Source organism: Margalitia sp. FSL K6-0131 (assembly GCF_038008735.1).
GTDB classification, from domain to species: Bacteria; Bacillota; Bacilli; order Bacillales; family Bacillaceae_C; genus Margalitia; species Margalitia shackletonii.
The window spans coordinates 2,824,972-3,286,344 of record NZ_JBBOZS010000001.1 but is presented as its reverse complement, the minus strand read 5'-3'; the positions used below and the strand labels follow the sequence as shown (position 1 = coordinate 3,286,344).

Here is a 461,373-nt window from a genome sequence, read left to right as displayed (position 1 = left end):
ATAAATGGACCCATGAAAATAAAGAAAGGGAATTTGATAAGAAATTAAATAATAATCAATTAACAAAGGAAAATGCCTTGAGCTTAGCGGTCTTAATGGACGGTAAAGTAATTGGCGATTTATCTATTAGGTACACAGATATGAAAGATACTGTTGAAATTGGTTATACATTTTCAAAATCTGTGTCTGGACAAGGATATGCAACAGAGGCTGTTATTGCACTAATAAACCATTTATTTGAAGTTGTACAAGTCCACCGTATTCAAGCGAATCTAGATGCACGAAATACAGCATCAGAAAAATTATGTAGAAGGGTTGGGATGAGAAAAGAAGCTCACTTTATACAAGACTTTTGGAATAAAAATGAGTGGACCGATAGTATTGTATTCGGAATGCTAAAAACTGACTTTAATAAGTTCAACTCCGAAAGAGGGAACCATTGAAAAAGTATTATCGAATAGTGACTCTGAGTTAGGAGTAGAAGCCTTTAAGAAGAGAAGCGATAACAAGTAGGTTTACTCAAGAATTGGGCCAGATTGTTTAGGAATGTTTTCAGTACAAATAAGGAATAACGGATGTCTTAAATTCTGCAATTCCGAATGAAATGAAAATGAAGATTTACATACCAATTGAGGTTTAACCTAAGGGAGGAAGTAACATAAATATTGAAAAAGTTTTCGCGGGTTTTCCAGTATTGGAATCTACGAATCTGATATTAAAAAAAATCGAAGAGGTACACTTACAAGAATTATATTCGATTTACGACAATGACAAAGTATTCAAATATTGCGGAATGATTCCCAGACATAACTTACAAACGGTAAGTAAGATGATTGGTCATTTTGATAAGGATTACGATAAAAAAAGAAGAGTCAAGTGGGGTATCTTTCAGAAGAATCAAAGTAATAAATTGGTTGGAATTTTGGAATCTATGGACTTTAACCAAAAAGTGAACGTGGTAACTATTGGTTATTATTTGGCAGAAGATTATTGGGGTAAGGGCATTGCAACCGAATCCGTTCATACGTTAGTAAAATTTTTATTTGAAGAAGTTAATATTAACAGAATTCAAGCAGAGGTGATGCCTGCAAACGAGATCTCAAAGAAAGTCCTCTTGAAAAACGGATTTATGAAAGAAGGATTGTTAAGACAAGCTTCTTTATGGTCAGACAAAGGAGTTGTTGATTTAGAAATATACAGCATACTTAAAGAGGAATACACGAATAATTAAATTTTTTAACCCATCCTCACTTGGAAGGGCTTATAACTCCAAAATTTAAACGACTTTATTGTTACTTGTTTAAAGTGTTATTCGATAATTAATCTAAAAATTAAAAAACTTTATTCTTCCCCGTCCATTAAAATGGACGGGGAATACGCATTTGGCGGTTTAAAAATAAACAACTTTATTGTAATTCAACAGAAGTTCCTTCGTATTAATTGTAGTATTGTTCATATTATTAAATATTGTTCTTTTTTCTAGGACTTACTAAATCGTCGAAAAATTTCTTAATGGGAAAAATGTAAGGTTCTATCCTTAAATTGTTTGAGATAAAAACTTGTTCTTGTACGCAATTTTCTTCTTGGGAAAGAATACATTAATTAAGCATGTAAGAATAGATGCCCCCCTTGATACCACTGGTGTTTAGAGGGGTTCAATTAGGTTCGAATATTACAGCAATAATAAACTCCTAATTTTTCTATTATGATAAGTGCATGATTTTGTATTTACAGCAAATACTAAAAGAAAAGGAGTGAAAGTATATGAAATGGAATGATGATGCGGCTCCTAATAATAATATTCCATCGGAAGTATTGAAGTCCTCCAAGTTTATTTCTAACGAACAAAAAGAACATGAGTTTTCCGAAGAGTTATCAGATGGCGGCGAGAGAGATGAGGCCATCAAACAACAATTAAAAAACAATTGAGTTACATAGCGCCTTGTATTTGGCGCTTTTTTTTTATCATTGGATTATATATAAGTTGGCGGCCAAACTCCCATAATCTTATTTGAAGATTAATGTTTATTATTTTGGTTGAATGTACAAGCTTAAAGTCAAAATAATAATAAAATATTTTAAGAGAAATCATCAAGGTATAGGGGACGAGCATAAGATAATATTATGAGAAAACCGGAGGTGGTATAAAGTGTTTGAGATCTATGATGTTGCCATTATTCCGTTAATTCTTGGGGTGGTGGAGTTATTTAAGAGAGCAGGATTGCCAAAAAAATATTCGCCATTCTTAGCTGTAATCCTAGGACTGTTATTTGGAATATTTTATTTAGGAACTAGTATAAAACAAGGAATAATTGTTGGTTTAATGCTAGGTTTATCCGCAAGCGGATTATATAGTGGAACCAAAAATATGGCGAAAAGTGATAAATAAGTCTACTAAAATATTATTTAACCCAAAAGGCAAGAAATGTATTTCTAACCTTTTGGGTTTTTCTTTTAATGAATTACTTGTCGATATAGTCCGATTACTTTTCCTAAAATAATTACATTTGGTAAAATAATCGGTTCCATTGTTGAATTTTCAGGCTGCAAACGAATATAATCTTTTTCTTTAAAAAATCTTTTAACCGTTGCTTCGTCCTCTTCTGTCATTGCCACCACTATATCACCGTTGTTTGCAGTCTGCTGTTGGCGAACTATAACATAATCTCCATCTAATATGCCTGCCTCAATCATACTTTCCCCAACTATCTCCAACATAAATACATTCTCATCGCCAGGTGCTAAATGTTCAGGCAAAGGGAAATATTCTTCAACGTTTTCTATAGCTGTTATTGGCATTCCGGCCGTAACTTTTCCTACTAAAGGTACATTTACTACTATTTGCTGAGGGATTGAATCATTCATTAAATCTAGAACTTCTATCGCTCTTGGTTTGGTTGGGTCTCTACGAATTAATCCTTTGCTTTCAAGTCTGGAAAGATGGCCGTGTACAGTTGAACTGGAGGCTAAGCCGACGGCTTCTCCGATTTCGCGAACAGATGGTGGATAGCCTTTTAGCTTTACTTCTTGCTTGATAAAATCCAATATATCTTGTTGCCTTTTAGAAAGTTTTGTCATATTTAACACCTCAACAATCGAAAATTCGACTTTTTATTAATTCCATTATAGCATTACATTTCCAGATATACAAACATAAGTTCGAAAAAAATATTGACACCAAACTAATGTTCTTATTATAATAAAATCAATAAAGCGAACATATATTCGAAAGAGGGATGTAAAATGTCATTGTTATGGAAAAAATATTCATATGCTATTATTCTAGTTATCCTTTCATTTATCCTCGGAATCACCATGATATTTCAATTAGATGATCATTCCGACAACTATACGCATATTACTGTTTCAGATGGCCAGTCATTGTGGTCGATAGCAAATACATATAAAATGGAAAATGGTATGACTAAGTCAGACTTTATTAAATGGGTACAAAATGAAAATCATTTAGTTTCTACAAATATAAAGTCAGGACAGACCATTATAATTCCAATTAAAACCAAAAGCAAAGAATACAACATACAACAATTAGCATCAGATGCAAAGTAGGTAATATGAATGAATACAGTTATTTATTGTCGAGTCAGTACAACAAAACAAACACAAGAAACATCCTTAGCACGTCAGGAAGAAGAATTGCTTTCAGCTGCAAAAGCATGGAATCTTACCGTTGTTAATGTTATCCATGATCAAGCTAGCGGCTATGAATTAGATCGGCCAGGTGTGCTTGAGATGTTAGACAACATTAAAACAAATAAAATTGAATCCGTTATTATTCAAGATGAAACAAGACTTGGAAGGGGTAATGCAAAGATTGCATTGCTTCATTGCTTAAATAAAGAAAATGTAAAAGTATTTAGTTTAGACCATAATGGTGAGTTAGAGCTTTCTGAGTCGGATTCTATGGTTCTGAGTATCGTCAGTATGGTAGAGGAGTACCAACGTAAATTACATAATTTAAAAATAAAACGTGGGATGAGAAGAGCAGTGGCAAAAGGGTATCATCCCGAAAAAAATTTGCATGGTAATGGAAATGCATTAGGAAGAGAACGGAAGGATGTCCCTATTGAGGAGATTGTCCGATTAAGGAATAATGGCCTTACGTTTGCAGAAATAGCCGCCACAATGCGAGGTTTTGGCTATAATGTATCAAAAGCCACTGTGCATAGAAGATTTCAAGATTATACGCAAACATTATAATCGTAGCATAACAAACGTTTTAAAGCTCTTTTCTTGAAAAAGGGCTTTTTTTTTAGTAACATTACTTTGATTAAAGGCAGGATATTTATCCTTCTGTAAAGGAGTAACTTTATGCTATCAAAAGAGAAAATAGCGAGAATAAATGAACTTGCAAAAAAATCGAAGGAGCAAGGTTTGAGCAAGGAGGAAGCGAAAGAACAATCAAAATTACGAAGAGAATATCTAGATTCTTTTCGTTCATCTATGAAAAATACAATAGAGAAGGTCAGGGTGTTTGACCCGAATGGTGACGAAGTAACACCTAAAAAAGTTCGTGATCTTCAAAATAAAAAACTCCATTAAATGCTAGGTCTAATAAATTTATTGCTTCAAATACTAGTTCCATCTGGGATTTAATAATTATTTATGAAAAATAGATGATAATTTATTGAGTTAATGTACTAAACATAAGATAATAATACAGTGATAATATATTTTATTTAGGAAAGGATGCATGAAATTTGTTTGATAATACAGATCAATTAGCCGTTACGACTATTAGAACACTATCCATCGATGCAATTGAAAAGGCAAATTCGGGTCACCCTGGTTTACCTATGGGGGCAGCTCCAATGGCGTATACTTTATGGACTCGTTTTATGAATCATAACCCAAAGAATCCAAAATGGTTTAATCGTGATCGCTTTGTTTTATCCGCTGGCCATGGTTCTATGCTTTTATATAGTTTACTTCATCTCTCCGGATATGGCTTGGGCATGGATGAATTGAAGAATTTCCGTCAATGGGGAAGCAAAACACCAGGTCATCCGGAATATGGACATACTGATGGAGTAGAAGCAACTACAGGTCCATTGGGTCAAGGTATTGCAATGGCAGTAGGGATGGCAATGGCAGAACGTCATATTGCAGGTGTTTATAATAAGGATAATTTTGAATTAATTAATCATTATACATATGCACTTTGTGGTGATGGCGATTTAATGGAGGGAATTTCAAGTGAAGCTGCGTCTTTAGCTGCACATTTGAAATTAGGTCGATTAGTAGTATTGTATGATTCTAATGATATTTCTTTAGATGGTGATTTAGATAAGTCATTTTCAGAAAGTGTTGAAGGCCGTTTTAAATCCTACGGATGGCAATATATTCGTGTAGAGGATGGTAATAATTTCGAGGAAATTGCTAAGGCACTTGAAGAGGCGAAATCTGATGTTACTCGTCCTACAATGATTGAGGTTAAAACCGTTATCGGATATGGTTCTCCAAATAAATCTGGAAAATCCGCAGTTCATGGTGCTCCACTTGGTGCTGATGAATTAAAATTGACAAAAGAATTTTATAAATGGACATTCGAAGAAGATTTCCATGTTCCATCTGAGGTTTACGACAGATTTAATGAAAAAATTGTAGACGCTGGAGCAAAAAAAGAAGAGGAATGGAATCAATTATTTGAGCAATACAAAAATAAATATCCTGAGCTAGCTTCGCAACTAGAGCAGTCTTTAAATGGGGAACTTCCTCAAGATTGGGATAAGGATATTCCTGTTTATGAAGAGGGCAAAAGCCTTGCAAGCCGTGCATCAAGTGGTGAGGTTTTAAATGCCATTGCCAAAAATGTTCCTACCTTTATTGGAGGATCTGCTGACCTTGCCGGTTCCAATAATACAATGATAAAAGGTGAAAAAGATTTCACACCGGAATCTTATGATGGTCGAAATATCTGGTTTGGAGTTCGTGAGTTTGCGATGGGAGCAGCTATGAATGGGATGGCTCTTCATGGCGGATTAAAAGTTTATGGCGGAACGTTCTTTGTTTTCTCTGATTATTTACGACCTGCGATTCGTCTTGCAGCATTAATGAAATTGCCTGTTACTTATGTATTTACACATGACAGTATTGCAGTTGGTGAAGATGGTCCGACACATGAACCGATCGAACAATTAGCAGCTTTAAGGGCGATGCCGAATATTTCTGTTATCCGTCCTGCGGATGGTAATGAAACGGCTGCAGCTTGGAGAGCAGCATTAACATCAAAGGATAAACCTACAGCATTAGTTTTAACAAGACAAGGTTTACCAACACTAAAATTAACAGAAGAAAATGCACAAACTGGCGTAGAAAAGGGAGCATATATCGTTTCTCCGTCTCAAAAGACAACTCCAGATGTGATGATTCTTGCATCAGGTTCTGAAGTGCATCTTGCAGTTGAAGCACAAGCCGTACTTCAAAAAGAAAATATCGATGCTTCTGTCATCAGTATGCCTTCTTGGGATCGTTTTGAACAACAAAGTAAAGAATACAAAGAATCTATTCTTCCGAAATCTGTGAAGAAAAGATTTGCTATTGAAATGGCTGCCCCATTCGGATGGGATCGCTATGTAGGAGATGAAGGAGAAATCCTTGCAATTGAAGGTTTTGGTGCTTCTGCGCCAGGCGGAAAAATTATGGAAGAATACGGATTTACCGTTGAAAATGTTGTAGGTCGTATAAAGGCATTACTTCAAAAATAAGAATTTGATCCAGCAAAAAACACGCAATTTATGCGTGTTTTTTTGCTTAAGGAATGATTTCAATATAAAATTTTTTTCCATTTTTTAAAAGACATATTAAGTGATGAAATAAGGGAATCTAAAGTAAATGACTCTTTGTATATGAGAGGATTACTTTATGAAAAAAATATGGATAATTGTAATACTTTTTATCACTATTACACTTTTTGATAACGGTACAGTTCTTTCCAAATCGACTAAGAGGTTTGAGTTTGAAAAAACTGGCGATGCTATTTGGAATGCAAGGACAACTAAAAAAATTGTTGCATTAACTTTTGATGATGGTCCAGATCCATTATATACCACTCAAATACTAAAGCTCTTAAAAAAGTATAATGCAAAAGCTACTTTTTTTGTTATAGGGGAACATGTAGGGGAATACCCAGAAATAGTGCAGGATGAAGCAAAGCAAGGACATGAAATTGCTAATCATACATATAGCCATCATTTTTCAGCCAATTTGTCCAAGAAGCATTTGTTACATGAGATGGAAAAGACAGAAAAAATTATTAAAGAAACAACTGGATTAAGCCCAGCATTCTTTCGCCCTATAGGAGGATATTATAATAAACAAATTATCCAAGCTTCAAGGGAAGCGGGGTATCGAGTAATTATTTGGACATGGAATCAGGACTCTAGAGACTGGAAAGAACTAAGGGCATCAAAAATTGCAGAAAATATATTATCAGACACAATGCCTGGAGATATCATATTAATGCATGATGGAGGTGGCGACCGTAGTCGAACAGTCAAAGCTTTAGAAATTATTTTACCCCAATTAAAGAAAGCTGGATACGAAATGGTCACGGTTTCAGAGCTGTTAATGAAAACAGAGTATGATGGTGTCCCTTTTTATCAATAAACTCGATCATTCAACATTGACTTTGAATAGTTTATAAAATAAAAGAGTTTTAATGATAATGTGAAAATATAACGGGTATTCTGATTTCTGTCTTTTTTCGACAAAAGAAACAAAATTTTTAAACAACTTATGACAATAAATGCACTACTCTTTCTATATAATGATAGGAAAGAAAAACTCGGGAGTGAGATTTTTCATGAGATCCTATCAAATCTATTCAATTGAAAAGGAAGTAGCAGAATACTATTATGGAAGAGAAAGAATGTTCTATGATTTATTTTTCCAATACCTATATGTAAGTGGGAATCTAAAAGAAATTATTAGAAAACAAATAAAATATATCACAAAACCTCTTCCTATATTAAGTATTCATCATTTAATGAATCAATCTCTGGCAAAGAAGAATGAGTTAATTTGGGACGGAAGAAAATATCATATGAAAGGGAATACTCATGAAAACGGAGTGGAGTTTCAATTGGAAGAGCAAAAACTTTTAATACAAGCATGGGGAAACTATGATTCCGAATCAATTTTTTTAGAAGCATTAAGAAAATTTGATGGACGTTTACTCGCAATTGATATTGAAAATGAGCGTTTTGGATGGATAAAACCGATAAAAGAGCGTAAATTCGTTTGAAACATAAATGAAATATTGTATAATGGTTGAGGATTTAGTACACTGAAATGTGACAACATGAAGGAGGAAATAAAGCAATGGCCTGGTGGGGATATTTATTAATCGTCGTGGCACTACTTGTAGGAATTGCCATTGGATTTTTCATAGCACGAAAATATATGATGAACTACTTAAAGAAAAATCCACCAATTAATGAACAAATGCTTAAAATGATGATGACACAAATGGGTATGAAACCATCCCAGAAGAAAATCAATCAAATGATGAATGCGATGAACAAACAAATGAAATAATGCATCCTAATAAGAAGTATATTAGGATAAAGAGTGAATTCCCGATTCACTTATAGTATAAAAAAACACTATTTCCTAACAGAAATAGTGTTTTTTTATTAATCTCTCCAGGGATTATTACTGTTGAATTCTTCTACTACTTCATCAATTGTATTAATTATATTTTGATTACTTTGTTGACTCGTTTGATTATCTGTATGGACATCACTTTTAGCATCCTGAGCTATGTTCTCAAATGTTTCGTTTACCGTTTCCATAATATTATCGTTGCTATTGGAAAGATTTTCTTTGAAATTTTGATTTTCCATTTTTTTCACCTCAGGCATAGATTGTGTAAAGTTTCGAAAATTATTCAGTTGCCATAATCAAAATGAAATATTATTTTCCTTTTTATCAACTAAAAGTGTCCTATTCCCTACTTTTCGAATGAAAGAATATTTGATAAAATTAGAAAGCATTTGTAAATTCAGACAATGTTTAACTGACGGGGGAAAAGAAATGAAAGTGTTTTTGGATTTAATGTGGTTTTTTAAGCAAGAAAAAAAACCATATATAGTTGGAATATCTATATTAGCGTTTGTCGCTATTTTGCAGTTAGTTCCACCTAAAGTGGTGGGTTATATTGTAGATGAAATTAAAGATAATAAACTTACCCCCATACTGCTTGGCAAGTGGGTGTTTGTTTTGGTTGTCGTAGCTTTAGCTATGTATATATTAAGGTATTATTGGCGAATCATGATATTTGGTTCTTCCTATAAGCTTGCCCGCGTTCTACGCAACCGTCTTTTTCATCATTTTACCAATATGTCCCCATCCTTTTATCAAAAAAATCGTGTAGGGGATTTAATGGCTCATGCAACCAATGACCTTCAAGCTATCCAAGGTACAGCGGGAAGCGGGGTTTTAACACTAGTTGATTCTATTATGACTGGTGGTTCCGTTATTATTGCAATGGCTGTCACAATTAGCTGGAAATTGACGCTAATTGCATTGATTCCGATGCCTATAATGGCCATTCTGACTAGCTATTATGGGTCAATTTTACATAGGCGATTTCATAAGGCACAGGCGGCGTTTTCTGATTTAAATGACAAAACGCAAGAAAGTATAAATGGAATTAAGGTTATTAAAACCTTTGGGCAAGAAAAAGATGATATCGCATCCTTTATCAAGCAATCGGATGATGTCGTAAAGAAAAATATATCTGTTTCAAGGATTGATGCCCTTTTTGATCCGACTATTTCGATAATCATTGCTATATCATTCTTTTTATCGATTATTTTTGGTTCACGATTAGTGATTAATCATGAATTGACGATAGGCGGTTTAATATCCTTTACAACCTACATCGGGTTACTAACATGGCCAATGCTTGCGTTCGGAAGTATTTTTAATATTATGGAACGTGGAAGAGCATCTAATGATCGTGTAAAAAAACTATTAGCGGAACAGGTTGAAATTAAAGACAAACCAAATGCATTAAACGAAATTCCATCTGGCTCTATTTCATATGCTATAGAATCTTTCCGTTATCCGAATGAGGAAAAAGAGATATTAAGAGATATTTTCTTTTCCATTAATCAAGGGGAAACTTTAGGGATTGTCGGAAAAACTGGAGCTGGTAAGACGACATTGTTAAAGCTATTGATTCGTGAATTTGAAGGTTACAAAGGGAAAATAGAATTTGGAGGACATTCTATTCAGGATTATAAAATGGATAGTCTTCGTCATTCCATTGGCTATGTACCTCAAGATCATTTTTTGTTTTCCGCTACTGTTGGAGAAAATATTGCGTTTACCAATCCATCGATGTCAAAAGAGAAAGTAGTAGATGCGGCTAAATTAGCACATATTCATGATGATATTGTCGAATTTACAGATGGCTACGATACGATTGTGGGAGAGAAAGGTGTTTCCCTATCAGGTGGTCAGAAACAAAGAATTTCGATTGCAAGAGCGTTAATTATGGACCCAGAGGTATTGATGTTGGATGATTCTCTCTCTGCGGTTGACGCAAAAACAGAGGAATCTATATTAAAATCTTTAAAGGAAGAAAGAACTGGGAAAACGACAATTATTACTGCTCACCGTTTAAGTGCTATTAAGCATGCGAATATGATTATTGTTTTAGATGAGGGAAAAATTATTGAACGTGGTAATCATGATGAGCTAATCAATAAAGGCGGCTGGTATAAAGAAATGTATGACCGTCAACAGCTTGAAGAACTTGTGGAGCATGGGGGATAATGAAATGGATAAGATGACATCAATGTCCGGGAAGGAACAACGTAAAGTATTATTTCGACTAATGAGTTATACAAAACCCCATTTAAAGATTATTATATTCGCTTTTACATTGTTATTGCTAGCGACTTTGGGTGATATATATGGACCAATTATTATCCAACGATTTATTGATGATTATTTAACCCCGCATCATTTTCCATATAAGCCGCTTGTTACTTTAGCATGTCTTTATATTGGGATCCAAATATTTAAAGTTGTTATTTCTTATTTTCAAATTTTTAAGTTTCAGGAAATCGCCATCAAAATTATTCAGCAGCTGAGAATTGATGTGTATTCCAAGGTGCAAACATTAGGAATGCGTTATTTTGATAAGACACCCGCGGGAAGTATTGTTTCAAGAATTACGAATGATACAGAAGCTATCTTTGATATGTTTGTAAATGTAATGGTTACCTTTATCCAGGGCAGCTTTTTATTAGTAGGTATTTTTATTGCTATGTTCTCTTTAAATACAAAGCTCGCATTATTTTGTTTATGTATATTGCCATTAATATTCTATGTTATGGTACTATATCGAAAATTTAGCTCAGTATTTTACCAGGAAATGCGCGAGCGACTAAGTCAGTTGAATGCCAAATTAAATGAGTCTCTGCAAGGGATGTCCATTATCCAAGTATTTCGACAAGAGAAGAGACTTAGAGATGAATTTGCTGAAATAAATGAAAAGCATTATAAAGCTGGAATGAGAAATATTAAGATTGATGGATTATTACTTCGACCGGCCATCGATTTAATCTATGTTTTTGCTTTAATTATTGTTTTAAGCTTTTTCGGTATAACATCGTTCCAACATACAGTGGAAATTGGTGTATTATATGCATTTGTTAACTATTTAGATCGATTTTTTGAACCTGTCAATCAAATGATGTTTCGCTTGTCTATGTTTCAGCAAGCTATCGTAGCAGCATCGAGGATTTTTAAAGTAATGGATGAGCAGGAAGTAGCACCTATTCAAGAGAACCGAAAACAATTAAAAATTGTAGAAGGCGAGATTGAATTTAGAAATGTAAGCTTTTCCTACGATGGAAAGCGTGAAGTTTTAAAAAATATTTCCTTTGTTGCTAAGCCAGGTCAAACCGTAGCTTTAGTAGGGCATACTGGTAGCGGAAAAAGCTCTATTATTAATTTAATGATGAGGTTCTATGAGTTTGAAAAAGGAGAAATAATCATTGATGGAAAATCTATAAAAGAGTACCCCATGTCGGAATTACGTAACAAAATGGGGTTAGTACTTCAAGATCCGTTTTTATTCTACGGTACGATAAAAGACAATATTCGTCTTCATAATAATGCAATTACAGATTCAGAAATTGAAGAGGCAGCTAAATTTGTGCAGGCACATACCTTTATAGAGAAAATGGATGACCGCTATTCCCATAAGGTTGTAGAACGTGGTGCCACTTTTTCTAGTGGTCAACGTCAGTTAATAGCGTTTGCCAGAACCATTGCAACAGATCCAAAAATTTTAGTTTTGGATGAAGCAACAGCAAACATAGATACGGAAACGGAAGAATTAATTCAGGATGCCTTAGAGAAAATGCGTAGAGGTCGTACTACCATTGCGATTGCCCATCGCCTTTCCACCATTCAGGATGCAGATTTAATATTGGTGCTACATCAGGGCGAGGTAGTAGAGAGAGGCACACATCAAGAATTAATTGCAAAAAGAGGACTGTATCATAAAATGTATTTATTACAGAACGGAATGGCCGAATTAGAGCAAAGCATATAAGAAAAGCGTAGAAGCAAGACAGAGATTAATTTGTTAAATAAATTTACAGTAGTAAACATATACTTTTAAAAAAAACGAGTGGTTGCTATCACTCGTTTTTTTATTCAGTACTAGATTATGAACTTTTATTTGTAACAAGAGAGGAAGATGTCCTTTTAACAATGTAAATTTCGTTATATTGATTCAGTAATTGATCCAATTCTTGACTATAAAGAATTGTATTTGGAGAGTGCAGTCCCTCAATCATAACCATTTCTATTAATTCAGCTCGTTTTTTTTCTATTAGGATGGAAAGTTGATCTTTTGACACGGCTGTGTTCCTTTCATTAATAGAGTGACAATATAAACATTTTGAAAAAATAATAGATTATTAATAGTATAACCATTCTTTTACACTTTTTCAAAAAGAAGTTCTTTTTCCTAATTGTAAAAAAAGCGGAGTGCCATAAAAACGTCACATGTTACCTATTCATTTATTTAGCATAAATTTGGTAAAATATAAGAGGAATCGTTGATTTTACGAATTCCGTACAACGATAACCAAGGAGATTGTGTATTTGATCTTTTACTGACAAAGTCAGATAATTAGCAGGAGTTGTGATATATGTCTAATGTGGATTTGAATTTTTTTCTAGCTCTTGGAGCTGGTTTTCTAAGTTTTATTTCGCCTTGTTGTTTGCCACTCTATCCGGCATTTATTTCTTACATAACTGGAATGTCCGTTAATGAACTTAAAACGGAAAATGCCATGCTACAAAAGAGAAGTATGCTTCATACCCTATGCTTTATATTAGGTTTTTCTATTGTATTTATTGCTTTAGGGTACAGCGGTTCATTTATTGGACATCTTTTTCGCGATTATAAGAATCTGATTAGACAGATTGGTGCAATCCTCATTGTCTTTTTTGGATTAGTTGTTATAGGTTTTTTGAACCCGAAATTTATGATGAAGGAGCATAAATATCATTTTAAAAGCCGCCCTTTTGGCTTTGTCGGCTCCATTTTGATTGGTATTGCTTTTGCAGCTGGATGGACTCCTTGTACAGGCCCAATTCTAGTAGCACTTTTTTCTTTAACTGTTTCGAATCCCGGGTCCGCAGTAATCTATATGGTTGCCTATGTCTTAGGATTTGCCATCCCATTTTTCGTTCTTTCCTTTTTTATTGGAAAACTGCAATGGATACGTAGACACAGTGCAAAAATTGTAAAAGTTGGCGGAGCAATAATGATTATTATGGGAGTATTCCTTTTCTTTAATTGGATGACCATCATAACCAGCTATATGAGTTTATTATTCGGAGGGTTTCAAGGTTTCTAAAGTGGTTTTATTCATTTTCGGATAATGAAGCTTTTAGGTAAATAGTACTTTCTCACAATTATATTGCATGAAATGGAAGTTATTTGATATAGTTAATGTAATAATAGTATGAATCTTTCGGTAATATGGTGTGTTGGGTGAGGGGGAAGCATCTTTGGCAAAAGTGTTAGTAGTAGATGATGCAAAATTTATGAGAGTAACATTAACGAATATGCTGAAACAAGGAAATCATGAAGTGATTGGAGAGGCAGAAAATGGACGGCAAGCAACAGAACTATACCGATCACTGAAGCCAGATGTAGTAACAATGGATATTACTATGCCAGAAATGACTGGAATTGAAGCAGTGAAACAAATAATAGGTGAATTTCCTGATGCCAAGATTATTATGTGTTCCTCTATGGGGCAACAGCAAATGGTCTTAAGTGCGATAGAGGCAGGTGCCAAAGACTATATTGTAAAACCGTTTGACGAAAGCAGAGTGAATGCTGCGATCAGCAGAGTACTGTAGAACCATTCGATAAATAAGTCGGATGGTTTTTTTCATATATCGTTCATGATTTGGGTATTTGTGTTCTGAACAAAATTCGTTATAATAAGAGAGTGAACTTAATACTTGACACCAATTTAGTATATAATATTATATAAAAATAACATAAATAATAGGCTTTTTTCATATTTATGGTTGCTTTTCGTAAATTGTTAATGCAGATTCAGTTTTAGAACATCTTTTTCGAAATGTTGTTTAACTTAAAGAAAGATGTTTATAATTTTTTCGTCTGCAAAAGCAACATAGTGAAGAAAAGTGCCTTATTAAAGAGGATGATTTTATATGACAGAAATTATCGTTTCATCCATTATCGCCTTATGCATGGGAGCCATGGTAATTTTTATCAGACTTAAGGCATCAAACAAACCTGTTTCCGTAAAAAAAATCATTTTACCTCCATTTTTTATGAGTACGGGTTTCTTAATGTATATCGTTCCCACTTTTCGATTGACATTAGGTGAGGTTTTGGAGTCTATTGTTGTAGGGATGGTATTTTCCACTTTATTAATAAAAACATCTCGGTTTGAAGTACGTGACAATGATATTTATTTAAAACGTTCTAAGGCATTTCCATTTATTTTAATTGGACTTTTAGTCATTCGCTTAGTCATGAAGCTTGTTCTTAGCTCCGAAATAGATGTAGGTCAGTTAAGCGGCATGTTTTTCCTACTTGCATTCAGTATGATTTTACCATGGAGGATTGCGATGTATCTTCAATATCGCAAATTGGCGAATGGGATGGATGAGAACATACAGACAAAAGGGATATAATAAAAAGAAAAAGCGAAGCACTTTGGTGTCTCGCTTTTCTTCTTTTTTAAAATAAATGCTCATATGGAGCCAAATCTATTTGCATTTCATTTAATTTTTTTCTTAAAAATTTATGATCCCTTTTCGGAGTAGCTAGAATATAACCTCGGATAACATGATCTACCGTAATAGACTTTGCTTTATCCTCTAAAGCGACCTCACCTATTTTTCCCGCAATTTTGTGTCTTGCAACATCCCGGAATAATTCAGGTACTGGACTAACCAATTCTTCTAGTAATTCCTTCTTATCATCTGTCCAAAGATTTCTGGTTGTATTAACAAAATGCTCTTCCCAATCCATTACAGATTTCCCATCTTCTTTTGGCAGTTTTTTTAAAAACTTTCGAAACATAAAAAAGCCGCCAATAGCCATTAAAGAGATTAGTATGACTACCCAAAAAAGAATGAACCATAAAAACCAACCTTGAAGCATGAATGAACCCCCCACGAACATTACTATCTTTCTACATTATAGTCAAAAAGGGTTAGTACAGACAAGCGTAAAACAATGTGGTTGCTTCTTACTTGTGAATAATAGGCAAATTCACTATAATAGAAAAAGTGCTATGGGGCTGATTGTGTTGCTGGTGCATGCCGAGGTCTTCAAAACCTTTTGGGAGGCGCGTGCCGTCTCTGCTGGGTTCGATTCCCAGGCAGTCCCGCCATTCATTACATATCAAGGGATTAAGGCTTTACTCTGATTAAGTAGCTAGCCTTGGTTCAATCCCTTTTATTATTCTGGGTGCCGCGTGGGTGCCAAAAGGGTGCTTCACTGCTCGTTATCGTCTTCCTCATCAAAAAGTTCAACAGCCTGTTCTTGTAAAGAAGGAATCGCGTGACTATATAAATCCATTGTGATTCCAATTTTAGAGTGACCTAAACGTTCACTGACAATTTTGGGATGCACATTTTTTTCTAGCAAAATGGAAGCGTGAGAATGTCTTGTGTCGTGAAAACGGGAATCCTTTAACCCTGCCCGTTTAACCGCACTTTTATAAGCTCGGTGTAACTCTTGGGGGTTAAGATAATGACCATTTGAATTGAAAAAAACTAGATCATTGGCATTAAAGCCATCTCCTAAACTTTTCTTTAATTCTTGATAACGATTGTAGTGGCTTTTTAAAAAATTCATCAATTTTTTTCCAATCACAATCGTTCGATCTTTTCCACCCTTTGTCAGATCCCTGATTTGTACGTTGAAATTTTCATCCTCATATGCTGTTTTGGTAATAGCCATTCGTCGATTATCAAAATTGATATCTGTCCACTGTAAAGCACGTAACTCACCTAAACGTGCGCCTGTATGGCCTGCAGAGTATATTATTGGGTAATATACAGTACTTGATTTCGCAGCTTCCAAAAGTCGGTCCAATTCCTCTTTGGAATAGAAAGTCGGCCTAAATTTCTTTGGCTTGGGTGGCTTGGCCCTCGGGACGACATTTTTGCTCACAAATTCCCAATCTACCGCATCATTTAATGCTTTTGATAACAATCGATGAAGATGTTTGATTGATTGAGCCGATAAAGTATCCAGTTTATTTAAATAATAATTCTGCAGTTGTACAGGGCTTAACTCGTGCAATTTGATATGCCCCAGCCCAGGTTTTAGATGTACAAGAATGATTCGCTCATAACCTTTGTAGGTATTGGGAGCCGTATTTGATTTGGCATACGCTTTAAGCCAATAATCTAAATAATCACCCAGGAACAGATCCTTTTTATACTTATCGTTTGCCAATTCCTTTTGAAGCTCTGCTATAGCAAGATCTAGAGCTGCTTTAGCCTCTCTTTTAGTTTTGAAATTCTTTTTGACCTTTCGTTTTCGGTTTTCTTTTGTACCAACTTCAATAGTGTAATAAAAGGTACCAGTCTTTTTGTCTTTTGTTACGCGACTAATCATAGTCAGTTACCTCCTTAAAATGACTGGGCACCTAAACTCAAATCACCATTATCAGTATGACTTACCGTTTAAAGGTTTAAACCTTGGTGGAGTGAGTTTAAGAGCCGTATAATCTTTAATTTTCTCCCTCTAACCATTTCTGGATTGATTTTTTAGGTATAAGTATCCTGGAGCCGACTTTTACCGTATGAAATTCCCCGGTATGAACCAGCTCATAGGCCTTAGCCCTGCTGATTCCTAAAAACTCCGTGATATCTTTTACAGTTAGGACATCCTTTAATTCTTCATATCGCATACCGTTCCCCCCTTATTAATTGATATTGAGTTAAAAAAATGGACACGTACTTATGAAATGCTTTTAAATAGATAATTCAGTCCCTATATACTTTTGTAAATAGTAATTTCTGCCTCCTTTAATCAAGCAAAAAAGCACCGCTAATAAGAATATTGAGGAAAAAAATTCATCAAGATTCTTGTTAACGGTGCTTCCGTGTTGTTTAAATTTATTTTTTTATTTAACTTACCACTTATTTTCATAATATCTCACACAATTTTGAATGGCAATTAGAAGCACATCAAAAATTATAAAATATTTAGTTATCCACATTTATGGTTTTTAATAGATAAAGAAAATCCGAAATGGAATTAAACTTTGTGTGAATATTACCATTAGAAGGACGGACAAGCTAAGATTAAAAAACACTTATTCCTTAAGTAGGGGCTGGTTGCGATGCAAAACAGCCACCGTCGGTTAAACCAATTGATTCTGTTCACGAGCATAAATGTATAAGAGTATAATTAATAGGACTACTAATTGAAGTTAACCCAGAATGTTAGAGTTTTTATTAAACATCTAATTGGTTGGCATGGATACTATATTGAATCGGACGTATAAACTGAGGTCGTGGAAGAAGGAATACTACTACCATCCCGTCTTTTCTATGACTTTCTCTCTTGAATTACTCATTTTTAGATCCGATACCCAGAAAGGAACATTCCCCAAAGCATATTTTTCCTTTACTTAACCCGCTATAAATGTCAACACAAATATGTACACTTTCGCTTGTATAAGAATGTACAAAATTACTCATTTTCTTTCGCTAAATGATCTTTTAAGCGATACGATTCTCCCACGATTGTAACGACAGTCGCGTGATGTAAAATTCGATCTAGAATCGCGTTTGCTAACTTCGGCTCTTGAAAGATTTCATCCCATGATTTAAAGTTCACATTCGTTGTCAATATGGTACTTCGTTTTTCATAACGCATGTCTATGAGCTGGAAAAAGAGCTTCGCATCTTCGGCATCAATAGGTAAATAACCTATTTCATCAATTATAAGCAGCTTGTATTTTGTATAATGCTTTAAACGGGCTTCTAATCGATTTTCTAGGCGTGCTCTCTTTAGATTTTGAATGAGGTCATGACACTTTATAAAATAAGTACTAGTTCGTTTCTTTGCTGCCGTAATTCCGATGGAAGTGGCCAAATGGGTTTTCCCGACGCCACTTGGACCTAGAAAAACGATATTCTCATTCTTTTCAATAAAGCGAAGCGTTAAAAAGTCTAAAATCTGTTGCTGATTGACGGACGTTTGAAAACTAAAATCAAAATCCTTTATTTCTTTTAAGTGCGGAAACGCACCCACTTTGACCATCGATTGAATCATATTTTGCTCGCGTACATCGATCTCATAATTCGTTAATTTGATAAGTGTATCAATGAACGACATTTGATTATTCACGCTGAAATCGATGACTTCGTTTAAATGCAATGTCATTTGCTTTAACTTTAAATACTCTAAATTTTGTAGGAGTCGTTGGTAATTCGTTGTCATTGGATTCATTTTTTATACACCTCTCCAATCGCCGCTAAATTTCGTTTGGCCAAATCATTTATATCTGGAAAATAAGGCATAGATACACCAAGTGCTTCTTGATAATGAGCCTCCTGATAATTTAGCTTCTTGTTACTTATAGGGTGTTGGGCGATCAACTCTGTGTTATAATAAATCCATAATTGATCATCATACACTTGTAAGCCTACTTTCTTTCCTTGGTACTTTGCGGGTACCGAGTATTGATTCGATTTGTAGGAAATCATGTTTGAGGCATTGACTTTGACAAGCGTATGTTTGATGCGATAAGAATCTCTTACTTTCTCAGTTGGTAGCTGGTGTAAGAGGTTCTTTTCTTTTTTAAATTCAAAAATAGGAATCTTCCCCGTACCTTGATGCATTTCATGATTTATCCGATTACTTAAATCTTGCACAAACTGATGTAACTCTTCGAGGGTTAGCTGTCCCTGATAAGCATGGATTTCATCCAGTAGCTTCATTGTTGTTTCTACTTTTCCTTTTGTTCTTGGTCGACCAGCTATACATGGTCTCACTTTAAAGCCAAAGTCTTTCGCAAATTGAGCGAACTTAGGATTTACTTTTCCAGCGAAATACTCTGTTCGTGCTTCATCCATTACGGTTTTCATGTTATCCGTCACAATTTCATCAGGTACTCCCCCAAATGTTTCAAATGCATCCGTTAGAAATGATAGAAGCACACGTTGAGATTTTGAGACACTTAAATGAAAAGCACGGAATCGCGAATAAGAGAGAAGAAAAACTGCCACATTCACCTCTACTTGTTCCCCATCCTTTGTTTCAAATAGGATACTTTCTTTCCAATCCAACTGGGCTTGTTTTCCTGGTGGTGTTTCATATCGAACCACTCCTTTAGGTGAGGCAATCCGTTTATCTTCCTCAAAATAAGCTTTAAATTCTGGTGTACGTGCAATATAAGCACGAAATGCAGAGTCTGAACATTGTAATCCATGATTATCTTTTAAATACTGCCAAAGTACCCGTCGGTAATAGAAAACTTGTTTAGAATCCTCGGAGAGGAGAGCTGCAATGATCTCATAATACTCATCTATTTTGGATGGCTTTTCTCTCTTCCGTTTCGGCACAAATCCCTTTAGGTATTTGTCAATTGTCCTACGATCTACACCTAACTCTTCTGCTAATTTACTCTTATTGATTTTCATTTTTAAATGCTCCATTAGTTGTTTGAATTTTGGTAAGTCTGAAAGACTAGTAATCTCAAAATTGGTTTCAACATTTAGCGCCATATACATACTAATCACCCCAAGATTAGTATGAAATGAGCAATCCATTTTGTACATCTTTATTCAAGCACGATTGTACATATTTAAATTAGCATTTCTAACCCGCCTCAGAAGTGAAGCTATAGTTAGAATTTTTTGACCCGAAGCAATATTATATATAAATATTCTTGTTAGCTATTCGATATTTTTCGCAAGTGTAAATCTACCACACATAATACATGTTCTCTCAACTAATTATTTTGTTTATACAAAAGCATTCTCATGAACTATTAATAATTATCAATTATTCACTTTAAAAACTTGGTACGGAAAAATGGTTAATGAATTTAGGTCTAGGGGTAATATTATGATAACTGTGATGTTAAATGGTATGGTTCTTATGAAGTCAAACTTTATGGAGAAGGATATTTCATTAATTAAAGAAATTATTCACGTATTTGGAGTTAATCAATCTCTCTTATATATGGGAAACCAAGTGAAGTTTTTTGATAGATTCAAAGAACATGATAAACGTTCTTTGAATTAACGTATGCGAAATAGTTGAGGAAATCGTGCTAAAAAAAGATACGAATTACAAGGTAGGGAACGGAATCACAATTGGATAATAAATGAAATGAATTTACGCCCTTGATTATGGCTTTTTTATCTTTTTTATCTCCGAATCATCGAGATCAATTAGCTTAACACGGTTATACTTTGCAAATTCCTCTACAGCATGGAGTAAATTAGTTAGTTGTAACAACCATTGCGCCATAAGCATTTTAATAGGTGACAGTACTTGTGATTTGTTGAACGGTTGACAATCCGATAGTAATGTTATTGATGCTAGACTAAATAGTAGACACAGATTGTTATAATAAAAATATCAACTATAACGAGGTGTGTCAGGATGGCAAGAGGTAACGGCAATCGATACGAAGAGGCATTTAAAATTGAAACAGTTAAGTATATCAATGAAAACCATAAGTCTGTAGCTCAAGTTGCTAGAGAAGTGGGGGTCAATGAAAATACTTTATATAGCTGGTTGAAGAAATACGGCCAACAACCAGAGATTAAAGCTGTAAAATCTTTTTCCTCAGAATCAGCTGAATTAAGGGCCCTTCAGAAAGAAATTCGTGATCTACAGGAGGAGAATGAAATTTTAAAAAAGGCGATGCACTACTTCGCAAAAAGCCCTCGGTAAAATATGAATTCATTCATGAAAATCGCTCCCAATTCCGAGTGGAGAAGATGTGCAGCGTTCTGGGAGTTTCTAAAAGTGGTTACTTCAAATGGTTAAAACAACCGATAAGTAACAGGAAGAAACAACACGAGAAATTATCACAAAAGATTTTACAGACCCACCTAGAATTCAAGCAACGTTACGGCAGTGTTAAAATTGCTAAAACGCTCAATAGTCGTGGCGTAAAAGTAAGTGTGCGTACGGTCTCACGTATTATGACAAAGAACCAATGGAAGTCTTGTATAGTCAAAAAATACAAGGCTACGACCAATTCGAAACATGCACATCCAGTAAGTGAAAATGTCTTAAATCGACAATTTAAACCTTGTAAACCAAACCAAGTGTGGGTAACGGATATAACTTATATCCCGACCAATGAGGGCTGGTTGTATTTAGCAAGTGTAATGGATTTATATTCTCGTAAAATAATAGGTTGGGCAATGGGCAAAACCATGACAAAGGAATTGGTTATCTCTGCATTAAAGATGGCTTACAAGCGTCAAAAACCCGGAAAAGGTGTTATTCATCATTCAGACAGAGGTGTTCAATATGCTTCTTCTGAATATCAAAAGCTATTAAAAAAATACCATATGGTTGGTAGCATGAGCCGAAAAGGAAACTGTTATGACAACGCTTGTATCGAGTCCTTTCACGGTATTCTTAAACGTGAGCTAGTGTATCAAATAAAATATAAAACTAGAGAAGAAGCGAAGAAATCATTGTTCGAATACATCGAGTTCTTTTACAATTCAAAGCGGATCCATTCAACGTTGGGATACTATACGCCGAATGAATTTGAGCGAATGTATAGAAAATCTGCAGCTTGATTTTACCTTCATAAAAAAGTTTAAATCGCACTTTATTTAAACTTTTTTATGAAGGCAACCAAGCGAAAGCGCGGTAGAAAAATCTGTGTCTATTTTCTTGACGTAGTATCAGTTATACCTCTTCGCTTGTATATATCGTATTTCTTAACACGTTTGCTCAAAATTAGGTCAGCACCAAAATCACCACTACCTTTAGTTACTTTAGCTCGATAACCTAACCGCTTAAACAATGGCGCTAAGAAGTGCTTGAATTCATGACTATTCATATCACCCATTTTATATAACTCTTTTGCGCGTAAGTGCTTGCGAAAAGGTGCTTAAGCAGTGTGTTCTTGGGATTTATTTCAAATCTTTTTCTAAATTAAAGGGATTTATTTTTATGAGAGTAAAGACATAAAGTTATTTTTCATATTGTATAAGAATACTTCTAGCAGAATGGTGAATACTCCTTCCTAAGAAGGAGTCGAGAATCGTGCTACTAAGTAATTACGCAGATGTAAGATGTACATACAGAAATAAGAAGGATTATGAACACTTAGAATATATTACATTTAAGAACAATGGCATCGTACAAATAAGAATAGAAGATTTGGCTCCAGGGTGTGAATCCGAAGTAGAAATACTTTGTGATTTTTGTGCTAAAGAAGGCAGAATTAATGTGTTTCCTAGAAAATATAGTCGTTACATACAAAGCAGAAAAGTTATAGAAATTGATAGTTGTTACGAATGTGGAAAGAAGAAAATCCAAATGGTTCACATGAAGCGATACAATGTTAGTAATCCTTCTCAAATTGAATCCGTGAGAAGAAATAGGTCTGAGATGAATCGATTTTCGAATAAAGAGCTGGCTTCTCGTTTATCAAAAAAAGAATTAACTTTTGTTTCATCTTTTAGTGAAAGTGATAAAAACTATGTTCAATATACATGTGATACCCATATTGAAGCTGGTATTTTTACTATTCCTGTTAGTCGTTTGAAGAACATAAAAGGGTGTCCGAAATGTGCGAAAGATAGAAATAAAGGGGCCACTCACCATAGTTGGAAAGGAGGATGCAAAGAATTATATAATTTTCTACGAGATGCTAATATTGAATGGAAAGCTCAATCGTTGGAAAAATATGGAAATAGGTGTGTTCTTACACAAACTAAGGATAATCTTCACATTCATCATTTGTATCCATTCAGTAAGATTGTCAAAATCGTATTTGAAGAACTTAAAATGCCTATTTTTCAGCATCGAGGTGACTATTCTGAAGATGAGATAAAATTGATTCTTCAAAAGTTTTTTGAAGTTCAAGCAAGGTTCCCATTAGGTATACCCATAAAGAATGAACTACATAATGAGTTTCACAAAATATATGGGAAAGATAAAGCTACTCCAGAAGACTTCAAAGACTATGTATTTAGATATCATCAAAAACAAATAGAATTCAAGGATTCAAACTTTCTTAGTGGTATACAAAATTTTCATGATTATAAGCAAAACGCAACATCCAAATATACAGGGGTTGTCTATACACAGGGACGATATGTTGTTTCATTTAAACATAAAGGCGACACTGTTCGAGTTGGTTCCTTTGGATATGAAGTGGACGCTGCAATTGCCTATAACGAATCTGTTATTAAGTACAGAGGACCATTGGCAAAATTAAACCGAATAAACCCAAAAGACATAGAATTACGTGATTTGGATATCAAACAAAGAAAACATGAACGTATGTATCATTATCCTAAGACTAATTCCTCTTCTCGGTTTCATGGCGTTTTTAAAATAAAAGGAAAAGTAGGGATCTACTATGGTTTTAAACTAGAAATAGATAAAATACCATATATCGCCAGTTATTCATACGAACTTGTTGCAGCCTACCAATACAACCTACTTGCAAAAAAACTGCTTGGAAAAGAAGCTAAACTAAATTTTTTAACGGAAGAAGAAACAGCCTTTGCTGTTGAGAAGTCCACATATTTTGACCACAGAAAAGAGGCGGAAACCATTTACTCATGTATTAAATTTTCTGATGGAAAATGGTGGTGTAGATTTACACACAATAAAGAGTCCCACTATGTAGGAAAATTCGAGACGGACTTGGAAGCTGCGATTGTGTACAACAAATATATTAAAAAAAGTGGATTAGATAGAAAACTTAATAAGATTACAGAAGTTGATGAGCACTTATTTCAAAAAGAAAAAACAATGGAATTTGACCAATCCATTTATTTTAAACACAAAGATAGAGAAAAATTCGCTACTATTTATTCATGCATGCGTCCACGATATGGGAGATGGCAAGCTGAATTTGTACACGAAGGAAAATACCACTATGTAGGTTTATATATAACAGAGAAAGAGGCTGCATATGCATATAATGAATATGTTTTGAACCATAATCTAAACAGAAAACTAAATAATATTTTAAATTGAAATAAGCTAAAAAAGATTATCTTCTATTATTGATTTAATTAAGTACAAATAAGTAACTGTACATCAAAAATAATTGTATTCCATATTTATTCGTTATACCAATCGCCTAATAGTTCATTTTTTAGTTTTGTATATTATGCTCATATTATCAGATATCGCTTAATTCTAATGATTCTTCTACTTTTGGCATTAAATTCGGGGTGTTCAATGTTTCTAAGTTGGTATAACCATATCTTTTTTACGTTTATATTATTACTATCTATAAACTGCTTATTTCCATTTACAATTTTTTTATTATCAAAAACAAACCATGTTCAATCTTTATTGATTCATTAAGGTTTTTAACCACTATATCTTTATGTAAGCTACAATCAGACTAACCTGATTAATTGTTTCTTTGTTATTCTTACTCCTATGACTACAAAAAGCAGGTTATTGCCAAATATATTTGGGAAAATGTATAAATGTTGTCCATTGTGTCTAAAATGTTAAAAATGACTTTATAATTGGGAGCGATTTCAGAATATGTCTAAGTTACATGATATTTTTGAAATACCAGATGATGAAGTTCTTCATATAGAGGACATTTCAGAAATGACAAAAATGCATGTAGAGAGTGTACGCAGATGGTGTCGTTCTGGAAAATTACAAAGTTATAACTTTGGGAACAAATACATTGTGGTAGGGTCTGATTTTAAAAATTTTATGAGAATGTCAATGGTTAAACCTAGATGGGAACGGATGTTAAATGAGTAGAGAATATGTTTATCTTTCTTTTTTTAAAACTAATAAAATAGATTATATTTTCCGATCTAATTTGAAGATGATAGAATTTCCGTGTATACATTGTTTATCTACTGCAACGATGGACAGTCAAACATCGGCTTGGAATTGTATTCAATGCGGCAAAAAGGGGAATATTAGAAATTTAATTGAATATGCGAAACATAACACTTTTAGACGAATGTACGTTCCTAAAAAAGAACAGAAATCAATTATCACCATGTTAGATCGCATATCAAAAAAATATCCTCAAGAACAAAGACTGTTAGTTTTAAAAGACAAGGTTAAAACATTAATCAATTACTATGAAAAAACACCGTAGTCAATGATGACTAACGGTGTTTTCTATTTTTGTTCATATACCATTGAAGGGCAAAAATCTTAAAATCTCTGCCCAAGATTTTGTATGCTCCAAATGGGGAAAGGGTCTTTACATACCCGGATCGGCACCAACGTCTAACCGTTTCCTCATGAACACCAATTAAATTTGATATATTTTTGGTGGTAAGAATTATTTCATCGTCTATAGCTGCAATGATTGGAAAGTTCTTTAATTCATCTAATTCCTGTACTTCTTTAGTAAACTCTAAGAACATTTAATCAACTCCTTGTAATTTAGTTTGAAGCTGTTTTTGTTGACTTAGAAGTAGTTGCCGTTCTTTTATCCACTGCTGCTCCGTATAATGCTTTGGTTTTTCTCGTATGACTTGTAACTGTTTATCGAGTGTCTGCAACTGTTGCTGGAATACCTTCATTTCTTCAGATTCTACTTCCTGTTCTTCCTGAATAGCAAAGGTTGGAATACGATAACCTTTTGAAATTTCCCATTCAATTAACTTTTCAAGATCCCAAGGAAAATTAATGGTTAAATCAAGAACTTGATAGTATTGGTCTTTCGTAATGTCCGCTAAATAATATTCTTCACCTACTGTTTTTGAAGGTTTGTGGCGTAATTGATGATCAGAAGCGGTTCTTTTTGCTTCATTTAAACCCTGATCCTTTGTAATGAATGTACGCATAATAGTATTATTCAGTGAGTGTCGTGATGCCTTGAAGATAAAGTCTTTTTTTCTGACATCATCAAGAAAATCTAGTCTTATTCGTAAACGATTGATAAATTCAAATCGAATGCGTTTATGATAAGGGTGATTCGGCAATGCATAATCAGGTCTAAAAAGATAGCCTTTTCCCCGTGGATGTTTCTCTCCTTGCAGTCGATAAAGCCGGGACAAATAGATATTCAATTGTTTAACCGTATCCTCTGGGATAGGGGTATGAAAATCTGGATGGGAAGGGCTGTTATCCTGTTTTGTTATAGATGCGGGTAAAGTGAGGAGTCCCCATCCATTCTCATCCTGGTCAACAAGTCCTTCGGAATTTAGTTTAAAATGTGAAATATCAATCTCGGATAATTCCTCTGGCCTAATTCCACACGAACAACAAAGTTGCCACATCGTTGCATTCTTAACCGGATCTCGTGCTTTTACATCTTCCAAGATGTACTGCTTGATTAAAACCATTTGTTCTCTAGTTAAAAATGTCTTCGATTTCTTTTCGTAGTCTGACAGATTAATGTCGTGAATGGTCGTTGGAAATTGGTTTAAAAACTTCTTGAATCGAAGATCTATCCTTTTAAAATCACGTAGATCTTGTAAATCATCACTTTCAGTCGCATCTTCCTCAAGTTTTTCTAACAAATAGTAAAAAAAAGGACGAAAGGCGTGATAAATTTGAATAAGTGTCATAGGTTTGCGTTTGACTGCTAAAAAAGCAAAATCATCTTTTGAGATGGAATAAATATCAAAGACCTCTGGATTATAGGCTTGTGGCGTTTCATTTCGAAAAAAAGGGTTTTTGTGAAAATCCTCTTCAATCCCACAGCGTCCAGAAATGATTACGACCAAAGCAGATGAGAGTTTGGATTTTATGTTCTTTAGAGTTTCAGATTTTTTAGCAATAGATGATTGTGAACGATATCCATTATAATTTATTTTTCCCCCACGATTTCGATAAAGGAGGTATTCTGATATAATTTGTTTTTGCGATGAACTTAATAAATCAAAAGCTCTAAGGACCTTATCTTTCTTTTGTTCTGATACACGATATCTAAATTCTTGTTTGAGGGATGGAAGCAACTTTAATATATCTTCTTCATCATAGAGATTCGTTCCAGCAAGATGGTCTGGTTGGGGTAATAACCCCATTTTTCTATATTCTTGTAATCTTTCCCTTGAGATTAGTGTTGTATGAGCTGCAATTTGTTCAATCGTATTATATCGTCTTTGTAATAGCTTTGATTCGATGAAAAAATAGTGATATCTCTCGTCAAGATATGGTTTGCCAGGAGACCGAAGCCTAGGCACTCTTACAATCATCTCATCCCATTTTCCTTCATGTATTTCACTAAGTAATTGTTGATTCGTTTTATTCAAAATGGGAGCAACACGATAAGAAATCAGATAATCTTGATGAGCATCATAATAATGAAAAGACTTTGTATGAGTTGTATAGTAATCTTTGATGATTGGTATTATTTCTTTGTTCACAAGCCATGTATACTCTTTATCTTCCTTTAAATAGGAAGAGAAAGGTTCTTGTTGGATTAGATAGTTGAAATTTGGTGCAAATATCCCGCTTTTTATGGCAGCTTGTCTTCTTGTTAACCATTCGATTTGATCCATTTATTTTTCTCCTTTCCCTGTTAGAAGTTTAGTAACCATTATGTTCACAGGTAAACCGAAACATACCTAAACAGAACACACACGTTGTACAACTAATAAGAAAGCATTAATAAAGTTTATTAGATTATAGGTTGTTGTAGTACGTGTGCAATGTGTGTGTCTACACTACATTTTTTAACTGTTAAAAATAGTTTTCCGAAATAAATTTCGTTTAAAAGCACATAACGTAACATTTTTCGTTTTTTCAATTAATCATTAACATTTCAATGCTTTCTCCTTTCTGTAGTGATGTGTTTTGATCATTTGCATCATTCCTTTCAAACAAAAAGAAGCACTTCGTTTGAATGAAATTTGTCATTTCAATTCAATCGAAGTGCTCCTTCGTACAACTGTTCTTAAATAAAAATGTTCTTGATTTAAAGAGTAGCAAATAGTAATATTAAATGCAAGAAAGTCAGAGATAAGTATTGTAATTATTTATCTCAAGATATGGTTATGGTTTCCGTATGTAGTAGAGGCTACTACATTTTTTCTTTCTAAAGTAGATTTAATTGTTATTGCTTAAGATTGTAATTTATGATTTAATAGTGCTAGAAATAAAAATCGATATACAATCTTTTAATAATTGAATAAATTTAAAAATGCGGAAGCACCGCTAAAGTTCTTGATGGGTAATTTTGAAATACCTGCATCGAGCATTTTAGTGGTGCTTTGTTTTTTTTGCTTATCAGGTAACTGAATTACTAATAACTTATAAACAAGGCGGAGACAAAAAATGTCATACAGTATACATAATCCAAAGTTAGATAGAGCACTAATAAGAGATTATTCAAACAAAAACCTCAACATGTCTAAAATAGCTATATCCTTACTCCTTCGACTAGCTCCGTTTGTAGATCGTGATGGTCGTATCCATTTAGATAAAGAATACATTAGACAACAACTATTCTGTGACCGCCGCACATTAAATGATGCTCTTTTGGAGTTATGTAATTCCACATACAAAGGCAAGAAACTAGTAACTTATGAAAATGGTTATTATGTTTCTCATTTCCACCTGTTCACAAAAGGGGAGGACTCTTACCAAAAACACTTACTATTCTTCAACTCTCCAGAATTTTTAAATCTATCCAAAAACCAAACTCGTTTATTCTTATACGTTGCTACTTTAAATGTACGAAACCAATACACTAAAGTGGCTATTGAAAACCTATATAAAAACAAATTGCATGACTTAAGATATGGCATGCATGTTTATGACGACTACCAAAGTTTGACCGAGGATCTTTTCCATCTTATCGACCTTAACTTAATCCATGTTCGTCTACCAGGACAGTCTTCTTATATAGATAAAAGTAATCCTAATTATAAGGGACTATTCCATTCAATTTGTGGTTTTGTAAACAACAAAAAGCTTCGTACAAGCAAATATCATAAAAATAAGCATGTGATTGGTTTAAAAATTAATCCGGACCTTTACAACGAAAAAGCTATACAGAATATAGCAAGTGAAACGGAAATTCGCTTACTGGCTGAACGCTACCATATGTACCATGAAGATATGAAAGCTGATACATTTGATTTATTTACTGGTAAGAAGAAACAATTAATTGAAAAGTTTGGTTTAGCCGGTCTACAAATTTATCGTTCTTCACTGGAAAAATATTTCAAAGAGAAAAACGAAAATATTTTATACTATGATCTTCTTGGAAAAGCAGAGAATCACTTTACAGACTTTTACCTATTAGAGGAAATCAAGAAGGTTATTTTAGCTGCAATCAAACACGAATTAGGAAATAGTAGAGCATTTTCAGATACTGGCTACTCATTCAATCTAACCAATATTCCATTATTAGTTGAGTATTTCGTTGCAAATTCAAGTGACGAGCAGAAAGTGTTAATCGACCAAGATATTCAAACGATCGAAGAAGCACATGAGTTAATGTCAGAACTATCTTCAGAAGAACCTTGGACAAGTTTACAAGAGTCTATTGATTTAGTTTATACAAAACACATCCCATTGATGAAGCAATTGTTTGAAGAAGAATGTGCTAAATACGGCATAGTACGAACTAAATCTATTTTCAAAAGAGAAGAACAAAAAGAACTCATCGTTTCTTTGGCCAGGGAATCCTTATTATCTCAACAAGAAGAAATGGATAAAAAGGCTAAAAAACTTAAACAAGTCGTTCGCTTTTACAGAAAGAAACAAGTTCCATATGAAATGAAATTAAAAGATGAGCTACCAAAGCAAGAGACACACATACGTTTTGCGGACGTACACTATAATTGGTTAGAAGAATAAGCTGTAACCTTTTTAAAAAAGAAAAGGTCACGGCTTATTCGTAATGAGGTGAAAAGGAACAAAAAGGACAAAGCTAAATACTTAACCAATAATAGAACTAAAACCTCGTGAGGAAATATTCATTTGTTCCAATGAGGTTATTTTTTTTATGTTTAATTTCCATTTTATTGAAAATCAAATCAATTATCGAATTACCTATTACTATTTGCCCATCAGTAAAAGAATTAAGACTTCGTAATATCAGTTAGTGTTCTTCAAAAAAAATTTATTATCTTAATTACCAAATATCCTTGTAAAACTTGTTTTGTCAGAAAAATCACTAAAATCTCCGAACCCTTGTGCAATAAAGTAGTCAGCCACTCGATTTTCTGTTGACCAGATTCTTAATTTTTTTTGTAATTAGGTTTGTAATAGCTTTTGTAATTTCATTTGAAACAAGAAATGTTATTTAGTTTGTTATTCAACATAGGCAAACACATAATGAAAATTTTCATATTTACAGTTCTTGTTTTAAAATGAACTATGATATAATTATTTTGACAATCTGTTACATACTTATTTTTAAGATAGAATTTCATTCATAAAAATCGGAAACACCGATACACAGAGAAATATTGTATATCGGTGCTTTTTTTGTTTGTTTAATACGAATTTTTCTTTATCGTGATAAAACGTGAACTCGCTTCCTATAATAAATATTAGAAGGTGCACATATTCGTCTTATCGTTAAGTTCCTATAATTATAGGGTAGAGATAGGGGATTATTGGTTTGCGTCCATGAGAGTTATGTTCTATTTTTCTATACATAACACTAACTAGTCTAACCAAGTTTAGTTAGTGTAAACATACCAAAAATGAACTGAACCCAAAAATTAGACACGAATTTTTTGGGTTCAGTTCACAGGATACCATGTTACTTTATTTGAACTTAAATTTGTAACTTGAACATCTTGATACTACGTCAAGAAAATAGACACAGATTTTTCTACCGCGCTTTCGCTTGGTTGCCTTCATAAAAAAGTTTAAATAAAGTGCGATTTAAACTTTTTTATGAAGGTAAAATCAAGCTGCAGATTTTCTATACATTCGCTCAAATTCATTCGGCGTATAGTATCCCAACGTTGAATGGATCCGCTTTGAATTGTAAAAGAACTCGATGTATTCGAACAATGATTTCTTCGCTTCTTCTCTAGTTTTATATTTTATTTGATACACTAGCTCACGTTTAAGAATACCGTGAAAGGACTCGATACAAGCGTTGTCATAACAGTTTCCTTTTCGGCTCATGCTACCAACCATATGGTATTTTTTTAATAGCTTTTGATATTCAGAAGAAGCATATTGAACACCTCTGTCTGAATGATGAATAACACCTTTTCCGGGTTTTTGACGCTTGTAAGCCATCTTTAATGCAGAGATAACCAATTCCTTTGTCATGGTTTTGCCCATTGCCCAACCTATTATTTTACGAGAATATAAATCCATTACACTTGCTAAATACAACCAGCCCTCATTGGTCGGGATATAAGTTATATCCGTTACCCACACTTGGTTTGGTTTACAAGGTTTAAATTGTCGATTTAAGACATTTTCACTTACTGGATGTGCATGTTTCGAATTGGTCGTAGCCTTGTATTTTTTGACTATACAAGACTTCCATTGGTTCTTTGTCATAATACGTGAGACCGTACGCACACTTACTTTTACGCCACGACTATTGAGCGTTTTAGCAATTTTAACACTGCCGTAACGTTGCTTGAATTCTAGGTGGGTCTGTAAAATCTTTTGTGATAATTTCTCGTGTTGTTTCTTCCTGTTACTTATCGGTTGTTTTAACCATTTGAAGTAACCACTTTTAGAAACTCCCAGAACGCTGCACATCTTCTCCACTCGGAATTGGGAGCGATTTTCATGAATGAATTCATATTTTACCGAGGGCTTTTTGCGAAGTAGTGCATCGCCTTTTTTAAAATTTCATTCTCCTCCTGTAGATCACGAATTTCTTTCTGAAGGGCCCTTAATTCAGCTGATTCTGAGGAAAAAGATTTTACAGCTTTAATCTCTGGTTGTTGGCCGTATTTCTTCAACCAGCTATATAAAGTATTTTCATTGACCCCCACTTCTCTAGCAACTTGAGCTACAGACTTATGGTTTTCATTGATATACTTAACTGTTTCAATTTTAAATGCCTCTTCGTATCGATTGCCGTTACCTCTTGCCATCCTGACACACCTCGTTATAGTTGATATTTTTATTATAACAATCTGTGTCTACTATTTAGTCTAGCATCATAATTGATGATCTATTAACTATAACTGAATTGAAGACATTACTTCTAAATAATCCATATGAAATTTATGCAATTGTAAATGAAAGTTTAAAAAATGAGGAGCCAATGCTGACAACTTTTCTCAGTTTGTATTCTGTTGATTTTGAAGATACTGTAATTCTTTATGATATATCAAAACAACATCATACTACTGTATCAACAGAGTTATGTTTTCTTACAAAGGGTTATGTAGAAATTATTGACGTTGGTATAGTAGACCGTTATCCTCTTAGATTCTACATAAAGGACGAAATTGAATGAAAATTTATAATAACGGTAAAAAGAGGAAGTTAATATATTATCCATGCCTCAAAATATTGCTGCAGTATACTCCTGAAGAAGAGGTTTGTAGAATGCTGTACTGAATATATTGTTTATCAGTATTCCATATTGTGCTGACGGGTACTTATTTCGAAGAAGAACAACTAACAAAACAAAGTCATATACTGCGCGGTACAACGATATTGGTAATAGAATAAGCATCAAAGAGACTGTTACATTTTAAAGTGATCGTCTTCTTTGACCAAAATCGTCTAAGTTCCTCAATTCTAGGTATCTTCAAAAGATTTGCCTAGCAAGTTCGATGGCAGTGTTGCGTATAAGTCCCTCTAACGATAATAGCCCTAAATAATACCAGTAGTTAGATGATAGTTCTGTTGTTTCTTTTCCTTCAGCATCAACTTTTAAAATATCCACTTAAAATAAAGGGAACTGATAGATTTTATAGAATTTATGGAATTAAATTAGTTCCTTAACATTTAAATTCCATGAAGTGTATGGAGGGAAATATGAAGAACGAAGAAATCGTACTACAAAATAAACTTATAGCCTGTCACAGCATTATAGAAGAACAACTTAGGTTAATTGAGAGAGAAACATTAATAGGTAACACGAGAAAACGTTGTGATATACTCTTTGAAGACAAAAATGGTAAGCTATTATTTATTGAAGTAAAGGAATATGTTGATGAAAAAGCAATAGAACAGATAATTGAATATAAGAAACTAGTATCATCTGAGAACGCAAGGTTCATGCTAATTTCTAACAGGCAAATAGAACAAACCTTAATTAGTAAACTTGAAGACTTAGAAATAGAATGCCAATGGATTAATAAACAACATATTGACGTAAAGTTGGATAGAATTTTAGAAGTTCCAAAAGGAGGTTCTAAGTATAAAACTAAAGAAAAAATTTTTCAAAAATTAAATAAACAAAAAGAATTAGTAGAAGAGATTTTTAACTTTATTTCAACTACTCTCCACACTAGAGATAACCCAATTATGTGTAACATTTCGGATGGAATTATGTTTCAGATTATTGACCGTAATGAAAAATTCCTATCCATTTCAACAGTAGGAAATCGATTACTATTTCATCTTACAAAAGATAGTGGAGAGCGTGATGATATCTTTAATAAATACAAAGTCAAAATTCCAGAACTATACAGATATACAGATATTTATCCAGATAAAAAAGACAGAGAACAAAATCAAATCGATATAAAATTAAAAAACGTAAGGGATCTTGATTATATAAAACCACTTATTACAGATGTTTTTACTTGTTCAATAAATCATTAATTGATGTCTTATTTTGATATTATAAACAGATTAACCTCACATTTTATGGAATGAACTGATGCTTATGTTGAAAAAGAACAACTTTAAAAATAAAGTAATTTACTGGCGTAGCAAAAATATTAGTCACTTAATATGTATTTTAACCCGATCACTTTTGAAGTGATCTTTTTTCATATTTGACTCTTACTGTGCAACAATGCAATTAAATTTACGGGAAGGAAAAATTTAGGTAATTCGGTGTGAACATGAGAGGATGGAAGTTGGACAATATAGTGTTAAAGTCAGCAGCAGATGTCTACGAGCTTGTTTCAAGCTTGCTTATACATGTGTCTAGATATATCAATGAAGCCTATGAGATAATAGGATCACAAATAATAATACGAAGGCTGGTGAGGTATGAATAGCAAAGCTTTCTATGAACTAATGGATGTTTTAAAAAATCATGATAAGATTGATGCTTTTATTAAAAAACATACATTGCAAGAAATATTGTTTGCTTTTAAAGGGAATGGATTAGGGGTAAATGCTTATCCGGATTCAAAGTCATATGAGATTTATTTGGGGTTAATAAGAAAAATTTATTCAACCGATTTGACACAAGATGAGTTGGCTGAGATGAAAAAATATGAAAATGATATAAAAGCGTTTAATGCCTTGTTTGAAGATTACTACAATAAAAATGAATTTAATGAAGTTATACAAGTTCCAGACGAAAATAAACTTTTTGCTTTCTTAATAGTTTTTGAAATCTATGTACGAGCGTTAAAGGATCTTGGGTTTAATGGTGGTAAAAATAATGACTTTTATGGAGATGTAGACATTCAGAAAAATATTAAGGGAAAGGTGACAGGAATTGATCAATTATCTGCTGATCAGTTAATTGATGCTATTGACTATACTTTGCAACAAGCAAGTAAAGTTGTACAAGCTTTCATTTTTCATGGATACCTTTATGAAAATAACAAATTTAATTGTTGTGGAATTGAAGAAGAGATAGAATGGGATGATATTGAGAGATCAATCCAATATTTTCATTTAATAGATATAAGAAATGTTTTATTTGATGCCCTAGAAGACTGGAAGTTTGGCAATTATAAATTGATATGTAATGGACAATATACTGATATTATCCCAAAAGACTTAAAAAGCTTTTTAGAAGAAAAAATAGAAATCCAACGGTTTGAATCATATAGACAAACGAATATCGGTAGTAACCGAAATGAGAATGAATTAATAAAACAAGTTTCCTTAACTAATTCTTTAGCACCAAATGCTTTTATAGATGAATGGGAAAAGGCATCATACGATGAATATATAGAGTATTTTTCTAGTGATAGTTTGGATTATAAAGTTAGTGGCATTGAACTTGTAAAATGGCTAAGAGCATATGCTATAGTTCGATACTATAATAGAGAATTTTTAAATGAAAATATATTTCCTGACAATGGTGTTCCAAACAGTTGGTTGTATATAACAACTCGCGATCATTGGATAAAAATGTTTATTAAGCATGGTATAAACAGGGATAGTGCAAGATTTATATACAATAAATTAAAATTTAAAAAGAGCTCAGTAGATTGGTTTGACTCTCCATTTATTGAAATAGGAGAAAATGTTATAACCGTCCCATCACTTGTTAGTAACCTACAAGATGTAATAGCACTTACGTCTTTGGCAACAAAGGAAGATATGAACCTTGATTTTAAGGGTTACTGTTATGAGGGTAGAATTCTTATTGATTTAAGGAATAAACAAATTCCTGCTGTAAGTATTAAACGAAAAGTAGAAAACGATGAATATCAATGTGATGTTGCTTTTCTTTTAGGAAATGACTTATTTTTTTGTGAGTGTAAACATACAACTCAGCCTGTTACACGAAGAAAAAGGTATGATTTTTATAATAAAAAAATACCAGAAGATGTAGAACAAACTAACAGAATATGTGACTTCTATAGTTCTAATTTAATTCATGTGATTGACGAGTTTAACAAGAATCAGGAATGTAAGTTAGCAACAGATTGGAAGCCAAGGCGAATATATAGAATGGTTATATATTCTTGTAAACTAGCTAGAAAGTTGGAACTGGATAGAGTAATCATTACCGACTATACAGTTTTCACGACATTACTTTATAAAAGGTTGCCAACAATTTTTGAGAAAGGCAAGCCAATAAAACAGATAATGCCACCAAAAATGAAAGGTGTTTTTCAAGGGGAGCTTACTGCCAATAAGCTATTGAATTTTTTAGAAAATCCTTGGCAAATAGGCTTTCAAAAAGCTGCAACTGAAATTGAGGATGAGGTAATACCTATCAATCATTTATTTTTATGTAAGAAAAAAGCATTTAAAAAAATTGATAACTTTTATGAGTTAGGAAAGTAATACTGAACGTAGATGCTAATATCTTGTGTTATTAATGTTATTTCCAAGATACCTTAGTATTGCGTAGTACAACGATACTGGCAATAAACAAACATTAGAGACGATTACCTCAGAGTAATCGTCTTTTTCTTGCTCAAAGATAAAAGTATAGAAAATAAGCAAGATGCTCTTATTAAGTTGGTATTTTTGGTGTTTGTATGGGTAATCATTAGTTTTACGAATCAAAACAAATGCAGTTGATTTTTATTGACCTGTATACCACACTTAGGTGCAAAAATAACTCACGAAAGAAAACGTGAGCAGCATAAAAGATATCTAATTCAAAAAGAATTAGTATCATTCGACCATAATTACGCAGTAAGAAAGGCTAGAATTGTTTTGGAACACCAACCTTTTCTAACATTTGATAATTTATTTTAATAACATATATAAACCAGGTTTAATTCGTTTAAAGTCATTGTAAATAACTGAATGGTTTTGTGGTGAATTAGAACAACATCTAGAGGTAATATGGGTTTTTATAGTATTCTCTTTAAATGTTGTGTTGTTTTTAGTCATATACAGTAGTACTTCATTTACACTAAACTCGTTTACACCCTTTTCGTTGAGTATGAATTTAACCGCTTGTAGTATTTCTTCCCTACAAGTTTTATTTGACAATATTATCACCTCATCGGATTTTTTTCTTTTAAATTAGCATAAAAGATTATATTTGGATAGTAATTGGAAGTTGTGAGTAAAAGTGTTGTGATTGGTGTGTAGTCCATCAGTGTTGACTTATAATACGAAATAAAGGTAGATATTATATAGATAAATAGGAATTTGTATGGATGTTAAATCAAAATTTACAAGTATAAACCCATTAAATACAAGAGAGGATAAAAAAATGAAAATTCTTAGTTTAAATATTAATAACTTTGGAGGGCTAACTCCTAAACCGTTACCAAATGATTATAAAAATAGTTTTGAGAAAGTAGATTGGAAAGCATGGAATAATGCAGTTAATAAATGGAGAAACGAGATAGATTCAGATAAGAATATATCAAAATTAATGGATTATGTGAAAAATAATAACATTGATATTATTGTTTTTCATGAATTTGATATAAATTCAGTTGCAGGTGAGAATTTTACCAAAGAACTGAAGAAACTAAGTTATAAAATCGTTTATCCAAATACTTATTGTGAGGATGATTTCAAAAAAGGAAATAAAAGCATCACAGTAATGTTCATAAGGGTTGATTATGAAATTTTGCCTTACAATTTTTCTGAAAAAATGAGAAATGTTGAAGTTAAAGTTGGCGATAGAATATTTATCGGTGTCCATATTCCATTAGGAGACAAAAATTTTTGGGATAGTATGATTGAACGCTATAAAAGTAAAAAAGAAGAAGATAAGTTACTAATAATAGGCGATATGAATGTTTATGACTTGGGCACAACGCAAAAAGAAAAATTTATAAAACTTCTATCACATGGGGCAGTAGATGCTTGGGGAGAAAAGAATAATTCAATGGATAGGCCGACTGCTAATACTGGAAGACGAATTGATTATGCCATAATGACACCATCACTATATTGCGAATTAATAGATATAGTTATTGATGATACCATAAGAAATAATTGTGTTACAGATCATTCGGCAATTATGGTGGAAGTGAAGAAATTTAATTAATGAACAAATAAATTCCGGTTTACAGAGTGGATTTAATAGACAATACAACGACACTCGTTACGAAATATATTTTTTAACCGCGGTCACTTTTCAAATGATCGTTTTTCGTATTTGAAACATACTACACAACAATGATTGACATAATTGTGGGAAAATATGAATAACAATTGTGAAGTTATTCACTAAAAATAATGAAGCAGTTTTATAGATTTTTTATGTTAGAATTTATGAGGAAGGAGTTATATGGCACTCTAAAGTTGCTCTTAAACTAAAGATGAATGGTACAAAGAGAGAAGCTGCATCAGCAATAATAGGAAGTAGTAACCTAACCAATCCGTCTTTTATAGAATTGCCGAAGTATCCTGACAATCCTTTTACATTTGAATGTGATGTGTATATATGGGAAGATGATGATGATGCTGTTAATGCAAATGATGGAGATTTATCAACAGTAATAGTCAAACCACAAAATGTTTCCGAAAGACAAATGCTGGATTCAATATATATAGTGATTAATAATGCGTTCAGGGATGTGAAAAGGATTTATCCTTTATAGTAGTTCTTAATACATTTACGGGCAAAACTTCATTTACATATCAAGGTGAACCGTATCAAAGTAGGTAATTTAAGTATTAGATTTTAAGTAATCGGTATTATTCGAAAAAAGTTGATAAATTTAACATTGAATGTTGCGCAGAACAACAATACTGCTGAAAAAATACCTATCTAGGAGACGATTACATCAAAGTGATCGTCTTTTCATATTTGACTCATACTGTGCAGTAAAGCTTTGCATTTTCTTCAGTAATCCAAGGTATGATTCAGGTGTTTTAAAGAAATGCCTGGACAGTCCTGATGTTTTTTTGTAAGTAAGATTTGGGGACAGCGGAACCATCCCTCCTTCATATACAAGTGGTATATTATGGTACAATTAAACAAAAAACTAAAGACCAAGAGGCGATAAAGTTGGCAATTTTTTATGAACAATCACCAAATGAAACGAAAGCAATCTATGAAGCAGCAAATAAGTGGAAGTTAGAATGTCTTTTAGAGAACGGATCACTCCTATGGCCTGGTGAGAAGATTTGGACTCTGGAAAATTTGAAGAGATTGAAGCACGCCTATGTAGATCATCCTGACTTTTCAAAAAGTAGTTTTGAAGAGAAGCTAGAGAAGCAATTATATGGACAAGGGAAAGACATTTATAAGTTATTTTGTGAATGCTTATTTGTCTATTATTTGTTTCCGAGTAATATTAATTTCAAGACGAAAATCAAGAAGCTGTCCACGATTACCTCATGGGGGAATGAAGCGATAGATGAACAATTGGAGATATTTCAAGGATTAGATAATGGAATTGGTAACCCTGGCACCTCTTATAGCACACGGAAACCAGATGAGATTACATTTCTTTGCTTATTAGGATTAAGCATAAAGGGACTGTCTGTAAAAGGTCGTCGCGAAATATTAACTGACTCCGAACAAACTCAAACTTTACTAGATCAAATGCGTAAAGAAGTGAAGAGCAAATATAAAATCAATGTTCAAATGAGACATGTACTTCTTCATTTACTCTTCCCGGAGAAGTATGAAAGAATCGCTAGCAGTGCACAAAAGAAAGAAATTCTGCAAAGTTTTAAAGAATTTTTACCAGAAGAAAAGGTACAAGTTGATCAAGGACTTTTAATGATAAGAGAGAAATTAGAAAAGCAATATGCTGGCAAAAGAATTGATTTTTATCGTTCCCCAGTAAAAAACTTATGGAAAGGTGAAGAAGAAGTGACACCACCAGAAGAAGAAGGTGCTCGGTACTATTGGCTGACTGCCAACCCATCTATTTGGACTGTTGATAATATAAAAGATGGTGGCGACGTTTTTTACACAGCTTACAATGAGAAAGGAAATAAGCGTCGTATTTTCAGTGCGTTTGAATCTGCCCAGCCCGGGGATCGGATATTATTCTATGAATCACATCCGAACAAATGCATTGTGGCAGAGGGTGAGGTAACAAAAGGGCTTCATACAGAGGAGCACGAGGGGTTTGATTCACCTGTAGAAGGGGTAAGCTTCCGCTATATTCGGGATATCTCTCCGATTTATTGGGACAAAATTATCAATGTTGAAGAGCTAGAGGAGAGCTCACCTGTGAAAAATGGCGCACAGGGAAGCTTGTTTGAATTAACGAAAGAACAGTTTGAAATTGTTCTGGCATTAGAAGAAGTAAGCGAAGATGAGGGAGAGATTCCCACAGAAACATGGATAGAACTTCTTCAGGATAGAGCAATTTTTTATGAAAGTGATTTAGTATATCTAGATAAAATGCTAGAGCTGGGTGGGGAAGCAACGGCAACACAATTAGCAGCAGCCCTAGATAAACATCACTCATCCTTTATTGCTTCTGTTGTCCATTTGGCCAAAAGAGTATTAAAGGCAGTGGATATGGATGCTCCTCAGTTGGAGGACGGATCGGAATATTATTGGGGTGTATTGTTTGATGGAGAAGTACAAGTAAACCACCATTTCCTTTGGAGGCTTAAGCCTAGTTTAAAAGAGGCGTTGACTGCTATTAAAAGCCAACCACTTCAAAGGTATACAAAAGAGGATTTTTTGAATGAAGTTTTTATTGATGAAGAACAATACGACACGATAAAGAACCTCTTACAATATAAAAAGAACTTGATTTTCCAAGGACCCCCGGGTGTGGGGAAAACCTTTGTGTCTAAGCGTCTTACCTACTCTTTAATGGGGGTAATAGATTCCAATCGGGTTGAAATGCTTCAATTTCATCAAAATTATGCTTATGAGGATTTCATCATGGGATATAGACCTGATGAAAATGGATTTACTCTTCAATACGGGGTTTTCTATGAGTTTTGTGAGCGGGCATTAAAAGATCCAGAACAGGATTATTATCTTATCATCGATGAAATTAATAGAGGAAACCTGTCAAAGGTTTTTGGAGAGTTGTTTATGCTGATTGAACGGGATAAGCGTGGGGAGTATGTCACTATGGGTTACTCTAAAAAGAAATTCACTGTTCCAGATAACGTATACCTGATTGGTACCATGAATACGGCGGATCGTTCTCTCGCCCAGTTAGAGGTAGCACTTCGCCGTCGATTTGCGTTTGTTACACTTGAGCCTGCATTTAATGAGAACTGGAGGAGAACCATTCAAGAATCTAATGTATCACCTGAAATGGTAAGCAGAATTCTGTTTGCCATCGAGAAAATAAATAAAGTAATAATAGGTGATTTCCAGTTAGGACCTGGGTATGCAATTGGTCATAGCTTTTTTACTTCAAAACCTGAAAATATTGATGAACAGGAGTGGTATAAAGGAATTTTGGATTATGAGATCATTCCATTATTAAAGGAATACTTCTTTGACCGCCCTGAAATAGTTAAAGATCTTATTGAGGGAATCTAATGGAGAGTCTATTTAAGGTACCTATTAGGAATCTATTTTGCCTCCTAAGCTACATGAATGAAATGCCTGATTTGGCTAATAAGCTATCCGACGTGGACGAGGACATTATTACGTATGACTTTCTAGCTAGGCAATTTTTGAAGGAAGTCAAAGACTTAAATCGGAGAGGTTTCGTAAAAAATTATATTGCCATGACCGAATCCACTAGTCATCTTGGTGGAAGGGTTCTTATGAATGAATCAATGCCCTACCTCGTTGCCAGGCAGCCGATGGTGGTATGTGAGAAGGATCAGTACTCAGCCAATATCCTTTTAAATCAGGTTATGAAAAGTACATTACTGGCAATCTGCCGAAATCGGTATGTTAAAGAAGAAACTCGAAGACTTAGTTATTCATATATGGAGTTAATACCAGAGGTAGAAATTCTGCCGTTAACAAAGGAAATCTTTTTAAGGATATATTTTAACAGGCATAACGTACATTACAAACGGATGATTCATATTGCTCGATTACTTCATGAACTAACCTTACTCTCTCATAAGCACGGAAACTGGAGTTTATTTTCTGCTGAAATCGACGAATCCTCCTTAAATCAAATTTTCGAGAAGTTTTTATTTCATTTTTATCGAATTGAGCAGAAAGAATATCGAGTTCAGTCAGAGGTCATGCAGTGGAATTTGAGAGGTAACCAAGCCCTATTACCATCGATGAAAACGGATATTACCTTAATCCATAAGAATGTACAGCAAAAGATTGTCATGGATGCAAAATTTTATCGAAATATCTTCCAAAAACACTTTGGGAAAACATCGTTTCATAGTCATAATTTATACCAAATGTTCACTTATTTAATGCACCAGCCGAAGGATATAGCCTTAAGAGGAATATTGATATATCCATACAATGGGACAGAAATTGATGAAAAATTTGCGTGGGATGATCGAATGACGGTGGAAGTACTGACTTTGAATTTGGATGATTCTTGGAGAGATATTTATAGGAGTTTGATGTCTGTGCTATAAGGTACTAGAGGACAAGATTAAGTGGATTAAAAGTAGAAGCTCAAGTGCTTGCGGCTACCCAGACTATCAACATTGTTTGATTAGCGACAGGAACTCTATTTTATGGAAGACTCAAGCAATCGAGTGCTACTCGGTTAAAGATGTTAAACATTGTATTAAACATTGATTGTTGCGCAGTACAACGATACTGTTCCCGAACTAGGAGAAACATTTCTCAAACTTACAAGTATTTATTGATGAAAAAATAAAACTTAATGGAACACCTGAAGGATTATTTGTCCGATTTTAGGAAATTGTTTCAAAATGGTTTTTGAATATAAATTTGAAGAAAATAATGGTGGTTTAAACTTTGTTTTTTATTGGACTGTTCATTTTCAGAAGTAAAAATAATAGCAAGAAATGTATTAATTGAAACATTTAACAATTAAGTTTATAAATGAGGACTTTCCCGTTGGAGAAGCTCTCTATATCTGATGTAAAATCTACATAAAAATTTAACAGAGCCAAAAAAAGGTGGTTCCGTTGAAAAATAAAGAAGATTGGTATGCTGTAAATGCTTTTTTACGTGATATTAAAAATGTAATAAAATTGGATGCCATCCCAACGGGTGAATTTGCGCGCAAGGAGATTGAAGGAGATGCGAATAAGCATATTATTTATTATGAGGATGGCGTACTTACCACGGAATCCGGAACAGGGGTAAAAACACGCTATGAAAAAGGATTTTTAGAGTATCGAATGGAAGAGTTATTTGAGAAACTGAAACAAACCATTATTGAATGTGACGATTGTCCTTACGAATTGCAGCATCTATTAATAAAAGAAATAAAAAGAAGCATTGATGATTACGTTATGGAACATTAAGATGTGTATGAATGAATTTTTGGGTAAAAAGCGTTAAGCAAATTAAAGCATAGAAAAATCGGTTCCTTTTACCGTTAAGGAGCCGATTTTTTAATTTGGATCATTAATCTAATGCTCCTGTTCGTATTATAGGGTTTCTGGTTGACCTTATAATACGAACAGGGGTATTACTTAAATATGGGTTGCTCTTTTCTTGTTGAAGCAAAAAGGAGTTTAGTTTAATCGGGTTCAATATTAACCCGAATTTCATGGGAATTATTAACCAGATTGTCTTCTCGTGATATAATTATTGGAATAAAAAGCTAAAGGCGGCGTTTGATGTAGATGGAAATAATGATAAATAAAACATTATCAACAATAGATGACATTCATCAATTGCTAAATGAAACAATGAAAGTAGTTGATCAGTTAAACTCAGGTGCTGCTGTAACCTTAAACATGAGGCGATTGAGGTACATTACACCGATTGGCTTCACTGGACTTTTGTCAGTGCTAGATTATCTTGAAGACCAGTTTGAAGTTGGTATTATCGCTCCTTTTAATATCAATCCTATTAAGTATATGGAACGAATGAATTTCTTTAAAGTTTGCAGCAAAAATGTAAAAGAACAATTTGAAGAACAAAAGGATATGGAGGCTTTATATAATCGCCACCGTAATAGCCTGGAGGATAAATTGCTAGAGATTAGAGTAGCAAAAACTCACCCTCAAATTGTAGAAATAAGTACATTGATTAAAAGGATTTTTAAAAACAAAGGACTAAAGGGGAATCGTATTTCAGATATTCAATCTTTTATTACTGAGCTGGGCAACAATGTGATTGATCATACAAATTCTAGTTGTTTCATCTCGGTAAAAAACAATGAAGATGAAAACGAAATAGAAATTGCCGTCGCGGATCGGGGAGAAGGAATTTACAATAGTTTAAAAGATGTTTTATCCGAAAACTCTCCTCATGATATCGTAAAAGCAGCCATCACTACCAAAGCTTCTAGACTTAGTGATGAAGATCGTGGTAAGGGATTAATGGATATAAAACAAAGAGCATTCAGGTGGTCTGAAGCATCAGTTGCACTACGAACCAATAATGCTGTTTATGAAATTACAAAGGATGGAGTAAATCCTACATTAGAAGGCAAAACTTCTTTTGGAACCTTTTTTTTCATAAAAGTAAATTATAGTATTGACAGGCTTTAAACAATAGTTTTTAATAGCATTATAGATTTCAAAATTGAAATTGAAATCGAGAGGGCGAGAAACATGAAAACAGAATTATTATTAAGTATTCATGAAGAACCTATTCAATTATTAAATCGTACTCAACTGAAAAATCTCAAAGAGTCGATAATGAATAAAATGAATGACGCAGAAATGAATACAGTCTTTGTATTGGATATGTCTTATATTGGGGATACGAATGGATCTGGTATCGACGAAGTAATAGCTAAACCATTAAAGTGGCTTATTAGTGAATTTATGGAGAAGAAAGTTGAGAAATATATCTATCTAGTAAATTTAAGTCCTGAAGAAGAGCATGATCATGCCTATAACATTAATAGTACGTTAAACATCGAACAGTTGTGTATAATGGCGAAAGCGGAGGATTCCTTCTCCATACTAGGCTATCTCGGTGGATCTAAGGGATCATTAAAGGAAATTCTAGAATTTGTGTATATGAGAAAAGAAGTTACTGCCAGGGATGTTGTGGATGCATTTGACAAACAGATTAATACTGCAAGTACTCAACTTTCAAAATTATATGAAAAACGTTTGATTGCACGGGAAGAGATACAGATGCCTGAAGGCGGAAGACAATTTGTTTACAAAAGCTTGTTTTAAATGCAGGCTTTTTAAAAAAGAGGACTTCAATTTTGAAATTGAAAACGGAGCGATTGAAGGAGGTGAGAAACATAGCAACGAACGGAAAACCAGGAAATGGTCGCATTGGAGCAGTTAAAGGAAGATCTCAATTCCAAGGACCTAATGGAAATTGGATAAAAAGAAATGCTGCTACCGGTCGATTTATGGACCAAAAACAAGCAGTAATACTCACTTTAAAGGGGTTAGGAAAGAAAAGGGGTGATTTGGTATGACTGTTTTGTATGAGAATGTAGTAAAGAAACTAATCGGTTTTGTTCTATGTTTACTATTTCTTCACGCAGCTTTAAAAACTATTGGAATCGATATTACACCAACATTCAAAATCATTATCGGAGCTTTTATCGGCTAAAGACGAACATTTTTTCAAAAAACAAGTGTTATTGTTTATGTTTTGCGATAAAAACTCATATAATGAAAAATAGTGGAAAGAAGCTAAAAATAGTTTTTCCACCTTAGAAAGATATGAAATAAAAACTTTAGTCGGTTAAATTATATCTTAAATTAAGATGTAAATCAAATTCATATTTTCTAATAGGTGGAGCTTCTTTCTTCTAATAAATTAAGAAGGAGCAAACAAAATGAAAAAAATTATTACTGTCATTATTAACGGTGAACCAAAAGAAGTTGAGAAAAGAGATTATTCCTTTCAAGAGGTAGTTACTCTTGCATATGGAAGCTACGATGATTCACAAAAATCCTACACCATGGTGTCTACGCTAAAAAACGATAAAGGTGAAAAACACAGCCGGGATTATTCCTTCGGAGATTCAATAAAGATGAAGGAAGGAATGAGGATAAATGTCGACTCAACTAATAGATCATAATCAAGATTTGAAAAGGCTGGTTGATGAAGGATACAACGTATCAATCGTTAATGATAATCTTGTCGTAAAAGGAATTCCTTATGTTAACAAGGATAAAAAAGTCCTGTTTGGAACAATTTTTTGTCCTCTGACATTATCGGGATTAAATACAGTAGCTCCCCAAGATCACACAGTTCGATTCGCAGGGGAGCACCCTTGCGATCAATTTGGAAACGAAGACAAATCATACGTAAATTCACAGGCGCATTATCCTTTAAATCAAGATATTGTGGGAAATTACTATTTCTCGGCAAAACCACCGAGCGGTCAATATCCGGATTTCTATACAAAGATACAAAAATACGCAAACCTGTTATCTGCCCCGGCAAAGTCTATCGATTCAAGCGTAACAGCACAGAACTTTGATTTTGAGGACTATAACAAAGAAAGTGTATTTCTGTATCCTGATACCAATACAGCAAGAGCAAGTTTATCTCATATTTCCAATAAATTAAAGGAACAGAAAATTGCGATTGTGGGATTAGGAGGCACAGGATCATTTATTTTGGATTTTGTTAGCAAAACACCGGTAAAACAGATTTCCCTCTTTGACGGTGATACTTTGTTCAATCATAATGTCTTTAGAATGCCTGGTGCAGTAGGTATAGATGAGCTTCAGCAAAAACCAAGTAAAGTTGCATTTCTTAAGAGTAGGTATGATCAACTAAGAAATGGTATCATTGCACATGAAGAGTACCTTGATGAGTCAAATGTGCATATGTTAGGTGAACATGATTTTGTTTTTCTTGCTCTGGACCTAGCAGAACCTAAAAGGGTTATTATTGAATATCTTACGAAGGCTAATATTCCGTTTGTTGACTTGGGCATGGGGCTAACGGTTGTAGGAGATTCCATTAGGGGAACCGTTAGAAAAACGCTGATAACCCCTGACAATTGCTCATCATTGAATAAAATTGCAATGGGACAAGCAGCTGATGGTGATGTGTATGCTCAAAACATCCAAATTTCGGAGTTAAATGCTCTAAATGCTGTTATGGGTATAATTACATGGAAGAAGATGTTTGGATTCTATCTCAGCGATGAAACAATTTATCATTCAACATTCATACTTGACGAAGAGGCTGTAAGTCATGCAACATAAGTTTGTTGAGTTTATCCCAACAGAAATTGAACAGGATGTATTATATATTTCGATTGAGTATGATATCGCGAAACATAAATGTGCGTGTGGATGTGGAGCTAACATTGTCACTTCGCTTTCACCATCGAGATGGAAATTAACCTATGACGGCGAAACGGTATCACTTTCCCCATCTATAGGAAATTGGAGTCACCCTTGTCAATCACATTACTTTATTACAAATGATAAGATAATCTGGGCAGGATCAATATCAAAAACTGCGATTCAAGAAGTTATAAAAAATGATCAAGAGTCTGTAAAAAAGCATGTTCAAAAAAGTAATCGTCTAATTGATAAGATTAAAAGACTTTTTAAGCATTAATTCTTCATGTTATTTCAATAAGAACAATTCAAAAGACTTGGTTAGGTTAACCAGGTCTATTAAAATTGAAGAAAGTTAAAAAATGAAAAATACCAATCTTAGTTACAACGAAGGTGGACAGGATGTGTTTACAGTGGACTCTTTGCTGCGTAGTACAACGATACTACTCAATAGAAAAAATGTATTTAATAAACGGGAGCAATTTTTGATTAATTATTATAAATAGGTAAACACCACTACATCAATATGTCTGCGACCAACACTAAAGCCATGTGTAGTGCGGAAACATTTTTTTGTTAATCACCCTATGCTAAACACGTCATAATTATCATTATGACATGTTTTAATTATATTACCAAGGACCGAATCACAATTAGTGGTAAACCTGAGAGACAAAAACCTTAAAGCACTACAATGAAAAAAGAGCTCTAATCTATTATATATATGACTAATTAGTCTCAAATCACAAATCATATTCATCAAAAAGTCAGTACCATTAGAATAGTTAAAAAACATTAAAAAAATGTAAATTTATGTATTGACATTTGGTTGGTAAATTTGATATTTTTGTAATTGTAGTAATATTATTTATATTTAAGTAATTAAATGGAGTGTTTATATGGAAATTACATTAAATACAAAGCCGTTTTTAAAGAATTCTTTTTATGAGTTTAATAGGGATAAAAAAGAATTGCTACTTTACACCCGGAACAGAGAGTATGTTTTTAATGGAGATTCAACTTTTGATCTTGTTGACATTTATCCCTTATTAAATGGGGAAACCACTATTGGGTGTATAGCCAAAAAACTTAATATGCCAATTGATTATTTAATTCAAATAATAGAAATTTTAGTAGAAAAAAAATTGGTCATATTTGATTCAGATGATATATCTTTTTCAAATCCAATTTTAGGAAACCTTTACCAAAGCATGATGATTCATTCAGAAAATAACACTGTTCCAAAAGAAACAATTAAGGCATTCGTAGGTAGAAGAATAGGGGTAATTGGTAAAAAAGATATATGTATGGAATTGTTAAAATCCTTTAATAATATTTTTGATCTAAAATTTATTAGTAATATTAATGATAATGATTTAAATTATGACTTTTTGATAGCGATTGATGTCTTTGAAAATATCAATTTCTTTAAAGAAGTTAACAAATTTTGTTATGAAAATAACATTGACTTTATCCGAATCACACTAACCTCCGATGAAATAAATGTAGGACCTATTTTTATTCCATATGAATCAGCATGTTATCAATGTTGGTTAAATAGATTTATTACAAACTTTGACGATCCTTCAACCTTTATTAAAATAGGTACTAATTATTCAACTACACCATTAGATTCAAAACTATCTCCAGGAACTATAGAAGTGGCTACAGGATTAATTAAGAGACAAATAATAAATTTCTTTGATACTTATTCATCATGTCCCTTAGTAAATAATGAGTATTACTTAAATCTAAAAACTTTTGATTCACATCTATCACCGGTATTAAAAATTCCTAACTGTATTATTTGTAATAATAACACTTATACTCGTTTAAAATATGAGGTACTAGTTTGAATCTTAAAATAATGAAAGAAAAATTAGTAGATAAGAGAACCGGAATTATAAAAAGCTTAGTCCGAGAAGAACATATTATTGGTACTATACCCATGCATACGACTTTAGCTTTGAGGAATACTGTAATAGATGATGAATTAAATATAGTTGTTCCATGTATTTCAACTGGTTTAGGAGCTGATTTTTTTTCAATTGAAGCTTCAGAAAAAGCTGCAATAGGTGAAACAATAGAAAGATATAGTTCAACAGTAGTAGAGTCAGAGATTCTTTATGGTAGCTATAAAGAATTATTGGTAAATAAAAATGTATTGAATCCTTGTGAAGTTACTAGAATTTCTGATGATCAGGTAAAAAAGTTAGGGTTAAATTATCTGAAAATAGATGATAGTACGAACTTTCGATGGATTAAAGGTATAGATTTGGTAGAACGAGAAGAAATTTGGCTCCCTACAGACCTTGTATATTTATGTCCTTTTTTTAATAATGATTTCCCAATTAGAGATATTGTTTCTACCGGTCTTGCTACTGGTTCATCTTGGGAGGATGCAACATCTAGAGGATTATTAGAGTGTATAGAGAGAGATGCTATTGTAATCATGTGGCAAAATAAACTAGAATTTCCGACTATTGATTTATCATCTATTAAAAATAAAAAAATTCTAGATAGTATTAAACTAATAAATAGTATGAACTTACAAGTAACTATTCTAGATATAACTACTGATATAAACGTTCCAACATATTTTACATTAATTAAAAGTAATAGGGTTCCTTTCTTATCAGTAGGAGCAAGTTGTCATTTTAATCCATTGATTGCTCTTTATAAATCTATTAATGAGGCTGCAGCACAGTATAATTGTTCAGTTAAAAAAGTCGTAAATAATCAATTACACCATAATTTTAATTCAACGATTGATACAATGGAAGCACATTCGGATTATTTCGCTTTGAATCAAATAGAATTAATAAACGAAGATCTTAGTTTTCTTTTTAAAGGCAAAAGGATAGATTTTAAAGAAAAAAATTCTAATACAATTAATAATTATAGTGATTTAATAAATAGGCTGGATGAATTAGGAATTAAAACTTATTCTATAGATTTGACAACTAGTGATATACGTTCTGTAGGTCTTCATGTAGTAAGAGTTGTAGCACCAAGACTTGCCTTCCTAGAGGTATCTATTCCACTCCTAAATTGCAAACGAATTTATGAAGTTCCAAATAAATTAGGATATAAATTTTCTGATAATTTAAATAATATGATGCATCCATTTCCATAGGCCTGGAGTTGATTAATAGTGAAGAAGACTTTGAAGAAAAGTGGATCACAGTTAGCAAAGTTTTTTCATGAAAATACAAAGCAACATGAAAACAGTATACATAACAAGGTTGATGCCCCTTATGATTTAATACCAAAAAAAAAGAAAATGAAAGTAATTGAAAAATACAAGGTTAATATTCAAAAAGAAGAGAATGATTTGACAAAATCTTTAAATAATAGGAAATCGTTTGAAATGCTAAATGTAAGGATTCCAATTCCTATAAATGACGTTTCATCACTTCTAAGTTTATCTTACAGTGTTAAAGACCAAGACGATACGGGCGGATTTATACATACTGTCCCTTCAGCTGGTGGAAGATACCCAATCGGTTTATATTTAATAGCATTCAATATAATAAATTTTAAAAAAGGAATTTACTTTTGGGATTCAGAAAGTTCAGATTTATGTCTTCTTAAAGAGGGTGATTTTCGAAGTCTCTTAAAGGAATGCATTTGTGATATTAATAGTTTTGATATTGAATTTTGTTCATTTGTGATTATTACAACTGCCGAAATGGAGAAAACTCTTGGAAAGTATGGAGATAGGGGATATAGATACTTATGCATAGATGCGGGACATATCTCTCAAAATCTTTATTTAATTAGTAGCTATTTGGGTTTAGCGTGTAGAGCTATAGGTGGTTATTATGACAATAAGATTTCTAATTTACTAGGGTTGGATCAAAATGAAGATGCTGTATTATTAGTACACATTTTTGGAAAAGAGTACAAAAGGACACATGTTCAATTAAACTTGGATTTTAATAGTTATTTTAAGACTTTGTAACTTTAAAGGAGGTGATAAAGTATGCTAAATGGAACAAAGACTCTCGACTTACAAGTTAAAGAAGGTGGAATTACTACACAAGAGATTAAAAAACCAGGAAAAGAAGGCGGCGGCGGCGGTGCCGGCTGTTGTATTGGTTGCATTGGGACAATTTCCTGCACCAATGACGGAACAAAATAAGGAATAGGTAATTAAAACAGGTCAAGTAAACAATAGAAAAAAGTTTACTTGACCAGTGAAAAAAGGAGTATTATGATTAATTTTTTATTTTCTTTGTATAAAAGACAGATGAGGAAAATTACATGCTACTTTGTATTATTATTATGTTTAACTGTTTTAAATACTTCGATACCATTAATATTTAAATTTTTATTCGATAAATTCTTATTTACTCATAATAATATAGAATCAGTTCTACTAATAATAGTTATTTTGATATTAATATTATTTGCTGTTCTAAACTTTATCAATCCGCTATTGAATAATAGAATAATAAATAACTCTAATATTTATCTCAGAAGAATGCTAATGAAAAAAATTCAAAAAGGATACATTTTAAACGTACATCAGAATAAAGGGAAAATCCTTCAAACAATTGAGAATGACGTTCCATATTGCCAAAGTATCTTGACTTCAATCATTTTTGAATTATTTACTATTACCCTTTCTTTTTGCATAGTACTAGTTATTTTATTTAATATGAATCTTCAGTTAAGCCTTTATTTAGTTATAACCTTTCCAATATATATTGTCTTATATATTGTTTTTGGAAAAAAAGCAGAGTTTATTAATGAACAATATTTATTTAAAAGAGATAGCCTGTTTAATAATATTAATAATATAATAGCAAATATTTCAATTTTAAAAGGCGGTATAAAGGTTAATAGAGATTTTCATGATGAATATGAAGAAGATATTAAAGGGATTTATAAATGGTATAACAAACAAGGAGTAAACAGTGGTTTTGTTGCTTTTTGTTACTCTTTATTACAGGGAATTATTATGATATTAGTTATTGTTTTAGGGACTAAAATGGTAATAACAAAGCAATTAACAATAGGTTCATTTATTGCTTTTATCATGTATTCCTTTAACTTTTTTGGACCCGTAAGTCAGATAATAGGATCATTAATAGGGATGAAGATTGCTATAGTCTCTATTAAAAGAGTGTATAGCATATTGTCATTTTCAGATGAGATTGAAGGGGATTTAAAAAATTCACATTCATTAAAAATAAAAGAGGGAATTATCAATATTAATAACCTTAACTGTAGTATAGATGGATCAAAAACAATATTAAAAGGTGTGAATGCAAATTTTAAAAGAGGGAAAATAAATTTTATAGTAGGAGAAAATGGTGTTGGAAAAACAACTCTTTTATATTCCATTTTCAGACTATATCAGGTTGAAAAAAATAAGATCTTTATTGATAATATTGACCTCAATGAATACTCACTTAATAATCTACGTAGTTCAATTGGTTTTGCATTTCAAAATCCTCAATTTATACATGACGAAATAAAATACATACTAAATTTTGAATCAATTAATCGGGAGTTGTTATCAGACGAAACAATTTATGATTTTATACAAAATTTCAAACATGACTTCGATGATAAAAAAAATATAAATGAACTTTCAGGAGGAAAAAAACAACTATTAAGCTTTCTATATAGTTTATCATCTTTTCCAAAGATATTAATATTAGACGAGCCTTTTTCAAATATGGATGATAAAACCAAACATGATTGCATAGGATTTTTAAGGACTATTTGTGATAAAATAACTATCTTACTAATTACACATAATAATGAAGATATTTTAAGTACAGATAATGTAGTCAAATTGGAAAAAAATTTAAAGAGGGAAAAAAATGCAATTAATAGAAAACTATCCAATTACTAAAGGGGTTCATTGTGCTTCGACCTCTCTTTCAGAAATATTCAGGTATTACAATTATAATTTATCGGAGGCTATGGTATTTGGAATCTCAAGTGGCCTTGATTTTGTGTATTACGATCATTATCTTTTAGATTATTCAAGACTTGTTTTTGCAAGAAATCCAGTAATGGAAAATACCCTTTTTACAAATTTAGGGCTGGATTTTAAATGGCAATATGGTGATGAATTTAATTGGGACGAAGTTAAAAGAAATTTGGATAAAAAGATTCCTGTTTTATTCTTAACAGATCCATACTACTTGGAATTTTTTAATGTTAAAGTTAATAGTGCAGCTGGTCATACTTTAACTGTAATTGGTTATAGTGAAGAAGAAGGTATCTTATTTATTTCGGACAGTATAGATGATAAGATTTTTACATGTAATTTTGATAGTTTTTTTAAATCGATTAACAATAAAAAACCCCCGTTTTATCAATTAAATATTTGGAGTCCAGTTCCATTCTTTACTATTGATGAACCATTAACCGTGATTATTGAAAGAGCAATGATTAACAATGCAACTGCTATGATTGACTCTCAATCAGGTCATAGAGGTATTTCGGCAATTCATAAGCTTGGAAAAGATATAAGATATTGGGATGAACTTCCTAATTGGCAAGAATTATGTACAAATGTATATCGATCGTTAGAACTAATTGGAACAGGTGGAAGTGGTTTTCGAAAATTGTATCAACGGTTTTTACATGAGGCACTAAACGTTTTACCTTGGTTAGGTGAAACTTCGCTATTGGAAAAAATAGAAATAATATCACAAAGTTATAGAAAGTTATCAAGAAAATGTTATTTAGCAGGAAATAAAGATAGAAAAATATTATCTGATATTAGTAATATATTATTTGAATTGGAGTTTTTAGAGACTGATTTTTGGAGCGAAATCATTAGCTCTAGCAATAGGAGAGGTAAATAATGAATTATGATGTTAATTCATTAGTCTTATGGCTAATAAATATTTTAATAATATTGCCTATTGCAACCCTAATTCACGAATTCGGACATGGTTTCTTTGCTAAAATTTTCGGTTCAACAATTTCCCATATAGATATCGGTTCAGGAAAGATTCTTTTTAAAATTCATAAACTAAATATAAGAAAGTACTATTTTTTCTTCGGATATATAGAACTTGAATCTGTAGTAAAAAAAGACAGAGTTCTTGCAGAATCTTTATTTTTATTAGGTGGAATAATTTTTAATGTTCTATCCATATTGTTTGTTTACACTATATCATGCATATGGCATTTAAATTCCTATTTTTTAGGGAATTTCAATTATACCTCTTCATTACTAGCAATATTCGCTGCAATTCCTATTACATATCCAAATGGGATGGAGAGTGATGGGAAACAGTTTTTCAATTTGTTATTTTCAAAAAAAGATGCCAAATAAATGAGTTGGAAGCTACTAATAATCTCAACTGGTTCGAATAATTATGTTTTAATAGTAATCTAAAAAGAATATATCTTATTATTTTTTGATTTCTTGTTTATTAAGTACCAGACAAAAGCTCGAGTGTATGACGTTTTTGTTTAAGATTCAAAATATAAGTTTTTAAAAATAGCAAACTAATTAAAAGATCAAATCGCATATTGATTTGATCTTTTATAATTGTTGATAAATTTGATTTCATATATTTAACAATACTCAAACATAATTCTTCACCATTTCTCTATACAAGATGATTTCTACAGTGATTTCTTTTATTTATCTCCATCAGTTAGATTAAGAGTTGAAGCAGATACCCCCTCTGTTAGGATAGATGTCGTAGACAACTTTAGTGTATAGTTTAATTAACACACGGAGGTTGATCGACATGAAAAGTAATAATGGGAAACGATATACGGAGGAAATGAAAGAGTCCATTCTTAAGAGAATGATGCCCCCCAATAATGAATCTGTAAGTCAGATAAGTAAAGAACTCGGAATTACTGAACCCACTCTATATAAGTGGAGGAAAGAGGCTAGAATAGCTGGAAACCCCACTCCGGGTGATGGAAAAGTCTCTGAACAGTGGAGCAGTGAAGATAAATTTTTGATTGTCATGGAAACATACGCAATGAGCCAGGCAGATTTAGCAGAGTATTGTAGAAAAAAAGGACTATATAAAGAACAAATTGAAGCATGGCGTGATTCTTGTCTAAACGCAAACGGTCGGGAATCTAATCAATCAAAGCAGTTGAATCAAGAATTAAAGGAAGAGAAAAAACGTGCAAAAACGTTAGAAAAAGATTTGCGTAAAAAGGAAAAAGCATTGGCAGAAGCCGCAGCCCTATTACTTCTCAGAAAAAAGGCCCAAGCGATCTGGGGGGACCAAGAGGACGAATGATTAACCCGTCAGATCGCGCACTAGCAGTAGAACTCATCCAAGAAGCTAACCAAAATGGTGCGCGATTAGCCTTGGCGTGCAAAGAATTGAACATTAGTGTACGTACGTATGAACGGTGGATTTCAGAAGGAGGAATTAAGGAAGATGGGCGTCCGATTGCATCACGTCCAGAACCGAAAAATAAACTAACAAAGGAGGAAAAACAAGAGATATTAGAGGTTGTCAAAAAAGAGGAATTTGTGGATTTACCACCCACTCAAATTGTGCCGAAATTAGCCGATCAGAGTATTTATATTGCCTCTGAATCTAGTTTCTATCGAGTGCTTCGTAAGCAAAATATGCAAAATCATAGAGGAAGAAGTAAAAGACCTGAACGAAGACTACCAGAAAGCCATTTGGCAACAGCACCTAACCAGGTTTGGACATGGGATATTACATGGTTAAAAGGGCCGGTGAAAGGCATGTTTTACCGACTCTATTTAATTATCGATATTTTTAGTAGAAAAATAGTAGGTTGGGAGATTTGGGAAACAGAGGAGTCACAATACGCTGAGGAGTTAATGAAAAAGACGGTAATTAGCGAGAAAATTCAAGGAAGGCCACTGGTGTTACATTCCGACAATGGGAGCCCTATGAAAGCCGCAACATTCCAGGTCCTACTTGAAAAACTGGGGATCCAAAGCTCCTATTCAAGACCTAGGGTAAGTAATGATAATCCCTATTCTGAAGCGATGTTCCGGACTCTAAAATATCGACCTGAATTCCCGTACAAGGGATTTGAAACCCTTAAAGCTGCACGTGAATGGGCATTAAAATTTGTGAATTGGTATAACTGTGTACATTTGCACAGTGGAATTAATTTTGTGACGCCAGAGCAATGCCACACAGGTGCCCATACGGAGATACTAAAAAAGCGCAAAAACGTTTACGAATTAGCGAAGCAAAAGCACCCAGAGCGTTGGTCACGCTCAACTAGAGACTGGAGTGCACATAATTCGGTGGCTCTAAATCCTATGAAAGAAAAAATAGAAAAGGAAGAAACAAAATCGCCTCACTGCGGACAAGCTTGAAAATACCCTTTTCCTTCTCATCAAAGAACAGAATGAATTCTGTTCTTTGATGAGAAGGCCACCAAGCGAAGCGCGGTAGTAAAACCCCAAACGTTCTTACACTAGCAAACAAGTGAAATGCGACAACTATCTTGACAAACACCGGATATCGTAAATTAAAACTTTTATTACAACCAAAATATGACTAAAATCTGCCCTAATACAGTTAAAACTAAAAAAGGAACCACTATTAATGTATCCATTTTGCAAAGATAATTTGGGTAGAATTTATAATAAAAAGGCTCTGTTAAATAATATTGTTGATATTCAAATAAAAATCAAGGACCTTTTTATAGGTCCCTGATTTTATTCTTTTTGATTAAATGTCTTAGTTAAACTAAAATCAGCTATTACCACACTGATAGCCTTGTTCTTGTATCGTTATTATCTGTAATATAAAGGAGGTTATTAAAACTCTTTAATTTCGCAATTTGATATAAGCCTTCGAGTTTTGCCTTGTCTTTACAGTAAATTGTCACATATATAGAGTCAACAACTAAAAGTACGAGCTGACAATTGCTGTTTACAAATTCCTCATACGTTTCAATAAGTAATGAATTTTTCCCTTTCGGATAGGCTTGTAAATTTACAAAGATAAGATAATACTTATTTTCTTCTAAAAGTTCTTTAAGAAGTAAGCCATCCATCCCGTTTATCTCTTCTGGGAAAAGAGGTTCCTGTAACTTATCATCCTCCACTAAATATGACTCTTCTCCACCGCTTGCCCAAACGAATTCAGTAATTTCAAACGGTATTAATATCTCCCAAAGAAAACTTCCGTATTCATTTGGAATTTCAAAACTTATACCTCTTTTCATTTTTTATCTCCTGCCTTTATTTAATTAACTTGCCCTTTGAACAAGGGAAAAAGCAACGTTATAACTGAAAAGATGTTAATCTTAGCCTATCATAAGAGTAGCATCGGTAGAGAACAAACAACTATCAACCACCATTTTGCTTACCGTCGTAGGGTCATTACGGAATCTGATAACGTCCAGGAATTGAAACCAACTCAAATTATGATTAAGGTATTTGGTTGCCACTCCATTAAATCGGTCCATCCAGCCTTTTAAACGACTGTGATAATTATTTGCATTTTGGATATGGTAAACCCCTTTGACTCGTTCCTTCCCATCCGATTTGAAGGGGTAATGTTCCAATCCTTTGTCTTTTGCATAGGTTTTAAAAGCTCGCCACGCATCGGTACAAAGAATATTTGATTTAGATAGTTTGGAGCCGATTGCTTTCTCCAAACGGGATTTTACAATACGTCCTTGTCCTATCGCTTTGGAATATGTCAGTTTTTGACGGTCTCTGGCAATCAACACACAGACTTGTTCCTTACTGATACCACGGAATTGAGAGGCTCCGCCACGTTTACGAGTTTTACGACCATTTATGGTTCCGTTTACCTTTTTCAGAGTATAGGAAATAAGTCTCGTCCATCTCAACGATACCAGAAAAATGGTCAAAATCCATTTGCTTTAAAGCGGACAAAATCTTATGTCGCCAATAAAAAAGGGTAACATAGTGGACCTCAATCAACTCAGATGCTTTTCGTAAAGAATATCCCTCAATCATACACTGAATGAAATCCAGCCATTTATGAGGAAGGTGCGAGCCACACAAAGGGGTATTCGTAACATCTGTAAAGGTTTTCTCTCAGTCTTTGAAGCGGTAACGCTGGCGTTCCATTGTTCTCAATCCTGCTTTAACGGAATATTTCCTAAGCGGACCACATTATTCGAATAACAGTGAGTGCAGGTGTAGCCATCCTTATGTTTTTGCTCGGATACCTCTTTGAAAATAGGCTCACTTGCAGAATATGACGCAAGAGATTTCGTGAAAAACTCTTTCAAACGAAGTTGGTCTGCCGTATTGAGTTTGTGAATCTACTTAATAATGTCCGTTAACGCCATTGAAAACCACTCACTTTTGTTCTTTTAATATTTCTATTGTAGAACAAGAGTTCGTTTTATTCAAATATCAACATAATCGTTTAACAGAGCCAATAAAAAAGAAAAGAGTAAAGTAAACTTTTACTGTATTATGAGGACTAAAAATAAGAAATGAAAACAAGAACAGATAGGGTTATAGTATGGCTTGTGAAGAACAAATAAACTAATCAGAAGGGGATTGTCTGTTTTATGTAATTTGTTTACATTTTATAACTTTTTAACGGGGGCATTCCTTTAATAAGTGATACTCTTTTCTAATTGAGTTAAAGGGGAAGATGAGTTGTACAGCAATAATATTAGGATTTTAGCTTCTGAAAAGAAAGAGTAATTATCATCATATTCATTTTAGAAAAAATTCGGTGCCGAGTTTGGTGCCCATTTATAAAAATTTATTGATACTACAAAACACGCTAAATAACAGAAACCTTATTCTATAGCACTTAATGGGACTTTGGGATACTATAAATAACATACTGGATAGAACTTCAAAACCTTCCTGAGAGGCGCGTGCCGTCTCTGCTGGGTTCGATTCCCAGGCAGTCCCGCCATTCCTTACATATCAAGAATATCTGCTTGATTACTTGGAATTGTGAAGAGGATTATCCTGTCAATAAGTATGATATATTTATACAAGGAAATGAAGCCTAGAAATATTTTTCAAAATTAAGCTACTTAGTCGCATATGTTATAACTCAAGCGCCTAGTTTCGGCTGTTACGATATGTCTGTGAGGGCGCTAATAAGCAAGATAAAAGGGATATTTCAGAAAACAGAAACATCCATTCGTTAGCATATTAGAGAAACTTGTTTGTAGTAATGGGAAATAAATCTATAAAGATATAACCCTTCTGGCAGATATAGATATGAATATCACTTTTCTTACCCAACTATTTAAATGCCTTTTGTTTTCATGCCATTAATGGAGTAACTTACATGGATAGTTGCGCTTAATGAATGGGCTACTGAACAATATTTATCTACGGAAAGCTGGATCGCCCGAACGACCTTATCTTCAGGAAGGTCTCCTTCTAATACATAGTGAATGTGAATCTCTGTAAATTTTTTGGGGTGATCGTTTGCCCGCTGACCTTCCACATCCATGTAAAAATTAGTAGGGTTCAATCGCATTTTTGTCAAAATAGAGATAATATCAATTCCTGTACAGCCTGCTACTGCATCAAGGAGTATTTCTGTCGGTCTTGCCCCACTATTTGAACCCCCGTCTTCTTCTGCAGCATCCATTTTTATTTCATGACCGGATGGTGTTATACCCGAAAATGCCATTTTACCTTTCCAATCTATCCTGGTCTTCATTGTCTTGGACCTCCTAGTTTTTCTATATAAATATTAATGTATGCAGTCATTATCATTTTAGTATAATGCATCTTATAATGTTTCCAGTTAGCCGAATTTTAAACTCATTGTTCATAAAAAGAAAAAAATGACATAGTTATATAAAGTTTTAGAAAATTCGTTTGTGTTTTAATTGAAAATATCTAATGTATAAATGTCTCAAAATAAAATAAAAAACTGATCACATCCTCCGACGAATCAGTTTAAATAGTGCACAATTTTTCCCTAATGATCTTCATTAGGATTTTTTTTTTGGTTAAAAACCAACGATGCAACTTTTCAAAATTTAAGGTACATACAAGATCTTATATTTATTGGATATCCCAAAATACCGTTTCTTTTTCGGATTAAAATAACCATGAAACCCAATAATAGAGGATGAATAAGGTAAATATCAATGTAGGTGGAATAACGGTAATGGTGATTTTTACATATTGTTTCCATGTGATTCTGACTTTCCCTTTTTTAAGAATGTGCATCCACATAAGTGTTGCTAGTGTTCCCATCGGTAAAAGCAATGAACCGATATCACTTCCGATAACATTTGCCAAATACGAGATTTTAAGGGAAAGGGGATCTAGATTCATATTTGTTAAAGTGAGCGTTCCAACCATCAGAGCAGGGTGATTATTAAAAATATTAGATAAAACGGTAAGTAGCAGCCCCATCATAACACTTGCATGGAGTAAGCTTCCTGAAACAATAGGGTGCATAAAATGAATAAGCCATTCAGTCAACCCAATATTGTGTAACCCATATATAATCACATACATACCGAAAGCAAACACGAGAATATACCATGGAGTCTTTTTCAGCATATCAATAGGTGGTACTTTTAAATAAATCCATCTCCAGCTCAACAAAACTAATGATCCGAAGACAGCCATCACGGAAACAGGAATGGAAAAATAGGATGCAGCAAATAAACTCAAACGTACAGCTAAAACGAAGAGGAGAACATTTCTCATAAAACGGGTCTGTTTCTTATCATTGTCTGTTTCAATCGGGGCTTTAAGTGGGTGATAAGCTGGATTAGAAAGGCCTGATACTCTTGTTGGTACTGTTTTTGGAATATCTTTATGAAACCTGAAAAACAGTAGGACAACGAGAAAAAGCAATCCGAGCGTGGCAGGAATAAACATCATTGCTGTATGCATATATAACGTCATATTCACTATTTTTAATGCGATTAAATTTACGATATTACTTACCCCGATGGGGGCACTGGATGCAGTTGCAATAAGACCTCCTGAAAGCAAATAGGGTATTTTCTGATGATTTTTTAATCCCATATTATTTAAAAGCATAACTAAAATAGGTGTTGTAATTAAAATACTTCCATCGTTATTAAAAAAGAGTGTCATTAAAAAACATAGGAGATTTACATACCAAAATAACCGAATTCCTGACCCTCTTGCTTTCTCTGCTAACTTTTCGGCCATCCAATGAAAGAAGCCGAAGCTTTCTAATACAATTGCCATAACGATTGTTGCCATAATGGTTATGGCTGCACCACTTATGGTTTCTGTTATGGTACCGAGATCGGATATCGATACACTACCGCTAAGTATCACTAGAAGAGCACCTGCCATTGCTGGAACAGCTTCATTAATTCCTTTAGGCCTCCATAGTATTAAGATGACGGTACCGATAAAAGCTAATATGGTCATCCAAACCATAATTGAAGACATTTTATTACTCCTTTCATATAAACACCTTTAATCGGAAATCCTCCTAAGGAATTATATTAATGTATAGAATTTGTCCATCCATTACTTCTATCTCTGTAGTTATTGTGTACGTTATTTATATGTAACTATGGTAAGACAAGCGATGGGTTAATTCCTCTTTTTTTTATATTTCCGCTGGAATCTAACGGCTTATAACTTATAAATCTATGAAAAAAATGAATTAACTTTTATATGGAGAAAAAGCTGTTGTAATTTCCGTATTGATATAAGATTAATAAAAACATTTTTATAAATGATGCATGTAAAGGTTATCGATATTAATACCACTGACATGTTTTTATGACAAACTGGCTCAATTACACGTTTTTAAGTATAATTTGAATAAAGCTTTACTATATTAATTTATTTATAATTGGCGGTGTTTTTTCTTGGAAAAAACGTATTATGTTGCAACCCTGTTTTTTGGGTGCATTATAACGTTAGCAATTCTCTGTTTTGCAATTGTATGTTTTTACCTTCATTATCTATGGATTGGGATTTTCTTTCTGTTAATTTTTGCTGCAGCAATCTCCATGAATGTTGTCTTTGCTAGAAAATGGTTTCATAAAAGTAAAAACGGATAATTTTTAGCAGGTGAGTATATGAAAAAAAGGTATTTTACTGTAGGAATGGCAGGCCACATCGATCACGGAAAGACTGCATTGACAAAAGCTTTAACAAATGTTGATACAGATCGATTGAAAGAAGAAAAGGAACGGCAAATTTCGATTGAGCCTGGTTTTGCTCCTCTTTATGATGATGATAGGATTCAGATCTCCATCATTGATGTGCCAGGTCATGAACGATTTATTCGTCAGATGATTGCTGGTGTAGCAGGAATTGATTATGTTGTTCTTGTTATTGCAGCGGATGAAGGAGTTATGCCACAAACTTTTGAGCATGCAGAAATACTTTCCTTTCTTAATATTGAACATGGATGCATTGTCCTTAACAAGATAGATAAGGTTGATGAAGAAGTATTAAAAATGGCTGTTGAGGATATTCAGGCAGGCTTGAACGGTACAATGTTTGAAGGGGTACCAATTTTCCCAGTTAGCAGCGTAACAGGGGAAGGTTGTGATATGTTGAAATCTTCTATTGTAGAAACGTTGCTTTTGCAGCCTGAAAGGCATATATATGATACCTTTCGTTTTCCAATCGATCAAGTATTCACGGTAAAAGGTCAAGGAACTGTTGTGAGGGGAACTATTTATGAGGGATCTGTAAAAGAAGGAGACAAGTTAATAAGTCTTCCTAACCAACTCGATGTGAAGGTTAGACAAATTCAGGTACATCATGAACAAGTGGACACTGCGTATGCTGGACAAAGAACGGCATTAAACATAACAGGTATTCCATTACATCAAATGAAAAGAGGAGATACACTAGTTAGCTCTAATTCATACATAACATCCGATACAATTGATGTTAATTTAAGTTTAGGAAGTAACTTAAAATATACAGTTAAACAGCGTATGCCTATTAAATGCTATATTGGCACTACTGAGGTAATGGGGAAAATTGTTTTCTTTGATCGTAATGAAGTTACGATGGAAAAAGAAGATATATTATGTCAATTAAGATTAGATTCTCCTATTGTGGCAAAGCGAGGGGATCGCTTTATTATTAGAAGACCATCTCCGTTCGAAACAATAGGCGGCGGATGGATTATTGATCCGAATGGGAAAAGGTATAAATTTGGCCGGGATACGATTACTCTTTTACAAAAGAAAAAGTCCGGTAGCTTTTCGGACAGATTATTCTCTTTTCTAGAGGAAGCAAAAGCGCTGGAAAAAAAGCTCATTTTATCTAATTTGTCTATTTCTCAGGAGGAGCTTGAAAAAGAAATTCAGCATCAGGAATGGATCGTCTATAATGATTTCGTAACACATAGAAAAATATTAAACGAAATGGTCAATGAAATGGAACTTAACATAATTGATTTTCATCATCTGAATCCATTACAAACAGGATTAAGAAAAGCGGAATTATTTCAAAGTATACAAAGGCAATATCCCGAACACTTAATAGAGTACTGCTTAAAGAAGGGTCTCGAACAAGGCAAATGGGAACAAGAGGGACCTTACGTATTCAAAAAGGATTTTCATCCGCATCTCCCTGATAAATGGATAAAACCGATGTCATCTTTAGTGGCCTCGCTTAAAAATGATAATTGGAAAGTAGATAACTTTATAACATATATAGAGAAATCAGGCATTGAGAGTAATAAGGCGCAAGAAGTTATTAAATTTTTAATGGACGAAGGAAGTATTGTTCCATTGACCCCAGCCCTTTACTGGCAAAAGGATGTCTTTCAATATTATGTAAATGAACTCAAGACCAAAACAAATGCTATTTTTGACATGCAAGAAGCAAAAGCGATTCTTGGTTTTTCAAGAAAATATTTGGTTCCGTTTTTAGAAGCGATGGATAGAGAGAAATTAACGTGCAGAAAAGATGGCGGGAGAATGTGGACAAAACATTAATAGGATAGTATTAAAGAATGCCCATAGCGTTTCGAAAACGCTGCGGGCATTCTTTCTAAAAGCTTTTTTCTGCTCGAAATACACGAAAACCAATTAAATGTCCATAGACATTTGTTAGCTGATTATGTGCAAGTAAAATAGCGACTAAATCAGGTGTAACATTGGGAGACATTTCAAATTCCGGATCGAGTAATGGTTGTGGTTGCTGCAAATGATTTAGGATGGATGTGCCCAGCAGTATCTTAATCGGAAAGAATCCTGATGCAGCCATTTGTTGCAACCATTCATTTTCTGTTAGAATATTGTCCATCCCATATACGGTACAAATTTGATCTTTTTCTTCATTACTAAGAGGTCCTTCAGCTGTCATATCTAAATCTATTAGAATTCCATTTGGTTTTAAAACACGGTAGTATTCGTTTAGTGTTTTACTAATATTAGTAAAGGCAGTTACGGACTCTGCAATTACTATATCAAAGGACTGATCGGGAAAAGGCAATTTCTCAATACTTCCTTGGAATACTGGAATAGACAAATTTTCTCTGGAAAAACGCTGCTTTGCTTTTTCTACCATTATCGGATGATGGTCAATTGCGGTAACTTGACATTTATATTCCTTGGCAAGATATGCTGAAGTCTGGCCAGTTCCACATCCGGCATCTAATACCGCTGTATTTGGTGAAATTCCCTCTTTTTGCAAAATTTGCTTTGTCAGATGCAGTCCGCCTGGATGTGCCCCGCCTATACCATAAGATGCTAGTGCATCCTGATAAGTAGATTTCAAGTTTTTCACCCCTAAAATCAAATCATATTAAGGCTGATTTTGCCTTCGATTGTTGTTTTTCACATAATGGTTTAAACTGTAATTTATTTGAATATGAAGTAACTTTTCGTCCTATTTAAAAACTTGTTTAATAAGGAGAACAAGTAAATCAATATTTACGAAAAGAGCATCTAGTTTAACCATCATATGAACTAGGAGTGAATGTGTGACAAACTATAGGTATATACCTAGTTTCAAAATGTGAGTGTGGGAAAATCAAGCTTATAACTTTGTCCGTAAATCCCAAAGTTCAGGAAAAAAACGATGGTCCAAAACTTTTTTTAAGTAACTGACCCCCGCTGAACCACCTGTACCCGGTTTGTGACCGATAATCCTTTCTACTGTTTTCATATGACGAAATCGCCATTGCTGAAGCCAATCTTCAATATCTACTAGTTTTTCTGCTAATTGATATAAATCCCAATATTGATCGACATTTCTGTATACTTCTAACCATGCTGCTTCAACGGTATGATTGGCTACATAAGGAGAAGAGTAGTCCCGTTCTAATAGCTGTTCTTCAATAAAAAAGCCTTCATTGTTTAATGCCTGAATTGCTACATCATATATACTTGGCGAATGTAACGCCTTTGTTAACTTATCATGCAGAAGTGCATCTTTTTTATAGATTGCCAGTATATGTTTTGACTTATAGCCCAATGCAAATTCAATCATTCGATATTGATAGGATTGAAACCCGGATGCCTGCCCTAACTGGTCACGAAATTCCATATATTCTGAAGGTGTTAAAGTTGATAAAACATCCCATGCCTGAATAATTTGTGTTTGAATTTTGGATACACGTGCTAGCATTTTAAACGCGGTTGCCAACTCACCATCTTGTATGGATTGTATGGCAGCTGTAAGTTCGTGAAGAATTAATTTCATCCAAAGTTCACTGACTTGGTGAATTATAATGAACAGCATTTCATCATGATGATTGGATAACCGCTTTTGACTTGCAAGCAGCTGATCTAGCTCTAAATATTCTCCATACGTCATTTTATTAGTAAAATCCGTATAGATTCCTTCCTGCGTCTTTTTATCTGTCATAATCCCACCTCCATACAATTACGTTAATGCAACAGGCTTCACGATGGCACGAACAGGACTGCCATCTGCTTCCTCTATCAATAATGGTAAAGCAATTAAATGGTAATCTCCTGGAGATACATGTGCTAAAACAACATTTTCTAAAATATGAACCCCGTTATCAAAAAGTGCATGATGGCTTTCTAAATCTTTGCTGTCCAAAGGATCAACAGAAGGGATATCTACACCTATAAGTTTTATTCCTTTTTGTTTTAAATAGGGTCCAAGATTAGGATGTAAAAAAGGAATACTATTTGGAAAAATGGTAGGATTGGAAATTGATTTTGTTTTAAACAGTAATCTGCTTATCCCTGATAAATCAAACTCTTCAAGCTCATTTGCTCCAATAGTCTCTAAATGGGATACATCAATAACTCTAGCATTTCCCACATATATAGAAACATCCAATTCTTTTACTTTTCGTCCGTTAGAATCGAAATGATAGGGTGCATCAATGTGTGTACCGGTATGAACACTCATTGTGAGCTTCCCGATGTTGACGGACCCGCTTTGTTCTTTTGTAACAGTAACCTCAAAGGAAAATGGAGTATCTCCTGGCCAAACTGCAATGTCATTGGTTAATGGCTGTGAAATATCAATCCAAGTCATACGTTTTTAATCCTCCTTATGCAATAACTTCTCTAGTATTTTTAAAATTCTTGTATTTCTTTTCAACCATAATTTCTTTTAAGATAGAAATTGCATGGTAAACATCCTGATAGGAATTGTAAAAAGCAATTGGTGCAAGTCTAATGCCATTTGGCGCTCTAAAATCCGGAATCACCCCGTTTGCTTTTAATGCTTTGCAAATGCTGGCAGCCTCTTGGTGTTCTAGATATACATGCCCACCTCGCTTTATTTCTTCGAGCGGATTCGCTAGTATAAATCCATATTCATTTAATTCATTCTTCACAAGTTCAATCATATAATTTGTAAGTTTAATTGATTTCTCTCTAAGTTTTTGAATGCCTACTTCGGCAAACATTTCAAGTGATCCTATTAAAGGAGCCATACTTAATAGATGTGGTGTTCCAATTTGATAGGCACCAGCATGATGTGCAGGTGTTAAAACATGCTCCATATCAAATTGCACGTTCTTGTTCGAGCTAAACCATCCTGCAAGACCAGGCACATTTCCAAAATGATGTTCGTGTACAAATAATCCGCCAACACTTCCTGGACCGGCATTTAAATATTTGTAATTGCACCAGAAAGCAAAATCAACATTCCATTCATGCAGTGCATGGGAAATGGCTCCAATGGAATGGCATAAGTCAAATCCTATACGTATATTTCGGTCATGTGCTGCTTTAGTCAAGCGTTTCATATCTAGTATTTGGCCGCTTCGGTAAAGAACACTAGGCAGTACAATGAGGGCAATATCATCGGTCATCCCTGAGATAATTTCACCTTCATTAAGTGTTTTGCCATCCTGACTCTTTACCCTTATTAAATGAGTATCTGGATCATATCCTTTTTGCTTTATCTGGCTTTGTAAAGCATAAATATCAGATGGGAAATTTAATTCATCTGCCAATATTTTTGTCTTTTTCCCTTTAGGCTTATAAAAAGTTGCCACAAGCTGATGAAGGTTTACCGTCGTGGAACCGGTTACAATAATTTCTTCTGGAAAAGCACCAACAAGCGGAGCCGTTAAATTTCCGAGTTTTTCTGATAAATAAAACCAAGGATATTTTCCTTTTGTCCATCCATCTATCCCGAACCGCTTCCAAGAATCCAATATTTTCAGTAATGAGCTTTCCGCCCGCTTAGAGAGGAGACCTAATGAATTCCCATCAAGGTAAATTGTTTCTTCAGGAAGATAGAATTCCTTCCTATATATTGCTAACTCATCTTGTGCATCTAAATCCTTTGCATACGCCTGTGAGTATTTATTCATTTACTGATTTCCTCCTATTCTAGTTGTTCATTTGTTAAAACTGTGAATAATCTCGCCCTTTCTTTTACTATACAATAAGACTGCCGATACTGAAAATCATTTATATTTTAAATATTAAAATAATATTGACAAGTTTTATCTTTTAAACTTACTATAATTTAGAAAGTATGAAAAATTTTGAAAGGGAAGTGAGGAATATGGAAAAAAATAAGCTGAAACAAAAGCAAGGACGTAAACATATCGATTATGAATCGATTGCCTCTTCAAGTAAATTTAAAAAACTAATTTCAACAAAGAAAAAATTTATCGTCTCTGGCACTATTTTCTTCTTAGTCTTCTATTTCGCGCTACCAGTTCTTACCTCCTACACGACTGTTCTTAACAAAAAAGCATTTGGTGATATCTCCTGGGCATGGGTATTTGCCTTTTTACAATTTATTATGACTTGGGTGTTATGCACTATTTACGTGAAAAAAGCTGCATCCTTTGACAAGCTTGCCGATGAAGTTATCTCCGAAAATATTAATAAAGGAGAAGTTGGAGCATGAGTGGAACTGTCATTACTTTATTTCTTATTATAGTTGCCCTTACATTAGTCATTACTTATTATGCAGCGAAGAAAACAAAAACCGCCAATGAATTTTATACCGCTGGAGGGGGACTTAACGGTTGGCAAAATGGATTTGCCATTGCAGGTGATTATTTATCTGCAGCATCCTTTTTAGGGATCGCCGGGATGATTGCTTTAAACGGCTTTGATGGATTCTTTTACAGTATTGGATTTTTAATTGCGTATCTTGTGGTATTATTTATCGTTGCAGAACCTTTAAGAAATCTTGGTAAATATACACTTGCCGATATGATTAATTCAAGATTTGATGCAAAAAAAGTTCGGGCAGTTGCTGCTTTAAGCACTATAACGATCGTTATCTTTTACATGATTGCTCAGTTGGTGGGTGCCGGTGCTCTTATTCAGCTATTATTTGGATTAGATTATTGGGTTGCCGTCTTAATTGTGGGTGTTATGATGACCATCTATGTATTATTTGGCGGGATGACAGCTACAAGCTGGGTGCAAATAGTAAAGGCTATATTACTTATGATTGGTACGATTGTCATATCCTTTCTTGTTCTGTATAAATTTAACTTTAATATCGCAAATATGTTTCATCAAATGAAAACCATTACTCCGCTAGGTTCAGATTATTTAAATCCTGGCGTCAAATACAAAATGCCATTGGATACGCTCTCATTAATGTTGGCACTAGTATTGGGAACCGCAGGGCTTCCACATATATTAATGCGCTTCTTTACAGTAAAGAATGCAAAAATAGCGAGAAGCTCTGTTATTACCGCAACATGGGTCATTGGGATTTTTTATGTTTTAACTATTTTCTTAGGATTCGGTGCGGCTGCATTTGTTGGGTTTGATAAAATTAAAGAAGCGAATGCAGCAGGGAATATGGCTGCACCACTACTGGCTGGTGCACTTGGCGGGGACTTCTTAATGTCTTTCGTTTCAGCAGTAGCCTTTGCAACCATTCTTGCCGTTGTAGCAGGACTTGTATTATCCGGTGCGTCTGCATTTGCTCATGATATTTATGCACAGATAATCAAAAAAGGCGAGGTAACAGAAAAGCAACAAATGAAAGCAGCGAGATATGCTTCAGTTGGAGTTGCCGTTCTTTCGATTCTTTTAGCATTGTTTGCACAAAAAATGAATGTTGCCTTTCTTGTTTCACTTGCTTTCTGTGTAGCAGCAAGTGCCAACTTGCCTGTAATTATCTTTACGATTTATTGGAAGAAATTTAATACAGCTGGTGCGATTACCGGAATGCTTTCAGGGTTATTATCATCACTAATTCTAGTTATCATTAGTCCTAATGTATTCTCCCCTGTAGAAGGTGCAGCAATTTTTACAGGAGAACCGCTTATTACATTAACAAATCCGGCCATCATTTCCGTGCCTCTTGGGTTTATCGGAGCGTACATCGGTTCGGTAATTTCGAACAAACAGGATGTAAAACGGTTTGCAGAAGTATCGGTTAAAGCGAATACAGGTTACCGTGAAAATGAGATGTAGGAATGAAAGAAGTAATGCTAATTGGGCATTACTTTTTTCATTGTAAAAAATAAAATGGAAGACTTCCAAACCAAATATATGAGTGGAAATATTGTTTATCTTATATTTAGTATTTTTCGAACTATTTTCCTATATAGTATAGACGTAGATTAAATAATTTTGTACAATGTTTTCAGAATATTATTTGTTATGGGAATTATCCCAAATGAATGATATTTAAAAGAGGTATTTCCTCAGACGAATCATCCATAAAAATAAACTTAAAAGTGGGGGCAGAAGATGAAAAATAAAAAGTTTGTAGGAATCATGATGTCATTATTGCTTTCAACAGGTGTAATTGCCGGTTGCGGATCTGCATCAACTGGAGGTTCGGGTAAAGACAGCAAGACAATAGTAATTGGCGAGAACCTAGAATTATCTGGTGGTGTTGCTTCGTATGGTTCATCGGCGGATAAAGGTATTGCGCTTGCACTGGAGGAAATTAATAAAAAAGGAATCGATGGCAAGAAACTTAAAATAGTAAAAGTCGATAATAAATCGGATCAACAGGAAGCTACAAGTGCAGCACTTAAATTGATAACTCAAAATAAAGTGTCCGCTATTATTGGAGCCGCAACAAGCGGTGACACATTAGCACAAGTTCAAATTGTAGATAAAAAGAAAGTTCCCCTTATTACAACATCTGGTACAGCATCAAATATTACTTATGATAAGGGAAAATTAAACGAATTTGTATTTAGAACCTGTTTCATTGATCCATTTCAAGGGGTTGTATCCGCTAATTTCGCTAGCAACAATTTAAATGCTAAAAATGCAGCGATCTTTATTGACAGCTCAAGTGATTATGCTAAAGGCCTTGCAAGCAACTTCAAGGATACTTTCACGAAAAATGGCGGCAAGATTGCAAAGGAAGAAGCATATTTAGCTAAAGACACTGATTTCAGAGCACAGCTGACAAACATTAAAGCCAAAAATCCGGACGTAATATTTGTACCAGGTTATTATGAAGAAGTTGGGCTCATAGTGAAACAAGCCCGTGATTTAGGTATTAATGTCCCTATTATGGGTGGTGACGGATGGGATTCTCCTAAATTAGTGGAACTTGCAGGTGCGAAGGCACTTAATAACACCTTCATCACCAATCACTATTCTTCAGGGAATACAGAAGATCAAAAGGTTCAAGATTTTGTAAAAGCATTTAAAGATAAATATGGCCAAGAACCGGACGGATTTAATGCACTTGGATACGATTCCCTTTATTTGATTGCAGATGCTATTAAACGTGCAGGTAGCGGAGATCCAGTTAAAATTAAAAAAGCCCTTGAGGAAACAAAAGATCTCCAGCTAGTAACAGGTACATTTACATTTGACGATAAACATAACCCGGTTAAATCAGCTGTTATCTTAGAGTATGTTGACGGAAAACAACAATTTAAAGCAAAAGTAAATCCTTAAGAAAATACCACTTAGAGGGGGGACTTGTCCCCCTATTAAAGTTTTTAAAGACTGGAAAAAGTTATACAAGGAGAGTGCGAAAATGGAATTCATACAACAATTAGTTAATGGTATATCTCTCGGTAGTATATATGCACTGATCGCGCTCGGTTATACGATGGTGTATGGAATTGTTAAATTGATTAATTTTGCCCATGGCGATGTTTTTATGGTAGGTTCATTTATTGGATTTTATTCTATTACCTATTTACATTTAGGATTTTTCCCGGCATTGCTTTTATCCATGCTTGTATGTGCAATATTTGGAATGTTAATAGAACGTATTGCCTACAAACCATTACGTAATGCTACTAGGATTGCTGCTCTAATAACTGCAATTGGTGTTTCTTTATTTATCGAATATGGAATGGTATATATTCGCGGAGCACAGCCTGATGCTTATCCAAGGAATGTTCTACCCAATAAAACATTTGACATTTTTGGGGTAAGTATAAGCAGTCAATCTATATTAATTCTTGTAACATCTATCGCACTTATGATTATTCTTCAAGTTATTGTTCATAAAACAAAAACAGGTAAAGCAATGCGTGCCGTCTCCCACGATGCTGAAGCAGCGAAATTAATGGGGATTAATGTTGATAGAACGATATCTGCAACATTTGCTATCGGTTCTGCTCTAGCAGGGGCAGCAGGTGTTATTTTCGGTATTTATTACATTAAAATTGAGCCGTTAATGGGAATGATTCCGGGAATTAAAGCATTTGTGGCAGCGGTTCTTGGAGGTATTGGCATCATTCCGGGAGCGATGGTTGGCGGTATATTGCTCGGAGTGATTGAAGCGATTGTCAGTGCATTTGGATTTTCGTTATGGCGAGACGGGGTTGCATTCGTCGTCCTAATTCTCATATTAATTTTCCGTCCATCAGGTATATTTGGTAAAAATATGAAGGAAAAAGTATAGAAAGGTGACGAGGATATGCAGAAAATAAAACAACTTAAAAGTTTTTATATTAATATAATAGCCGCTATAATCGTCTTTGCAATCGTTCAGTTTTTAATTTCCGGACAGCTACTAAATGATTTTTATATAAATACTCTATTAGTAATTGTCATTAATATTATTTTAGCTGTCAGCTTGCATTTAATAATTGGTATAACGGGTCAGTTTTCTATTGGACATGCTGGATTCCTTTCAATCGGAGCATACTCTGCAGCTATTATTACGATGAAATTGCAATTACCTTTTGCACTTTCTTTATTGGTTGGCGGTATTGCAGCTGCCATAGCGGGACTGATTATTGGTATCCCAAGCTTACGTTTAAAAGGAGACTATTTAGCCATTGCCACCCTTGGTTTTGGGGAGATTGTTCGTATTACTTTGCTGAATATTGATTATGTCGGCGGTGCAAGTGGTATGATGGTAGATAATTTAACAACCTGGCCATGGGCATTTTGGTGTATGGTTATAACGATTTTGGTCATAGTTAATTTTACTAACTCTACCCATGGCAGAGCATGTATATCAATCCGCGAAAATGAGATAGCAGCTGATGCAATGGGGATTAATACAACTTATTATAAAGTAATGGCATTTGTTATCGGTGCGTTTTTTGCTGGAGTTGCAGGCGGTTTATATTCCCATAACTTTTATATTATTATGCCAGGGTCTTTTGGATTCATGAAGTCCTTTGATATTTTAATTTTTGTTGTTTTAGGTGGTTTAGGAAGTTTATCAGGATCCGTAATTGCAGCAATTTTATTAAGTATTGTTTCTACATTCCTTCAGGATTACCCAGAAACTCGAATGGTTATTTACTCTCTTGTACTGATTTTAATGATGATTTTCCGCCCGCAGGGATTATTAGGTACAAAAGAGATTACCTCCTTTTTCAAAAAAGGAAAGTCATCAGATGGGGGGAAACATGATGGAAAACAAACTGTTGCTTAAAGTTGAAAATGCAGGGATACAATTTGGCGGTTTAAAAGCTGTATCAAACACAAATGTAGAGATTAAAAAAGGGGAATTAATCGGCCTCATTGGACCAAATGGAGCAGGTAAAACAACTTTTTTTAATCTTCTTACAGGTGTATATGCTCCAACAGAAGGAAATATATTACTTGAAGGTAAGAGATTAAACGGACTTCCTCCCTATAAAATTACACGAAAAGGTATCAGTCGTACTTTTCAAAATATACGTTTATTTAATGAATTATCAGTGCTTGACAATGTGAAGGTTGCCTATCATACAAACTCAAAACACAGTATATTAAGTTCGATTTTTCGACTCCCTCCTCATTTTACAGGTGAAAGAGAAATGGAAGAAAAGGCAATAGACTTCTTGAAAATATTTAATCTTGATGGCTTTTTATATGAAAAGGCAAAGAACTTGCCATATGGGCAGCAAAGAAGATTAGAAATTGCACGTGCCCTTGCTACTCAGCCTAAGCTTTTATTACTGGATGAGCCCGCTGCTGGTATGAATCCAAATGAAACAGAAGAGCTTATGAATTTAATCAGCTTCATACGTGAGAAATTCGATTTAACTGTATTATTAATAGAACATGATATGCAATTGGTTATGGGAGTTTGTGAGAGAATTTATGTACTTGATCATGGACAGCTTATTGCTGAGGGATCTCCTTCTGAAATCAGAAACAATCCAAAAGTTATTGAAGCATATCTGGGCGAGGAGGTCTCATAATGCTAAAAGTTGAAAACATAGATGTTTATTATGGGAATATACAAGCTTTAAAAGGAGTGTCACTAGAAATTAATCAAGGGGAAATCGTGACATTAATTGGAGCAAACGGCGCAGGGAAAAGTACTCTATTGAAAACCATCTCCGGTTTATTAAAGCCAAAAAATGGTGAAATACTATTTGAACGTAAATCAATAAAGGGTAAGGCGGCTCAAACGATTGTGAAGCAAGGTATTTCTCATGTACCTGAAGGCAGACGAATTTTTGCCAATATGACAGTAACGGAAAATTTGGAACTTGGGGCTTTTTTAAGAAAAGATAAAGCAGGTATACGTCAAGATCTCGAAAGGGTATACCAATTATTCCCAAGACTTTATGAACGTAAAAAACAGTCTGCAGGTACTTTATCCGGCGGTGAGCAGCAAATGCTTGCGATGGGCAGGGCTCTAATGGCAAAACCACGCCTCCTCTTATTGGATGAACCATCCATGGGATTAGCACCATTATTGGTGAAAACCATTTTTCGAATCATTGAGGAGATTAGCCAAACGGGTACAACCATTTTGCTAGTGGAGCAAAATGCTAATATGGCTTTATCAATCGCTGACCGAGCTTATGTTATCGAAACAGGGCGAGTCGTCCTTTCCGGTACACCGGACGAATTAAATACAAGTGACCAGGTTAAAAGTGCTTATCTAGGTGGACATTAGTATATATGGAATGGAAAGAATTTATTCCAAATTGGCAGAAATGTCAATTTGGATTTTTTTTTTTTTAAAATAATTAGTAAATACTGGAGGTTTTTGCAATTTTATGTCGAATGTAAACTGAAAAATAGGATTATTTTGATAGGGGAAATGGAGGAGGAATGTAAATATGAAGAGGGTTGTTGTAACAGGATTAGGGGCAGTTACACCTTTAGGGAATAATCTAGAAGAAATATGGGACTCAGCAGTAAATGGCAGATCTGGGATTGGTTATTTAACTAGATTCGATGCAACTAATTTTTCTGCAAAAACCGCAGCAGAGGTCAAAGATTTCGATTTATCCAATTATATGAAGGTAAATGAAAGGCATCGAATGGATCGCTTTACACAGTATGCCGTTGCCTCTGCCATTATGGCTGTAAAGAATGCAAATGTGACCATTAGTAAGGATGTCTTACCTGAAAATATAGGAGTATGTTTTGGTACCGCGATAGGAGGTATCGAAAGTTTTGAGGAAAGCTATCAGAACTTAATTACTGGTGGGTATCAAAACTTATACCCTTTTTCTACTACGATGGTGATTAGTAATATGGCTTCTAGTCAAGTTGCAATCACCCTTGGTGCAAAAGGATATAATAATTGCGTGGTTCTTTCATGTGCTTCAAGTTCGAATGCTATAGGCGACGGATATAGGGCCATTCAAAGGGGAGATGCAGAAATGATGATAGTCGGCGGAGCTGAGGCATCCATTACACCGCTTGGTGTTGGAGCATTCTGTGCAATGGGTGCAATATCTACCAATCCAGACCCTGAATCTGCTTGCCGACCTTTTGACGCGAATAGAGATGGCCTTGTGATGGGGGAGGGGGCAGGAGCACTACTCTTAGAAACCCTTGATTCAGCAATAAAGAGGAATGCTGATATTTACGGAGAAATAATTGGATATGCAACAAATAGCGATGCATACCATATAACAAGCCCAGCTCCAGGTGGAGAAGGGAGCATAAAGGTAATGGAATTGGCATTAAAAGACGCAAGTTTACGAAAAGAAGAAATTGATTATATTAATGCACATGGAACAAGTACTAAAAATAATGATAAAATGGAAACTGCCGCTATAAAAAAATTATTTGGCGAAAATGCTTATCATATTCCAATAAGTTCTACAAAATCAATGACTGGACATATGATGGGGGCTGCTGGGGCTATAGAAGCAATATTCTCCTTAATGACGATTCGTAATGGAGTTATTCCGCCAACCATTCACTTGGAAAATCAAGATCCAGAATGCGATTTAGATTATGTTCCTAATATTGCCAGGAAGAAGGATGTAAAAACGGTTCTCAGCAATGCTCTTGGCTTTGGCGGTCATAATTCTGCCCTAATTTTTAGAGCGGTATAAGATTTATTATAAGAAATTGAAACTTTTTATTCATGACATTCGTAATAAAAAATGCAAGATGTACAACATTTCTATTAAAACGTTTACCAATTCTTTCATTAAAGGTGTTTTTGTTGGAAATTGTCTATGAATAAAGTAAAATATAAATAGTATAATGTCGAAATAAATTACATAAAGGAGTGATTTTTTTGGCTATTTCTTTAGCGAAAGGTCAAAAAATAGATTTAACAAAAGGAAACACAGGTCTTAGTTCATTATTAATTGGCCTTGGCTGGGATCCCGTGAAGAAAAAAGGATTTTTTGGCACGAAAACACCAAATATTGATTGTGATGCTTCTGTTATAATGTTAAATGAGGCAGGAAAACTAGAAAGCAAACATGATGTTATCTATTTCGGTAACTTAAAAAGTCAATGTGGAAGTGTTCGCCATACTGGTGATAATCTTACGGGTGATGGCGATGGGGACGACGAACAAATTTTAATAGATTTACATAAAATTCCTTCAAGAATTCATTCGCTTCAATTTGTTGTTAATATTTATCAGCCTGTTCAAAGACGACAAGACTTTGGAATGATTGAAAATGCATTTATTCGAATTGTGGATAATAAAACGAATTCTGAGCTTGCTCATTTTAATTTAACGGAAAATTACAGTGGTTTTACAGCACTAATTCCAGGAGAAATATATCGCCATAATGGAGAATGGAAATTTAATGCGATTGGACAAGGTACAAGAGATACTTCAATTGGGGAGATCGCTAATAAACTTGTTTAAATTCATATGAAACTCTAGTTAAATTTTGAAAGGATGTTATGGAAATGGCAATCAGCTTAGCAAAAGGCCAAAAGGTAGATTTAACAAAGACTAACCCAGGACTGCAAAACATAGTTGTAGGTTTAGGTTGGGATGTAAATAAATATGATGGCGGCAATGATTTTGATTTAGATTCCTCCGTATTTTTATTAAATTCCGAAGGTAAATGTACCTCAGAAGCAGACTTTATATTTTTCAATAATTTAAAAGGCGGAAACGGATCTGTAGTTCACAATGGCGATAATCGTACAGGAGCTGGAGAAGGAGACGATGAAACCATTTCTGTCAATCTGTCTCAAGTTCCAAGCAGTATTCAAAAAATCGCATTTACGATTACCATTCATGAAGCGGAAGCACGCAACCAAAACTTTGGACAAGTTTCGAATTCGTTTGTAAGAATTGTAAATGAAGCTAATGGGGAAGAATTAATTCGCTACGATTTAGGGGAGGATTTTTCCATTGAAACAGCTGTTGTAGTAGGGGAATTATATCGCCATAATGGCGAGTGGAAATTTAATGCAATAGGCAGCGGCTATCAAGGTGGTTTGGCAGCGCTTGTCACTGATTTTGGCTTAGATGTTCAATAAATCTACTATATAATATTGAGGTGAGAGCATGGGAATCGTACTTTCCAAAGGACAAAGAATTGATTTAACGAAAACGAATCCAGGACTTACGAAAGCGATCATTGGACTAGGCTGGGATACAAATAAATACAATGGAGGTCATGATTTTGACCTTGATGCTTCAGCATTTCTAGCTGATGCAAATGGAAAAGTTATTAATGATCTTGATTTTGTCTTCTATAATAATCTGAAAAGTCCAGACGGCGGTGTAGAGCATACAGGTGATAACCGAACTGGTGAAGGGGATGGAGATGATGAACAAATTATCATCAATTTTCCTAAGCTATCTCAACATATTGAACGTATTGGTATAACGGTTACCATCCATGAAGCGGAAGCACGCAACCAAAATTTCGGACAAGTTACCAATGCATTTGTAAGGGTTGTAAATCCTGAAAACAATCAAGAAATTCTCCGATTTGATTTGGGAGAAGATTTCTCCGTTGAAACCGCTGTAGTCGTTTGTGAGCTTTATAAACATCAAGGGGAATGGAAGTTCAATGCCATTGGCAGCGGGTTCTCAGGAGGATTGGCTGCATTATGCAGAAACTATGGTTTAACAGTATAAAAACAGCAGTTTAAATAAGGGAAGTATTTCGGAGGAGCAGTAGAAATAAATGGCACAATTTTTTCATGACTTATTTCACAATTATGGAGAGTTCTTTTCATTACATGCAATAACGTCTGAACTCTCTAATCCCGCAAGTTGGGGAGTTATTTTCAGTTTAATTATTTTAGAAGGATTGTTATCGGCAGATAATGCATTAGTGCTTGCTGTAATGGTAAAACATTTGCCTAAGAAACAGCAAAAGAAAGCATTATTTTATGGTATCTTAGGTGCATATCTTTTCCGATTTATTTCCATCGGACTAGGTGTATTTCTTATTAAATTCACTTGGATTAAGGTTATTGGTGGTTTATACCTTTTATGGTTATCATTAAAAAACCTAATCAAAAAGGAAGAGGAAGAAGACGACGTCAAAAACAAAGGCTATGGTTTTTGGAAGACTGTCCTTTTAGTAGAATTAATGGATATTACCTTCAGTATCGATAGTGTTATTGCTGCTTTTGGTTTATCTAATAAAGTATGGGTGTTATTCCTTGGTGGAATTTTAGGAGTACTAATGATGCGTGGTGTCGCACAATTATTCCTTAAATTAATTGAGAAATTTCCGGAATTTGAAACTACAGCTTTTGTATTAATCGCTATTATTGGTATCAAAATGGTTGCTGCAGCATTTGGTTTTGATGTCAGTGAAATCATTTTCTTTAGCATTTTAGTTGTCATTTTCCTTGCCACATTTGTTGTGCATTTTCTTAAGAAAAAACCAACAAAAGGGGAAAACAAATAATTGTTTTCATAGATACTAGAAAAAGACGACCTTGAATGACTTGAAAAGGGATAAAAGAAAATTTATCCCTTATTTAAATATTATGAAAGAATAAGTTTTGGATAATATAAATATTCCACAGGATGAGTCTTGTCTAGCTTTAGCGCCAATCGGCTAACGGATTTCTTCGTCTTTTCCCTACCATAAGTCAACATCAGCTCTTGAACTACATCTCTGAGTATCCGTTGGTCTCGCCTGCGACTACAAAATTAGTACTCCGATTAGCAATGTGTTACCGCTTTTATTATTACCAGTCAGGATATTACTAGAATAGGAGAGTTTTTTATGAGACATTTTCAATATCTTTCCGATGATCAATGTAAGTCAATTTTTCACGTCTCTCCTGAAAGTTGGAACAAGGATTCACCAAAGGAAATATTGGCTAATGCTCTTGGTGGAACTCTATATATGCCTGGAACAAGAACACAAATTTCTAATGATATCCTAACTGGTAAATTTTTAAATGGCCAATATGCGGGACTTACTTCCATGGTTATTTGTTTAGAAGATTCTATAAGCGACGATGAGGTTGAATCTGCAGAAATCAATAGTATTGTTCAACTACAAACGCTTTACACAGCCGTCCGCAGTATGCAATTTTCTCAAAGTAATCTTCCGCTTATTTTTATACGAGTTAGGAATCCGTTTCAAATTAAAAAGCTTGTGGGAGATCTTGGTGCTGCTTCGACTATTTTAAGTGGATTTGTATTGCCAAAGTTTAATGTTGATAATGGCAAGGAGTTTCTTGACCAAATTGTAATGGTTAATAATACATATGGCTTATCCCTTTATGCATTACCAATATTGGAAACAAAAAAGGTAATTTATAGAGAATCAAGAATGGAAACATTGTTATCCATAAAGAAAATACTAGACCTTTATGATGAAATTATTCTAAATATTAGGATTGGGGCAACCGATTTTTCAGGCCTTTTTGGAATTAGGAGAGATTGTAATACTGTAATTTATGATATTGCAGTTATTCGAGATTGTATTGCAGATATTATGAATTTTTTTGGAAGAGTGGATCAAGAGTATGTTGTTTCAGGCCCTGTTTGGGAGTATTTTCAATCATCTGGTCCCAACATGAAACATAATAATACCAATGACAGAAATCGATTAGAATTCTCTTTTCCTATCGATAATGAATACCATGAAGCATTTATTCAGGAAATTCTTCTTGATAAAAGCAATGGAATGGTCGGAAAAACAATTATCCACCCCTCTCATATTAAACTAGTTAATGCTTTAAATGCTGTTACACATGAAGAGTACATGGATTCCCTTTCCATTATGCATCATTTTCATTCTCAGAATGGGGTTATTGCAAGCGTCTTTCATAACAAAATGAATGAAGTAAAGCCACATTATCATTGGGCGAGAAAAATATTGTTGAAATCTAAAGTTTACGGGGTGCTACATGAGCAGCAAAGTTTTATCCAACTCCTCCAGTTTAATGAACGAGTACACTTATAAAATACTAAATAATTTATCCTTAAAAGTTAAAATAACGAGGAATGATTTTCAGATTTCTCCTACGGCCTTATTCCAAATGGCAGCCAGAATTAATAAGAAAAGATCTTTTTTATTTGTCAGCAAAGTACTTGGAAAGCATCTTCCCGTAAATCCGATTACTTCAATACTTGCTAGTTCTTTGTTAGCCAGTAAGTATATGAAGGAAATATTACATATAGAAGACGAACAATTTACGTTGAAGCGAAATGGCTTTTTGGAATCTATTACTCAATTTGGTTCAAATATTGAGATAAAACCATATAAATTGCCACAAAGTACGATATTTATTGGATTTGCAGAAACTGCTACTGCATTAGGACATGGTGTATTTGACAACTTTCAAAATGCTTTTTTCTTTCATACTACAAGGGAAAAGATAGAGAATAAGGAATCAATAATTCATTTTGAAGAGGAGCATTCACATGCAACCTCTCACTATTGCTATATTGAACGTAATCAAATAGAAAATCAAAATCCTATTGTATTCATTGATGATGAGCTTACTACCGGAAATACCATTTTAAACATTATTCATGCAATCCAAAGTGAATTTCCTCGTAAAAGCTACACGGTTCTTACTTTATTAGATTGGCGAAATGAAGAAAGTATAGATCAATTTCGTCGATTGGAAAGCAATATGGGAATTGAAATCAATGTTGTATCACTAATCAGTGGGGTGATAGAAGTTGATTGTAAGGATGAAAAGATGAAGAAAGAAACATATCAACACCTATCGGATAAATTTGGCAAGATTGTTCCGATTGATTTATCTGATATAAACACATCTACCTCGCCATATTATCACAATTCATCGGCTTCAAATTATTTGTGGCAAACGGGAAGGTTTGGGTTGTATAGTTCAGAAAATGAAGAGTTTACCCAATATATTCATTCAATAGCTCAAAAATTAGTACCATTTCGTTCCGGTGGAAAAACGCTTTGCTTAGGAAATGGAGAGCTGATGTACCTACCAATGAAAATTGCAGCGCTAATGGGCAAAGAAGTTTATTTTCAATCAACGACGAGAAGCCCAATATTTGTTTCTCGTAACGAGGATTATTTGATACAGAGTAAATACACATTTCCCAGTCCTGAAGATCATTCTGTCCAAAATTATTTTTATCAAATTGAGCCACACCTTTATAGCGAGGTATTTGTCTTTTTTGAAAGAGAACTTGTCGAAGGAAATATGGCACCGCTTTTATCCCAATTAGCTAGTCTATTTCAATATGTGTATGTTGTTACTTTAAGCACAAGAAAGGATGATGTTATTCATGCAAATGGTCCACAGTAAACCTTTTGGAACCTATTCCAATGATGATGTCATTTTTTTGCTTAAAGATATAAGTGAAAAGATGTATGAAACTTCAACGATGGATAAGGAAGAATTGATTCAGTCCGGAAAGCATTATTCTGAAATGCTTCCAATGGAATTTGAACCTTCTGAGGAATATAAGAATTTCTTCTTAGCATCATTACATGCTTATAAAGAGAAAATTGCTGGAGCAGTTCAGATTATTGCGGAGCAAATTTTAAGACAAAAAGGGAAGAAAACACTATTAGTTTCATTAGCAAGGGCAGGAACACCAATTGGCATATTAGTGAAAAGATATATTTTTGCAAAGTACCGAATTTCATTACCCCATTATAGTATTTCGATTATCAGAGGGCGAGGTATTGATGAAAATGCCATTAGATACCTGAGTATGAATTATCCTGACTATGAGTTTCAATTTATTGATGGCTGGACTGGCAAAGGAGCAATTAAACTGGAGCTTGATAAATCAATACATAAGATTAATCATAACGATCAAACAAATATCTCTGATTCGCTAGCGGTCTTAGCCGATCCGGGACATTGCGCCAATATTTATGGGACTAGAGAAGATTTTCTCATTCCAAATGCTTGTTTAAATGCAACTGTTTCAGGATTAATTAGCAGAACGGTATTAAATCGTGAACTTCTAAACAATCATGATTTTCATGGTGCCAAATTTTATCAGGAACTTTATGAACATGATGTATCGAATTATTATGTAGATGAAATTTCGAAACAATTTGATTCAATCTTTGGTCAGGAAATATCGCCTTCCAAAATGGCTGAACCAAATTGGAAGGGATTAAAGGAAGTACATACTATTCAAAAACGGTTTAAAATAGAGGATATGAATCTAATAAAACCTGGAGTAGGTGAAACAACGAGAGTATTGTTAAGAAGGCTGCCATGGAAAATACTTGTTCGTGATATAATGGATAAAAATGTATCCCATATTTTATTGTTAGCAAATGAACGGAAAGTACCGATTGAAGAATATCAAGAAATGTCCTACTCCTGTTGCGGAATCATAAAACAGGTTAAGTAGCATAGGTTATTTTTTTACTCTTATACTTTTCGTAATCCAGTATAGCAGTAAAACTGTGATGAGAAATGGGATAAATACAAGAAGAAAGTTGGGTTTTGGACTTATCAATGTTTCTGTTACAAATGAAAATAATAAGGAAAATCCGACGAACTCAAAAAACAAAAGGATTTTAAATTGAAACATTTCGTTTACCAATCCTTTTACTTCTTCTGTGATCTTCTGGTTGATTTTGTATTTGAACATACAAATAGACCTCCAAAATAGTCTATATTCTTATTAGTATGCATCTAAATAAAAAGTATTATACAGACATGCTTCTGAAATTTTTAAATAGATATTAGGATTTTTTGAAAGGAATGGACCTGCTGTGAATATTCACCCTATAAAGGTTGACCTCGAACAACAGGATTGGCAGAGTTTATTTGGCCTCCCTTTATCAGAAAGAGGTCAGTATTTGGACGCTGATGGTCAAGTCAAATATATACAAGTAACGGGAAAATTTATGGGCTGTCCTATGGATGAAGAGGATTATCTTGAATTTTTGTATTCACTTGTTCATGAAGCGGATTTTCCAGTTCATCATCTGGATAAGGAGTTGGATAAGGCTATCTCCAATGATATGTTCCAATCTATCCAAAGGATCATGAATATTCACCATGATCAAAAAGGATTATCTATTAACCGATTTGTTGCATTCATGGAGGGCGAAAAACTGCTTCCTTTAAAAGACAAAGGGGATTGGTACAGACATTATAGGTCAGCTTATATTCAGCTGTTGCAAATATACCAGGATAATCATCCCGATTTATTACATCCTGATTTTCGCAGATTAATTGTGGATACCGTTAAATGGTCTTGGAATCATATCAATCTTTGGGTTAAAGACATAGATTTGAAGAGGGAAGTTCCAAGAGTAGTATGGTATGGAGATGCCACTAAAAGCCAGAGCTATTTTTTATACTTTTTGATTTTACTAGGCTTTGATGTGTTGCTTTTTCATCCGGAAGGAAAGGATGTTTTAATAGATTTTAAGGATGATTCTATTAGTGTTTTTACTTATCCTTCTGTAAAGCCATTAATGGAATTTCCGGAGGACAAGCCTGTAAGAAAATCTACTGTTGCTAAAAAAGCTTCGCAGGAAATGGAAAGAGTGCTTCATTCAGACAATTCATTGCTATATAGACCGTGGCAATTTCGTTCCTATAAGCCGCAATCGATTACACTAAAGACGACCTACGATGAAATTTTTCTGATCATGAGGGAAAAAGCTTTTATAAGGCCAAGTTTTGAAGTGAAAAATGAAACGGTCTATATTCCAAGTATTTTTGCAAAGGTATTAGGGATATCAACTAATCAAAAGGAATATTGGGGCAGAGTACAAGAAATAACGGATTTTGATTTATCATCTTTGCATATCCGTTTTCCAATAACAAGTCCGGTAAAAGGAAATCAGTTATATCATTATCAAAATGCATTAACAAATGGAAAACTGGATCCAATGAAAATGGTAAAAGGAAACTGGTGGAGATATAAACAAATGCCAGAGGGACTTCAGATTGGACTTGCTTCAGCCATTTCAAGATATGTAGATAAAGCGTTGCTTACTAAATTGGAGCATGAAACAGAGGAACAATTAAAACTTTATATGTTTTCTGCTGTTATGGAGATTCCAGATACGATAATCAAGCTGCTACAGCAATTTGATTATTCACAGACGGTTCCAAGAATCGTGATTTATAATAATGGCAGCAGTGGAGAGATAAATAGAAGTGATGCGGCACTGCTGTTATTGTTAAATGAAATGGGAATAGATATATTACTGTATAATCCTACTGGACAAAATGATATTGAATTATTTATCGACTCCTCCATTTTTGATTCTCATTGGTTAGAAGAAGTTAGTTTTGAGGAGAATTTAGAAAAGCATCGTAATAAACCAAGTGTATTGATTAAAAAATTTATTCATAAATTATTTTAGAAAAAGGTGAAAAGTAGAATGTCAGTAAATGTGAATGAATTACAAACTCTCAATCTCGAAAAAAAGGAAGAAGTACTGCAGAATCCAAACGATTTGAAATTACAATTACGTAATGATCCAGAGGTTGTCCATTTAGCTCAGGAAATTGATACAAAAGATCAGCTGGCTTTATTAGAATTTGGGAAGGAACCTGCTAATCAAATATCTGCTTTTTCTGGCCGCGTGTTAAATTCGATAAAATCAAGCAGTATGGAAGAATCAAGTGCGTTGTTAAAGCACTTAGGTAAAATTATGGACAAGTTTGACAGCAAAGATTTTGTTGAGGACAAGGGTCTTTTCTCCAAAATGTTTGGAAAAGGCAAGAAATTTATCGAAAAAATCATGGCAAAATATCAAACGATGGGCAGTGAAATTGACAAAGTATATGTTGAAATCAAAAAATATGAAACGGAAATGAAAAATTCTACTGTAACGTTAGAGCAATTGTACGAGGAAAATTTTAATTATTACATGGAGCTGGAAAAGTATATTGTTGCTGCAGAATTAAAAATCGAGGACATTAGGAATAATGTGCTTCCGCAACTGGAAAGCCGTGCTGCAAATATGGATCAGCTTGCCCAAATGGAATTAGATTCAGTGCGAAATGCTGTGGAACTACTTGAGCAACGTGCATATGATTTAGAAATGGCAAAGCAAGTAGCCTTTCAATCGGCTCCACAAATCAGGATGTTGCAAAGAGGGAATACAAAGCTTATTGCTAAAATTAATTCCGCGTTTGTTACGACGATACCAATTTTTAAAACAGGCTTAATTAACGCAATAGCAGCGAAACGACAAAAACTAGTGGCGGATTCCATGAATGAATTAGATAGAAGAACGAATGAAATGTTGATAAGAAATGCACAAAATGTTTCCGCTCAATCTGCAGAAATTGCACGCCTTGCCGGAAGCTCCAGCATTAAAATAGAAACAATTGAAGAAACTTGGAGTATTATTATGAAGGGGTTGGAGGAAACCCAAGCAATTGAACAAGAAAATGTCCGCAATCGTGAAGATGGAAAACGCCGTTTGCAAGAATTGCAAAGTAGTTATGAACAATTTAAAAATAAAGCGAAGAATAGTTAAATCTTAAAAAAGAGCTGTCACCAATTGGTGACAGCTCTTTTTTATATTTATACATAATCAGTGGTTATTTATAATAAAAAAATAGTGATATTTAACTATTTTTATAAAATTCATTGCATAAATATTCCTGTGTGTTTATAATAATACAAAAATACGAAATTGTTTTATAGGAGATGAAACGGGTGAAGGTTGGTATTATTGGCGCCAATGGATACGGGGGTGCCGAGCTTATACGTTTATTACATCAGCATCCAAATGTAGAAATCGAAATGTTAATATCAAATTCCACGAAGGGGTCTCTATTAACAGACCAATATAAACATTTTCATTATATATTTGAAAAGTCATTAGAGGAATGGAATCCAGACGAAATACAAAGTAAAGTAGATGTTTTGTTTTTTGCTACTCCATCAGGAGTTTCAAAAGAGATCATCCCCCAACTTATAGAGAGGGATATTATTTGCATTGATTTATCAGGGGACTTTCGTTTGAAAGATGAATACTTATACGAAAAATGGTATAAAAACAAATCTGCAAATATAGAAGACTTGCAGAAATCCGTTTATGGGTTAACGGAAATAAATCGTAATGAAATAAAGAAGGCAACATTAATTGCCAATCCAGGATGCTACCCAACTGCCACCCTTCTTGGGCTCGCACCAATTTTAAAAGCGAATGTAATCAATATGAATTCCATCATCATTGACGGAAAATCAGGAGTCTCTGGTGCTGGAAGAAAACCAAATGTAGGGAGTCTATTCTCAGAAGTTAATGAAAATGTGACAGCTTATAAACTTGGAAAGCATCAGCATATCCCAGAAATCGAGCAAGAGATTCAAAATATTTGCGGATTTCCGGCTACTGTGACCTTCACAACTCATTTAATTCCGATGACAAGGGGAATTATGTGTACGATATATGCAAATTTAAAGAAAAATATGAGTTTAGAAGAAATGTTGGAACTCTATCAAGAAACGTATTTAGAAGAAAGCTTTATTCGTATTAGACCGAAAGATAAGTTGCCATCAACAAAGGAAGTATATGGTTCAAATTATTGTGATATCGGGTTAAATGTTGATGAGAGAACGGGGAGGATAACCATTATTTCTGTAATCGATAATTTAGTAAAAGGGGCGGCAGGTCAGGCTATTCAAAATTTAAATGTTATAGCCGGTTGGGATGAAAGGACAGGGTTAAATGGAATCCCAATCTATCCATGATGGTGAAATGATAAAAGGAATTTCTGGAGGGAATGTAATGGTTAAAGGCAAACAAATTGAACTAGATAAAGAAAGCCTAATGAAAATAGAAAATGGAAATGTTGCAACTCCAATTGGCTTCCAGGCAGGAGGAATGCATAGTGGATTAAAAAGGAAAAGAAAGGATCTTGGCTGGCTTTATTCCCAGGTGCCTGCTGTATCAGCTGCTGTTTATACAACCAACCAGTTTCAAGCTGCGCCTTTGAAGGTTACGCAAGAAAGTTTAGCTTTTTCCCCATTTTTACAGGGGGTTATTATCAATTCCGGAAACGCTAATGCGTGCACAGGGGAAGTAGGCATACAGAACGCTTTTTTAATGAGAAAATGGTTCGCAGAACAAGTAAATTTACAAGAGAATGAGGTGGCTGTTTGTTCAACGGGAGTAATTGGGGAGCAGCTGCCAATGGATAAGATAAAATCTGGTATTACACAAATTCCGAAAGTTGACGAAATTCATCATGCAGAGGGCTTTAGTGAAGCCATTCTTACAACAGATACATTTGTGAAAAATGCATGTGTCTCTCTATTCATTGATGATCGTTATGTTACTATAGGCGGAACCGCTAAAGGATCAGGAATGATTCATCCAAATATGGCAACGATGCTTGGATTTATAACAACCGATGCAAAGATAAATCCTTCATCATTGCAGCAAGCACTTAAAATGACGGTAAACGAGACCTTTAACATGATTACCGTGGATGGTGATACAAGTACGAATGATATGGTGCTTATAATGGCCAACGGGCTTGCAGGCAATCAAGAATTGTCGGAATCCCATCCTGAGTGGCCAGTATTTTTAGAAGGATTAAAAGAGATTTGCACATCACTTGCCAAACAAATTGCCCGTGATGGTGAAGGGGCAACTAAGCTAGTTGAAGCTCATGTCTACGGCGCAAAATCTTCTATTGATGCAAAAATTATTAGTAAATCCATCATTGGCTCAAACTTAGTGAAAGCGGCTATTTTTGGAGAGGATGCGAATTGGGGAAGAATTGTCAATGCGATAGGTTATAGCGGTGTCATCGTAAATCCAGACCTATTAACAGTTTCACTTGGGGAAATCAAAGTAGTAGAAAATGGCTTGCCTGCACCATTCTCTGAAGTAGAGGCAAAGCAATATTTACAATCGGAAACCATTCAAATCTTTGTTGATCTAGGAGAAGGGCATGGAGCTGCAACTGCATGGGGATGTGACTTATCCTATGACTATGTCAAAATTAACGCTTCATACCGTACATGAGAAGTTGGAGGATTTTACATGTGTTATTTAATTATTAAGTGTGGGGGCAGTATTGCAGAAAAATTGTCTGACTCCTTTTATCAAAATGTAGCTGTATTGCAAACTGATTATCATATTAAACCTATTATTGTTCATGGCGGGGGTCCTAAAGTGTCAACGATACTGGATAAATTACAAATGGAAACGAAATTTATCGATGGACTCAGGGTGACAAATGAACCTGTTTTAGAAGTGGTGGAAATGGTGTTATCAGGTACTGCTAATAAACAAATAGTAAGAAACCTATTAGCTGCAGGAGCAAAAGGAATTGGATTAAGCGGAGCGGATGGAAAGCTGTTGGAGGCGAAACTTGTGGCAAACCATGAAAAAGTTGGTTTGGTAGGTGAAATTGTTTCGATAAATAAAAGCTTACTAGATTTATTGCTGCATGATTTGTATATTCCGGTCATCTCCCCAGTTGCAGTCGATCAAAACAATAGACCGCTTAATATTAACGCAGATGAAGTCGCCGCTGCATTATCTAAAGCATTTCATGCACCAATCTGTATGATCACGGATGTACCAGGTGTAATGAAGGATAAAAAAGTACTGTCAACAATTACAAAAACACAAATAGAAGAATATGTTGAAAATGGTGTCATTAAAGGAGGGATGATTCCAAAGGTAAAAGCGGCTATTGATTGTATCGAACAAGGGGTTAAAGAGTTTGTGATCATGAATGGCTTAGAAGAAGATAACCTAATCAAATATGTAAAGAAGGAACCAATTGGTACTTTAGTTTGTTTGGAGGAGGAATTTGCAGATGCTTAAAACATCCTCATTGATGAATACCTATAAGCGGGCTCCGCTTTCGATTGCAAAGGGAAAAGGAAGCTTTGTGTGGGATGAAAATGGAAACCAATATTTAGACTTTACCTCAGGAATTGCTACGTGTAATCTTGGTCATGTTCCTGAGGCAGTAAAAAATGCACTCGTCAACCAACTTGATCAACTATGGCATTGCTCGAATCTTTATCAAATCAAAATACAAGAAGACTTAGCACAAATTTTAACGGAAAATAGCTGTTTCGATGTGGCTTTTTTCTGCAATAGTGGAGCAGAGGCAAATGAAGCAGCAATAAAATTAGCACGTCTTTACGCTAGTCAAATAAAGCAAATAAATAATCCGGAAATTGTTACTTTTAAGCAATCCTTTCATGGCAGAACCATGGCAACACTTTCAGCGACTGGTCAAGAGAAGATTCAAAAAGGGTTTGAGCCATTATTGGAAGGTTTTACCTATTTGCCATACAATGATAGCTCTGCTTTGGACTACTTGAAGAATCAATCTCCAGCAGCAGTTATGCTTGAATTAGTTCAGGGGGAAGGCGGAGTAATACCGGCTGATAAGGAATGGATCGAGAAACTCGTATCCATCAGTAAATGTAATGACATTTTAATCATTGTAGACGAAGTACAAACAGGAATGGGGCGAACTGGTACACTATTTGCTTATGAGCAATATAATTTTGAACCGGATATTATTACCTCGGCAAAAGGTTTAGGGTCAGGCTTTCCCATTGGAGCAATGCTTGCGAAGGAACATGTTGCAAAGGCATTTGGACCAGGCACACATGGCAGCACTTTTGGTGGAAACCCGCTTGCATCAACGGCTGGGCTTGCAACTGTCCAATATATTCTTAGTAATGAAGTTCTCGGGCACGTTCAGAGTCAAAGCAAATATTTCTTTTCAGAACTGGAAAAGTTGAAAACCGTCTATCCGCAAATCAAAGAAGTGCGGGGAAGAGGATTGCTTATTGGAATAGTGTTGGAAAATGCAGGATATTTGGTTGAGTTAGCACGAGAGGAAAAACTCTTAATTTTAACTGCGGGAGAAAACGTGGTTCGTCTTTTACCACCATTAACCGTAACGAATGAAGAAATGGATCTGTTTTTAATAAGCTTTAAAAAAATCCTAGCGAAAATGGAGAGATAAGATTGGAAAACGGATATCTCATCTTAGAAACGGGTGAAATTTTCCCCGGTCTTTTATATGGTCAAACAACCGAAAACACTATTGGTGAAGTGGTGTTTAATACGAGTATGACAGGCTATCAAGAAATTATGACGGATCCTTCCTATGCAGGGCAGATCATCGTTTTTTGTTATCCGTTAATCGGTAATTACGGAATGAACCCATTCGATCATGAAAGTAATGATTATTATGCAAAGGGAATTGTAACAAATGAAATTTCGCAAACGCCAAATCACTTTAAATCTAACAGTTCAGTTGGAGAAATATTAGAGAAGAAGGATCTCCCGTTTTTAACAGGAGTCGATACAAGGGCACTCGTGAAAACGATTCGCAACCGCGGTACGGTTAAAGGGATTATTTCAAAAGATAAAAACGTTTCTTTCCCAAATGTATCGGACCCTTTTTATATAAAAAAAGTATCTACGAAGACTGTAATTACCTATGAAAACGATGGACCGCATATTGTTCTAATGGATTTCGGTTGCAAAAAGTCCATATTGACCTATTTGTTAAAGCGAAACTGTAAAGTGACGGTTGTACCATATCATTATACTTTGGAACAAATAGATAAAATGTATCCAGATGGAGTTGTATTAAGCAATGGTCCGGGGAATCCAATGGCAATGAAAAAATGGCTGCCGGATATTAAAAAAATTAGTGCTGCTTACCCCACCCTCGGCATTTGCTTAGGGCATCAATTAATTGCATTAGCATATGGTTCCCAAACAAAAAAACTGCCATACGGACATCGTGGAGCTAATCATCCGGTAAAGGAGCTTGAGACCGGAAAAGTAATGATGACCTCCCAAAATCATGGATATGTTGTGGTGGATGAAACAATAAATGGTGATCTATTCAGTATCACATACCGTCATGTGAACGATGGAACCGTGGAAGGTCTTTCACATAGGACATTACCAATCTATACGGTCCAATTTCATCCTGAGGCTCATCCGGGACCGCAGGATACAGAATTTATTTTTGATCAATTTATCCGAATTTTAAATGGAACAACGGGAGTTTTGTCATATGCCATTCAATAAAGAAATAAAGAAAGTGTTGGTTATTGGTTCAGGTCCCATCGTCATTGGGCAAGCGGCAGAGTTTGATTATGCGGGGACTCAAGCCTGTCTGGCTTTAAAGGAAGAGGGGATTGAGGTCGTTTTATTAAATAGTAATCCAGCTACCATTATGACAGATGAAACGATTGCGGATCGAATCTATATTGAGCCAATGACCATTGAAACGATTGAAGAAATCATAAAAAAGGAAAAACCGCAAGGAATAATCGGAACATTAGGAGGGCAAACAGGCTTAAATCTGACGGTCCAGCTCTATGAAAAACACATTCTTGAAAAATATCAAGTGAAGCTGTTAGGAACACCGGTGGATTCGATTCGTAAGGCTGAGGATCGCGACCAATTTAAACGTTTAATGGAAGAGATTAAAGAGCCCATTCCACAATCTAAAATCATTCACACGATGGATGAAGGAATGGAATTTGCAAAAGTATCTGGTTATCCACTTATTATCCGTCCCGCTTACACTCTCGGCGGTGCAGGCGGCGGTTTTGCAGCGAACGATCTGGAACTGGAAAAGGTTCTTCACAAAGGGTTAAAAGTGAGCCCAATCCATCAAGTACTGATTGAAAAAAGTATCAAAGGCTGGAAAGAGGTCGAATATGAAGTCATACGAGATGCAAATGATACGTGCATCATCGTGTGTAATATGGAAAATCTCGATCCTGTCGGTGTTCATACAGGAGATTCAATTGTCGTTGCACCGTCACAAACATTATCTGACGAGCAGTACCAAATTCTTCGCAATGCATCCTTAAAAATCATTCGAGCACTAGGAATCATTGGGGGATGTAATATTCAATTTGCATTAGATCCTAGTTCAAACGGGTACTATGTCATTGAAGTGAATCCGCGTGTCAGCAGATCTTCTGCATTAGCGTCCAAAGCTACAGGCTATCCGATTGCCAGAATCGCAACGAAGTGTGCTGTTGGCTATCAATTAGATGAAATCCTTAACCCGGTAACAGGCAATACGTATGCTGCTTTTGAACCGGCACTAGATTATGTGGTCATGAAATTGCCACGTTTTCCTTTTGATAAGTTTCCGGAAGGAGATCGTAAGCTCGGAACGCAAATGAAGGCTACTGGTGAAACGATGGCTATTGACAGAACATTTGAAGGAGCATTAAATAAAGGGTTGCGCTCTTTGGAAATGAAACTGTCTGGTCTTACACATTCGATGATGGAAGGGGCTTCTTCTGAGAAATTAACTAAACATATGGAAGAAGCAACAGATTTAAGGCTGTTTGCTATTGCGGAAAGCTTTCGAAATGGGATGAGTCTTGATGAAATTTATCAGATTACTCAAATTGACCAGTGGTTTTTAAAGAAATTGCAGGGAATGATTCAATTCGAGATGGAGCTGCAGGAATTTTCGATTGACACTATTTCTTTTACTCTATTAAAAAAAGCTAAACAAATGAATATTAGTGATATTCATTTAGCTAAACTATTGAAGTGTAAAGAGAAGGAAGTTCGAGCAAAGAGAAATAATTGGAATTTGAAACCAATTTATAAGCAAGTTGATACATGTGCAGCCGAATTTGAAGCCGTAACCCCTTATTATTATTCAACATGGAATGGCTTTGATGAAGTGGAGACTACCTATCGAAAGAAGGCCATTATCATAGGGTCTGGACCAATTCGAATCGGTCAAGGAATTGAGTTTGATTATGCCTCTGTTCATGCGGTGAACGCTTTGAAAAAGCTCGGATATGAAACAATTGTCATAAACAATAATCCAGAAACAGTAAGTACTGATTTTTCAGTAGCGGACCGTTTATACTTTGAACCTATCACGGTGGAAGATATTCTTTCGATAATTGAAAAAGAAAAGCCAGAGGGAGTATTTATTCAATTTGGCGGTCAAACCGCCATAAATTTAGCAAATGATTTAGCGGATGTTGGGGTAAAACTGTTTGGAACAAGTATAGAAAAAATAGATTTGTTAGAGGATCGGAAGCTATTTTATCAGTTATTAACAAAATTAAATATTCCACATATTAAAGGGGAAATGGCTTCAAGTAAAATAATGGTTTTGGAAGCTGCGGAAAAGTTAGGATTTCCTGTACTAGTTCGCCCATCCTATGTTATTGGCGGACAGTATATGCGAATTATCTATAAAAAGGAAGAATTAGAGTCGTATATTCAAGCTCTTGGTCATTTAGATGAAAGGGCATGGCCATTAATGGTAGATCCGTATATTCCAGGCTTAGAATGTGAGCTTGATTGCATTAGTGATGGAAAAGAAGTCTTTGTCCCGGGAATTTTTGAGCATATTGAGAAGGCTGGTGTCCATTCAGGCGACAGTATTGCCGTATACCCTCCGCAGACTCTTACAGATACACAGATTAATAGTTTAGTAGAATACGCAAGGAGAATTTGCTGTGAAGCTGGTATCGTTGGGTCAGCAAATATTCAATATGTCATTCACCAAGATGAAATATATGTACTGGAAGTGAACCCAAGAGCATCGCGAACGGTGCCAATCCTTAGCAAAGTAACTGGAATTCCAATGGTAGAATATTCAATCCGAGTCCAATTAGGTCAGTCCCTTCAATTTACCGGTCTTACAGATGAACCATCTCTTGTTGCGGTTAAATTACCTGCTTTTTCATCCAATAAGTTAAAGGATGTGGATCCTGTAGTCGGACCTGAAATGAAGTCAACAGGTGAAGTGCTTGGGATAGGAAGTACGTTTGAAGAAGCTTTTCAAAAAGTAATGAATAAGCCTTTGGCAAGCAATGCATTTTTATTTTGTTCCATTGCAGAAAGGGAAAAAAATAACATGTTTCCATTATTAAAACAGCTATATGATCAAGGGATTAATATTATTGCTACTCCCGGTACTGCGAAATTTTTACAATATAACGGATTGACGGTTACGCAAACATCCAAAGATCTTGCAGATTTGGTTACGGTTCTGAAGGATAATCCTGTTGAGGCAGCCGTTATTATCCCGACTGTTGGTGGAAATAAGGATAAAGCAGGATTTCATATGAGAGAGCTGTCTACTCTTTACGACATTCCATTGTTTACTTCGGTTGATACTTTCGCAGCCTATATATCTTTATTAAAAAATAAAAACATACAGGTCAAAGCATTAAATGACTATAGTCGACTTTTAGTACATGAATAATGGAGGCTGTTTTCGTATAGGTTGTTGCTTTTCGCAAATGACTATAATTCCTAATAAGGACTTAGTTTCGTGGCATCTTTTCTTATAAAGGTTATTTATTCATGACCTATTTAATGATGTATATAGGGACTCAGTCTTTAAAAGCAACAAACTTTAAGAAAAGAGCCTTGATGAAAGGGAGATGTAAAATGTCTAATTTAGCTGTCCATTTAAATGAAGACGATAAAAATGATTTTAAAGGAAAGGATTTTCTAACATTAGGGGAATTATCGAGTGATGAAATTCATGCATTATTGCAAGAAGCAATGGAATTAAAAAAAATGACCAAAGCCGGTAAGAACATTCCGTATTTAAAAGGGAAAGTGTTGGGGATGATATTTGAAAAATCTTCGACTAGAACAAGAGTGTCCTTTGAGGTTGGGATGCTCCAATTAGGAGGAGAGGCTATCTTTTTAAGCTCGAAAGATATCCAATTAGGAAGAGGAGAAACCATACACGATACGGCGAAGGTTCTGTCAAGATACGTGGATGCTCTTATGATCCGAACTTACGGACATGAGGTGGTGGAGGAATTTGCAAAGTATTCTTCTGTCCCAGTTATAAATGGCTTAACCGATTTGCATCATCCAACTCAAGTGTTAGCAGACCTATTAACGATTTATGAAAAGAAAGGAAAGCTATCCGGATTAAAAATGTGTTATGTCGGGGATGGAAATAATAATATGTGTCATTCCTTAATGGAAGGCGCATTGAAGGTAGGGATGAACCTTTCCATTGCATGCCCTAAAGGTTATGAACCCAATAAAAAAATCTTTCAAAAGGCGGTATCAGATGCAAAGACAAACGGATTGTCACTAAAAATAAGTGATAATATTGCAGAAATGATGAAAGACGCCGACGTGGTTGTAACAGATGTATGGACCAGTATGGGGCAGGAAAACGAGGTATCCGAAAGAATGACGGTATTTTCTCCTTATCAAGTAAATGAAGAGAATTGTAAACTGGCGAAAAAGGATTTTATCTTTTTGCACTGCTTACCCGCACACCGCGGTGAAGAGGTATCTGCAAGCATAATAGATGGTCCGCATTCAGTTGTTTTTGATGAGGCAGAAAATCGTCTGCATGCACAAAAAGCTATTTTAAAACTGTTATTATTGTAAAAAATTTTTTTGGATTTCGTTGTATAAAAATCCACAATATTATATATTTATACATGTTATAGATTGAGAGGGAGAGATAAAGATGAGCAAAGAGAAAATTGTTTTAGCCTATTCAGGCGGATTAGATACATCTGTCTCCATAAAATGGCTGCAAGAAAAATATAACTATGATGTTATTGCTCTAGGTATCGATGTTGGGGAAGGAAAAGATTTAGAAGCTATTCGTCAAAAGGCATTAAATGTGGGAGCAATAAAAGCGATTATGGTTGACGCGAAGGAATTGCTTGCAAAAGAATATATTTTACCGGCACTAAAGGCAAATGCCCTTTACGAAGGAAAATATCCATTATCATCTGCACTAAGCCGTCCATTAATCTCTAAACTACTTGTTGAAGTTGCAGAACAGGAAGAAGCGGTAGCCGTTGCGCATGGATGTACTGGAAAGGGAAATGATCAAGTTCGTTTTGAGGTTTCCATTCAAGCGCTTAATCCGTCGCTAAAGGTGGTAGCACCTGTTCGGGAATGGGGAATGACTCGTGATGAGGAAATTGCTTATGCGGAAGAAAAAGGCATTCCTATTCCTGTTGATCTGGATAATCCATTTTCGATAGATGCAAACATTTGGGGGAGAGCCTGTGAAGCTGGCTTTTTAGAAAATCCATGGAATGAGGCACCGGAGGAAGCTTTCGCATGGACTAATCCCATTGAACAAACACCGGATGAACCGGAATACTTGGAAATCTCGTTTGTGAATGGGGAACCAGTCGCACTGAATGATCAAAAAATGGATCTTGTCAGTTTAATAGAACATTTGAATGTTAAAGCTGGCAAACATGGTATTGGAAGAATCGATCATATTGAAAATCGTCTTGTTGGAATTAAATCACGTGAAGTGTATGAAAATCCGGCAGCATTAGTATTAATTAATGCTCATAAGGAATTAGAATTTTTAACATTGCCACGTGAAGTGACACAGTTTAAACCAATGATAGACCAGCATTTTTCCAAAATTCTTTATGAGGGATTATGGTACTCTCCAATTAAACCCGCATTAGATGCTTTTGTGAATGAAACACAAAAAGTTGTAAGTGGTAAAGTTCGTGTAAAGCTTCATAAGGGTAATCATGTCGTTGTTGGCCGCGAATCTGCACATAGTTTGTATAATGAAGAACTGGCCACTTATTCTAAAGGAGATTTATTTGATCATAACGCAGCTGTAGGATTTATTAAACTATGGGGGTTACCTACAAAAGTGTATGCAGATGTTCATTCAAAAGATACGATCCTAAAGGGATAATTAGTATAGTGAATCACAAATACCTAGGAGGATCATGATGAAAAAACTATGGGGCGGACGTTTTACAAAAGAAACAAATAAACTAGTGGATGAATTTACCTCGTCGATCCATTTCGATCAAAGATTAGCTTTGGAGGATATTGAAGGTAGCCTTGCACATGTGCAAATGCTCGGAGAATGCGGAATTATTCCTGCCGAAGATGCTGATGCCATTATTATAGGACTAGAGAAAATAGAAAAGAAAATTATCGAAGGCAAAGTCGAATTTGCAGTTGAGCATGAAGATATTCATATGAATATTGAAAAAATGTTACACGATGAGATCGGCCCAGGGGCAGGCAAGCTTCATACAGGGAGAAGTCGAAATGATCAAGTGGCAACAGATATGCATTTATATCTTAGAAGGAAAACAACGGAAATCATTAAGCTGGTAGAAGAAGTACAAAAAGCGATTGTGAGGCAAGCGGAAGAAAATGTGGATACACTTATGCCAGGGTATACACATTTGCAGAGAGCACAGCCCATTCTATTTGCTCATCACCTCCTAGCCTATTTTTGGATGCTGGAAAGGGATAAAGAAAGATTAGAGGATAGTCTAAAACGCATCAATTGGCTACCACTTGGAGCAGGTGCTTTGGCAGGAACCACTTTCCCTATTAATCGAGAACGTACTGCTGAACTCCTGCATTTTGACCAAATGTATCCGAATAGTTTAGATGCTGTTAGTGACCGTGATTTTATATTGGAATTTTTATCGATCGGATCCATCTTAATGACACATATTTCAAGACTCTCAGAGGAAATGATTCTCTGGTCAAGCCAAGAATTTCAATTTATTGAGCTCGATGATTCCTTTTGTACTGGATCAAGTATTATGCCGCAAAAGAAAAATCCGGATGTTCCGGAACTCTTGCGCGGGAAAACAGGTAGGGTTTATGGCAATTTAATTGGACTTTTGACCGTACTTAAGGGCCTGCCGCTTGCGTATAACAAGGATATGCAAGAAGATAAGGAGGGAATGTTCGATACAGTTGAAACATTGGAGGGCTCTTTAAGCTTGTTAGCACCAATGATCGATTCAATGACGGTAAACCAAGATAAAATGTATGCTGCAGTTTCGCAGGACTTTTCGAATGCCACAGATATCGCTGACTATTTAGTAACAAAAGGACTTCCTTTTCGTCAGGCACATGAGGTTATCGGAAAAATCGTTTTATTTGCCATCGAACATCAGAAATTTTTATTAGATGTAACGTTGGAAGAATATAAGTCATTTAGTCCATTATTTGGTGATGATATTTATGCCGTATTACAGCCGAAACATGTTGTGGATGCAAGAAATAGTTATGGAGGAACAGGTAAACAGCAAGTTCTTATTCAGCTTCAATTAGCTTATGATAAGCTTAATCATAAGGAGTAATATTCAACATAAAAAAGTGTTCATTTGAAATGAGCACTTTTTTATTTGCCTCTATTAATGTTTTGTAAAAATCTGTTTGCTTCCATTTCAAGAATCCGATGGTAAATAGAAGAATGTTTATTATAATTAAGTTGATTCTCGGATCGCCAATTTTTTAAAGCATCAGCTAAATGTAAAAAGTTTGCTGCCCAATATTGAGCCTCTTCTTTTGATATTGTTTCCTGTTTATGCCACTGTAGAATATTTTCATAAAACTGTTCAATAATGTTGTATTCCTTCCTTAAAATAGCTAGATTTTCTTTGATTAATTCAAGTTCTCTTTTACTTTTTCTCTTAAATGGGTTATAACGTAAACTATTTTCGGCTTTGTTCACACTTTGAAAAGCATCCTGAAGTTTATTCCATACAATACCATTCATTTCCTCTCGAAAAAAAGTGTTGTCAGATGCTCCATTTTCTATCCAGACAGCAAGCCCTTCCAACTTTTTGATGAGCAGGTTCTTCACAGTTTGAAAAGATTCATTGGCAATAGAAGTAAAGTTTGGCGGCAATATTAATGCGTGAATAAGGATTGCTACAATAATACCAATAATTGTATCGGATACACGATACATTCCATATCCATGTAATTTTGGAGTAAATACTAGAATTAAAACAGTTGATAAGGCTATTTGATGAATCGACGTGATATTTGCTCCAAATAAAAGGGATACTGCTGTACAAATTAGCAAAATGAATGTAATACTCCAACCATTCAAAGGCAATTCTGCAGAAAAGATAATGGTAAATGCCACTCCAAAGATGGTTCCCATCATCCGAGATAGAGAGAAACGAACGGATTTAAGAATAGTTGCCTGCAGACATAAAATAACGGAAAGTGTCGATAAATAAGGATATTTCGAACCTGTCCAATCCGAGATTTGCCAAGCTATTCCGGAACCCAAAGACATTTTAAGGATGAATAGGATTTTTTCAGATGATAGTAATTTATTTTTTTTCTCCAAAATAATAACCCCTTATTAAAATTTCCTGCTCTTTTATTGTTACTTAAATCATTCAAATTTATTTTGCTGCTGAAGGTTGAGTGGGAGACTTTATGAATACATTGCTGAACTTCATAGAACAATAATAGTAAGTAGCTCTTTGGAGGAAAGGTGGTACCGTTTTGTTTCAACTTTTATCAAGATCACTTCCCAATCTATTTACTTTAGGAAATTTAATTTGTGGAGTTAGTGCGATTACCTTAAATAATGAAGGATTCATAAGAGAAGCAGCATTAGTTATATTTTTGGCTGCGCTTTTTGATTTATTTGATGGAAGAGTGGCACGCAAACTTAAGGTGAACAGTGAATTCGGTGTTGAACTTGATTCCCTTGCAGATGTGGTTAGCTTCGGTGTTGCACCTGCACTTATTTTTCACACGATTACACCTCATTCCATTTTTGCACAACTTGCCTTTATCCTATTTCCAACTTTAGGAGCGTTAAGACTTGCTCGATTCAGTGCGAAGCCTACTGTTGGTCATTTTATTGGTATCCCCATCACATTGGCTGGATTAATTGTGGCAGGAATGGAAGTTTTTTTATATACCAATACATGGATTGTATTAATACTAGCGATTCTCATGATCAGCCCCATCAAAGTGAAAAAGTTTTAGTGCCAATTGATTGATAAGGAATTGTGAAAACGATACTATTATAGTAAATAATACCGAATACTTTGCGGTTTTTTAATGAGAAAAGGATGAGAAGCATGGGGAAAATATACATATCAGGGGAAATTCCGAAAATTGGATATGAATTATTAAAAGAGCATGAGGTTGAAATTTACAGAGGTAAAGAACTCATTACTGAAGAAGAGTTAGGAGAAAAGATTGTCGATGCAGATGCACTGCTTTGCCCGTTATCTACTCCTGTTACAAGAAATGTCCTTGAAAAAGCAAAAAACTTAAAAATTATTGCAAACTTTGGGGCAGGATTTAATAATATTGATGTTTCGTATGCAAAAGAAAACAATATTGTGGTGACAAATGCTCCTGGGGTTTCGACTGAGGCTACAGCAGAATTAACAATGGGCATTATTTTAGCAGTTACGCGACGAATACCAGAAGGAGATCAGCTTTGCAGAACCGTTGGGTTTAATGGTTGGGCGCCGCTTTTCTTTCTGGGAAGGGAATTAACACATAAGACTTTAGGAATTATCGGTCTTGGAAGTATTGGACAAGCAGTTTCAAAAAGAGCAAAAGCTTTTGGAATGCAAATCATTTATACATCACCAAGACGCAAAAGCCGTGAAATAGAAGAAGCATGCGATGCTACCTATGTTTCCTTAGATGAACTCCTTCATCAATCAGACATTGTTTCAATCCATGCTCCATATAATGCATCTACACATCACCTAATTACATTAAAACAGTTGGAAAACATGAAAAAGAATGCGTTTCTTGTAAATGTTTCACGCGGAGCTGTTGTAAAAGAAAGTGATCTTGTTGCCGCTTTGCAAAATAATATGATTGCAGGTGCAGCACTTGACGTTTTTGAATTTGAACCGTCTATTACCGAGGAATTAAAGCAAATGCAGAATGTAGTTCTAACTCCGCATATCGGTAATGCAACAATTGAAGCGCGAAATGCAATGGCTGAATTAACCGCAAAAAATATTATTCAAGTATTAAATGGTGAAAAACCACTGACCCCAGTGAATTAAGGGGGACCGCGGGGAAGAGCTTGATGAAGGACAGTAACCGGGAAAAAATAAGACGAATTGTCCATCATAAGCATGATGAAGGACAATATCCGAGAAAAAATAAGACGAATTGTCCATCATAAGCATGATGAAGGACAATATCCGAGAAAAAATAAAGCGAATTGTCCATCATATGCCCGATGAAGGACAGTAACCGAGAAAAAATAAAGCGAACTGTCCATCATAAGATAGTTTTGTTAAATAATGGGTGGAAATTGTCGTCTTATACTTGCCAACAATAAATCAGTAATAAAAATAGGTTAAATAAAGATAACAATTATAAAGGTTCCTTTTCGATTTGGAAAGGTCTTTTTTTATGTTTTTGGATTTTTTTTGCTATAATTAAATTAACATTAATAGAGGGAGAAAAGGAAATGACAAGTAGTGACATAGTAAAATATCAGCATCGCAGATTAAAAAAGAGAAAAATACTGCAAAGAGGTATTGCCATCTTACTTGGGGGCATTATCGCTGCCATAGGATTAGAAATTTTCTTAGTTCCGAATAGTGTTATTGATGGCGGGATAACCGGTATTTCTATTATGCTGGCACATTTAACTGGAATCCCACTAGGGGTATTTATTTTTATTTTGAATCTCCCTTTTATTTTTATTGGACGTAAGCAAATTGGTAAAACATTCGCATTTTCTACATTGTTTGGTATCGCAGCATTGTCCTTTTTTACTGCATTATTCACCCCGGTTCCGGCTTTTACACAAGATATTTTATTAGCGACCATTTTTGGCGGGATTGTTATTGGTATCGGAGTTGGGATCGTTATACGATTTGGCGGAGCGATGGATGGCACCGAAATTCTCGCTATTCTTATTAATAAAAAGTTTCCATTCTCGGTTGGAGAAATAATCATGTTCATAAACGTGTTTATTTTAGCAATTGCAGGTTTTGTCTTTAATTGGAATCGAGCGATGTATTCCATTATTGCTTACATTATTGCGACAAAAACCATTGATGTGGTTGTACAAGGTCTTGATCAATCTAAATCGGTTTGGATTATTAGCGATAATTACAAGGAAATCGGCGACGCTATTCTCGCGCGATTAGGCCGCGGTGTTACCTATTTGAAAGGGGAAGGCGCATTTACAGAAGATGAAAAACAAGTGATTTTCTGTATTATTAACCGTTTAGAAGAAGCCAAATTAAAAACGATTGTAGAGGAATTAGATGACAAAGCATTTTTAGCGTTCGGTGATATTGCCGAAGTCCGAGGGGGAAACTTTAAAAAGAAGGACATTCATTAAAGAGTTATACTTATCTAATAATCATCAACTAGCTTTACTCTTAGATAGAGTAGAGCTTTTTTTAATGAAAAATTTACCATAAGTATCTTTGTAACATATTTACATTAATAGAACAGTATGTAATATTATGAATATATAGAAAAAAGTTTTAGATGAAAGGGGTTTATTATGTCATTAAAAATTGAATGTTTGGATGTTGGAAAGTCTTATGCAGGTGATGGTGTTACCACAAATGCAGTTCAGCATATTAATTTATCCTTTTCAAAGGGAGAGTTTACCTCAATTGTCGGTCCTTCTGGATCTGGGAAATCAACATTATTGAGTTTGATAGGAACACTTGATTCACCGACATCCGGAAAGATTTTATATGACGGAGAAGAAATCGTAAAGAAAAACAAAAAAGCAATTTCTGACTTTCGTTTTGAACATATTGGCTTTATCTTTCAGCAATTTCACCTCCTGCCTACTTTAACGGCGCTCGAAAATGTCCTCTCACCATTGTTTGCCAGAAAAGTTCCCTACAATAAAATAGAACGTGCAAAAGAAGTTTTAGAACAAGTTGGCCTTTCTGATAAAGAAAATTCTTTACCATCACAGCTTTCGGGTGGTCAACAACAGCGTATAGCTATAGCTCGCGCAATCGTTCACAAACCAGACTGGCTACTTGCCGATGAACCAACCGGAAATCTCGATACGGAAACAGGGGAACGAATTTTTGACTTAATACAAGAACTTAATCAACAGGAAGGCTGCGGAGTATTTTTTGTTACACATGATCCAAAGCTTGCTGCCAAAGCAAATCGAATGATTACGATGAAGGACGGGATGGTTTTATCGGATAAAAAAGGAGAGTTTGCTTGATAGAGAAACATCATAATGTAACTCATAAAAATTTGTATTTTCTATGTACATTTGAAGTACAATATTGTTTATTATTTTTATAGAATGTTATAATTGCGTTGAGAACAAAGAAATAAAAGAAATCTAGAAAATATTGATGAACAATTGCAAGTAAATATTATATTTACATAGTATTTATACGGTGGTGAATTAAATGAATTACGGAATGTATGCAATTCTGGTATTTTTTTTGGCAGCCTTGATTGCAACTTCATATATGTTCAGTAAAATGATGAAAGAATAGCAACGGTATCCGCCGTTGTTTTTTTTTTTGCTTTTTTCATTTATGCAAGAAATAGCAAGGAGTTTATTGAAAAAGTTAGGGATGGAATACTATATGATAAACCCATATAAGAAGGAGTATAGAGTAATGAACATTCCCGAAACATTTAAAAATAAAATTGCGGGTGCTTTCGGAGAAGAGGGCATAAAATGGTTAGAAACAATTGCTTCGAGAGTTCAAATATGTGTGGAAAAATGGAATTTAAAGATAGATGCTCCAGTTACAAACCTTTCCTATAATTACGTTTTAAATGCAATAGATTTATATGGTAATCCTGTGATTCTTAAACTCGGTATCCCGGGATCTGATTTCCAAAATGAAATTAGAGCGCTGCAAGCATATAATGGTATTGGCTGTGCCCGCTTGATAAAAGCAGATGCAAGCCGCGGTGCAATTCTTCAAATGCGACTTATACCCGGAAAAATGCTATACGTAGAAGATGAGATTTCTTCTATTAAACATTTTATACAGGTATGGAAATCTATTAGGTGTCCGCTGCAACTATTATCGGGTCTTTCTTCGGAGATCGATACATACCCAGATGAAAATAAAGCCGTAATCAGGAGAATATCCAAAGACATCATACATTTTGATGAACAAGAGGAATTATTTTTAACCCCTTCGTAATTTGTCTGGCCGCATTTATTTGTAAAACGTGATAAACCAATCGGGATTAATTATTCCGTAATGGAAAATCAGCTTGAAGCAGCTAAGCCAATGCCTCCTGAGGACCTCATTAAATTTTTACGAGCAATGGGGGATTTCACTAGACTGCAAATTGTAAAATATTTAGCTGAGAAATCTCGTTCTACTAGAGAGTTAGCTGGATTGAGGGGGCAATTTCCAAACATTTAAAACAACTTAGGGATGCAGGGTTAATAACGACAAAACCTGATAGCTATTATGTTTTCTATCAATTATTGGAACAACCTTTTGAAGAATTTCCAAACAATTTAATGCAATTTATTAGATAAAATTAAAGGAAAAAGGAATGTCTTAATAGAATGAAAAGATTATTGATGACCCATTTTTAATAATATTGGAGAGTTTTATGTCAGAATATATTGAAATTAAAGGCGCATACTTGCATAATTTAAAAAATGTTGATATCAGGATTCCAAAAGGAAAATTGACAGTGGTTACAGGAGTCTCTGGAAGCGGAAAGTCTAGCCTTGTATTCGATACCTTATACGAAGAAGGGAAGAGGAGATATCTGCTTTTCTCGGGAACCCAATTTATGGTTGATTCGGTCTCCGCTTTTGAAAGCATTACCGGACTTTCTCCGACCGTGGCGGTGGAACAGCGTGTCATTCGCCAATCGAATCCAAGGAGTACGGTAGGTACTAGGACGAAAATTAGCAATTTGCTGGCGATCCTTTTTGCTTCTTATGGTACCAGGGACCCAAACCATGATGATGGATTACCTCTTTCAATGGAATTTTTTCAGAAAAATTCTGCTAAAGGCATGTGTGTTAAGTGTTTAGGAAGCGGCCAGTTCTATCATATAGATGAAGATGAAATATTAAAGCTAGATATGCAAATCAAGAATATATTTAATGGATTTTTGATGAAGCATAGGCATCATCGGAATAATTTCAAAAAGTTTTGTCAGCTCTATAACATTGAGGTAAATAATACGATTGCCTCTTTAAATGAAGAGGAACTGTTTTTGTTTAAATATGGCTGCCGGAAAAGTGGATTTGTTGGTGCCGTTGTTTTTTTTCATGAAATGCAAAAACATTTTGTCAGTAAGAACATGAGAAATAATACATTAAAAAAGGAACATGACTTATTTGGAATCAAATTAGCACCGAGAAGTTGTCCAAAATGTTTAGGAACTGGTCTTGGTGAACAGGCAGTACATACAACTATAGATGGCAAAACTATTTCTGAATTAGAAAATATGTATGTTGATGAATTAGTGAATTTCTTAGAAGCACAGAAGATAACAATTGCTGGAAAGAATTTAGTGGAGGAAATCCTTTTAAAGCTAAGATGTATGGTGGATGTGGGATTACATCATCTGGCACTATCCCGTCAAGTCCCAACCTTATCAGGTGGAGAAATACAACGCCTTTTTCTTGCTTCCTACATCATTGCTGACATGGATTCTATCATTTTTATTTTTGATGAACCGACTATTGGACTTCATGAAACGGAAAAAGGAATGCTGATAAAAATCATTCGAAATCTTGTCCATCGCGGAAATACAGTAGTTGCAGTTGAACACGATGATAATTTCATGAGAGCGGCTGATTATATCATTGATATAGGACCTGATGCCGGAATGTATGGTGGGGAGCGAATCTTTCAAGGGAGTTTCGAGGAGTTCTTGGCATGTAAGAAATCTAGAACTTCACCATTCTTAATAGGGAAGAAAATATTAAATAGGAAACAAGAATTTAAACAAATAAATCATGAAAAAATCCTGACAATAAAGCATGGTAATTTGCATAATTTGCGTGATATCACTGTAGATATTCCTCTTGGATTAATGGTGGGGATTGCAGGAGTTTCCGGAAGCGGAAAGTCTAGCTTAATCCATGACACACTGGTGCCAAAACTAAAGCAACAACTGAAAACGAAAGTAATATACGAAGAAGATGACGTCTTAGAAGTCGATAACCATGCGTCCATCGAAGGATATGAACAAATTAAGAAATGCATTGTAGTAGATCAAAAGCCTATTGGAAGAAGTAAAGCATCATGTCCTGCTACCTATACTGGTATTACAGACCGAGTTCGGATGTTACTGGCTAAAACACCGGAAGCACAGGAAAAAGGATATACTTCCGGATTATTTTCCGTTAATTCAGAAGGCGGCTGCCGAACCTGTAAAGGGGAAGGGGTTAAATCTTTTCATGTCGGATATGGTAATTTTATTGATTTAGAGTGTGAAACTTGCAATGGAACGGGTTATATCGATGAAGCATTAGAAGTCAAATTGAATGGTAAAAACATCAAAGACATTATGGATATGAATGTGGTGGAAGCTATTTATTTTTTTGATAATGAGGCTTTGCCATTTTATGATAAAAGCTTATCCGAAATTTTAAAAACATTGGATCGTGTTGGGATGGGCTATATTACCCTTGGACAAAAGACGCCCACTATTTCTGGCGGAGAGGGACAAAGGATTAAGCTTGCAAAGGAACTTTCCAAACAAAAAGGAAAAGACAATGTCTATATTCTTGATGAGCCTACCACTGGTCTTGCTTTTGCAGATATGGAACGTCTAATACAGCTTATGCAGCAGCTTGTAGATTCAGGCAATACGGTTATTGTTACAGAGCATGATCCTGCTATATTAGCAAATTGTGATTATATTATTGAAATGGGTCCAGGCGGGGGAAGTAATGGTGGAAACGTAGTAGCGAAAGGGACACCATTGGAGTTAAGCAAAAATTCCCAATCTATTATCGGGAAATATTTAAAGCAGGTGCAGATATGAAATTTGAATGGCAGTTTTCTACTCCAGAGGCGGAAGGGATGGATATTAATGTTCTCCAGGAGCTGGATGGATATTTAAAACAACATAAATATCGGCTAGTAAATAGTGTGCTAGTGGTGAAAAATGGGAAAATTGTCGTTGAAAAATATTATAATCAATTCCACGAATTCAGTAGAAACCCAATTAAATCGATTTGGAAGAGTATTCTTGCGATTGCAGCGGGGATTTGTTTAGACAAAGGCTTAATTCAAAGCTTAGATGAACCGATTGGTACACATTTAAAAGAATTTGCGGAAGATAGACATCCTTTTCATAAAATAATTACAATCCGTCATTTGCTCACCATGTCATCAGGCATTTATTGGAATGGAGGAGTTCATTATCATACTCCTATGATGCAACAAATGATGCGAACCAATGACTGGATCAATCATATAGCAGATATAGAAATGGATAGTGTTCCTGGAAGAACGTTTCATTATAAAGAATGGGACGTGATGCTCTTGTCTGCCATTATCGGAAAGGTATACGGCGGAACCTCATTTGACCTTGTTCAAGAGTTTTTATATAAGCCTCTTGACATTTTAAGTGATGAATGGCCACAAAGCCCGTGTGGTTTTTCATATACTGTTATGGAGGGAGAAGAAAAGTCGGATTTATCCGCTAGAGATTTAGCAAAAATAGGTCTACTTATGCTTGGTGAGGGAACTTTTAATGGACATCGAATTATCTCTTCTGATTTTATAAAACAAATAATCAGCCCATCTTTTGAAAATAATACTCAAGGTTCTCTAGCTAATAATCTGTTTTATGGATACCTTTGGTGGCTGACTTCAGATGGGTACCATGGTAGAGGATTTGGAGGACAAGAGCTAAATATAGTTCCGGAGAGCAATTATATATCCGTTGTCCAGGCTACTCCGAGTACTTCAAGTAAAGCGTATGGGGATATCAATGAAAATATATTGATGAAGGCAATTTTGTAAATTACTTTTCAAAAAAGAAAGCTTATTTTGAGTTTCACTTTCCGTTATATGAAGTAACTTAGGGAGTGATAAGGGTGAGGAAAAGCAAAAATTTTTATGCTATTGCTGGAGCCTTTTGGTGTTTCCTGTTCGCCCTCATTAGTTTTTATTGGGCAAGCGGGGGAATGGCAGGAGTGAAAACATTAGGAGGAGTCATTTATCAAAAAGCTTTCGAAAGAGAAAACTCATTCATTGCCATTGTCTGGATTACGGGCTTTATCAAGCTTATTGGAGGATTATTTTTACTATTACTTCTAAAGAAATGGTCAAAAATATTAAAAATTATATTATTTACCATATCTTTAGTGGGAGGAATTTTCTTATTTTTATATGGCTTGGCGAATTTTGTAACCATTTTACTTTCTGTAATCGGTTATATATCACTTCAAATTGAAAATTATGCTGCAAAGTGGAGACTCTTTTTTTGGGAACCATTTTGGATGTTAGGCGGGGTTTTATTTATTCTTTCGGCGTTAAAGTTTAACAGAGAGAATAAATAAAAGACTGAAGTTAAGGAGGATAAGCAGAGCTTGAATACAATTATACCAACACATATAGCGATAATGATGGATGGAAACGGAAGGTGGGGATTACAGCGGGGACTAACGAGAAGTCAAGGTCATTTTGCGGGTGCACAGGCAATGGAAGAAATGATAGATGCATCCTTAGAATTAGGAGTGAAAGTATTAACTTTATATGTCTTCTCAACGGAAAACTGGAAAAGACCAAGTGAAGAGGTTCAATATTTAATGGATCTTCCAGCACAATACTTAGGCCAAAAGTTGCCTGAGTTTAAAATGAAAAATATAAGAATATGTATTTCTGGTGATTTGGATAGGTTGCCTCGACATACCCAATGTGCTTTTAAAAAGGCAGTTCATGAAACTTCAAGTAATAATCAGCTAATTGTTAATTTTGCTCTAAATTATGGAGGCAGATATGAAATATTATCCGCAGTCAAATCTTTAATTAGAGATATAAAAGACTCTAAAGTAGAAATAGAAGAAATAAATGATGATCTAATCAATAATTATCTCTATACCAAAGAGCTTCCAGACCCGGATATTATCATCCGGACAGGTGGAGAAAAAAGGCTAAGTAATTTTTTGCTATGGCAGTCTTCAAAATCGGAATTTTGGTTTAGCGATTTATATTTTCCGGACTTTACTAAAGAAATGCTATTAAGAGCGATTAACGATGTAAATCAAAGAAAATTGGAAGTTAAAAGCTGAATAAGGGAATATTTAAAGAAGAGATAGGTCAATAATAAACTGTGTTTCTAATATTGTGTTAGCTTAAGAAAGGGTGATGTAAATGGTGAAGACAGATAAATTATCCTCCTAAAATCATAAATTAATTTTAGGAGGATAATAAAAATGAAATTTCATCCAATTGATAGAGAAAACTGGGATAGAAAGATCTATTTTGAACATTATTTACATCAAAAGTGCAACTATAGCATCTCAACAAATATAGATATCACAATGTTATTAGAGCAGCTGCGAAATAAAGGGTTAAAACTATATCCTGCCTTTATTTATATGGTAAGCAAAACAGTCAATTCTTACAAAGAATTTCGAACTTGTTTTAACGAAGATGGTGTTTTGGGTTATTGGGATCAAATGGTTCCTAGTTATACCATTTTCCATCAGGATAACAAAACATTCTCAAGCATTTGGACTGACTTCAACGACGAATTTCCTACTTTTTATAATAATTATCAAATAGATTTGGAATGTTATGGTGATTTAAAAGGACTTGATACAAAGGAGAATATCTCAGAGAATACATTCCATATTTCAAGTATTCCTTGGATAAGTTTTACGGGATTCAATTTAAATGTTCATCATGATAATGATTATTTACTTCCCATTATCACGGGAGGAAAATACTTCTATCAGAAAGACAAAATATGGTTACCAGTTTCTCTGCAATTGCATCATGCTGTTTGTGATGGATACCATGCTGGTTTATTTTTTATGGAGCTGCAGCAATTATCCTATCAAAGCAAAGAATGGCTTTCTTAAGCTAACAAAGACCCATGAAGATAGGTTATTCCTAATTGTAGGAATAACCTTAAATTGTAAAATACTACAAGGTAACGTTCATTGACTATAATAGTTTAATATAACTTATTAAAAATGGAGGTGCAATCAGTGGTAAATAAGTATAAAATTGCTTCAAATTTATTCTTTACTCTTTCGGTATTATTGATTGTCATTATGTTATTAAAAAGTTATATTGAATATCAGAATTTTGTTAAACATCCTGAATGGTCAGCACCTTTTTCGACTCATTTATTAGTATTGGTTGTTACTTACTTATTCCCCATCATTATTGCATTAATATTAGCGTATATTTTTAAATATAAGGTAAATAAAAAGTAATTGATAATGTATTGAGAGTGCGCTATTTAAAAAAATTAAACTCTGTTTCTCTGACTACTTGTTAACTACCTTTCTAAAATGCTCTCCATACGCCTCTGATTCCTAAACTTCTCATAAAAATATTGAAATAAATACATGACTACCGATTTTATTAAAAAGAGAATGGATAATCTAAATTTCGAAAGTCTCACTAAGGAGACATATCCAATTTTTTTTAAACAAGGAATCATAAGATAGGTAAAAAAAGCATCGATGAGTAAATTTGTTTTGAAATATAAAGCAAATTTTCCATAAGTATATTTTAAAATCCAAATGGAACCGACTAAAAATGGACCAAATATTAATGGGAATTCCCCAACTATATTAGGTTTAATTCCAATTGGAAACCACCACCATTTTTTCTTTTGGGCTATCATTCCTTCTACAATGAGATAAAAGCACATAAATAATGACCCAGGAAGAAATCTTTTAAACGTTTTTGACCCAATAAATGGGACTGACAGCCAAGGTATGATCGTCATTAAAAAAATATACTTATAAGTGTTTTTCATCTTTTTACATCCCTTTATTCCGATTAGATAGTTTTATTTTTCCTATTTTCATACAAGTTATGTGAGAATGTTTTTTCTCAATCATTTCTTGCCCTAAGCCTTCGTAAATATATACAAGGCAAAGGAGGAGATATGAAATTGGCAAAAAAGTTGATATCCGAATGGGAGGAGCATTTTTTTTGGTTAGAGGTTTTGCAGGATCATGCTTTTTTTGTGAGAGATCATCTATCTGTAAGTGAAGTTGAATATGTTCAAACGGCACAACAGTATATTCAACTATTTGGAAATTTGCTTGGAATGTTAGAAAATATTCCTAAAACACGTAACACTGCGGATGAATTAATGATTGAGTTTTCGCAGCAATCTTGGCAAGTATCTAGAGGATATTTTGAATTTGAAGGAAGGCTTCAATCACTCAGAATCGATAATAAGGTTAATTTAAATTTATCCCCAACCTATTTAAACGGAACATTGGCAGAGAATCAGGAATACTTACGCATTTTAAGCTATTTAGTCCAGGGAGTGAAGCCTGAACCACTTTCTTTAGTAAATCTTATGGATTTATGGTTAGAAGATCAATTAGGGCATGCTGTTTTATGTAGAAATTTACTCGATCCAATCGAGGTTTTCCAATCAAAGCAAATAGACGGTTTTATAAATAAATATCAAGTTTTCATTGTTCAAAATCAACACTTAAAAGGTTATTTAAGATTTAAAGAACCAGGTTTTGAACGGCAGCAGGAATTTGCACATGAGGTTGGGTTAACAACCTTGGAAATGAGTCGATATATATACAATATGGTAACAAAGTATAAAGAAAATAAGCTTTTAAATAAAACTACTTTACGATTTTTAGAACATCATTTTCCGGAAACATGTTATTTTATTAAAAAGTTAAGCTACTATGATCCAAGTATACGAGAACCTGCAAGTCAATGTTCACTAAGAAGACCGACGTATTTATCGAGCAGATGATGATACTTGAGAAAAAAGGTGAAAAACAATGCAATTAAGATGGAATATAAGTATAATAATGATGAAATCAAAATAAGTGGTAACAAAGGAGGTATATAAATGGCAAATACAATCTTGTTGCCTAATACTTCAGCTACTCATGCAAAGCCTATAATGGAAAAGGCGATTCTTTGCATGGGGCAAAACAAATAATTATCGCCATTTTTATAAAGGCTTTGCACCTTATTTGCTACAAAATAAATAAGGGGCTGGCTAAATTGAAATATGTAAAGGCAAGCACGGTTTTACCGGAGAAGCTTATTATGGAAATTCAAAAATATGTGCAGGGAGAAACCATATATATCCCAACAACGGATTCTACCCGAAAAAAATGGGGGACTAAATCCGGCGGGAGAAAATTCATCGATAAGCGGAATGATGAGATTAAAGATGCATTTTGTAATGGAATGTCTGTTCAAGATTTGGCAGATGAATATTTTCTCTCTGTTGAAACCATTAAAAAAATCATTTATTCAAAGCGCTGATATCTTCAGTGCTTTTTTAAGAGATAAGAAAGTATAAGTTTTTTGTGACAAATATTATTTAACAAGTATAGACCATGTCTAGCTCCAGCGCCTATCGGCTAGCGGATTTCTCCGTCTCCTCCCTACGATAAGTCAACATCAGGTGAAAATGGCAGTTCAATTTTCAATAGCTCGTGAACTACCTCACTGTGTTTCCTTTATCTCAGTCGAAGACTACGAAATCCGTACGCCGATGATCAAGGCGCTTGCGCTTTTCTTATGTGTATTTTTTTTATAATCGTTTTCTACCTATTAATAATCCTCCTCATCATTTAAATTAGAAAGCAGTAGATAGGGAGGAATTAAAATGGAAGCATTTATTCGTGTTGATCAGTTCCAATTCATTAAAGTTCAAACGCAAATTCTTATAAATGGGCATGCAAGCGTTAATGACAGAAATGTATTAAACGCATTAAAATCATTAGCTAGTGACAAAGTGTTTAACCTGTTTACCAATTTAGATGATGAACAAAAACGATTATTAGAACCAATTAAAGAAATAGAGGACACAGCACAAGGTGATGATTTTATAAGAAAAATAAAGCCCTATGTTATTCCTTTTAAAAAGATAACAGAACAATCATTGAAAAAACTATTCCCTAAAGCAAAAAAATTAAAACTTCCGTCTTTAGTTGACATTGACTTACAAGAATTGAGTTATTTGGGGTGGGATGATAAGGGGACAAATAAAAAATATTTGATTGTTCCTCAACAAAATAAACTTATTGGCTTTTCTGGGACATTTACTCCTATAACCAAAAAAGGTGTTTGTATGCTTTGCAATCATCACTCGGAGGTCGGATTATTCATGTCGGAGAAAAAAGGCAAGATCCAAGGAACGTTTGTGAGAAGAGGGAACTATATTTGTCAAGATAGTTTGAAATGCAATGAGAACTTAATTTCTCTTTCGAAATTGGAGGATTTTATTAAGCTTCTAAATGGCAAAGAATCTTAATATAAGTAAGGGATTCCTGTTAATCGGGAATCCTTTTTTTGTTTTATAAAAAAATTCTTGTTTATTGTCGAAAGAAAATAGGTAAAAAGACGTAAAATAATGAAATAACATGAAAGATAATGAATTATTTCATTGACAATGTTGAACTATACTGAATAAGATGGAATTAATGAAATTCTGAAAGGATGTTTTTACATGTTGGCTGAGGAACGCAGACATAAGATACTGGACATCATTGAAAAGGAAGGTCGTGTCATTGCAAAAGATCTAGCCGATATGTTTGAGATATCCATAGATTCAATTCGAAGAGATCTAACGATAATGGAAGAACAGGGTTTGCTTCAAAAAACATATGGGGGAGCGATTCTAAATAATCCAACCCCTAAGGTACGTACATTGCCACAACCTGAATCCACAAGATATGGATTGGGGGCTGCGCATCAAAATGCGATATCTAAGTTTGCTGCCTCTTTCATCCATGTACATGATACTGTATTTATTGGTGGTGCCGGCATTCAATTTGGAATGTTAAAGTATTTACCATCTGATTTTCCATATACCGTTATTACAAATTCCATAAAAATTGCAGAAGTAATAAGAAAACGAGAAAATATCACTTCCTACTTAATTGGGGGAAAATTAAGAGCTGAATCTGCAGGAAGTATGATTGATACGCTCGCTATCGAAATGGTTCGAAAATTTACCTTAGACATAAGTTTTTTAACTGGAGGAGGTATTGATTCACTCGGCATTAGTACTGCAACTCCAGAAGGAGCAGCATTTACTCATGCTGTTTCCCAAGTTTCACGGAAAAATATTTGTTTAGCTCCACATGAAAAGATTGGGCATCGTATGTTTGTCATGTCTGTTCCAATTGAAGAAATTGATTTAATGATTACGGATCAAGGTGCACCGGAGCTACCTATTCAGGAAATAAAAAGAAAACATGTTAAAGTTGTATTCGCAGAAGAGAAGGAAACGGAGTGTGTAAATGATGAAATGGCTTAAAGTAGAACAAACACCGCAATTACAAGGAAGCGTAAAAATACCAGGGTCCAAGAATAGTTCTTTAGCCTTGCTTGCTGCAGCTTGCCTTGCCGATGATACTGTTATATTGAAAGGAATTCCAAATATATCAGATTATCGTGTAATTTGTGAGATTGTCAAAGAAATGGGAGTTGAAATAGAAAGAGATACTGATGACGCAGTGCATATCAACTCCAATAAAATTTTCCATACAACGATTGATCCTAAGAAATCATCCTCCTTTAGAACCGCATATTATTTTATCGGTGCATTACTGTCCAAGTTTGGAAAAGTGTCACTTGGTTATCCAGGAGGAGACAATTTTGTTAGCCGTCCCATTGATCAGCATATAAAGGCTTTAGAAAAAATGGGAGCGAAATTCACATTTCATGAAGATTATTACGAAGTGGAAGCGGAAGAATTAACAGGTGCAACCATTTATTTTGACACCATAACATCTGGTGCAACCATCAACAGCATGCTTGCAGCAGCCCGTGCAAAAGGGACCACTATTTTAATGAATGCAGCCCGTGATCCCGAGGTAGTGGATACTGCTATGCTTCTCAATAAAATGGGGGCAAATATTAGCGGTGCTGGAACGGATACGATTAAGATTACTGGGGTTTCACAATTGAATGGTTGTACACATACGGTTATACCAGATCGATTAATTGCTGGCGCGTTTTTAATTTCTGCTGGAATGACTGGTGGTACGGTTACGGTCCAAGACATTGTACCGGAGCACTTAAGGACTTTTATATCTAAATTACAAGAGATTGGACTAGAATTTATGGTAGAAGGAAATACCATTACTTCCTACTCGACTGGAAAAATTAGAGCAACAAGAGTTCGGACAGGTATGTATCCGGGATTTCCAACAGATGTGCAGCAGCCTTTGACTGCCCTTCTTACGCAAGCGGATGGGAAAAGTATCATCAGTGAAAAGGTCTATCCTAATCGTTTCAATCACGTCCAACAATTAATAAGAATGGGAGCGGATATTAAAGTTCGTTCAGGTGTTGCCTTTATAAAGGGAAAAACACATTTAAAAAGCTCCGTCGTTCACGCATCCGATATTCGTGCAGGGATATGTTTAATACTCGCAGGTTTGGCAGCAGAAGGTCAAACAGCGATTACTGGGGTACAGCATATTGAACGCGGGTATGAAAATGTGGTAGAAGCCTTTCAATCACTAGGGGCAAGAATTACTTTACAGGATTCTAACCTTTCACATAATGACATCGAGAAAGTTGGAGGTGTTTATCATTCCCTATAAATGGCTGGAATGGGCACAAAGAATCCAGGCAATTTCTCAAGCAGGTCTAACCTTTTCGAACAATGAATATGATAAAGAACGGTATGAAGAATTGAGAAGTATTAGTTCTGAAATTGTGGAAGAATATACGGATCATGAAATGAAGACCATTAAGGAATTATTTACAGATGAAACTGGTTATCCAACACCAAAAGTGGATGTCCGCGGGGTATTGTTCCATGATAATAAAATACTGCTGGTAAGGGAAAAAAATGATGATAAATGGTCTTTACCAGGTGGATTTTGTGAGGTAGGGTTATCTGCAAAAGAAAATGTTGTGAAAGAAATAAAAGAAGAAGCTGGCTTTAATGTTAAACCGACAAAATTACTTGCATTGTTTGATATGAGAAAACATGGGCACTCTCCACAGGCATTTCATTATTATAAAATTTTTATTCAATGTGAAATTATTGATGGTCAAGCGAAAACCGGTATTGAGACTAACGATATTGGCTTTTTCAGTGAGAAAAATTTGCCACAGCTTTCAGTGAAAAGAAATACAATGTCTCAAATTAAAATGATGTTTGAGTTTTTAAGAAATCCAAATAAGGAAACAATCTTGGATTAATTTCATTGCCGCTTCTTTAATGCCTATAAGGAAGGATTGATCTAGATTGAGCGAACCTAAACATTTTGTGTCAGCTGGTGCAGTTGTTATAGACGATGAAGGAAAGTTATTGCTTATTCGCGGACCAAGAAGAGGCTGGGAACAACCTGGTGGACAAGTTGAATTAGGTGAATCTATCGAAGAAGCGGTCAAAAGGGAAGTAAAGGAAGAAACAGGGATAGATATTGAAGTTACAAAATTTTGCGGCATCTATCAAAATTTGCAAGCTAATGTTTGCTCAACGTGTTGGTTAGGCAAAGCTATTGGTGGAGAATTACAAACGTCCAGTGAAAGTTTAGAGGTAGGCTTTTACACCATTGAAGAGGCTTTAAAGATGGTAACATGGCCAACTTTTAAAGACAGAATACTAAAAAGTTTAAATGAAGGTGAACATCCGTTTTTTGTGGCATTTTGAAAGGGAAAGTGGGAAGGGCATGGATAAAATATTAAACTATTACAATCAATTCGATGAGTGGGGAAGATTGGATAGAGAGCCCATCGAATTTCTTGTAAATTGGCATTTTATTGAAAAATATTTACCTCCTATTGGAAGTGTTCTTGATAATGGTGCCGGACCAGGAAAATATTCTATGAAATTAGCTAAAAAAGGCTATAAAGTAACCCTTACAGATTTAACTCCTAAACTAGTTCAAATTGCTGAAGTTAAGGCGGAAGAGCTTGGTTTAACCGAACGATTCGATGGCTTTTTTACCGCTGATGCTCGTGACCTTTCAATTTTTTACGATCTCCATCTTCTCGGTATCTCTTCCCATTTATTATACATTGGAAGAAAGAAATAATTTACGATTTAGTTAATGAATAAAATTCAAATATTTTTTTGAGGAGAAAAAATGATATTAGTCAGCTCTTGTTTAGCAGGATTAAATGTTAGATACAATGGGACAAATTGTTTGGATAATAAAATTCAAAAATTAATAGATGAGAAACTGGCATTAACCGTATGCCCAGAACTTCTAGGTGGTTTTTCTATTCCAAGAGAACCCGCAGAAATTGTCGGCGGTAATGGAGAAGATGTTTTAGATGGTAAAGCTAAAGTGGTTGAAAAATCAGGTAAAGATGTAACAGAATTGTATGTAAAAGGTGCATATGAAACTTTAAAAAAGGCACAAGAGGTTAAAGCAAGTGTTGTCGTTCTTAAGGAGTATAGTCCTTCTTGTGGAAGCTCAATGATTTATAATGGAGAATTTAAAGGTAAGAAAATAGCTGGTAATGGAGTGACATCTGCCTTGCTTAAAAGGAACGGAATTAACGTTGTTTCAGAGGAGAGACTGGATGATTTTCTATAAAATAAATATAAAAGTACAGGGACGGTTCATTTGTTTTAATGATGCAAAAGAACCGTCCCTTTGCATAAAAATGAAACAAGGCTAATGACTGTGTGCATAAAATTATTTAGAGTAGCACCAAGGGGGAATTTATTTGTTTCGGTTTTTTCTAATTGCAGGATTAGTTTGTATTTTTGTTTCAGGTATTTATATAGGGGCTTGGACGGATGGAGACAGACAACGAGCAAATTTTTATTCAGAAACTCCCAAAAATAGAAAGCAAAGAGTGAATATTGGTCTTTTATTTGGATTAATTGGAGTAATATCTTTGTTGATTGCAGGAATCATTTATTTTAACTAGAATAATACACTTAAAACAAGGGGGATATGTTATGAAACTGAATTTTAAAGAAGCTATCGAAATATTAGAGCGTACACCGCAAACATTAGAGTGTTTTTTGTCCGGTTTGTCTGAAGGATGGTTGAAATGTAATGAAGGTAAAGATACTTGGAATGTCAGGGAAGTAGTGGAACATTTAATAGAAGCGGAGAAAAATAATTGGATTCCAAGATTGGAATGGATTCTTCAAGTAGGTGAAAATCAAGTATTCCCTCCTTTTGATCGTTTTTCGCATTTAAATGAAAAAAAGGAGCAAGCATTAGACCAAATTTTAATGGAATTTAAATCAATTAGAACACAAAATTTATCAACACTTAAAACTATCATTAATCCTGAAATGCACTTCGATTTGACAGGTGTACATCCCGAATTCGGTCAGGTGAAATTAAGTGAATTATTATCCACATGGGTGGTTCATGATTTAACACATATTGCCCAAATTGTCCGTATAATGGCTGAAAGATACAGAGAAGACGTTGGACCATGGAATGCTTATTTGGGGATTTTAAATAGGAAATGATTCCATTTATATTTTGGAGGTAACGATTTTGAGCATGATCTGTAACCAGAAACTTCACATTTTTGAATTTTATTGTTGAAAAGGATAAATGAATTTGTTATCATCATTTCCAATAACTAGAGAGCGACGAAGAGATAAGTAAATAAGAAGGAACATTACAGAGACCCTCGGTTGGTGAAAAGAGGGATGGAAATTCTTATTGAAAAAAGCCTCTGAGCTTCGTACGGAACTAAGTACATACTTAGGGATGCTGCGACGGTTTCCCCCGTTATAGGGATAGGGTATCGCATTTAATGCCGTACCTGATGAGGCTTATTGAGCAATCAATAAGCAAACTGAGGTGGTACCGCGAAGTCAAACTCTCGCCCTCAAGATTGAAAATCTTGGAGGTGAGAGTTTTTTTTGTTCTTCTAAAATCATTTAAAATGAGGTGAAAAAAATGCATTGGGCATTTCAAATTGCAGAAAAACTAATAGAAAAGTATCCAGCAAAGAATGTTTTTATCTGTGCATCCGGTATCAGTCCTTCAGGTTCTGTTCATATTGGCAATTTTAGAGAAATCGTAACGACGTTTTTCGTTGTTAAAGCACTAGAAAGCTTAGGCAAAAAAACAAGGTTCATTTTTTCCTGGGATGATTTTGACAGACTGAGAAAGGTACCACAAAATGTTGCTTCAACGTACGAATCATACATTGGCATGCCTTATTCAGAAGTTCCAAGTCCTTCAGGTAAAGGTTCCTATGCTCAATATTTTGAAAAACAGTTAGAAGATTCGTTACAAGCTTTTGGAATTGAACCTCAGTTTATCTATCAGAGTATAGAATATCGCTCTGGAAGATATTTATCCCATATACAAACCGCGATGAAAAAGAGAAGAGAGATTTATGACATCCTTATGCGATTTAAAACGGAGGAACCAGCAATAGAAGAAAGAGAAGATTTTTATCCGTTAAGTTTATATTGTCAAAGTTGTAATAAAGATACTACTACCATTACTTCATTTGATGAAAACTCAGGTAATTTGGAATACCGGTGTATCTGTGGAAACAAAGATATGCAAACATTGATGCACTCAAACAATCTAAAGCTTAATTGGAAAGTAGATTGGGCAATGCGTTGGATGGCAGAGGATGTAATTTTTGAACCTGGCGGCAGGGATCATTCATCTGCAACTGGCAGTTATAATGTTTCTAAAGTGATGGCGAAGGAAATTTTTCAATATGAAGCACCGGAATATATTGCATATGAGTTTATCGGATTAAAAGGTATTAAAGAGAAAATGTCCAGTTCTTCCGGAAACGTTATTACACCAAATGAATTATTAAAGGTATATATTCCTGAACTTATCCTATTTATGTTTGCAAAGTACAAACCAAGTTCTGCTTTCAATATTGGATTAGATGAAGATGTACTGCGAAATTATTCCGAGTTTGAACGGTATAGAACTTCTTATGAACGAGGCACATTAACAGATGAGGATATTAAGATTTCATTAGAATTAGCGGGAGTGAAAGGGATAAATAGACAACCGAATTTCAACCAAGTGGCAGGTATCTTCCCACTTATTGATTTTAAAATGAATGCATTACAAACATTTTTAAGACAAAATGGCGATGATTTTACCATAAAAGAGATAAAGCCAATAAGCGATAGAGTTTCCTATTGGATTAAGCATTGGAATCAACAGCGCTTAGTAAAAATAAATCAAGAGAGAAATACCACGTACTACAAAACTTTATCGCAGAAGCAAAATGAAAAAATTGACCAGCTGGCAAAGCTTCTTTCAACGGAACAAACTTTGACAGGAGACGCTTTACTGAGCAGAATTTATGCCTTATGTCATCATGAAAATAAAAAGAAAATGCGAGAATGCCAAAAGAAATTATTTGAAGATGTATATCAGTTATTAATCAACGAGGACAATGGACCTCGCTTTCCAATCCTTTTTAGTGCGATAGGAAGAGAAAAGGTGATTGAATTACTTACATTTAGTAAGTAGTGAAAGCCTCAGCTTTAAGTGGAGGCATTTTTTTACTTACGAATGAAACATATATAATGTTATTGCGTATATTTTTTATGAGATTATTTCTAATTGGGAATAGAAAGTGCTGTTCTATCTATAAGTCATTGTAATAAAAGTATATTTATTCTAAATCCTAAGGGGAGTTGAAATAATGACGATAGTATTAGAGTTATTGAGAATTATTTTTATAATGTTCCTTTTTGTTGGTGCTATTGTTTCGATGATCCATAATTTGTACTCAAAAATTGGAGTGAATTCTGACTATTATTTATGGATGGAGTTTATTGCAACTTTCCTCCTGTTTTTTGTTCTTTATAGAAATAAATTGCAATTTAGTGGTTGGTATAAAGGTAGAGGGAAAGAAAAACTTCCAAAGAATATAGCAAAATGGCTAGTTATTTGCGCTATATTATTATGGATATTACCACTTTTCCTTAGCCTCTTCTTAAAATAACCAGTATGGTCGGGATATATAATAGATCTGAATGCTAGTGCTTATATTTGAGATAGGCATTAGGAATTTTGTGTTACAATTCAGTTTATATAAAAAAAGAAGGTTGGGACTTTTTTTAAAGTCCCACCTTTTTTAATGGACGCCTACCGCGTCATATGCATTTGAGACGGCTTGCACTTCTGGAGATGGTTGGCCATTCTTATCAGGATAGAGATCTCGTGCTGCTTGAGTAACGGCTTGGCGCATTTGGCTAAAGTCGGAAGAGGAAGTTAAGTATAGGGTTAAAGCACGATAGAAAATTTTCTCTGCTTTTGATTTTCCAATTCCGTTTACGGTTACACCGTAGTGAGTGCCTCCTGCAGTAATTAAATAGGCTGCTTTATTATTAATACTACTGTTGATATGGACTCCGCCATTGTCGGCTGTCCCCAAATAGCGTTGATCATAGTGATCAGGATAATAGCCAGATTCTGTATATCCACCAATGTATATAGAAGCTGGATCACTCAATGAACGTAAACCATCCCCTGCTTTATCCGGTGTATAGATATCTTCTCCCATTAGCCATAATCCATCATCCGTTTTATTCTCAATAAAAGATCCCATAATATCTGCCATGGATTCATTAAGGGCTCCTGATTCGCCTTCATACTCTAAATCAGCGGTATTGGATATTACACCGTGGGTCATTTCATGACCAATAACATCTAACCCACCCGATAAAGATATCATATTTTTACCGTCTCCATCTCCGTAGAGCATTTGTTTTCCATTCCATGCGGCATTATTCCATTTATCCCCTATGTGAACAGTTGAGATAATTTTCATTCCCTTATCATCCAAAGAGTTTCTTTTAAAAGTTTTTTGATAGTAATCAAAAACTTTATCTGCATTTATATGTGCTGATACTGCTGCGGGATCATAGAAGAATGTAGATGGGCTTGATACTTCACTTCCCGTGTAGCCAAATAATGCTGAGAAGATGATAAAAATATTAGTATCTAAGTGATTGGCCGTAAATGTGTTAATTCCATTACCGCGTGTTCCATCAAATAAATAACTCTTTCCATCAGTGCCATTATTTATCGCAGGAAAAGCTTGCATCTTGCCAAAAACATCCATTCCGCGTCCTTGAATTGGTGTCCCATCGGTTTGAAGTCCCGCCTCTTGGATAGCATTAAAACTATGAATAATATCTCCGTTGGTGGCATCAATAAAGTAATGCCAATATCCAGGAGCAGGAGTCGAAGTGGATGCTTTTACTTGATATGCAAGATAGCTCTTACCTTTATATGGGTAAATGATTAGCTGCGAATCGATGTCGCCATCGTAGTTTTTAACCTCTCCTATTTGTTTTTCAATGTCTTGTTTGGCAACATCAACAGCTTTTTCATTAGAGATGGAGGCAGTTGTAGACATTACGCTGCGTGCTGTTAAAGTAGGTGTTACTTTACCAAAGTATGCAAACACATTATTGTCCTTATCCAGTGCAATAGTTTGATCGGATCCGTAAATTGGGATGCCATTAAATTGTTGAACTGTACGCACATGATAAGTTTGAGTTTCTTTGTCAAATTGTTCATGAGTAATTTTATACTGATCCTTTATATCTCCGGACGATTTAAATAATTTACTTTTTGATTGTAGAAATGCATATACAGCTTCTTGTTTGCTAAGACCTTTTGGGGCTTCCCATGTTCCAATAATAGAGGAAGGGGTTTTTAATTGTTGGTTATACTTTATTGTTTCCGCCGCAAATGAATGTTGAATTGGCAGTGCCATTCCTCCGAAAGTAATAGATGCTGCTGCCAATACTGCCGGGATTACCTTTTTGATATTTTTCTTATCTTTCTTCAAACTAGTCACCTCTCCATAAATTTTTGAATTTCAACACCATTATTCGGAATTTTCAATTTAGCGTCAATAGTTTGCGTATTGGGTTATTTTTTTCGGTATTTTTACGGATTTTAAGTATCTTTGATAAAAAATAAACTAAAAATGGACAAATTTTCATATAAAATAACCCAATTTACAACATTCTGAAAATTAGTTACGATGAGCACAAATATGAATTGGTAAAGGAGAGTGGGAATGACACGGATTAATAAATGGGGGATTTTTTTCTGCTTATGCTGTAATTGCTTTTTCTTAGGAACTAAATTAGTAGGAAAAACAGAGGCGAGTTTTTCCAGTCAAGTTTTTCTTGGCAAAATATCCATGACTTCTGCACTTGTTTTTCCAGCAACTATTATTGATTTAAAAGAGAGGGCATTCACTATTGCAAATAGTATTGATCAATACTTTAAAACGATGAAACAACCATCAAATAAACTTGGATTTTCCGAGGTTGAAGATAGGTTAGACAGAGCAATTAGGATCAAACAATATATCAATTCATTTTTCGTGATAAATAACGAGTTGGCCGGTTATTATCAACGGGTTCATAATGATTCAGACCTTAAATATGTAGTGGATGGATATAGAAATGTGAACGATCTTATTAACGAGAAAAGAATAACAGAGCGTTCTCAACAAATCGATGAAATGATTGAATTTTATATAGAGAAGTTAAAACTGTTGGACCAAGAAGAAAAAAACAAAAATTCACAAGAGAAGGTGAGGGCGGAGCATGATGAAAAATATGAAAAAGATATTTCGAATCTCAGGTAGAGTTATAAGCGGGATTGTTTTAGTTCTAATGTGCTGTTTGGTGATCCTAGTTCTCTCCTCTAGAGCTTCAGGGGGTGAACCTACCATTTTTGGCTATCAAGTCAAGGTTGTATTATCTGGTTCAATGGAGCCTACATTTAAAACCGGCTCGATAATCGCTATTAAATTGGGGGATTCAAAAAGTTCATATCATAAGAAAGATGTCATCACATTTAAAGATGGAGAAAAGTTAATCACCCATAGAATTATCAAGGTAAAAGAAGTGAATGGACAACCACTGTACAAAACAAAGGGAGATAATAATGACGCTCCAGACATGAATATGGTAATGCCTAAAAATGTCGTAGGAAAATATACTAATTTTACCATTCCCTATATGGGATATGTCATTAACTATGCTACTTCTAAGATAGGTGCGGCACTCCTGCTTATTATACCTGGGATTATGTTAGTACTTTCATCCGTTTGGTCCATCTTGAGAACAATGAAAGAAGTAGAAGTGAAAAATGCTTAAAAATTAGGTATTACTCTTATTTATCAAATCTACAGTGATAATTAAGAGATAAATAGATTTAACCATAATAGAGGAGGAATAAATATGAGTTTAACCAAAAAAGTAACAAAGGGATTTATTACAGCGGCATTGGGATTTTCATTAATAGGAGGAGGTACATATGCATACTTTAGTGACACGGAAGCAACTAATAACACATTTGCTGCTGGTACATTAGATTTATCCGTTAATCCTTCAACCGTTGTGAATGTGAATAATATTAAACCCGGTGACGAAATTAAACGTGAATTTCAATTAACTAATAATGGATCACTTGCCATTTCAAAGGTGTTATTAAACACGGATTACAAAGTAGACGATGCAAAATTAAATGGTAAGGAAAATACAGAAGATATGGCTAAGCATATTAAAGTAACGATCCTCTATAACCAAAATAATGCCAGTACACCAGTTATCGAAACAACATTATACGATTTAAAAAATCAAACCCCAGATCTTACACAAATAGACACTCTTTCTGGACCAAAAGCGGATGGGCTTGCACCAGGCGAGAAAAATAAAATGATTGTACTGTTTGAATTTAAAGATAACGGTCAGGATCAAAATCAATTCCAAGGAGATGCATTGCAAGTGGAATGGAAGTTCAATGCCGAGCAAGCGTCAGGGTCATTGAACGAAGGTTAAAAAATAAAAAAGCCCATGTTAGTCGACATAGAAAACATAAAGGTTGGGTTGCATGGGCTTTTAATAATTAGTATTTATGAATTGGTAGCGATGAAAATATTTGAAATATGAAAAGCTTTTAAAGGTTGCTCTGTTTCAACATAATGGTCATATAGTTTTCTTCCAAATAAATGAATCCAACGGGTACTGTTACTTTCTTTAAAATAGGGGAGAGCATTTTTTTCAAGAAAGGTATAGTATTGATCCATTTGTTTGTCAATGTTCAGAATGACAAGCTTAAATAAAATGATATAAAGCTGATTATTGAACTGTTTGGCGAGTGAAATTCCTTCATGTGCTTTCTTTAGTAATATAGTTTTACGAAGTAATTTACCTTCTGCACAAGTATTAACATAATTATATAATCTTTTAAGATAAGTCATTGTAGCTTTTTCGGCAAGTTTTAATGCAGCATCGTAACATTTTTGGGCCTTCACATATTCTCCTCTATTATAATACTCTAGTCCGAGATTGCTTAGAAACATTCCTTGTTTATCCGTTGCTCCAAATACTTCACTATCATGAATTAAGTTTTGGTACCGTTCTTCCAGTTCTTTAAAGTCAATTTCGCTGCCAATTTGCAATAAGATAATAGATTCTGCATTAAATGCATGCAAGTAATTGTTTGTTTTTTTAAAGTACTTTAGTGCTTTTTCCGCATAAATATAAGACATCATTTTCGAGCCAATATAATGATAGGCAACAGATAGATGATAAAAGTATTCTTGGTTCCCGTATTCTTCAATATTAATACGTTTTAAAAGCTGAAGTGCTACATCTTCGTTTTTAAAATCGGTTGAATGAAAAAGATGATAAATACTAAATGCATGCCAAAGCAGGTTTCTTTCAAATGGGGTTAGCTCATCCTGTTTATTATTGAGATTGTTTAAAATTTGAACTGCCTTTTCATCCTCTTCATAAAATAGAAAGTATCTAGCTAAAATTAATTGATAAAGTGATGCATATTTAGAAAAATGAATATATGGTGATGAATCAAGGTTTTCCTTTATTGATTCTATAGCTTTTCTTCTTTTCATAATAATAGCATGGTGCCAGTTATGCAGTTGTTTTTCAATGTTTTGAAAGGTTTCCATTTCTTTATGGACATCAATTTGCAAACGTTCTGAAAAAAGGGTAATAATTTCCGGAGAGTATGCAGTTTTTCCATTTTCAATCTTACTGACATGTGTAGTTGTACATATTCCTTCTCCGAGTTGTGCTTGAGTTATTCCATTCCTTTCACGAAAAACTTTAATAATTTCCCCCACATGCATGTAAATATCCTCCCTTAATCATCTAATCTTTTTATTCATTAGGCAGTATATTTATTAAGTTAGGATAATATTTGCTGTAAATGTACAATAATTCTTTAGAATTTACATAATCAGGATGAATATCCTATGTTTTCAAATTTTAAGTGAATTAGATAGGACAATTGAATGAGAATGGATAGGAAAATTGGAACAGAGAGATGCAAAAAGGAAACCAATTATGATGTTAAAAGCGTATATACTATGAATCGTAAAGGCTTCTTATTGATTTTACCAGTTTTATTTCTAAAATAATTAGTATCAAAATAAAGGGATGAAAACGTGTTGAAACCAATAATATATACAACTAAGCAGCCTGAGAGTTTTAAACAATTACTTAAATTATATGAAGCTTTAGGCTGGAATTCATTAAATTTATCAGAAATCGATTTAGAAAAAATGTGTAAGCAAAGCTGGTATGCTATATATGCATTTGATGAAGATAAAATGGTCGGAATGGGACGTGTGATTTCGGATGGAGTGATTACCGGAATAATATGCGGAGTTTGTGTACTGCCGGCATATCAGTCTAAGGGAATCGGTAAAGCAATAGTCGATCAGTTGGTTCAACATTGTGAAGAAAACCGAGTTATTCCTCAGCTAATGTGTGTAGAAGGATTGGAACCCTATTATGTATCATTGGGGTTTAGGAAATTCTCAATTGGAATGACAAGGAATATTACTCATTAGACTTAATGTCTTTCGTGGTAAGTCAAATTTGTGTTTTTAATAGAATTGCAAATCGCCTAAAGTGGTTTTTTAGAATAAAAATATCAATAAAGGAGTAAAGGACATTGGGGAATATTGAAATCAGAAGACCGAGACAGGAGGACCAAGCAGAACTGCACCAATTTTTCAATCACGTCATAAGCGAAACTTTTGCTAATGAGGGATTGTCTGAATTAGTGGATGATATTGAAAAAGAAATTGTTCAAAAGCAGAAATTACTAGAATGTGATTTAGAAAGCAAAGGGGAAGAGCGTTTCTTTTGGATTGCTGTAGATACAAGAGAAAATAAAATTGTCGGTACTATTGAATATGGTGCTTCGAGTGAGCTTATCAATATTTACTCAAATGGTGAATTAAAAGATGTCGTTGAGATTGGCACTGTATTTGTTCATCCAGATCACCAAAGGAAGGGGATTGGAACACTTCTCTTAAATGTAATCTTTATTACTCTCCAAAGCAGGGGAATCACGAAATTCTGTTTGGACAGCGGGTATTCTAATGCACAGAAAATATGGAAAAAGAAATTTGGAGAACCGGATTATTTACTGAAAGATTACTGGGGTACGGGGAGTGACCATATGATTTGGAAAAGACAGACCTCTGATATGGCAATTATGTTTAATAAATTCTTGTAACCATAATTGTATAAATTAAAGGGAAGATCCTAAATCGCTAGGAATCTATATTTTGTAATCATATAAGTTGGAGAGGATCAAGTTGAAAAAAGAATTAGAAAAAGCAATAGAGCTGCGAAATAATGGTGATTATCAAGAATCGAACAAACTATTAATAAAGCTGGTTGAAAATGATCCAAATGATGCATTCATTAATTATCAATGTGCTTGGAGTTTTGATGTTTTAGGAGAGGAATCAAGAGCTGTCCCTTATTATGAAAAAGCGATTAGGTTAGGATTGTCAGGGAAAGAATTAGAAGGTGCATTATTGGGCTTAGGAAGTACATATAGAACACTAGGAGAATATGAAAAATCTCAAGAAACATTTTTAAAAGGGATAAAAATATTCCCAAATAATATGGCCATTCAGGCTTTTTACTCAATGACTCTATATAATTTAAACGAGTATAGTGCAGCTATGGAGCTATTACTTAAATGTTTGGTAGATACGACATCGGACAAAGATATTTTACAGTATCGGAAAGCAATAGATTTTTATGCTGATAAATTGGATAATGTTTGGGAGTGATCTTTTCCTTAAAAAGACAAATGGCAAAGAGGGGAGTGGAGGCGGTTCTGGACATATGCATCATACCTTCATTGTTTCGCCGCCTTTATCGGAAAATCTATCAGGAATTGAATTGCTTTTATTTACGTTTTGGGAAGATCAGGAAAGTCATCATTTTGTTATTTAACTTAATTAATGGCAGGCATTCGAGATTAAACACTTTTGAATGATAAAGTATAATGAAAAAGAACCCCAATTTTATTAGGTTGGGGTTAAGATAAGTTTAATTGGTGATATCTCATTTCCAATGGTCAGGACTCTTTAATGATGGTGGTAATTTCGTGTTTCTATCACCCTTCGCCGCATTCACTTGTGCCTGTGTCAAAAAAATACTTCCTGTAAGATTTGCACCACTTAAATCGGCATCTCTAAAGTCTGCCCCAATTAGGTCCGTCATTCTTAAGTCTGCATCTCTTAGATCCGCAGCAATTAACAGCACTCCTCTTAAACTAGCGCCTTTTAAATCCGCACCTTTAAGTTTTGCGCCAATTAAGTCATACTGGATTTTCTTCTTAAACTTCTTGTTAAGGGTTTTAGCTCTAACCAGTTCACTTGTGCGCAAAAGTAATTCATTAACCTTTGATCGATGCTCATGAACATTAATATTTAAAATATTTTCTGGGCTTTGTTTCGTAAGGAGTTCCGTTTCCTCATACATAACATGCAATTGTTGGTGGATAGGTTTGGAAGCTTCCGTGTTCAGAGCTTCGTGTAAATACCAAAGCATCTCGTGAAGCTGCTGTACTATAGGAAACACATTAAACATTTCCATAGCTTGTTCTGCATCATTCCGCCAATCATTTCCTTCATAGATTACTTGAGAAACTTTTTGCCCAGCACCAAAGCATTCATAAGCAGCACATCCTCGAAACCCTTTATTTCTAAGATCTTTATGGATACTGCATTGGAAATTTGGCTTTAAGTTTCTGCATGGAGTTCCGCTATCTTTATCGAAAGCAAAATCTGCAGATTTCGCATATGGTAATGCGACACAACACAAACCAAAGCAATTTTCACAATCTGGTTTTAAGTGATTTATAGATTCATTTGACAATGGTTACACATCCTTCAATAGCAACCTGATTATCTATACAAAAAAGTATAATATGCTATTTCAATAATAATCAATTATAAACAAAAATTTATGACTACAAAATATTTTTGAGTTTAATAAATATTATAAATTTTCCATTTAGTGTTTGAAATGTTATAAAATATAATTGAGAAACTATGTTAAACCTTGTTATTGATATTGGAGTCTCTTGAATTTCATCTATTGCTCGAATCAGCTTTTATTGATATACATACAGGAAGTAATGAGTAGTAACAAATTAAGGTTGAATCTGTTCGGCAGGAGTATATTATAAAGTGAAAATAGGTTAATAAACACACTCGTTGTGTCAAAGTGGGTTATTCAATAAAAGGGAGATGTTATTATTTGGACAAAAAGGTAGATTATAAAAAAGATTATAAGCAACTCTATATGCCTAAAATGTCGCCGGAAATTGTAGTAGTACCGAGGATGTCATTTTTTATGGTCAATGGTTCTGGGGACCCTAACGGGGAAGAATTCGCCATGGCAACAGAAGCGTTGTACAGTATGAGTTATGCGGTGAGAATGTCATACAAAAGTGAAAATGTACCAGCTGGATACTATAAATATACGGTTTTTCCACTCGAGGGCTTATGGGACTTGATTGATCAAAGCCCGCGACAGACAAAAGCAATTTTAAGTACACGATTATGATACGCCAACCAGATTTTTTGACTGAAGAACATTTTGAACGATTTTTGGAACAGTCGAAAAGGAAAAGGCCAAGCCCATTCCTAAAGAAAATTCGGTTTGAACATGCCGAAGAGGGATTGAGTTGTCAAATGATGCATATTGGAAGCTTTGACGATGAACCAGAAAGCTTTACACGAATGGAAGCGTTTTGTTTAGAACATGGTTATATTCGTTCAAGCAAAATTCATCGGGAAATTTATTTGTCAGATCCTCGTAAGACTGAACCGGCAAAGTTGAAAACGGTGTTAAGATTCCCAGTAAAAAAAACTGATATTCGGAAGTAGAAATAGATTTACCCATAAACAAACGGTTACGATGGGGGTTCAATTAGTAAACCAATTGTTCGTGTGGTGTGTGGAAAATCGTTAACTCAAATTAAATGGATTGTTAATAGTTCTAGCATGATTGAATGCCCTATTAATTTACTGTTTAAAATAGAAGTAATAAGAAAAGGATCGTTTTTTAGTATTATTTGAAAAAGTCGTGTTCCAATAAAATATAAAAAATGGAGAGTCAAAAATTATGTATGAATTAAAAACAAAAGAAACCGATCATAATGTTATTGATTTTATTGAAAAAATTGAAACACCTAAAAAAAAGGAAGATGCTTATACATTATTAGATATTTTTACCGAGGCAACTGGTCATCAGGCGAAAATGTGGGGAACGAGCATCATTGGTTTTGGTTCTTATCATTATAAATATAAATCCGGCCATGAAGGTGATGCACCGCTTGTCGGATTTTCACCCCGAAAATCGAAAATAAGTCTATATTTATCTCCATGTGAAGATGGTCCTCAAAAAGAGTTATTAAAGGATTTTGGAAAACATACAACTGGGAAAGCATGTGTTTATATTAATAAAGTAGCAGATATAAATATTGAAGTACTAATTTCATTAATTAAGCACTCCATTCAATTTATAAAAGAAGCATATCCCGAACAGTAAAATTAAATGTATTTATTTTTTTTATATTGACATTGGAATATTTATTTTATAAATTATGATTAATAAAAAAATAAAGGCAATGAAGAGAAAAAGTAAAATGATTTTGTTTTTCAAAAGAGAGCTTCGGTAGCTGAAAAGAAGCAAAAATAAACATTTGAAAAATGGTCTCTGAGCTTCGTACTGAACATACTTTTCGTATTAGTAGGCTGCGACGAGTTTTGACTCTCGTTATCAACGTCACAGTATAAGAGTAAAAGTTTTACTCCGTACTTGCTGAGGCAAATAGTGTGAACTATTTGTGAAATAAGGTGGTATCACGTGGGTATTCAAACCTCGTCCTTAACTATTTTTAGTTGAGGGCGGGGTTTTTTGTTTTCAAATATCAATACTCAATAGGGGATTTAGGTGCCTAAAACACAGGGAAGGTAGGAAAAATGGTCACCAAAAGGCAAGATAGGTGCCCAAAACCCAGGAAGAAGAGGAAAAAAGGATATAGGAGGTAATTAAAATGAGTGTTTTTATCGGTGGAGCGTGGGCTTATGCAAATGGCTCCCTACATTTAGGTCATATTTCAAGCTTGCTTCCGGGTGATATTTTAGCAAGATATTATCGTTTAAAAGGAGAAAAAGTATTATATATTTCCGGCAGTGATTGTAATGGAACACCTATTACCATTAGGGCAAAGCAGGAAGGAATTTCACCGAAAGAGATTGCTGACCGGTATCATCAGGAATTTGAAGATTGTTTTTCAAGATTAGGATTTTCATACGATATTTACACAAGAACAGATACACAGCATCATCATAAAGTCGTACAAGAGATTTTTTTAGATCTACTCGATAAAGGGTTAATTTACAAAAAAGAAGTGGAACAAACTTATTGCGAACATTGTGAGCAGTTCTTGCCTGATCGATTTGTAGAAGGACTTTGCCCCTCTTGCAAAGAGACTGCGCGAGGAGATCAATGTGATCATTGTTCGGCTATTTTAGAACCGCTTGAGTTGCTTGAACGAAAGTGTAAAATTTGTGGTCATCCTCCGACGACAAAATTCACCGAGCATTTTTACTTTGCACTAAGCTCTTTTCAGGTTTTTTTGGAGAACTATGTACATGACGCTGAAAATAAAAAGCTTTGGAGAGAAAATGCTGTTTCTTTAACAAAACGTTATTTAAAGGAAGGACTACAGGACAGGGCAGTCTCAAGAGATTTGCCTATTGGGGTAAGTGTTCCAATCGAAGGTTATGAGGAAAAGAAAATTTATGTATGGATAGAAGCTGTATCAGGTTATTACTCAGCAAGTAAGCTTTGGGCGAAAGAAACAAATAATGATGATTCCATCTTTTGGAACTCCTCGGCAAAATCTTATTATGTTCATGGGAAGGATAATATTCCGTTTCATTCGATCATTTGGCCAGGAATCCTCGCCGGTTTCGGGAAGGAACGATTACCAACACATATCGTTTCGAATGAATATTTAACTTTAGAAAAGAAGAAATTGTCCACCAGTAAAAACTGGGCGGTCTGGGTTCCGGATATATTAGAAAAATATGATCCAGATTCCATACGCTATTTCCTTACGATAAATTCTCCAGAGAGCAGAGATGCTGATTTTTCTTGGAGAGATTTCATTTATAGTCATAATAGTGAATTATTAGGCGGGTACGGAAACTTCGTAAATCGGACATTGAAATTTATACAAAAATCGTTTGATGGAGTCATTCCTAACAAAATCATTACCCCTGCTATTGAGAAGAAAATAAATGATTTATACAGGGAAGTAGGAAATTGTATAGAAAATACTGCTTTCAAAAGAGCACTGGAAAAAGCATTCGAACTTGTCAGATATTCAAATAAGTACTTTGATGAAAGGCAGCCTTGGATAGAGATAAAGGAAGATATCGAGTCTTGTAAACAAACTATTGCTGATTGTGTTTATTTAATAGCTAATTTAGCATATATCTTGATGCCATTCCTTCCTTTTTCGAGCTCTAAGGTAAAAGAAATGTTAAAAACAACGGAAACAGAATGGAAAGCATTTTATGTTAATTCTTTGCAATTATCAAATGTGGAACCATTATTTGAAAGAATAGACCTCACAAGAATAGAAGAAGAACTGGAAAAGTTAAATAGCCAAAGTGTTTGAAAGAATGAAGTAAAACGTTATTAATATAAAATAAGAAGTGCATTAATTACGCAAATTCTAATTAGGGTTTGCGCTTTTTTTGTTAAATAATATTACATATTTTTTACATTTTTGAAGGGTTTTATGTTCCATTAATAGAATAGTTGTATTTGAAAAATATCTTTAGAATTTATTTTATTGGGGGATTATTATTTGGATGGAACTGAATTGGAGTATCGTGTAGTTGGTAAAGGTGAGCAATTTCTTATAATAGAAACAGGAATTGGCAGTTCCTTTTATGATTGGTTCTCATTTGTTCAAAAGATTAAAAATGACTATAAAATAGTTTTATATCATAATCATCCGTAAGAATGTCCCATTAGTGGTTTGGAGGACAAGCCGGAAAATTATTTCGTTATGAGTTACATCTTACACGTAAAAGGGGATGCCACATATCTTACTATTGAACAAGATGATAATAGACAAGAAGAGGACGAAGAGAAAGATTACGATGATGATGAGCATTCAATATTATTTGCACTCAAGAGGTTAGCTGAGGCACAGTAAGTATTTCAACGAATTGAAACCGAACAATTATGCAGACAAAATCGTTTAGGGGTGATACTTAGTTGGTGAGCTGTGAAGCGGATGTAAACCAAATGAAATTTTCAGAACGTACTTTAAGAATATTTAAAAATGCTGAAATGGAAGCACACAAATCTACTAATATTGTGTATCCAATTCATTTGATACTTGGGATTTTGAGAGAAAGAACAGGGGGATGTGCAGAGCTTTTTCTTCATTACCCAAAGCTTTATGATACTTTAAAAGAACGTATGCAAAAAATAAACTTCAATAATCAAGAGCAAGGCATTCAAACTGAATTTTTTAATATGAAAGTCACCCATACAACCTTTCAGGTATTAGAGAATGCATGCAACAGAATGAAGCGATTCAAACAAGTTTATATTAATGAGGGTTTATTGATAAAAGCAATTTTTGATGTAAATGATGAGATGACCAAAGCCATGTTAGAAGGCGTGGTAGTTTCTCCGATTGTAGAAATCTTGTCATCCCCAAGAGATATGATTGTTTCCTTAAAAGACTATTCCATTCCAGATTTAACGTCAACTGATCTAATTATTAGAAAAGCTGTAATAGAAGATGCAAATGCATTAAAAGATTTTGTAGAAGCGGAGTTTGGAAATGGTTGGTTGGATTCGGTTGAAAATGGACTTCAAGAAGAAAACATTCCTATTTATGTCGCAATTCAAAACGGAAAAATTCTTGGTTTTGCCTGCTTTGATGTAGTCCGGAGAAAGAAAGGCTTGTTCGGTCCAATGGGAACAGCTATTTCAAACCGCACGCAAGGAATTGGATATATGTTGCTGCATTGCTGCCTAAAAGAGATGAAAGACATTGGATATGAATATGCAGTAATAGGGGAAGCTGGGCCTCTTGAGTTTTATGAAAAGGCATGTAATGCAGTTGTAATTCCTATGGGCGTTTGAAATCCTGGAATTGGAAGTGAATCTCCAGATGATGCAAAAAGCATCCAATCGGGAAGTTTTCCAATTGGATGCTTTTAATTAAATTTGTAATAGAATTCGATTTCCGGAAGGATCTATAGTAACAAAGTAACCATTCTCTTCTGTTACGATGGCGCCGATATTCTTCAGCTGATGAATAATATTTTTTCTAGTACCCTCATCCGGAAACTTTAGTGTATAAGAGACAAGTCCGACACTATTGGCGAGAGGTTCGGGTGCACCAATACCATTCCATGTATTTAATCCAATATGATGATGATATTTCCCTGTAGAAATAAAGAGCGCCTGATTTCCATATCGAGAGACTACAGCAAATCCGAGTCCCTTCGTATAAAATTCTTCTGTCTTTTTTAATTCTGATACATGCAAATGAATATGTCCCATAACGGTGCCGGACGGTAACGCTTTCCATGATTGCCCTTGCGCCTCTTCTAACAGACTTTGTGCATCCAATGGCTCTGTTGACATGATTACTTCGTTATTTTTCCAATCCCATGTGGATGAAGGCCGGTCTGTATAAATTTCAATTCCATTTCCATCCGGGTCAGCTAAATATAGAGCTTCACTTACCAGATGGTCAGATGCCCCTTGTAATGGATAGCCTATTTGAATAAAGTGTAATAAAATTTTTCCTAAGTCTGCGCGTGTAGGTAATAAAAGAGCAAAATGGTATAAGCCTGTTGTTCGCGGCTGTTTTGGTATCACATTTTCAGGCTGTTCAAGTGAAATTAACACTGTTTTTCCATACGCACTTAATTTTGCGGTTGTCGCTGTTTGATCTAATACTTTAAAGCCGATTATGTCTTTGTAAAATGCTAATGATCGTTCTATATTTTGTACCTTTAAATTCACTTGTTCTACAAATGTATTAGGTTCACGATGAAAATTCATTTTAATCCTCCTGATGATGATATATAGATAAAATTATTTTGCTCTACATAATCGAAATTCAGTTTAAAATAGTTAGTAAGTTACATTATGTTAGTAATTTTACTTCTATTATTATCTTCCGTCAAGTAAAAAACACTATACAAAGCATTTCTTCAGAAGGAGGACTTTTTCGAGTTAAAGAGAATTATCCTAAAAAAGATAATTTATGAGGAGAAAAATATGAAATTTGTGTTGATATTTGGTCCGCAAGCCGTAGGAAAAATGACGGTTGGCCAGGAACTAGCTAAAATAACAGGTTTAAAGCTTTTTCATAATCACATGACGATTGATTTGGTGAATCCTTTTTTTGATTACAGTACAAAAGAGGGAAAAAGATTAGTCCATTTATTTCGAATGGAATTATTTGAGTCAGTTGCAAAAAGTGATTTGGATGGATTGATTTTTACATATGTTTGGGCATTTAATTCTCAAGCTGATTGGGACTACATTGATAAAGTTTGTCACATTTTTGAATCAAGAGGAGGAACCGTTTACTTTGTAGAGCTTGAGGCAGATATTGATGAAAGGCTAGAAAGAAATAAAACTCCTAACAGACTGGAACATAAACCAACAAAAAGAAATATTGCATGGTCTGAAAATGATATGAAAAAATCGATGGAAAAATACAGATTGAATTCACTAGATGGAGAAATAAAAAGAAAAGAATATATAAAAATTAACAATACTAACTTGAGTGCAGAAGAAGTGGCAAAAATGATTAAGGAAAAATTTAATTTATAGAAGTCAAAACTTTATTGGTCAAAGAACCATCCTAAAGAGTATGGTTTCTTTGATCAAAAACATGTAAATAAGAATAAATACATTGGTGTACTATATACTATTTTTTTGGGATAGTTTTTTGTTGCGAAATAGCTCCTTCGCCGCTATTGTAAATCATCCTATGGTCAATATGTACAATGAATTTAATGCCCAATGAAGTACCACTTCATCATCATAACTCAACTCCGTTCTTGCTAAGCCCCTTTTAAATATTGGCAACAACAATTCCCCAATTAACAGTTTATCAATATAAGGATAGTGGAATACATGTACGTATTCATTACTAAAGTATTTAAATTGGTTCGATATATTAATAGTAAAAAAATGACAATTTGATGAATGATGCTAATTATCCATCAAATTATTATGAAAATTTCGTATAATAAAATTAGAACGAACGTTCAATTTTAAGAAAGGAGTATTTAGTTGAATAAAAGACGATATGACAGTGAAAATGCAAAAAGGGAAATTTTGAAAGAGGCCTCTTTGTTGTTTGCCAAAAAAGGTTATAACCAAACATCTGTTGCAGATATTTCAAAAGCTTCCGGATATAGTAAGGGACATATATATTATCATTTTCAAAACAAGGAAAAGCTTTTTGTGTTACTGGCAAACAAAACAATGCAAGATTGGTATGAAAAGTGGATGAAAAAAGCAACCTCTTACACTTCGGCGACTGAGAAATTGTACGGTATAGCGATGCATGTTCTTTATAACTACCAAACTCCTTTATTAAAATCCGGTCAAGAGTTAGCAGCCAATCCTAATTCCAGCGCAGAATCTATAAAAGAACTATTTAACCTAGCTATAGTGCCAATGAGTTCATATCGTGCCATTTTGCAGGAAGGGATCAATAATGGAGAGTTTATTACCGGAAACATAGAGGAGTGGACTGTATTACTTGGGACATGGTTGGGAGGTTTATGTCAGCTCACGAACACAGAGGATTTAAGCAAACTCGAGCCTCTCTTTAATCAAGCCATTACTATCTTTTTAGGTTCAATTAAAAAAAGGGGGAAATAACTGTGAAAATTGGATTAGTCGGAGATAGTTTAACGGAAGGACGACCTGGCGTTTCTTTCATTAACTTTTTAAGAGAAAGATACCCAAAGATAACGTTTGTTAATCTTGGTAAACCAGGTGAGACTATTAAAAGTTTGCATACCAGATTAACGAAAACAGTATTGGAAACAGATTATGAACTTATTTTTCTTTGGATCGGGGTTAATGATGTTTATTCTAAAATGCTAAAGGTACAAGCGCAGCCGGTGACATGCGATTACAATGAGTTTCAGTCGATTTTCACTGAAGTGATGGAAATGATTACAGTCTCAACAAAACAGGTTGTGACAGTATCACCTGCAGTGGTTGGTGAGAATGTTAGGAATGAAGCGAATGAGGGACTAAGGGAGTTATCTGCCATCATACAGTCAATTTCGCAAAAATATTCGAATGCTACATTTTTAAATATGCAATCTGTATTTGAGAATTATTTAGTGAACGTCAATAGTTCGGATTATTTAAGCACTAGTATTTTTCGAGTCATGAAGGATGTTCTCTTTTACAAGAATCCAAAACGGATTAATCGATTATCAAAGTCACGTGGGCTTTATTTGACATTAGACGGAATTCATTTAAACAGTCGTGGTGCTGAGATGGTTGCTGATGAATACTCGAATATGATAGAGCAGTTATTATAATCAACAAATGATACTCCGAAATTTTCAGTGGAGGGGTTTAACATGGAAGGGAATAGAAAAGAGCAAGGATTCGGACATATCGTCAATACATCATCAGCAGCTGGGATGGGACCTTCTCCAATATGTTCAGCATATTCCGCAACCAAACACGCTGTTGTCGGACTTACAACGTCCCTCCATTATGAAGCAAAAGAATTTGGAGTGAAAGTCAGCACGCTTTGTCCTTCCTTCGTTGATACTTCTATTTTTGAAAACGCAAAGGCAATAAATATGAATAAATCAGTAATCACACAACAATTGACCAAACAAAAAATGATGTCATCTCAAAAACTAGCCAAAATTACATTAGACGGCGTTCATAAAAATAAACCAATAATCTGTCCGATGCCAATGCGAAAAACCATTGATGTTATCTTTACAATTTTTCCTCCATTACATCGCTCTCTAATGTCATTAGTGTGTAAAGAAAGTAGAAAAGCACATATTTCATAGTGAATTAGTTAATTATTGGTAGTTACAGCTAGAGACTTTTCATCAGCAAAGGTTTTTATGGATTTTTGCCATTATAAAGGACATCCTACCTGCAAGGAGGGATGATAATGGCAATAAGAATTTTATTTTTACTTATGATTATCATTTTTAGTTTTACATTTAATACCTATGCTGAAGCTCCACTTAAAGCGGCTTTTATAAGAGATCATCAGCTTTGGATAAAAGAAAACGACAGAGAAAGGCAACTTACTAAAGGCTTGAATGTTTCCTCACCTAAATGGTCAAACGATGGTCGATTTATCGCTTATTTAGCTGGAGACGAGCTTGGAGAAAAAACTTATTTGTATGTATATGACACAAGGAAAAAAGAAAATTATCAGCCATATAAAACAATCCAGACAAGCAATTTTAAATGGTCACCAGTTTCCAATCAATTAGCCTATAATGCAGGTGGCGTATTAAACATTACAAAAACGAAGAATGGACGCCCAGAAGGTTTTGAGAACGTGTCTTTAGGTACTAGTGATTTTGAATGGTTTCCTGACGGTAAAAATTTCATCGTTTCCTCACAATCCAATTTACTGCCTACTGGATGGGAACCAGTTCGTCTTTTTAAAGTTTCTGTAGATGCCAATCTTAATAAGAATAAAATCAAGCCTTTTTATACGATTCAAACAGATCCAGATGACCTTTTTGCTATTTCTGCAGATTATTTTAAGTGGAGTACTGATGGGAAGTGGGTTAGTTTTCTTGCAATGCCTACTGCATCCTGGTCCAATGACAGCAATACACTATGTGTACTTTCATCAAAAGGAGATCATTTTCAGGTTATTGGAAAGATGCTTTGGTATGAAAATTGGATAAAATGGGCTCCTACCAAAAATCAATTAGCTTTTATATCTGGCGAAGGAAGATTTTTTGTAGAAAATAAAAATACGACGATAACAGATATTCCTACCATACATGAAAGGAAAGAATACACGCCTAAAGGATATGTTGACCTGGATTTAGAATGGCTCTCACTAGATAAGGTTATAGTGGCACGGGCTAAAGAAAATAAGGAATGGAAAGAAGGACCGGTTCCCACTATGTTTACTTCCCTATACGTTATTAACATCAAATCAGGGGAACAAAAGCAGATTACCTTCCCGAATCATAATAGAATCGATGATTTCCCACAAGTTATCGATTCAAAAATTACTTGGTACAGAAAGACTGAAAAGTCAAAACAGGGAGATGTATGGATCAAAGATGGAATTAGCAGCCCAGAACACTTGTGGTTAAAGAGGGTAGACGTTGCACCGACTTTCTATAAAGAGTGACTTTTTCCTTGGTGTTGTTCATATAAGATATTGCGTTTCTGTTTTTATGGGAGCGCATTTTTTTAGTTGTCAATTGAAGGAAATTATTTTCTTGTAGCGAATACATACTTATTATCTTTTAAAAAGGCGATGAAAAAATGAAGTTCATACCAATCGATGTAAATAAACATCAAAAATATGTGGTCCCTTTTCGAAAAGATTCATTTATTGTTAGTTTTGGTTCAGATAAAGATTTCGGTGATGAAACCGAGTATCTTGATTGGTTAAAAAAGCAGATAGCAAAAAATCCTAAGGGGTTTGTGCTAGCAGTAGAAAATGAACAGCCAATCGGGCAGCTCGAACTAACAATTAAGATTTATGAAGGAAAAGAAATTGGATACGTAAATCTTTATTATCTTATTCCGGAAAAAAGAGGGGTGGGATTAGGAGCACAATTACACCATTATGCCATTAATTTTTTTAAAGGCAATAATGTTAACGAGTACCACCTGAGAGTCTCTACGACTAATGAACATGCATTAGCTTTCTATTCGAAAAATGGAATGCGTGTGATTCAGTCTGAAATGGATGGAAAGGTTATTCGAATGGCGGGATATATTTAATATCTTAATAGTGGGTGCTGTTTAAATTTTTTTATCAAAGTAGTGGAGTTAGATTAACTGTAAGGGAAGTATACGATGAAAACATTCATATATATGGTAAGACATGGAGAATCACCAAAAGACGGAATGGAAAGAACAAGAGGTTTGACGGAAAAAGGGAAATCAGATGCTCTGCGCATAACTGATTTATTATTAGAGGAAGGAATCGACGTTTTTGTATCGAGTCCTTATAATCGATCTATCTTAACGATTCAGGAATTGGCAAACAGAACAGGGAAAGAAATTCGTATATTTGAAGATCTTAGAGAGCAAAATTTTTCAGGAAATGATAAGCGAATTTCTGATCAGGATTTATTTCCTTTATTACATAAGTCATTTTCAGACCCGAATTTTGCTTTGGCCGGTGGAGAATCCAATGCAGAATGTCAGAACCGAGCGATAAAAGTTATACAAGAATTATTACAAACTTATCAAGGGAAGAAAATAGTATTAGGTACTCATGGAGCGATTATGACTTTAATGATGGGGTATTATGACAGTCAGTACGATTTGAAATTTTTACTTAATACTTCCAAACCAGATATATACAGAATGGAATTCAATGGACAGGAATTGGTGGAAGTTAAAAGATTGTGGACATGATAACAATTAATATATGAATCTTGTTATTAAAAGCTAGGCTATATAACGTTGATGGTGGATATAACCTTAGGGACTAAAAACCGGAAGGAATAATTCCTTTCCGGTCACATTAATTCTTCTAAGATATTTAAAGAAGGTTACCGCCTAATTCTATCTGTAAGAATTATGTTGCGGGTCAAACAGATCCTCTTCTGCCTTCCTCACCATAGAGAAATGGTCAACATTATAATGACCATGCAGGATTGCGTTATGATGGTTGATAATTTGTTTAGCAGATAATGTTTTGCTATCAGTAGTTGAATGTCCATCTTCTACGAGCGTAACATCAAACCCTTTTACGGTTGCTACTCTTACTGCTGTATCAATACAATGTTCTGTTTTGCATCCCATCACAATTAAATGTTCGATTTGGTTTTCCTTAAGAAAATCTAACAATGGTGTAGCATAGAATGAACTCGTTGCCTTTTTATCAAAAATAGTTGCACCCGGAGGTATATTAATTTCTTGATGAACTTCAAAACCTTTGCCCTTACCATCAGCAACATCTAGGTCTCTTATGAATACAATTGGATATCCTTGTTTTACAGTCCTTTCAACAACTGAATTGATATTATGAAGTAGTTCCGCTTTGTTATAAACACTTGGCTCACGATCGTTACCCTCAATTAACTCTTGTTGGGCATCAATAATTAATAATGCTTGATTCATTAAATATCCCCTTTACTTTAAATTATAGACGTATACACCCGTAGTTTCTTTTGATTATCATTACAACCGCTTCCTTTTAAAGTTCTAATATAAGATATTCGGCTTTTTATGATAGATTCCTGCTTTAATAAATTTTAAAATTATAATGAAATACTTTGAATATCGAGGTACACTTTGGGGGCTGTGATTGGTGTTAGGTGTTATCATTTGGTCCAAAGTAGAAAGTCGTCTCGGCAAAAAGGTTAAGAATTCGCGGGTGACTATGTCATTTTATATGTTTGTAGAATTCAATCGTTCTTTTCACTAAAAGGGCAAAGGAGGAGTTATCAATGAATTTAGGTACCTTGATAGCAGAGGGAAATACTGCAAAAATCTACTTAATAGAAAACAAGATTATTAAAGTTTTTAATGACCATTTGCCCGATACAGAATCAACGTATGAAGCAAACAAGCAAAAGTTTGCTTATTCGTGTGGGTTATCTGTACCTAAAGTACTGGATGTCACGAAAATTGATGGTAAACAAGCTATTATTATGGAATATATTAAAGGCAGGACTATTGGTGATATCTTATCTGAAAATAAGGAACAAGCTGATTATTTTATGAGTATTTCTGTAGATGTACAACAAAAAATCCATAAGATACCCGCTACTCAACTTGAGTCCATGTCTAATAAATTAAAACGTCAAATTTCATCAGCCGTTAATTTAGATAAAAAGCATAAGACTGCGTTAATTAAAAAATTGGATTCGATGTCATATGAAAAAAGGCTCTGCCATGGGGATTATCATATATACAACTTGATCATGTCAGACAACGAAGTAACAATTATAGATTGGGTGGATTCCAGCGCAGGTGATATTCGTGCTGACGTATACCGCACATATCTTTTGTACTCACAGTTTTCAATAGAATTAGCTGATATATATTTACGTCTTTATTGTGAGAAAAGTGGCTTGTCAAAAGATGAAGTTTTCGAATGGGCTCCAATTATAGCCGGAGCAAGATTGTCTGAAAATGTATCAACTGAAAGCTCAGAACGTCTGTTAAATATAGTAGAAAATTATTGTTCTATATAAGTATCAAAGTAGTAATTACTAGTTGATGAAATAATGGGAAATTCCGAATTAAACAAAAAAGATTATTATATATGCCGGGATTTGATTAATGATAATGGGCAAATAGAAGTAAAAGTAATAACAACTAAAAATAATAAAAAGAGGCTGCCGCCAAATAGTGGGAGAAACCTCTTTATAAATTTTCCAAATACATTTACGTAATACACTTTAGCTAATTGAAAGAACTACCTTTCCTCGGCCGTGGCCACTCTCCATTTCCCGATGAGCATCAGCGGCGTGGTGAAGCGGAAATACCTTTCTGATATAGATCTGCAATTTCCCTTGGGAGTATAGTTCTACTAATTCAGCAAGACGAGCCACGGATCTCTGGCTGCGTATAGTTCGAACACTAAGTTCCTCTGCAAGGTCGAACGCAACAATTGTGCCGATTCGGTTTTTGTTTTCGACAAGTTCTAACGATGCGCGTAGAGCATCGTCTCCGGCGGCATCGAAGGCTACATCCACGCCATCTGGTGCTAGAGCGCGGACTCTGTCGGCAAGACCGTCTCCATAAGTAACAGGAATTGCACCGAGTGATCGAAGGTAATCGTGGTTGCGTTCACTTGCGGTGCCGATGACAGTTGCTCCCCATGCCTGAGCCAGTTGTACTGCGAATGTCCCAACTCCACCAGCTGCCGCATGAATCAGTATGGTGTCTCCTTTGCCCACGCGAAGTTCTTGTAGCGCAGTGTGAGCGGTTTGACCAGAAGCAGTTATTGCACCAGCCTCCTCCCAAGGCATATTCTTTGGCTTATGCACAATCTGATCAACACTAACCACCACATATTCTGCATAACAGGTCAGTAAATCCCATCCAAGTACTTCATTGCCGACAGAGAAGTTTGTGACTTCATCGCCCACTTGATCAATAATTCCTGCAAACTCGTTCCCAAGAATCTGTGGATACCGCACCTCTAAACCGGGTGGTGCCCAGCCACTACTACGCACTGCCAAGTCGAACGGCTGAATTCCAGCAGTCTTAACGCGAACCCGAACTTGCCCTGCACCAGCATGAGGATTTTCAAATTCCATTACTTGCAAAACATTTGGAGGACCAGAAGTAGAAATTGCAGCGGCTTTCATGCTAAATCCCTCCTTAATAGGTTGGAGTTCCAGCTTATGGTGGAGTAGAATTGAGTATGAATTAGACGGGAAAAATTTATAATCGCTTTTTCTTGTTTGAAAAGACTAATTAATCGAATCGTCTGATCTTTATTCATAGATAATCATCCCTTCACAATATTTTAAAATGTAATCACATGATTACGATTTTGACATGTTCTGCAATCGAACGGTTATTGAATGTCATCATTCAACTAAGAACCTCGATGGTAAATCCACCCGGGGCTTTAACATAGAATGTCCAGCGATGAGCCCTTTTTGGCGGATTAACATTAAATCCATCATTCTTCAAGCGCTGATAGATCTCGTTCACCCGCTCCTCGCTTTCCTGCGAAAAACCTATATGAAAGGACTTAGGGTAATCGACTTGAGTACCTTTCATCAATGTGAGCAATAATCCATCATCGTCTAATAGTACAGCGAATGAATCCCTATGCGTGCTCTTGGTTTGTAGGTCGAAATATTTCTCCAAGAACTCTCGAGCAGCGTTTACGTCGGTGACCGTTAGATTGATATGGTTTAGTTTCAAAGGTTACACATCTCCTCTATAGTTATAATTATTTACCCCTATTATTATCCTTTAAAAAAATACTCCATCAAATTGGAAACAGGTAAATCTTAATACTTATATTCAAATCCTCTAAACTCTTTGCAAGCTTTTATTGCTTACATGTTTTATTCTATAATTGATTATTAATAAATAAAAAGACATATTAATATATCTCTATATATACTAGAGTATATGAATGAAGGAGTGACGAGCATGGAGCTACTGCAACTGCATTATTTTCTAAAAGTCGCTAAGTTAGAGCATATGACGAAGGCTGCGCAAGAGCTTCGCATCGCGCAGCCTGCTCTCAGTAAAACCATCGCTAGGTTGGAAGAGGATTTGGGTGTACCGTTATTTGATCGTAAAGGAAGGAACATTCGACTCAACTCATTCGGAAAAGTGTATATGAAAAAAGTAGAAATGGCACTGATGTTGCTTGAAGAGGGACGAAGAGAAATTGAAGATCTTGCGGAAATGGAGAGAGGGCGTGTATCTTTAGCAACAACTACTCATAAATGCTTTTCCGACGTAATAGGTTCTTTTATATCCTTGCACCCCGATGTCAAACTTCAAATCACTCAAGCTTCAGAGAAGGAAAAGGTGCAACAGCTCCGAAATGGAGAAATCGATTTTTGTATCACTTTCCCTCCCATTGAGCAGGTGGGGATAGAGGGATTGTCCTTTCTCACTGAAAAAATCTTACTAGCTGTTCCTCATACACATCGATTTGCTAATAGGAGTAACATAGACTTGAGTGAAGTAGCTGATGATCCTTTTATTTGTATAAAGCAAGGGAATCCATTCCGACAAATGACGGATGAATTTTGCCAAAAAGCAGGATTTACTCCGAATATTATATGTGAAGTCGACGAACATTCTGCAGTAGGTCATTTCATACGGATGGGAATTGGTATTGCGTTTATGCCGGAAACCTTAATTGAAAAAATAGAGACATCATTTCATTTAGTGCAAATTGATAATCCTATTTGTCAGCGTACCTACCAAATTGCATGGCTTGAAGGGCGCTATATGTCCGTGGCGGAACGTAAATTTCGAGAGTTTTTTGTCCGGAGCTTTACCGAATTAAAGAAGTAATAAACCTTTAGTTTAGATTCGAACATTATCAGCTTAAAGCTCTAAATATTAGGAACGGAAGGTAAAAGGTTGAACTAAGCTATCTTCTTTCTTCACTTTCAGGCTAATGATGGATTCATACATTATCACACCTTTTCTTACATAGATTCATTCGAAGCTTGTATCTAGTAGTTGATAAAATCGAAGGTTATTAATAAGAAGTGAAATAATCCTTTGAACAAGTGTTCAATATCATAATAAATAGAGGATTACTTCGAAAGGTTGGCGAAATAAAAGAAGGCTACAGATAGTTGTGGATTTATATTAGTGAGGGATACACGTATGAATAATATAACTTTTATAAAAGATTATAAGGATAATAATAAATTACGTTCGAGCTTTAATGAACTTGCAAACAGTGTATTTGGAATAAGGTTTGAGGAATGGTACCAATATGGTTTTTGGAATGAAAGGTATATCCCGTACTCTTTTGTCTTGGATGAAAAAGTGATTGCTAATGTTTCTATTAATCTCTTGAATTTTTTCATAAATGATGAGGAAAAGAGCGCAGTACAAATTGGCACCGTTATGACACATCCAGATTTTCGTAATAATGGCCTTTCAGGCGAGCTTATGCGGAAAGTTATAAAGGATTATGAGAAAATATGTGATTTCATGTACTTATTTGCTAATGATTCAGTACTAAACTATTATCCGAAATTTGGATTTGAAATGGTAAAAGAAACTCAATTTTATTATGATAACTATAATTCTTCCCCAGGACGAACACCACTTAAAAAACTTGATGGTAATAGTCATACTGATCTGCATTTTATCTATGAATTTGCAAAAGACCGAGTGCCGGTTTCTCAAATCTTTGGTTCGACTAATTCCCATGGCATACTTATGTTTTATTGTTCGAGTGTGTTTCGAAATAATTTATACTATTTAGAAGAGGATAATGTTATTGTGGTTTTACATGAAGAAGGGGATACTGTTCATATTTATGATTTAATCGCTAAGAAGAAATTTTGCTTAGAAACGATACTGAATAAAATAGTACCGAATGGGATGAAAAAAGTAATATTTCACTTTACACCAGATGATGAAAACCATTTAAAAATGAAAAATAAACCATATCATGAAGAAGGGGAGACATTGTTTATTAGAAATTTAGGGAATGTTCCATTTCCGGAAACTTTTAAACATCCTCTCTTATCACAGGCATAAGGATTCATGAAAAAGGGACTGTAATCTTAACTGTTACAAAACTTTATAAAAATAGATGGACTAAAAAATAGTTTGTTCATAATAATTAATATGTAGCTGCTTAGACAGCTATTTTTTTATAAATTTAAAAAAGTGGGGGGATCACAGGTGAAAATATCTGCTCAACTTAGCAATCGTATATTTAACAACAAACTTTGAAACTGTTTTTGACTTTCGGTGCTTAATATTAAAATAGAAAAAGATTAGGTGGATATTTTCGAAGTGGATGATTATATAAAAAGACTTTTCTCAAAAGACTTAAGGTTTATGATATAGAATCACAACAAATCTTCTTTTTAATAATCCATTTAAGGAATTAAGCTTAAAGGGGATGAAACCAGTGTTAAATCAAAATGACCATGGGAACATCGTCATTCTTAACGGTGCACCAAGATCAGGGAAATCCAGTATTGCCACTGAAATACAGAATACATTTGAGGGAGTATGGATGAATCTAGGGGTAGATCAGTTTATGAATATGACCCTCAACGTTATCAACCAGGTATAGGACTGCGTCCCGGTGGTGAACGACCTGACCTCGAACCCCTTATTAATGTGATGTATCAGGCCATGTATGAATCAGTGGCAATTTATAGCCGATATGGACTGAATGTTGTGGTAGATGTTGGTCACCATGATGGGTATTCAACCCCGCTAGGGATTCTGCCTAATTGTGCTCGGATACTTAAAGGTCTTCCGGTTTTGTTCGTAGGAGTTAAATGTCCTATTGAGAATATTATGGAAAGACGGCATGAGACTTGGAAAGTCGGTTATACCGAAGATGGGAAAATTCCAAGACCAATCAGTTTATGGCAGGAGCTTGTTCATGTTCCTGGGATTTATGACATGACAGTGGACACATCGGTGTTAGGCCCAAAGGATTGCGCAAACTTGATTCATAAGCGTCTCGAAAATGGACCTCCACCAACAGCTCTTCAGAAAGTGGCAGGATTAGGACTATAAAAAAGTTATATAAAACACAAATGACCTAATAAAAATAATCTTTTCATATAGAAATGAAGTGACTAATATTGAAAATTTCGATAGAACAATATAATTCCAATTATAAAGATTCGATAAACCAACTATTATTTGTTTGTTATGTTGATGATAATGACTCAAAAATGTATTTTGAAAGAGGGAGGCAAAGCCCTCTGAATATTTGTACATATATTGCCAAAAATAATGAAGAAGTTATTGCTGCTATCACAGCGTGGAAAACTACTTTCCATCCATACTGTACTTACTTCTCCATATTACTTCATCCTTTATACAGAAAAGCAGGGATTGAAAAGCTGCTATTAAAGTATGTTGAAGCATTTAATAGCAATGCTTTCCCCCTTCAAACCTCTATATGGGAGACTTGTTATTCATTGAAAGACTTCTATGATAAAAATAGTTTCTCGGAGATAAGAAGAACATATATAGTTTCTTTAAATATTTCTTCGTTAGTGAATGTTGAAACTCAATTTATACAAAAAAATTGCTTTCCAAAAACTTCGATAAAAAGTTTAAGAGATATTTTAAATAACGTGGATCTAAAGGAAAACTTAGTTCCTTTTGTAAAGAAAATTTACGAAATCACACATGAAGCCAATCCACCAGGTATTCATGATTTAACAAAATGGGAAAAGTTGATATTCGATGAAGATACTTTGCTGGACGGTAGTTACATAGCAATTACAGACGAAAATAAAATATTGGGATTTGCATTATTACATACAGGGGAAAATCCTAATGTTTTGGAATTTGGTTGGAGAGGAGCAGCGGAAAGTATTGATATTAATCTGGTAATCTTATTAACCATTTATCAGACGAGATATGCTAGAAAAAATGGTTATAAAATAATAAAGGGAGAAATTGATACAACCGATATCTATTCTTTGGAAATGCTTAAATTCTTTCCGTTTAGCCCTTCGCCATCGTTAATTACATACCAAAAGTTAAAGTGAAACATATGTTGCGATATCTACCCCAGGAAAATGTTATATAATATATCGCTCATATAAAAAAGAAGATGTGCGCAACATCTTCTTTTTTACATGAAAATGATTAGATTATCCTTCATTATGTTTTAACTGTAAGCTTTTTTGATTCCGTCTCTTCGATAGGAATCGTTTATCTATAAAGTAAACTGGTATTATGATAATAGCAAATATCCCCAAATACTGAAGAATCACGAGGAATGGACTACCACCACCATGGTGTCCAAATTTTCCTTCATCATGTCCATGGAATGTTCCATTAGGAGGTCCTTGGAAATGAGATCCATTTACATTTCCACTATTAAACGATTGAATATCACTTTTCTGTGCAAATTGCTTAAAATCTCCTGATGCAGGTTGAACTGAAGAATACCACTGGATTCCACCAGCTAATAAAACAATTGATAGAATTACTGATGCAAGAACACCTTTTTTCCATTGTCCTGTTTTTGATTTAAAAATCTTTCGGCAAACTCCCTTAATCCATTGCCAATGTACTCCAAGATGACAACCGACTAATACAAGGGTTCCATTAGCTGCAAGATTGTGTAAACCACGTATCATATGATTACCATTAATAGCTAAACCCGGGAATACAACTCTTGAAATAAAAATTCCAGTGATAATAATAGTAGACATCGAAATTAATAGAAGGATATTTAATAAATAACTCAATCTCGTTTTAAAAGGAAGCTTTGGATCAAAGATTTTCACCGTTGTATTTTTTACCCAGCGAAAATTTAATGCGATATGTGTAAGAATGGCAACTCCGAAAATCAAACCTGCAATTTCGTGAAACGGTAAACCACTAAGAACTTTAGGGTCCATTAATAAAGCAAAGGTTAATGCCATTAGGAAATCCAGAGTAATTTTTACATAATTCTTTTTCAAGTTCGCTCCTCCAGTATGAAAGCACTAATATAATAACTAACTGTCGTTTATTTTAACAACTGATTATTAAATAATTATTAAAATGAATACATATAATTTTTTTCTACAACAAAAAATTTTGCGTGGAAAAACAAGGATGATATTTTGATTGTTTTAATGATAATTGATAAAAGTTTATTGATTATCGATAAATTAAATTGTATTATATTGGTAAAACGAAAGGTGAGGTGAGATATGAAACGGGGTACAACAACAGGTTTAAAAGTTGCGATTATGATAATTGGAGTAATCGTCCTTGGAGCTTGTATTTTCGGGTTACCTAAGATCGCGAAATACTCCTCGGAGATGAATCCAGAGTTTGCCTATTTGAGATTGCCAGTCCTTTTTGGACTTTATGCAACCGCTCTTCCTTTTTTTCTGGCATTGTTCCATGGAATGAAGCTTTTAAATTACATTGAAAAAGAAAATGCATTTTCGGAGCTTACGATCATTTCATTGAAAAGGATTAAGAAGTGTGCTTTAACAATCTTCTGTCTTTATATAATTGGTATGATTTTTCTTCTCACACAAAATGCACTGCATCCTGGAATTGCTGTTATTGGTTTTGTAATATGCTTTGTAACTATAGTAGTGTCACTCTTTACAGCTGTCCTTCAGAATCTTCTTAAAAGTATAATGGAAATCAAGAACGAAAATGATTTGACAGTCTGAGGTGGTGGTTTGGCTATTATTGTGAATTTAGATGTAATGTTAGCCAAAAGGAAGATGAGTGTAACTGAGCTTACTGAAAAGGTAGGAATTACCATGGCGAATCTTTCTATCCTAAAAAATGGAAAGGCAAAAGCGATTAGGTTCTCGACATTGGAGGCAATTTGTAAAGCATTAAATTGTCAGCCAGGAGATATTTTAGAGTATCGAGAAGGAGAATGAAGTAAATATACAAACATTACTATTATTTCTAAAAAGCTTCATATAGAAAAGAGGAGAGGCCATTGAATATTCGTATTTTAACGGAGTCAGATGCAGTTACTTTCCAAGAATTGCGATTGAAAGCATTAAAAATGAACCCTGAAGCATTTGGGTCGACTTTTGAGAGAGAAGTGGAGTTCACGGAGCAAATGGTTCAAGAACGTATAAGACCATCAAAAGACAACTTTGTTCTGGGTGCTTTTGATAAGCAAAATTTGTTAGTCGGAATCGTCACTTTTATGCGTGAAACCAGTCTTAAAACTGCTCATAAAGGAAATATTTACGGGATGTTTGTAGCACCGGAAACAAGAGGGATGGGGGTTGGAAAGCTACTCTTGGAAGAATTAATAAGAAAAGCAAAAAATTCCAATGGATTGGAACAATTAAATTTAACGGTAGTTTCTAACAATGTTGCTGCCAAGAAATTATATACCTCTTTAGGATTCGATGTCTATGGTGTAGAACGGAATGCTTTAAAAGATAATGGAGAGTACTTTGACGAGGATTTAATGGTTTTATTTATTTAAATTTTATCGGTCTTAAAATAAAAAAACTATTGGTTCTACTAAATTTCAGGTGCATTCATTTAAAATAAGTATGTATTTTGGAGTAAGCAATAATAAAAACCGGCTCTATAGCAAAAAGAGCCGGTAAAATATTTCGTCCATTAAACTAATTCAAACTGTTTGGAATATAGTCGTGCATACACTCCTCCCTTTATAAGCAATTCATCATGTGTACCTTGTTCCACAATTCCTTTCTTCGTAAGCACGATGATTCGTTGTGCGTTGCGAATTGTAGAGAGGCGATGAGCAATAACAATTGTTGTACGACCTTTTGATAATGCTTCCAGAGATTCTTTGACGATACTTTCACTTTCGTTATCCAGTGCACTCGTAGCCTCATCAAAAATAACAATTTGCGGATTCTTTAATAAAACACGAGCAATGCTTAGACGTTGCTTTTGTCCACCTGAAAGCTTAACACCTGGCTGACCAATCTCGGAATGATAGCCGTTTGGCATACTCATGATAAATTCATGGGCATTTGCATGCTTTGCTGCTTCGATAACTTCATTGTCACTTGCAGAAGGATTTCCGTAACGGATATTTTCCAATATCGAACCAGAAAAAAGGTAGACATCTTGCTGCACGATACCCATATTCTTTCTTAAGGTTTGGAGATCTATATCACGAACGTTCATTCCGTCCAACAATATCTCTCCATCTGTAACATCATAAAAGCGTGGGATCAGTGAGCAAAATGTAGTTTTTCCTGCACCAGAGGGTCCGACTAATGCAATATATTCTCCTGGATATATATGAATGGACATGTTCTGAAGAACATCGTTTAAATGTTCTTCGTACCGGAAGCAGACATTTCTAAACTCAATTTCTCCACTTAACTTATCAAGAAACATAGCATTTGGCTTATTCTCAATGTCAGGTTTTAGATTCATGATTTCCATAAAACGTTGGAAACCCGTAATTCCTTCTTGAAATTGTGTGCTCATGTGGGTAAGTTTCTGAATTGGTTCAATCATATAGCCTATATACAGCAAGAAAGTTATTAGATCTGCTAAATCCAAGTTGTGATTCACAATACTGGCACTTCCCAAGACGATTACAGTGATGGTGATTAGCCTGAATAACTGTTTCTACTCCATTAAAATAGTATGCCTCAGAACGATAAGTATCTTTTCTGCTATGAAGGAAACGATTATTTTCTCTATTAAACTTTCTTATTTCTTCTTGCTCGTTGGTAAATGATTTTACTACTCGGATACCGGATAAACTATCTTCCACCTGTGCGTTAATATCTGCAATTCGTTCTTTGTTCCGTCTTAATCCTTTATTCAACCGCTTATTAAAATACAAAGAAAAGACGCCTAAAACTGGCAAAAAACAGAATACAGCTATCGTTAATAGCGGGTTAATGAAGATTAGTATGACAAATGCCCCAATAAAGCGGACGAGATATTTGATATAATCCTCCGGACCATGATGATACAATTCGGAAAGCAATAAGAGGTCATTGGTTATTCGGGACATTAGCTGACCGGTTCTTTCTTTATCATAAAAACGAAAAGAAAGTTTTTGCATATGTGCAAATATTTCGCTACGAAGATCTCGTTCCATGCGGGCACCTACTTCATGTCCCTTATAGTCCACAAAAAAATTAGCTGTATTTTGGATTATTGCTAAAATCAGCATTAATCCGCCAATCCAAAATACTTTGTTTAGGGCAGTAGATAGGTTTCCAACTAGAACATCTTTGGTTATATAACGGACTAACAATGGAAATACCAATGTCAAACTTGATCCAATTAGGGCACATGCCAAAATGGATACATACAGTTTTAAATAAGGCTTGTAATAAGAAAAAAATTTTTTTACTGGAAAATGCATAAGTTACCCCTCTTTATGTTATTTCAATATGCGCATATTAGGGGGTACACTGATTAGCTGTTAAGAAAGTGTTCCACCCCTAAATATTTGAATGGATTGTTGAAAAGTCATTTGAACTACCTCCTAATTCTTGATAATAAGATTATAAACGATATCATTTTTTAAATAAACAGAATATTTCCGAAACATGGCTTTCAAGTATTTGGGTGTATAATTGTAGTTCTGTTATTGAACTAAATGGAGCCTTACTAGTGTGGTAGTAGTAAATGTGGTTACTTTAGTACATTAAGGATAGATGGAAGCAGGGATGATGCCATCTATCCTTTATTATGATAAACATTTCTTTAATCATTTAATTGTATAGTTTCAAAAATACTTTCTAAACTTTTAATTAAACATTTTTGAATTATGTTTTCTTATTCGATTTTATCTTCATAACAATGGATAATATAACGAACAAAATGGGGATGTAGATATATCCGATGATAAATCCAATACTATTAATTATACTATTTAAAATATATATTTTGTCTTTTTCATCAAAGAAGATACAACCCATTAAGATTAGAAAACTTAAAATAAGTGTACCGTATTTCATCTTTAATTTTGTTGTTCTTTTTAGCAATCTGCTTGCGCACCAAAGAGATATACAGATGCTTGGTAAAATAACTATACACCAGTTGGCGATTCCAATAAATTCAAAACGTTCCACAACTGGTAATTTTACAATTTTAAAAGCGGTCAATGTCGGCCAGACTTCCTTTGCCAGTTGATCCTTTGAATAGAATGCAAATGAAAGAAACGATGTGTATATGAATAAGACGGTAGTAAAAATCAATGATAATTGTCCCCATTTATTAGCTTTACTGGGGTTCTTTATAAAAGGATAGAACATAAGGATTGTTTCATAGCCCATGTTTGACAACGACATACTTTCTGATGCCTTCATTACATCATGAAAGGAATGGTCAAAGACTGGGAAAAAGTGTCGGAAATCGGAAAATTGTATCGTAAAACCTTGGATAAAGATGATATAAAATGGGAGTACAAAAGCGAAAAATGCTATCCCAATGATTGTCCGTATTCCGCCGAAAACAATATAGATACATAATAAAATATAGCCTGCAGCAAACCAAAAAGTGCTTAAATCAGGGAACATCCAGACCTGAACAATTGCGATGTAGTTCCGAAGGACAGTGATTGCATACCATAAATAATATATAGCAAATAAGATATTTAGAAGATTCCCGAACTTTTTTCCGAAAATAGTCCAATGTATATCGCAAAAATCCCCCTTGACCATTTGTAGTTGTTTTAGCATAAACCACATCACAATATTGGTAGTCAACCCTGCAATGATAACTGCCTGCCACCCATCGTACCCTGCAAACTTGGTAATGAATTTTTGGAAATCAAGGTAACCTATTCCAACTTGCGCCATCACTATAAGAAAAAAAATATAATAAGGGGAGAACTTTTGAGCATCTGAAAAGGTTTGCGCCTGCATCTAGCTTCCTCCGGTAGGTATCTTTTCTTTTTATTCATAAAAGTTATTTTTACCAATTAAAGGAGAAATATGAAAATCTAATAAGCTTTTATTAAAGTCAGAAATTATTTCTTTTATAAAGTAGGAAATCAACTGATTGCAGTAATTTTATTAAAAAGCAGCGGGGCAACTCTTTAGTAAACAAGCAGGAATAGGGAAATATGGTTTACTAATTTAATTTAGATGATTATGTTGTGTTGTAATTTTTCTTAGTCATCTGTTTATCAAATAAGTTAATTTTAAAAAAAAAACTGCTTTTCAATTGAGATTCCGAGTGAAATTTGTAATACAAGACAAAAAATAAAGCTTTGGTTGATGTCCAAAGCTCATTCACAAAATTACACTGTTTTTACTTGTTCAATCTTTAATCCAAAAATTTGTGGGGCTTCCATTTCGTTTATTTGTAAATAGGCTGAAATTTGCCCGCGATGATGGATTTCATGTTCTGGAATTGCCATAAGTATTCTCCACGCACTAACTTCATGACCATGAAGGGTTAAAACCTTTTTTGTTAACACATCGTCACCAACTCTTAGTAGACCCTCAGTTAGTTTAATCTGACATTTCTCTAAATAATTTGAAATATTTTCAAGAGATACTCCCTTACTAGTATCATGTCCTTCATATGTCCACGAACCATGTTCAAATATACCAAGAAACATCAATCGAGTTGATCCGATATGCCGTAATAAATCACCTATAGAAAATTTATCTTCAGAAGGCTTCCAAACTAAGAGTTCATTAGGAATTACTTTCACATATTGCATCGTTCGTCTATGAATACCGTCTAAATATTTTACATTAACCTACTCTGGTAAGAAGAAGTTGGAGTCTGAAGATCTAAAGGTGTTTGGAATACTTAAATAAGATTTTTATGGTAAACTAAAAAAAGAAAATAAATTTGAAGCGAGGGAAAATATGAACGCAATCAAAAAACATAAGTCAAAAACTGTAAAAATGCTCTTAAGAGGATTGGTAATCATTATTGGTGGATTTATTGCTGCATATGGACTAGAAACGGTATTAATCCCAAACAACGTTTCTGATGGGGGTGTGACGGGTCTTAGTATCGTAGGTTCCGAATTATTTGGACTACCATTAGGAGTTCTAATTGCAATTATTAACATACCGTTTATTTGGTTGGGATATAAACAAATTGGTAAAAGTTTTGCAATCTATTCCATTATCGGAATAGCTTCTCTAGCTGTTGGTACAAGCCTCCTGCACCATACCCCAGCGATTATCGAAGGAGATACGTTGTTAGTTACAGTTGTGGGTGGTATTATTCTTGGTTTTGGAATGGGTATAGCATTACGTAATGGCGGTGCATTAGATGGAATTGATATGCTCGCGGTATTACTTTCTCGAAAATTACCATTTGGGACAAGTGACTTCATTCTTTTCCTGAACTTGTTTGTATTTATTTTCGTTTCATTTGTATTCGGACTTCAGGGGGCAATTCTTTCTGCTATAGCTTACTTTATTGCATCGAAAGTGATCCACATTGTTGAGGAAGGTTTAAGTGGTTCTAAAACCTTTAAAATAATCACAACTCAACCTGAATTAATGGTGGAGACCATACGTGATCGCTTAGGTAGAAGCGCAACGTATAATGAAGTATATGGTGGCTATTCCAAAGAAAAATTCAAGGAAATTACTTGTGTCATTAACCGATTAGAAGAAAGTAAAATAAAAGAAATCATTCATGAAATTGACGACTCCGCATTTGTTACTGTATATGACGTTGCAGAAGTGAAGGGTGGTAATTTCAGAAAGCATAATATTCATTAGAAAAACAGGTAAATTTTATGATAGACACAAAGAATCACCTTTTTTATCTTAAAGGTGATTTTTTTATAAAAAAAGTGATCAGAGAATAAAGGCATTTGCTTTTTTTTATTGTACTAGTAGGGCATGTTATGTAAGTAGATACAGATTCCCTTGGCGAAACCGAAGTCAATGTACAATAAAACTAGATTAGGGTGAAAAGATTTTCAGGTATGACCAATAAAACATTTATATGTCAATTTCATTAATATGGTTATGTTGTGTATCAGGGTTATCTTGAATGTTTTCTTTAGAAACTCTTTGTTCTATAGCGTGAAGTTGTTGGAGCATATTCGACTGAAGTTGTTCTATCATCTTTTCTAAGTCTCCAAGTGTTACGGTCTTTGCATGATTCATTAACTCATATCCAAACTGCCCAGTAATTTCTATAGAGGCAGTTTTAACATCGGTGACGGAAGATATACCGTGTTCCCGTAATCTTGATTCCAATTGGTCAACGGTGATGCGAAGCTTTTTTAAATTGTTCATAATTATTTTACCATCTTGGATGACTGGTGTAGGTTTCCCTATCAATAACCTTTTAACAAAATTAAATTTTATTGCTAAAAACTGAATTAGCAAAAGAAGTGCTACAAGAGAACATAGGGCAATTATGGTTTTAATTAATCCTTGTTCTGAAATAGCGTGACCAGTCGTAGATGCAATTGCTAAAATTGTTATAACTTCCAAACCCGACATTTGAGCAACTGTTTTTTTACCTGCAATTCGTATTAAACAAACACCTGTTAATAAAATTATCATCGATTCCCAAATAAAATTCATAGATGACCTCAATTTAAACGTTATAATAAACGTTTTATTTTATTTTCCCCGTCTGATTTATCAAATATTCTAATTTGGGACTTGTTGATACATAATCCAATTTTTAGACAACTTTTTCTTTTGACGCTTTGTTGGATATTATAAATCCATTTTTGGCGGTTCCTCTAACCAACCTTTCTCGATCATTAGCTCAGCACCCTCTAGTGTATATGCATATATATCTTTAGCAAATAACATTGTTTTTGCGATTATATCATTACGCAAAATAAAACCTGCACTAAATCCTTGTCCACCGAGACTAAACCCACACAAAAGGTAGTTGCAAAACATCATCAATTTATCAGAAAATGGTGCCTCGGACGAACTAGTAACAGTTCCTCCGGATGTAGCAGGTGGCTGAATACCATTCTGGATGAGGATTTGACCTGTTTTATCTAAGATATCTTTCGAAAGATTGCTCCCTTTTGTAAAATATTTCTTCAATTCTTCATCTTTGGTACATTGTGCAAATCCTTTCATTAATTGCATACCGGTGATATTTGTCTCGAAGGAATGATAAAGAATTCCAAATTCAACCGTATTTATCGTTCTCTTATGTCCAAAAAGATTCGTTCCATTCATGTACTGTTTGTCGTTGATAAAATCAATTGATTTTGGCATGTTAGTATAATTAGGATGAGGAAGGACATCTTTTTCGAGAAGATATTGTGTGAACTGTTCATAATAGGATTGTGTTATTTCAGTAAGTTGTTTGTAAAACTTAATAATATCTTTTCGATAAGATATAGTCATATGAAGTACATACATACCCATGCTTATTTCTTTTAATATCCTGCAAAACATAATATCGAAGCCGTTCGTAAATAACTCTGGAGCTTTTAGATTAACATCTTCTTTAGTAAATCCGATTGGTACTGCTGCTCCTTCATTTTCTAACATTGTTTTTATTTCGATTACTTTTGGATGGAGTTTTTCCCATAAACCCGACATTAGTTCTTTTGCTTCTTTATCATCCGATTTCTCAATAAAGTACTCTAATATACGAAGAATCATTGTTTTTTTATGGTAAGTCGTCCAAAGTGAACCGAGTTCCGTTGAGCTCATTTTAGTTTGCGTTTAAATCCGTTTCCTCCATAAATTTATTCAAATTACTAGATTATAGTATGTGTAGAATAATAAGAAGCAATACCAAGAGCTATAAATAAAAGTGCATCCATTCAAAAAGATATAGCGGGGACAGTAGTGTTTTTTATGGAAATTCAGGAAGGAAATAGGGGGGGTTCAATGAACTATAAAAACGACACCTTTAGTTTTGGAATCAGAGCAAAATAGAACTCAAAGAAATAAAGGTTATGGTGCTGAAGAAAAGCAATGCTTAAATAAATATTAATTTGATCAATTTGTATTTAAATAACTATATTATAAGTGAATTTTTCCTCATAAGAACGAACTGTGGTTTTATGAAAAACGGAAATATAATATTTATTAAAAATTTAGAGCAATGGACTTTAGAAATAATTCAACAATGGGAAAGTGATTTTATTAAGAAAAAAGTCATTTTATATAACATGGAATGTGAACAAGAAAAGCGTGTTTTAGCCATTCGTTTTTTCAAAAACACGCTTTTTAATTATGAAGTTGGTTTTATCAAACTTTATTTTATTTATTATTTCTATTCATAAACCATTTGATTATAAAGTTTGGTTCCTTTATGCGACAATTATGGAACGCTGAAATCTTCCACTCCTCATTTTGCTTTACAAGCACATTAGTATTAATGGATTCTCTATTTTTAGGATAATCTTTTTGTTTAGGCATTTTCGTGTTTCCAATACAATGTACAATTGCGATGTTTTCATTAATGAAACGTATGCTAGTTATTCGCCCTTGCATTTGTGAACCCTTTAAAATCCCATTGAATAAATTTTGGTGGGAAATCTCCACTTCTTTCTTGCCTTTTAGATGTTGTCCAAAGAAGGTGACATAATCTACTTCTTCAGTAAAGCAATTCGCAAATGCTCTGCCGTCACCACTACTCCATGCAGAAAACATTTCATTAAATAGCTCATTAATTTTTTCTTCTTCTTTTGACCATTTTTGAGTCATTTGTTATTCACGCCCTTTTTTATTTTTCATTTTTAATAGATGTATTAATCTGTTCCTTTAATTGATACGACCACTGCAATTCAAGCTCCCATTGCTTCAATTGAAGTTCCATTAAACTGCGAATTGTTCCGTAAAATGAAGTGTTTTTCATCGATTCGACTTGCTCAGGGTTTTCATCAAACTCGAATTGTTGTTTTTTTATATGATCAATAGCTTTTTGGCAATATTTTATATAGTGGTTAACTAAATAGTACTGGTCCTCTTTACTTAAAAACTCCATGTAGATTGCTTTAATATGAAAAATTTTTAAGTAGTTCCCTGGATTTTTTTCAGTGTCCATCATTAATTCATAAAAGCGTGCTTTCCCCTGAGTAGTAATTTGGAAAGTCCGAGAGGGTCTTTCTGTTGGAAATGGAACATTTTTTGGATTCGCTTCTTCTATAAGACCAGCTTTATCTAGTTTGTTTAACAACGTCGAAAGAGTTCCTCTGCTAACACTTTCCCAAGGACCAATTGTGTCATTGGCTATTTTTGAAATAAGATATGCATGTAAGGGGAATTTCATTAATAAAGACAAGACAAGAAGTTCATACAAAGTTATTACACCTCATTTCTTTTGGTTTTAACAAAATGGTTTTAATAAAACTATAAGAGGTTTTTTGACTGTTGTCAATAAGAAGAGAAAATTTATTTTAAATTTTATAAACAATGGGTTTGATAAAGTGTTAACAATATCTAAATGAAGGATTTAATACTGAACTTAAGTAGCATGCTAGCTATGTAAGATGGGATGTATCAATAGAGATTAATGAAAAGTACGAACAATAAATAAAATTGAATTAGAAAAGGGATAATAGACCATAATAACTTTAGATAAACCATATTAGGGATGATAGCATGATATATATCTATAATGATTATGGTGGAACACATACCACATCTATGGCTGCGGCATATCATTTAAAACAATTACCGCAATCGGAAAAAAAACTAACCACAGATCAAATATTAAATGTGAAATATTTTAATAAATTGACGAAAGAGGATTTTGGAAAACTTATTTTCCATGGAGTTGATGAAGATGGAAATTCCGTGTATTCAATTGGACGAAAAAGGAACAAACTTGTTGTTAAAGCATTAAAAGAATTGACTTTATTACTGGAAGATAAATATCAATTCAACGAAAAAATCGTTTTTTCCAATACCTCACCGACAGTACCAATCGCAATGTCTTTTGGTGGATTTTTCTCCAGAGGATTAAAAATTGATTTCATCGGTGTCCCATTGTTAGTAATGGGTGCCAAACAGTGTTGCGATAATATTTTTCGGTTAGTTGAAAATACGAAAAAAATTGGGAAAGCTGAAAACGGGGAAAAAGTGATTATCTTACAAAATGATAACTTTAAATAATTCTCCATCTTTGCAGGAAACTTACTCCATAACAGTTAATTAATATTCTTTTATCATTGATGCTTCCTGTGGCCACTATTAGTGGCTTTTTCTTTTTGAAGTCTTATGGAAATACACTTAATGAGTAGAAAATTCGGGATAGGAGTTTCCAAATGACACACCGACTTCCAGTCCAATTTTCATAAGCATAATGTAGAAGTCACATTTAGTTATATAAACCAATTCCGATGCTGGAAGCCTTATTATGAATGGGCTGCCTGAATGGAGATGACAAGCGGGTTCCTCGTTTCCACAAAGTATTATGTTAAATGGAATTTCAGCTCACGGCATAATAACAAAACAACTGTTGGAAGAAAAAGAAATCTATCTGCTAATTGGCCGTATCCCTCGATTACATTAATATTGGATTTATTCTAACTGGAATTTCTAAGGAAAATTGTGAAAGAAATGTACTCAATAATATGTAAAAGATTTTTTGTAATTTTACTGTACTGAGAGGAAGATTAGCAGAAGGTAATGAAGGAAAAAGGTGTAAGTTTATGGAATATAAATCTATAAATCCTAATGATAAGAAAGTTTTATATTAAAAAGACTATATTAATAACTGGAAATCTGCAAGGATAGTAGCTTATATTCCACACTTATCAAACTGGTAATTTTAAAATTATTACTGAAAATAATGTATGGAAAATAATTTTCATTCAACAAAAGTAATGAAATTCACATGGCAGGCTAGCATAAAAACAAATTATGATTACTGTTCATTATGTCATGAAAAAACGAAAATAACAAAGTTGTTTGTTGGAGGTAAAATCTATGGAATTTTATAAATTTAACAAAGAAGGAAGTAATGAAATTGGAAATTATCATTCAAAATCAGCTTTTTATTCAAAAATATTAAAAACAGAAGAAGCAACTAATATAGGCTTTATCCATATTGAACCTAATGGCATTGTTGGTTATCATGAGGCACCTGTTCCACAATTATTCGTAGTAGTACAAGGGGAAGGATGGATAGCAGGCGAAGATGAAAAGAGAATTACTCTAAAAAGTGGAGAAGGTGTATTTTGGAAAAAGGGTGAGGGACATGCATCAGGGAGCACTAAGGGTATGGCAGCTTTAGTAATTCAGTCAGAAAGATTACCGAATCCATACCTATAATTAAATTGTATCTTTCTGATCTATAAATTAGATTGACTGTATTAAACCTAGTATGGATAGTAATGGATATTAAGTTCTCTATACTATATTTTCTATCATGATGCATGGATGACAGTCGGGTGAGTTAATCCAAAAAGGATTATCTTACATTCATCGAAGAGGTCAGATAAAGAAGAAGGAAATTTACTAAAAGGAAGTTGACAAGGGCGCCTTATAATATAGTATTTTAGACTACGAATGAAAAAACTGATGAACTAGGGGGGAGTACTGCAAATTTATAATATAGCAGCTCTTTTGTTTATTCACTTACGAGGTAGAATACTATAGTAAGAAGGAAATAAGAGTAAGTTTATAGAATGAATTAGGATAATTTTTTTAGGGGTTGAAATGATGATTTATTGTAAAAACGAGAAATCAATAGAAACGGATAATTTACTTCTACGTCTATTTAAAGAATCCGATGCAGAAGATGTTTGCCATTTATGTAATAATTATAATCTTTATAAGAATACTTTATATCTACCTTAGCCTTATTCAATAGAAGATGCATTATCCTGGATAAAAAGTCACCTTGAAAATTTTAATAAAAATAAGAAATTTGAATTCGCCATTACAGATAAGATTACTGGAAATTTATATGGAGCAATCGCATTAACTAACAATCAAAATGTTAATAATGGTGAAATTGCTTATTGGGTTGGAGAAAAGTATTGGGGAAATGGTTATGCTACGGAGGCTGCAAAATCTATACTTGAATTTGCTTTTATTGAAAAGCAATACCATAAAGTATTTGCACGTCACTTTTGTTCAAATCCAGCATCAGGAAAAGTTTTACAAAAAATAGGTATGAAAAAAGAAGGCGTCTTACGAGAACATGTTATGAAGGAAAACCGTTATGAAGACCTTGTTTATTATGGGATTTTTAAACATGAAGCTAATTACCTCCGTAATTAAATAACGTTATTATTAATTTTTGAGTAAAACCATAAATATATATTAAAAATAAAACAACCTTTTTATATGTACAAGAAACTATGGAGTTTATAATCACTCCATAGTTAGGTTTCTATATTTATCATTGATCTTTAACTTAGGTTCTAGAATAATTTTTAAAATTGTTCTAGTAACAAGAAACAGCAAATTCGTATAAAGCTATGTTATTCTAAAAAACCACTCATTTCTTCATGGCCATACGTTCTAATAATTCAGTCGCTTCTTTAGCAGTTGGTATATTTAGTAAGTTATTTTCAACAAACTCATTTCCTTGTGGGTCTTTGCTTTCTATAATTTCTTTCGCAGCTGACTTAATATCGTATGTGGTCCGACGAAATTCATAACCTTTTGAGCAAATCAGTAACCAGTAAGCTCCTGGTTCTTCAGCAAATGGCATCCCTACGCTTCCAGCATTGAGAATACGAATATTACCTAATTGTCGTTCAAATTGGATATGGGTGTGTCCACATATAACAAAATTTTGTTGAATATCTGCAAAAATATTTGTAAGCCGTTCTTCTGTGGTAATAGGTGTAAAGATCTCCCCATCACTTCTTGGTGTAGCATGACAAAATAGAATATCTCCCAATCCATCCACTTTGATTGTTAGGGTTTCTGGTAATTCAGATAAAAAATCTCGATGAGATCTAGTTAATTGGTCTGCAACCCATTGGGTCGTTTGGCGACCTTTTTCAGACATAGTTGATGGAAGGGGCTTTCTATCAAAAGCTGTTACCACTTCCCTATCTCCATTTCCACGAATGAAGCGTATCTTGTCGCTCAAAGACAATATTCGCTTCAATGTCTGCTTAGGCATAGGCCCTGAAATGATATCTCCACCAATAATAATTAAATCTGGTTTGATCTCTTCTAAGTCCAGTAGTACCGCATTCAGAGCTGGCAAATTTCCATGAATGTCATAAAGGGCTGCAATTTTCAACTTACTACCTCCTTATTAATAAAAACATTATCGTTTTGCAAATAAACTGTCTTTATAATAAACGAATTATATTGCCTAATAGATACGGGTATTAACACATTTTTTTTGTTAAAAATATTTTACTTTGGGAAAGTTAGCATAATTTGCTTCGAACTGATCATTAAAGAATATTGTTAAACTGCTTACTAAAATATCTGAAAAATTATAAAAGTCTGTATAATATGTTTAAAGGAGGCAAAACAAATGCAAATAAAAAAAGCAAATCCGGAAAATGTTGCACCACCAATTACACAGTATCATCATGTAACAGTTATTCCTAGAGAAGCTGAATTGGTTGTATTATCTGGACAAGTCGGTAATGACAAAAACGGTACTATACCTGACGATATTGAAACTCAATTTGTCAATGCACTAGATAATATTAAATCGATACTAAAAAGCGAAGGCATAGACGTTACTAATGTATTTAAAATAAATATTTGGTTAACCGAAAGTATTAATAGGGAGCTGTACTTAAAAAAGTGGAGTGAATTCCATAAACAGTCGCCACCTGCTACTACTTTGGCATATGTTGTAGGGTTAGCCCGACCTGAAATAAAAGTGGAGGTTGAAGCTTGGGCAGCGAAATAAAAAATAGATGTTTCTTGAAAAATCGGTACAAAATTAAATAAATATGGTGAAATATCCTTGAACCACATATCATAGTGATAATTAAAGAGAGGAATAACGATTGTTATCTCCCGAGCTATTGTTAATTGTTATAATTAATAGCTTATTATATCTAGAGGGAAAAATGAGAAGGAAATTAATTTTAGTTTACATAACAATATTATTAGCAATTATTCGGTGTGGAAGTCTCTATATGTCGTTACCAAAGATGTCATTAGATAGCTTCTTTAACTCAACGGGTACCTACGTTCAAACAGGAATGTTGTAATGGAATGATTATGGAAATTATGCAGTCTACCAAAACACATTATGTCTTAATTTTAGATAGATTTATATATCATTTAGTAAGAATGATAAGGAATGGCTACTATTCGTAAAGAAATCGTAATTAAGGCAAATGCTAAACACGTTTGGGACGTAGTAAGTGATATCGGTGCCGTACATCAAAGGTTTGTGCCAGGGTATACGTTGGATACACGGTTAGATGGTGATGATAGAATTCTATTTTTCCCACATGGAGGAGTAGTACGTGAACGGATTGTTTCGGTTGATGAAGAAACACATCGCCTTGTTTATTCGGTTATCGAAGGAAGCAATCCATCCTTAATTCATCATCATGCTTCTTTTCAAGTTTTTGCAGCGAATGATAACGAAAGTATACTCGTCTGGATCACTGATTTTCTACCAAAACATACAGAACCTGAAATGAGAATTCGCATTGATCGAGCATCTCAAGTAATAAAGCAGACGATTGAGAATGAAGTGAGAAAAAGTAATCCCATACAAGAGGAGAAATGAGAATAGAATGAACAGAACTTATAATAATGGGGACAGATTTTGACCGTCCAAAAAAAGTTATTTAAGAAACGGTTAAATTCTTTGGAATGACGAATTCTGACTTTATCCAAAAAGATTGCAAAGTAGCAATCTTTTCTTTGTTACTAATAGAATTAAGGATGTTAAAACAAATATTGTACTAAAATTAATGCGTTCGTTTTATTCAAGGAGGATAAATCCTTATTATTGTTGAAGTTTCTTCTAGTGCTAAAAGGATAGTTATTTTAATAAAAATAAATTAGAGAAAAGGGGTATGTGTATTTAATGAATAAATCAAGTTTCATAATCGGTGTTTTAACTATTATTTATTATCTTTTATTTTTACTTTTATATCTTCAAGATGTTTTCAATGAATTTGTTTTTGTATGTATATTATTTCTCAGTTTAATAATTTTGCTAATATACTTAATCGTCTTACGAAAACAATCTGTTAATAAAAGGAAAATCGCTATTGCCACTTTTATTATCTTTCTTCTATTCCTCTATGAGTTTCCACTAGCATTAATCTACAATCCTCCAACTTATCTAGCTAATATATATAAACAGCCGAGTGAGGTATTAGAAGGTTCCGGAATTTTTTTAGTAGGGGTCAGTCAATTGAATTTAACCGAGAAAAGTAAACGGGATGTTATAGAGATTTTATCCAAACAGCAGGCTGATGTTCTATCTGTTGAAGAAGTGGATAATAAAATGATATATAGCAGTAAAAATAGCCAAATTCTAAAGTTGCTTCATCTTCAAAAAGATCCGATAAAACAAATGGGTGAAAATGTGACTCAATATTTAGGCAAAGAAGAAGAATTGGTTAATAGTTTTACAAAACAATCAGACACTTCAGGGAGCAGTGCTGGACTTGGCTTGGCATTATCGGGTCGTTTAAAAAATGGTGACTATCAAAATAGTTTGCCTATTGCGGTTACTGGGGCAATTAATGAAAATGGGGAAGTTTTATCCATTGGGTATATGAAAGAAAAAATTCAAATTGTTGAAAAGTCCGTAATTCCATATATGATCATCCCTAGTGAAAACGCAGAACAAGCGGCAGCAATACAAAAAGAATTAAAGGCAAAGGTTGAAATTTTTGATGTATCAAATGTTGATGAAGCTGTTCAATTAATTCAACATTTAAATGACATACATTAAATTATCGTATTTTGAAATTAGTTTTTAAAAAGGATTATTGCTTTTTTTGTAGAACAATAGAACAATGCGGATATTACAAACGAAGTTAATTGAATTATATGAAGGTGGTAATCAACATGTTAATAAAGCCTAAGAAATTACAGCCGGGAGATTGTGTTGCAACAGTAAGTCCTTCTTGGGGAGGGGCAGGTGAACCAGGACTGAGATGGCGATATGAACAAGGCGTAAAGAGACTTGAAGAAGTTTTTGGACTTAAAGTTATCCCAATGCCGAATAGTTTGAAAGGAGGAGAATATCTTTATCTTCATCCTCAAGCCCGTGCTGAAGATTTGATGACAGCATTTAAGGATGAAAAGATTAAGGGAATCTTTGCAAATATTGGTGGAGAAGACAGTATCCGCTTACTTCCTTATATTGATTTCGATGTTATACGTAACAATCCGAAAATTTTTATGGGTTACTCGGATGTGACCGTGTCCCATTTATTTTGTCATAAAGCGGGAGTTTCTTCTTTTTACGGTCCTGCAATTTTAACCGATTTTGCTGAAAACGTTGAGATGGATCCATATACGATTGAAATGGTAAATCGAACGCTCTTTTCAAATAAGATTATTGGAGAAATTCAGCCTGCTGAAGAATGGACAAGTGAGCGTTTAGAATGGATAGAAGAGAATAAGAACAAACGTCGGACAATGCAGCAAAATTCAGGCTATGAGGTACTTCAAGGCTCCGGAATAGCAAAAGGATATTTAATTGGAGGTTGTATTGAAGTACTGGAGTTTGTAAAAGGAACAGAACTTTGGCCAGATAAGAAATATTGGAACGATAGTATTCTATTTTTTGAAACATCTGAAGAAAAGCCGGATCCTAATCTTTTGAAGTATTGGCTGCGAAATTATGCAGTACAAGGAATCCTGCAAAAAGCAAATGGAATCATTTTTGGCAAACCGCAAGATGAGATGTATTACGAGGAATATAAAGCAGAGATTAAAAAAGTCATGAAGGAATTTCACTTGGAAGATCTGCCGATTCTATATAATTTGAATTTTGGTCATACCGAACCGAAATTTATATTACCATATGGAGCGAAGGCAGAAATTAATTGTGATAAGAAGACTTTCACGATTTTAGAAAGTGGAGTTGAATAAAATTAATAATTTCGTTATTAATTAGTTAATTTGACAAATTGCTTTTGACTATCTGTAAAAAATGTCAATTACGATGAAATAGTTATGGAAACGAAAGAACTTACATTCGTTAAAAAGGAGTGTAGCAGTATGTTTCATGTAAAAGTTGTATTGTCTGACCAGCTATTAGCTAATGCAAATGATCAGAGCTGGTATGCCCCATTCTCAGAATCTGTTAAAAATTTGACAGAGGAAGAAGCTTTTTGGAAGGGGAGTGATGAAAGTAATAGTATTGCCGAAATTGTACAGCATTTGCTTTATTGGAATGAAACGTGGCAAACAAGGTATAAAGAATCTAGTGTTTATGCCGTTTCGTCGGTTGAGAATAATGAAAGGACATTTATAGTTTCAAAAGATAAAACATTTATTGAACTTCAAAAACAACTTTTAGATGTTCTATTGCATTGGCAAGAAATAATAACGAAAGAACAACTGGAAAGCGATGTTCACGGGTTCACTGATGCTAAATGGTGGCAAGTATTAGCGAATGTAACGACCCATAATGCATATCATATCGGTCAAATTATATATATTCGGAAGTTGCAAAAAAGCTGGAATAGTAGCATTAAGTAAGATATTTATTTAGAATTTAGGAAAGTATGAGTTTAAGAAGATTATAGATGATAGCGAATTGTTCTTATTTAGAAAAAGATACAAGGGTACTATATATGCAAAGCATATATAGTACCCTTAATTTAATAGAAAAAGGGGACAAAAAAACTCCAAGTGATTTATGTTTGGCAAACGTAATGCTGGAAAGTTTAACTTTGTACATTAAAAGAAAGCTATGGGAATCCATCCAGTGACAAGCGCACCGCCATCTGTATGGTTTTTGACGGTTAGGTCTCCTCCATGCCGCCTAATAATTTTTTGTGAAATTGTTAAGCCTAAACCTACTCCGCCCGTTGAGCGATTTCGGGATACTTCTCCCCGAAATAATGGATCAAAAACATGTTGAAGCTCCTCCGAAGTGAAGCCCGGACCTGAATCCTGAAAAGTGAAGGTAACGTTCTTTTTGTCCTGATAGCATAGGACAACGATTCTTCCATCGATGGGTGTATGTCTGACGGCATTGTCCAATATGTTATTCATTGTACGCTCTAATAGGTACGAATCACCCATTATCATACAATCATCTTGAAAATCGTTCATGATTATAGAAATATTTTTTTGCTTGGCTCTAAGTCTCAGGCTATCCATCGACTTCTGCAAGACTTGTTTTAGGTCAATCAATTGTTTGTTAAGGTCCATCTCTAAATATTCCATCTTTGTATAGGTGAAAAGCTCTTCTACCAGTCGGTCTAATTGGGCAGACTTTTCCTTACAAATCGCCAAATACTTTGCTTGTTTTTCAGGAGAATGTGCAATGCCTTGATCTAGACCATCCAAATATCCTCGTAAAGCAAATAAAGGTGTTCGTAAATCATGGGCAACGGAAGAAATGACAAAACGCCGTTCTTCTTCCATTTCTATTTGTTTCTGAAAAGATTCTTTGAGACCACGCACCATAACATTAAATCCATCACCGACTTCAGCAATTTCAGTGATCCGCGCTACAGGTAATTGAACGTCCAAATCTCCTTTAGCGATTTGTCGAGCGGCCAGACTCATTTTTTCGAGTGGTTTGAGAATGAATCTACGCATTTCAAATCCAACAATAAAAAAGGCAAGCAATAGCCCAGTGAATGCTGCAATCATCTGAAATAATTTTAAATTGGGTAAATAGAAAACTACCTTTCCAAGTACCTGTCCATCCTCTATGATGGAAAACTGTTCAGTTGTCTTAAATGAGTGGTTCTGCTCTGGTATGAAACGAAAAACCTCCTGATTAGACGCTGATAAAATACTCACACCCATGTGCGTTTTCTTTAATTGGCTTTTCAATTGGTTTTGCCACTTTGGGCTCTTCCAGTTTTTCGTATTTGTTTCTATAAATTGAATAGATTTATCTAAGTTTCTTTGCTGAGTTTCGTTTTTTCCGAGACTGAGTGTTTTTGTGTCTATAAAATGCGCAAATACAAAAAAAAGCCAAGGCAACGTAAGAATAATGAAAAGGCTTAGTATAGTAAATTTACGAATGCGAATTGTTTTCATTTGCTTCTCCTGTGAATCGATAACCTATCCCCCATACGTTGATAAGATATTGCGGATGGTTCGGATCTGATTCAATTTTCTCCCGAAGCCGACTAAGATGGACACGAACAGTGTGTTTATCACCAACACCATCCCAAAATTTCTCCAGTAACTGCTCATATGAAAAAACATATTTTGGATGCTCAGCAAACAACCGCATCAATTCATATTCTTTCGGTGTGAGCAAGATGTTTTCTCCGTTTATAAATACCTCTCTCGTTGATAAATCTAAGCTAAGTCGTCCATAATCCAATATTCGTCTATTGGATTCTTGTTGGGAATTGGAGCGTCGTAAAACGGCTTTAACTCTTGCAACAATTTCTCCGGGTGAAGCTGTTTTGACAATATAATCATCTCCGCCGAGTGCCAGTCCGCGAATTTTATCTACATCATCACTTCGTGCACTTAAGAAAAGAATAGGTACATTGCTTTTCTCCCGAATGTTTCTACAAAACTCGAAACCGTTTTGTCCGGGCATCATAATATCAAGAAGTATACAGTGGATTTTACTTGTATGGAACATTTCCAGTGCTTGATTAGTTTCATAAGCGGTTTTTACATGAAATCCGTCATTTTCCAAAAAATCCTTCATTAACTCTACGATGCTTTTGTCATCGTCCACAACTAGAACAGTATGTAATTGATTCATGAAAACCTGCCTTTCTTCTAATGAATCTAAGATCTTATTTCATTATTCGAAATTTAATTTTAGTTTATCACTTTTTTTGCAAGGAACAAGATAAACCATATGTTTTGTGATGGCTTGTTGATAGTTTTGTGACTATTTTTTGCAACTATTGCCGCTTTGTTTGAGTGGAATGTTCAAATTGTACTGTTTGGTGGATTAGGTTTATTAGATGCAATTGCACCTTCCCGAGGTGATGAAAAATCCGGGTGAGGTATGAAAAAAAGAATAACAATGGATGAAAATCATGGGGAAAATGATGAAAAAAAGCAATCAAACTGTTGAACTTTTTAACGAGGTGTATCAAGACGAGGTAACTATGGTAACTCAACGATTTCTTCTAATTAGATTCTGTATACTTAGGCAACCCCCGCCTATAGCTATTATTAGATTTAAATTAGCATCGGATTGAAATTTTAATATTGGACTTTCCCTTCAAATTAGAACTAGAAACAGGGAGGTTCAATGAGCGCTTTTAAGTGCCCCTTACCAATTCTCCATACAATAGGGAGTTGTGTGAAGTGCTGTTATTTGATGGAAGGTCGGATTCATCTTTTGAATTATATATCATGGATTTTTCAAAAATGGCATCATGAAATGCCATTGTCCACTAGCAAAAATAAATTTACAAGGATAAATAAATTAAAAGTACAATTTCTTAATTTTATTACTGAGAAATTGCACTTTTTATTGCAGTTATCCACGGCTGCGTCATTATAATCATCCTACATTGCAAATCGCTTTTTCTTAACTTCCTTTAAAGTATTTTTTAAACCTCATCTTGATTTTTATAACTTGCTGCTTTCTTAATGGATTTTTCTACCATGTTTTGAAAGCCATAGATAACAATTGCCAAGAATACATTAATACAATACCAAGTAGTGTGTTTCATTTTGATAAATTTTACGATCCTAAATTTACTCCCAATGTAAGGCATAGGAAATGCGTTAATTAAATCCAATACCGCATTTGTTGTTAAATACTTAAAGAATTTCCCATATGTAAATCTAAATATCCAAAGTGTTGCTACAAAATAAGGACCCAATATATATGTGAAATCTATAGGACCAGGAGATAGAGGATTATTCGTTATCCACCATTTTTTCTTATTACAGATTAGACTAAAAACACTTAAAATTAAGTTAACAAAACTCGCTACGGGTAAAAACCTAAAAAAATTCCTTTTTCCCATAAAAGGGACAGTTAGCCAAGGCAAAATTAATGTTGCTAAAGCGAATGCCATTTTTTTATTATGCTTTACCAATTAAGCTCCTCCTTAAATTCGTTATTTTTTCACTAGATGCGTAATTTTTTTATATTCCACATAAGCGAATCTACACCGGTGGAATAATGAGCAATTGGTTTTACATTCGAAAAGTCCAAATTAAAAGGTGTAAAAAGGGTATTCCTGTCTAATTCAATCTCTGCTTTTTGTAACGGCCAAGGCTGATGGTGTATATCACCGCAATAGATGTTGACTCTGTTATTTGAACTATAGAGACAATACCGTTCAGTGAGCCAATGATCCAAAGTTCCTTCTTTTGGATAATAAACTTCCGATACTGGACTATATTTGCCCTTTAATGATATTGAAGGATTCTCGGTTCCTTTACGAATACTTTGAAAAGAATAGGTTTGTTCTTCCTTTCGTAAAGAAATTTGCGCCGGATGATAGGGTAAACGATACCAGCGCTTTGCTATTTTTAAGGATGCCCAGTTCTCAACATCAATAGACATAAAATAAATACCGGGTTTTCCTTCGTAATTTACATACGTTCTGACATTGATTTCCGGAAAAATTGGGGTTAAGGAAACAGATGATATTCTAAGGGGAAAGATTCCTTCTAAAACGAATAAAATGATCCCTAACCATGCAGTGCCATTAAAGGTTTCAATTTGTAATGACTCAGGAATATGTGGCCTAAGTTTTTCAAGTGGGATCGGCCAATGTAAAAACAATACATTTCTCCAAGTTTGTCGCATAATCCACTTTTTAGAAGGTATTGGATAAGGGCGGTGAATACTATCATTCAATAAGTTCAAAAAAATAACCTCCTTCTTACGTGGAGTAATCATTAAATTTAAAATCAACAATGGTTGTTGTGCAAATTTGAAGATCTTTTATAGACTTTCCGTTAAAGGAAATTTTTAATCTATTCTTTTTTATCTTCTTTTCACGATGTAAATGAGGGAGATTCATATCTAACGATAATTATTTCTTCTCTTTGGGCAATAATGGTAGTAACAACTTTATAATTTGTACAATAGTGGAGAAGTGATTATGCCGAATTTTTTATATTATGTGCTTTTTGTAATGGTATCAATATTATTTATTCTTATATTATTTATCCTTATTGGTTGGCGTTGGATAATTAAACGAATGGTTAAACAAATGGGAAAAATCATTTTTACCGATAGTTATCAAGAAAATCTAATAGAGTTATTACCAGGTTTACGGCATATGGGTATTCAAAATATCCTTGAAAATAGCCTACGTGCACAATCAGGCGATGTTCTTCATCGTCCGCTTGGTTCTTCAAAAAAGTGGCCGAATTTAGATTCGATTACGTTTATCCCTGCACAAACGTCCCCATTTCCCGTTGATGGTGAGGAAGAGGTAGATGTTGCCGTTATCATCGGTCCAAAGGCGAAAAAGCCTATGAAAATAAAAATTCCGCTTATGATTAGTGGGATGGCCTATGGTATCGCACTTAGTGAGGAAGTGCGGCTTTCTTTGGCCGGAGCGGCTAAAAATGTGGGAACTGCTATTAACTCTGGTGAGGGCGGAGTTATGCCCGAGGAGTTAGATGCTGCCGGAAAGTATATTTTACAGTTTTCTAAAACAGAATGGTCAAAGGAAGATGATCTTATTAAGCGGGCCGATATGATTGAAGTTAAGTTAGGGCAGGGTGCATTATTGGGAACGGGTGGAAAAATTTCACCAAAAAATTTAACAGGTCGTGCCCGTAAAATAATGGGACTAAAGGAAAATGAGGATGCTGTAATTTATGATAATTTTGTCGAAAATCAAACACTGGAAGATTTGAAGGAGCTTGTTGATGAACTCCGAGATATGACTGGGGGAGTTCCAATTGGATCAAAAATTGGTGCAGGTGGAAAAATTGAAGAAGATATTGATCATTTAATTTCTATTGGAGTTGATTATATCGCAATTGACGGCGGACAAGCAGCAACCCATGGTGCCCCTCCAATTTTAGCCGATGATTTTGGGATTCCAACTTTACATTCAGTTTTCCGAGCCGCCAATTATCTGGAGAAGAAAAATATGAAAGGACAAATTAGTCTAATTGTATCTGGAGGATTATTTGTTCCTGGACATTTTTTAAAGGTGCTTGCACTAGGTGCTGACGCTGTATATTTAGGTTCAGCCATGTTATTTTCAGTTGCACATACTCAAACTCTTAATGCACTTCCATTTGAGCCACCTACACAAGCTGTTTGGAATCAAGGGAAATACAAGGATCAATTTAAGACCGAAGATGGCGTTAAAGCAGCAGAAAAATTCTTAACAGCTAGCATTGAAGAAATGAAAATGGCATTAAGAGCAATGGGAAAACGCTCTTTAAATGAACTTTCAAAAAAGGATTTAGTATCTTACGATGAGTCAACTGCTAAAATGCTTGGCATACCATTTTCATTTCAGCCTTGGGAGGACCTACAAAATAAGAAATAACATATTGTGGCAATCCATTCTTATCAAGAAATGTCATCAAGGAAAGGAAGATTTTACACCTGAACTACTACAAATAGTAAAAAAAGTATTCCATAAAAGCATGTGGGTAAGCAATACTGAAATTGGCAAAGTATATCATCCATGTAATAAGAATTCGCTGTGCAGTCCCGCATTTAACACCCTTTACGCAGATACAACCTCAAGAATAGAAAATGAAATAACATGTGTTTAACTACTGGAAGATGAAAATGCGCAATTGTAATGTTACAAGGTAGAAACAGAATAAACTTTTTTATAAAAAACGAAATTTATTTCTACTCGATTCTTTGGATCAACCTTTTTTCAAAATGAATTCTTTATATTTATCATAAGTATGTGCTTGCGTGGTATTTTTGTTCAAACTATTAACTAGTAAATTTTGATGTAATAAAATTGAAACAGGAGGTATGGAATGCGAGTGGAGAATATACGAAAAGCTATTGGTGCAATTGTTTATCAAAATAATAAGTTTCTAATTATAAATAAAACAAAAATGAATACAAAAGAAGGAAAAGAAAATATAGAAGGCGAATGGGATTTTATTAAAGGTGGGGTAGAAGAGGAAGATGATGAATTAGTGGATTCGCTATTACGCGAATTAAAGGAAGAAACCGGTTCTGAAGAATATAAGGTTATAAAACAATTTGATGAAAAAATATGTTTTGATTTTCCGAAATCCATTCAAGAGAAAATCGGATTTGTAAGGCAAGAAACAACAATGTTCTTCGTTGAGTTTTTAGGTAATGAAAAAATATTAACTCCATTTGACAATGAAGTTAGTGACGTGAAATTTCTTGAAAAAGATAAATTGCTAGATACACTAACACACTCAGAAACAAAGGAATATTTTATAAAGAATGTAGGGATTTAGAAAACTTTTTTCACTAAGTTAAACTGTTTATTAGAAACTCTTAAACGTTTGATTAAGATACAGAAGGCAATCAAATAATGTAAATATTCTTAGAAAATATAGGACATATATGAGTGGGAATTTTCACTTTTTTATTTTGCAAAAGGTGATGAAAGAAAAACGAGTCTATTTACAATTATTTATTCTTAGGGAGATGAGAATCTTGAGGGTAACTTTTACAACGTTTAAAGGTGTCCGCGAATTAAATGAGGATTCAATAATTATTAATGACAAAATATCCATATATGGTGTTGCAGACGGTGTTTCTTCCTTGACGCCGTTTATAAGTAAAGAAGGTTATACTGGTGGCTATATCGCATCTAATGAAGTAAAGCAGTACTTTGAGTCCCAAACTACCTATAATAGTTTTACCAATGATTTATTTACAATTAATAATAAGCTTTATAGAAAAATGAAAGAATATAACATTGATATATTGAAGAAAGAACAGCTATGGGGAACTGCACTAGCTGTAGTTAAAGTATCTGATACATATGTGGATTTTATACAAATGGGAGATTGTATGGTTCTAGCATTATATCAAAATAATGAAGTCAGACCATTAACTCGAATACAAACTTCTAATGTTGAGAATGCTGCTATAGCTAAATGGAAAGATATGATAGACAAAGGGATAAGAAATAGGGAAGATCTATTTGAAAATGTAAAAGATATCCTCATCTCTAATAGACAGAAAAGTAATACGTTGGATGGATATGGGGTTTTGAATGGTGAGAACCAAGCTCTTGATTATGTAGAAAGCGGAAAAATAAATAGAATTGGGCTAAAGCATCTTATTTTACTAACAGATGGAATGTTTTTGCCAGCAGAAAGTATCCCAAATAGCATAAACTATTGGAATTATGTTGTAGAGTGTATTTTAAGTAAAGGAATTGAAAAGTATACAAGGGATTTAATAGATCTCGAGGAAACAGATCCAGAATGTGTAAGGTTCCCGAGATTTAAAAAATCTGACGATAAAACTGGTATGATGATTAGCTTTTAAATCAGGATTGATACTCTAAGTTGGAAAAGGGGGATTATCAATAGGAACTTAATACACGAAACTTAGGAAAAAGTTCAAATACATGCATCCATGACTGCCCGTCATCAGAACGATAAAAATATACAAGAAATAATGTTAGGTTTGAAATCCTATTCTGAAAAATATAATGGAATAAGTTTTTTTAAAGATTTATTTACTTTAATTCCAGATGAATTCTGATAAATAGTATGGTGGGAAAGACAAAGCTATAGGATTTTATCTTTTAGAAGAATCAAATGAAAACTTACGCCATTTTCATTATCAAAATGTGAAAGTGATATTATCAGGCTGCTAAATTAGTGGCTTTTTTATTTTTTGAAGAAAATTTAAAAAGGAAAAATTATGTAACAAATAGAAGTAGTAATAATTAAAAGGTCGAGTCATTTTGTAAAAAGTGCAAATGGTTGATTAGATAGCATAATCCTAGAAGGAATGGGAGGCTATTGTTTTCACGATCATACTATTCTACGACCCTTTCAATGTCAAATTGCGACCGAAAATATTATTACGGGGGCAAATTAATTGTGGATTGATGTCAAATTAATCGATTTGAAAAATAGTGGCGAACCAATGGAATTATTCCCAACTCCTCATGGGCTACATTTCTATTAATAGATTGACTATTCATTCCGTATTAAAACGGTTAAAAGAACTTATATAATTTTGAAGCATTTGGACTAATTTTTAAATTAGTAGAACCCATTATTAAATAGGGAAATAGATGCAGTGGAGGTGAGTGGACATATGTCTAAAGTAATCTTAATTAGGGGGAAGGCAGGAACCGGAAAATCTACTTTGTCAAAGGCGTTGGGGAAAAAACTAAATGTAATGATTCTGCACAAGGACGATATTTACGATACAGTTGCCGCCTTCATAAATAATCATGGTGATAGAAACAAAATTTGTTTTGATCTACTACATAAAATACTTATATCTTCACTAAATTCGAGAGTGGATATTATCATAGATTTTGGTTATAACAACTTGGATGATGTCGAAAAGGTAAAAACGTGGGTGGAGCAACATGATGGTGAATGGAAATCTATTATGTGTACTTGTGACGATAAAGTGTGGGCAGAGCGATTAAATCAAAGAAAATCGAACCCTTTACCCAACCAACTATTAACTGACGTAGAAGATCTTAAGAAACATTATTCTAATGTACGTACAGGTATCCTAGAAGAGGAACTTGTCCTGGACACGTCTTTGGATATTAACCATCTAGTAAATCAAGCAGTCAATTATATTATAAAAAAGTGAGATGGTTTGATTATTAACGACATACATAAGTATGGAGGAGGTGATGCTAATGGATACTTCTGTAATATTAATTGAAAGTATGCTGGGAAAGTTTAAAAGTGAGAAGAAATGGGTTATTCAAGCCATTAACCAATTATCGGAAGAGGATATTTCTTGGTCACCGACTTTAGAAAGTAATAGTATTGCCAATCTTGTATCGCATATTAGAGGTACAGTCCATCAAAGACTTGAAACTGTTTTTTATGATGTACCTGATACTAGAAATAGAGAAAAGGAGTTTGACAGAGAACTTTTATTATCAAAAGAACAAGCTCTTTCGCTTGCTTCTCAATCCTTTGATGTCATTATTCAAGTATTGGAAGAAATAAAATCAAAGCCTGATTTGTTAATATGGCAACCTTTCCTCGATAAGCCTCCTGTTACATATAGTGCGAATAATAATCAATCAACACTACTTGATATGATGGTGCAAATGGTTAGAGAAGTTCATAGTCATACTGGCCAGATTATATATATAGCAAAAATGAGAAAAGGGAAATTGCATTGGCAGTATTAGATATTGGTAAATTCCCTTCGTGGCCGCGCAAAAACCTCATCATCTAAAATGGTGGGGTTTTTAGTAATGGAACGGGTTTAGCGCCGCTATTTGAGTTAATAAAAAATAAAGATTGAATTCAATTCATTGTAAGGCATAGTTTTTGTTTAACCTCACCCTTAGTAAAAGAAGGGAAAATAAGTCATTACATAGGTAAGGATCTCTTTTTATTTAAGAAAGTTTCTGTTAAATTGAATGTAAATATCAAACAAAGAATAGAAATGTAAAAAGTTTAAAGGTTTTATAGAACAGGGGATGAAATTATGTTAATTTCCGAAATTCAAATAGATACGTTATCAGAACAACAAATTACAAAAATTATGTTTGATGGAATGCAAGATGACGGATGTAAGGGTGATCTTATACTTGTCTTTGGAAGCAGAAGTGTACATCGAGTTAAAAAGGCAGCTGACTTATTTAATCAAAATCGAGCACCATTGATATTAGTGTCGGGTTCTGAAAAAAGATGGGGAGAAGGAGAAGTATCAGAAGCCATATGGATGCGAGATTATCTAATTAAATTAGGAATTCCGGCAGACAAAATTCTTTTAGAAACCCAAGCCGATAACACGACTGAAAATGTAATCGGCTCCGCATTTGTCATGCAAAAAAAGATTGGATTACATATGATAAAGAGAATCTTAGTTGTAAGTGCACCATTTCATGTGAAAAGATGTAATTTAACCCTCAAAACATATATGCCTACTTGGATAGAATACACTATATGCCCGGACGATAGGCAATTTGGACAATGGAATAATTGGAATAGAGATCCCGAAACAAAAGCACTTGTGTTAAAAGAACTTAACTCCATCATCAAATATGTAAAAATGGGGATTCTTCGAGATTTGGAAATGGATGATATTTGAATCCAAAATTGCATTGATACCGTAATACAGAAAAAATAGGAGGATTTATGCCAAAAAGGACAATTGTATTTACTGGTGGAGGTTCAGCAGGACATGTAACACCTAATATAGCAATCATAAAAGAAATTAAGGAAGACTGGGAAATTTTTTATATTGGTTCCAAAAAAGGAATTGAAAAAGAATTAATACAAAAAATAAATATTCCATACTTTGGTATAAACAGCGGTAAACTTAGAAGATACATAGATTTTGAAAATGTAGTCGACATATTTAGAGTCATTAGAGGTTGTATAGAGGCAAGAAGCCTTTTGAGAAAACTAAAGCCAAAATTAGTATTCTCAAAAGGCGGATTTGTATCTGTACCAGTAATTTTAGCAGCGAAATCGCTTAAAATACCTGTTTTCATTCATGAAAGTGATATTACACCGGGATTAGCCAATAAAATTTCACAAAGATTCGCAACCAAGATATTTAGTTCCTTTGAAGAGACAAAAAAGTTTTTTCCAGAAAATAAAACGACTGTTGTTGGTTCTCCAATAAGGAAAGAAATATTAAATGGTTCTGCTGCAAATGGTAAAAAACTTCTTAGGTATGATGATAAAAGCCCTATCTTAACGATAATGGGTGGGAGTTTGGGAGCCCAAAAAATTAATGAAGCAGTCAGGAATTCTTTGAAGCAGCTAACTACCAAATATCAAGTTGTTCACTTGTGTGGGAAAAATAACCTTGATAACAAATTAGTAAAGATTCCTAGATATAAACAATATGAATATGTACATGATGAGTTAGCAGACATATTAAATGCGACAGATATTGTTATTACAAGAGGTGGCTCCAATGCCATATTTGAATTTTTAGCATTAAAAATTCCAATGTTAATTATCCCTTTAGGATTAGATCAAAGTAGAGGGGACCAAAGATTAAATGCAAAAGCCTTTGAACAGAAAGGGTATTCTCTTACTTTGGAGGAAGGAAACCTTAATAATGAAACATTGGTGGAATATATCGAAACGGTGTTCAAAAACAGCGAAGCTTTCCGTAGAAATATGAAAAAATCGCCTAGTGGAGAAGCATTGAAAATACTGGTTAAAGAAATAAATAATATTTAATAATTTTAAGAATTGATATTTAAAAGTTCTATTCAGGTGGAGGGATTGTTATGAGTATTTCTCCATTATCTAATGTTAATCATAAAGAGGTTGTCCAACTATTTGGTGCCGAGATAGATTATTATCAATTTCTTATTAACGATTTAGTTACCAACAATTATCAGGGCGATCATTTTAAGGTTTTGGAGAATATGAAAATGGCATATTAGTATCCATTTTACTTAATAATTTTAATAATGTTACCTATTTTTTTGCGAATGGACTGTATTAGTTGTCTGAACTTTCTTAGTATCAAATCATGTAATAGCGAGAAATATGAGAAAGAGCTTTTGATTGAAAGCTCTTTTTTGTTTATTACTGAAAGTAGGGTTACCAAAAGAAGGAATTTTAAAAATCAATACGGAATATAAAAGTAATATAGATAAATGAGGAGATATTATGAAAATTAAATTGAACTATGATTTCAGCCTAACTAGAGCTAATGTGAAGGATTTTGCCATTCATTACACTACGTATAGAGAAAATATATTTTTTAGACAGAGTTGGGAAAGACGAATAGCTATATTTGGAGATGATACTCCCTCCTATTGGTTATTATTAAATGGGAGGCGAATTGGTGGAGTATGTTTAGAGCCAAATACCTTATGGGCGTTTTTTATAGAACCGCCATTTACGGATATATATCTTGTATTAACATGGTTAAAAAAATATATGATAGAAATATCGGATTCAACAAAACCAATTAACGCAGTAGGAATCTTACCATATCAGTCTGAACATTTTTTACGATTAGGCTTTCAACCAATAGAAACTAGACGTATTATGATTAGACCAACTGAAAAATTTGATAGGATCGATTGGGAAACTGATTTTGTAATTAAAAAACCAACCTCAGAATGTTTAGAGGAAATTGCACAACTTTCTTATAAAGCTTATTTAGGACCCGATAGTATTGGACATCCAACAATCAATACAATCGAACAACAAAGGTTGGAATTAGAGGATTATTTCAACTACAACAAGGAAGAATTGCTTCAACAATCTTCCTGTCTTGTCTTTGATCAAACAAATAATAAGTTAGTAGGAGCATGTTTAATCTCCATTTGGGAAGACTTGCCATTGGTATACAATATTGTTGTAGACCAAAATTATCGAGGAAAAGGTATAGCTTCAAATCTAATAAAACATGCTTTAACTATTTTAAAAGATAAATATGAAGTTATTCGACTTTTTGTAACCGTAGGAAATGCGGCAGAGTCTTTGTATTATAATTTTGGATTTTTACCGGGAATAGAACAAATTACATACGGATTACCATGTAAAGAATAGTTTGAAAATCAAAAATAGAAAAAGATTAAGGTTATAGAATCTACCGTTAAGGTAATGAAGTTTAATTGAAAAAAGTGGGGTATAAATGAAAAAAATTGCACTGATTGGTTCTGGGGGATCTGGTAAATCCACATTGGCAAGGAAATTAGGTGAAAAGTTAAAAATAAAGGTTTATCACCTTGATGCAATTTTTTGGAAACCTAATTGGGTAGGGGTCCCAAAAGATGAACAAAAGAAGATTCAAAATGAATTAATAAGAGAAAATGAATGGATTATGGATGGGAATTATGGTGGAACGATGGAGATAAGACTAAATGCTGCAGATACTATCATCTTTCTTGATATACCTAGGACGATTTGCGTAATTCGTGCATGTAAACGAATATTTCAATTTAGAAATAAACAACGACCAGACATGGGGGAGGGATGTAAAGAGAGATTATCTCTCGAGTTTCTTAAATGGATATGGGAATACCCAAAGAAGAAAAGGCCAGATATTTTAAAGAAATTAGAACAACTCTCGAAAGAAAAAAGGGTAATAATTCTAAAGTCGCAAAAAGATATTCAAAATTTTATTGAAACATTAACAATTTTCTAGGAGAGTAAACTCCCACTACCAAACTTTTGCAATAGTTTAAGAAAATATTTTAAAAAGGAGAGATCAAGTGGAAGGGTATTATTGGGACAATAAAGTGGAGTATCTTAAAAGAACAAGAGACTTATATTATAACGATGATTACTTAGAATTTTTGGTCCGCTACGTTTGGAAGATTCATAACCCCGTACATATTGTTGATTTTGGTTGTGGATATGGATATTTGGGGTTGAAGTTACTTCCTCTTTTGCCAAAGGGATCAAAGTATACAGGTATTGATAAAGGACAGAAGCTTATTAATGAAGCGCGAGAAATTTTTCATGATCTTCCATATGAAACGGAATTTTTGGTAGCAGATTTGAATGAGTGTAAAATAGAGAGTAAGTATGATGTCGCCGTTTGTCATGCATTTTTGTTACATATGCCCAAGCCAAAAAAAATCTTGCAAAAAATGCTGGATTCTTTAGTTAATAAGGGAAGAATTATTTGTTTTGAGCCACATTGGATTTCAAGTATGGCATCAAACCATTTACATGGCTATGAACAGTCACATATTGTCCCGCTCGGACCTCTTCAAAAATTATTTGAAGAAGATAAAAACCAAAGTGGAAAAGACGGCAATATCGGTGCAAAAATACCTTTATATCTGAGTGAATTAGGTGTAAAGAATATAGAGTGCAGAATAAGTGATAAAGTGAATGTACTACATCCTAATATGGATTTAAAGAACAAGCAGAACTTATATGGTTCTTTAAAAGAAGATGGGATTGGTAATAAACCTACTGATAGAGAATCATTTATAAATGGATTGATTAAACGTGGGCTTTCAATGAGCGAAGCACAAAAACAGTTTGAGGCTGAATTGCTTTTTTCCAAAGCATTTAGCACTGATTCTTCCTTAATAGTTGCACCTGGTATGAAAATTACATTTGGTTTTAAAGTGAAAAATAATTAAATAAAAGATTAAGAGCTAAAAATCAGTTTTGGTTAATGGCTCTTTTTTCGTTTATACGGAAATTTTTCATAAAATGAAGTTTAGTCACGATAAGTAAAAAAATCACATGAAAAGGAAAACAGTGGCATTGGTATCTTATCAAAGAAAATAAACAATAAATAATGCAACATATAGGTTTTAAAAACGTATAGTTATAAATAAACCGTTTGAGATGATTAGGAGGATGGAGATAATGAGCGGCATAGATAAAAGGAACAAATTAGATGAAAAACCATTATCTTATAATATCACGAAAAAAGGAACGGTAATCATTTATCATCACAAGAAACAAATTAAAATGGTAAAAAATAAAGAAGCAGATAAATTAATAGCAAAAATAAAAGAAGCTAAAGACAATGAAAAGGAGATTCAACTGCTGCTTGCAAAAATTACCGGTAACTTTAAGCATGGAAATGAGAAATTAGGAAGAAATAATCAGTAAATTTATAGATTAATAGCCCAAAATAATTCTGATTGGAATCCGGCTATAAATTTATTCAAATCTCAAAATAAAAACTCCATTCACTGAATCATTTGTTTCAATAAAAGAAGGAATATCGACTTGTAATGAAGAAAGGGTGTTTTAGATTTATTTATTTTGAGGTGTTTTTATACTGAATATTGCTTTGCTTTAACTGTTACACATGTTCCTCATGGTAGAAACATAAAGTTATTTCAAGAACTAAGGATATTTTTGGAAGAAATCAATTCGGATATTTTAACTACCTTAAGTGATGAATCAACCATTGAGCTGGTAAATGCCATTAAAAAAGTATTTTTAACTAAAGGTAAACAATAAGTATCTTTACTTTTTTGTTTCTTCAAAAGTTACCTTAAGAACTCTTGCTGTACTGTTTTCAAATTCAATCGTTATGATAACGCCGAATTCCCTTTGATTATCTTTTAACCAGAATTTAAATTTTTCAACAGAAGAAGAGTTCTCTTTTGTTTTCCCGATATGCAAATAGTCCACAATGTGGGCATTTGGATATTTATTCTTGGTTTTCTTAAAAGCAAGAAGGCTCCAGTCAGCATATGGCGGCGCCGGCTTTTGCTGAGCGTATGCAGTATAAAGTGGATAGAAATTACTACCACAATAAATAAAGGATATTACTACACAACAAAGTAGTTTTTTCATGAGTTTCTTCCCTTTTTAAAGTTAATATTCCATAAAAAGTAATATCCAATGTAATTTTATTTAAATTCATAAAAAGATTTTGAAAAGGAGTTTAATATATGGGATCAAGAATCATGCATTTAGTCATTGCAAACAAAATAGCAGATCATTTTTCTATTGAAAATAAGAGCTCTTTTTTATTAGGCGGTGTGGCACCAGATGCGGTGGCACCGAAAGAAAAGTCACATTTCTTTATAGGAGATGTTAATGATTATTCTAGACGGATTGATTTTGAACATTTCCTAAAAAAATATAGCGCTATTAAACAATCTTATTATATCCTAGGTTACTATACTCATTTAATTGCTGATGATATTTGGTTACAGGGTTTTTATTTGCCGTGGTTGAAAAATCGTCTGGAAAATAATAATGAAATGTTCACCCTATATCATAACGATTTTCGCTTATTAAATGGGAAATTATTAGATTACTACGGCTACACAAATGTATGGAAAGAAGAATTAAAAATTCCTAGTGAAATGGTTGAATTGGAAGAGGTAACAAATGATGATATGATTCAATTTATCCCACATGTGTTGGGCGATATGGATTACGATTGTGAAGATCTTAGACAACCACTTAATGTATTTACATTTGATCAAATAGTTGGCTATATAGAAACCTCTGTTGATAGAGGAATCAAGCAGATTAAATCTTTCATTCGTTGACTGATAATAATTATAAAATGCTTAAAGCCCTCGCAAATTACGAGGGCATTTTTTACTTTTATCAAAATTACTGTTTCCTAATGTTAAAGTTTGCATGCAGAACTGGCCAATTTTGCGGGAAAGACGGACCAAGCACCCAATAACTGACACCGCGAAGATTATATTCTTTCACTAAGTCATATTTTGCTTGCATGCTTCTGGCGTCTTCAAACCAAACTTCATGCTGTTGGTGGGATGAATCTGTATAACGGAAGAATGGTGATTGATCTTTCGTATTATAGCTGATAACAACTCCATATTTGGCAGCCAGGTTGACGGCTTCCTTAGGACCAACTGTTCTTGCAAAGGTTCCTTGCACCCAAGGGATTTTCCAATCTCTTCCGTATAATGGAGCACCCATCATAATTTTATCTCGGGGAATGGCGGTAACCGCGTAATCTAGAACCTTTCTTATTTCACCAATTGGAGCAATTGCCCATGGTTTGCCGCCAGCCCAGCCCCATTCATACGTCATAATCACCACAAAGTCGACAATTTCACCATGTGCAGCATAATCATGTGCTTCATATAAAAGTCCGGTTTGGTCAGCTCTGATTTTTGGTGCAAGTGCTGTTGAAACAGAATATCCTTCCGGCCGTAAGCGCTCTACCACCTTACGAAGGAAATTATTGTAGTTTTCCCTGTCTTCAAGATATACATATTCAAAGTCAATATTTAATCCTCGATATCCTTTTTGTCTTATCATGGTTAAAACATTGTTAATAAGTGTATTTTGAATATCGGCATTTCTTAAAACAAGCGCAGCTCGGTCTGAATCAAATTTACTGTCAACAAAATTAGTTAGAACAAGTAAAGGAGAAACATTTCTGTTTCGTGCCGCACTTATAATGAGATCGTCGTTTAATGCGGTTAAACTGCCATCTTCATTTACTCTATGGCTAAATGGAGTAACGTAAGTAAAAGAAGGCGTGAGAGGAGTTACAATGTTTGCTCCAGCTTGACCCATATCCGTAATATACGCGTTTACTTCAATCGTCTTTTTAGCTGCCTCCGGGATTCTTAGTCTTTGACCGACGTGAATCATCCCCGGATTTTGAATTTGGTTTGCCTGAACAATAGCAGAAATAGTGGTACCATAATGATTTGCAATGGACCACAACGTTTCTCCAGGTTGAATAGTATGGTAAATAACAGGAATGGTAAGTACTTGGCCAATATATAGCCTGGATGCGTCCGTTAACTGATTCGCTGCAATAATCTCTTGAATGGATACACCATAACGATTGGCGATTTGCCACAGTGTATCTCCACGTTGAACAACATATTGCTGAAACGGATTCGGTATAACTAATGCTTCGCCCAATACCATTCTGTTTGGGTCATCCAAACCATTGGCAGCAATAATCTGATTCATCGATGTACCGTAATTTTGGGCGATACGCCAAAGAGTGTCACCACTTTGCACAACATGTATTTTCATCAATGATCACCCCAAATGAATATATTCCTTACTATATTCAAAGGGGTAAATTTGTGTTAATGACTATTTATTCTACAAGATGGATGTAACTTGTCGGACATCTTATGTGACAAAAGGGATTCATCATAATTAACAGGTATTTTAATGTTTTTGTCGAAATAAGTACTTAATGGATATTTAGGAGTGTATATTTTTATGGAAATAGTAATCAATAAGGACTGTTTTTCAAAGGCAGTATCTGATGTTTGCAAAGCAATTTCCTTTAAATCATCAAGGACTATTTTGACGGGGATTAAATTAGTGGTTAAGGAAAAATGTTTAATTATTGTCGGAAGTAACTCTGACATTTTTATAGAAAAAATCGTCCCTACTGTACTGGATGGTGAAAGCGTATTAAATATTATAGAAAAAGGCAGTGTAGTAATTTCCGCAAAATATTTAAGTGAAATTGCAAAGAAATTACCTGGTGATATACATATAAAGGTAAACCACAACCAGGTCGTAACAATCCAATCCGATGGGGTTGTAACAAGTTTAAATAGTTTTCTATCAGAAGAGTATCCCAATTTACCCAATATCGGTGATGCAAATTTTTGTATAGTACCGAGGCAGGATTTATTTGAAATGATTCAACAAACAGCATTTGCTGCTTCCACTAATGATTTTCATCCAGTTCTGGCGGGAGTAAGTATGACATTTAAAGAAAATCATCTTTCGTTTACAGCCACTAATTCACATCGATTGGCTTTTAAAAAGATTCGTATAAATGCAAATATCAATACTAACATTATTGTGCCAAATAAGACTTTAAACGAACTTATAAAGTTAATAGATGAGAAAATCGATAATATCCATATTTTTCTTACAAACACCTATATAGTTTTTAAAGCAAATAATGTTGCCCTTTTTTCAAGATTAATAGAGGGGGCATACCCTAGTATAAATGGTTTACTACCACAAGAATGTAAGACAACCATTGTGGTAAATAGAACCCAATTCTTAAAAGGAATTGATAGGGCATGTCTTTTTGCGAGTGAATGGAAAAATAATAATGTACAATTTGAAATTAAAGATGACTCTAAATTGATTATTTCTTCTATGTCAACAGAAATAGGGAAGATTCAAGAAACACAATCAATTATGGAGCTAAAGGGAGACATAGGATTTCGCATTACACTAAATGGCAATTTTTTATTGGATGTGCTTAAAGTTATAAAGGAAGAAGAGATAAGATTAAATTTTAACGGTTCTATGAAACCAGTTTTTGTTGAGCCAATAGAAAATAAATCCAATTATTATTTAATATCTCCGGTAAGGTCTAATTAAAATCTACTATTAAGAAAAATAGGTCTTCCTAATGTAGAAGACCTATTTTTGGTCCAAGAAGGGCTGATCACTTTTTCTTAATCGGATCATTTTCCTCAGACATTTCCATTCCGTAGGCAAGCCTTTGGTTGGCTCCACTTCTATCGCGATTATCCTCATGTCTGGAATGCAAAAGTAACCGGTGAACAAAGAATTCGCCTGCAGTTATGATGATGGCAGAAATGATACTGCCCCAAGCGATTTGCATGTAGGAATTTAAAAGCACACTTCCGAATACCCATACGATTACATATGACATAAGAAAATCAGCAATAAGAGATTTCGTATTTCCAATCCTCGATAACAATATCCTTTCCCCTGCAAGGTATGAGACAATTGTTGTTAGAACGCTGAACCAAACAACTTGCGTCCACGTCGCATTGAAAAATAAATCGAATCCTACGGCATAAGCAATTAAGCTTGTAACAAATTTTATGATTAGAGCTGTTACATCTCTCATTTTCACTACCTCCTCACTTTACATTTTGGTCAATACTCTAAAATCCATTCATCTTTTTAGTCGTAATAATGGAAAAAAGTCATCAATTGTTTTATGTTGGTAATATAAAATAGAAATAATATTCATACAAACAGAAATATATCTATATTAAAGATATACATAGGGGGAGTTGGAATGTTTTCCTATAAAGTAGATGAAGAAATATGGATTGAATTATTTCAAATACATCATAAAGAAGAACTATTTGATTTAATCGATACGAACCGTGAGCACCTTAGAAAATGGTTAGTATGGGTCGATAAAAGAAAATCACCCAATGATTTTGAAGAAATTATCCCGATATGGACGAGAAATTACACAGACAACAATGGTTTTGATGCTGGAATTCGCTATAATGGAAAATTAGTTGGCATGATAGGACTTCACTATATTGATTGGAAAAACAGCACTACAAGCATTGGCTATTTTCTTTCGGAGGAAGCGCAAGGACACGGCATTATTACTAGGACAGTATCTTCTCTGTTAAATTATCTTTTCAGTACGATGAAAATCAATCGGGTTGAAATTGTTTGTGCAGTGAAAAATCGTAAAAGTCGAGCTATTCCAGAAAGATTGGGATTTGTAAAAGAAGGAATCAAAAGGGATGGACAATGGCTATATGATCATTATGAAGATTTAGTAACTTATAGTATGTTGTCAAAGGAATGGAATATGGAATGATAAAGCTCGTCCAATGACGAGCCTTTGTATTTGTGGTGCACAGTCCATTAAAGCCCCAAGGATGACTGTATCAGGTGGCAAAACATGACTAGACTTGAAAGTTTTCGTTACTTTAAAATTTGCTAACTGTAAATGGATAATTATTATTGTACATATGTTAACTAAAAAATTAATTTCAAACTATAAGGAGTGCATGAACATTACTTTTATATGCTTGGTTAGACATGGGGAGACAGATTGGAATGTATTAGGTAAACTTCAGGGAACCACTGATATACCGCTAAATAACAGAGGAAAAAAACAAGCGGAAGAATGCGGAGCTATTCTAAGAGAATCACAATGGGATGTGATCATCACAAGTCCGCTAAAAAGAGCAAAACAATCAGCGGAAATTATTCAGCAAAAAATCAATGTGCCACTAATAGAAATGGAAGAATTTAAGGAAAGAAATTTCGGTGACGCGGAAGGCATGACCTTAAAGGAAAGAAGGGAATCGTTTCCGGATAAAAAATATCCTAATCAAGAAGAGAGAATTTCCTTTCAGCATCGATTAAAAGCAGGAATTCGAAAAATTAATCAAAAGTACCCAAATGGCAAAATAATTCTTGTCGCACACGGTGCGGTTATTAATGCTATATTATCCAGTATTTCAGAAGGGGAAATAGGATCCGGTAAAACGGTATTAAAAAACGCTTGTTTAAGTAATATTTATTTTAAAGAGAACAAATGGTGGGTGCAGGATTACAACTTAATTGATCATCTGTCTTAATTGGGAGTTTGAATGAAAGAACAATTGATTAAATTACAGGAGTCGTTAGAAGGACTCCTATTTTTTATCTTACGTTTATCTATTTTCAAGATGCGGAGAAACACTACTATGTTTTTGATTTGGTTGTTCCTATTTATTCTGCGGTTGAATTTTCATTTTCCGGTAACAGCAATATAAAGGATTATACACAATCTATTGCTGAATCTTTGTTCGAAGGCTATTTGGAAGAATTCCACATACCTCAAGAAATGATAACTACCTTGCCATTGCTTTTTAAGCTAAAAGAATTGTTTGAGTATAATGTCATGCATATGTACTGGAATGCCGAAAAATTAACCGAGGAGCAAGTTAGAATTTTAAATCACTATAGACTGCGATTAGAAAATAATTATTCCCCAATTAATTTGGGCTATGAACGCTTAGCAGCTTTAGTTTCTCAAGGGCACTCCACGATAAAAAATTAGAAATATATCCTTTACAAATAACTGTAAGACCTGCATATAAAATAATAATCGTGTCAAAACCCGAAACCAAAATGGAAGGGTATCCGTATTAATAACTGTGTGTCAGAAGGAGGGGGACTATGTACGAAGAACTGAACGAGGAGCTTGTACGGGTCAAGGGGGATATTAGAAAAAAGCGACTTTGGGAAAAGCAAGTCGAGCAGTATCAAAAGGAATTGACTGAATTGCGAAATACTATTTCCTAATTAGAGGAAGAATAAAGAAATCCCCAGAACAGGCAGAGTCACAGAAATACAAAATAAATCGCATATTGAAAGAATTAAAAAGGAAAGTGAAAGAAAATCAGATAAAATTAGAAAATGTTAATGAAGCAAGGAAAGTGCTTTTGGAGAGTATATAAAACGATATAGTTAGAAAAAATTAAAAGCTGAAATCTATAAGAGGTTTTCCAAAATTAATTCATTTACTATATGATGTGAACACCCCTTAATGGATTTCAGCTCTTAGTAATAAGTAAATCTACATCTCAAAAACAACCAGGGTACATTCCGGTAGAAATAGCAATCCTGTTCCAGCAGTTAATCGTATTAATAGCCATTATCATATCTATATACTCTTTTTCACTAAAGTAGGTAAGAACCTTTTCATATAAGTTCTGTGGAACTCCATTCTTTGAAATGTTAGTAACAGCTTCTGTTAATTCAAGGACTGCCTTTTCTTTATCAGAGAAAATATCATTTGCCTCACGCCAAACACTGATTAAATGCATCCGCTCTTGCGATTCTCCCATTTTACCAAGGTCTTTTGTGTGCATGTCTACACAGTACGCACATCCATTCATTTGAGATGCACGAATTTTGATCAATTCATATAATTTTTTATCCAGACCACTTTTCGAATTAAATCCTTCTAATTTCAACATGGTTTGTAAGGCTTCCGGGTTTTCTTTTTGATAATTGAACCGTAACGACATTAAAGGACCTCCTTTTTTGATCATTTCCATCTTATTATAATATATATTTCTAAATATGTATAAAAAATACATTTGTAATTTGCACAGGCTCCGTAGGATGATTGAATAATTATTCGAATATAGATGTTTGTAGGTATTTTGCTTCAACTTAATGAAAAAGGGGTGAGATACATGGAGACCTTTGGAAGAGGTTGTTTGTATATAATTATCGGGATAGCTGTGTTATTTTTTCTAGCCATTATTACGCAAAGTCAAATTACCATTTCAGTCTTTATCGCGATTCCACTCATTATTTTAGCTTTTTGGATTGCAAAAAATAAGACAGATCGAAAAAAATAATAGAAAAGAAAAACTGCTTATAGCATGGAGTAAGCAGTTTTTTTAATTACATTTAGTTTAAACTAATTTTTTCATCACTTTCATTTGTCCCAGATGGTCCGCTTCATGGTATGTCATGAAAGTGTATAAGTCGCTATAGGTTTCGATATTTCCGAATGGAAACTTGAATGGAAGCTGTTTAGCAAAAAAATCATCAGAAAGTGCTTGGATCCTTGAGGATTGTTCCTCAAGATCTTGAATTAATTGTTCCACCGAAGGAACTTCACCATTCCAATTTGATGGTTTTGAGCCCATAGCAAACAATTCATTGTATGTAGCAGGCAAATTTGCAGACATTTTTGGATAGCCGAACATAAACTGTTCTGCCGAAACGAGAACGTGCCCAATATGCCAATGAATGGTATTATTAAATCCTTCAGTCTGAACGTCCGCTGCTTTTTCGTCTACATTGTTAAGAAAATGTAAAAGCATGTTTCTAGTAAATTGAAATTGTTTCATTATTTCTTCTCCTTCCTTAAGTTAAATATACACTTTCATTATAAAAGATAAAACCCTCATCATAGTATGTAGAACGAAATTGATTTATGATCCTCTAAAGCTTTTTTTATGAAATTCTGTTATATAAGTAAAAAGATCTTGTCCTTCAGGTGGAATATCCAATGGTTTGATAGAATAAAACATTGCCTGATATTTTTCTGGAACCCAAATATAAGAGTGTATATAATCAGTTAATTGAAACCCGCATTTTAACCAAAACTGAATTCGCTTTTCGTTTAAATTAGTTTTCTCTGCTTCCACTTCTACTACAATAAGATTAAAATTTTCGAATTCCTGACACCATTCTGTTATGTAGTCAACGAATTTTCTTCCGATTCCATGATTTTGGAAATCATTTTTTACCGCAATGTAATCAAGAACGAGGATTTGGGGATTATCAACTATACCGGATAAAGCCATTGCTACCATTTCGTTTTCCAAAAAGGCTATATGAAGATAGCACATGTTTTTATCAAACATTCTTTGGATTATCCTTCTTTTTTTTCTACTATGAGCTGGAAAAGCTGCTTCGTAAATTTTTTCGGCATCATTCCAAAGTAATTCATCCCACTTTTGCACAGTTTGGAATTCCAACATTACGTTTCCTCCATAGGCAGTTTTTTGTCAGTATACTGCATCATAGCTATTTTTCCAATAAACAACCCTTGAAATTCCTTCCCTGTAGATTTAATCTTGATTGGTAATTGAAATGGTCCGCTATAATATAGGAAATATTTATAAGAATATAGAATGTATATTTTTAATAGTATTTTTCATTTCATTTAAATGTTTTTATGGTATATTAGTAATAGTTTTTTGACATACAGGAATATATTGGAGGAGATGGTTTGTCTTGCTACCAAACTTTCCATTTATTTTGGGGCATGTGACTGCAGAACCACATACAGAGAATATCTATCAATTGTGGTTAATCGTTATTTGTGATATTTACTTGGTTATATCTGGCGCTATTTTTGTGTATCAATTATTTAAAGTAAAGACAACACGTAAAACAGCTATTAATTTTGCGATAGCTTTATTAATTAGCTGTATCTTGGTGATAACGTTCGGAAGTGCTTGGGATTTATTAGGTTAGAAGAAAGAGAGGTTCATAGACTTGAAATTTTATCGATTATGGGTACTTGCCTTTTTGCTAAAATTTGCAGGATCTGCTTGGGATGCGTCATACCATTTTAGATATTTATTTGAAAAGTATTCACTCCCACATATTTTAAATTTTACAGGATTTGCATTAGGGGCGATATTATTAATCCGAGAGTGGATGAGACCAAAATATATGGATCATTTTTCAAGGAATTTAACTACTATTGGATATGTTATTTTCTTAATTGGGATTCCATTAGATTTTAGTTATCATATAAAATTCGGAATCGATTTAACAACATGGAGTCCGACTCATTTCATTTATTATATTGGAACTGGTATTATGATAGTTGGTGCATGGAGAGCGTATTATATTTATACACATGATGTAAAACCTTCATGGAAATCGCTTCATACTTGGTTTGCCATGTTCTTATTAGAATGTCTTGTTTTTCCTAATATGCAGCAAGAAAATGGTGCAATTTCTTATAATCAATATATTCATGGACATTCCATTGCATCGAAGGAAATATTGGTATTAATAAAGGATCCTGGATCGCAAATATTTGGCGGTGTTCCACCATGGATCTATCCGACTTATTCCGTATTAGTTGTATCTTTGTTGACGATTGTAGTAATCCGCTTATTTAAGGATCGCAGTATACCTTTAGCTGCTGCAGTTCTATATATTTTATGCAGATTTATTGGAAAAGCCATTTTTTTCGCCGTACATTATCCAACGTCCTATGTTCCGGTAACTTTAATATTTATCCCGCTTCTTTATTTAATTTTGAAAAAACCGACATGGCTTGCAGGTTTATTGGGAAGTGTAATATATTTTCTAAGTTTATATTATATCCATGATTCTGGACTACTGATTACACCGCCAATTAGTATTTGGTATGTAGTACCAGTAGCAGTCATTGGGATTGCCGTTGCGGTTATTATTCCAATGATTAAGAAGCAGCGTACTATAGAACCTGAATATCAAAAAGTGGCTAGATTATAATCTACGCTTGTGAAATATTAGAGTTCATGATATATTTAATGAGCGATGAGCTATTTGCGTAAGTCGGAGGCAAAGCTTTCGAGCTAACGTATGAATGTGGTCATACGGCACTTCGCCGCAAAACGTAAGGAAAGACGCCTGACGAATTTCAGGCGTCTTTTATTTTTTTATGTAGGAAAGTAGATGGTTTTTAATGCAAAAAATATACCGGCATTTCTGCCGGCATAAGTTAAGATATAATAAAAGGGGGGGTGCTGCTTGTCCTTGCAACAATTACATCTTACGGTAGGTTTACTAGATTCTAATGAAATTAAGATTATAATTAGATGAGAAATGCATACAGAATATTTAATATTGCCTGTTAGTAATATTTATTTTGCGTTTTCATATTTTTTGCGCAGTTTTTTCATTTCATCTACTAAATCATACCCAATTGTTGGGGCAAGTTTGTCATATAATGGGTCGAGCTTTTTTATCCATTGTTTTTTCTCTGAATCCGTTAACACATGTATGTTAATAGAAGAATTCTTTTTAATAAGTGCTAACTGTTCTTCATTCATTTTCCTTGCCTGCTGCTGATTCCATTTTGTTACCTCATCCATTGCTTCTATTAAAATTCGCTTCGTATAATCAGATTGTTTATTCCAAAATGTTTTATCCATAAGAACTACATATCCAAGATAACCGTGATTACTAATTGTCAAATGCTTTTGTAAGTTATAAAATTTCTTTGAGTATATATTAGATAAGGTATTTTCCTCTCCATCCACCTTTTTATTATCAAGAGATTGGAATGTAATATCAAAGGATTGTTGAATTGGGTGTGCACCAAGCTGTTTAAATTGTGCGGTGAGTACCTTACTTTGCATAATTCGAAAGGTCTGTCCCTTTATATCTTCAGGTTTCCGAATAGGGCCTTTATTTGATGTAAATTGCTTAAAACCATTTGTCCAGTATGCAATACCTTTAAGGTCACTGCTTTCTAAAGATTGTAGAAGTTCTTGACCTATTTTTCCATTTAGGCCTTCCTGCACAGCTTGGTAGGATGGAAATGCAAAAGGAAGATCTAATACACCCCATTTTTCAGAAACAGAACCAAGCTTGGAAGTAGAAGGAGCAATTATCTGAACCTTATTTTCTTTTAAAGCATTGATTTCTTCAATATCGGAATACAACATTCCATTTGGGAAAACTTCAACTCTAATTTTCCCATTCGATTTATTATAAACGAGATCGGCAAATTTTTTTGCCGCAAGTCCCTTTGGAGTATTTTCAGCAACAACATGGCTGAATTTTAATACAATTTGATCCTTTAAGCCCTCTTGTTCGTAGTCGCGAACAAGTTTGCGTGGATGGAAAAGCTTTTGCGAACTAAAAATGCCGATTGCGATTAGCAGTACTATAATTAATAGTAGGATTGATTTTTTCATGCTTGTCCTTCTTTCATATAGGCTCTTTTCTTAAACTATTTTGCTTTTGTGAACGAAAGCCTTATAAACATGCCTTTTTAGATTAAGAATTAATAACCTTTTTAAGAAAAGATGCCCCGAAACTAAGTCTGCTTTTGGATTTATAGCCATTTACGAAAATAACAATTTATACGAAAACGGCCATCTATGATTGAACCTGAAATGAAAGTTTTATTTTATACCTACCATTAAGGATAATAGAAATTCCAACCATTCGTAAAGATGAATGTACGGATTCCAGGAGGAAAAATACTTGAATGTGAAACAAATCTCTATCCGCTGGAAAATTACAATTCTATCATATTGTGTGGTTATTTTATCATTATTAATTGGCGGAATACTCCTCGTTGTCAATATTCAATCAGCAAAGGAACAAGAAATTAATACAGCGGCGATGAATACGGCGAGAACGGTTGCTGAGCTATCAGATGTTAGAAAGGCCGTTCAAAAGTCAAAAGGTTGGAATAATATAAGCCATTTAATAGAACAAATTCGTTTAATAAATGAAGAAGACTATATCGTGGTCATGAACATGGACCGAATACGTTATTCCCACCCAGTGCCAAAATTATTAGGGACACCATCTCTGGGCAAAGATGAAGACGCAGCATTTGCAGAACATAATTATTTTTCAAAGGCAAAGGGGGAAATGGGTACATTCACAAGAGCGTTCTTTCCTATTAAAGATGCCAACTTGAATCAAATTGGGGTTGTACTCGTCGGTCACCGTATTCCAAGCTTTTGGGAAATATCTGCAAATTTAAAGAATGAGATGATCATTATATTGAGTTTAACGCTATCTGCCGGTTTAATTGGTTCTTTTTTGCTTGCTAGACATATAAAAAAACAAATGTTTCAGTTGGAGCCACATCAGATTGCCAGGATTCTTGAGGAGAGAACCGCAACTTTCCATTCGATGAATGAAGGTGTCATTGCTATCGATTCACGTGAAAACATTACTATTTTTAATGAAAAAGCGAAGGGGATTTTTTCTGTTAAGGGGGATGTCGTTGGGAAACCTATTCGATCCGTTTTAGAGGATACTAGATTACCGGAAATAGTGGAGCGAAATAAGGCGGTTTATAATGAAACCATCATAGTTGGGGGAAAAAACATCTTAAGCAGCAGATTTCCAGTGTTAATCAATCAAAAAGTAGTGGGGGCAGTAGCGATATGCCAAGATAGAACAGAAGTGGTGAAAATTGCCGAAGAGTTAACCGGGGTGAAAAATTTTGTAGAAGCACTTCGAGTTCAAAATCACGAGTATATGAATAATTTACATACCATCGCTGGGCTTATTCAGCTTGGAAAATCCGAACAAGCACTTGACTTAGCTTTCACAACTTCTGAGCAACAGATCAATGTTTCAAAATCGATTAAAGAAATGATTCAGAGCGATGCGTTGGCAGGATTACTTTTGAGCAAGATTAGGAGAGGAAAAGAGTTGGGGATTGAGGTAAGAGTGGATCCGAATAGTTGTCTTTCACAATTTCCTAATCAAGTCGATGAGCATGATTTTGTGGTGTTGCTTGGGAATATGCTAGAAAATGCTTTTGGATCCTTTGAACAGGTGGAAAAAGAGGGAAGATTTATTGACATAAGTATTGAACAAAATGAGGGAATTTGTGCCATAATGCTGGAAGACAACGGCTGCGGTATAGCGGTTGAGGATTTACCTTTCATTTTTGATAAAGGCTTTACGAAAAACAAACAAAACGGAACTGGTTATGGTTTGTTTCTGGTTAAACAAATTGTGACAAAGGGAAATGCGGATGTAGAAGTGGATTCACAGGTAGGGGAAGGTACTTCTTTTACCATCACATTTCCAATGAGTTTGGGGGTTGAAATGAATGGATGATAAGCATCGGATTAAGGTCATTATTATCGATGATGACCCGATGGTTCGCGAAGTCAATAAGAATTTTATTCAACAAGTGAAGGGGTTTGACATTATTGGGGAAGCGAGCAATGGGGAGGAAGGGCTTCAACTAGTAAAAAAATTACAGCCGGATGTAGTCATTCTCGATATTTATATGCCAAAAATTAATGGTGTTAAAACATTGCTGGAGTTTCGGAAGCAAACGATGAATGTAGATGTTATTGTTGTATCTGCGGCAAGAGACAAAGAAACGATTAACACAATGCTTCAAAACGGTGCCATTGATTTTATCATAAAACCATTTAAATTTGATCGGATGAAGCAAGCGATGGAAAAATATCGATATTATAAAATATCAATGGAGAATAGTGAAACCTTATCGCAGTCGGAATTGGATGCTATTATCCATATGAAACAGCCATCTAACTCAGATGAGCCCCTTCCTAAGGGGTTAAATATGTTCACCTTAAACGAAATATCCTCCTATTTGAACAATGAAACAGATCCGAAATCTGCTGAGGAAGTTGCAAACGCCATTGGTATTGCACGTGTAACCGCCAGACGATATTTAGACTATTTAGAAAAAAAGGGAGCTATTCGTTTAGATGTTCAATATGGAAGTATTGGCAGGCCGGTTAATCGATATTTAATGGGCAAATAAGGAATAATTTAAAGACCAAGGCTTTTTTCTTAGACTTTGTTACGATTGTATACGAGATTCTAGGTATCGACATTATCTAAGTTAAAAATGAATAAACTTTGTAAGAAAAAACACCTCGAAACCAATGCTCTTCAGAAATTATAGCCAATGACGTAAAGCGACAATCATTGCGAAAACAGCCAAGACCAAAAAGACCAAAATGTCCGATATGACCATAAACTTCAAGATATAAAAAGAAAGCGTTATCATCCCCTTAGATAGAATTTTCGTAAAAAGGGGATGAGTGCGTTGAAAATATTTAAAAATTTAACGGTTCAAGTTTTAACAGCCATTGTGATTGGTGTCCTTGTCGGTTTAATATGGCCCGATGTCGGAAAACATATGAAGCCGCTGGGCGATACATTCATTAATGCAGTAAAAATGCTCATAGCTCCAATAATATTCCTAACAATCGTATTGGGAATTGCAAAAATGGGGGATATGAAAAAGGTCGGTAAAGTTGGCGGAAAGGCAATTATATACTTTGAAATCGTGACAACCTTTGCACTTATAGTCGGCTTAATCATAGTAAATATTATTAAGCCTGGTGCAGGATTAGATTTCAGTCATCTGCCAAAAGGCGATATTTCACAATTTACAGGTGATGGCGCAAAATTAAATTGGGTAGATTATTTAACACATATTGTGCCTTCCAGTATGGTTGCTGCATTTGCTGATGGGGATATTTTACAGGTATTATTTTTCTCTTTATTATTCGGGTTTGGCTTAGCAGCACTAGGGGAAAAAGGAAAAATTATAATCGAATTTTTAGATAAGCTATCACAAGTATTTTTCAAAGTGATTGGTTACATTATGAAGGCCGCTCCAATTGGTGCATTCGGTGCAATGGCATTTACTATTGGTAATTTTGGACTTGCATCTTTAGTACCTCTTGGTAAGCTTATGATTTCTGTTTATTTAACGATGATTATCTTTGTTTTTGTTGTATTGAACTTGATTTGTAGAAAATATGGATTCAGCTTATGGAATTATTTGCGATATATTAAAGACGAGATATTAATTGTATTAGGTACAAGTTCTTCCGAATCAGTATTACCAAGAATAATGGACAAAATGGAGAAGTTTGGCTGTTCTAAATCTGTAGTAGGTTTAGTTATTCCAACTGGTTATTCTTTTAACCTTGATGGAACATGTATCTATCTTGTTATGTCAACCGTGTTCCTGGCACAAGTATTCGGTGTACATCTTTCTTTAGGTCATCAGCTTATGGTAATTCTAATTTTAATGCTAACATCAAAAGGTGCAGCAGGAGTAACAGGAAGCGGATTCATTGTATTAGCATCTACACTATCCGCACTTCACTTAATTCCGGTAACTGGGCTTGCCCTACTATTAGGGGTTGACCGCTTCATGAGTGAAGGCCGTGCAATTATCAACCTAATCGGAAACGGAATCGCTTCTATCATTGTAGCGAAGAGTGAAAAGGAATTTGACGAGTCTAAACATATTGAAGCTGTAAATGAAATGAAAAATGGTCATTTTTCTACTACTGCATAATGTTGGTGAAAACCTGGTCTCTTTTGGGGATCAGGTTTTTTGGTGGTATGGGTGTTGTTGGGATAGTGGGATATTGAGAGGGAATGCCTTGTCTTTGGGGAACATAGAAGTGGAAAAGGGGTACATAGAAAGGAAAGAAGGGAAAATAGACCTCTGGAGGGTCACATGTAATTGGATAAGGGAAGTGAAAAAACACATATTAAATGAGGTGCAGAATCCTGTACACAATGGATATGTAAGGTCACACTTTATGAAATAATAAAATCTCAAAATGCTACTAAATTCAACCTCAAGTTCTTCTTTTAACCGTAAACAACAAGTTCAATATAATATGAATGACAGGAACCAAACCGAAATAAGAAACAGGAAGTTCTCCACTTAAAGCATAAAATGATACTGGTAATGAAGTTATTCCACTAACAAGTAATGCGCTATAGGAATACCTAAATATTCCATATAAAAAGCGACAACTGAAATAATTAAAGATAACACTAAAAATAAGGTAATAAAAATAGCCATTTCCAATCTTCCCCTTATGTTTTACACATATTAAATACCAAAATAAAAAAATCCTTTTTTTTGTGCAAATATATATTGAATTTTTTGTAACATTTTCAAGCTTTCTTTTGTCTTATAAATGTTCATATTTAATGGGCAGGGGAGGGATACAATGACGACGGGGCAAGACATTATTGAACAATGGTTCTATTTATATAGCAATGATGTGTATCATTTTTTAATTTATTTTACCGGGAGTACAGATGTTGAGGATCTTGTTCAGGAGGTTTATATCCGCGCATTTAATCATTTGCACCAATTTAAAGGAAATAGCAGCCCGAAAACATGGTTATTTACGATTGCAAGAAATTTAGCAGTGGATCGTAAAAGAAAAAATGCAAAAGAATTAACGAAAAAACAAAATTCGCAAATATTTGCGAAGACAAAAGAGGAAATGAGTCCCGACCTAATTTACGAACAAAATGAACAAACAAATGAAATTATGGAAGCAATCATGTCTCTTAAAAAGGATTATCGAGACGTTGTCTTTTTACGAGCTGTAAAAGAATTTTCCATTTCCGAAACGGCAAGTATTTTAAAGTGCAGTTCTTCCAAGGTTCGAGTTACGTATCATCGTGCCTTAAAAACGATTCAAAATCAGTTAAAAGGGGGGCGAGATTCATGAATGATTCCATGAAAGAGTTAGAGAAAAGAATTAAAAACAGCTGGGAGACAATAGATTTATCGGAGGCAGCCCAACAAGCTATTCTTTATAATATAAAAATGCATCAGAATACTGGGTTAAATAAATTCAGAAAAGTAAAACTATATAGTGTTCTGTATGGGCTTGGTTTAGCAGCGGTCATGTTTGTTACTTTTATTCTAATAAATCCATTGCTCCACAAACACCAAAATGTCCAACCCAATCCCACTGTTCAAAAGGATCCAGTTGTGAATGAAGCTCATCCTCCTAAGGTGAAAGAAGCACTGAAACCGGAATATTACTTTCCTCAAAGGTTTACAGATAAGGATACTGTGTTTATTAATGACAATATGGGATGGAAGATTGTTCATGGGGAAGCCGGCGGTATGCATAAAGAAGCAGCAACGATTTTTCAAACTAAGGATGGTGGGAAAACATGGGAAAACATCTTTAATATTGATGGTCAAAAAAATAGCAATTTATTATCCGGATATAAGATGGGAATCACCTTTATTAATAATAAGCAAGGGTGGATAAGTATAGTATTAGATCCTGATCCTAAATCTCCATACCTTATAAAAACCACTGATGGAGGAAAAACATGGAGCATACAGTATCTCCCAATTCCGAATCAGTTTGATCAAGAACTAAGACAGATTACAAGGCCGGTATTTTTCTCATCAACTGATGGGATGGTACCAATAGTTTCAGAAATTGGCGGAACCGGAAAGTTACTTTACATGGAAATAACCCATGATGCAGGAAAAACATGGATCCCCATCGTCGAACAATCGTCGGGTAATATCAGTTGGGATTTTTCAGATCCGCATAATGGGAAAGTCACATATAAAAACAAAAAATGGGAAACACCTGACCTTGGGGAGACTTGGCAATCAAAATAAAAAGTTTATGGTGCCTGACACCTGACACTATGATACATTAGTGTTGGAGTGTTCGGGCTTTATTCTGTGCAATCTACAATGCAAAACGTTTTATTCGAAAGGTGACATACATGATTTTAATCATAGATAATTACGATTCATTTACATATAATCTTGTCCAATATGTGAAGCAATTAGGGCAGGAGGTTAAGATTTTTCGAAATGACAAAATAACTATAGCAGATATTGAAAAATTACAACCTAATTTTCTTTTACTCTCACCTGGGCCAGGTAATCCGTCTGATTCCGGGGTATGTTTAGAAATTATTCATCACTTCAAAGGAGTTATTCCGATTCTTGGCGTTTGTCTCGGTCATCAAGCAATTGCCCAAGCATTTGGAGGGTTGATTAAAAAAGCAAAAGAGCCGGTGCATGGAAAACAATCATTAGTATATCATGATGGAAAGTCTATATTTCTTCATATTACTAATCCATATAAAGTTACAAGATACCATTCTTTAGTAGTGGATGAATCCACATTGCCGGATTGTCTAGAAATAAGTGCAAAAAGTGAAGACGGTGTGATTATGGGAATTCGCCATAAAGACTATAAAATAGAAGGGGTTCAATTTCACCCAGAATCTATTATGACAGAGCACGGACTGGAGCTATTAGAAAATTTCTTTAAAAAACAACCAATTGCTAAAGGAGAATACGTATGAAACAACATCCATTTTTGTTTTTTGAATTTGCTGACCAGAATGGAAAACCGAATCCTTTAGCATTTTCCGAACCTGAAAGAATCATAACCACTAATCAAGTAGAACATGTTCAATCTTGTTTGAAGGATGTCCAATACGCTGTCCAATCAGGTTTTTACGCTGCAGGTTACCTTTCCTATGAAGCGGCACCTGCCTTTGAGCCTGCTTTTAAGGTCAATAGAGGAGGGAAAATGCCTTTACTATGGTTTGGGATATTTCGTGCACCCCAAAAAGCGATATTTTCTAATTCTCAAGACTACTCTGTATCAGAATGGAAATCGTCCGTAACCGAGGAAAAATATCAATCGAACATTCAAGAGATAAAAAATGCTATAGAAAACGGCATAACCTATCAAGTGAACTATACAAATAGGTTAACATCAACCTTTCAAGGGGACGATTTTTCTTTTTATCAGCAGCTTTCAAGGGCGCAGTCTTCCAAATATAGCGCCTATTTACATATTGGGAATTATAGTATTCTTTCTGCTTCACCGGAATTATTTTTCAGATGGGATGGTCAAAAAATTATTACCAAGCCGATGAAGGGTACCGTAAAAAGAGGGCGTACTACGAAAGAAGACAATGAACTTGCGACATGGTTATATCATTCAGAGAAAAATCGGGCGGAAAACTTGATGATTGTGGATTTGCTGCGGAATGATGTAGGAACCATAGCGGAATCAGGTTCTGTCAAAGTGGAAAAACTTTTTGAGATTGAACCTTATCCAACTGTATTGCAAATGACTTCTACCATTACAGCAAAAACGTTACCGGGAACGCAATTAATAGATATATTTCGTGCTCTTTTTCCTTGCGGCTCCATAACAGGAGCACCAAAAATTAGCACGATGAAAATCATCTCAGAATTGGAGGAAACCCCGCGCGAAGTATATTGTGGGGCGATTGGATACATAACACCAAACAACGAGGCTGTTTTTAATGTACCGATTCGAACAGTTGTTATCGATAATAAATCCAAAACTGCTACATATGGTGTTGGCGGCGGGATTACATGGGATTCCACTTCAAAAGACGAGTACAATGAAATGATAACGAAAGCATCTTTGTTAACTGTGAAGCGACCTTCTTTTGAATTGTTGGAGAGCATAAAATTAGAAAATGGGAAGTATGAGCTACTTGACAATCATATAGAAAGACTGCAAAATTCAGCTCGTTACTTCGGTTTTTTCATCGATATGGAAAAAGTTCAAAAAAATTTAAAGCAGTTCGCAGATAGCCATTCAGATGACAGTATGAAAGTGAGATTAATAGTTTCAAAAAACGGTCATGTAAAAATAAATGGGGAGATGATCCCACCGATTACCGACAATCAAATCGTGTCCATTGCTTCAACACCAATAAATAAAAACGACCCTTTCTTCTATCATAAAACAACCAACCGGAAAATCTACATAGATCATAAATCAGAGCATCCAGAAAGCTTTGACGTGTTGTTGTGGAATCAAGAAGGTGAAATAACGGAATTTACGAATGGAAACATTGTGGTAGAATTAGATGGAACGTTTTGGACGCCACCGCAGGAATGTGGATTACTGGCTGGTACATTTCGTCAAACCTTGCTTGAAAAAGGTGAACTAAAAGAAAAAATAATCACACTTAAAGAAATTCAAGAGGCAACTCGTACTTGGTTCATTAATAGTGTCAGAGGATGGATAGAGGTAAGGCTAGCAAAGTAATGAGGTGATATTTTTGTACTTAACGATCCAGGAAACGGCAGAATATTTATCATTGCCAGTATCCTATATTGAAAAACTTATCCAGCAAAAAAAAATTAGAGCGGTCCATGATGGTGAACAATTTCTTATCAATCAGGAGCAGTTTAACACTCATCTGGAACAAATGGAAAAAATGAAAAAAATAATCGAGGAATACTTAAATGAGCCGATTCCAGAAGATTTAGATGTCAAGGATGAGGATTGAAACAAATGGCCAGCATACTGCTGGTCTTTTCTCTTTTTTATACGAATTTCTCGTAAAATATTATTACGTTCCATTCTATTGAGCATTATAGTAGTAAAATCGCGAATTTTGTGAATATAATTAATGGTGTGAACAATAGACATTTTTAAGGAGGCTCCCCGTAAAGATGATCACAAAGACAGTAGAAGAGACATTTGAACAAATTCTTTCGAACACGCAAGTAAAAGAAGGATTAGAGTTTATTAAGTTAGATAATGAGAAAACAGTAGCTGAACAAATGGAATTAACAGCTATTCCAGCCCCTACTTTTCAAGAAGAAGCTCGTGGAGAGGTTTATAAAACTCGATTAATCGAGTTAGGCTTGAAAGAGGTGTCAGTGGATAGTACAGGGAATGTATTTGGTGTTCGCGAGGGAAGTGGAAATGGCCCCAAACTAGTGGTATCTGCGCACTTGGATACAGTTTTTCCAGAAGGCACAGATGTTGAACCAAAGCTAAAAGACGGAAAAATATATGCCCCGGGAATTGCCGATGATGGCAGGGGGTTAGCGGTTGTGTTATCGATGGTTCGCGCTCTGGATAAAGCGAATATCCAAACGGATGCAGATATTATTTTTTGTGCAACGGTAGGGGAAGAAGGGTTAGGGGATTTACGAGGAGTAAAAGCCCTTTTCCATAATAGAGATGATATTGATGGGTTCATCTCGATTGAACCTGGTGATCCAGAAAGGACAACCTACCTGGCAACAGGAAGTCATAGGTATAATGTTACCTACTATGGTCCGGGCGGGCACAGCTTTGGTGATTTCGGGAAGCCAAGTGCCATCCATGCTATGGGAAGAGCGATAGCGAAAATTTCTGAATTACAGGTTCCACAAGATCCGAAAACGACTTTTACCGTTGGAACAATTAACGGCGGTACTTCTGTTAATACCATTGCACAAAACGCGAGTATGCTTGTCGATATCCGCTCTACCTCTCAAGAAGAACTATTGAAAGTGGAGGAACAAATTTTAGCTGCTATTAAACTTGCAGCAGAAGAAGAAAACAAGCGTTGGGAGACGGATTCTATAAAAGTAGAGATAGAGCTTGTAGGAGATCGGCCACCAGGTTCTCAGTCATCTGATGCGGTGATTGTACAAACCGCATTAGCTGCAACAAAGGCACTAGGGTTTCAGCAAATTCTTGATTCACCTAGCAGTACGGATTCTAATGTTCCTATAAGTTTGGGGATTCCTGCGGTAACACTTGGAGGCGGCGGTAAATTTGGTGGCGTACATACATTAAATGAATTTTTTGATCCAAAGGATGCTTACTTTGGCGCACAGAAGATATTTTTAACGATATTAGGTCTTGCAGGAATTCAAGAGGTAAGCGAACCATTATTACAAAAACGCTGAACGAAAAATGATGAGGGGGACTCAACATGAATTGGATTGATGTAAAACCATATCTGCATGTTAGATCTGCAAGTAATCCTGTCTATCATCCTAATGGTGAGGTATTGAGTTTTATTACCAATTATACTGGCCTTCCGCAAGTATGGGAGCTGAGGTCAGAAAAAGGCTGGCCATCGCAAATTTCTTTCACGGAAGAAAGAATTATTTTTGTAAAATACATTCCAGGAACCAATAATCGGGTTATCGGGATGGATGTTGGCGTAAATGAAAAAGAGCAGCTTTTTTTACTAAAGGAACAAGGTGACATCATTCCGCTCACCGATTCACCTGATCATATCCATCATTACGGAGGAAGTTCACCTGATGGGAAATGGATTGCATGGTCGAGCAACCGCCGTCATCCGGCATTTTTTGACCTATATATTCAAAATCTTGAAACATTGGAATTTCGTCCAGTGTATTCGCAAGATGGGACCTATTCGGTTGTAAAATGGCACCCAAATGGAAAATCCCTTCTTATTCAAAGAACAGGATCAAATCTAGATAATGATCTTGGCTTATTGGAGTTAGAATCGGGTGAAGTAAGGTGGTTAACTGAACACAATAGTGAGGCAGTATTCCTTTCTCCGCAGTTTAGCAAAGACGGAAACCATCTGTATGTTCTAACGAATAAAGACCGTGAATTCATCGGTCTTGCAAAAATAGATCTGACCACTACAAATTTGACATGGTTGGATGAAAGAGATTGGGATATGGAAGAATTAACGATAAGCAATGATAAAAATTTGCTTGCTTATAGTGTGAATAAAGGCGGAATTTCAAAAGGGACAGTGTATAACCTTTCTGAAAATAAATTTTCAACCTGGGATACACCAACTGGAGTAATAACAGATCTAACCTTTTCACCGGACGATTCCAAGCTTGCCTATGTCTTTAATGGACCGAAATATCCATCTGATATTTGGGAGCTAGATGTAAAAACGAACAAAGCGAAAAGGCTGACATATGTTTCTCAATCTCCAATGATTGAAGAGCAATTGGTAGAACCGGAATTAATCCATTTTCAATCATTTGATGGATTGGAAGTACCTGCTTTTTACTATAAGCCAAAGCATCATTCGGAAAAGCTTCCTGTGGTTGTTTTCGTTCATGGCGGTCCGGAAAGCCAAATTAGAGCGGTGTACAATCCGTTTCTGCAATATTTTCTGAATAGGGGTTATGTTGTATGTACTCCTAATGTCAGGGGAAGTACTGGCTATGGAAAAACCTATACACATTTAGATGATGTGCGGAAAAGAATGGATTCAGTAAGGGATTTAACAGAACTGGTGGATTGGTTAATATCGGAAGGAAATGCCGATCCTGATAAAATTGCTATTATGGGCAGAAGCTACGGTGGATTCATGGTTCTCGCTGCTATTACACATTATCCAAAAATATGGTCCGCTGCGATTGATATTGTAGGAATCTCAAGCTTTAAGACATTTTTGGAAAACACAGGATCATGGCGCAGGAAACTACGCGAACTAGAATACGGAAGTATTGAAGAAGACGGTGAATTTTTCGATGAAATTGATCCAATCCATCGAACTAAGGACATTACAAGTCCATTAATGGTGCTTCATGGAGCAAATGATCCGCGTGTTCCGATTGAAGAGGCCGAACAAATTGTTCATGAATTGAAGGAAAGAAATCATCCAGTTACCTACATCCGCTTTGAGGACGAGGGCCATTTCTTTGTCAAGTTAAAAAATAATATAACCGCTTATACAGCAGTTGCTGATTTCCTTGATCAACATATTGGACAATAAGAATACTTGAAAAAAACAACCTTTCATTCGGGTTGTTTTTTTGTTTTAAGGAAAGTATAAAATTTTTCAACATCTAAATTTTTATCTCGAGCCTGCGACTACGAAATCCGTACGCAAATGAGCAAGGCGCTTGCGCTTTTCTTATATTAAAAACATATTCTTTAAGTTAAAGGATACAATATGGAAAAAAGCGTGGGAGGGATTAAGATGGAATATATTCCATATGAAGAACTAAAAAATGATATGAATCAGCATTTAAAGGAACTAATGATGAAATACAATTTAGAGGATATTGGTATATATGAGGAGGAAGGGGCAGGAGATACATATTATCTGGGATATACCGTCAGAAAAGATGGAAAAATCTACATGGTGAACATGCCGTATAAAAAAGATCACCACGGAGGACTAGCTTTACAACATCAAGATTGGACAATCCAGGAAGAGGATGGGGAGTCAAAGGGATTTAAGAATTTGGAAGCGGTCTTTACACATATTAACCAACATTAATAACCGGCCAAATGAAAGATAAGGTGGTGATGAACTATTTCACAATTTGTTTATGTACTATTAATATTTAGGATTCTGTAGATAATTTTATTAGCGGGAGGAATTCAATAAGAATATGATAAAGTACATACAAGATGAAAAGGTGAGGCATGGATGCGTACTCTGGAACTTTATAAAAGATATTTACGTGGGGAACGGTTTAAAGGAGTAAAAGATTTGAATTTAAATAAATTATCGGTCGGGCAGCCATCTGATTTAATTGCCAATTCCATTATAATGCAGGAAATGGCCAGAAAGCATTCAAAGTTTTTAAATCAAAATGGAGAATGGAAAGTTTAATCTATTTAAAGTTGCCCCAACATCCGTTTAACAATTGGATCGTCTTTACTGACATGAACAGGTTTTACAAACGAATTGGTGGCAGAACGTTCACTTTTTTTATTTGCTTTCATTTCCTTAAGCTTTTTTTCAGCACGTTTTTTTACTTTATTGGATTGAATAGGGATTTGAAAATGTGAACTCATCGTTTGACGACCTCCTTTTCTTTCATAATAGTGGACAACCCTCTTTTTCGTCAAGGATTGTCTTATGCAGTTTCATTTTCCTCATCCTCTGAGGTTAAAGCTACCATGTATTCAATATTTTCTACATTTTTATTTATAATATTATGAAGTAATTCGATTAAATATTTATCAAATATATCAAACTGATGCTGATAACTGCTGAGCACGGTTGTAAACGTATTATTTTCTAAGCAGAAATAATACACAAGATAATTTTTCTTTAACAAATTATCATTATCTGTTTTGTTTCTTAAAACTGCTTCTCCCGTTTCGCGTGATTCGTCGGACAAATCCTCAATTTGGGGAGGAAGACCTTCCTTCTGCACCATATAGCTGAAGGATGCATTAAAGTGCTGGCGGTAGCCGGCTTGTATTTCATCAAGAAAATACATAAGGGCTTCTTGATAATTTATTACTGTTCCATCCAAAAAGTCAAATAATTTTCCGGAAGCATCATCACTTGTCAAGTAGGCCATTAGCTTCGCTTTTCCACCATTAATCTCTACAGTTTGAATCGCCGCTTGTTCTTTATCTTCTACTTCAAATTCAAAATTAAATAGTTTAAATCGCTTTAAACGGGTAAAAGCAACTGGAATCATTAAAAATAACGTCACCCAAATTAAAAGAAAAAAGATACCCCGAAAAATAATGTTATTTAAATTTGAGTCAATGATGGAGTGGGCAATCACATTTACCCAAGACTGTTCGTTAGAATGAGTGTTTTCGTTTGTTGGCAGAAAAAAAGCCTTCCAGGAGTGGGCCTTGACTGTTTCGATGCCATTTATCACAGCAGCGCTTAGCATCCAACCAATAATGAAGACAATACCTGTTGAATAAACATAAGGGGTAATAAAACTAATCCATTGCCACAATGTTCTTTTTTGTTTTGTTTCATTTGATGGAATACTCATAGCATCCTCCAGAAATGATAACATCCAAATAGCCGATAGGCGCTGGTGAAATTTGAAGTGCCAATTTCACTTGGAGCTATACGTAATTAATTATATCTAGGGAGAAAATTTTATTGTTTCCTAAATGAAAATAAAAACATTATTAGTTTTATTCTATTGTCAGGAATAAAATTCCTTCATTTATATTAAAAAATAATTAGTAAACAATAATGATATTATGTAAACTAATAAAGTGGCAGAAAACTATTCCAAAAATCTGCTTTTTATATCAGGAGAGGGGATCATACAGCTATCTGCTTTTCCAAACCATTTATACCGATTTTTTGCAACGAAGTCATATACAATATTTCGAACTGGTCTTGGAACTAAATAAAATATATATAATATTATCCATAGTCCGTTTAACCTACGGCAAATCTGTAGAGCAGCATCGGATTTTTCGTAGGCTTTTCTATCTGAGATGTATACTACACTATTTAAATTTTCTTCTAAATCGTACTCTTTTAGTAATTTTTGGCCAACATCACTTTGTAAAGAGGCAAAATGAAAAACACGGGAAGGATCTCTCTTGATGATAAACTGAACACTTTGACTGCAGAAATTACATACACCGTCGAAGAGGATTATGTTTTTCATATCGCTCAACTCCTTTTCATTTATTTTACCAAAATTAGCAGAATATTTCACTTTAGATGAAAGATATTGGCAAAAGTTCAAAAAATTAATTCAAAGAAATTTCATTGACCGTTATGGTAATAGGGAATATTACTTTTGAGACTTAAAAGGAGGACTCCATATGGTCAATATTCAAGAAAATGATAATTGGAAATCAGCTGTAAAAACGGTGAAAAAATTAGATCCTAAAAAACTCGAAATTGTAAAAAGTACTCTCCCAGTAGTCAAAGAGCATGGAGAGGCAATTACAAAACGTTTTTATAAAAGATTATTTGAGAACCATCCCGAATTAAAGAATATTTTCAATATGACCCATCAAGTTAGCGGTGACCAACCGAAAGCACTCGCAAATGCAGTATATGCTGCAGCGGCAAATATTGAAGATATGAGCGCTATTATGCCTGCTTTAGAAAGGATTATGCAAAAGCATCGCAGTTTAAACATAAAACCAGAACATTATCCAATTGTTGGAGAAAATCTGCTCGGGGCTATAAAGGAAGTTCTTGGGGATGCCGCTACGGATGAAATCATAGATGCTTGGGCAGATGCTTATGATGTTATTTCTGATGTATTTATCCGGGCGGAACAAGAGTTATATAAGAATGCGGAATCTCAGCCAGGTGGGTGGGCAGGATTTAAAGATTTTGTTATTGATAAAAAAGTGAACGAAAGTGATATTATTACTTCATTTTATTTAAAGCCAAAAGATGGAGAGCAGCTACCTGTTTTTATCCCTGGTCAGTATATAACGGTTAAAGTTGATATCCCACAAGAAAAGTATACACATCTCCGCCAATATAGCTTGTCAGATCGGCCAGGACTCGACTATTACAGAATTAGTGTAAAGCGTGAAGATCCAATTAGGGAAGGTCTTCCTCCCGGTGTCGTGTCTACAGATCTTCATAAATTATTTCATGAAGGAGATATTCTTCCAATTTCTTCACCAGCGGGTGATTTTTACCTAGATATAAATAGCAATGAACCAGTTGTTTTAATAAGCGGTGGAGTGGGATTAACACCTGTAACCTCAATGCTAAATTATATTGCATTCGAACAACCGGATCGAAAGGTGTATTATATTCAAGCAGCAAGAAATGGTAAGGTTCATGCTTTTAGAAGCCATGTTCGAAACTTGAGCAGCGAACATCCAAATGTAAAATCTTATTTTATCTATGAAAAACCAACAGAGACGGACAGGCAAAATCAATATTTCGATAAAGAGGGTTATATAACACTTGATTGGCTGAAAGAAGTACTTCCTTCTAATAAAGCTCAATTTTATTTTTGCGGACCAACCGTCTTTATGAAGGTCGTTAACTCTTTTCTTAAGGAATGGGGAGTACCTGAAAAGGATATCCATTACGAATTCTTTGGATCGTTCGGAAACTTGGAAGACGAATAATTAAATAGATTTTTCGAAAAAAGGAACAGACAAACTTTTTATCTGTTCCTTTCCTTTTCTTACTCTTGTTTTAAATAGTGATCTAAGAATGCAAGAACTGCTTTATATCCGTTTATTTTATTTTCCTTTTTCATAAACCCATGCCCTTCATCAGGGAAGACTACATATTCAACTGGTACATTGTTTTTTTGCAGCGCTGCAACGATTTCATCGGACTCAACCTGTAAAACCCTAGGATCATTAGCCCCTTGCAGAACAATTAATGGTTTATTAATCTTATCCGCATGGAACAAAGGTGAGATACTGCGAATATAATCTGTTTGTGTATAAGGATTGCCTAATTTTTTATAAAGTGCATCTCGGAAGCTTTCCCACCAGGCCGGAATACTCTTCAGTGTTCGCTCCCAATTGGAAACGCCGAAAATGTCGACTCCCACGTTAAATTCCTCTGGTCTGAAGGCAAGTGCAGCCAATACCATATATCCGCCGTAGCTTCCGCCTATAATCCCAATTTTGTTGCTGTCAATATAGTCCTGTGCCTGCAGGAATGTTTTTGCTTGAATACAATCTTCTAAATCGATTTCTCCATGTTGAAGATCTGCAGAGCTGAAGAAAGATTTTCCATAACCGGAACTTCCTCGATTGTTCACGGCTAAGATAGCATATCCTTGGTTAGCAAGATATTGGAATAGCGGATTGTATTCTGTTCTGGATTGCCCTCCAGGACCGCCGTGTACATACACAAGTGCAGGTGCTTTTTCCCCATTGCGAATGACTGGCTTATAATAAATAGCCGGGATTTCTAATCCGTCAAAAGATGGATATCGAATGACTTCCGCTTTTACCAAATCTTGTTGATCAATTTCAGGATTTAACGTATTCGTCAGCTGATTCCATTCTTTTGTTTCCAAATGATAAGCATATAAATTCGTTGGAGAATTAGAGCTGTTAAATTGGAAAGTGATTAATTGCTCGTTTTTTGAAAGCTTTACATTTACAATCTGGCCCTCTGGTAAACCGGGAAGTTCCAGCAATTGATTCGTTGTAACGTTAACGATTTTTACTACTGTTTTTGCATCTTGATTAATTGCATAGACCAGATAATGATAGTCATGGGAAAAGAAGGAATACATGATATCCCAATTTTCTCTTACTACTTCTTCAGTCATATTAGTGTCTATATGATATTTTTTTAAGTACTGAAATTCACTATGTTCATCCGTCAAAAAGTATAGATACTTGGAATCCTCACTGAACTTTTGCGGGATATAATTGATATCTCCTTCATGTGGGCTGATGTGGTTTAAAAGGTCAAGCTCACGATCATATAAAAATACATTAGAGTCATTAGAGCTATTGACCTTTGCAAGTGCAAGAAGACGTTTATCCGGTGAAACAGAACCAAACTCATATCCCTCATTATTAGTGAAGATGCATGTTGCCTCAAATGTTTCAATATTCATTTCGTAAACATCCATGAAGCTTGGATTTCTTTTATTGGAACCATAAAAGAAGCTCTTTCCATCTCTGCTCCAATGATAAAATTCTGCGCGTTCTTGTTCACCAGTTGTTAATTCAATGGCAGTTCCATCTTCATTTTGCACATAGATATGCAAAATCTCGTTACCGCCCTTATCGCTTAAATATAGAAAGCGATTATCATTTGGGAAGAAAGAGATTGCATGAATAGCATTGTCTGTAGAGTGAGTTACTTGTTTTTGTGAACCATCTTCCAGAGAAACAATATAAGCATTATATATTCCATTTTTTTCACTGGAATATAATACACTTTTTTCATCGAACGAAATAGAATTATATATTACCGACTCAGAGTTGAAAAACTGCTCTATCTTATACTTTTTTACATTTGAAGTTTCAATATTCTTGGTCATCTTCTTTACCCCCTTTATTCGTATTAAAGATTATATTCGTTTATAAATAGTAAAAAACCTTTTATTTACATGAATTAATGATTAAGATGGTATCGTTTTAATAATGAGGTTCTAACATGATAGAATGAAGGGAAGAAGATCATCATCCTTAGGAGGAGCAATACAATTGAATTTGAAGTTAAACCCCAAAATGATAAAAGAAATGTGCGGCATTGTCTCCTTCAAAAGAGGGGAAGCTTTTTATCGTTCGAACAAAGTAATATTTGAAAAGGTCAGTTCTGGGTATTGTAAGGCATTGGTGATGGGAACAGAAGACTTTCATGTCGTTTTGAAAAAGGATGGAACAGGTCTTAAAGCAGAATGCAATTGTCCTAGCCTTACTTCCTATCAAAAGGATTGCCAGCATATAGCAGCCGTGCTAATAGCCCTTTATGATAAGCAAAAAAAAGGGTCAATACCACCGTTTTCTAATGAGGAAACATTAGAAGTACCTAATCAAGGGCTTTCAGAAAATCTGTTACAGCTATTTAATGTGGAAAAACGTTCGAGTTCACATAGACATCATTTCGAAAATAGAGATGTTCTTGAAGTAGAATTCACCTGCAAGCCTATTTTATTAGAAAGAGAAAAAAGGATTTTCGGAATTGAAATGAATATTGAAGGAATCAGCGTACCTTTTATAAGAGATTTTTTGCAGAATTGGGACGAGGGAATAGCCTCTCTTCTTTCATCCAATTTTACATTTGATCCTGTTCTTCATTGCTTTTCAAAAGAAATAGATGCTGTTATGGAACAGCTTGTAGATATAATTGGAGATGAAACGGTATATGCTGGGTCTGAACAAAAACAAAATGGTCAAATCTTATTCATTCCTCCATCTTCATGGGAGCGCCTTAAGCCTCTACTGTTAAAATTGAAATCGGTTAAACTTCAATATAATGGATTGCATTTTGAAGAGCTTTGTAATACAACCGATTCTTTACCAATACAATTTGCTTTTAGTAAGGTTGCGAACGAAGGCTACTTCTTGAAGGTAAATGGATTGAATGAATTACTTATAATGGATTCCTATCATTCCGTTATACATGACGGGAAATTATACGAGTTTAGAATGGAAGACTTTGAAAAGCTTGTAAATATAAAACGGATGTTGGATGATTCAGGAACTAATGAAATTCAAATTTCCAGCCAGCAATTTGAGTTTTTTAAGGAAAAAGTGATTCCGGGTTTGAAAAGAATCGGTGAAGTTCAGGCTTCTGCTGAAATAATGGAGCAAATGAATAAAGCACCACTGGTGGCAAAGCTTTATTTGGATCGATTGAAAAATCGTCTGCTTGCGGGTTTAGAGTTTCAATATGAAAATATTGTGATAAATCCTTTGGAGATACCGGAATATCGCTCCAATTCTATGATCATACGGGATGCAGAAAAAGAGAAAACAATTCTCCAATTAATGGAGGAAGGTAGGTTCACACAAACGGATGGAGGATACTTTCTGCATAATGAGGAATTGGAGTATGACTTCTTGTATCATATTGTTCCTAAATTACAGAAGTATGTCCAAATTTATGCCACTACGGCTGTAAGGAACCGAATTTATAAAGAAAATCCCAAACCGAGAATTCGTGTGAAAGCACCAAAGGAACGGACCAATTGGCTGGAATTTAAATTCGAAATGGACGGGGTATCGGAACAGGAAATACGAGATATCTTATTAGCTTTAGAGGAAAAAAGGAAGTATTACCGGTTGAAAAATGGGTCGCTGTATTCACTGGAGACAAGAGAATTAGAGGAAATTCATCGCTTTTTATATGCGCTGCCGACAGAAAGGGATGACTTAGCCAGCGGGATCCAGTTACCACTTGTTCAGGGGATAAAAGTATTAAGCACCATAGAGGATCAAAAGGTTCTTGCTCTGGAAAAAACATTAAGAGCATTCTTAGAAGATGCTAGCCATCCAGATATGAGTAAATTTGAAGTCCCTAATCAGGTGAAGTCTATTCTGCGAGAATACCAGGTTCGTGGATTTCAGTGGATGAAAACACTTGCAAACTTCCAATTTGGCGGGATTTTGGCAGATGACATGGGTTTGGGTAAAACACTGCAGAGTATCACTTTTATTCTCTCGGAATTATCCGAAGTACGTAAGGAAAAACTGCCGGTTTTAATTGTTTGTCCCTCATCTTTAACTTATAACTGGTTAAGCGAGATTTTCAAATTTGCTCCTGAGATACAGACGGTAGTGATGGATGGAAATAAAAAAGAACGGCATAAATTGCAGCAATCTTTACAGAGAATGGATGTCCTTATTACTTCCTATCCATTGTTGCGGAGCGATATTCATTGGTATGAAAAGCAGACTTTTCATACGGTGTTTTTTGACGAGGCGCAAAGCTTTAAAAATCCTGTGACACATACGGCTAGAGCTGTGAAAAAAATTCAAGCTAATCATCGATTCGCTTTGACTGGTACACCAATTGAAAATTCACTGGAAGAACTTTGGTCTATTTTTAACGTAGTGTTTCCTGAATTATTCCATGGGTTTAAGGAATACAGTAATCTTACAAGAAAAACGATTGCAAGACGGATCAAACCTTTTTTGTTGCGGAGACTGAAGGAAGACGTATTATCTGAACTTCCGGAAAAAATTGAAGAGATGACATCTGTAGAATTACTGCCAGAGCAAAAAAAGCTATATGCAGCTTATTTAGCGAAACTAAGACATGATACACTAAAGCATTTGGACAAAGCTACATTACGGAAAAATCGCATTAAGATATTAGCTGGCTTAACTAGATTACGGCAAATTTGTTGTCATCCGGCTTTATTTGTTGACGGTTATCAGGGGAGTTCGGCTAAGTTTGAGCAGCTAATGCAAATTGTGGAGGAATCTAAGGATGCAGGAAGAAGAGTGTTGATTTTCTCGCAGTTTACCAAAATGCTTCATTTAATAGGAAGGAGATTGACCAATCAAGGGTTTTCCTTCTTTTATCTTGATGGACAAACACCTTCTGAGGAAAGAATCCAGCTTTGCAACCAATTTAATGCTGGAGGACGTGACCTGTTCCTTATTTCTTTGAAGGCAGGAGGAACTGGATTAAATTTAACGGGAGCTGACACAGTAATTTTATATGATACATGGTGGAATCCTGCGGTGGAAGAGCAAGCAGCTGACCGTGCCCATCGTATAGGCCAGCTGAATACTGTCCAAGTTATCAAACTGGTCGCTCGCGGCACAATAGAAGAAAAAATAAATGAGCTTCAGGAAAAAAAGAAGCATTTGATTGAAGAAATTATTAATCCGAGTGATTTGGGTTCCTCAAATTTAACAGAAGAAGATATCCGCGAAATATTAATGATTTAACTTGAGTTGAAAGCGGCATTGTTGTTTTTAGTATTTTTATTGTAGAAGAGGTCCGTTTTAGAAAAAGAGACTGAATCTAAAAAACATATGCAATGGTATAAAAACAGTACCAGGCACTTGCGCTGAACATAGGAACAATGTAACTAACACAAGTAAAATTAAGTTGGAACGGTCACGGTCAAGAGAGGAACGTGACCGTCATTAGGTAAAAAGTCGTTGTGGTCACGATCAACGAAGAAAAGTGCGGGAATATTGATAATTGCTAAAATTACGTTTATTAAAACTGCAAAATTTTGAGCTAGTTTTATAATGAAATGAAGTATAATAGGATAACTTATTACTATCAAAAAATCTAATTTGTGAGGTAAAAATAATGGAAAAATATGAAGTTGGAGAAGTTTTTACAATAAGTGAAGAGGGTAATGAAGAGCAAGAGGTTGAAGTGGTTGGAACTATATCGGAGGCTGGTATTGAGTACATAGCCGTTAGCTTTGTGGAGGATTTGGAACAAGATAACGAGGAGGATATAGATGTATTTTATTTGAAAATTGATTCGGATGGTTTTTTATCACCAATTGAAAATGATGAGGAGTTTGAAAAAATTGCCTCGAAATTTGAAAATATGATGACAGAAGAAAAATGAAATTAAGATAAAGGGGATTTCTGATTGAGTCTATTTAGCAATTATCCACTTATCGCAGCATTTGTATCGATTATTTTTGCGCAGGTTGTGAAGGTTCCTCTTTACTTTGTTACGAATCGAACTTGGAATGTTGGGCTTGCTTTTAGCAGTGGGAGTATGCCAAGCTCCCATTCAGCGGCAGTGGCATCTTTATCGACAGCAATTGGAATTGTGAACGGAATCGCATCCACCTCATTTGCAATAGCAGTTGTGATTAGTTCCATTATTATGTTCGATGCTGCCGGAGTCCGCAGACATGCTGGAAATCAAGCGATTGTGTTGAATCGTTTGATGAAGGAATTTAACGAATTTGTTCAAGAAATGAGAGCAAAGCCAAAGAATTCTTCACAGGACCAAAGAGAGGCGTTGAAGGAATTATTGGGGCATCGCCCGATTGAAGTGTTTGTTGGAGCCATTGTTGGCATTTGTATTAGTTTTATTTTATACTTTGTATATTTTTAAACAGTAAGTGATTTAGTTTACATAACAAAATTATTGTAAAATTTACGTTGTTGATATGCTCGACAACGTTTTTTTGTATAAACATAATAAACAGTTTTCATTATTGGAAAAATTCGATATAATATTTGTGAAATAATTCACAAATGAATATTACTTATCTGTATTTCAATCTCTATCGAACGAAAGAGGGGAATCGCATGAAAAGGAAAATTGTCTTAGCAGGCGGGACCGGGTTTATTGGTACTTACTTTCAAAAGAAATATCAGGAATTAGGATATGAGGTAAAAATCATTTCTAGACAGCCTTCACACATCACATGGGATAATCATGATGGAATAGTGGAAGCACTGGAAAACGCTGAGATGTTGATAAACCTTGCAGGCAAATCGGTTGATTGTCGTTATAATGAAAAAAATAAAGAGGAAATTCTCCAGTCGCGTACAGAAACAACTAAGTTTTTAGGAAATGCCATATTAGAATGTCAAAATCCCCCTAAACTCTGGATTAACTCGAGTACAGCAACTATATACAGACATGCGGAAGATAGACCGATGTCAGAGGAAGCTGGAGAAATCGGAACAGGTTTCTCCGTGAATGTTGCCAAAGAATGGGAGAAAGCATTCTTTCATTTTTCATTACCGAGGACTCGTCAAATTGCGTTAAGAATAGCGATTGTCTTAGGGGATCATGGCGGTGTTATTGTTCCTTTTAAAAACCTTGTTCGTTTTGGGCTTGGCGGTACACAAGGACCAGGCACACAAAAATTTAGCTGGGTACATGTTGAAGATATCTTTCAGATAATCCAATTCCTTCAAGAGAGGGAAGATTTGAGTGGTGTATTCAATTGTTCGTCACCTAATCCCGTTACCAATCGAGAATTAATGATGAAATTACGAAAAGCAATGAATCGTAAATTCGGGTTGCCTACTCCCAAATGGATGCTGGAATTAGGGGCAGTTTTAATCAAAACAGAAACAGAGCTAATTTTGAAAAGCCGTTGGGTCATTCCGGAAAGATTAGAAAAAGAAGGCTTTCATTTTACCTATCGACATATTGAAGATGCTATTCAACAGATTATATAGTAGGTGTGGGGACTATCAAATATTTAAAAAAAGGTATTTCTGCAGCAAATGTCGAATATGTGTCTACAGTTAGTTTATTTAGGAGTGATTATTATGAATAAAGATGCTATAGAATACATTATCAATTGTATGGCGGCCAGTGAAGCAAATTCCGAAATACAAAGGATTCAGACTGAACATCGTCTAAAATTAGCAGAATTTTGGGGCATAAGCGAAGGAAGTAAAGTATTAGAAATCGGTTGTGGCCAAGGTGATACGACTGCTGTGTTAGCTTATTTAGTTGGTGAAAAAGGACTTATACACGGCATTGATATTGCTTCTCCTGATTACGGCGCCCCAATAACTCTTGAGGATTCTATTCACTATTTAAAGGAATCGGCTCTGGGTAATCAGATAAAGGTCCAATTTGAAACGAATATTTTATCGCCAGAGGTGGATTTTCCGAAAGGATATTTTGACTTCGTCGTATTATCTCACAGCTCTTGGTATTTGCATTCCTTTGAAGAATTGCATGATATATTGATGCAATTGAAGAAATGGGGAAAAACACTATGCTTCGCGGAGTGGGACACGAGAATTCAGACGGATGAGCAGGTGCCGCATTTCCTTTCTGTTCTTATACAAGCTCAATATGAGTGCTTTAAAAATACCAGCCTTTCCAATGTCCGAACACTATTTACTCCTATGGATGTTAAAAAAATTGCAGAGGACGCGGGTTGGAATGTGCTAAAGGAGACCACCATTTATTCTCCAGCATTACAAGATGGTGAATGGGAGATTCAACATGTGCTTACGGATTATTCAGAAGAACTGAATGCCGTTTCTGACATGCCTTCTAAATTTCAAAACTTACTCCTCTCGGAAATTAAATTATTGGATGATGCTATGCGTAATTCGGTCATTAAACCAATGTCAACCTTTGCTTTTATTGCAAAATAAGGAGCAGGTACCTTGCTAAATATGGAATAGATTCGTGAATAAATTTATTTGATAAAAAAATATTAGCAACCGTTTGCAAACAAAAAGTAAATATGTTAAATTAAATAGGTACACAAACATATGTTCCTGAACCTTAGAAGAAAATATAAAAATGAAAATAGAGGTGTCCATCATGATTTTAGGAATTCATCCGTATTTGGTAACAAACGGAAATGGTCAAGAAGCGGTAAAATTTTATCAAGATGCTTTAGATGCAGAAGTTTTAACTCTTCAAACATTTGGAGATATGCCAGAGGATCCGAATCATCCTATTCCTGCAGAAGCAAAGGATTGTGTTTTAAACGCTCATCTAAAAATTGGAAATACCGATTTAATGCTTTCTGATAACTTCCCAGGACAACCGTATCAACTAGGAGAACAAGTAACGATAGCGGTTAATATAGGCAATGTGGAAAAATCAAAAGAAGTATTTGAAAAGCTGCAAGCTGGAGGAGAAGTCGTAATGCCTCTTCAGGCAACATTCTGGAGTCCTTCTTATGGACAAGTAAAAGATAAATTCGGGATTACATGGCAGGTTTCTACCGTCGGGGAAAATAACCAATAAAACGGAAAAAGGCTATTTTTATAGCCTTTTCTATATTTTAGGAGGATATTATATGTTTGCGGAAATAGAAAAAGCAGAAAATGGCTGTACTGCGATTTTTAAGCGTTTGCTTCCTCATACCGTTCAAGAAGTTTGGGCTGCTTTAACAGAAAACGATAAATTGGTAAAATGGTTCTCTAATCTTCAAGTCACAGATCTTCGAAAAGATGGTACGATTAAGTTTCATATGAATGATGGCTCTGGGAAATCGATTGATATGAGGATCACCGATTATGAAAAGGGCTCTGTTTTAGAGTACGAATGGGGTGAAGGTTCAGTTCGTTTCGAATTATCGCCACAATCAGAAGAATGTTTATTAGTATTATCGGATATTTTTCCAACTACAACTGATCATACTGCAAAAGATATCGCGGGATGGCATATATGTTTGGATGTCTTTACAGCATTATTGGATGGTGTCTCGATGGAGTTTCCAATGGAAGAATGGCAAAAAGTATATGAACAATATAAGGTTGAAGTTGATCGAGTAAAGATATAGTGGAATTCATTATGGATGGGCGGTAGCTTTTTATCTTTTGTTTAGTACATTATATTGTTCATTTCAGTACCGTCTTTTGCCTTTCCAGATTACGTGCAAGCTTTAATCACACAATTTACTATCTTTTTAGATAAAATATTTGAATAAAAAACACATTTTTATTTTCTCCATCCTTGTCCCTTAACATTTCTTCGAATTTGCATATTTTATAGTAATCCGTGACCATTCATAAAGCATCTCCATTAAAGCGTATGTCTAAGGCATACGCTTTTTTTTGCTTTTAAATGTAAGAGCCTTTTTAAGGATTTAGAACTAAATCGAATAATAATTCAACACATGAATGTAGCAATTTTTTTATCCAGAAATATTTTCAGGAAGATATATGTTTGTCTATACAGATTTAGTTTCAAGTACATAAATTATGATATAGATTGTAATTACAATCTTGACTGGTCTTGTGAAGGGGGTGACCTTTATGTGCGGTGGATGTGGATATGGAGGCTACGGCTATGGCGGCGGCTACGGTGCTGGTGCAGGTTTTGCATTAATCGTTGTATTGTTTATCCTATTGATTATTGTTGGAACAGCATTTGTTAGATGGTAATATAATCAACAGGAATCATTCTTTATACAAAAATGTAAAGAATGAGTAAAGGGCAGATGCAAATCTGTCCTTTATTTAATTTATAAGAATTTATAAGTTGTTCAACACATAAATTATTTCACCAGATTAGTCTTTGGCTAGCGAATTTCACCGTTTCCTCGTCTTTCAGGTAAGGGCATCAGGTGAAAATGGAAGTGCCAATTTCACTCATCTATATGCCGATGTGCGAGTCGCTTTCGCTTTATATTTATGCGGAAAACAAAAATACTCCATAAAATTATAGGTCAGCCCAAAACTTACGATAATTGAAATAAGTAAATTTTTTGGCATCCTTAACCCCTCCTCTATAGGATAATTAGAGGTTAGATCATTTTATACGATCGATAATCTAGTAAAATAGTTCGGTTGTAGAAATAAAGATGTCTCATATTGACGGAAAATTTAGTATGTATAGGCTATTGAAATTATTTGTGGACGGTGATAGAGTAAACAAAACAATAGTATTGAAATATACGGTAAGTTGACCTTGGATAATTAATCAAGGTTTACATAAATTTTAAGGAGGAATGACCAATGGAACAATTATTTTCGAAGCTAGATGAACTATATGATGAAATCGTGGAAATTCGCAGACATCTTCATCAAAATCCTGAACTTTCTTTTCAGGAAGTAGAAACTCCTAAATATGTAGCGGCATATCATCAAGCATTGGGACATGAGGTGCGAACAGAGGTTGGCGGTCGTGGAGTAGTAGCAGTTCTAAAAGGTGGAAAACCTGGTAAAACGGTTGGATTAAGGGCGGATTTTGACGCGCTGCCGATTCAGGAAGAAAATGAAGTTCCATACAAGTCTAAGGTTCCAGGTGTTATGCATGCTTGTGGTCATGATGGGCATACGGCAACGTTACTAGGGCTTGCTAAAGCTTTAAATAGTATAAAAGATGATCTTGAGGGAACCATTGTCTTCATTCATCAACATGCAGAAGAAGTATCTCCAGGCGGGGCAATAGCAATGATTGAGGACGGTTGCTTGGATGGTGTGGATGTTATTTACGGAACACATCTTTCTTCTGGAGTACCTGTTGGCACGATTGTGTATGGTGTAGGACCTGTTATGGCTGCAGCGGACAGCTTCGAAATTACCATTCAAGGTCGCGGAGGACATGGAGCATCCCCGCATCAAACAAAAGATGCCATTGTAACTGCTTCGCAATTAGTAATGAATCTTCAGCAAATTGTAAGCAGAAGGGTTAATCCATTGTCTCCAGCAGTAGTATCAGTCGGTTCCTTTGTAGCTGAGAATGCCTTTAATGTTATTGCTGATAAGGCTGTTTTACGAGGGACAGTAAGGACATTTAATGAAGAAGTGAGAGATTTTATTGAAAAAGAAATCGAAACGATTGTAAAAGGAACCTGTCAAACTAGCGAATCTACATATAATTATAAATATTCAAGGGGCTATCCTGCGCTGGTAAATCACAAAGAAGATACAGAATTTGTTGCGGAAGTTGCGAAAGGTGTACCAGGAGTCGAACAGGTTGTAGTAGGGGAACCTCAAATGGGCGGAGAAGACTATGCCTATTATTTACAACATGTAAAAGGTACCTTCTTCTTTACAGGAGCAGAAATTCCGGATCGTGAGTTCACTTACCCTCATCATCATCCAAAGTTTGATATTGATGAACGGGCATTAGTAATTGCAGCTAAAACATTAGGTGCGGCAACACTTACCTTTTTAGAACAAAATAGTAATGTTAAAGGGGAAGCCACTACAGTGTGAGAATAATTCGAGCAGTGAAAATGAAACTTGATTAATAGTTTTGAAGAATATTGTTCAAATAAAAAAAGAGGGGAAACCCTCTTTTCAGACTGTAGACAAACTCGATGAAGATCGAGCTTGCCTACAGTCTTTTTTGTTTTAAAATATAAATAGAAATAATACTTGGGGTGATGAAGATGCTTTCAAAACATAATTCCATTCAACGTGATCAAGTAGAAATGATCGCTTTAGACCAGTTGGTTCCCGAAAATCATTTAGTCCGAAAAATGGAGGCAGCGATTGATTTCTCTTTCATTTATGATTTAGTGGAAGAAACATATTCCGCAGTTGGACGCCCAAGTATTGATCCCGTGATCTTGATTAAACTTACCTTTATTCAATATACATTTGGCATTCGTTCGATGCGTCAAACGATTGAAGAATTAAAAACGAATATGGCCTATCGCTGGTTTCTTGGTTATGGTTTCTATGATAGAGTCCCTCATTTCTCTACCTTTGGAAAAAACTATGAGCGTCGTTTTAAAGATACCGATTTGTTTGAACAGATTTTCTATCGAATTCTAAAAACAGCAGCGGAAAAGAATTTGATAAGTGCAGAACATGTTTTTATCGACTCCACTCATGTAAAAGCGAGTGCGAATAAACGTAAATTCGAAAAAAAGGTGGTCCGAAAAGAAACACGTGCCTATCAAGAACAGCTCCAAGAAGAAATCAATCAAGACCGGGAAGATCATGGAAAAAAGCCATTTCCACCAGATAAATTTGAAAAAGAAGATACAAAAGAAATAAAAGAAAGTACCACAGATCCTGAGAGTGGTTACTATGTGAAAGACGAACGGACTAAACAGTTCGCCTATTCTTTTCATGCAGCTTCTGACCGCAAAGGATTTGTTTTAGGAAATATGGTGACACCAGGAAATACCCACGATAGCGTAATCCTAGAACCATTAGTAGAACAAGTAATGGATATTGTAGGAAAGCCCGATGCCGTTGCGGCAGATGCAGCTTATAAAACACCGGCCATCACGAAATACTTAATCGAAAACGAAATGACACCTGCTTTACCTTATACAAGACCACGTACAAAAGAAGGTTTCTTCCGAAAACACGAGTACGTATATGATGAATACTATGATTGTTACATATGCCCATCAGGGGAGATATTGAATTACTCTACCACGACAAAAGAAGGGTATCGTGAATACAAATCTTCTAAGCATATTTGCGCTAATTGTCCATTTTTATCGCAATGTACGGAGAGTAAGGATCATCAAAAAGTAGTGACTCGTCATATTTGGCAAGAGTACCTTGAGGAAGCAGATCATCTTCGTCATCACAAAGAGGTAAAAACGATATATGCGAAACGCAAAGAAACGATTGAGCGTGTATTTGCAGACGCAAAAGAAAAGCATGGTATGCGTTGGACAACGTTAAGGGGACTTAAAAAATTGTCGATGCAGGCGATGCTTACTTTCGCTGCCATGAATTTGAAGAAAATGGCCAACTGGATATGGAAAGGTCCGGAAATGGCCTAGTAGATGAGGATGAGAGAGGTCAGCATACACCCAAAAAGGTAAAAAAGTAAGAACAAAATCAAAAGGGGTTCGGAATGTGACCATTCCGAACCCCTTTTGTCTACAATCTGAAAAGAGGGGAAACCCTCTTTTTATTATAGTAAATCAGACGTTTTCTCTGTAGTTTCAGTTCTTTGACGGTAGAATTCTGCTAATGACGTATTTATGTAAGGGATAAGCCATAGCAAGCCAATACCTAATGTAAAAATACATAATATTCCCCAACCTATAAAGCTTAAATTAAGGAGAAAGTATTTCCACTTGTAACCATCCATCAATCTTCTGCTTTCTGTAATAAGCTGAGTAATTTTATATTCTGGATGGTCCTTATATAAATAATTTACTTGTGAATATGCAAGTCCTTTTATTATCCCCGGAATAATAAATAATAATGCCCATAATATCGTAAATATTACAACAAGTAATGAAAGTCCTAAAGATTTGAAATATTTCTTTGCATCCATAAATAGCCGAAATAAATGGCTAATCTCAGCTTTTTCCCCTCTAACAATGCTTAGGAAAACCCAGCTGCAGCCAACTGAAATAGGCATTAGAAAAAGGGACACTAGATTTCCGATATTTGAACCCAAGGAATCATTAGCATCGGAAATACCCCCATCCAAAGCGACGTTAATGATAAATGGGATCATACTAGTAATAGCAAATGTAATAATGATAAGTAAAATCGCAAATCCCCATTTTCCTTTTAACGCTTGTCTTGCATTACGTTTTATTTCTCTAATTTTCAAGCTGTAAAACCTCCTTTTTATATAATCATATAATATTAGATATTTGACAAAAAAAGAATATAATTATGAAAAAAACATTAATTGGAATTTTCTTGAAGATTATATAGGGAATAAGTTGTAATTTTTCTATATTCATAAAATGGGAATTTTGCTAATATATAAGAAAATTATGGTTTTATACATTAGCATACATTGGGGGATTAGGTTCATGGTTAAAAATGAGTGTGTCGAGCAGGAATCTCTGTTTTGGCAGGCGTTTCATTATGCTCCGATTGGGATGGCATTAATTTCATTGGACGGAAAAGCTCTTAAAGTGAACCCGATAGCCTGTTCATTATTAGGATATACGGAAGATGAATTGAGAAGTATGTATATCAATGATTATACACATCCTGAGGATTTGGAATTAAATATGATTGTAAAACAAGAAGTGCTAGCTGGAATTCATGATTCATATTCTTTGGAAAAACGTTTTTTTCATAAGGACGGACATGTTATATCTGTTTCATTGACGATTTCTTTAGTAAGAGATGGGAAATATAGACCATTATTTTTTATTTCTCAGCTTCAAGATATAAGTAAGCAGAAAAAGACAGAAGAAAATTTATTAGAAATAAAGAAACAACACCAATTAATAACAGAAAATTCAGTTGATATTATTGTAAAGTATGATTCATCTATTAGAGTAGTATATATTTCTCCATCATGTTTTGAAATAACTGGATATAAACCGAATGAACTAAAAGGAAAATGTGTATTAGATTTTTGTCACCCGGATGATATTAATGAAATTCTGGGGAATCACTTAAAAATGGTGAATTTGTCAGATATTCGCAGGTTTAGTTTTCGATTTAAACATAAGAATGGCCACTATATTTGGCTGGAAACCACTGCTAAAGCTATTTTTGATGATAACAATGATTTAGTAGAGGTGTTATCCTTTTCAAGAGATGTTACTGAAAGAAAAAAATATGAACTTCAAATAAAGGAAAGTGAAGAAAGATATAAATCCTTATTTATCAATCATCCTGATGTGACATTTTCATTGGACTTAGAAGGCAAATATACGTCTATTAATCAAGCTTTCCAAGATACCATGGGTTATACGATGGAAGAGTTATCTGCAAATCCAACCTCATTTAGGAAATTAATCATTAAAAATAATATTATTAAAGGAGATTATCATTTTAACCAAGCCATTAAGGGCAATGTACAACGTTTCCAACTAATGGCCACCAATAAAAAGAACAATGCATTGATTTTTGATGTAACCTATATTCCGATGGTTGTGGATGAACAGGTAGTGGGAGTTTATGGAATTGCTCGGAATATTACCTCCAAAAAGAAAGTGCAGAAGGAATTAAAATTAGCCAGAGAACGATTAGATTCCTTTATTGATCATAATGTAGACCCCATTTTAATTTTTGACAATGATGACAGAGTGATAAGGGTCAATACCACATTTGAGCAAGTGTTTGGTTGGAGAGCAGGAGAGTTGCTTGGGTTAAAACTAGATAAGTTGCCATATAAAATTAAAGAGGATCAACTAGAGGTCGCGGATAAAGTAAAGCAAATTAAAAAAGGTATTCCATGGGAGGGCCATGAAACGAAAAGGCTGAGGAAGGATGGTACCCTTTTAAATGTTCTAATTTCGGGTTTTCATCTGCAGAAAGAGAAACGAGGATTTGACGGGTGGGCTGTTATCATTCGTGATATTACAGAAAAGAAGCAGGCAGAGGAACTTTTTGTCCGCTCGGAGAAACTTTCCATTGCCGGACAGCTCGCAGCAGGAATCGCCCATGAAATTCGAAATCCGATGACTGCAATAAAGGGATTTATCCAGTTAATAAAATCGGATCTTCCAGACAAACCGGAGTATTTTGATATTATTACTTCCGAAATCGGGCGCATTGAATTAATTTTAAGTGAATTGCTTATACTTGCCAAACCACAGACGATAACGATTTCAATGATCGAAATCCATTCATTAATTAATGAGGTTATTACACTATTAAATATGGAAGCATTATTAAATAATGTTGAAATCAAAACATTGTATCACGAAAAGGAAATTTATATTCATTGTGAAATAAATCAGATTAAGCAAGTTTGTATTAATTTTATCAAAAATGCCATTGAGTCTATGCCAAAAGGAGGGACTCTTACCATTCAAATAATGTTAAAGGATTCGAATGGTGTACTGATTCGTTTTATTGATGAGGGTTACGGCATCTCTGCATCCGTGTTAGAAAAATTGGGACAGCCATTCTATACAACTAAGGAGAAGGGGACAGGTCTCGGCTACATGGTCAGCAAAAAAATTATAGAAAACCATAAGGGAACGATAACTGTTACGAGTAAGTTAAATAAAGGGTCTGTCTTCGAAATTTTCCTTCCATTAAACGAAATGCAATAAAGTTTTTTTGTAAATGATTATGAATCCCAATGTAGATTTGTTTCTGAAAAAAGTTAATCGTTCTTATAATGATTTTGTTAAGAAAAGATGCAAAATATAAGAAGACATGGGGATTTCCATATCTTCTCAGATAGTCTAGTAATGGTCGTAGTAATGCCCTCCGTGATGCCAGTGATGATCGTAATGATCATGAGGATAATAACCATGGTGATATCCATAATATGGATGATGGTAATATCCTGGATGGTAGGCAACAGGATAATATCCATGATAACCATATCCATGGCCATACGGAGGATAATAATGATGATAATATGGGGGCATTAATCCACCATTCCTTTCTCTCTTATTCATTACAATATAGGGTATGTATAACGATTGGGAAGGAGCCTATCTGCAAGAAAAATGGGCGCTTCGCTAAATTAGCACATTTTCCTGTTCAGTTTATAAAATAGAGGAGAGTCCGTTTTTTGGAGATGATGAAATGGTATTATGGATTGATGTTGATACAAAGAAGCATCGTTTAACCTTATATAATGCCAGTAAAGTAATGAAAAGGTATCCTGTTGCAATCGGAAAAATGCTAACACCTACACCGACTGGCAATTATACTGTTATTAATAAAGAAAACAATCCCGGTGGACCTTTCGGGGCATTTTGGATGGGCTTATCAAAGCCGCATTACGGTATCCACGGCACCAATAATCCCGCATCTATTGGGAAAAACGTGTCACATGGATGTATAAGAATGTATAATAGAGATGTACTGGAGCTTGCGGCCATCGTCCCAATCGGGACAAATGTCTATATTCATGATTAAGGATTAAGGATTAAGAATTACTGTCGGACACGCCAATTCTAGCTCTGTAAAGGAGTAATGTATTTTGGAAGTAAAAGCTCATGAGGTGAAAGGCAGTCTAGTAGATAATGAGACTCGCTGTACGCACTATCATACGGAAAAGGATCGTATAGCCATTAAATTTTATTGCTGCCAAACTTACTTTCCATGCTATCAATGTCATGAAGAACATGGATGCGGGCACCCTGAAGTGTGGCCAAAAAAAGAGTTTCATCGAAAAGCAATCCTATGCGGGTCCTGTGGAACGGAATTAACGATTACAGAATATCTAAATGGTAACTATAAATGCCCTAATTGTAAAAAAAATTTTAATCCGGGCTGCCATTTTCATCGCCACTTGTATTTTGAGGTTTGATTTCTTTTTGATAAAGTACAAGCTTCCTACAGGATCATCCTTTTGGAAGCTTGTAATTAGCTTAAAAAGAGCATATTCATTATGCTCTTTTTTGCATGTCAATACAAAGCTGTTGATATGCCAAATATTCTTGTTTCATCCCTAATTCATTGTAGATTTTGGATAGCCATTGTACTGGTTTGGGATCAACATTTTTTAGCTCCATTTCCCAACTAAAGCATTCAATCGCTTGCTCATACTGCTTAAATTGATAATAAAGCTGTCCAAGCAACAATTGTTGGTCAGGATCATCTGTAAGTGAATGCATTTTTTCGATTTTCATTAAAATAGGGACAGCCTCTTTTACTTTTCGTAAAGATTGAAGCATTATTTTGATTGTGGAAATATCATACCCATTTGTAAGTAATTGAATTACCCATTTTTGCAGAAAATCCACCGCTTCTTTCGGATTTATCTTGAAAAAGGGGATGAAAAACAAATGAAGTTTTTCTAGATGATCATGATGAACCTCAAAATTAAATTCCTCTAACAATTTGATAAACTCCATTGTTTGCATTTCATTAAGTGTAAGGTTTTGTGAGGACAAAAGATTTAAGATTTTTTCAGTGTCACGAAGATAGAAATATTTCTTTAATAAAGTTTGTTGCACTTCCGTAATATTAGGTACTTGTTCATTCAGGGCTTCCAACACCTGTACCATTTGGTCATCTTGAAAATGTTCTTCTAGCAGAAGGAGAAGAGTGGGCAAGCTTTTTTGATTAATGGATATATATCGAATATGAATGGCAATTATATCTGTCCATCTAGATTGTTGCTCCAGCAATGCAGAGAGCCTGTGGAAATGGTCTTTCTCCTCTATTGTAGAATATAAAAGTTTTTCTGCAAAAATGGGGTCTTTGGAAAATAAAATATCTGCTTGTTGTTGATAGAGTTTAGCATATTTAATAAAGTCTAAGTGATTGGATAGTTCTTTTACAAATGAGTGAGTTGGTGTGAAATCCATCAGTATTCGGATAATGCGATAGCTCAGAAACATTTGTCCGTTACGACGGTGTTCATAATAGAGGTTTTGAATGTAGGTGAAAATTTTTTTCTTCGGTATAAAGGACACAAATAATGTTGCTAGGTTGGCCAGTTCATGAGGTGTTAAGATTTTTTCCATTTTATCTATTACTTGTTGGAAGGTGCGTTTTTTGTATATCTGATTGGAGGATATTACGGTTTCGACAAGTGGATGATTGGCTGGAATGATAATTCCTTTCTTAAATGCATATTCGATATGTGAATGTCTTATCAGTTTGGTTGTCTTCGCTGCAGTAAGATAGTGATCCTTGTAAAAAAATACATAATATACTTGCTGATCCTGGTCATAGGCCTCGATAATTTTGCTTTGTAAATAAATTGCCATTCTTTCAACGGTTAAACGGATGGTTTTATGATGATCAAGTATCACTAATTGGTTTGTTTGCATAGGAATCCTCCTAATCTTTAGTTCTGTTTTATTATAACACAACTTCTAAAAAAGGAAGAAACTCAGTGAATCCACTGAGTTTCTTTACGCTTCGTTGAATATTTCAGAAACGATTCTATATGATTGCAGTCTTGCCTCGTGATCAAAAATTTGTGCATTGATAATAAACTCGTCTGCATTTGTCTCGTTTAAGAAATTTTGAAGCTTTTCTTTTACTGCATGTCTATCTCCGACAATGGATGATCCCGTTCTTTCTTTAAGCAGAATTTTTTCATAATCACTGCAAATTTCATCAAGATTGTCTACAGGCGGCTGCAATTGCCCAGGATTATTCCGAATCAATGACAGAAATTGCTGTTGCATGGATGTTGCGAGTTTTTGTGCTTCTTCATTTGAGTCAGCAGCAATGACATTTACCCCAACCATTATATATGGTTTATCCAGCACTTTCGATGGACGGAAGGTTCTTCTATATAAATCAAGAGCCGGTAAAGTGTTTTCAGGAGAAAAATGACTTGCAAAGGAAAATGGCAATCCTAACTGGCCGGCAAGTTGTGCGCTGAAACCGCTGGAACCTAATAACCAAATAGGTATTTGAAGTCCTTCTCCAGGAACAGCCTTCACATATCTATTACCTGTTCGTAAAGCAGGGTCAAAGTATCCTCTAAGCTCTGCAACTTGTTCCGGAAAATCAGATCCATCACTAAGCCGGTCACGTCTTAATGCGTGTGCGGTAATTTGATCGGTACCAGGTGCACGCCCCAGTCCTAAATCAATACGTCCCGGAAAGAGAGATTCAAGGGTTCCAAATTGTTCAGCGATAACAAGCGGTGCATGATTTGGCAGCATAATTCCACCAGACCCGACTCTGATTTTGGATGTGCCTGCTGCTACATGTCCTATCACGACAGAGGTTGCAGAGCTTGCAATTCCGGGCATATTGTGGTGTTCCGCAAGCCAATATCGTGTATATCCCCATTTTTCAGCATGTTGGGCAAGATCAAGGGTGTTACGTAAAGAATCAGCTGCAGTTCCTCCTTGAATAATAGGGGAAAGATCTAACACTGAATAACGAAGATTTTTTAATGTATGATGAACAGAAGATTGAGTCATGTTTTCTTTTTCCTCTTCCTTTTCATTGAATTTGTGTCATTATATTTTAGCAAACAAACAAGAGCACACAAAATGAATTGCTTATTTAAGAAAAAGTTAAGTTTTAGGTGATATTTTTTGTTTAAATATTTTAGTTGATAAACTTGTAGGGAAGCGATTTTTTTTACTTTAGCTATTTTTTTAAAATATAAAAAGGAGCCAAAGGAGGTTGATACGTTATGCAAGTAAAATCTTTGAAAATCATTTTGGCTGCAACAGTAGTGAGTGCTGGAACTTACATGTATGTTCCGTCTTCCTTTGCCGATACGGTAACAAATATTAATGAGAGTCAAATTGAGTCGGCAAATCAATTGGAGAATTTAGAGATTGATGGGGTCAAGTTGGATAAAGCTTTTTCATCAAACGTCTTGAATTATCGTGCAACGGTAGAAAATGATGTGAAAAATGTTACTTTACATATAACAGCTAATGCGGATGAGGTAATAACCATAAATGGAAATAAGGTAGAGGATCCAACGAATGTAACATTAAATGTGAATTCTGGAGATAATATTTTTTCGATTGTAGTGGATGATGGAATAAACACACCTGTTACATATACGTTGTCCATTTCTCGAAAATTAAGCAGCAATAATTTATTGCAAAATATTAAACTTTCAAGCGGTAAACTATCAAAAGCATTTAATTCTTCCGTAACTGAATATGAGGTGGAAGTTCCTAATAAGGTTGAGTCGTTAACTGTAACTCCAGAGGTTTTTGATGCTATTGAAACGGTAAAGGTCAACGGTAGGTTGTTGAACCAGGAAAGTGCTACGGTAAAGATTCCTATTGGAAAGTCTGACATAACGATTGATGTAACAGCAGAGAATGGTGAGAGTAAGAAATATATCCTTCATGTGGTACGTGCGGATGATTCTGTTCATGAAATTCCCGCGAAAAAACCTACCGTTACGAATGGTAGTGGTAGAACAAATACGGGTTTTCCAGTCATGCAAACTGGTCAGAAAAATTCTGGCTTCTTGAATAATGCACAAGGTACCTCTAGTCAGAAAACTGGAAATCAAATAAAACAAAGCCAGGCACAACTTAGCAGTTTAAGTGTTTCGAGCGGGACGTGGAATAAAACGTTTTCGCGCGATGAATATACCTACCATATTGCAGTTGGAAGCAGTGTGAAAAGTGTAACGATCGATGCGATTCCCCGAACAAGAGGAGCATCTGTTTCGATAGAGGGTGGAGAAAGTACGATTCAATTGGGTGATAATGCTAAGAAAACAATCATTTCTATCGTTGTCACAAAAGACGATAAGCGAAAAACTTATGTACTTGTATTTGATAAAGATGTTAAGGTGAAAAAGACGAGTAATAGTATTGTAACGACAAATACTTCTGATAATACAGGACATACCAATAATAATGTGGTTACGAAAAATGTTAAATATGCAAACCAGAATCAGACGAAGCAATCTACATCATGGTGGGGGAGGTTGTGGAGAGAAATTAAGAGTTGGTTTTAAAGGGATAGGATGGATGTTAGCCTGCTGATTGCAGGCTTTTTGAGGTTATGTTGGGTTGGTACGGGGGACAACATGGGGCACAATGAAAGAGGAACGGGTTAGATAGAATAGTGGATAGGGAACGGATAAATAAGCCGGTTACATTAAAATGAACATGGGGGACATTGAAAGTGGAAGAGGTAACAAAAAAAGAAGAACAGGTTACATTGAATGCTAGATAGGGAGCGGAAAAAGAAGAGAGGCACATAAAAATGAACATGAGGCACAATGAAGGCGGAATAGGGTACATAAAAAGAAGAGTGGGTTACATAGAAAACTAGATGGGGACCGGAAAAAGAAGCAGGTCACATTAAAATGAAAAAGGGCCACATTGAAAGTGGAAGAGGGAACAAAAAAAGAAAAACGGGTCTGATAGAATGCTAGATTGGGAGCGGAAAAAGAAGCCGGTTACATTAAAATGAAAAAGGGGCACAAAGAAAGCGGAAGAGGGAACAGAAAAAAGCAGAAAGGGATGGAAAGAATGCTAAATAGGGAGCAGAAAAAGAAGCAGGTCACATTAAAATGAAAAAGGGGTACATTGAAATCGGAAGAGGGTACATAAAAAGAAGAGTAGGTCCCATAGAATGCTAGATTGGGAGCGGAAAAAGAAGAGGGTCACATAAAAATGAACATGAGTCACAATGAAAAAGGAGGAGGTCACATTGAAAGAAGAGCGGGTCAGATAGAATAATAGATAGAGAGCGGAAAAATAAGTTGGTGTCACATTATAATGAACATGGGTCACAATGAAAAAGGAGTAGGGCACATTGAAAGAAGACCGTGTCAGATAGAACGCTAGATAAGGAGCGGAAAAATAAAGCCGGTCACATAAAAATGAACTTAGGTCACAATGACAAAGGAAAAGGTCACAAAAAAAGAAGACTGGGTCAGCTAAAATGTTGGATAGGGACCGAAAAAAATAATCTAAGCAAATTAAATAGAATAATGGCACCTGCATTTCGGAATTGTTGACTTTATTAAAAAATAGGGCTAATCAGATGCAAAAAAATTTCTTCTTCAGAAAAGAAGGATTATCCTTCCAAAAATAGAATCTAAATTACAACAATAAAAAAGGAGTGATGTAAATTTGATCGTAAAAAATCGTACTGTTCCAATAAGAGTTTTACAGGACAAAGCACTACTCGACCGACTACCAAAAAATCACAAAAAATATCCTACCATCTTAGAAAATTATAAAACCTTTAACACTGGACATCTCGGAGAAAAAAATATTGATTACTATTTAGAAATATTACCCGAAAAAGATTATTTTATTTTCCACGGTTTACGCCTCGAATATAAATCACAGCATTTCCAAATCGATACACTAATTCTTACATCTAATTTTGCCCTTATCCTAGAAGTAAAAACCATCAAAGGTACTTTATTTTTCGATACAAAATTTAAACAAATGATTCAAATATTAGACGGTAAAAAGAAGGGATATCCCTACCCAATAACCCAAGTAAACCGTCAAAAGGAATTACTAAGAAAATGGATGGAAGAACATAATATTAAATCATACCCGATGGAAGGATTAGTCGTTATTAGTCGCCAATCAACTATTTTAGACACTAACGCAGAAGATAATAGTATCTATGAAATCGTGATTCATGCTTCTAATCTATTAGAAAGAATCAATGACTTTCATCAAATTTATAAGAAAAAGATCTTCTCTACTCCTCAAATGAAAAAGATGAGCGACCTTTTATTGAATGCCCATACACCCTTATATAATAATATTTTGCAACTATACGATATAGATCAAAATGAATTAATACGCGGTGTCCAATGCCCCTCTTGTGAATCCTATCCCATGAATTATAAAAATAGATATTGGTATTGTGCAAAATGCAGCTATAAATCTAATTCAAGTTTCCGGAAAGCTATATATGAATATTTTCTCCTAATCGAGCCTACCATTTCAAATCAAGCATGCCGTAAATTTTTATTGATAAATTCCCCAAAATCTTCAAGATACTTTTTAAAATCAATGGAATTAAAAACTACAGGATCAGGACGCTTCATTAAATATAAAATGCCAAACAATATTGACGAAGAATTTTTAGTATAATAAAGAAAAAAATGTCAGAGGTGACCAACATGCACAAGGTATTCGTCTATGGAACATTAAGAAAAGGAGGGACAAATGAGCACTATTTAAAAGGGGCTTCTTGTATTTCCAATCAATGCTGGACATTTGGGGAATTACATGATACTGGATTTGGCTATCCTGCTATCAAACAACATCCTTCCTTCAAGGTGTTTGGAGAAATTTATGAGATTGATGATGAGCAATTAAAATTGGTCGATGAATTGGAGGATTACGAAGAAGGAAGAGAAAACAATTTATATGACAGAATCAAAATGACCGTTTATACAAATGAAGGGGAGGAAGAGGTGTTTGTATATCTTGGTCGAAATCAATTATTTGAAAAAAGCTGTCTGGTTGAATCAGGTGATTGGTTAAAATATTTATTAGGGGAATAGTCACAAAATTTCCACACTTACATATACCATTCTAAAATATAATAAAGATAACAAAACGAATGGGGGATGAACATGACACTAAGAATTTCAAATCCAAAGGTTTTATGGTGTATCCTCCTTGTTTCCCTAATTTTGTTGGCGAACTATACCTTGTATCATACGGACATTGCAAAGCCTATATCTACTGGTGTGGTCATTGGTTCATTTCTTGATTTTCTTCTTTTCATTCCTTTCACAACTTATTTTTTAGTCATTCGCAAACGAATCTCCACTAAATACTTATTTGTTGTAGTGGCAGCATGCTATGGTACTGCTTGGTTAATTATTCCGAACGACATTTTTTCTGCTTTCAGTATTTCAAAATATATCCTATTTAGTGTCGAAGCAATTTTTATCACGATTGAATTGTATTTCGTATCTAAAATAGTTATAAAAATTCCATTGATAATAAGAAACTTTAAGCAGTACAATCATCCTTTTTTTACAACGAGGATGGAAGGCGCAATATTTTCAACCATTAAGAAATCGAGGAGTATAAAAATAATGATCTCCGAACTATCGATTCTTTATTATAGCCTATTATCCTGGGGTAAAAAGAAACCACAAAAATTAAAATTTTTTACTTACCATATAAAAACGAGTAATATCGCACTAAATATTATGGTGATTCACGCAATGGTATTGGAGTCATTAGGTTTTCATTTCTTTTTACATGTATGGAGCCCGCTTCTTTCTTACATCATTATTTTTATAAATGTGTACGGTATTTTGTTTATACTTGCTGAAATACAAGCGATTCGATTAAATCCAATTGTATTCCTCGGCGGAAACCTTCACATACAAATTGGAATTACCAAACGTATAATAATTCCTTTAGATAAGGTCGAATCATTTGGGACTGTAAAACAAAATCTTCCGAATAAAAAGATGATTTTTGATGGCACTTTAAATGATTTTATGAAAGAACAACCAAATGTGGAAATCATATTAAAGGAACCAATTAAATCTCAGTTATTATACGGATTTACAAAAATGGTAACAACGGTACATTTAAAAGTGGATGAACCGGAGGAGTTTTATATGTTGTTAAAAAGCGAACAGTTTTAAACTGTTCTTTTTTTATTTTAATACATACTATTCATAACTAATATGCATGAATATCATGCAAATATACAATTGGAAGTTATATAAATTGTGGAGTATGATAATAACGGAAAAAGTAATTTAGTGAGGTAATGCGATGGAGTGGCATCAAATTCAGTACTTTCAAATGGTAGCAGAGACGGAGCATTTTACGCGAGCAGCGGAAATTCTATCTATTTCTCAGCCTGCCTTAAGTCGAGCGATTTCAAAGCTTGAGGAGGAGCTTGGGGTTCAGCTATTTGACCGAACTGGACGAAACATTGTTTTAAATAAATATGGAAAAATGTTTTTACAACGAGTGGAACGCTCTATTCAGGAAATTGAATTAGGCAAGCAGGAAATTCATGATATGATTCACCCGGATCACGGAACCATTTCATTATCCTTTTTGCACTCTTTAGGGATTAGCTTTATTCCAGGCATTCTGAAAGGATTTTTAAATAAATATCCAGAAGTAAAGTTTCACTTGAGTCAAGCAGGTTCTCTCCAGGTTTTTGAGAAGCTATTAACCGGGGAATGCGATATTGCCTTATTATCCTATCTTCAGGATGATAATGAGCTTCATTGGGAATCATTGTGGTCAGAGGAATTATTTCTGATTGTATCCGCAAACCACCCATTAGCTGAAATAGAAGAAATTAATTTGATTTCTATTAGAGATGAACCATTTATCGCTTTTAAAAATGGTTATGGATTACGGACGATAGTCGATAAACTTTGTTCGGAAGCCGGATTTACACCTAAAGTAGCATTTGAAGGCGAAGAGATAGGTACTGTCGCGGGCTTGGTGGAAGCCCAATTAGGAGTGTCTATCGTTCCTGATGTGAAAGTATTGGATAAGAATAAAATCAAACTCATCCGTTTAAAAAATCCGGTTTGTATGAGGGAAATCGGGCTCACATGGAAGAAGGGAAGGTATTTATCGCCTGTCACGGAAAGGTTCATTGTGTTTGTCAAAAGCCTTTCTCAAGTTCAGAAATTTTAGCCTAGAAAAAAAGGAGTTTATCATTCATCATGGGATATATAGAACGTGGAACCGCCAATTTCAAAAAAACAAATTTAGCCCTATTTGCTGGCGGTTTCAACACATTTGCCATTCTTTGGAGCACCCAGCCATTACTGCCGGATATTGCGAAGGAGTATCATGTTTCACCGGCAGTATCTAGTTTAACATTATCGTCTACCACCATTGCACTAGCTATTAGTATGCTGCTTACAGGCTCTCTCTCAGAAGTATATGGTCGAAAACCGGTTATGACGATTTCATTAGTAGCTTCTTCGATATTAGCAATATTAACAGCATTTAGTCCAAGTTTTCATTTATTACTTTTACTAAGAATTCTGCAAGGGATTGTTTTAGGCGGATTGCCTGCGATTGCAATGGCTTATTTGGGGGAGGAAATTGAGCCGAAAAGTTTGGGAATGGCGATGGGGTTATATATAAGCGGAAACTCTATCGGCGGTATGGGCGGACGTATCATCAGCGGGGTCCTGACCGATTTTTTTAATTGGAGAATTGCTATTGTAGTAATTGGTATTATCAGTTTACTTGCGAGTCTATTATTTTGGTTTACATTACCCAAGTCAACTCATTTCCAAGCACGAAAATTGGAGATTGGAAAATTAGGAACATCACTGTTCAGTCAATTTAAAGAACCTGGATTAATTTATCTATTTGGTATTGGATTTTTATTAATGGGAAGCTTTGTTTCTCTTTATAATTATATTGGATTTCAATTAATTGCACCGCCTTATTCCTTAAGTCAAACCTTAGTCGGATTTATTTTCGTCGTCTATTTAGTTGGAACCTTTAGTTCAACATGGATGGGAATGTTGGCAGATAAACATGGCAGAAGAAAAATCTTGCAAGTTTCTCTCGCTATATTATTAATCGGGTCACTCATAACCCTTAACACAAATCTATGGCTAAAAATTATTGGCATTGCTATTTTTACTTTCGGATTTTTTGCCGGCCATTCCATTGCAAGCGGCTGGGTTGGAAAGCTTTCGTCACATGATAAAGCACAAGCATCAGCTCTTTATTTGTTCTTTTATTACACAGGCTCAAGTATTGGAGGTACGGTAAGCGGAACCTTCTACAGTAATTTCGGATGGATGGGTGTCGTTGGGATGATCGCTATATTTGCTGTCATTGCGGTATTATTCTCTATCCGTTTAGCAACAATAGCGAAAAGGAAGCTTCAAGTTTCTTCTCATCGGGTGTAAGTGCTCAAAAATATCAATAGTGGGCACTGAATTCGTTTTTTCATATAAACGTTATTTTCGTAAAAACACTATGAAAATTACCGCCTTTAATGACATAGAGGAATCTTTGTCTGCAGACATTAAAATTGGATGGAAAACCTTTCATTTGATTTTTTATCAAAAGGGGAGTAATATAATAACACAAGCTGCGTTGTTCGTAATCATAATAAAGTTTTAACCTTTGAGCTGTAATAGGGAGTTTATATAGAAACCGGAATGACAAGCCTCTGTCTATAAGACATGGAGGACACGCAGAAACGTTTCTGAGAACACCCACTTTGAGGAGTGGTGGTTTAAAACTTTCTTATCATTAAATTACGGCAAAGGCGGCTCCTTACATAATCAACTTAGTCAGTTTCCATAAGAAACTGGCTTTTTTGTGTTTAGCGTTTTTAAGTCTATGTGAAGATAAAACCATAAATAAATTCATAATAACTAATAAACTGAGGAAAAAAATAATCAAAATTGGCGAACATAATCTTGAATTTTGGATAATATATAATAAAAAGTTGCATTAGACCAAAAAAATTGACTGTAAATAAAAATGATGGAAGGAGTGTTATCATGAAAGAGGGAGAATTAAGGAAACAAGGTACCCAAATCCCGACTCAATTTATGATACAAAGGTCGAAAAGATTGATGATTACATTATCTCCGATGGTTATTTTATTAATATAATAAAATTTCTTCTTTCTTTTTCTAAAATTTGTGCTAGTATATGTATATAAATGAATAATGAATCACTAGGGGAGTCTTAAACAGACTGAGACAGATATGTTCTGGACCCTTTGAACTTGATCCAGTTAGTGCTGGCGTAAGGAAGTGGCTGAATTTATGAAGGTAATGAATATTTTATCCTTGTAAATGTAACCCGTCCTTACATGAAGGGCGGGTTTTTTGCGTCCTTCCAATTGAATATTAGTATCTGCTAGGGGAGCCGTGTGGCTGAGAGAAATCGTTGGATTGAAACCCTTTGGACCTGATCCAGGTTGTACTGGCGTAGGGAAGCGGTAGATTGTTGTTGAGATATACAACTAATGCTACAACCGCTTTCTATTTTGAGAGCGGTTTTTTTATTATAAAGGAGGAATTTTTTATTATGAGTAAGGTTAAAAAAATGACTTTAACTTGTGTGATTATTGCCATCACTACATTAACAAGTAATATCGTGTACATTCCGGTAGGCTTTGCAAAGATTTTTCCCATTCAGCATATGGCAAATGTTTTAACGGCTGTTCTATTAGGACCGATGTATTCGGTTGCCCAGGCATTTATTGTTTCCCTTATACGGAACATGGCAGGGACGGGATCGATTTTCGCGTTTCCAGGAAGTATGATTGGTGCTTTTCTTTCAGGGATTTTATTTATGAAAACGAAAAAGCTTTTGTGGGCATTTACTGGTGAAGTAGTGGGGACAGGTATCATTGGTGCTATTTGCTGTTATCCGCTGGCCACTCTTATCCTTGGGCAAAAAGCAGCCGTTTTTGGCTTTATTCCAGCATTTATTGTAAGTTCTTTCGGAGGTGCGGTAATTGGAATAATTGTTTTAAAGGTTTTACTGAAAAATCAGGCACTGCAGGGAATCATTCGCAAAAACAGTCTTTTCAATCGTGAGCTTTAGGCCACAGGAAGGAGCAATGAAAAATGACTTTTTCTGAACGCTTATTTAATAATATTCAATCAATCTGGAATCAAAATCATCAGCATCCATTTGTACAAGGAATAGGGAAAGGGACACTTCCGAAAGAAATGTTTCAAGAATATATGAAACAGGATTATGTTTATTTGATCCAATATGCGAAGTTATATGCTATTGGTGTTCAAAAAGCAAATGATCTTGCATCGATGACACATTTTGCCCAGCTACTACATAACATTCTTCATTTTGAAATGAATGTTCATCGGGAATACGCTAGTCAGTTTGGTATAACAACGGAAGAGTTGGAACAAACAAAGCCTACGCCAAATAATTTAGCATATACGAGCTATATGTTAAGTGTTGCCCAAAATGGAACGCTTGCAGAGCTCATTTCATGTCTGCTGCCATGTGCTTGGGACTACTGGGAAATTGGAAAGCTATTGAAAAAACAATATGGACATCAGCTGGAGAATAATCCTTACAAAACATGGATAGAGACGTATTCCTCCGATGAATTCGGTTCCATTGCACTATGGTTGATTAAATTATTGGATGAAATAACTATTGGGAAATCAGAGGAGGAACTGGCAGTGCTGGAAAATCATTTTCAAATCACTTCCAAATATGAATATTTATTTTGGGAGATGCTTATGTCTGGACAAGATTGGCCATTATAAAGGGCTGCTTTATGTAGCTTATCTACTGACACATATAAATTATAAGGTAGATAAAGAAAAGAGCCTTTTTAGAAAGGAAAGAGTAAAATGACACTTCATTTAGAGAAGGTTTCTTTTACCTATGATCACAACCCGATTGTTTCCAATTTTTCTTTAACGGTTGAAAAAGGTGAATTTGTTAGTTTGATAGGAAAAAGCGGTTCAGGTAAGAGCACCATTTTAAAACTAATTGCTGGACTGCTCCAACCGAAAACGGGACAAATATTAATGGATACGGCAATTCCATCTCCGGGCAGTTTCGGTTATATGCCACAGCAGAACTTGCTTTTACCATGGAGGACTGTTTTAGAGAACTTAATGCTTCATTCAGAAATTCAAAAAGGAAATAACTATACAAAAGAGGATGTGAGAGAATGGCTTCGGAAAACAGGCCTTGCGGAATGGGAAAATGCTTTGCCAAAACAACTTTCCGGCGGCATGAAGCAGCGCATCGCTTTTTTGCGAACCATTCTGACTGGTTCGGAAGTACTGTTATTAGACGAACCATTCGGAGCCCTCGATGCTTTTACAAAGCGAGATATGCAAAAATGGCTGCTTTCGATTTGGCAGGAACTTGATAAAACGATTCTCTTTATTACTCATGATTTAGAAGAGGCTATTCTTCTTAGTGATAGAATCCTTATTCTCCATCCGCAGCAAGGAGTGGAAGAATTGAAGGTAGATCTGCCAAGACCGAGAGAAGCTGGGATGATTTATACAGCTGAAATGGTGAAATATCGTCAAGAACTAGAGAGAAGGATTACAGATGGATTGGTTTAAACGTTTTAGACAACAATACGGTTTATTTATCATAGCTTTCATTCTCTTTTTGTTGGTTTGGCAGTGGCTAGTACAATCAGGAAAAATCCCTTCCTTCATCATTCCGACTCCTACATCCATTTTGCAAATGATGATCCATTATCCTCATGACTTATTTGTCGTTCATTTAGGAGCAACTCTTCGGGAGGTTCTAATAGGATTTTTATTAGCACTAGCGGGAGGAATTGGAATAGCAATTGCAATGTATTTTTCCAAGCCAATGGAAAAAGTGATGTACCCCATAGTCTTAATATCGCAAACGATTCCCATTATCGCACTTTCGCCAATTTTCATCCTTTGGTTTGGCTATGGACTTTGGAGCAAGGTGGCTGTTACGATTTTAATTTGCTTTTTTCCGATAGTATTAAATTTTTATGATGGGTTAAAGCAAGTGAATAGGGAATACATAGATTTACTGAAAACGATGGGAGCAACCAGATGGCAGCGCTTTGTGAAGGTTGAAGTTCCGTTTGCGTTGCCGCATTTATTTTCTGGAATGAAGCTTGCTGTAGTATTTGCGGTTGTAGGAGCAACAATCGGGGAATGGTTAGGTGCAAACGAAGGACTAGGATATTACAGCCGAAGAATGTCTGGAAATTTAAATGCTGAAGGGGTATTTGCAGCGGTAACCCTCCTTTCTTTACTTGGAATGTTATTGTTTATCATTGTAAGTTTGATAGAGCGAAAAATATTATTTTGGAATAGAAAATAGGTGGACATAATGAAACGATGCTTAATAATAGTGATAATAAGTGCCCTTATATTGCTTGGGGGCTGTTCGCAAAGTAGTGGGACAAAAACAAGTGATGGCTTGCAAAAAATCAGCATTATGTTGGATTGGTATCCAAATGCGGTGCACTCAGCCATTTATACAGCTGCAGCAAAAGGCTATTTTGCAAAAGAGGGTTTGGATGTCGATATAAAAATGCCCTCAGAAACTACGGATCCATTAAAGCTGGTTGCTGCAGGGAAGGTGGACTTAGCAATAAGCTATCAGCCGCAAGTAGTGATGGCAAGAGCTGAAGGAATTCCAGTTGTGTCGGTGGCAGCTATTGTTCGAGAACCATTAAATTATTTGATGGTACCAAAGAATAGCGGAATTACAAGACCAAGAGAATTAGAAGGAAAAAATATCGGCTACTCTTCTCTTGAGTTTGAACAAGCTGTATTAAAAACAATGGTGAAAAAGGATGGAGGAAATCCGAATAAAGTGAAAACTACCGATGTAGGTTTCGACTTAATTCCGGCGATTACTTCGAAAAAGGTAGATGGAATTGATGGTGGTTATATAAATCATGAAAAGATTTTACTGGAAAAAGAGGGTCATCCTGTTAATGCATTTAACCCTGCGGATTATGGGGTGCCAAATTATTATGAATTGATTTTAATTACTAGTGAAAAAGAAATGAAACAAAAGCAATCTGTTATAAAGAAATTTTGGAGTGCGGTGGCAAAGGGACAAGCAGCTGTAACAAAAGATCCCAATGCTGCATTAAAAACACTTTATAAACATGAGGATTCCACATTTCCACTTGATCATCAAGTAGAAACGAAGAGTTTACACATTCTTCTCCCTTTAATGAACAATAAAACGGAAAACTATGGCCATCAAGATTTATCGGTATGGAACAATATTACAAGTTGGTTGTATAAAAAAGGGATGATTGACAAGAAAATAGATGTGAAAAAAGCCTTCGTAAATCTAGATTAATAATAAGGAGTAATCTTTAGATAAGAAATAGACCTCGACCTGAGGTCTATTTCCCAATATAGTTCAATGCCTTTTTTAATTCTGGTTTTGCTTTGAATACACCAAAAATGTTAATGGATTTTATTGTCTTTTCGGCTAACTCAACATCTATGTCATCCTCTAATACAAGCATGCCAATTACTTTGATTTTTGCTTATGTTTAATAAAGTGAATTATTGGTTTAGTATAGTAAAAGTATAAAATGGTTATATATACTCACTTGATTTATCTTCCTTTTTCTGTTATTATAAAAAAGAATTATTTTTGTTCGGTATTGTTAGATGAAAAAGTGATGAAAAACTTATCGACTTTATATCAATGAGCAAGGATAGTATCCATTGTGTGTAAGACACACTAGGAGGAATAGGAACATGGCACAAGGAACAGTTAAATGGTTCAACAGTGAAAAAGGATTTGGATTTATCGAACGCGAAGGTGGAAATGATGTATTCGTTCACTTCTCAGCGATTCAAGGCGAAGGTTTTAAATCACTTGAAGAAGGTCAAAAGGTAACATTTGACGTTGAACAAGGTCAACGTGGAGAGCAAGCTGCAAACGTACAAAAAGCTTAATGAAACATGGAAGGTGAAACTTCAATAATAGGGAGTTTCACCTCTTTCTTTCACTCAGCGATTTCAAAACTTTCCTCACTATTATGAATTATTTCCCTTTCAAGTTTTCCACATATAAAATATCACCTTTGTTGAATAATAGTAATTGAATTTTAATAAAGCCTGATTCACACTGGCACGGTCAAGGAGCCGTTAGGACAAAAGAGAGGCAGGGCTTTTGTTGTTTTAGGTATTAATTATTTATTATATAAGAAAATAATTTGTGTATTTTGTTTGTAACTTTAGTCAATAGAGAAAGGATATGATGTTATGGCAGCTACTCATTCATTCTCTAAAGGAGAAGAAATCGCGAATTCCATTACACATGGAATAGGTGCAATTTTAAGTATTGCAGGACTTGTCACGCTTGTGTTCGTTTCCCTGTTTTATGGAAATGCATGGCATATGATAAGCTATACTATTTTCGGAGGAACAATGTTATTTCTTTATATGTCTTCTACACTTGTTCATGCATTACGAGAAGGGAAGGCAAAGGATATTTTTGAGATCTTAGATCATTCTGCTATTTACTTCTTTATTGCAGGAACTTATACCCCATATTTATTGATAATCGTAAAAGGCTGGGAAGGGTGGACGATGTTTGGAATCGTCTGGGGATTAGCGGTTTTAGGGACAATCTTTAAGTGTTTTTTTGTTAAAAAATATCTTTTCACGTCCACAATCCTCTATATTTTGATGGGATGGTCCATCGTCGTTATCTGGAAGCCAATTATCATGAATCTAAATCCAGTAGGATTACATCTTCTAATTGCTGGAGGAATTATCTATACACTTGGTTCGGTATTTTATGTATGGCGTGGATTTAAGTATCATCACGCAATTTGGCATATTTTTGTGATGGCAGGATCCGCATGTCATTTCTTCGGAATATTTTTGTATGTGAAATAAGTAGTATTAATGAAAACAGTCCTGCGAATTCCGGCAGGACTGTTTTTTTCTTTATGTAAAAAAATATATCAGTGAAACTGAAAAGCTATACTGTTTTCCATTCGTACAAATCTTCAATTTGACAATTCAACTCTTTAGAAATGGCCATTGCAGAATGCAAGCTCATTACTTTTTTTGTAGCATAATCATGAAGCTGCGTCTTCGAGATGTTAGTATTTTGTTCTAAATCATCCATCGTCATATTGTTCTTAGAAAGCAGTGAATGAAGGTTACTCTTTTTTGCTTTATAAATGGTCAATAATGACACCTCACTTTTATATAGTATAACATAATGTACTGGAAATTGAAAGGAAACGTCTGTTTTAGCATAAACAGAAGAAATGGCAGTAGTGTTAATGTAGACAATGGGCCGGGAAAAAATAAAAAATCAAAAAGAAAACACACGAATAGGGTGAATTCATGTGCTGTGTAACGGGTAACGATACCCTTAACTAATTAACTTTTTACTATTAGATAAAGGCGCTTTCCCCGTTTTTGGCTTCCAATTTTTCAAGGTATCTTTCAAGTAATCTTTAAGAACAGTACGTTTTTTTCTGTTTTTCTTCGTTCGATTTTTCACTGGAAAGTCACCACCCTTACAAAAAGTTTGATTCTATTTTATTATACCCTTTTTTGCTCATTTATCCTAGATGACAAAAGTACAACCATAATTATTTTCACGGTAATTTGGTTGTTTAAAATACTTAGAATGTTCAAAAAAATATGATGAATTTCCAAATGAAAACCTTTACAATGTAGTTGTAGGCTTATATTTCCAAAAATGTAAGACAATCTTCAGGAGGAGGGGCTAGCTTTTAGTAAAAAGTTATTTTGATGGGGGGAAGGTAATAATGAATAGGCAAATGTTCACTAGCTGTTGTTGTCGTTTTGTAAGGAGATATTCGATAGGCTTTATTGTCTTTGCAACAATTTTCTTCCTTTTTGGCACGAATAGTATTAAGGCGGAAAATAATGATGACTTGAACAAGTTTAGTTCCGCACTTGAAAAACACCTTGTGGACAATATGCATTACTACGATTCAAAATCAGCTGATATTCTAGATTCGATGGTAACGAATGGTCATGTGAAAAAGATTATTACAGTAGATGACCCAGAGACACCAGAAAATGAGGAAGAAGTGGAAGAATACGATTCCACCATTATAGTTGGTTATGTGAAAGCTCATCAAAGACGCGATTCCTTTTTCCTTTTTGAAAATACAGATATTTATTTTTATGCAGTCGATAAAAATGAGTTTGTTGACTATTCACAAATCATTGGAAATGATGATGTAAGTAAATTTTATCAAAAATATTCCGATCAAACTTACAATGAAATTACTCCTTGGTCCCTCACACTGTTCATGCTAATGCTTTCACTTGTTGTAATCGTGCCCATTATCATTATGATTTTCCATAACACGTCTAGAGGAACGAGTTATCAATCTTATAATAATAGTATAGGAGTATAGTTTTAAAGCTTGTAAAGGGGTTACTTCTCCTTTTACAAGCTTTTTCGTATTTGAACGAAGTGTGAAATAGGAGGCAATCAATTGGATTAAGAAAAAACATGATTGAAGTTTTCCGCATCTTTAGAATTTTTTTGCTGCAATTCATTTCTTTAATCCTTGACAGTATGGTATTATTTTCCGTAACAAAGGATTGAAAGGATGGTATTTATGTCTTTGGAAAATGTACAAGCCTATTTAAAAAAATGGAACCGTGATCAGGATATTATGGAATTTCAAACATCCAGTGCGACGGTTGAATTAGCGGCTGATGCAATTGGAGTGATTCCTGCGCGAATTGCAAAAACAATTTCGTTTAGGGGAGAAGAGGCCGGGAAGGCAATCCTTGTTGTTGCGGCAGGGGATACAAAGGTTGATAATAAAAAATTCCGCCAACAATTTGGCTTTAAGCCGCGAATGCTAACTCCTGATGAGGTACTTGAACAAACAGGGCATGCTATTGGTGGTGTTTGTCCTTTTGGATTAGTTAATAATCTTGATGTTTATTTAGATGTTTCCTTGAAACGATTCACCACTGTTTTCCCTGCATGTGGAAGTTCAAACTCTGCAATTGAAGTAACAAATGAAGAATTATGGCAATACGCCAAAGCAAAAGATTGGATTGATGTTTGTAAAGGTTGGGAAGACGAAGAGGAAAAAACGGTTGCGATGTGAATGAAACATTAATTAGGAAGATCAAGTATGGTTCATATTTTAGAAAAAAACATCCCAATGGTATTAGTGATAACCGCCATTGGGGATTTTTTGTAAAATAGTACAAAGTTAGAAAAAATTATCCTTGTATCTTTTCTTTACAAAAAATTGGATTTGTGATAAATTTATCTTGAATTCGAGATATTCTTATCCCGAAATAAATTCATAATGATTTATAAGCTAATGCTCGGAAATAATAAATTCAAATTATCTCAGTAGGAGGAATTTTTCATGCACGATTTAAAAGGTATACATCATGTTACTGCCATTACGAGCAGTGCAGAAAAAAATTATGAATTTTTCACATTTGTGCTAGGAATGCGTTTAGTGAAAAAAACGGTAAATCAAGATGATATTCAAACCTATCATTTATTCTTTGCGGATGATACTGGCGGTCCTGGAACGGATATGACTTTCTTTGATTTTCCCGGGATTCCAAAAGGAACACATGGAACAAACGAAATATCCAAAACATCCTTTCGCGTTCCAAGTGATGCAGCATTAGAATATTGGGTGAAAAGGTTTGATCGATTGGAAGTAAAGCATACTGGAATCAAAGAACAATTCGGAAAGAAAACCTTATCATTTGTTGATTTTGATGATCAACAATATCAACTGATTTCAGATGAAAATAATAAGGGCGTTGCTTCAGGTACTCCATGGCAAAAGGGACCAATTCCTCTTGAATATGCTATTACTGGCTTGGGGCCAATTTTTGTTCGAATTGCTGATTTCGGTTATTTTAAAGAAATGATGGAAACAGTTCTTCGCTTCGAAGAAATTGCTCAAGAGGGTCCATTCCATTTATTTGAAGTAGGAGAAGGTGGAAATGGTGCACAGGTAGTTGTTGAGCATAATGTTATCTTACCTCCTGGACGACAAGGCTATGGTACGGTACACCATGCTGCGTTCCGTGTAGAAGACCGTTCCGTGTTAGAAGAATGGATTGAACGAATGAGCAGCTTCGGTTTCCATACGTCCGGCTACGTGGACCGATTCTTCTTTGAATCGTTATATGCAAGAGTTGCTCCGCAAATACTATTTGAATTTGCAACCGATGGCCCCGGCTTCATGGGAGATGAGCCATATGAAACATTAGGTGAAAAATTATCCTTACCTCCATTTTTAGAACCGAAGCGTACAGAAATTGAAAGCTATGTGCGCCCGATTGATACAGTTAGAAGTACGATAGAGTTTGTGAAGGAATAATTGATTCATTACCAGTGCTATTTGGGTTTTCCGGGTGGTACTGGTTTTTTTGTATATGTGAAGGATGCGTATCACCAAAAAGCAAGATTGGTAATCGAAACAGTGAAAGAAGAGGAGAAATGGGTAATTAAAAGGCACAATAGATGCCCGAAACACAGGTAAGTTTGCTTACAATAGAGCATTTGAAAGGGGGTACCTTCCTTTCATAACTTGTCATGAAAAAGGAGTTTACACTGAAACATTAATAAAAGAGCTAGGAACACACTAGCTCTCTTAAACTTGCCCTTGATGTGTAACATTACAAACGGATAATGAATTTCCGTCCGGATCTTTAAAACCAAATCCACCTTTGCCTTCCATACCAGGGAGAAAATTTATACCTGATACCTCGACTCCTTGCTCCTTTAGGAAAGTGTGATAACGTTCTAAGTCAGGCACATAAAAGTCTATGACACTGTGGATTATATTTGTATTTGTGTTTAAAAATGAAAGGTTCCTTACAGATTCCGTTTGAACTAAATACAGCGTTGGTACACCAATTCGGTTACCTCCCTGTAAATGGAGCATAGCATCGTAATCTGTTTCGTGAGCAACCTTAGTTCCAAGCACCTTTTGATACCAATCGATGGAAGCTTTGATGTTAGTGACAGGAATTTCAATAGTTGCGATTCTAGGTACAATCCTCCACATCGTTTCATCATGAATGGTTTGTCCTACCGTATTGTTGTGTGAGAATTCTGTTTCCATAAAATGAATCAGCTCCTTTTTTAGTTTTTCCTTTGCTCGTCTTATTCTACTTTCTACTGCACTTACTGTTATATTTAGATATTCACTGATTTCTTTTATTGTAAAGCCGCTAATGAAGTATAAAATGATGACTATCCGTTTTGATTCATCTAATTGATTAATCGCATCCCAAACGGTTTGCTTAACATATTGACGAATATAAACTGCCTCAACATTGTTTGTATCATCAGTTAATTCGGGAATGGAATCAATCGGTTCTGTTTTCTTCTCTTTTTTCATCCAGTCTAAACAAATTCGTTTTGTTAGCGTATACAACCAGCTGCCAAATTTTTCTGCATTTGTTAGTTTACTTAAGTTAAACCATGCTTTAACAAGCGCTTCTTGTGCCAAATCCTGTGCAATATGAGTATCCCTTATCATGCTCATGGCTGTAGCATAGGCAGCGTTGGAATACTTTTGAACTAATATAGAATAAGCATTAACATCACCGTTCATAGCATCATTTACAAGAACATGTTCTTCCTTATGTTTCATTTTGCACCTCCTTTATAATACAGACAGAAGATTTGCAGAATTTCGGTCAGGAAATTTGAAAAAAGTATAATTTATTAATAAAAAGCCTGTAAAAGCTACGCTCAACCCTACATATTAGATTCTATATATTTTTTAAAAGAAGAGTAAGACAAAACAAACTCGCGATTCACAATTTCCCACAAATAAAGGGAGGCAATCGATTGATACGGTGCCCATTGCTTTCCTTTTTCTTCTAAAAGTTTTTTGCCGTCCACATCTTTCGGAGCAGAATAAAGCCATTTAACTCCCCGTTGCAGTCCTACATCAAGAAGAGATAGTACATCCAGTCTTCCTAATGAAAAAATAAGAAACATTTCTGCTGTCCAGCGTCCAATTCCTTTAATTTGAGTTAACAAACTAATCACAGTTTCATTCCCCATATAGGATAAGTGATCAAACAAAATTTCTTTTTGAATGACTTTTTCGGACAAATCTCTTATATAAGAAATTTTACGAAATGAAATGCCAATTTCACGTAAACGGTCATCTGATAATGAAATAAGCGTTTCCGGAGTTAAGTCATTGTTTGTTATATTCCGTAAACGCTCGTTAATGACAGATGCCACTTTTGCAGATAACTGCTGCCCTACAATTGATCTTAATAATGCCTGATAACAATCATCCCGTCTTTGAAGATTAAGGGGACCAATGATGCTTATAATTTGTCTTAGAAGCGGGTCGGACTTGTTTAGTTTTTCCATGATTATTTCCTTCATATTTTCACATTCCTTTTATGTAATAGACTAATCCACTAAATAATACATTTACATTATCCTAAATTTCTAATATTGTAAAATTAATGAATATATTGCAATGGAAAGAGGGACTGGTGGGGATGTTATTAGAAAAATGTATTGGAAGAGGCAACACCGCTGAGGTTTATGAATTAAAAGATATTGAAAACGAGGTAGTAAAGCTGTTTTACGAAAAGATTCCTTATGAATTAATTGAGATGGAGTTTGAAAAGAGCGGTGTAATAAGTCAATTAGGGATACCGTCCCCGAATGTACATAAATTACTCGAGCTCGATAATAAATGGGGCATTTTATATGAAAAAGTAATGGGAAAAAACTTCACTGATATTATTTCTTCACAGCCATTTTTGCTGCAGAAAAATGCCCAGCTTTTTGCAGAATTACAAGCATCTTTCCACTCAAAAAGCATTGAAAAACTTCCGTCTCAAAAAGCATATCTTTCTAGAAATATTAAAGGAACTAATTTGTTAAGTGAGGAAGAAAAACAAAAAATTTTACAGTACCTCGAAACGTTGCCAGATGATAATAAAGTCTGTCATGGTGATTATCATAGTGATAATATCATCATGATGAACGGGAGAGCAAAAATTCTTGATTGGATGACTGGAACATCAGGGAATCCTAGTGGAGATGTTGCAAGAACGTTAATGATTATGAGGGATTCATACTTGCCACCAAGCATGTCTAAGGTTACTAAAATACTTCTGCAAATAGTAAGAAAAATGTTTGCGAAATCATATGTGAATCACTATATGAAAATAACAAAATCCTCATTAGAAAGTATTGAAAAGTGGCTATTACCAATCATGGCAGCCAGGTTAGTGGAGAGTGTACCGAAGCCAGAAAAGGAATCGTTAATGAAAAAGATCAGATTAATGATTGGAGGAGGGATGGCCTGAGTCGAATCAGGCCAGATTAGGAAGGAATCAATTCTTTCATTTTTTCCGCAAAGTCCTTTCCAAATTTCCAACAACGATCTTCATCTTCCCCTGCAGGGACAAGATCCACTTTTAATCCATCGAGTACAACATTTGCACCGAGTTCGTGTAATTTTTCGGTAACAGTATCGACTGCAACACAAAATGTATCTTTGTAGAAGGTATCTCCGGAACCAAACACTGCCATTATTTTGCCGGTTAAATCAACTTGTTCCATGTCTTCGTAGAATAACATGAATTCATCGCCAATTTCCCCGCCTTCATATGTATAGGCACCTAAAAGAACTCCATCATATTTCAGCATTTCTTTAGGCTTTGTGCGAAGTGCTTCTTTTACCGTTACATGTAACCCTTCTTCTTTTAAGGATTGTTCAATTATTTCTGCCATTACTTCGGTGTTGCCTGTCATGGAGGCATAAATAATTAAGATTTTTTTCATAGAAAAAACCCTCTTTTCGATAGAACTAAGACTATATTATTTTATCACTTTTGAAATTGTTTTAACTCCTCACAAGGGTTTGTTCATATTATTGTTAAAATAAAAAAAGTTTTTTAGGAGGGAATGATCCCAGCCTAAAAAACTTTCCATATGATTTGCTTCATATAAATTATTTTACGAGTATGGTCTTTGTTTGACTCCAGCGCCTATCGGATAGCCGATAGGCGCTGCCGCTATTCTTTATATTATCGACGATTCATATCAGCAGGATTTGGACCTTTACGTTCGTTGCGGTTTAGCTTGTTGATTTCTGCCATTTCATCTGCTGTTAATTCGAAATCAAATACATTAAAGTTCTCTTCAATTCTTGAAGGTGTTACGGATTTAGGAATGACAATCGAGTTATTTTGTAAATGCCATCTTAACACAACCTGTGCAGGTGTTTTGTCATGTGCTTGTGCAATCTTTTGGATGGTTTCATCTTTAAGAACTTCTCCACCTTGTTGCAGCGGGCTCCATGCTTCCACGTATATATCATGTTTTGCACAGAAATCTTTTAATTCTGATTGAGATAGGAATGGATGACATTCCACTTGATTTAGAACTGGTTTCACTTCGCATTCTGCTAAAAGGCGCTCTAAATGCTCAATGTTAAAGTTACATACTCCAATCGCTTTAACGCGGCCATCATGATAAAGTTTTTCTAATGCTTTATATGTATCAACATATTCATCATATTGAGGAGTTGGCCAATGAATTAAGTATAAATCTACATAATCAAGACCCAATCTTTCTAAGCTTGCATCGAATGCTTTCAATGTATTTTCATAGCCTTGATCACTATTCCAAACCTTTGTCGTAATGAATAGTTCTTCGCGGGGAATAGAAGATTGTTTTAGAGCTTCTCCAACGCCTTTTTCATTTTGATAAATCATGGCAGTGTCGATGGAACGATAGCCAACTTCAAGCGCTTTTGTCACTGCAGCAGTTGCTTCTTCATCTTTTACTTGCCAAACACCAAAACCAAGCTGCGGCATTTTTACTCCATTGTTTAACGTAACAAAATTCATCCAGCATCTCTCCTTTAAAATAATGGTCTTTGCAAATTTTAGAATATCAATTTTTAAAGATTGTTTCAATGAAAGAGCATTACACAAAAACACCTATTTTTATCAAAAATTATAATTTGTTCTATACAATCTAGAACAGATTTGTTATAGTGAAGATAGAACAGGAAGAGGTGAATAAAGATGATGATACAAATTGAACCTCAATCTGATATTCCAATTTATACTCAATTATCGAATCAAATAGTGGAAGGAATAGCAAAAGGGGATATGAATCCAGGAGATTCGCTTCCATCTGTACGATCATTAGCTGCAGATCTTGGAGTGAATATGCATACGGTTAATAAAAGCTATCATGAACTGGAGAAAAAAGGGATCATCCAAATTGTTCCTAAGTCTGGTGCAATAATTCAGGAGCCAAAAGCAATTGAAGCGGGAGAGCCGTTATACGAACAACTAAGAGAGCAGTTAAAACCTAGAATTGCAGAAAGCTTAGTATTGGGGTTGGAACAAGCACAAATTCATACTCTTATTGAATCCATCATAAAGGATTTAAAAGGTTCAAATTAAAGTAGAAAGAAGGGGAAAACGATGGCTTTAACAATTCCTATTATAGTGATGGTTGTCATGATAATCATGCAAACCATCCTACCTTATGTCGTAAAAAGGACTGTTGTGTTCGGCGTATCTATACCTGATCAATATGTAAAGGACGAAAAGCTTTTATCATATAAAAAGATGTATACAGTATGGGTACTTTTGATATCCATAATTGGATTAGTTCTTTATCTATTATGGGCTTTAAACGGAAATTTGGCAGAGGGAACACAAGTGTTGACTGGTATAGGAATAACATTTGGAGTAATGCTGGTCAGCATGTCTTTATATTTTTATTTTCATGCGAAAACATTACAACGAAAAAGAGATCAGAAATGGGTTGAAAATGTAAAACAGGTTAAAGTTACGGATTTAAATGTTCGTCTCCAGGATGAAATGCTGCCTTGGTATGTGTTTCTATTACCGATAATCATCACGATTGGAGTAGCGGGATATACGATATATCAATATCCGAACTTACCGGATCAAATACCTATGCATTGGGGACCAGATGGTAAGCCCGATTCTTTCTCTGCAAAGTCACCGCTATCTGCTATTTCAATGCTAGCAATCCTTTTCGTCATGCAAATAATGTTTTTAGCAATAATGGAATCCACGAAAAGATCCGGTATAAAAATTAATGCAACGAACCCAACAGCGTCGAAGGTTCGTCAGCTTACCTTACGTAAATATTCAAGCTGGTTCATGTTACTGATTAGCTTTCTGATTACAGCACTATTTTCCTATTTTCAATTAACAACGATTCATCCGGGATTTATTCAGGATATTTATATGATGGCAATCCCATTTATCTTTTTGGCTCTCGTTTTGATTGGTACTATTATTTTTGCTGTAAAAGTCGGCAATGCGGATAAAAATAACGATTATCCATCTGTGACTGGAATATCCGATTTAGAAGAGGATGAAGAATACTGGAAAGGAGGACTCTTTTATTTCAATAAAAGTGATCCTTCTATCTTTGTAGAAAAACGCTTTGGAGTGGGGTGGACCATCAATTTCGCCCACCCAATCGGCTATCTTATTATATTTGGACCAATTATTTTGATCATCCTAATATCTTATTTTGCATAAATGTGGTGTCAGGTTCCGGATTATCATTCTTCTAATCTAGTGCCTGACACTTTCAGTTAAAGAATGGAGGTAAATGCTGTGGCTGATGAAAAAATTGTTATTGGCTCTGATACAAAATACCCACTAAACGGAATATTGTCCATTCCTAATGAATCTAATCGATTGTTCCCGGCAGTGGTACTGGTTCAAGGATCCGGGCCGAGTAACATGGACGAAAAAATTGGAAATATATATCCTTTTAAAGATATTGCAGAAGGGTTGTTTGAAAAAGGGATTGCCGTATTACGATATGACAAGAGAACATTCGTATACGGTAAAGAAATGAAAAATAGTCCTGGATTATCAGTAAAAGAAGAAACGATTGAAGATGCCATCCTTGCTGCTGATTACTTACGAAAAGATCCAAGAATAGATTCCAATAAAATTTTTATAATAGGTCATAGTTTAGGAGGGATGTTAGCTCCACGAATTGATGCAGAAGGCGGGAATTTTGCCGGTATCATTATATTAGGCGGCTCCCCTCGTAGATTAGAAGAAATTATGATGGATCAAAATGACAATGTTTTAAACTCATTAAATAAATTTTTGAAAATCATTGCAAGGAAACAAATAGCAAAATTATCAAGTAAGTTTAACAACCTCTATCATTTAAGCGATGAAGAAGCAAAAGCAACCTTCGTTATTGGAAAACATGTGAATGCATACTACTTCAAAGAAATGGGTGAACACCAAGCGATTGAGTATCTTACCGCATTGGATAAACCAATTTTTATTTTGCATGGTGAAAAAGATTTCCATGTATCCGTTGAAAAAGATTTTAATGGCTACAAACATTTGTTGGGCGATAAACCAAATGTAACATTTAAGCTTTATCCGAACTTGAATCATGCGTTTATGCCTTCTGTTTATGGAGAAATACTAAAAGCGAAAAAAGAGTATAAGGTTGCACAACATGTAGATAAACAAGTTATCCATGACATTTCCGATTGGATTCTTTCAGTTTAGGAAATGTCAACGGAAGTGTCAGGCACCCGATTAGAATTATTCTAATTTGGTGCCTGACACCTTTGGTAATAAAAAGGTGATGAGTCCTATTAAAGTTGCGGCGATGCAAACGACCATGCCGATAAGAAGGCCAAGTCCACGCATAAAGGTATCTTCTCCAGGATAGAGCGGCTCTAAATGTTGATTTTTATAAAAGAAATAGATAAACAGGAAAACATAAATGGACTGTCCAATTAAAATAGCACATAATCTCTTTAGTAACGGATTTGGAAAACAATATTTGATATACGCCCAAGCAACAACACTAGCTACAGGCGACAAGACAATGAAAATGGGTGTGGAAAAGGGAATGAAAAATACACCCAAAGCCGTTATCGCAATTAAAAGTAAATTTATTGCTAAAATTGCTCCACCCGCGGTTAAAGCGGAATGAAATTGATATTTCATTTTAAAATTTATCCTGATGGATCTAATACTGAAAATAGCCAAGACTAGTGCAATAAGTAGTAAAAGGGATAATGACATGATGAATATCCTCCTTTTGAATTATACATAGAAATTCTATGTATGTAGGTAAAAAAATTAGAGACCAAAAGTGATCCCAATTTTGAATGCAAGTTTACTAAGCGGGTAGAAAAGAACCGTTGCAATTACGCAAAACACTATAAATACTGGATTTAGTAAAGGTGAAAAAATGTCACTAGGAATAACATTAAAGAGGGTAATGAACATTAAAACCATATTTGGTATGGATGCCCATATCATTGTTTTATTCACCATTTTCTTTCCGCTTGGTCCATATTGCTTCCCAATCGTATAACCTAAATAAATCCAATACATGGAATATAACAGCAAGATAGAATGGGACTTATGCGATAAATAAGTCCATGTATGATTCACTATCCGAAAATCACTAAAATGATAACTAATAGTAATAAACAAACCGCATACAAAAAATGCCCAATTCAATAGAATTAAATGTATCATTTTTCTTGAACTGGGAGGCTGCATAAAACTTTTTCCCAATTCCAAAGGATTCCCCATATGATGGAGGACTTGTTCAGTAGCTGCTTTTTCTGGTACTCCAATAAGCATTTTATCTTTTATACCGTCCTCAATATGGGTTGAAATCTCATTTAAGATATCCTCCATTTCAGGATGGTTTTGTAAAGCGAGTTTTAATTCTTGTAGATAATCTTGTTTTAGATTTTCCATTATTAATCCCCTAGTACCTTTGACATGACACCCACAAACCGGTTCCATTCCTTTGATTTCTTAAGGAGTGCTTCTTTCCCATCCTTGGTGATCCGGTAATATTTACGAGCAGGCCCTTTGTCTTGTTCTTGCCAATACGAATCAATATATCCTTGTTCCTCTAATTTTTTTAATGCTGGATATAACGTCCCTTCCTTTACATGAAACGCATCATCACTCCGACGTTCCATTTCCTTTGAAAGCTGATATCCGTACATGTCTTGTTCCTCTAATAGGTGAAGTAAAAGCAAGGAAGTACTGCCTTTTACCAATTCCCGGTTGAACAAGCAAATCACCTACCTAGAATTAAGATGTATATAATATACTTTTACCATATTCATACATGATTGGCAAACTAAAATTTTTTTAATGGATAATTAGTAGTTAGTAATATTTTGAAAATTTTGTTATGTATGGTGTATAATAATCGAAATGTATTGGCAAATAATCATGGCGGGGGAACTAATGGAGAAAATATACCTAGATGAACAAACACTTGATAAATGGAGTGAAATTGCAGTTCCGAATGTCGATCTGTTTTTCTTTGAAACGATAGACGAAATAAGAAATTACATGCCTTCGGAATCGTTTTTTATTCCGCGATCTGAATTTAATGAACATGGCAGTTATCAAACAATCGATATTATTAATAGTTATCAGTTATGGGCAGTTTCAAAAAAAGGCAAATATGTTTGTGTCGCTCCGCCACAACTGTTTCCAACCATTGATTTGGAAAAGAAAATGGCCATCTTGGAGATTCAGAAAAGGTTAAATAGAGGACTAATTTACAATTGGAGTGATCTTCAGGGGGGGTTACATTCATTGCCTTTATCGATTCAGATGGATACGTTGGACAAGATTGAATCCTATTTGATTCAAGATGAAGAGGAAACATTGATTGTATTTCAAAAGGAAATGTGGAGTCTGTTGCCAAAGGTATTTAAAAGGAATGTATTAAGTAGACTTGCAGAATCTTATATGGATGAAGTACCAGATTTAATGAATGTAAAAGTGCCATCTTCAATTGAAAAATATATAAATCGATTTCCAGCAGCAAATGGACCAAATTGCTTTGCTGCCACATTGGCTGCCGCTACAGAAAATGTCGAGGCAAGAGAATGGATAATTACGCAATGGGTGCATCTGGAAACATTGCTACTAGGGCTGGAAATGCGGGGATATCAGGAGATTGATTCCGGGATGGATCAACTGGAACCGAAAGATATCGTCCTATGGAAAAATGACAACGCCAATATTATTCATGCATCATTCCATCTTGAGAACGGTTTATTTTTCAATAAAAACGGGCAAACATTTTTTAATCCGTGGCAAATAGTAAAAAGAGAAACTTTAATAAGTAATTGGGGAAGTAATATCAGTGTATACAGAGTAGGGAGATATAAAAAGTGGAAAGAACAAATTTAATAATTGAAACGGATCGACTAATAATACGACCATATGCAAAAGCAGATTATAAAAATTGGTACACCCAATACGATAATCGATTACCATCTCAATATAAATATGATGACGGTCGCCCATCAGATATGCATTTTTCTACAGAGGAATGGTTTACGGAATGGATAAATGGATTTTATCAAGAAGCTCTTAAAGATGATACATATGTGTTTGGGATTTTTCGTAAGCACGATGGAGTGAATGTTGGAAAATTGAGATTAGTACCATCCTAAGAAAAGACTATCAATGGGCGATGATGGGGTACTCTATCCATAATCAATTCTGGAAAAACGGGTATGCAACTGAAAGTGTGTTAAAGGCTACCGAATCATTCTTCGAACATTTAGGATATCACAGAATAGAACTTCATATAAATGTCGATAATCTTCCATCCACTCGACTTGCAGAAAGAACTGGATTCCATTTTGAATGTGTAAGAAAAGAGTTTTCTTATGAAGATGGTAAGTGGACGGATTTTGTCATTTATTACAAAAATCGAGAATGAAGTCCTGAATTTACAGAAACCAAAACCTTGGGTTAAAAATTGAACCACTATATACCGTACATTGAGGAAATGATTTTAAATCATTGCTACACTTCATACATTCCGAAAACGTCATACGTTATTAAGGGTTTTTTCACTGTTTCCTTTCACTACCATAAGCTAACAGAAGAGGTGATAACAGTGAAATTAAGAAATCAAATGGACGAATCTGCTTTTAATCAAACGTATTTCCGTCCATCTTGTTCGCCTGTATTAAATTTAAGAGTTAAAACTTCAGATCTTTTCAATCCTTATTCTGAAAAAACGTATGACCAAATTCAGGTTCCTGCAACTTTGACAAGAACTCCAGAAGAGACTATTCTTAACTATTTTAGTATTTTGCGTGAAGCGGATAACACCATAGAAAGAAGAAGTTGTGGAACAATAGGGTATGCTCGTATTCCATACCCACTAGCCTATAATTTTTTATCTAAGAAGTATCAGAAAAAACTAAGTTATGAAGAATACCTCCATTTATTTGCTGGGATAGGACATATCAACTTAATAAAACTTGCGAGGTTATCGAATGAAAATCAGGATGTAAGGTTTTTTTATGAAATGGAAACAATCGAAGTGTTTGAGGGTAATGATGCTGAATACTTCGGTTATTCTTACGGATTTATCCAACTTACTCAGGAACAAACTGGTTACAGAATTTCTGATATGAATAGGATGAAGGAAGATTTTCTATGCGCACCTTACCATGGTTGGTCTCATAATGCAGAAGCCGTTGTAGAAGTAAAATACGGGAATTGGTGTAAGCTAGTTAAACATATATATCCCACCATCAAAAGTGGTTATATGAAAAATATTCCATTTCGTGGTAATGATGGTGCCGATTACTATATAGTGTTTTTCACACTTACAAATGGAACAGATTTAGAAATAGCTCAATATCGAAAAGTTGGCAACGAGGGTTGGAAACAAATACAAATCAAGCCCGAAGAAGAGTGTTTAACGGAAAAAAATGATTCATAACTGCTGCAATTATACGTTATACAAGGCAGGTTAGCAAAAAGAGGTACATCATTCATTTCCATATTTAAAAAAAGAGGAAATTCTTTTCCAAGTGATTAATCTACTGAGAAAGAAAATCCTCTTTTTATTTTGTTTATATTGTTATCTGTTTCTTTACGCGTCCTGCAAGCGGAACTACAATGATGCCCGCTAATACGACCTGCATAACATTTCCTGGAATGGACCCGAGTGGTTGTATCCAGTTACCATAGAGGATCACTTCAGCAAAATAGTAGCCAACAAGTTTTATAATCAGTGCACATGCAACCGCCAGAGTGTTAATAAGTAGTCTATTGCCAGGTACTTTTTCGGAAAAAAGTCCGACTATGAAGCCCATTGCACCAACGATGATAAATGTAAATGGAGACCATATTGCCCAGCCGGATATGATATCAGAAAGCCCCATTCCAAAAGCACCTACTATAGCTCCTGTTTTTTTGCCGTATACCATAGCTGCTATAAAAAGAGGTATGTTACCAAGATGGATTAGCCCTCCGTTGCCCATTAATGGGAGCCTTATGTTGATGAACGCTGTTGCGACTAGGGTTAATGCTATGAAAAGTGCATTAATAACTATCGCTTTTGTTTTTGTTGTTGGAAGGAAAGTTGATTTCATAGGATGACCTCTTCTTTTTTTAAAAAAATAATATCATACTTTCCAAAACTGATAAATAGATAGTTTAAAACAAGAGAATGGCGGATTCAGATAAAGAAATGGCCACAAATATAGTGGATGCTGTACTTTCAGTTAGGCCAGATTTACCTATTTTGGTTAAGCCTAACTCTCAATTACATTTGGTAGCGAAAGAAAAAGGATTGCCATTTATTTTAGAATTATTTGCCGATCGTGAATACAATAATGATTTTTCCTTAGTATCAAGAAATTATGAGGGAGCCGTAATCACGGATCCAGAAAAGGTAGCGGAAAGAGTAATAAAAATGGTAATGGAAGGAAAAGTTACAACCTTTAATGGGGAAGAAGTAGAAGTTCAAGGAGAAACTATATGTGTGCACGGAGATACTCCTACTGCTTTAGACTTGATTAGAGTAATTAAACAAAGGCTCGAAAGTATGGATATTGAGATTGCTCCATTTTCCATTTAGATTTGTTTACCATTAATTTTTTATTTACACATTATCCACTTCCCCCTGTGTTGTAAAAGCATCTTTTACTAACAGGGGAAATCTATTTAAATTCATTTTTTGACGATCTTAAAATGTAAGTTGAACTATTTTGAGTGTTGTTTTCGATTTTATGAAGATAATTTTATCTTTCGATACTCTGACGGTGTAAGACCAAAGGTTTTTTTAAACGTCCTACTGAAATGAGGATAGTCACTATAGCCTACATATAAAGCAACTTCATATGTTTTAATGTTAGAGCTTTTTAGAAGTTCCTTAGCTTTTTTCATTCGTAAGTCAATAAGGTATTTTATAAAACCTATGCCCATCTCTTCTTTAAATGTGCGGCTAAAGTAAGCATCGGATACTCCAATAAAATTAGCTACATCCTGAAGGGACAAACTCTCATTGGGAAAATGTTCCTCCATATATTGAACAGCTTTTAAGATATTTTGTCTTGAACCAAGATTACGTGAGCTTTGAATGATTTTGATCATTTGCGTAATAATTGTTTTAAGTTGGTTAAGGGATATTTCAATATTGTTTGACCAGTGAAAATGATCAGGAATTTTTAACGAAAGATTTTCCATTCGTTTCTTCAATGCTTTGTCTATGAAAAAAAGGATGTTCTCAAGAAATTGCGAAAGAGGTATTTGTTGGTTTTTTTGGTAATGGTTTAAAATGATCTCTATCAGGTTACTTGCATCTGTTTCATTTGCATTCCAAATATGTTCAGCTAATTGTTTTTTATAATATTCCAAATTTAACACCCAGTCATTTTGTTGCGAGAAAGTTTGTTCATTTGCTTTAAATTTTGCATAGATTTGATTAAATGTTTTTATGAATTGTTCAGGTACAATCGGTTTTAATAAGAAATCTGTCACGCCATATCTAATCGCTTTTTGAGCATATTCAAAATCGTTATATCCCGAAAGAATAATAAATTCAATAGAAGGGAATTTCTCTTTTGCTGACTTAATAAATTCTAGCCCATCCATTTCGGGCATGCATATATCAGTAATTACGATATGTGGAGAGACGGAATCTAATAGTTGTAATGCCTCGTTTCCATCCTCGGCGGAACCTACTGCTAAAAACTTGTTTTCCATAGATAGAATCAGTTTTTTAAGACTTAGATGAATCATATATTCATCATCTACTAGCATTACACGATACATTGTTTTTCCTCCTCTATATATGGTAACTTTAATTCAATCAGCGTTCCTGATTCAGTTGATGATTGTTTAATCAACAGTCCATATGGATAACCAAAGACTAAGCGGATTCGTTGGTGGACATTCCACAAACCAATGCTATTTTCTTGTGCAGACACGGGAATCAATTCCTTATTTTCGAATGCCTTGTTATAATCCTCCATGGTAGCCGGGTCCATTCCTTTTCCTTTATCTTGGATTCTCAACACAAAATAAGATAATTTTTTTTCACCATGTATTCCGATATAGGAAGGCTTCATTTTATGATTTTGATATCCATGAAGAAAGGCATTTTCAATTAATGGCTGAAGAGTTAAACGAATGGTTCCAATCCTAGCTAATTCTTTTTCGTCTATTTGGATATCGACATGTAAATGGCGAAATCGTGCACACTGAATCTCTAAGTATGAGCGAATATGGGAAATTTCCTCTTCTAACGTAACCACTTGCTTTGCGTTTCCTAAGTTATACCGAAACATATGGGCTAATGAGGTAGCTATCTTGCTTATTAATGGATTATTCTCAACAATGGCATGAGAGTTTATAATCTCGAGTGTGTTATAAAGAAAGTGTGGATTAATTTGAGATTGCATAGCTTGTAAAGTCGACTCTTTTTGCTTTAGCTCCAGCTCATGTTCTCTCATCTTAGATATTTGTATCTCTTCATAAAGCCTTCTAAGTTCTCTAACCATCTTAAAGAAGCTTTTAAATACTCCGCCAATTTCATCTTTTCGATCTTGAATACTGGAAATCTCAATATTTAAATCCCCGGATTCTACTTTCCTCATAAGACGCTGCATGTATGATAAAGATTTAGTGATGGTCAGCGAAAATCCTCCGACAACAGCCATCGCAACAATGAGAATGAGGATACCCAAAAGAATGGTCTCCGTTCTTAATCGGATTAAATTCCCAATGATTTGGTCTCGGGGAATTTCTGCAACTAATATCCAGTTAGTCACGTGGGAATGTTCATAAATAATATATTTTTTAACCTTATTTATATCGGTCAGAATGGCATTGCTTGTTTTGTTTAAATACTTATTCATGATATCTTTTGAAAAACTAGAACCAAGTGATTTTTTATCTGAGTGATAGATGATTTGTCCCTTTTTATCTAAAATATATACTTTTGATTTATCCGTTAAGAGATTTTTACTAATTTTCGAGATTTGATTTAGGTTGATATCAATAATCAAAAGCCCTTCGTACAAATATGAAATGTTGCTATGTATTTTCCTTGTAATCGTTAAAACTGGCATAGAGCCAACCTGATGGAGTCCTATAATATTGAAATTATCTAATTTATCTGTCGTTTGCAATAGATCTATATTCCGTTTTCTTATTTCCTCCATATTTATTAATTCCTTTACTCCTGTATAATCATTGATTTGGATGTTGTTCTTACCAACTAGAGAAATGCCAACTATATCTTGTCTGCCATAGATCATTTGGGAAAACAAGTCCTTTTCTATATTTTCAGCCAAGATGAAAAAATCATAGTTGTTCAGGCTTTTACTATTAATAAAATGTTGAATTTGTGGATTATTCACAAAGGGATAGGTCATATTTTCCAAATTCGATATATACAAATCTAGATACTCATTCGTTTGGCGAATTAACTTTTGGTTGGACTGGATGGCTTCTTGTTCAATAGTCCTGGTGCTCGTTTCGTACCAGATTAATCCGATAATGGAAATAGGTAAGCAAACAAAAACAAGGATGATAATAAATAGTTTTCTATTTATTGAAGACGTTTTCATAAAAGGACCTTCCCTATGATTATTTTTACAGGTCTTGTGTCTGTCAGGGTTTACCAATGCTGCTTCCACTTTTCTAAGATTAGTTGTAAAAATATTAGAACAAAAAAACACAATTATGTAAAGAAAATTCATTTAATTCTGATAAGGAAATCTTTAAAGTAATAATTGTAAGCGGTTTAATAAATATCAGATAAAGCAGGGGGATAGGGAAATGAAGGTAAAAAGTTGGATTTCAATTTTAACAGTATTTTTTCTCATTCTTGTTTTAGCCTTGACTGGATGTTCCAACTCGGATAGCCAAAAAACGGGTGGAAATACAAAGGATGCTTCAAAATCTAATAACAAACAAAAAGTGACAATAAATTTGGGATTCTATTCTGGGGGTAAGTCTGATGAAAAAATGAAGGCATTAATAAAAAAATTCATGACTGCACATCCAAATATTGAAGTCACTTCACAAAGTGCACCTTATGGTCAGTTTTATCAAAAATTAGATACCCAGATTGCTGCAAAGGATGCTCCTGATGTTTGGCTTTCAGATGGAGTTTTAGTAATGAAATATGCGGAAAGAGGGGCCATAAAAGATTTAACAGATTGGATAAATCGAGATTTAAACAAAGATGATTATTATGGATTAGATTTTAATAAAGATGCAAACGGAAAGTACTGGGCTGTTCCACAAGGAATACAAATAGGAGTTTTATACTACAACAAGGATTTGTTTGATAAGGCACATGTTGAATATCCAAATGAAAATTGGACTTGGGATGATCTTAAGACCGCTGCAGAGAAATTAACACTTGATGCGGGTGGAAAAAATGCAAATGATTCTGGCTTTAAAAGCAATAACATTTCACAATTTGGTCTGACATTCTTTAGTATTACTGAAGGCTGGTTCTCTGTTTTAAAATCGTACGGCGGCGGAATTTTGGATCAATCAATGAAAAAGTCAATCATTGATTCAGATGAGAACAAGAAAGCTTTTGAATGGATGGTTGATGGTATGAAACGAGGTATTATTACTGACCCAGCCGATCTTAAAAGCTTCCAAAGCCCAATGGCTGTATTCCCAAGCGGTGCAGCGGCAATGAGAATTGGGATTTATGCGCGTGTTTTAGCGGCAAACGAAGCAGGATTGAACTACGATGTAACAGTGCTGCCAAAAGGTCCTAATGGAAAAAGATTTGCTCCTGTCATCTCGAATTCATGGGTTATAAATTCAAAAGTAAGTGATGAGAAAGCAAAGGCAGCTTGGGAATGGATTAAATTCTGGGCGACTGAAGATGAAGTCCAAAAAGAGTGGGCGGAACTTGGTGAAGCAGTTCCTGTAAAAAAATCTGTTGCAAATTCGGATGTATTCTTAAAAGCGGCAGGTAATCCTGTGAACAAAAAGGCATTTTTAGACAGCTTTGAATTTGCAGGTGCATTAGACACGAATGCTGTATGGGAAGAATGGGTTGCTAAGTTTAATGAACATGCGCAGCGTGCCTTTCTAGGTGAATCATCTATTGAAGATTCCTTAAAAGGAGCAGATAAAGATATTCAAAAGATACTAGATGATTTTTATAAAAAATAATCATGAAAGCGGGGATTGGCAGGATGAGTAATACAGTCATTAACCACACGGCAGCAGAAACGGTCCCAACAACTAAAAAACGAAAATTTATTTCACATGAGGGGAGATGGGGACTTATTCTGGTCTCCCCTTATCTTATTCACTTGATTGTGTTTGTTGTTGGACCTTTAATCGCCTCTTTATATTTTAGTTTAAGTAAATATGATATGTTAAATCCCCCGAAGTGGGTGGGATTGGAAAATTACCAAAAGCTGTTTCATGAACCCCTTTTTTACAAATCGCTTTGGAATACGATTTACTTTGCTATTCTATTTGTTCCGGTGCAAACATTCCTGGCTTTAGTTCTGGCAGTTGCGCTTAATCAAAAACTAAAGGCATTAAAGCTATATAGAATGGCCCATTTTATACCAGTCATTTCATCTTGGACAGTCATTATGTATGTAGCTGATGCAATTTTTAATCCTCGTTTTGGAATGGCCAACTCATTTTTATTAAAACTGGGACTTGAACCACAAAGATGGTTTAATGACGAGCATTTAGTCATACCACTCCTAGTTCTAGTGGCAGTTTGGAAGGGGGTTGGCTATATTATGATCATTTATTTAGCGGGACTGCAGAGCGTTCCGAATGAACTGTATGAGGCTGCTGAAATGGATGGGGCTGGAACAATAAGGAAATTTACATCAATTACTATTCCGTTAATATCCCCGACTACTTTTCTCGTCATTGTGTTAAGTACAATTACCACCTTTCAGGCCTTTGAGCAAATTTATGTAATGACCGGTGGTGCCGCGGATATTTCGTCAGCAGGGGGACCGAACAATTCGAGCTTAGTGCTTATGCTTTATTTATATCGTGAAGGCTTTTCCTTCATGCATATGGGTTATGCTTCGGCCATAGCTTGGGTATTATTTATTATTTTATTCACACTCACTATTATTCAATTAAGAATACAAAAGAAATGGGTTCATTATGATTGAGCTTAATAGAAGTAGTTTTTGAGAAAGGAGTTTATGAAATGAAGAAACAAAAAAATATTGGGAGTAAAGTAATCGGATACTCCATTATAACTTTTAGTGCATTAATCATGGTCATTCCCTTTGTCACAGCGCTATTTAATTCACTCAAAACGTACAAAGAATTTACTGCCATACCTCCAAAGTGGATCCCTAGTGTATTTCAATGGGCTAATTATTCCGAGGTATTTAAATTAGGTAATTTTTTTCACTATACGGTTAATAGTTTTACCGTTACAATCTTATCGGTTATCGGTGCACTCCTTTCTTGTTCCATGGTGGGATATGCCTTTGCCAGGCTTAAATTTCCGTTCAAAAATACCTTATTTGTTATGGTGCTTGGAACCATGATGATTCCTCCTGTTGTCATAATCATTCCGCATTTTATTATTTTTAAGGACTTACATCTTTTAGATTCATTGACACCACTTTGGATTTTAGAGTGGCTGGCGCAGCCATTCGGTATCTTTTTAATGCGGCAGGCATTTATGAAAATTCCGAAAGAATACGAAGAATCAGCTAAACTGGATGGATGTAATCCTCTACAAATCTATTGGAAAATCTTTATGCCCATGTGTAAACCGACATTAGCTACACTGGCCATTTTTACTTTTATGACCAAATGGAATGAAATTCTTGCTCCTATTATTTATTTGACGACTAATGAAAAGTTTACCTTACCAATTGGAATTTTATCCTTAGGCGGTCAATGGGTTGGAAATGAACAGTATATGGTTGCAGCTGCATTAATTAGTTTAATCCCAATCTTAATTGTCTTCTTTTTTGCAGAAAAATATTTTGTCAGTAACTTCAATAACTCTGGAATTAAGTAACGGAAGTAAAAAATTTCTGAAGTGGAGGGGTTAATGATGGCAGATAAACAGAAGATATGGTTTAACAAAATGAATATTATCTTGCTTACGATCATCGTTATTTGTTCAGGAGCAGTATATGGTCCAGTTAAAACAAAGGCAGCTTCAACGATAACGCTAGACTCTCCTCAAGATGGGGCTAGGATATCTGGAGAAACAATACGGATCATGGGGACTTATACGAATGCTTACAATGTTAAATTGACAGTCAACGGTGAAAAGCAAGTCAATGTGGTGATGGAAGATCAGGATGGTAACGATTCTGGAACATGGTATTACGACCTTAATACGAGTGATTATGATGGGAATCTTATGCTTAATGCAAGCGGGCTGGATATTGAAACTCGTTATGGGGTTTGGAGTCCTTCCATAACTCTGCACATTGATCACTCAAAAGCCAATGTTCCAAAGGTCACCATCGTGAATCCCAGCGACGGAACACATGTTGCTGGAAGTGTGCCAATTCAAGTAAAGGCTGAGGCAAAGAACACGATTAGAACTGTACAAGTAAGAATAAACAATGGACCTTGGCATGAGGCAAAAAGAACGGGGAATCATTATCAATATAAATGGAGCCCTTCGAAGCATGAAAACAAAACATACAGTATCCAAGGAAGGGCTATCGATGAACAAGGTAATATCGGTGTAAGTTTCACTACGTATGCAAAAGTGGGAAAAGGGCCAAAGGAACGAATTACCTTAAAGAAGCAAGATCGTGCTATGTGGATTTGGGAGCCCGAAAGTTATAAACTGCTGCTCAATCCTAAATCCAGACATGTTTTAAATGCCTTTGCAAAAGATACAACTACTTTTCAATCAGATGCAATTACTACGTTCTACTTAGGTGTTGGCCGTTTCGCAGGTATCGATATTTTGGAAGATGAACCTGATAAGGTAAAAGATTTTATTAAATGGGCCCACGAAAATGGCTTCCAGGTACATGCGTGTATAGCAGGAGGTACTTCGCCTCAGTATCTTGGTGCGTATCAGGTCTATCATGATTATGCCATTCGTGAAATGGAAAAGGTTCTCAACTATAATGTAGCAGCAGAAAAGAAGGAAGCGTTTGATGGAGTGAATGTTGATATTGAACCATACATTTCTCCAGATTTTAAATCAGAATATCCGTCGCTTCAAATTCAATATCTTGATGGCTTGCAAAAGATGATCGCGCGAAGAGATGCAGCCGGGATTAACCTTCCGTTTGGCCCGGCTATTCCAAAGTGGTTTGATACTTCAGATACTGCCAAAGACATTACTTGGGGGGGAAGTACTAAGTGGTTATCTGAACACATTCAAGATATCAGCGATTATATATCTATCATGGATTATCGAGATACAGCAGATGGATCAGCCGGTATTATTGCCGGGGCCCAAGGCGAAATTGATTATGCAAAAAAAATAGGTAAACAGAATTCGGTCGTAATCGGGGTAGAGACACTTGATATTGCCAATAGTGGTGATCCTTCGTCGATTACGTTTCGTGAAGAAGGCAGAACCTACATGGAACAAGAGCTAGATAAAGTGTACTCCGTATTTGGTGATAGTCAGTATTTTGGCGGTATTGCCCTGCATCATTATGATTCTATTCGAACATTGCCCTCGTCTTGGGGATTAGATCATTATGTATGGGAACCACCAGTAGATATGGAAGAACCAACAGCTGTTAGCCAACCGCCAACCGCGGCTGCGAAAAGTTATCAAGAAATTGAACTATCATATGGCATGGCATACGATGATACTGATATTGACCGGTATATTATTTATCGAAGCACAACAAAAGATTTCACACCCGACTCCACTAATATTGCCGGATTAGCGAGAGGGCAATCTTTCCTTGATTTCGGGCTGTTACCGAATACAACCTATTATTATAAAGTAGCTGCGATGGATCTGAGCGGGAAAATAGGACCGTTATCTAAGGAAACGTCTGCGAAAACGGGAAATACCACATTGAAACCAATGATTCTTAAAAATATGAGTATCACATTTCAAGATTCAAAGGCAACTTCCTATATGGAATTAGTAGACAAAGAGACACTTACTCCTATAGCTGATGCACATATTGAAGGGAGATTTACCTATGCTGGCGGCAAATATGTAGGAGGGATGGTGAATAATGAGGGTGCAATCAGCCTTTCATCTGAATCCATTTTGGCAGATACACAAATTGGATTCGAACCGCGACGTGTTACAGCAAAAGGATATTATTGGGCTGCTGCCTATGATAAGCCGCATTCGACTACCCTTTACCCAAAAGTAGGGCTAAGTAATCTAACTGTCAGTGCTGGACAATTAAATTTTTCACCGACAGTAACAAGCTACACGGTTAAAGTTCCAAATGATGTGAGCTCAGTACACTTTACACCGACAGCGGCTCATTCCGACAGTGTGATCACAGTCAACGGCAAACAAGTAAGTAGTGGCAGTCCTTCACAGGAGTTAGTGCTGAAGGAAGGGAAGAATACAGTATCACTCATTGTGGCAAATCGAGATGGTTCAACAGATACCTATACTATTCAAATCATTCGGGAAAGCACAGTGGTAAATAAATTCTTTGTAACCGATGATACGTATGTTTACGAAAATAGCCCTCAGGAGAATTTTGGCACCGCAGAATTTTTAGAAGTTGCTGATTTCCCAAGCGCAAATGGCGGTGGAGACCGTTTAGCATATATGAAGTTTGATTTTTCTTCCTATTCTAAACCGATTGATTCAGCAAAATTATATTTTTATGTTCCTGAAAGTCTTAGCAAAACTGTAGCGCTCGAGATCAGTGGATATGTCAATAAACAATGGAATCAATTCTCCATGAATTGGGATAATCGTATCGGTGGAGCTTCTGAGTCACTGGGGATGCTTCCTGTTCAGTCCGCAGGGTGGTACAGTGTTGACGTCTCAGAGTTTATGAGAAAACAGTCTTCTGAAAAGATGATTACCTTTAGATTTATGGATCCGAAAACAAAAAGTATTATTGTGAAAATAAATAGCAGCAAAAACAAAGAAAATCAGCCCTACTTAATGATCAATCCATAACCTGTTTCTAAAGAGTACATTGCCCATAATTTAGTATTCCTACTATCAATGTGAAAGAAAAGGAGTTCATACCATGAAAATTGCAGCATTTAGTGGAGTTTTTCTTGACTATAGCATTCATCAGGCTATGGCATACACACAAGAGCTTGGGTTGGACGGAATTGAAATAGCATGTAAAGAGCCTCATCTCTCTATAGAAACATCGTGTCAAAGAGTAGAAGAAATAAAGAATCTATCAAAAGCGTTTCATTTAAAAATTCCTGCCCTAGCAGGTTATCTAGGCTGGTTCTCTACTTCAAGTGATAAAGAATGTGAAAAATCGTTTTCTGAATTTCAACAGATATTAAAATGGGCTAATATCCTTGAATCAGATATGATCCGAGTTTTCCCAGGCGGGCCTAATGCATTCCTGGCTGCTGACTACCATTATGAAAAAGCTGCGTACTGGTTAAAAAAATGTGCAGAAAAAGCAAAAGAGTATAACAAAAAAATTGCTTTAGAAATTCATAATATGAGTTTAGTAGAAACAGTGGAAGGTGGGCTAAAGCTGTTAAACAAGATAAATGAAGAGAATGTGGGTCTTATTCATGATGCCGGTAACATGTACATCACCGATACGGATTACGGAAAAGACTCTGTAAGGAAACTAGGAAGGCATTTATTACATGTTCATGTTAAAGATGAAAAGAGAATTGACAAGGCGGGTGCATCAGGTACATTCATTAATTTAACGAAACACGGAGAAGAGAAGTTCCTTCAGTGTAAGCTTGGAGAGGGTAAAGTGAATCATCAGCCACTTTTCGATGCCCTAAAGGAAGTGGCCTACGACGGATGGATCTCCCTTGAATGTGCATCCCCTCATCCCCCGAAAGAGCGTTTAGCACATGATTTAAAAAAAGTTAGACAAATGCTTGAGAATGTTACTGAAACAAATAACTATACCGTGAATTAGTTTGCAGGGAAGTGATTAAAATGAAATTTTCCGTCATTGGCTGCCAGCATGTTCATATTGAGATTTTTATAGAAGAAATGTTGAAATTAGGTCATGAGTGTGCCGGTATATTTGAACTGGAAAATATGACTTTAGCAAGTAGTCTTGCAGAAAAATACAATATCCCACTCGTTCATGACAAGATGTTATTACTTGATGATGCCATTCAAATAGTTGGCTGCGCTGGTATTAATAATGAAAAAATAGATGTCATTGAACTTTGTGAAAAGTATCGGAAGCATGTCATGCTTGATAAGCCAGCCGTGACCAATCGCGAGGATTTAGCAAGGCTGGAAACGGTAATGAAAAGAGGCTTCATTCAGGTTGGAATGCTGTTAACAGAGAGATTTAGGCCTTCCCTATCTACATTAAAAAAGCAACTCAATGAAGGCGTCATTGGCGATCTAGTTAGTATTTCAATGCGAAAGCCTCATTTATTAAAACAGGAGGAGCGGCCTTTATGGCATTTTTCGAAACAACAGTCCGGAGGAATCGTGAATGATTTGTTTATCCACGATTTTGATTTACTTCGTTGGCTAACCGGTAAAGAAGTGAGATCGATTACGGGATATATGGCAAAAAACATTCTTTCAGAGTATCCATCTTTCTTTGATACAGCAGGTTTCCAGGTCATTATGGAAGGTGGAATGGCTGCTCAGCTTTACGCTGATTGGTTTACACCGGAGAAGAGCTGGACCTGGGGGGATGGAAGAATTTTTGTTGTCGGGACAAAGGGTACAATCGAAATCCGCCTTGAGGGAGACCCGCTTGTATCAAAAGATGCCCTGTACCTTCAGGTTACGAGTCAACAAGAGTTAACAGCAATTGAAGAAAGTAGTATACCGATAACGATTACAGAGGACTTTCTTAATAGAATTCACGGACAAAACAGTCTACTTCAGCATGTAGATATTATTGCGGCGACAGAAGCGACAATCAGGGCAGATGAATGTGCGGAGATTATATACCGCATTAAGGAAAAAAGTTAATAATCTAACTAGGATTTTCAATCCCTTACTACTTCGAAAAGGATGGATGATATGTTAGCAAACGGAAAAGTTGGCTTTGCGATCATTGGCTGTGGAATTATTGCTGATATTCACGCTAAAGGCATACAAGAAACGGAAGAAGCAGAACTAATGGCGGTTTATGATGTTAAAAAAGATGTGGCAGTTGATTTTGCAATAAAGTATGGTGCTAAAGTATATGAATCTATTGAAGAAATGTTGGAAGTGGATGAGATAGATGTTATCTGTATCTGTACCCCAAGTGGTATTCATGCGGAAGAAACCATTCAGGCAGCCAAAGCGAAAAAACATATTTTAGTAGAAAAGCCTATGGCTATTAAGCTTGAAGATGTGGATCGGATGATTCAAACTTGTCAAGAAAACGAGGTTAAACTAGGTACAATCTTCCCGAGGCGAATGTCACCACAGGCCAAATATGCGAAACAACTAATTCAAGAAGGAAAGTTAGGGAAATTAAGTCTATGTTCAGCATACGTAAAACTTTATAGAAATCAAGAGTATTACGATAGTGCGGGTTGGAGAGGTACATGGGAAATGGATGGCGGTGGAGCGATGATGAATCAAGGCATTCATACAGTTGATATGCTTCAATGGTTAGTTGGTCCTGTATCCTCCATATTTGGAAAGGCTAAAGCAATTTTGCGAGATATTGAGGTGGAAGATACTGTAGTCTCTACTCTTGAGTTTAAGAGTGGCGCTTTAGGAATTTTAGAAATTACTACAACGGCAGTGGAAGGTAAAGGGCAGAGATTCGAAATACATGGAGAAAAGGGAACATTAGAAATCGAAGAAGACACTATTACGAGGCTAGTTATAGAGGGTGAAAAAATTGAACTTCCTTCATTCGAACCCTTTAAAGTGATACCGGATGGTCACCGTATTCAAATACGTGATATGGCACTGGCGATTATCAAAAATCGTGAACCAATTATTACGGGGGTGGATGGGAAACACTCATTGCAGATGATCCTTGGTACGTATGAATCTTCTCGCAGTCAGAAAGAAATCTTTTTATAAAAAAATTATTTCGAAACAGAATGGGGGGGAGTAGGATGAGTTCTACTTTTCAACCAATAAAAGTGGATAAAGTGGACGGGATAAATTTACAAGTTTTTGATAATCGCTATGAGCTGGGCGTAGCAGCCGCTAAAGCTGTCACAGTAAAAATGAAGGAATTATTATCACAAAAAGAACGAATTCGTATGGTTTTTGCGGCAGCACCTTCTCAAAATGAATTTCTGAGAGGACTTACAGCAGAAGATGGACTGGATTGGAAACGAGTAACGGCTTTTCATATGGACGAATATATTGGTCTTTTAGAAGATGCCCCTCAACGATTTAGTACATTCTTAAAGAAGAATCTATTCATGCATGTCCTTCCTGGTGAAGTTCATCTTATCGATGGATCAAAAAATCCTAGTGATGAATGCCATAGGTATAGCAGGCTACTTCGCTCTGGTCCTATTGATATTATTTGTCTGGGGATAGGAGAAAACGGGCATATCGCTTTTAATGATCCGCATGTTGCAAATTTCCAAGACCCTGAAGTGATGAAAGTAGTCCATTTAGATGAAGCATGCCGCAAGCAACAGGTGAATGACGGATGCTTTAAGCAGCTTGATGATGTACCCACACATGCCTTAACTTTAACCATCCCAACGTTGCTGGATGCAGAGTCTTTATTTTGTATTGTACCTGGTGAAACGAAGCAATCCGCGGTAAAAAGTACTCTATTAGGGTCAATTTCAACTGAATGTCCAGCATCTATTTTACGAACATATCCGAATTGTCAGTTGTATGTCGACAGAGATGCTTATAGGAGGGTTACCGATGTTTATTAAGGGCATCCACTATCAAACGGGTGAGGCAATTGGTATTTCAATTGAAAACGAGAATATTTCTTCAATAGAAAAGTTAACAAAAAGAGATATTTCTTCCAAACTACCGATTATTGCTCCTGGGTTGGTCGATTTACAACTGAATGGATATAGGGGAGTTGATTTCAATTCCCCACTTTTTTCCAAAGAGGATGTTTATAACGTTACATCTGCTCTATGGAAAGAAGGGGTGGTCTCCTTTTATCCTACAATTATTACAAATGAAGATTCTAAAATTGAAGAAGCCATAGGGACTATTTTGGAAGCCTGTGAAGCGTATGACCTTGTTAATAAAAGTATTGAAGGGATTCATTTAGAGGGCCCATTTATTTCACCCGAAGATGGACCGCGGGGAGCCCATAAGAAGAAATATGTCCAGAAACCGGATTGGCCATTATTTCAAAAATGGCAGCATGCCGCTAAAGCGAAAATAAAAATACTAACATTGTCTCCGGAATGGCCGGGTTCCCTAGATTTTATTAAAAAATGTGCAGACAGCGGTGTAACGGTTGCCATAGGGCATACTGCTGCAACACCGGAGCAAATTAAGGCTGCTGTGTCTGCGGGGGCAAAGTTGTCCACCCATTTAGGAAATGGGGCTCACCTGATGATGCAGCGCCATCCTAACTATATTTGGGAACAGCTAGCCCAGGATAATCTTTGGGCCAGCTGCATTGCAGATGGGTTTCATCTTCCGCCATCAGTACTAAAAGTAATTTTTAAGGTGAAGAAAGAAATGGCCATTCTTGTCAGCGATGCCGTCTATTTAAGTGGATTACCACCTGGAACTTATAATACACACATTGGAGGAGAAGTAGTCCTTACATCACAAGGTAAACTTCATTTAGCAGATAATCCAAATCTGCTTGCGGGTTCTGTGAAAATGCTAAAAAGCGGAATTGAAAATCTCGTACAAGAAGGTATATGCAGCTTCCCTGATGCATGGAATGCAGCATCTATACTTCCGGCTCTATTAATGAACTTGCCTATTCAAAAAGGGCTAAGTATCTATTCAAAGGCCGACTTTGTGCTAATAGAGCGCCAAACAAATCATTGGAAAGTTATTCAAACAGTTAAACACGGTAAAATTGTTTATCTAGATGAAAGCTCAATAGAAAATTGACCAATTTCAAGGAATAACGTGTGATGTTTGACCCAATTATTGAATTCCTCGGGCCATCTTTTTTGCAGCATATTCATTTTAAAAATTGAAACTACTGCAGATGGGCTAATTATTCATGGGTAAAACCAAATAAAATGGAGAGCACGTAAACAGCCATGGTGATCACCGTATCGGGATGATGCACGCCAATGCAGGTTGTCTTACGGATGGAAAAATGGTTATTGAAAATAGTGAGGTAATTAAGGTTTCATATCCAACATTTTTTAAAACATTAAGGAAGTTTTATGAGATGAACTAGACCTGTCTTTTGACAGGATCTTCTTATTTGACTAAAGGTCTGAATGCTTGTAATAAATGAAAAAGGAGTTCGAACAAAAAATAATCTCTTGGTAGAATGAGAGTTTCCTGAAGTTCGCCATAGAATAGATAACACTTACATACAAGATACTTTAAAATGAATTATAACTAGTTTGTTAAATATAATCGGAGAAGGAACACCTATATTCGAAAATCGTTTAGTGTAATAAGTAGTTCCTAAATACAGGATATACTTTGACCAACAAAGAATGAGAAGGACTGATTTATTATCTGCAGGAAAACAGGGAGTAGAAAAGAACTTTCAATAAATAAAAAAACAATGAATTTTATGGAAGCGAGGATAAGCCTGATTTTTTTTTGCAGAAAATTATAATGAAGCTGTTAAATGGCTAATGTTAAACTCATAATGATGCCAACCGGTTTAAACGAAGCAAACCGTAACAATATCGAGGCAATTTATAAATAATATAATACTTGAATTAACAATCAAAAGAAGGGAATTTTCTAATTCCCTATGTTTAGCTCTAGTTCAATACTAGTTAGCTGTTCAAACTAAGCATTTTCCTTGTATATAGGTTATAAAAGGCATAAACTATGTAAGTCTTTGGAAAAAGGCTTGAGAAGTATAAAAAATAGCATGATATTTATTGAAAGGAAGATGTTCATAATGGCGCAATCATTAGAAGGAAAAGTCGCGTTTGTAACAGGTGCAGGAAAAGGGATTGGCCGTGCAGTTGCAGTGGCGCTTGCAAAAGAAGGAGTACATGTTGGCTTAATGGCACGTACGGAAGAAACACTTATTGAAGCTGCAAATGAAATAACAGGGTTAGGTGTTAAAGCAGCTTTTGCTTCTGTAGATGTTTCATCTCAAGATCAAGTTGAACAAGCCATTAAGAAGCTTACAGAGGAGCTTGGTACTGCAGATATCTTAATAAATAATGCGGGAATCGGCAGTTTTGCAAGTCTTTTAGAAATGGATCCTGCAGAGTGGAAAAGAATTATTGATGTTAACTTGATGGGAACATACTATGTAACACGTGCGGTACTGCCTCAGCTTATTGAGAAAAATAGTGGAGATATCATTAATATCTCTTCAACCAATGGATTAAATGGTGCTGCTACATCCAGTGCATATAGTGCCTCAAAATTTGGAGTAATTGGTTTAACGGAATCATTAGCGCAAGAAGTACGCCGAAATAATATTCGTGTTACTGCATTAACGCCAAGTACTGTTGTAACAGATCTTGCACATCAAAACAATTTAATTGACAAGAAAGAAGAAAAATTTATTCAACCGGAAGATATCGCGGAATTCATCGTATCACAATTAAAATTAAATTCGCGTGTCTATGTGAAAACAGCAAGCTTGTTAGGAACAAATCCGTTCTAATGGTATGAAAAAACGAGTGGGAAATTATATCCCGCTCGCTTTTTATTTCGTTAAGTCTGCAAATTTTCCATGAACAATACTAAGGAGGTCAGCTACTAGCAGTTCAATCTGCATCCCAATTTTACCGCCGCTCACGATGATATTTTGTAGAGACTCCGCATTAGAATCGATAAAGGTTGGATATAATTTTTTCATCCCAATAGGTGAACAGCCCCCTCGTATATATCCCGATACTTTCGTAATATCCTTTACAGGAATCATTTCTACTTTTTTGTCGCCAACCGCTTTTGCCGCTTTTTTTAAATCCAATTCTTCCTTAACCGGTATAACAAACACATAATATTGTTTACTGGATCCTTGAGTTATCAATGTTTTATATACATCATACGTATCACGTCCAATTTTTTCAGCAACAGAAACGCCATCTATTTTCCCATCATCCGGATTATAGGTGATGATAGAATATGCTATTTTTTCTTTATCTAAAATACGCATAGCATTTGTTTTCGTATTTTTCATAATCATGAATCCTCACTTTTTCTGTTATGATTCAATTCCATCATATCATATATTTTTCATTTTTCTTTTAAAGTGGAGGAATAGAAACATTTTTCAGAATAATATTTACAAAGATAGTGAGTTGATTTAGTATTACAGAAGGAAGAAAAAACTTCCAATACAAGAAAGGAGAGGGAATTATGAGGCTTAATACAAGAAAGTTATTAAAAAACAATAAGGATGACTCAACATAGTTAAGAATGAAATGAATTTGCAGGGGGATACAATTTATATGAATACAATTACAGAATCAATTAAAATTGTAAAATATCACGAAGATCTAGCTAAGTCCATTGCAGACATGTGGAATGAAAGTCGGGACAGCTGGGGCGGCGATGCAAGCGTAACTACAGAGGAACAGGTGAAAAAGCAGCAGGCTAATTCAGAGGATCTTGTTTTGTACCTTGCATTAGATAATGAAAAAGTGGTGGGCTATTGCGGGATCTCGGAATATAAAGAGGATTCCAATGCCTTATATATTCGATTATTAAATGTCCATCCGGATTATCATGGAAAGAAAATAGGGAAGCACCTCGTATTAAAAGCAGTAGAAAAAACAGTGGAGCTTGGCTTTCCGAGGATCGACTTATATACTTGGCCGGGAAATGTAAAGGCTGTTCCGTTATATAAAAAATGTGGGTTCTTTTGGGAAGACCGTGATGATACGACTCACTTAATGAATTTCATCCCGATGGTACTGCAAAATGAATTAATCAAGCCACACTTTGAACACTTAGATTGGTATAAAGATAATGTTCGGGCAATTGAAGTGAAGCCCGACGGAATAAAAGAAAATGGGTTTACGTATTTTGAATATGTTTGGGAGAATGAAACTCGTTTTTTGCGTGTTCAGATTGAAAAGAGTGGCAGAGGTATCAGACTTATTGAAACAAATGATGTGCTAATGGAAGCTTCTATAAATGAGCATAACCAAATTGAGGGAAGAGAGTCTGTTATAGAGCTTTTAGTTAGAAGTAAATCTGCTGAAAAACTAAGTGTAGCGATAGAAGGATATGAAAATGAGCGAATTCATGTCAACGGGAAACAGGTTACGAACATACCCCATGAAGATACATTTAAAATACCTGTTCACATAAAAGATGGAGAAGAGCCAAATGAATGGGTGACCCACCCGCGTGCAGAAGTAAAGGTAACCATTAATGGATTATCATCATTATTTGCAATCGGAATTTATCCGAAAAAAGCATTAAAAGTTAAAACGGTATATCACCCAAAAAAATATGATTTAAACAAAGAACAGTACTGTTTTCTTGAACTTGAAAATCATCTTAAGAAGACAGCCGAAGTCATAGTAGAATTACAGAACAATGATCAAGTTGAATGGAAAAATCATATTGTTAAAACGGAAATCTCTGAAAAAGGGATCATTAAAATTCCTTTTATTATTCAAAAATATGGTTTTCTCCAATCTGAATGTTCGATAAAAGTTCAATCAGCTAAAGAAACGTTTGAGTGGAAGGAACCCCTTGCCTTTCCAATCCCTGCATTCGGTATAAAAGCGGGTGGATATGACAAGGATTATATGTATTTGCAAAATGGTTTTTATAAAGTGCAAGTGAGGAAAAGAAATAATACGATTTCCTTAGGTAATGGACAAAATTGGAGTCAAAGAACATTTTTACTCCCACCGAAATTTGGGAAACCGTATATTGGAGAGCTGTCAAAAAAACAAGTATCCACATTTGAATGGGACCATAATACTACCGCTGCAAAGATGAAACTTTATTATGATGTTCAAAAGCCATATAGGATGAAGCTTTCTCTATGCTTCGAGTTGTTTGCTGAAGGCTTATTAAACTATTGGGTGGAGATTGAAAATCAATCGGAAAATTCGTTTGAAAATGTATTTGTTTTTCAGCCTATTCAACATCACTTGAATCAAACATATATGCCTATCAAGAATGAAATTGTTTATTTTAATGATGCAAGGATGACGCACTTTGGGGAATTGAACAGCAAAGATGTGTCAGGTAATTGGATTTTTTCTGATAACGAAAAAGAACCCCATGGAATTACATGGAGTGAGTCAGTCCAATTAGGTTTTGATGGCTGGTATTTCTACTTAGAGGAAGAATTAGGGATGGTTCGTCCAAATGAAACAGTGAAGGCAAAACCGGTAAACTTTTCTCTCGGTGCAATAAAAAATGTGGAGGATTTTCAGAACTTCGCGAACCAGAATACGGCTACTAAATCTATCGCAAAGGAAATCGAGCTAAAACCGGAAAGGTCTAACCCAGTAATAAAAAATAATCAACATACTTTGATCTTAGAACAAATTCAAAATCGTTATTTTAATGGTAAGTTAAAAATTTTAGAAAATGGTGTACAGGAAGTACCTGTGAAATATGAGGATAATCAGAATCAATCCATCGTCTATCAATCTAATACAACTGGTATTATTCCTATCCAATATGAATTGGAAAATGAATCAAAGAAAATAGAGGGATCCTTGCTGTTATTGCATCAGGGGCAATCAGGGATTAAAATGAACCAGGTTGAAGATGGCGAACATGTAAGCTGTGAAATTGAAAATGGAGATTTAAAATTTAAAGCAGCGGCAAGCTTCTTCCCGACACTCTATTCGATCTCTTATAAAGGTCAGGAATGGCTGGATTCGATGTATCCGGAACCAAAGCCAAAAGCTTGGTGGAATCCATGGGCAGGAGGAATGTGGTCCTATCTCAGTGGTATTAGTCTATTTTCGTTTCTTAAAGAAACCTCCAAGTCCCGTTTTGTGAAAAAGGTAGATAAGCTGCAAAATGAATGGCAAGGTATTGTCATTGAAACAACATTAGAAAAGCATGAAAAGTGGAAAGGGCTTCATATACGGCAATCTTTTCTGACACTGCCTGGTGTTCCAATAATTGCTCATTTTACGGAACTGGAGCATATGAACCAATATATAAACCAATATCTTGTTACGGAAATGTGGTGGAAGAAAAACGCATTAAACGAGACTATTGTCCAATTACAAAATAAATCGGGATCGAAGAAATTTAGAGCGGGTTTTGAGGAGCATGATTTTCAAATCAGTAATCCATACACTATTACTGGTAGTGATGAAACCCAAAAATTACAGGTTTTTTCAACTAGCACCGACTTAGAGTCTGATTGTGTCTTAAGTGAAGAATTTGCCCAAGCAGCAACAGCCACTTACTTAAATATCGAGCCAGGAACTAAATTTGCAAGCAAGCCCGTATTTCTGTTATTCCCAGAAAAGTCATATAACAAAGAGATGCTAGAAAGTCTGAAGTGGATTCAGTTTTAATGGGAGGAAGGGAAGGTTACCTTATCCCAGTCGAGTTTACTTTCCAAAATATTGTATGGGATAGTTATTTCATTGAAATAGCTAGCATTTTTAATAAGACCGAGCGGTAAGAGCTCGGTCTTTAAATCTGTGGTTTTATAAGAGTAAATCTATATTCCTTTCAAAGTTGGAAAGCAACACACAACCATCTATCCTACTATAACTTTTTTACCTTCTTTGGCAGATAAGCGTACTGCATCCAAAACTTTTTGAGTCATTTGGCCGTTTTCAAATTCGGAAAGATAGGGATGTTTCTTTCCGCTATTAAATGTTTCATACAGTGCATCGAGCATACGATTAAATCCGTTGTAATAACGAGCTGCGACCGCAGGCATCTCTGCTGGAGCAGAAATATCCGGTGTAAGTACCACTTCCTCAAGAGGGGCATCTCCTGAAGAGAAGAAAACTTTATTATCATCTAGCATAATTAATGTACCTTTTGTACCGTATACTTCTAGCCTCATGCTATTAGTAATTTGACGTGCAGCTGATAAAAATTCTAAAGTTACAGTCGCACCGTTTTCTAATGAACCAATGATTTGGAAGGCATCGTCGGCAGTCCGATGTTCCACATTACCTTGATCGTCTTTAAATTCGGGAACATGCGTTGTAAGATTGGCGAAAACTTCATGAAAACTTGAGTCCGTCCACCAGTGAAGGGAATCCACCATATGGGATCCAATAGCGCCAAGCATGCCGCCGCCAGTTTCTGCTTGACCTAACCAGCCCCGAGAATTTGACACTAAGGATTGAAAGCTAGGAAAGGTACATTCATATCGAACATGCATAATTTCTCCTAAGTCACCGCTATTTAAGATTTGCTTTACTTTGGTCCGGGCAGGAAGAAAACGGAATTCATGATTAATAAGCCCCAATTTCCCTGCATCATTACGTGCAGCAATCATTTCCTCTGTTTCCGCAATATTTAACGCCATTGGTTTTTCACATAGAACATGAATATCTTTGTTAAAGGCTGCGAGTGTCATTTCCTTATGTAAATGGACAGCGGAAGCTACAACAACAAAATCAAGCTCCTCTTGTTCCAGCATTTGCTTCCAGTCCGTATATACATTTTCAATTCCGCTTAATTGCTTAGTGTTTTCAATGTTTCCTCTGGATACACTTGCGATGGCCACAACTTCAAAACCATCATGAAACTTCATCATTGGTGCATGTACCTTAGCTCCAAATCCTGTTCCAATAATCCCAGCCCTATATTTGGCCACAAGAAATCAACTCCTTTTTTCTTATTATAGTAAAGGATTTGTGGCATATTGCGAATATTATGCCTCTTTCTAGAAATCAACTAAAAAATAGTTTAATAGTAGGGAAAATTAAGATATTATAAAAAGTAACTAGGAAAGGTGGGATGCATGATGAGAAAAACAATGGTAATTCATCAATTGCAAAATGGAGAAAAGAGGAACAGCTAGATTGAGTCTTATAAAGGAGTGCTCAAGTAGCTTGTTCAAAATGAGGAGGAGCATTCTTGCTAAATAAACATGGATTTGACTTATGGGCAGACAATTATGATCAAACAGTTCAATTAAGTGAGGAAAGCAATTTGTATCCGTTCGCAGGGTACAAAAAGATATTAAATACAATTTTCAATGAAGTAATGCAAAATCCGAATTCTCAAGTATTGGATATTGGATTTGGAACAGGGATATTAACCCAAAAATTATATGAACACGGTCAACAAATTTACGGGATTGATTTCTCTGCAAAAATGATTGAAATTGCACAAGCGAAAATGCCATTGGCAAACTTAATAGAATTTGACTTTATAGAAGGACTTCCAGAAAAGTTAAATGGGAAAAAATTTGATTCTATTATTAGTACGTATGCGTTACATCATTTAACAGATGAGAGAAAAATGGAGTTCATTTCTGATTTATTGAATTTGCTAAATGAAAACGGAAAAATCTTTATCGGGGATATAGCGTTCAAAACAAGAGTGGATATGGAAAACTGCAGGGAGGATAGTATCGACTATTGGGATCCTGATGAATTTTATTTTGTAGCTGATGAAATGGTTGAATCTTTGCAAGCGCTGTGTCGATGTGAATTTCACCCAATGTCACATTGTGGCGGTGTGTTTGTTATTTCAAATTAATAGTATTGGGTAAAAGGAGAATGTTGATTTCTCCTTTTTTTATTTGGGCTGTGTTTTTGCTTTTGGCTGAATAATTGCCAAAAGTGCCTGAATTATTCCTGGCGGTGGATGAATTATTATTTACGATTCAGTAATTTAGGAATTATTGCCTGTATGAAAAATTAGATTAATTACAGTTTATAGGATTATATTGTATTAAGTGTCACTTTCAGTATAATTAACAACATGTCTTGTATATGATTAGGAATACGGCCTAATTGTTTCTACCAAGCTGCCGTAAATGGCTTGACTACAGGAGTTTTGTTATATTTAAAAATAATATCATAATCATAACATAAAACTTCTGAATCATAATGGCAGCTTCCGTAATATGCGGGGGCTTTTTTTATATTCTTTCTTCTATTCTATGGAATAGGGAAAATCTTTTGATGTTGTAATTATTCTTTATATTCATTCAAAAAAAACGATTTACTTGTAAATCAACAAAATCGGTCCATTAAAGTTTTGCTCATATTATATACTTTTGCGGCTATTCTAATTGGTACAAGATGTATTGTTCTTATAGAAAGAGAGGATTTTTTTGTGAAAGCTTTTTTTCATTTTGATCAGCGCCATACTTCTTATAGGCAAGAAACAGTAGCAGGAATAACTACATTCTTATCAATGGCATATATTTTAGTAGTCAATCCGTTAATATTAAGTCAAGCGGGAATGGATAAAGGTGCGGTTTTCACTGCAACCGCGTTATCTGCCATTATTGGATCCCTTTTAATTGGATTGTTAGCAAATTTCCCGATAGGAATTGCTCCTAGTATGGGTTTAAATTCCTTTTTCACCTTTTCTGTTTGTATCGGGATGGGAATTCCATGGCAAACAACGTTAACTGGGGTTTTTATCGCAGGTATTCTTTTTATTTTGTTAAGCTTATTTAAAATTCGCGAAATCATCATTAACATTATTCCAGAGGATTTGAAATATGCCATTTCTGGTGGTATTGGCTTTTTTGTTGCTTTTATCGGGCTAAAAAATGCGGGTCTTGTTATTTCGAATCATGATACCATTATTTCTTTAGGAAATTTAGCAAAGCCAACAACTATTTTGGCCATTATCGGATTTATCACCACCATCATCATGATGATGAGACGTATTCGAGGGGCAATTTTTTATGGAATGGTCATTACAACGATTATCGGGATCATATGGGGAGTAATTGATAAACCTACTCATATTGTTGGTGAAATACCAAGTCTATCTCCGACTTTTGGAGCAGTATTTTCTCATTTACATGAAATCTTAAGTCCAAAAGTTTTGGCAGTCATCTTTACTTTTTTGTTTGTTGCCTTTTTTGATACAGCAGGGGCCTTAATTGCTATTGCAAGTCAGGCAGGTTTAATAAAGGATAATAAAATACCGAATATTGGTAGAGCTTTATTAGCTGATTCAGCATCTATTGTTGTTGGTTCTGTTCTCGGAACTTCTACGACAGCATCAATGGTGGAATCGAGCGCGGGTATTGCAGCAGGGGGCCGAACAGGATTTACTTCTGTCATTATTTCTGTGTGCTTTTTCATCGCATTATTTTTTTCACCTTTACTATCCATTGTAACATCTGAGGTTACAGCTCCAGCCTTGATTATAGTCGGGGCATTAATGGCAGCGCAAGTAAAACAAATAAATTGGAATCGCATTGAAATTGCAATTCCTGCATTTATAACGATAATTATGATGCCACTTACTTCAAGTGTAGCAACTGGAATTGCACTAGGGTTTATCCTTTATCCAATAACCATGATCGCGCTTGGAAAATGGAAAGAAGTTCATCCTTTAATCTATGTATTATGTCTTGCCTTTTTGGGATATTTTATTTTTATTGTGTAAGGGGATCTTTATACGGTTTCAAAAGACCTACTCATTGAAAAAATGGTCTTTATAAAGATTCAAAAGACCAACCCGAGGGAAAAATCAGGTTCAACTGGTCTTTATAAGGATTCAAAAGACCAACCCAGGGGGAAAATTCAGGTACAAATTGTAGTCGCAGTCCTCTGAATAACATAAACAAAGGGTGTCCTAATCTTACTAGGACACCCTTTACTTTTGAAATCACAAGTTTATTGACCTTGTTGATTTCTTAATGCTTGTTCAGCGTAAGCAATAAGACGTTTGGTCATTTCGCCGCCGACTGAACCGTTAGCTCGAGCGGTCGTATCTGCACCAAGTTGAACTCCAAACTCATTGGCGATTTCTTCCTTCATCTGATCCAGAACATTTTCTGCACCAGGAACCAAAAGTTTGTTTCTAGCCATGATACATCACTCCCGACGAAGTTTTGAGCAAATAAATGCTCCTACTTACTATTGCCAAATACACGGTGTTCATACTAAAATCTACATGCATAAACTATTTTGAATAAAAATCCTCCGTGTAAAATGGCTGTTCTTCTTGGTTAAATGCAACTCCAACCCCTAAATATTGATAATTCTTCTGAAGAATATTTTCTCGGTGGCCAAGTGAATTCATTAGACCTTCATGGGCAAATATACTGCTAAGCTGTCCGTAAGCAATATTTTCGCCAGCTAAAAGAAACGTGATATGATCCTGTTGCATTCGGTCGAACGGTGAGCGTCCTTTTAGGTCATTATGATCGAAATAGTTATGTTCGGCCATATCTGAACTATGATCCCGTGCAGTTACTTGAACATGCTGATCCCACGATAAAATAGGTAGATGATGTACCACGCGAGAAGCGTTTGTTAAATCAAATAATTGATATTCAAAGCCTGTTTTTAATGCTGTGCTTGCTTTAGTATAGAACCCTCTTTTCTCTTGTTCTACTTTTTTGTTAATCAATTGTATGGCAGTTACTCTGTTTTGCTGATATTTATCATAAAAAATCGTTACATAGGCACCATCGACCAAAAACACATCATAATCGCTTTTTTTATCAAATTGATAAATGGTAAATCCCTTTTGAATGCCGGTAAGTGGGGTACCGAGCTTTTCCCGAACTATTTGTTTGGTGACGCCAATTTTAATTCCGTTTGTAGAAGAAATCAAATTTTGATTCGTGTATAAGCCAATTACCTTATTATTTTTATTGTACATAGCCATAAAAAACTGTTGATAATGCTGATGATAAGTATTCCAATTTTCACCATACTCATTAAGGGTGGTTCGTTTTGGAGTTCCCGCGCGATGTTCAACATCTTTTTTGGTATCACCAAGTTCTATATTATCGACAGAAAAGATATGCTTAGTTGGAGTTTCTAATGAAACTTTGTCCTGGTTTGTTTCGGCTTTAGATTGATTACTATTATCCGAACCAAGCTGATCCAATAATTGTTTCACCTTATCGGAACCAGCTATAACGGTTGCATTTTGTTTTAAATTATTTATTTTAGACTGCAGGGAATGAATACTTTCCTGATAATCTTTTTTATGTAAAAAGTCTTTAATAGTTGGCCAGGAAAAAACAACTAAAGAAGCGCAAATAACAAGCATAAGAAAACGACCCATATTTTTTCCTTCCTCCATTTCTACTAAAATTATAGCCAATCTAGTGAATGTATAATCATAGTGGACTTCTCATTTCCTTTTCCTGTATTTCAAAAAGCAATTGATAAAGGATTTTTTGTAATTATGATAGAATATGTAAGGTGAACTACATAAAGTATACGGTTTATACTTCAAGTTGGAACCATTTTTTTATGGGAAATTTATATAATGTTGCCTGAGGAGGAAAAAAGTATGAAAGTAGCAAAAAATGTGGAAATGATTGAGTTAAATATCCAGGGTTTTCAAATCAATCCTACTTTGATTTGGGATGAAGAAAAGGCAATATTAGTGGATACGGGCATGCCTGGACAGGTCAAAGCACTTCAGGCAGCGTTTGAAAATGCCGGAGTTCCGTTTGAAAAATTAAAAGCAGTAATTTTAACACACCAAGATATAGATCATATTGGAAGTTTACCAGAGATTCTACAAGAATGTGACTGGAAAATTGATGTATTTGCTCATAAAGAGGATAAGCCTTATATTGAAGGCGAAAAACATATGATAAAAGCGGATCCAAATAGACTTAGTAAGGAAGCTTGGGAGTCTCTTCCAGAGCCAATGAAAGCTTTATATTTGAATCCTCCGAAAGCAAACGTTGATTATGTTCTAGAAGATGGTCAAGTGCTTCCGGAATTCGGAGGGATTGAAGTAATTTTCACACCTGGCCACACACCTGGCCATATAAGCCTATATTTACAAGAAAGTAAAACACTTATTACAGGAGATGCAATGGTGATAGGAAACGGCACATTGCAAGGACCAGTTCCTCGGAATACTCCTGATATGGAAACTGCATTGAAATCTTTGGAGAAATTCATTGATTATGATATTGAATCCGTAATATGTTATCACGGTGGTTTTTCTAATCAAAATGTAAACGATCAAATTGCTGAAATCGTGAAAAGTAATTAAGTTGAGGGTGATGGCTTTTACGAGCCATCATTTTTTTCTATAAAAGGGGAGGATGGAATATGTCTATAGAAAAATTTTTGCATGAAGTATGTTCCATATTTCAGCATCGATTAGGGACGAATCTAGTAGGAATTTACCTGCATGGGTCGTTAGCAATGGGGTGTTTTCAACCAACAAAAAGTGATGTGGATGTTTTAATCGTTGTGAAAGAAACACTAACTATCAACCAAAAGCAAAAGATCATAAGGGATATTTTGGAATTAAATCAATATAAGCTGGAAATGAGTATTTTACTAGAAAAAGAGGTGCGAGCATTTCAATATCCAACTCCGTTTGAACTCCATTATTCACAGATGCACCGGGAGAGATATATGCAGGACGTAAATTACCTTTGTGGAGATTCAGTGGACCCAGATTTAGCTGCTCATTTTGTTATAACGTATGAAAGGGGTAAATGTTTATATGGTGCACCAATTCATGAGGTATTTCAACCAATTGACCGAAAATACTATCTTCAGTCCATTCTTTTTGATATCGAAAATGCAGTGGAGGAAATCGTTCATAACCCAGTGTATTATACATTGAACCTTTGTAGAGTTTTATTCTATTTGAGAGAAGGAAATGTCTCATCGAAAAAAGAAGGTGGAAAATGGGGATTAAGGAATGTTCCTGATTCCTATAAAGAACTAGTAAGTGCAAGTCTATCACAATATACTAATCCCGGTATTCAAATTGACTGGAATCAGAAACAATTAATCGAGTTTGCGAAATATATGACGGAAGCAATACGTTCAATCGGGAGCAAACATTATGGATAAAGATAATTTTCAAGAATACGAAGATCCTATTATATACGATAAGGAAAATGATCATTATACAGATGAAATACCTCTCTTATTAAAATGGGCTTCTAAATCAGTTGGGCCAATTATTGATCTAGCATACGGGACAGGACGGGCTACCATTCCGCTTGCAGAAAAAGGGTATAAGATGATAGGTGTTGATATACATAAAGGAATGTTAGCTACGGCGAGAAGAAAAACTGAAAAACTCCATTTACCAATTAATTGGGTGGAAACAAGATTGTACTAGTCTTGATTTGAACGTGAAGAGTGAGTTTATTTATATGGTCGGTAATTCCTTTCAACATTTTCTAACGAACGAGGATCAAGATAGATTGCTCACTTCGGTGAACAAACATTTAATACAAAACGGAATCTTTATCTTTGGGATAAGGTTTCCGAGTAACGAGGAATTATTGCAACCAAGCACGGAAGAGTTTTGGAAGTCATATCAAGACAATCAGAAAAAAGTAGATGTATACACGATAAGTAACTATGATCCCCTAAATCAAATTCAACATTATATTACGATAAGAAAATATATCAGTGATACTGGGGAAGTAATGGACATAAAAAGAACCAATATCAAATTACGGTATGTCTTTCCTAAAGAAATGGAAAGATTGCTCAAGGAAAATGGTTTCGAGATAATCGATGTATATAAAAATTGGAACGAAGAACCGATAACAAATGATAGTTACCAGATGGTGTATGTTTGTAGAAAAAAATAGAATTTATTGTATCTAAATAATCGAACAGAACAAAAGTTTCTATTTTGTAAAATGGAGGAAATTCCCACGATTTTGTAGAATTGGTTACTGAGATCTAAAAAGGGAGAGAAAACGATGCATACATATCATCAAAAACCTAAACTTTTAATCGTGGGAACCTTTCATATGGGACAAACAACTGACTTGTTTCAAACGGAAGTAGATAATCTTCTATCCATAAAACGACAACAAGAGATAAGAGAAGTGGTGGATCGTTTGAAAAAGTTCCATCCAACCAAGCTTGCAGTTGAAGTGGAAAAAAAGCATCAAGATTCATTGAATGAAGAGTATAGACAATATTCAGATGGCAATCTAGAATTGAAGGTTAACGAAGTTTATCAGCTCGGTTTCCGAATTGCTTCTGAATTAGAACATAAAGAAATTTACTGTATTGACTGGATGGAACAAGGCGCAGGGAAAAAAGGTTTTGGGGATGTTTATGAGTGGGCGAAGAAGAATCAGCCCGAACTATTTCAATCCATTTTTGGGTGGCTCCATGAGATAAGTAATTCTGCCAACCCTAATGATAAAACAATTTTAGATATGTACCGTCAATATAATGAAAAAGAAGAAATCAAACAGCATCATATTTTGAATATTAATATTGCCAGAATTAAGGAAGAAGAAGATTACGTGGGGATGGACTGGTTAATTTGGTGGTATCAACGAAATCTAATCATGTTTTCTAATCTTGCAGATCTGGCTACAAGTCCCAATGAACGCATCCTGCTTATTGTAGGAGCAGCACATGTCGAAATTTTATCCAACTTTATAAAAGAATGCGGCTTGTTTGAGCTTGAAGAAGTGGATAAATACCTTTATGGATGAATAAAAAAAGGACTAAATTGTCCTTTTTTCTATTTTAATGAGTGGATTTTTTTATAACAATCACATGTAACAACATGATCATTCACCAAACCGGCTGCCTGCATAAACGAATAGCAAATCGTGGAACCGACAAATTTGAAACCGCGTTTTTTTAAATCCTTGCTCATTTTATCGCTGATTTCTGTTGTTGCAGGTACTTCACTTAAATCATTGAAGTGGTTTTGAATCGGTTTGCCGCCAACAAAAGACCACACATAATCTCGAAATGAGCCGAATTCATCGACTACTTTTAAAAATGCCTTCGCATTGGTAATCACTGCATTAATTTTTAGCTTATTTCTGACAATCCCTTCGTTATGTAAAAGCTCGTCTATTTTCTTCTCATCGTAAGTAATGATTTTTTTTGCTTCAAAATTGTCAAATGCTTTCCGGTAATTGTCTCTTTTCTTTAAAATCGTATACCAGCTTAGACCAGCCTGTGCTCCTTCCAGGTTTAAAAATTCGAACAGCAAGCGGTCATCATATACTGGAACACCCCATTCATGATCATGATAATCAAGATAAATAGGATCTTGATTTACCCATCCACATCGATTCATATCCAAAACTCCCCCATCCATTAAATATTATTCCAGGCCAATTATCTTTCTGAACATCTGCCTGAATTTCTCACGATCTTCATTTGTAAATGCTTTAGGACCTTTTGTACGTTTCCCGCTTTTTCTTTCCATGGCACTTAAGTATCGGGATTGCAATAATTGATCGATATTTTCGTTGGTATAAAGAAATCCTTTATGATGTATGATGGTACATCCTTTCGCCAATCCAAGAGAAGCAAGTCCATAATCTTGAGTGATAATGAGATCTCCCTTATGAGCAAGCTTCATAATACGATAGTCCGCAGCATCAGCACCGGTATCTACATAAATAGTTTCGACACCTTCAGGATAAACCTCCGATGAATAATGAGGAAAACTTGTAACAAGTATAACGGGAATATCTGCCCCAGTTGCCTCAGAAATAACGATATTTTTTACTGGACAAGCATCTGCATCGACATATATTTTCATGCTTTATTCTCCTTAAAAAAAATAAAACCATCAAATACAATATATTTTACTATAACCTATTTTTCTATTCATATCATTCCTAAATATGATTTAAGTAGGGGGATACATGTTATCTAAGAAATGTGTTTGGATTGTTCAACCACCATCCTATAGATTGTTTTTATCACATTAAGAGTATCAGAAGAATCTTTATGACATTCAGCAGCATTTTCATCCATATAATGTTATGGGTCTGTTAGTTGATTGGATATTTTATTAGGAGGATGCCAATTTAATGGAAAATGTGAAATCAAAAGTGGTGAGGGTATTTATTGCAAGCCCTTTTTTTAATCAAGAGCAAATTGATAGGGTGCAGAGATTAGAAAATGCGTTAATGAGGAATCCTTATGTAATAGATATTTTTTCAGCCAGATTTCATCAATTTGAACAGCTAAAATTTGGCTCAAAGGAATGGAGAAGAGCTACCTTTCATAACGATCTTAAATTTCTGCGGAGAGCGGATGTTGTAGTGGCTATCCATGATTTTGAAGGATCGAATGTTGATAGCGGTACTGCTTTCGAAATCGGGTATGCCTATGCGTTTCAAAAACCTATTATTCTCATTAATGAAAAAGGTTCACCTATTAATTTGATGTTGTCAGATAGCTTGCATGCTTATTTGAACAGAGTAGAGGACGTTGCGTTGTATAATTTCTTACAAATGCCCTATATTCCATATGAGGGGCAAGTGATTTAATTATCTATAATTGCTAGACGTTACGGAGAGCTGTCTTATGGCGGCTTTTTTTACGTTTTATAGAATAAATAATGCTATCGTAAGTAATGATTTGTAACTGTGCTTAAAAAAGGACGATTCGAATATGGTAGATTGTTAAAAATAGTAAAAGATTTTTCATTCTATCAATTTCTTAAAATTGTCGATTCTTATGGTAAAATGGAAGAAAAATAGAATGAAATGACATTGGTTGTTAGCAAGGAGGGATAGCTTTGGAATTTACATTTATTCACGCAGCCGATATCCATTTAGACAGTCCATTAAGAGGCTTGGAAAAGTATGAAGGGGCTCCTGTCGAGAAAATACGGAATGCGACGCGAGAGGCATTTCAACATTTAGTAGATGTAGCAATTGAAAGAAACGTTGCATTCCTTGTCATTGCAGGTGATTTATATGATGGGGATTGGAAGGATTATAACACCGGTTTATTTTTTATCAGCCAAATGAGCCGATTGCAAAAGGAAAATATTAAAGTGTTCCTCATTCGCGGAAATCATGATGCGGCAAACTTGATCACAAAAGAATTAAAGCTGCCGGAAAATGTCATCGAATTCTCGGTTGATAAACCTGAGACTTTTATAATGGAAGAGCTGCAAGTTGCTTTACATGGACAAGGATTTGCCTCACGAGCTGTAACGGAAAATATCGCAAAAGCCTATCCATCTAAAATGGAAGGGTATGTAAACATTGGTCTATTACATACGAGCGCGACAGGTCGTGAAGGTCATGAAAGCTATGCACCATGTTCTTTAGATGATTTAAAGGAAAAAGGCTACGATTACTGGGCATTAGGGCATATCCACTTAAGAGAAGTACTCCATGAAAAAAATCCCGTTATCATCTTTCCCGGAAATATTCAAGGACGACACATCAAGGAGACCGGACAAAAAGGATGTACGATTGTAACTGTAAAGGATGGTCAAATTCATCACTATGAGCATCAAGACTTAGATGTGCTTCGATGGGAAGTTTGTTCAGTAGATGCTTCCTCTTGCGAAACAGTGCAAGATATCGTGATAACGGCACGAGAAAAACTAGAGGAACTCTATCAAGATTCGGAAGGCAGATTCTTAGCCATTCGCATCCGAATTACCGGATCTACGGATGCACACCAGGCTTTATTAGTAGATAGAGAGCATGTCATCAATAACTTGCGTTCACTGGCCCTAGAAGTAGGATATGGGGATATTTGGATCGAAAAGGTAAAAATCGAAACAACCCGAAAAATGGATATTGAGGAATTAAGAGAAAAAAGCAGCCCAATTGCAAGTATACTAGACTACATTGAAGGGCTTAGTCAGAACGAAGAAATATTCGAGCTGTTGCTTCAGGAATTTAAAGATTTGCAATCTGCACTGCCTAATGAGCTCAAAAGCGGGGAAGATGCTTTTGATTTCTCTAATCCGACAATTCTTACCAATAGGCTAAAAGAAGTAGAGGAGTTAATTTTGCACTACTTAACGACAAAGTCTGGGGTGGAAACGGCATGAAAATAAATTATTTAAATTTACAGGCATTTGGTCATTTCACGGATTACCATGTATTTTTTGATGAAAATAAAAATTTTCATTTATTATATGGCCCGAATGAAGCCGGGAAAAGCACGATCCTGCGTTCCATCTCAAACTATTTATATGGTTTTCCGAGACAAACGACAGATGCTTTTCTCCACAGCAATTCGAAGCTAAGAATTGAAGGAGAACTGCAAAAAGAAAATGGCGAGAAACTGCAATTTACCCGCAGAAAAGGAACGAAAAATACGGTATTGGATGTAAATAACAATCCACTTGATGAGAAAATCGTTGCATCCTTTTTAAATGGAATATCAGAGCAGCAATTTACAAATATGTTCGCATTAGATCATGTCCGACTAAGAGAAGGCGGGGAAAGCCTGTTACAGAGTGATGGAAATGTATCGCAAAGCTTATTTTCAGCCGCGTCGGGAATCAATGCACTTCGAAACGTTTTGGAGGAATTAGAATCCAGGACAGGCAATCTTTATGGAAAAAATAAATCTAAAACTGCCATAAACAGTGCTTTAAAAGAAGAAAAAGACTTAACAAAAAAAATTACCGAAAATCAATTGAAAATACAAGACTGGAAAGATCTTGAACGAAAGTTTTTAGAAGGTAAAAAAGAAATTGAAAAGCTAAAAGAAGATATAAAACAATTAACAAAAGAGGAAAATAAATACAAACGTTTGAAGCAAACCTTGCCGAAAATCGCACTTCGCAAGGAACTGCTTGAAAAATATAAGGAGTTAGCTACTGTACCTGACTTACCGGAAGGAATGGAAGAACTTCGCAAGGAAAATTCGCAAAAATTAGAAGCAGCAAAAGCCGCTAAGAAAAATGCAGAAGAAGAACTGCAAAAAACTGTACGGTTATTGCAAAATATTATTATTCCAGATGGAATTCTTGAACAAAAGACGTTGATTGAATCTTTATATCGGGATAGCTCCAGTTACCAAAAAGATGTAAAGCAGCTTCCTGTTCTGAAAGGAAAATACCGACAATTAGAACAAACCATCTTTGCAAAGTTAAAGGAACTGGGACGTGAAACCGTTAATATTGACATTGTTGAACAATACAGGGTCAATGCTGAACTGAAAAAAACGATACGCGAATTGGCAGAACAAAAGCCAGTCCTAGAAGCGGGCGAAAAAAACGCAAGGGAAGAATATGAATCTCTTGAAAAGGAAAGAAAGAATAGTCAATTCGAATTTCAACAATTGAATGAAGTTGTGAATCTCGGAGATTTAGAATCTGTTATCGATAAGGCGAAAGCAGAAGGTAATCTAGATAGAATATTAAATGAAAAACAAACTGAATTGCATCAAATCGAACATCAAATTTCCGAACTCATTCGTAATCTACCACTTTTTGATGGAACAACGGATGAATTACTGCGATTAAAAGTGCCAAATTTGAAAGAAACCGTGAAGAAGTTTCAAAAGCAATATGAGGAAATTTACCATGACATTCAGCAATTGAATCAAAAAATAGGGGATGAAAATGCTTCTATTGAAAAATATGAAAAGAGAATTCGCGAACTGGAGTCCCTTACAGATATTCCAACTATATCAGAGCTTGATGGAGCAAGAAGCCATCGAGATACAGGCTGGCTTGTGATACGCCAAAAGCTGAATACAGGTGATGTTGACCAAACGGTACTTGCTCAATTTTCAAATGGCCTTCCAATTGATATGGCATTTGAGAAGAGCATCCAAAAAACAGATGAGATTGCGGACAAGCTGCGCACCGAAGCAGAAAAAGTTGGGGAAAAAAACAAGCTGCTTGCTGATATTGAAGCAGGTAAAAATAAAGTTCAAACTCTTACATCTGAATTAGAATGTGCAAACGGAAAAATGGACGTTTGGAAAAAACAGTGGAAAGAACATTGGCAATCCGCGAAGATAGAACCGCTAACTCCGGATGAAATGTTGGAATGGCTGGATAAATATAATACGATTCTGGAATTAAATCATAAAAAACAAATTACGTTAGCACAATTAAAGGATATAAAGGATAAACAGACTAATCTTTTCATACTATTAAAAAATACACTTGCCGTACTTGGAACTAGTACTGAATTTTCTACCCTTGAGGATGTAGTGCACTTTGCTGAACAAACAAGAAAACGATTAACAGATGAGAAAAATAAGCGGGATCATTTGCAAGAAACGTTGAAAAATGTAACCGGAAAGCTTGACCTTGCCAGTGACAAAAGGAACCGTGCAGCAGAAAACTTAAAAAACTGGCAAGTAAACTGGGAGAAAGCGATTGAAAAATTGGGTATCGCTAAAGAAACCTCGCCAAATGTTGTAAAAGAACTGTTAGAGACATTTGAAGCTTGTGTTCAGCACTATGATGAACTGAAACAGACTGAAAAAGACATCATTGCTATAGAAGAACGGATTTCAACATTTGAAACCAGTGTAAAAAGCATGGAACAAAATGTTTTGACCAATCTAGTTCCACATGCGATGGATCTTGCTGTTTCAGATTTATTTAAAGTGTTGCAACAAGCTCAAAAGGATCAAGTGGACATTGCAAATCTAAATAAACAGATTGCCCAAGCAAATGAGAAGATAAAAGCGGCAGAACTCCAAATGACGGAGGCAAACAGTGCCCTAGAAAAATTGCTAAAACAGGCAGGCTGTGATTCAATCGAAGAATTGGAAAAAATCGAGTCAGCTTTTAAACAAAAGTGTGATATTCAAGGGAGAATTCAATTAATTGAGGAGCAAATAATTGAATTAGGCAATGGCCGGATGCTAGAGGAGCTTTTGGAAGAGGCGGATCTTGCCAATAAAGATACATTAGATATGGAATTAGAGGACATTCAGAAACAATTATATGCATTAGATCAAACCCGTTCGGAAATAGAACAAGCTCATGGGGTTGTGAAAAATGAGTACTTGGAAAAAATCGAAGGAGCGAGCTTCGAGTCAGTAAAGGCAGCAGAGGAAAAGCAAAGCAAGTTAGCTGCTATAGCAAATTACACAGAAGAGTACGTTACTTACAAATTGGCCTCTATTTTATTGCAAAAAGGGATTGAATTTTACCGAGAAAGCAATCAAAGTCCTATATTAAATCGGGCAAGTGAGATTTTCCGTCGATTAACATTAGGTTCCTTTGACGGAATAACCGTAGAGTACGACAAAAAAGACCAACCGGTAATAATGGGAGTTCGTAATCAAGACGAAATGGTAGAGGTTTCCGGCATGAGTGACGGGACAACAGATCAACTTTATCTATCATTAAGAGTTGCAAGTATGGAACATTATCTTCGAGAAAATGAACCAATCCCATTTATTGTAGATGACATCCTGGTTCATTTTGATGATGATCGGTCGAAGGAAACATTAAAAGTTTTATTAGAGCTATCAACACAAACACAGATTATCTTCTTCACTCATCATTACCGCAACATCGAGCTAATGAAGGCAATTACAGCCGACAATGCTTATCAATTAACAGAATTAAACACCGTAACAGTATAAAGGACAGCTAATCTGTCCTTTTCGTTTAATTAGATTCAATAAAGCTTACGTAATATTCGCATAATTTGTCTAATTAAAAACATGAATCATCAAGAATATCTATAAACATGTGGTGATGAAAATAATAAAATGAGCATTAATAATCATTGTGAACAAATAATTTTTGAATGCACATTTGCTGAAAGGGAATTATGGAAAGATAAGTACAATAATATATTAACATTTGGAGGGAACCGATGTTAAACAAATTTCCGGATGATAGCTTAGCACTTCATACAGACTTATATCAGGTGAACATGGTGGAAACCTATTGGGATGATCATATTCATAATCGTAAAGCGGTGTTTGAGCTTTATTTTCGAAAGATTCCATTTGGAAACGGGTACGCTGTATTTGCAGGCTTGGAAAAAATCATTGAGTACTTGAATCAATTTCATTTTAGTGAAAGTGATATTGCTTATTTGCGGGATGAACTAGGTTATGAAGAGGACTTTTTAGATTATCTGAAAACATTGAAGTTCACCGGTAAGTTGAGAGCTATGAAAGAAGGCGAGTTAGTATTCGGAAATGAACCGATTCTGCGTGTAGAAGCTCCACTTGCCGAAGCACAATTAATCGAAACGGCACTGCTTAACATTGTTAATTATCAAACGCTAATCGCGACAAAGGCGTCGAGAATAAAACAAGTTATCGGTGACGATACTGCCATCGAATTTGGAACAAGGCGTGCACAAGAAATGGACGCAGCAATTTGGGGAGCGAGAGCAGCTTTTGTTGGAGGATTTGAGGCAACAAGCAATGTAAGAGCAGGAAAACTATTTGGGATTCCTGTATCGGGTACTCATGCTCATGCCATGGTTCAAGCATATCGGGATGAGTATACAGCGTTTCATAAATATGCAGCACGACATAAGGACTGTACCTTTTTAGTTGATACATATGAAACGTTAAAATCCGGTGTACCAACTGCCATAAAAGTAGCGAAAGAACTTGGAGATAAAATTAATTTTAAAGCGATTCGCCTTGATAGCGGAGACTTGGCTTATCTTTCAAAAGAAGCAAGAAAAATGTTAGATGAAGCTGGTTTTAAAAAGACAAAAATAATTGCATCAAATGATTTGGATGAATACACCATTATTAATTTAAAATCCCAAGGTGCAAGAATTGATGGATGGGGAATCGGCACGAAACTGATAACAGCCTACGACCAAGCTGCTTTGGGCGCAGTTTACAAATTGGTTTCGATTGAAGATGAGAATGGGGAAATGGTAGATACGATCAAAATTTCAGGAAACCCTGAAAAAGTAACCACTCCCGGATTGAAGAAAATTTATCGGATCATTAATCGGATTAACCATAAATCAGAAGGCGATTATATTGCCATGGAAGATGAAAAACCTGAGCAGGAAGAGCGACTAAAAATGTTTCACCCTATTCATACTTATATTAAAAAGTTTGTCACCAATTTCGAAGCGAAAGAACTTCATCATGACATTTTTGTAGACGGAAAACTGGTCTATAATCTTCCAGACATAAGGGAAATTCAACAATTTGTAAAAAATAACTTGAATTTATTATGGGAGGAATATAAGCGATCCTTGAATCCGGAAGAATACCCGGTCGATTTAAGTCAAAAATGCTGGGACAATAAGATGGAGAATATTGCAAAGGTAAAAGAAAAGGTCGCGATCAGTATTCGAAAATAAAAATTAGATCACATCCTTCATTAGTGATGTAATATGTACGGTGAAAAGAGGAAGAAGAGCATTGTTAGACTTAAAACCCTGCTCCGTCTTCTTTCTTTTTTATTTTCTTTTGTTTGCCTTGAAACCATTTATATAATTGGATGGCATAGTACACAAAAAGGAACCACCCACAAATGATGTACAAATACTTAATAACAGCAATGTGAAATGAGTGGCGAGGGTCTGCTGACAGAAAGCTGCCAATCAAAATACCAACTGCGAGAATAATGGCATCTCTTATTGGGAAGTACCATTTAACTCTTTTTATATATAAATACATAAAAAGAAGGTATAAATAAGTGAAAACAATAGCAAAAAAGTTACCGTTGTAATCCGAAAATTCCTTTCCTGTAATATCCCAATAGGGAGACCAAAAACATATAATCATGATTTGTAGCAAGGAGAGTATGGTAATAAAAATAATGCTCTTTTTTTGGCGTTTCCGGATTTGTATTTCTTCGAGTTGTTTTTGCTCTTTTGTCACAAACACATTGTTCGTATCTTTAGACTCTGACCCAATGACAAAGGGGAGTCTTCCTTCAAAAACCTCTTTTGGTACTTGTTCTACTGCTTCCGGTGTGTTGGGAATGGATGTTAACGCTTTGCCCGTCTGGAAAATGGTTACATTGTGCTCCTGAAACACTTGTAGCCATTCATCCAATGTGGCTTGCTCCCCGTGACTAAAACATACAACTTTTTGTTCATTATTCGAACTTAGCCCATATATCATCAATTTAGCCATTCTTAATGAAATCGTTTTGGGTATCTCTCGACCAGGGACTTTTCTGTAGGTTGTTTGGTAATCCACCCCAATTAAAACATAGTTAATCTTGTCATATGGGAGAAGAACATATTCTTCATGATTATTTTTTTTATCTTTAAAATAATATTGATATCCTTGATCAGTAAGGTTAATTTTAACAATAAAATCTAGGTAGATTTTAAGATTCCTATAACTGAACCAAGAAAGTCCGAGTGGAATGAAACTAAGCACCAATAAGAAAATAGACAGACCCATTCCGTCCATGATCCATTCTTTAATCGATATATACAGTAATCCTACCCCAAAAAGAAACAAAAAAGAGATAAGCACTATATGAGCTACAATTGCCCACTTTGGCAATTGATTAGTAAAACCACGCTTTCCGTCCGTCTGCATTTCCATTTACATTTTCCTCCTTTTATTTGTTATTTTACCAGAAATACAGATAGGTAAATGTGCTTATTTCTTTCTCAGTATGTTAGGGGAATTCAAAGAGATACAGCATAGGGGATAAAGGAATTTTTGCAGAAACGCTTTGTAAGTTTAAAGGGTATTTATTGAAGATTCCCCATATAAAATGGGAAAACCAGCCAACAAAAATAGGATGTTGACTGGTTGAAAAATATCGAAAAGAATTTGCTCTTTCTTAATGTAAATATTAACTAATCGTACCGCCAATTTCTCGGATATCTTCTTTTTCGTTTGCTGCAACTACCGCAGCCAATTCAAGAGCTTTTACTATCGTATCCAGCCCTAAGCTTGGAGCATTATTATGAACGGTTTGCTCAGGAATGAATGGGATATGGATAAAGCCTCCTCGAATATGTGGAGCATTTTTTTCCAAATAGTTCATTAATCCATAGAAGAGATGATTACAAACGAATGTACCGGCACTATTAGAGACTGCTGCTGGTATTCCAGCTTCTCTCATATGATGAACGATTCGTTTCACCGGCAGGGTTGACCAATAGGCAGCGGGGCCATCTTCTACAATTTGTTCATCAATCGGTTGATTATTTCGATTATCAGGAATGCGGGCATCATCAATATTTATTGCGACACGTTCAGGAGTTATTTGGGTCCGGCCTCCTGCTTGACCAACACAAATAACAACATCAGGTTGGTTTGCTTCAATAGCTTGAGTCACCACTTTGATGGATTCATGAAAGACTGTCGGCACCTCTTGGGTAACTATTTCCACATCATCGATTTTTCTGCCTTCTAATTTCTTCACTGCTTCCAAAGCGGGATTGACAACATCTTTCCCAAATGGATCAAACCCGGTGATTAGAACTTTTTTTCCCATCTGAGCATTCCTCCTATTTAATTAGAAAATACATAAGAACAATATTAAACGCTAACACGAATAAAGCAGTAGGAACCTGAACTCGAATAACATGATTTTTATCTTTTAAGTCTAATAGTGCTGCGGGTACAATATTGAAATTCGCTGCCATTGGAGTCATCAGTGTTCCACAATAACCGGCAAACATCGAAATTGCTGCAATTTGATTTGGATTGGCACCGAATTGTTTAATCAACAACGGAATAGCAATTCCCGCTGCCATCACTGGAAACGCTGCAAACGCATTTCCCATGATCATTGTGAATAGCGCCATTCCGATACAGAATACAAATACGACCCAGAATAAAGAATTTTCAGGAATTACTTTCGATACAACATCTGATACCACCTTGCCAACTCCAGCTGATGTGAAAATCGTACCCAACGTAGCTAATAGTTGTGGAAGTACTACTGCCCAGCCAATTGCTTCTAATAGACGTCTAGACTCTTTAACCGCCGTTTTAGGTGTGCTTTTTGTTAAAGCCATGGCTGTTATGATAGCGATAATACATGCAATTCCCAGGGAAACTAAAGTTGGATTAGCTGGATCTAATAGCTGCAATGTCCCTAGTTTCATGTTTACTAATAGCTTCGAGCCAATTACCGTTAAAATCGGTATTAATAACGCAGGGATAAATAATAGATTCCCAAGACGCTTACGCCGTTTTTCACGGTGTTGATCGGATGCTTCTCCGTATTCTCCTTTACGAAGACCGCCCATTCCAACGATCAGCACCATCAAGATAACCATTATACCGATGTAAAAAGGCGGAATAACTTTCCCTAATAATAGAGTAAGAGAATAAAGGAAATAGAATAATCCAGAGAAAATTCGACGTGGATTTGCTTTATCTAAAAAGGTGTAGATGGAGCAGCACAATCCAATTATACCCATTATAATATAGATGAACTCAACAGAAAAAATCATTTGCTCACATCCTTTTTACTGATCGGATTAACCTTCTTCGCTTTGCTTCCTAATTTACGATCTAACTTCTTATCAAATAAATATAGTCTAATAGAATGGATAATGAAGACGAAGATAGCTGTTGGAATTCCCCAAAGTGCCATGGAGATAGGATCTGCCTTAATACCATTTTGATCAAAGAAACCTTTCATGAGTAAAATGGCGCCAACTGCTACGAATATATCCTCGCCGAAAAAGAGTCCGATATTATCTGCAGCAGCAGCATGTGCTCTAATTTCTTCTTTTTCTTTTTCTGGAACCTCTTCGTATTTCGCTTCTGCAGCACCTTCTGCCATTGGGGCAATAAGCGGTCTTACTGTTTGCGGATGCCCGCCGATACTATTTAAGCCAAGAGCAGCACCGATTTCACGAATCAATAAATAGATTGTAAGAATTCGGCCAGTTGTAGCGGCTTTTATTTTCGAGACAAGATGTCCTGCCTGGTTTTGCAATCCGCTTCTTTCTAAAAGTCCAATCACTGGAAGCGTAACAATTAAAATGGACATATAGCGATTCGTCGTAAATGCTTCGCCGAATTGGGTAATAATATCTTTTAAAGGCATACCAGCAATTAAACCAGTTACTAAACCGGCAACCGTTACGACTACGAGAGAATTTAATCTAAGGGCAAAACCAATGATGATTAATGCAACACCAATTAAAACCATATAAACCCTTCTTTCTTCGAGTAAATGTTGAAAAAATTATATCAAAATATTATTTTGTGAATATTAGAATGTTACCACAATTTAAATAGTCTGAAAAGGTTTTTTAATCGTTCCTTCTTTTTATTTTGGAATTGCTATAAAAATTAAAAGCTATGATAACTTAAAATTGTTAAAATGTTTTAAATACAATATAATAGTATAATAATATCAATTTCATTAACTTGATCTAACGTTGAAAAATATTGTTGCGATTATAAAAGTAAGGAGGGAATGTTGGTGGATTATCGCTTACATCCATTAGGGGAAAACGCGGTTATGATAGAACTGGGAAATGATTTGAACTTAGAAACCCAAGAAAAAGTTCATGCCATTTCTTCCTTTTTAGATGAACATCCATTTGAATGGATGATTGAATACGTTCCTGCGTTTTCGACTATCACCATTTTCTATGATCCTTTTAAAATAATGAATATAATCAATGCGAAGTCTCCATATGATTTTGTCTGTCAGCAATTACAGCAGCTTTTATCAAAAATAAGCTTAAGGCAACAGGTGGAGTCACGGGTAGTCGAAATTCCTGTATGTTATGGAGGAAAGTTTGGTCCCGATTTAGAAACGGTTGCCAGTATTAATAGATTAACAACGGAGGAAGTTATTAATATCCATTCTTCAGCTGAATATACCGTCTATATGATTGGTTTTGCCCCGGGATTTCCTTATCTTGGAGGAATGTCAGAGAAGATTGCAGCACCAAGATTACAATCTCCCCGTTTGAAGATTCCTGAGAGAACGGTTGGAATTGCCGGCAAACAGACAGGTGTATATCCAATTGAAACACCTGGAGGATGGCAGCTTATTGGCCGAACTCCTATAAAGCTATTTCGTCCGAAAGATGAAGTACCAAGCTTGTTAAATGCAGGTGACAAAGTTCGATTTAAACCAATCAGTTATGAAGAATACGTAGAATGGGAGGGCAAAGAGGCATGATTACAATTAAAAAGCCCGGACTTCTAACAAGTATTCAAGACATAGGACGCTACGGATATCAAAAATATGGGGTTATTGTCAGTGGGGTCATGGATCCGGTTGCACATCGAATAGCGAATTTATTGGTAGGGAATGAAGAAAATGCTCCGACATTAGAGATTACACTCCTAGGTCCCGTTTTAGAAATTCATGAGGATACACTTATATCCATATGTGGTGGAGATATGTCTCCTCATATAAATGGAAAACCTGTTCCAATGTGGAGAACGGTATATGTGAAGAAAGGCAGTGAACTTCGATTTGGTACGGCAAAAGCAGGATGTCGTGTGAACCTTGCAGTTGCAGGAGGATTTTCAGTACCGACTGTAATGGGGAGTAAGTCAACGTATTTAAATGCAGGGATAGGCGGATTTAATGGACGTGCTTTAAAGACAGGGGACCATATTTCCGTAAATCAGCCAAGTCCACTTTCATCAAAAATTATTTTGCAAATGAAGAAACAGGCAGGGAGCCGATCTTTTTTGGAAATGGAATGGTCGGTTGCATCGAAATTTATCCCTTCCTTTAAAACAGATCAAACGATTCGTGTAATGAAGGGACGCCAATATTCTTTATTTACAAATCAGAGTCAAAAGGACTTTTTTTCCAAGACATTTGAAGTAAGCACTCAATCGGATCGTATGGGTTACCGTTTAAAGGGAGAAACATTAGCGTTGAAGGAACCGAAGGAAATGCTATCGGAGGCCGTTAGCTTCGGAACCATCCAAGTACCATCAGATGGGAACCCTATTATATTACTCGCTGACCGCCAAACGACAGGGGGCTACCCGAAAATAGGGCAAGTTGCTACTGTTGATTTGCCATTACTGGCTCAAGCGAAGCCTGGAGATCGACTTCGCTTTTCAGAAATTGAACATGAAGTGGCCGAGCAATTACTTATGGAAAGAGAACGAAAAATTCAAGAGCTTAAAAAAGGTATATTACTAAAATTTAAGAGGGAGGCATAAACATGACTAAGGTGGACTTAAATTGTGATATGGGAGAAAGCTTTGGAGCATACAAGCTAGGTAGAGACGAGGAAATTCTTGATTTTATCACCTCAGCAAATATTGCATGCGGATTTCATGCAGGAGATCCCGCGACAATTAGAAAAACTGTCCAATTAGCGATGGAAAAAAATGTAGGGATTGGTGTTCATCCCGGTCTGCAGGACTTAGTCGGTTTTGGCAGAAGAAGCATGCAAATCTCGCCACAAGAAGCATATGATCTTGTTGTTTATCAAATAGGAGCCATTTATGCGTTTGCCAAATCGGAAGGCGGGAAAATTCAGCACGTGAAACCACACGGGGCTCTATATAATATGGCAGCAAAAAGTGCTCCTTTATCGGAAGCCATTGCAGAAGCTATCTACAAAGTAGATCCAGAGCTTATATTATTTGGTCTGGCAGGAGGAGAACTCGTCAAAGCTGGGAAGAAAATCGGTCTGCGCACGGCAAATGAAGTTTTTGCCGACCGCACGTATCAACAAGATGGCTCGTTAACCCCAAGAACGGATTCGCAAGCACTAATTACCAACCACGAAGCTGCCGTTAACCAAGTAATCCAAATGGTAAAGGAAGGAAAAGTTACATCCCTTCAAGGTATCAATGTACCAATCCAAGCTGATACCATTTGCATCCATGGTGACGGAGCCAATGCATTAGACTTTGCTAGATATATTTCTGATAGCTTAAAAGATGCAGGAATTGAAATAGCTAAAATCAAGGAAATTTTATAAGGATGAGTAAGGCGCTTGTCCTTTTCTTATGTGAAACATTCTATTCGTGTAAAATTATTAAAATATAGGAAATTCGGAAAAAATACTGTATAATGATGTTGGTTTACAATTTCATATTAGCAGCGAAATCAGATACCTTCATTTGGAAGGTTTAATAGGGAAGATTGGTGAAAAGCCAACGCGGTCCCGCCACTGTAAATGGGAGCAAGCTGTAATGACCACTATGTATGTAAAAATACACGGGAAGGTACAGTAAGCAATGATCATGAGCCAGGATACCTGTCTGATTTTTGAGTGCACCAATGAACCTACGCGGATAGGGGGTGTTTACGAAACGTTTTTAGTGTTTTTTACAAAACACTATTATTTTTTACGTTTTTTTTTACATGACATCCCTAGATTTAGGAGATGTTTTTTTTTATGCTTTTATACTATCGCAAAAGGGGTTAACACATGAAAAAGCTACTGAATTACTTATCTATCTTACTATTAATTTTTGTCCTTGCAGGATGTGGGGCAGATCAGCAAAACAACAATGCTGGTAAGCATACGACGAAATCCAATGGATTTCCTATTACGATTACGGACGGGGTTGGGAATAAGCTTACAATAAAGAATAAACCAAAACGGATTGTTTCGCTGATTCCAAGCAATACAGAAACCGCGTTCGCCCTTGGCTTAGATAAAGCAATTGTTGGGGTTTCTGATAATGATAATTATCCCGAGCAAGTCAAAAACAAAACAAAAGTTGGCGGGAAAGATATTAATATCGAAAAAGTGATTTCTTTGAAACCGGATGTTGTACTTGCTACCGCTTCAGATGCACATAACTCTCAAGAAGGCCTCAAGCAATTGGAGGACAATGGTATTAAAGTTGTCGTTGTCAATGATGCCACCTCGTTTACAGATGTATATAAATCAATTGAAATGATTGGAAAAGTGACAGGGACACGGGAAAAAGCAGAGGATATCATCGATGGAATGAAGTCCAAAGTAGCAAACATAAAAGAGGAAGCGTCAAAAATCGCAAAAGATCATCCTCAAAAGGTTTGGATTGAAGTATCTGCGCCTCCAAACATTTATACAACTGGGACAGGAACCTTTATGAATGAGATGGTCAATCTATTAGGTGCAAAGAATATTGCGGATGACAAAGCAGGTTGGATTCCATTTTCCGAGGAAGCAGCTGTGAAAGCAAATCCGAATGTCATTGTTCTTACATACGGGTATTATGTGAAGGATGCAGTCAATCAGGTAGTAAAACGAAAAGGATGGCAAGAGGTATCAGCAGTGAAAAACAAACGTGTCTATAATGTTGATTCGGATGAGGTATCAAGACCTGGACCACGTCTTGCGGACGGCTTGCAAGAAATGGCAAAGGCGATTTATCCCGATAATTTTAAATAATAATGGCGGAGAAACAAAAGGGAGGAGAAAAAATGCGTATATATACGAGAACAGGTGATCAAGGGCAAACCAGCATCATAGGCGGCAGGGTTGATAAAGATGATATTCGTGTTCAGGCTTATGGAACGGTTGATGAAGCGAATTGTTTTGTTGGACAAGCGATGGCGGAACTGGATCCCAATTTGTTTGGTGATATTTTAGAAGAATTAGAGAAAATTCAGCATGAATTATTTGATTGCGGCGGAGACCTTGCGAATAAAACGATGAAGCGCCCTTACAAATTACAGCAGGAAATGATTGATTATCTGGAAACGAAAATAGATGAGTATATTGCCAGTACTCCAAAATTAGAAAGATTTATTTTACCAGGAGGCACAAAGGCAGCGGCATCGATCCATATTGCGAGAACGGTCACACGTCGTGCTGAACGTCTTGTTGTTACCCTTTCGAAAACCGACAACAGCGTTCCTCCGCTTGCACAGCGATATTTAAATCGTCTATCAGACTATTTTTTTGCTTTGGCGCGAGTGATTAATCATCGTTCAGGAAAAAGTGATGTTGAATATATAAGAAGTGCCAAGGTATTTCGTGATGGGAAACGTAAAGAAAATAATAGTGAATGAAATAGATGAAAGGATGGGAACAAGGTTGTTTAGATAGCCTTGTTTTCCTTTAAAAAGGAGCTGATTAATACTGCCAAAACTTACTTTTATACAAAAGATGGGAAGAAATAGCATAATTTTTCCCTATTTTCTTGGATGTGTCTTTCTACTATTCTCTATCATTATTGGAATCGCAGTGGGAACTGTATATGTACCAATTCATGAAATTATCCAAATTATAGGATCAGCCATTTTACATATTCCCTTAAAGGATTCAGCAGACCCTATGAATAGCAATATTGTAATGGATATCCGGATGCCCAGAGTGCTACTAGCGGGAATGGTTGGTGCCTCTTTATCGATCGCTGGAGCAGCTTTCCAAGGCTTGCTGCGCAATCCGTTGGCAGACCCGTATACACTTGGTGTTTCGTCTGGTGCTTCCGTCGGTGCAGTGGTAACCCTTTTCTTTCATATTTCCATACCATTTTTGGGGCTCTTGACCTTACCATTTATGAGTATCGTTGGCTCCTTTTTCACGATTTTTTGTGTTTTGTTATTTGCTCGCAAAATGGAGAAAGCGATGAAAGTAGAGACCATTATTTTAACTGGGATTATTTTTAGTTCTTTTTTTAGTTCCTTTATTTCATTAATCATTGCTTTAACAGGGGATGAATTACGGCAAATCATTGGCTGGCTGCTTGGCAGTGTCTCTATGCGCGGATGGAGCTATGTGAATATTATCTTGCCTTTTTTTCTTATTGGGTCTTTGTTGCTTTTAACAAACATCAAGGAGTTAAATGCTATGTCACTTGGAGAAGAACGGGCGTATCATCTCGGGGTGAATGTAGAAAAAAGAAAGCTGTTCGTGTTAATCGCAGGATCGATATTAACTGGGGCTGCAGTTTCCGTTTCGGGTTCCATTGGATTTGTCGGCTTGGTGATCCCGCATTTCATTCGTATCGTATGGGGACCAAATCATAAGAAGCTATTGCCATTATCGATTCTATTTGGAGCAGGTTTTTTAATCTTGGCTGATTTGATTTCAAGAACGATTATCCAACCAACAGAACTCCCAATTGGTGTGGTTACTGCATTAATAGGTGCACCGGTCTTTGCGTTTATTTTGATGAAAAGAAAATTAGGAAGCAGAGGTTAAAGCATGTTAGCAGTAAAGAAGGTAACAGGCGGTTACAAAGGAAGAAACATTGTAAAAGACATTAACTTTAACGTCCAAGCGGGTGAATTTTTTGGAATATTAGGTCCAAATGGAAGCGGGAAAACAACGTTATTAAAAATGATTAGCGGAGCTCTTCCAATTTCAAAAGGGAGCATACATTTATTAGGAAAAGATATTTTCTCCTACTCCGCGAAAGAAAGAGCAAGGCTCGTCGCTGTTTTACCGCAATTGACTGGCGATGGTTTTTCCTATTCTGTGCAAGAAACCGTGCTTTTAGGACGATATGCACATCAAAGCGGTTTGTTTCAAATGATGAGCGAGGAAGATGAAGCGATTGTCAAAGAGGTTATGATCCAAACAGGGGTATTTAAATTTAAGGAAAAATCCTTGCATGAGCTTTCAGGCGGAGAACAACAAAGGGTTTTTCTGGCACAAGCATTGGCACAAAGGCCAAAGGTATTGCTACTAGATGAACCTACAAATCATTTAGATTTAGCCTATCAAAAGGAATTACTGGATTTTATCAAAAAAATGACTATTGAAAACAAGCTGACAGTCATTTCTGTTTTTCACGATATCAATTTGACTTCCCTTTATTGTGATCGAATTCTTCTTATTGAAAACGGAAGAATGGAAATGACCGGATCTCCAAGTGAGGTAATAACGGAAGAACATATTCAGCATGTTTATCAAACAATAGTGAAGGAACATTTTCACCCAACCATTCCGAAGCCTCAATTAGCATTAATTCCAAATCAAATGAACGCGGAGGCGGATATCATGATCAATGATATGTACTTAATACAAAGGGGAGATTGTCTTATTCTAGAATCGCCAATCCGCTTAAAGACGATGTCTTCTGCCGTTATGAATCCAGGTGTCGGCTGGTTTCAAACATTTGTGAATCGTCATGTATCCAAAAATTATAGCTGTGATAACCATCATGAGGAAATGGCTGCATTTTTAACCTCAGAAGGTTTTCTACCAGAAAATACAGTGGGGATGATGACAGCAGTAATGATAGAGGATGCAGTTTCGGAATTTGTAATGGATGATGGTTTTTCTTTGTTTATTGTGGTGACAGCTGGGGTTGGCAATGCGGTAGATGTATCAAAGGGCGATGTTCATTCCTCTGGATTTTTGCCTGGGACGATTAATACGTGGGTCTTTATAAATGGTGAATTATCGGATGAAGCATATATTCAAGCTATTGCAACGGCGACAGAAGCAAAGGTAAAAGTGTTGCATGATTTAAAGATTGAGGATCCTTTAACTGGGACGATTGCAACAGGAACTTCCACGGACAGCATCTTAATTGCCGCTACTCAGAAGGGGAAAAGGCTGCAATATGCCGGTTCAGTCGCCCCTCTTGGCAAAGTAATTGGTCCGGCTGTGTACCGATGTATCAAAAAAGCAATTGAAAAAACGCGTGAAAGGACCGTCAAATGATATTACATCATCTTTTAGCAATTACCATCGCCATTGTTATCGATTTCATTATTGGAGACCCGCCAAACTGGCCGCATCCTGTTAAATGGATCGGGTCATTTATTGCATTTTTAGACAAGCTCTTGAATAAAGGAAGACAACTTCGCTTTAAAGGTGTAATGATGCTTGGAGCTGTATTGATTTTAACAGCACTCATTACTGTGTTTATTACATACTTAGCCTATTATCTTCATCCAATCGTTGGAGTGGTTATGGAAGCAATTATTATCGCCTCTACCATCGCCCAAAAAGGTTTAAAGGATGCAGGTTTAGAGGTAATGCAACCACTGCTTGCTAAAGATCTTCCCTTAGCAAGAAAAAAATTATCTTATATTGTCGGCAGAGATACGAAAGACTTAGAAGAATCCGAAATTGTCAGGGGAACCGTTGAAACAATCGCAGAAAATACAAGTGACGGCATAACAGCACCTTTATTTTGGGCACTTATCGGAGGAGCACCTCTAGCCATGATCTACCGGGCAATCAATACGTGTGATTCTATGGTTGGTTATCGGAATTCAAAATATGAAAAATTCGGCTGGGCTTCTGCTCGATTAGACGATGCAGCCAATTGGATTCCAAGCAGGATTACAGGTTTTCTTATGCTATTCATTCATAAACCTGCCTACATAGAGAAGAAGAAGGCATGGAGAGAGCTTTTTACAGATGCCAAAAAACATCCAAGTCCTAATAGCGGCTGGGGGGAAGCTGCTGTCGCGATTCTTTTAGGTGTGCAGCTGGGCGGTTTAAATTATTATAAAGGCATTGCCTCCAATCGTGCCAGAATGGGCGAACCATTTGAAGCGCTGAAGGCGGATCATATTCAGAAAACGATTGCTATCATGGAACGGACGATTCTGTATTTTTTATTCTTTTTATGGATAGGGGGAGCTGTCATTGACCTTACCATCTCATGGTTCTAATCCGCATTATGTGTATCGGTCAGCCCGAATCGAGAAACCCGATCGTGTAATAGATTTTAGTGTGAATGTAAATCCTTTCGGGGCTCCCACTATAATACGAGAAAGGTGGCAAAGCTGGTTTTCTTACGTGGAGGATTATCCAGATCCGCTTGCTTCCGAACTAAAACAAAAGCTTTCCATTTTGAACGATATTCAAGAGGATTGCCTGTTAATCGGAAATGGAGGAGCTGAACTTATTACACTTGTTGCTCAGTTTCTGAGAGGGAAAAGAATTTTAATTATACAGCCTTCCTTCAGTGAATACGAACAAGCATGTTTTGCGCAAAATTGCTGCGTGGAGCACCATGTGTTACAAGAAGGAAACTGGGCACTTGGACTAAATGAGCTCCTGCCAAAAGTGAAACTATTTGATGGAATTTTCCTTTGTACACCTAATAATCCAACTGGTGTTGTATATGACCGTCAAGCAGTTATGGAATTAGTGCAGGAAGGAAAAAGAGAGGGCTGCTACATCATTATTGATGAAGCATTTTATGATTTTACAACCGATAATCATTCCTATATTAATCTAATAAAACAATATCCTAATCTCATTATTTTACGCTCATTAACGAAGATGTTTGCGATTGCCGGTTTACGGCTGGGGTATGGGGCAGCCAATCCAAGTGTTATGGAAAAGCTTGCTGCTCTGAAACCTCATTGGAGTGTTAATGCAATTGCGATGAAAGCTGGTTTGGAATGTATTTTGCAAGATTCCTATATTCAACATACGAAACAGCATATTGCTGACGAACGCAAGCGACTTGAATTGTTTTATCAATCCAATGGATTTCAAATGTCTAAATCAGAAGTGAATTTCTATTTATTAAAAGATCCTCAGCTTGAAGACGCAGCACCATTGTTTCATTTTTTATTAAAAAAAGGGATAGTGCCAAGGCATACGATGAATTTTCCAGGATTAAACGGTCGGTGGTTGAGGTTCTCAGTTAAAAAAAAGAAGGAGAACAACCTACTAATGGAGGCGCTTCTTGAATGGAAAAAGCACAATTGATATTTATCAGTGGCGGGGTAAGAAGCGGGAAAAGCAGTTTTGCAGAAAAATTAGCCATTGAGTATGCAAAACAACAAAACAAACAATTGAATTACCTTGCATGCGGCCGTGCCTCGGATACAGAGATGGCTTCCAGGATTCAACACCATCAAGAAACAAGAAGAACAAGTGGACTGCCATGGAAAAATTGGGAATGCCCTGTGGATATAAAAGGTATTAGTCCAGCCTTTAGCAAAGGTGATGTAGTCTTACTTGATTGCTTAACAACCCTATTAAATAATGAATTATTTCAATCTGGCAGTAGCTGGGAACAAGTGGCTTTCCAACAAAATGTATATGATACAATCATGGCCGGAATAGATGCCATCCAGGAACAGTGCAGTGTGTTGATCATCGTTTCTAATGAGGTTTTGAATGAGGAATTACATAAAGGGGAGCTTGTTTATACTTATGCTAAACTGCTAGGACATTTACATCAAAGCATTATTCAACAATCCGCGGTAGCCTATCTGGTAGATGCAGGCATACCGTTTTTGATGAAAGGAGAACAAACGGATGAATGGGGATCATAATATTCATGGTGTAATGGTGGTGGGGACGGCTTCAGATGTAGGGAAAAGTCTTGTTGTAACATCACTTTGCAGATTGTTTGCAAATGAGGGTATTAAAGTCGCACCTTTTAAATCACAAAATATGTCAAACAATTCTTATATTACTGTTGATGGCAAAGAAATTGGCCGTGCACAAGGGATACAGGCAGAGGCTGCTAGGACGGAAGCAACCATATGGATGAATCCAATCCTATTGAAACCGACATCTGATCAGCAGTCGGAGGTTGTCCTCTTCGGAAAAAGGGAATCGGTATTTTCGGGAAAAGGGTATCGGCAATCTTTTTACGAAAAAGGCATTGAATCGATAAAAATGGCATTAGAGCGTTTAGCACAAGAATTCGAGGTTATTGTGATGGAAGGAGCAGGAAGTCCGGTCGAAATAAATCTAAAGGATCGCGAGCTCGTAAATATGAAAGTGGCTGAACTTGCTGATGTGCCGGTCATTCTAGTTGCGGATATCGACAGGGGCGGTGTTTTCGCAAGTGTTATTGGCACCCTTGATCTGTTAACGGAAAGTGAAAGAAAGAGGGTAAAAGGAATGATCATCAACAAGTTTCGAGGGGATATAGAGTTGTTTCAGGATGGAGTTGAGTGGTTGGAGCATCGAACGGGCATCCCCGTCTTAGGCGTACTTCCATACTTGGAACAACACATGATTGAAGGGGAGGACTCCTTGTCACTTCAAGATCGCTTCTCCTTTGTAAAAGACGGGGCATTAGATATAGCAATTATAAAACTCCCTTTCATTTCGAATTATACAGATTTTGAACCATTTTTATACGAGGAGGATGTAACGATTCGCTGGGTAGAGAATGCAAACCAGCTTGGTAATCCAGATGTCATTATCATCCCTGGTACAAAAAGCACGATTCATGATCTGCAATTTTTAAAAAATCATCATTTATTCGAATTGATTCTTTCGCATGTGAAGAACGGGAAATACTTGGTTGGAATTTGCGGCGGGTACCAAATGATGTGTGAAACATTGACGGATGAAGAAGGAACGGATACCGGAACTAGAAAATATACGGAACATGGACTGGGGCTAATTCCAGCTGATACAGTATTTTATTCTCAAAAAAAGACGACTCGCGTTCAGGGGAAAATCCATCAGGCAACGGGAATTTCGCAAGAATTACACCTACAAGGATATGAAATTCACTTAGGGCACACCTCCTCCCATCGGCGTCCATTTGTGTTACTCGAGGATGGGTCAGAGGATGGCTATTATCAGGATAATGGAAAAATAATTGGAACCTATCTGCATTCGCTATTTCATAATGATGAGTGGCGTCATTACTGGTTGAATGGGATACGCAGTAATAAAGGAATACCAGTACGTCAAATCGTCAAACTACAGAAGCAAAAAGATCAAAAATATGATCGATTAGCGGAACATTTTAAGAGTCATTTAGATTGGGAGAAAATAATAGAAATCGTAAGCATGTGGGATAAGTCATGAGAATCATAAAGGGTGCACTTATCGGACTGTTAATCAATCTTCAATTTTTTACGGTAATTCCCATTTGTAAGGAACTGCCGATGGATAAAAGGCATATTACCTATGCAGTGAAAACATTTCCTATTTTAGGTTTGCTGCAAGGGGGAGCTTTTGTCGGAGTCTTATACATTTTAATGAACCATACTCCTTTTTCCGATCTTGCCATCGCTTTTATCATTTGGTTATTAACCATTGTTATTACCGGCGGTCTTCATTTAGACGGGTGGATGGATGCGAGCGATGCTTTCTTTTCCTATCAAAAAATAGAAAAACGTTTAGAAATTATGAAGGATCCACGCACTGGAGCGTTTGGAGTCATCTCTGTAATTGTTTTATTAAGCGGTCGTTTTCTCTTTATCTATGAAATAATAAATACGCTGACGATTAGCAGCATGATCCTCATCCTTTGTTTACCTTTTCTAAGCAGAACTTTTATGGGATATCTCCTTTTAATGGTACCCGCAGCAAAAAAAGAGGGACTGGGCTATTTTTTTCAAAAATCCGTTCCTAAACGCTCTTTAATGATCTATCCGGTATATCTTTTGTTATTTGTAATTGGAGTAGCATTTTTGGACCGTCATGATAGTTGGTTCGTTTTATTATTGGTGCTCATTACCTTTATATTTGGTGAAATGTTGAAAAGAAAATCCGAAAAATGGTTTGGCGGCATTACTGGAGATGTTCTGGGTGCATCAGTGGAAGGAATGGAGTGGATACTTTGGCTGAGTATTTGGCTATTACATTATTACGTCACGGGTTAACGGCCGAAAATGAAAGGCATGCTTATATTGGCTGGAGTGATGTTTCACTCAGTAAAAAGGGAAGAGAGCTGTTAGGTAAATATAAAGATTTTCAGGATAACTATGAATTATTTTTGTGCAGCGATAGGAAACGTTGTGTGGAAACGGCGGAAATCCTCTTTCCAAACAATTCTTTAAAAAAGTGTTCGGCATTTCGTGAGATGAATTTTGGGGAATGGGAAAGAAAAACATATGATGAGCTAAAAAATAATGAACTCTATCGTAAATGGCTGGATGATTTCTATAAGGTTTGTCCGCCAGGAGGAGAGGACTTTTATCATTTTACGAAAAGAATAGACGAAGGTTGGCGGAAACTGTTAACTTATCTTTTCACAAATGACCTTCGTAAAGTGGTGATTGTCAGTCATGGCGGTGTTATTCGCTACTTATTAAGTAAACTAGCGCCGGAAAAAGCCGAATTCTGGGATTGGAGAATTCCACATGGTGGCGGATATGAATTAATATGGACAGAGCAGGAAGGAAAGGGGGAGATTCGATGCACTTTGTTACGGGAGGTCACTTTAACGGAAAAGCCACATGGGTCCGGAATTTATACGGATTAGCGGAACGCGATGATTTTACATGGGTATCATTCTATCAAACTGAAATAATTGATCCAGTATTTGAGTGTACGAAAAGTAATTTTTACATAATAGAAGGAATCGAAAGCTATATTAAAAGTTTAATAGAAATGGGGCTGAACCAACAGCAAATGATAGAGCAGATGAAGAGTTTGATTGCGGATGGATTAGATTGGGAAAATGCAGCGAAAGAAAGATGTTTTATTTTAATAGGGACAGATATTTCAAAAGGAATCGTTCCAATGGAAAAAAAGAACCGCGATTGGCGCGATATTACTGGTTGGGTGTATCAGGATATTGCAGCTAAAGCGGAAAAGGTTGATGTTATCTGGTATGGGATTTCAAGAAAGTTAAAATAAATAGGGGAAATTATTATGTCTAGTAAAAATATTGCATGGTGGGGTATAGGGATCGCCTTAACGGTTATTGGGTCCACGATAAAAATCCCTGCCATTGTAGGAAGTGTAGGATTAGATGCGTTTACTGGCCTCGTTATTGCAGGTTTAGGCAGTATTGGAATGGGAGCCTGGATCGCAGCAATTGGCCACCTTCTTTCTGCATTATTGACAGGCTTTCCGCTAGGTTCATTTCATCTTTTAATTGCTCTAGAAATGGCTCTATGCGTATTTGTTTTTGGAATTTTAAATAAAGCTGGCAAAAAAGCAATTGCAGCGGTTGCTTTTTGGATTGGAAATGCTTTGATTAGTCCATTGCCGTTTATTTTTATTATGGACTGGACATTTTTTATTGCAATTGTACCTTCCCTTATGATTGGCTCTGCATTAAATGTCATTGTTGCCCGAGTTTTCTTCGATTTATTAGGAAGGGGGAGAAAAGATGAGTGATGCTCTTATTATTCCATTTAATGAGACAGAAAGTATCGTTGTTTCTACAGACAATAGCGGTGGTATTGGTATAAAACCTGATGATGTTGTCAAGGTAACGTATGATGTTGTAGCCTATTATTCTTTTCGTGTTGCGATTATGGATTGTATGGCTGCAGGGGGGGATCCGTTTTCCGTATTGATTCATAATTTTTGCCAAGAAAATTCTTGGGCTGAGATCAATGCGGGAATAAATAAGGGAATTTCCGAAATGGGTTTGACTTCCATTCAGGTAATCGGAAGTACGGAGAGCAATTTTTCATTATTGCAATCTGCCTTAGGAATAACTGTGCTTGGAAAAAAGCGGAACAAAGAACGTAACGAACAGCAATTGTTTATTAAGTTCGCAGTTATTGGCACTCCACTAGTCGGAAATGAGGTAATCGAACATGCGGATCAAGTTGCTCCTCTTTCTTTGTTTAAATGGATGTGCCAACAGAAAGATGTTATACATATTCTTCCGGTAGGATCGAAAGGAATTTTATATAAACTGAAACAGATATATCCAGAATTTGGACAGGTACAAGCAAAAAGTGATTTAGATCTATTCAAATCAGGTGGTCCTGGAACTTGCTTTTTAATAGCCTTTCACGAAGAAAGTGAGGATTTGATAATAGAGAAGGCTGGTCCATATTTTCATCGATTACGGGAATAGGGGTCTTGTCCTTTATCCCACTTTCGTTATTCAGAATAAAAGGTGATAAGGGACAGGTTCCTTTTCCTACTATTAATATTTACAAATGTAGATTTAAAAGAAAGTTGTATCGTTTATAAGGAAATGGTACAAATTTCCCCCCTTGCCAAAAGGGGTGCTTTTATATTGAAAAGACGCCTGAATGATAAGATCGAAGAAGGTACTGTTAATTGACAATAGGTTGTTCCATTAAATAGCCATTTTCTGGAGTAACACATTTGAAGAAAATCGTATCTAACTGAGGGAGCTCAATAAGGCATTAAATGAATGAGTAACCATTCATATCGTGTTATAATGAATATATAGAAAATTTAAAAAACGGAGGGGTATTTATGAAAATTGGAGATATTTACACATGGGAAAGAACTTTTACTAAAGAAGAGGTGTTAGAGTTTGGAAGATTTTCTGGAGACCAAGGTAAGCATCATGTTGAACCTGATGAAAATGGACGGATAATGGTTCAAGGATTATTAACTGCTAGTATAGGAACGAAGATTGGAGGGGATCTAAACTACATCGCTAGAGAAATGGTGTATGAATTTATTCGACCTGTTTTTATTGGAGATACCATCACTTGCGAAATAACCATTAAAAATGTTGAGCAATCGGAATGTTTTAAAACTGTGGAATTGGAAACGGTATATCGTAATCAAAAAGGTAAAGAAGTGATTAAAGGTTCTAGTCATGGGATAATTAGAAACTAAGTAAAATCACGTTAATATACAATGTTACAAAAACGTCTTATTGTATAAACGGGTGCTTTACTTCAAGATGGGATTCTGCACATATCTCATCTTTTTGTAGAATTATAATATATATGAAAAAAAACACTATTGTTAACAAAAAGAATACCCAAAGTTGTTCATTATTTTCTCTCCCTAAGTTTTGATTATTGAACAAATTTCTACTGAATAGTAATATTAGTGGGTATTTACTTTAGTTAACATAGTACTCTAGTGATTTTTTTGTTAACCTTTAAACTTCTTGTTAACATAATGATAGAATACAGAATTTAAAATTACTTTTAAAAAAAATAACATCTTAGAAAAGACTTCGAGGGGAACAATGATGAAAACTTTTAAAATGAGAAACATATCTTTTACTTTATTATTTACTCTTATGTTTATAATGCTAAGTGCTTGTAGCGATGTGAGTAACCAATCAAAACCTACTACAAATGACCAAAAAGCAACTACTACAACAAATGTTAAATCAGACGTTACACAAAGTTCTAGGGTAAGTTCAAATTCAGAAGCTAAAAGTTCAACAAACGTAAAAGAAGATTCAGCTACAACCAATAAAATTAATGTGGAAAATCAATATAAAACACTTGCGAACTCAGATTTTAAGGGTAAACAAGTTATTATATTAAATAATAATCATACTACTTTTTCTAAAAAAGACTTAAGTTTAGCTAAAGGAAGTTGGCAATCTTTTTCTAATTTAGATTCTTTCAATCGTGTAGGTGTAGCAAACGCAATGCTTTCAAAATCTCTAATGCCTAGAGAAGATAGAGAGCCACTTTATGTCGATCCTACTGGTTGGAAGAATAAAAAAATTACTGTTAATGGTAAAACAGAATGGCTTTATAATCGTTGTCACCTAATTGGTTATCAACTGACAGGGGAAAATAACAATCTGAAAAATTTAATGACAGGAACAAGAAGTCTTAATGACCCCGATATGCTTGTTTATGAAAACAAAGTGGCCTCTTATTTAAAAACAACTAACCATCATGTCCGTTACCAAGTAGAGCCTATATTTAGAGGGAATGAATTGGTAGCTAGAGGCGTTCATATGCAAGCAAAAAGTATAGAAGATAATAAGATAGAATTTAATATTTATATTTTTAATGTTGAACAAGGAGTAACGATTAATTACGCTGATGGTTCTTCAAGAGTACAATCAGCTGCAATAACCAATAATGTCACAAGTAGCTCAAATACAAGCTCTTTAAACGTATCAAAAAGTGAATTAGCTGTACATCCTGGTGATAAAGCAACTGTGTCAGTAAAAACAAAACCGCATGTACAGGGTACTATTGAAGTAGATTACTCTTCTGGTCCTAGCCATTCATCAGGTTTAGAGCCTAAAACTTCTGATAGTAACGGTAATATTAGTTGGACCTGGACAGTTGGTACAAGAACAAATCCAGGAACTTATAATGTAAATATTAACGTTAATGGACAAACTATCACAAAATATTTAGTAGTAAAATAATAATGTGGCCGCTATTATAGTGGCCTTTTTCTTTTGTAATGTTCAAGGATGATTATTAACGATGGGAAGTTTAAAAAGAGTGAAAAAATAATGAATGTATATAACTTAAGAAGGTGAAAAAATGTCATTGGGAAGAGAGAAGATGATTTCAGCATTAAAAAAGATTGTTGTTCCTGAACTTAGGGAACGGGGCTTTAAAGGTTCGTTCCCACATTTCCGAAGAATTTTCGAGAATAAAATAGACCTAATCACTTTTCAATTTGACAAATATGGTGGGGGTTTTGTAATAGAAATTGGAGTTTGTTCCCCAGAAGGAGTTATCCATCACTGGGGAGAAAAAGTTCTTCCCAATAAAGTGACGGCACACGATTTAATTCCTGATAGTAGGCTAAGGTTAAAGGGGAATAATGGTGAATGGTTTAGGTACGACGTAAACAACGTATTTGGAGATATATACGAAAAGGTTGCTAATAAAGCGTTGACTCAACTAAATAAAGCTGAAGAGTATTGGGGAATAATGACATAAAATATTGGGCGATTGAGTTAAACAGTGGGGTTATTGAGGCAATCCGATTTCTTATTCGGCTAACAGGGAGTTTAGATGAACAATCTTCAATAGCTTGTATTCAACAATCGGGCCAAATTGTTGATCATCATATTTTAAGTAAACTGGTAATGATGACGAGATTGTGAAAGTTTGCTCTTTATCTGACAGATCAAATTAGCAGAAGAGGGAGTTTTCTAAATCGATGTGGAATATTGCTTGTGTGAGTTTCTTGTAGTGGTACATTACTACTTTTTAAGGGGTGCTAAGTTGCTGAATATTCCTATTCCGCATATGCATTAAGCGCTATTTCCGGAAAATGGAGGTAGGATTTTAGATTCAATCCTAATCGAATTTGCAGGTGAAAAGTCTAGAATAAATCATAAAGAATTAGTATGGTGATGATGGAAAATATTTTAAATCCGAAATTTAATATTAAAAGGAAATAAATATCTAAATATAGAAATAAATTATAGAAACAATCTTAATCATTCATACGGTAATTTCATTTTTATAGAAAAGAGGGGGAGTATGAAAAAATATTTATATTCACTTTTCATTATGTTTTTACTGATTTTAACTACGGGATGTACTCAAGAAAAAGTCAGCAGTGGACAGGAAAATACTGCGACCCATCAAAAAAAAGCGAAAAACAAAGAGGATACCTTTAATGATCAAGATAAAGAAAAATTGGAAGCGGAATTAAAACAGTATTTTCTTGGCGTGGAGGAAGCGGTTAAAAACAAAAACTATGATGAGTTTATGAAATTTCAAAATCCAGATAACCCATTGTTTTATAGAGAGCAGGCTAGATGGATTAAAGCAGCTATTTTATATGGCAAAATAAAAGAAGCCACCCTTTCCATTGGACTATATGATATTCAAGTAATCTCAGAAACACAAGGGTTTATCAGTTTTGTTGTAACTATGGGGTTCAAAAATAGTGAACCTACTAATAATCATATCCAATATCAAATTATCAAAACAGCGGATGGATGGAAGATTAATGATTTGCCTTTCCAAAGCATGAATAAAGATAACATCACCTTTTACTATTTACCCGAAAACGTAAGAGAAGCTGAAAAGTATATTGAAGATACTTTTCAAATTGTTCAGTTTTATAAGGAGAATTACCGTTGGAACCCTGACCACGTTGATGTTAAGCTTTTTACTAATAGAGAAGCATTAGCGGCTTCTGTTCCTTTTCCTTCTCTTTCAGGGGAAAGTGGTGACATGGATGGTTCGTTTAAAACACTATTACTAAAAGATAATCCTGAACGCACCTTCTCCATTTTCGCTCATGAACTTACCCATCGCATGTTAATGGATTTTACCAATGATAATTTAACGTCACTGTTCCAAGAAGGGTTAGCAACCTATATGGAGAATGGTGTAAAAAAGGAAAACGGGAAGCTTGTATTAGATAAAAAATCGTTAAACAAAGCAATCGAAAAGGTTCTTGCAGCATGTAAGCATCGATATTATTCTCTTGAAACATTAATAAACATCGATTCTTATGATGATAAGGATATTAATGTTTATGCTTACGGCTTCCTGGTAACAAATTTCCTCATTGAAACAGAAGGTTTCAACAAAATAACCAAATTCGAGAAATTATTGAAGCAAAGTAAATATATCGATAACGTGGATGAGCATAAATCAGATATGATGAATAAAAGAACCCTGTCAGCATTTGAAAAAGTGTATGGCAATCTGGATCAGCTCTCCGCTGCATTTAAAGAGTTTTATAAACTTAAATAAGTATATCATTCTTTAAAATTACTTATTGCTTATAAACGGAATTTTTTGCTTTACGGATGTGACACTATCATCGTTAAGTTCCCTTCTAGACTGTATTCTCCCCCTCGCAGGTAAAACAAAATGGTCTTCCTTTGCGAACGGAAAATGCATGTCTATCTACTACCATAGACCCTTGTCCATCATTTTAAACAGTTTGGAGTTAAAACATTGAAAAACAAAATGAAACGATGTGCATCGTTAATTGATGAAAGTATCTCTTAGCCTAATTACTATTCTCTTTCAGAAGATGAACAATGCTTTGATTTATTCACAATTACTGTTTGAAGCAACTAACAGCATGTCTTTTTTTTTTACTTTTGTTTTGCCTTAAACGGGCGCGTTAAGGAAACACCATAGGCAAGGAAATGATCAAATTTTTTATAAAAGAATGAGTCAATTAATAATATGAAGAGCGTGTTTTGTTCCATCTTTTTTTACAAAACACGCTCTTTTTTATGATTGTTTAGCGAGGTTATTATTATTAATTTTACAAAGAGGATGCCCTTTCCCCGTCAATATTCCAATCCATGACCAATATTATATAAAATACTTCCATCCTGATTGTAGATGGTTACTGGAAGCTTTCCTGTCGGGTTATTTTCACCAAAAATGGTGTTGACAGATGCTTCAAAGCTAGCTTTATTATAAGAATATTGAACTAAATAGGCTCCGACATTTCGATAGGACATGATGTCATATGGATTTCTGATGCCAACCGCGACAACTGGAATGCCTGTTGCAATCAGCTGATTCGTCATTAACATTTGTGATGCGGAAGGTGCTCTGCCGCTAACAGAGGAAGTATAGGTTCCAACAATAATATATTTTGCATCTTTTATTTGATCTAATTGGGCTTTTGTCAAGGTAGTTGATGTATTGATATAGGTCACATTATTATGATGTTTCTTCACTTCATCTACAAGTGATTGTACATAATATCCGGAATAGCCAACAACCGCAATTTTATCCTCTTTTGCCACGTTCAATGGAAGTAGATGATCATTTTTTACAAGTGTTATAGATTTAGCAGCGACTTCCTTTTCAATTTGCTTATGCTCAGGTGAGCCGACAACCTTTAATGCATTTGCAACTTGATCGTCTATATTTTTTTCCACTTCCGGTTTTACAATACTTCTATTTAACTTTAAAGTAAGAATACGTTCCACAGATTGGTCGATTCTGGTAACCGGGATAGCTCCCGAATATACCGCATTATATAATCCATTCGCAACTTGCTCCACACCAACAGGCATTAATAAAATATCAGCACCCGCGTTAACTGCCCGAATAGCTGCATCCACTGCTCCAAAGTTATCCACGATGGCTCCCATGTTCATGGCATCAGTAACAATAACGCCCTTAAAGCCCATTTGTCCTCGCATTAGTCCTGTCAAAACTTTATAGGAAAGAGTTGCAGGAAGCGAAATTTCTGTACCATCTTTTTGGGAAATGACCTTTGTATCATCGATTTTTGGAAAGGTTACATGTGCTGTCATAATAGCATCAATTCCGGCATTCATAGCTTGTTGAAATGGATATAGCTCCACTTGCTTCAATCGATCCATATCATAAGGAACTTCCGGCAAACCTAAGTGGGAGTCTACTGCTGTATCCCCATGACCAGGAAAATGCTTCGCAGTAGATGCCGTGTTCGTTTGATGTAGTCCATTGAGATAAGCCTTTCCCAAATCAGCTACCAATTGAGGATCGGCACCAAAGGAACGAACACCAATAACTGGATTATCCGGATTTACGTTCACGTCCATTACTGGGCCAAAGTCCATGTTAATACCATCTGCTTCCAGCTCTTCGCCAATGACTTTTCCAACTTTACCAGCCAGCTCTTCAGAACGGGTTGCCCCAAGTGCCATATTCCCAGGAAAATCAGTACCAGTTTGCAGCCTTGTTACGATACCGCCTTCCTGGTCAACAGAAATTAGCATCCCGTATTTTTCAGCCGCATCTTGATAAGCTCTCGTAAGTCGGATTGTTTGGTCCGCTGTAACGGTATTTTCACGGAATAAAATAACACCGCCAATATGATATTGCTTGATCAGCTGCGCAATTTCCGGCTGCATTTCTGTTACATTTTTCCCTTTCCACGTACGAAAATCAGGCATCAACATCTGTCCAACTTTTTCTGGCACAGTCATATGATTAATGGCTTTACCAATAATGTCATAGCGTTTTCCATGCTCTTTTTCTACGATTATTTTATCTTGATTACCTTTATATTGAATGGAAATTCTATCTTGGTAATTTCCATCAGTTGCATAGATAAAAGTCTTTCCGTTATGCCCAAGTAAAGTCACTTCACCGCTTGGATCAACAGAAGCTACATTTTTATTGGAAGATTTCCAAGTAATATTTTTGTTGGCTAGTAGAAAGTTACCATCGCTATACAAATGAAAAGCATTTAACTTCAGTTTATTATTTAATACATCTCGGCTTACTTGAGGGACATTCAAATCTATTACTAGATTATTTAATTTTGTAGAAGATGGTTCATCTGCTTTTGCTTTATTAGATCCCCATTCTGGTACGCCAGTAAGAATGAAAGTAAAAATAATGATTGAAAAGCTAAATATTTTTACTAGCTTTTTCATCTTTTCCCCTCCGATTTTGTGGAAAATAGTAAAATATGATGATACGTGAATGAAACAGTAATACTTTTTCTACAGAAAATGATTCCCCCTTTATTACAATTTACCTGTGAAAAAAGCTTGCTTCATACCAACTTTATGCATAGGAAGAATAGTTAATGTAGCGATGGAAAAAAAGGGGAAGAAAGTAGGGTGGACTTTAATGAAAGTGGAAATTACATGGGTGTTAGGTCGTAGTTAAAAAAGTCGGTGCTGTCATCCATTCGTTAGTTGCGCAGTTAAAAGATGTTAAATAGAATATTAGATAAGAATGAATGTTCTAATTCTATTTGATAATGGGTGAAGTAAATGAAAAAATTTGTAGTGATGTTAAAAGATAAAAAGGCAGGGGAACTAACACAGGAATTATTAATACAGCATATTGAACATCTTAGAAAAATGAATGATGAAGGAAAACTATTCATTTGTGGACCCTTCAAAGATAATGATAAAGCGATACAAATCATTCTATGTGAAAGTTTGGGAGAAGCAATAAATCTAGTGGAAAGTGACCCCTTTGTAAAAGAAGGTTATTATGCCACTTATGAAGTCAGTGAACTACTAGAAGCAAACGAAGAGAATAATTGGTTAATAGATATTCCACAAACCAAAGATAACCTAACATAACAAATAACATTATCTTTAAAAGTGCTCAAAAAGACCAACTCATGGCAAAATGCGAGAGCAAGTGGTCTTTATATGGGTTCAAAAGACCAAGGCAAGGAAAACTCCGGTTGCAAATGGTCTTTAGAAACGTTCAAAAGACCAACCCAAGCAAAAATTCGAGAGCAAATGGACTTTATAAGTGTTCAAAAGGCAGACGCAAGGAAAAATTCATCCCATTTTTAAGCACCAGTGCAGTTCCTTTATTTGTTTGCCTTTCAAGCGCTATTCCAAGTTTTGAAGGTACTCAGATTGCAATCCATATGCGATTATTTTTTTCTTACACAGTTTTACAACATCTACATGATCATGATATCGATATACAAATAATTTAATGGATTTTTTCCCTCTTTTAGTATCAATGACTAATGGTAAACTATTATTTTTTGGTTGTAAAAATGTATTTTCGTTTCCTGGAAAAATATAATAGCGCTCTAAAAAAACGGCTTCGTTAAAGCTTTGGATAAATTGTTTCTTCTTTTGTTCTTCTAAGATTATCCCGTTCATCGTTATAGTATCATTATTGTCATTGAGTTTTAAATGGATTTCAAATTCACTTAAAAACCATTCTACAAGACTGGTAGGTGGACATGTCAATATTATCTTAACAGCACTGGCAATAACGATTGAAAGTACGATCATCCAAGTCATTTTTATCATCTCCTTACAGTTAATCAAGACATAGTAATAACCAGAACTCTGCTATTTCAACATCATAATAGAATAACCAGTTTAATACACCATCCATTTGCATTTAAATAAGACCAACCACTTATAAAGGTAGAAATAGAATAGTAAAATTACAAAAAAGGACAAAAATGATTTGTATTTGGCAATCTTATTTCCGTTACAATCAAGATAGAAGATGCAATTTTTATTATTTTGGAAGAAGGACAGTTAAATGGATTGGAAACCAGATAGAAATAAGAAAACTCCGATTTACATACAAATATCAGAGTATATTGAAAACGGTATAACAGACGGTACGTTTCCGGTAGATAAGCCACTGCCTTCTGAAAGAACTCTTGCGCAAGCATTAGGTGTAAATCGCAGTACAATCGTTTCGGCTTATGCAGAATTAGAGGCAAGTGGGCTGGTGGAGCGCAAGAAGGGGAGCGGAACCATTATCAGCAGGGATATTTGGGGACTTACGAAAAAGCGAATCCCCAGCTGGAACAAATATATTGAAGCGGGAACGTTTTTACCAAATATTCCAGTCATGCAACGCATCCGGAAAGAAACGGAAGAAAATCATCTCATAAATCTTGCGAGCGGTGAACTATCCGCTGATCTTTTTCCTAATGATTTTATACAGGAATCTCTAATGAAAACAAAGTTTACTGGGAACTTAGGGTATGATCATCCACAAGGGAATATCGATTTGCGCAATACCATAGTCGAACATGTTCGAGAGTATCGGAAAATAGAAACGAAGCCTGAGTCTATCCTTATCACTTCGGGTGCCCAGCAAGCTATCCATTTGATTATCCAGTGTTTATTAAAGCCTGGAGATGCTGTGGTGATAGAAAACCCATCTTATAGCTTTAGTCTTCCTATCTTTAAAACAGCTGGATTGAAAGTATTCCACCTTTCAGCAGAGAAAAGCGGATGGAACCCTGCTGAATTAATTCCTATTCATAAAAAGCATCGAATCAAAATGATATTTACTAATCCTATTTATCAAAATCCGACAGGGACGTTAATGTCGTCTCATAAAAGAAGGGAATTATTGAATATCTCATCTGAATTTGGAATCCCTATAATCGAAGATGATCCATATAGTTTGTTATCTTTTACAGAAGAACATCCATCAACATTAAAATCGATGGATGTGAATGGAAATGTGCTGTATATTAGTTCCTTATCCAAAATCGCGGCACCTGGTTTAAGAATAGGATGGATAATCGGTCCACCTCCAGTAATAGAACGATTAGCAGATGCAAAACAGCAGTTTGATTTTGGGCATTCGACATTCTCGCAATGGATTGGAAATCAATTTTTAAGCTCCCATTACTTAGAAGAACATCTTCATTTATTAAAAAGGGAGTTAAAAAGTCGAAGAGATGCAATAATGAGCAATCTAATTCAATATTTTGGAAGTCATGTTGAATTTCAAAAACCATTGGGAGGAATTCATTTGTGGTGTCAATTTAAAAATGAAGTAAATGAGAATCTCCTTCTAGAAAATTCGATTAAAGAGGGAGTAATCTTTGCACCCGGCAGTACTCTTGGTACAGAAAAAGGATGTATCCGTCTCACATATGCTAGAGGGGATGAAAATACTATTCATCAGGGTGTGAAACGTTTGTTTCATGCTTTCGAAAAAACAAGATAAGAAAAGTGGATGGCTATATTATTGACGGATTGGATGGTTTCAATTAAAGAATACACCATTATGATGATACTAGAAGGAAATTTTATTTTAGAATAAGGACCTTGTCATTGATGGTGGAGGTGTATCGACATGATGATGGTTGCTTACATTTTAGTTGCTGTAGTAGGGATTGCAGCTCTAGTAGGAACGTTAATGGTGGCAGGGAAAGCCGATGCAGACTATAGCACTGCAACCAAAGGAAATTTAACTCGCATTCTATTAATGTATATTATTCTCGGCATTATTGTTATTATAGGGGCGATAGTAGTTTGCATTTATTTAATATAAAAAATAGAAGAAATTCAAGTTTGCAATAATGGTTAGAATGGCTATTCCAGGAGATGGGATAGCCTTCTACTAATTTTTTCATTCAATCGCATAATGTGATAACTAGTGCATTTATCCTGCAGAGATTCATGCACTTTTTTGTATTCTTGGTGAAATGATGGCGACACCTAGTTAAAAGGTTGTAGAATTTATGATATATTCAAATAGAAATGCGTTGTTGAAAGCTAATGGTTAATCTCTAACTCATAATTAAGAAAAAAGTCATGGGGTAATTTATAGTAATGAGGGGACCAACATGAATACATTTAATAATAATATATTGGAATCTTTTTCAGAAATAAACAGAGCAATCTATAAGTTAGAAAAATTAGAAGCAGATAAACACGGAATAACGGTAGTTCAATTAAAAACAATTTATCATATTAATCTTAATCCTAATATTGGTTTAAGTGAACTGGCAGAAAAGTTAAGGCTTACGAATAGCACAGTTAGCGGTGTAGTCGATCGATTGGTACAAAATAATTTCGTTGAACGAGTTATACCGCATACAGACCGAAGAGCCATTTCTCTCCTTTTATCTAAAAAGGGTGAGGAGTTGTTAGAAACCATTTTTTCATCTGACAATACTACGATAACAAGGCTAAACGGATTATTAGAAATACCGGAAGAAGAGATCCAACATTTATTAAGACTGCATAAACTAGTGTTATCCAAATTGAAATTTCAAGAGGAAAAAATATAATGATATACAGAGATATTAGGTGAGTATTTCATAGGAGATTAAAACGTAAGCGCTTCAACGCAAAGGAAAAATACTGTAATTCTATTAATATTTTATTCATAGCATTTGGGGATTGCTATTTATTTAATTGACTTACTTTAGGCAATGGTATTTGCTACCATTCGCCTTTTTTAATTGAGCTAAAAACAATTTATGTTGAAAAATTTTTGAAATTAGAGGAAAGTATAACTTTTTTTAGATTATATAAATATAGGCAAAATGAATATTTGAAAGGGGGAGCATTACATGGCAAAAAAAGTATTGTTATTAGCTGGAGATGCGGTGGAGGCGCTAGAAATCTATTATCCTTATTTTCGCTGTTTAGAAGAAGGGTATGATGTTCAAATAGCTGCTCCATCGAAAAAGCAACTTCAAACAGTTGTGCATGATTTTATTGGCTGGGATACTTATACAGAAAGCAAGGGGTATTTAATTGAATCAACCGTTGCCTTTGAAGACGTAAATCCTGAAGAATATGACGGACTAATTATTCCAGGGGGAAGGGCACCAGAGTATATTCGTTTAAATGAAAATGTTCCTAGAATTGTAGCGCATTTCTTTGAAACAAAGAAACCAGTTGGAGCGATTTGTCACGCGAGTCTTATCCTAACAACAGTGAAGCAATACATGGAAGGACGTGAATTAACAGCTTATATTGCTTGTAAGCCAGATGTAGAAGCAACAGGTGCTACATACATCGAAAATCATCTTCATGTCGAAGGAAATCTTGTCTCCGGTCATGCGTGGCCAGATCTTCCTGGATTCATGAGAGAGTTTATTAAACAATTAAATCAATAATATTTATCCCCTAAGAATGGTGATTCTTAGGGGATTTATTTATTTTATTAATTTAACTTACTTTGCGGGCAGATTCAGTCTATGAAGGTTACCGTTGTACCTGGATTTCCTCTTTTGTGGGCACATTCCGTGATTGATTGTTACCGTATTCTCGGGATTTCCTTTGTAACGGTCACAATAAGTCCATGATTGTTACCGTAGTCGCAGAAATTGCTTCGTAACGGTCACAATCAGTCTATAATCGTTACCGTAGTCGCGGGATTTCCTCCGCAACGGTCACAATCAGTCTATGATCGTTACCGTAGTCGCGGGAATTCCTCCGTAACGGGCACAATAAGTTAATGATTGTTACCGTAGTCGCAGAATTTCCTTCGTAACGGTCACAATAAGCCAATGATTGTTACCGTAGTCGCGGGAATTCCTCCGTAACGGTCACAATAAGTCCATGATCGTTACCGTAGTCGCGGGAATTCCTCCGTAACGGGCACAATAAGTTAATGATTGTTACCGTAGTCGCAGAATTTCCTTCGTAACGGTCACAATAAGTCCATGATTGTTACCGTAGTCGCAGAATTTCCTTCGTAACGGTCACAATAAGTCCATGATTGTTACCGTAGCCGTAGAATTTCCTTCGTAACGGTCACAATAAGTCTATAATCGTTACCGTGGTCGCGGGAATTCCTCTGCTACAGGCAGATAATATCTTTAAAATATTCCTGACAGTCTGCAATTCTTGGATTAGCGATATAATGACCGCCTTCTACCTGAATTGTTTGGCCAATGAATTAAGATTCATGGGAAGCAAGGAATAGAAGGTATAACCAATATTGTCCGATTCACCTTAATGGGGAAGGGCATTAAATTTTTCGAAACCAGGTGCTACAGCGTTACTTTTCCTTAAACACGTCCCATTTCCTCTTTTTATATGAATCTATTAAATATTTTAATTTACAAAAATTTGACTAAAACAAAATTGATTAATTATCTAAAATGGAAATAACAATAAATTGTAACCTTATTCTTCCTATCTCAGTCTAATGTTGTAAGGACGGTGAGGAATATGAAGAAATTGGTTTATCCTTTACTGATAGCGTGTTTCTTATTGATTTTGCCTGGCTGTGGAACCAAAAAGGAAGCAGATGGTCTAGAGATTTCAAGTAATGTGGAGTTTGGTAAAGAAGACTACCAAAGAATCGTTTCTTCACAAAATGAATTAGGATTTGATTGGTTACAACATGTGGTAGCTGATAAAAACGAAAATGTAATTATTTCCCCAGCCAGCTTATTTATGGCATTGTCTATGGCTTATAATGGGGCAGACGGAGTGACAAAGGATGAAATTGCAAAGGTTTTGCATGTGGGTGGGTTAAATAACAGTGAGCTAAATAAAGCGAATGCTTCATTAATGTCCATGCTCCATAATAATTCAGAAAAAGTCCAGCTCAATGTTGCCAACTCTATTTGGTTGAACAATAATTACCACTTTCAAGACGATTTCTCTAAGAATAACAAAGATTATTTTAATGCAAAGATTCAAGAAATCGATATTAAGAATCCGAATGCACCAGATAAAATTAATGGTTGGGTCAAAAAGGCAACTAATAACAACATAAAAGATTTAGTAGATGCACCTTTAAGTTCTGATTTAATCACCATACTGATCAACGCTGTTTATTTCAAAGGGAATTGGCAGTATGAATTTGATAAAAAGCATACAGAGAAGAAAACGTTTCATTTAAAGGATGGGGCCACCAAAAAAGTTCCTCTTATGAAACTCAATAAAGAGTTGGATTATTTGGAAACAGAGGACTTTCAAGCCGTGGCACTTCCTTATGGAGATGGTGAAACGAGCATGGTAGTATTTTTGCCGAAAGAAAATACTCGTTTGGATGAATTTCAAAAGAAATTAAATGCTGATAATTGGAAGCAATGGCAAGCGCAATTTATGCCAAGACAAGGAACTTTCATGCTGCCGAAATTTAAATTTGAACACGAGATTGAGTTGAATGATACATTAGAAAAACTCGGTATGAAATCAGCATTCACTAGTGATGCTAATTTTTCAAAAATGGTAAAAGAAACGATTCCTATTCAAATCAGCGAAGTAAAACAAAAGACTTTTATCGATGTCAATGAAAAGGGAACAGAAGCTGCCGCAGCAACTTCTGTTACGATGACAAAAGCATCTGTTCCTAGTGGTGAACCTTTCCAAATGGAGGTGAATCGTCCATTCTTCTTTGCCATTGTTGATAATAATACAACAGCAATTCTATTTATGGGCGCGATTTCTGATCCAACGGAAGCGAAATAAATCCTACGGGAAAAGAATCTATGTAAGAAACTCAGATTTTTCAGAGTAATTAGAAGAACAAATCACATGCTGATTTGTTCTTTGTTTTTTCATTTAACGGTTATCGTAAACTTGGTTGTTTTATAACCAATTCATATTATCAAAGGTATGAAATATAATTAAGAAAAATTAAGCAAAAGAGAGAATAGAACAAAAAGTACAGTATTTAGTCCAATGTTTAACTAATATCGTTTTTTTGGGTTATTTCCTATTGTTGAAATCTTTAAAATACAAGATTTAAACTACTTATTAAGTAGTCTCGCAATAGACAAAGAGGGTTTCAGTACTTTTCCATAAGTACTGAAGCCCTCTTATGATATGTTCTTAAAACACCTATAGTCAATATTTTCATAGTAGCATAAGTCGCAGGTTCTTTATTATGCATTCTTTTTATGCGTGAGGAATAAACCTGGGATGAAGATTACTGCAAGGACAATAGCGGATACTAAGAATCCGGCATGGTAACCTTTTAAACCATTGGCAATCGTTGGCTGAAATCTTTGTATGACAGTTGCGACAACGGTTGCGATAACAGCTGAACCAAAACTTGAACCAAGGTTTTCAATAATATTAATACCTACACCTGCTTCTGGAAGTTGTTTGCTGTCAAGTCCTGTATAAGCGTCACTCGTTAACGGAAGCATAATTCCTCCAAAACTGGTACCACGGATGAACAATATGATGGAAATCCAAATCATACTTGTTTTATCGGTGATAAAGATAAGCGGAATAGTTCCGATAAGCGAAAGAACAAGGCTGACCATCACCACGTATTTCGCGCCGATCTTATCAATCATTTTTCCAATCATTGGCCTGGTAACGAGCATGCCAACTCCTTGAGGGATTAACGCCAGCGCTGCTTCGATTGCCGAAAAATGACGGAAGTTTTGAAAGAACAATGGAAGTATTAACATTGGTCCCATGATAGCAATATTCGCGAAGAACAAACCGATGCTGGATGCTAAGAAGCTCTTGTGTGCAAACAATTTTATCGGAAGTACGGTTTGATTCTTTCTTATTCGATTATATACGAGGTATATTACTGCTAAAATAAGGCCAATGCCCACCCATAGAATTGTTTCGTTATTATCAAATGATGCATGGTCCGCTGCTTTCGTAATCCCGTAAATCAATGTTGCACTCATTAAGGATAAATCGATAATCCCAAAAACATCGAGTTTACTGTCTTTGTTGAATGGTTCAAAGTCTGGAATAGTTTTCCACATAAGTGGTGCAGCAATTAACATGATGAACACGTTAATGAAGAAAATCCAATGCCATGATGCACCTTGAACGATGAAGCCCCCAATTACAGGTCCTAAGATTGGGCCGAAGATCATTGGTGTGCTGACGATTGCCATCACTTTCCCTAGGTTTTCCGGACCTGCAGTTTTAACCAAGAGCGTTGACATAAGCGGGGTAATAATCCCAGCGCTAAATCCTTGAAGCAATCGGAAGAAGATGAAGCTGGAAATGTCCCAACTAATTCCGGCGAAAACAGAGATTACACCAAAAGCGATGACTGCACTGACGAAGATTTTCTTTCCATTCAATTTGTTCATAAGCCATCCAGACACTGGAACTGCCATCGCAAGGGCTAAAACGTAACCTGTAATGGCCCATTGAATAGTATCCAATGTCGTGTTGAAATCCTTAGTTAGTTTGTCGATGGCGATGTTTACCATAGTTGAGTCAAGCATTGGAGCAATTGCTCCAAGAGCAATAGCCCAGGCAGCGGTGAGAATTTCTTTTGGTAATCCTGGTTCCTTTATTTTCTCTTTTGACATATTATTCTCCTTTCAAAAGTGATTATATGTTTCCTCGTCAACAAAAAATATCATTATTTTGTTTCCTTGTCAACTAAATGTTGACAATAAAAAAGGCAGATTGTTCTCATTAGAGTCAGTCTGCCTTAGGTTTCATTATTCAAATTTATTCTGATTTAATTAATAGATATACTTTGTTTTTTTATTTCTGCATCTAAATGCCTATTATACTTTTCCACGAAGTTAAGCATACTGTCAAATTGTTCCTTGGTTACTTGTTCAAAAACTACTTTGTCCCGTTCTTGAAACTCTTTGTGCAGTTCCTCATGGATTTTATAAATTTCTTTCCCTTGCTCGGTAAGCCTAAAATAGATTTCTTTCTTGTTATCTTGCTTCTGGTAGCTTTCGATAAGCCCCTTTTTTAAAAGTTTCTTAGTTAATTTACTGATGGCACCTCTAGTCATATAAAGGGATTCCGCAAGTTTTGTCACATTGGCATCGCCATTTTTTTCAATAGATTCGATACAATGTACTTCAGAAGGCTTATAGCCCTTAAGACTCTCTTCCATCTTAGGTTTATTAAGCCAAACCATCTTGTTGTATAAGTCCCTGAAATTCATTAAGAGCTGTTCTTCTTTGTTCATGGCCTATCCTCCCACTCGTTGGTTCATTAACAATATTATATTAAATTTTGTTTCTATTTCAACAATATTAAAAGAGCTTTAAGGATTGAGCAATACTGAAAAGCCTTCATTTCTTTTGTTTGCGAACGATGGTTCCTCTAAATAATGCAACAAGAAGGATTTTTACTTTAATTACTCGAATACAAAACATATATTTCTATTTTTAATTTTATATAGGATATCCGACAAGGAGCAAATAAAATGCAGATAGATGCCTTAATAGAACCCTATCTCTCAGAGTTAAAGCGATATTGTTATATGATAACTGGCACCCCTTGGGATGGGGAAGATTTATTCCAGGATACAGTTATAAAAATAATGAGAAATTCTGCAAAACTAATGGAACATCCCAATCCTAAAGGCTATATCTTTAAAACTGCGACAAATCAATGGTACGACACAATTAGAAAAGCAAAGCGGGAGATTGTGGGATTAAGCAACAACCAAGACTTTGAAATTTCTTCCGATTATATTTTACTGGATTCAATAGAAATTCTCATATCTCTGTTGCCTTTTAAACAGGCTGCTAGCTTGCTGCTCAAAGAATATTTTGGTTTTACAGCTCGCGAAATTGCATCCATGTTGAATATGAGTAACGGCGGTGTAAAAGCTGCAATTAATAGAGCAAGAAATACTTTGTCTAATCAAAAGCATTTCGATGATAACTATTTGGAACCGACCCCCACTTTACTGAATCGATTGTTAAGTGCCATAAAAAATGATGATTTTAAAGTGGTGGTAAAAACGTATCACCTATTAGTTTCAAGGGGGATAAAAATAAATAAGAAGGATGAATTTTTTGTATTTGAAATGGTTGATCCAGATGGAAATCGATTTTTAATAAAAGAAAAAATTTAAATTTATTCGTATCCTTTCTTCTTTTCGTTTCGTTATTTAATAAAGGAGGTGTTTGTCATGAAATCAGTCAAACGAATTGATACGGTTTTCGTACCAGTTACTGATCTGCAAAAATCGGAAAAATGGTACATGAGCATTTTTCCATTTAAAGTGGTTTACCGAAGCAGTGATGGTCAGTATGTTGGATTCCGCTTTAATGAAAAAGGAGAAATGAAAACTGCGTTAACTCTTTATAAAGTTGAAAAAATGCCGGAACATCATCACATTGCATTCAACTTTTATTGTGAAGATGTTGATGGTTTTCACTCGTTCTTAGTTAATCAAAATTATCAGGTAAGCGACATTCACAGTGGGGATGGAATGAGATTTTTTGATCTATATGATCCAGATGGAAATGGATTAGGGATTGTTACTTTTTAAGAGATATCAAAAAATAATGGGGGAAAAGAAATGAATAAATTTATACAAAGAGTAGGGACTACATATATTCCTGTTAACGATATAGAAAAATCATCTTTGTGGTATCAAGAGATGTTGGGGGCTAAAGAGAATTTTCGAAATTCGGATAAAGCGATATTGGACTTTGCAAATCAAAGCTTCTTTCTTGTTAAGGCTAAATCAGAGGAACGTGCGATGTTTTTGGATCAATATGGATCGGAGCATTTTTATATGACTTTTGAAGTAAATGGAATAGAACAATTAAGGAACTTCCACTCGTTTCTTAAGGAAAGAGGCGTATCCGTAGGAGATATCGAAGATCGTGGACACCCCGGCAACAACTTTGTCTTCTTTGATATCGATGGTAATAAATTTGATGTTTGGAGTGAGTTAAGTCCAGCATTTAAAGAAAAGTATGGGATTATGTAATTTATATATCCTTATATTAATCTAATATTTCATGTAGAGTAACGCAATTTGCTGCGTTACTTTTTATTACTTTGCTCCATATGTTTAGTACTATGTAATTGTTAATGGAAAACAGCAGTCTGTATTAGCAAGAAGAGGTACTAGAGAAAAGTGGCTGACAACTCCACAAATTTTAGCTCATCCAGAACTACCCACCTATCTAAAAGAGAATATAACAGCAGCAGAAAGACTATTACAAGAAAACAGCAAATTAATTTCAGAATCTATTGAATGCTAAAAACGGGTAGTATTAGGAAGAAGGACTAGTAATCATAGGCAAATTATTTTGTGATAATACATAATACCGATCTGAATTGTATGTATAAGCGGAGGAGTTAGTAATGAAACATTATGTTGAAATTTTCGGAAAAGGAAAAGAAACCATCATTTTTTTACCTGGCACAGGATGGGCAGGAAATTTCGGAATGCCTATAGCAAGCGCATTGGATGAAAAGTTCACTATGCATATGATTGACTTGCCCGGAATTGGGAGAAGCAAAGGGAGGGATGGAGAAAAAAGCAACATTTAATGAACGAGTCAAACAAATGCTTTTTTCTGTGTGTCAAAAGTCGAATTTTATTACTGTTTTGGATTTGCGGGGCGGGTTAAATTACATTCATCGCTTTTATGTTTTTATTAGAATAATAGCAACGAAGTTCCCAGTGAAATACCCCACACTATGATTCTTCAACATTATTCCTCACTTTTTATATCTAGTTATTTTCATCTACAATCAAACATTCACAAGGAAATTAATACTGCGAAATATATAGTTGATTTTTACCAGTAAGCTCTCTAATAATTTAATATTTCGGTGCAAGATCTTTACTAGTTTTTGGAAGATGATTAATCCTCCAATACTTTTTTGACTGATTAGTTCTATTTAAATATTTGCCAACGTAGAAATGGGTACAAAAGACCATAAAAAAGTAGGAATATCTTATTCTAAAAAATGGATATTCATATACACTACTCTGCTTCACGTTGTTCCATGAATAATCCAAGGAACCATATAAATGGGTTAAGAGGGGGGTATGTCTATTGGGTATTAAAGTTGGTATTATTGGATGCGGTTCCATCGCAAGACTTCGTCATGCACCAGAGTATAAAGTAAACCCGCATGTCGATGAGATTGTCTTCTTCGACCGTAATCCGGAAAGAGCAAGGGAATTGGCAAACATGTTTGATGGCAGTGCAGTTGAAAAGGTAGAAGAACTTTATAAGGATCCAAAGATAGTGGCAATTAGTGATTGTTCCTCCAATGATGCACATCATATTTATACTTCGAATGCTTTGCTAAATGGGAAGCATGTTCTATGTGAAAAGCCTTTGGCTATTAATGTTGAGTATGCTGAAATAATCCTCAAAGCGCAAAAGCAGTCTGGAAAGATATTAATGGTAGATCATAATCAACGATTTACGAAGGCGCATCATAAGGCTAAGGAAATCATCGAAAAAAAGGAATTGGGTGAAGTGTTAACTTTTAAGACGACATTTGGACATAAAGGACCGGAAAGCTGGGGCACGGAGAAGTCGAATGCAACTTGGTTTTTTAAAAAAGAACGATCTTCCTTAGGTGTTGCCGGAGATCTGGGAATTCATAAAATCGATCTCATTCACTATTTATTAGATGATGTAGTAGAAGAAGTGAAGTCATTCCATGGTGCTTTGGATAAAGTTGACGAAAATGGAGATCGTATTAAGGTTTGTGACAATGTAGTTTGTGCTTTAAAAACAAAAAGCGGCCGTATTGGAACGGCTTCCTTCTCATGGACATATTACGGTGCCGAGGATAACTCCACCATCATCTATTGTCAAAAAGGGATTATCAAAATCTATCATCATCCAGATTACCCGCTTTTGATTGAAACGAAGGATGGGGACGTAATCAAATACGAAATAGAATCTATTCAAACTAATGATAACCAAACAAGTACTGGTGTGATTGATGCTTTTATAGAATCGATCCTTTATGATAAAGAGCCTCCTATTACTGGCCAAGAGGCACTCGCATCACTAAAGGTGATAGAGAAAATCATAGGTGGATAAGTTATCTGGAAGTTTCGGTATAAGAAAAAAATTGGTTTCATAAAATGTAGTAATTATTCTTTATAGGATCAAAGAGGGAACGTGCCCGTAAACAAAAAAATTGCACTAGAAAGGTCAATAGAATTACTTTTTAATAGTTTGTAAATTTTAAGGGGGAAAGTCTAGTGAAGAAGACTTTATCGTTGATGGTGCTTGTCTTTTTAATAATGGTGCCTCTTCTTACTGCTTGCGGCGGTGAAAAATCATCGGGCAACAATGGAAATGACGGAAGATCAGGAACAAAAAAACATAAGATTGGGATTCTGGCACCGGCTGTTACACATGGCTGGGTGGCTGCAGTTGCCTATAATGCAGAGTTGCGGGCAAAGGAATTAGGAAAACAGATAGAGTACAAAATTGAGACTAGTAATAATGCAGAAGAAATGACTTCCCAACTTGATGATTTAAAAACATGGGGAGCAGAAGCGATTGTAGCATTTCCGCAATGGGAAGGCATGGAGGTACCGATAAAGCAGGCATTGGATGCAGGAATTAAAATCATTAACTTTGATATCAAAATCAATGTTGATGGTGTCTACCGAGTAGCAGGGGACAACAAGGATATGGGTATTCAAGGAGCTAAGTATGTTGTCGATAAAATCGGAAAAACAGGAACGGTAGTCATGCTGGAGGTACCGTCATCCGGGTCTGTTTCCGAATTAAGAAAACAAGGTTTTGTTGATACGATGAAAGAGATTGCACCTGATGTGAAGATTCTCTCTTATGCTACGAAATTTACACGCGAAGACGGGCTAAAAGACTTTTCGGATATCCTAACGAAAAATAAAAAGATTGATGCTGTTTACTCCATGGATGATGAAACCTCCATCGGTGTACTGCAAGCAATTAAGGAAGCAGGGAGAACCGATATTAAAGTCGTCACAGGTGGCGGTGGAATGCAAGAATATTTTAAAATGATGCCGGATAACAATGACATTTGGATCGAGTCAGCACTATATAGTCCGGCAATGGTAAAAGATGCGGTGGATATTGCGTTGAAACTGTTAAACGGAGAAGATGTACCAAAAGAGACCATCATTCCTACTACAATTGTTGACAAATCTAATTATGAAAAATACTTAGACGATAAATCTCCATATTAATCTATGTTTCTATAGAAAGATAAACAAATGAGGGGTTATGGCATAGCTATAACCTCTTTTTACAAAGGGGTGGATGCCATGTTCGTAGAAATGAAAAATATTAGAAAGTCCTTTGGAAGCAATGCAGTATTAAAAGATGTATCGTTCACTCTGAAAGGCGGAGAAATTTGTGCGCTGCTTGGGGAAAATGGAGCGGGAAAATCTACATTGATGAACATACTTGGCGGCGTTCACCAAATGGATTCAGGAAGCATAAGTCTAGATGGCAAACAGGTAAAGTTTGCCACTCCTGCACAATCACAGGAGGCTGGAATTGCCTTTATCCATCAAGAGTTGAACCTCATCAATGATTTACCAATTTATGAAAATATGTTTCTTGGCAGAGAACTAAAAACAAAAAGAGGAAGACTGGACTTAGAAAGAATGATGAATGAAACAAAAGAAGTATTTAAACAAATGAATGTCCAGCTAGATCCGAAAACATTTGTGTCTGACCTAGATGCTTCCTATAAACAAATCGTAGAAATATGCAGGGCAATGATGATGAATGCATCTATTATTATAATGGATGAACCTACTACCTCTTTAACCGACCAAGAAATTGAACGAGTCTTTTCAATGATGAAAACGCTAAAGGATAAGAATGTTGGGATTATTTTTATCTCCCATAAACTGAATGAAGTAATGAGTGTTTGTGATAGATTCACGGTACTAAGAGATGGCGGGCTTGTTGCAGAGGGAAACATCAATGAAGTGACAACAAATGATTTGGCACGGCACATGGTGGGATATGAGGTTAGGACAGGTTCCCTTTTAAAGGAGAAAAAACTGGGAAAGGAAGTTTTACGAGTAGAGGGACTTACCAACAACCGAGACTATCGCGATATTCATTTTTCAATTAAAGCGGGTGAAGTCCTTGGGGTGACAGGACTCTTAGGGGACGGAAGAAGTGAACTATTTCAAACAATCTTTGGCGTAGATAAACCTTCATCAGGCAAAATTTTCTTAAATGGTATAGAGGTAAAAATAAAAAGCACTGCCCATGCAATCAAAGAAGGAATTGCGTATCTGCCGAGAAACAGAAAAGAAAACGGTATTATCAAAGATATGAATATTCTAGAAAATGCTTCTATCGTGACTTGGCCAATATTTTCAAAGCGCGGAATGATTGATACAAAAAAACATATAGCAGAATTTGAGCAACAAAGAAACGCTTTGCGAATCAAGATGGGAAAGGAAACGGACAGCATTAACAGCCTTTCAGGAGGAAATCAACAAAAAGTGGTTTTATCCAAATGGCTGATGGCAAAGCCGAAGCTGCTGATCTTAGACAACCCTACTCAAGGTGTGGATGTCGGAGCGAAAGAAGATATTTACAATATTATCTTAAAACTTGCTGAAGAAAACATTGCCATCATTGTGCTTTCCAGTGAAGGACAAGAAATCATCCGCGTCTGTGACCGGGCGCTTGTTATGTACCATGGAGTGATTCAAGGGGAAGTATCCGGAGAAACAATGACAGAGCAACATATCATGAGTCTTGCTACTGGTGGCCAGTTGACGAAGTAAGGGAGGGGATGTTGGAGATGAATAAAAATTTTTTTCGATGGTTTCGTCATAAATGGAAGGAGTCTCCACTATTTAGTACGGCCATTGCGCTCATTATTATGGTGATTCTGCAGACATTGGTACTGGGATTTAATTATGATTCATTCGGCAGCTGGTTTCAGTCCTGGATCAATAACTGGATTAATATCCTGAGAAATAACGCAGGGATAGGAATCATTGCATTAGGGATGACGTTTGTTATTATGACCGCAGGGATTGATTTATCGGTGGGATCTACATTAGTAGCTACTGGAGCATTTGCAATGATCCTTTTGGATACAGGATCGAAAGGACTTTTGGCGCAAATAGGAATTACGGGAATTCCTGCATATCTTATTGCGGTTTTACTGGTATTAGTTTTCGGCTATTTGTTAGGTTCTTTGATAGGAGTCACCATTACTAAAGGGAAAACTCCTCCATTTATTATTACTTTAGGCGCGATGATGATCTTTAGGAGCGTTACCCAACAATTCATGCAAGGTTACAACCCGACAGTGCCGATGGATTTCTTACAAGTTTCCAATCTCAGCATTGGAGGATATTTGATTATGCCGATTCTATATTGGGCTATCATTGCATATATCCTTTATTATGTCTCTAAGCGAACCGTTTTCGGGAGACAAGTCATTGCGGTCGGTTCCAATGAAAAATCGGCAAAGCTATCCGGAGTAAATGTAGATAAAATTAAGGTACGAGTATATGCATTAATGGGGATTCTTGTTTCCATTGCGGCTATTCTTCAAGTGACTAGGATAGGTTCCATGGACTTTGCAAACGCTGGAAGAGGAGCAGAAATGGATGCTATTGCTGCAGCGGTAGTAGGTGGAACAAGCCTGATGGGCGGAAGAGGATTTATTATCGGTACCATCTATGGGATGTTAATTATTGCGGTAATGAATAATTTATTGAATTTATTTGGAGTGCCGCCGTTTTTAAGAGAGGCGTTTAAAGGGATTATAGTGATTGGAGCTGTGCTTCTGCAAAGGAAGGAAAAATCAGCTTAAGAGTGGAATAGTTTAATAGAAAAAATTCTGTTAAATAAGGAGAGAATAATGTCTAAAATTACGTTTTTAGGAGCGGGAAGTACTGTATTTGCAAAGAATGTCCTGGGAGATTGTATGTTAGTTCCAGCTTTAGAAGGCTTTGAATTTGCGTTGTTTGATATTGATGAACAGCGTTTAAGCGATTCAGAAAAAATGCTGACTAATTTAAAAGAAAACCTAAACAAAAACATTCAAATCAAAGCGTATCATGATCGGAAAGAGGCACTTAGGGATGCAAAATACGTCATCAATGCCATTCAAGTAGGCGGATACAAACCAAGTACGGTTATTGATTTTGAGATTCCGAAAAAATATGGTTTAAGACAAACGATTGCAGATACGGTCGGAATAGGCGGAATCTTCCGTAATCTGCGCACCATTCCGGTAATGCTTGATTTTGCAAAGGATATGGAAGAAGTGTGTCCTAATGCATTATTCCTCAATTACACGAATCCAATGGCGGTTTTAACTGGGGTTATGAATCGTTTTACAAATATCAAAACGGTTGGATTATGTCATAGTGTCCAAGTTTGTACAAAAGAGTTATTTCGTTCATTAGGGATGGATCCAAAAGGAGTACAGGAAAAGATTGCTGGCATTAACCATATGGCATGGTTGTTAGAAGTAAAAAAGGATGGGAAAGATCTATATCCTGAAATAAAGAAAAGAGCGAAAGAAAAACAAAAAACAAAGCACCATGATATGGTCCGATTCGAATTGATGGATAAGTTTGGCTACTATGTAACGGAATCATCCGAACACAATGCTGAATACCATCCATATTTTATAAAATCAAGGTATCCAGAGCTGATAGACAAGTACAATATTCCACTTGATGAATATCCGCGCAGATGTGTGAACCAAATAGAAAATTGGGAAAGAATGAGAGAGGATTTAGTAAATAACAAGTCATTAGACCATACTCGTACAAAAGAATACGGCTCAAGAATTATCGAAGCAATTGAAACAGATATTCCATTTAAATTTGGCGGAAATGTGCTCAATACAGGAAGACTTATTAGCAACCTACCTGAAAAAGCATGTGTAGAAGTTCCATGTATTGCAGATCGCAGCGGCATCACTCCTACCTATGTAGGGGATCTCCCAGAGCAATTAGCAGCACTTAACCGAACAAATATCAATACTCAACTGCTCACCATAGAGGCAGCCATTACTGGAAAGCGGGAACACATTTATCAAGCAGCTATGCTGGATCCACATACATCAGCTGAATTATCGTTGGATGATATCGTTTCGTTATGTGATGATTTAATCGAAGCGCATGGGGAATGGCTGCCGAAGTTTGATGGATCACCAGTGTTAGTTTGATGATAAGTATTTATCATGTATGAAGTGGTTAAAAGTTGGATCCGTGAAGATCTAAAAATACTTAAATATCATTTTAAATAAGTAAGATAGTTGAAAGGAAATAAGACATTACTAGACAATATATCTTCTTGACATATATTTAAATCATGCTATGATAATAGCGAAATATTGTTGGAAAACTTAATATTTTTTTAACCACTAGGGGTGCCATTTAAATGGCTGAGATTAAAGTGTGACTTTGAGACTCTTAGAACCTGATCTGGTTTATACCAGCGTAGGGAAGTGGAACAAGGAAATTTTTTGTGTATTTTAATTTCCATATAAAACCACTTTCTTGAGCGTTGAGAAAGTGGTTTTTTGTTGCACTTTGAAAAGATCTATGGATGCACAACAAAATGATTTTTTGGAGGAGATCGTATGAATTTTTCAGAACAGTTACGACAAGAAGTGGATACCATTTGGGAAGCTAGTTTTCATCATCCTTTTGTGACGGGAATTGCAGATGGAAGCCTATCATTGGAAAGTTTTCGATATTATGTGTTACAGGATTCGTATTATCTTTCTCATTTTGCAAGGGTGCAAGCTTATGGGGCAGCTAAGGCACCAGATTTACATACAACGGCACGTATGGCGGTCCACGCACAAGGGACGGCTGAAGCCGAGCTTAAACTACATGCTCATTTTTCTAAACAATTGGGGATCACAGAAGCTGAAAGAGAGGAATTTAAGCCTGCACCGACAGCTTATGCTTATACATCTCATCTGTACCGTGCGGCATTTGCAGGTCATATCGGTGATATAATTGCTGCCTTATTGCCGTGCTATTGGCTTTATGATGAAATTGGGCAGCGATTAAAGGGAAATACACCAGAGGAACCAATTTACCAAGAATGGATTGCGGCATATGGCGGTGAGTGGTTTCATGAAAAAGTGATGGAGCAAATCCAGCGTATTGACGAGATTGCCAAGCAAGTAACGGATTCGGATTTAGAACGAATGACACAACATTTTATCATAAGCAGTCAATACGAATACTCCTTTTGGGAAATGGCTTATCGGATGGAAGATTGGCCGATTAAGCAAAAGGTCAACAGTTTATTGATAGCTGATTTGGAATAGGAAAAAGATTGCACTCTTATTAAATATGAAATAGAGTACGAGATTTATCAAATATTGAGGTTGGTGGATGTAAATTGAGGCCCGAGCTACATATTATTTCAACAGGAATGCAGTCTGTTTCTGAAATGGTTCAAATCGTAGGTGAAATTCATCCTTATATCGATGCTTTTCATATTAGGGAAAAAAAGAAATCGGCCAGGGAGCTTATTGAAATAGTGAATCAATTAAACGCTAACGGCGTTCCGTTAGAAAAAATAATAATCAATGACCGTATAGATGTAGCAATGGTCGCGCGGGTAAAGGGTGTACAACTTGCTTATCATAGCTTGGACATTTCTGCGGTAAAAGGGGTGTTTCCAAGTTTAAGGTTGGGCTGTTCCGTTCATTCCCTAAATGAGGCGTTGTATGCTGAAAAGTTCGGTGCAGATTATGTGTTGTTTGGACATATTTTTTCCACGCAATCCAAGCCTGATGTAGAACCACGCGGTTTGGAAAAATTAAGAGAAGTAACTACGAAAGTGACTATTCCTGTGATTTCTATTGGCGGTATTGATTTTAAGCACGTGAAAAAGGTGTTAAAAACAGGGGTACAAGGGGTTGCTGTAATGTCTGGGGTCATGTTGGCGGACAATCCCCTTCAAGCAGTAAAAGAATATTCATTTCAACTTGGGTTAAGGGAAAGAGGTAAAGCAAAATGAGTGAATGTTATGATGCCATCGTTGTAGGTGGCGGTGTTAATGGCAGTGCAATTTCCTATAACCTTGCGAAACGTGGCTTAAAGGTAATTCTATTAGAAAAGGACCGTTTAGCTAGCAAAGCATCAAGTGCGGCGGCGGGAATGCTTGCTGCCCAAGCAGAGCTTGAAAAGGATGGCCCACTCTTTCAATTGGCCAAAAAGAGCCGTTCGATGTTTCCTAATCTAGCTGTGGAATTAAAGGAAAGGTCAGGGATTGATATTGAATTGGTGCAGAAGGGATTAGTCAAGATTGCCAGTTCACAAGCAGAGGTACAGGAGTTTCAAAAAATGATGGAGGCAAAGCAGCAAGCAGGGGAAACGGTGGAATGGATGACAGGAAAACAATTATGTGAAAAAGAACCTGCTTTATCACCTAATTTACTTGGAGGAATGTACATTCCAAATGATGGCCAGCTTTCACCTTTCCAACTAAGCCATGCTTTTGCTAAATCAGCAGCAAGCTATGGGGCAGAAATAAGAGAATTTACAGAGGTACATTCCTTTATTCATAGGAAAGGAAAAATAACCGGGGTTGTAACAGGAACCGGAAAAATTTATGGAAATCATGTCATTGTTGCGGGGGGCGCATGGAGTGATCGGCTGCTTCAAGAATCAGGACTTATCCTTAAATCTTATCCGGTGAAAGGCGAATGCTTTTCTATTATTTCCCCACGCCCACTTTTAACGGCAACCATATTTTCACATGATTGTTATCTCGTACCGAAGAAAGGCGGACGTACGCTTGTTGGTGCAACATCGACACCAGATACATTTGATCAAAGCGTCACTTTAGAGGGAATTCACTTCCTGATAGAAAAAGCAAAAAAACTTGTTCCTGTTATTATGGCTGGTGAATGGGAAAGAGCATGGGCAGGGATTCGTCCGCAGTCGCTAGATGGTCTTCCTTATCTTGGTGAGCACCCAGAGTGGAAACATTTATGGATTGCTACCGGACATTTTCGAAATGGTATATTATTATCTGCCATCACGGGTGAATTAGTAGCGGATATGCTGGAAGAAAAAACAGTTCAGGTTGATCTATCAGCATTTAGTATCGATAGGGTATTTAAAACAGTGTAAACGAGGTGAATCTATGAAGCTTCAAATTAATGGGGATTTTATTGATGTCCCTGAAACCGTGAAGGTGGTTTCAGATGTTTTACAATATTTTCAACTCGATTCAAAGGTTGTAATCGTAGAGTTGAATCGAGAGATTTTAGAAAAAAGCCATCATTCTGAAATACCCATTTCCGATGGTGACAAAATAGAAATTGTACATTTTGTAGGAGGCGGATGAAATGTTAAAAATCGGACCATATGAATTTCAATCAAGATTATTATTAGGAACCGGAAAGTACCCAAATTTTGATGTGCAGAAAGAAGCGGTAGAAGTATCAGAATCGGAAATTCTTACATTTGCAGTTAGAAGAATGAATATTTTTGAGGCAAGCCAACCGAATTTTTTAGAAAAACTAGATTTAACCCGATATAAATTGCTCCCAAACACAGCAGGTGCTACAACAGCCAAGGAAGCAGTCCGTATTGCAAAACTTGCAAAGGCTTCCGGCTTATGTGACATGGTTAAGGTTGAAGTGATCGGCTGTCAGAAGACATTGTTACCTGATCCTTTTGAGACTTACAAAGCGTCTGAAGAACTATTGAAGGAAGGCTTTATCGTTTTACCATATACGTCAGATGATGTGCTGCTTGCGAAAAGATTGCAAGAATTAGGTGTGCACGCAATCATGCCCGGTGCATCTCCAATTGGCTCTGGACAAGGAATTATCAACCCACTGAATTTAAGTTTTATTATCGAGCAAGCAACTGTTCCAGTAATTGTAGATGCGGGGATTGGAACACCATCCGATGCCGCGATTGCAATGGAACTTGGAGCGGATGGTGTGCTTTTGAATACGGCAGTATCAGGAGCAGCAGATCCAGTAAAAATGGCAGAAGCAATGAAACTCGCAATCCAAGCAGGACGACTAGGCTATGAAGCTGGTAGAATAGCAAAAAAACGCTACGCAACTGCAAGCAGTCCAACCGAAGGAATGAGTATAGGGTGAGTAATCGTTATTCAAGACAAGAATTATTTTCTTCAATAGGGTCAGAAGGACAGGAAAAAATAAGGAAAAAACATGTTTTAATCATTGGTGCAGGAGCCCTTGGAACAGGAAGTGCAGAAAGTTTCGTTCGGGCAGGTATTGGCAAGCTTACGATCGTGGACCGTGATTACGTCGAATGGAGTAATCTTCAAAGGCAGCAATTATACGAGGAAGAGGATGCCAAACAACGTATTCCTAAGGCTGTTGCTGCCAAACGGCGGTTAAATCAAATAAATACAGATGTGGAAATTCAAGCATTTGTACAGGATGCTTCAGCCAGTGAAATCGAAGCTTTTGTCAAAGATGTTGACCTAATTGTGGATGCGACCGATAATTTTGACACCCGAATGATACTAAATGACATCTCACAAAAATATCAGAAACCATGGATTTATGGAGCGTGTGTAGGCAGTTATGGAATTAGTTATACAATCATTCCAGGTAAGACCCCTTGTTTAAACTGTTTACTTGATTCAGTGCCAATTGGGGGTCTGACCTGTGATACAGCAGGGATCATCAGCCCTACTGTACAAATGGTTGTAGCATATCAAGTATCAGAAGGATTAAAAATTCTTGTGGAAGATTATGAATCACTAAGAAAAAAGCTTGTCTCCTTTGATTTGTGGTCTAACCAACATACATCAATTTCTGTAGATAAGTTAAAAAAAGCAAATTGTCCTTCATGCGGGCAGAAACCCATCTATCCCTACTTAGATTATCGCAACCAAACCAAGACAGCTCTCTTGTGCGGTCGGGATTCTGTTCAAATTCGGCCGCCATCACCGGTTGAACTTGATTTAGAAAAGTTAGCGCAAACATTATCTAAACTAGATGGAAAAGTGGAACGGAACCCTTATCTAGTTTCTTTTATAGTAGGTAATCATAGACTTGTAATGTTCAAAGATGGAAGAGCACTTATCCACGGTACAAAGGAAATTGAGGTGGCGAAAACCTTATATTACCGTTACTTTGGTTAGTGTGAATGATCAAATGACTAGAGGATTCGAAATTTAAAAATCAACGGTTTGAACTGTTAGGTTTACAGGTGTTATCTTAAGAGATTCACCAAAAGCGGAAGTGACAATAAGTTACTTTCGCTTTTGTTTTGCGTTGCATAAGGAAATTTATAAAAATAAAGGTATATATTGGATAATTATGATATAATAGATAGAAAATAGGGGGAAACTAATTTGAAATGTTATAGAAAATACATCATTCTTGTTTTGGCAGTACTCCTGTTGGCATCATGCTCACAACAAAAAGAAGATGATCAGAAAACTTCAGGACTAACCATTGAACCACTTGAATTAAATAAAAAAGAGAAAGTCCTAATCAACAAAACAGGTGTGAACTTTATCCGATATTTCAAGTTAAATGGTCATCTAAAGAAAAACGAAGATTTAAAAATAGAACTCGACAAATACGTAAATGGTAAAAAAACGGACGAATCAACGAGTAGCACTAATGAACCAATTTTAACGTTTCAAGATGATATTCTATCATTCGGAATTCAGACATTACAGGAAGAAAAGAAACTAATACTATTCATGGGTTTAACTAATGGGATATCAAGTACAACGGAATCAAAAAATAATATAACTGCGAGCTCGTATGGAAATGTATTAAATAAAAAAATCAAATTGATTAAGGACACATCTGTCTATTTAGCTGCTTGGATGGGTACCTCAAAAAATGAAATACATGGAGGATTTGAAGATGAAAAAGGGAAATTTCCAGATGCTATCAAACAATCAGAATTAGCATTTGTTTATAAAATTACACTCGTTCATCGGAAAAAATAACTTAGTTTGTTAAAAGCTCTAAATCGGCGGACAACAGGTCCGTTATTTGTGACAAAAAGGGTGATTTCCTTATGTTAGCGGACACAGGTTCCGTTATCTTGCAGAAAATCAGTGTTTTTACTGTAGATTATCACAAATAACGTACCTAGTGTCCGCTTAACCCTTAATTTGGCGCCTTTTTGCAAAAATAACGGATTCATTGTCCCCTAAAGCGAGTTGACGATATTAAGGTTTATCTCCTTATGTTTCATAGCAATCATGTTACATGCATATGTATCAAAGGGGAGGGGGAAACAAAATGAGAGTAGGGAACTTTGATTCGGTTTGTGAACAGTTTGCACATATTTTACAAGGTAAAAGCAAAGTAGATCATGGAGTATGTTCTGTAAATTTTAAGCGTCCATTTGACATAACCATTCAGGGAAAGAAAAGCACGGCCGTTCTTGGAGTAGATGCCACGTTCGAATCACTGGATCAATATGGGAATGCACTCAATATTGCAGAAGTGGCGATATTTGAAGAAGAAATTCCTGCGTTTACACATGCAGCAGTTCAGCAAGGACTCATTATAAGTGCCCTTCATAATCATTGGCTGTTTACCCATCCAGTAATCATGTACATTCATCTTCAATCGGTAGAATCACCCATTCATTTCGCACATAAAATCGCTTATTGTTTATCCAAGCTGAAACAATATCCTGTGCCTGGCTAAAAATCTTTTTTTCAGGAATTTTAAAAATCATCTGTTGAAAGCGAGAGGGATTTTCTACATCTTCTCGTTCTTTTTATGTGCAAAACAGTGCTTGTAAGAAATTAACTACTATTCCTCATGACCATGGTATACTTTAAAAAAGAGTTATTGTAGGAGTTGTCAAAGATGGTTGCAATTGGAGTATTAGGTTCAAACTTATTTATAGATGCCATTTCTGAATATTATGCTTTATATCCGGAAATTTCGTTTATCAACTATTCCTATGAGTCTCCATGGGAAATTGACCATTTACTAGATAGGGCAGGCAAAGAGGTTGATTTTTTACTATTTTCTGGGGCAATTGCCTATTATTTTGGACAGAAAAAAATGAAGGAATATCGATTAATGGCTACTTATGTTTCCTTTAATGAATTCGTCCTTTCCTTATCATTATTTTCAATCTACTTCCACGAAAAGATCCCGTTGGAAAAAATATCGATAGATTTACCTAAACAGGAATTTTTAGAGAATGTGTTAAAAGAAATACATATTACGGATCTGACTATGTCAGTAAAGGACTACCCTTGGATATTTCATTTAGAAGAACAAACACAATCCTTTGATATTTCTCAATTTATTCAGTTTCACTTGGATCTATATAAACAGGGAAAAACACAGTTTGCTTTAACGAGTATCCACGCTGTATATGAGGAGCTTCAGAAATTATCGATTCCATCTATCTATATGGTACAGACTAAGCAATCGTTAAAGGAAACGTTGGAGAGGGCGGTTACGCTAACAAAATTAAAGAAAACAAAGGATTCGCAAATTGCTGTAATTTCCATCAAAGTAATGAATTATCCTACCAGTCATGGTGAGCAAGAATTTCGCCTTAAGCTACTGCAATATTTGCATGAAATCGCAAAGCAATTAAATGCGAGGGTGTCATTAGAGCAGCATCAGCCTTTTTTGATTTATTCCAATCGGGGTTCATTGGAGACTGTTTTGAAAGAAAAAAGCTTACAAAAGGTTCTGGAGCTTGAAGGCAAAATAAATTCCAGCCTACAAATTGGGATTGGCTACGGATATACCATGAATGATGCAGAAAACCATGCCAACGAAGCATTATTTTTTTCAGAAAAACATTCAAAAGAAAAGACACAAATATTTCTATTGGATGAAGACAAAAAACTTATTGGGCCATTGTTTGAAAATGAAAAACAATTTTCCTTAAAGAATGAAGATAAGGAAATTCAAAACCTATCAGAAAGTCTAAAAATGACTGCGAAAAATCTGAATCGGTTTCTTGACTTTATTCGGCTCCAGCAATTTCGTTCCTTTTCTGCGCAAGAATTAGCTGATTATTTTGAAGTAAGCAGGCGTTCGGCTGAGAGAATCATTAAACGATTTCTAGAAAAAGAATTGTTGATGGTAACGGGAGAGGAGCAGCCATATGATTTGGGGCGCCCACGAGCACTTTATAATATATCAGATAAACTAAAAAAATATTTTGTATAATGATTGATTTTCGTGAATTGACAGTATATTATAAAAATAACCTATTAGCGACAACCAAACGACAATTAATACGGAGGGAATTCTATTGAAAATTACGAAAGCAGAGATCGTTGGAATTCATTTTCCATTAAAAGAACCATTTATTATTTCTTATGTTACATATGATTTCATGCCATCCATTATCGTGAAACTGGAAACGGATGACGGATTGGTGGGCTATGGAGAAGCAGTCCCAGATGAAAATGTTACGGGTGAAACCTTTTTCAGCGTGATTGAAGTGTTAAAACACCAATTATTGCCTGCTATTATGGGAGAAAGTCCTTTTTCTATTGAAAAAATTCACGACATGATGGATAGCCGAATCCATGCTAATTCTTCTGCAAAGGCAGCGATTGATATCGCTTGTTATGATCTGATGGGGAAATATACAAATAAACCGATATATGAGCTAATTGGCGGAAAATATCACAACGAGCTTACATTCGCGAAGGTGTTAAGCATTGAGGAACCAGAGATCATGGCGCACAAGGCAAAAGAGGCGCTGGCACTTGGTTATAGCTCTTTAAAACTAAAGGTTGGCTTTGATCTTTTTAAAGATCTGGAACGAATCAAAGCAGTTCGACAAGCTGTTGGATATGAAGTACCGATTCGCGTGGATGTTAATCAAGGCTGGAAGAATTATTCCACAGCAGCTCAAGCTCTTCCGTTATTAGAACCGCTGCGAATTTCCTGGCTGGAACAGCCGATTAAAATGGGGGATATCAACGGCCTTGCTGAGTTAAGAAAGAAGACCATCATTCCAATCATGGCAGATGAAAGCGTTCATAATACTTTTGAGCTATTGGAAATTATCAAGAAAAATGCAGCGGATAAAATCAATATTAAACTAATGAAATCTGCAGGTATTTATCCTGCTCTACATATGGCAAAAATCGCAGAATATGCAGGTCTCAGCTGCCAAGTAGGCTCGATGGTTGAATCCTCGATTGGGTCTGCAGCCGGATATCATACGGCAATGGCCAGAAAAAATATCACAAGTACGGAATTAACAGGGCCATTACTGTTTAGCAAAGATATTGGGAATCTGGAATATCGAATTCCGAATGTTATCCTAAGTGGAAAACCTGGACTAGGTGTTGAAGTGAACGAGGATACACTCCAAGAATTAACGATTAAAAAAGAAACCGTACAACTGTAGTCGAAATGTATAAAGAGGGATACAAATGAAAAAAACACTAGCTAAATTAAGTCGAAAAATTTTTGATATCTTTAATTATCTACATCAAAATCCGGAAGTCAGCTGGAAAGAGGTTAACACTACTAGTTATATAGCCAATATTTTAAAAGAAAACGGCTGTCTTGTCACAACTTTTCCTGATCATACAGGAGTAGTCGGTGAAATAGGGGATGGACCAGTAACAGTCCATGATCCAAGACTATTAAATCGGATAATGTTTCAGAAAGTCCGTTTACGCTCGTTTTTGAACGAGCAGGACTAGCTTTTGCAGCATCCGTGATGAATGCTGTTGTTTTAACGGCTGTCCTTTCGACGGCAAATTCTCAAATATATGCCGGAAGCAGGCTTTTATGGACGATGGCGAAGAAAGGAAATGCACCGAAATTTTTAACAAAAGTGAATGTACGCGGAATACCTATTAATGCACTTTACGTGACTACGGTTATAGGGATGCTCGCATTTCTAACCTAATAAAGCAAAATGGTTCCCTTTTGGTCCCATATTGACATTAGCTTTATGTATAATAGCCGTAGTCGGTCAAGATTATAAAGCGTTTTGGGGGATAACACGACTGGTATGGTTTGCTCGTTTCTATGTTGGGATTCCAATCTTTTTAGTCATTTGGTTTGGTTATAAATTTATTAAAAAAACAAAGGTTGTCACATTGAAGGTTATGGATTTTAAGAAAGAAGAGCTATCAAATTTTTTTAAAAAAGGAAGTATGATAGATGATGAATAATATTGTTATTCGTACACTCGAAACAATTGATGAGCTTGAAGAATTAAGAAGATTGGAATCCATCATTTGGAGTGAGTCCGAATCAATACCAAGCAGTCAAACCATTACGGCAATAAAGAATGGCGGCATGGCGTTAGGAGCTTTTTTAGAAGATGTGTTGATTGGATTTCAATATAGTTTTCCAGGATATGATGGGAAAAAGGTCTATTTATGTTCCCATACATTAGGAATTCATCCCGAGTATCAAAAGTTAGGCATTGGCGAAAAGTTAAAACTCGTGCAAAAAGAGGAAGCATTGAAGAAGGGGTATGACTTAATTACCTGGACATATGATCCATTAGAAACCGTTAATGGCTATTTAAATCTGCACAAGCTTGGTGCAAGGTGTTCTATTTATGTAGAAAATTGCTATGGAGAAATGCAGGATAATTTAAATCAAGGGATGCCTTCTGATCGATTTACGGTTGAATGGTGGATAAAGGAAGAGAATCCTGCAAGACCAGCTCAGTATAAGGTAGGGAATATGTTAATAAAGCCGGACCGTGATTCCAATGGGAATTTGGTTCCTGCGGAAATAGATTTGAAGAAGGATGCTGCAGACGATTACCTGTTTATCCCAGTGCCAAGTGACTTTCAAAGCATGAAAAAAAATGATCCCGAGCTTGCTTTATCGTGGAGAAATGGCACTCGAGAAGTATTCTCACATTATTTTCATAAAGGCTGGACAGCCATTGATTTATTTAGAAGTGAGATTGAATCGGATTTGTGTTACTACGTGTTGAAAAAATAATAATTTGGGATTAATTCACGGGTTCACTTGTGAGGTGCAAAACGGTAAATCACAAAACTAATCACATAAATTTCACATCACCAATCACAGTATATTGAATTAAAAGGCTTAGAAATGCAAATATCTCTAAGCCTTTTTTAATTTTTTTCGCCAAAGCATCTGTAAAGTTAAAGCGAGTTTGATAAATAAGCGGAGAAATTTCTCTTAATGAGGAAATAGCACTGAAAATAGTTTAAATAGACGGAAGGATTCCGACTATTGACTCGAAAAACGGGAAAATGGGTAAATTTGCTTTGTTTAATCGGAAAAACTCCGCTTATATACCCCGAACCGAGCTCTATTCTGCAGTTTAACCGAAAAATATCCGCTTATTTTAAATTTCACTTGTCAGAATTGGCTTTAAAAGTCTAGAATTATCTAAATTTACTAAACATTAATGATCGTCATGCCTTTTGCCACTTTTATAACCCTAATGGCAATAAACTTCAAGTACACTGGTAAGATTATAAATATTTCATTAACGGAATAAGAACAGGAACGTCGAAATCAGACGTTCCCATGTTATTTGCCTGAAAAACCATAATAAAATTTAACAAAGCCTTTTTTAAAAGAAGAAAGGAGGCCTTGCTCCTAACGCCAATCCAAGGCCGCGTAAACCATATGCAGCTCCGGCTAAGCCAGCAACAGCTCCTAAACCGCCGAAAGCCAAGCCAAGACCGCCTCCAACACCACCAAAACGACCGGGACCGTAAAAGCCGAACGGCCCATATGGAGCAGCATTTCCTCTGAATTCTTTGCCATAAACACCGAAAGGATAATTAACATTTCTCATCCTATTTTCCACCTTTCTTGTGAACATATTTTCCCGAATATATCTTATGAATACTAGACAAATACGGAGCTTGAATAGATCGAGGTACCAGGCTGTTAATTAAAGAAGAGCTGAGTTGCATCCATAACGCAATCAGAAATGAAGAGAAGATAGCACACTGCAGAACCGATGAGAACACTCACAATAATTTCTTCCCTATGTTTTTTAACTTTGTGAAAGCATTTACTTTTGTAAAATAGTCGCTCCAAAAGATGATAATGGGAACGGCTTATCACGATTTATTTCCTTTTTTTACTTTTTAAAGAAATCCAGCATATTAATGAGTTTTTTCCGACTATGATGTTAAAGAGGAGACATGCCGTTGAGCAAAAACTTTTTTTACAAATCTACAAAGGAGCTATGATTAAGTGATCTTTAGAAAAGGAATAGCCCTGAATAAGAAAATTTATGAATATCGTCAGAATTTATATGAATGGCCAAAGAAGAAAGGACTTTTTGTTCCCGAGGTAATAAAAATTAGTCAAAACTGGCAGGTAAATGAACAATCATTATTAGTAAAAACAAAATTCCCATTATAAAAGATATAGTTGACTATTATACTTATCCAATAGAAATGACAGGACTCAGCATATCATATCACTAGAAAATAGAAAGGAGGTGGATTTAAATATGTCATTAGTTTATTCTACTGGGCCACTTGAAAACCAAATAGATGCTTCAGCAGCAAAGTCATCAACCACAGTCTATACCAAAGTTTTAAATAACCATAAACATACGACAATTACCGCTAAGATTGAAGTTTTTCGTTTAGATGGAACTAAAACATTAATAGACACAGCCACTTTAACAATCTCACCAAATTCCTCAGGATTCCATGTTTCCGATGTTTCAAATGCTTTTGAATTTGAGGTCCAAATTAAAATCAGTCCTAGTCGAGATATAAATGATGTTTTAATTGGAGTTTTTGGAAAAGATGCAGCAGGAAACCTTAACCCAAGTCACCGTTTGGTTCATAAAGAATTGACTCGAATCCGTAAACTAACAATTGAATAAAATTATACACACTGTATGTATAAAGTAAATAAAAAGGTAACGGAAGATTCTAAACAAGGTTTTTCTGTAGCCTTTTTGCTCCTTTAATTAACAGACGCGCTAAAAGTAGATACAATAAACGATCCATTTGGGTAAATGAACCGTGAAAAATTATAGATCACCTCTATTATTACAAGAAAAAATAAAGTTGTTTATAGAATGCATCCAATTAGTTTCAACTATATGGGGCAAGATTTTAGAAACCAGCTGCTTTTTTCTGTGAAAATAAAATGGCGAACTTGGAATCTGGAATCCCCGGACCTTAGTAAATGGCTGTTAGAATCTTCTATTAAATAAAACTGCAAAAATACCTCATTATTTATAGGAGGCGCATAAGTAAGGCATCTTAATTATCAAACCAAGATGCCTTACTATTTTTGTGAATATTAAAACGTCTGATAGTAAGTGCTTATTTAGATAACCACAGTAGTTGGGAAAATATCTATGAATTGGCTAAACGGTTTTATTCACTTCTATAACTTCTCTCGCCGTTTCTATGAAAGATGATATGATTGGTGAAAGCCACTTGTCTTTATGCCATGCCATATGTGTATATACGTGCAAGTCCGGAAGTTGCCATGGTAGAGCAACAAGTTCACCCCGTTCAACTTCAGCTTCCACTGTTATTTCCGGAAGAAAGGCAATACCGATTCTCGCAATTGCACATTGTTTTATGGCTTCGGCATTTTGAAACTCTAAATAAGTAATATCATCAATGCCTCTTTTTTCAAATGTTCGGTCAAACATAGTTCGATAGGTACAACCTTTTTCATTGACCAGGAACACTTCTCCGTGAAAATCCTCCAGATGCAGGGCCGTTGGTTTTGCGAGAGGATGGTCTGGAGCAACGAATAGTCGGAAAGTTTCTTCTTGTAGCGGTTCCACTGTAAGTCCTGTTGAGAGTATGGTTTCGTCCAGCATAAAGACAACATCCGCGGTTCCCTCAAAGAGTGTTTGCTTGAGTTCTTGATTTGGAACAGAGCGGAAGATGAGACGAACTCCCGGATAGCGCGAACGAAAAAGCTGGAAGACAGCTGGAAGCCGGTAGGCGCAGAGAACCTCATTAGCACTTATCGTTAAGGTGCCGCTTAGATTTTCATTGTCATGCACAACACTGCGAGCTTCATCCAATTTCTCAAGGACACTTTGGATATGTGTTAAAAAGCGTTCACCCGCAGTGGTGAGAACGAGTTGCTTGCCCAAACGGTCAAAGAGACGAACTCCAAGCTCTTCCTCCAATGCTTTTATTTGCATCGTGACGTTGGAGGGAACGTAATTCAAAACTTCCGCTGCCCGACTGAAATTTAAAGTTGATGCAACCATGCGGAACGTAATCAGTTGGCGCAATTCCATCATACTACCTCCATTGTACTTTCAATATTTTTGAAAACTCCTTTGAATTTTATTCACTTTTTTTGAGATTACCACAGGTTTATACTAACAACAAGAAATACATTCTAGATGTTTGTGTTTCATTTAGAAGGGAGCGACAATACTATGGATTATGAAATTTTTGATTTGGGTGACGTTACCTTGCAATCAGGAGTGACGTTACCGAGTGCTTTTCTTGCTTATAAGACTTATGGGAAATTGAATGAAAAGAAAGATAACGTGATTGTCTATCCAACTGCTTTTGGCGACCAACATGTACAGAATGAATGGTTGATTGGAAACGGTATGGCATTAGATCCGCGAGAATATTTCATTATCGTTCCAAATCTGCTGGGAAACGGATTATCTTCGTCTCCTAGTAACACGCCGCCCCCATTCGACCGGGCTAATTTTCCTCAGGTAACCATCTATGACAATGTTAAATTACAACATCGGCTGGTGACCGAAAAATTCGGCATTCAAAAAATCGCTCTCGTAGTTGGATGGTCAATGGGTGGCATTCAATCATTCCAATGGGGGGCAAGTTACCCCGACATGGTGGAACGAATTGCACCTTTTTGCGGAGGTGCAAAGACTTGGCCGCAAACGTATGTGGTCCTGGACGGAATGAAAGCTGCGCTCATGGCTGCAGTTGGCTTTAATTCAAGTAAACTAAACCAATTGACTTCCGCAGACATGCGCGCTGTTGGCCGTGTCTATGCGGGATGGGGCTTATCACAGGCATATTACAGAGAGGAACTTTATCGTGATATGGGATATGCTTCATTGGAAGATTTTGTGGCCGGTGTCTGGGAAGATAGCTTTATGAAGATGGATCCGCACGATGTTTTGGCCATGTTATGGACAGGGCAATTTGCAGATATTAGTGCAAACCCCGTCTATAATGGTGATTTCGATAAGGCACTTAAAAGCATTAAAGCACTTGCCTGTGTCATGCCTGGGAGCACGGATCTATTCTGTACGGCGGAAGAAAACAAATACGAGGCTAAGCTTATACCTAATGCTGTTTTTAATCCTATCAAATCGATCTGGGGCCATTTTGCAGGTCGTGGAATCAACAGTGTCGATAATAAATTCATTGATGACAACCTAAAACGCTTGTTGGCGCTTAGTACAAACGGATAAATCATCAATAGTAATTGTTGCAGCGGAAAATGTCACAGTGATGAATAAAAAAATATAAAGCTACAATCCATCTTTACAAGTATTGTGCCCGAAACAAGATAAAAAGGCAAAAACGGTAACAATAGTCCAAGTATTGTGCCCGAAATCAAGGTAAGCAGGCAAAAACGGTAACAATAGTCCAAGTATTGTGCCCGAAACCAAGGTGAGAAGGCAAAAACGGTAACAATAATAATCCAAGTATTGTGCCCGAAACCAAGGTAAAAAAAGGCAAAAACGGTAACAATAGCAAAGCCAAAAATGATTCCCGATGAGTTAGTGGAGGAATATATTGGACAAAGATTAGGTGCCGTTTACCTGTTTGCGGTCAAGTCTATCCTGGCAATCTATCTTGATGTTTGTTTTGCATTCTTCTAAAGACGAATGAATGGAAGTTAAAATGGCTTCTCATAAATTTAACACTTTTCTAAAATATAGAGTAAAATGAAAGATAATTATGTAGAAATGTACTTAAATTATAGGGTAAAAGAGGCAAAGATTCAGCCGCCAATTTGGTGGCTTTTTCTTCTTTAGCTAAAAGGACAGGATATTGGAACAAGGATTTAAAATATAAATGTATAATAAGGCTATGAAAAATAATTGATAGGAACACATTATTTTAGGGAGGAAAAACTATGATTGGAATATTAGCAGGAATGGGACCGAAATCTACTGGACCATTTGTAGATAAAGTCGTAGACCAGTGCCAAAAGATTTATGGAGCAGTAAACGACATTGATTTTCCACACATGATGATCTATTCATGCCCAACACCTTTCTACATGGATAAACCAATCAATCATAATGAAATGGAATTGGCAATTATTAATGGTGCTCAGAAACTTCAAAATACAGGTGTTGATTTTATTGCGATACCATGTAATACGGCACATATCTACTTTAATCAAATAATAAATTCTGTTTCCGTTCCCGTATTAAACATGATTGATGAAACAATAAAGAACATACCAAAAAACTCAAAAAAAGTGGCCCTTCTAGCTACCAATCCAACGGTACAGTCTGGAATATTTCAAGATGCCCTAGTAAGAGAAGGTTATGATTTTTTACATCAAGATAGTTGGCAAACCTATGTGAATCAAATAATAGTAAAGATTAAACAAGGTCAAATCAATGAGTCCTTTCAATTATGGGATGAATTATACTCAGAATTAGCTGAAACGATTGATACCGCAATCATTGCATGTACAGATTTAAATGTTGTAACAGATAAAAAATCCAGCGATGTTTCCTTTGTTGATTCATCAACTTGTCTCTCTCAAGCCGTTGTACATAAATATTTATCATTAAGGGACAAAGGTTAGACTTTCTATAAGATGAAAGTTTATTATTTGGTACTTTTCCACTAATTTGAATATCACATGGGGTGAAATCGAGATGAAAATTGAACATGTAGCTATTTGGGTCAATGATTTAGAAGTGATGAGAGAGTTTTATGAAACGTATTTTAATGGTAAATCAAACAATAAGTATCATAATGCAGAAAAGAAATTTGAATCATATTTTCTTGCATTTGATTCTGGAACACGATTAGAGATTATGCGTAAATCGGGAATTGATAAGAAAAAATTGGATGATATGATAGGCTGGGCTCATATTGCAATTTCTTTAGGAAGCAGGGAGTCCGTTAATCAAATGACCGCAAGATTAAAGAATGATGGTTATCGCCTTATTAGCGGTCCTCGAGTTACTGGCGATGGATATTATGAGAGTGTTATTGAGGATCCAGAAGGAAATCTTATTGAGTTGACTGTATAAATCAATGGGAAATATCAGTTTCAGTGACAAAACACATACACTGCCATGAAATTAATATAAGCGAGATCAAATAAAAAACCTGAGTCCTGTATTGATATGGACTCAGGTTTTTTAATAATACGAATTATTCAAGATTTCTATCTAATAATGCCCCCGTTTGTTCTGCCATGACACGAGCAGGCAAAGGCATTCCATTCTTAAACCACCATTCTACCGATCCTACGATTGCGGAAGCAAAAAATTGAAGAATAACATCTACACTTAATCCTTGATTTTTTCCGTCGGTCGTATCCACTTCAGGTTTATACTCTTCTACAACTAAATCAAGAAACCGACTGCGAAAATAAGGGGCACCTTTACTTGCTAACATCGTTGAAAAAAATAAAGAATGACGCTCAAAGTATTCGAACCAGACATAATTACCTTCTTGAAACGTCATATCAGATGCCGATTTGCACAGTTCTCGGAGATTTTCCATATGTTCTTCTATCATCTTATCCAGGAGGTCATATTTATCTGTGTAATGGAGATAGATGGTTCCGCGATTAACATCTGCTCTATCAGCAATATCTTGAATGGTAATGTCGTCAAAACCTTTTTCAGACATCAGTTCAGTTACAGCATTTTTTATAGCTAGCTGGCTTTTTGCTATTCTCCTATCCACTTTAGACATTTCATTCACCAATCTTTCTAAAAGATACTCAACAATTTTAATCGATTTGTTGATTAATCAACAATTTGCTTTCATTTAACCATTGAATGCATTCCATTTCTCTTTTTATAATTATTAACAGATGTTGATTAATCAATCAATATTTATTTTTATCATGGGATTTAATCTATTAACTTTGGAAAAATAAAAGTATTTATGTTCAAGGAGGAGGTTTACCGATGGATCGACTTGAAAAGAGCAAGGAAAAATACAAACAGCTATTTGGGGATGGAGTACCTGCTGCAAATGCTACCGACCCTGATTTTCAGGACATATTAAGCCATTTCATTTTTGGAGAAGTTTTTTATCAAGGTAATTTGGATGATAAACAGCGTGAGTTGATTACCCTTGTGGTTCTTACTACAAGTGAGTCTTTACCTCAACTTAAGGCACATATAGGTGCAGCACTGAAAGTAGGGCTTACACCTGTAGAAATCAAAGAAGCTATCTACCAATGTGCTCCATACATTGGATTTCCTAAAACATTAAATGCCATCCAAGAAGTAAATGAGGTTTTCAAATCCATGAATATAGCATTACCAATTGAAAGCCAAAAACAGGTTGATGAAGAAAATCGTTTTGAGAAAGGACTTGCAGTGCAGGTAGAGATTTTTGGTGATGTTATAGCAAAAAATAGGGGGAGCGCACCATCAAATCAGAAGCATATACAAGATTTTCTTTCGGCTTTCTGCTTTGGAGACTTCTACACTCGTAGCGGGCTAGATTTGAAAACACGGGAATTGTTAACACTCTGCATCGTAAGTAGCCTTGGTGGGGCTGAAGGCCAAGTGAAGGCACATGTACAGGGAAACTTGAATGTCGGAAATGACAAGGAAACGTTGATTACCGCTATCACCCATTGCCTTCCATACATGGGCTTTCCGAGAACATTAAATGCATTAGCATGTGTTAATGAAATGATTCCTGAAAATTAAAGTTTATTGGAGGAGTTTAAATGGCAAAACATGAAGAATTACAAAATGGCGTTATTTTCCCAGCGGGTGAAAAAAATCCTTTTTCACAATTTTTTGTGGGACAAAGTTATCTTAAGGGATTAGTGGCTGATCCTAAAGTCAACGTTGGTGTTGGGAATGTGACTTTTGAACCAGGATGCCGAAATAACTGGCATATCCATCATGATGGATTTCAAATTTTATTGGTAACCGGTGGCGAAGGTTGGTACCAAGAAGAAGGAAAACCTGCTCAATTTTTAAAAGCTGGCGATGTCGTAGTCACTCACGATGGAGTGAAGCACTGGCATGGAGCTGCAAAAGATAGCTGGTTTGTACACATTGCAATCACTGTAGGTAAGCCGGAGTGGTTAGAACCTGTCGATGATGAAACGTACAATAAATTATAATAATTGATTCGATACGGTTATCCATATGTCCAAAACTTATTTAAAAGACGTAAAAGTCTATAAGATACTAACTATGCAAAGGAGACAAAAACATGTTTAACGAAACTTACAAACTATCAAATGGCGTAGAAATTCCAAAATTAGGTCTTGGTACCTGGCTACTTGATGATGCACAGGCAGCACAGGCAGTGCGTGATGCGGTATCTATCGGTTATCGCCATATTGATACTGCTCAGGCTTATATGAATGAAGCTGGGGTAGGCGAAGGAATCCGTTCCTGCGGTGTTGCAAGAGTAGAACTTTTCATTACGACAAAGGTTGCTGCAGAAGCAAAGACCTATGATGCAGTTACAAAGTCAATTGATGAGTCTTTAGCAAAATTGGGACTGGATTACATTGATCTTCTGATTATCCACAGCCCGCAGCCTTGGAAGGAGTTCCGTGAGGAGAACCGTTACTTCGAGGAAAATAAAGAAGTTTGGAAAGCAATGGAGGATGCTTATAAAACAGGCAAGGTAAAGGCGATCGGTCTTTCTAACTTCCTTCAGGATGATATAGAGAATATTCTTGAAAGCTGTGAGATTAAGCCAATGGTAAATCAAATATTGGCACATGTGAGCAATACGCCTTTAGAACTAATTGAATTCTGCCAAAAGAATGACATCCTGGTAGAGGCATATTCACCAATTGCCCATGGTGCCGTTCTTGATAATGCAGAGGTTAAGGTAATAGCTGATAAGTATGGAGTATCAGTTGCTCAGCTTTGCTTACGTTATGATATCCAGCTTGGTCTTGTGGTAATTCCAAAGACGGCAAATCCGGATCATATGAGAAACAATGCAGAACTTGATTTTGTTATTAGCGATGCAGATATGGAGACTTTGAAGAATGTAGAGCATATCCAGAATTATGGTGAGCATAGCTTCTTCCCGGTTTTTGGAGGGAAATTAAAATAAACGAGTAATGAAGTGGAGGACAGTGGAAATCAAGAGATAAATCTAAACTAGAATCAATTTATAATAAGAAAGTGGTTTTCCTTATCTAACGGGGGAGTCTTCAGCAAATTGCTTGGTAACATTGGATTTGTAAAGAAATCCCTTTTAACGCACTAGAGGAATGCTAAAGGGTGCAAGAGTTAAAGATTCAGCTGCCACAATATGGTTGCTTTTTCTTCTTGAGCAAAAAGGTCAGCATGATTTAAGATTTGAATTAAAAAGACCATTTGATAAGATCAACCTGTCGTAATCTAGACAAGGGTAAGATAGTAGAAGAAGGAATAATTAAAACTTTATCGAATATGATCATACAGCGAGTTTAAAATGGAGGCTGTGATGATGGATGTTTAATGAAATAAAAGAGAGTTCCATTATAGGAACAGTCATAGCGGTTAGTTTAAGTAAGGAGCATACGTTTAGTAAAGAAAATCAGAAGATGATAAAATTAGTGAAGGGCTTTGGAGTCGAAGGCGATGCACACTTTGGTTCAACGGTTAAACATCGATCGAGAGTGGCACAAAATCCGAACCAACCTAATCTTAGACAAGTTCATTTAATTCAAAATGAGTTATTCGAAGAGATAGCAGATCGTTTTACTGTTAAACCTGGACAAATGGGTGAAAATATAACAACTGTCGGAATAAACCTTCTTGAATTACCTACTGACACGAAATTAATTATTGGTGAGTCTGCCATTATTAAAGTAACAGGCTTACGCAATCCTTGTGCTCAAATTGATAATTTTAAACAGGGGCTTTTAAAGGCTGTTTTGGATAAGGATTCAGATGGAAATCTAATAAGAAAAGCAGGAATAATGGGAGTTATATTGAAGAGTGGAGAAGTGAAACCAGGTGATACCATCCGCGTTGAACTACCTCCTAAACCATTTAAAAAGCTTGAACGTGTATAACCAACATGGTCCGTATTTGTACCTTAGTAAAATTAATTTTGTTTGTGAACCAATGTACTTTAAAGTTATCGGGGCATTCCTTTAATTAATAAGGGATGCTTTTTCTTGTTTGTAACAAGGGGAGGAATGCATATTCATCGAGTAGGAACTTATAACTGTTGTACAATCAACTGACAATATCCCTTATCCGATTTGGGCAAAGAATTCAATAAAATACCCATTGCCTCCATATAAAAAGAACTGAAGAAATAATGAATCTAAACTTAAGAAGTTGAAAAAATGAACTTAGAGAAAGGGTCTTTAAAGGTTCATTCCCACATTTCCGAAGAATTTACGAGAATATAATAGACTTAATCACTTTTTAATTTTGACAGATATGGTGGGGGTTTTGTCATTGAAATTGGGGTTTGTTCTCCACCCATCACTGCGGAGAAAAAGTTCATCCTAATAAAGTCACGGCACACGATTTACATCCTTATAGAAGGCTAAGGTTAAAGGGGAATAATGGTGAGTGGTTTAGGAACGACGTAAACAACTTATTTGGTGATATTCACGAAAAGATTGCTAATAAAGTGTTGACTAATTTGACGGTGCAGAATATAGGTGAAAGTCTTTAATGTCACTGTTGAACCATTATGTGGAAAAACCTTTCCTGATTAAAATTATCTAAAGAAATCCGCTTGGATATATATATAACCTAGAAGTTATTTTCCACGGGAAATTAGAAAAAATCTATTTATAAAATAGATAGCCTAAAATATATCTCAAATGTCTGTTCTTTATTGACCAAACCACAATAGCAAGAATAGTTGATAAAAAGGTAATTGATAATAATGAGAAAACAACTATGTAAGTTATTCTATTGTCATGTTTCAATTTATCTTCCTCCATTTCAAAATATGATTATTTTTATTGTTACGATATCCTTTTTTGTATTAAATAGACCTTATATTGAGGTCTAATTCAATCATCTGAATACAATTTGTACTTGGCAAAAAAGGGGCAAAGCCCTGTTAAAACAAATAAAATAATGATTGCAATTGCAAAATTAATTATTGAATGTTCTTTTGAAAAGTAAAGGATATAGATCAAAATAGGACTAATAGTAATTAATCTCAGTAGTAATCTTGAGGGAATATTGATGATATTTACGCATTTGCATTTCTTACATTGAATTGATTTGTCTAGTAGACAAGAAAAATATATTTCTTTCCATACAAATGGATTAGAACAATGTTTACATTTTTCCATGGCTATACACCCCTATTGAGAGATACTTTAAATAAAATACGCTTTATATAGTAAATAGTTTCAAAAATTGGAAGGGAAAATAAATAAAAATGGTTATTGAACATTGCGAAGATAAAGCGCAATAGAACCATATCCGCAGCAAATTTAGTCCTGAAAGGGGTACGGTCAAGAAAATGCGGATATACAACGTTATGGTTATTTCAATGATTAAAAATCCCAATTTCTTTGAGAAATTGGGATTTAGTTATTAATCAATATCGTTCGATAATGAAGATCAATCATGTTTTAAAGATTGGCTGTTTTCGTAAATTTTGTTGCTTTATAACCATTTCATTTTATCAAAGAGAATATGTTATAATTATGAAAATTCGTAAATTTCCCATTGAACAACTGAGCGAATTAGTGGAGGTTATTTATATAAATCTTCAATTCTTTGCGTTTGTTTATTTAGATAATGGTGTATTGTTAAAGATAGATTTAAATTAAATAGGGGGAGAAAAATGTTATCTGTGATGGGTGTTCCAGGTTTGTTGCTTTTAGCAATAATGGCTGGTGTGATATTTTTAATGTATCGGATTTATAAAGAATAGTTTGGATGAATCATTAAAGGAAGAGACCATAAAATTAATTAAAAAGAGAAAAAGGAATTGTGAAATATGTATAAATATGTTCTCTAATATTAGACAACATCGATGTTATTGGGTTATCTTCTAGTTGTCGAAACTGTTTAAAATACATGAATTAGACTACTTATTTAGTAGTCTTTTTTATTCACCTTAAGATCATATTATCTGCAGGAACTACAAAGAAAGGAAGTGAACGATGAAAATAAGCAGTAGTCTTACCAAAGATTATAAAAACAATGAGATCATGGCAATCCTATTGAAGCCTGTAGAAGATAGGAAACTTTTTAGGATGGTCTAAACCAAAGAAGGAAATAAGGTATCAATGAAGAATATAACAATTGGATATTGTTTTTTTTACGGGGCTGTTGACAGCATTCATGCTTTTTGATTCTATTCCTGCTATAATGTTCGCCCCTGAAGCAGTTGCGTTATTTAAACATTAGGGTAACTAGCAAACTTTCTTCCTTTTATTGGCGTTGCCAAACTGTTAGGTGTAATTGGGATATTGGTACACGGACTTCCTCGAATTAAGGAATGGGCTTATGCTGGATTTGTTATTGATTTGACGGGTGCGATGTATTCTACCATAGCAGTGGGCGACCCTTGGGTATTTTTCATTATTGGGTACATTTTGATTGCCGGTTCCTATGTTTTCTACCATAGAAGACGAAGAGCCGTTTCATTAAGTGAAGTAAAATAACTTAACAAAAAATTTATTGGGAGGAATTACAATGTCCAAAAATACTATCATTTCGAGAGTAGAGGACGATCAGGTACTCGTGCTAGAGCGTATTTTCGACGCACCGCGCGACCTCGTATTCAAGATGTTTAAAGATCCCGAGCATCTCAAACACTGGTGGGGTCCGAAAGGCTGGGAGCTTCCTGTCTGCAACGTCGATTTTAGGCCAGGCGGCGTTTGGCACTACTGCATGAAGTGCGTCGATCAAAACCAAGGTGAATTCTACGGTATGGAATCTTGGGGTAAAGGAGTCTATAAGGAAATCATCGAGCCGGAGAAGATCGTCTACGTCGATTTCTTTTCCGATGCAGAAGGCAATACGAATGACGCCTTGCCGTCGACTAATATCACATTAGAATTCATCGATCTGGGTGGCAAGACGAAGCTGATCAACCGTGGTGAATATGCGTCGGCGGAGAGCCTCAAGACCGTCATGGACATGGGCATGCTGCAAGGTATCACCGAAACTTGGGACCGCCTGGAAGCGGTACTTGAGCAGTTTAAATAAGGAATCATCACGAACGGTCGCAAGGCAGGCCCGTTCAGAAAAAAACATATACTTATAGTAAGGATTTGAAGTATCGAGTGTGGAATTAATTATAATAAGGAGTGGAAAAATCAATTATTAGTAAAGTCGGTCAAATTATGTTGTATGTAAATAATCAGGATGAGGCAGTAGATTTTTGGACAGAAAAAGTAGGATTTAGTGTCGTTTCTGAAGAAAATAACGGTGAAATGAGATGGATTGAAATTGCTCCAACAAAGGGTGCAGAAACAAGCATTATTCTGCACAATAAAGAATTCGTTGCTAAAATGTCACCTGAATTAAATCTTGGTACACCTTCTTTAATGTTTTTTTCTGAAAACCTCGATGAATTACGCAGCAACTTATCAAATAACAATGTCAAAGTCGGAGAAATTGTAAATATGCCTTCCGGGAGAGTATTTAACTTTGCAGATAATGAAGAAAATTACTTTGCTGTAATGGAAAAAAAGTAAATAACGTAATCCATTGCTTAAAGTACTGAACCAATATCCGTTAGGTGGCGGATATGAATAGTCGACCGCCTTTTCAGCTACCGGAGGCTAATGTTTAAAATCAAATGAACAAACTTTTTTGTAAAATTGAATCTTAAATCGGCAAGATAAAAATCCATTTTGATCCAGAATTATCTACTGTAAAATACAGGCTTGTGAGGTATTTTTAATCATAATTTTTTAAAGCAACAACATATAAACTTCCACAATCGGGCCATTAAGAGAGCAACGAAAAAAAGCCTAATTTTTCAATTTTAATGTTGGGAAATCGGGCTTTTTAATATTGAATTTCCTTAAAGTTGCGAATTCGCTTTTATCTTATCTTCGATGTGAGAACAATTGGAATACCAAGGATTCTCACATCATTTACATGTATTTATTGTAAGTATTAGTTTAAATATTTTTGAATATCTTTTAATGGTCAATTAACGCTCACGTTTATTGAATTACATCTAAACTAGACAATTCATAGACTGTCGTCCAGTTGTTTACATCTAAGGACGCAATAGTTATATTTATCTACATATCTCTCATCTCATAGATTTTTTGTAAGGTATTAAGGTGCATTGATTTATCCTCTGGCGACTCAGCGAATTTATACCACTCCACAAGCCTGTATCCGAACATAACAAGGATTAGTTCATAGATACAATGATCAGAGATATGGGACACATCGGCATATTCCGAAAAACCCCTGTAGTATGCCGGAATGCATTTTTGGTAGTATTCAATCATATGACAGACGTCCGCTTCATCCGCTATTAAACTCGCGATATCCTCGCCCATATACCCCCATCCGGCGGTATCCCAATCGATAAGTACGATTTTACTGTCCGAATAAAATATGTTTTCCACCCAAAAATCTCTGTGGCAAAGCACTATTGGTAGCTTTTCAATCCGACTGAATATTTCGTCCGCATTGTTATCTATATCTATGAGCATTTTACAAAGGTGATTGGGAATATCGCAGTCATCGGAGCGTATGTAATCATACAATACATTCCATGACCGATAACGTAGATAGTAGTTTTTCGTAAACTCAACCTTGCTTAAATTGGACAAATTCTGCAATATGTTTGGTCGTTCAATGTACAACTTTCCTTTAAATCGCCCCAATTCCTCGGCTATACGTTCATACATTTCCAAGGTTAGATTTAACCCAGACTCACCATCAATATATTCCATCCACAATTGAATCTCATCATCATTTATTTCGGAGTGATAACACTCCGGAAAACGGAACGAATCGAGGAAAACCTTTTTGAAATCCGATGCATAGAGGTCGTATTCCCTTCGCCATGAGTCAGGATCACCATAACGCTCAAATTTTTTCTGTGTTTTCCAAACCAGCTTATAAGGTAGATTTTCACCATCGGAAGTTTCAACCATGCCTGTTACAAGCTTAACTTCACCTAGTGTCCCACCTTGCAACTCTTTGAGTTGATAATCTGCGCGGATTATCGTCTTGTCGAGCATTTTACTTAAAACAAGCGTCAGTATTTCGGTCTTTATAAACTTTTCATCCTGGTTGTTCATTTTTTGTATCCTCCCTTTTTATCCTTATGTCGCATGGCAATCGACTTTTGTCGCTCCCGTTTATCGATGAGATTGCCCGATTTATCATCCACAAACTTGTTTTCCCGCTTCTGTACAAGGTAACTCTCCTAATGCTCCGGTGCCAATGATCCATTGGCAAGGGCAGCAAGAACTGCACAGCCCGGCTCCGTCAGATGGCGGCAGTCATTGAAGCGACACTTTGTGAATAAATTTCTTCCTGATTGCAGATATTTACTCAACCCGTCTAAACCTCTCCCGGTATGGCTGGAAATTGCGTGTCCTGGCACATCAGGAGCAGTTTTCTGAACCTCAGCTAATGCTGTGCTGAAATCCGGAACCAAGTCAGCTTTTGTTAGGATTACGACAGGCTGGCCGCCACTCTGCCGTGCCTGTGTCAGGTAGCGCATGATGCGGCTGACATTGAAATCCAAGTTTAGGGACGACACAATAAATACGTAATCAAAATTCGTTGCTACGACTTGCTCCAATATGGTTTTAACATACCCTGCTGCGTGTCCCGAATAGTCAGCGCGGGAAAATTTCGAGCGGCGAGGCAGCAATTTGGCGATGCGTGAAGCACCGTATTCGTTGTATTGAAGAAATACAAAATCGCCTACACACGGAAAATCCTCCCGAGTCACCGCATTGTGGTAGAAAGCGCTCTTCAATATAGCCGTCACTTCTCCTTGTTCGGTGATGACGGTATATTGATCTCGTTGTTGTTCCGTAACTCTTCCGGGTATTAAACCTATCGAAGGCGTATCGGCTTCGATATAGCCGTATTGTTTCAAATCAATCATTAAATCGACTATCTCCTAAAAAATTTAAAATTAGTTTTTTGGGCATAAAAATACCGCGAACAAGCAGCCTACTAAGAAGCTGCTGTATCGCGGCAAAAAACCAAAAATCGGCTTATAAGCAAAAAGGGATACGACTTTCATCGTATCCCGCTAACAGCAGTATTCACGAAAGGTTACTGTTTACGGCATAGCAAAAAACACGGGTGATATTCCCGGTTGCTCTTATTCCAAACTATAAAGCTTAGAATTAACTATGCCCGATATTCGGTTAAGTTAAAACCACCAATACCATACATGCAGTCACTTTAAACATCTCCTTTCGTAGGAAAAAGTTGAATACAATTTCACTTCTAGTGTGACATAACCCATTGTGAGAAATCAATAGAAAATATAGAAAATTTTGTTATATGCGAAGTTTATCGGTCAGTTGCCTCTCCAACTCAATCCTCCGAACTATCACATATAACACGAGAAAAGCCACCTTCATTACGAATGGAAGGTTGCCTCTCATGCCGATTTTCTGCTAATTCTCATATTTTTTACCTCGTAAAAACCAAATCACTGGGATGTATTATGCCGCTTTAGGAAGATTATATGAAAAAAGAAAACTGTACATTGTTGAACTAAACATGCAGTATAGTTAAAGAAAGCTTATCTAATTAGGAGATAATGAAACTTTTTGAAGGAAATTTCGTAAATGAAGGATAATGAAATTCTTCCTCATAGAAGGAAAGATTCAGCACTATTATATATAAATAAAAGAGGAGTTACATAATGCAAAAACATATAGAATTCAAGATATCCGTATCACCTTTTGAAGGGGCTAAAATTATTCTAAGTGCTCCAAATTCGAAGGAAGATTTAGTGTATTGGGAACATCATTTAGTTGGCGACGATGGAAAACAAATATGTACTTTTATATTTGAAAGATATTATCATCGTACAAGTGGTAGGGCGACACTAACCGTAATCTTAGAAAATTTTGATGGAGAAAATAAAGTGAGATGTATCACTTCAGGAAGCGCTGAAAGTATTATCAATGTTGATTTTGGAGCAAGCAAAAACTTTGTCAATTGGATAAAGGATGTACTAAAGGAATATATTTTGATTGAATCTGGACATTAATCAAACAATGGAGCATTCCTGTAATAAATAAAATGAACCAGATTAAGTTTGTGAAAATTACACTATAAATTATAAGGATTAACGTTCTTTTTGCTAAGTTATGAATATAGCAATCATAGAAGTGCAAAAAGAAGTTTATAAACAGTCTTGCACAGTGCAGGTGTATCAGAAATGGAGGACCATTCGTACAATGCAAATTAAGCAAATCGACCATTCAAAGCTTTCCGATTACGCAAAAGTTCCAATTGCATTCGAAGTGACTAGCAAACTTCAAATTTGTCCTACGAACAACGGGTTGGGGGGACTTCAGTTAATTGAAAGACCATGTACACCATATATAAAGGACTATGATCTCTTAGCAGATTGTCATCCACTCAGTTGGAAAAAGCAGTTTGACTTAGATGAATGGGGACTGTTTGTAGCAATAGAAAACGACATGTTCATCGGTGGAGCTGCGGTGGCACCTGAAATGGCAGGGTTTATGAGAGGTGCGGCAAACTTATGGGACTTACGTGTTCATCCTGATACCAGGAATAATGGAGTTGGAGGGAAACTGCTTGAAGCAGTCATACATTGGTCCAAAGAACGACATTATGGAACACTGATGGTTGAAACCCAAAATGTAAACACTCCTGCGTGTAAATTTTATTCCAAAAAGGGATTTGTTTTAGGAACTATCGACGTACATGGTTACGATGATCCCTTAGTACAGGATGAAACTAAATTAATGTGGTACATGGACATTCATTAGTTGTTGTTCTTAAACTAACTTGTGCTTGGAGTTGAAGATGAACTAAAGAATGTCTGCTCTTTTTCATTATTTAACAATAGGGCAGCGTTAATCTAAGAAGGGAATAACGCTTTGATGCTAGACTAAAAAGTGGACACAGATTGTTATAATAAATATATCAATTATAATGAGGTGTGTCCGTATGGCAAAAGGTAATGGTAAACGATACGAAGAGTCTTTTAAAATTGAAACTGTAAAGTATATTAGCGAAAACCATAAATCTGTAGCTCAAGTGGCGAGAGAAGTTGGTGTAAACGAAAATACATTACATGGTTGGATGAAAAAGTATGGTCAACAACCGGAAATCAAGGCTGTACAATCTTTCTCCTCGGAAGGTGCTGCTTTAAAAGCTCTTCAGAAAGAAATGCGCGATTTAAAGGAGGAAAATGAAATCTTAAAAAAGGCGATGCACTACTTCGCGAAAAGCCCTCGGTAAAATATGAATTTATTCATAAGAATCGCTCCCAATTCCGAGTGGAGAAGATGTGCAAAGTCCTGGGAGTATCCAAGAGTGGTTACTTCAAATGGTTAAACCGACCAAAAAGTAACCGGCAGAAAAAGCACGAGAAATTAGCACAAAAAATTCTGAAGACCCATTTAGAATTTAAACAACGTTACGGCAGCGTGAAAATTACTAAAACCCTTAATAAACGTGGCATGAAGGTAAGTGAGCGTACGGTTTCCCGTATTATGACGAAGAACCAATGGAAGTCTTGTACAGTCAAGAAATACAAGGCTACGACCAATTCAAAACATAAACATCCAGTAAGTGAAAACGTCCTAGATCGACAGTTTAAAGCAAGCAAACCAAACCAATTTTGGGTAACGGATATCACTTATATACCGACCAATGAGGGCTGGTTGTATTTGGCGACCGTAATGGACTTATATTCTCGTAAAATAGTAGGTTGGGCTATGGGCAAAACTATGACAAAGGAATTGGTTATCTCTGCATTAAAAATGGCTTACAAGCGTCAAAAGCCGGGAAAAGGCGTCATTCATCACTCAGACAGAGGTGTTCAATATGCTTCCTCTGAGTATCAGAAACTATTAAAAAAGTATCATATGATTGGTAGTATGAGCCGTAAAGGAAACTGTTATGACAATGCTTGCATTGAATCGTTTCACGGGATTCTTAAACGTGAGTTAGTTTATCAAACCAAGTATAGAACAAGAGAAGAAGCGAAGAAATCATTATTTGAATACATCGAGTTCTTCTACAATTCTAAGCGGATTCATTCAACATTGGGCTACTGTACACCAAATGAATTTGAGCGAATGTATAGTAATTCTGCAGCTTGATTTTACCTTCATCAAAAAGTTTAAATCGTACTTTATTTAAACTTTTTGATGAAGGCCACCAAGCGAAAGCGCGGTAGAAAAATCTGTGTCTATTTTCTTGACGTAGTAACACTTTTTTGTGTTGAAGTTATTAAACTACCATGAAAGAACGAAGTCATAGATGAAACATACTTTTGAGACTAGCGGAAGTATCTAACGCAAAATTCTCAGACTCCCGCTATTCATTTAAAATCGTCTTTTTGATTTCGAAATACCCCAACATTTCATTAATTGGTGGATCCCTTTTTCTATTTGCTCCAATGGAATACCGCCAAAGCCAAATAGAAAAGTAGGATTTTTAGATTCAATTGGACTTAAGAGATAATCGCTTACCGGATAGATGGCAATATTGTTTTTTTCCGCAATCTCTTTTAACTCGCTTTCACTTTTGGACAGGGGAACGGAAATTAATATGTGCATTCCTGCTATGTCACCAGTGAATGAGACAAGCGGGTAATACGTGTTAAATATTTCAGTTACTTTTTCATGTTTTTTACGATAAATTTTCCGCATACGGTTTAAATGTTTAGAAAAATAGCCATCTCTCATAAAGTCAGCTAAAATATGTTGATCAAATCTCGGTACAGTTGCTGAGTAAAAACTGAATGTCTGTTTGTATTTTTGCACCAATGTTTCAGGTAATACAAAATAAGCAACACGTAATGAAGGCATTAACGATTTGGTAAACGTACTCAAATAAATAACTTTATTGTTTTGATCCATCCCTTGTAATGCTGGAATGGGTTTTCCTTTATAACGAAACTCACTGTCGTAATCATCTTCAATAATATAGCGATTTTCTTTTGCTGCCCAATTCAATAGCTGTGTTCTTCTTGTTGCTGATAAAACTGCACCCGTAGGGAATTGGTGAGAAGGTGTAATGTAAACCACATTGGCGTTTGTTTTTTCAAGTTCATCCACCATTAAACCATCTTCATCCACTGGAATGGGGAAGGCGATATTTTCCAATTGTATTCTCGGGATTGCAGAATAGCCTGGATTTTCAAGGGCAAATTTTGAATCATCTCCCAGTAATTTTAGAATCATCGGAAGGAGTTGTTCCGTTCCAGATCCGATGACAATCTGTTCCGGCTTGCAAATAATCCCCCTCGATTGATAAAGATAGTTTGAAATTTCCGCTCTTAATGCATATTCTCCTTGCGGGTCTCCATTTTGCAAAAACTCTTTTGAACGAAGATCATATAGATTTTTGGCATATTTTCGCCATATGGAAAACGGGAATGAATCGGCATCTATTTTTCCTGGATGAAAGTCAAATTGATAGTTTTTTTTCTCAGCATTCTCAAAAGGCATGGTTAAAGGCTTTTTTTCAATGTACGGTAATTCATCGATCTCTTCGACAAAATAACCAATTCGGGGCTTTGATCTAACATAGCCTTCCTCCATAAGCTGTGCATAGGCAATTTCAATGGTAGTTTGGCTGATATTCAAAAACTCTGCAAATTTTTTTTTGGAAGGCAATTTGGTTCCAACTTCAATTTGTCCATGGATAATGGCTTCTTTAATCCCGATATAAAGCTGTTCATACAATGGTTTTGCGGTACTTTTATCCAATTTAAAAATAAGCATGTCCACCTACAATTCCTCCAACTGACCATATTGATATTTAAAAAACTGAACCTTTTCATAAAGTCAATTTCTATTATACTAGTAATCATCAAACGAATGGAGGTTATTTTTTATGAAGGAAGTTGGAACGGAAAGAGTAAAACGTGGCATGGCAGAAATGCAAAAAGGCGGTGTCATTATGGATGTCGTGAATGCGGAACAAGCAAGAATTGCGGAAGCTGCAGGTGCCGTTGCGGTAATGGCTTTAGAACGGGTGCCATCCGATATTCGAGCAGCTGGAGGAGTAGCACGTATGGCAGATCCTCGTATTGTCGAGGAAGTGATGAACGCCGTAACCATTCCGGTAATGGCAAAAGCACGTATTGGCCACATAGTCGAAGCGCGAGTATTAGAATCAATGGGTGTTGATTACATAGATGAAAGTGAAGTATTAACACCCGCTGATGAAGAATTCCATTTATTAAAAAGCGACTTCACTGTACCTTTTGTTTGCGGATGCCGTGATTTAGGGGAAGCTGCCCGTCGTATTGGGGAAGGAGCTTCCATGTTAAGGACGAAAGGGGAACCGGGAACAGGAAATATTGTCGAAGCGGTTCGCCATATTCGAAAAGTGAATGCACAGGTCAGACGCGTTGTCGGAATGAGCACAGATGAACTAATGACAGAAGCAAAAAATTTAGGAGCACCATATGAATTATTACTAGAAATCAAAAATTTAGGGCGCTTGCCTGTTGTCAATTTTGCAGCCGGCGGGGTAGCAACACCTGCGGATGCCGCTTTAATGATGGAACTTGGAGCAGATGGTGTTTTTGTAGGATCCGGTATTTTCAAATCTGACAATCCGGAAAAATTCGCACGTGCCATTGTAGAAGCAACCACACACTATCAAGACTATAAACTGATTGCCGAAATCTCAAAAAAATTAGGGGTACCGATGAAGGGTATTGATATTGCAACGCTGGATGCAGCAGAGCGTATGCAGGAACGTGGTTGGTAATATGCTGAAAATTGGGGTGCTTGCATTACAAGGTGCAGTCAGAGAGCACATTAGACAGATTGAAGAACTTGGTTGTGAGGCCATTCCGGTTAAATCGGTTGAAGATCTAAATGAATTAAATGGTCTAATATTACCTGGCGGAGAAAGTACAACAATGCGTAAACTGCTGGACCGTTACAATTTGCTGGAGCCTATTCGTGCCTTAGCCGCCAAAGGAATTCCGATGTTTGGAACATGTGCGGGTCTGATTTTATTAGCAAAAGAAATCGTCGGCTATAAAATGCCGCATCTTGGATTAATGGATGTCGTTGTGGAACGGAATTCATTTGGTCGCCAAGTAGATAGTTTTGAAGTGGAACTATCCATTCGAGAAATAGGGGAAGACATTCCGGCAGTTTTTATCCGGGCACCGCATATCGTGTCTGCAGGTGAAAAGGTTGAAATTCTGGCAAAACATGAAGAGCGTATCGTTCTAGCTCGCGATGGCCGTTTTTTAGGTTGTTCCTTTCATCCAGAGTTAACAGAAGATACTCGGATTATGAAGTATTTTATTGAAATGGTACGAGAATATAATTGATATATTAGGAAATTTAGCTTGTTGAAAAATAAAGTAGAAGAAAAAATACAGCTTACGAATGTAATGATTTGGATATACATTCATTTATCTGATGGTTATGGTTAATATTTTCGAACCACAAAACAATACCCATATAGCAAAAGACCTGGTGTAAAAAAAACACCCAGGTCTCTTTTTGTACAAAATCTTAGCAAAGACTTTAAAATGCTTTCTTGAAGTCTTTAAAATAATCAGCAAGTGATCTTGTTCTATTTCTGTTTCTTGCCTGTTCTAGCGGCTTGCGTATTTGGTACAGACTGAGGAGAATGGTGGTTGACACTTCCTCCATTCGGCGGCCCATATGTATGAGCATCGTCAGTGACTTTTGGCCCTTCTATAAAATCATCTTTTGTTTTCATATCTTTCACCTCCATTTTTTATTATGAGATTTCTCTTTCATATTATTAATTGGATTTGTATTCTGCATGATAGGAATTCGATCCTGCATGAACAGATAATAGGGTATTAGCGTATCCAACCAGCCGATTGACTGTTTCGTCTGCAATTGCATATACAAGCGAATAAAGTTCCTTGTTAAAGAGCCTTTCGTCGTCGAAGATAATAGTTGTATTAATAAATATCTCCTTATTTCCATATAAATTATAATGGATAATCGCTTTCCCTGCGGCCCCACCAGTTTCAGGATCAGCATAATTCTTCATAAAAATGTACCATTCTTCCGCAGTAGCGGAGCGGAAATTCTTTGTAAATTTTAATGCGTTTATTTCATCCTCAATATCTTTTTTTACCTGCAAATCTACAATCGTTTTTTCCTCATTCATTTTGCAATCACCTTTGCACGAGAAAATATTCAAAAACCAACCAAAGTGGACTTTAAAACTGTAGTTATATTTTGGTCTCCCGTATGCTTTCTTAATCGCAGTTTCAGTTTATAGTAAGAATTTAAGAACATATGCGAGTTAGTGTAATAAAGCGATAGTAGCCTGGAGGTGAAATTATATGAAACTAAAAATAATCATTTCTTTTTCTTCAGTGGTATTGCTGATTTTTATTTTCATTCTTACTTATTATAAAGTGAATTATAAAAGTTTCGATGAAGCTTTAAGCGAATCAAATGTCTCAATTGATGAAATTTTCCACACTACTGACTATAAAGGTAATACTATTATATTTTATGGAAAGGACGATATTTTATCAGTAGCATTAATGGAAAAGACCCCTCTTGGGTTTCGATGGGGGAATGGAGCGGGAAGTAAACTATTCAACGAAGAAGGAATATTAACTAGAGCGTTTAGTAACTTGCAGCCCAGACATATAAAGTCGGATAAAGAACTTGTCTCCTTTACAATCGGTGTAATTAACGACCCTTCAATAAAAGAAATAAAGATAAAGTATAAGGACCAAGATATTAAGGATGCAACAATTATAGATACTAGTAAGGGGCGAATATGGTATTGCTTTTCAGAATCTCCTGTTAATTATGACCCTGAGGTAAAAGTTATTTATAAGGATGGAACCATAAAGACAGGTTGGTATTGAACTAACAGATGCATGTGCGGTTTGAGCATAGGTCGTATCATACAACAAAAAATATTGTTGTTATAAAAAAGAATAGATGAATACAGGAACTTTACTCCTGTTCATCTATTCTTTCTTCAAACACATGTATCTTATCTCGAATGTACGAGACTTTTTTATTTTGCGAACACATGATTTCCTATAGTTGTCACAACATCTCTGCTGCGGATCCAAGTATCAGTCGCAATTTTTGGGTTATAAAAATAAACGGAATCATGTAAACGGTCTTTACTCTTTAATGCTGCTTCTACCGCTTTCTTAGAATCTTTAGATGCCGGCTTCTCAATCTCCCCATTTTGTACAGGAGAAAAGGCATAACAATCGCCAACTTTTTGTTCTATTACACCTGTTATACTATCTGGAAAATCAGGAGATTTCAGACGATTTAACACTACTGTTGCAACGGCTACCTTACCTTTGAACGGTTCGCCTTTAGCCTCAGCTTGAACAAGGCGTTCAAGTAGATCTTTCTCTTTGCCTGAAATCTTAATAGAGTATTCTTCTTTCTTTTTTTCTTTTTCCTTTTCTTTTTTTGCTTTATCTTGCGTTTTATCTGGAGGAATGGATAATTTTGGAATACCGACTCCTTCTTGTTGTATCTTCGTTTCTTGCTCTATATTTTTAAAATAGATTTTCCAATCTTGATTTTCATTATTTGAAAGGTTATCTATTTTTACTGAATGTTCACCTGTAAAAGCCTCTGCTGTTTTATTTTGTATACCAATTAAAGTAGTTGTAGCAACACATGCTACAACTACCATCTTCATGTATATGTTTTTCACGGATGCTACCTCCTGTTGTGATCTTCTCTCACATTATCACAGGCTTGTAACACTTTTACAGAACGGCAAGTTTACATTTCTTTATAATTTAATGACAACAATACAGAATTGGTACAAACGTGACTTTTTTACTACGTATTTGTTATATTGCATCCATAATTTACAAAGTGAAGGAAAACATTGGTGTCGTTTTGGAGTAAAAACAAAAAAATGAAAAATGTAATTTGGCTAATTGGAACGATAAAGAGGGGGAAAATAAAATGAAAAACTCTCCATGATACTAATGCGTTCATTCACAAACCTAATCACATAGCAAATGAATTAAATTTCACAACACAATTCACAGTATATTGCATAGTTAAAAAGGCATAGAGATGTAAAATAAAGCATCCTAAATAGTTCATTAGACACTAAAGTGAGTTTGATAAATAAGCGGAGAAATTTCTCTTAATGATGAAATAGCACTGGAAATAGTTTAGATAGACGGAAAGATTCCGACTATTGACTAAAAAAACGTGAAAATACGGTCATTTTGACTTGCATAATCGGAAAACCTCCGCTTATATACCTCGAACCGAGCTCTTTTCTGCAGTCTAACCGGAAAATCTACGCTTATTTTAAATTTCATTGGTTGCTCAATTAAGGATAAGAATTCGGTTAGTTAATATTCAATAAAATAAATCCATAAAAGAAACCAAAGAAAATGAACAATCGTATATATAGGTAAATTTTATTATGGGATAGGAGGAAGTAATCATGGCAAAATATGAAAAGACAATTACTGGTCAATTTGAGGAAGTGGTTAGTCATTTGCAAAACGATATTGGTAATAGTGGAATAAGTATGAAATTAGTGGATGAAAGCAATTACACTATTGGAGATACTAAAATAGCTGTTCGAGTTTATGATAAATACTTCATGAGAAATGGAAATAGAGCAAGTTTGAGTCTTACTGTAGTCGGTCATAATAATAATATTTTTATTTCAGCAATTGGCGCTGGCGGAGGACAAGGTATTTTTTTTAACTTTAGTCTTGGTGCCGAAGATGATATGGTGGCAATAGTGCAAAACAGTATAGAACAAATGGAATAATAGTTTATTATATTTCTAATCACAGTTTGCTCCGTTCGAAGTTTGTTATGAATATGGCAAATTTCACGGAAGGAAAATTATTAAGCAAAATTGGTTTTATCCTAATAAAATTATGATATTTGTTATCGCTCACTTTATAGATGGTGGATTCGGAAATAATCACATGTTCCGATATGCTGCCATCTTTTTTATCTTGCCAATGAGCTTTTATCAATAATGGAAATGTTGAAAAGTTAGGATTGATGGTTCCGGATCATCTATTGCAAGGTGACAGTAAATAACGGTTGCATTTTTTACCAAAATGCCTGTACCAATTGTCAATTATTTTCATTCTATAAAAATAAAGGAGGGATTCCATAATGGCAAAAGGATTGGATTGTGCTACAAAGTTAACTGCCACATCCGCGAAATCTTTAAAAGCAGCTGGTTTTGATTATGCTGCTAGGTATTTACCTACATCTGACTGGAAGGGATTGACGAAGGAAGAAGTAAAAGCTATCCAGGATGCAGGATTAAAGCTAATCAGTATCTTTGAGAAAAATTCAATCAAAGCATCTTATTTTACCTTAGATCAAGGTATTGCAGATGCAAAAGAAGCAGAAGGGTATGCAAAGTTGCTAGGGCAACCAAAGGGCACTGCGATTTATTTTACTGTCGATTATGATGCACAAACTAATGATATGGCAGCCATTAAGCAGTATATCGCTGGATTAAACCGTACACTTGTGGATTATGAGGTCGGTATTTACGGTTCTTATTCGGTTATGGTCGCCGTCAAAGGGCTAGTAAAATATTATTGGCAAACAAACGCCTGGTCTAGTGGAAAGGTTGCAGATTTTATTCATATGTACCAGAACAAAAATGACGCACGAGTTTCTGGCATAGGTATCGATTTTGATGACATCAAAAAGGAACCAGGAGCATGGAACGTGGAAGTAGGACCAGCTACAAAGCCTGTAGTTAAAAAATATACGGTAAATAAATTAATAAACGGATATGTTAACGCCGCAGATGCAAAAGCCAAGAAAAATGCAAAGGGTACTGTTAAAGAAGGAACTTATTTTATATTTAACGAATCAGATGGCATGATCAATGTCACGACAAAAGCTGGTGCGCCGGGCAGCTGGATCAATCCTGCTGATAATAAAGGGGCGGCAAGTACCACTTCCAAACCGGTGTATCATACAGTGGTAAAAGGAGATACAGTATCGGAACTTGCAATTAAATACGGTTCGACACAAACAGACATCAAAAAGTGGAATAACCTAAATAATGACTACTTAATTAAAATTGGCCAAAAGCTGCGGGTTAAGTAGTTTATTTTGATTGTTAATTGATTAACACTTCACATTTGAAGCCTTTCTCGATGGAGAGGGGCATTTTTTATGTAAAAAATCACTAGTTTGGTAAGGATAATAAACATTTTTGTCTAATATGGTAGTAAAAAGGAAATGAGTGGATTGCATAAATGAGAATAGTACACATTGTTCGGCTTATATGCAGCGATGTAGAAGGCATAGAATGGTTGTTAAAAGTAGGAAAAGCAGACCCCAAAAAGTTATTCCTAATGGGAGGTAGTTTTGGAGGGTACCTTTCATTACTACTGCACGGGAGACATGGTGATTACTTTAAAGCAGTTGTGGATTTATATGGAGAGTCCGACTTAATCTCTTTTTTACAATCAGTCCCTTCTTCTTGGAAACCACTTATGAAACAGAGACTGGGTGACCCTGTTGAAAATAAAGAACGTTTGATTCAAGATTCACCGATTACTTATGTGGATAATATGACTAAACCTATGTTAGTTATACAAGGTAAAAATGATACTCGTGTAGTGAAAGCACAATCTGACTTGATTGTTAATGCTTTAAGAGAAAGGAAAAGAAATGTTGAATATTTAGTTTTAGATGATGAAGGACATGGATTTTCTAAGAAAGACAATGAGATATTTGTTTATAAACATATAGTAGATTTTTTGGATAAAAATATAATTTAAAAATATGTTGTTTAACAAATACAGTTGAGAGAAAAGGAAACACCATCCACATCTATTTCAAAGAAATTTGTGAAGAATTTTACTTAAAGTAAATGACCTCATTTATTGTAAAAAATGGATAGATGAGTACAGGTATTCTTCCCGTTCATCTATCCTCTTTCTTTTACAATAAAAATGTTTTGATATTAACTCCAACCATCTAATTTCATGGAACTATAATTTTTTAATAAAACATTATGGACCGTTTATTATTTATTTTACAGGTATGAATTTTGCTGAAGTTGTTAGTTGGATTTCGTCTCCTTCATCAGCATCAAACACATATTCTTTAACAGATAATGAAGCGTCGTAACCTAAAATGATATTTACTTTAGCGCCTTCATTTACAAAGAAGTTACCCATTCCACCATTAGGAACAACCTTATATCTTCCGGCTGGAATATCTTTTCCTACAGAAAAGTAGCCTGCAGGTAGAACTTTTGGCGCCCCTTTACGTTTCTGAATCTGTCCAGCAACACTTGCTAATTCCTTTTTCTTACTATTTAATTTAGAATCCCAGGACTTAACTTCTTCTTTCTTGGAATCTATATCTGATTGAAGTTTTTTTAATTCGTCTTCAGATTTCTTTTTATTATTAACAACATCCATGGCGGCATTTATTTGATCTTCTTTTTCAGTATATTGATTATTAAGATCATCAAGTTGTTTTTTAACATTGTTAAGCTCTTCTTTTTTAGATTTAATTTCAGCAACTAATTTATCATAGACAAGTTTCTTTCCATCAATGGATACGGTTTGTGCTGAACCTGATGGTATACAGATACCAAGAATAAACAATATTATTCCTGCTCCTCCTATGTACATTAGAAGATTTTTCTTAAAATTCTTTTTAATGAGTGACACAATCAGATATACAATTGCCCCTATTATTAATAAAAAGCCTACCAATGCAAAAAAAGTCCCCATTTTTATTCTTCCCCCTTATTTTTATTTATCATTTATATATTACATTATTACTAGTTAAAAAGTATCATATTTTTTCATCTTCTACCCATTCATATTGTTCATCAACTTTTACTGCTATTAAATTTGCAAATTCAAATGCTTTATCTACAGAAGGATACTTTTTACCAGTACTCCAATTTGATAACGTATTTGTACTCACTCCCAAATTTTTTTATGGTAGCTCTGAGTTGGGTAGTGAAGCAAGGTTCGATATATTGCTAACAATGTGATGACGAGTGCTTTACAAATTAGAAGAGATGGAACACATAGAATGGCGGGAGAATAAGAATTTGATATGGCTAAAGGAATCATTAGGAATGTTTTAGGAAAAAAGAACAAAGTATAGTTAGTGATACCTTTTCATGCAATTTTTAGAACCAGCTCAGTTTATTAAATGAACAAACATAGAATTAGTTGCGAGAAAGGAAGTATTAGTAATAAAATAGTGTCTGTTGTATTGTGACAGGGATTACATATAAAATCGGGGGTTTATGAATGGAGAATAACGATATATTAATTCGCTTGAGATATGCACTGGAGTTAAAAAACAGAGAAATAGCTGAAATATTTAGACTCGGCGGAGTGGAAGTATCAATACCTGATGTAGTAAATATCCTTACTAAACCAGATGAAGATGAGATGGACACTCAATTGAAATGTAATAATAAAATGTTTGATTCGTTTTTAAATGGATTAATTATATACAAAAGAGGAAAACAAGAACCTAAACCAGGAAATCCTGATAAACCAGAACCATCCATCCAGAATAAAGCAAATCTTAATAACCTCATGCTGAAGAAAGTAAAAATAGCCCTTTCGTTAACGACAGAGGATATGCTGGAAATATTCGAGATGGCGGGGATTTTTGTATCAAAAGGAGAACTTGGCGCGTTTTTACGAAAAGAGGGGCATAAGAACTATAAAGAGTGTCTAGATAAATACGCACGGAATTTTTTGAAGGGACTAGCAATCAAATATAGAGGATAAGGTAAATAAAAGTAAAATAGCATTAGAAAGCCGTTAGTGCACGATACATTGCTTAGTATTTTGTCATTTGTAGTTGATTCTGTTTTTACATAGAATTTAGGTGGTAAAGAGAGTTGCTTTCAGCTTCTCTCTTTTTAATCGTAATACTAGGAATATTTAACCACCACACTACCATCTTCAGCTGAATGGTTGAAAATGTTATAATGGAGATTAGTGGTCTCTAAAGCTCGCCATATACATACCTGGCCATTCGTAAAACCAACCTTATGACAACTATCTAGAATCTAGCATAATAAAAAAATGAAGGTGAAAGAATGAAAATAAATCGTAATGATCCATGTCCTTGTGGAAGTGGAAAGAAATATAAGAAATGCTGTTTATTAAAGGAAAGTATTGTTCAAATCAGTGAAGTGAAAGAAGAGCGTTTTCTTCGGGAAAGACATGAACTGATGTTGAAATTAACTAGTTTTGTAGATAAGAAAATTCCAAGAAACCAATTGTATCGTTTACATAGCGAGTTCCGAAGAAGAACACAATCGAAAATCCCAGATAAAAATGAATTGGACTTCTTTCAATACTGGCTCAACTTTTTCCATTCCTATGAAAACGGACTTCGCGGAATTGAATGGTTTCTGAAGGAAAATGGAACCCATCTATCCAACGATGAAAAAACATTGGCTGAAAAATGGGCAAAACTAACTCCAAAAGTAGTACAGGCTATTGGAAAGAGCGAAACAGATATTCAATTTGAAGAGGTAAACACAAAGGAACAATTTACGATTTTAGATAACAATGAAAATGTACCTGACTTTGCACCATGGATTGGTACCATCAGTTTAATTGATCGCTTTGATAACAAGGATTATTTCAACGGTATTAGCATATTTCAAGGACCCGAAAATATGAACCATATTAATGACTTCATCCAAAAGTTAATGGTAGAAACGAAATCCAACCGTGATGATATTCTCTTCCATTATTATCCGGAAATCATCGGAGAGTTTCTAAAAGATCCAAATGGAATTGCTGATCGAGAGGGAAAAGAAATCCATGTATACAGCGTTCAATATCAGGTACAGGATGAGGAAATCGTTTCGAATTTCCTACAAGGAGAACCAGAATTTGTTACTGATTACTGGGAGCAAAATGCCAAGAGACTAAGCTGGCTTCAAAACTACAATGAATTCATGGATAATGAGATGGAAGGAAAAGCACGGTTAGCGGAAAGTATAGGAATTATCTCATTAAGGAAAAACCAGCTCCAATTTGATTGCTATGATAAAAACATTCTGGAGCAATTTAAACAAAAGGTAAATAAAGTAGAAAAGGCTGTTGAATGGATGGATGAAAAGGAACAATCACTCATCATTCCATCTCAAACCGAAGTCAAGAACATGGCCATTCAAATCAGCGAAAATGTACCGAAATATTTTATCCTGTATGCCCAAAACAACTTGCAACTAGATATCGATAAATCCTTACCAAAATTCGATGATCTTTCACCACGTGAAATGGTCCAAAACGGTAGAGTGGAAGAAGTTGATACATGGTTAAAGCAACTAGAATATAAGCTATATCTGCAAGTAAAGGCTCAGTTTGAAAAAGTAGAAAAAACAGCCGATTTTAATACGGTCCGAAAAGAATTAGGGCTGCCGCTATCCTCTTTTGTGACGGGTGGAGAAAATCGTGTATCCGCGATTGTACCGATTATTCAACAAAATAAAGAGCCAATCGTTAAAAATGAGGATATTCCTTTTTACGAGGATCTAGGCTTTACACCTGACACCATTGATAATGTTTATGCAAAGTCATTCGTAAACTTTTTCAAAGAAAAAACAGATGGCAAGAGTGAAAATACAGTAAGGAAATATAGAAATAGTTTATCTGATTTACGGGAGATTCTTGAGGCATATTCATTCAATAGTTGGGATGAATTGACCCAAAAACAATGGGAACGAATCCTAACAAAGGATTACTTTGATATGTTTGAATCCGTAAGCAAGACGCAAGTGAAGGACTTCTTAAGCACAGTAAAAGCTTTAGTAAAATGGCTGGATGAGAAGGAAAACACAAGGCTTTCGGAGGACATGCTTAAGGCAATGGAAGTAACAGAGAAAAAACGCCTCCAATTGGCTGGAATTTAAGATATGATAGAAAAAAGACCGATTTTGAGATTCGGTCTTTTTTATCAAGGTAAGCGGACAATGGGAAGGGGGAAAGACGGTGCCGTTAGAACTAATTCGTCAAGATATTACGAAAATGCAAGTCGATGCAATCGTGAATGCAGCCAACACAGAATTGAAAATGGGTGGCGGTGTTTGCGGGGCAATCTTCAATGCTGCAGGTGCCACTGAACTGCAGAAAGCGTGTGATAAAATCGGCGGATGTAAGGTCGGAGAAGCAGTTATTACGGACTGCTTTCAACTAGATGCAAAATATATCATCCATACTCCAGGACCTATTTGGCAAGGAGGAGGTAATCAAGAGGCAGATCTATTAAAGGCATCTTACATGAACTCTTTAAAACTAGCAAAAGAATATAACTGTGAATCTGTCGCTTTTCCATTGATTTCTACCGGTATATATGGTTATCCAAAAGAAGAAGCATTGCAAATTGCGATATCCACCATCAGTTCATTTTTATTGGAGAATGATATGTTGGTTTACCTTGTTGTTTTTGATAAAAAATCATTCGGAATAAGTAATAAGTTGTTTACATCTATTCATCAATATATTGATGAGCATTATGTAGAAGCAGCAGAAAAGGTATTTGCAAGAAATCGTTTCGAACAATACGATGTGATGGAGAGTTTGCGGGAACCTGATATTTTCCAAGAGAAAAAAATATCGGAAGAAACTTATTCTTTAGCGAACCGATTGAATCAGCTCGAAGAATCATTTTCCGAGCGGCTGCTTCGTTTCATTGATGAAAAAGGTCTGACGGATGTAGAAACTTATAAGCGGGCAAATATCGATCGGCGATTATTCTCCAAAATTAGGAACAGCATGGACTATACACCAACGAAGAAAACAGCTGTAGCCTTTGCCATTGCATTAAAATTGAATTTAAATGAAACGCTGGAGCTATTAACAACTGCTGGGTATACATTGTCACACAGCAGTAAGTCTGATGTGATCATTCAGTATTTCATGGAACAAAACAACTACAATATTCATGAAATAAATGAAGCATTATTTGCTTTTGACCAGCCATTACTTGGTTCTTAAAATGTCGCTTTGGAAGCGACCTTTTTTTATGTGATTCTTGTTATTCTAAGTTTATCACAAAACGGAGGATGATAAGAATGAAGAAGAATCTAACGGAACTAGTATTTATTTTGGATAAAAGCGGATCTATGGCTGGAATGGAAGCTGATACCATCGGCGGTTACAATTCGATGTTGAAGAAACAACAGACAGCGGAAGGAGAAGCGATTGTTACCACGGTTTTATTTAATCACCATTACGAATTATTGCATGACCGTATCAATATTAAAGGCATATCGCCTCTTACTGAAAGAGATTATGAAGTCGGAGGAACCACTGCATTATTAGATGCGATTGGTTCTTCCATTCAAAAGATTGTCAATGTACAAAAGAGAACAAGGGTGGAAGAACAGGCAGAAAGGGTACTAATTGTGATTACAACAGATGGCATGGAAAATGCCAGCCGTGAATACACAACGGACAAAATTAAAAAAATGATTCAGTATCAAAAAGAGAAATTCGGTTGGGAATTCATTTTCCTTGGTGCAAACATCGATGCCATTGCAACCGCTGCTCGATTTGGAATCGATAAGGATTTTGCGGTTGATTACCATGCAGATTCTGTAGGAACACAGGTAAGTTATGAAGCAATAAATGAAGCGGTGCTTAATCTTCGAGGTGGGAAAAAGATTGATCGGAATTGGAAGAATGGGATTGAAAGGGATTATAATCAGCGTTCAAGAGAGAGGTAAAAAAACGTTGATATATTGTGAGTTGTGGTTGTCCCTTATTGGTCAAAGTAAGATGGCGAAATATGGAATAGTGTAACCTAACTTTGGAAGAGTCCAATTGTTATAGAGCAGATAACACCAGAGGATACATTTTTTTACCTTTATCTGCTTGAAAAATACTCAAATAGGAATCTATCGAATTGCGCACGGTGTTTTCTTCGAGTGGTTAGTTAAAGTATCAAAAAAAGTTCACAGGAAAGGATTACAACGGAAAAAGCTGCTATGTGGCTGGAGTTATGCGTCATTATGCTATTGCAATCTGAATGAATTAGCTTGAAAAGGATTCATGATCAAGAAAAATTGTACGCTTCTGGGCTGCAGAAACAATTAGTACAGGAACCGGTGGATTATCATAAAATGGCTTTACAAGTGCACAGCACCAAACTTATTTCTCAAATATCGCATTAGAGAGCAGGCGAAAAAGGTAAAAGTTGGCCCCGAAAGGCCAACTCTTTATAGAGACTACTTGATTGTAATTGTCACCGAGTTATAATTATTTCCTTTGCTCAGCGGGTTGTAGTTTTTCTCAATATTTCCTGCTGTGTCAACCGCGAAATAATTGATGGTAGTTGTTTTGTTAATTTTAAAGGTTTCCGCAGATTCACGAATTCCGTTTAGTTCAACTTTTTTCGAATGAAAAATCATGGCGGCTGCCGTCAAGGGTATAGTAGACTGTCGCCGGCTCGCTGGTTTCAAATTTTACTTCGACCGGTCCGGTGTACTTGCCATTCCCCGGTACTGCTTTAGACGATGGTGGCTGATGGTCTTTCGCATTGTTATAGGCAACTTTTAACAGGCCGATTAAGCCATTGGAAAATTCCATTGCCTCTTCATGGCCTTCGGAAAATGCCGGCTGGAATCCAACAGATTCCCATCTTTTCGTATCCTTATTCCATAAATCAGCCCCGACTTCAAAGTCCCAAGCATAAATCCCTTTCTCATACCATAGATAGTCAGCTGAGTTGCCTGCTGCAGAATAGAGGACATCCGGGATTTGCCCGGTTTGGCCCGGGAGAATGACGGTTCCGCGGTAGTCCTGAATTTTGTTTAAAATGGTGTTGGACGCTGCCCAGTAGAAGGCATCCTGACCGGCATCCGGAGCCGGCAGGGTTACGCGGTCTGAGGTATATGCCCCTGGTGCCCATATAAAGTAGCCGCCATAGCTATGGATATTCATCGCGAACTTAAGGTTTGGATATTGGTCCGCCAGCCACACAATATTCTTAGCTTCCGGTTCAGAGTTTTCCGCTGGTCCTGCATAGGTGCCGCTTCGGCATTGTGTAGTAGATGCTCCGACATAACCGTCAAATGCAGAGCCGACTGAATGGTTTCGGTTTTAAGTCAACCCCCCATGAAGTACGGTATCCTGGGACTGATTCGGTTAGACCACAGTAATTGGTCATATTTTTTCGCTGCATATTGTAATCATAGAAACTATAATTGGCGCCATCAGGATTAGTGCTCGGTACTAGGAAAATATCTAGATTATCAACAAGTTTCTTTGTTTCGCCGTCATGAGCATAGTTGCGCAGCAACCGCTCTGCCGTTTCAATGGTGACAAGCGGAGTTACCCTTTCGCGGGCGTGTTCTGAGCATATCCAAGGACGCGCATGTGGAGCCTTTAATTTACATAAAAGAACGTGTATAATCGATTATACTAAATAATCAAAAAATGGTGAATAGAGGGATAAAGTGAACTACATAGAGATATTTGAAGAAATAGTAACGATTATTCATAATGATTATTCAGGCTGTCTAGACAAAAAGGGATGGGATTCGCCGGACGAATATAGAAGAGAGATAATAGAATTAGAAAATCAAAAATTACTAGATCCTCAGAAGTTTGTTCAGATTGTTTCCGATTATTTATTAGACTGTAAGGATCAACATTTATTTGTGAAGCTATCAAATAGTAGTAGTAATAAAATGATGAATGTCGGCTTTAAAGTTAGAAGATATGAGGATTTACTGTACATATATGAAGTCGACAGGGAAACTCGAGTTCACATCGGAATGGCCATCAAATCATTAGATAACATTACCATTCCAGAATTGGCTGTGATACATAAGAGATCATTAATGGAAGATAAATACGAAAGGCAAAGATGGGAGCCAATATTAAAGAAATATAAAATGTGTGAAATAGTGGACCAGAATGATCAAATAATTCAAATGGATATAAGACTTTATGAGCCAAATAACAAGGAACCAGAATACTCTATTAAAGAAATTAACGAAGATACATTATTAATGAAAATAACAGATTTTTTGAATGTAAACGCAATAGATAGGCTAATAAAAGATTGGGAAGATAGATTAGATAGCTGCACCAATTTAATTATAGATGTTCGTGTTAATGGAGGTGGCAGCGACGATTCCTATTTTCCCTTACTAAATTATATCGTGGATCGCAGTTGCAGTTTGGTGGAGTTTGCAGGTACGGATGATACGGCAATTTTTAATTGCACACACCGTAATTTTACTAATAAGATAGAGCCATTGTATGAGGAGTTAGAAAAAGCGGAAAACGAAGAAACGCGAAAGTTTTTACAAATTTATATTGATGAGTGGAAAAGAAATATTGGAAAAGGTTTCGTAGAATTAGATTTTTCCGAACTTGCACAAGATATATATTTTCAAGCTAAAGGAAAACCGGAAAAAGTGATCATATTATCTGATTATTATTGTGGAAGCTCAGGGGATCAGTTCGTAGAGGTATGCAAAAATTCCAAAAAGGTTACCGTTATTGGCAGAGCTACAATGGGAGTGACCGATTATAGTAATCTCGCTATCCAAACATGGAATAACCAAATCGAATTGTGGTATCCAACATCAAGAGTTTCAAAAATTGATAATGGAATGGGCTTAACAGGAGTCGGTGTTTTACCAGATATTTATATTCCATGGACTCCCGAACATATTTTTGAGGATATTGACTTAAAGAAAGCATTATCGTTGTGTGAGAATGTGAAGGAAATTTAATTGTGGTGGAAAGGGATTATTATCAGCGTTCAAGTGAGATGTAAAAAACATGATAGATTAGGAATTTTCGTTGTCCCTCATTGGCCAAAGTGAGGGACATTTTTTCCTTTGGCGTTACCAACGTATAACCACCTTCATGATGTGCAACCGTTCATTTATACATCATAAGTATTTTTGTAGTTTTCTTCTCGGCACTTTTCAAAGATATCGGTTTGCTCTAACTAATTATATATTCTTGATGCATTTTTAGGAAATAATAAGGTGTTTTTTTTGACAAAAAATTTATCAAGAGTATACTGTTATTTTGACGTTTGATCCTATCAATTGTTCAAAATGAGAATGGAATCCGTCCATGAAAATAAATGCATAATAAAAAAATAAAAGTGCTAAAAGATGGATAATCCCTTTACCGAATGGAGGAGTAATCATGAGTCAAATGCAAAAACAAATTAAGCTTGCAAAACGTCCAATTGGGACACCAGTGATGGAGGATTTTGCTTTTATCGATGCACCAATTGGAACACCATCAAATGGTGAAGTGCTAGTTCGTACTATATATATTTCGGTTGATCCGTATTTACGTGGAAGGATGCAGGATGTAAAATCGTATATTCCACCATTTCAATTAAACGAGGTCATTACAAGTGGAGTAATTGGGCAAGTAGTAGATTCAAAATCGGAACTGTTTGCTAAAGGTGATGTGATAATAGGCAATCTTGGCTGGCAGGAATACTCCATTGCGAAGGAGAAGGAGATTCGGAAAATTGATCCGAAGCAAGCTCCTGTAACAGCGAATTTAAGTATTATTGGATTGACAGGATTAACAGCGTATTTTGGCCTGCTTGATATTGGTCAACCAAAAGCAGGAGAAACCGTAGTTGTATCTGGAGCTGCTGGGGCGGTAGGAGCGACTGTTGGACAAATTGCGAAAATTAAAGGCACTCGTGTGGTTGGAATTGCCGGGACAGACGAAAAATGTCGCTACCTCATAAATGAACTTGGATTTGATGCAGCCATCAATTATAAAAAGGAAGATGTTCCAAGTGCATTAGAAAAAGCATGTCCTAACGGAATCGATATCTACTTTGATAATGTTGGGGGATCCATTTCTGATGCTGTATTCCCACTCCTTAATAAGTATGCTCGTATTCCAATTTGCGGGGCAATTTCTTCCTATAATAATGTAAATATTGATATGGGGCCGCGTGTTCAAACTTATCTCATAAAAACTAGTGCGCTTATGAAAGGTTTCACACTTGGAGATTACTCCAATCGATTTAAAGAAGGTGGCACAGCACTAGCCGCATGGTTAAACGAAGGGAAACTTAAATATGAGGAAACCATTACAGAAGGTTTCGACCATATTATTGACGCCTTCCTTGACCTCTTTAAAGGAGCGAATATTGGAAAGTCGCTCGTCAAAGTTGCAGATATTAAGTATTAAGTTAGAATGTTGTTGTTTGACAATAAAGTCATTTAATTAGTGTGACCTAATTAAATGACGTGTAAGAAGAAATCTTTTGCTATAAAAAATTATATAAAATTTTTTTATAATGACTGTCACAAAATCCTTCCCTCCTTCGTTTTGTTTACAGAACAAATGTAGGAGGGATTTTTTATGTTAAATTATGATGTTGTAGTCGTAGGTGGAGGATTGGCTGGGTTAACAGCTGCTAATTTATTGGCGAGGGAAGGAAAAAAGGTCGTTGTTATGGAAAAATCGAGTCGTCTAGGTGGAAGGGGGATAACTAATGATAAAAATGGGGTTCTCATGAACTTGGGACCGCATGGATTGTATATGTCAGGGGATGCTGCTCACATTTTTACGGAACTTGGAATATCACTTCCAGGTGGAAATGCTGTGACTGCTATTCACGGCATTTTAAATCATGACGTTCATATCATTCCAACAGATTTTTCAACGATTATGTCATCGACCCTTTTATCGTGGAAAGATAAATTTATGTTCAGTAAATTAATGTTAAAGATTATGAAATTAAATATTGATTCCATTCCGGAAGTCAGCCTTATGGAGTGGGCAGATTCTGAAATATCCAATCCGATGGTAAGGCATATTTTTTACTCCATCTGTCGGTTGACGACCTATACAAATGCACCGGCTTTACAGCTTGCAAAGCCAGCTTTGAGGCAGGTGAAGCGCTCTTTAAAATCGGATGTCCTATATGTTGATGGAGGTTGGGAAACGATTGTTCAAAAACTGAAGAAGCAAGCAGAAGCGTACGGAGTCGAAATATTAACGAATAAAAATGTATCAAGTATTGAGCATCATGAGCAATATCAAATCATACAATGCTTAGATGGGACGGTCTTTACTGTTCCTGATTGTATCGTGGCAGCACCTCCGAAAGAGGCAATGAACATGATAAATGGATCAGAACATACATCGTTGCGCCTTTGGAATGAACAGGCAATTCCTATTACGGCATGCTGTTTGGATATAGGGATTAAAAAGTTACCTAACCCACAACATCAATTTGCGATAGGACTCGACCAAGCGTTGTTTTTCACGAACCAATCGAGGGCTGCAAAGTTAAGTGAGAACGGGACACTGGTTGTAAGCTTAGCAAAATACCATAATCCAATGGAAGAAATAAACGTAAACTCAGATAAGCAACAATTAGAATCAGTGATGGATTTACTTCATCCTGACTGGCGAAAAGAAGTCGTGGTGCAACAATTTTTACCAAAACTAACGGTAATGCATGATTTTCCACATGTAAAACGAAAAGAATATCCGGGTCCAAGCATACCAGAAATGAATGGAATCTTTATAGGAGGAGATTGGGCAGGACATGAAGAAGTATTAGCAGATGCTGCGGTTGCGAGTGGGAAGCGTGCAGCGCAAGAAGTTTTAAAAACAAACAAAGTGCTTTTAGAAAAGGAAGGTTAATCGTTTTGGAAACTGAAGAGTTGTATCAGACATACAAACCTTTGTTATTTTCGATCGCCTACCAAATGACTGGTAGTGTTACAGATGCAGAAGATCTTGTACAAGAGGCGTTTCTCACGTATAACCATGTTAGCAGCGAAAAAGTCATTGAAAACAAGAAAGCGTATTTATGTAAGATCGTGATGAATAGCTCCATTGATAAAATACGATCAGCTGCCAATAAGCGCGAGGTATATGTTGGAGAGTGGTTGCCAGAACCATTGGTAGATGCAGAAAATGATCCTTCTCATACTTATATGATGAAGGAATCGATCTCGACCGCTTATCTCTTGCTTTTGCAGCAGTTATCTGAAGATGAACGAGCAGTCTTCTTATTACGAGAAGTATTTCAGTATAGCTATGAAGAAATTGCAGCTATTATAGAAAAATCATATGCCAATTGCAGGCAGATTTTTCACAGAGCCAAAAAAAGCATGGAGAACCGACCGAAAGCTACCACAATGGATTTCCAATCGATGAAAAGCAACCTAGAACAATTTACGATGGCACTTCAAACAGGGAATATTAAGAAGATGCTAGAGTTATTGAAGACAGATGCTGTATTAATTTCTGACGGAGGCGGAAAAGTAAAAGCTGCACTAAACCCAATCTATTCATCGGAGCGAATTGTCCTTTTGTTTACAAGTATTATGAAAAAGCTTCCTGAAAACACGAGGATGGAATTTAAAGTTGTAAATGGATTTCCAGGGGTTTTTGTAATCGTTAATGACAATGTCGCTTATGTCGTCTCTCTGGAGTTTCAAGATGATAAGATTTGGCGCATGTATATGGTGGCAAATCCGGAAAAGCTTGTACATTTGCAAAAATAAAATTAGCAAACAATCATTTTCACCATTACTGAGGTGAAATGCAGATCAAAAGTAGAAAATGATCAAACTTTTTATAAAATTGAAACTTAATTATGCTAGAGAAGAATCCATTTTTTTAAATGGATTCTTCTTATTCTTTTTATAAAATCATACGCTAGGCGTAAGGTTCAGGAAATAAATTCAATAGTAGCTAATCCTGCACTGTGATATTTTTTTGTATTGGTAAATAAAACCACCTAAAATAATGATGATTTTCCAGCTAAAAATATTGAAATTTTCTATTGTAAGGTGTTATAATAAAATATTTTGATAAAAAACATAATGTGTGTTATGATAAAGGAGGTGTCAAATTCGGAGGTGTTCTAAATGTTTCATGTTGGAGATTCCATTGTTTATCCAATGCAAGGCGCAGGTCTTATTGTAGCAATAGAAGAAAAGGAAATTCTCGGTGAGAAACATAGGTATTATATGATAAATGTACCTATCAAGCGATTACAAGTAATGATTCCTATTGACAAAGTGCAAAAATCACGCATTCGCTTAGTTGCAGATGAACCAACACTTAAACACGTTTTGGACATTTTTCAATACGGTCAAACAGATACAAATCTTTCAATGAAAGAAAGATACAAGATTAATACGGAAAAGTTGAGAACAGGTAATTTTCAGGAGGGTGCAGAAGTTGTACGTGATTTAATGCGCTTAAACAAAAAGAAAGCTCTCAATGCAAGCGAAAAGCAAATGCTAGACAGCGCACTGAAGATTTTCATTAGTGAATTGGGCATAATTAGAGGAATCACTGAAAGTCAGGCAAATGATTTGTTAAACAAAAGGGTTGGATGAGTGCTGTTAATGCTTCTGACTTTAAATGAACTAAAGTTCTTTAAAACGAGGAGAAATATATGTTTTTGGGAAACACTTATACATTCTTCAAGGGAAAGAGATTGCAGTATGCATCCAGATAAATGGATGCTTTTTTCATTTACTTTTCTTCCAATGTTTATTCTTCAAATACCATTCTTATTGGCTTCATGGATTTTAAGAATACATTCGTATGCTGCTTTGGCAACTAATAGATGTTCTTTGTCGGGTGGGGTAGTAAATAAATTTTTTTGCAAGAAATATCCTATAATATAAATTGGTCTTAAAAAAGGAGAGATCCATCTAGTATTAATTTTATAAACTTCATAACCGAAAATACAACCCAATAAAAAACTTAATATTAAGCTTTTAATGAATAGACTAAATATAATATAAAACAAGATAATAAAAACACATAAATTGGTCCCACATCGATGATGAATTCTGGAGTATTTGATAACATTGTTAATAGAAATATTTTTGGACTTTTCAAAAGCATTGTCTACCATGTGTTCAGCAGAATGATATTTCCCTACGGGAGAAAATTTAATAAAAAGGGAATATAGTACTAATAAAAGAATTATTAATATATATGTATACCAAATAAGGAAAGTATGATGTACTATTTTATTTCCGATTGAACTGGGCATTTTTGTAATAAATCGACTGCTTAAAAACAGAGTTGCTAAATAAATTCCAAATATAAATAGAATTGTTTTCCAAGAATCTAAATACCCTTCGAAGATCATCCAAATCCCACGAATAAACGGTATTTTGTCTAGTTTCTGACCAATTTGTCCAAATATCGATTTCTTTTTTGAAGTTACATTAATTTTTATCTCACCAGTTTTATTTCTGTATGCTTTCACTTTCGTTTCATTAGTAGAAAAACTCACAGAATTTATCCCCGCTCTACCACCAATTACTATACTCATTTTATCCACTCGCCTTGTAAAAAGAATTAATTATTCTTAATAATAACATATTTGTGGGTATTTTAACCTATTTATAGTACAAAGGAACTTAGAATATTTCCTCCTTTTGTCTGAGCATAGAAAAAAATCTTGTGTTTCCAAGTCCAGTTTTTACTTAGTCAATTCGTGCAGTTGGCCAGTTTCTAGTCAAAAAGAACTTGTTTTTAACAAGTCATGGGCAAGGGGGCAGGAACCTTGTCCCATTTTTATTTTTAAGATAGGAAAACGTAGGAAACGTCCTTGTGTTTCGAAAATTTTATAAAAACACGGTGTCCTTTTTCTCCCTAAAACCCTATATCAAATATGATGACTATTTTATTTGAAGATTGGGGAGTGGAGGAAGATGGCAAAATATCGAATGGTGCGTACTGATTTTTGGAAGAGTCCGATTGTTTTAGAGCAGATGACCCCGAAGGATAGATATTTTTACTTTTATCTGCTGACGAATCCGCATACTACTCAAATTGGAATCTATCGAATTACGAAGAAACAAATGGCTTTTGATTTGGGCTTTTCGATTGAAAGTGTTCATTCGTTAATGGAGCGTTTCGAGGGGCACCATCAGTTAATTCGTTACAATCCTAAAACAAGGGAACTGGCGATTAAGAACTGGGGGAAAGAGAATCTCCAAAAAGGTGGAAAGCCGGTCATGGATTGTATTATTTCCGAATTGAAAGAGGTCGAGGATCACTTACTTATCCAATATGTTGCAGAATCCATACATAAGGAAGAGATTAGAAGGTTATATGAAGCTTTTTATCATCAAAAAGGGATACTCATAGACGAAGAAAAAGATCCCTGTCAAGAATTGGACGAAACGATGTCACCTCGTTATGCGACAGATGTTCAAGAAGAAGAGGCTGAAAAAGATCTCTTTATTGAATTGGACGATACGTTTTCGACTCGTTTTACGATACGTGGGCAAAAAGAAAAACAAAAAGAAAAAGAAAAACAAAAACAACAACAAGATCTCTATCCAAGTATAGAGAATAATCCGGACATAGTGAGTCCGTCACAGAGTCATCAAAAAACAGATGATGTGAAAGAAATTATCGAATTTTGGGATGCGAATGGATTTGGTTTTACGAACATAAATGCGAAACAACAGTTGTTGTCGTGGTTAGATGATTCTCGTTTTTTACAGCCAAAGGAAATGATAATAAAAGCCATGAATATTGCGTGCGCCAATAACAAGCGAAGGCTGAGTTATATTACGGGGATCCTGAAAAACTGGGAAAATGAATCATTACTTACGGTTGAAGAAGTAGATTCGTATGATGAAATCCAAAAGCAATCTAAAGCGTCAACCGTTTCATTTCCAGCTGGAAGAGCGATACCAAGCGAATTTGTATTTGATCCAACGGCAGGTGAAGTGGAATGAGTGTGGTGGAAAAAACGTTCTTAGGATGCTTAATGAAAGCGGATTATTTACTTCATGATACCATCATTCAACCCGACCAGCTGGAAAGTGCACGCCATAAGGCATTAATGCGAAGAATGGTGGAGTTAAAGCGTGCTGGTAAGGGGGTTGATTTGCTTACCTTCACCACCTTACCTGACCTGGAATCATTTGGCGGAATGTCTTATCTTACAGAGCTTTTATCGTATGCAGAGCCTGAGAAATTTAATGAAACGGAGAAGCTCATTCTGGAACTCTGGAAGGAACGGGAAAAGCGAAACATCTTAACGCTTGCAGCGATGAATGATTGGGAGATTACAAAAGTAATTTCCGAATTGGATAAAATAAACCAATCGAAAATGGAGGATCACACCTCTTTACACCAAGCATTGGTTAGGATTTATGAGGCGCCATGGGAAGATCAAACCCATTCGAAAGGTGTGACAACGGGTATCAAAAAGCTTGATCTCTTGACGGGAGGCTTTCAGGGTGGAGAAGTGACGATTATAGCAGCAAGGCCCTCGATGGGGAAAACCGATGTAATGCTTCATTTTGCAAAAATATCGGGTTGGGCAGGGTTTCTTCCACTCGTCTTTTCCTTAGAAATGCCTGAAAAGCTCATCACCTCACGATTAATGGCTTCAACTGGAGGGTTTAACCGTTCAAAGATGCGGGATCCGAAAAGAATGCTAACGAAAAGCCAAAAGGATAAATGGGCGGATGTCATTGGAGACCTCGATGAAACCAACATACAAATTTTTGATGGAGCTGGGCAAACAGTTGCTGAAATGCGAGCGAAAACCAGAAAGCTCATGCATGAATTCCCATCTAAGAAACCAATCGTGTTTATCGATTACTTAACATTGATCCAACCAAGTGAAATGTACGGGGGAAATACCCATTTACAAGTAACGGAAATATCGAAATCCCTCAAGATGATGGCAAAAGATTTTGATTGCCCCGTCATTTGTTTGGCACAGCTCAATCGATCAGTGGAGACGCGTGCTAATAAACATCCGATGATGTCCGATATTCGGGAATCAGGCAGTGTGGAACAGGATGCAGATGTCATTTTGTTCTTATATCGCGAAGCCTATTATGACAAGGATTCCGAGGATCATTCTCTCGAAATGATTGTCTCCAAAAACCGGAATGGTCCAGTTGGAATGATAAAGGTGGGTTATAACGAACATACAGGAGCGATTGGAGAGCAAAAAGAACAAAGTCCTGCCAACAGCTAATAGATATGATCCTTTTAAAATAAGTATCGATATTGATAAAAATGGAAAACGGGGTGTTATCACATGTTGGTCAGAGAGATGTATGAGAATCTTATTCTTTATGAGGAATCCACATTGGCTCATTCCCTGTATCATTTACTAGCGGAGGAGAAAATTTCATTAGATGACGACATATCTAAAATAGACATGAATCAAGTAAATCCTGAGAAAGTAGCGGAATTGGTTGAAAAGAATGTACTAGGTATTCATAAGATTGGCGTCTACTCCCTGAAGATGGACAAGAAAACCTTTGTCTTTATATATGCAAGCAGCGAGGAAGAGGCAATACAATTCTATAGGAAATCCTTTCATAAAAACCCATTGAACTGTCACGAATATTCCCTAGATTTCGAGCTTACTAGGGGGAATGGGGTGATTTCGTTTAGGGAAATGAGGAAGGAGTTTACGCAGTTTCCTGCTGTGGCGGGGTATTATGTGAAGGAAACATTGGGCGGGTTCCGCCGTTTTGAGTAAGGAAGAATGGTAAGTTAATCTAAAAAAATGGGAAATTTGTATTTTCTCCATAATCGCATATAAATACCTATGGGTCTCGATAACACATATCGATTATGTAAAACCGGTACTTGGATTAAAAGAAGAAGAGTTCACATCATTTATTATTACTAAAGATATGTTGTTTAACCTCAGGGCTACTACCTACGAAAATTTCCACAGCGAATGTTTATTTACTACAGCCGCCTATATGAAAAATACCAACAACGAATTTTACCCATTGCAGTATTTAGTTAAAATAAAAAGAAAAAGGAATCCAATCTGTTTGAAATATCCTTTCCATTTCATCAGGTTTTATCCTTTAACTTTCTCAAAGTCCAACCTAAAACCTTGAATTGGAGAGACTATATACAACATGATAATCCCGTAGCAGCCGCTTTATTATGCAAAATGGATTTTAAAGAAGAAGAAAAAGTTCAAGTAAAGAAGGAAGTTCTTCGAATGATTGTGCGAATGGAATTGAATTCAGCAAGAGCACATTTAATCGCAGGCTTTTTTGATCAATATCTGATCCTAAACGAGGAGGAAGAAGAGCAATTGGAAAAGGAAATTAAGTCACTTAACAAGCAGGAGGCGATGAAGGTGATGGAATTGAAAACTGCCTGGGAAGTAAAAGCGGAGGAACGTGGGATAGAGAAAGGAATCGAGAAAGGGAAAAGGGATGGCACTATTTCTATCATTAATAGGCTCGTACAAGTCCAATTCCCGAATCATTTTCATGAGATTCAGGAAAAGGTACAAATGATAAACGATTTGTCGTTTCTTGAAAACCTTTCAGAAAAAATTCTTACTACTAAAGATTATAAGGACATAGAACAATGGATTGACTACAAATTGGAATTAGAGAGGGAGTAAAAAGGCTATTTTGATGATTAGGCACTCGTAAGCAGTGACAGGTATAATTTACTGGAATAATAGGTAATATGTGAGTCAACTCCATAATAATGGGCCGAGGGAAACTTCCGGCCTATTTTAATGCGCTAAAGGAACGTATAATTTGAAATGATAATAAATGGGTTGAAAGCTATCCAGATTAACTTGGAAGTATTACTGAAAATTAACTTAACAGCTTTGTCTTCTGAATTTCGGCACCTAACCCCTAGTAGGCTAAAAACGTTAGGTACTGTGGGTCCGGCACCGTTTTCGAAATGGGAAATACAGCAAATAAAGGAATTTTCCTTCTCAATATAGAATGGAAAGATGAGCACTACCATTAAGGAGGTTTCTTTTATGGATCACACATTTCGACAATTTCTCGATACATATTTAGATGTTTGGAGAACTTCATCTTTAAGCGAATTAAAGGATTTAATATCGATAGATTACAAAGCCAGAGAAATAACAGGCGGAGAAATAGTCGATTTTGGTTATGAAGAATCCATCAAAGGATGGGAGCAGAGCTTTAAGTTTGTCCAAGAAAACAATGCCCAATGGGTCTTAAATGAAATATCCATTTTTCCATTAAGAGTTGCTGAGACGTTGGTGATTTTATCCGCTACGATGGTTATTAACGGTATGTGTTTAGAAACAGCAAATTTATTCTTTCAAACGTTCAAAAAAAATAATATTGGAGATTGGAAATTGGTAAGAAGTTATATAGAAGCAGGAATTCCGAATGTTAATTTAAGCTTAGTGCAATCATAAATTTTGGAGCCTAATCCCCAAAAAGATAAAACGTTAGTGTATTGAGGTTAGGTGCCGTTTTCTAGGATATTTAATGTTAAAAATAAATTTATAGATTGAGAATGAATGCTAATTAACAATTGAGGTAGATTGGATATCATTAGGGGGGAGTAGACCAGAGGACTGTCCTTCTGGATAGATTATGAGATTACAAGAAATCATCGGTATAGTAAGAGAGTATTTTTTTCTAGCACTGATAGCGGTAATTGTTTTAGGGATTGTCTTTATTCTAGGTTATTACATTGTGTATAAAAACCTTTTTAAAGGAAAGGGGAGCCTTTACAAAAAACAGTTACTTCTTGGAGGATTGTTTATAGGGTATATCATTATGGTTATAGGTGTGACCTTTTTGAACAGGGGTCCAGCGTATCATGACAGAATGGATTTGTCCTTTTTAAGTTCATATCGAGAAGCTTGGTATAGTTTTAGTGTAAGACTTTGGCAGTACGAATATTTAAATATATTCATGTTTGTACCGTTCGGTATCCTTTTCCCGTTATTGCACAAACGTTTTCAAAAAGCTGCATGGACAATCGGAATAGCAGCGTTATTTACACTTTCCATTGAAAGTCTCCAGTTAATAACAAGATATGGGATTTTTGCAGTGGATGATTTATTTAACAACCTGCTTGGTGGCATTATTGGATATGGTATCATCATGGGCATCATTACAATCAAAGAAAAGGGAATAAAGCGTTCCTTTTTCTACTTTTCCCCTTTGTTAATAGTAGTAATGTTATTCGGCAGCATGTACTCATACTACCATTTGAAGGAATTTGGAAATCTCTCTATCGTACCAAGTTACAGATTGGATACATCACAAGCAAAAATCACGCTGGATGGACAACTTGATGATCAAAGAAAGACAGTTCCGATTTATAAAGCGCCAAGCTATACAAAGGTTACTGCTGAAAAATTTGTCCGGGATTTTTTTGACAGAATGAGTATAGATACTTCGGATATGGAAGTTATTCTTTATCCAGATGAAGGTTTTTATCGGATTAATGGGGAGAAGTCTTATAATATATCATTTCGATTTCTAGATGGAAGTTATAACTTTACCGATTTTTCTAGTTTTGACAATGATAAAAAGCTAAAGGACGCAGATCAAGAAACCTTAAAAGAAAACTTAACTAAATATGGCATAGACATTCCACAAGATTCTCAGTTTCAAAAAACTAAGGTTGGCACATATAAGTGGACAGTTGATAAAAAGGTAAGAGGAAATCAGCTTATAGATGGTTCTTTAGGGGTAACTTATTATAACGATGATACAGTGAAGGGAATGGACAACCAATTAATAACATATGACAAAGTAAGGGATGTTCAAATAAAGAGTGAACAGGAAGCCTATAAAGAAGTTTTAAATGGGAAATTTCAACTTTACCCTGAAAACACCAAAATAAAAACCTTAAAGATCCATAAAGTAGAGGTAAGCTACTATTTAGATTCTAAAGGCTTTTATCAACCAGTTTATGCTTTCCAGAGTACAGTAAATGGAATGGATAGAACGATCCTAATTCCGGGAATCTAGAAAGTTTGAGTGCTGATTTTATTGGAAGGGATGAGGGGACAAGTACCTCATCCCAATTTTATCGATAAGAATAAAAATAAAAATCAACTTGCCATCAATACAAAAGCAATAAAACTTTACACTAGCTTTAGCCTCTTTTTTACACTGGCAACTTCTTATCCAACCGGTCACTCGGCAAAAAGACAGAAATCAACGAGCCGGCAAGGGGAAGGAGAGAAAGAATTGTAAAGACCGTTGCAACACCGAAAATGTCTGAAATTCCTCCCATAAAAACAGAACCAATTCCACCTGCCCCCACACCAAAACCAATCGAAAGTCCTGAAGCTAGACCAATATTTTCAGGTAGCATTCGCTGCATATAAACCACACTTACCGAGAAGGAAGAGAGTACACAAAACCCAAATAAAAGTAAGTCTAGTACCGATAACACTCCATGTACATATGGAAAAATCAATGCAAATGGGGTGGCTAGCAGCATAGAGCTAACAAGTAAACGTTTCATCCCAACTTTATCCGATAATATACCACCTACGAATGTTCCCAGTGCCCCTGCACCGACAAAGACAAAGCTAAGGATTTCTGATTGCTGTACGGACAGATTATGAAGATAAAAGGGTAAAAAGACGACAACACCAATTTGGCACCATGAACGAAGGATAATTACACATGAAAGCAGGCTTGCCCCAAGATAATTGTTCGTTCCTTTTCCTACCTTTTTAGTATTTACTTTAGTAGCTTTTAATTTCCCACCTAACCAGGGGAGAATTTGTCCGGTTAATATAAGGGATAAAAATGCTACGGGAATAAGCCAAATGAGGCTATGTATTCCTGAATGGATAATGAAAATGGATATGATTAACGGACCGAAAGCCTGGCCGGAATTTCCTCCTACTTGGAAAATAGCCTGGGCAAGCCCTTTTTTTGTTCCAGAAGCTAAGTGGGTAGCCCGCGATGCTTCCGGATGGAATGCGCCGGAACCAAGCCCGGAAATGGAAATAAATAAGAGCAGCCAAGGTAGAGAAGGTGCGATGGCTGTTAAAGCAAGCCCCATAATGGAACAAAATAATCCCACAGAAAATAGCCATACTTTAGGCTTTCGATCCGCAAATAAGCCAAAAAGTGGTTGCGAAACGGAAGAAGTTAAATAAGACATTAACACGATTAATGTTGACTGGGTGTAGTTCAAATCTAAGGCATGTTTATAAAGGACGACTAATGCCGGAACCATACCTGTGGTCACTAAATCATTTAAAAAATGGGCTCCACTGAAAGTAAAGATTCCCCGGCGATAAAGGGGTTCTTCGCCTTTCATGAGTGTTTGGGAAACAGGTTCCATTGATAAGTTCCTCCTTTTAAATGAATCAACTATTTTTATAATATGGTAAAAAACGAAGTATATTTGCCTTTTTAATATTATCCCAGATTATGATTACAGTCACTATTTTTCACTATTTAATAGCACAGGGACTGTCCCCCTGGTATTGATGGAGTAGTCAGTGGCAAAGGAACCGTATATGTTTACATGCTGGGTAATAAGTCCTTTTTAGTTAAATTGTTGTAAAATTTAATATATACTGACTGTATAGGTTTTTTACATAAGGGGGATTTCAGTTTGTCAAAAATAGCAATTATTTCAGATATTCACGGTAATTTAACGGCATTAGAAGCAGTGCTAAAAGATATAGAAAAACGTGGTGTGGATCAGATATTTTGTTTGGGAGATTTGGTAGGGAAGGGTCCGCGTGGTTCGGAATGTATTGAACTTGTTAGAAAGCATTGCCATAAAGTCATTCGTGGGAATTGGGATGTGTTTATCCAAGAGGAGACAGATAATGAAATTCTTAAGTGGTTTCAAAACCACTTAACAGAGGAAGATTTTAACTACTTAGCTTCCTTGCCTTTTTATATAGAATTTGAGTTAAACGGAAAGCTAATTCGTTGCTTTCATGCTTCGCCGAGGAGTGTCTTTGAGCGAATTGCACCTGAGTATCATCCAAAAGAAAAGTGTTTGTCTCTATTTGAGAATAGTGAAGAAACGGAATCCCTTCACTCGAAACGTACTCCAGATATTGTGTTTTATGGCGATATTCACATGACTTTATTAAGAAGTTATGAAACTGGTATCCTTTGCAATGTAGGAAGTGTGGGTTTAGATTTAGTTGATGCTACGTATGTTATTGTGGATGGTTCGTATGGCACTAATTCGATTAACTTTGTGCGGGTTCCATATGATAGGGAAGCAGAGCTTAGATCTGCAAGGGAACTAGGAATGGTAGGTTATGAAGAATACTATAAAGAGATTATGTATGATCAATTTATGGAAATGAAAAATTAATGATGGGTCAAGTAGTCGAAATAATGAATAATACCAAACAGTAGTTTCTAAAGGGGTATTCTCCAAACGAGTTATTAAAACAAGAAGAGGATGCAATACGTCTATTAACTAAAGAGAAGAACAACCTTATAAACATGAAAACGAAAAAGAAAATAGGAAGAAATGATCCATGTAGAGGTGGTGAAAAATTCAAGAAAGACTGTGGAAAATAGAGATGGTTCTCCCTATTTTATATTCAAAAACGATGTAATTTTGGTTGCTGAATAAACGGCTAATACATAATCCTCGTAACGTAATTTTAATAATTATTTTTCGTACGAACATTTGTGCTATAATTAATAGAGTACAGCTCGCAGGGTGGCAGTAGTCACTTCCCAAAGAAGGGAGGTGATTGCTGATGATCACTGTTTACGAAACGTTATCCCTGATGATCATGTTTGGATCATTCATCGTAACTGTGATTGCAGTCGTTATTTCTCTTGTTAAACGGAAATAACCCACCCTGCCTCTGCCATGGTTGGGGTGAGTTATTCCTAGCCTCGGGCTACTGCACTTCTTGCAGTAAGCTGTACTGGGAACATTGGTTGCAGCCAATGTTCCTTTTTATTATATTCTGTTAATTTTAAGTATATACAAACTGAAGGATAGTTTCAAATGGATTGTTCTTAACAAGGACATTACAAGTATTAAACCAGAGGGTGGATCGTCAGGGTCATTTTATAAAGAAATCAAAATAGCAGTAACACAGAGCCATCAGCAATATCCAATTCCTAATTCGCAATTTAATACTTTTCTTAAAATTACATTAATACAAAGGGCGTTCCTGGTGAGGTTTAAAGATCTAATAATCAACCCTAGTACTATGATACTAGAAATTGATATAATAGAACAAAATGGAAGTTTTGCCACTGTGGTGTGTGATGGGAAGACTAGAATTGCTCTTCTTAAGGAAGATGGAGAAACAAACATCTTTAACCACCATGGCAAGATTAAGCATGTAAAGAGGAAGAGGGGGAAGAGTTTTAATTGAGGAATAGATTAACTGCTTTTGGTAAAAAAATTTTTAAAAATTCGATATTTAAGTTTCTAACAGTTGGACTTTTAATTTTTGTAACTAGTATAGTATCTATGCTTTGCATTCCTAGTCAATCAGGTAGTATTGCAGGAGTATCTTCATGGGTGTTAACAGTTTATGTTGTATATAATTACTTTAAAGGAATTACTAGTTATAGGGATAAAAAACGAATTGAAAAACTCGAAAAAGTATTTAACAAAGAAACTAAAATAAAGTTATTTCAATGGATAGCAATAACTGATTTATTTGGAGATTCTTTATATTCTTGGTTAAGAGAAGATGCACAAAAGGATATTGCTAGTAATCTTAAAAAAATAAAAGAAGAAATTATAAAGTCCGTTGGTGATTCTATATTTGATTATTACTTATTAAAAGATTACTTAGAATACTATACAAAAAACAATTTTCTCTACAAAGTGTGGAAAATAATAAATCCTGTCATTATTAGTTCTTTTACTGGTTTTTTGATTAAAATAGTGGTATTAGATAAACTTTTAGGATATTTCCTGAAATCAACAGAAGGTAAAATTGGATTAGAGGACCAAATTGAGCTAATTGTTGGAGTAAGTTCTACAATGCTGATTCTTAGTTTAGTAGTTATTTATATTAGATCTGAACTCATTAAAGATAAAAGAATAATTGATATATTTATTATGATAGTCGATATAATTATCAAGCAAAAAGAAAAAGAACAAGTACGAGAACTGAAACCAGAAAATGAACATTTACCAGATAACTTGAGAGTTTACCAATCAACCAATGGATAATGAATACAACAAGTAAAGATTTATGTAAGAGTAAAGTGGAAATAGGGGAAGAGTTTTAAAATGGGCCGGGATAAAAAGCATTACATTCTTCATCCTATTGAAATTATTTTCTAACCTTCGAAACAAGAAAAAAATCAAATAGAAACAAAATCTAAAATTACATGATTACACGTAAAGAAAATTTAAGAACATATGTTTTAAAAGTAGGACCTCATGGAACAAAAATCTCTACAAATTCGTACCATGTGAGTGTCGTGCATCCGACATACGCCGTTATTTTTGTAAGGAAAAACAATTATGGACATCCTACTTCGGAGACTTTAAGTAGATTAAAAACTGCTAAAGTTAATGTATTGCTTACAAATAAATAAGGGACAATTATTGCAAGGACAGATGATAATAACCATACGCTTAATATAAAACCATGAATAAATAATTGTTCATAATGATAAAGCTATTTTATAAGACTACTGATACAACCTATACTTGTATTATAGGAAAACCTCTAGCAGTAAGGATTTCAAGAGCAAAAATAACTTTTGAAGTTGTGATTGATATCATCTTCTACTTATGCTTATAAATGAAAAATATATTACAAACCTCATTTTTCAAGGTAAGGATGTGAATTTATTGAGAGGTTCTTTTTCAAAGAGAATATATAGTAAAGGTAGACATTAAGACACAAGATTTCCCAAGGTTGATCTTTCTTAATAAAGTAACGGTTGGAGATGTATTTTCTATTGAATATAATAAAGTTATCATATTAAAATATCAAACAGAATAGCAGAAAAAGGAAATAGAAGATCTGATGGATGAACTTTTGGAATAACATTAACGAGACTTTTAAGTGTATTGAATAGGAAAATGAATTTTCAACTATCGGGTGTTTCTTCAAAGTAAAAAAAGTGCTCCCTGTTATTTTAGAGGGAATATTGGAGGTGTTGATATTATGAATATAGAAGAAATGGTGAAGGTTTTAAAGGAGCCAATACGTTCTTGTGTGATTGAATTTGTAAAGGATTGTTATGAAAATAAGAATGTTGAAGTAGATGAAAATGTGATTGATTTACTAAACATGATTAGACAAAGATATATAAAAAATACCCCTATTTAATTAAGAGGCCACTGAAAAACTTACGTTTTTTATTTTTATATCCTCAATTCAATACAAAAAGGCAATTTGCCGTCTCGTTTTTTGACGACAAATTGCCTTTTTCTTTTCTTTTTTCTTATTCTTTTTCACTAAGGAGTTTTAGGATTCGCTTAAGATTAACGGCAAATATCGCCGTGGCTCCTTGAATTTCCGTAAGCCCGAATTATAAAAAATAAGCGCACCTTCAGGTACGCATGACAAATAGCCGCATATTCTGACTTTTTTTCATCGAATTACGGCTTATTTCATTTATTTGCTACATTCTTCCTGAATCATTTTTGACCAGGGCATGTATTGATTTAAAATTTCTGGGCTTTGATGGATGCCGAGATTCGGTAGATCCGTCAAAAGTTTCTTGATATATTCGTAGAAATCAACACCGTTACTTTTGGCTGTTTCCGCGATACTCAAACAGATGGCATTCGCTTTTGCTCCGGCTTCACTAACACTGAAGATCCAATTTTTCCTTCCAAGAACGTTGGGGCGGATGGCGTTTTCGACTGGATGCGCCCATCGTTCAGGAATGCTCTGAGTCCATTTGCCCTGTTCAATGTATATTCAGCTGCTTTCGCTAGCGCATTCTTTCCGTAGAATGGTGACGTTTCAACCCATTCAAGGAATTTATCTACAATTGGCTTCGAGTATTTTTGGCGCTTTTTTCTTCGCTTACTCGGAGACAAATGCTTGAATTTCCTTTCAAGTCGATATAATTCGTCACAAAAGTTTACACCAATACGGCCATTTTTGCTGTCAGCTTTCAGCCAATAACGCCGAACATGTGCCCAACAATTTGCGAAGGTAACGCCTTCCAACTTATCGTAGGCAGAATAACCATCACAAATAATCGTTCCAGAAAAGCCTTCAATGAAACTTTCAAGGACAGACCGAGCCCGGGATAATGCGCTTTGAAAGAGGGTAATTGATGGTCCTTGGGATGGTACACTTCGATATACCCAGTTATAGGCATTGGATTGACCGGATTTCCCATCGGAACGGTTGATGATTTGTCCATATGTTTCATCGACGTGTAAAATCGATTTAGCCATCATAAATTGCTTCATTCGATCGTAAATTGGCAATAGCCAATCATGTGATGCACGAATGACCCAATTGGAAAGATTCTTATCATTCGTGTCCAGGCAATTGTTTTTTGCAAAATAAAAATACACAATGTTGCAGAGAATTTTGCGTAGCCCAACTTTACATGGAGGGGCGGGCATGGTAGCCTTGATTGGCAAAGCCAGCCCTTGATACTGCTGGCTTCTTGGCTTGGAAGTCATGCCCGTAGAGGCTCCATGTCAAGTTGCAATTCTCTGCATTGCCCGCTGCAAAACTATGTATTTTTCGATTGCACAAAACAGGCCATAACGGTCCCATTCCTTTACCTGGAGGTAAAGGGGCAAGTATTGCGAAAATTTATCATACATTACTTTGGCAAGTACGCTAGGACTTGCGATACTACGTTGAATGGGAGCTTGTGGAGCTTTACCACGTTTAATATGTGCCTGATGAAATGCATCGCCCTTACAATTTTTACATTCATAAGCATGTTCAATGTGTTGGACTTTCTTCATTCTGGCAGGAATAAATTCTGCCTCTTCGCGTACAATTGTACTGCCAATTTGAATCATTAGCCCTTGGCAACAGTCACAGATTGTATTTTCCGGATGATGGTGAACAGCTTCAACTTCAATATCATCATACAATGAATCATTTCGTTTTTTCTTTTGAACCTTTCGGACAACAGTGTAAGTAAGGGTCTGTTGGCTTTGTTACCCTGTTTGCTCAGGTTCATTAAAAGACGGGTCATCCTCAAATAATGACGCTTGCCCGTCCGGAGCGTTATATTTCGACTTCTCAGTTTTTGATCCATACAAAAGCTTGGTTAAATGGCGCACTTGATCGATTAACGCTTCAATCTGTTTCGATAAGTCTTTGTTTTGTTGATTCGAATGAGCCAATTGCTCTTCGAGTAGCCGAATTAATTTCTCGTTTTGGTTTTCATTCGTATAAAAAGCGTTCGCCATATCATTCCCACTTTTCGTTCAGTTTCGTTCTTCTTATTATTACTAGTTCGAACAGCGGAATAAAGATAAAATTAGTGGCTTACCGAATTTAGAATACACCTTTTGACGATGGTTGAATCGCCTTTGGCTGTTGGATTGATAACCCTTCAAGGAGCCAGCGCAGCTCCTGCCGCGAAAGATTGCGTACTTCATTTTCATCTTTTGGCCATTGCAGTTTGCCGTTATCCAAACGTTTATAAAGCATGGCGAATCCATCGCCATCGAAATATAAACATTTATAGTGGTCGTTACTCCATCCGGAAAATAGGAAAATGGAATCCCCGTAGGGATCTAGTTGAAAAGAACCTTGAATTAGCGTTGTCAAACCATCAATGCCTTTTCACATATCGGTCTTACCGCAAATGATGTAGATATTTTTCACACTTTTATAATCTTGCTTCATCGATTTCTCAGCTCCCTCATGACCATCAGGACAATGTGCTCATCTACGCCATTGAAGAAGGAAATCTCAGCGTTACCGGTCTTGATCGTACAAGCAGGATTGGAGGAAACCACTGCTGGATTTGTTTTGGAGGTTTTTCGTTTTCGGCATGCAATGTAACGGGGACAATGGTTAGTTTTTGTTGTGGCATATGAAAAGCACCTCCTATAAATTGATACATAGATCATACCAAGAGGTGTTGCTTTATTTAAATGCGTTATTTGAATACGGGCTTACATTTGAAATCATTTGGATACCACCTACATACATTTGATAAAAATATTATAAATTAAAAAGGCAATTGAAAGTTCATTTAATAGAACTTTCAACTGCCTTTTTTAATTACTTTTTCAGTGGCCTCATTTTTAGTCCAGGTAGTTTTTGATTTTTTACATTACTTTATATATACCACTTTCCATTTGTATCATCCCAATTAACTTTTGGTTCAAACACATCTACAATACTTTTATAATTTTGACTTAGTTGTTCAAGCCATCCATTTTGGATGATAATTTCCATTAATCCATCATCTATTAATTGTGTTGTGGTTAAGGGACCTTTTTCGGAAAGTTCGTACTCAACATGTAATAATACATTTGAAACAACTTCTTCTAAAGACTCATTTTCATTTGGCTCTCTATACAATCCTGTTTCTTTAATGAAAAAAAGAATGGAGTCACCCTGTAAAGATTTTTTTGGGCTTAAAATATTTTTTAGCGTAGACTTTTTTTTGGGAACATGTACTTGAGTTAAGAAATATAACCCATTTTGTTTCATGATGTTAATTAATTTATTCCATACGCTTAAATTGCTCTCGTGGAAATACATACAAAGGAGCTTTCCTCTTTTTAATTTACGACTAATTTTTTCAAAACCTTGATTTAAGAGCTGAAAATAGTTGTCTTCGTCTTTATTCCTTCCCTGAGCTTTTGATACCACTATCTCGTCTTCTATATTAAAGTGTAAGTCTAAAAATGGATAATAAAGCTGCATATATTCGGAATAAAGTACTTGCCCTAAATACGGCGGATCGGTGATTACCAAATCGACACTATTATCTGGGATGTCTCCTTGTGTTATGTTTTGGATTCCATTATGAATAATATAGTAGCCACAATTAGTAAGTAATTCTTCAAAAGAAGATCCCTTTGTTAAATTTCTATCAGAGTAATTTGCTAAATATTTAAAGGATTCCCTTAACAAACCTATACGTTTCTTAAGAACATCAATAGCATTTTTTTCTAAGCAGTTTTCTTTTGGTGTCCATAGTGGCCATTGAGAATTAGATTTAGTATCAGTAATTTTTATTAAATGAAGAGAACTCATCAAAATATATTGAATAACATTTCGTTGATTATTGTCATGGATTCGTGCTATATACTGCAATATTTCATCAATTATAGATAATGCCCTAGGTGTGAAAAGAGTACTAACACTTTGATTATTTTGTACAGCAAGACGGCTATTAGGAATCATAATAAAATCCCTGATTTGCTGATATCCATTGTTAGCAAGCATTTTTTCTGAATCAAAAATGTCCGGCTTTTTTACAACGGCGTTCTTATTCCCTTTACATTTATAATAAATTTCTTTTATTTCAGGTTCTGAAAAAGGAGAAGGTCGATCAAAAATAATTTTATTAATTACCCCTACCGTGTTAAACTCATCCGACCAAGTTTCATAATAGGATTGAAGGCTGTCTAAAAAAAGTTCAAATTCATTTAATAATTCTTCAACAACTTCAACCTTTTTTAAAAGTGTATCAACTATAAAAATAGGCAGTTCATTGATTTCTACACCAACACCCTTACGGTTATGGAGAGCGGCTTCAATAATCGTAACGCCTGATCCCATGAAAGGATCAAAAATAATATCGCCTTCTTCAGTTAATTCCTCAATTAGAATATCACAAATATTATATGGCTTTTGTGACCAATACAAATGTGATTGATATAGTGGGTTACGGTTTGTAGGAGTTATTTGTGATATTTTTCTTTTTATTGAAAGTAAATCCATAAAAACTACCTCTTTTCAAAACTTAGGTGTATAAATCAACAGGTATTCTAAAACTTTTTTGGATGAACTATTCCTATTATTGGAATGAGAATAATCCTGAGTGAAATATTCAAAATTTTTTCCGAATATTTTTTTTCCTTGATCGATCAATTCAAAAATATTTAAAACATAACGATTAGTTTGTTGACTTATAATATCAGCCGGATAAGCAAAGCTGAATCCTAAGCCAATTTTATGTTGCTTGCAAAACTCAAAGAATTGAATTTGATAATTTAGCGCTTGTGATTTTTGACTCAAAGGTGATTGATATCTGTTTTCTGTATACAATCCCTTAGATAATTTACCTCTGTATATGCTCATTTCTGGATAATCATAATAAACAAGGGTGTTTAACAAGTGGAAATATCTTGAATATTGCATATCTGTATATGGTGGATCAGCATAGATAAATCCGACATTAGAAAATATTTCCGGTTTTTTCAATAACTCTTCAAAGGTGAAGTTAAATACCTTATTATGCTGTCCTGAAAGAATGAAATCATCTGAATAGAATTCATAAAGCTTTCCTATAAATTTATCCATTATCGATATATTCCGCTTTTTTAGCAACTTGTCCATATTTTTGCCTAAATTCAATGGTTGTGCCATATGGCCATCTTTGCTAAAAATAGCTTCTTTCATTGCGAAAAATAATGAAGAAAGTAGCATGCATTTTGTTTCATCTTTAATTTTTAGTGTTTCAATTGCATATCGAATACTGTCTATTTCGGCTGACTGTTTAATTCCAAAGTAACTACCTGAATAATAAGTTGTAAATAATAAATAAAAGGGAAGGGATTTCAACTTGTCAATTGTAGCTATTTCATTATTAATAAGTAATGACATTTTCCAAACATTAGGGAATTCACCGTATAATTCCTCAACTTCTTCAGGTGTACCTAATAATAATGTATCTTCCTCACGTTTAAACCAATCTTCAAAAATCCCCAGAATATTATTTTTATTAACATTAAAGTGAAAATTAATTTTCTCTATTAAATATTCTTTTTCAATTACGGGTTTAAAGTTCAATAAAGCATTTAGAATGACAGAAGAATATTTTTCTGCATCATTTGCATAAATTTGGAATCTATCTTTATAAAAATATGAAACAGATCCACTTCCAGCGAATATGTCAAATAAAACCTTATCTTCTGGGATTCTTTTTGACATATTTTTATTAATAAAATCCAATAAATTCCTTTTACTACCTGGATAGTTTAGGATTGGAAATTCACGTTTCAATATCATCACCTCAAAGCTTTCAAACTATCATTATAACTTAAATCAAAAGAATAATGAATATACCAAGTATAAAAAAATTATAACATGAAATTACCGCCCAAAGTAACATTTTCACAATAAAGAAGAAACTAAAATAACAATAGAAAATGTTATGGAGGATTTTTAGAATGGATCTTGAGCTAGAACAAAAGATCTTGTTAAAAAGAAGGGAAATTGCAGAACAAATTCATACAAACATTGATTTTATTATCAATTGTTTTGGATATGTGAAAAAACAAGAGTTTTTTGAAATGCTAAGTAACAATTGTAATGTTTCGAAAAGGAAAATTCGAGGCTGGTATACCGACATGAAGCTTCCAAACTTGAGCAATACAGATATAACTAAAATCTGTAGCTACTTGAAAATCCATTTTTCTGATCTAATTTCTCATCCTATTGATAGGAGTGGAATTAAAAATTACGAAATTCCGCCGTTCGTACCGGCGGAACTTGCTAAAAAGAATATTCTTAATATGCTTATTAATCGTGACATTGGAAATAGCCAAAAATTCGAAAGTTTTTTTGAAGGAAATTATACTAGTAATTATTTTTATGTTTTACAAAGGAAAAATAAGCATCAGCGGAATATTTCTTGGAGCTTTATTATTACATCTGCAATTTACTTTGAAATGTCAATTGGAGAATTTTTTATTAATGAGGATGTTGATACAAATGACTAATGAATTTTTGTATGAATCAATGGAGACAAAGGCCAGTCCAGAGATTATTGAAAAAGCAATTCAGCTGCGCCGTAACTTACGTGATGTGAAAAATACTGTTCCTGTTTTATTAAAGAATCAATTTAATTTTAAAGGTAGAAAGTCACCTGAAATAGGAAGTATCATAATTGAAACCCTTACAACAGATGATGCAATTGTTTCGGACCCATTTGTCGGATCAGGTACCTATATGTTATCGGCGGCTAATAGTAAGCGATCCTTTTTTGGATGCGAACTCGATAATTATACATTTGATATAGTTTACACCTATTATCACCAAGCAAATATAAAAAAACTTGATAAATTGTTTGATGAAATCAAGAACAAGTGCTTTGAACAGGTTCGTACACTATATGAAACTCGGTGTTGCGGTCATGTCAACTATATTAAAAAGCTTCATTTTGATCCAGAAACAAAAAATTATTCAAACCCCAAACCACACCGTGATATTAAGGATGGAAAAAATATTATATTATTGTATAAATGTCCTGAATGTGGAGGGGTAACAAAGCAATTCGATGTATTTGATGAGGAAAAGTTAGGGACTATTAATCAAAATAAGCCAGAGCAATTTCCAAAACACACCCTTATTGAAAACAGTCGTATCAATATTACTAGGAAAACTGGTGCGGATAAATATGATACAAATTTCTCAGTACGTAATCAAAAAGCCCTTTTAATGATTCAAGATGCTATAAATTCTTTACCTGATTCTCATGAAAAAAACTTATTACAGCATTTTTTGGTTTCTAGTTTAACACTTGCAAGGATCGCCCAATATGGTTCAGGATCAGAATATATCTATCAGGTAATGAGGGAACAAGCTCAGGATATGAATGTCTGGTATCTATTTGAAGAAAAATATCAAAAATACAAAAGATTTTATAAGACGTTTGTTAGTAATAAACTGGTGTGGTTTGAGAATAGCTGTAATTTTGTTCAGCAAGATTACCAGGAGTTCTTACGATCAACTTTTTCTGAGAAAAAAGCCGATTTAATTCTTACTGATCCTCCATATCATGATCAAGTTGCCTACTTGGAACGAAACCAACTATATCGTGATTGGCTACGCCATTTTGTTGATGAACAAAAGTTTTCTTTAAAAGATACACTTCTTGAAAAAGAAGTAGTCGTTTCCAATGCACCAACCAGAAAAGAAAAGGACTACGAGCATCACATTAGTGATATCGATCAAATGTTTAATGCATTTCAAAACGCATTGAAAGAAAATGGTTTTTTAGTACTTGCAGTCAATTTGGGGCAAAAAAAATACTTTGATTTACTTTCTCAATATATTTTAAAAGCCAGAAAACACGGATTCGAATACATCATAAGAATTGATAAGGAAAATAACGATCCTACACTTCGTAAACAGGCAGCTTATAAAAGTACTCTTTCGAAAGAAATGTATTTGGTTTTCAACAAGCTCCCTGAATCAAAAAAATATTGGTTCATTGAAAACAAAAATATTGAATATGAAATCAAGAAATTTGTTTATAACAAAATCCAAAACAGCCCTAATCCTTTAAGTATAAGTACATTAGTTATTCAAGTTGAGGATGAGGTACTAAGGGCACGTACGGGTAATAATTCTCTCCAACAAAAAAAAATTTCATCAATAATTAGAGATGCCTTTAGGTTGGATCACAGACACCACGTGTATTTAGATGAAGATAAACTATACGTTGATTTGGAAGACTCTGAAGCTTTATTTATAAAGCTTTATGATTTGATCCCCGTGATTGTTAAAAAGTTACTTGACAAACAAGGCTTTTTCACACTTGAAGACATTTATTTTGATATTAGTGATAAGCTTTGCAATGGTGACCCAGGTTTACTAGAAAAAATACTAAACTCGACTTCAAAGGAAAAGGATATTGAAAATCTTCTGCTTAATTATTGTGATGAAAATCATATGGGTTACGTAAGAAAGTCTGTCCCGGAAAATGATTCAGGTGAGAGACTAATTGATCTAAGACAAATTGATCCATACGAAATGGAGGAATTAGTCAAAAGGTTATTAGTTGCAGAAGGGTATAAAAATGTTACGAGACTCGGGGGAGCTGGGGATCGAGGAGTGGATCTTATAGCTGAGAAATATAATATTAAAAAGAATATTGAAGAAAGAGTAATCTTTCAAGTGAAACGGTGGATTTCAAATGTAGGGAGCGAACCAATACAAAGATTAAATAGTGTTAAAATAACTGATGGTTACCACCATGGGATTTGTATAACAACTTCTGACTTTACTCAGGCAGGAAAAGAAGAAGCAAATTTAACAAATATTGAAATGATTAATGGTTCAGCATTAATTAAACTATTAAATAAGCATTTTCCTAATAGGTATTACATTCGTGCTATTAAAAAGGTTTACTCTAACTAATTTTTTAGTTGTAAGCTAATTTACAAAATACGTTTGAAATACTTCGACATATGGGACAATTATATTTTTGATAATAGTTTAGCCATTCTAAATGAATGGCTTTTTTTGTATGTTCTAATTAAAACTAAGCATGTTTAAGTTTACGTTTGTATATTCCTCTCACAATTGACTTAATCTTATAAACAACTTGATGCTATGGTATCAAGTATTTGTTCCGTGGTAAAAACTTTATCGTATTTTTCTTTTCTAATTTCTTTCTCGACATATCATTCCTAACGCGAATAATAAAATCTCTAAAATCTGGGTTTTCTTTTGCTAATTTATTTACAGTTTCCCAGTCAATTTCTGTTTTCTGTTTGGCTGGAAACAGGATTTCGGAATCGTCAACATTCTGAATATCAATTCTAATTATTCCTATTCCAAATGCAGACGTAAGTCTTTTAAGTTCAGTTAAAAATTCTTCATCATCAAGAATACTCACAGACACAAGATATCCTTCATTTGCCCATGAAGAATTCGAAACTGCTTGGAAGAATGCTTCCCTAATATTTGCAAACGTTAATTCCTTCTTCACTTCAAACGAATAAAGTTTTAGTAATTGATTACCAATTGAGAGACCAAAATCCACAACTTCTGTTTCCCAAAGTCCTATTGGAAAATTTACTCCAATAAGGTCCGGATGTAACCATTTCGTATATGAACGCTTTGAAGACTTTTCATGAAAAATAGTCTTGGTATAAGCGTTTAAATATGTATTAACGTAATATGTTAAAAAAGGGTGTAAATCTCTTTCATGATATTTCGTATTTTTGGGTTGGTCAATCTTGGATTCTTCCTTTTCAATAACGGTTTGGTCTTCCAGTTCTTTTAAATAAAATTTTTTTGGTTTTGAATCCACTTTTATAAAGGGTGAATTAGCATTATCTCGTATATCAACGTATATTAGCGCACTTAATGTTTTCCAAGGTGTTTTTCCATTTGTTCCAACAAACTTATCGTAACCATTTTGTTTTGAATATTCCCATATTTCTCTTTCTGTCATTGGACGTTCGGCTTGTTTTAATACCTTTATCGCCAAATCATTGAAGGTTATTTTTTTCAATTATATCACTCCATATCAATATCTATTTTCAAAATAGTACCATGACTTTGCGAATAATTAACCAAAAGTTTAAAAAATAGAATTAAAGGAGATTAAGCGAGCCTTATTGGTTCCCATTTTTGAAATAGAAGGTAAAATTGACTGTTAAATTTAGGAATAGACAAGATTATTGAAGTAAGTTTCTAAAAAATTCGATTACTTGTGAATGATTTGAGTATCATTTTATTACCTTATCGAACCATTTAAACTTTGTTTGTAGCTGCGACATCCCCGACATGGTGTTAGGAAATCCGTTATTTCTTCATTTAATTATCGGCGATTTAAACGCGAGTATCCACATCATGCAAGACTCTTATTTGTTGCCCATCGTGAGGAAATCTTAAAACAAAGCTTAGATACTTTTCGAGCTATTTTAAAAGATTTTAATTTCGGGGATCTTTTAGTAGGGAATCACGAACCCCATTCATTGGATCATTTATTTGTAAGTATACAAAGCTTTAATAGTAAAAAATTGTATGAACATACAACAAGTGATTTTTATGATTTTATCATTATTGATGATTTCCATCATGCTGCAGCGGATTCCTATCAAAAATTATTGGATCACTATCAACCTCAAATATTAACAGAGGCCATTAACCAAAAATTATTGAGTCCATTTCAATATTTCTGTGTAAGCGATGTTGTTGACTTATCCAAGTTAAAATGGAGTAGAAGGGGATATGACATTAAAGAACTGGAAAATGTCTATACATCTAATACATTAAGAAGCAATAATATTGTTAAAAGTGTCTATAAATATGTGACAGATATTAATCAAGTAAAAGGGCTTGGATTTTGTGTTTCAATTGAACATGCTAAGTATATGGCTGCTTTTTTTCATGAATCAGGGATACCATCTATTGCATTGTACGGGAATGTAAATGCAACAGTGAGAGAGGAAGCACAGGAAAAGCTTGTGACGGGTGAGATTAAATTCATTTTTGTTGTCGATCTTTACAATGAAGGAATTGATATACCAGAAGTAAATACGATTCTGTTTCTACGACCAACCGAAAGTTTAACAATCTTTTTACAGCAGCTTGGACGAGGGCTCCGGCTCCATGAAGGGAAGGAATGTTTAACCGTACTAGATTTTGTTGGACAAGCACATAAAAATTATCATTTTGAAGAGAAATTTAAAGCATTAACAGGGAAAACAAAACACTCCGTACAGTATTATGTCGAGAATGGATTCTTTAATTTGCCTAAAGGATGCTTTATCCAATTGGAAAAGCTTGCTAAGGATTATATCCTGCGAAATATTAAAAGCAGTGCAAATACCAAAAGTAATCTTATAGCCAAAATGAAGTATTTTACGGAGGATACTGGTAAATCGTTAACCTTATCGAACTTTTTACATCATTACCATCTATCCTTATATGATTTTTATGGAAAAAACGGGGACCGAAGTTTTAGTAGAATGTTAGTAGAGGCGGGGATTAGCCAGGATTTCGAATGTGATAATGAAAAATTTATCACAAATCGGCTACCGTCGTTATTTCACCTAAATTCGCCAACATTCATTCGTTTTATTCTTTCCTATTTGAAAGAAGGGGAGATAAATAGTGATGAAGAAACTTTAATGCTTTCCATGTTATATTATACTTTTTACAAATCTTATCCTGAAAAAGAAGGGCTAACTTCTATTGAGGAAGGGATTCAAAACATTATTTCTGTACCTGAGTTTAAAGCAGAAATTATGGCGATTCTCGAATACTCATATCAGTCTATTGAAACAATGGAGATCCAAAATGATTTTTCATTTCCATGCCCATTACAAGTACATTGTAAGTATTCAACTTCGCAAATAATGGCTGCATTTGATTATTATAATGAAGAGAAATCTCCAGCTTTTCGAGAAGGAGTAAAGCACTTTGAGGATAAAAATGTCGATATATTCTTTATTACATTGAATAAATCAGATAAAGAATTTTCTCCATCAACCTTATATGATGACTATGCGATAAATGAGCGGTTATTTCATTGGCAAACGCAAAGTAGAGTATCAGAAACTAGTGAAACGGCCAAGCGATATATTCAACATCGCAAAAGAGAACATCAAATCGCATTATTCGTTAGGGAGTATAAAAAGGAAAATGGGTATACCTCGCCATTTGTGTTCTTAGGAACAGCTGATTACGTGAAACATTCTGGGAATAAGCCGATGAGTTTTATATGGAAGTTGAGAGAGGAAATGCCTTCGTATTTGGTGCCAAGGGCCAATAAAAATATTTTGTGATAATGGATAAATCATTCGGATAGAACGTATGTTTCTGTTTGTTTTTATGATATTATATGAATAGCTACATATGCAGGGAGGGCGGTGGCACCTGTTTCCCGTTTCTTGTCTTGTGACCATGTCACAACAAGAAAGGAGGTGTTTGCCGATGACAATCTTTGAGGCACTGGTTTTGATGATCAGTTTTGCTACTTTGATTGTTATAGTTATAAGAGAAAAGTAACCCTCCCTGTCCGGTAATAGGTGAAGGGTTACTTTTTCCTAATTTGCCACCGCGCTTCTTGCGGAGTAGCTACTGGAACGCTGATGTTGCTGCATCGGCGTTCTTTTTTATTCTATTCTTGTAGATATTATAATATACTCAAATCTAAAACGAAAGCATTCTTATCCCTAAGAATAATATTGCAACAAATATATAAAAAAATACATAAGCCTATCTAAATGAAGATGGGGAAAAGCAATCTTAGATTCCATACAATAAAAATGGTTTTTCTTAAGTGGAAAAAAAGACTTTACGTGAGTTAGTGATTTCCCTGGATTCCCCTTTTATAGGTGTAAAACCAGCAATCAGAAGGGAATCACCAACCAAGCATATTGCTACTATTAAAACTTTATCCCTATAGTAATTTTGGGGTGTTTTTTACTGTGTGTGTACATTTCGAATTTCAAAATCACCAAATATTTTGAAGGATTTTACAGGAAAATGGCGAATTTTGTAATCTGAACAAAAAAATAGGGGGGTGAATGGATGCTGTTACTTGATCTATTATTAATGCTTTGTATTATAGCATTATTTATTATTATTCCATTTTTACAATACCAACAAAGTAACTATCGAAAGGAAACAAATTTTTCTTTTTTGAAAGTGTATTTGGATAAGGGTCTTTTGGGAGAATATTTTACTTATAAAATACTCCAAAAGATACCCGGGAATCACAAGACTGTTGTGAATGCCTACTTGCCAAATAAAAGAGGTGGCACAACAGAGATTGATCTTGTATTCATTCATGAAACAGGGGTATATGTAATTGAATCGAAGAATTATAGTGGTTGGATATTTGGAAAAGAAAATGACCGTAATTGGTGTAAGATGTTACCAAATAAACAAAAGAGCTATTTCTATAATCCTGTAAAGCAAAATCTAACACACATAAACGCATTAAAAAGAGTATTACCTATTATATCAGATAAAAATATGACTTCGCTTATAGTCTTTAGCAATCGCTGTCAGTTAAAAAAGGTTTCGGTGGATATGGAAAATGTTCGTATAATAAAGCGGGATCAGTTAGGTGGATTACTAAAAAGGTTTAATGCAATGTCTCCTAAAATACTCAATCATGAATCTATTTGTAATATTTATAGTAAATTAAAAGAATTTACAAATGTGTCTCAAGAGGATAAAAAGAACCATATAGCGCTGGTTAGCCAATATAAGTAATATGAAGTTCAAAGAAATTCAAGAATTATAGTTGACCAGTAAAATATATCATAATAATCGATATTTCACGTAAGTTCCTACTAGGGTACATGGTATTATGATTATAGCTACATATAAAGGGAGGAAGGTGGCACCTGTTTTCGTTCCTTGTCTTGTGATTATGTCATAGCAAGGAAAGGTCGTGCCGCTGATGACAATCTTTGAGGCACTGGTATTGATGATCAGTTTTGCAACTTTGATTGTTATGATGATAAAAGAAAAGTAACCCTCCCTGTCGGTTAATAGGTAGTGAGGGTCACTTTTGCCCCGTTAGCCACCGCACTTCTTGCGGAGTAGCTACTGGAACGCTGATGTTGCTGCATCGGCGTTCTTTTTTATTCTATTCTATTCCTGTAATTATTCATATACTCTAAACCATATAGTAAAGCATTCTGGGTATTTTTCATATCCCTGAAAAGGTTTATAAAGGAGAAAGTAACTCTCTTTTTAAAACAAAAGTTGCAAAAAGTATTAACTCAGTTTGGACCGATAAGAATAGATTCATATTCTTATTTGATAATAGAATTATTCCGTTAAAGGGTCATTTAATGGAGCAAGAGTTGATGAATATTTAAGAGTTTGTGAATTAAAATAACCGGAGATTTTCCGGTTATACTGAAGAATAGAGTTCGGTTCGGGGGATATAAGCGGAAAATTTCCGATTAAGCTAAGGAAAATCACCCATTTTCACGTTTTTCGAGTCAATAGTCGGAATTCTTCCGTCTATTTAAGCCATTTTCAGTGCTATTTTCAAATTAAGAGGATTTTTTCCGCTTATTGATCAAACTCGCTTTAGCGTTTAATGTACTACATTATAAATTATCAGTAAATTAAAATCACATTATTATCTGAAATAATCACTCCTTTTAATTGAGAATTGTTATCAATTATTGTATAGTAGATTGTAACGACACATATAATGGAGTAAGGAGAATAAATAATGCAAATTTACTGGACTAAAATAAATAAGATTATGGAAGAAACGTCTGAGGTTAAAACGTACCTACTCGACTGTCCGGAAGACTTTACATGGGAAGAAGGTTCCCACACCCACTTCGCACTGGCAGGTTTTAATGCAGGAGATAAACCAAACCGCAGCCTGATTCGCCATATGTCCATCTCTACTTTACCGCATGAAAATGCAATCGGTATTACAACACGTATCAGAGAGCAGTGCTCTGAGTTTAAATCGATTTTAAGAAATCTTGAAGTCGGCAATGAAGTTGCCATATTTAAAACTCATTCGAATGTACCTCTTAAAAGAGAAGACAAAAATATTTACCTGCTTTCATCAGGTGTCGGCCTGGCAACTTTCAGACCGCTTGTACTTGAATATTTTGAACGTGCTGACAACGTCAAACAAATTCATTCCCTGAACATCGATTCATCAAAAGATTTCTTATTCACTAATATTTTTAAATCCGCACCTGAGAAGAAGTTCACGGCACAGTTCGTCCATAACCGTAAAGACTACTATGAAGAAGTGAAAAATCTTGCTGCAGATAAGGATGGAATCTTCTATGTTGTCGGCAGCGACGAATTCCTCATGCAGAACATTGAAGTACTTCGTGAGCAGGGCATCAAGCCAGAACAGATTATGCTCGACAAACATGAAAAACAACTGCAAGAGTTTTTATCATTTGATTTGTCCATTTAAGCGAGACAAAATATGTTCTTGAGATATTCCATTAACGGCCGCAAATGTAGGAAAAATCATAGATAGTTAATGATTAAACTTTTAGAAATAGTAGATATCTATTACTCTATCATATATCATAAAAATCCCTTCTGTATCTTTACATCTCAGAAGGGATTTTTATAATCCGATACTCCCATGCAGATGAGACTTTTTATCGAAAAATTTGTAAAAATAAACCTTAATTTGTAGTATAATGTAATTAATGCTTGTATTATGCATTGATTATCTGAATGATTGCTAGAATCCTAATAATAGTGAGAGCGAATGGAGGTAATTCATGGCTACCGACAATCCAGGATGTTTAGGCTTTTTGTTCCGAATATTCGGAATTACAAAAGGCGACAAAAATAAAGAAGAAAAATTTCCGTTTAAATTAAGAGACGACTTTTTATCGCCGTCTGAATTATCCTTTTTTAACATACTATCTCAGGTCATTCCAAACCAATTCATTATTTGTCCTAAAGTTTCTTTGCAAGATATATTTTTTGTAAATGAAAAGGATAAAAGCAGCTATTATTCCTATTTAAATAAGATTAGTAGAAAACACGTGGATCTCCTCATTTGCTCGGCTAAAACGATGCAACCCGTTTGTGGAATCGAATTAGATGACCGTTCTCATGGAAGGGAGGACCGGGTAAAACGAGATGAGTTTGTGAATCAATTATTTAAAACGGCAAAACTAAGTCTCATTAGGTTTACGAATAAAAAGAGTTACACACTTTCCGAAGTAGAAGAAAAACTTCATTCAATTATCTTTCATCATGAAGCAACGGATATAAAAGAAACTCCAATAGAGGAACAATTCAACATGAATCAAACTCCATTATGTCCAAAATGCCAAGTGCCTTTCATTTTGCGAACGGTAAAAAGCGGATCCAATAAAGGGAAACAGTTTTATGGATGTACGAATTTTCCTCGGTGTAGGGAGATTGCAGACATAAACGATGATCAAATTCATACTATAAAGTAAACAAAGGATCATCCGTATGCTTTTCCAAAAAAATATACTAGACAGGGAGTTTTTCAATGTTTAAGTATTTTATTAACGGTTTAATATGCTTGTTACTAGGTTCACAGCTATACTATTTAGCTAAAGGGCTATCCGTAACAGTTTTGCCTGCGCAACTCCTAATAATATTCGGTGTTTTATTGATGATAGGCTCCTTTATTTACTCGGCAAGACAGTCATCAAAGGAAAAAGATTCGGCTAACTAGCAGGATTTTTCCATTTAGAAAAGAGTGTTTTATCTAAATAGAAAAGCTAACTAAGGAATATATCTTGCACAATATTAGGAGTAACGCAAATACAAAAGGAATCTTAAAACGAAGATGAAATTGAGAGAGGAAATGCCCTACTATATAGTCAGAGGGCAAAAACATCATTTAATATGGAAGAGTCTAATAATCAGTTGTTATTCAACAAAAGATGTTCATTCTGCGACTTGTTTACCGCTCATTCTGTTTAATAATGTCCTGCCAATGCGGAGGAAGTTCATGTGTTTCAAGATGTTCAAATTTCTTTAATTTAATTTGACTAGGAATGATGGTTGGTGCGATTTCAAAAGTCAATCTGTCTTTTCCTACTGAAATATGTGGTCCAACCACGGGGGTAGCTTCTAATGTGATGAAAAAATGAAAGGTACGGTATCCACCAATTCTTTCTACTTTTACGATTTCAATTTGGTAAGGGTAGACCGACGGTGAGTAATTTAAATATTTAGAGTAATAATGGTTCACTGCTTTATCTATTTCCCGACCTAATAAGATCATTAATATATCATGGACCATCATTTCCTTCGTATCTTGAGGGGGCGTCGTACTTTCATGTTTCCACCCTGTCAGAAGCCAGTCAAAAAACTCAACTGATTTCAATCGAGTCTTTTGATTATGGTGGGTAAGGATGACATCCCCATCTACCAGTGCACAAAATTTTGTTTGATGTTGCACATGGCAGTCATATGCGGGTTCTACTATAGCAACATCGCCGTTTTTCATTTTCATTTTTAATATAGCAATCGGAGTTTTTCTATTATCTAATTCCTTTGTTTTCTTTACAGGGGTTGCTGTGTTAATCCACTCCACCACCTTTTGGATTACGAATGCTTCCATACCATTATTTTCATGGAAAGTTCGTGTTCCTCCAGAAGTGCGATTTATTTGCATCGAAGCAACATCCTCCCACTTCATTAAGACATTATTTGCCTTTACAAATGGAATCGGAAGGAAAATTCCTATAAAGACCATGAATACTATTATGAACTTTTTCATTACCTTTTCACCACCATTGCAGTGCTCAATTGCTTGTCATTATTTTACCTCCATTGTAAATCTTGATGATTTCCATTATTTTGTAATATAGAAGAAAATAATATAAAATATCAAAGTAAAAATGTTTTCATTACGGGTAGTAGTTAAAAGTAGCATATACTAAGTCAAAAAGTAGTAAAGGAGATCCAATGACAAACAACAACAACACATCAACCAACACAGGCTGGAACTTTGACAATAGTTATGCTCGTCTTCCAAAACTATTTTATAGTACGATGAATCTTAATCCTGTACGATCACCCAAAATGATCATCTTCAATTCTTCATTAGCAGCAACACTTGGATTGAATGAAGAGGCATTGGATAGTCAGGAAGGAGTAGAAGTACTTGCTGGTAATCGGGTTCCAGAGGGCGCATTGCCGATTGCTCAGTCCTATGCAGGTCATCAATTTGAACACTTTACCATACTGGGAGACGGGCGAGCGCTCTTACTTGGAGAACAGATTACTCCTCATGGCGAGCGGGTGGATATACAACTGAAGGGTTCGGGAAGAACACCTTATTCCCGCGGAGGAGATGGCAGGGCAGCACTTGGTCCAATGCTGCGTGAGTATATTATAAGTGAAGCCATGTTTGCATTGGGTATTCCGACTACTCGAAGCCTAGCGGTGGTGACAACCGGTGAGTCGATTATCCGTGATACTGTACTGACAGGTGCCATCATGACACGTGTTGCGGCAAGTCATTTGCGTGTGGGTACCTTTCAATATGCTTTAAGTCGGGGAACGGTTAATGATTTACGAGCTTTGGCTGATTATACGATAGAGCGGCATTTTCCGGAGATAGTTTCTGATCAGAATAGATATTTATCGTTGTTAAAGGAAGTAATTAGGCGACAGGCGGAACTGATTTCCAAATGGCAGCTGGTTGGTTTTATTCATGGAGTGATGAATACGGATAACATGACCATTAGTGGGGAAACGATTGATTATGGACCTTGTGCTTTTATGGATACTTATGACCTGGCAACGGTATTCAGTTCGATTGACATTCAAGGCCGTTATGCCTATGGGAATCAACCTTATATGGCTGCATGGAATCTCGCAAGATTTGCGGAAACGCTCATACCTCTGTTACATGATGATGAGAAAGAAGCTCTCAAACTTGCCCAGGATGCCATTTCGGATTTTAGTAAATTGTACCAATCCTATTGGCTCACGGGAATGAGAGCGAAACTAGGGTTATTTAACCAAGAGGGGGACGATGAAAGTCTTATTGGAGACCTCCTCACTTTGATGGAAAAGCATAAAGCGGACTATACGAATACTTTCCTTGCACTAACGTTTGATCGGAAGGAAGATACTGATCTTTTTGGTAACAAAGAATTCGAACAGTGGTTTGCGCGCTGGCAGTCCCGACTGAAAAGGCAGGAGGAAACAAAAGCCTCCTCACTAGAGTTGATGCGTAACTCTAATCCAGCTGTCATTCCGCGCAACCATCGGGTTGAGGAAGAATTAGAAGCTGCAGAACATGGAGATTATAGTGTGATGAAAAAGCTTCTTGATGTTTTGGCAAATCCATACACACACACGGCGGAACAGGTTGAATATGCTAAATTGCCCGAACCATCGTCTTGTCCATACAAAACCTTTTGTGGTACTTGATGTTAGCCATCAAGTGCTTTTTTTCTTAGGTGGCATAAACAACACCGCCATCCTTTTTAGTGCATGGACGATTTCTCTGGTTCGCTTTTACGGGTGTAAAACCAGCGAGAAGATAGAAATCATCCACTCACTTGCGCTATTTATTCCGGTTCCAAATTTGTGAATACATAGAATCGACATGGTATTTTTTCGAAAGGCTTTGTTATAACTCAACGTATATTTCACTGTGATAAAGATAAACGGAAAAATTCCGTTTAAATTGGGAAATACCCACATTTCCCTATAAATAAAAGGAATTTTTCCGCTTATCTTATCCAAATCATTGAATTTTGTCTTATTTTGAGAAGTTAACCGGAAATACTCCGCTTATATCGGCCTCTTAAGCCTTCACTATCTACATTAGTCGGAAATACTCCGCCTATTAATTTCTCATACATATACGCAAATCAACAATGAATAGTAACAAAGCCTTTCGAAAAAAAGGATTTTAACACATAAATAACAAATATACATATAAGAAATAAAAACCTTTTAATTATGGATGGAGTTGAAGGAAAATCAAACTTAAAACAGGGATAATGTTAATTGCAATTGCTTTGGTTCTATTTTTTAGTTTCCATGAAATTCTAAGTTTGTGTAATAAAATTTATGTTCATAAGACTAAGGAAGAGTCAACTGTTACAAAAATCTTAACGAAGGATGAATTTCTGCAGCTTAAAGAAAAGCAAGAGGCTATATACGCTGGTAGTTATGATAAATGGTATAGATGGAAAACTCAATGGCTATCCAATGAAGTGAAACAGGCAACAGGGACTATATTGGATGACTATTATTTTTTGTGGGAGCACCCTGAATACGATTCAGCAAAAATTAAATATAAAGTAACGAAGTACAAAGAGGATGGAAAAACAGTTAAGTATATTAGTAATAGTAAAATCATTCAAGTTCATTCAAAAAACGGTTGGAAAAATAAATGAAACACGGTGGCGGTTCTCCCATATCCAAATTCGTGAAGAGAAATGCACCCGTGTTTCTTATTGATAAACAACTTCTACAGATAACATAATTACCACAGATTTCATATTTAGAGTCATACACAACTCCAATGGCCCTGTGAGCAATTCGATGTGAAAAGCACGCGATTTTTCTCATTAAAAAAGATATATTTATTAAATGGCCCCCCTATGAAGCATCACTTCCCATCTATCTTTTTCTGTATGAACGTGTTTCCTTTCCGTTAGGTATAACATGAAAATACTCTCGAATCTTTTGTTGATATTTACGTGTAACTCGAGACAGTCGGATATCTAATGAAGTTTCTTGTGAAAAGCTTAAGCAGTCTCGAATATGTTCAATACCCTCTATCGGTATGGAGTCACTTTACGGGAATTATCCTAATTTCTGAAATGTTTTCAGCAGTACCGCGGCCCTCAGCAAAAATTCGGATCCCCTTGTAAAAGAATGAACAGATTGGGTTTCTTCTGTTGTTGGAGAATAGACTTGATGTAATTCTTTTTTCGTCGGGTTACGTATAATTGAGGATACACCGCTCTCTCAATCGATGCCATAACACAAACTCCCTTTATTTTAAGATGTTTAGAATGTTTACTTTTGTAAATATCGGTAATGAGTAGCCCTCTAATTCCAGTCCTTTCAACAATTTCTTTCACATGAACTCATTTAAATTCTTTCACCTCTATATAAAAATGTATCATAAACGGTAGTTATAGATTTTAAGTAATGTTTTGAAATATTAAGAGAGTTATTAAATCGTTCAAAATAAAAAATCTCAAAAACATTCATTTTTGAGAATATCCACTCCACCCCCTTAAGAAAAACTTAAGAAACGACCCCTAATTATTTTAAGAAATACTATTTAAACTATATGCTAGCTTACACAATATAGATGGGGATAGGAATGGCAAAGAAGTACGGGCTTTATTTTGGTGGTATAGTTGTTATAATAATTATTTATTCTATTTATTTAAAGATGAAAAATAAACATATTAGTTTAGAGGGCAATCAATAAGAACATCATTTTTCTACTATAGTTAATAAATGGGGGATTTATAATGAATAAAGAAACAATACTCGTTGTGGACGATGAAAAGGAAATTCGAGATTTCATTACTATCTATTTAAGAAATGAGGGGTATGAAGTCTTACAGGCGAGGGATGGAGAAGAAGGCTTAGAACTATTAAAGACAAATGAAGTACATTTAATTTTACTTGATATAATGATGCCAAAAATAGATGGTATCCATATGTGTATGAAAGTAAGAGAAATAGCAGAAATGCCTATTATTATGTTATCCGCAAAAACACAAGATATGGACAAGATATTGGGATTAACGACTGGGGCAGATGATTATGTCACCAAACCTTTTAATCCATTAGAACTAATAGCTCGAATCAAATCACAGCTCCGCAGGTATACAAAAATGAGTGGAGGCTTTGAAAAAAACGAAAACGAAATCGAGATTGGTGATATTCAAATTAATGTCTCCACACATGAAGTAAAAGTTGGTGGAAAGCAAAAAAATTTAACACCTAGAGAGTTTTCTATTCTAGAACTGCTTGCTCGAAACCGTGGTATTGTTTTCAGTGCTGACCAAATTTACGAAAGAGTATGGAATGAACAGGCTTTTCAATCTGATAATACGGTGATGGTTCATATTCGAAAAATACGTGAAAAAATAGAGGAAAATCCAAGAAAACCACGTTATATAAAAACCGTTTGGGGAGTAGGATATAAAATTGAAAAAGATAGTTAAACCCATTGTATTTATAAAACGACTCATTCAAATAATGAGAACTAGCATCCAAAAAAGTATTAGAATTCAGTTGATTACAACCTTTGTTTTTTGCGTATTCTTAGGATTTTTAGTTACAAGGGTAACAACACCATTATTTGAAGACATGAATAAAAGGGCTATAATCGATTACAGTAGTAGTATGGAACAGATTAACATGGAAGCTAAATCAACAGCAGAAACAACGGCTGAAGAAAATTCAATTGTTGCCATTAATAATATGATTGAAGATGAAAATCAACGTTTAAAAAATGGACAAAATGCATTGAAAGTACTTGTTACTGATGAAACAGGCAAGGTTTTATATAAAACAAAACAAGCGCAGGAAGTTCAAATTAATTTACATGATATGATGAGCAATGTCATGTCATTTGCAATCAACGCACCAGCCGGTAAGGGAGAGGTAGAGTTGTCGCGAAGAGAGTTTATAACGTTTTATCCTGTGACGATTAAAGGGAAAAACTTATATCTTTTCGTAAGCGGAATTCCTGAAGGGGATGTAAGTTATGAGACGAAAAAAGGACCTTTTCCATTTATAATTGGATTTTTGGTGTTTATTTTTACTTTCTTTTATATAACTAAGCGAAAGATGAAGCAGATTGAAGCAATGGCCCGAGGTGTAAAAGAAATTGCAAAAGGGAACTTGGCATATCGTATAGAAATGAAAGGTCAGGATGAAATTGCTTCCTTAACAGGTAATATTAATCATATGGCTGAAGAACTAATGGTGAAAATTGAAAAGGAAAGAAAAGTAGAAAAGCAAAAAAATGAATTGATTACAAACGTATCACATGATTTGCGAACACCATTAACATCCATAATGGGTTATTTGAGCTTGTTACGAGATGGGAAATATGAAAATAATCAACAACATAATGAATATATAAAAATTGCTTATTCAAAGTCCGAACAGCTTCAGAATTTAATAGAAGATTTATTTGAATATACAAAGCTTACGGATGAAAATTTCGTATTAGATTTACAAGAAGTATGTATAAATAAACTCCTAGACCAATTAATCGAAGAATTAGTACCTCAAATAGAAGAACGCAGTCTTACCATTGAAAAAAAATTCTCAGACGAGGATCTATATGCTGTCGTTGATTCTGAGCAAACGGTTCGACTGTTTGACAACTTATTGATGAATGCCATTAAATATAGTAAAGATAACGGAGAAATACTTGTCTCGCTTGAAAAACAACCAAATAACCTTAAAATATCCGTCGCAAATTATAGTGAGGAGTTCACCAAGGAAGAATTGGAGAACTTATTTGAACGTTTTTATAAAAAAGATCAATCAAGGAGTAGAGTAGAGGAAGGTTCTGGACTCGGTCTTGCGATTGCAAAAAATATTGTAGAACTACAAGGAGGAGAAATTCAGGCAGAATATGAAGATGGAGTAATTCGATTTATCATTTTACTCCCGATTTTAGGTGAAAACTAATTATTATTGAAACAGATTGTGATTATACAAACTTAAGAATAAGTTTTAGAACTCTTATTTTGCAAGAGTTCTTTTTTTATTCTAGCGATATTGGTCATTTCTATTAGTTTGTTAAGAAAACCTTAAGAAGCTTCTCAGATTTTTATTAAGAAATGCTCCTTATACTTAGGGTTAGGTTATATAGTTTCGTTGAAATCCTGAAGATTATCAGTATAGGAGGAAAAAGAAATGAAAAAGTTATTACTTGGAGTTATAGTGCTAATTATTATTGGAGCAGGAATATCAACATATATTGGAAAGGAATATAGAGATAGATTTAATCCACTTGTTAAAGAAAAGGATGTATATGCACTTCTACAAGGCGAAGGAAAACCAAATCCTGATTTCCCGCAACGATATATGTTCATGTTAAACGGTGTGGATGAATTAGGAAAAGAAGATGAGATAAAAGTAACAACTTCTGAAAAGGACTTTCCGAAAAACACTTTTATAAAAGTACATGTAAAAGGAAAATATGTTTTCGAATATGAGATTGTAAAAGAAAAGGATGTTCCTGAAAAGGCAAAAGAAAAACTACAAAAACAAAAATAACATAGAAACTACTTTAGGATTTCTGTAACTACTATATAACAAGCTATATAGGTATTCAAAAAGAAACAAAAGACACGATAGGTAGGAGATATACATGAACAAACCAGTTGTAAATGTGAAAAATGTGAAAAAAGTTTATGGGAAAAAAGGGGAGAATCAATCTCATGCATTAAAGGGATTAACGTTCTCCATTCAAGAGGGGGAATTTGTTGGAATAATGGGACCATCTGGTTCAGGGAAAACCACATTATTAAATGTAATTTCAACACTTGATAAAGCTACAGACGGCATGATTGAAATAGCAGGTACGGAAATTTCTAAGATGAAGCAAAATGAATTATCCGACTTTCGTGCTCAAAAGTTGGGCTTCATCTTCCAAGACTTTAACTTGCTTGAGAATTTATCCATTTATGAAAATATTGCATTGCCACTTTCACTTCGGGGTACTTCTTCAAGAAAGATTAGCCAAAAGGTCGAGAAGGTAGCAGATATGTTAGGGATCTCCGCAATTCTTCAAAAATACCCTTCGGAAGTTTCAGGTGGACAAAAACAACGTTCCGCAGCAGCACGTGCGCTGGTACATGAACCAGCTATCATTCTCGGGGACGAGCCAACAGGTGCGCTTGATTCTAAAAATGCAACGAGTCTTTTAGAAGCAATGAAAAATTTAAATGAAAAACAAGATATTTCCATTATGTTGGTTACTCATGATCCATATAGTGCTAGTTATTGCCAGCGTATTTTATTCATTCAAGACGGAAAATTGTATAAAGAAATTCACCGTGGTAGTACGCGCGAGGCTTTCTATAAAGAAATTCTGGATGTGCTTGCATACATAGATAATAAAGAATAGGAAAGGGAGTTCAGCATGTTATTTAAGCTTTCCATGTCAGGACTAAAAAGTAAGTTGAAAGATTACGTCGTCTTACTTATAGGTCTTGTTATGTCGATTTCAATTTTTTACATGTTTCAAACACTTGCATTGAATAAAGCTTTTCTTGAAGCAAATTCGACAATTAAGTCCATTGGATTCGTTTTTCAAACCGGTTCAGTCTTACTAGCAATTATCACTTTCTTCTATATTTTATATGCAAACTCTTTTTTATTATCTCTTCGGCAAAAAGAGTTTGGAATGTATATGATGTTAGGAGCAAAAAAAAATAAGATTACATTGATTATGTTTATAGAGACTATTGTTATCGGAATAGCATCTATAATATTTGGTATTACAGTAGGAATAGGACTTGCACAAGGAATTGGAAAATTGCTTATGAAGCAACTTAATTTTACAGTAAGTGGTTATCAAGGCTTTTATGTACCATCAATGGTAATGACTTGTCTGTTCTTTTTCTCTCTATTTATATTATCCGCCGTTATCAATAGTGTTAAATTATCACGTATCTCGGTTTTGCAGCTTGTTCACGCAGATACTCAAAAAGACAGTGTGGTAATAAAAGGAAAAGCGAATGGGGTTGTAGCATTCTTTTCAATAATTTTATTAGGAATTGGCTATGCATCCATGATGAATCTGGATAAACTACGAGAATCAGGTATTATGATTTCAATGCTTACGGCAACAGCAGGAACATATATGTTATTTGCTTCTGTTTTGCCGTTTATTATAAAAAAACTAAAAGGTAATAAGAAATATAGGGAAAAAGGCATTAATGCTTTTACATTTGCTCAATTAAACTTCCGTATTAATCATTTGACGAAAGTACTCGCAACAGTAGCAATGTTAGTTGCACTTGGTGCTGGTGCAATATCAGGGGGTTTGGCCTTCAAAAATAATGTAATAAAATCTACGGAACGAATGGAAATATATGATACAGTGATTTACAATCCAACAGCGGAAGAGATGAAAATCCTAAATAGTATTCCTTTTATTGAAAAAAATAAGTATCGTTATAAAGTAGATGATAGGTTTGTATATTATTTAAAAGAAGATCTTGAGAAATATCGCCCACTAATTCATGAAGAGAATAAAAAAGGCTATACAGGTAAGGTAAAACGTGTTACTGAAAACCTTCCAGTAGGAGCTGTTTCAAGTGATAGTCAAAATAATAAAAAGATACTCCCAGATGAATGGGCTTCTGCTTTAAGATCTATTCAGCCTAGCTACCTAAATTACTTTGATAAAGGGTTAAAAATAGTAGATTTAAAAACCTATAATGACATACGAGGCAATAAAGGAATTGTATTTTTCGGGAAAACGGATGATTTTGCTTCACATATAAAAGAATGGAAAAGAATTGACGAATTACAACTAGTTAAATATAAAAATTTAAAAGCTGATGATATGTTAAGTAAATATGAAATATATAATGGATTTTATACTGTTGCCTGTGGGACAGTATTTATGGGCCTCTTTTTAGGCATAGCTTTTTTAGCAATGATGGCCAGTTGTTTAATGTTTAAAATTCTATCCGGTGCAACGAAAGATATTACACGATATGAAATGCTTCGTAAAATAGGTGTTCGCAGTGAGTTATTAACGAAGTCTATTTATAAAGAATTATTTTTAGTTTTTTTATTTCCAGCCATTGTAGGCATTATTCACGTCTTAATTGGGATGAATATGTTCAGATATTTGGTAATTGACCCGTATTTCCGTATTTGGGTACCGATTGTCATATTCATCATCATTTATATGATATATTACTTTATTACAGTTCAATTATATAAGAGAATTGTTCTACCGAATGAAGAGTAGAAAGAGATTCGATGGTTAATAGGAGGAAATGACTAACCATATCCTCCCTACACCACCGAAAGTATAGTTCCGTATACAAAATATGGGTGTTTCAATTGGCTTGAATGTAATTGTTCAAGTCTAGAAGTTTACGCTTACAACCCTTGGTTTAGCTAGTCGAACCGAAAGTTTTTGTAATAGTGCTTTTTGGCGTTTAAGTGCAGTATTGGGCCAATAACACCCACTTAGATGGAAAGCTGGGGGTAGAAAAGGAGGTTGCCTACTTGTTTCAAGTTAAATTCCTTCCATCAATAGTTCAACCGCTGGAACATCCGCCGGAGCCCATTTCAAGGAATCAAGATTTTCTCTTTTAAGCCAAATAAGTGTAGAGTGCTCTTTTGGTATAGGAGTTCCTTCTACAATCTTGCATTTAATAGAGATTAAGTTAATGTTAAAGGTCTCATATTCGTGAAAAATGTCATTATGTATTTCATGCGTTTCAATTTTACAGGTTAATTCTTCCTTAATTTCTCTAACCAGGGCAGTATAAATATCTTCATCCTTCTCAACCTTACCCCAGGAAATTCCCATCTATTTGGATGATCCATTTTTGGAGAACGAAGTGCACAAAGAATTTCATTTTTGTCATTTTCTATAATGGCTGCTACAACTTTGATTGTTTTTTTCATATTTCCTCCAATCCTTTAATCATGAAATGGCATTTCCTTGTGCAATATTATACATATATTTCTTTTCAAAATACAAAATGGCTAAAGCAATAAAAAAAGGAAAATATATGTTAAGTGAATTAGAATACAACATGGGCAAAAAATAGTAAAATCGCATTGTTATTCCTGTATAGTGAAATCGCCGATTGTGTTTATTTGCTCTTTAAAATTAACTTAGCATGCAAAGCAAAAAAATTGACCAATAAATCTCATTTGTTTACTATGAATTTCGAGGAGTGAAGAAAATGACAAATTATTTAACACCATTTAAATTTCATAACGGCGTCGAGCTACGCAATCGCTATGTGATGGCACCGATGACTACGTATTCTGCTAATCCAGACGATACGGCATCAAATGAAGAATTAGCGTATTATGAAGAGCGTTCCTATGGAGTAGGGGCAGTAATTACGGCATGTACATATGTAATCGCAAACGGTAAAGGATTCCCGGGACAATTTGCGGGGCATACAGATGATTATATGGACAGTTTACGAAGTGTGGCACAAGCGATTCATAAAGGTGGCGCTAAAGCGATTTTACAAATTTATCACGGTGGTCGCCAATCACCTCGTGAACTTGTGCCAAATGGCGATGTTGTTAGTGCTAGTGATACGATAGCGGCAGATGGGGGAAAGGCGCGCGCTTTAACGGTGGAAGAGATTCAAGAAATCGTGAAAGCATTTGGTGAAACAACGCGGCGTGCCATTGAAGCAGGCTATGATGGCGTTGAAATACATGGTGCAAATACATATTTACTGCAACAATTTTTCTCTGGTTTCACAAACAAACGTACAGATGAATACGGTGGTACACTCGAAAAACGAATGCGCTTCCCATTAGAAGTAGTGGCAGAAGTGAATCGCGTAAAGCAACAATACGCAGATGATTCCTTTATCGTAGGCTATCGGTTCAGCCCTGAAGAGCCCGAGGAAGATGGTATTACGCTCGATGATACGGTTCAACTTGTAGATCGTTTAGCGAAAGAGCCACTCGATTATTTACACATTTCACAGATGGATTTCCGTTCAATAGCACGACGTTATGAAGGGGAGAAAGAAAATCGTATTAAAATTATAAAGCGTGTCATTGATGGTCGCATACCGCTTATTGGTGTAGGCTCCATTTATTCGAAAAAAGATGCATTAGAAGCGATGGAAACAGGTGCAGAACTACTAGCATTGGGACGAGAATTATTAATTGAGCCGCATTGGGTAGAAAAAATTGCGGCAGGGGAAGAAGTCATTACTGAAATGGATATGACACGAGAGAATGTCATTCCTAGTCCGTTGATGCGCATGATGCAATCAAATCCTGGCTGGGTACCTGGCGTTAAATAGTACACAAAAGAGGGATATCTTTAAATAGCAACACCCCAGAAGTTAGAGCGAAAAACCTAACTTCTGGGGTGTTTTTAAATGGATTGAAAATTCAATTAGAATAGGTGAGAGCTCAAATAAACGGTTACTAACAAAACGTTGCCCAAAAGCACTCCTAATGCAAACTTGTTTCCGTTTCCGTAGATTTCGCCCTTTGTACCCTAATTGTAGCTCTCCTAACTAACACAAAATAGGAAAGGAACGCCAGAATGCTTGAACCGAAGATGGTGATTCCCATTGGAACGCCTGTATATGATCCGGCGATTCCAACGAGCGGAGCAGATAACGAGCCAAGTACAAATGGCAATAAGCCCAATAATGCGGAGGCACTGCCAGCAATATGTCCTTGTGACTCAATGGCTAATGCAAAAGACGTTGTTCCAATAATACTAATTGATAGGACAAAAAAGAAAATAGGGATAGCGACGGCGATGATTGGTGCTTTTAAAAGAAGGGCGATTAGTAAACACGCTCCCGCTAAGTTAGAGATTCCTAACCCAATCTTTAAGAATGTTCGCTCCGATATTCTGTCTGTAAAGCGCCCAACCGACTGACTCCCAATGATTAATGCTAAACCGTTCACTCCAAATAATAAGCTGAACTGTTGAGGAGTGACATGGTAAATATTTTGATAGACAAATGGAATACCAGATACATAGGCAAAAATTCCGGCAGTGGTAAATCCTTGCGTGAATGCGTATCCCATGAACTCTCGATCCTTGAATAAAGAACCAAAATTTCCTAGAAGTTGAGGCAAGTTACTTGGCACACGTTTTTCTACTGGCAACGTTTCTTTAAGTTTCAATGAAACCGTGAAGATTAAGATGGCGCCAATACAAGCCAAAACAATAAAAACTCCATTCCATTTGGTAAAAGAAAGGATGATTCCTCCCGCAACCGGTGCAACGATAGGGCCTAAGTTACCGACTAACACCATTAGAGTAAAAAACTTGGTTAGTTCCTTACCGCTAAAGAGGTCTCTGACGACAGCTCTGGAAACCACAAGACCGCCTGCTGCAGCAAAACCTTGGATAAAACGAGCCACAATAAGGAAATAGATGTTAGGTGCAAACGAGCAAGTCAAGGAAGCTAATAAGTATAAGCAAAGAAAAAATAGCAATGGTTTGCGGCGGCCTTTGACATCGCTCAACGGGCCAATAAATAATTGTCCCGCCCCAAGTCCTAATAAACATGCAGTTAAACTAATTTGTACCAGTGAAGCAGTTGTATGAAAATCTTTTACAATAGTAGGGAAGGACGGCAAATACGTATCTATTGTAAAGGGTCCTAAAAGTCCAAGTGATCCTAAAAGAATTGCAAGTTGTATTCGTTGTTTTCCACTAGGTGTATTCAATTTTTCCTCACCTTTCGATTAAATTTCTTTTTACGTTAGTATCGTTCCTACAGTAATTTCAACAATCCCCCCATTCGAAATCAAGCTTCCTTTGACCTAACACAAAATTTCGAAATCCGAAATTACGTAATTTTCATTATAACCTGATTTCATTTGCGGGTAAACATTAAAATATGCTCAGACAACCATATTTAAAATATACATACATAATTGGGAACAATTTTATAAAATTGCCTCTGCTAAATGTTTATATTTGCTAATCGTCCAAATTCTTAATATAATTTGAAAAGGAACAAATGTTTGTAGGTGATTAAAACGATTAGCAACTTGTTAAAGTATTTGAAAAAACACTTGCTTTTCTAAATGAATATGGAGTTGTGCTATAAGAATAATTTAGTTTGGGTTCGCCTTGAGTTTTTATTTACTGTAAAAATTACAAAAAATAAATAAAATATCTAAGAACATATTTCAAAATCCTTCATATACTGCTTACTGTGAGTAATTTTAAGTATATGGGGGTAAGAAGAAAAATGAAAGACATTCAGTTGAAAATATCAAGGGAAAACGCGAGCAAGGATGGGAAAAATGGTTATAAGATTATAGAGGTGAAAGTATCGGATCCAACAGAAAGTTTATTTTCAGTAGTTACTCCGATAAAAAAGCAATAGGTGAAATAAAAAAACTATCTTTCAGGTAAGTGTACATAGAAAGATGGTTTATTCGAAGTGTGTTGGTTATTCTATTATTTTCGCAAATGAAGATTTTGCAAGTTTATCATGAAAAAGCACAAAACTTTTTTAAGCTTGTGCTGAATTTACCTGCGTAAAAAATAGAATTACTTGGTCTTAAGTGCCTGATTTCTACTATATTATGATAGTGGGGATTAGGCACTTTTGTTGTGCATAATTATAATTTAAATATAGAAAATAAACCAGAACGTATGTTTCTGTTGGGAATTATGATATTCTATAATTAGCTACATAAGTAGGGAGGGCGGTGGCACCTATTTCTTGTTCCGTGGTCATTTCACAACAAGAAAGGAGGTGTTGCAGATGACAATCTTCGAGGCACTGGTTTTGATGATCAGTTTTGCTGCATTGATTGTCATGATTATAAAAGAAAAGTAACCCTCCCTGTGTGCTAAGGTGAAGGGTTACTCTTGCCTTTAGCCACCGCACTTCTTGCGGAGTAGCTGACTGAACGCTGATGTTACAGCATCGGCGTTCTTTTTTAGTGTATTCTTGTACTTATTATAATATGCGAATAATTAAAATAAAAGTATTTCATCTTTTCTATTAGTATTGTTTAATCGATCCAAAATAGTAACTGATCATTTCTACTAAACGTTTATCCACCAATGCGGTAACCATAGGAACCTTGTTCTTTATAAATTTTCTCTTCAAATGTTTTACACCAGTTTCTTACTTCATCAATATTATTCGTTTCCAGTACTTTCGTATCCCATGGAATCTTTAAAGAGTTCTTTATATTCCATATTTCTTCACTAAATAATAAATAGTATGGATCCTTTTCCTTCGAATAATTGGTATTTGTAATTAATTCATCCCAATCGTTATCCCATTTGTCCTGATTCCTATCTATTCTGCAAAATATTTGCCCCGGCTGCAGAAAGGGATATGTTTCAGCAAGTTCCCACAACTTTTCATCTGCTTCATCAAACAAATCTTCGTCTTCATTCTCCATTACAACATAAGTGTATATGTGATATTTCTTCTGCTTTGGATCTTCCCTTTTCTTTTTCGTCGAACTTATAACTATGATGACTACAATTAGTACTGCTAATCCTAGAATTAAATAAAACATTTTGTCACTCCTAACTATAGATTTTATATATGTCTTCGATAAATTCCTTATATTTCCTGCTTTTTAACAAAAACTATGCTACTGGAAAAGTATTAACATACATGAATACTTGGCACTTCAATTAGGGTACGGAAACGATTTGCGGATGGAGGGGCCACTATGGAAAATAACAGGGGAATTTGACGGAACCTATCATTTTGATAGGGTTTTATTTTATTATAAAGATAGAATAATATAATTTGTAGGGAGTGACATGAATTGCCAAGTATTCAGGATACTATATACCCAAGTTTTAGTTGATGGAGAAAGACTTAGAAGAAGTGTACACCCCAACTCGAATGAGCACAGTCTAAGTCTAAAGGAACCATACAGAATCTAGCATTACTGGTATTAAATAAAACTGTCCAAAAGCTTGGATTCTTATCCGTATGTTTGATGTTCCTAAAGCGATTGTCACAAATGTTGTGAAAAAATCAAGTTTGCCTTTGAAAACGAATAGTGAAAAGAGAACGACTAAACTTAATTTTCACTTTATTCGGAATTATCTTCAACTTCGCCAATTTGAGACCTAATTAATATATACAACCTACATAATGGAATAGTCATTCATTATGGTGCCAATAAAAATTCTATAGAAGAGCGAGAGAGACCATTGAAAAAGAAAATATTAATAGTAGATGATGAACAAAGCATTGTGGACGCAGTTGCCTATTCCTTTCGTAGGGAAGGGTATGTGGTCGAAACTGCAAATGACGGGGAAGAAGCTCTTAGACTAGTAGAGTCTTTTCAACCAAATCTTATCATTCTGGATGTAATGATGCCGAAGTTATCAGGGTATGATGTGTGTCGCAAACTGGAGAATCGGAAGGGTATCGGAATTATACTTTTAACGGTTAAGGATGATATTGTCGATAAAGTACTGGGACTTGAACTAGGGGCAGACGATTATGTAACAAAGCCATTTGACTTACGTGAATTATTAGCTAGAAGTAAAGCGCTCATAAGGCGAATGGATGGCCGAGATACTAACATTGTTCAAGAGGAAATTATTGTTCGTAATATTCAATTGAACCTATTTCAGCGAACACTGTATGTAGACAATAATCTTGTTAAGTTAACTCCAAAGGAATTTGATTAATTGGTACTGTTATTCACTAATCTTGAACGAGTATACTCAAGAGAAGATCTTCTAAATATTGTTTGGGGGATGGATTATATAGGGGGGACGAGAACGGTCGATATTCATATACAGCGTCTTCGAAAAAAGATAAATGATTTAGAACAGATTGTACTTCAAACCGTTTATGGTGTGGGTTATAAAGCTTCCTCTGGAGTAAAAAAATGAGAGTAAGTCTTAAACTAAAAATCAGTTTAGCATTGGCCATTATCCTCTTGTTAACTGTGGGAGTACTTAGTAAGTTTGTGCTACATGGAATTGAAAGATATCAGGTTCAAACGGTGGAGAAACACCTTTTACAACAAAGTGAAATGGCCCAACGATATATAAGTCAAAATTATTTAACCGAGGATGAGAGAATTCCACCAGGGAATTTTATGCATCAAAGAGGGCAGCGTCTTGCGATGTATCTTTCTATGCTTAGTGGAATGGAGGTTGTTTTGTACGATTCAAAGGGTAGTCTAGTTGGTAATTCGATGCCACTCAGTAATGAAGCGAAAGGTGTTTCGGACACTCTTCATTATGCTATTCAAGGTAAAATAGCCTACCAGACTCTAGGAAATTCACTCACCTATTTTTCACCGCTCCAAATAGAAAATAAAATGATGTGTATCATTGAATTCCACTATTCTCTTAAAAACAACCATGATTTTTTAAATATTACGAAGCATTTATTTTTAACAGTGGGTATTATTGTGTTTATTGTTGGATTTGTTGTTGGCTATATTTATTTTTATAAAATTGCCTTAATCATCTCTAAACTTCAAATAGCATCAAACCATATCCATTCAGGTCATTTTTTGGATAAACCTCCAGTCGTAAGAAGGGATGAATTAGGGGAACTAAGTCAGGACATTTTCAATATGAGCAATTCTATTAAACAAAACTTGAACAATATGAACTTGGAGAAGCAGAAGCTAGAACTCGCTGTTCAAAAGCTCCAGGTATTGGAGCAACAGCAGAAACAATTTATTGGAAATATAAGTCATGAATTTAAAACACCTTTAACATCCATTAAAGCATACGTTGATTTGCTCAGTATGTACCCGGATGATCCAATGTTGATTGAGGATGCTGTTCAGAATATTAGTAAGCAGACGGATCGTCTTTATGAAATGGTTGAAAAAGTACTGCGTCTTTCCGCGTTGGAGAAATATGATTTTGAGCAGCAATCACAGCCAATCGAGATGAAAGATATTTTGACAGACATATGTAACAGTATGCGTGGGAAAGCTGCAAAGTATAATTTGAAGATTCATACTAAATTAGTTTCTGCCGTTATATGGGCAGATAGAGAGAACTTAATTCATATTTTCGTTAATTTAATCGATAATGCTATAAAGTATAATGAAATGAATGGTACTATTTGGATAGATTCTTTTGTGGATAATGATTTCCTCATCATCGATGTAAAAAATACTGGAAATATGGTTTCAAAAGATCTGCAGAAGAAAATATTCGACCCTTTCTTTACAGTAAATATGGAGCGCTCCCGCGAATTTAGTGGAACTGGCCTTGGACTAACTATTGTAAGAAAATTAACGGAAAAACAAAACGGGACCGTTATACTTCATAGATCCGATAGACAAGGAACGGTATTTCGATTACGTTTTCCTATATATCATGCCTTGTAATGGGAGTTGGCGATGTCCATTTATAAGTACAAAAGGAGATTTATCCGTGAATTTTTTAAAAATAATGATAGTGTTTATATTAACTTCAATCACGATGTTGATTATGACTGCATGTGATCAACAAAGTAGTAATACCAGGAAAATGATTGAGAAGGATGGAAAAACTATTACGATATTACAGCCTCCTAAACAGCAGGAAAATATTGCCGTGAGCCATATTGAAAATATAGATGATACACTAGCCACTCAATTCTTTTCAGAGACTAAAGTCATTCTTAATACACCTAACAACTTAGGAGAGAATAGTTCTGAAAGCAGCCTTTACATCTATGATATGAAGACGAAAACCAAAACACTATTGAAATCCGAATTCAAGTTGCAAAACTATTCATTATTGTCCCCCGACAAAAAACACCTTTTCTTATTCATGGATGACGGTGAACGTATGGTTCGTTATATAATGGATATCCAAACTAAAAAAACAATAAGCCTTGGCAATTCTGATATGGTTAATAATGTCCAATGGTTGGATCATTCACATGTCATATTTAGTACACTTAATGGAGATATCCTAAAAGCAGATGTAGATGGTAATGTAATGAAAATCACTTCAACGAAAGACGCCATCTTATCCATTGGGATTTCCAATAAAAAAATTTATTTTGAAGACATCAACTATCATTTATTTTCTGTTGACGGCAATAGCAAGCCATTTCTGATCAAGAATCATATCTCTAGTGTGATTCCATCACCTGATGGTTCTCAATTAGCATTGGTACAAAGAACGAATGATACAACTGAAGAGTTAATCCTTACTGATTTAAAGGGGCGTAACCCCATAAAACTTGCAAGCGGTATTGGAATCTTGGGTACTAACTGGGCTCCAAATGGAAGAAAAATTGCTTTTAATCTATTTTCCGAAGATAACAGTAAGAGGGGCCTATATGTGGTAGACACTTTAACAGGTGAAATGAATCCCATACTCTTGAATGTCCAATATCCTAAATACAATATTCGTATTCCTGTAAGCTGGAGCGAATCCAATAAGAAGATTATGATTACAACATTTGATCAAAACAAAATGATTACGAATATCATCTCACTTAAATAAAATTAGGAGGGCTACTTAGTAGCTCTTTTTTCAAATTCTCGATTCATCAACTCAAAAGTTTACAAGTTGGAAACAATTTTTTTGCATTCTTGCAATAACTAAGTGAAAAATAGAAACATTAAACAATTATTTTTTATCATGTGGTCTTTAGAAAAGACTTCATTACACTTTGCTTAGGAGGCAACTACATGATAAAAAAAATAGTTACAATGGTACTGTTCACGCTGATTCTAATTATTTCTGGCTGTTCCGGAAATGCACAAAACAAACAACAAAAACAACTTACAGATAATATAAGCAAAAAGGAACAACCATCTCATAGTAACGAGAGTCAACTAGAAACCCCTACAATAAAAGTGGATACTAATGCTACACAATCAGAACCGGGATTACTTACTGTCGCAGATCCTGAAAGTATCACCGTTCTTGTAGACAAAAAATATGCATTTCCGCAAGGTTATGAACCGAAAGATCTCGTTTACCCAAATGTTCCATTTATTTTTAATGAAAAAATAGAAAAAAGAATGATGAGAGCAGAAGCGGCGAAGTATCTTGAAAAAATGTTCCATGCGGCTAATGAACAAAATATACCTCTAGCAGGTGTTTCAGCCTATCGTTCTTATCAAGCTCAAACAACCCTATTCAATAATTATGTTAAAAAGGATGGAATTGAAAAAGCAAAAACATATAGCGCTGTTCCTGGAACAAGCGAACATCAATCAGGATTAACCATTGACGTTAGCGGATTGGATGGATCTTGTGCAGCAGAAGACTGTTTTGCAAATACAAAAGAGGCAACCTGGCTTAAGAATAACGCCCATAATTATGGATTTATCATTCGCTATCCAAAAAACAAAGAAAAAATTACTGGCTATCAATATGAACCTTGGCATATTCGTTATGTTGGAGTTAATTTAGCCACTGAGTTATTTAAGCAAGATTTAACACTAGAAGAATATTATCATGTTGCACCTGTGAACTCAGACGGAAAATAATAACGTCCATCTTAAAAAATATAAAATTCTTCTAAAAATATGTATTTTTTATAATGAGGGAGAAATGAATCAATAAAATTTGGGATGATGAATGATGAGCTCCTATTGTAAAATGTACCCTGTAGAGTAGACACGTAAAAAAGCCTACTCTACAGGGTATTTTTATATACAATGAATGAAACGGGGATACGAATACAAATTTATAAGTAAAAAATTCTTTACAGATAAAGAGATAAAAATTCTTTCTAATAATCAGTATGTAAAAATCAGTTGCTATGAAAGGAAATTTATTTAACCTAGGGTTGTTTATTTTTTACTGGGAATAAAGAAATACCTAAAAAGCTTTTCAGTGTTTATCCTACATGGCCTAACAACAGCATAGCTGTCATATTAAAAAGTTCCTATAATAGTTAATATGGGAAAAATATGGTTGAAATCAGTATATCTAAGCTGTATATTTTAAACAATATGAATCTTAAAAAACTAAACAAGGAAGTGATTATTATAAAGCTGGATGGAAAAAATGTAATTCTTTCAAGGGTTACTCCGGATGATTTGGATTTTATTTGTGAACTAGAATGCAATAAAGATATTTGGTTATTTGAAGAATATATTGAATCAGATATGAATGTCGTTAGAGAAAAGTACCTACAGAAGATGAATACTCCGTATAGTTATGATTTTATTGTCAAAAGCACCATAGAGGGAGAAGTTAAACCAATTGGACTAGCCCAAATATGGTGTTATGTAGAGCATAGAAAGAGTTGGGAGATTGGTTTTGCAATTCTTCCAATTTACCAAGGAAATGGTTTTGGGTATGAAGCAACGAAACTTTTAATAGAGTTTGCATTCGAAAGATTACAAGCTCATAAAGTAGTTGGAATGTGTAATTGTAACAATCTTAAATCTGTAAAATTAATGGAGAGATTGGGCATGAGAAGAGAGGGAACATTTCAAGAAGAATTGTTCTGGAATAACCAATGGCATGATCAACATTTTTATTCAATACTAGATAGAGAGTATCAATAATATTGTGAGCATTTCAAAGTAGGCATCAACTTTTACAAAGTATTCACATATTGGAAAACAAGCGCTACCTCTTGGCATTAGTAACCGTTTTCCATATGCAAAAATGGTAAACATCCTGTATAATCAAAATGTCAACTAAATAAAAAATCCGCATAACGCGGTAGAGGTTCTAGCTACCCTCTTAAAAAAACTAAGGGAAACAGGACTGCTTTCGTTAGTAGTCCTGTTTTTCTGTTCAAAGGAGAGTTTAAGATGAAGAAAAAAGAAAAAGCGGTTGTTGTCTTTAGCGGCGGCCAGGATAGTACCACTTGTTTATTTTGGGCGAAGGAAAGATTTGAAGAAGTTGTTGCAGTAACCTTCGATTATAATCAGAGGCACAAGTTGGAAATTGAATGTGCCAAAAATATTAGTAATCAGCTTGGTGTCAAACACCATATTTTAGATATGTCCTTATTAAATCAATTGGCTCCAAATGCTTTAACCAGAGACGATATCCAGGTAAAAGATGGGGAGAACGGAAGTCTGCCATCTACCTTTGTTCCTGGAAGAAATCTGTTGTTTATGTCCTTTGCAGGTGTATTAGCTAGTCAAGTGGGGGCTAAACATATTGTAACTGGAGTCTGTGAAACTGATTTTAGCGGATATCCCGATTGCCGAGATATTTTTGTGAAGTCTTTGAATGTTACTTTAAATCTTTCGATGGATCAGGATTTTGTAATTCATACCCCGCTAATGTGGTTGGATAAATGTGAAACTTGGAAACTAGCAGATGAACTTGATGCTTTTGATTTTGTACGTGAAAAAACTTTAACTTGCTATAACGGGATCATAGCGGATGGGTGTGGAGAGTGTCCTGCCTGTAAGCTAAGAAAAAATGGTCTAGAAGAATACTTGAAAATAAGAAAATAACCGTTTTAGGAGATGACCAGCATGTTACAGCAATTTTACCCACAACCAGCTCCACATCCATATCGTTTTGAATTAAATAAAGATATGAATTTCTCAACTGCTCATTTTATCCCTAACGAAAAGGCAGGGAGGTGTTCTTTTACTCATGGGCACACCTATTTTGTTAATTTAACGATTGCCGGGGATGAACTGGATGAAATGGGGATGTTAGTGAATTTTAGTGATTTAAAGAAATTAGTGCACGGGAGATATGATCATCAGCTGTTAAATGATTTTCCTGAATTTGAAAAGTTGACTCCTTCAACAGAGGTAGTTGCCCAAACCATTTATGAATTGGTTGCGAATTATTTAGATACTTTATCTAATAAACCTATTTGTCTACAAGTGTTAGTCCGGGAAACACCTACATCTTACGTAATATATAGACCCCAATTTAACGAAGGGAACGAAAAACATGAGTAGCAGTAAAATTCCTGTTATTGAAGTATTTGGTCCCACGATTCAAGGAGAAGGAATGGTAATAGGCAGAAAAACCATGTTTGTTCGGACGGCAGGCTGTGATTATCGATGTGTTTGGTGTGATTCTGCTTTTACATGGGATGGGTCTGAAAAAGATAATATTAGATTACTAACTCCATCGGAAATTTTTCACGAACTAAAGCAGCTTGGAAATCAAAATTTTAATCACGTGACAATCAGTGGAGGAAATCCCGCTTTAATCGGAAAACCGATGATGGAATTCATTGAACTATTACATGAGCACGATATAAAAGTAGGATTAGAAACACAAGGAAGCCGTTGGCAAGATTGGTTTCGGTCAGTGGATGATTTAACGATTAGCCCGAAACCTCCTAGCAGCGGGATGAATACGGACTTTGATGTATTAGATAGTATAATAGAAAATTTAGCAGGAAAAAGAATCAGTCTAAAAGTAGTTGTCTTTAATGATGAGGATTTTGATTATGCCAGAATGGTCCATAAACGATATGATACTATTGATTTTTATTTATCGGTAGGGAATAAAGATCCTTATGAATCAGGTGATATTTCATCACGATTGCTTATGTCTCTAGATTGGTTATGGAGTAAAGTGATGGAAGATCCTGAAATGAATGGTGTACGAGCTTTACCGCAACTACACACATTAGTTTGGGCAAATAAGCGGGGTGTTTAAACGATGAACCACGTATATACGGTTGAAAATAAAGAGATTGATGTAGAAATAAAAAAACAAAAAATTTCGCAGCATTTTGCTAGTATTATAGAGGAACTTGGATTAGATTTAAATGATCCCTCTATTAAAGACACGCCGGAAAGAGTAGCTAAAATGCTTGTAAATGAAACATGTAATGGATTATTTTCCAATCCGCCTATTATTACAACATTCCCATTAGATAAAAATACATCCAGAGAGCTTGTAGTAATAGAAAATATTCCTTTTAGCTCTTTATGCGAGCATCATTTTCAGCCTTTTGTTGGAACGGCAACCATTGCCTATCTTCCAAATGATAGAGTAATGGGACTATCCAAAGGGGCAAGAGTTTTGGATTATTTCGCTTCCCGACCACAAATTCAAGAACGACTTACAAATGAGGTGGCAGCATATTTGTATGAGCAATTAAATGCTAAAGGGGTATTTGTTATGATTAAAGCGGAACATTTCTGTATGAAAGTTCGCGGGGTAAAAAAACATCAGTCCGCTACAATTACAACTGCTAGTCTTGGAGACATTGATAAGAAAGATGTCCTTTCTTCTATTCAACTAGCTAAGATGAAGTAGCTTTCGCACAGACTTTTATGCTTCAACTTTAGTAGCATAACTCGTTCCCTATAACGTAGAAAAATTTGTTTAGGTTTAGGGATAGATAAATGAGAATAAACTTCAGACCTATTGAACACTCAAGTATTAGAGTTCAATAGGTCAGTTTTTTGCACATATGTGGTACGGAAACGATTCACGGATTGAGAGGCCACGGAGATTTAATTTATTGCTGCTTCCTGAAACGAATCTATGTTAATTTATATTAGATTTGACTTTAATATGGATGTGCGAACCCCATCAGTGTGGGGTTGATTACATATATAGGACAGATTGCCCCAAAATCGACAAGTGCACCTTTACGTCTACAAGTACCGATACGCAGTAAATGATCAAACTTTATGTCAAAAGTACACCTTGACTACTTTTAACATTTGTCGAATGGCTCCTAGATGATAGGCTGAATGAGCCAAAGAAGATAACAGTTCATTGGCCAGTGGTTCATTCCATTCTATAACGTCAATCGATTCCAACAGTGTTAAGTATTCATTTCGCAATCCTTCCTGAATTCGGTTCCATTGCTGTTCATCTACAGAATGAATTCCCCAACTCTTTCCCCAATCCATTTTCGGTTGTTTCCCATTTTTTAAGATTTCATTGGTACCCCACACGTGATAGCAGACATGATCCGTATTTGCAGCCAATGTTTTTAAATATCTGAAAAAACCTGTATGTTGATAGCACGCAAAATCGAGTAGGAGATGATTACATGTTTTGCACCCCATCATTCTCTCTTTTGCCTTTAATCCGAAATTCATGTTTGCCAGCAGTGGGCGGCATCCTTTGCGAACTGATTTAAAAGATACTTTTGCAAAACGACTTTCAAGTGAAATCAGTACATCATTCCTATAACCGTCTATAATTATTTTGATGGTTATATTATGGAGTGGTTGATTCTAACTGTCAATAGCTTTTATAATGGTTATAAGAAAAAATGGCCCAGACCGTCAAAATACTTACGGTAAGACAAGGAGAAGTCACATGTCTGATATAAATAAAGATGTACACAAGCATGGTTTGCTCGGCGGACGTTTATGTTTGGATTTTGCTAATACAGTAAGTTGGCACGATAGCAGTGAGAAATCACAGGAGTTACTCACGAGTTACGAGAAGCTGGTAAACTGGAGTTTGCATGCTAATATCCTTACCAAACAACAATCGCTTTCACTACTAAAAAAAGCAGAAAATCAACCTTATAAGGCAGAAGAGGTTCTCCAACAAGCTATCAAGCTGCGGGAAGCGATTTTCCGAATTTTTAGTTTAGTTTCAAACAATGAAACACCAGCCTCTAAAGATCTTTCCATTTTTAATGAAGCCTTAGCCAATGCTTACGGGATGATGCGAATAGTGCCAGGTGAAAATAAATTTTCATTGGAATTTTTGAATGGTGAAGAAAGATTAGACGGAATGCTTCCACCGATTGTTCAATCTGCTATAGACATTCTTACTTCTGAAAAAGAACTAAGCAGGGTGAAAAAGTGTGAAGGGTATCCGTGTGGTTGGCTTTTTTTCGATACAAGCCGCAATCGCAGCAGACGTTGGTGTTCGATGGCAGACTGCGGGAATCGAGCAAAAGCAAAGCGATTTTATCATAATAAAAAATAATAGCTCCTAATACGGAGTTATTTTTGCTTAAAATGGCACAATGCCAACATCTTTTCAAACATCCACAAACGGGCACTTTTCCTAGTAAAGAAAGTGTCCTTTTCTTTGTGTTTCAAGTATGTAACTCAACACGACCAAAGCCAGTGGTAGTCTTTCTTCAGATAACGTATCAATTGATATTGCTGGCTCTAAAGTTTGGAACAGATTCACCAACAAGTGCAATGGCATTTGTGTATGCCGATATTGAATGGATTCAGTTTTTTGATGAACAAGCTGTTGATAAAATTCTCCGCACGAATGCACTTAAATGGTGTTTCAAATAATTGACTGTGCTACATTTAAAATGGAAAAGTATAGCATATAAATGAATATACAGAATGTAAAATTGTTGATAGTTTGTATTATGATGGGAGGTTAATAGCAATCTGAAAAGGATATGGACTTTCAGAAAGTGGTTAAAAATATTTAGTCGAGCAGTGAATGTAAATAAAGCTGAAACAAAAATTACGAAACAGTCAAAAGGGTACTTGTAAGCAGCAACATAGAGCCAGCAGTTCGATGATCGAAATATATGATAAAAATCTCAAGGATGAAACGAAAGGAGTTGGTAATAAATATGAAAAGATTTAAGTGGTTAGCATTCGGGTTATGTATAGTAATTTTACTATCATTATATCTTTATCAGAATTACATATATTATAAGATTCCCTTCAATCCTATTAAGGAGTACGCATCCGAATCCTTAGTAGACTTTCATATTACAAAAAATCTCCCTAATGGTGAACCAGTCAATGGAAAATGCCATGAATCGAAAACGTTGGGCTTAGTTTTGGAATACTTTAGCAATCTAAAATTAATACCTTTAAAGGATAATGATAAACTAACATTATCTCCTAATAAAGGAAATGGAACCTATTTAACAGGGATGTTAGAGTTTAAACAGTCAACAAAGATATTTATCTCAGATATATATATAGATAACCCTACAGTCCTTTATATTGGTTCTACAACAGATGGGTTCAAGGGAAAAGGATATTATAAAATTGTAGATTCTAAGTTTGATTATGACTATATTTTTGATTTAATTGGTGATAATGAAACTGTTGAACAACAATGAAGGTGCTATTAGGTGGTCTAATTAGACCTTTTTGCTTAATATTGAATGGACCAACTTATCTTTTCCCAGTATCTTCACCTGCCAAGATAGAAAGGTCCCGCCATGTAGTATTCCATAGGGGTCAGTCAGGCTGTGTTTTATCGAAAATGAAGGGAGATGGAAGAAAAAATACGTAAAAAGGAATTGGAAATTTTACGCATGTGGCCCCTCAATCCTCAAATCGACTCTGCACCCCCATATGAATCCTACATCCTTTTCTTCAGCAAAATTCGCTATAATCATTCCATATTTTCCATTAATTGATATAATGAAAATATAGTATATATGAAAAGGTGGAGCGACCGTTGGTAAATTTAAGTAAAGTCGAATTAACAAAAAAAGGGCAGTCTATTAATCTTACAAAAAGCAATACGCAATCTATTGGTGAAATTCTCGTTAATCTAAATTGGAATCAGCAAACGAAAAATTCAGGGGGCTTCTTTTCTGCATTGTTCGGAAAAGGGAATGCAGGTGTCGATCTGGATTTAGGTTGTTTATATGAGTTAAAAAATGGTGAAAAGGGATGCGTGCAGGCACTTGGAAATTCATTCGGTTCTTTCCGTGGTGTTCCCTATATGGAGCTTGACGGGGATGATCGGACAGGGGCAGTTTCAGGTGGAGAAAACTTACGAATTAATGGGAATAAAATTCAAGATATTAAAAGAGTTCTAGTGTACTCGTTTATCTATGAAGGAGTAGCGAACTGGTCGCAGGCGGATGGAATCGTAACGATTAAGTATCCTTCTGGCCCTGACATTGAGGTAAAATTGGACGAACACCGTAATGGTAAAATCATGTGTGCGATTGCCATGATTGAAAATGTTAAAAATGAAACTTTTAAAGTACAACGTTTGGTAGAATACTTCAATGGCCATCAAGATATGGACCGAGCATATGGCTGGGGTATGAAGTGGGTTGCCGGCAGAAAATAAAGGGTAGAAAAGATGCTTTTCCAAGAATGGATTAAGCATCTTTTTGTTACTATCTCCTTTTTGCAAAGGCATATCAAACCCTCAATATATTGTTACACATTATTCCTTTTAGATAAAGGAAGACGAACTTAGTCCTATTTATATTACCTCTTTACCACGGGGCTCGTTTGTCATCTATCGAGAAGGGATAAATTTGAAAAAATGTCTTCCTTCATTATCATAGAGATGCGTTAGTGGTTAAATCGTTCCAGTCGGTATTTTAGAATGGCTTAACGACCATAAGCACCAATATGGCAATCATCAGCAGTTGTGCCGCCGTCTCGATTGGTACGAGCTTTTTCATCAATAGTCCGAACTCGGCGGGTATTTCATTACCTTGGTCTTGACTTTCAGATACAATCTTTATGATCTTTTTCATACGCGGCTCAATCAATCCGTCGATCATGACGACCATGAGCAACGATAAAAGGAAGGATAGATTTAGCCACATTTGAGATAATCCCATCTTGGTTACGATCATAAGCCAAACACCTGTTATGATAAGTACGGTTCCGCCAATTTTAGGTATTATGGCAAGCTTGGTTGTTATCCCTAAAGCAAAGTGAAGCTGACCAACGGTTCTAGCGGATCTTCGAATGATGGGCGTCACGAAAGCTGGACCAATTATGGCAATCGAAGCCAAAATATGCAAAACGAGCAGTAATAGTAAGCCAAACAAACCGATTATCTCCCTTCTCCTCGATAGGCAAGGCCGACCCTTTTTCTTTTAAACGTGCCTCCGAGCTCTATATGGTCCAGCATACATTTCGCGACATCATCATAAGCAACATCCAGCTCTTGTAATCGGCTGAACAAGTGATGGGTTATTTCTGCCTCGGAATATTCCTTGATCTTCTCCGGAATCGGAATAGGCAAGGTTTCCGTTGTTACATGCAGATGAACCGGAACTGGATGCTTTATCGAATCACTCATTGTTCCCGGACACATAATGGTCCAATCCAGTTGTGTCTGCTGAAGCCGTTCGAAATTCCGGTTGTGATTTTTATACTCAGGAGGGAAGCCGGGTAAATTGTTGCCTATAAGATCGGTATATGGAATACCAAGTAGTCCGGCTCCACCCATGATCCATACCCGCCCAGAGAAACTAGGTTGGAATTCACATTGGGTTATAATGTTATCGACGATACGAACAAACTCTTCACCCTGGCCCGCATGGCCGGCTGCAATAATAGCTACGTCTTGGTGCACGAGCGCCTCACCGACACTGACCGGGTCCATTATATCGTCCGCGATCACATTTACATATTGTGTGGAATGTTCACCTAGTTGATCAAACAGCTTCTTAGAATTTCGCACAAATGCGGTCATTTCATGCCCCATTTTTAACCCTTGCGCCAACACTCTTTTTCCTGTATTCCCCGTCGCTCCAAAAACAATAATTTTCATTGTTCTTTCCTCCCTTAAATGGATCCTAATATTTGGTTAGCTCAAGCTTAGCATCGTCTTTATATTCTGTTAAGAACCCACTTTAAAGTAAGGAACTTACTTAAAAGTAAGCATGACTGAAATGGGGAGACTTAAATGTTCACGCAGAGGACGGGAAATTTCTAAAGATTAATTAGCTTAATCCCGAAAATTATTTCACAACAGGGTGCCCACGGTAGGAAAACAAAAACTGCCCGGTAATCCCCGTGGCAGCTTTTGTCTTGAGTGTTTGAATTTGTGTACAAGTTCATTGAACCAGCTTTAAGACGCTGGTTCTTCATATTTCCGCTTATTATGATTTTCTCCCCAAGCACACATGACTTCTGCTACAGGGATCAATGTTTTGCCGTATTCACTGAGGGAATATTCAACTTTTGGAGGGATGGTAGGGTAGATTGTTCTATCGACTATTCCTTCTCGTTCCAAATCTCGGAGATGTTGTGAAAGCATTTTTTGTGAAACATCAGGTATAAGCTTTTCCAGATCGCTAAATCGCTTATTGGATTCAATCAAATGCCATAAAATCATGGGCTTCCATTTACCACCTAAAACATGAATGAGAGTCTCAACAGGACATTCACGCTGATGAATCATTGATAAATCATCCCTTTACTTTTTTCTAAAGTAAACACTTTTCAAAATTCTACAAAAGATATGCAATCAAGTCAATCAATTGAAACTAAAAAAGGATTGTAGAAGGCTTTGATAACGTGCTGTTAGTTCCATATACCAATATAATAAACGCTCAGAGCTTTTATGCCCTAAGCAACTTTAATGTCAATTATTGTATATCTTGTTTATTCGAAAGCTAATTTATTATTTATCCCGCAAATTAGCAATTTTGGGCTTCAAAACGGTACCCGTTATCATAATCAACCTTTATTTTAAACATATTAAATTTTTCCTTTACAGTTAGATAGGTTAAATTATAATATATTTTTAAAATGTGACAATAGAATATGGAATCAACATAGAATTTAGTAATTCCTTCAGGAGTTATTTTAGAGTAAACAGATTTCCGTCAGTTCAATGCCAATCTGTGAAGCTTTAAGGCTGAGGGTATATCAAAAAAATTTATTTTCCGATGCTGGCGCATGGAGCAAATGGTAAAGGAGTTCTTATTATTGCTAAAAAAAATAGAAGATCATCTTGGTAGATTAATTGAATTCGAGTATCCGCCAAAGAGAATAATCTCGCTTTGTCCGGGAATCACGGACACTTTATTTTCTTTACAACTTGAAAACGAAATAATTGGCAGAACGAAATATTGCATCCATCCTAATGATAAGGTAAAAACTGTGGCTACTGTTGGAGGCACTAAAAAGATTAAGATGGATATCATTCATAAGTTAAAACCGGATTTAATATTTGCGGAAAAGGAAGAAAACACAAAAGAAATGGTTGAAGAATTAGAAGAATTCTTTCCAGTGTATGTAGCGGAAGTGCAGTCTATTAAGGATGCTTACCGCATGATTCATGATGTTGGAGTGGTGACAAATCGAGAAAAATTAGCGGAACAATTAGTAACCACTATTAAAGCCAAATTTCATAAACTCCCGCAGGCTCATGGAAAAAGAGCCGCTTATGTAATATGGAGAAAGCCATACATGGTTGTTGGGAAAGAAACATATATCCATTCATTACTGGAAAAAATGGGCTTTATTAATCCGTTTACTGAACTCAACGGGAGATACCCAGTTGTTAGTAGAGAAGATTTCCAAAATGCAAAGCTCGACTATTTACTATTGGCTACGGAACCATTTCCATTTCAAGAAAAACATAAATTAGAGTTTGCCGAATTTCTTCCTAACATAGAGCAAATCATTGTTGATGGAGAAATGTTCTGGTATGGTCCGAGAATGCTTGAGGCTACGGAGTATTTTAAAGATATATTAGGGGACTTATAGCTGCTGATACTAAAAGAAACCCCTTCATGCTATTACGGGTTTATTTTAGCGGTGCAAACATTATATAGCAAAACGTACTTGAATTCAGAGTGCGTTTTTTATTGATTTATCAACATTTTGCCGAATATTAAATGATAATCGTTTGCTAATGGTATGAAATAGAATTTTTTGTGGTTTAGTATGTGGGGTATTTTGTAATTACAGAGATTGTTGATTTGATTTAAATGGGTAACCACGGCTGGATTAGTGGGGCAGAGGAGACAGAACCCACAAATGCTCCCCACGACGCATCTAAATGAGTTTACTTGTTTTTTGAAACATAAGAAGATTTATCCTTAATCGAGTAATCAGTGATATTTAAAATAAGCGGATTTTTTCCGATTAAACCGCAGAAAAGAACTCGGTTCGAGGTATATAGGCGGAGATTTTCCGATTAAGCAAAGCAAAATTACCGATTTTCATGTTTTTTGCAGTCAATAGTCGGAATCCTTCCGTCTATTTAACCTATTTTCAATGCTATTTCCTCATTAAGAGAAATTTTTCCGCTTATTTATTTAGTGAAAAAAGAAAATTTCCTCATATGACTAGGTTGGCCGGTTTTTTAACAAGCCCAAATTGGGAAAATGAATTTAGTTTTGGATTAGGAACCTTATTGGATGGGTTTACAGTAAGGTTAAATGGTGAAAATTAATTATCATGAGCTTTGTCATCGGGGTTTTCGTGAAATTTTAAATAAAATAACGGCAGACTATGACTTAAAAATAAAGTCATAGTCTGCCGTAGTTTTATAAAAGTTTAATGACTACTTTGTTTAAGCAGCTTCCTTTAACTCCACATTCTCTTCTTTTTTCTTCTTTTTAACTGGAGACAGACTTCGTTCCAACCATCCCATAATAAAGTCAGCACCAACTGCCATTACTGCGGTAGGGATAGCACCGGCAAGAATTATTGGGGTTCCATTTGTTACGTTTGTTCCGCGGACAATGATGTCACCAAGACCGCCGGCTCCTACAAAGGTTCCGATAGTTGCAATCCCAATTGCGATAACCAACGCATTTCTTAGACCTGCCATAATAACGGAAAGGGCTAGGGGGAGTTCTACCATTCTTAACACTTGAAATTTTGTCATTCCCATTGCCTTACCTGACTCTAATAAGAAGTGATCGACATTCACGATCCCAGTGTACGTATTTTTTAGAATTGGTAATAGGGAATATAGGAATAGGGAGAGGACAACCGTGTTTGTTCCTAATCCCATCACTAGCATTAGCACGGACACCATCGCCAGGGCAGGAATGGTTTGAATGATATTTGCCAATGATAAAAGCCATGCACTTAATTTATGATAGCGCGCCATTACGATGCCGAGTGGAATTGCTACAATGGCTGCGAATAACACTCCGTATGCTGACATGAGAAAGTGGCGGTAAAATTGTTCCCAAACGTAACTTCCGTTTTGAATATAATAATTAACAATTCCGTTTAGTGTGGCCATACAAGCACCTCTCTCTCAGAAAATAAGATTGTTTAATTTTTTTACCAAATTTGCTTCGGACTAGCGCAAGCAACATCCGTTAGCGAATTTCTATGTCTTCGGATAAGGATAGGAGCTTCAGATCGTAATGTAATTCGTTATATTGTTCCTGTTATTCCATGTCCGCCTCGGTATTGGGCACGATTCTCCTGGTCTTGTTCCCATTATTCCATGTCCGCCTCCGTATTGGTCACGATACCTCGAGTATTGTTCCCATTATTCCATGTCCGCCTCCGTATTGGTCACGATACCTCGAGTATTGTTCCCATTATTCCATGTCCGCCTCCGTATTGGTCACGATACCTCGAGTATTGTTCCCGTTATTCCATGTCCGCCTTAGTATTGGGCACGATTCCACGGGTATTGTTCCCATTATTCCATGTCCGCCACCATACTGGGCACGATACCTCGAGTATGGTTCCCGTTATTCCATGTCCGCCTCGGTATTGGGCACGATTCCACGGGTATTGTTACCATTTTTCCTCATCAGCCACCATATTGGGCACGATTCCACGGGTATTGTTACCATTTTTCCATGTCCGCCACCATACTGGGCACGATACCTCGAGTATGGTTCCCGTTATTCCATGTCCGCCTCGGTATTGGGCACGATTCCACCAGTATTGTTACCATTTTTCCTCATCAGCCACCATATTGGGCACGATTCTCCTGGTATTGTTCCCGTTATTCCATGTCCGCCTCGGTATTGGGCATGATACCTCGAATATTGTTCCCGTTATTCCATGTCCGCCTCGGTATTGGGCATGATACCTCGAGTATTGTTCCCGTTATTCCATGTCCGCCTCGGTATTGGGCACGATACCTCGAGTGTTGTTCCCGTTATTCCATGTCCGCCTCGGTATTGGGCATGATACCTCGAGTATGGTTCCCGTTATTCCATGTCCGCCTCGGTATTGGGCACGATACCTCGAGTATTGTTCCCGTTATTCCATGTCCGCCTCGGTATTGGGCACGATTCCACGGGTATTGTTACCATTTTTCCATGTCAGCCTCCGTACTGGGAACGATTCCGTCCGTATTATTCCTTTTTATCCTCAGCCACTGTCCTTCCTATATCTCGCCTAAACATACTATATCCGGTACGCTAGCGCGGTTTCACTTTACCCACTTTTCTTATTCAAAGTAATGATTTTTCTCTAAGAATTCCTTCGCAACAGTAGAAGGTTCCTTCATTTTTCCATCGCTTTCATAGTTTAATTGTTGCATTTTTTCCGTACTAATTTTTCTAACCAATTTCTGTAAAACCTTTTTAAGCTCAGGATGTTGTTTTAATACATCATTTCTTGCGACTGGTGAAGCATCATAAGGAGGGAAGAAATGCTTATCATCTTCCAGAACCTCTAATTTGTACGCGTTGATTCTTCCATCTGTTGTATAGGCTAATACGACATCCATTTTCCCGCTTTGGACGGCTTTATAGACGAGACCGATTTGCATTGGAAAAGTGTGGCCGAATTCAAATCCGTATTCTTTTACAAATCCTTCATAACCGTCGCCTTTCCGTTTCAGCCAAGAGTTGTCGACACCAAGTCTCAAATCATTAACCAATGGTTTCAAATCAGATACTTTTTGAAGATGGTGTTTTTCAGCAAAATCTTTAGAAACGGTAAATGCATAGGAGTTAGCAAATCCATAGGAATCAAACCATGTTTGATTAAAGCGTTTTTGAAATTCCTTTTGAACAATTTTTAATGCTTCTTTAGGATCTTTCACCGGTTCCATTCCTAAAGCTCCCGGTAAGTCTGTTCCAGTATA

General features: G+C 35.4%; 450 protein-coding genes, 1 tRNA gene, 1 other RNA gene, 19 pseudogenes, 6 riboswitches and 2 other annotated features (2 of these 479 cut by a window edge). Of the genes and pseudogenes, 352 read left to right on the top strand and 119 right to left on the bottom strand.

Annotation, left to right across the window (positions count from 1 at the left end):
* From NSQ59_RS16130 to NSQ59_RS16115, 5 genes and pseudogenes are all read left to right on the top strand, one after another.
* On the top strand, window positions 1-443 hold the 3' portion of the coding sequence (locus tag NSQ59_RS16130) for a GNAT family N-acetyltransferase (RefSeq protein ID WP_055740319.1). The gene continues 109 nt to the left of window position 1, outside the view; only the last 443 of its 552 coding nucleotides appear in the window; the start codon falls outside the window, past its left edge; the stop codon is at window positions 441-443.
* Window positions 444-658: 215 nt separating this feature from the next.
* Complete coding sequence (locus NSQ59_RS16125; protein ID WP_055740318.1) at window positions 659-1,231, top strand: GNAT family N-acetyltransferase; 573 nt, start codon at window positions 659-661, stop codon at window positions 1,229-1,231.
* Window positions 1,232-1,424: 193 nt separating this feature from the next.
* Window positions 1,425-1,493: pseudogene (locus NSQ59_RS27970) on the top strand (YjcZ family sporulation protein); the annotation flags it as partial.
* A gap of 271 nt (window positions 1,494-1,764) precedes the next feature.
* Complete coding sequence (locus NSQ59_RS16120) at window positions 1,765-1,929, top strand: hypothetical protein (RefSeq protein ID WP_163258629.1); 165 nt, start codon at window positions 1,765-1,767, stop codon at window positions 1,927-1,929.
* 220 nt (window positions 1,930-2,149) lie between these two features.
* A complete protein-coding gene (locus NSQ59_RS16115; RefSeq protein ID WP_055740317.1) occupies window positions 2,150-2,389 on the top strand; it encodes a hypothetical protein in 240 nt (79 codons plus the stop codon).
* 65 nt (window positions 2,390-2,454) lie between these two features.
* Here the strand turns inward: NSQ59_RS16115 and lexA are convergent, their stop codons facing one another.
* Window positions 2,455-3,078 (bottom strand): transcriptional repressor LexA, encoded by a 624-nt coding sequence (lexA, locus tag NSQ59_RS16110; protein ID WP_055740316.1) that lies wholly within the window; start codon window positions 3,076-3,078, stop codon window positions 2,455-2,457.
* A gap of 165 nt (window positions 3,079-3,243) precedes the next feature.
* Between lexA and yneA the strand changes: the two genes are divergently transcribed.
* The 7 genes from yneA (at window position 3,244) to NSQ59_RS16075 (ending at window position 8,556) form a co-directional block, all read left to right on the top strand.
* Window positions 3,244-3,567: a cell division suppressor protein YneA gene (yneA, locus tag NSQ59_RS16105; RefSeq protein WP_055740315.1), complete on the top strand. Its 324-nt coding sequence runs from the start codon at window positions 3,244-3,246 to the stop codon at window positions 3,565-3,567.
* 9 nt (window positions 3,568-3,576) lie between these two features.
* Window positions 3,577-4,218, top strand: coding sequence for a YneB family resolvase-like protein (locus NSQ59_RS16100; protein ID WP_055740314.1), 642 nt, complete (start codon window positions 3,577-3,579; stop codon window positions 4,216-4,218).
* A 111-nt stretch (window positions 4,219-4,329) separates the two neighbouring features.
* Complete coding sequence (locus NSQ59_RS16095; protein WP_055740313.1) at window positions 4,330-4,560, top strand: DUF896 domain-containing protein; 231 nt, start codon at window positions 4,330-4,332, stop codon at window positions 4,558-4,560.
* Between the two features lie 158 nt (window positions 4,561-4,718).
* A complete protein-coding gene (gene tkt, locus NSQ59_RS16090; protein WP_340832312.1) occupies window positions 4,719-6,725 on the top strand; it encodes a transketolase in 2,007 nt (668 codons plus the stop codon).
* A 157-nt stretch (window positions 6,726-6,882) separates the two neighbouring features.
* A complete protein-coding gene (locus NSQ59_RS16085; RefSeq protein WP_340832311.1) occupies window positions 6,883-7,626 on the top strand; it encodes a polysaccharide deacetylase family protein in 744 nt (247 codons plus the stop codon).
* A gap of 196 nt (window positions 7,627-7,822) precedes the next feature.
* Window positions 7,823-8,263 (top strand): sporulation inhibitor of replication protein SirA, encoded by a 441-nt coding sequence (gene sirA, locus NSQ59_RS16080; protein WP_055740309.1) that lies wholly within the window; start codon window positions 7,823-7,825, stop codon window positions 8,261-8,263.
* Between the two features lie 77 nt (window positions 8,264-8,340).
* Window positions 8,341-8,556: a YneF family protein gene (locus tag NSQ59_RS16075; protein ID WP_055740308.1), complete on the top strand. Its 216-nt coding sequence runs from the start codon at window positions 8,341-8,343 to the stop codon at window positions 8,554-8,556.
* 98 nt (window positions 8,557-8,654) lie between these two features.
* Here the strand turns inward: NSQ59_RS16075 and NSQ59_RS16070 are convergent, their stop codons facing one another.
* Complete coding sequence (locus NSQ59_RS16070) at window positions 8,655-8,864, bottom strand: hypothetical protein (protein ID WP_340832310.1); 210 nt, start codon at window positions 8,862-8,864, stop codon at window positions 8,655-8,657.
* A 190-nt stretch (window positions 8,865-9,054) separates the two neighbouring features.
* Between NSQ59_RS16070 and NSQ59_RS16065 the strand changes: the two genes are divergently transcribed.
* Both NSQ59_RS16065 and NSQ59_RS16060 read left to right on the top strand, forming a co-directional pair.
* Entirely contained in the window at window positions 9,055-10,803 is a 1,749-nt protein-coding gene (locus tag NSQ59_RS16065; RefSeq protein ID WP_340832309.1) for an ABC transporter transmembrane domain-containing protein, read from the top strand.
* A 4-nt stretch (window positions 10,804-10,807) separates the two neighbouring features.
* The gene (locus tag NSQ59_RS16060; protein ID WP_340832308.1) at window positions 10,808-12,595 is read left to right on the top strand and encodes an ABC transporter ATP-binding protein; all 1,788 of its coding nucleotides are present in this window, start codon (window positions 10,808-10,810) and stop codon (window positions 12,593-12,595) included.
* A 115-nt stretch (window positions 12,596-12,710) separates the two neighbouring features.
* Here the strand turns inward: NSQ59_RS16060 and NSQ59_RS16055 are convergent, their stop codons facing one another.
* Window positions 12,711-12,905, bottom strand: a complete 195-nt coding sequence (locus NSQ59_RS16055) for an aspartyl-phosphate phosphatase Spo0E family protein (RefSeq protein WP_055740258.1) — start codon at window positions 12,903-12,905, stop codon at window positions 12,711-12,713.
* A 294-nt stretch (window positions 12,906-13,199) separates the two neighbouring features.
* Between NSQ59_RS16055 and NSQ59_RS16050 the strand changes: the two genes are divergently transcribed.
* From NSQ59_RS16050 to NSQ59_RS16040, 3 genes are all read left to right on the top strand, one after another.
* Window positions 13,200-13,913 carry a cytochrome c biogenesis protein CcdA gene (locus tag NSQ59_RS16050; protein ID WP_340832306.1) on the top strand — a complete coding sequence of 238 codons (714 nt, stop codon included), beginning with the start codon at window positions 13,200-13,202 and terminating at the stop codon, window positions 13,911-13,913.
* A gap of 154 nt (window positions 13,914-14,067) precedes the next feature.
* Window positions 14,068-14,424 carry a response regulator gene (locus NSQ59_RS16045; protein ID WP_055740256.1) on the top strand — a complete coding sequence of 119 codons (357 nt, stop codon included), beginning with the start codon at window positions 14,068-14,070 and terminating at the stop codon, window positions 14,422-14,424.
* Between the two features lie 321 nt (window positions 14,425-14,745).
* The gene (locus NSQ59_RS16040) at window positions 14,746-15,234 is read left to right on the top strand and encodes a CcdC family protein (RefSeq protein ID WP_055740255.1); all 489 of its coding nucleotides are present in this window, start codon (window positions 14,746-14,748) and stop codon (window positions 15,232-15,234) included.
* Window positions 15,235-15,280: 46 nt separating this feature from the next.
* Here the strand turns inward: NSQ59_RS16040 and NSQ59_RS16035 are convergent, their stop codons facing one another.
* On the bottom strand, window positions 15,281-15,706 hold the full coding sequence (locus tag NSQ59_RS16035) for a DUF2621 domain-containing protein (protein WP_055740254.1): 426 nt from the start codon (window positions 15,704-15,706) through the stop codon (window positions 15,281-15,283).
* Window positions 15,707-15,841: 135 nt separating this feature from the next.
* Here NSQ59_RS16035 and NSQ59_RS16030 point away from each other — a divergent pair.
* Window positions 15,842-15,938: transfer RNA gene (locus NSQ59_RS16030), tRNA-Sec, on the top strand.
* 104 nt (window positions 15,939-16,042) lie between these two features.
* Here NSQ59_RS16030 and NSQ59_RS16025 read toward each other — a convergent pair.
* The 4 genes from NSQ59_RS16025 to istA all read right to left on the bottom strand — a co-directional run bounded on the left by NSQ59_RS16025 (window position 16,043) and on the right by istA (window position 20,301).
* On the bottom strand, window positions 16,043-17,173 hold the full coding sequence (locus tag NSQ59_RS16025) for a tyrosine-type recombinase/integrase (protein ID WP_340832305.1): 1,131 nt from the start codon (window positions 17,171-17,173) through the stop codon (window positions 16,043-16,045).
* A 115-nt stretch (window positions 17,174-17,288) separates the two neighbouring features.
* Window positions 17,289-17,468 carry a helix-turn-helix domain-containing protein gene (locus tag NSQ59_RS16020; RefSeq protein ID WP_340832304.1) on the bottom strand — a complete coding sequence of 60 codons (180 nt, stop codon included), beginning with the start codon at window positions 17,466-17,468 and terminating at the stop codon, window positions 17,289-17,291.
* 788 nt (window positions 17,469-18,256) lie between these two features.
* Window positions 18,257-19,009, bottom strand: coding sequence for an IS21-like element helper ATPase IstB (gene istB / locus NSQ59_RS16015; protein WP_055741248.1), 753 nt, complete (start codon window positions 19,007-19,009; stop codon window positions 18,257-18,259).
* 5 nt (window positions 19,010-19,014) lie between these two features.
* Window positions 19,015-20,301, bottom strand: a complete 1,287-nt coding sequence (gene istA / locus NSQ59_RS16010; RefSeq protein WP_055738371.1) for an IS21 family transposase — start codon at window positions 20,299-20,301, stop codon at window positions 19,015-19,017.
* A 337-nt stretch (window positions 20,302-20,638) separates the two neighbouring features.
* Between istA and NSQ59_RS16005 the strand changes: the two genes are divergently transcribed.
* Window positions 20,639-20,818: a hypothetical protein gene (locus NSQ59_RS16005; protein ID WP_340832303.1), complete on the top strand. Its 180-nt coding sequence runs from the start codon at window positions 20,639-20,641 to the stop codon at window positions 20,816-20,818.
* Between the two features lie 363 nt (window positions 20,819-21,181).
* Window positions 21,182-22,341 (top strand): IS3 family transposase gene (locus tag NSQ59_RS16000; RefSeq protein ID WP_200915597.1). Its coding sequence is split into 2 segments (ribosomal slippage): window positions 21,182-21,443 and window positions 21,443-22,341, totalling 1,161 coding nucleotides; the frame shifts between segments, so codons are not numbered across the junction.
* Window positions 22,342-22,430: 89 nt separating this feature from the next.
* Here NSQ59_RS16000 and NSQ59_RS27965 read toward each other — a convergent pair.
* The gene (locus NSQ59_RS27965; protein ID WP_445669244.1) at window positions 22,431-22,607 is read right to left on the bottom strand and encodes a restriction endonuclease; all 177 of its coding nucleotides are present in this window, start codon (window positions 22,605-22,607) and stop codon (window positions 22,431-22,433) included.
* A gap of 206 nt (window positions 22,608-22,813) precedes the next feature.
* Between NSQ59_RS27965 and NSQ59_RS15995 the strand changes: the two genes are divergently transcribed.
* Both NSQ59_RS15995 and NSQ59_RS15990 read left to right on the top strand, forming a co-directional pair.
* Entirely contained in the window at window positions 22,814-24,763 is a 1,950-nt protein-coding gene (locus tag NSQ59_RS15995) for a hypothetical protein (protein WP_340832302.1), read from the top strand.
* Between the two features lie 525 nt (window positions 24,764-25,288).
* On the top strand, window positions 25,289-25,519 hold the full coding sequence (locus NSQ59_RS15990; protein ID WP_340832301.1) for a helix-turn-helix domain-containing protein: 231 nt from the start codon (window positions 25,289-25,291) through the stop codon (window positions 25,517-25,519).
* A 359-nt stretch (window positions 25,520-25,878) separates the two neighbouring features.
* On the opposite strand, the gene NSQ59_RS15985 is transcribed toward NSQ59_RS15990, so the two are convergent.
* Window positions 25,879-26,142, bottom strand: coding sequence for a hypothetical protein (locus tag NSQ59_RS15985; RefSeq protein ID WP_340832300.1), 264 nt, complete (start codon window positions 26,140-26,142; stop codon window positions 25,879-25,881).
* Window positions 26,143-28,227: a hypothetical protein gene (locus tag NSQ59_RS15980; RefSeq protein ID WP_340832299.1), complete on the bottom strand. Its 2,085-nt coding sequence runs from the start codon at window positions 28,225-28,227 to the stop codon at window positions 26,143-26,145.
* 775 nt (window positions 28,228-29,002) lie between these two features.
* On the opposite strand from NSQ59_RS15980, the gene NSQ59_RS15975 reads away from it, so the two are divergent.
* Window positions 29,003-30,532: a hypothetical protein gene (locus NSQ59_RS15975; protein ID WP_340832298.1), complete on the top strand. Its 1,530-nt coding sequence runs from the start codon at window positions 29,003-29,005 to the stop codon at window positions 30,530-30,532.
* 1,062 nt (window positions 30,533-31,594) lie between these two features.
* Here the strand turns inward: NSQ59_RS15975 and NSQ59_RS15970 are convergent.
* Window positions 31,595-32,754, bottom strand: a protein-coding gene (locus NSQ59_RS15970) for an IS3 family transposase (protein ID WP_200915597.1) whose coding sequence is annotated in 2 segments (ribosomal slippage) — window positions 31,595-32,493 and window positions 32,493-32,754 — 1,161 coding nt in all. Because the reading frame shifts where the segments join, the coding sequence is not laid out codon by codon here.
* 895 nt (window positions 32,755-33,649) lie between these two features.
* Here NSQ59_RS15970 and NSQ59_RS15965 point away from each other — a divergent pair.
* Both NSQ59_RS15965 and NSQ59_RS15960 read left to right on the top strand, forming a co-directional pair.
* A complete protein-coding gene (locus tag NSQ59_RS15965; RefSeq protein ID WP_340832297.1) occupies window positions 33,650-34,441 on the top strand; it encodes an endonuclease NucS domain-containing protein in 792 nt (263 codons plus the stop codon).
* A 396-nt stretch (window positions 34,442-34,837) separates the two neighbouring features.
* Window positions 34,838-36,823 carry a hypothetical protein gene (locus NSQ59_RS15960; protein ID WP_340832296.1) on the top strand — a complete coding sequence of 662 codons (1,986 nt, stop codon included), beginning with the start codon at window positions 34,838-34,840 and terminating at the stop codon, window positions 36,821-36,823.
* 411 nt (window positions 36,824-37,234) lie between these two features.
* Here NSQ59_RS15960 and NSQ59_RS27960 read toward each other — a convergent pair whose 3' ends face one another.
* Complete coding sequence (locus NSQ59_RS27960) at window positions 37,235-37,492, bottom strand: DUF7669 domain-containing protein (protein WP_445669213.1); 258 nt, start codon at window positions 37,490-37,492, stop codon at window positions 37,235-37,237.
* A gap of 217 nt (window positions 37,493-37,709) precedes the next feature.
* Here NSQ59_RS27960 and NSQ59_RS15955 point away from each other — a divergent pair, with 217 nt between their 5' ends.
* The 20 genes and pseudogenes from NSQ59_RS15955 (at window position 37,710) to NSQ59_RS15860 (ending at window position 57,056) form a co-directional block, all read left to right on the top strand.
* Window positions 37,710-38,498 (top strand): hypothetical protein, encoded by a 789-nt coding sequence (locus NSQ59_RS15955; RefSeq protein WP_340832295.1) that lies wholly within the window; start codon window positions 37,710-37,712, stop codon window positions 38,496-38,498.
* Between the two features lie 274 nt (window positions 38,499-38,772).
* Window positions 38,773-39,054, top strand: coding sequence for a hypothetical protein (locus NSQ59_RS15950; protein ID WP_340832294.1), 282 nt, complete (start codon window positions 38,773-38,775; stop codon window positions 39,052-39,054).
* Between the two features lie 410 nt (window positions 39,055-39,464).
* Entirely contained in the window at window positions 39,465-41,927 is a 2,463-nt protein-coding gene (locus NSQ59_RS15945; RefSeq protein WP_340832293.1) for an AAA family ATPase, read from the top strand.
* Window positions 41,927-42,949: an McrC family protein gene (locus tag NSQ59_RS15940; RefSeq protein WP_340832292.1), complete on the top strand. Its 1,023-nt coding sequence runs from the start codon at window positions 41,927-41,929 to the stop codon at window positions 42,947-42,949. The genes NSQ59_RS15945 and NSQ59_RS15940 overlap by 1 nt, the downstream gene beginning before the upstream one ends.
* A gap of 522 nt (window positions 42,950-43,471) precedes the next feature.
* Window positions 43,472-43,813 carry a hypothetical protein gene (locus NSQ59_RS15935; protein ID WP_340832291.1) on the top strand — a complete coding sequence of 114 codons (342 nt, stop codon included), beginning with the start codon at window positions 43,472-43,474 and terminating at the stop codon, window positions 43,811-43,813.
* 324 nt (window positions 43,814-44,137) lie between these two features.
* Window positions 44,138-45,010, top strand: coding sequence for an ATP-binding protein (locus NSQ59_RS15930; protein WP_340832290.1), 873 nt, complete (start codon window positions 44,138-44,140; stop codon window positions 45,008-45,010).
* A gap of 63 nt (window positions 45,011-45,073) precedes the next feature.
* Window positions 45,074-45,652: a hypothetical protein gene (locus NSQ59_RS15925; RefSeq protein WP_340832289.1), complete on the top strand. Its 579-nt coding sequence runs from the start codon at window positions 45,074-45,076 to the stop codon at window positions 45,650-45,652.
* Window positions 45,653-45,684: 32 nt separating this feature from the next.
* A complete protein-coding gene (locus NSQ59_RS15920; protein WP_340832288.1) occupies window positions 45,685-45,906 on the top strand; it encodes a hypothetical protein in 222 nt (73 codons plus the stop codon).
* On the top strand, window positions 45,903-46,043 hold the full coding sequence (locus NSQ59_RS15915; protein WP_340832287.1) for a hypothetical protein: 141 nt from the start codon (window positions 45,903-45,905) through the stop codon (window positions 46,041-46,043). The genes NSQ59_RS15920 and NSQ59_RS15915 overlap by 4 nt, the downstream gene beginning before the upstream one ends.
* Window positions 46,044-46,272: 229 nt before the next feature.
* A complete protein-coding gene (locus NSQ59_RS15910; RefSeq protein ID WP_340832286.1) occupies window positions 46,273-46,518 on the top strand; it encodes a multiubiquitin domain-containing protein in 246 nt (81 codons plus the stop codon).
* Window positions 46,493-47,659, top strand: coding sequence for a ThiF family adenylyltransferase (locus NSQ59_RS15905; protein WP_340832285.1), 1,167 nt, complete (start codon window positions 46,493-46,495; stop codon window positions 47,657-47,659). Before NSQ59_RS15910 ends, NSQ59_RS15905 begins: the two co-directional genes overlap by 26 nt.
* Window positions 47,649-48,020, top strand: coding sequence for a DUF6527 family protein (locus NSQ59_RS15900; protein ID WP_340832284.1), 372 nt, complete (start codon window positions 47,649-47,651; stop codon window positions 48,018-48,020). The genes NSQ59_RS15905 and NSQ59_RS15900 overlap by 11 nt, the downstream gene beginning before the upstream one ends.
* Before the next feature lie 619 nt (window positions 48,021-48,639).
* Window positions 48,640-49,596, top strand: a complete 957-nt coding sequence (locus NSQ59_RS15895) for a hypothetical protein (protein ID WP_340832283.1) — start codon at window positions 48,640-48,642, stop codon at window positions 49,594-49,596.
* Window positions 49,593-50,876 (top strand): YcaO-like family protein, encoded by a 1,284-nt coding sequence (locus NSQ59_RS15890; RefSeq protein ID WP_340832281.1) that lies wholly within the window; start codon window positions 49,593-49,595, stop codon window positions 50,874-50,876. The genes NSQ59_RS15895 and NSQ59_RS15890 overlap by 4 nt, the downstream gene beginning before the upstream one ends.
* An 18-nt stretch (window positions 50,877-50,894) precedes the next feature.
* The gene (locus tag NSQ59_RS15885; protein WP_340832280.1) at window positions 50,895-51,704 is read left to right on the top strand and encodes a SagB/ThcOx family dehydrogenase; all 810 of its coding nucleotides are present in this window, start codon (window positions 50,895-50,897) and stop codon (window positions 51,702-51,704) included.
* A gap of 21 nt (window positions 51,705-51,725) precedes the next feature.
* Window positions 51,726-51,884: a hypothetical protein gene (locus tag NSQ59_RS15880; RefSeq protein ID WP_340832278.1), complete on the top strand. Its 159-nt coding sequence runs from the start codon at window positions 51,726-51,728 to the stop codon at window positions 51,882-51,884.
* Between the two features lie 72 nt (window positions 51,885-51,956).
* Entirely contained in the window at window positions 51,957-53,609 is a 1,653-nt protein-coding gene (locus NSQ59_RS15875) for an ABC transporter ATP-binding protein (protein ID WP_340832277.1), read from the top strand.
* Complete coding sequence (locus tag NSQ59_RS15870) at window positions 53,578-54,573, top strand: BtrH N-terminal domain-containing protein (protein ID WP_340832274.1); 996 nt, start codon at window positions 53,578-53,580, stop codon at window positions 54,571-54,573. Before NSQ59_RS15875 ends, NSQ59_RS15870 begins: the two co-directional genes overlap by 32 nt.
* Window positions 54,573-55,049 carry a site-2 protease family protein gene (locus tag NSQ59_RS15865; protein ID WP_340832272.1) on the top strand — a complete coding sequence of 159 codons (477 nt, stop codon included), beginning with the start codon at window positions 54,573-54,575 and terminating at the stop codon, window positions 55,047-55,049. The genes NSQ59_RS15870 and NSQ59_RS15865 overlap by 1 nt, the downstream gene beginning before the upstream one ends.
* Window positions 55,050-55,473: 424 nt before the next feature.
* Window positions 55,474-57,056: pseudogene (locus NSQ59_RS15860) on the top strand (IS3 family transposase).
* A 389-nt stretch (window positions 57,057-57,445) separates the two neighbouring features.
* On the opposite strand, the gene NSQ59_RS15855 reads toward NSQ59_RS15860, so the two are convergent.
* The 4 genes and pseudogenes from NSQ59_RS15855 to NSQ59_RS15840 form a co-directional block, all read right to left on the bottom strand.
* Window positions 57,446-57,913: a DUF2691 family protein gene (locus tag NSQ59_RS15855; protein ID WP_340832269.1), complete on the bottom strand. Its 468-nt coding sequence runs from the start codon at window positions 57,911-57,913 to the stop codon at window positions 57,446-57,448.
* A 58-nt stretch (window positions 57,914-57,971) separates the two neighbouring features.
* Window positions 57,972-58,987: pseudogene (locus NSQ59_RS15850) on the bottom strand (IS1595 family transposase).
* Window positions 58,988-59,943: 956 nt separating this feature from the next.
* Complete coding sequence (locus tag NSQ59_RS15845; RefSeq protein ID WP_340832267.1) at window positions 59,944-60,366, bottom strand: OsmC family protein; 423 nt, start codon at window positions 60,364-60,366, stop codon at window positions 59,944-59,946.
* A 386-nt stretch (window positions 60,367-60,752) separates the two neighbouring features.
* Entirely contained in the window at window positions 60,753-62,096 is a 1,344-nt protein-coding gene (locus tag NSQ59_RS15840) for an arsenic transporter (RefSeq protein ID WP_055740252.1), read from the bottom strand.
* Between the two features lie 641 nt (window positions 62,097-62,737).
* Between NSQ59_RS15840 and selB the strand changes: the two genes are divergently transcribed.
* On the top strand, window positions 62,738-64,621 hold the full coding sequence (selB, locus tag NSQ59_RS15835; RefSeq protein WP_340832264.1) for a selenocysteine-specific translation elongation factor: 1,884 nt from the start codon (window positions 62,738-62,740) through the stop codon (window positions 64,619-64,621).
* Between the two features lie 55 nt (window positions 64,622-64,676).
* On the opposite strand, the gene NSQ59_RS15830 is transcribed toward selB, so the two are convergent.
* The 4 genes from NSQ59_RS15830 to kynU form a co-directional block, all read right to left on the bottom strand.
* Complete coding sequence (locus NSQ59_RS15830) at window positions 64,677-65,405, bottom strand: class I SAM-dependent methyltransferase (RefSeq protein ID WP_055740249.1); 729 nt, start codon at window positions 65,403-65,405, stop codon at window positions 64,677-64,679.
* Window positions 65,406-65,666: 261 nt separating this feature from the next.
* Window positions 65,667-66,497 carry a tryptophan 2,3-dioxygenase gene (kynA, locus tag NSQ59_RS15825; protein WP_055740248.1) on the bottom strand — a complete coding sequence of 277 codons (831 nt, stop codon included), beginning with the start codon at window positions 66,495-66,497 and terminating at the stop codon, window positions 65,667-65,669.
* Between the two features lie 18 nt (window positions 66,498-66,515).
* Window positions 66,516-67,145, bottom strand: coding sequence for an arylformamidase (gene kynB, locus NSQ59_RS15820; RefSeq protein WP_055740247.1), 630 nt, complete (start codon window positions 67,143-67,145; stop codon window positions 66,516-66,518).
* 16 nt (window positions 67,146-67,161) lie between these two features.
* Window positions 67,162-68,436 carry a kynureninase gene (gene kynU, locus NSQ59_RS15815; RefSeq protein ID WP_340832259.1) on the bottom strand — a complete coding sequence of 425 codons (1,275 nt, stop codon included), beginning with the start codon at window positions 68,434-68,436 and terminating at the stop codon, window positions 67,162-67,164.
* Window positions 68,437-68,633: 197 nt separating this feature from the next.
* On the opposite strand from kynU, the gene NSQ59_RS15810 reads away from it, so the two are divergent.
* The 15 genes from NSQ59_RS15810 (at window position 68,634) to NSQ59_RS15740 (ending at window position 83,492) form a co-directional block, all read left to right on the top strand.
* A complete protein-coding gene (locus NSQ59_RS15810) occupies window positions 68,634-68,984 on the top strand; it encodes a DUF485 domain-containing protein (protein WP_126647478.1) in 351 nt (116 codons plus the stop codon).
* Complete coding sequence (locus NSQ59_RS15805; RefSeq protein WP_055740244.1) at window positions 68,981-70,519, top strand: solute symporter family protein; 1,539 nt, start codon at window positions 68,981-68,983, stop codon at window positions 70,517-70,519. Before NSQ59_RS15810 ends, NSQ59_RS15805 begins: the two co-directional genes overlap by 4 nt.
* 279 nt (window positions 70,520-70,798) lie before the next feature.
* The gene (locus NSQ59_RS15800; RefSeq protein ID WP_055740243.1) at window positions 70,799-71,974 is read left to right on the top strand and encodes an ABC transporter substrate-binding protein; all 1,176 of its coding nucleotides are present in this window, start codon (window positions 70,799-70,801) and stop codon (window positions 71,972-71,974) included.
* Between the two features lie 82 nt (window positions 71,975-72,056).
* Window positions 72,057-72,935: a branched-chain amino acid ABC transporter permease gene (locus tag NSQ59_RS15795; RefSeq protein ID WP_055740242.1), complete on the top strand. Its 879-nt coding sequence runs from the start codon at window positions 72,057-72,059 to the stop codon at window positions 72,933-72,935.
* 15 nt (window positions 72,936-72,950) lie between these two features.
* On the top strand, window positions 72,951-73,922 hold the full coding sequence (locus tag NSQ59_RS15790) for a branched-chain amino acid ABC transporter permease (protein ID WP_340832255.1): 972 nt from the start codon (window positions 72,951-72,953) through the stop codon (window positions 73,920-73,922).
* Window positions 73,897-74,676, top strand: coding sequence for an ABC transporter ATP-binding protein (locus NSQ59_RS15785; RefSeq protein WP_055740240.1), 780 nt, complete (start codon window positions 73,897-73,899; stop codon window positions 74,674-74,676). Before NSQ59_RS15790 ends, NSQ59_RS15785 begins: the two co-directional genes overlap by 26 nt.
* Complete coding sequence (locus tag NSQ59_RS15780) at window positions 74,676-75,383, top strand: ABC transporter ATP-binding protein (RefSeq protein WP_055740239.1); 708 nt, start codon at window positions 74,676-74,678, stop codon at window positions 75,381-75,383. The genes NSQ59_RS15785 and NSQ59_RS15780 overlap by 1 nt, the downstream gene beginning before the upstream one ends.
* 166 nt (window positions 75,384-75,549) lie before the next feature.
* Window positions 75,550-76,782 carry a beta-ketoacyl-ACP synthase II gene (gene fabF / locus NSQ59_RS15775; RefSeq protein WP_340832252.1) on the top strand — a complete coding sequence of 411 codons (1,233 nt, stop codon included), beginning with the start codon at window positions 75,550-75,552 and terminating at the stop codon, window positions 76,780-76,782.
* 188 nt (window positions 76,783-76,970) lie between these two features.
* Window positions 76,971-77,558 (top strand): TerD family protein, encoded by a 588-nt coding sequence (locus NSQ59_RS15770; RefSeq protein WP_055740237.1) that lies wholly within the window; start codon window positions 76,971-76,973, stop codon window positions 77,556-77,558.
* A 44-nt stretch (window positions 77,559-77,602) separates the two neighbouring features.
* The gene (locus tag NSQ59_RS15765) at window positions 77,603-78,184 is read left to right on the top strand and encodes a TerD family protein (RefSeq protein WP_055740236.1); all 582 of its coding nucleotides are present in this window, start codon (window positions 77,603-77,605) and stop codon (window positions 78,182-78,184) included.
* Between the two features lie 28 nt (window positions 78,185-78,212).
* Window positions 78,213-78,791: a TerD family protein gene (locus tag NSQ59_RS15760; protein WP_055740235.1), complete on the top strand. Its 579-nt coding sequence runs from the start codon at window positions 78,213-78,215 to the stop codon at window positions 78,789-78,791.
* A 49-nt stretch (window positions 78,792-78,840) separates the two neighbouring features.
* A complete protein-coding gene (locus tag NSQ59_RS15755) occupies window positions 78,841-79,575 on the top strand; it encodes a TerC family protein (protein WP_126647473.1) in 735 nt (244 codons plus the stop codon).
* 324 nt (window positions 79,576-79,899) lie between these two features.
* Window positions 79,900-81,090 (top strand): HpcH/HpaI aldolase/citrate lyase family protein, encoded by a 1,191-nt coding sequence (locus NSQ59_RS15750; protein WP_340832248.1) that lies wholly within the window; start codon window positions 79,900-79,902, stop codon window positions 81,088-81,090.
* Window positions 81,035-82,423, top strand: coding sequence for a phosphoribosyltransferase family protein (locus NSQ59_RS15745; RefSeq protein WP_340832246.1), 1,389 nt, complete (start codon window positions 81,035-81,037; stop codon window positions 82,421-82,423). The genes NSQ59_RS15750 and NSQ59_RS15745 overlap by 56 nt, the downstream gene beginning before the upstream one ends.
* A complete protein-coding gene (locus tag NSQ59_RS15740; RefSeq protein ID WP_126647470.1) occupies window positions 82,404-83,492 on the top strand; it encodes a cysteine protease StiP family protein in 1,089 nt (362 codons plus the stop codon). Before NSQ59_RS15745 ends, NSQ59_RS15740 begins: the two co-directional genes overlap by 20 nt.
* A gap of 6 nt (window positions 83,493-83,498) precedes the next feature.
* On the opposite strand, the gene NSQ59_RS15735 is transcribed toward NSQ59_RS15740, so the two are convergent.
* Entirely contained in the window at window positions 83,499-83,735 is a 237-nt protein-coding gene (locus NSQ59_RS15735) for a hypothetical protein (RefSeq protein WP_126647469.1), read from the bottom strand.
* A 124-nt stretch (window positions 83,736-83,859) separates the two neighbouring features.
* On the opposite strand from NSQ59_RS15735, the gene NSQ59_RS15730 reads away from it, so the two are divergent.
* The 11 genes from NSQ59_RS15730 to argH all read left to right on the top strand — a co-directional run bounded on the left by NSQ59_RS15730 (window position 83,860) and on the right by argH (window position 99,206).
* Window positions 83,860-85,470, top strand: a complete 1,611-nt coding sequence (locus NSQ59_RS15730) for a YceG family protein (RefSeq protein ID WP_340832243.1) — start codon at window positions 83,860-83,862, stop codon at window positions 85,468-85,470.
* Window positions 85,471-85,488: 18 nt separating this feature from the next.
* Complete coding sequence (locus NSQ59_RS15725; protein WP_055740229.1) at window positions 85,489-86,595, top strand: toxic anion resistance protein; 1,107 nt, start codon at window positions 85,489-85,491, stop codon at window positions 86,593-86,595.
* A gap of 173 nt (window positions 86,596-86,768) precedes the next feature.
* Window positions 86,769-87,815: an N-acetyl-gamma-glutamyl-phosphate reductase gene (gene argC, locus NSQ59_RS15720; protein ID WP_187356655.1), complete on the top strand. Its 1,047-nt coding sequence runs from the start codon at window positions 86,769-86,771 to the stop codon at window positions 87,813-87,815.
* 37 nt (window positions 87,816-87,852) lie between these two features.
* Entirely contained in the window at window positions 87,853-89,097 is a 1,245-nt protein-coding gene (gene argJ / locus NSQ59_RS15715; RefSeq protein ID WP_340832239.1) for a bifunctional ornithine acetyltransferase/N-acetylglutamate synthase, read from the top strand.
* Window positions 89,098-89,115: 18 nt separating this feature from the next.
* A complete protein-coding gene (argB, locus tag NSQ59_RS15710) occupies window positions 89,116-89,907 on the top strand; it encodes an acetylglutamate kinase (protein WP_340832238.1) in 792 nt (263 codons plus the stop codon).
* A complete protein-coding gene (locus NSQ59_RS15705; protein WP_055740226.1) occupies window positions 89,900-91,072 on the top strand; it encodes an acetylornithine transaminase in 1,173 nt (390 codons plus the stop codon). The genes argB and NSQ59_RS15705 overlap by 8 nt, the downstream gene beginning before the upstream one ends.
* Window positions 91,073-91,074: 2 nt before the next feature.
* Window positions 91,075-92,154: a carbamoyl phosphate synthase small subunit gene (locus NSQ59_RS15700; protein ID WP_055740225.1), complete on the top strand. Its 1,080-nt coding sequence runs from the start codon at window positions 91,075-91,077 to the stop codon at window positions 92,152-92,154.
* Window positions 92,141-95,329, top strand: a complete 3,189-nt coding sequence (gene carB / locus NSQ59_RS15695; protein ID WP_340832234.1) for a carbamoyl-phosphate synthase (glutamine-hydrolyzing) large subunit — start codon at window positions 92,141-92,143, stop codon at window positions 95,327-95,329. Before NSQ59_RS15700 ends, carB begins: the two co-directional genes overlap by 14 nt.
* 188 nt (window positions 95,330-95,517) lie before the next feature.
* Window positions 95,518-96,489 (top strand): ornithine carbamoyltransferase, encoded by a 972-nt coding sequence (argF, locus tag NSQ59_RS15690; protein WP_340832232.1) that lies wholly within the window; start codon window positions 95,518-95,520, stop codon window positions 96,487-96,489.
* Window positions 96,490-96,571: 82 nt separating this feature from the next.
* Window positions 96,572-97,786, top strand: coding sequence for an argininosuccinate synthase (locus NSQ59_RS15685; RefSeq protein WP_340832230.1), 1,215 nt, complete (start codon window positions 96,572-96,574; stop codon window positions 97,784-97,786).
* Window positions 97,787-97,823: 37 nt separating this feature from the next.
* On the top strand, window positions 97,824-99,206 hold the full coding sequence (argH, locus tag NSQ59_RS15680) for an argininosuccinate lyase (RefSeq protein WP_340832228.1): 1,383 nt from the start codon (window positions 97,824-97,826) through the stop codon (window positions 99,204-99,206).
* Between the two features lie 41 nt (window positions 99,207-99,247).
* Here the strand turns inward: argH and NSQ59_RS15675 are convergent, their stop codons facing one another.
* Window positions 99,248-100,210, bottom strand: coding sequence for an FUSC family protein (locus NSQ59_RS15675; protein ID WP_340832226.1), 963 nt, complete (start codon window positions 100,208-100,210; stop codon window positions 99,248-99,250).
* Window positions 100,211-100,371: 161 nt separating this feature from the next.
* Here NSQ59_RS15675 and pssA point away from each other — a divergent pair, with 161 nt between their 5' ends.
* The 12 genes and pseudogenes from pssA (at window position 100,372) to NSQ59_RS15615 (ending at window position 111,256) form a co-directional block, all read left to right on the top strand.
* A complete protein-coding gene (pssA, locus tag NSQ59_RS15670) occupies window positions 100,372-100,863 on the top strand; it encodes a CDP-diacylglycerol--serine O-phosphatidyltransferase (RefSeq protein ID WP_340832223.1) in 492 nt (163 codons plus the stop codon).
* Between the two features lie 95 nt (window positions 100,864-100,958).
* Window positions 100,959-101,912 (top strand): 2-hydroxyacid dehydrogenase family protein, encoded by a 954-nt coding sequence (locus tag NSQ59_RS15665; protein ID WP_340832222.1) that lies wholly within the window; start codon window positions 100,959-100,961, stop codon window positions 101,910-101,912.
* 413 nt (window positions 101,913-102,325) lie between these two features.
* On the top strand, window positions 102,326-103,210 hold the full coding sequence (locus tag NSQ59_RS15660) for a YitT family protein (protein ID WP_055740217.1): 885 nt from the start codon (window positions 102,326-102,328) through the stop codon (window positions 103,208-103,210).
* Between the two features lie 168 nt (window positions 103,211-103,378).
* Window positions 103,379-104,071, top strand: coding sequence for an ABC transporter ATP-binding protein (locus NSQ59_RS15655; protein WP_126647457.1), 693 nt, complete (start codon window positions 103,379-103,381; stop codon window positions 104,069-104,071).
* Window positions 104,072-104,480: 409 nt separating this feature from the next.
* On the top strand, window positions 104,481-105,020 hold the full coding sequence (locus NSQ59_RS15650; protein ID WP_340832218.1) for a hypothetical protein: 540 nt from the start codon (window positions 104,481-104,483) through the stop codon (window positions 105,018-105,020).
* A 60-nt stretch (window positions 105,021-105,080) separates the two neighbouring features.
* Window positions 105,081-105,248 (top strand): hypothetical protein, encoded by a 168-nt coding sequence (locus NSQ59_RS15645; RefSeq protein ID WP_340832216.1) that lies wholly within the window; start codon window positions 105,081-105,083, stop codon window positions 105,246-105,248.
* A gap of 196 nt (window positions 105,249-105,444) precedes the next feature.
* The gene (locus NSQ59_RS15640) at window positions 105,445-107,844 is read left to right on the top strand and encodes a hypothetical protein (RefSeq protein ID WP_340832214.1); all 2,400 of its coding nucleotides are present in this window, start codon (window positions 105,445-105,447) and stop codon (window positions 107,842-107,844) included.
* Complete coding sequence (locus NSQ59_RS15635) at window positions 107,841-108,830, top strand: serine hydrolase domain-containing protein (RefSeq protein WP_340832212.1); 990 nt, start codon at window positions 107,841-107,843, stop codon at window positions 108,828-108,830. Before NSQ59_RS15640 ends, NSQ59_RS15635 begins: the two co-directional genes overlap by 4 nt.
* Window positions 108,831-108,904: 74 nt before the next feature.
* A complete protein-coding gene (locus tag NSQ59_RS15630) occupies window positions 108,905-109,369 on the top strand; it encodes a DUF3995 domain-containing protein (RefSeq protein WP_055740212.1) in 465 nt (154 codons plus the stop codon).
* Between the two features lie 24 nt (window positions 109,370-109,393).
* Window positions 109,394-110,101, top strand: a pseudogene (locus NSQ59_RS15625) (isoprenyl transferase); the annotation flags it as partial.
* A 144-nt stretch (window positions 110,102-110,245) separates the two neighbouring features.
* The gene (gene catA, locus NSQ59_RS15620; RefSeq protein ID WP_055740211.1) at window positions 110,246-110,896 is read left to right on the top strand and encodes a type A chloramphenicol O-acetyltransferase; all 651 of its coding nucleotides are present in this window, start codon (window positions 110,246-110,248) and stop codon (window positions 110,894-110,896) included.
* A gap of 129 nt (window positions 110,897-111,025) precedes the next feature.
* Window positions 111,026-111,256 carry a hypothetical protein gene (locus NSQ59_RS15615; RefSeq protein WP_055740210.1) on the top strand — a complete coding sequence of 77 codons (231 nt, stop codon included), beginning with the start codon at window positions 111,026-111,028 and terminating at the stop codon, window positions 111,254-111,256.
* A 65-nt stretch (window positions 111,257-111,321) separates the two neighbouring features.
* Here NSQ59_RS15615 and NSQ59_RS15610 read toward each other — a convergent pair whose 3' ends face one another.
* On the bottom strand, window positions 111,322-111,807 hold the full coding sequence (locus tag NSQ59_RS15610) for a hypothetical protein (protein ID WP_126647451.1): 486 nt from the start codon (window positions 111,805-111,807) through the stop codon (window positions 111,322-111,324).
* Between the two features lie 138 nt (window positions 111,808-111,945).
* Here NSQ59_RS15610 and NSQ59_RS15605 point away from each other — a divergent pair, with 138 nt between their 5' ends.
* The 13 genes from NSQ59_RS15605 (at window position 111,946) to NSQ59_RS15545 (ending at window position 121,931) form a co-directional block, all read left to right on the top strand.
* Window positions 111,946-112,782 carry a DUF2935 domain-containing protein gene (locus NSQ59_RS15605; protein WP_235950553.1) on the top strand — a complete coding sequence of 279 codons (837 nt, stop codon included), beginning with the start codon at window positions 111,946-111,948 and terminating at the stop codon, window positions 112,780-112,782.
* A 257-nt stretch (window positions 112,783-113,039) separates the two neighbouring features.
* Window positions 113,040-113,306, top strand: coding sequence for a CD3324 family protein (locus NSQ59_RS15600; RefSeq protein WP_340832206.1), 267 nt, complete (start codon window positions 113,040-113,042; stop codon window positions 113,304-113,306).
* Between the two features lie 346 nt (window positions 113,307-113,652).
* Window positions 113,653-114,300 (top strand): FusB/FusC family EF-G-binding protein, encoded by a 648-nt coding sequence (locus tag NSQ59_RS15595; protein ID WP_055740206.1) that lies wholly within the window; start codon window positions 113,653-113,655, stop codon window positions 114,298-114,300.
* A 195-nt stretch (window positions 114,301-114,495) separates the two neighbouring features.
* Window positions 114,496-115,308, top strand: coding sequence for a DeoR/GlpR family DNA-binding transcription regulator (locus tag NSQ59_RS15590; RefSeq protein WP_055740205.1), 813 nt, complete (start codon window positions 114,496-114,498; stop codon window positions 115,306-115,308).
* Window positions 115,295-116,602 (top strand): UDP-N-acetylglucosamine 1-carboxyvinyltransferase, encoded by a 1,308-nt coding sequence (gene murA / locus NSQ59_RS15585; protein WP_055741242.1) that lies wholly within the window; start codon window positions 115,295-115,297, stop codon window positions 116,600-116,602. The genes NSQ59_RS15590 and murA overlap by 14 nt, the downstream gene beginning before the upstream one ends.
* The gene (locus tag NSQ59_RS15580; RefSeq protein ID WP_152982422.1) at window positions 116,592-117,209 is read left to right on the top strand and encodes an NUDIX hydrolase; all 618 of its coding nucleotides are present in this window, start codon (window positions 116,592-116,594) and stop codon (window positions 117,207-117,209) included. Before murA ends, NSQ59_RS15580 begins: the two co-directional genes overlap by 11 nt.
* Before the next feature lie 46 nt (window positions 117,210-117,255).
* Window positions 117,256-117,663 (top strand): NUDIX hydrolase, encoded by a 408-nt coding sequence (locus tag NSQ59_RS15575; RefSeq protein ID WP_055740203.1) that lies wholly within the window; start codon window positions 117,256-117,258, stop codon window positions 117,661-117,663.
* A gap of 19 nt (window positions 117,664-117,682) precedes the next feature.
* Window positions 117,683-118,048, top strand: a complete 366-nt coding sequence (locus tag NSQ59_RS15570; protein ID WP_340832201.1) for a class I SAM-dependent methyltransferase — start codon at window positions 117,683-117,685, stop codon at window positions 118,046-118,048.
* 51 nt (window positions 118,049-118,099) lie between these two features.
* Entirely contained in the window at window positions 118,100-118,555 is a 456-nt protein-coding gene (locus NSQ59_RS15565; protein WP_340832199.1) for a DUF523 domain-containing protein, read from the top strand.
* A gap of 133 nt (window positions 118,556-118,688) precedes the next feature.
* Entirely contained in the window at window positions 118,689-118,895 is a 207-nt protein-coding gene (locus tag NSQ59_RS15560) for a DUF5316 family protein (RefSeq protein ID WP_340832197.1), read from the top strand.
* Between the two features lie 31 nt (window positions 118,896-118,926).
* A complete protein-coding gene (locus tag NSQ59_RS15555; protein ID WP_340832195.1) occupies window positions 118,927-119,454 on the top strand; it encodes a DinB family protein in 528 nt (175 codons plus the stop codon).
* A 117-nt stretch (window positions 119,455-119,571) separates the two neighbouring features.
* Window positions 119,572-119,827: a binding site (T-box leader), on the top strand.
* A gap of 66 nt (window positions 119,828-119,893) precedes the next feature.
* Window positions 119,894-121,453: a lysine--tRNA ligase gene (gene lysS / locus NSQ59_RS15550; RefSeq protein ID WP_340832193.1), complete on the top strand. Its 1,560-nt coding sequence runs from the start codon at window positions 119,894-119,896 to the stop codon at window positions 121,451-121,453.
* Between the two features lie 175 nt (window positions 121,454-121,628).
* A complete protein-coding gene (locus NSQ59_RS15545) occupies window positions 121,629-121,931 on the top strand; it encodes a hypothetical protein (protein ID WP_055740198.1) in 303 nt (100 codons plus the stop codon).
* A 132-nt stretch (window positions 121,932-122,063) separates the two neighbouring features.
* On the opposite strand, the gene NSQ59_RS15540 is transcribed toward NSQ59_RS15545, so the two are convergent.
* Window positions 122,064-123,713 carry a M4 family metallopeptidase gene (locus NSQ59_RS15540; protein ID WP_083489447.1) on the bottom strand — a complete coding sequence of 550 codons (1,650 nt, stop codon included), beginning with the start codon at window positions 123,711-123,713 and terminating at the stop codon, window positions 122,064-122,066.
* A gap of 309 nt (window positions 123,714-124,022) precedes the next feature.
* Between NSQ59_RS15540 and NSQ59_RS15535 the strand changes: the two genes are divergently transcribed.
* The 3 genes from NSQ59_RS15535 (at window position 124,023) to NSQ59_RS15525 (ending at window position 125,799) form a co-directional block, all read left to right on the top strand.
* Entirely contained in the window at window positions 124,023-124,601 is a 579-nt protein-coding gene (locus NSQ59_RS15535; RefSeq protein WP_340832190.1) for a hypothetical protein, read from the top strand.
* Window positions 124,573-125,115: a signal peptidase I SipW gene (sipW, locus tag NSQ59_RS15530; protein WP_126647487.1), complete on the top strand. Its 543-nt coding sequence runs from the start codon at window positions 124,573-124,575 to the stop codon at window positions 125,113-125,115. The genes NSQ59_RS15535 and sipW overlap by 29 nt, the downstream gene beginning before the upstream one ends.
* 84 nt (window positions 125,116-125,199) lie before the next feature.
* Entirely contained in the window at window positions 125,200-125,799 is a 600-nt protein-coding gene (locus NSQ59_RS15525) for a TasA family protein (RefSeq protein ID WP_126647440.1), read from the top strand.
* A gap of 74 nt (window positions 125,800-125,873) precedes the next feature.
* Here NSQ59_RS15525 and NSQ59_RS15520 read toward each other — a convergent pair whose 3' ends face one another.
* On the bottom strand, window positions 125,874-127,112 hold the full coding sequence (locus NSQ59_RS15520; RefSeq protein WP_340832187.1) for a helix-turn-helix domain-containing protein: 1,239 nt from the start codon (window positions 127,110-127,112) through the stop codon (window positions 125,874-125,876).
* 321 nt (window positions 127,113-127,433) lie between these two features.
* Here NSQ59_RS15520 and NSQ59_RS15515 point away from each other — a divergent pair, with 321 nt between their 5' ends.
* The 3 genes from NSQ59_RS15515 to NSQ59_RS15505 all read left to right on the top strand — a co-directional run bounded on the left by NSQ59_RS15515 (window position 127,434) and on the right by NSQ59_RS15505 (window position 129,080).
* On the top strand, window positions 127,434-127,838 hold the full coding sequence (locus NSQ59_RS15515; RefSeq protein WP_445669212.1) for a GNAT family N-acetyltransferase: 405 nt from the start codon (window positions 127,434-127,436) through the stop codon (window positions 127,836-127,838).
* Between the two features lie 104 nt (window positions 127,839-127,942).
* Entirely contained in the window at window positions 127,943-128,512 is a 570-nt protein-coding gene (locus NSQ59_RS15510) for a GNAT family N-acetyltransferase (protein WP_340832184.1), read from the top strand.
* A gap of 82 nt (window positions 128,513-128,594) precedes the next feature.
* Window positions 128,595-129,080 (top strand): tetratricopeptide repeat protein, encoded by a 486-nt coding sequence (locus NSQ59_RS15505; protein WP_340832182.1) that lies wholly within the window; start codon window positions 128,595-128,597, stop codon window positions 129,078-129,080.
* A gap of 277 nt (window positions 129,081-129,357) precedes the next feature.
* Here NSQ59_RS15505 and NSQ59_RS15500 read toward each other — a convergent pair whose 3' ends face one another.
* Window positions 129,358-130,173 carry a pentapeptide repeat-containing protein gene (locus NSQ59_RS15500; protein WP_055740189.1) on the bottom strand — a complete coding sequence of 272 codons (816 nt, stop codon included), beginning with the start codon at window positions 130,171-130,173 and terminating at the stop codon, window positions 129,358-129,360.
* A gap of 384 nt (window positions 130,174-130,557) precedes the next feature.
* On the opposite strand from NSQ59_RS15500, the gene NSQ59_RS15495 reads away from it, so the two are divergent.
* The 7 genes from NSQ59_RS15495 (at window position 130,558) to NSQ59_RS15465 (ending at window position 135,486) form a co-directional block, all read left to right on the top strand.
* Window positions 130,558-130,866, top strand: a complete 309-nt coding sequence (locus tag NSQ59_RS15495; protein ID WP_235950551.1) for a hypothetical protein — start codon at window positions 130,558-130,560, stop codon at window positions 130,864-130,866.
* Window positions 130,863-131,189 carry a GyrI-like domain-containing protein gene (locus NSQ59_RS15490; protein ID WP_235950549.1) on the top strand — a complete coding sequence of 109 codons (327 nt, stop codon included), beginning with the start codon at window positions 130,863-130,865 and terminating at the stop codon, window positions 131,187-131,189. Before NSQ59_RS15495 ends, NSQ59_RS15490 begins: the two co-directional genes overlap by 4 nt.
* A gap of 238 nt (window positions 131,190-131,427) precedes the next feature.
* Window positions 131,428-131,853 (top strand): DUF1801 domain-containing protein, encoded by a 426-nt coding sequence (locus NSQ59_RS15485; RefSeq protein WP_055740188.1) that lies wholly within the window; start codon window positions 131,428-131,430, stop codon window positions 131,851-131,853.
* 70 nt (window positions 131,854-131,923) lie between these two features.
* Window positions 131,924-132,197, top strand: a binding site (T-box leader).
* A gap of 164 nt (window positions 132,198-132,361) precedes the next feature.
* Window positions 132,362-133,996: a methionine--tRNA ligase gene (metG, locus tag NSQ59_RS15480; RefSeq protein WP_055740187.1), complete on the top strand. Its 1,635-nt coding sequence runs from the start codon at window positions 132,362-132,364 to the stop codon at window positions 133,994-133,996.
* A gap of 192 nt (window positions 133,997-134,188) precedes the next feature.
* A complete protein-coding gene (locus NSQ59_RS15475; protein WP_161809250.1) occupies window positions 134,189-134,344 on the top strand; it encodes a hypothetical protein in 156 nt (51 codons plus the stop codon).
* A 48-nt stretch (window positions 134,345-134,392) separates the two neighbouring features.
* Window positions 134,393-134,542, top strand: coding sequence for a hypothetical protein (locus tag NSQ59_RS15470; protein ID WP_161809249.1), 150 nt, complete (start codon window positions 134,393-134,395; stop codon window positions 134,540-134,542).
* Window positions 134,543-134,634: 92 nt separating this feature from the next.
* Entirely contained in the window at window positions 134,635-135,486 is an 852-nt protein-coding gene (locus NSQ59_RS15465) for a GNAT family N-acetyltransferase (RefSeq protein WP_213083980.1), read from the top strand.
* Window positions 135,487-135,564: 78 nt separating this feature from the next.
* Here the strand turns inward: NSQ59_RS15465 and NSQ59_RS15460 are convergent, their stop codons facing one another.
* Window positions 135,565-136,416: a VOC family protein gene (locus NSQ59_RS15460; RefSeq protein WP_340832173.1), complete on the bottom strand. Its 852-nt coding sequence runs from the start codon at window positions 136,414-136,416 to the stop codon at window positions 135,565-135,567.
* 219 nt (window positions 136,417-136,635) lie between these two features.
* On the opposite strand from NSQ59_RS15460, the gene NSQ59_RS15455 reads away from it, so the two are divergent.
* From NSQ59_RS15455 to NSQ59_RS15425, 7 genes and pseudogenes are all read left to right on the top strand, one after another.
* On the top strand, window positions 136,636-137,196 hold the full coding sequence (locus NSQ59_RS15455; protein ID WP_055740184.1) for an AAA family ATPase: 561 nt from the start codon (window positions 136,636-136,638) through the stop codon (window positions 137,194-137,196).
* A gap of 465 nt (window positions 137,197-137,661) precedes the next feature.
* Window positions 137,662-138,258: a TetR/AcrR family transcriptional regulator gene (locus NSQ59_RS15450; RefSeq protein WP_055740183.1), complete on the top strand. Its 597-nt coding sequence runs from the start codon at window positions 137,662-137,664 to the stop codon at window positions 138,256-138,258.
* Window positions 138,259-138,260: 2 nt separating this feature from the next.
* Window positions 138,261-138,935 (top strand): SGNH/GDSL hydrolase family protein, encoded by a 675-nt coding sequence (locus NSQ59_RS15445; protein WP_055740182.1) that lies wholly within the window; start codon window positions 138,261-138,263, stop codon window positions 138,933-138,935.
* 57 nt (window positions 138,936-138,992) lie between these two features.
* Window positions 138,993-139,427, top strand: a pseudogene (locus NSQ59_RS15440) (SDR family NAD(P)-dependent oxidoreductase); the annotation flags it as partial.
* 107 nt (window positions 139,428-139,534) lie between these two features.
* A complete protein-coding gene (locus NSQ59_RS15435; protein WP_055740181.1) occupies window positions 139,535-140,749 on the top strand; it encodes a translocation protein TolB in 1,215 nt (404 codons plus the stop codon).
* Between the two features lie 137 nt (window positions 140,750-140,886).
* Window positions 140,887-141,351: a GNAT family N-acetyltransferase gene (locus tag NSQ59_RS15430; RefSeq protein ID WP_055740180.1), complete on the top strand. Its 465-nt coding sequence runs from the start codon at window positions 140,887-140,889 to the stop codon at window positions 141,349-141,351.
* A gap of 75 nt (window positions 141,352-141,426) precedes the next feature.
* Window positions 141,427-141,993, top strand: a complete 567-nt coding sequence (locus tag NSQ59_RS15425; RefSeq protein WP_055740179.1) for a histidine phosphatase family protein — start codon at window positions 141,427-141,429, stop codon at window positions 141,991-141,993.
* Window positions 141,994-142,143: 150 nt separating this feature from the next.
* Here NSQ59_RS15425 and NSQ59_RS15420 read toward each other — a convergent pair whose 3' ends face one another.
* Window positions 142,144-142,701, bottom strand: coding sequence for a cysteine hydrolase family protein (locus tag NSQ59_RS15420; protein WP_055740178.1), 558 nt, complete (start codon window positions 142,699-142,701; stop codon window positions 142,144-142,146).
* Window positions 142,702-143,030: 329 nt separating this feature from the next.
* On the opposite strand from NSQ59_RS15420, the gene NSQ59_RS15415 reads away from it, so the two are divergent.
* Window positions 143,031-143,780, top strand: coding sequence for an aminoglycoside phosphotransferase family protein (locus NSQ59_RS15415; protein WP_055740177.1), 750 nt, complete (start codon window positions 143,031-143,033; stop codon window positions 143,778-143,780).
* Window positions 143,781-143,987: 207 nt separating this feature from the next.
* On the opposite strand, the gene NSQ59_RS15410 is transcribed toward NSQ59_RS15415, so the two are convergent.
* Window positions 143,988-144,902, bottom strand: a complete 915-nt coding sequence (locus tag NSQ59_RS15410) for an NADP-dependent oxidoreductase (RefSeq protein WP_055740176.1) — start codon at window positions 144,900-144,902, stop codon at window positions 143,988-143,990.
* A 229-nt stretch (window positions 144,903-145,131) separates the two neighbouring features.
* Entirely contained in the window at window positions 145,132-145,470 is a 339-nt protein-coding gene (locus tag NSQ59_RS15405) for a VOC family protein (protein WP_055740175.1), read from the bottom strand.
* Between the two features lie 234 nt (window positions 145,471-145,704).
* Here NSQ59_RS15405 and NSQ59_RS15400 point away from each other — a divergent pair, with 234 nt between their 5' ends.
* From NSQ59_RS15400 to NSQ59_RS15385, 4 genes and pseudogenes are all read left to right on the top strand, one after another.
* Window positions 145,705-146,586 (top strand): LysR family transcriptional regulator, encoded by an 882-nt coding sequence (locus tag NSQ59_RS15400; RefSeq protein ID WP_055740174.1) that lies wholly within the window; start codon window positions 145,705-145,707, stop codon window positions 146,584-146,586.
* 321 nt (window positions 146,587-146,907) lie between these two features.
* Window positions 146,908-147,795, top strand: coding sequence for a GNAT family N-acetyltransferase (locus NSQ59_RS15395; protein WP_055740173.1), 888 nt, complete (start codon window positions 146,908-146,910; stop codon window positions 147,793-147,795).
* Window positions 147,796-148,165: 370 nt separating this feature from the next.
* Window positions 148,166-148,797 (top strand): annotated as a pseudogene (locus NSQ59_RS15390) (chloramphenicol phosphotransferase CPT family protein).
* A gap of 68 nt (window positions 148,798-148,865) precedes the next feature.
* Entirely contained in the window at window positions 148,866-149,786 is a 921-nt protein-coding gene (locus NSQ59_RS15385; RefSeq protein WP_340832159.1) for a GNAT family N-acetyltransferase, read from the top strand.
* A 105-nt stretch (window positions 149,787-149,891) separates the two neighbouring features.
* Here the strand turns inward: NSQ59_RS15385 and NSQ59_RS15380 are convergent, their stop codons facing one another.
* Window positions 149,892-150,710, bottom strand: coding sequence for a DUF4405 domain-containing protein (locus tag NSQ59_RS15380; RefSeq protein ID WP_200915589.1), 819 nt, complete (start codon window positions 150,708-150,710; stop codon window positions 149,892-149,894).
* A 234-nt stretch (window positions 150,711-150,944) separates the two neighbouring features.
* On the opposite strand from NSQ59_RS15380, the gene NSQ59_RS15375 reads away from it, so the two are divergent.
* The 3 genes from NSQ59_RS15375 to NSQ59_RS15365 all read left to right on the top strand — a co-directional run bounded on the left by NSQ59_RS15375 (window position 150,945) and on the right by NSQ59_RS15365 (window position 152,206).
* On the top strand, window positions 150,945-151,421 hold the full coding sequence (locus NSQ59_RS15375) for a DUF2975 domain-containing protein (protein WP_055740171.1): 477 nt from the start codon (window positions 150,945-150,947) through the stop codon (window positions 151,419-151,421).
* Between the two features lie 9 nt (window positions 151,422-151,430).
* Window positions 151,431-151,640 (top strand): helix-turn-helix domain-containing protein, encoded by a 210-nt coding sequence (locus NSQ59_RS15370; protein WP_055740170.1) that lies wholly within the window; start codon window positions 151,431-151,433, stop codon window positions 151,638-151,640.
* 62 nt (window positions 151,641-151,702) lie between these two features.
* Window positions 151,703-152,206 (top strand): GNAT family N-acetyltransferase, encoded by a 504-nt coding sequence (locus NSQ59_RS15365; protein WP_055740169.1) that lies wholly within the window; start codon window positions 151,703-151,705, stop codon window positions 152,204-152,206.
* Between the two features lie 140 nt (window positions 152,207-152,346).
* Here the strand turns inward: NSQ59_RS15365 and NSQ59_RS15360 are convergent, their stop codons facing one another.
* The 4 genes and pseudogenes from NSQ59_RS15360 to NSQ59_RS15345 all read right to left on the bottom strand — a co-directional run.
* Window positions 152,347-153,279: an ABC transporter ATP-binding protein gene (locus tag NSQ59_RS15360; RefSeq protein ID WP_340832154.1), complete on the bottom strand. Its 933-nt coding sequence runs from the start codon at window positions 153,277-153,279 to the stop codon at window positions 152,347-152,349.
* Complete coding sequence (locus NSQ59_RS15355; RefSeq protein ID WP_340832152.1) at window positions 153,215-154,087, bottom strand: ABC transporter ATP-binding protein; 873 nt, start codon at window positions 154,085-154,087, stop codon at window positions 153,215-153,217. The genes NSQ59_RS15360 and NSQ59_RS15355 overlap by 65 nt, the downstream gene beginning before the upstream one ends.
* Window positions 154,088-154,493: 406 nt before the next feature.
* Complete coding sequence (locus NSQ59_RS15350) at window positions 154,494-155,594, bottom strand: GerAB/ArcD/ProY family transporter (protein WP_055740167.1); 1,101 nt, start codon at window positions 155,592-155,594, stop codon at window positions 154,494-154,496.
* Window positions 155,595-155,971: 377 nt separating this feature from the next.
* A pseudogene (locus tag NSQ59_RS15345) lies at window positions 155,972-156,418 on the bottom strand (DinB family protein); the annotation flags it as partial.
* 133 nt (window positions 156,419-156,551) lie between these two features.
* Between NSQ59_RS15345 and NSQ59_RS15340 the strand changes: the two are divergent.
* A complete protein-coding gene (locus tag NSQ59_RS15340; RefSeq protein ID WP_055740165.1) occupies window positions 156,552-157,424 on the top strand; it encodes a YitT family protein in 873 nt (290 codons plus the stop codon).
* Between the two features lie 225 nt (window positions 157,425-157,649).
* Here NSQ59_RS15340 and NSQ59_RS15335 read toward each other — a convergent pair whose 3' ends face one another.
* Both NSQ59_RS15335 and NSQ59_RS15330 read right to left on the bottom strand, forming a co-directional pair.
* Window positions 157,650-158,243 (bottom strand): DUF421 domain-containing protein, encoded by a 594-nt coding sequence (locus NSQ59_RS15335; RefSeq protein ID WP_340832149.1) that lies wholly within the window; start codon window positions 158,241-158,243, stop codon window positions 157,650-157,652.
* Between the two features lie 138 nt (window positions 158,244-158,381).
* Window positions 158,382-159,347 (bottom strand): DUF3231 family protein, encoded by a 966-nt coding sequence (locus NSQ59_RS15330; RefSeq protein WP_340832147.1) that lies wholly within the window; start codon window positions 159,345-159,347, stop codon window positions 158,382-158,384.
* 356 nt (window positions 159,348-159,703) lie between these two features.
* Here NSQ59_RS15330 and NSQ59_RS15325 point away from each other — a divergent pair, with 356 nt between their 5' ends.
* Complete coding sequence (locus NSQ59_RS15325; protein ID WP_055740162.1) at window positions 159,704-159,925, top strand: hypothetical protein; 222 nt, start codon at window positions 159,704-159,706, stop codon at window positions 159,923-159,925.
* On the opposite strand, the gene NSQ59_RS15320 is transcribed toward NSQ59_RS15325, so the two are convergent.
* A complete protein-coding gene (locus tag NSQ59_RS15320; RefSeq protein ID WP_340832145.1) occupies window positions 159,903-160,349 on the bottom strand; it encodes an SgcJ/EcaC family oxidoreductase in 447 nt (148 codons plus the stop codon). The genes NSQ59_RS15325 and NSQ59_RS15320 overlap by 23 nt on opposite strands.
* Before the next feature lie 19 nt (window positions 160,350-160,368).
* A complete protein-coding gene (locus NSQ59_RS15315) occupies window positions 160,369-160,944 on the bottom strand; it encodes a PadR family transcriptional regulator (RefSeq protein WP_340832143.1) in 576 nt (191 codons plus the stop codon).
* A 302-nt stretch (window positions 160,945-161,246) separates the two neighbouring features.
* Between NSQ59_RS15315 and NSQ59_RS15310 the strand changes: the two genes are divergently transcribed.
* The 3 genes and pseudogenes from NSQ59_RS15310 to NSQ59_RS15300 all read left to right on the top strand — a co-directional run bounded on the left by NSQ59_RS15310 (window position 161,247) and on the right by NSQ59_RS15300 (window position 163,874).
* On the top strand, window positions 161,247-161,759 hold the full coding sequence (locus NSQ59_RS15310; RefSeq protein WP_055740159.1) for a DUF3189 family protein: 513 nt from the start codon (window positions 161,247-161,249) through the stop codon (window positions 161,757-161,759).
* An 816-nt stretch (window positions 161,760-162,575) separates the two neighbouring features.
* Window positions 162,576-162,920: a cupin domain-containing protein gene (locus NSQ59_RS15305; protein WP_340832140.1), complete on the top strand. Its 345-nt coding sequence runs from the start codon at window positions 162,576-162,578 to the stop codon at window positions 162,918-162,920.
* A 390-nt stretch (window positions 162,921-163,310) separates the two neighbouring features.
* A pseudogene (locus NSQ59_RS15300) lies at window positions 163,311-163,874 on the top strand (GNAT family N-acetyltransferase).
* A 220-nt stretch (window positions 163,875-164,094) separates the two neighbouring features.
* On the opposite strand, the gene NSQ59_RS15295 reads toward NSQ59_RS15300, so the two are convergent.
* Window positions 164,095-164,853, bottom strand: a complete 759-nt coding sequence (locus NSQ59_RS15295) for a metallophosphoesterase family protein (protein WP_340832137.1) — start codon at window positions 164,851-164,853, stop codon at window positions 164,095-164,097.
* A gap of 243 nt (window positions 164,854-165,096) precedes the next feature.
* On the opposite strand from NSQ59_RS15295, the gene NSQ59_RS15290 reads away from it, so the two are divergent.
* The 5 genes from NSQ59_RS15290 to NSQ59_RS15270 all read left to right on the top strand — a co-directional run bounded on the left by NSQ59_RS15290 (window position 165,097) and on the right by NSQ59_RS15270 (window position 169,262).
* Entirely contained in the window at window positions 165,097-165,483 is a 387-nt protein-coding gene (locus NSQ59_RS15290; RefSeq protein WP_340832135.1) for a RidA family protein, read from the top strand.
* 399 nt (window positions 165,484-165,882) lie between these two features.
* Window positions 165,883-166,320 carry an SRPBCC family protein gene (locus NSQ59_RS15285; protein WP_340832132.1) on the top strand — a complete coding sequence of 146 codons (438 nt, stop codon included), beginning with the start codon at window positions 165,883-165,885 and terminating at the stop codon, window positions 166,318-166,320.
* A 303-nt stretch (window positions 166,321-166,623) separates the two neighbouring features.
* Window positions 166,624-167,502: a S16 family serine protease gene (locus NSQ59_RS15280; RefSeq protein ID WP_340832130.1), complete on the top strand. Its 879-nt coding sequence runs from the start codon at window positions 166,624-166,626 to the stop codon at window positions 167,500-167,502.
* A 116-nt stretch (window positions 167,503-167,618) separates the two neighbouring features.
* On the top strand, window positions 167,619-168,650 hold the full coding sequence (locus NSQ59_RS15275; protein WP_340832128.1) for a S66 family peptidase: 1,032 nt from the start codon (window positions 167,619-167,621) through the stop codon (window positions 168,648-168,650).
* A gap of 129 nt (window positions 168,651-168,779) precedes the next feature.
* A complete protein-coding gene (locus NSQ59_RS15270; protein WP_340832126.1) occupies window positions 168,780-169,262 on the top strand; it encodes a DinB family protein in 483 nt (160 codons plus the stop codon).
* Window positions 169,263-169,463: 201 nt separating this feature from the next.
* Here NSQ59_RS15270 and NSQ59_RS15265 read toward each other — a convergent pair whose 3' ends face one another.
* The 4 genes from NSQ59_RS15265 to NSQ59_RS15250 form a co-directional block, all read right to left on the bottom strand.
* The gene (locus NSQ59_RS15265; RefSeq protein WP_340832124.1) at window positions 169,464-170,783 is read right to left on the bottom strand and encodes a sensor histidine kinase; all 1,320 of its coding nucleotides are present in this window, start codon (window positions 170,781-170,783) and stop codon (window positions 169,464-169,466) included.
* Complete coding sequence (locus NSQ59_RS15260; protein WP_340832122.1) at window positions 170,761-171,471, bottom strand: response regulator transcription factor; 711 nt, start codon at window positions 171,469-171,471, stop codon at window positions 170,761-170,763. Before NSQ59_RS15260 ends, NSQ59_RS15265 begins: the two co-directional genes overlap by 23 nt.
* Window positions 171,472-172,276: 805 nt before the next feature.
* Window positions 172,277-172,771 carry a hypothetical protein gene (locus tag NSQ59_RS15255; protein ID WP_126649496.1) on the bottom strand — a complete coding sequence of 165 codons (495 nt, stop codon included), beginning with the start codon at window positions 172,769-172,771 and terminating at the stop codon, window positions 172,277-172,279.
* A gap of 32 nt (window positions 172,772-172,803) precedes the next feature.
* Window positions 172,804-173,550 (bottom strand): YqjF family protein, encoded by a 747-nt coding sequence (locus NSQ59_RS15250; protein WP_055740148.1) that lies wholly within the window; start codon window positions 173,548-173,550, stop codon window positions 172,804-172,806.
* 238 nt (window positions 173,551-173,788) lie between these two features.
* Here NSQ59_RS15250 and NSQ59_RS15245 point away from each other — a divergent pair, with 238 nt between their 5' ends.
* The 12 genes from NSQ59_RS15245 to NSQ59_RS15190 all read left to right on the top strand — a co-directional run bounded on the left by NSQ59_RS15245 (window position 173,789) and on the right by NSQ59_RS15190 (window position 184,388).
* The gene (locus tag NSQ59_RS15245) at window positions 173,789-175,201 is read left to right on the top strand and encodes an FMN-binding glutamate synthase family protein (protein WP_055740147.1); all 1,413 of its coding nucleotides are present in this window, start codon (window positions 173,789-173,791) and stop codon (window positions 175,199-175,201) included.
* 451 nt (window positions 175,202-175,652) lie between these two features.
* The gene (locus NSQ59_RS15240) at window positions 175,653-176,111 is read left to right on the top strand and encodes an NUDIX domain-containing protein (protein ID WP_055740145.1); all 459 of its coding nucleotides are present in this window, start codon (window positions 175,653-175,655) and stop codon (window positions 176,109-176,111) included.
* A gap of 193 nt (window positions 176,112-176,304) precedes the next feature.
* Window positions 176,305-177,156 (top strand): protein phosphatase 2C domain-containing protein, encoded by an 852-nt coding sequence (locus NSQ59_RS15235; RefSeq protein ID WP_055741238.1) that lies wholly within the window; start codon window positions 176,305-176,307, stop codon window positions 177,154-177,156.
* Window positions 177,157-177,939: 783 nt separating this feature from the next.
* The gene (locus NSQ59_RS15230; protein WP_055740144.1) at window positions 177,940-178,455 is read left to right on the top strand and encodes an AAA family ATPase; all 516 of its coding nucleotides are present in this window, start codon (window positions 177,940-177,942) and stop codon (window positions 178,453-178,455) included.
* Window positions 178,456-178,504: 49 nt separating this feature from the next.
* Window positions 178,505-179,011: a DUF1572 family protein gene (locus tag NSQ59_RS15225; RefSeq protein WP_340832115.1), complete on the top strand. Its 507-nt coding sequence runs from the start codon at window positions 178,505-178,507 to the stop codon at window positions 179,009-179,011.
* 302 nt (window positions 179,012-179,313) lie between these two features.
* Window positions 179,314-179,919: a YdcF family protein gene (locus NSQ59_RS15220; protein WP_055740142.1), complete on the top strand. Its 606-nt coding sequence runs from the start codon at window positions 179,314-179,316 to the stop codon at window positions 179,917-179,919.
* Window positions 179,920-179,966: 47 nt separating this feature from the next.
* Window positions 179,967-181,028 (top strand): undecaprenyldiphospho-muramoylpentapeptide beta-N-acetylglucosaminyltransferase, encoded by a 1,062-nt coding sequence (locus NSQ59_RS15215; RefSeq protein ID WP_340832113.1) that lies wholly within the window; start codon window positions 179,967-179,969, stop codon window positions 181,026-181,028.
* 50 nt (window positions 181,029-181,078) lie between these two features.
* Complete coding sequence (locus NSQ59_RS15210) at window positions 181,079-181,237, top strand: hypothetical protein (RefSeq protein WP_161809248.1); 159 nt, start codon at window positions 181,079-181,081, stop codon at window positions 181,235-181,237.
* A gap of 229 nt (window positions 181,238-181,466) precedes the next feature.
* On the top strand, window positions 181,467-182,357 hold the full coding sequence (locus tag NSQ59_RS15205) for a GNAT family N-acetyltransferase (RefSeq protein ID WP_055740140.1): 891 nt from the start codon (window positions 181,467-181,469) through the stop codon (window positions 182,355-182,357).
* Window positions 182,358-182,442: 85 nt separating this feature from the next.
* Complete coding sequence (locus NSQ59_RS15200) at window positions 182,443-182,955, top strand: DNA topology modulation protein (protein WP_055740139.1); 513 nt, start codon at window positions 182,443-182,445, stop codon at window positions 182,953-182,955.
* 67 nt (window positions 182,956-183,022) lie between these two features.
* Entirely contained in the window at window positions 183,023-183,907 is an 885-nt protein-coding gene (locus tag NSQ59_RS15195) for a methyltransferase domain-containing protein (RefSeq protein WP_055740138.1), read from the top strand.
* Between the two features lie 232 nt (window positions 183,908-184,139).
* Window positions 184,140-184,388, top strand: coding sequence for a hypothetical protein (locus tag NSQ59_RS15190; protein WP_055740137.1), 249 nt, complete (start codon window positions 184,140-184,142; stop codon window positions 184,386-184,388).
* 363 nt (window positions 184,389-184,751) lie between these two features.
* Here NSQ59_RS15190 and NSQ59_RS15185 read toward each other — a convergent pair whose 3' ends face one another.
* Entirely contained in the window at window positions 184,752-185,084 is a 333-nt protein-coding gene (locus NSQ59_RS15185) for a DUF3889 domain-containing protein (RefSeq protein WP_055740135.1), read from the bottom strand.
* Between the two features lie 98 nt (window positions 185,085-185,182).
* On the opposite strand from NSQ59_RS15185, the gene NSQ59_RS15180 reads away from it, so the two are divergent.
* Window positions 185,183-185,791, top strand: a complete 609-nt coding sequence (locus tag NSQ59_RS15180) for a zinc dependent phospholipase C family protein (protein ID WP_055740134.1) — start codon at window positions 185,183-185,185, stop codon at window positions 185,789-185,791.
* A gap of 67 nt (window positions 185,792-185,858) precedes the next feature.
* On the opposite strand, the gene NSQ59_RS15175 is transcribed toward NSQ59_RS15180, so the two are convergent.
* Window positions 185,859-187,271 carry a LysM peptidoglycan-binding domain-containing protein gene (locus NSQ59_RS15175; protein WP_055740133.1) on the bottom strand — a complete coding sequence of 471 codons (1,413 nt, stop codon included), beginning with the start codon at window positions 187,269-187,271 and terminating at the stop codon, window positions 185,859-185,861.
* A gap of 195 nt (window positions 187,272-187,466) precedes the next feature.
* On the opposite strand from NSQ59_RS15175, the gene dnaN reads away from it, so the two are divergent.
* Entirely contained in the window at window positions 187,467-188,597 is a 1,131-nt protein-coding gene (gene dnaN / locus NSQ59_RS15170) for a DNA polymerase III subunit beta (protein WP_055740132.1), read from the top strand.
* A gap of 67 nt (window positions 188,598-188,664) precedes the next feature.
* Here dnaN and NSQ59_RS15165 read toward each other — a convergent pair whose 3' ends face one another.
* Window positions 188,665-189,096 carry a YndM family protein gene (locus NSQ59_RS15165; protein WP_055740131.1) on the bottom strand — a complete coding sequence of 144 codons (432 nt, stop codon included), beginning with the start codon at window positions 189,094-189,096 and terminating at the stop codon, window positions 188,665-188,667.
* A gap of 174 nt (window positions 189,097-189,270) precedes the next feature.
* On the opposite strand from NSQ59_RS15165, the gene NSQ59_RS15160 reads away from it, so the two are divergent.
* From NSQ59_RS15160 to NSQ59_RS15145, 4 genes and pseudogenes are all read left to right on the top strand, one after another.
* Window positions 189,271-189,816, top strand: coding sequence for a GNAT family N-acetyltransferase (locus NSQ59_RS15160; protein WP_340832110.1), 546 nt, complete (start codon window positions 189,271-189,273; stop codon window positions 189,814-189,816).
* Window positions 189,817-190,015: 199 nt separating this feature from the next.
* Window positions 190,016-190,585, top strand: a complete 570-nt coding sequence (locus NSQ59_RS15155) for a histidine phosphatase family protein (RefSeq protein ID WP_055741237.1) — start codon at window positions 190,016-190,018, stop codon at window positions 190,583-190,585.
* 68 nt (window positions 190,586-190,653) lie between these two features.
* A pseudogene (locus tag NSQ59_RS15150) lies at window positions 190,654-191,049 on the top strand (hypothetical protein); the annotation flags it as partial.
* Between the two features lie 119 nt (window positions 191,050-191,168).
* Window positions 191,169-191,294: a hypothetical protein gene (locus NSQ59_RS15145; RefSeq protein WP_268888418.1), complete on the top strand. Its 126-nt coding sequence runs from the start codon at window positions 191,169-191,171 to the stop codon at window positions 191,292-191,294.
* Window positions 191,295-191,575: 281 nt separating this feature from the next.
* Here the strand turns inward: NSQ59_RS15145 and NSQ59_RS15140 are convergent, their stop codons facing one another.
* A complete protein-coding gene (locus tag NSQ59_RS15140; RefSeq protein ID WP_055740128.1) occupies window positions 191,576-192,022 on the bottom strand; it encodes a carboxymuconolactone decarboxylase family protein in 447 nt (148 codons plus the stop codon).
* Between the two features lie 171 nt (window positions 192,023-192,193).
* Between NSQ59_RS15140 and NSQ59_RS15135 the strand changes: the two genes are divergently transcribed.
* Entirely contained in the window at window positions 192,194-192,361 is a 168-nt protein-coding gene (locus NSQ59_RS15135; RefSeq protein WP_163258610.1) for a hypothetical protein, read from the top strand.
* Window positions 192,362-192,418: 57 nt separating this feature from the next.
* Here NSQ59_RS15135 and NSQ59_RS15130 read toward each other — a convergent pair whose 3' ends face one another.
* Window positions 192,419-192,859 carry a DinB family protein gene (locus tag NSQ59_RS15130; RefSeq protein WP_340832109.1) on the bottom strand — a complete coding sequence of 147 codons (441 nt, stop codon included), beginning with the start codon at window positions 192,857-192,859 and terminating at the stop codon, window positions 192,419-192,421.
* 84 nt (window positions 192,860-192,943) lie between these two features.
* Complete coding sequence (locus NSQ59_RS15125; protein WP_055740126.1) at window positions 192,944-193,495, bottom strand: GNAT family N-acetyltransferase; 552 nt, start codon at window positions 193,493-193,495, stop codon at window positions 192,944-192,946.
* A 256-nt stretch (window positions 193,496-193,751) separates the two neighbouring features.
* Here NSQ59_RS15125 and NSQ59_RS15120 point away from each other — a divergent pair, with 256 nt between their 5' ends.
* Window positions 193,752-193,994 (top strand): hypothetical protein, encoded by a 243-nt coding sequence (locus NSQ59_RS15120; RefSeq protein ID WP_055740125.1) that lies wholly within the window; start codon window positions 193,752-193,754, stop codon window positions 193,992-193,994.
* Between the two features lie 21 nt (window positions 193,995-194,015).
* Complete coding sequence (locus NSQ59_RS15115) at window positions 194,016-195,011, top strand: hypothetical protein (protein WP_055740124.1); 996 nt, start codon at window positions 194,016-194,018, stop codon at window positions 195,009-195,011.
* Between the two features lie 371 nt (window positions 195,012-195,382).
* Here the strand turns inward: NSQ59_RS15115 and NSQ59_RS15110 are convergent, their stop codons facing one another.
* On the bottom strand, window positions 195,383-196,441 hold the full coding sequence (locus NSQ59_RS15110) for a DctP family TRAP transporter solute-binding subunit (RefSeq protein WP_340832108.1): 1,059 nt from the start codon (window positions 196,439-196,441) through the stop codon (window positions 195,383-195,385).
* A 292-nt stretch (window positions 196,442-196,733) separates the two neighbouring features.
* On the opposite strand from NSQ59_RS15110, the gene NSQ59_RS15105 reads away from it, so the two are divergent.
* The 12 genes from NSQ59_RS15105 to NSQ59_RS15050 all read left to right on the top strand — a co-directional run bounded on the left by NSQ59_RS15105 (window position 196,734) and on the right by NSQ59_RS15050 (window position 209,420).
* Window positions 196,734-198,338 carry an ATP-binding protein gene (locus NSQ59_RS15105; RefSeq protein ID WP_152982387.1) on the top strand — a complete coding sequence of 535 codons (1,605 nt, stop codon included), beginning with the start codon at window positions 196,734-196,736 and terminating at the stop codon, window positions 198,336-198,338.
* A complete protein-coding gene (locus NSQ59_RS15100; protein WP_126647783.1) occupies window positions 198,331-199,020 on the top strand; it encodes a response regulator in 690 nt (229 codons plus the stop codon). Before NSQ59_RS15105 ends, NSQ59_RS15100 begins: the two co-directional genes overlap by 8 nt.
* Window positions 199,021-199,308: 288 nt before the next feature.
* Window positions 199,309-200,577, top strand: coding sequence for a dicarboxylate/amino acid:cation symporter (locus NSQ59_RS15095; protein ID WP_152982386.1), 1,269 nt, complete (start codon window positions 199,309-199,311; stop codon window positions 200,575-200,577).
* Between the two features lie 670 nt (window positions 200,578-201,247).
* Entirely contained in the window at window positions 201,248-201,760 is a 513-nt protein-coding gene (locus NSQ59_RS15090; protein WP_055740119.1) for an RNA polymerase sigma factor, read from the top strand.
* The gene (locus tag NSQ59_RS15085) at window positions 201,757-202,680 is read left to right on the top strand and encodes a WD40/YVTN/BNR-like repeat-containing protein (protein WP_055740118.1); all 924 of its coding nucleotides are present in this window, start codon (window positions 201,757-201,759) and stop codon (window positions 202,678-202,680) included. Before NSQ59_RS15090 ends, NSQ59_RS15085 begins: the two co-directional genes overlap by 4 nt.
* 110 nt (window positions 202,681-202,790) lie before the next feature.
* Window positions 202,791-203,381, top strand: coding sequence for an anthranilate synthase component II (locus tag NSQ59_RS15080; protein WP_055740117.1), 591 nt, complete (start codon window positions 202,791-202,793; stop codon window positions 203,379-203,381).
* Window positions 203,378-205,117, top strand: coding sequence for an aminodeoxychorismate synthase component I (gene pabB / locus NSQ59_RS15075; RefSeq protein WP_340832107.1), 1,740 nt, complete (start codon window positions 203,378-203,380; stop codon window positions 205,115-205,117). The genes NSQ59_RS15080 and pabB overlap by 4 nt, the downstream gene beginning before the upstream one ends.
* Window positions 205,118-205,130: 13 nt before the next feature.
* On the top strand, window positions 205,131-205,361 hold the full coding sequence (locus NSQ59_RS15070) for a helix-turn-helix domain-containing protein (protein ID WP_055740115.1): 231 nt from the start codon (window positions 205,131-205,133) through the stop codon (window positions 205,359-205,361).
* Window positions 205,362-205,527: 166 nt separating this feature from the next.
* The gene (locus NSQ59_RS15065; RefSeq protein WP_055740114.1) at window positions 205,528-206,760 is read left to right on the top strand and encodes a M20/M25/M40 family metallo-hydrolase; all 1,233 of its coding nucleotides are present in this window, start codon (window positions 205,528-205,530) and stop codon (window positions 206,758-206,760) included.
* A gap of 26 nt (window positions 206,761-206,786) precedes the next feature.
* Window positions 206,787-208,571 (top strand): S9 family peptidase, encoded by a 1,785-nt coding sequence (locus NSQ59_RS15060; RefSeq protein ID WP_055740113.1) that lies wholly within the window; start codon window positions 206,787-206,789, stop codon window positions 208,569-208,571.
* A 207-nt stretch (window positions 208,572-208,778) separates the two neighbouring features.
* The gene (locus tag NSQ59_RS15055) at window positions 208,779-209,081 is read left to right on the top strand and encodes a DUF5634 family protein (protein ID WP_055740112.1); all 303 of its coding nucleotides are present in this window, start codon (window positions 208,779-208,781) and stop codon (window positions 209,079-209,081) included.
* Window positions 209,082-209,234: 153 nt separating this feature from the next.
* On the top strand, window positions 209,235-209,420 hold the full coding sequence (locus tag NSQ59_RS15050) for a hypothetical protein (protein ID WP_055740111.1): 186 nt from the start codon (window positions 209,235-209,237) through the stop codon (window positions 209,418-209,420).
* 5 nt (window positions 209,421-209,425) lie between these two features.
* On the opposite strand, the gene NSQ59_RS15045 is transcribed toward NSQ59_RS15050, so the two are convergent.
* The 3 genes from NSQ59_RS15045 to NSQ59_RS15035 all read right to left on the bottom strand — a co-directional run bounded on the left by NSQ59_RS15045 (window position 209,426) and on the right by NSQ59_RS15035 (window position 211,191).
* Window positions 209,426-209,605 (bottom strand): hypothetical protein, encoded by a 180-nt coding sequence (locus NSQ59_RS15045; RefSeq protein WP_055740110.1) that lies wholly within the window; start codon window positions 209,603-209,605, stop codon window positions 209,426-209,428.
* 62 nt (window positions 209,606-209,667) lie between these two features.
* Window positions 209,668-210,555 (bottom strand): hypothetical protein, encoded by an 888-nt coding sequence (locus NSQ59_RS15040; protein ID WP_055740109.1) that lies wholly within the window; start codon window positions 210,553-210,555, stop codon window positions 209,668-209,670.
* Between the two features lie 243 nt (window positions 210,556-210,798).
* A complete protein-coding gene (locus NSQ59_RS15035; protein WP_055740108.1) occupies window positions 210,799-211,191 on the bottom strand; it encodes a thiol-disulfide oxidoreductase DCC family protein in 393 nt (130 codons plus the stop codon).
* Between the two features lie 160 nt (window positions 211,192-211,351).
* On the opposite strand from NSQ59_RS15035, the gene hmpA reads away from it, so the two are divergent.
* Window positions 211,352-212,632 carry an NO-inducible flavohemoprotein gene (gene hmpA, locus NSQ59_RS15030; protein ID WP_055740107.1) on the top strand — a complete coding sequence of 427 codons (1,281 nt, stop codon included), beginning with the start codon at window positions 211,352-211,354 and terminating at the stop codon, window positions 212,630-212,632.
* A gap of 59 nt (window positions 212,633-212,691) precedes the next feature.
* Here the strand turns inward: hmpA and NSQ59_RS15025 are convergent, their stop codons facing one another.
* Window positions 212,692-214,524, bottom strand: coding sequence for a S9 family peptidase (locus tag NSQ59_RS15025; RefSeq protein WP_055740106.1), 1,833 nt, complete (start codon window positions 214,522-214,524; stop codon window positions 212,692-212,694).
* 166 nt (window positions 214,525-214,690) lie between these two features.
* On the opposite strand from NSQ59_RS15025, the gene NSQ59_RS15020 reads away from it, so the two are divergent.
* From NSQ59_RS15020 to NSQ59_RS14975, 10 genes are all read left to right on the top strand, one after another.
* A complete protein-coding gene (locus NSQ59_RS15020; RefSeq protein ID WP_055740105.1) occupies window positions 214,691-217,888 on the top strand; it encodes a DEAD/DEAH box helicase in 3,198 nt (1,065 codons plus the stop codon).
* Window positions 217,889-218,261: 373 nt separating this feature from the next.
* Window positions 218,262-218,531, top strand: a complete 270-nt coding sequence (locus NSQ59_RS15015; RefSeq protein ID WP_055740104.1) for a DUF1292 domain-containing protein — start codon at window positions 218,262-218,264, stop codon at window positions 218,529-218,531.
* Window positions 218,532-218,555: 24 nt separating this feature from the next.
* On the top strand, window positions 218,556-219,032 hold the full coding sequence (locus NSQ59_RS15010) for a divergent PAP2 family protein (protein WP_055740103.1): 477 nt from the start codon (window positions 218,556-218,558) through the stop codon (window positions 219,030-219,032).
* Window positions 219,033-219,229: 197 nt separating this feature from the next.
* Window positions 219,230-220,114, top strand: a complete 885-nt coding sequence (locus NSQ59_RS15005; RefSeq protein ID WP_055740102.1) for a TIGR01777 family oxidoreductase — start codon at window positions 219,230-219,232, stop codon at window positions 220,112-220,114.
* A gap of 93 nt (window positions 220,115-220,207) precedes the next feature.
* Window positions 220,208-221,053, top strand: coding sequence for a class I SAM-dependent methyltransferase (locus NSQ59_RS15000; protein ID WP_055740101.1), 846 nt, complete (start codon window positions 220,208-220,210; stop codon window positions 221,051-221,053).
* 172 nt (window positions 221,054-221,225) lie between these two features.
* Entirely contained in the window at window positions 221,226-221,657 is a 432-nt protein-coding gene (locus tag NSQ59_RS14995; RefSeq protein WP_055740100.1) for a VOC family protein, read from the top strand.
* A 52-nt stretch (window positions 221,658-221,709) separates the two neighbouring features.
* On the top strand, window positions 221,710-222,195 hold the full coding sequence (locus NSQ59_RS14990; protein WP_055740099.1) for an SRPBCC family protein: 486 nt from the start codon (window positions 221,710-221,712) through the stop codon (window positions 222,193-222,195).
* Window positions 222,196-222,670: 475 nt separating this feature from the next.
* Window positions 222,671-222,799, top strand: coding sequence for a YjcZ family sporulation protein (locus NSQ59_RS14985; protein ID WP_083489346.1), 129 nt, complete (start codon window positions 222,671-222,673; stop codon window positions 222,797-222,799).
* Between the two features lie 573 nt (window positions 222,800-223,372).
* Complete coding sequence (locus NSQ59_RS14980) at window positions 223,373-224,578, top strand: M20 metallopeptidase family protein (RefSeq protein WP_055740098.1); 1,206 nt, start codon at window positions 223,373-223,375, stop codon at window positions 224,576-224,578.
* Window positions 224,579-224,754: 176 nt separating this feature from the next.
* Window positions 224,755-226,113, top strand: coding sequence for an IS1182 family transposase (locus NSQ59_RS14975; RefSeq protein ID WP_055742329.1), 1,359 nt, complete (start codon window positions 224,755-224,757; stop codon window positions 226,111-226,113).
* A gap of 134 nt (window positions 226,114-226,247) precedes the next feature.
* Here NSQ59_RS14975 and NSQ59_RS14970 read toward each other — a convergent pair whose 3' ends face one another.
* Window positions 226,248-226,901, bottom strand: a complete 654-nt coding sequence (locus NSQ59_RS14970) for a DUF975 family protein (RefSeq protein ID WP_055740097.1) — start codon at window positions 226,899-226,901, stop codon at window positions 226,248-226,250.
* 208 nt (window positions 226,902-227,109) lie between these two features.
* Here NSQ59_RS14970 and NSQ59_RS14965 point away from each other — a divergent pair, with 208 nt between their 5' ends.
* Window positions 227,110-229,317, top strand: coding sequence for a PAS domain-containing protein (locus NSQ59_RS14965; RefSeq protein ID WP_340832103.1), 2,208 nt, complete (start codon window positions 227,110-227,112; stop codon window positions 229,315-229,317).
* A gap of 135 nt (window positions 229,318-229,452) precedes the next feature.
* Here NSQ59_RS14965 and NSQ59_RS14960 read toward each other — a convergent pair whose 3' ends face one another.
* On the bottom strand, window positions 229,453-229,641 hold the full coding sequence (locus NSQ59_RS14960) for a hypothetical protein (RefSeq protein ID WP_126647763.1): 189 nt from the start codon (window positions 229,639-229,641) through the stop codon (window positions 229,453-229,455).
* A 160-nt stretch (window positions 229,642-229,801) separates the two neighbouring features.
* Between NSQ59_RS14960 and NSQ59_RS14955 the strand changes: the two genes are divergently transcribed.
* Entirely contained in the window at window positions 229,802-230,137 is a 336-nt protein-coding gene (locus tag NSQ59_RS14955; RefSeq protein ID WP_055740094.1) for a L,D-transpeptidase, read from the top strand.
* Between the two features lie 64 nt (window positions 230,138-230,201).
* On the top strand, window positions 230,202-230,531 hold the full coding sequence (locus NSQ59_RS14950) for a CHY zinc finger protein (RefSeq protein ID WP_055740093.1): 330 nt from the start codon (window positions 230,202-230,204) through the stop codon (window positions 230,529-230,531).
* A 79-nt stretch (window positions 230,532-230,610) separates the two neighbouring features.
* Here the strand turns inward: NSQ59_RS14950 and NSQ59_RS14945 are convergent, their stop codons facing one another.
* Together NSQ59_RS14945 and NSQ59_RS14940 are read right to left on the bottom strand one after the other, a co-directional pair.
* Entirely contained in the window at window positions 230,611-232,002 is a 1,392-nt protein-coding gene (locus NSQ59_RS14945) for a tetratricopeptide repeat protein (protein ID WP_055740092.1), read from the bottom strand.
* Between the two features lie 84 nt (window positions 232,003-232,086).
* Window positions 232,087-233,115: an LLM class flavin-dependent oxidoreductase gene (locus tag NSQ59_RS14940; RefSeq protein ID WP_055740091.1), complete on the bottom strand. Its 1,029-nt coding sequence runs from the start codon at window positions 233,113-233,115 to the stop codon at window positions 232,087-232,089.
* A 218-nt stretch (window positions 233,116-233,333) separates the two neighbouring features.
* On the opposite strand from NSQ59_RS14940, the gene NSQ59_RS14935 reads away from it, so the two are divergent.
* The 12 genes from NSQ59_RS14935 (at window position 233,334) to NSQ59_RS14880 (ending at window position 245,454) form a co-directional block, all read left to right on the top strand.
* Window positions 233,334-234,632 (top strand): cadherin-like beta sandwich domain-containing protein, encoded by a 1,299-nt coding sequence (locus tag NSQ59_RS14935; protein WP_126647759.1) that lies wholly within the window; start codon window positions 233,334-233,336, stop codon window positions 234,630-234,632.
* Between the two features lie 1,126 nt (window positions 234,633-235,758).
* The gene (locus NSQ59_RS14930) at window positions 235,759-236,745 is read left to right on the top strand and encodes a nuclease-related domain-containing protein (protein ID WP_055740089.1); all 987 of its coding nucleotides are present in this window, start codon (window positions 235,759-235,761) and stop codon (window positions 236,743-236,745) included.
* A gap of 29 nt (window positions 236,746-236,774) precedes the next feature.
* Window positions 236,775-237,161: a gamma-glutamylcyclotransferase family protein gene (locus NSQ59_RS14925; protein ID WP_055740088.1), complete on the top strand. Its 387-nt coding sequence runs from the start codon at window positions 236,775-236,777 to the stop codon at window positions 237,159-237,161.
* 72 nt (window positions 237,162-237,233) lie between these two features.
* Window positions 237,234-238,268 (top strand): hypothetical protein, encoded by a 1,035-nt coding sequence (locus NSQ59_RS14920; protein WP_055740087.1) that lies wholly within the window; start codon window positions 237,234-237,236, stop codon window positions 238,266-238,268.
* 133 nt (window positions 238,269-238,401) lie between these two features.
* Window positions 238,402-239,289: a LysR family transcriptional regulator gene (locus NSQ59_RS14915; RefSeq protein ID WP_055740086.1), complete on the top strand. Its 888-nt coding sequence runs from the start codon at window positions 238,402-238,404 to the stop codon at window positions 239,287-239,289.
* A 29-nt stretch (window positions 239,290-239,318) separates the two neighbouring features.
* Entirely contained in the window at window positions 239,319-240,530 is a 1,212-nt protein-coding gene (locus tag NSQ59_RS14910; RefSeq protein ID WP_055740085.1) for an MFS transporter, read from the top strand.
* Between the two features lie 179 nt (window positions 240,531-240,709).
* Window positions 240,710-240,906, top strand: a non-coding RNA gene (ssrS, locus tag NSQ59_RS14905) — 6S RNA.
* A 398-nt stretch (window positions 240,907-241,304) separates the two neighbouring features.
* Window positions 241,305-241,407, top strand: a riboswitch (TPP riboswitch).
* A gap of 82 nt (window positions 241,408-241,489) precedes the next feature.
* Window positions 241,490-241,592, top strand: a riboswitch (TPP riboswitch).
* 76 nt (window positions 241,593-241,668) lie between these two features.
* Window positions 241,669-242,190 (top strand): energy coupling factor transporter S component ThiW, encoded by a 522-nt coding sequence (gene thiW / locus NSQ59_RS14900; RefSeq protein WP_055740084.1) that lies wholly within the window; start codon window positions 241,669-241,671, stop codon window positions 242,188-242,190.
* Between the two features lie 23 nt (window positions 242,191-242,213).
* Window positions 242,214-242,885, top strand: coding sequence for a thiaminase II (tenA, locus tag NSQ59_RS14895; protein ID WP_340832092.1), 672 nt, complete (start codon window positions 242,214-242,216; stop codon window positions 242,883-242,885).
* Window positions 242,886-242,972: 87 nt separating this feature from the next.
* Window positions 242,973-243,704: an ABC transporter ATP-binding protein gene (locus tag NSQ59_RS14890; protein ID WP_340832090.1), complete on the top strand. Its 732-nt coding sequence runs from the start codon at window positions 242,973-242,975 to the stop codon at window positions 243,702-243,704.
* Window positions 243,691-244,455: an ABC transporter permease gene (locus NSQ59_RS14885; RefSeq protein ID WP_340832089.1), complete on the top strand. Its 765-nt coding sequence runs from the start codon at window positions 243,691-243,693 to the stop codon at window positions 244,453-244,455. Before NSQ59_RS14890 ends, NSQ59_RS14885 begins: the two co-directional genes overlap by 14 nt.
* A 9-nt stretch (window positions 244,456-244,464) precedes the next feature.
* The gene (locus NSQ59_RS14880; protein WP_340832087.1) at window positions 244,465-245,454 is read left to right on the top strand and encodes an ABC transporter substrate-binding protein; all 990 of its coding nucleotides are present in this window, start codon (window positions 244,465-244,467) and stop codon (window positions 245,452-245,454) included.
* A 46-nt stretch (window positions 245,455-245,500) separates the two neighbouring features.
* Here the strand turns inward: NSQ59_RS14880 and NSQ59_RS14875 are convergent, their stop codons facing one another.
* Window positions 245,501-245,632, bottom strand: a complete 132-nt coding sequence (locus NSQ59_RS14875) for a hypothetical protein (RefSeq protein WP_280513082.1) — start codon at window positions 245,630-245,632, stop codon at window positions 245,501-245,503.
* 232 nt (window positions 245,633-245,864) lie between these two features.
* Here NSQ59_RS14875 and NSQ59_RS14870 point away from each other — a divergent pair, with 232 nt between their 5' ends.
* Together NSQ59_RS14870 and trhA are read left to right on the top strand one after the other, a co-directional pair.
* Complete coding sequence (locus tag NSQ59_RS14870; protein ID WP_055740079.1) at window positions 245,865-246,065, top strand: cold-shock protein; 201 nt, start codon at window positions 245,865-245,867, stop codon at window positions 246,063-246,065.
* A gap of 309 nt (window positions 246,066-246,374) precedes the next feature.
* On the top strand, window positions 246,375-247,013 hold the full coding sequence (trhA, locus tag NSQ59_RS14865) for a PAQR family membrane homeostasis protein TrhA (protein WP_055740078.1): 639 nt from the start codon (window positions 246,375-246,377) through the stop codon (window positions 247,011-247,013).
* An 85-nt stretch (window positions 247,014-247,098) separates the two neighbouring features.
* On the opposite strand, the gene NSQ59_RS14860 is transcribed toward trhA, so the two are convergent.
* Window positions 247,099-247,311: a helix-turn-helix domain-containing protein gene (locus NSQ59_RS14860; protein WP_055740077.1), complete on the bottom strand. Its 213-nt coding sequence runs from the start codon at window positions 247,309-247,311 to the stop codon at window positions 247,099-247,101.
* Between the two features lie 592 nt (window positions 247,312-247,903).
* On the opposite strand from NSQ59_RS14860, the gene NSQ59_RS14855 reads away from it, so the two are divergent.
* The 3 genes from NSQ59_RS14855 (at window position 247,904) to NSQ59_RS14845 (ending at window position 250,483) form a co-directional block, all read left to right on the top strand.
* Window positions 247,904-248,524, top strand: a complete 621-nt coding sequence (locus tag NSQ59_RS14855; RefSeq protein ID WP_340832083.1) for a hypothetical protein — start codon at window positions 247,904-247,906, stop codon at window positions 248,522-248,524.
* A 207-nt stretch (window positions 248,525-248,731) separates the two neighbouring features.
* Window positions 248,732-249,235, top strand: coding sequence for a YbaK/EbsC family protein (locus NSQ59_RS14850; protein ID WP_340832081.1), 504 nt, complete (start codon window positions 248,732-248,734; stop codon window positions 249,233-249,235).
* A 270-nt stretch (window positions 249,236-249,505) separates the two neighbouring features.
* Window positions 249,506-250,483 (top strand): ring-cleaving dioxygenase, encoded by a 978-nt coding sequence (locus NSQ59_RS14845; RefSeq protein WP_126647746.1) that lies wholly within the window; start codon window positions 249,506-249,508, stop codon window positions 250,481-250,483.
* A gap of 273 nt (window positions 250,484-250,756) precedes the next feature.
* On the opposite strand, the gene NSQ59_RS14840 is transcribed toward NSQ59_RS14845, so the two are convergent.
* Window positions 250,757-251,764, bottom strand: coding sequence for a sigma-70 family RNA polymerase sigma factor (locus NSQ59_RS14840; RefSeq protein ID WP_055740073.1), 1,008 nt, complete (start codon window positions 251,762-251,764; stop codon window positions 250,757-250,759).
* A 107-nt stretch (window positions 251,765-251,871) separates the two neighbouring features.
* Complete coding sequence (locus tag NSQ59_RS14835; protein ID WP_340832080.1) at window positions 251,872-252,504, bottom strand: DNA-3-methyladenine glycosylase family protein; 633 nt, start codon at window positions 252,502-252,504, stop codon at window positions 251,872-251,874.
* Between the two features lie 134 nt (window positions 252,505-252,638).
* Between NSQ59_RS14835 and NSQ59_RS14830 the strand changes: the two genes are divergently transcribed.
* Window positions 252,639-253,457 (top strand): aminoglycoside phosphotransferase family protein, encoded by an 819-nt coding sequence (locus NSQ59_RS14830; RefSeq protein WP_340832078.1) that lies wholly within the window; start codon window positions 252,639-252,641, stop codon window positions 253,455-253,457.
* 16 nt (window positions 253,458-253,473) lie between these two features.
* Here NSQ59_RS14830 and NSQ59_RS14825 read toward each other — a convergent pair whose 3' ends face one another.
* Entirely contained in the window at window positions 253,474-253,935 is a 462-nt protein-coding gene (locus NSQ59_RS14825; protein ID WP_340832076.1) for a flavodoxin, read from the bottom strand.
* Window positions 253,936-254,180: 245 nt separating this feature from the next.
* Window positions 254,181-255,005 (bottom strand): aldo/keto reductase, encoded by an 825-nt coding sequence (locus tag NSQ59_RS14820; RefSeq protein WP_055740069.1) that lies wholly within the window; start codon window positions 255,003-255,005, stop codon window positions 254,181-254,183.
* Window positions 255,006-255,185: 180 nt separating this feature from the next.
* Here NSQ59_RS14820 and NSQ59_RS14815 point away from each other — a divergent pair, with 180 nt between their 5' ends.
* The 3 genes from NSQ59_RS14815 to NSQ59_RS14805 all read left to right on the top strand — a co-directional run bounded on the left by NSQ59_RS14815 (window position 255,186) and on the right by NSQ59_RS14805 (window position 257,696).
* Window positions 255,186-255,572, top strand: coding sequence for a GntR family transcriptional regulator (locus NSQ59_RS14815; RefSeq protein ID WP_340832073.1), 387 nt, complete (start codon window positions 255,186-255,188; stop codon window positions 255,570-255,572).
* A 21-nt stretch (window positions 255,573-255,593) separates the two neighbouring features.
* Window positions 255,594-256,691, top strand: a complete 1,098-nt coding sequence (locus NSQ59_RS14810) for a DUF1648 domain-containing protein (RefSeq protein WP_340832071.1) — start codon at window positions 255,594-255,596, stop codon at window positions 256,689-256,691.
* A 78-nt stretch (window positions 256,692-256,769) separates the two neighbouring features.
* Window positions 256,770-257,696, top strand: a complete 927-nt coding sequence (locus NSQ59_RS14805; protein WP_340832069.1) for an alpha/beta hydrolase family protein — start codon at window positions 256,770-256,772, stop codon at window positions 257,694-257,696.
* A 36-nt stretch (window positions 257,697-257,732) separates the two neighbouring features.
* Here NSQ59_RS14805 and NSQ59_RS14800 read toward each other — a convergent pair whose 3' ends face one another.
* The 3 genes from NSQ59_RS14800 to NSQ59_RS14790 are packed head-to-tail and all read right to left on the bottom strand — an operon-like array spanning window position 257,733 to window position 259,237.
* Entirely contained in the window at window positions 257,733-258,221 is a 489-nt protein-coding gene (locus NSQ59_RS14800) for a hypothetical protein (RefSeq protein WP_055740065.1), read from the bottom strand.
* Between the two features lie 57 nt (window positions 258,222-258,278).
* The gene (locus NSQ59_RS14795; protein ID WP_126647737.1) at window positions 258,279-258,911 is read right to left on the bottom strand and encodes an HAAS signaling domain-containing protein; all 633 of its coding nucleotides are present in this window, start codon (window positions 258,909-258,911) and stop codon (window positions 258,279-258,281) included.
* 2 nt (window positions 258,912-258,913) lie between these two features.
* Window positions 258,914-259,237: a PadR family transcriptional regulator gene (locus NSQ59_RS14790; RefSeq protein WP_055740063.1), complete on the bottom strand. Its 324-nt coding sequence runs from the start codon at window positions 259,235-259,237 to the stop codon at window positions 258,914-258,916.
* Window positions 259,238-259,415: 178 nt separating this feature from the next.
* On the opposite strand from NSQ59_RS14790, the gene NSQ59_RS14785 reads away from it, so the two are divergent.
* From NSQ59_RS14785 to NSQ59_RS14775, 3 genes and pseudogenes are all read left to right on the top strand, one after another.
* A complete protein-coding gene (locus NSQ59_RS14785; RefSeq protein ID WP_340832064.1) occupies window positions 259,416-260,375 on the top strand; it encodes a hypothetical protein in 960 nt (319 codons plus the stop codon).
* Window positions 260,357-260,913, top strand: a pseudogene (locus NSQ59_RS14780) (GNAT family N-acetyltransferase). Before NSQ59_RS14785 ends, NSQ59_RS14780 begins: the two are co-directional and overlap by 19 nt.
* 180 nt (window positions 260,914-261,093) lie before the next feature.
* The gene (locus tag NSQ59_RS14775; protein WP_340832062.1) at window positions 261,094-261,930 is read left to right on the top strand and encodes a hypothetical protein; all 837 of its coding nucleotides are present in this window, start codon (window positions 261,094-261,096) and stop codon (window positions 261,928-261,930) included.
* Window positions 261,931-262,063: 133 nt separating this feature from the next.
* Here the strand turns inward: NSQ59_RS14775 and NSQ59_RS14770 are convergent, their stop codons facing one another.
* Complete coding sequence (locus NSQ59_RS14770) at window positions 262,064-262,585, bottom strand: ECF transporter S component (protein WP_055740061.1); 522 nt, start codon at window positions 262,583-262,585, stop codon at window positions 262,064-262,066.
* A gap of 77 nt (window positions 262,586-262,662) precedes the next feature.
* Between NSQ59_RS14770 and NSQ59_RS14765 the strand changes: the two genes are divergently transcribed.
* Window positions 262,663-263,073, top strand: a complete 411-nt coding sequence (locus tag NSQ59_RS14765) for a LamB/YcsF family protein (RefSeq protein WP_340832060.1) — start codon at window positions 262,663-262,665, stop codon at window positions 263,071-263,073.
* A gap of 149 nt (window positions 263,074-263,222) precedes the next feature.
* Here the strand turns inward: NSQ59_RS14765 and NSQ59_RS14760 are convergent, their stop codons facing one another.
* Complete coding sequence (locus tag NSQ59_RS14760) at window positions 263,223-264,269, bottom strand: response regulator transcription factor (RefSeq protein WP_340832058.1); 1,047 nt, start codon at window positions 264,267-264,269, stop codon at window positions 263,223-263,225.
* Complete coding sequence (locus NSQ59_RS14755) at window positions 264,257-266,068, bottom strand: sensor histidine kinase (protein ID WP_340832056.1); 1,812 nt, start codon at window positions 266,066-266,068, stop codon at window positions 264,257-264,259. Before NSQ59_RS14755 ends, NSQ59_RS14760 begins: the two co-directional genes overlap by 13 nt.
* Before the next feature lie 211 nt (window positions 266,069-266,279).
* On the opposite strand from NSQ59_RS14755, the gene NSQ59_RS14750 reads away from it, so the two are divergent.
* From NSQ59_RS14750 to NSQ59_RS14705, 11 genes are all read left to right on the top strand, one after another.
* Window positions 266,280-267,644 (top strand): ABC transporter substrate-binding protein, encoded by a 1,365-nt coding sequence (locus tag NSQ59_RS14750; protein ID WP_340832054.1) that lies wholly within the window; start codon window positions 266,280-266,282, stop codon window positions 267,642-267,644.
* A gap of 23 nt (window positions 267,645-267,667) precedes the next feature.
* Window positions 267,668-268,624 (top strand): carbohydrate ABC transporter permease, encoded by a 957-nt coding sequence (locus tag NSQ59_RS14745; RefSeq protein WP_340832052.1) that lies wholly within the window; start codon window positions 267,668-267,670, stop codon window positions 268,622-268,624.
* A 38-nt stretch (window positions 268,625-268,662) separates the two neighbouring features.
* A complete protein-coding gene (locus NSQ59_RS14740; RefSeq protein WP_055740050.1) occupies window positions 268,663-269,493 on the top strand; it encodes a carbohydrate ABC transporter permease in 831 nt (276 codons plus the stop codon).
* Between the two features lie 36 nt (window positions 269,494-269,529).
* Complete coding sequence (locus NSQ59_RS14735) at window positions 269,530-272,568, top strand: CBM96 family carbohydrate-binding protein (protein WP_340832049.1); 3,039 nt, start codon at window positions 269,530-269,532, stop codon at window positions 272,566-272,568.
* Between the two features lie 73 nt (window positions 272,569-272,641).
* Entirely contained in the window at window positions 272,642-273,520 is an 879-nt protein-coding gene (locus NSQ59_RS14730; RefSeq protein WP_055740048.1) for a sugar phosphate isomerase/epimerase family protein, read from the top strand.
* Window positions 273,521-273,540: 20 nt separating this feature from the next.
* Entirely contained in the window at window positions 273,541-274,548 is a 1,008-nt protein-coding gene (locus NSQ59_RS14725; protein WP_340832046.1) for a Gfo/Idh/MocA family protein, read from the top strand.
* A 51-nt stretch (window positions 274,549-274,599) separates the two neighbouring features.
* The gene (locus tag NSQ59_RS14720) at window positions 274,600-275,604 is read left to right on the top strand and encodes a Gfo/Idh/MocA family protein (RefSeq protein ID WP_340832044.1); all 1,005 of its coding nucleotides are present in this window, start codon (window positions 274,600-274,602) and stop codon (window positions 275,602-275,604) included.
* Between the two features lie 35 nt (window positions 275,605-275,639).
* The gene (locus NSQ59_RS14715) at window positions 275,640-276,428 is read left to right on the top strand and encodes a glucosamine-6-phosphate deaminase (protein ID WP_340832043.1); all 789 of its coding nucleotides are present in this window, start codon (window positions 275,640-275,642) and stop codon (window positions 276,426-276,428) included.
* A complete protein-coding gene (locus NSQ59_RS14710; RefSeq protein WP_340832041.1) occupies window positions 276,418-277,587 on the top strand; it encodes an N-acetylglucosamine-6-phosphate deacetylase in 1,170 nt (389 codons plus the stop codon). The genes NSQ59_RS14715 and NSQ59_RS14710 overlap by 11 nt, the downstream gene beginning before the upstream one ends.
* Window positions 277,588-277,762: 175 nt before the next feature.
* Window positions 277,763-277,885: a hypothetical protein gene (locus NSQ59_RS27955; protein WP_445669211.1), complete on the top strand. Its 123-nt coding sequence runs from the start codon at window positions 277,763-277,765 to the stop codon at window positions 277,883-277,885.
* A 687-nt stretch (window positions 277,886-278,572) separates the two neighbouring features.
* Window positions 278,573-279,295: a 3-ketoacyl-ACP reductase gene (locus NSQ59_RS14705; protein ID WP_126649918.1), complete on the top strand. Its 723-nt coding sequence runs from the start codon at window positions 278,573-278,575 to the stop codon at window positions 279,293-279,295.
* Between the two features lie 42 nt (window positions 279,296-279,337).
* Here NSQ59_RS14705 and ybaK read toward each other — a convergent pair whose 3' ends face one another.
* Window positions 279,338-279,814: a Cys-tRNA(Pro) deacylase gene (gene ybaK, locus NSQ59_RS14700; RefSeq protein WP_055740042.1), complete on the bottom strand. Its 477-nt coding sequence runs from the start codon at window positions 279,812-279,814 to the stop codon at window positions 279,338-279,340.
* Window positions 279,815-280,085: 271 nt separating this feature from the next.
* Between ybaK and NSQ59_RS14695 the strand changes: the two genes are divergently transcribed.
* On the top strand, window positions 280,086-283,142 hold the full coding sequence (locus NSQ59_RS14695) for a GNAT family N-acetyltransferase (protein ID WP_340832038.1): 3,057 nt from the start codon (window positions 280,086-280,088) through the stop codon (window positions 283,140-283,142).
* Window positions 283,143-283,330: 188 nt separating this feature from the next.
* Here NSQ59_RS14695 and NSQ59_RS14690 read toward each other — a convergent pair whose 3' ends face one another.
* Entirely contained in the window at window positions 283,331-284,407 is a 1,077-nt protein-coding gene (locus tag NSQ59_RS14690; protein ID WP_126649916.1) for a Gfo/Idh/MocA family protein, read from the bottom strand.
* A gap of 263 nt (window positions 284,408-284,670) precedes the next feature.
* Here NSQ59_RS14690 and NSQ59_RS14685 point away from each other — a divergent pair, with 263 nt between their 5' ends.
* Both NSQ59_RS14685 and NSQ59_RS14680 read left to right on the top strand, forming a co-directional pair.
* Window positions 284,671-285,297: a class I SAM-dependent methyltransferase gene (locus NSQ59_RS14685; protein ID WP_340832035.1), complete on the top strand. Its 627-nt coding sequence runs from the start codon at window positions 284,671-284,673 to the stop codon at window positions 285,295-285,297.
* A gap of 210 nt (window positions 285,298-285,507) precedes the next feature.
* A riboswitch (purine riboswitch) is annotated at window positions 285,508-285,609 on the top strand.
* Between the two features lie 270 nt (window positions 285,610-285,879).
* Complete coding sequence (locus NSQ59_RS14680) at window positions 285,880-287,175, top strand: NCS2 family permease (protein ID WP_340832033.1); 1,296 nt, start codon at window positions 285,880-285,882, stop codon at window positions 287,173-287,175.
* 230 nt (window positions 287,176-287,405) lie between these two features.
* Here NSQ59_RS14680 and NSQ59_RS14675 read toward each other — a convergent pair whose 3' ends face one another.
* Entirely contained in the window at window positions 287,406-287,600 is a 195-nt protein-coding gene (locus NSQ59_RS14675) for an alpha/beta-type small acid-soluble spore protein (RefSeq protein WP_055740037.1), read from the bottom strand.
* 94 nt (window positions 287,601-287,694) lie between these two features.
* On the bottom strand, window positions 287,695-288,810 hold the full coding sequence (locus NSQ59_RS14670; RefSeq protein ID WP_340832031.1) for a CAP domain-containing protein: 1,116 nt from the start codon (window positions 288,808-288,810) through the stop codon (window positions 287,695-287,697).
* 231 nt (window positions 288,811-289,041) lie between these two features.
* Here NSQ59_RS14670 and NSQ59_RS14665 point away from each other — a divergent pair, with 231 nt between their 5' ends.
* The 4 genes and pseudogenes from NSQ59_RS14665 to NSQ59_RS14645 all read left to right on the top strand — a co-directional run bounded on the left by NSQ59_RS14665 (window position 289,042) and on the right by NSQ59_RS14645 (window position 292,201).
* A complete protein-coding gene (locus tag NSQ59_RS14665) occupies window positions 289,042-289,761 on the top strand; it encodes an MBL fold metallo-hydrolase (protein ID WP_340832029.1) in 720 nt (239 codons plus the stop codon).
* Window positions 289,762-289,820: 59 nt separating this feature from the next.
* The gene (locus tag NSQ59_RS14660; RefSeq protein WP_340832026.1) at window positions 289,821-290,579 is read left to right on the top strand and encodes an aminoglycoside adenylyltransferase domain-containing protein; all 759 of its coding nucleotides are present in this window, start codon (window positions 289,821-289,823) and stop codon (window positions 290,577-290,579) included.
* Window positions 290,572-291,334, top strand: a pseudogene (locus NSQ59_RS27950) (class I SAM-dependent methyltransferase). Before NSQ59_RS14660 ends, NSQ59_RS27950 begins: the two are co-directional and overlap by 8 nt.
* 114 nt (window positions 291,335-291,448) lie before the next feature.
* Window positions 291,449-292,201 carry a DUF5694 domain-containing protein gene (locus NSQ59_RS14645; RefSeq protein ID WP_340832019.1) on the top strand — a complete coding sequence of 251 codons (753 nt, stop codon included), beginning with the start codon at window positions 291,449-291,451 and terminating at the stop codon, window positions 292,199-292,201.
* Between the two features lie 29 nt (window positions 292,202-292,230).
* Here NSQ59_RS14645 and NSQ59_RS14640 read toward each other — a convergent pair whose 3' ends face one another.
* Together NSQ59_RS14640 and NSQ59_RS14635 are read right to left on the bottom strand one after the other, a co-directional pair.
* The gene (locus NSQ59_RS14640) at window positions 292,231-292,800 is read right to left on the bottom strand and encodes a DNA-3-methyladenine glycosylase I (RefSeq protein ID WP_055741236.1); all 570 of its coding nucleotides are present in this window, start codon (window positions 292,798-292,800) and stop codon (window positions 292,231-292,233) included.
* Window positions 292,801-292,827: 27 nt separating this feature from the next.
* The gene (locus NSQ59_RS14635) at window positions 292,828-293,271 is read right to left on the bottom strand and encodes a YaiI/YqxD family protein (RefSeq protein ID WP_055740033.1); all 444 of its coding nucleotides are present in this window, start codon (window positions 293,269-293,271) and stop codon (window positions 292,828-292,830) included.
* 274 nt (window positions 293,272-293,545) lie between these two features.
* Between NSQ59_RS14635 and NSQ59_RS14630 the strand changes: the two genes are divergently transcribed.
* From NSQ59_RS14630 to NSQ59_RS14615, 4 genes are all read left to right on the top strand, one after another.
* Window positions 293,546-294,007 (top strand): nucleoside 2-deoxyribosyltransferase, encoded by a 462-nt coding sequence (locus NSQ59_RS14630; protein ID WP_055740032.1) that lies wholly within the window; start codon window positions 293,546-293,548, stop codon window positions 294,005-294,007.
* A 251-nt stretch (window positions 294,008-294,258) separates the two neighbouring features.
* The gene (locus tag NSQ59_RS14625) at window positions 294,259-295,536 is read left to right on the top strand and encodes a metallophosphoesterase family protein (protein WP_055740031.1); all 1,278 of its coding nucleotides are present in this window, start codon (window positions 294,259-294,261) and stop codon (window positions 295,534-295,536) included.
* Entirely contained in the window at window positions 295,533-299,051 is a 3,519-nt protein-coding gene (locus NSQ59_RS14620; protein WP_055740030.1) for a YhaN family protein, read from the top strand. Before NSQ59_RS14625 ends, NSQ59_RS14620 begins: the two co-directional genes overlap by 4 nt.
* A 236-nt stretch (window positions 299,052-299,287) precedes the next feature.
* Window positions 299,288-300,757, top strand: a complete 1,470-nt coding sequence (locus NSQ59_RS14615) for a nicotinate phosphoribosyltransferase (RefSeq protein WP_055740029.1) — start codon at window positions 299,288-299,290, stop codon at window positions 300,755-300,757.
* Window positions 300,758-300,827: 70 nt separating this feature from the next.
* Here NSQ59_RS14615 and NSQ59_RS14610 read toward each other — a convergent pair whose 3' ends face one another.
* The 4 genes from NSQ59_RS14610 to NSQ59_RS14595 form a co-directional block, all read right to left on the bottom strand.
* Window positions 300,828-301,961 carry a hypothetical protein gene (locus NSQ59_RS14610; RefSeq protein ID WP_055740028.1) on the bottom strand — a complete coding sequence of 378 codons (1,134 nt, stop codon included), beginning with the start codon at window positions 301,959-301,961 and terminating at the stop codon, window positions 300,828-300,830.
* A 256-nt stretch (window positions 301,962-302,217) separates the two neighbouring features.
* The gene (gene pcp / locus NSQ59_RS14605) at window positions 302,218-302,865 is read right to left on the bottom strand and encodes a pyroglutamyl-peptidase I (RefSeq protein WP_055740027.1); all 648 of its coding nucleotides are present in this window, start codon (window positions 302,863-302,865) and stop codon (window positions 302,218-302,220) included.
* Window positions 302,866-302,878: 13 nt separating this feature from the next.
* A complete protein-coding gene (locus tag NSQ59_RS14600) occupies window positions 302,879-303,832 on the bottom strand; it encodes a DUF979 domain-containing protein (RefSeq protein ID WP_055740026.1) in 954 nt (317 codons plus the stop codon).
* Window positions 303,829-304,539 (bottom strand): DUF969 domain-containing protein, encoded by a 711-nt coding sequence (locus tag NSQ59_RS14595; RefSeq protein ID WP_055740025.1) that lies wholly within the window; start codon window positions 304,537-304,539, stop codon window positions 303,829-303,831. Before NSQ59_RS14595 ends, NSQ59_RS14600 begins: the two co-directional genes overlap by 4 nt.
* Window positions 304,540-304,815: 276 nt before the next feature.
* Here NSQ59_RS14595 and pxpB point away from each other — a divergent pair, with 276 nt between their 5' ends.
* The 20 genes from pxpB to NSQ59_RS14495 all read left to right on the top strand — a co-directional run bounded on the left by pxpB (window position 304,816) and on the right by NSQ59_RS14495 (window position 323,547).
* Complete coding sequence (gene pxpB, locus NSQ59_RS14590; protein WP_280513062.1) at window positions 304,816-305,526, top strand: 5-oxoprolinase subunit PxpB; 711 nt, start codon at window positions 304,816-304,818, stop codon at window positions 305,524-305,526.
* Window positions 305,523-306,533, top strand: coding sequence for a 5-oxoprolinase subunit C family protein (locus tag NSQ59_RS14585; RefSeq protein ID WP_055740023.1), 1,011 nt, complete (start codon window positions 305,523-305,525; stop codon window positions 306,531-306,533). Before pxpB ends, NSQ59_RS14585 begins: the two co-directional genes overlap by 4 nt.
* Window positions 306,534-306,535: 2 nt before the next feature.
* On the top strand, window positions 306,536-307,303 hold the full coding sequence (locus NSQ59_RS14580) for a LamB/YcsF family protein (RefSeq protein ID WP_055740022.1): 768 nt from the start codon (window positions 306,536-306,538) through the stop codon (window positions 307,301-307,303).
* Between the two features lie 113 nt (window positions 307,304-307,416).
* A riboswitch (cobalamin riboswitch) is annotated at window positions 307,417-307,604 on the top strand.
* 152 nt (window positions 307,605-307,756) lie between these two features.
* Window positions 307,757-308,710 (top strand): ABC transporter substrate-binding protein, encoded by a 954-nt coding sequence (locus NSQ59_RS14575; RefSeq protein ID WP_055740021.1) that lies wholly within the window; start codon window positions 307,757-307,759, stop codon window positions 308,708-308,710.
* A 32-nt stretch (window positions 308,711-308,742) separates the two neighbouring features.
* The gene (locus tag NSQ59_RS14570; protein WP_055740020.1) at window positions 308,743-309,333 is read left to right on the top strand and encodes a cob(I)yrinic acid a,c-diamide adenosyltransferase; all 591 of its coding nucleotides are present in this window, start codon (window positions 308,743-308,745) and stop codon (window positions 309,331-309,333) included.
* A gap of 97 nt (window positions 309,334-309,430) precedes the next feature.
* Window positions 309,431-310,468, top strand: a complete 1,038-nt coding sequence (locus NSQ59_RS14565) for a FecCD family ABC transporter permease (protein ID WP_083489339.1) — start codon at window positions 309,431-309,433, stop codon at window positions 310,466-310,468.
* 3 nt (window positions 310,469-310,471) lie between these two features.
* Complete coding sequence (locus NSQ59_RS14560; RefSeq protein ID WP_340832007.1) at window positions 310,472-311,938, top strand: adenosylcobinamide amidohydrolase; 1,467 nt, start codon at window positions 310,472-310,474, stop codon at window positions 311,936-311,938.
* A complete protein-coding gene (gene cbiB / locus NSQ59_RS14555; protein ID WP_340832005.1) occupies window positions 311,935-312,900 on the top strand; it encodes an adenosylcobinamide-phosphate synthase CbiB in 966 nt (321 codons plus the stop codon). The genes NSQ59_RS14560 and cbiB overlap by 4 nt, the downstream gene beginning before the upstream one ends.
* A complete protein-coding gene (gene cobD, locus NSQ59_RS14550; protein ID WP_340832002.1) occupies window positions 312,875-313,951 on the top strand; it encodes a threonine-phosphate decarboxylase CobD in 1,077 nt (358 codons plus the stop codon). Before cbiB ends, cobD begins: the two co-directional genes overlap by 26 nt.
* Entirely contained in the window at window positions 313,933-314,523 is a 591-nt protein-coding gene (locus NSQ59_RS14545; protein ID WP_340832000.1) for a bifunctional adenosylcobinamide kinase/adenosylcobinamide-phosphate guanylyltransferase, read from the top strand. Before cobD ends, NSQ59_RS14545 begins: the two co-directional genes overlap by 19 nt.
* Window positions 314,507-316,024 carry a cobyric acid synthase gene (locus NSQ59_RS14540; RefSeq protein WP_340831998.1) on the top strand — a complete coding sequence of 506 codons (1,518 nt, stop codon included), beginning with the start codon at window positions 314,507-314,509 and terminating at the stop codon, window positions 316,022-316,024. Before NSQ59_RS14545 ends, NSQ59_RS14540 begins: the two co-directional genes overlap by 17 nt.
* On the top strand, window positions 316,021-316,824 hold the full coding sequence (cobS, locus tag NSQ59_RS14535; RefSeq protein WP_340831995.1) for an adenosylcobinamide-GDP ribazoletransferase: 804 nt from the start codon (window positions 316,021-316,023) through the stop codon (window positions 316,822-316,824). Before NSQ59_RS14540 ends, cobS begins: the two co-directional genes overlap by 4 nt.
* The gene (locus NSQ59_RS14530) at window positions 316,782-317,426 is read left to right on the top strand and encodes a histidine phosphatase family protein (protein WP_340831993.1); all 645 of its coding nucleotides are present in this window, start codon (window positions 316,782-316,784) and stop codon (window positions 317,424-317,426) included. The genes cobS and NSQ59_RS14530 overlap by 43 nt, the downstream gene beginning before the upstream one ends.
* Window positions 317,360-317,803, top strand: a complete 444-nt coding sequence (locus tag NSQ59_RS14525) for a bifunctional adenosylcobinamide kinase/adenosylcobinamide-phosphate guanylyltransferase (protein WP_340831992.1) — start codon at window positions 317,360-317,362, stop codon at window positions 317,801-317,803. The genes NSQ59_RS14530 and NSQ59_RS14525 overlap by 67 nt, the downstream gene beginning before the upstream one ends.
* A 15-nt stretch (window positions 317,804-317,818) precedes the next feature.
* Window positions 317,819-318,289: an ECF transporter S component gene (locus NSQ59_RS14520; protein ID WP_340831990.1), complete on the top strand. Its 471-nt coding sequence runs from the start codon at window positions 317,819-317,821 to the stop codon at window positions 318,287-318,289.
* On the top strand, window positions 318,282-318,983 hold the full coding sequence (locus tag NSQ59_RS14515; protein ID WP_340831989.1) for an ATP-binding protein: 702 nt from the start codon (window positions 318,282-318,284) through the stop codon (window positions 318,981-318,983). The genes NSQ59_RS14520 and NSQ59_RS14515 overlap by 8 nt, the downstream gene beginning before the upstream one ends.
* 371 nt (window positions 318,984-319,354) lie before the next feature.
* A complete protein-coding gene (locus tag NSQ59_RS14510; RefSeq protein ID WP_055740009.1) occupies window positions 319,355-319,726 on the top strand; it encodes an FAS1-like dehydratase domain-containing protein in 372 nt (123 codons plus the stop codon).
* 364 nt (window positions 319,727-320,090) lie between these two features.
* Complete coding sequence (locus NSQ59_RS14505; RefSeq protein WP_340831987.1) at window positions 320,091-321,242, top strand: DNA/RNA non-specific endonuclease; 1,152 nt, start codon at window positions 320,091-320,093, stop codon at window positions 321,240-321,242.
* A gap of 121 nt (window positions 321,243-321,363) precedes the next feature.
* The gene (locus NSQ59_RS14500) at window positions 321,364-321,768 is read left to right on the top strand and encodes a DUF4304 domain-containing protein (protein ID WP_340831984.1); all 405 of its coding nucleotides are present in this window, start codon (window positions 321,364-321,366) and stop codon (window positions 321,766-321,768) included.
* 549 nt (window positions 321,769-322,317) lie between these two features.
* Entirely contained in the window at window positions 322,318-323,547 is a 1,230-nt protein-coding gene (locus NSQ59_RS14495) for a collagenase (protein ID WP_340831983.1), read from the top strand.
* 551 nt (window positions 323,548-324,098) lie between these two features.
* On the opposite strand, the gene NSQ59_RS14490 is transcribed toward NSQ59_RS14495, so the two are convergent.
* Window positions 324,099-326,192, bottom strand: a complete 2,094-nt coding sequence (locus tag NSQ59_RS14490) for a glycoside hydrolase family 3 protein (RefSeq protein WP_340831982.1) — start codon at window positions 326,190-326,192, stop codon at window positions 324,099-324,101.
* Window positions 326,193-326,537: 345 nt separating this feature from the next.
* Here NSQ59_RS14490 and NSQ59_RS14485 point away from each other — a divergent pair, with 345 nt between their 5' ends.
* On the top strand, window positions 326,538-326,855 hold the full coding sequence (locus NSQ59_RS14485; protein ID WP_055740004.1) for a YciI family protein: 318 nt from the start codon (window positions 326,538-326,540) through the stop codon (window positions 326,853-326,855).
* 72 nt (window positions 326,856-326,927) lie between these two features.
* Entirely contained in the window at window positions 326,928-327,077 is a 150-nt protein-coding gene (locus NSQ59_RS14480) for a hypothetical protein (protein ID WP_340831979.1), read from the top strand.
* Window positions 327,078-327,116: 39 nt separating this feature from the next.
* Here NSQ59_RS14480 and NSQ59_RS14475 read toward each other — a convergent pair whose 3' ends face one another.
* Entirely contained in the window at window positions 327,117-327,542 is a 426-nt protein-coding gene (locus NSQ59_RS14475) for a YfmQ family protein (protein WP_340831977.1), read from the bottom strand.
* 250 nt (window positions 327,543-327,792) lie between these two features.
* On the opposite strand from NSQ59_RS14475, the gene pdxR (NSQ59_RS14470) reads away from it, so the two are divergent.
* From pdxR (NSQ59_RS14470) to NSQ59_RS14445, 5 genes are all read left to right on the top strand, one after another.
* The gene (gene pdxR / locus NSQ59_RS14470) at window positions 327,793-329,226 is read left to right on the top strand and encodes a MocR-like pyridoxine biosynthesis transcription factor PdxR (RefSeq protein WP_340831974.1); all 1,434 of its coding nucleotides are present in this window, start codon (window positions 327,793-327,795) and stop codon (window positions 329,224-329,226) included.
* A 129-nt stretch (window positions 329,227-329,355) separates the two neighbouring features.
* Complete coding sequence (locus tag NSQ59_RS14465) at window positions 329,356-329,553, top strand: hypothetical protein (RefSeq protein WP_055740001.1); 198 nt, start codon at window positions 329,356-329,358, stop codon at window positions 329,551-329,553.
* A gap of 295 nt (window positions 329,554-329,848) precedes the next feature.
* Window positions 329,849-330,295, top strand: a complete 447-nt coding sequence (locus NSQ59_RS14460) for a MarR family winged helix-turn-helix transcriptional regulator (RefSeq protein ID WP_055740000.1) — start codon at window positions 329,849-329,851, stop codon at window positions 330,293-330,295.
* A gap of 285 nt (window positions 330,296-330,580) precedes the next feature.
* Entirely contained in the window at window positions 330,581-331,132 is a 552-nt protein-coding gene (locus tag NSQ59_RS14455; RefSeq protein ID WP_340831972.1) for a DJ-1/PfpI family protein, read from the top strand.
* 1,060 nt (window positions 331,133-332,192) lie between these two features.
* Window positions 332,193-333,443 carry a serpin family protein gene (locus NSQ59_RS14445; RefSeq protein WP_340831970.1) on the top strand — a complete coding sequence of 417 codons (1,251 nt, stop codon included), beginning with the start codon at window positions 332,193-332,195 and terminating at the stop codon, window positions 333,441-333,443.
* A gap of 416 nt (window positions 333,444-333,859) precedes the next feature.
* Here NSQ59_RS14445 and NSQ59_RS14440 read toward each other — a convergent pair whose 3' ends face one another.
* Complete coding sequence (locus NSQ59_RS14440; protein ID WP_340831968.1) at window positions 333,860-335,269, bottom strand: MDR family MFS transporter; 1,410 nt, start codon at window positions 335,267-335,269, stop codon at window positions 333,860-333,862.
* Between the two features lie 155 nt (window positions 335,270-335,424).
* Entirely contained in the window at window positions 335,425-335,892 is a 468-nt protein-coding gene (locus NSQ59_RS14435) for a MarR family transcriptional regulator (protein ID WP_340831966.1), read from the bottom strand.
* Window positions 335,893-336,132: 240 nt separating this feature from the next.
* Here NSQ59_RS14435 and NSQ59_RS14430 point away from each other — a divergent pair, with 240 nt between their 5' ends.
* The 23 genes from NSQ59_RS14430 (at window position 336,133) to NSQ59_RS14320 (ending at window position 355,604) form a co-directional block, all read left to right on the top strand.
* Window positions 336,133-336,789 carry an RNA polymerase sigma factor gene (locus tag NSQ59_RS14430; protein WP_340831964.1) on the top strand — a complete coding sequence of 219 codons (657 nt, stop codon included), beginning with the start codon at window positions 336,133-336,135 and terminating at the stop codon, window positions 336,787-336,789.
* A gap of 57 nt (window positions 336,790-336,846) precedes the next feature.
* Entirely contained in the window at window positions 336,847-337,209 is a 363-nt protein-coding gene (locus tag NSQ59_RS14425; RefSeq protein ID WP_340831960.1) for a VOC family protein, read from the top strand.
* Window positions 337,210-337,239: 30 nt separating this feature from the next.
* On the top strand, window positions 337,240-337,656 hold the full coding sequence (locus tag NSQ59_RS14420; RefSeq protein ID WP_340831958.1) for a VOC family protein: 417 nt from the start codon (window positions 337,240-337,242) through the stop codon (window positions 337,654-337,656).
* 380 nt (window positions 337,657-338,036) lie between these two features.
* Entirely contained in the window at window positions 338,037-338,225 is a 189-nt protein-coding gene (locus NSQ59_RS14415; protein WP_340831956.1) for an alpha/beta fold hydrolase, read from the top strand.
* 512 nt (window positions 338,226-338,737) lie between these two features.
* Window positions 338,738-339,745, top strand: coding sequence for a Gfo/Idh/MocA family protein (locus NSQ59_RS14410; protein WP_340831954.1), 1,008 nt, complete (start codon window positions 338,738-338,740; stop codon window positions 339,743-339,745).
* Window positions 339,746-339,909: 164 nt separating this feature from the next.
* Window positions 339,910-340,887 (top strand): ABC transporter substrate-binding protein, encoded by a 978-nt coding sequence (locus NSQ59_RS14405; RefSeq protein WP_340831952.1) that lies wholly within the window; start codon window positions 339,910-339,912, stop codon window positions 340,885-340,887.
* Window positions 340,888-340,965: 78 nt separating this feature from the next.
* Window positions 340,966-342,456 (top strand): sugar ABC transporter ATP-binding protein, encoded by a 1,491-nt coding sequence (locus tag NSQ59_RS14400; RefSeq protein WP_340831950.1) that lies wholly within the window; start codon window positions 340,966-340,968, stop codon window positions 342,454-342,456.
* Between the two features lie 17 nt (window positions 342,457-342,473).
* On the top strand, window positions 342,474-343,499 hold the full coding sequence (locus NSQ59_RS14395) for an ABC transporter permease (RefSeq protein WP_235950758.1): 1,026 nt from the start codon (window positions 342,474-342,476) through the stop codon (window positions 343,497-343,499).
* A 48-nt stretch (window positions 343,500-343,547) separates the two neighbouring features.
* Window positions 343,548-344,867, top strand: coding sequence for an alpha-glucosidase/alpha-galactosidase (locus NSQ59_RS14390; RefSeq protein WP_340831947.1), 1,320 nt, complete (start codon window positions 343,548-343,550; stop codon window positions 344,865-344,867).
* A gap of 190 nt (window positions 344,868-345,057) precedes the next feature.
* Window positions 345,058-345,165, top strand: a riboswitch (TPP riboswitch).
* Window positions 345,166-345,284: 119 nt separating this feature from the next.
* On the top strand, window positions 345,285-345,986 hold the full coding sequence (tenA, locus tag NSQ59_RS14385) for a thiaminase II (protein WP_340831946.1): 702 nt from the start codon (window positions 345,285-345,287) through the stop codon (window positions 345,984-345,986).
* 74 nt (window positions 345,987-346,060) lie between these two features.
* Window positions 346,061-346,684 (top strand): thiazole tautomerase TenI, encoded by a 624-nt coding sequence (gene tenI / locus NSQ59_RS14380; protein WP_340831944.1) that lies wholly within the window; start codon window positions 346,061-346,063, stop codon window positions 346,682-346,684.
* A complete protein-coding gene (gene thiO / locus NSQ59_RS14375) occupies window positions 346,681-347,802 on the top strand; it encodes a glycine oxidase ThiO (RefSeq protein WP_340831942.1) in 1,122 nt (373 codons plus the stop codon). Before tenI ends, thiO begins: the two co-directional genes overlap by 4 nt.
* Window positions 347,803-347,815: 13 nt before the next feature.
* Entirely contained in the window at window positions 347,816-348,019 is a 204-nt protein-coding gene (gene thiS, locus NSQ59_RS14370; protein ID WP_055739988.1) for a sulfur carrier protein ThiS, read from the top strand.
* 1 nt (window position 348,020) lies between these two features.
* The gene (locus NSQ59_RS14365) at window positions 348,021-348,788 is read left to right on the top strand and encodes a thiazole synthase (RefSeq protein WP_126648893.1); all 768 of its coding nucleotides are present in this window, start codon (window positions 348,021-348,023) and stop codon (window positions 348,786-348,788) included.
* On the top strand, window positions 348,785-349,804 hold the full coding sequence (locus NSQ59_RS14360) for a thiazole biosynthesis adenylyltransferase ThiF (protein WP_340831940.1): 1,020 nt from the start codon (window positions 348,785-348,787) through the stop codon (window positions 349,802-349,804). Before NSQ59_RS14365 ends, NSQ59_RS14360 begins: the two co-directional genes overlap by 4 nt.
* 213 nt (window positions 349,805-350,017) lie before the next feature.
* On the top strand, window positions 350,018-350,629 hold the full coding sequence (locus NSQ59_RS14355; RefSeq protein WP_340831938.1) for a hypothetical protein: 612 nt from the start codon (window positions 350,018-350,020) through the stop codon (window positions 350,627-350,629).
* Between the two features lie 298 nt (window positions 350,630-350,927).
* A complete protein-coding gene (locus NSQ59_RS14350) occupies window positions 350,928-351,341 on the top strand; it encodes a DUF1259 domain-containing protein (protein WP_055739984.1) in 414 nt (137 codons plus the stop codon).
* Window positions 351,342-351,506: 165 nt separating this feature from the next.
* A complete protein-coding gene (locus NSQ59_RS14345; protein WP_340831936.1) occupies window positions 351,507-352,838 on the top strand; it encodes a MarR family transcriptional regulator in 1,332 nt (443 codons plus the stop codon).
* A gap of 85 nt (window positions 352,839-352,923) precedes the next feature.
* The gene (locus tag NSQ59_RS14340) at window positions 352,924-354,036 is read left to right on the top strand and encodes a mandelate racemase/muconate lactonizing enzyme family protein (RefSeq protein ID WP_340831934.1); all 1,113 of its coding nucleotides are present in this window, start codon (window positions 352,924-352,926) and stop codon (window positions 354,034-354,036) included.
* Between the two features lie 25 nt (window positions 354,037-354,061).
* Window positions 354,062-354,337 carry a hypothetical protein gene (locus NSQ59_RS14335; RefSeq protein ID WP_126648887.1) on the top strand — a complete coding sequence of 92 codons (276 nt, stop codon included), beginning with the start codon at window positions 354,062-354,064 and terminating at the stop codon, window positions 354,335-354,337.
* Window positions 354,277-354,546: an amino acid permease gene (locus NSQ59_RS14330; RefSeq protein ID WP_340833172.1), complete on the top strand. Its 270-nt coding sequence runs from the start codon at window positions 354,277-354,279 to the stop codon at window positions 354,544-354,546. The genes NSQ59_RS14335 and NSQ59_RS14330 overlap by 61 nt, the downstream gene beginning before the upstream one ends.
* A 31-nt stretch (window positions 354,547-354,577) precedes the next feature.
* On the top strand, window positions 354,578-354,814 hold the full coding sequence (locus tag NSQ59_RS14325; protein ID WP_340831931.1) for a hypothetical protein: 237 nt from the start codon (window positions 354,578-354,580) through the stop codon (window positions 354,812-354,814).
* Window positions 354,804-355,604 carry a GNAT family N-acetyltransferase gene (locus NSQ59_RS14320; RefSeq protein WP_340831929.1) on the top strand — a complete coding sequence of 267 codons (801 nt, stop codon included), beginning with the start codon at window positions 354,804-354,806 and terminating at the stop codon, window positions 355,602-355,604. The genes NSQ59_RS14325 and NSQ59_RS14320 overlap by 11 nt, the downstream gene beginning before the upstream one ends.
* 604 nt (window positions 355,605-356,208) lie before the next feature.
* Here NSQ59_RS14320 and NSQ59_RS14315 read toward each other — a convergent pair.
* Window positions 356,209-356,436, bottom strand: a complete 228-nt coding sequence (locus NSQ59_RS14315; RefSeq protein WP_055739979.1) for a hypothetical protein — start codon at window positions 356,434-356,436, stop codon at window positions 356,209-356,211.
* Window positions 356,437-356,843: 407 nt separating this feature from the next.
* On the opposite strand from NSQ59_RS14315, the gene NSQ59_RS14310 reads away from it, so the two are divergent.
* Both NSQ59_RS14310 and NSQ59_RS14305 read left to right on the top strand, forming a co-directional pair.
* Entirely contained in the window at window positions 356,844-357,014 is a 171-nt protein-coding gene (locus tag NSQ59_RS14310; protein ID WP_126648886.1) for an aspartyl-phosphate phosphatase Spo0E family protein, read from the top strand.
* A 91-nt stretch (window positions 357,015-357,105) separates the two neighbouring features.
* Window positions 357,106-357,489, top strand: a complete 384-nt coding sequence (locus NSQ59_RS14305) for a hypothetical protein (protein ID WP_055739978.1) — start codon at window positions 357,106-357,108, stop codon at window positions 357,487-357,489.
* A 492-nt stretch (window positions 357,490-357,981) separates the two neighbouring features.
* Here NSQ59_RS14305 and NSQ59_RS14300 read toward each other — a convergent pair whose 3' ends face one another.
* Complete coding sequence (locus NSQ59_RS14300; protein WP_340831926.1) at window positions 357,982-358,881, bottom strand: LysR family transcriptional regulator; 900 nt, start codon at window positions 358,879-358,881, stop codon at window positions 357,982-357,984.
* Window positions 358,882-359,025: 144 nt separating this feature from the next.
* Between NSQ59_RS14300 and NSQ59_RS14295 the strand changes: the two genes are divergently transcribed.
* From NSQ59_RS14295 to NSQ59_RS14285, 3 genes are all read left to right on the top strand, one after another.
* A complete protein-coding gene (locus tag NSQ59_RS14295; RefSeq protein WP_340831924.1) occupies window positions 359,026-360,045 on the top strand; it encodes an alpha/beta fold hydrolase in 1,020 nt (339 codons plus the stop codon).
* Window positions 360,046-360,716: 671 nt separating this feature from the next.
* On the top strand, window positions 360,717-361,403 hold the full coding sequence (locus NSQ59_RS14290; RefSeq protein WP_055739975.1) for an aspartate/glutamate racemase family protein: 687 nt from the start codon (window positions 360,717-360,719) through the stop codon (window positions 361,401-361,403).
* A 73-nt stretch (window positions 361,404-361,476) separates the two neighbouring features.
* Window positions 361,477-361,857 carry a VOC family protein gene (locus NSQ59_RS14285; protein ID WP_055739974.1) on the top strand — a complete coding sequence of 127 codons (381 nt, stop codon included), beginning with the start codon at window positions 361,477-361,479 and terminating at the stop codon, window positions 361,855-361,857.
* 124 nt (window positions 361,858-361,981) lie between these two features.
* On the opposite strand, the gene NSQ59_RS14280 is transcribed toward NSQ59_RS14285, so the two are convergent.
* On the bottom strand, window positions 361,982-362,530 hold the full coding sequence (locus NSQ59_RS14280; RefSeq protein WP_055739973.1) for a TetR/AcrR family transcriptional regulator: 549 nt from the start codon (window positions 362,528-362,530) through the stop codon (window positions 361,982-361,984).
* Between the two features lie 218 nt (window positions 362,531-362,748).
* On the opposite strand from NSQ59_RS14280, the gene NSQ59_RS14275 reads away from it, so the two are divergent.
* The 7 genes from NSQ59_RS14275 (at window position 362,749) to NSQ59_RS14245 (ending at window position 369,449) form a co-directional block, all read left to right on the top strand.
* On the top strand, window positions 362,749-363,504 hold the full coding sequence (locus NSQ59_RS14275) for a carboxymuconolactone decarboxylase family protein (protein ID WP_340831921.1): 756 nt from the start codon (window positions 362,749-362,751) through the stop codon (window positions 363,502-363,504).
* A 20-nt stretch (window positions 363,505-363,524) separates the two neighbouring features.
* Window positions 363,525-363,929, top strand: coding sequence for a cupin domain-containing protein (locus NSQ59_RS14270; protein ID WP_340831919.1), 405 nt, complete (start codon window positions 363,525-363,527; stop codon window positions 363,927-363,929).
* A gap of 92 nt (window positions 363,930-364,021) precedes the next feature.
* The gene (locus NSQ59_RS14265) at window positions 364,022-364,885 is read left to right on the top strand and encodes an aldo/keto reductase (protein WP_126648878.1); all 864 of its coding nucleotides are present in this window, start codon (window positions 364,022-364,024) and stop codon (window positions 364,883-364,885) included.
* Window positions 364,886-365,267: 382 nt separating this feature from the next.
* Window positions 365,268-365,834, top strand: a complete 567-nt coding sequence (locus tag NSQ59_RS14260) for an MOSC domain-containing protein (RefSeq protein ID WP_340831916.1) — start codon at window positions 365,268-365,270, stop codon at window positions 365,832-365,834.
* Window positions 365,835-368,216: 2,382 nt separating this feature from the next.
* The gene (locus tag NSQ59_RS14255) at window positions 368,217-368,411 is read left to right on the top strand and encodes a DoxX family protein (RefSeq protein WP_055739967.1); all 195 of its coding nucleotides are present in this window, start codon (window positions 368,217-368,219) and stop codon (window positions 368,409-368,411) included.
* 31 nt (window positions 368,412-368,442) lie between these two features.
* Window positions 368,443-368,958, top strand: a complete 516-nt coding sequence (locus NSQ59_RS14250) for an SRPBCC domain-containing protein (RefSeq protein ID WP_126649901.1) — start codon at window positions 368,443-368,445, stop codon at window positions 368,956-368,958.
* 113 nt (window positions 368,959-369,071) lie between these two features.
* On the top strand, window positions 369,072-369,449 hold the full coding sequence (locus NSQ59_RS14245) for a VOC family protein (RefSeq protein ID WP_126649902.1): 378 nt from the start codon (window positions 369,072-369,074) through the stop codon (window positions 369,447-369,449).
* A 558-nt stretch (window positions 369,450-370,007) separates the two neighbouring features.
* Here the strand turns inward: NSQ59_RS14245 and NSQ59_RS14240 are convergent.
* The gene (locus NSQ59_RS14240; protein WP_340831912.1) at window positions 370,008-371,024 is read right to left on the bottom strand and encodes an aminoglycoside phosphotransferase family protein; all 1,017 of its coding nucleotides are present in this window, start codon (window positions 371,022-371,024) and stop codon (window positions 370,008-370,010) included.
* Between the two features lie 128 nt (window positions 371,025-371,152).
* Window positions 371,153-371,845 carry a GTPase RsgA gene (gene rsgA, locus NSQ59_RS14235; protein WP_340831911.1) on the bottom strand — a complete coding sequence of 231 codons (693 nt, stop codon included), beginning with the start codon at window positions 371,843-371,845 and terminating at the stop codon, window positions 371,153-371,155.
* A 774-nt stretch (window positions 371,846-372,619) separates the two neighbouring features.
* On the opposite strand from rsgA, the gene NSQ59_RS14230 reads away from it, so the two are divergent.
* The 3 genes from NSQ59_RS14230 (at window position 372,620) to NSQ59_RS14220 (ending at window position 375,062) form a co-directional block, all read left to right on the top strand.
* Window positions 372,620-372,970, top strand: coding sequence for a DUF6054 family protein (locus NSQ59_RS14230; RefSeq protein WP_340831909.1), 351 nt, complete (start codon window positions 372,620-372,622; stop codon window positions 372,968-372,970).
* A 190-nt stretch (window positions 372,971-373,160) separates the two neighbouring features.
* Window positions 373,161-373,721 carry a GNAT family N-acetyltransferase gene (locus tag NSQ59_RS14225; RefSeq protein WP_055739961.1) on the top strand — a complete coding sequence of 187 codons (561 nt, stop codon included), beginning with the start codon at window positions 373,161-373,163 and terminating at the stop codon, window positions 373,719-373,721.
* A 181-nt stretch (window positions 373,722-373,902) separates the two neighbouring features.
* A protein-coding gene (locus NSQ59_RS14220) for an IS3 family transposase (protein WP_268888313.1) occupies window positions 373,903-375,062 on the top strand; the annotation gives its coding sequence in 2 pieces (ribosomal slippage) (window positions 373,903-374,164 and window positions 374,164-375,062; 1,161 coding nt in all).
* 225 nt (window positions 375,063-375,287) lie between these two features.
* Here NSQ59_RS14220 and pdxR (NSQ59_RS14215) read toward each other — a convergent pair.
* Window positions 375,288-376,697: a MocR-like pyridoxine biosynthesis transcription factor PdxR gene (gene pdxR / locus NSQ59_RS14215; RefSeq protein WP_340831906.1), complete on the bottom strand. Its 1,410-nt coding sequence runs from the start codon at window positions 376,695-376,697 to the stop codon at window positions 375,288-375,290.
* A gap of 106 nt (window positions 376,698-376,803) precedes the next feature.
* Between pdxR (NSQ59_RS14215) and pdxS the strand changes: the two genes are divergently transcribed.
* Both pdxS and pdxT read left to right on the top strand, forming a co-directional pair.
* On the top strand, window positions 376,804-377,688 hold the full coding sequence (pdxS, locus tag NSQ59_RS14210; protein ID WP_055739960.1) for a pyridoxal 5'-phosphate synthase lyase subunit PdxS: 885 nt from the start codon (window positions 376,804-376,806) through the stop codon (window positions 377,686-377,688).
* Between the two features lies 1 nt (window position 377,689).
* Entirely contained in the window at window positions 377,690-378,265 is a 576-nt protein-coding gene (gene pdxT / locus NSQ59_RS14205; RefSeq protein WP_055739959.1) for a pyridoxal 5'-phosphate synthase glutaminase subunit PdxT, read from the top strand.
* Between the two features lie 248 nt (window positions 378,266-378,513).
* Here the strand turns inward: pdxT and NSQ59_RS14200 are convergent, their stop codons facing one another.
* Both NSQ59_RS14200 and NSQ59_RS14195 read right to left on the bottom strand, forming a co-directional pair.
* The gene (locus tag NSQ59_RS14200) at window positions 378,514-378,663 is read right to left on the bottom strand and encodes a hypothetical protein (RefSeq protein WP_163258633.1); all 150 of its coding nucleotides are present in this window, start codon (window positions 378,661-378,663) and stop codon (window positions 378,514-378,516) included.
* Between the two features lie 45 nt (window positions 378,664-378,708).
* The gene (locus NSQ59_RS14195) at window positions 378,709-379,086 is read right to left on the bottom strand and encodes a hypothetical protein (RefSeq protein WP_340831902.1); all 378 of its coding nucleotides are present in this window, start codon (window positions 379,084-379,086) and stop codon (window positions 378,709-378,711) included.
* Between the two features lie 178 nt (window positions 379,087-379,264).
* On the opposite strand from NSQ59_RS14195, the gene NSQ59_RS14190 reads away from it, so the two are divergent.
* On the top strand, window positions 379,265-379,804 hold the full coding sequence (locus NSQ59_RS14190; RefSeq protein ID WP_055739957.1) for a hypothetical protein: 540 nt from the start codon (window positions 379,265-379,267) through the stop codon (window positions 379,802-379,804).
* Between the two features lie 155 nt (window positions 379,805-379,959).
* On the opposite strand, the gene NSQ59_RS14185 is transcribed toward NSQ59_RS14190, so the two are convergent.
* Complete coding sequence (locus NSQ59_RS14185) at window positions 379,960-380,625, bottom strand: cell wall hydrolase (RefSeq protein WP_055739956.1); 666 nt, start codon at window positions 380,623-380,625, stop codon at window positions 379,960-379,962.
* A 756-nt stretch (window positions 380,626-381,381) separates the two neighbouring features.
* On the opposite strand from NSQ59_RS14185, the gene NSQ59_RS14180 reads away from it, so the two are divergent.
* The 3 genes and pseudogenes from NSQ59_RS14180 to NSQ59_RS14170 form a co-directional block, all read left to right on the top strand.
* The gene (locus tag NSQ59_RS14180; protein ID WP_055739955.1) at window positions 381,382-381,717 is read left to right on the top strand and encodes a DUF6054 family protein; all 336 of its coding nucleotides are present in this window, start codon (window positions 381,382-381,384) and stop codon (window positions 381,715-381,717) included.
* Window positions 381,718-382,076: 359 nt separating this feature from the next.
* On the top strand, window positions 382,077-383,033 hold the full coding sequence (locus NSQ59_RS14175; RefSeq protein ID WP_340831897.1) for a glycoside hydrolase domain-containing protein: 957 nt from the start codon (window positions 382,077-382,079) through the stop codon (window positions 383,031-383,033).
* 188 nt (window positions 383,034-383,221) lie between these two features.
* Window positions 383,222-383,713: pseudogene (locus NSQ59_RS14170) on the top strand (alpha/beta hydrolase family protein); the annotation flags it as partial.
* A 252-nt stretch (window positions 383,714-383,965) separates the two neighbouring features.
* Here the strand turns inward: NSQ59_RS14170 and NSQ59_RS14165 are convergent.
* Both NSQ59_RS14165 and NSQ59_RS14160 read right to left on the bottom strand, forming a co-directional pair.
* Window positions 383,966-384,679: a host-nuclease inhibitor Gam family protein gene (locus NSQ59_RS14165; RefSeq protein ID WP_340831895.1), complete on the bottom strand. Its 714-nt coding sequence runs from the start codon at window positions 384,677-384,679 to the stop codon at window positions 383,966-383,968.
* A gap of 64 nt (window positions 384,680-384,743) precedes the next feature.
* Window positions 384,744-384,878, bottom strand: a complete 135-nt coding sequence (locus tag NSQ59_RS14160; protein ID WP_126649071.1) for a helix-turn-helix domain-containing protein — start codon at window positions 384,876-384,878, stop codon at window positions 384,744-384,746.
* 335 nt (window positions 384,879-385,213) lie between these two features.
* Here NSQ59_RS14160 and NSQ59_RS14155 point away from each other — a divergent pair, with 335 nt between their 5' ends.
* The 4 genes from NSQ59_RS14155 (at window position 385,214) to NSQ59_RS14140 (ending at window position 389,664) form a co-directional block, all read left to right on the top strand.
* Window positions 385,214-385,705, top strand: coding sequence for a YehS family protein (locus NSQ59_RS14155; protein WP_340831892.1), 492 nt, complete (start codon window positions 385,214-385,216; stop codon window positions 385,703-385,705).
* A 314-nt stretch (window positions 385,706-386,019) separates the two neighbouring features.
* Entirely contained in the window at window positions 386,020-387,849 is a 1,830-nt protein-coding gene (locus NSQ59_RS14150) for an SEC-C domain-containing protein (protein ID WP_340831891.1), read from the top strand.
* Between the two features lie 79 nt (window positions 387,850-387,928).
* A complete protein-coding gene (locus tag NSQ59_RS14145; protein ID WP_340831888.1) occupies window positions 387,929-388,933 on the top strand; it encodes a macro domain-containing protein in 1,005 nt (334 codons plus the stop codon).
* Between the two features lie 77 nt (window positions 388,934-389,010).
* A complete protein-coding gene (locus NSQ59_RS14140; RefSeq protein ID WP_340831886.1) occupies window positions 389,011-389,664 on the top strand; it encodes a vWA domain-containing protein in 654 nt (217 codons plus the stop codon).
* Window positions 389,665-390,322: 658 nt separating this feature from the next.
* On the opposite strand, the gene NSQ59_RS14135 is transcribed toward NSQ59_RS14140, so the two are convergent.
* The 3 genes and pseudogenes from NSQ59_RS14135 to NSQ59_RS27945 form a co-directional block, all read right to left on the bottom strand.
* Entirely contained in the window at window positions 390,323-390,526 is a 204-nt protein-coding gene (locus tag NSQ59_RS14135) for a chitobiase/beta-hexosaminidase C-terminal domain-containing protein (protein WP_340833171.1), read from the bottom strand.
* A 90-nt stretch (window positions 390,527-390,616) separates the two neighbouring features.
* Window positions 390,617-391,027 (bottom strand): annotated as a pseudogene (locus NSQ59_RS14130) (M14 family zinc carboxypeptidase); the annotation flags it as partial.
* Window positions 391,008-391,301, bottom strand: a complete 294-nt coding sequence (locus NSQ59_RS27945; RefSeq protein WP_445669243.1) for a M14 family zinc carboxypeptidase — start codon at window positions 391,299-391,301, stop codon at window positions 391,008-391,010. The pseudogene NSQ59_RS14130 and the gene NSQ59_RS27945, both read right to left, overlap by 20 nt.
* A 94-nt stretch (window positions 391,302-391,395) precedes the next feature.
* On the opposite strand from NSQ59_RS27945, the gene NSQ59_RS14125 reads away from it, so the two are divergent.
* The 5 genes from NSQ59_RS14125 (at window position 391,396) to NSQ59_RS14105 (ending at window position 397,308) form a co-directional block, all read left to right on the top strand.
* Window positions 391,396-392,685, top strand: coding sequence for a S41 family peptidase (locus NSQ59_RS14125; protein WP_340831885.1), 1,290 nt, complete (start codon window positions 391,396-391,398; stop codon window positions 392,683-392,685).
* A gap of 427 nt (window positions 392,686-393,112) precedes the next feature.
* Window positions 393,113-394,129 (top strand): NADP-dependent oxidoreductase, encoded by a 1,017-nt coding sequence (locus tag NSQ59_RS14120; protein ID WP_340831882.1) that lies wholly within the window; start codon window positions 393,113-393,115, stop codon window positions 394,127-394,129.
* A 174-nt stretch (window positions 394,130-394,303) separates the two neighbouring features.
* Window positions 394,304-395,596, top strand: coding sequence for a phytoene desaturase family protein (locus NSQ59_RS14115; protein ID WP_340831880.1), 1,293 nt, complete (start codon window positions 394,304-394,306; stop codon window positions 395,594-395,596).
* Between the two features lie 5 nt (window positions 395,597-395,601).
* Entirely contained in the window at window positions 395,602-396,465 is an 864-nt protein-coding gene (locus NSQ59_RS14110) for an RNA polymerase sigma-70 factor (protein ID WP_340831878.1), read from the top strand.
* A 366-nt stretch (window positions 396,466-396,831) separates the two neighbouring features.
* The gene (locus tag NSQ59_RS14105; protein ID WP_126649080.1) at window positions 396,832-397,308 is read left to right on the top strand and encodes a CarD family transcriptional regulator; all 477 of its coding nucleotides are present in this window, start codon (window positions 396,832-396,834) and stop codon (window positions 397,306-397,308) included.
* Between the two features lie 164 nt (window positions 397,309-397,472).
* Here NSQ59_RS14105 and NSQ59_RS14100 read toward each other — a convergent pair whose 3' ends face one another.
* Window positions 397,473-398,261: a DUF1385 domain-containing protein gene (locus NSQ59_RS14100; RefSeq protein WP_340831876.1), complete on the bottom strand. Its 789-nt coding sequence runs from the start codon at window positions 398,259-398,261 to the stop codon at window positions 397,473-397,475.
* Between the two features lie 382 nt (window positions 398,262-398,643).
* On the opposite strand from NSQ59_RS14100, the gene NSQ59_RS14095 reads away from it, so the two are divergent.
* From NSQ59_RS14095 to NSQ59_RS14070, 6 genes are all read left to right on the top strand, one after another.
* Window positions 398,644-399,681 (top strand): DnaD domain-containing protein, encoded by a 1,038-nt coding sequence (locus NSQ59_RS14095; protein ID WP_340831874.1) that lies wholly within the window; start codon window positions 398,644-398,646, stop codon window positions 399,679-399,681.
* Entirely contained in the window at window positions 399,678-400,940 is a 1,263-nt protein-coding gene (locus NSQ59_RS14090) for a DnaB-like helicase C-terminal domain-containing protein (protein ID WP_340831873.1), read from the top strand. Before NSQ59_RS14095 ends, NSQ59_RS14090 begins: the two co-directional genes overlap by 4 nt.
* 63 nt (window positions 400,941-401,003) lie before the next feature.
* The gene (locus NSQ59_RS14085; RefSeq protein WP_340831871.1) at window positions 401,004-401,453 is read left to right on the top strand and encodes a hypothetical protein; all 450 of its coding nucleotides are present in this window, start codon (window positions 401,004-401,006) and stop codon (window positions 401,451-401,453) included.
* 480 nt (window positions 401,454-401,933) lie between these two features.
* Complete coding sequence (locus NSQ59_RS14080; RefSeq protein ID WP_340831869.1) at window positions 401,934-402,347, top strand: hypothetical protein; 414 nt, start codon at window positions 401,934-401,936, stop codon at window positions 402,345-402,347.
* A 375-nt stretch (window positions 402,348-402,722) separates the two neighbouring features.
* A complete protein-coding gene (locus NSQ59_RS14075) occupies window positions 402,723-403,136 on the top strand; it encodes a flavoprotein (RefSeq protein WP_340831867.1) in 414 nt (137 codons plus the stop codon).
* Between the two features lie 181 nt (window positions 403,137-403,317).
* Window positions 403,318-404,709 carry a VanZ family protein gene (locus NSQ59_RS14070; RefSeq protein ID WP_340831865.1) on the top strand — a complete coding sequence of 464 codons (1,392 nt, stop codon included), beginning with the start codon at window positions 403,318-403,320 and terminating at the stop codon, window positions 404,707-404,709.
* A gap of 139 nt (window positions 404,710-404,848) precedes the next feature.
* On the opposite strand, the gene NSQ59_RS14065 is transcribed toward NSQ59_RS14070, so the two are convergent.
* Window positions 404,849-406,045: an MFS transporter gene (locus NSQ59_RS14065; RefSeq protein ID WP_340831862.1), complete on the bottom strand. Its 1,197-nt coding sequence runs from the start codon at window positions 406,043-406,045 to the stop codon at window positions 404,849-404,851.
* Between the two features lie 276 nt (window positions 406,046-406,321).
* Here NSQ59_RS14065 and NSQ59_RS14060 point away from each other — a divergent pair, with 276 nt between their 5' ends.
* From NSQ59_RS14060 to NSQ59_RS14040, 5 genes are all read left to right on the top strand, one after another.
* Window positions 406,322-407,044 (top strand): metallophosphoesterase family protein, encoded by a 723-nt coding sequence (locus tag NSQ59_RS14060; protein ID WP_340831860.1) that lies wholly within the window; start codon window positions 406,322-406,324, stop codon window positions 407,042-407,044.
* A gap of 397 nt (window positions 407,045-407,441) precedes the next feature.
* A complete protein-coding gene (locus NSQ59_RS14055) occupies window positions 407,442-407,540 on the top strand; it encodes a putative holin-like toxin (protein WP_083489328.1) in 99 nt (32 codons plus the stop codon).
* Between the two features lie 330 nt (window positions 407,541-407,870).
* A complete protein-coding gene (locus NSQ59_RS14050; RefSeq protein WP_340833170.1) occupies window positions 407,871-408,074 on the top strand; it encodes an XtrA/YqaO family protein in 204 nt (67 codons plus the stop codon).
* On the top strand, window positions 408,071-408,886 hold the full coding sequence (locus NSQ59_RS14045) for a hypothetical protein (RefSeq protein WP_340831856.1): 816 nt from the start codon (window positions 408,071-408,073) through the stop codon (window positions 408,884-408,886). The genes NSQ59_RS14050 and NSQ59_RS14045 overlap by 4 nt, the downstream gene beginning before the upstream one ends.
* Before the next feature lie 949 nt (window positions 408,887-409,835).
* Window positions 409,836-410,000, top strand: a complete 165-nt coding sequence (locus tag NSQ59_RS14040) for a hypothetical protein (RefSeq protein ID WP_340831854.1) — start codon at window positions 409,836-409,838, stop codon at window positions 409,998-410,000.
* 288 nt (window positions 410,001-410,288) lie between these two features.
* Here the strand turns inward: NSQ59_RS14040 and tnpC are convergent.
* The 6 genes and pseudogenes from tnpC to NSQ59_RS14000 form a co-directional block, all read right to left on the bottom strand.
* Window positions 410,289-411,178: pseudogene (gene tnpC, locus NSQ59_RS14030) on the bottom strand (IS66 family transposase); the annotation flags it as partial.
* Between the two features lie 219 nt (window positions 411,179-411,397).
* Window positions 411,398-412,066 (bottom strand): annotated as a pseudogene (locus tag NSQ59_RS27940) (IS66 family transposase zinc-finger binding domain-containing protein); the annotation flags it as partial.
* Between the two features lie 88 nt (window positions 412,067-412,154).
* Window positions 412,155-412,439, bottom strand: coding sequence for an IS66 family insertion sequence element accessory protein TnpB (gene tnpB / locus NSQ59_RS14015; protein ID WP_340833168.1), 285 nt, complete (start codon window positions 412,437-412,439; stop codon window positions 412,155-412,157).
* A gap of 112 nt (window positions 412,440-412,551) precedes the next feature.
* Complete coding sequence (locus tag NSQ59_RS14010; protein ID WP_340831848.1) at window positions 412,552-412,698, bottom strand: hypothetical protein; 147 nt, start codon at window positions 412,696-412,698, stop codon at window positions 412,552-412,554.
* A gap of 248 nt (window positions 412,699-412,946) precedes the next feature.
* Complete coding sequence (locus NSQ59_RS14005) at window positions 412,947-414,563, bottom strand: DNA methyltransferase (protein ID WP_340831847.1); 1,617 nt, start codon at window positions 414,561-414,563, stop codon at window positions 412,947-412,949.
* A 15-nt stretch (window positions 414,564-414,578) separates the two neighbouring features.
* Window positions 414,579-415,847: a DNA adenine methylase gene (locus NSQ59_RS14000; protein ID WP_340831845.1), complete on the bottom strand. Its 1,269-nt coding sequence runs from the start codon at window positions 415,845-415,847 to the stop codon at window positions 414,579-414,581.
* A 167-nt stretch (window positions 415,848-416,014) separates the two neighbouring features.
* Here NSQ59_RS14000 and NSQ59_RS13995 point away from each other — a divergent pair, with 167 nt between their 5' ends.
* On the top strand, window positions 416,015-416,566 hold the full coding sequence (locus tag NSQ59_RS13995; RefSeq protein WP_340831843.1) for a hypothetical protein: 552 nt from the start codon (window positions 416,015-416,017) through the stop codon (window positions 416,564-416,566).
* Window positions 416,559-418,988, top strand: coding sequence for a restriction endonuclease (locus NSQ59_RS13990; protein WP_340831841.1), 2,430 nt, complete (start codon window positions 416,559-416,561; stop codon window positions 418,986-418,988). Before NSQ59_RS13995 ends, NSQ59_RS13990 begins: the two co-directional genes overlap by 8 nt.
* Before the next feature lie 193 nt (window positions 418,989-419,181).
* Here NSQ59_RS13990 and NSQ59_RS13985 read toward each other — a convergent pair whose 3' ends face one another.
* Window positions 419,182-420,090 (bottom strand): COG2958 family protein, encoded by a 909-nt coding sequence (locus tag NSQ59_RS13985; RefSeq protein ID WP_340831839.1) that lies wholly within the window; start codon window positions 420,088-420,090, stop codon window positions 419,182-419,184.
* Window positions 420,091-420,367: 277 nt separating this feature from the next.
* Here NSQ59_RS13985 and NSQ59_RS13980 point away from each other — a divergent pair.
* From NSQ59_RS13980 to NSQ59_RS13960, 7 genes and pseudogenes are all read left to right on the top strand, one after another.
* Window positions 420,368-422,371, top strand: a pseudogene (locus NSQ59_RS13980) (DUF3427 domain-containing protein); the annotation flags it as partial.
* A 70-nt stretch (window positions 422,372-422,441) separates the two neighbouring features.
* A complete protein-coding gene (locus tag NSQ59_RS27935) occupies window positions 422,442-422,594 on the top strand; it encodes a putative holin-like toxin (RefSeq protein ID WP_445669210.1) in 153 nt (50 codons plus the stop codon).
* A gap of 525 nt (window positions 422,595-423,119) precedes the next feature.
* Window positions 423,120-423,809: a nuclease-related domain-containing protein gene (locus tag NSQ59_RS13975; protein ID WP_340831837.1), complete on the top strand. Its 690-nt coding sequence runs from the start codon at window positions 423,120-423,122 to the stop codon at window positions 423,807-423,809.
* Between the two features lie 190 nt (window positions 423,810-423,999).
* Window positions 424,000-424,074 carry a putative holin-like toxin gene (locus tag NSQ59_RS27930; RefSeq protein WP_220096211.1) on the top strand — a complete coding sequence of 25 codons (75 nt, stop codon included), beginning with the start codon at window positions 424,000-424,002 and terminating at the stop codon, window positions 424,072-424,074.
* Window positions 424,075-424,788: 714 nt separating this feature from the next.
* On the top strand, window positions 424,789-425,505 hold the full coding sequence (locus NSQ59_RS13970; RefSeq protein ID WP_340831836.1) for a dihydropteridine reductase: 717 nt from the start codon (window positions 424,789-424,791) through the stop codon (window positions 425,503-425,505).
* A gap of 319 nt (window positions 425,506-425,824) precedes the next feature.
* A complete protein-coding gene (locus NSQ59_RS13965) occupies window positions 425,825-426,517 on the top strand; it encodes a DUF2726 domain-containing protein (RefSeq protein ID WP_340831834.1) in 693 nt (230 codons plus the stop codon).
* Window positions 426,518-426,573: 56 nt separating this feature from the next.
* Window positions 426,574-426,762, top strand: coding sequence for a hypothetical protein (locus NSQ59_RS13960; protein ID WP_152982380.1), 189 nt, complete (start codon window positions 426,574-426,576; stop codon window positions 426,760-426,762).
* Window positions 426,763-426,993: 231 nt separating this feature from the next.
* Here the strand turns inward: NSQ59_RS13960 and NSQ59_RS13955 are convergent, their stop codons facing one another.
* Window positions 426,994-427,815, bottom strand: coding sequence for a DUF3888 domain-containing protein (locus NSQ59_RS13955; RefSeq protein ID WP_340831831.1), 822 nt, complete (start codon window positions 427,813-427,815; stop codon window positions 426,994-426,996).
* Between the two features lie 188 nt (window positions 427,816-428,003).
* Here NSQ59_RS13955 and NSQ59_RS13950 point away from each other — a divergent pair, with 188 nt between their 5' ends.
* The 7 genes from NSQ59_RS13950 to NSQ59_RS13920 all read left to right on the top strand — a co-directional run bounded on the left by NSQ59_RS13950 (window position 428,004) and on the right by NSQ59_RS13920 (window position 437,040).
* Complete coding sequence (locus NSQ59_RS13950; RefSeq protein ID WP_340831829.1) at window positions 428,004-429,479, top strand: protein adenylyltransferase SelO; 1,476 nt, start codon at window positions 428,004-428,006, stop codon at window positions 429,477-429,479.
* Between the two features lie 578 nt (window positions 429,480-430,057).
* Window positions 430,058-430,456: a hypothetical protein gene (locus tag NSQ59_RS13945; RefSeq protein WP_340831828.1), complete on the top strand. Its 399-nt coding sequence runs from the start codon at window positions 430,058-430,060 to the stop codon at window positions 430,454-430,456.
* A 1,095-nt stretch (window positions 430,457-431,551) separates the two neighbouring features.
* Entirely contained in the window at window positions 431,552-432,253 is a 702-nt protein-coding gene (locus NSQ59_RS13940; protein ID WP_340831826.1) for a response regulator transcription factor, read from the top strand.
* Window positions 432,237-433,736, top strand: a complete 1,500-nt coding sequence (locus NSQ59_RS13935) for a HAMP domain-containing sensor histidine kinase (RefSeq protein ID WP_340831824.1) — start codon at window positions 432,237-432,239, stop codon at window positions 433,734-433,736. The genes NSQ59_RS13940 and NSQ59_RS13935 overlap by 17 nt, the downstream gene beginning before the upstream one ends.
* Window positions 433,737-433,964: 228 nt before the next feature.
* Window positions 433,965-434,327: a YxeA family protein gene (locus tag NSQ59_RS13930; protein ID WP_340831821.1), complete on the top strand. Its 363-nt coding sequence runs from the start codon at window positions 433,965-433,967 to the stop codon at window positions 434,325-434,327.
* A gap of 94 nt (window positions 434,328-434,421) precedes the next feature.
* A complete protein-coding gene (locus NSQ59_RS13925; RefSeq protein WP_340831818.1) occupies window positions 434,422-435,180 on the top strand; it encodes an ABC transporter ATP-binding protein in 759 nt (252 codons plus the stop codon).
* A 15-nt stretch (window positions 435,181-435,195) separates the two neighbouring features.
* Window positions 435,196-437,040, top strand: a complete 1,845-nt coding sequence (locus tag NSQ59_RS13920) for an ABC transporter permease (protein ID WP_340831816.1) — start codon at window positions 435,196-435,198, stop codon at window positions 437,038-437,040.
* A 273-nt stretch (window positions 437,041-437,313) separates the two neighbouring features.
* Here the strand turns inward: NSQ59_RS13920 and NSQ59_RS13915 are convergent.
* Window positions 437,314-437,708, bottom strand: a pseudogene (locus tag NSQ59_RS13915) ((deoxy)nucleoside triphosphate pyrophosphohydrolase).
* A gap of 284 nt (window positions 437,709-437,992) precedes the next feature.
* On the opposite strand from NSQ59_RS13915, the gene NSQ59_RS13910 reads away from it, so the two are divergent.
* Entirely contained in the window at window positions 437,993-439,087 is a 1,095-nt protein-coding gene (locus tag NSQ59_RS13910) for an NADH-dependent flavin oxidoreductase (RefSeq protein ID WP_055739909.1), read from the top strand.
* Between the two features lie 154 nt (window positions 439,088-439,241).
* Here NSQ59_RS13910 and NSQ59_RS13905 read toward each other — a convergent pair whose 3' ends face one another.
* Window positions 439,242-440,480, bottom strand: a complete 1,239-nt coding sequence (locus NSQ59_RS13905; protein WP_126649201.1) for a multidrug effflux MFS transporter — start codon at window positions 440,478-440,480, stop codon at window positions 439,242-439,244.
* A 530-nt stretch (window positions 440,481-441,010) separates the two neighbouring features.
* Here NSQ59_RS13905 and NSQ59_RS13900 point away from each other — a divergent pair.
* A complete protein-coding gene (locus NSQ59_RS13900) occupies window positions 441,011-441,148 on the top strand; it encodes a hypothetical protein (RefSeq protein WP_161809242.1) in 138 nt (45 codons plus the stop codon).
* 679 nt (window positions 441,149-441,827) lie between these two features.
* Here the strand turns inward: NSQ59_RS13900 and NSQ59_RS13895 are convergent.
* On the bottom strand, window positions 441,828-442,304 hold the full coding sequence (locus NSQ59_RS13895) for a hypothetical protein (protein WP_340831809.1): 477 nt from the start codon (window positions 442,302-442,304) through the stop codon (window positions 441,828-441,830).
* Between the two features lie 652 nt (window positions 442,305-442,956).
* Between NSQ59_RS13895 and NSQ59_RS13890 the strand changes: the two are divergent.
* The 9 genes and pseudogenes from NSQ59_RS13890 (at window position 442,957) to folE (ending at window position 450,939) form a co-directional block, all read left to right on the top strand.
* Window positions 442,957-443,649, top strand: a pseudogene (locus NSQ59_RS13890) (response regulator transcription factor).
* Window positions 443,646-445,115: a sensor histidine kinase gene (locus NSQ59_RS13885; protein WP_340831808.1), complete on the top strand. Its 1,470-nt coding sequence runs from the start codon at window positions 443,646-443,648 to the stop codon at window positions 445,113-445,115. The pseudogene NSQ59_RS13890 and the gene NSQ59_RS13885 overlap by 4 nt, the downstream one beginning before the upstream one ends.
* A gap of 46 nt (window positions 445,116-445,161) precedes the next feature.
* Complete coding sequence (locus tag NSQ59_RS13880) at window positions 445,162-446,226, top strand: TolB family protein (protein WP_340831806.1); 1,065 nt, start codon at window positions 445,162-445,164, stop codon at window positions 446,224-446,226.
* A gap of 188 nt (window positions 446,227-446,414) precedes the next feature.
* Window positions 446,415-447,221, top strand: coding sequence for a M15 family metallopeptidase (locus NSQ59_RS13875; protein WP_126649196.1), 807 nt, complete (start codon window positions 446,415-446,417; stop codon window positions 447,219-447,221).
* Between the two features lie 426 nt (window positions 447,222-447,647).
* Window positions 447,648-448,250, top strand: a complete 603-nt coding sequence (locus tag NSQ59_RS13870; protein ID WP_340831802.1) for a GNAT family N-acetyltransferase — start codon at window positions 447,648-447,650, stop codon at window positions 448,248-448,250.
* A gap of 157 nt (window positions 448,251-448,407) precedes the next feature.
* A riboswitch (PreQ1 riboswitch) is annotated at window positions 448,408-448,450 on the top strand.
* A gap of 52 nt (window positions 448,451-448,502) precedes the next feature.
* Window positions 448,503-449,159: a 7-cyano-7-deazaguanine synthase QueC gene (gene queC / locus NSQ59_RS13865; protein WP_340831800.1), complete on the top strand. Its 657-nt coding sequence runs from the start codon at window positions 448,503-448,505 to the stop codon at window positions 449,157-449,159.
* A gap of 21 nt (window positions 449,160-449,180) precedes the next feature.
* The gene (gene queD / locus NSQ59_RS13860; RefSeq protein WP_126649194.1) at window positions 449,181-449,621 is read left to right on the top strand and encodes a 6-carboxytetrahydropterin synthase QueD; all 441 of its coding nucleotides are present in this window, start codon (window positions 449,181-449,183) and stop codon (window positions 449,619-449,621) included.
* Window positions 449,614-450,333, top strand: coding sequence for a 7-carboxy-7-deazaguanine synthase QueE (gene queE / locus NSQ59_RS13855; protein WP_340831797.1), 720 nt, complete (start codon window positions 449,614-449,616; stop codon window positions 450,331-450,333). Before queD ends, queE begins: the two co-directional genes overlap by 8 nt.
* Before the next feature lie 3 nt (window positions 450,334-450,336).
* Window positions 450,337-450,939: a GTP cyclohydrolase I gene (gene folE, locus NSQ59_RS13850; protein ID WP_340831794.1), complete on the top strand. Its 603-nt coding sequence runs from the start codon at window positions 450,337-450,339 to the stop codon at window positions 450,937-450,939.
* A gap of 383 nt (window positions 450,940-451,322) precedes the next feature.
* On the opposite strand, the gene NSQ59_RS13845 is transcribed toward folE, so the two are convergent.
* Window positions 451,323-451,736, bottom strand: a complete 414-nt coding sequence (locus tag NSQ59_RS13845; protein WP_340831793.1) for a hypothetical protein — start codon at window positions 451,734-451,736, stop codon at window positions 451,323-451,325.
* A gap of 223 nt (window positions 451,737-451,959) precedes the next feature.
* On the opposite strand from NSQ59_RS13845, the gene NSQ59_RS13840 reads away from it, so the two are divergent.
* The 4 genes and pseudogenes from NSQ59_RS13840 to NSQ59_RS13825 all read left to right on the top strand — a co-directional run.
* Complete coding sequence (locus tag NSQ59_RS13840; RefSeq protein ID WP_340831791.1) at window positions 451,960-452,583, top strand: CGNR zinc finger domain-containing protein; 624 nt, start codon at window positions 451,960-451,962, stop codon at window positions 452,581-452,583.
* 23 nt (window positions 452,584-452,606) lie between these two features.
* Window positions 452,607-452,906, top strand: coding sequence for a hypothetical protein (locus NSQ59_RS13835; protein WP_055739896.1), 300 nt, complete (start codon window positions 452,607-452,609; stop codon window positions 452,904-452,906).
* Window positions 452,907-453,199: 293 nt separating this feature from the next.
* Window positions 453,200-453,700, top strand: a complete 501-nt coding sequence (locus NSQ59_RS13830; protein WP_340831788.1) for a hypothetical protein — start codon at window positions 453,200-453,202, stop codon at window positions 453,698-453,700.
* 347 nt (window positions 453,701-454,047) lie between these two features.
* Window positions 454,048-454,671, top strand: a pseudogene (locus NSQ59_RS13825) (TerD family protein); the annotation flags it as partial.
* Between the two features lie 259 nt (window positions 454,672-454,930).
* Here NSQ59_RS13825 and NSQ59_RS13820 read toward each other — a convergent pair.
* The 3 genes from NSQ59_RS13820 to NSQ59_RS13810 all read right to left on the bottom strand — a co-directional run bounded on the left by NSQ59_RS13820 (window position 454,931) and on the right by NSQ59_RS13810 (window position 456,750).
* Complete coding sequence (locus tag NSQ59_RS13820) at window positions 454,931-455,395, bottom strand: DUF2269 family protein (protein ID WP_340833167.1); 465 nt, start codon at window positions 455,393-455,395, stop codon at window positions 454,931-454,933.
* Window positions 455,395-456,117, bottom strand: coding sequence for an NAD(P)-dependent oxidoreductase (locus tag NSQ59_RS13815; RefSeq protein WP_340831785.1), 723 nt, complete (start codon window positions 456,115-456,117; stop codon window positions 455,395-455,397). The genes NSQ59_RS13820 and NSQ59_RS13815 overlap by 1 nt, the downstream gene beginning before the upstream one ends.
* 300 nt (window positions 456,118-456,417) lie before the next feature.
* On the bottom strand, window positions 456,418-456,750 hold the full coding sequence (locus tag NSQ59_RS13810; RefSeq protein ID WP_055739891.1) for a winged helix-turn-helix transcriptional regulator: 333 nt from the start codon (window positions 456,748-456,750) through the stop codon (window positions 456,418-456,420).
* Window positions 456,751-457,280: 530 nt separating this feature from the next.
* Between NSQ59_RS13810 and NSQ59_RS13805 the strand changes: the two genes are divergently transcribed.
* Entirely contained in the window at window positions 457,281-458,063 is a 783-nt protein-coding gene (locus tag NSQ59_RS13805) for an ABC transporter substrate-binding protein (protein ID WP_340831782.1), read from the top strand.
* Between the two features lie 811 nt (window positions 458,064-458,874).
* Here the strand turns inward: NSQ59_RS13805 and NSQ59_RS13800 are convergent.
* Complete coding sequence (locus NSQ59_RS13800) at window positions 458,875-459,558, bottom strand: ABC transporter permease (protein ID WP_055739890.1); 684 nt, start codon at window positions 459,556-459,558, stop codon at window positions 458,875-458,877.
* Window positions 459,559-460,731: 1,173 nt separating this feature from the next.
* Window positions 460,732-461,373 carry the 3' portion of an osmoprotectant ABC transporter substrate-binding protein gene (locus NSQ59_RS13795; RefSeq protein WP_340831779.1) on the bottom strand. It continues 270 nt past the right edge of the window, so 642 of the gene's 912 nt are visible here — the last part of the coding sequence; its start codon lies beyond the right edge, outside the window; its stop codon occupies window positions 460,732-460,734.

What these genes read in the sequence shown, in the direction of transcription:
- NSQ59_RS14395 (WP_235950758.1), top strand. Translation starts at nt 342,474, where the DNA reads ATGAATAAAAATTTTTTTCGATGGTTTCGTCATAAATGGAAGGAGTCT.
- NSQ59_RS13930 (WP_340831821.1), top strand. Translation starts at nt 433,965, where the DNA reads ATGAAAAAGTTATTACTTGGAGTTATAGTGCTAATTATTATTGGAGCA.
- NSQ59_RS14115 (WP_340831880.1), top strand. Translation starts at nt 394,304, where the DNA reads ATGTTAAATTATGATGTTGTAGTCGTAGGTGGAGGATTGGCTGGGTTA.
- NSQ59_RS14490 (WP_340831982.1), bottom strand. Translation starts at nt 326,192, where the DNA reads ATGAAAAAGCTAGTAAAAATATTTAGCTTTTCAATCATTATTTTTACT.
- argH (WP_340832228.1), top strand. Translation starts at nt 97,824, where the DNA reads ATGAAAAAACTATGGGGCGGACGTTTTACAAAAGAAACAAATAAACTA.
- NSQ59_RS15425 (WP_055740179.1), top strand. Translation starts at nt 141,427, where the DNA reads ATGAAAACATTCATATATATGGTAAGACATGGAGAATCACCAAAAGAC.
- NSQ59_RS14180 (WP_055739955.1), top strand. Translation starts at nt 381,382, where the DNA reads ATGGCAAAATATGAAAAGACAATTACTGGTCAATTTGAGGAAGTGGTT.
- NSQ59_RS13840 (WP_340831791.1), top strand. Translation starts at nt 451,960, where the DNA reads ATGTCTGATATAAATAAAGATGTACACAAGCATGGTTTGCTCGGCGGA.
- NSQ59_RS15205 (WP_055740140.1), top strand. Translation starts at nt 181,467, where the DNA reads ATGAAAATTAAATTGAACTATGATTTCAGCCTAACTAGAGCTAATGTG.
- NSQ59_RS15435 (WP_055740181.1), top strand. Translation starts at nt 139,535, where the DNA reads ATGGCAATAAGAATTTTATTTTTACTTATGATTATCATTTTTAGTTTT.
- NSQ59_RS14300 (WP_340831926.1), bottom strand. Translation starts at nt 358,881, where the DNA reads ATGGAATTGCGCCAACTGATTACGTTCCGCATGGTTGCATCAACTTTA.
- NSQ59_RS14885 (WP_340832089.1), top strand. Translation starts at nt 243,691, where the DNA reads ATGGATTGGTTTAAACGTTTTAGACAACAATACGGTTTATTTATCATA.
- NSQ59_RS15525 (WP_126647440.1), top strand. Translation starts at nt 125,200, where the DNA reads ATGAGTTTAACCAAAAAAGTAACAAAGGGATTTATTACAGCGGCATTG.
- NSQ59_RS16075 (WP_055740308.1), top strand. Translation starts at nt 8,341, where the DNA reads ATGGCCTGGTGGGGATATTTATTAATCGTCGTGGCACTACTTGTAGGA.
- NSQ59_RS15230 (WP_055740144.1), top strand. Translation starts at nt 177,940, where the DNA reads ATGTCTAAAGTAATCTTAATTAGGGGGAAGGCAGGAACCGGAAAATCT.
- NSQ59_RS14610 (WP_055740028.1), bottom strand. Translation starts at nt 301,961, where the DNA reads ATGGAAATGCAGACGGACGGAAAGCGTGGTTTTACTAATCAATTGCCA.
- kynU (WP_340832259.1), bottom strand. Translation starts at nt 68,436, where the DNA reads ATGAATAAATACTCACAGGCGTATGCAAAGGATTTAGATGCACAAGAT.
- NSQ59_RS16070 (WP_340832310.1), bottom strand. Translation starts at nt 8,864, where the DNA reads ATGGAAAATCAAAATTTCAAAGAAAATCTTTCCAATAGCAACGATAAT.
- NSQ59_RS15845 (WP_340832267.1), bottom strand. Translation starts at nt 60,366, where the DNA reads ATGAAGACCAGGATAGATTGGAAAGGTAAAATGGCATTTTCGGGTATA.
- NSQ59_RS14155 (WP_340831892.1), top strand. Translation starts at nt 385,214, where the DNA reads ATGGAGAATAACGATATATTAATTCGCTTGAGATATGCACTGGAGTTA.
- NSQ59_RS14080 (WP_340831869.1), top strand. Translation starts at nt 401,934, where the DNA reads ATGATTGTGCGAATGGAATTGAATTCAGCAAGAGCACATTTAATCGCA.
- NSQ59_RS15330 (WP_340832147.1), bottom strand. Translation starts at nt 159,347, where the DNA reads ATGAGCTCAACGGAACTCGGTTCACTTTGGACGACTTACCATAAAAAA.
- NSQ59_RS14095 (WP_340831874.1), top strand. Translation starts at nt 398,644, where the DNA reads ATGGCAAAATATCGAATGGTGCGTACTGATTTTTGGAAGAGTCCGATT.
- tenA (WP_340832092.1), top strand. Translation starts at nt 242,214, where the DNA reads ATGACTTTTTCTGAACGCTTATTTAATAATATTCAATCAATCTGGAAT.
- yneA (WP_055740315.1), top strand. Translation starts at nt 3,244, where the DNA reads ATGTCATTGTTATGGAAAAAATATTCATATGCTATTATTCTAGTTATC.
- NSQ59_RS15895 (WP_340832283.1), top strand. Translation starts at nt 48,640, where the DNA reads ATGGAAATTACATTAAATACAAAGCCGTTTTTAAAGAATTCTTTTTAT.
- istA (WP_055738371.1), bottom strand. Translation starts at nt 20,301, where the DNA reads ATGTATATGGCGCTAAATGTTGAAACCAATTTTGAGATTACTAGTCTT.
- NSQ59_RS13800 (WP_055739890.1), bottom strand. Translation starts at nt 459,558, where the DNA reads ATGGCCACACTAAACGGAATTGTTAATTATTATATTCAAAACGGAAGT.
- NSQ59_RS14850 (WP_340832081.1), top strand. Translation starts at nt 248,732, where the DNA reads ATGTCTTTGGAAAATGTACAAGCCTATTTAAAAAAATGGAACCGTGAT.
- NSQ59_RS16095 (WP_055740313.1), top strand. Translation starts at nt 4,330, where the DNA reads ATGCTATCAAAAGAGAAAATAGCGAGAATAAATGAACTTGCAAAAAAA.
- NSQ59_RS14735 (WP_340832049.1), top strand. Translation starts at nt 269,530, where the DNA reads ATGGCAGATAAACAGAAGATATGGTTTAACAAAATGAATATTATCTTG.
- NSQ59_RS27965 (WP_445669244.1), bottom strand. Translation starts at nt 22,607, where the DNA reads ATGAATAGTCATGAATTCAAGCACTTCTTAGCGCCATTGTTTAAGCGG.
- NSQ59_RS15080 (WP_055740117.1), top strand. Translation starts at nt 202,791, where the DNA reads ATGATTTTAATCATAGATAATTACGATTCATTTACATATAATCTTGTC.
- NSQ59_RS14670 (WP_340832031.1), bottom strand. Translation starts at nt 288,810, where the DNA reads ATGGGTCGTTTTCTTATGCTTGTTATTTGCGCTTCTTTAGTTGTTTTT.
- NSQ59_RS15190 (WP_055740137.1), top strand. Translation starts at nt 184,140, where the DNA reads ATGAGCGGCATAGATAAAAGGAACAAATTAGATGAAAAACCATTATCT.
- NSQ59_RS15275 (WP_340832128.1), top strand. Translation starts at nt 167,619, where the DNA reads ATGTTAATAAAGCCTAAGAAATTACAGCCGGGAGATTGTGTTGCAACA.
- NSQ59_RS15065 (WP_055740114.1), top strand. Translation starts at nt 205,528, where the DNA reads ATGATCACAAAGACAGTAGAAGAGACATTTGAACAAATTCTTTCGAAC.
- NSQ59_RS14965 (WP_340832103.1), top strand. Translation starts at nt 227,110, where the DNA reads ATGGTTAAAAATGAGTGTGTCGAGCAGGAATCTCTGTTTTGGCAGGCG.
- NSQ59_RS15175 (WP_055740133.1), bottom strand. Translation starts at nt 187,271, where the DNA reads ATGAAAATACATGTTGTGCAAAGTGGTGACACTCTTTGGCGTATCGCC.
- NSQ59_RS15340 (WP_055740165.1), top strand. Translation starts at nt 156,552, where the DNA reads ATGAACGCAATCAAAAAACATAAGTCAAAAACTGTAAAAATGCTCTTA.
- NSQ59_RS15540 (WP_083489447.1), bottom strand. Translation starts at nt 123,713, where the DNA reads ATGGCACTGCCAATTCAACATTCATTTGCGGCGGAAACAATAAAGTAT.
- NSQ59_RS14500 (WP_340831984.1), top strand. Translation starts at nt 321,364, where the DNA reads ATGTCATTGGGAAGAGAGAAGATGATTTCAGCATTAAAAAAGATTGTT.
- NSQ59_RS16025 (WP_340832305.1), bottom strand. Translation starts at nt 17,173, where the DNA reads ATGATTAGTCGCGTAACAAAAGACAAAAAGACTGGTACCTTTTATTAC.
- NSQ59_RS15310 (WP_055740159.1), top strand. Translation starts at nt 161,247, where the DNA reads ATGATATATATCTATAATGATTATGGTGGAACACATACCACATCTATG.
- NSQ59_RS15975 (WP_340832298.1), top strand. Translation starts at nt 29,003, where the DNA reads ATGTCATACAGTATACATAATCCAAAGTTAGATAGAGCACTAATAAGA.
- NSQ59_RS14955 (WP_055740094.1), top strand. Translation starts at nt 229,802, where the DNA reads ATGGTATTATGGATTGATGTTGATACAAAGAAGCATCGTTTAACCTTA.
- NSQ59_RS15685 (WP_340832230.1), top strand. Translation starts at nt 96,572, where the DNA reads ATGAGCAAAGAGAAAATTGTTTTAGCCTATTCAGGCGGATTAGATACA.
- NSQ59_RS15280 (WP_340832130.1), top strand. Translation starts at nt 166,624, where the DNA reads ATGAATAAATCAAGTTTCATAATCGGTGTTTTAACTATTATTTATTAT.
- NSQ59_RS14290 (WP_055739975.1), top strand. Translation starts at nt 360,717, where the DNA reads ATGATTGGAATATTAGCAGGAATGGGACCGAAATCTACTGGACCATTT.
- dnaN (WP_055740132.1), top strand. Translation starts at nt 187,467, where the DNA reads ATGGAAATAGTAATCAATAAGGACTGTTTTTCAAAGGCAGTATCTGAT.
- NSQ59_RS14980 (WP_055740098.1), top strand. Translation starts at nt 223,373, where the DNA reads ATGGAACAATTATTTTCGAAGCTAGATGAACTATATGATGAAATCGTG.
- istB (WP_055741248.1), bottom strand. Translation starts at nt 19,009, where the DNA reads ATGACAACGAATTACCAACGACTCCTACAAAATTTAGAGTATTTAAAG.
- NSQ59_RS15925 (WP_340832289.1), top strand. Translation starts at nt 45,074, where the DNA reads ATGAAAACAGAATTATTATTAAGTATTCATGAAGAACCTATTCAATTA.
- NSQ59_RS13995 (WP_340831843.1), top strand. Translation starts at nt 416,015, where the DNA reads ATGGATCTTGAGCTAGAACAAAAGATCTTGTTAAAAAGAAGGGAAATT.
- NSQ59_RS14545 (WP_340832000.1), top strand. Translation starts at nt 313,933, where the DNA reads ATGGAAAAAGCACAATTGATATTTATCAGTGGCGGGGTAAGAAGCGGG.
- NSQ59_RS14835 (WP_340832080.1), bottom strand. Translation starts at nt 252,504, where the DNA reads ATGGAAAAACTAAACAAGTCCGACCCGCTTCTAAGACAAATTATAAGC.
- NSQ59_RS15485 (WP_055740188.1), top strand. Translation starts at nt 131,428, where the DNA reads ATGTATGAATTAAAAACAAAAGAAACCGATCATAATGTTATTGATTTT.
- NSQ59_RS14335 (WP_126648887.1), top strand. Translation starts at nt 354,062, where the DNA reads ATGAAAAAAACACTAGCTAAATTAAGTCGAAAAATTTTTGATATCTTT.
- NSQ59_RS15085 (WP_055740118.1), top strand. Translation starts at nt 201,757, where the DNA reads ATGAATGATTCCATGAAAGAGTTAGAGAAAAGAATTAAAAACAGCTGG.
- NSQ59_RS14260 (WP_340831916.1), top strand. Translation starts at nt 365,268, where the DNA reads ATGTTTAATGAAATAAAAGAGAGTTCCATTATAGGAACAGTCATAGCG.
- NSQ59_RS14305 (WP_055739978.1), top strand. Translation starts at nt 357,106, where the DNA reads ATGTCATTAGTTTATTCTACTGGGCCACTTGAAAACCAAATAGATGCT.
- NSQ59_RS14760 (WP_340832058.1), bottom strand. Translation starts at nt 264,269, where the DNA reads ATGTATCGTGTAATGCTAGTAGATGATGAATATATGATTCATCTAAGT.
- NSQ59_RS14830 (WP_340832078.1), top strand. Translation starts at nt 252,639, where the DNA reads ATGTTATTAGAAAAATGTATTGGAAGAGGCAACACCGCTGAGGTTTAT.
- NSQ59_RS14230 (WP_340831909.1), top strand. Translation starts at nt 372,620, where the DNA reads ATGCAAAAACATATAGAATTCAAGATATCCGTATCACCTTTTGAAGGG.
- NSQ59_RS14430 (WP_340831964.1), top strand. Translation starts at nt 336,133, where the DNA reads ATGCAGATAGATGCCTTAATAGAACCCTATCTCTCAGAGTTAAAGCGA.
- lysS (WP_340832193.1), top strand. Translation starts at nt 119,894, where the DNA reads ATGCATTGGGCATTTCAAATTGCAGAAAAACTAATAGAAAAGTATCCA.
- NSQ59_RS15595 (WP_055740206.1), top strand. Translation starts at nt 113,653, where the DNA reads ATGGAAGCATTTATTCGTGTTGATCAGTTCCAATTCATTAAAGTTCAA.
- NSQ59_RS14705 (WP_126649918.1), top strand. Translation starts at nt 278,573, where the DNA reads ATGGCGCAATCATTAGAAGGAAAAGTCGCGTTTGTAACAGGTGCAGGA.
- NSQ59_RS13970 (WP_340831836.1), top strand. Translation starts at nt 424,789, where the DNA reads ATGCAAATTTACTGGACTAAAATAAATAAGATTATGGAAGAAACGTCT.
- hmpA (WP_055740107.1), top strand. Translation starts at nt 211,352, where the DNA reads ATGGTCAATATTCAAGAAAATGATAATTGGAAATCAGCTGTAAAAACG.
- NSQ59_RS15805 (WP_055740244.1), top strand. Translation starts at nt 68,981, where the DNA reads ATGAGTGGAACTGTCATTACTTTATTTCTTATTATAGTTGCCCTTACA.
- NSQ59_RS14510 (WP_055740009.1), top strand. Translation starts at nt 319,355, where the DNA reads ATGAAAATTGGAGATATTTACACATGGGAAAGAACTTTTACTAAAGAA.
- NSQ59_RS14285 (WP_055739974.1), top strand. Translation starts at nt 361,477, where the DNA reads ATGAAAATTGAACATGTAGCTATTTGGGTCAATGATTTAGAAGTGATG.
- NSQ59_RS15790 (WP_340832255.1), top strand. Translation starts at nt 72,951, where the DNA reads ATGCAGAAAATAAAACAACTTAAAAGTTTTTATATTAATATAATAGCC.
- NSQ59_RS14525 (WP_340831992.1), top strand. Translation starts at nt 317,360, where the DNA reads ATGCACTTTGTTACGGGAGGTCACTTTAACGGAAAAGCCACATGGGTC.
- NSQ59_RS16020 (WP_340832304.1), bottom strand. Translation starts at nt 17,468, where the DNA reads ATGCGATATGAAGAATTAAAGGATGTCCTAACTGTAAAAGATATCACG.
- NSQ59_RS13975 (WP_340831837.1), top strand. Translation starts at nt 423,120, where the DNA reads ATGCTGTTACTTGATCTATTATTAATGCTTTGTATTATAGCATTATTT.
- NSQ59_RS15705 (WP_055740226.1), top strand. Translation starts at nt 89,900, where the DNA reads ATGCTTAAAACATCCTCATTGATGAATACCTATAAGCGGGCTCCGCTT.
- argB (WP_340832238.1), top strand. Translation starts at nt 89,116, where the DNA reads ATGTGTTATTTAATTATTAAGTGTGGGGGCAGTATTGCAGAAAAATTG.
- NSQ59_RS15535 (WP_340832190.1), top strand. Translation starts at nt 124,023, where the DNA reads ATGACACGGATTAATAAATGGGGGATTTTTTTCTGCTTATGCTGTAAT.
- kynA (WP_055740248.1), bottom strand. Translation starts at nt 66,497, where the DNA reads ATGACAGATAAAAAGACGCAGGAAGGAATCTATACGGATTTTACTAAT.
- NSQ59_RS15090 (WP_055740119.1), top strand. Translation starts at nt 201,248, where the DNA reads ATGACGACGGGGCAAGACATTATTGAACAATGGTTCTATTTATATAGC.
- queE (WP_340831797.1), top strand. Translation starts at nt 449,614, where the DNA reads ATGAGTAGCAGTAAAATTCCTGTTATTGAAGTATTTGGTCCCACGATT.
- NSQ59_RS13925 (WP_340831818.1), top strand. Translation starts at nt 434,422, where the DNA reads ATGAACAAACCAGTTGTAAATGTGAAAAATGTGAAAAAAGTTTATGGG.
- NSQ59_RS15610 (WP_126647451.1), bottom strand. Translation starts at nt 111,807, where the DNA reads ATGAAAAACACTTATAAGTATATTTTTTTAATGACGATCATACCTTGG.
- NSQ59_RS15810 (WP_126647478.1), top strand. Translation starts at nt 68,634, where the DNA reads ATGGAAAAAAATAAGCTGAAACAAAAGCAAGGACGTAAACATATCGAT.
- NSQ59_RS15320 (WP_340832145.1), bottom strand. Translation starts at nt 160,349, where the DNA reads ATGACTCAAAAATGGTCAAAAGAAGAAGAAAAAATTAATGAGCTATTT.
- NSQ59_RS15750 (WP_340832248.1), top strand. Translation starts at nt 79,900, where the DNA reads ATGAGACATTTTCAATATCTTTCCGATGATCAATGTAAGTCAATTTTT.
- NSQ59_RS15410 (WP_055740176.1), bottom strand. Translation starts at nt 144,902, where the DNA reads ATGAAAGCCGCTGCAATTTCTACTTCTGGTCCTCCAAATGTTTTGCAA.
- NSQ59_RS15875 (WP_340832277.1), top strand. Translation starts at nt 51,957, where the DNA reads ATGATTAATTTTTTATTTTCTTTGTATAAAAGACAGATGAGGAAAATT.
- NSQ59_RS14645 (WP_340832019.1), top strand. Translation starts at nt 291,449, where the DNA reads ATGCATACATATCATCAAAAACCTAAACTTTTAATCGTGGGAACCTTT.
- trhA (WP_055740078.1), top strand. Translation starts at nt 246,375, where the DNA reads ATGGCAGCTACTCATTCATTCTCTAAAGGAGAAGAAATCGCGAATTCC.
- NSQ59_RS14750 (WP_340832054.1), top strand. Translation starts at nt 266,280, where the DNA reads ATGAAGGTAAAAAGTTGGATTTCAATTTTAACAGTATTTTTTCTCATT.
- NSQ59_RS15430 (WP_055740180.1), top strand. Translation starts at nt 140,887, where the DNA reads ATGAAGTTCATACCAATCGATGTAAATAAACATCAAAAATATGTGGTC.
- NSQ59_RS14995 (WP_055740100.1), top strand. Translation starts at nt 221,226, where the DNA reads ATGATTTTAGGAATTCATCCGTATTTGGTAACAAACGGAAATGGTCAA.
- NSQ59_RS15990 (WP_340832301.1), top strand. Translation starts at nt 25,289, where the DNA reads ATGTCTAAGTTACATGATATTTTTGAAATACCAGATGATGAAGTTCTT.
- NSQ59_RS14150 (WP_340831891.1), top strand. Translation starts at nt 386,020, where the DNA reads ATGAAAATAAATCGTAATGATCCATGTCCTTGTGGAAGTGGAAAGAAA.
- NSQ59_RS14120 (WP_340831882.1), top strand. Translation starts at nt 393,113, where the DNA reads ATGAGTCAAATGCAAAAACAAATTAAGCTTGCAAAACGTCCAATTGGG.
- NSQ59_RS14190 (WP_055739957.1), top strand. Translation starts at nt 379,265, where the DNA reads ATGAAACTAAAAATAATCATTTCTTTTTCTTCAGTGGTATTGCTGATT.
- NSQ59_RS13830 (WP_340831788.1), top strand. Translation starts at nt 453,200, where the DNA reads ATGAAAAGATTTAAGTGGTTAGCATTCGGGTTATGTATAGTAATTTTA.
- NSQ59_RS15025 (WP_055740106.1), bottom strand. Translation starts at nt 214,524, where the DNA reads ATGACCAAGAATATTGAAACTTCAAATGTAAAAAAGTATAAGATAGAG.
- NSQ59_RS16085 (WP_340832311.1), top strand. Translation starts at nt 6,883, where the DNA reads ATGAAAAAAATATGGATAATTGTAATACTTTTTATCACTATTACACTT.
- NSQ59_RS15305 (WP_340832140.1), top strand. Translation starts at nt 162,576, where the DNA reads ATGGAATTTTATAAATTTAACAAAGAAGGAAGTAATGAAATTGGAAAT.
- NSQ59_RS14585 (WP_055740023.1), top strand. Translation starts at nt 305,523, where the DNA reads ATGATTACAATTAAAAAGCCCGGACTTCTAACAAGTATTCAAGACATA.
- NSQ59_RS15655 (WP_126647457.1), top strand. Translation starts at nt 103,379, where the DNA reads ATGTCATTAAAAATTGAATGTTTGGATGTTGGAAAGTCTTATGCAGGT.
- NSQ59_RS15900 (WP_340832284.1), top strand. Translation starts at nt 47,649, where the DNA reads ATGCAACATAAGTTTGTTGAGTTTATCCCAACAGAAATTGAACAGGAT.
- NSQ59_RS15640 (WP_340832214.1), top strand. Translation starts at nt 105,445, where the DNA reads ATGTCAGAATATATTGAAATTAAAGGCGCATACTTGCATAATTTAAAA.
- NSQ59_RS14345 (WP_340831936.1), top strand. Translation starts at nt 351,507, where the DNA reads ATGGTTGCAATTGGAGTATTAGGTTCAAACTTATTTATAGATGCCATT.
- thiW (WP_055740084.1), top strand. Translation starts at nt 241,669, where the DNA reads ATGAGTAAGGTTAAAAAAATGACTTTAACTTGTGTGATTATTGCCATC.
- NSQ59_RS16065 (WP_340832309.1), top strand. Translation starts at nt 9,055, where the DNA reads ATGAAAGTGTTTTTGGATTTAATGTGGTTTTTTAAGCAAGAAAAAAAA.
- NSQ59_RS14615 (WP_055740029.1), top strand. Translation starts at nt 299,288, where the DNA reads ATGTTAAACAAATTTCCGGATGATAGCTTAGCACTTCATACAGACTTA.
- NSQ59_RS15985 (WP_340832300.1), bottom strand. Translation starts at nt 26,142, where the DNA reads ATGTTCTTAGAGTTTACTAAAGAAGTACAGGAATTAGATGAATTAAAG.
- NSQ59_RS14320 (WP_340831929.1), top strand. Translation starts at nt 354,804, where the DNA reads ATGATGAATAATATTGTTATTCGTACACTCGAAACAATTGATGAGCTT.
- NSQ59_RS15130 (WP_340832109.1), bottom strand. Translation starts at nt 192,859, where the DNA reads ATGAAACAATTTCAATTTACTAGAAACATGCTTTTACATTTTCTTAAC.
- NSQ59_RS15270 (WP_340832126.1), top strand. Translation starts at nt 168,780, where the DNA reads ATGTTTCATGTAAAAGTTGTATTGTCTGACCAGCTATTAGCTAATGCA.
- NSQ59_RS13870 (WP_340831802.1), top strand. Translation starts at nt 447,648, where the DNA reads ATGGTTGAAATCAGTATATCTAAGCTGTATATTTTAAACAATATGAAT.
- NSQ59_RS14495 (WP_340831983.1), top strand. Translation starts at nt 322,318, where the DNA reads ATGAAAAAATATTTATATTCACTTTTCATTATGTTTTTACTGATTTTA.
- NSQ59_RS14085 (WP_340831871.1), top strand. Translation starts at nt 401,004, where the DNA reads ATGTTGGTCAGAGAGATGTATGAGAATCTTATTCTTTATGAGGAATCC.
- pcp (WP_055740027.1), bottom strand. Translation starts at nt 302,865, where the DNA reads ATGGGAAAAAAAGTTCTAATCACCGGGTTTGATCCATTTGGGAAAGAT.
- NSQ59_RS15960 (WP_340832296.1), top strand. Translation starts at nt 34,838, where the DNA reads ATGAATAGCAAAGCTTTCTATGAACTAATGGATGTTTTAAAAAATCAT.
- NSQ59_RS14445 (WP_340831970.1), top strand. Translation starts at nt 332,193, where the DNA reads ATGAAGAAATTGGTTTATCCTTTACTGATAGCGTGTTTCTTATTGATT.
- NSQ59_RS27935 (WP_445669210.1), top strand. Translation starts at nt 422,442, where the DNA reads ATGCAGGGAGGGCGGTGGCACCTGTTTCCCGTTTCTTGTCTTGTGACC.
- NSQ59_RS14710 (WP_340832041.1), top strand. Translation starts at nt 276,418, where the DNA reads ATGTTTATTAAGGGCATCCACTATCAAACGGGTGAGGCAATTGGTATT.
- NSQ59_RS15290 (WP_340832135.1), top strand. Translation starts at nt 165,097, where the DNA reads ATGCAAATAAAAAAAGCAAATCCGGAAAATGTTGCACCACCAATTACA.
- NSQ59_RS13910 (WP_055739909.1), top strand. Translation starts at nt 437,993, where the DNA reads ATGACAAATTATTTAACACCATTTAAATTTCATAACGGCGTCGAGCTA.
- NSQ59_RS14135 (WP_340833171.1), bottom strand. Translation starts at nt 390,526, where the DNA reads ATGGAATTTTCCAATGGCTTAATCGGCCTGTTAAAAGTTGCCTATAAC.
- NSQ59_RS15240 (WP_055740145.1), top strand. Translation starts at nt 175,653, where the DNA reads ATGCGAGTGGAGAATATACGAAAAGCTATTGGTGCAATTGTTTATCAA.
- NSQ59_RS14505 (WP_340831987.1), top strand. Translation starts at nt 320,091, where the DNA reads ATGAAAACTTTTAAAATGAGAAACATATCTTTTACTTTATTATTTACT.
- NSQ59_RS15225 (WP_340832115.1), top strand. Translation starts at nt 178,505, where the DNA reads ATGGATACTTCTGTAATATTAATTGAAAGTATGCTGGGAAAGTTTAAA.
- NSQ59_RS15765 (WP_055740236.1), top strand. Translation starts at nt 77,603, where the DNA reads ATGGCAATCAGCTTAGCAAAAGGCCAAAAGGTAGATTTAACAAAGACT.
- NSQ59_RS16035 (WP_055740254.1), bottom strand. Translation starts at nt 15,706, where the DNA reads ATGCTTCAAGGTTGGTTTTTATGGTTCATTCTTTTTTGGGTAGTCATA.
- NSQ59_RS14270 (WP_340831919.1), top strand. Translation starts at nt 363,525, where the DNA reads ATGGCAAAACATGAAGAATTACAAAATGGCGTTATTTTCCCAGCGGGT.
- carB (WP_340832234.1), top strand. Translation starts at nt 92,141, where the DNA reads ATGCCATTCAATAAAGAAATAAAGAAAGTGTTGGTTATTGGTTCAGGT.
- NSQ59_RS15055 (WP_055740112.1), top strand. Translation starts at nt 208,779, where the DNA reads ATGGAATATATTCCATATGAAGAACTAAAAAATGATATGAATCAGCAT.
- NSQ59_RS14175 (WP_340831897.1), top strand. Translation starts at nt 382,077, where the DNA reads ATGGCAAAAGGATTGGATTGTGCTACAAAGTTAACTGCCACATCCGCG.
- NSQ59_RS15570 (WP_340832201.1), top strand. Translation starts at nt 117,683, where the DNA reads ATGGATAAAATATTAAACTATTACAATCAATTCGATGAGTGGGGAAGA.
- NSQ59_RS15400 (WP_055740174.1), top strand. Translation starts at nt 145,705, where the DNA reads ATGGAGCTACTGCAACTGCATTATTTTCTAAAAGTCGCTAAGTTAGAG.
- NSQ59_RS14935 (WP_126647759.1), top strand. Translation starts at nt 233,334, where the DNA reads ATGCAAGTAAAATCTTTGAAAATCATTTTGGCTGCAACAGTAGTGAGT.
- murA (WP_055741242.1), top strand. Translation starts at nt 115,295, where the DNA reads ATGAAATGGCTTAAAGTAGAACAAACACCGCAATTACAAGGAAGCGTA.
- NSQ59_RS14725 (WP_340832046.1), top strand. Translation starts at nt 273,541, where the DNA reads ATGAAATTTTCCGTCATTGGCTGCCAGCATGTTCATATTGAGATTTTT.
- NSQ59_RS14040 (WP_340831854.1), top strand. Translation starts at nt 409,836, where the DNA reads ATGAATATAGAAGAAATGGTGAAGGTTTTAAAGGAGCCAATACGTTCT.
- NSQ59_RS14540 (WP_340831998.1), top strand. Translation starts at nt 314,507, where the DNA reads ATGAATGGGGATCATAATATTCATGGTGTAATGGTGGTGGGGACGGCT.
- NSQ59_RS14890 (WP_340832090.1), top strand. Translation starts at nt 242,973, where the DNA reads ATGACACTTCATTTAGAGAAGGTTTCTTTTACCTATGATCACAACCCG.
- NSQ59_RS13960 (WP_152982380.1), top strand. Translation starts at nt 426,574, where the DNA reads ATGTTTAAGTATTTTATTAACGGTTTAATATGCTTGTTACTAGGTTCA.
- NSQ59_RS14575 (WP_055740021.1), top strand. Translation starts at nt 307,757, where the DNA reads ATGAAAAAGCTACTGAATTACTTATCTATCTTACTATTAATTTTTGTC.
- pdxS (WP_055739960.1), top strand. Translation starts at nt 376,804, where the DNA reads ATGAAGGAAGTTGGAACGGAAAGAGTAAAACGTGGCATGGCAGAAATG.
- NSQ59_RS27955 (WP_445669211.1), top strand. Translation starts at nt 277,763, where the DNA reads ATGATGCACGCCAATGCAGGTTGTCTTACGGATGGAAAAATGGTTATT.
- queD (WP_126649194.1), top strand. Translation starts at nt 449,181, where the DNA reads ATGTTACAGCAATTTTACCCACAACCAGCTCCACATCCATATCGTTTT.
- tenA (WP_340831946.1), top strand. Translation starts at nt 345,285, where the DNA reads ATGAATTTTTCAGAACAGTTACGACAAGAAGTGGATACCATTTGGGAA.
- NSQ59_RS15745 (WP_340832246.1), top strand. Translation starts at nt 81,035, where the DNA reads ATGAGCAGCAAAGTTTTATCCAACTCCTCCAGTTTAATGAACGAGTAC.
- NSQ59_RS15665 (WP_340832222.1), top strand. Translation starts at nt 100,959, where the DNA reads ATGGGGAAAATATACATATCAGGGGAAATTCCGAAAATTGGATATGAA.
- NSQ59_RS15955 (WP_340832295.1), top strand. Translation starts at nt 37,710, where the DNA reads ATGAAAATTCTTAGTTTAAATATTAATAACTTTGGAGGGCTAACTCCT.
- NSQ59_RS15565 (WP_340832199.1), top strand. Translation starts at nt 118,100, where the DNA reads ATGATATTAGTCAGCTCTTGTTTAGCAGGATTAAATGTTAGATACAAT.
- NSQ59_RS15285 (WP_340832132.1), top strand. Translation starts at nt 165,883, where the DNA reads ATGGCTACTATTCGTAAAGAAATCGTAATTAAGGCAAATGCTAAACAC.
- NSQ59_RS13895 (WP_340831809.1), bottom strand. Translation starts at nt 442,304, where the DNA reads ATGTTTTATTTAATTCTAGGATTAGCAGTACTAATTGTAGTCATCATA.
- NSQ59_RS15555 (WP_340832195.1), top strand. Translation starts at nt 118,927, where the DNA reads ATGAAACTGAATTTTAAAGAAGCTATCGAAATATTAGAGCGTACACCG.
- NSQ59_RS15455 (WP_055740184.1), top strand. Translation starts at nt 136,636, where the DNA reads ATGAAATTTGTGTTGATATTTGGTCCGCAAGCCGTAGGAAAAATGACG.
- NSQ59_RS15210 (WP_161809248.1), top strand. Translation starts at nt 181,079, where the DNA reads ATGAGTATTTCTCCATTATCTAATGTTAATCATAAAGAGGTTGTCCAA.
- NSQ59_RS15760 (WP_055740235.1), top strand. Translation starts at nt 78,213, where the DNA reads ATGGGAATCGTACTTTCCAAAGGACAAAGAATTGATTTAACGAAAACG.
- NSQ59_RS14425 (WP_340831960.1), top strand. Translation starts at nt 336,847, where the DNA reads ATGAAATCAGTCAAACGAATTGATACGGTTTTCGTACCAGTTACTGAT.
- argJ (WP_340832239.1), top strand. Translation starts at nt 87,853, where the DNA reads ATGGTTAAAGGCAAACAAATTGAACTAGATAAAGAAAGCCTAATGAAA.
- thiS (WP_055739988.1), top strand. Translation starts at nt 347,816, where the DNA reads ATGAAGCTTCAAATTAATGGGGATTTTATTGATGTCCCTGAAACCGTG.
- kynB (WP_055740247.1), bottom strand. Translation starts at nt 67,145, where the DNA reads ATGACTTGGATTGATATTTCACAGCCATTAACCAATGACATTGCAGTT.
- NSQ59_RS14695 (WP_340832038.1), top strand. Translation starts at nt 280,086, where the DNA reads ATGAATACAATTACAGAATCAATTAAAATTGTAAAATATCACGAAGAT.
- NSQ59_RS13990 (WP_340831841.1), top strand. Translation starts at nt 416,559, where the DNA reads ATGACTAATGAATTTTTGTATGAATCAATGGAGACAAAGGCCAGTCCA.
- metG (WP_055740187.1), top strand. Translation starts at nt 132,362, where the DNA reads ATGAGTGTTTTTATCGGTGGAGCGTGGGCTTATGCAAATGGCTCCCTA.
- NSQ59_RS15725 (WP_055740229.1), top strand. Translation starts at nt 85,489, where the DNA reads ATGTCAGTAAATGTGAATGAATTACAAACTCTCAATCTCGAAAAAAAG.
- NSQ59_RS14200 (WP_163258633.1), bottom strand. Translation starts at nt 378,663, where the DNA reads ATGAAAACAAAAGATGATTTTATAGAAGGGCCAAAAGTCACTGACGAT.
- NSQ59_RS15220 (WP_055740142.1), top strand. Translation starts at nt 179,314, where the DNA reads ATGTTAATTTCCGAAATTCAAATAGATACGTTATCAGAACAACAAATT.
- NSQ59_RS14140 (WP_340831886.1), top strand. Translation starts at nt 389,011, where the DNA reads ATGAAGAAGAATCTAACGGAACTAGTATTTATTTTGGATAAAAGCGGA.
- NSQ59_RS14560 (WP_340832007.1), top strand. Translation starts at nt 310,472, where the DNA reads ATGTTAGCAGTAAAGAAGGTAACAGGCGGTTACAAAGGAAGAAACATT.
- NSQ59_RS15545 (WP_055740198.1), top strand. Translation starts at nt 121,629, where the DNA reads ATGACGATAGTATTAGAGTTATTGAGAATTATTTTTATAATGTTCCTT.
- queC (WP_340831800.1), top strand. Translation starts at nt 448,503, where the DNA reads ATGAAGAAAAAAGAAAAAGCGGTTGTTGTCTTTAGCGGCGGCCAGGAT.
- NSQ59_RS15755 (WP_126647473.1), top strand. Translation starts at nt 78,841, where the DNA reads ATGGCACAATTTTTTCATGACTTATTTCACAATTATGGAGAGTTCTTT.
- sipW (WP_126647487.1), top strand. Translation starts at nt 124,573, where the DNA reads ATGAAAAAGATATTTCGAATCTCAGGTAGAGTTATAAGCGGGATTGTT.
- NSQ59_RS15645 (WP_340832216.1), top strand. Translation starts at nt 105,081, where the DNA reads ATGGAAAATCAGCTTGAAGCAGCTAAGCCAATGCCTCCTGAGGACCTC.
- NSQ59_RS15035 (WP_055740108.1), bottom strand. Translation starts at nt 211,191, where the DNA reads ATGAAAAACATAATCCTCTTCGACGGTGTATGTAATTTCTGCAGTCAA.
- selB (WP_340832264.1), top strand. Translation starts at nt 62,738, where the DNA reads ATGAAAAAAAGGTATTTTACTGTAGGAATGGCAGGCCACATCGATCAC.
- NSQ59_RS15930 (WP_340832290.1), top strand. Translation starts at nt 44,138, where the DNA reads ATGGAAATAATGATAAATAAAACATTATCAACAATAGATGACATTCAT.
- NSQ59_RS16050 (WP_340832306.1), top strand. Translation starts at nt 13,200, where the DNA reads ATGTCTAATGTGGATTTGAATTTTTTTCTAGCTCTTGGAGCTGGTTTT.
- NSQ59_RS15460 (WP_340832173.1), bottom strand. Translation starts at nt 136,416, where the DNA reads ATGAATTTTCATCGTGAACCTAATACATTTGTAGAACAAGTGAATTTA.
- NSQ59_RS14600 (WP_055740026.1), bottom strand. Translation starts at nt 303,832, where the DNA reads ATGATTTTTTCTGTTGAGTTCATCTATATTATAATGGGTATAATTGGA.
- NSQ59_RS14815 (WP_340832073.1), top strand. Translation starts at nt 255,186, where the DNA reads ATGATGATACAAATTGAACCTCAATCTGATATTCCAATTTATACTCAA.
- NSQ59_RS14765 (WP_340832060.1), top strand. Translation starts at nt 262,663, where the DNA reads ATGGCGGATTCAGATAAAGAAATGGCCACAAATATAGTGGATGCTGTA.
- NSQ59_RS15880 (WP_340832278.1), top strand. Translation starts at nt 51,726, where the DNA reads ATGCTAAATGGAACAAAGACTCTCGACTTACAAGTTAAAGAAGGTGGA.
- fabF (WP_340832252.1), top strand. Translation starts at nt 75,550, where the DNA reads ATGAAGAGGGTTGTTGTAACAGGATTAGGGGCAGTTACACCTTTAGGG.
- NSQ59_RS14990 (WP_055740099.1), top strand. Translation starts at nt 221,710, where the DNA reads ATGTTTGCGGAAATAGAAAAAGCAGAAAATGGCTGTACTGCGATTTTT.
- NSQ59_RS13845 (WP_340831793.1), bottom strand. Translation starts at nt 451,736, where the DNA reads ATGAATTTCGGATTAAAGGCAAAAGAGAGAATGATGGGGTGCAAAACA.
- NSQ59_RS16005 (WP_340832303.1), top strand. Translation starts at nt 20,639, where the DNA reads ATGATAACTGTGATGTTAAATGGTATGGTTCTTATGAAGTCAAACTTT.
- NSQ59_RS14420 (WP_340831958.1), top strand. Translation starts at nt 337,240, where the DNA reads ATGAATAAATTTATACAAAGAGTAGGGACTACATATATTCCTGTTAAC.
- NSQ59_RS14665 (WP_340832029.1), top strand. Translation starts at nt 289,042, where the DNA reads ATGAAAGTAGCAAAAAATGTGGAAATGATTGAGTTAAATATCCAGGGT.
- NSQ59_RS14720 (WP_340832044.1), top strand. Translation starts at nt 274,600, where the DNA reads ATGTTAGCAAACGGAAAAGTTGGCTTTGCGATCATTGGCTGTGGAATT.
- NSQ59_RS14400 (WP_340831950.1), top strand. Translation starts at nt 340,966, where the DNA reads ATGTTCGTAGAAATGAAAAATATTAGAAAGTCCTTTGGAAGCAATGCA.
- NSQ59_RS14010 (WP_340831848.1), bottom strand. Translation starts at nt 412,698, where the DNA reads ATGCCACAACAAAAACTAACCATTGTCCCCGTTACATTGCATGCCGAA.
- NSQ59_RS15260 (WP_340832122.1), bottom strand. Translation starts at nt 171,471, where the DNA reads ATGAATCAATTACATACTGTTCTAGTTGTGGACGATGACAAAAGCATC.
- NSQ59_RS14565 (WP_083489339.1), top strand. Translation starts at nt 309,431, where the DNA reads ATGGGAAGAAATAGCATAATTTTTCCCTATTTTCTTGGATGTGTCTTT.
- NSQ59_RS14915 (WP_055740086.1), top strand. Translation starts at nt 238,402, where the DNA reads ATGGAGTGGCATCAAATTCAGTACTTTCAAATGGTAGCAGAGACGGAG.
- NSQ59_RS14455 (WP_340831972.1), top strand. Translation starts at nt 330,581, where the DNA reads ATGGCAAAAAAAGTATTGTTATTAGCTGGAGATGCGGTGGAGGCGCTA.
- NSQ59_RS13920 (WP_340831816.1), top strand. Translation starts at nt 435,196, where the DNA reads ATGTTATTTAAGCTTTCCATGTCAGGACTAAAAAGTAAGTTGAAAGAT.
- NSQ59_RS14660 (WP_340832026.1), top strand. Translation starts at nt 289,821, where the DNA reads ATGTCTATAGAAAAATTTTTGCATGAAGTATGTTCCATATTTCAGCAT.
- cobS (WP_340831995.1), top strand. Translation starts at nt 316,021, where the DNA reads ATGAGAATCATAAAGGGTGCACTTATCGGACTGTTAATCAATCTTCAA.
- NSQ59_RS14910 (WP_055740085.1), top strand. Translation starts at nt 239,319, where the DNA reads ATGGGATATATAGAACGTGGAACCGCCAATTTCAAAAAAACAAATTTA.
- NSQ59_RS14870 (WP_055740079.1), top strand. Translation starts at nt 245,865, where the DNA reads ATGGCACAAGGAACAGTTAAATGGTTCAACAGTGAAAAAGGATTTGGA.
- NSQ59_RS15160 (WP_340832110.1), top strand. Translation starts at nt 189,271, where the DNA reads ATGTTTTCCTATAAAGTAGATGAAGAAATATGGATTGAATTATTTCAA.
- NSQ59_RS14640 (WP_055741236.1), bottom strand. Translation starts at nt 292,800, where the DNA reads ATGAATCGATGTGGATGGGTAAATCAAGATCCTATTTATCTTGATTAT.
- NSQ59_RS15395 (WP_055740173.1), top strand. Translation starts at nt 146,908, where the DNA reads ATGAATAATATAACTTTTATAAAAGATTATAAGGATAATAATAAATTA.
- NSQ59_RS14820 (WP_055740069.1), bottom strand. Translation starts at nt 255,005, where the DNA reads ATGAATTTTGTTACGTTAAACAATGGAGTAAAAATGCCGCAGCTTGGT.
- NSQ59_RS15915 (WP_340832287.1), top strand. Translation starts at nt 45,903, where the DNA reads ATGACTGTTTTGTATGAGAATGTAGTAAAGAAACTAATCGGTTTTGTT.
- NSQ59_RS13945 (WP_340831828.1), top strand. Translation starts at nt 430,058, where the DNA reads ATGTTAATTGCAATTGCTTTGGTTCTATTTTTTAGTTTCCATGAAATT.
- NSQ59_RS14595 (WP_055740025.1), bottom strand. Translation starts at nt 304,539, where the DNA reads ATGGTTTTAATTGGTGTTGCATTAATCATCATTGGTTTTGCCCTTAGA.
- pabB (WP_340832107.1), top strand. Translation starts at nt 203,378, where the DNA reads ATGAAACAACATCCATTTTTGTTTTTTGAATTTGCTGACCAGAATGGA.
- NSQ59_RS15590 (WP_055740205.1), top strand. Translation starts at nt 114,496, where the DNA reads ATGTTGGCTGAGGAACGCAGACATAAGATACTGGACATCATTGAAAAG.
- catA (WP_055740211.1), top strand. Translation starts at nt 110,246, where the DNA reads ATGAAATTTCATCCAATTGATAGAGAAAACTGGGATAGAAAGATCTAT.
- NSQ59_RS15465 (WP_213083980.1), top strand. Translation starts at nt 134,635, where the DNA reads ATGAAATTTTCAGAACGTACTTTAAGAATATTTAAAAATGCTGAAATG.
- NSQ59_RS15215 (WP_340832113.1), top strand. Translation starts at nt 179,967, where the DNA reads ATGCCAAAAAGGACAATTGTATTTACTGGTGGAGGTTCAGCAGGACAT.
- NSQ59_RS15350 (WP_055740167.1), bottom strand. Translation starts at nt 155,594, where the DNA reads ATGCAGGCGCAAACCTTTTCAGATGCTCAAAAGTTCTCCCCTTATTAT.
- NSQ59_RS14975 (WP_055742329.1), top strand. Translation starts at nt 224,755, where the DNA reads ATGCTTTCAAAACATAATTCCATTCAACGTGATCAAGTAGAAATGATC.
- NSQ59_RS14070 (WP_340831865.1), top strand. Translation starts at nt 403,318, where the DNA reads ATGAGATTACAAGAAATCATCGGTATAGTAAGAGAGTATTTTTTTCTA.
- NSQ59_RS15325 (WP_055740162.1), top strand. Translation starts at nt 159,704, where the DNA reads ATGAAAAACGGAAATATAATATTTATTAAAAATTTAGAGCAATGGACT.
- NSQ59_RS15650 (WP_340832218.1), top strand. Translation starts at nt 104,481, where the DNA reads ATGAACATTCCCGAAACATTTAAAAATAAAATTGCGGGTGCTTTCGGA.
- NSQ59_RS13885 (WP_340831808.1), top strand. Translation starts at nt 443,646, where the DNA reads ATGAGAGTAAGTCTTAAACTAAAAATCAGTTTAGCATTGGCCATTATC.
- NSQ59_RS14275 (WP_340831921.1), top strand. Translation starts at nt 362,749, where the DNA reads ATGGATCGACTTGAAAAGAGCAAGGAAAAATACAAACAGCTATTTGGG.
- argC (WP_187356655.1), top strand. Translation starts at nt 86,769, where the DNA reads ATGAAACGGGTGAAGGTTGGTATTATTGGCGCCAATGGATACGGGGGT.
- NSQ59_RS14715 (WP_340832043.1), top strand. Translation starts at nt 275,640, where the DNA reads ATGAGTTCTACTTTTCAACCAATAAAAGTGGATAAAGTGGACGGGATA.
- NSQ59_RS14075 (WP_340831867.1), top strand. Translation starts at nt 402,723, where the DNA reads ATGGATCACACATTTCGACAATTTCTCGATACATATTTAGATGTTTGG.
- argF (WP_340832232.1), top strand. Translation starts at nt 95,518, where the DNA reads ATGTCTAATTTAGCTGTCCATTTAAATGAAGACGATAAAAATGATTTT.
- NSQ59_RS13815 (WP_340831785.1), bottom strand. Translation starts at nt 456,117, where the DNA reads ATGAAAATTATTGTTTTTGGAGCGACGGGGAATACAGGAAAAAGAGTG.
- NSQ59_RS15635 (WP_340832212.1), top strand. Translation starts at nt 107,841, where the DNA reads ATGAAATTTGAATGGCAGTTTTCTACTCCAGAGGCGGAAGGGATGGAT.
- NSQ59_RS15870 (WP_340832274.1), top strand. Translation starts at nt 53,578, where the DNA reads ATGCAATTAATAGAAAACTATCCAATTACTAAAGGGGTTCATTGTGCT.
- NSQ59_RS14740 (WP_055740050.1), top strand. Translation starts at nt 268,663, where the DNA reads ATGAAGAAACAAAAAAATATTGGGAGTAAAGTAATCGGATACTCCATT.
- NSQ59_RS14440 (WP_340831968.1), bottom strand. Translation starts at nt 335,269, where the DNA reads ATGTCAAAAGAGAAAATAAAGGAACCAGGATTACCAAAAGAAATTCTC.
- NSQ59_RS14465 (WP_055740001.1), top strand. Translation starts at nt 329,356, where the DNA reads ATGATGATGGTTGCTTACATTTTAGTTGCTGTAGTAGGGATTGCAGCT.
- NSQ59_RS15060 (WP_055740113.1), top strand. Translation starts at nt 206,787, where the DNA reads ATGAATTGGATTGATGTAAAACCATATCTGCATGTTAGATCTGCAAGT.
- NSQ59_RS15235 (WP_055741238.1), top strand. Translation starts at nt 176,305, where the DNA reads ATGAGAATCTTGAGGGTAACTTTTACAACGTTTAAAGGTGTCCGCGAA.
- NSQ59_RS14755 (WP_340832056.1), bottom strand. Translation starts at nt 266,068, where the DNA reads ATGAAAACGTCTTCAATAAATAGAAAACTATTTATTATCATCCTTGTT.
- NSQ59_RS15265 (WP_340832124.1), bottom strand. Translation starts at nt 170,783, where the DNA reads ATGAAAACAATTCGCATTCGTAAATTTACTATACTAAGCCTTTTCATT.
- pdxR (WP_340831974.1), top strand. Translation starts at nt 327,793, where the DNA reads ATGGATTGGAAACCAGATAGAAATAAGAAAACTCCGATTTACATACAA.
- NSQ59_RS15840 (WP_055740252.1), bottom strand. Translation starts at nt 62,096, where the DNA reads ATGTCTTCAATTATGGTTTGGATGACCATATTAGCTTTTATCGGTACC.
- NSQ59_RS15185 (WP_055740135.1), bottom strand. Translation starts at nt 185,084, where the DNA reads ATGAAAAAACTACTTTGTTGTGTAGTAATATCCTTTATTTATTGTGGT.
- NSQ59_RS15735 (WP_126647469.1), bottom strand. Translation starts at nt 83,735, where the DNA reads ATGTTCAAATACAAAATCAACCAGAAGATCACAGAAGAAGTAAAAGGA.
- NSQ59_RS14570 (WP_055740020.1), top strand. Translation starts at nt 308,743, where the DNA reads ATGCGTATATATACGAGAACAGGTGATCAAGGGCAAACCAGCATCATA.
- NSQ59_RS14195 (WP_340831902.1), bottom strand. Translation starts at nt 379,086, where the DNA reads ATGAATGAGGAAAAAACGATTGTAGATTTGCAGGTAAAAAAAGATATT.
- NSQ59_RS14960 (WP_126647763.1), bottom strand. Translation starts at nt 229,641, where the DNA reads ATGCCCCCATATTATCATCATTATTATCCTCCGTATGGCCATGGATAT.
- NSQ59_RS14920 (WP_055740087.1), top strand. Translation starts at nt 237,234, where the DNA reads ATGACACTAAGAATTTCAAATCCAAAGGTTTTATGGTGTATCCTCCTT.
- NSQ59_RS14785 (WP_340832064.1), top strand. Translation starts at nt 259,416, where the DNA reads ATGGAGAAAATATACCTAGATGAACAAACACTTGATAAATGGAGTGAA.
- NSQ59_RS14460 (WP_055740000.1), top strand. Translation starts at nt 329,849, where the DNA reads ATGAATACATTTAATAATAATATATTGGAATCTTTTTCAGAAATAAAC.
- rsgA (WP_340831911.1), bottom strand. Translation starts at nt 371,845, where the DNA reads ATGATTGATTTGAAACAATACGGCTATATCGAAGCCGATACGCCTTCG.
- NSQ59_RS14840 (WP_055740073.1), bottom strand. Translation starts at nt 251,764, where the DNA reads ATGAAACATAAGGAAGAACATGTTCTTGTAAATGATGCTATGAACGGT.
- NSQ59_RS14855 (WP_340832083.1), top strand. Translation starts at nt 247,904, where the DNA reads ATGAATAGGCAAATGTTCACTAGCTGTTGTTGTCGTTTTGTAAGGAGA.
- NSQ59_RS14165 (WP_340831895.1), bottom strand. Translation starts at nt 384,679, where the DNA reads ATGGGGACTTTTTTTGCATTGGTAGGCTTTTTATTAATAATAGGGGCA.
- NSQ59_RS14005 (WP_340831847.1), bottom strand. Translation starts at nt 414,563, where the DNA reads ATGGATTTACTTTCAATAAAAAGAAAAATATCACAAATAACTCCTACA.
- NSQ59_RS14630 (WP_055740032.1), top strand. Translation starts at nt 293,546, where the DNA reads ATGGAAAATGTGAAATCAAAAGTGGTGAGGGTATTTATTGCAAGCCCT.
- NSQ59_RS14350 (WP_055739984.1), top strand. Translation starts at nt 350,928, where the DNA reads ATGAGAGTAGGGAACTTTGATTCGGTTTGTGAACAGTTTGCACATATT.
- NSQ59_RS15200 (WP_055740139.1), top strand. Translation starts at nt 182,443, where the DNA reads ATGAAAAAAATTGCACTGATTGGTTCTGGGGGATCTGGTAAATCCACA.
- NSQ59_RS15905 (WP_340832285.1), top strand. Translation starts at nt 46,493, where the DNA reads ATGTCGACTCAACTAATAGATCATAATCAAGATTTGAAAAGGCTGGTT.
- NSQ59_RS14280 (WP_055739973.1), bottom strand. Translation starts at nt 362,530, where the DNA reads ATGTCTAAAGTGGATAGGAGAATAGCAAAAAGCCAGCTAGCTATAAAA.
- NSQ59_RS14295 (WP_340831924.1), top strand. Translation starts at nt 359,026, where the DNA reads ATGGATTATGAAATTTTTGATTTGGGTGACGTTACCTTGCAATCAGGA.
- NSQ59_RS15355 (WP_340832152.1), bottom strand. Translation starts at nt 154,087, where the DNA reads ATGCATTTTCCAGTAAAAAAATTTTTTTCTTATTACAAGCCTTATTTA.
- NSQ59_RS15140 (WP_055740128.1), bottom strand. Translation starts at nt 192,022, where the DNA reads ATGTCGTTACGGTTCAATTATCAAAAAGAAAACCCGGAAGCCTTACAA.
- NSQ59_RS14240 (WP_340831912.1), bottom strand. Translation starts at nt 371,024, where the DNA reads ATGAACAACCAGGATGAAAAGTTTATAAAGACCGAAATACTGACGCTT.
- NSQ59_RS14825 (WP_340832076.1), bottom strand. Translation starts at nt 253,935, where the DNA reads ATGAAAAAAATCTTAATTATTTATGCCTCCATGACAGGCAACACCGAA.
- NSQ59_RS13900 (WP_161809242.1), top strand. Translation starts at nt 441,011, where the DNA reads ATGAAAGACATTCAGTTGAAAATATCAAGGGAAAACGCGAGCAAGGAT.
- NSQ59_RS14485 (WP_055740004.1), top strand. Translation starts at nt 326,538, where the DNA reads ATGAAAAAATTTGTAGTGATGTTAAAAGATAAAAAGGCAGGGGAACTA.
- NSQ59_RS15950 (WP_340832294.1), top strand. Translation starts at nt 38,773, where the DNA reads ATGAATGGTACAAAGAGAGAAGCTGCATCAGCAATAATAGGAAGTAGT.
- lexA (WP_055740316.1), bottom strand. Translation starts at nt 3,078, where the DNA reads ATGACAAAACTTTCTAAAAGGCAACAAGATATATTGGATTTTATCAAG.
- NSQ59_RS13940 (WP_340831826.1), top strand. Translation starts at nt 431,552, where the DNA reads ATGAATAAAGAAACAATACTCGTTGTGGACGATGAAAAGGAAATTCGA.
- NSQ59_RS13965 (WP_340831834.1), top strand. Translation starts at nt 425,825, where the DNA reads ATGGCTACCGACAATCCAGGATGTTTAGGCTTTTTGTTCCGAATATTC.
- NSQ59_RS15740 (WP_126647470.1), top strand. Translation starts at nt 82,404, where the DNA reads ATGCAAATGGTCCACAGTAAACCTTTTGGAACCTATTCCAATGATGAT.
- NSQ59_RS15005 (WP_055740102.1), top strand. Translation starts at nt 219,230, where the DNA reads ATGAAAAGGAAAATTGTCTTAGCAGGCGGGACCGGGTTTATTGGTACT.
- NSQ59_RS15965 (WP_340832297.1), top strand. Translation starts at nt 33,650, where the DNA reads ATGAAGAACGAAGAAATCGTACTACAAAATAAACTTATAGCCTGTCAC.
- NSQ59_RS14365 (WP_126648893.1), top strand. Translation starts at nt 348,021, where the DNA reads ATGTTAAAAATCGGACCATATGAATTTCAATCAAGATTATTATTAGGA.
- NSQ59_RS15180 (WP_055740134.1), top strand. Translation starts at nt 185,183, where the DNA reads ATGGGATCAAGAATCATGCATTTAGTCATTGCAAACAAAATAGCAGAT.
- NSQ59_RS13950 (WP_340831829.1), top strand. Translation starts at nt 428,004, where the DNA reads ATGACAAACAACAACAACACATCAACCAACACAGGCTGGAACTTTGAC.
- NSQ59_RS14315 (WP_055739979.1), bottom strand. Translation starts at nt 356,436, where the DNA reads ATGAGAAATGTTAATTATCCTTTCGGTGTTTATGGCAAAGAATTCAGA.
- NSQ59_RS15855 (WP_340832269.1), bottom strand. Translation starts at nt 57,913, where the DNA reads ATGAAAAGAGGTATAAGTTTTGAAATTCCAAATGAATACGGAAGTTTT.
- NSQ59_RS14435 (WP_340831966.1), bottom strand. Translation starts at nt 335,892, where the DNA reads ATGAACAAAGAAGAACAGCTCTTAATGAATTTCAGGGACTTATACAAC.
- NSQ59_RS14390 (WP_340831947.1), top strand. Translation starts at nt 343,548, where the DNA reads ATGTCTAAAATTACGTTTTTAGGAGCGGGAAGTACTGTATTTGCAAAG.
- NSQ59_RS14250 (WP_126649901.1), top strand. Translation starts at nt 368,443, where the DNA reads ATGTCCAAAAATACTATCATTTCGAGAGTAGAGGACGATCAGGTACTC.
- NSQ59_RS14675 (WP_055740037.1), bottom strand. Translation starts at nt 287,600, where the DNA reads ATGGCTAGAAACAAACTTTTGGTTCCTGGTGCAGAAAATGTTCTGGAT.
- NSQ59_RS14580 (WP_055740022.1), top strand. Translation starts at nt 306,536, where the DNA reads ATGACTAAGGTGGACTTAAATTGTGATATGGGAGAAAGCTTTGGAGCA.
- NSQ59_RS14730 (WP_055740048.1), top strand. Translation starts at nt 272,642, where the DNA reads ATGAAAATTGCAGCATTTAGTGGAGTTTTTCTTGACTATAGCATTCAT.
- NSQ59_RS14620 (WP_055740030.1), top strand. Translation starts at nt 295,533, where the DNA reads ATGAAAATAAATTATTTAAATTTACAGGCATTTGGTCATTTCACGGAT.
- NSQ59_RS14105 (WP_126649080.1), top strand. Translation starts at nt 396,832, where the DNA reads ATGTTTCATGTTGGAGATTCCATTGTTTATCCAATGCAAGGCGCAGGT.
- NSQ59_RS13875 (WP_126649196.1), top strand. Translation starts at nt 446,415, where the DNA reads ATGATAAAAAAAATAGTTACAATGGTACTGTTCACGCTGATTCTAATT.
- NSQ59_RS14520 (WP_340831990.1), top strand. Translation starts at nt 317,819, where the DNA reads ATGTCTAGTAAAAATATTGCATGGTGGGGTATAGGGATCGCCTTAACG.
- NSQ59_RS15125 (WP_055740126.1), bottom strand. Translation starts at nt 193,495, where the DNA reads ATGTTGGAATTCCAAACTGTGCAAAAGTGGGATGAATTACTTTGGAAT.
- pdxT (WP_055739959.1), top strand. Translation starts at nt 377,690, where the DNA reads ATGCTGAAAATTGGGGTGCTTGCATTACAAGGTGCAGTCAGAGAGCAC.
- NSQ59_RS15490 (WP_235950549.1), top strand. Translation starts at nt 130,863, where the DNA reads ATGATACGCCAACCAGATTTTTTGACTGAAGAACATTTTGAACGATTT.
- cbiB (WP_340832005.1), top strand. Translation starts at nt 311,935, where the DNA reads ATGATATTACATCATCTTTTAGCAATTACCATCGCCATTGTTATCGAT.
- NSQ59_RS15015 (WP_055740104.1), top strand. Translation starts at nt 218,262, where the DNA reads ATGGAAAAATATGAAGTTGGAGAAGTTTTTACAATAAGTGAAGAGGGT.
- NSQ59_RS15800 (WP_055740243.1), top strand. Translation starts at nt 70,799, where the DNA reads ATGAAAAATAAAAAGTTTGTAGGAATCATGATGTCATTATTGCTTTCA.
- sirA (WP_055740309.1), top strand. Translation starts at nt 7,823, where the DNA reads ATGAGATCCTATCAAATCTATTCAATTGAAAAGGAAGTAGCAGAATAC.
- NSQ59_RS16060 (WP_340832308.1), top strand. Translation starts at nt 10,808, where the DNA reads ATGGATAAGATGACATCAATGTCCGGGAAGGAACAACGTAAAGTATTA.
- NSQ59_RS14985 (WP_083489346.1), top strand. Translation starts at nt 222,671, where the DNA reads ATGTGCGGTGGATGTGGATATGGAGGCTACGGCTATGGCGGCGGCTAC.
- NSQ59_RS14845 (WP_126647746.1), top strand. Translation starts at nt 249,506, where the DNA reads ATGCACGATTTAAAAGGTATACATCATGTTACTGCCATTACGAGCAGT.
- ybaK (WP_055740042.1), bottom strand. Translation starts at nt 279,814, where the DNA reads ATGAAAAATACGAAAACAAATGCTATGCGTATTTTAGATAAAGAAAAA.
- NSQ59_RS14480 (WP_340831979.1), top strand. Translation starts at nt 326,928, where the DNA reads ATGGGTTCAAAAGACCAAGGCAAGGAAAACTCCGGTTGCAAATGGTCT.
- NSQ59_RS15470 (WP_161809249.1), top strand. Translation starts at nt 134,393, where the DNA reads ATGAGTTACATCTTACACGTAAAAGGGGATGCCACATATCTTACTATT.
- NSQ59_RS15420 (WP_055740178.1), bottom strand. Translation starts at nt 142,701, where the DNA reads ATGAATCAAGCATTATTAATTATTGATGCCCAACAAGAGTTAATTGAG.
- NSQ59_RS14635 (WP_055740033.1), bottom strand. Translation starts at nt 293,271, where the DNA reads ATGAAAATATATGTCGATGCAGATGCTTGTCCAGTAAAAAATATCGTT.
- NSQ59_RS16040 (WP_055740255.1), top strand. Translation starts at nt 14,746, where the DNA reads ATGACAGAAATTATCGTTTCATCCATTATCGCCTTATGCATGGGAGCC.
- NSQ59_RS15660 (WP_055740217.1), top strand. Translation starts at nt 102,326, where the DNA reads ATGACAAGTAGTGACATAGTAAAATATCAGCATCGCAGATTAAAAAAG.
- NSQ59_RS15135 (WP_163258610.1), top strand. Translation starts at nt 192,194, where the DNA reads ATGGAGACCTTTGGAAGAGGTTGTTTGTATATAATTATCGGGATAGCT.
- NSQ59_RS15780 (WP_055740239.1), top strand. Translation starts at nt 74,676, where the DNA reads ATGCTAAAAGTTGAAAACATAGATGTTTATTATGGGAATATACAAGCT.
- NSQ59_RS13955 (WP_340831831.1), bottom strand. Translation starts at nt 427,815, where the DNA reads ATGAAAAAGTTCATAATAGTATTCATGGTCTTTATAGGAATTTTCCTT.
- NSQ59_RS15785 (WP_055740240.1), top strand. Translation starts at nt 73,897, where the DNA reads ATGATGGAAAACAAACTGTTGCTTAAAGTTGAAAATGCAGGGATACAA.
- NSQ59_RS13810 (WP_055739891.1), bottom strand. Translation starts at nt 456,750, where the DNA reads ATGATTCATCAGCGTGAATGTCCTGTTGAGACTCTCATTCATGTTTTA.
- folE (WP_340831794.1), top strand. Translation starts at nt 450,337, where the DNA reads ATGAACCACGTATATACGGTTGAAAATAAAGAGATTGATGTAGAAATA.
- NSQ59_RS15050 (WP_055740111.1), top strand. Translation starts at nt 209,235, where the DNA reads ATGCGTACTCTGGAACTTTATAAAAGATATTTACGTGGGGAACGGTTT.
- NSQ59_RS15165 (WP_055740131.1), bottom strand. Translation starts at nt 189,096, where the DNA reads ATGAGAGATGTAACAGCTCTAATCATAAAATTTGTTACAAGCTTAATT.
- NSQ59_RS15145 (WP_268888418.1), top strand. Translation starts at nt 191,169, where the DNA reads ATGTACGAAGAACTGAACGAGGAGCTTGTACGGGTCAAGGGGGATATT.
- NSQ59_RS15110 (WP_340832108.1), bottom strand. Translation starts at nt 196,441, where the DNA reads ATGAAAAAATCAATCCTACTATTAATTATAGTACTGCTAATCGCAATC.
- NSQ59_RS14475 (WP_340831977.1), bottom strand. Translation starts at nt 327,542, where the DNA reads ATGACTTGGATGATCGTACTTTCAATCGTTATTGCCAGTGCTGTTAAG.
- NSQ59_RS14945 (WP_055740092.1), bottom strand. Translation starts at nt 232,002, where the DNA reads ATGCAAACAAACCAATTAGTGATACTTGATCATCATAAAACCATCCGT.
- NSQ59_RS14880 (WP_340832087.1), top strand. Translation starts at nt 244,465, where the DNA reads ATGAAACGATGCTTAATAATAGTGATAATAAGTGCCCTTATATTGCTT.
- NSQ59_RS14100 (WP_340831876.1), bottom strand. Translation starts at nt 398,261, where the DNA reads ATGAGTATAGTAATTGGTGGTAGAGCGGGGATAAATTCTGTGAGTTTT.
- NSQ59_RS15865 (WP_340832272.1), top strand. Translation starts at nt 54,573, where the DNA reads ATGAATTATGATGTTAATTCATTAGTCTTATGGCTAATAAATATTTTA.
- NSQ59_RS15980 (WP_340832299.1), bottom strand. Translation starts at nt 28,227, where the DNA reads ATGGATCAAATCGAATGGTTAACAAGAAGACAAGCTGCCATAAAAAGC.
- NSQ59_RS14065 (WP_340831862.1), bottom strand. Translation starts at nt 406,045, where the DNA reads ATGGAACCTGTTTCCCAAACACTCATGAAAGGCGAAGAACCCCTTTAT.
- NSQ59_RS15245 (WP_055740147.1), top strand. Translation starts at nt 173,789, where the DNA reads ATGCCGAATTTTTTATATTATGTGCTTTTTGTAATGGTATCAATATTA.
- NSQ59_RS16120 (WP_163258629.1), top strand. Translation starts at nt 1,765, where the DNA reads ATGAAATGGAATGATGATGCGGCTCCTAATAATAATATTCCATCGGAA.
- NSQ59_RS15100 (WP_126647783.1), top strand. Translation starts at nt 198,331, where the DNA reads ATGGATGATAAGCATCGGATTAAGGTCATTATTATCGATGATGACCCG.
- NSQ59_RS15795 (WP_055740242.1), top strand. Translation starts at nt 72,057, where the DNA reads ATGGAATTCATACAACAATTAGTTAATGGTATATCTCTCGGTAGTATA.
- NSQ59_RS15520 (WP_340832187.1), bottom strand. Translation starts at nt 127,112, where the DNA reads ATGCATGTGGGGGAAATTATTAAAGTTTTTCGTGAAAGGAATGGAATA.
- NSQ59_RS14055 (WP_083489328.1), top strand. Translation starts at nt 407,442, where the DNA reads ATGATCACTGTTTACGAAACGTTATCCCTGATGATCATGTTTGGATCA.
- NSQ59_RS14770 (WP_055740061.1), bottom strand. Translation starts at nt 262,585, where the DNA reads ATGAAATCAACTTTCCTTCCAACAACAAAAACAAAAGCGATAGTTATT.
- NSQ59_RS14745 (WP_340832052.1), top strand. Translation starts at nt 267,668, where the DNA reads ATGAGTAATACAGTCATTAACCACACGGCAGCAGAAACGGTCCCAACA.
- NSQ59_RS14515 (WP_340831989.1), top strand. Translation starts at nt 318,282, where the DNA reads ATGAGTGATGCTCTTATTATTCCATTTAATGAGACAGAAAGTATCGTT.
- thiO (WP_340831942.1), top strand. Translation starts at nt 346,681, where the DNA reads ATGAGTGAATGTTATGATGCCATCGTTGTAGGTGGCGGTGTTAATGGC.
- NSQ59_RS14225 (WP_055739961.1), top strand. Translation starts at nt 373,161, where the DNA reads ATGCAAATTAAGCAAATCGACCATTCAAAGCTTTCCGATTACGCAAAA.
- NSQ59_RS14925 (WP_055740088.1), top strand. Translation starts at nt 236,775, where the DNA reads ATGCACAAGGTATTCGTCTATGGAACATTAAGAAAAGGAGGGACAAAT.
- NSQ59_RS14265 (WP_126648878.1), top strand. Translation starts at nt 364,022, where the DNA reads ATGTTTAACGAAACTTACAAACTATCAAATGGCGTAGAAATTCCAAAA.
- NSQ59_RS15910 (WP_340832286.1), top strand. Translation starts at nt 46,273, where the DNA reads ATGAAAAAAATTATTACTGTCATTATTAACGGTGAACCAAAAGAAGTT.
- NSQ59_RS14940 (WP_055740091.1), bottom strand. Translation starts at nt 233,115, where the DNA reads ATGACTCAATCTTCTGTTCATCATACATTAAAAAATCTTCGTTATTCA.
- NSQ59_RS14795 (WP_126647737.1), bottom strand. Translation starts at nt 258,911, where the DNA reads ATGGAAAATCTAAAACAAGATTATCTACAAGAATTAAAACTCGCTTTA.
- NSQ59_RS15040 (WP_055740109.1), bottom strand. Translation starts at nt 210,555, where the DNA reads ATGAGTATTCCATCAAATGAAACAAAACAAAAAAGAACATTGTGGCAA.
- NSQ59_RS14090 (WP_340831873.1), top strand. Translation starts at nt 399,678, where the DNA reads ATGAGTGTGGTGGAAAAAACGTTCTTAGGATGCTTAATGAAAGCGGAT.
- NSQ59_RS15000 (WP_055740101.1), top strand. Translation starts at nt 220,208, where the DNA reads ATGAATAAAGATGCTATAGAATACATTATCAATTGTATGGCGGCCAGT.
- NSQ59_RS16100 (WP_055740314.1), top strand. Translation starts at nt 3,577, where the DNA reads ATGAATACAGTTATTTATTGTCGAGTCAGTACAACAAAACAAACACAA.
- NSQ59_RS14800 (WP_055740065.1), bottom strand. Translation starts at nt 258,221, where the DNA reads ATGTCATTATCCCTTTTACTACTTATTGCACTAGTCTTGGCTATTTTC.
- NSQ59_RS14810 (WP_340832071.1), top strand. Translation starts at nt 255,594, where the DNA reads ATGGCTTTAACAATTCCTATTATAGTGATGGTTGTCATGATAATCATG.
- NSQ59_RS15415 (WP_055740177.1), top strand. Translation starts at nt 143,031, where the DNA reads ATGAATTTAGGTACCTTGATAGCAGAGGGAAATACTGCAAAAATCTAC.
- NSQ59_RS15045 (WP_055740110.1), bottom strand. Translation starts at nt 209,605, where the DNA reads ATGAGTTCACATTTTCAAATCCCTATTCAATCCAATAAAGTAAAAAAA.
- NSQ59_RS15375 (WP_055740171.1), top strand. Translation starts at nt 150,945, where the DNA reads ATGAAACGGGGTACAACAACAGGTTTAAAAGTTGCGATTATGATAATT.
- NSQ59_RS15940 (WP_340832292.1), top strand. Translation starts at nt 41,927, where the DNA reads ATGGAGAGTCTATTTAAGGTACCTATTAGGAATCTATTTTGCCTCCTA.
- NSQ59_RS15335 (WP_340832149.1), bottom strand. Translation starts at nt 158,243, where the DNA reads ATGAATTTTATTTGGGAATCGATGATAATTTTATTAACAGGTGTTTGT.
- NSQ59_RS14415 (WP_340831956.1), top strand. Translation starts at nt 338,037, where the DNA reads ATGAAACATTATGTTGAAATTTTCGGAAAAGGAAAAGAAACCATCATT.